Origin of the sequence: Caballeronia grimmiae, assembly GCF_022879615.1 — a bacterium.
GTDB classification, from domain to species: Bacteria; Pseudomonadota; Gammaproteobacteria; order Burkholderiales; family Burkholderiaceae; genus Caballeronia; species Caballeronia grimmiae.
Genome location: NZ_CP084271.1, coordinates 1,587,773 through 2,035,625, shown reverse-complemented (window position 1 = coordinate 2,035,625; position 447,853 = coordinate 1,587,773). Strand labels below are relative to the sequence as shown.

General features: G+C 63.8%; 438 protein-coding genes, 6 tRNA genes, 1 pseudogene and 1 riboswitch (2 of these 446 cut by a window edge). Of the genes and pseudogenes, 265 read left to right on the top strand and 180 right to left on the bottom strand.

What is annotated here, in order from left to right; all coding sequences use genetic code 11:
• The 3 genes from otsA to LDZ21_RS09775 all read left to right on the top strand — a co-directional run.
• On the top strand, positions 1–833 hold the 3' portion of the coding sequence (gene otsA / locus LDZ21_RS09785) for an alpha,alpha-trehalose-phosphate synthase (UDP-forming) (RefSeq protein WP_035960714.1). The gene continues 616 nt to the left of window position 1, outside the view; only the last 833 of its 1,449 coding nucleotides appear in the window; its start codon lies off the left edge, out of view; it ends in the stop codon at positions 831–833.
• A 162-nt stretch (positions 834–995) separates the two neighbouring features.
• Entirely contained in the window at positions 996–1,352 is a 357-nt protein-coding gene (locus LDZ21_RS09780; RefSeq protein WP_404980561.1) for a chemotaxis protein, read from the top strand.
• A gap of 117 nt (positions 1,353–1,469) precedes the next feature.
• A complete protein-coding gene (locus tag LDZ21_RS09775) occupies positions 1,470–2,378 on the top strand; it encodes a YihY/virulence factor BrkB family protein (RefSeq protein ID WP_035960716.1) in 909 nt (302 codons plus the stop codon).
• 135 nt (positions 2,379–2,513) lie between these two features.
• Here the strand turns inward: LDZ21_RS09775 and LDZ21_RS09770 are convergent, their stop codons facing one another.
• Positions 2,514–4,001 (bottom strand): RNA polymerase factor sigma-54, encoded by a 1,488-nt coding sequence (locus LDZ21_RS09770; RefSeq protein ID WP_244793088.1) that lies wholly within the window; start codon positions 3,999–4,001, stop codon positions 2,514–2,516.
• Positions 4,002–4,515: 514 nt separating this feature from the next.
• Here LDZ21_RS09770 and LDZ21_RS09765 point away from each other — a divergent pair.
• Together LDZ21_RS09765 and LDZ21_RS09760 are read left to right on the top strand one after the other, a co-directional pair.
• Entirely contained in the window at positions 4,516–4,860 is a 345-nt protein-coding gene (locus tag LDZ21_RS09765) for a BON domain-containing protein (RefSeq protein WP_035960719.1), read from the top strand.
• A gap of 307 nt (positions 4,861–5,167) precedes the next feature.
• Positions 5,168–5,401: a hypothetical protein gene (locus LDZ21_RS09760; protein WP_035960720.1), complete on the top strand. Its 234-nt coding sequence runs from the start codon at positions 5,168–5,170 to the stop codon at positions 5,399–5,401.
• A gap of 168 nt (positions 5,402–5,569) precedes the next feature.
• On the opposite strand, the gene LDZ21_RS09755 is transcribed toward LDZ21_RS09760, so the two are convergent.
• The gene (locus LDZ21_RS09755) at positions 5,570–6,022 is read right to left on the bottom strand and encodes a PA2169 family four-helix-bundle protein (RefSeq protein ID WP_244793086.1); all 453 of its coding nucleotides are present in this window, start codon (positions 6,020–6,022) and stop codon (positions 5,570–5,572) included.
• A gap of 187 nt (positions 6,023–6,209) precedes the next feature.
• Here LDZ21_RS09755 and LDZ21_RS09750 point away from each other — a divergent pair, with 187 nt between their 5' ends.
• Entirely contained in the window at positions 6,210–6,449 is a 240-nt protein-coding gene (locus tag LDZ21_RS09750; protein ID WP_244793084.1) for a hypothetical protein, read from the top strand.
• Positions 6,450–6,509: 60 nt separating this feature from the next.
• Here LDZ21_RS09750 and LDZ21_RS09745 read toward each other — a convergent pair whose 3' ends face one another.
• The 7 genes from LDZ21_RS09745 to LDZ21_RS09715 form a co-directional block, all read right to left on the bottom strand.
• Entirely contained in the window at positions 6,510–7,085 is a 576-nt protein-coding gene (locus LDZ21_RS09745) for a membrane protein (protein ID WP_035960724.1), read from the bottom strand.
• A gap of 91 nt (positions 7,086–7,176) precedes the next feature.
• Positions 7,177–7,551, bottom strand: coding sequence for a DUF1488 family protein (locus LDZ21_RS09740; protein WP_309773525.1), 375 nt, complete (start codon positions 7,549–7,551; stop codon positions 7,177–7,179).
• The gene (locus LDZ21_RS09735) at positions 7,548–8,102 is read right to left on the bottom strand and encodes a DUF4142 domain-containing protein (protein WP_244793082.1); all 555 of its coding nucleotides are present in this window, start codon (positions 8,100–8,102) and stop codon (positions 7,548–7,550) included. The genes LDZ21_RS09740 and LDZ21_RS09735 overlap by 4 nt, the downstream gene beginning before the upstream one ends.
• A gap of 40 nt (positions 8,103–8,142) precedes the next feature.
• Positions 8,143–8,694: a type 1 glutamine amidotransferase domain-containing protein gene (locus LDZ21_RS09730; protein WP_244793080.1), complete on the bottom strand. Its 552-nt coding sequence runs from the start codon at positions 8,692–8,694 to the stop codon at positions 8,143–8,145.
• A 132-nt stretch (positions 8,695–8,826) separates the two neighbouring features.
• Positions 8,827–10,194: an MFS transporter gene (locus LDZ21_RS09725; protein ID WP_244793078.1), complete on the bottom strand. Its 1,368-nt coding sequence runs from the start codon at positions 10,192–10,194 to the stop codon at positions 8,827–8,829.
• 106 nt (positions 10,195–10,300) lie between these two features.
• Entirely contained in the window at positions 10,301–10,804 is a 504-nt protein-coding gene (locus LDZ21_RS09720) for a YbhB/YbcL family Raf kinase inhibitor-like protein (RefSeq protein WP_035960728.1), read from the bottom strand.
• Positions 10,805–10,962: 158 nt separating this feature from the next.
• Entirely contained in the window at positions 10,963–11,361 is a 399-nt protein-coding gene (locus LDZ21_RS09715) for a hypothetical protein (protein WP_229753817.1), read from the bottom strand.
• 130 nt (positions 11,362–11,491) lie between these two features.
• Here LDZ21_RS09715 and LDZ21_RS09710 point away from each other — a divergent pair, with 130 nt between their 5' ends.
• Positions 11,492–12,181 (top strand): TetR/AcrR family transcriptional regulator, encoded by a 690-nt coding sequence (locus LDZ21_RS09710; protein WP_244793076.1) that lies wholly within the window; start codon positions 11,492–11,494, stop codon positions 12,179–12,181.
• 61 nt (positions 12,182–12,242) lie between these two features.
• On the opposite strand, the gene LDZ21_RS09705 is transcribed toward LDZ21_RS09710, so the two are convergent.
• Complete coding sequence (locus LDZ21_RS09705; RefSeq protein ID WP_035960731.1) at positions 12,243–13,100, bottom strand: shikimate dehydrogenase; 858 nt, start codon at positions 13,098–13,100, stop codon at positions 12,243–12,245.
• 267 nt (positions 13,101–13,367) lie between these two features.
• Between LDZ21_RS09705 and LDZ21_RS09700 the strand changes: the two genes are divergently transcribed.
• Both LDZ21_RS09700 and LDZ21_RS09695 read left to right on the top strand, forming a co-directional pair.
• Entirely contained in the window at positions 13,368–15,266 is a 1,899-nt protein-coding gene (locus tag LDZ21_RS09700; protein WP_244794808.1) for a bifunctional sugar phosphate isomerase/epimerase/4-hydroxyphenylpyruvate dioxygenase family protein, read from the top strand.
• Between the two features lie 72 nt (positions 15,267–15,338).
• Entirely contained in the window at positions 15,339–15,503 is a 165-nt protein-coding gene (locus tag LDZ21_RS09695) for a hypothetical protein (RefSeq protein WP_160174708.1), read from the top strand.
• On the opposite strand, the gene LDZ21_RS09690 is transcribed toward LDZ21_RS09695, so the two are convergent.
• Complete coding sequence (locus LDZ21_RS09690; protein ID WP_244793074.1) at positions 15,487–15,792, bottom strand: hypothetical protein; 306 nt, start codon at positions 15,790–15,792, stop codon at positions 15,487–15,489. The two genes, LDZ21_RS09695 and LDZ21_RS09690, sit on opposite strands and share 17 nt — an antisense overlap.
• A gap of 135 nt (positions 15,793–15,927) precedes the next feature.
• Here LDZ21_RS09690 and LDZ21_RS09685 point away from each other — a divergent pair.
• Positions 15,928–16,002 (top strand) — tRNA-Arg (locus LDZ21_RS09685).
• A gap of 197 nt (positions 16,003–16,199) precedes the next feature.
• On the opposite strand, the gene LDZ21_RS09680 is transcribed toward LDZ21_RS09685, so the two are convergent.
• Entirely contained in the window at positions 16,200–17,168 is a 969-nt protein-coding gene (locus tag LDZ21_RS09680) for a restriction endonuclease (protein WP_244793072.1), read from the bottom strand.
• A 494-nt stretch (positions 17,169–17,662) separates the two neighbouring features.
• On the opposite strand from LDZ21_RS09680, the gene LDZ21_RS09675 reads away from it, so the two are divergent.
• Together LDZ21_RS09675 and LDZ21_RS09670 are read left to right on the top strand one after the other, a co-directional pair.
• Positions 17,663–18,466, top strand: a complete 804-nt coding sequence (locus LDZ21_RS09675) for a bestrophin-like domain (protein WP_244793070.1) — start codon at positions 17,663–17,665, stop codon at positions 18,464–18,466.
• A complete protein-coding gene (locus LDZ21_RS09670) occupies positions 18,463–19,209 on the top strand; it encodes a class I SAM-dependent methyltransferase (RefSeq protein ID WP_244793068.1) in 747 nt (248 codons plus the stop codon). The genes LDZ21_RS09675 and LDZ21_RS09670 overlap by 4 nt, the downstream gene beginning before the upstream one ends.
• Positions 19,210–19,242: 33 nt before the next feature.
• Here the strand turns inward: LDZ21_RS09670 and LDZ21_RS09665 are convergent, their stop codons facing one another.
• Positions 19,243–19,425, bottom strand: a complete 183-nt coding sequence (locus LDZ21_RS09665; protein WP_035961154.1) for a rubredoxin — start codon at positions 19,423–19,425, stop codon at positions 19,243–19,245.
• A gap of 169 nt (positions 19,426–19,594) precedes the next feature.
• On the opposite strand from LDZ21_RS09665, the gene LDZ21_RS09660 reads away from it, so the two are divergent.
• The 5 genes from LDZ21_RS09660 to LDZ21_RS09640 all read left to right on the top strand — a co-directional run bounded on the left by LDZ21_RS09660 (position 19,595) and on the right by LDZ21_RS09640 (position 27,626).
• Positions 19,595–20,005, top strand: coding sequence for a DUF4399 domain-containing protein (locus LDZ21_RS09660; protein WP_244793066.1), 411 nt, complete (start codon positions 19,595–19,597; stop codon positions 20,003–20,005).
• Between the two features lie 132 nt (positions 20,006–20,137).
• On the top strand, positions 20,138–22,072 hold the full coding sequence (locus tag LDZ21_RS09655) for an ATP-binding cassette domain-containing protein (RefSeq protein ID WP_244793064.1): 1,935 nt from the start codon (positions 20,138–20,140) through the stop codon (positions 22,070–22,072).
• A gap of 268 nt (positions 22,073–22,340) precedes the next feature.
• Positions 22,341–24,320: a DNA topoisomerase IV subunit B gene (locus LDZ21_RS09650; RefSeq protein ID WP_244793062.1), complete on the top strand. Its 1,980-nt coding sequence runs from the start codon at positions 22,341–22,343 to the stop codon at positions 24,318–24,320.
• Between the two features lie 37 nt (positions 24,321–24,357).
• Complete coding sequence (gene parC / locus LDZ21_RS09645) at positions 24,358–26,676, top strand: DNA topoisomerase IV subunit A (protein ID WP_035960738.1); 2,319 nt, start codon at positions 24,358–24,360, stop codon at positions 26,674–26,676.
• A gap of 491 nt (positions 26,677–27,167) precedes the next feature.
• On the top strand, positions 27,168–27,626 hold the full coding sequence (locus LDZ21_RS09640) for a CopD family protein (protein ID WP_035960739.1): 459 nt from the start codon (positions 27,168–27,170) through the stop codon (positions 27,624–27,626).
• Between the two features lie 22 nt (positions 27,627–27,648).
• On the opposite strand, the gene LDZ21_RS09635 is transcribed toward LDZ21_RS09640, so the two are convergent.
• The 6 genes from LDZ21_RS09635 to LDZ21_RS09610 all read right to left on the bottom strand — a co-directional run bounded on the left by LDZ21_RS09635 (position 27,649) and on the right by LDZ21_RS09610 (position 34,953).
• Positions 27,649–30,057 (bottom strand): putative bifunctional diguanylate cyclase/phosphodiesterase, encoded by a 2,409-nt coding sequence (locus LDZ21_RS09635; protein WP_244793060.1) that lies wholly within the window; start codon positions 30,055–30,057, stop codon positions 27,649–27,651.
• A 346-nt stretch (positions 30,058–30,403) separates the two neighbouring features.
• Positions 30,404–31,300 (bottom strand): PhzF family protein, encoded by an 897-nt coding sequence (locus tag LDZ21_RS09630; RefSeq protein ID WP_244793058.1) that lies wholly within the window; start codon positions 31,298–31,300, stop codon positions 30,404–30,406.
• Positions 31,301–31,376: 76 nt separating this feature from the next.
• Complete coding sequence (locus LDZ21_RS09625) at positions 31,377–31,838, bottom strand: RidA family protein (protein WP_035960744.1); 462 nt, start codon at positions 31,836–31,838, stop codon at positions 31,377–31,379.
• Positions 31,839–31,866: 28 nt separating this feature from the next.
• A complete protein-coding gene (locus LDZ21_RS09620; RefSeq protein WP_244793056.1) occupies positions 31,867–33,063 on the bottom strand; it encodes an aminotransferase-like domain-containing protein in 1,197 nt (398 codons plus the stop codon).
• Positions 33,064–33,153: 90 nt separating this feature from the next.
• On the bottom strand, positions 33,154–34,098 hold the full coding sequence (locus tag LDZ21_RS09615) for a DMT family transporter (protein ID WP_244793054.1): 945 nt from the start codon (positions 34,096–34,098) through the stop codon (positions 33,154–33,156).
• Between the two features lie 39 nt (positions 34,099–34,137).
• Positions 34,138–34,953, bottom strand: coding sequence for a VOC family protein (locus LDZ21_RS09610; protein ID WP_244793052.1), 816 nt, complete (start codon positions 34,951–34,953; stop codon positions 34,138–34,140).
• Positions 34,954–35,154: 201 nt separating this feature from the next.
• Between LDZ21_RS09610 and LDZ21_RS09605 the strand changes: the two genes are divergently transcribed.
• Entirely contained in the window at positions 35,155–36,636 is a 1,482-nt protein-coding gene (locus LDZ21_RS09605; RefSeq protein ID WP_244793050.1) for an aminotransferase-like domain-containing protein, read from the top strand.
• Here LDZ21_RS09605 and LDZ21_RS09600 read toward each other — a convergent pair.
• The gene (locus tag LDZ21_RS09600; protein ID WP_244793048.1) at positions 36,560–37,141 is read right to left on the bottom strand and encodes a Rhs element Vgr protein; all 582 of its coding nucleotides are present in this window, start codon (positions 37,139–37,141) and stop codon (positions 36,560–36,562) included. The genes LDZ21_RS09605 and LDZ21_RS09600 overlap by 77 nt on opposite strands.
• Positions 37,142–37,305: 164 nt before the next feature.
• On the opposite strand from LDZ21_RS09600, the gene htpG reads away from it, so the two are divergent.
• Positions 37,306–39,210 (top strand): molecular chaperone HtpG, encoded by a 1,905-nt coding sequence (gene htpG / locus LDZ21_RS09595; protein WP_244793046.1) that lies wholly within the window; start codon positions 37,306–37,308, stop codon positions 39,208–39,210.
• A 57-nt stretch (positions 39,211–39,267) separates the two neighbouring features.
• Here htpG and LDZ21_RS09590 read toward each other — a convergent pair whose 3' ends face one another.
• Positions 39,268–39,525, bottom strand: a complete 258-nt coding sequence (locus LDZ21_RS09590) for a hypothetical protein (protein WP_035960751.1) — start codon at positions 39,523–39,525, stop codon at positions 39,268–39,270.
• A gap of 128 nt (positions 39,526–39,653) precedes the next feature.
• Here LDZ21_RS09590 and LDZ21_RS09585 point away from each other — a divergent pair, with 128 nt between their 5' ends.
• The 6 genes from LDZ21_RS09585 to LDZ21_RS09560 all read left to right on the top strand — a co-directional run bounded on the left by LDZ21_RS09585 (position 39,654) and on the right by LDZ21_RS09560 (position 44,960).
• The gene (locus LDZ21_RS09585; RefSeq protein WP_244793044.1) at positions 39,654–40,295 is read left to right on the top strand and encodes a chorismate--pyruvate lyase family protein; all 642 of its coding nucleotides are present in this window, start codon (positions 39,654–39,656) and stop codon (positions 40,293–40,295) included.
• Positions 40,292–40,798 (top strand): DNA-deoxyinosine glycosylase, encoded by a 507-nt coding sequence (locus tag LDZ21_RS09580; protein ID WP_244793042.1) that lies wholly within the window; start codon positions 40,292–40,294, stop codon positions 40,796–40,798. Before LDZ21_RS09585 ends, LDZ21_RS09580 begins: the two co-directional genes overlap by 4 nt.
• Positions 40,767–41,666 carry a class I SAM-dependent methyltransferase gene (locus LDZ21_RS09575; RefSeq protein ID WP_244793040.1) on the top strand — a complete coding sequence of 300 codons (900 nt, stop codon included), beginning with the start codon at positions 40,767–40,769 and terminating at the stop codon, positions 41,664–41,666. The genes LDZ21_RS09580 and LDZ21_RS09575 overlap by 32 nt, the downstream gene beginning before the upstream one ends.
• Positions 41,667–41,942: 276 nt before the next feature.
• Positions 41,943–42,191, top strand: a complete 249-nt coding sequence (locus tag LDZ21_RS09570) for a DUF3311 domain-containing protein (protein ID WP_035960754.1) — start codon at positions 41,943–41,945, stop codon at positions 42,189–42,191.
• Complete coding sequence (mctP, locus tag LDZ21_RS09565; protein ID WP_244794807.1) at positions 42,191–43,741, top strand: monocarboxylate uptake permease MctP; 1,551 nt, start codon at positions 42,191–42,193, stop codon at positions 43,739–43,741. Before LDZ21_RS09570 ends, mctP begins: the two co-directional genes overlap by 1 nt.
• A 124-nt stretch (positions 43,742–43,865) precedes the next feature.
• Complete coding sequence (locus tag LDZ21_RS09560) at positions 43,866–44,960, top strand: FUSC family protein (protein WP_244793038.1); 1,095 nt, start codon at positions 43,866–43,868, stop codon at positions 44,958–44,960.
• A gap of 24 nt (positions 44,961–44,984) precedes the next feature.
• Here LDZ21_RS09560 and LDZ21_RS09555 read toward each other — a convergent pair whose 3' ends face one another.
• From LDZ21_RS09555 to LDZ21_RS09520, 8 genes are all read right to left on the bottom strand, one after another.
• Positions 44,985–45,446 (bottom strand): VOC family protein, encoded by a 462-nt coding sequence (locus LDZ21_RS09555; protein WP_244793036.1) that lies wholly within the window; start codon positions 45,444–45,446, stop codon positions 44,985–44,987.
• Positions 45,447–45,611: 165 nt separating this feature from the next.
• Positions 45,612–46,565, bottom strand: a complete 954-nt coding sequence (gene tal, locus LDZ21_RS09550; RefSeq protein WP_035960759.1) for a transaldolase — start codon at positions 46,563–46,565, stop codon at positions 45,612–45,614.
• Between the two features lie 214 nt (positions 46,566–46,779).
• On the bottom strand, positions 46,780–47,025 hold the full coding sequence (locus LDZ21_RS09545; RefSeq protein WP_244793034.1) for an energy transducer TonB: 246 nt from the start codon (positions 47,023–47,025) through the stop codon (positions 46,780–46,782).
• A gap of 72 nt (positions 47,026–47,097) precedes the next feature.
• A complete protein-coding gene (locus LDZ21_RS09540) occupies positions 47,098–48,306 on the bottom strand; it encodes a benzoate/H(+) symporter BenE family transporter (protein ID WP_244793032.1) in 1,209 nt (402 codons plus the stop codon).
• Positions 48,307–48,325: 19 nt separating this feature from the next.
• The gene (locus tag LDZ21_RS09535; protein ID WP_244793030.1) at positions 48,326–49,501 is read right to left on the bottom strand and encodes a vWA domain-containing protein; all 1,176 of its coding nucleotides are present in this window, start codon (positions 49,499–49,501) and stop codon (positions 48,326–48,328) included.
• Positions 49,502–49,526: 25 nt separating this feature from the next.
• The gene (locus LDZ21_RS09530; protein ID WP_244793028.1) at positions 49,527–50,117 is read right to left on the bottom strand and encodes a GNAT family N-acetyltransferase; all 591 of its coding nucleotides are present in this window, start codon (positions 50,115–50,117) and stop codon (positions 49,527–49,529) included.
• Positions 50,118–50,150: 33 nt separating this feature from the next.
• On the bottom strand, positions 50,151–50,993 hold the full coding sequence (locus LDZ21_RS09525) for an AAA family ATPase (protein WP_035960764.1): 843 nt from the start codon (positions 50,991–50,993) through the stop codon (positions 50,151–50,153).
• A gap of 37 nt (positions 50,994–51,030) precedes the next feature.
• Positions 51,031–51,297 carry a hypothetical protein gene (locus LDZ21_RS09520; protein ID WP_244793026.1) on the bottom strand — a complete coding sequence of 89 codons (267 nt, stop codon included), beginning with the start codon at positions 51,295–51,297 and terminating at the stop codon, positions 51,031–51,033.
• Between the two features lie 117 nt (positions 51,298–51,414).
• Here LDZ21_RS09520 and LDZ21_RS09515 point away from each other — a divergent pair, with 117 nt between their 5' ends.
• Together LDZ21_RS09515 and LDZ21_RS09510 are read left to right on the top strand one after the other, a co-directional pair.
• Positions 51,415–51,780, top strand: a complete 366-nt coding sequence (locus LDZ21_RS09515) for a c-type cytochrome (RefSeq protein WP_035960766.1) — start codon at positions 51,415–51,417, stop codon at positions 51,778–51,780.
• Positions 51,781–51,892: 112 nt separating this feature from the next.
• Complete coding sequence (locus LDZ21_RS09510) at positions 51,893–52,273, top strand: c-type cytochrome (RefSeq protein WP_035960768.1); 381 nt, start codon at positions 51,893–51,895, stop codon at positions 52,271–52,273.
• A gap of 69 nt (positions 52,274–52,342) precedes the next feature.
• On the opposite strand, the gene LDZ21_RS09505 is transcribed toward LDZ21_RS09510, so the two are convergent.
• The 3 genes from LDZ21_RS09505 to rsxB are packed head-to-tail and all read right to left on the bottom strand — an operon-like array spanning position 52,343 to position 54,298.
• Positions 52,343–52,774: a DUF1841 family protein gene (locus tag LDZ21_RS09505; RefSeq protein ID WP_035960771.1), complete on the bottom strand. Its 432-nt coding sequence runs from the start codon at positions 52,772–52,774 to the stop codon at positions 52,343–52,345.
• A gap of 52 nt (positions 52,775–52,826) precedes the next feature.
• Positions 52,827–53,471 carry an endonuclease III gene (gene nth / locus LDZ21_RS09500; RefSeq protein WP_244793024.1) on the bottom strand — a complete coding sequence of 215 codons (645 nt, stop codon included), beginning with the start codon at positions 53,469–53,471 and terminating at the stop codon, positions 52,827–52,829.
• Positions 53,468–54,298, bottom strand: a complete 831-nt coding sequence (rsxB, locus tag LDZ21_RS09495) for an electron transport complex subunit RsxB (RefSeq protein WP_244793022.1) — start codon at positions 54,296–54,298, stop codon at positions 53,468–53,470. Before rsxB ends, nth begins: the two co-directional genes overlap by 4 nt.
• A gap of 328 nt (positions 54,299–54,626) precedes the next feature.
• Here rsxB and LDZ21_RS09490 point away from each other — a divergent pair, with 328 nt between their 5' ends.
• On the top strand, positions 54,627–55,259 hold the full coding sequence (locus LDZ21_RS09490; protein ID WP_035960777.1) for a TetR/AcrR family transcriptional regulator: 633 nt from the start codon (positions 54,627–54,629) through the stop codon (positions 55,257–55,259).
• A gap of 93 nt (positions 55,260–55,352) precedes the next feature.
• On the opposite strand, the gene LDZ21_RS09485 is transcribed toward LDZ21_RS09490, so the two are convergent.
• Together LDZ21_RS09485 and LDZ21_RS09480 are read right to left on the bottom strand one after the other, a co-directional pair.
• Entirely contained in the window at positions 55,353–56,624 is a 1,272-nt protein-coding gene (locus tag LDZ21_RS09485) for a polyhydroxyalkanoate depolymerase (RefSeq protein WP_035960778.1), read from the bottom strand.
• Positions 56,625–56,930: 306 nt separating this feature from the next.
• Entirely contained in the window at positions 56,931–58,796 is a 1,866-nt protein-coding gene (locus tag LDZ21_RS09480) for a glycoside hydrolase family 15 protein (RefSeq protein ID WP_244793020.1), read from the bottom strand.
• Positions 58,797–59,130: 334 nt separating this feature from the next.
• Between LDZ21_RS09480 and LDZ21_RS09475 the strand changes: the two genes are divergently transcribed.
• Positions 59,131–59,379, top strand: a complete 249-nt coding sequence (locus tag LDZ21_RS09475) for a hypothetical protein (RefSeq protein WP_035960782.1) — start codon at positions 59,131–59,133, stop codon at positions 59,377–59,379.
• A 176-nt stretch (positions 59,380–59,555) separates the two neighbouring features.
• On the opposite strand, the gene LDZ21_RS09470 is transcribed toward LDZ21_RS09475, so the two are convergent.
• Entirely contained in the window at positions 59,556–59,708 is a 153-nt protein-coding gene (locus tag LDZ21_RS09470) for a DUF3096 domain-containing protein (protein ID WP_075583087.1), read from the bottom strand.
• 156 nt (positions 59,709–59,864) lie between these two features.
• On the opposite strand from LDZ21_RS09470, the gene LDZ21_RS09465 reads away from it, so the two are divergent.
• From LDZ21_RS09465 to LDZ21_RS09455, 3 genes are all read left to right on the top strand, one after another.
• Positions 59,865–61,160 carry a lactonase family protein gene (locus LDZ21_RS09465; protein WP_244793018.1) on the top strand — a complete coding sequence of 432 codons (1,296 nt, stop codon included), beginning with the start codon at positions 59,865–59,867 and terminating at the stop codon, positions 61,158–61,160.
• Positions 61,161–61,200: 40 nt separating this feature from the next.
• Positions 61,201–61,764 carry an antimicrobial peptide resistance and lipid A acylation PagP gene (locus tag LDZ21_RS09460; RefSeq protein ID WP_244793016.1) on the top strand — a complete coding sequence of 188 codons (564 nt, stop codon included), beginning with the start codon at positions 61,201–61,203 and terminating at the stop codon, positions 61,762–61,764.
• Positions 61,765–61,831: 67 nt separating this feature from the next.
• Entirely contained in the window at positions 61,832–62,893 is a 1,062-nt protein-coding gene (locus LDZ21_RS09455) for a transporter (protein ID WP_244793014.1), read from the top strand.
• 16 nt (positions 62,894–62,909) lie between these two features.
• On the opposite strand, the gene LDZ21_RS09450 is transcribed toward LDZ21_RS09455, so the two are convergent.
• The gene (locus tag LDZ21_RS09450; RefSeq protein WP_244793012.1) at positions 62,910–67,070 is read right to left on the bottom strand and encodes a DNA translocase FtsK; all 4,161 of its coding nucleotides are present in this window, start codon (positions 67,068–67,070) and stop codon (positions 62,910–62,912) included.
• Positions 67,071–67,239: 169 nt separating this feature from the next.
• A complete protein-coding gene (locus LDZ21_RS09445) occupies positions 67,240–67,800 on the bottom strand; it encodes an META domain-containing protein (protein ID WP_244793010.1) in 561 nt (186 codons plus the stop codon).
• 284 nt (positions 67,801–68,084) lie between these two features.
• Here LDZ21_RS09445 and purT point away from each other — a divergent pair, with 284 nt between their 5' ends.
• The 4 genes from purT to LDZ21_RS09425 all read left to right on the top strand — a co-directional run bounded on the left by purT (position 68,085) and on the right by LDZ21_RS09425 (position 71,813).
• Positions 68,085–69,332, top strand: coding sequence for a formate-dependent phosphoribosylglycinamide formyltransferase (purT, locus tag LDZ21_RS09440; protein ID WP_244793008.1), 1,248 nt, complete (start codon positions 68,085–68,087; stop codon positions 69,330–69,332).
• A 35-nt stretch (positions 69,333–69,367) separates the two neighbouring features.
• Positions 69,368–69,538 carry a DUF6726 family protein gene (locus tag LDZ21_RS09435; RefSeq protein ID WP_174447188.1) on the top strand — a complete coding sequence of 57 codons (171 nt, stop codon included), beginning with the start codon at positions 69,368–69,370 and terminating at the stop codon, positions 69,536–69,538.
• Positions 69,535–69,900, top strand: coding sequence for an MliC family protein (locus tag LDZ21_RS09430; RefSeq protein WP_244793006.1), 366 nt, complete (start codon positions 69,535–69,537; stop codon positions 69,898–69,900). Before LDZ21_RS09435 ends, LDZ21_RS09430 begins: the two co-directional genes overlap by 4 nt.
• A gap of 422 nt (positions 69,901–70,322) precedes the next feature.
• Positions 70,323–71,813 carry a DEAD/DEAH box helicase gene (locus LDZ21_RS09425; RefSeq protein WP_244793004.1) on the top strand — a complete coding sequence of 497 codons (1,491 nt, stop codon included), beginning with the start codon at positions 70,323–70,325 and terminating at the stop codon, positions 71,811–71,813.
• Between the two features lie 43 nt (positions 71,814–71,856).
• On the opposite strand, the gene gluQRS is transcribed toward LDZ21_RS09425, so the two are convergent.
• Entirely contained in the window at positions 71,857–72,729 is an 873-nt protein-coding gene (gene gluQRS, locus LDZ21_RS09420; RefSeq protein ID WP_244793002.1) for a tRNA glutamyl-Q(34) synthetase GluQRS, read from the bottom strand.
• A 10-nt stretch (positions 72,730–72,739) separates the two neighbouring features.
• Positions 72,740–73,594, bottom strand: a complete 855-nt coding sequence (locus LDZ21_RS09415; protein WP_244793000.1) for a sulfurtransferase — start codon at positions 73,592–73,594, stop codon at positions 72,740–72,742.
• A gap of 216 nt (positions 73,595–73,810) precedes the next feature.
• Here LDZ21_RS09415 and dnaE point away from each other — a divergent pair, with 216 nt between their 5' ends.
• Positions 73,811–77,338 (top strand): DNA polymerase III subunit alpha, encoded by a 3,528-nt coding sequence (dnaE, locus tag LDZ21_RS09410; RefSeq protein WP_244792998.1) that lies wholly within the window; start codon positions 73,811–73,813, stop codon positions 77,336–77,338.
• On the opposite strand, the gene LDZ21_RS09405 is transcribed toward dnaE, so the two are convergent.
• Entirely contained in the window at positions 77,332–78,099 is a 768-nt protein-coding gene (locus LDZ21_RS09405; protein ID WP_244792996.1) for a glycosyltransferase family 2 protein, read from the bottom strand. The genes dnaE and LDZ21_RS09405 overlap by 7 nt on opposite strands.
• Positions 78,100–78,358: 259 nt before the next feature.
• On the opposite strand from LDZ21_RS09405, the gene msbA reads away from it, so the two are divergent.
• The 5 genes from msbA to LDZ21_RS09380 all read left to right on the top strand — a co-directional run bounded on the left by msbA (position 78,359) and on the right by LDZ21_RS09380 (position 84,638).
• Entirely contained in the window at positions 78,359–80,077 is a 1,719-nt protein-coding gene (msbA, locus tag LDZ21_RS09400) for a lipid A export permease/ATP-binding protein MsbA (RefSeq protein WP_404980562.1), read from the top strand.
• 75 nt (positions 80,078–80,152) lie between these two features.
• Positions 80,153–81,121, top strand: a complete 969-nt coding sequence (gene waaC / locus LDZ21_RS09395; protein ID WP_244792992.1) for a lipopolysaccharide heptosyltransferase I — start codon at positions 80,153–80,155, stop codon at positions 81,119–81,121.
• On the top strand, positions 81,118–82,317 hold the full coding sequence (locus tag LDZ21_RS09390) for a glycosyltransferase family 4 protein (RefSeq protein ID WP_244792990.1): 1,200 nt from the start codon (positions 81,118–81,120) through the stop codon (positions 82,315–82,317). Before waaC ends, LDZ21_RS09390 begins: the two co-directional genes overlap by 4 nt.
• Before the next feature lie 40 nt (positions 82,318–82,357).
• Positions 82,358–83,323 carry a glycosyltransferase family 4 protein gene (locus tag LDZ21_RS09385; RefSeq protein ID WP_244792988.1) on the top strand — a complete coding sequence of 322 codons (966 nt, stop codon included), beginning with the start codon at positions 82,358–82,360 and terminating at the stop codon, positions 83,321–83,323.
• 25 nt (positions 83,324–83,348) lie between these two features.
• Positions 83,349–84,638 carry an O-antigen ligase family protein gene (locus LDZ21_RS09380; RefSeq protein WP_244792986.1) on the top strand — a complete coding sequence of 430 codons (1,290 nt, stop codon included), beginning with the start codon at positions 83,349–83,351 and terminating at the stop codon, positions 84,636–84,638.
• A 21-nt stretch (positions 84,639–84,659) separates the two neighbouring features.
• Here LDZ21_RS09380 and rng read toward each other — a convergent pair whose 3' ends face one another.
• The 9 genes from rng to upp all read right to left on the bottom strand — a co-directional run bounded on the left by rng (position 84,660) and on the right by upp (position 92,740).
• Positions 84,660–86,129 (bottom strand): ribonuclease G, encoded by a 1,470-nt coding sequence (gene rng / locus LDZ21_RS09375; RefSeq protein ID WP_035960843.1) that lies wholly within the window; start codon positions 86,127–86,129, stop codon positions 84,660–84,662.
• A 7-nt stretch (positions 86,130–86,136) separates the two neighbouring features.
• Positions 86,137–86,763, bottom strand: coding sequence for a Maf family protein (locus LDZ21_RS09370; RefSeq protein WP_244792984.1), 627 nt, complete (start codon positions 86,761–86,763; stop codon positions 86,137–86,139).
• 55 nt (positions 86,764–86,818) lie between these two features.
• Entirely contained in the window at positions 86,819–87,289 is a 471-nt protein-coding gene (gene rlmH, locus LDZ21_RS09365) for a 23S rRNA (pseudouridine(1915)-N(3))-methyltransferase RlmH (protein ID WP_035960846.1), read from the bottom strand.
• Positions 87,290–87,300: 11 nt separating this feature from the next.
• Complete coding sequence (rsfS, locus tag LDZ21_RS09360) at positions 87,301–87,765, bottom strand: ribosome silencing factor (protein WP_244792982.1); 465 nt, start codon at positions 87,763–87,765, stop codon at positions 87,301–87,303.
• Positions 87,766–87,767: 2 nt separating this feature from the next.
• Entirely contained in the window at positions 87,768–88,478 is a 711-nt protein-coding gene (locus tag LDZ21_RS09355; protein ID WP_244792980.1) for a nicotinate-nucleotide adenylyltransferase, read from the bottom strand.
• Positions 88,469–89,428, bottom strand: a complete 960-nt coding sequence (hemF, locus tag LDZ21_RS09350; RefSeq protein WP_244792978.1) for an oxygen-dependent coproporphyrinogen oxidase — start codon at positions 89,426–89,428, stop codon at positions 88,469–88,471. Before hemF ends, LDZ21_RS09355 begins: the two co-directional genes overlap by 10 nt.
• Before the next feature lie 110 nt (positions 89,429–89,538).
• Positions 89,539–90,828 carry a phosphoribosylamine--glycine ligase gene (purD, locus tag LDZ21_RS09345; RefSeq protein ID WP_035960855.1) on the bottom strand — a complete coding sequence of 430 codons (1,290 nt, stop codon included), beginning with the start codon at positions 90,826–90,828 and terminating at the stop codon, positions 89,539–89,541.
• 200 nt (positions 90,829–91,028) lie between these two features.
• Positions 91,029–91,757, bottom strand: coding sequence for a YebC/PmpR family DNA-binding transcriptional regulator (locus LDZ21_RS09340; protein ID WP_035960859.1), 729 nt, complete (start codon positions 91,755–91,757; stop codon positions 91,029–91,031).
• A 329-nt stretch (positions 91,758–92,086) separates the two neighbouring features.
• A complete protein-coding gene (upp, locus tag LDZ21_RS09335) occupies positions 92,087–92,740 on the bottom strand; it encodes a uracil phosphoribosyltransferase (protein ID WP_035960862.1) in 654 nt (217 codons plus the stop codon).
• A 309-nt stretch (positions 92,741–93,049) separates the two neighbouring features.
• Here upp and LDZ21_RS09330 point away from each other — a divergent pair, with 309 nt between their 5' ends.
• Genes LDZ21_RS09330 through LDZ21_RS09320 form a run of 3 tightly spaced genes read left to right on the top strand, consistent with a single transcriptional unit; the run spans position 93,050 to position 95,228 of the window.
• Positions 93,050–93,829, top strand: a complete 780-nt coding sequence (locus LDZ21_RS09330) for an SDR family oxidoreductase (RefSeq protein WP_035960864.1) — start codon at positions 93,050–93,052, stop codon at positions 93,827–93,829.
• Between the two features lie 2 nt (positions 93,830–93,831).
• The gene (locus tag LDZ21_RS09325; protein ID WP_035960866.1) at positions 93,832–94,221 is read left to right on the top strand and encodes a methylglyoxal synthase; all 390 of its coding nucleotides are present in this window, start codon (positions 93,832–93,834) and stop codon (positions 94,219–94,221) included.
• A gap of 32 nt (positions 94,222–94,253) precedes the next feature.
• On the top strand, positions 94,254–95,228 hold the full coding sequence (locus LDZ21_RS09320; protein WP_244792976.1) for a quinone oxidoreductase family protein: 975 nt from the start codon (positions 94,254–94,256) through the stop codon (positions 95,226–95,228).
• 18 nt (positions 95,229–95,246) lie between these two features.
• Here LDZ21_RS09320 and LDZ21_RS09315 read toward each other — a convergent pair whose 3' ends face one another.
• The 6 genes from LDZ21_RS09315 to LDZ21_RS09290 all read right to left on the bottom strand — a co-directional run bounded on the left by LDZ21_RS09315 (position 95,247) and on the right by LDZ21_RS09290 (position 105,857).
• A complete protein-coding gene (locus LDZ21_RS09315) occupies positions 95,247–95,942 on the bottom strand; it encodes an NAD(P)H-binding protein (RefSeq protein ID WP_244792974.1) in 696 nt (231 codons plus the stop codon).
• 88 nt (positions 95,943–96,030) lie between these two features.
• Complete coding sequence (locus LDZ21_RS09310; RefSeq protein WP_244792972.1) at positions 96,031–99,366, bottom strand: efflux RND transporter permease subunit; 3,336 nt, start codon at positions 99,364–99,366, stop codon at positions 96,031–96,033.
• A gap of 3 nt (positions 99,367–99,369) precedes the next feature.
• A complete protein-coding gene (locus LDZ21_RS09305) occupies positions 99,370–102,492 on the bottom strand; it encodes an MdtB/MuxB family multidrug efflux RND transporter permease subunit (RefSeq protein WP_244792970.1) in 3,123 nt (1,040 codons plus the stop codon).
• 15 nt (positions 102,493–102,507) lie between these two features.
• On the bottom strand, positions 102,508–103,872 hold the full coding sequence (locus tag LDZ21_RS09300) for an MdtA/MuxA family multidrug efflux RND transporter periplasmic adaptor subunit (protein WP_244792968.1): 1,365 nt from the start codon (positions 103,870–103,872) through the stop codon (positions 102,508–102,510).
• A 328-nt stretch (positions 103,873–104,200) separates the two neighbouring features.
• Positions 104,201–105,049, bottom strand: a complete 849-nt coding sequence (locus LDZ21_RS09295; RefSeq protein ID WP_244792966.1) for an IclR family transcriptional regulator — start codon at positions 105,047–105,049, stop codon at positions 104,201–104,203.
• Between the two features lie 508 nt (positions 105,050–105,557).
• Positions 105,558–105,857: a hypothetical protein gene (locus LDZ21_RS09290; protein WP_152562527.1), complete on the bottom strand. Its 300-nt coding sequence runs from the start codon at positions 105,855–105,857 to the stop codon at positions 105,558–105,560.
• 227 nt (positions 105,858–106,084) lie between these two features.
• On the opposite strand from LDZ21_RS09290, the gene LDZ21_RS09285 reads away from it, so the two are divergent.
• Together LDZ21_RS09285 and LDZ21_RS09280 are read left to right on the top strand one after the other, a co-directional pair.
• Positions 106,085–106,531, top strand: coding sequence for a BCAL1086 family glycoprotein (locus tag LDZ21_RS09285; RefSeq protein WP_244792964.1), 447 nt, complete (start codon positions 106,085–106,087; stop codon positions 106,529–106,531).
• A gap of 90 nt (positions 106,532–106,621) precedes the next feature.
• Complete coding sequence (locus LDZ21_RS09280) at positions 106,622–109,198, top strand: mechanosensitive ion channel family protein (RefSeq protein WP_244792962.1); 2,577 nt, start codon at positions 106,622–106,624, stop codon at positions 109,196–109,198.
• Between the two features lie 8 nt (positions 109,199–109,206).
• On the opposite strand, the gene LDZ21_RS09275 is transcribed toward LDZ21_RS09280, so the two are convergent.
• A complete protein-coding gene (locus tag LDZ21_RS09275; protein WP_244794806.1) occupies positions 109,207–109,767 on the bottom strand; it encodes a cysteine dioxygenase family protein in 561 nt (186 codons plus the stop codon).
• Between the two features lie 145 nt (positions 109,768–109,912).
• Here LDZ21_RS09275 and LDZ21_RS09270 point away from each other — a divergent pair, with 145 nt between their 5' ends.
• Both LDZ21_RS09270 and LDZ21_RS09265 read left to right on the top strand, forming a co-directional pair.
• Positions 109,913–110,386, top strand: coding sequence for an Lrp/AsnC family transcriptional regulator (locus tag LDZ21_RS09270; protein ID WP_075583089.1), 474 nt, complete (start codon positions 109,913–109,915; stop codon positions 110,384–110,386).
• A 268-nt stretch (positions 110,387–110,654) separates the two neighbouring features.
• A complete protein-coding gene (locus LDZ21_RS09265) occupies positions 110,655–110,876 on the top strand; it encodes a hypothetical protein (RefSeq protein ID WP_244792960.1) in 222 nt (73 codons plus the stop codon).
• Positions 110,877–110,884: 8 nt separating this feature from the next.
• On the opposite strand, the gene LDZ21_RS09260 is transcribed toward LDZ21_RS09265, so the two are convergent.
• Positions 110,885–113,350 (bottom strand): FUSC family membrane protein, encoded by a 2,466-nt coding sequence (locus LDZ21_RS09260; protein ID WP_244792958.1) that lies wholly within the window; start codon positions 113,348–113,350, stop codon positions 110,885–110,887.
• Between the two features lie 194 nt (positions 113,351–113,544).
• Between LDZ21_RS09260 and recC the strand changes: the two genes are divergently transcribed.
• The 4 genes from recC to arfB are packed head-to-tail and all read left to right on the top strand — an operon-like array spanning position 113,545 to position 123,345.
• Positions 113,545–116,940, top strand: a complete 3,396-nt coding sequence (recC, locus tag LDZ21_RS09255; protein ID WP_244792956.1) for an exodeoxyribonuclease V subunit gamma — start codon at positions 113,545–113,547, stop codon at positions 116,938–116,940.
• Positions 116,940–120,659 (top strand): exodeoxyribonuclease V subunit beta, encoded by a 3,720-nt coding sequence (gene recB / locus LDZ21_RS09250; RefSeq protein WP_244794805.1) that lies wholly within the window; start codon positions 116,940–116,942, stop codon positions 120,657–120,659. The genes recC and recB overlap by 1 nt, the downstream gene beginning before the upstream one ends.
• On the top strand, positions 120,656–122,920 hold the full coding sequence (locus tag LDZ21_RS09245; RefSeq protein WP_244792954.1) for an AAA family ATPase: 2,265 nt from the start codon (positions 120,656–120,658) through the stop codon (positions 122,918–122,920). The genes recB and LDZ21_RS09245 overlap by 4 nt, the downstream gene beginning before the upstream one ends.
• A 17-nt stretch (positions 122,921–122,937) precedes the next feature.
• Positions 122,938–123,345: an alternative ribosome rescue aminoacyl-tRNA hydrolase ArfB gene (gene arfB / locus LDZ21_RS09240; RefSeq protein ID WP_244792952.1), complete on the top strand. Its 408-nt coding sequence runs from the start codon at positions 122,938–122,940 to the stop codon at positions 123,343–123,345.
• Between the two features lie 72 nt (positions 123,346–123,417).
• On the opposite strand, the gene LDZ21_RS09235 is transcribed toward arfB, so the two are convergent.
• From LDZ21_RS09235 to thiC, 6 genes are all read right to left on the bottom strand, one after another.
• Positions 123,418–124,347 (bottom strand): DMT family transporter, encoded by a 930-nt coding sequence (locus LDZ21_RS09235; protein ID WP_244792950.1) that lies wholly within the window; start codon positions 124,345–124,347, stop codon positions 123,418–123,420.
• A gap of 100 nt (positions 124,348–124,447) precedes the next feature.
• A complete protein-coding gene (locus LDZ21_RS09230; protein ID WP_244792948.1) occupies positions 124,448–126,049 on the bottom strand; it encodes an L-lactate permease in 1,602 nt (533 codons plus the stop codon).
• 243 nt (positions 126,050–126,292) lie between these two features.
• Positions 126,293–126,421: a hypothetical protein gene (locus LDZ21_RS31155; RefSeq protein WP_268237931.1), complete on the bottom strand. Its 129-nt coding sequence runs from the start codon at positions 126,419–126,421 to the stop codon at positions 126,293–126,295.
• A 258-nt stretch (positions 126,422–126,679) separates the two neighbouring features.
• Entirely contained in the window at positions 126,680–127,171 is a 492-nt protein-coding gene (locus LDZ21_RS09225; protein ID WP_244792946.1) for a hypothetical protein, read from the bottom strand.
• Positions 127,172–127,359: 188 nt separating this feature from the next.
• Positions 127,360–127,572: a YMGG-like glycine zipper-containing protein gene (locus tag LDZ21_RS09220; RefSeq protein WP_035960926.1), complete on the bottom strand. Its 213-nt coding sequence runs from the start codon at positions 127,570–127,572 to the stop codon at positions 127,360–127,362.
• 181 nt (positions 127,573–127,753) lie between these two features.
• On the bottom strand, positions 127,754–129,685 hold the full coding sequence (gene thiC / locus LDZ21_RS09215) for a phosphomethylpyrimidine synthase ThiC (RefSeq protein WP_244792944.1): 1,932 nt from the start codon (positions 129,683–129,685) through the stop codon (positions 127,754–127,756).
• 131 nt (positions 129,686–129,816) lie between these two features.
• Positions 129,817–129,958: riboswitch (TPP riboswitch) on the bottom strand.
• A 282-nt stretch (positions 129,959–130,240) separates the two neighbouring features.
• Between thiC and LDZ21_RS09210 the strand changes: the two genes are divergently transcribed.
• Together LDZ21_RS09210 and LDZ21_RS09205 are read left to right on the top strand one after the other, a co-directional pair.
• On the top strand, positions 130,241–131,179 hold the full coding sequence (locus LDZ21_RS09210; protein ID WP_244792942.1) for an EamA family transporter: 939 nt from the start codon (positions 130,241–130,243) through the stop codon (positions 131,177–131,179).
• 1,359 nt (positions 131,180–132,538) lie between these two features.
• Complete coding sequence (locus tag LDZ21_RS09205; protein ID WP_244792940.1) at positions 132,539–134,278, top strand: YadA family autotransporter adhesin; 1,740 nt, start codon at positions 132,539–132,541, stop codon at positions 134,276–134,278.
• Positions 134,279–134,530: 252 nt separating this feature from the next.
• Here LDZ21_RS09205 and LDZ21_RS09200 read toward each other — a convergent pair whose 3' ends face one another.
• Both LDZ21_RS09200 and LDZ21_RS09195 read right to left on the bottom strand, forming a co-directional pair.
• Positions 134,531–134,665: an entericidin A/B family lipoprotein gene (locus LDZ21_RS09200; RefSeq protein ID WP_244792938.1), complete on the bottom strand. Its 135-nt coding sequence runs from the start codon at positions 134,663–134,665 to the stop codon at positions 134,531–134,533.
• 158 nt (positions 134,666–134,823) lie between these two features.
• Complete coding sequence (locus LDZ21_RS09195) at positions 134,824–136,275, bottom strand: sensor histidine kinase (protein ID WP_244792936.1); 1,452 nt, start codon at positions 136,273–136,275, stop codon at positions 134,824–134,826.
• Positions 136,276–136,438: 163 nt separating this feature from the next.
• Between LDZ21_RS09195 and LDZ21_RS09190 the strand changes: the two genes are divergently transcribed.
• The 5 genes from LDZ21_RS09190 to LDZ21_RS09170 all read left to right on the top strand — a co-directional run bounded on the left by LDZ21_RS09190 (position 136,439) and on the right by LDZ21_RS09170 (position 138,835).
• Complete coding sequence (locus LDZ21_RS09190; RefSeq protein ID WP_035960959.1) at positions 136,439–136,615, top strand: DUF1328 domain-containing protein; 177 nt, start codon at positions 136,439–136,441, stop codon at positions 136,613–136,615.
• A gap of 89 nt (positions 136,616–136,704) precedes the next feature.
• Positions 136,705–136,866 (top strand): DUF1328 domain-containing protein, encoded by a 162-nt coding sequence (locus tag LDZ21_RS09185; RefSeq protein WP_035960964.1) that lies wholly within the window; start codon positions 136,705–136,707, stop codon positions 136,864–136,866.
• A 157-nt stretch (positions 136,867–137,023) separates the two neighbouring features.
• A complete protein-coding gene (locus LDZ21_RS09180; protein WP_035960969.1) occupies positions 137,024–137,599 on the top strand; it encodes a ferritin-like domain-containing protein in 576 nt (191 codons plus the stop codon).
• A gap of 111 nt (positions 137,600–137,710) precedes the next feature.
• Entirely contained in the window at positions 137,711–138,343 is a 633-nt protein-coding gene (locus LDZ21_RS09175) for a response regulator (RefSeq protein WP_035960975.1), read from the top strand.
• A gap of 51 nt (positions 138,344–138,394) precedes the next feature.
• Positions 138,395–138,835 (top strand): response regulator, encoded by a 441-nt coding sequence (locus LDZ21_RS09170; RefSeq protein WP_244792934.1) that lies wholly within the window; start codon positions 138,395–138,397, stop codon positions 138,833–138,835.
• Positions 138,836–138,981: 146 nt separating this feature from the next.
• On the opposite strand, the gene LDZ21_RS09165 is transcribed toward LDZ21_RS09170, so the two are convergent.
• The gene (locus LDZ21_RS09165; protein WP_244792932.1) at positions 138,982–140,220 is read right to left on the bottom strand and encodes an MFS transporter; all 1,239 of its coding nucleotides are present in this window, start codon (positions 140,218–140,220) and stop codon (positions 138,982–138,984) included.
• Between the two features lie 90 nt (positions 140,221–140,310).
• Positions 140,311–140,658 carry a hypothetical protein gene (locus LDZ21_RS09160; RefSeq protein WP_244792931.1) on the bottom strand — a complete coding sequence of 116 codons (348 nt, stop codon included), beginning with the start codon at positions 140,656–140,658 and terminating at the stop codon, positions 140,311–140,313.
• Between the two features lie 151 nt (positions 140,659–140,809).
• On the opposite strand from LDZ21_RS09160, the gene LDZ21_RS09155 reads away from it, so the two are divergent.
• Entirely contained in the window at positions 140,810–141,091 is a 282-nt protein-coding gene (locus tag LDZ21_RS09155; protein ID WP_244792929.1) for a hypothetical protein, read from the top strand.
• Between the two features lie 40 nt (positions 141,092–141,131).
• Here LDZ21_RS09155 and LDZ21_RS09150 read toward each other — a convergent pair whose 3' ends face one another.
• From LDZ21_RS09150 to LDZ21_RS09140, 3 genes are all read right to left on the bottom strand, one after another.
• The gene (locus tag LDZ21_RS09150; protein WP_244792927.1) at positions 141,132–141,572 is read right to left on the bottom strand and encodes a DUF4279 domain-containing protein; all 441 of its coding nucleotides are present in this window, start codon (positions 141,570–141,572) and stop codon (positions 141,132–141,134) included.
• Positions 141,562–142,320: a hypothetical protein gene (locus tag LDZ21_RS09145; RefSeq protein ID WP_244792925.1), complete on the bottom strand. Its 759-nt coding sequence runs from the start codon at positions 142,318–142,320 to the stop codon at positions 141,562–141,564. Before LDZ21_RS09145 ends, LDZ21_RS09150 begins: the two co-directional genes overlap by 11 nt.
• Before the next feature lie 293 nt (positions 142,321–142,613).
• Positions 142,614–142,698 (bottom strand) — tRNA-Leu (locus LDZ21_RS09140).
• A gap of 169 nt (positions 142,699–142,867) precedes the next feature.
• Between LDZ21_RS09140 and LDZ21_RS09135 the strand changes: the two genes are divergently transcribed.
• Positions 142,868–143,452 (top strand): TMEM175 family protein, encoded by a 585-nt coding sequence (locus tag LDZ21_RS09135; RefSeq protein ID WP_035960993.1) that lies wholly within the window; start codon positions 142,868–142,870, stop codon positions 143,450–143,452.
• Between the two features lie 9 nt (positions 143,453–143,461).
• A complete protein-coding gene (locus LDZ21_RS09130; protein WP_244792923.1) occupies positions 143,462–143,920 on the top strand; it encodes a metallophosphoesterase family protein in 459 nt (152 codons plus the stop codon).
• A gap of 60 nt (positions 143,921–143,980) precedes the next feature.
• Here LDZ21_RS09130 and proP read toward each other — a convergent pair whose 3' ends face one another.
• From proP to argA, 3 genes are all read right to left on the bottom strand, one after another.
• The gene (gene proP, locus LDZ21_RS09125) at positions 143,981–145,474 is read right to left on the bottom strand and encodes a glycine betaine/L-proline transporter ProP (protein WP_244792921.1); all 1,494 of its coding nucleotides are present in this window, start codon (positions 145,472–145,474) and stop codon (positions 143,981–143,983) included.
• A 683-nt stretch (positions 145,475–146,157) separates the two neighbouring features.
• Positions 146,158–146,430 (bottom strand): oxidative damage protection protein, encoded by a 273-nt coding sequence (locus LDZ21_RS09120; protein ID WP_035960998.1) that lies wholly within the window; start codon positions 146,428–146,430, stop codon positions 146,158–146,160.
• Positions 146,431–146,492: 62 nt separating this feature from the next.
• The gene (argA, locus tag LDZ21_RS09115) at positions 146,493–147,863 is read right to left on the bottom strand and encodes an amino-acid N-acetyltransferase (RefSeq protein ID WP_244792919.1); all 1,371 of its coding nucleotides are present in this window, start codon (positions 147,861–147,863) and stop codon (positions 146,493–146,495) included.
• A gap of 22 nt (positions 147,864–147,885) precedes the next feature.
• On the opposite strand from argA, the gene hrpA reads away from it, so the two are divergent.
• From hrpA to LDZ21_RS09085, 6 genes are all read left to right on the top strand, one after another.
• The gene (gene hrpA, locus LDZ21_RS09110) at positions 147,886–152,607 is read left to right on the top strand and encodes an ATP-dependent RNA helicase HrpA (protein WP_244792917.1); all 4,722 of its coding nucleotides are present in this window, start codon (positions 147,886–147,888) and stop codon (positions 152,605–152,607) included.
• Between the two features lie 146 nt (positions 152,608–152,753).
• The gene (locus LDZ21_RS09105; protein WP_244792915.1) at positions 152,754–153,776 is read left to right on the top strand and encodes a YVTN family beta-propeller repeat protein; all 1,023 of its coding nucleotides are present in this window, start codon (positions 152,754–152,756) and stop codon (positions 153,774–153,776) included.
• Between the two features lie 107 nt (positions 153,777–153,883).
• Entirely contained in the window at positions 153,884–154,900 is a 1,017-nt protein-coding gene (locus LDZ21_RS09100; RefSeq protein WP_244792913.1) for a sterol desaturase family protein, read from the top strand.
• A 90-nt stretch (positions 154,901–154,990) separates the two neighbouring features.
• A complete protein-coding gene (locus LDZ21_RS09095) occupies positions 154,991–155,851 on the top strand; it encodes an EI24 domain-containing protein (RefSeq protein ID WP_244792912.1) in 861 nt (286 codons plus the stop codon).
• Between the two features lie 21 nt (positions 155,852–155,872).
• A complete protein-coding gene (locus tag LDZ21_RS09090; protein WP_244792910.1) occupies positions 155,873–156,691 on the top strand; it encodes a competence/damage-inducible protein A in 819 nt (272 codons plus the stop codon).
• Positions 156,688–157,386, top strand: a complete 699-nt coding sequence (locus tag LDZ21_RS09085) for a copper homeostasis protein CutC (protein WP_244792908.1) — start codon at positions 156,688–156,690, stop codon at positions 157,384–157,386. The genes LDZ21_RS09090 and LDZ21_RS09085 overlap by 4 nt, the downstream gene beginning before the upstream one ends.
• 9 nt (positions 157,387–157,395) lie before the next feature.
• On the opposite strand, the gene LDZ21_RS09080 is transcribed toward LDZ21_RS09085, so the two are convergent.
• Positions 157,396–157,860 (bottom strand): rhodanese-like domain-containing protein, encoded by a 465-nt coding sequence (locus LDZ21_RS09080; RefSeq protein WP_244792906.1) that lies wholly within the window; start codon positions 157,858–157,860, stop codon positions 157,396–157,398.
• Positions 157,861–158,206: 346 nt separating this feature from the next.
• Between LDZ21_RS09080 and glnA the strand changes: the two genes are divergently transcribed.
• The 3 genes from glnA (at position 158,207) to ntrC (ending at position 162,521) form a co-directional block, all read left to right on the top strand.
• Positions 158,207–159,622: a type I glutamate--ammonia ligase gene (glnA, locus tag LDZ21_RS09075; protein WP_035961014.1), complete on the top strand. Its 1,416-nt coding sequence runs from the start codon at positions 158,207–158,209 to the stop codon at positions 159,620–159,622.
• A gap of 148 nt (positions 159,623–159,770) precedes the next feature.
• Positions 159,771–160,913, top strand: coding sequence for a nitrogen regulation protein NR(II) (glnL, locus tag LDZ21_RS09070; protein WP_244792904.1), 1,143 nt, complete (start codon positions 159,771–159,773; stop codon positions 160,911–160,913).
• Positions 160,914–161,027: 114 nt separating this feature from the next.
• Complete coding sequence (ntrC, locus tag LDZ21_RS09065) at positions 161,028–162,521, top strand: nitrogen regulation protein NR(I) (RefSeq protein ID WP_244792902.1); 1,494 nt, start codon at positions 161,028–161,030, stop codon at positions 162,519–162,521.
• Positions 162,522–162,533: 12 nt separating this feature from the next.
• Here ntrC and xth read toward each other — a convergent pair whose 3' ends face one another.
• Positions 162,534–163,313 (bottom strand): exodeoxyribonuclease III, encoded by a 780-nt coding sequence (xth, locus tag LDZ21_RS09060; RefSeq protein ID WP_244792900.1) that lies wholly within the window; start codon positions 163,311–163,313, stop codon positions 162,534–162,536.
• Positions 163,314–163,561: 248 nt separating this feature from the next.
• Between xth and LDZ21_RS09055 the strand changes: the two genes are divergently transcribed.
• Positions 163,562–164,836: an amidohydrolase family protein gene (locus LDZ21_RS09055; protein WP_244792898.1), complete on the top strand. Its 1,275-nt coding sequence runs from the start codon at positions 163,562–163,564 to the stop codon at positions 164,834–164,836.
• A gap of 46 nt (positions 164,837–164,882) precedes the next feature.
• On the opposite strand, the gene LDZ21_RS09050 is transcribed toward LDZ21_RS09055, so the two are convergent.
• The 6 genes from LDZ21_RS09050 to fixL all read right to left on the bottom strand — a co-directional run bounded on the left by LDZ21_RS09050 (position 164,883) and on the right by fixL (position 173,997).
• Entirely contained in the window at positions 164,883–167,000 is a 2,118-nt protein-coding gene (locus tag LDZ21_RS09050) for a M3 family metallopeptidase (protein ID WP_244792896.1), read from the bottom strand.
• 156 nt (positions 167,001–167,156) lie between these two features.
• The gene (gene folD / locus LDZ21_RS09045) at positions 167,157–168,011 is read right to left on the bottom strand and encodes a bifunctional methylenetetrahydrofolate dehydrogenase/methenyltetrahydrofolate cyclohydrolase FolD (protein WP_035961035.1); all 855 of its coding nucleotides are present in this window, start codon (positions 168,009–168,011) and stop codon (positions 167,157–167,159) included.
• 198 nt (positions 168,012–168,209) lie between these two features.
• A complete protein-coding gene (locus LDZ21_RS09040; protein ID WP_244792894.1) occupies positions 168,210–169,124 on the bottom strand; it encodes a DUF2950 domain-containing protein in 915 nt (304 codons plus the stop codon).
• 53 nt (positions 169,125–169,177) lie between these two features.
• Positions 169,178–170,479 (bottom strand): DUF3300 domain-containing protein, encoded by a 1,302-nt coding sequence (locus LDZ21_RS09035; protein WP_404980508.1) that lies wholly within the window; start codon positions 170,477–170,479, stop codon positions 169,178–169,180.
• A gap of 339 nt (positions 170,480–170,818) precedes the next feature.
• A complete protein-coding gene (fixJ, locus tag LDZ21_RS09030) occupies positions 170,819–171,457 on the bottom strand; it encodes an oxygen response regulator transcription factor FixJ (protein WP_035961041.1) in 639 nt (212 codons plus the stop codon).
• Positions 171,454–173,997, bottom strand: coding sequence for an oxygen sensor histidine kinase FixL (fixL, locus tag LDZ21_RS09025; RefSeq protein ID WP_035961043.1), 2,544 nt, complete (start codon positions 173,995–173,997; stop codon positions 171,454–171,456). Before fixL ends, fixJ begins: the two co-directional genes overlap by 4 nt.
• A gap of 288 nt (positions 173,998–174,285) precedes the next feature.
• Between fixL and aceE the strand changes: the two genes are divergently transcribed.
• The 3 genes from aceE (at position 174,286) to lpdA (ending at position 180,881) form a co-directional block, all read left to right on the top strand.
• Entirely contained in the window at positions 174,286–176,979 is a 2,694-nt protein-coding gene (gene aceE / locus LDZ21_RS09020) for a pyruvate dehydrogenase (acetyl-transferring), homodimeric type (RefSeq protein WP_244792892.1), read from the top strand.
• Positions 176,980–177,058: 79 nt separating this feature from the next.
• Complete coding sequence (gene aceF, locus LDZ21_RS09015) at positions 177,059–178,726, top strand: dihydrolipoyllysine-residue acetyltransferase (RefSeq protein ID WP_244792890.1); 1,668 nt, start codon at positions 177,059–177,061, stop codon at positions 178,724–178,726.
• Between the two features lie 73 nt (positions 178,727–178,799).
• Positions 178,800–180,881: a dihydrolipoyl dehydrogenase gene (gene lpdA / locus LDZ21_RS09010; RefSeq protein WP_244792888.1), complete on the top strand. Its 2,082-nt coding sequence runs from the start codon at positions 178,800–178,802 to the stop codon at positions 180,879–180,881.
• 147 nt (positions 180,882–181,028) lie between these two features.
• Here lpdA and LDZ21_RS09005 read toward each other — a convergent pair whose 3' ends face one another.
• On the bottom strand, positions 181,029–181,616 hold the full coding sequence (locus LDZ21_RS09005; RefSeq protein ID WP_035970856.1) for a phasin family protein: 588 nt from the start codon (positions 181,614–181,616) through the stop codon (positions 181,029–181,031).
• 711 nt (positions 181,617–182,327) lie between these two features.
• Here LDZ21_RS09005 and pbpG point away from each other — a divergent pair.
• Positions 182,328–183,515 (top strand): D-alanyl-D-alanine endopeptidase, encoded by a 1,188-nt coding sequence (pbpG, locus tag LDZ21_RS09000; RefSeq protein ID WP_244792886.1) that lies wholly within the window; start codon positions 182,328–182,330, stop codon positions 183,513–183,515.
• 85 nt (positions 183,516–183,600) lie between these two features.
• Here pbpG and LDZ21_RS08995 read toward each other — a convergent pair whose 3' ends face one another.
• Positions 183,601–184,407 carry an IclR family transcriptional regulator gene (locus LDZ21_RS08995; RefSeq protein ID WP_035970853.1) on the bottom strand — a complete coding sequence of 269 codons (807 nt, stop codon included), beginning with the start codon at positions 184,405–184,407 and terminating at the stop codon, positions 183,601–183,603.
• Between the two features lie 146 nt (positions 184,408–184,553).
• Here LDZ21_RS08995 and LDZ21_RS08990 point away from each other — a divergent pair, with 146 nt between their 5' ends.
• The gene (locus tag LDZ21_RS08990) at positions 184,554–185,288 is read left to right on the top strand and encodes a (Fe-S)-binding protein (RefSeq protein WP_244792884.1); all 735 of its coding nucleotides are present in this window, start codon (positions 184,554–184,556) and stop codon (positions 185,286–185,288) included.
• Positions 185,289–185,322: 34 nt separating this feature from the next.
• Positions 185,323–186,735 carry a lactate utilization protein B gene (locus LDZ21_RS08985; RefSeq protein ID WP_244792882.1) on the top strand — a complete coding sequence of 471 codons (1,413 nt, stop codon included), beginning with the start codon at positions 185,323–185,325 and terminating at the stop codon, positions 186,733–186,735.
• 81 nt (positions 186,736–186,816) lie between these two features.
• Here the strand turns inward: LDZ21_RS08985 and LDZ21_RS08980 are convergent, their stop codons facing one another.
• On the bottom strand, positions 186,817–187,350 hold the full coding sequence (locus LDZ21_RS08980; protein ID WP_244792881.1) for a hypothetical protein: 534 nt from the start codon (positions 187,348–187,350) through the stop codon (positions 186,817–186,819).
• Positions 187,351–187,613: 263 nt separating this feature from the next.
• On the opposite strand from LDZ21_RS08980, the gene LDZ21_RS08975 reads away from it, so the two are divergent.
• Positions 187,614–187,835, top strand: coding sequence for a hypothetical protein (locus LDZ21_RS08975; RefSeq protein WP_244792879.1), 222 nt, complete (start codon positions 187,614–187,616; stop codon positions 187,833–187,835).
• A gap of 73 nt (positions 187,836–187,908) precedes the next feature.
• On the opposite strand, the gene LDZ21_RS08970 is transcribed toward LDZ21_RS08975, so the two are convergent.
• The gene (locus tag LDZ21_RS08970; protein WP_188885315.1) at positions 187,909–189,108 is read right to left on the bottom strand and encodes an amino acid aminotransferase; all 1,200 of its coding nucleotides are present in this window, start codon (positions 189,106–189,108) and stop codon (positions 187,909–187,911) included.
• Positions 189,109–189,528: 420 nt separating this feature from the next.
• On the opposite strand from LDZ21_RS08970, the gene uvrB reads away from it, so the two are divergent.
• From uvrB to LDZ21_RS08940, 6 genes are all read left to right on the top strand, one after another.
• The gene (gene uvrB, locus LDZ21_RS08965; RefSeq protein ID WP_035970082.1) at positions 189,529–191,625 is read left to right on the top strand and encodes an excinuclease ABC subunit UvrB; all 2,097 of its coding nucleotides are present in this window, start codon (positions 189,529–189,531) and stop codon (positions 191,623–191,625) included.
• A gap of 279 nt (positions 191,626–191,904) precedes the next feature.
• A complete protein-coding gene (locus tag LDZ21_RS08960; RefSeq protein WP_404980509.1) occupies positions 191,905–192,450 on the top strand; it encodes an iron transporter in 546 nt (181 codons plus the stop codon).
• Between the two features lie 77 nt (positions 192,451–192,527).
• Complete coding sequence (locus LDZ21_RS08955; protein ID WP_244792877.1) at positions 192,528–192,869, top strand: cupredoxin domain-containing protein; 342 nt, start codon at positions 192,528–192,530, stop codon at positions 192,867–192,869.
• A gap of 63 nt (positions 192,870–192,932) precedes the next feature.
• Positions 192,933–193,784, top strand: coding sequence for an FTR1 family iron permease (locus LDZ21_RS08950; protein ID WP_244792875.1), 852 nt, complete (start codon positions 192,933–192,935; stop codon positions 193,782–193,784).
• A gap of 8 nt (positions 193,785–193,792) precedes the next feature.
• Positions 193,793–195,196 carry a 4Fe-4S binding protein gene (locus LDZ21_RS08945; protein ID WP_404980510.1) on the top strand — a complete coding sequence of 468 codons (1,404 nt, stop codon included), beginning with the start codon at positions 193,793–193,795 and terminating at the stop codon, positions 195,194–195,196.
• A gap of 19 nt (positions 195,197–195,215) precedes the next feature.
• On the top strand, positions 195,216–195,629 hold the full coding sequence (locus tag LDZ21_RS08940; protein WP_244792871.1) for a GlcG/HbpS family heme-binding protein: 414 nt from the start codon (positions 195,216–195,218) through the stop codon (positions 195,627–195,629).
• A 248-nt stretch (positions 195,630–195,877) separates the two neighbouring features.
• On the opposite strand, the gene hemP is transcribed toward LDZ21_RS08940, so the two are convergent.
• The 4 genes from hemP to LDZ21_RS08920 form a co-directional block, all read right to left on the bottom strand.
• Positions 195,878–196,108, bottom strand: a complete 231-nt coding sequence (gene hemP, locus LDZ21_RS08935) for a hemin uptake protein HemP (protein ID WP_244792869.1) — start codon at positions 196,106–196,108, stop codon at positions 195,878–195,880.
• 116 nt (positions 196,109–196,224) lie between these two features.
• Positions 196,225–196,713, bottom strand: coding sequence for an SRPBCC family protein (locus LDZ21_RS08930; protein WP_244792867.1), 489 nt, complete (start codon positions 196,711–196,713; stop codon positions 196,225–196,227).
• 42 nt (positions 196,714–196,755) lie between these two features.
• Positions 196,756–197,154 carry an OsmC family protein gene (locus tag LDZ21_RS08925; RefSeq protein WP_244792865.1) on the bottom strand — a complete coding sequence of 133 codons (399 nt, stop codon included), beginning with the start codon at positions 197,152–197,154 and terminating at the stop codon, positions 196,756–196,758.
• Positions 197,155–197,267: 113 nt separating this feature from the next.
• Positions 197,268–198,134: a pirin family protein gene (locus tag LDZ21_RS08920; RefSeq protein ID WP_244792863.1), complete on the bottom strand. Its 867-nt coding sequence runs from the start codon at positions 198,132–198,134 to the stop codon at positions 197,268–197,270.
• Positions 198,135–198,296: 162 nt separating this feature from the next.
• Between LDZ21_RS08920 and LDZ21_RS08915 the strand changes: the two genes are divergently transcribed.
• Entirely contained in the window at positions 198,297–199,259 is a 963-nt protein-coding gene (locus tag LDZ21_RS08915) for a LysR family transcriptional regulator (RefSeq protein ID WP_244792861.1), read from the top strand.
• Positions 199,260–199,595: 336 nt separating this feature from the next.
• Here LDZ21_RS08915 and LDZ21_RS08910 read toward each other — a convergent pair whose 3' ends face one another.
• The 9 genes from LDZ21_RS08910 to LDZ21_RS08870 all read right to left on the bottom strand — a co-directional run bounded on the left by LDZ21_RS08910 (position 199,596) and on the right by LDZ21_RS08870 (position 207,086).
• Complete coding sequence (locus LDZ21_RS08910) at positions 199,596–200,018, bottom strand: ExbD/TolR family protein (protein ID WP_244792859.1); 423 nt, start codon at positions 200,016–200,018, stop codon at positions 199,596–199,598.
• A 12-nt stretch (positions 200,019–200,030) separates the two neighbouring features.
• Positions 200,031–200,777 carry a MotA/TolQ/ExbB proton channel family protein gene (locus LDZ21_RS08905; protein WP_035970071.1) on the bottom strand — a complete coding sequence of 249 codons (747 nt, stop codon included), beginning with the start codon at positions 200,775–200,777 and terminating at the stop codon, positions 200,031–200,033.
• A 26-nt stretch (positions 200,778–200,803) separates the two neighbouring features.
• On the bottom strand, positions 200,804–201,535 hold the full coding sequence (locus tag LDZ21_RS08900) for an energy transducer TonB (RefSeq protein ID WP_244792857.1): 732 nt from the start codon (positions 201,533–201,535) through the stop codon (positions 200,804–200,806).
• Between the two features lie 285 nt (positions 201,536–201,820).
• Complete coding sequence (locus LDZ21_RS08895) at positions 201,821–202,063, bottom strand: (2Fe-2S)-binding protein (RefSeq protein WP_035970069.1); 243 nt, start codon at positions 202,061–202,063, stop codon at positions 201,821–201,823.
• Positions 202,064–202,237: 174 nt separating this feature from the next.
• Entirely contained in the window at positions 202,238–203,128 is an 891-nt protein-coding gene (murI, locus tag LDZ21_RS08890) for a glutamate racemase (RefSeq protein WP_244792855.1), read from the bottom strand.
• A gap of 12 nt (positions 203,129–203,140) precedes the next feature.
• Positions 203,141–203,617, bottom strand: coding sequence for a bacterioferritin (gene bfr / locus LDZ21_RS08885; protein ID WP_035970068.1), 477 nt, complete (start codon positions 203,615–203,617; stop codon positions 203,141–203,143).
• Between the two features lie 193 nt (positions 203,618–203,810).
• Positions 203,811–205,334 carry a fumarate hydratase gene (locus tag LDZ21_RS08880; protein ID WP_244792853.1) on the bottom strand — a complete coding sequence of 508 codons (1,524 nt, stop codon included), beginning with the start codon at positions 205,332–205,334 and terminating at the stop codon, positions 203,811–203,813.
• A 54-nt stretch (positions 205,335–205,388) separates the two neighbouring features.
• Entirely contained in the window at positions 205,389–205,973 is a 585-nt protein-coding gene (locus LDZ21_RS08875) for a TIGR00645 family protein (protein ID WP_404980511.1), read from the bottom strand.
• A gap of 183 nt (positions 205,974–206,156) precedes the next feature.
• Complete coding sequence (locus LDZ21_RS08870; RefSeq protein WP_244792850.1) at positions 206,157–207,086, bottom strand: DMT family transporter; 930 nt, start codon at positions 207,084–207,086, stop codon at positions 206,157–206,159.
• A gap of 329 nt (positions 207,087–207,415) precedes the next feature.
• Between LDZ21_RS08870 and acs the strand changes: the two genes are divergently transcribed.
• From acs to LDZ21_RS08830, 8 genes are all read left to right on the top strand, one after another.
• Positions 207,416–209,398, top strand: a complete 1,983-nt coding sequence (gene acs, locus LDZ21_RS08865; RefSeq protein WP_244792848.1) for an acetate--CoA ligase — start codon at positions 207,416–207,418, stop codon at positions 209,396–209,398.
• Positions 209,399–209,478: 80 nt separating this feature from the next.
• On the top strand, positions 209,479–209,868 hold the full coding sequence (locus LDZ21_RS08860) for a DUF4212 domain-containing protein (RefSeq protein ID WP_244792847.1): 390 nt from the start codon (positions 209,479–209,481) through the stop codon (positions 209,866–209,868).
• Positions 209,865–211,889 (top strand): VC_2705 family sodium/solute symporter, encoded by a 2,025-nt coding sequence (locus tag LDZ21_RS08855; RefSeq protein WP_244792845.1) that lies wholly within the window; start codon positions 209,865–209,867, stop codon positions 211,887–211,889. The genes LDZ21_RS08860 and LDZ21_RS08855 overlap by 4 nt, the downstream gene beginning before the upstream one ends.
• A gap of 43 nt (positions 211,890–211,932) precedes the next feature.
• Positions 211,933–212,022 (top strand) — tRNA-Ser (locus LDZ21_RS08850).
• Between the two features lie 587 nt (positions 212,023–212,609).
• The gene (locus LDZ21_RS08845; protein WP_244792843.1) at positions 212,610–213,806 is read left to right on the top strand and encodes an IS256 family transposase; all 1,197 of its coding nucleotides are present in this window, start codon (positions 212,610–212,612) and stop codon (positions 213,804–213,806) included.
• A 158-nt stretch (positions 213,807–213,964) separates the two neighbouring features.
• Positions 213,965–214,915 carry a hypothetical protein gene (locus LDZ21_RS08840; RefSeq protein WP_244792841.1) on the top strand — a complete coding sequence of 317 codons (951 nt, stop codon included), beginning with the start codon at positions 213,965–213,967 and terminating at the stop codon, positions 214,913–214,915.
• 15 nt (positions 214,916–214,930) lie between these two features.
• Entirely contained in the window at positions 214,931–215,347 is a 417-nt protein-coding gene (locus LDZ21_RS08835; RefSeq protein WP_244792839.1) for a DUF4279 domain-containing protein, read from the top strand.
• A gap of 903 nt (positions 215,348–216,250) precedes the next feature.
• Complete coding sequence (locus LDZ21_RS08830; protein ID WP_244792837.1) at positions 216,251–216,487, top strand: hypothetical protein; 237 nt, start codon at positions 216,251–216,253, stop codon at positions 216,485–216,487.
• 184 nt (positions 216,488–216,671) lie between these two features.
• Here LDZ21_RS08830 and LDZ21_RS08825 read toward each other — a convergent pair whose 3' ends face one another.
• Together LDZ21_RS08825 and LDZ21_RS08820 are read right to left on the bottom strand one after the other, a co-directional pair.
• Positions 216,672–217,139 carry an immunity 50 family protein gene (locus LDZ21_RS08825; RefSeq protein ID WP_244792835.1) on the bottom strand — a complete coding sequence of 156 codons (468 nt, stop codon included), beginning with the start codon at positions 217,137–217,139 and terminating at the stop codon, positions 216,672–216,674.
• Between the two features lie 24 nt (positions 217,140–217,163).
• Positions 217,164–218,153 (bottom strand): hypothetical protein, encoded by a 990-nt coding sequence (locus LDZ21_RS08820; protein WP_244792833.1) that lies wholly within the window; start codon positions 218,151–218,153, stop codon positions 217,164–217,166.
• A 518-nt stretch (positions 218,154–218,671) separates the two neighbouring features.
• On the opposite strand from LDZ21_RS08820, the gene LDZ21_RS08815 reads away from it, so the two are divergent.
• The 3 genes from LDZ21_RS08815 (at position 218,672) to LDZ21_RS08805 (ending at position 220,696) form a co-directional block, all read left to right on the top strand.
• Positions 218,672–218,935, top strand: coding sequence for a hypothetical protein (locus tag LDZ21_RS08815; protein ID WP_244792831.1), 264 nt, complete (start codon positions 218,672–218,674; stop codon positions 218,933–218,935).
• A gap of 569 nt (positions 218,936–219,504) precedes the next feature.
• On the top strand, positions 219,505–219,894 hold the full coding sequence (locus LDZ21_RS08810) for a DUF3597 domain-containing protein (RefSeq protein ID WP_244792829.1): 390 nt from the start codon (positions 219,505–219,507) through the stop codon (positions 219,892–219,894).
• Between the two features lie 253 nt (positions 219,895–220,147).
• Positions 220,148–220,696 carry a hypothetical protein gene (locus LDZ21_RS08805; protein ID WP_244792827.1) on the top strand — a complete coding sequence of 183 codons (549 nt, stop codon included), beginning with the start codon at positions 220,148–220,150 and terminating at the stop codon, positions 220,694–220,696.
• 153 nt (positions 220,697–220,849) lie between these two features.
• On the opposite strand, the gene LDZ21_RS08800 is transcribed toward LDZ21_RS08805, so the two are convergent.
• Entirely contained in the window at positions 220,850–221,134 is a 285-nt protein-coding gene (locus LDZ21_RS08800; protein WP_244792825.1) for a hypothetical protein, read from the bottom strand.
• A gap of 111 nt (positions 221,135–221,245) precedes the next feature.
• Between LDZ21_RS08800 and LDZ21_RS08795 the strand changes: the two genes are divergently transcribed.
• Both LDZ21_RS08795 and LDZ21_RS08790 read left to right on the top strand, forming a co-directional pair.
• Entirely contained in the window at positions 221,246–221,914 is a 669-nt protein-coding gene (locus LDZ21_RS08795) for a hypothetical protein (protein WP_244792823.1), read from the top strand.
• A 275-nt stretch (positions 221,915–222,189) separates the two neighbouring features.
• Positions 222,190–222,933, top strand: coding sequence for a DUF2968 domain-containing protein (locus LDZ21_RS08790; RefSeq protein ID WP_244792821.1), 744 nt, complete (start codon positions 222,190–222,192; stop codon positions 222,931–222,933).
• A gap of 30 nt (positions 222,934–222,963) precedes the next feature.
• On the opposite strand, the gene LDZ21_RS08785 is transcribed toward LDZ21_RS08790, so the two are convergent.
• Positions 222,964–223,191, bottom strand: a complete 228-nt coding sequence (locus tag LDZ21_RS08785) for a hypothetical protein (RefSeq protein WP_035970054.1) — start codon at positions 223,189–223,191, stop codon at positions 222,964–222,966.
• Between the two features lie 136 nt (positions 223,192–223,327).
• On the opposite strand from LDZ21_RS08785, the gene LDZ21_RS08780 reads away from it, so the two are divergent.
• Positions 223,328–223,573 carry a hypothetical protein gene (locus LDZ21_RS08780; RefSeq protein ID WP_035970053.1) on the top strand — a complete coding sequence of 82 codons (246 nt, stop codon included), beginning with the start codon at positions 223,328–223,330 and terminating at the stop codon, positions 223,571–223,573.
• A gap of 43 nt (positions 223,574–223,616) precedes the next feature.
• On the opposite strand, the gene LDZ21_RS08775 is transcribed toward LDZ21_RS08780, so the two are convergent.
• Positions 223,617–224,126 carry a PRC-barrel domain-containing protein gene (locus LDZ21_RS08775; protein ID WP_035970052.1) on the bottom strand — a complete coding sequence of 170 codons (510 nt, stop codon included), beginning with the start codon at positions 224,124–224,126 and terminating at the stop codon, positions 223,617–223,619.
• Between the two features lie 193 nt (positions 224,127–224,319).
• On the opposite strand from LDZ21_RS08775, the gene LDZ21_RS08770 reads away from it, so the two are divergent.
• The gene (locus tag LDZ21_RS08770) at positions 224,320–225,000 is read left to right on the top strand and encodes a reverse transcriptase-like protein (protein ID WP_244792819.1); all 681 of its coding nucleotides are present in this window, start codon (positions 224,320–224,322) and stop codon (positions 224,998–225,000) included.
• 3 nt (positions 225,001–225,003) lie between these two features.
• Here the strand turns inward: LDZ21_RS08770 and LDZ21_RS08765 are convergent, their stop codons facing one another.
• Entirely contained in the window at positions 225,004–225,747 is a 744-nt protein-coding gene (locus LDZ21_RS08765) for an SDR family oxidoreductase (RefSeq protein ID WP_244792817.1), read from the bottom strand.
• A gap of 220 nt (positions 225,748–225,967) precedes the next feature.
• On the opposite strand from LDZ21_RS08765, the gene LDZ21_RS08760 reads away from it, so the two are divergent.
• From LDZ21_RS08760 to LDZ21_RS08745, 4 genes are all read left to right on the top strand, one after another.
• Positions 225,968–227,125 (top strand): porin, encoded by a 1,158-nt coding sequence (locus LDZ21_RS08760; protein ID WP_483305139.1) that lies wholly within the window; start codon positions 225,968–225,970, stop codon positions 227,123–227,125.
• Between the two features lie 17 nt (positions 227,126–227,142).
• Positions 227,143–227,769: a LysE family translocator gene (locus LDZ21_RS08755; protein ID WP_244792815.1), complete on the top strand. Its 627-nt coding sequence runs from the start codon at positions 227,143–227,145 to the stop codon at positions 227,767–227,769.
• A gap of 197 nt (positions 227,770–227,966) precedes the next feature.
• Positions 227,967–229,493: a peptide MFS transporter gene (locus tag LDZ21_RS08750; protein WP_244792813.1), complete on the top strand. Its 1,527-nt coding sequence runs from the start codon at positions 227,967–227,969 to the stop codon at positions 229,491–229,493.
• A 55-nt stretch (positions 229,494–229,548) separates the two neighbouring features.
• Positions 229,549–229,625, top strand: a tRNA-Met gene (locus tag LDZ21_RS08745).
• Between the two features lie 327 nt (positions 229,626–229,952).
• On the opposite strand, the gene rpsU is transcribed toward LDZ21_RS08745, so the two are convergent.
• The 4 genes from rpsU to LDZ21_RS08725 form a co-directional block, all read right to left on the bottom strand.
• Positions 229,953–230,165 (bottom strand): 30S ribosomal protein S21, encoded by a 213-nt coding sequence (gene rpsU, locus LDZ21_RS08740; protein WP_006999077.1) that lies wholly within the window; start codon positions 230,163–230,165, stop codon positions 229,953–229,955.
• Between the two features lie 166 nt (positions 230,166–230,331).
• Positions 230,332–230,664: a 2Fe-2S iron-sulfur cluster-binding protein gene (locus LDZ21_RS08735; RefSeq protein ID WP_404980512.1), complete on the bottom strand. Its 333-nt coding sequence runs from the start codon at positions 230,662–230,664 to the stop codon at positions 230,332–230,334.
• Positions 230,661–231,254 carry a YigZ family protein gene (locus LDZ21_RS08730; protein WP_244792811.1) on the bottom strand — a complete coding sequence of 198 codons (594 nt, stop codon included), beginning with the start codon at positions 231,252–231,254 and terminating at the stop codon, positions 230,661–230,663. Before LDZ21_RS08730 ends, LDZ21_RS08735 begins: the two co-directional genes overlap by 4 nt.
• Positions 231,255–231,281: 27 nt before the next feature.
• Positions 231,282–231,812, bottom strand: a complete 531-nt coding sequence (locus LDZ21_RS08725) for a GNAT family N-acetyltransferase (RefSeq protein ID WP_244792809.1) — start codon at positions 231,810–231,812, stop codon at positions 231,282–231,284.
• Positions 231,813–232,132: 320 nt separating this feature from the next.
• Between LDZ21_RS08725 and LDZ21_RS08720 the strand changes: the two genes are divergently transcribed.
• The 13 genes from LDZ21_RS08720 to LDZ21_RS08660 all read left to right on the top strand — a co-directional run bounded on the left by LDZ21_RS08720 (position 232,133) and on the right by LDZ21_RS08660 (position 246,063).
• Positions 232,133–233,719: an EAL domain-containing protein gene (locus tag LDZ21_RS08720; protein ID WP_244792807.1), complete on the top strand. Its 1,587-nt coding sequence runs from the start codon at positions 232,133–232,135 to the stop codon at positions 233,717–233,719.
• A 19-nt stretch (positions 233,720–233,738) separates the two neighbouring features.
• Positions 233,739–234,137 (top strand): hypothetical protein, encoded by a 399-nt coding sequence (locus tag LDZ21_RS08715; protein WP_035967058.1) that lies wholly within the window; start codon positions 233,739–233,741, stop codon positions 234,135–234,137.
• A 235-nt stretch (positions 234,138–234,372) separates the two neighbouring features.
• Complete coding sequence (locus LDZ21_RS08710; RefSeq protein ID WP_244792805.1) at positions 234,373–235,062, top strand: ABC transporter permease; 690 nt, start codon at positions 234,373–234,375, stop codon at positions 235,060–235,062.
• Positions 235,063–235,075: 13 nt separating this feature from the next.
• Entirely contained in the window at positions 235,076–235,789 is a 714-nt protein-coding gene (locus LDZ21_RS08705; RefSeq protein ID WP_244792803.1) for an ABC transporter permease, read from the top strand.
• A 54-nt stretch (positions 235,790–235,843) separates the two neighbouring features.
• Positions 235,844–236,635 carry an ABC transporter ATP-binding protein gene (locus LDZ21_RS08700; protein WP_244792801.1) on the top strand — a complete coding sequence of 264 codons (792 nt, stop codon included), beginning with the start codon at positions 235,844–235,846 and terminating at the stop codon, positions 236,633–236,635.
• 70 nt (positions 236,636–236,705) lie between these two features.
• Entirely contained in the window at positions 236,706–237,677 is a 972-nt protein-coding gene (locus LDZ21_RS08695) for a GlxA family transcriptional regulator (RefSeq protein ID WP_244794800.1), read from the top strand.
• A 138-nt stretch (positions 237,678–237,815) separates the two neighbouring features.
• On the top strand, positions 237,816–239,045 hold the full coding sequence (locus LDZ21_RS08690; RefSeq protein ID WP_244792799.1) for an aspartate aminotransferase family protein: 1,230 nt from the start codon (positions 237,816–237,818) through the stop codon (positions 239,043–239,045).
• 24 nt (positions 239,046–239,069) lie between these two features.
• The gene (gene aruF, locus LDZ21_RS08685) at positions 239,070–240,116 is read left to right on the top strand and encodes an arginine/ornithine succinyltransferase subunit alpha (protein ID WP_244792797.1); all 1,047 of its coding nucleotides are present in this window, start codon (positions 239,070–239,072) and stop codon (positions 240,114–240,116) included.
• Positions 240,113–241,138: an arginine N-succinyltransferase gene (gene astA, locus LDZ21_RS08680; RefSeq protein WP_244792795.1), complete on the top strand. Its 1,026-nt coding sequence runs from the start codon at positions 240,113–240,115 to the stop codon at positions 241,136–241,138. The genes aruF and astA overlap by 4 nt, the downstream gene beginning before the upstream one ends.
• Positions 241,139–241,158: 20 nt before the next feature.
• Positions 241,159–242,631, top strand: a complete 1,473-nt coding sequence (gene astD / locus LDZ21_RS08675; protein WP_244792793.1) for a succinylglutamate-semialdehyde dehydrogenase — start codon at positions 241,159–241,161, stop codon at positions 242,629–242,631.
• Between the two features lie 15 nt (positions 242,632–242,646).
• Positions 242,647–243,987, top strand: a complete 1,341-nt coding sequence (gene astB / locus LDZ21_RS08670) for an N-succinylarginine dihydrolase (RefSeq protein WP_244792791.1) — start codon at positions 242,647–242,649, stop codon at positions 243,985–243,987.
• Positions 243,971–244,993 (top strand): succinylglutamate desuccinylase, encoded by a 1,023-nt coding sequence (gene astE, locus LDZ21_RS08665; protein WP_244792788.1) that lies wholly within the window; start codon positions 243,971–243,973, stop codon positions 244,991–244,993. The genes astB and astE overlap by 17 nt, the downstream gene beginning before the upstream one ends.
• A 269-nt stretch (positions 244,994–245,262) precedes the next feature.
• Positions 245,263–246,063 (top strand): ABC transporter substrate-binding protein, encoded by an 801-nt coding sequence (locus LDZ21_RS08660; RefSeq protein WP_244792786.1) that lies wholly within the window; start codon positions 245,263–245,265, stop codon positions 246,061–246,063.
• A 39-nt stretch (positions 246,064–246,102) separates the two neighbouring features.
• Here LDZ21_RS08660 and LDZ21_RS08655 read toward each other — a convergent pair whose 3' ends face one another.
• The 4 genes from LDZ21_RS08655 to LDZ21_RS08640 are packed head-to-tail and all read right to left on the bottom strand — an operon-like array spanning position 246,103 to position 250,907.
• Complete coding sequence (locus tag LDZ21_RS08655; protein ID WP_035967043.1) at positions 246,103–246,966, bottom strand: efflux RND transporter periplasmic adaptor subunit; 864 nt, start codon at positions 246,964–246,966, stop codon at positions 246,103–246,105.
• 38 nt (positions 246,967–247,004) lie between these two features.
• A complete protein-coding gene (locus LDZ21_RS08650; protein ID WP_035967042.1) occupies positions 247,005–247,205 on the bottom strand; it encodes a DUF1656 domain-containing protein in 201 nt (66 codons plus the stop codon).
• A complete protein-coding gene (locus LDZ21_RS08645; protein ID WP_244792784.1) occupies positions 247,195–249,393 on the bottom strand; it encodes an FUSC family protein in 2,199 nt (732 codons plus the stop codon). Before LDZ21_RS08645 ends, LDZ21_RS08650 begins: the two co-directional genes overlap by 11 nt.
• On the bottom strand, positions 249,390–250,907 hold the full coding sequence (locus LDZ21_RS08640; protein ID WP_244792782.1) for an efflux transporter outer membrane subunit: 1,518 nt from the start codon (positions 250,905–250,907) through the stop codon (positions 249,390–249,392). Before LDZ21_RS08640 ends, LDZ21_RS08645 begins: the two co-directional genes overlap by 4 nt.
• A gap of 165 nt (positions 250,908–251,072) precedes the next feature.
• On the opposite strand from LDZ21_RS08640, the gene LDZ21_RS08635 reads away from it, so the two are divergent.
• A complete protein-coding gene (locus LDZ21_RS08635; RefSeq protein WP_244792780.1) occupies positions 251,073–252,011 on the top strand; it encodes a LysR family transcriptional regulator in 939 nt (312 codons plus the stop codon).
• 123 nt (positions 252,012–252,134) lie between these two features.
• Positions 252,135–252,302 carry a hypothetical protein gene (locus LDZ21_RS08630; protein ID WP_244792778.1) on the top strand — a complete coding sequence of 56 codons (168 nt, stop codon included), beginning with the start codon at positions 252,135–252,137 and terminating at the stop codon, positions 252,300–252,302.
• Between the two features lie 6 nt (positions 252,303–252,308).
• Here the strand turns inward: LDZ21_RS08630 and LDZ21_RS08625 are convergent, their stop codons facing one another.
• The 5 genes from LDZ21_RS08625 to wrbA all read right to left on the bottom strand — a co-directional run bounded on the left by LDZ21_RS08625 (position 252,309) and on the right by wrbA (position 256,452).
• Positions 252,309–253,013 (bottom strand): SOS response-associated peptidase, encoded by a 705-nt coding sequence (locus LDZ21_RS08625; protein WP_244792776.1) that lies wholly within the window; start codon positions 253,011–253,013, stop codon positions 252,309–252,311.
• A 21-nt stretch (positions 253,014–253,034) separates the two neighbouring features.
• Positions 253,035–253,838, bottom strand: coding sequence for a metallophosphoesterase (locus LDZ21_RS08620; protein ID WP_244792774.1), 804 nt, complete (start codon positions 253,836–253,838; stop codon positions 253,035–253,037).
• Positions 253,835–255,292 (bottom strand): FAD-binding oxidoreductase, encoded by a 1,458-nt coding sequence (locus LDZ21_RS08615; protein ID WP_244792772.1) that lies wholly within the window; start codon positions 255,290–255,292, stop codon positions 253,835–253,837. Before LDZ21_RS08615 ends, LDZ21_RS08620 begins: the two co-directional genes overlap by 4 nt.
• 129 nt (positions 255,293–255,421) lie before the next feature.
• Entirely contained in the window at positions 255,422–255,829 is a 408-nt protein-coding gene (locus LDZ21_RS08610) for a DUF2069 domain-containing protein (protein ID WP_244792770.1), read from the bottom strand.
• A gap of 5 nt (positions 255,830–255,834) precedes the next feature.
• Complete coding sequence (gene wrbA, locus LDZ21_RS08605; protein ID WP_244792768.1) at positions 255,835–256,452, bottom strand: NAD(P)H:quinone oxidoreductase; 618 nt, start codon at positions 256,450–256,452, stop codon at positions 255,835–255,837.
• Positions 256,453–256,926: 474 nt separating this feature from the next.
• On the opposite strand from wrbA, the gene LDZ21_RS08600 reads away from it, so the two are divergent.
• Positions 256,927–258,234 carry a YihY family inner membrane protein gene (locus LDZ21_RS08600; protein ID WP_244792766.1) on the top strand — a complete coding sequence of 436 codons (1,308 nt, stop codon included), beginning with the start codon at positions 256,927–256,929 and terminating at the stop codon, positions 258,232–258,234.
• Positions 258,235–258,252: 18 nt separating this feature from the next.
• On the opposite strand, the gene LDZ21_RS08595 is transcribed toward LDZ21_RS08600, so the two are convergent.
• The 3 genes from LDZ21_RS08595 to LDZ21_RS08585 form a co-directional block, all read right to left on the bottom strand.
• The gene (locus LDZ21_RS08595) at positions 258,253–258,573 is read right to left on the bottom strand and encodes an Mpo1-like protein (protein ID WP_244792764.1); all 321 of its coding nucleotides are present in this window, start codon (positions 258,571–258,573) and stop codon (positions 258,253–258,255) included.
• A 94-nt stretch (positions 258,574–258,667) separates the two neighbouring features.
• Positions 258,668–259,498 (bottom strand): alpha/beta fold hydrolase, encoded by an 831-nt coding sequence (locus tag LDZ21_RS08590; RefSeq protein ID WP_244792762.1) that lies wholly within the window; start codon positions 259,496–259,498, stop codon positions 258,668–258,670.
• Positions 259,495–260,826 carry an O-acetylhomoserine aminocarboxypropyltransferase gene (locus tag LDZ21_RS08585; RefSeq protein WP_244792760.1) on the bottom strand — a complete coding sequence of 444 codons (1,332 nt, stop codon included), beginning with the start codon at positions 260,824–260,826 and terminating at the stop codon, positions 259,495–259,497. Before LDZ21_RS08585 ends, LDZ21_RS08590 begins: the two co-directional genes overlap by 4 nt.
• A gap of 229 nt (positions 260,827–261,055) precedes the next feature.
• Here LDZ21_RS08585 and LDZ21_RS08580 point away from each other — a divergent pair, with 229 nt between their 5' ends.
• From LDZ21_RS08580 to aroC, 3 genes are all read left to right on the top strand, one after another.
• On the top strand, positions 261,056–261,508 hold the full coding sequence (locus LDZ21_RS08580) for a CBS domain-containing protein (RefSeq protein ID WP_035967026.1): 453 nt from the start codon (positions 261,056–261,058) through the stop codon (positions 261,506–261,508).
• A 199-nt stretch (positions 261,509–261,707) separates the two neighbouring features.
• Positions 261,708–263,660, top strand: a complete 1,953-nt coding sequence (locus LDZ21_RS08575) for an MFS transporter (protein ID WP_244792758.1) — start codon at positions 261,708–261,710, stop codon at positions 263,658–263,660.
• A 57-nt stretch (positions 263,661–263,717) separates the two neighbouring features.
• On the top strand, positions 263,718–264,824 hold the full coding sequence (gene aroC / locus LDZ21_RS08570) for a chorismate synthase (RefSeq protein WP_035967023.1): 1,107 nt from the start codon (positions 263,718–263,720) through the stop codon (positions 264,822–264,824).
• Between the two features lie 52 nt (positions 264,825–264,876).
• On the opposite strand, the gene LDZ21_RS08565 is transcribed toward aroC, so the two are convergent.
• Positions 264,877–266,550 carry an electron transfer flavoprotein-ubiquinone oxidoreductase gene (locus tag LDZ21_RS08565; protein WP_244792757.1) on the bottom strand — a complete coding sequence of 558 codons (1,674 nt, stop codon included), beginning with the start codon at positions 266,548–266,550 and terminating at the stop codon, positions 264,877–264,879.
• Positions 266,551–266,763: 213 nt separating this feature from the next.
• Between LDZ21_RS08565 and LDZ21_RS08560 the strand changes: the two genes are divergently transcribed.
• The gene (locus tag LDZ21_RS08560; RefSeq protein WP_035967020.1) at positions 266,764–267,537 is read left to right on the top strand and encodes an SDR family oxidoreductase; all 774 of its coding nucleotides are present in this window, start codon (positions 266,764–266,766) and stop codon (positions 267,535–267,537) included.
• 73 nt (positions 267,538–267,610) lie between these two features.
• On the top strand, positions 267,611–268,057 hold the full coding sequence (locus tag LDZ21_RS08555; RefSeq protein ID WP_244792755.1) for an acyl-CoA thioesterase: 447 nt from the start codon (positions 267,611–267,613) through the stop codon (positions 268,055–268,057).
• A 21-nt stretch (positions 268,058–268,078) separates the two neighbouring features.
• On the opposite strand, the gene LDZ21_RS08550 is transcribed toward LDZ21_RS08555, so the two are convergent.
• Complete coding sequence (locus tag LDZ21_RS08550; RefSeq protein ID WP_244792753.1) at positions 268,079–268,624, bottom strand: LuxR C-terminal-related transcriptional regulator; 546 nt, start codon at positions 268,622–268,624, stop codon at positions 268,079–268,081.
• Between the two features lie 186 nt (positions 268,625–268,810).
• On the opposite strand from LDZ21_RS08550, the gene LDZ21_RS08545 reads away from it, so the two are divergent.
• The 14 genes from LDZ21_RS08545 (at position 268,811) to LDZ21_RS08480 (ending at position 282,355) form a co-directional block, all read left to right on the top strand.
• Positions 268,811–269,515 (top strand): CoA transferase subunit A, encoded by a 705-nt coding sequence (locus LDZ21_RS08545; protein ID WP_035967015.1) that lies wholly within the window; start codon positions 268,811–268,813, stop codon positions 269,513–269,515.
• A gap of 2 nt (positions 269,516–269,517) precedes the next feature.
• The gene (locus LDZ21_RS08540; RefSeq protein ID WP_244792751.1) at positions 269,518–270,159 is read left to right on the top strand and encodes a CoA transferase subunit B; all 642 of its coding nucleotides are present in this window, start codon (positions 269,518–269,520) and stop codon (positions 270,157–270,159) included.
• 166 nt (positions 270,160–270,325) lie between these two features.
• Positions 270,326–271,246, top strand: coding sequence for an alpha/beta fold hydrolase (locus LDZ21_RS08535; RefSeq protein WP_244792749.1), 921 nt, complete (start codon positions 270,326–270,328; stop codon positions 271,244–271,246).
• A gap of 64 nt (positions 271,247–271,310) precedes the next feature.
• Positions 271,311–271,664 (top strand): RidA family protein, encoded by a 354-nt coding sequence (locus tag LDZ21_RS08530; RefSeq protein ID WP_035967012.1) that lies wholly within the window; start codon positions 271,311–271,313, stop codon positions 271,662–271,664.
• A 35-nt stretch (positions 271,665–271,699) separates the two neighbouring features.
• Positions 271,700–273,922 carry a RelA/SpoT family protein gene (locus tag LDZ21_RS08525; protein ID WP_244792747.1) on the top strand — a complete coding sequence of 741 codons (2,223 nt, stop codon included), beginning with the start codon at positions 271,700–271,702 and terminating at the stop codon, positions 273,920–273,922.
• 103 nt (positions 273,923–274,025) lie between these two features.
• A tRNA-Val gene (locus LDZ21_RS08520) sits at positions 274,026–274,102 on the top strand.
• Positions 274,103–274,401: 299 nt separating this feature from the next.
• Complete coding sequence (thrS, locus tag LDZ21_RS08515; protein ID WP_244792745.1) at positions 274,402–276,309, top strand: threonine--tRNA ligase; 1,908 nt, start codon at positions 274,402–274,404, stop codon at positions 276,307–276,309.
• Positions 276,310–276,356: 47 nt separating this feature from the next.
• Entirely contained in the window at positions 276,357–276,887 is a 531-nt protein-coding gene (gene infC, locus LDZ21_RS08510; RefSeq protein ID WP_075583167.1) for a translation initiation factor IF-3, read from the top strand.
• 231 nt (positions 276,888–277,118) lie between these two features.
• Positions 277,119–277,316 carry a 50S ribosomal protein L35 gene (gene rpmI / locus LDZ21_RS08505; protein WP_006052501.1) on the top strand — a complete coding sequence of 66 codons (198 nt, stop codon included), beginning with the start codon at positions 277,119–277,121 and terminating at the stop codon, positions 277,314–277,316.
• Positions 277,317–277,344: 28 nt separating this feature from the next.
• Positions 277,345–277,704 (top strand): 50S ribosomal protein L20, encoded by a 360-nt coding sequence (rplT, locus tag LDZ21_RS08500; RefSeq protein WP_008350196.1) that lies wholly within the window; start codon positions 277,345–277,347, stop codon positions 277,702–277,704.
• Between the two features lie 191 nt (positions 277,705–277,895).
• Positions 277,896–278,909 (top strand): phenylalanine--tRNA ligase subunit alpha, encoded by a 1,014-nt coding sequence (pheS, locus tag LDZ21_RS08495; protein WP_035967007.1) that lies wholly within the window; start codon positions 277,896–277,898, stop codon positions 278,907–278,909.
• Positions 278,910–278,993: 84 nt separating this feature from the next.
• Positions 278,994–281,426 (top strand): phenylalanine--tRNA ligase subunit beta, encoded by a 2,433-nt coding sequence (gene pheT / locus LDZ21_RS08490; protein ID WP_244792743.1) that lies wholly within the window; start codon positions 278,994–278,996, stop codon positions 281,424–281,426.
• A gap of 61 nt (positions 281,427–281,487) precedes the next feature.
• The gene (locus LDZ21_RS08485) at positions 281,488–281,895 is read left to right on the top strand and encodes an integration host factor subunit alpha (protein WP_035967004.1); all 408 of its coding nucleotides are present in this window, start codon (positions 281,488–281,490) and stop codon (positions 281,893–281,895) included.
• An 82-nt stretch (positions 281,896–281,977) separates the two neighbouring features.
• Entirely contained in the window at positions 281,978–282,355 is a 378-nt protein-coding gene (locus tag LDZ21_RS08480) for a MerR family transcriptional regulator (RefSeq protein WP_035967003.1), read from the top strand.
• Positions 282,356–283,045: 690 nt separating this feature from the next.
• On the opposite strand, the gene LDZ21_RS08475 is transcribed toward LDZ21_RS08480, so the two are convergent.
• Both LDZ21_RS08475 and LDZ21_RS08470 read right to left on the bottom strand, forming a co-directional pair.
• The gene (locus tag LDZ21_RS08475) at positions 283,046–284,167 is read right to left on the bottom strand and encodes a tyrosine-type recombinase/integrase (protein WP_244792741.1); all 1,122 of its coding nucleotides are present in this window, start codon (positions 284,165–284,167) and stop codon (positions 283,046–283,048) included.
• Entirely contained in the window at positions 284,164–284,382 is a 219-nt protein-coding gene (locus LDZ21_RS08470) for a DUF4224 domain-containing protein (protein ID WP_244792739.1), read from the bottom strand. The genes LDZ21_RS08475 and LDZ21_RS08470 overlap by 4 nt, the downstream gene beginning before the upstream one ends.
• Positions 284,383–284,483: 101 nt before the next feature.
• Between LDZ21_RS08470 and LDZ21_RS08465 the strand changes: the two genes are divergently transcribed.
• The gene (locus LDZ21_RS08465) at positions 284,484–284,681 is read left to right on the top strand and encodes a hypothetical protein (RefSeq protein WP_244792737.1); all 198 of its coding nucleotides are present in this window, start codon (positions 284,484–284,486) and stop codon (positions 284,679–284,681) included.
• 21 nt (positions 284,682–284,702) lie between these two features.
• Here the strand turns inward: LDZ21_RS08465 and LDZ21_RS08460 are convergent, their stop codons facing one another.
• The 3 genes from LDZ21_RS08460 to LDZ21_RS08450 are packed head-to-tail and all read right to left on the bottom strand — an operon-like array spanning position 284,703 to position 285,642.
• On the bottom strand, positions 284,703–285,017 hold the full coding sequence (locus LDZ21_RS08460) for a hypothetical protein (RefSeq protein ID WP_244792735.1): 315 nt from the start codon (positions 285,015–285,017) through the stop codon (positions 284,703–284,705).
• Positions 285,014–285,313 (bottom strand): hypothetical protein, encoded by a 300-nt coding sequence (locus LDZ21_RS08455; protein ID WP_244792733.1) that lies wholly within the window; start codon positions 285,311–285,313, stop codon positions 285,014–285,016. Before LDZ21_RS08455 ends, LDZ21_RS08460 begins: the two co-directional genes overlap by 4 nt.
• Positions 285,295–285,642: a hypothetical protein gene (locus LDZ21_RS08450; RefSeq protein ID WP_244792732.1), complete on the bottom strand. Its 348-nt coding sequence runs from the start codon at positions 285,640–285,642 to the stop codon at positions 285,295–285,297. Before LDZ21_RS08450 ends, LDZ21_RS08455 begins: the two co-directional genes overlap by 19 nt.
• Before the next feature lie 211 nt (positions 285,643–285,853).
• On the opposite strand from LDZ21_RS08450, the gene LDZ21_RS08445 reads away from it, so the two are divergent.
• A complete protein-coding gene (locus LDZ21_RS08445) occupies positions 285,854–286,126 on the top strand; it encodes a hypothetical protein (protein ID WP_244792730.1) in 273 nt (90 codons plus the stop codon).
• Positions 286,127–286,374: 248 nt separating this feature from the next.
• On the opposite strand, the gene LDZ21_RS08440 is transcribed toward LDZ21_RS08445, so the two are convergent.
• Positions 286,375–286,734: a hypothetical protein gene (locus tag LDZ21_RS08440; RefSeq protein WP_244792728.1), complete on the bottom strand. Its 360-nt coding sequence runs from the start codon at positions 286,732–286,734 to the stop codon at positions 286,375–286,377.
• Positions 286,735–286,843: 109 nt separating this feature from the next.
• On the opposite strand from LDZ21_RS08440, the gene LDZ21_RS08435 reads away from it, so the two are divergent.
• Positions 286,844–287,443 carry a hypothetical protein gene (locus LDZ21_RS08435; RefSeq protein WP_244792726.1) on the top strand — a complete coding sequence of 200 codons (600 nt, stop codon included), beginning with the start codon at positions 286,844–286,846 and terminating at the stop codon, positions 287,441–287,443.
• A 131-nt stretch (positions 287,444–287,574) separates the two neighbouring features.
• Here LDZ21_RS08435 and LDZ21_RS08430 read toward each other — a convergent pair whose 3' ends face one another.
• The 7 genes from LDZ21_RS08430 to LDZ21_RS08400 form a co-directional block, all read right to left on the bottom strand.
• Positions 287,575–287,712 carry a hypothetical protein gene (locus LDZ21_RS08430; protein WP_244792724.1) on the bottom strand — a complete coding sequence of 46 codons (138 nt, stop codon included), beginning with the start codon at positions 287,710–287,712 and terminating at the stop codon, positions 287,575–287,577.
• Positions 287,713–287,844: 132 nt separating this feature from the next.
• On the bottom strand, positions 287,845–288,018 hold the full coding sequence (locus LDZ21_RS08425) for a hypothetical protein (protein WP_244792722.1): 174 nt from the start codon (positions 288,016–288,018) through the stop codon (positions 287,845–287,847).
• Between the two features lie 210 nt (positions 288,019–288,228).
• Positions 288,229–289,011 carry a hypothetical protein gene (locus tag LDZ21_RS08420; protein ID WP_244792720.1) on the bottom strand — a complete coding sequence of 261 codons (783 nt, stop codon included), beginning with the start codon at positions 289,009–289,011 and terminating at the stop codon, positions 288,229–288,231.
• A 171-nt stretch (positions 289,012–289,182) separates the two neighbouring features.
• Positions 289,183–290,181 carry a P63C domain-containing protein gene (locus LDZ21_RS08415; RefSeq protein WP_244792718.1) on the bottom strand — a complete coding sequence of 333 codons (999 nt, stop codon included), beginning with the start codon at positions 290,179–290,181 and terminating at the stop codon, positions 289,183–289,185.
• Between the two features lie 152 nt (positions 290,182–290,333).
• The gene (locus tag LDZ21_RS08410) at positions 290,334–290,576 is read right to left on the bottom strand and encodes a hypothetical protein (protein ID WP_244792716.1); all 243 of its coding nucleotides are present in this window, start codon (positions 290,574–290,576) and stop codon (positions 290,334–290,336) included.
• Between the two features lie 137 nt (positions 290,577–290,713).
• On the bottom strand, positions 290,714–291,115 hold the full coding sequence (locus LDZ21_RS08405) for a hypothetical protein (protein ID WP_244792714.1): 402 nt from the start codon (positions 291,113–291,115) through the stop codon (positions 290,714–290,716).
• 28 nt (positions 291,116–291,143) lie between these two features.
• Positions 291,144–292,043, bottom strand: coding sequence for a type II toxin-antitoxin system RelB family anti-toxin (locus LDZ21_RS08400; RefSeq protein WP_244792713.1), 900 nt, complete (start codon positions 292,041–292,043; stop codon positions 291,144–291,146).
• A 98-nt stretch (positions 292,044–292,141) separates the two neighbouring features.
• Here LDZ21_RS08400 and LDZ21_RS08395 point away from each other — a divergent pair, with 98 nt between their 5' ends.
• From LDZ21_RS08395 to LDZ21_RS08160, 48 genes are all read left to right on the top strand, one after another.
• The gene (locus LDZ21_RS08395; protein WP_244792711.1) at positions 292,142–292,342 is read left to right on the top strand and encodes a helix-turn-helix domain-containing protein; all 201 of its coding nucleotides are present in this window, start codon (positions 292,142–292,144) and stop codon (positions 292,340–292,342) included.
• The gene (locus LDZ21_RS08390; RefSeq protein WP_244792709.1) at positions 292,339–292,512 is read left to right on the top strand and encodes a hypothetical protein; all 174 of its coding nucleotides are present in this window, start codon (positions 292,339–292,341) and stop codon (positions 292,510–292,512) included. The genes LDZ21_RS08395 and LDZ21_RS08390 overlap by 4 nt, the downstream gene beginning before the upstream one ends.
• 195 nt (positions 292,513–292,707) lie before the next feature.
• Complete coding sequence (locus LDZ21_RS08385; protein WP_244792707.1) at positions 292,708–293,148, top strand: phage regulatory CII family protein; 441 nt, start codon at positions 292,708–292,710, stop codon at positions 293,146–293,148.
• Positions 293,145–293,492 carry a hypothetical protein gene (locus LDZ21_RS08380; protein ID WP_244792705.1) on the top strand — a complete coding sequence of 116 codons (348 nt, stop codon included), beginning with the start codon at positions 293,145–293,147 and terminating at the stop codon, positions 293,490–293,492. Before LDZ21_RS08385 ends, LDZ21_RS08380 begins: the two co-directional genes overlap by 4 nt.
• Before the next feature lies 1 nt (position 293,493).
• Positions 293,494–293,679, top strand: a complete 186-nt coding sequence (locus LDZ21_RS08375; protein ID WP_244792703.1) for a hypothetical protein — start codon at positions 293,494–293,496, stop codon at positions 293,677–293,679.
• Positions 293,676–294,482, top strand: coding sequence for a hypothetical protein (locus LDZ21_RS08370; RefSeq protein WP_244792701.1), 807 nt, complete (start codon positions 293,676–293,678; stop codon positions 294,480–294,482). The genes LDZ21_RS08375 and LDZ21_RS08370 overlap by 4 nt, the downstream gene beginning before the upstream one ends.
• Positions 294,479–295,849 carry a replicative DNA helicase gene (dnaB, locus tag LDZ21_RS08365; RefSeq protein WP_244792699.1) on the top strand — a complete coding sequence of 457 codons (1,371 nt, stop codon included), beginning with the start codon at positions 294,479–294,481 and terminating at the stop codon, positions 295,847–295,849. Before LDZ21_RS08370 ends, dnaB begins: the two co-directional genes overlap by 4 nt.
• Positions 295,846–296,007 (top strand): hypothetical protein, encoded by a 162-nt coding sequence (locus LDZ21_RS08360; protein ID WP_244792697.1) that lies wholly within the window; start codon positions 295,846–295,848, stop codon positions 296,005–296,007. Before dnaB ends, LDZ21_RS08360 begins: the two co-directional genes overlap by 4 nt.
• Positions 296,004–296,540, top strand: coding sequence for a DUF1064 domain-containing protein (locus tag LDZ21_RS08355; protein ID WP_244792695.1), 537 nt, complete (start codon positions 296,004–296,006; stop codon positions 296,538–296,540). Before LDZ21_RS08360 ends, LDZ21_RS08355 begins: the two co-directional genes overlap by 4 nt.
• On the top strand, positions 296,537–297,007 hold the full coding sequence (locus LDZ21_RS08350; RefSeq protein WP_244792693.1) for a hypothetical protein: 471 nt from the start codon (positions 296,537–296,539) through the stop codon (positions 297,005–297,007). The genes LDZ21_RS08355 and LDZ21_RS08350 overlap by 4 nt, the downstream gene beginning before the upstream one ends.
• 17 nt (positions 297,008–297,024) lie before the next feature.
• Positions 297,025–297,435 (top strand): hypothetical protein, encoded by a 411-nt coding sequence (locus tag LDZ21_RS08345; protein ID WP_244792691.1) that lies wholly within the window; start codon positions 297,025–297,027, stop codon positions 297,433–297,435.
• Positions 297,432–297,800 carry a DUF4406 domain-containing protein gene (locus tag LDZ21_RS08340; RefSeq protein WP_244792689.1) on the top strand — a complete coding sequence of 123 codons (369 nt, stop codon included), beginning with the start codon at positions 297,432–297,434 and terminating at the stop codon, positions 297,798–297,800. Before LDZ21_RS08345 ends, LDZ21_RS08340 begins: the two co-directional genes overlap by 4 nt.
• A complete protein-coding gene (locus tag LDZ21_RS08335; RefSeq protein WP_244792687.1) occupies positions 297,797–298,228 on the top strand; it encodes a nuclease domain-containing protein in 432 nt (143 codons plus the stop codon). Before LDZ21_RS08340 ends, LDZ21_RS08335 begins: the two co-directional genes overlap by 4 nt.
• Positions 298,216–298,557 (top strand): hypothetical protein, encoded by a 342-nt coding sequence (locus LDZ21_RS08330; protein WP_244792685.1) that lies wholly within the window; start codon positions 298,216–298,218, stop codon positions 298,555–298,557. Before LDZ21_RS08335 ends, LDZ21_RS08330 begins: the two co-directional genes overlap by 13 nt.
• 52 nt (positions 298,558–298,609) lie before the next feature.
• A complete protein-coding gene (locus tag LDZ21_RS08325) occupies positions 298,610–298,867 on the top strand; it encodes a hypothetical protein (RefSeq protein WP_244792683.1) in 258 nt (85 codons plus the stop codon).
• Positions 298,867–299,454 (top strand): hypothetical protein, encoded by a 588-nt coding sequence (locus LDZ21_RS08320; protein ID WP_244792681.1) that lies wholly within the window; start codon positions 298,867–298,869, stop codon positions 299,452–299,454. The genes LDZ21_RS08325 and LDZ21_RS08320 overlap by 1 nt, the downstream gene beginning before the upstream one ends.
• 13 nt (positions 299,455–299,467) lie before the next feature.
• Entirely contained in the window at positions 299,468–299,962 is a 495-nt protein-coding gene (locus LDZ21_RS08315) for a hypothetical protein (RefSeq protein WP_244792680.1), read from the top strand.
• A 139-nt stretch (positions 299,963–300,101) separates the two neighbouring features.
• Complete coding sequence (locus LDZ21_RS08310; protein WP_244792678.1) at positions 300,102–300,566, top strand: hypothetical protein; 465 nt, start codon at positions 300,102–300,104, stop codon at positions 300,564–300,566.
• Positions 300,566–300,919, top strand: coding sequence for an HNH endonuclease (locus LDZ21_RS08305; protein WP_244792676.1), 354 nt, complete (start codon positions 300,566–300,568; stop codon positions 300,917–300,919). The genes LDZ21_RS08310 and LDZ21_RS08305 overlap by 1 nt, the downstream gene beginning before the upstream one ends.
• A 169-nt stretch (positions 300,920–301,088) precedes the next feature.
• On the top strand, positions 301,089–301,568 hold the full coding sequence (locus tag LDZ21_RS08300) for a phage terminase small subunit P27 family (RefSeq protein ID WP_244792674.1): 480 nt from the start codon (positions 301,089–301,091) through the stop codon (positions 301,566–301,568).
• 6 nt (positions 301,569–301,574) lie between these two features.
• Complete coding sequence (locus LDZ21_RS08295; RefSeq protein WP_244792672.1) at positions 301,575–303,290, top strand: terminase large subunit; 1,716 nt, start codon at positions 301,575–301,577, stop codon at positions 303,288–303,290.
• On the top strand, positions 303,287–304,579 hold the full coding sequence (locus tag LDZ21_RS08290) for a phage portal protein (protein ID WP_244792670.1): 1,293 nt from the start codon (positions 303,287–303,289) through the stop codon (positions 304,577–304,579). The genes LDZ21_RS08295 and LDZ21_RS08290 overlap by 4 nt, the downstream gene beginning before the upstream one ends.
• Positions 304,576–305,274: an HK97 family phage prohead protease gene (locus tag LDZ21_RS08285; RefSeq protein WP_244792668.1), complete on the top strand. Its 699-nt coding sequence runs from the start codon at positions 304,576–304,578 to the stop codon at positions 305,272–305,274. Before LDZ21_RS08290 ends, LDZ21_RS08285 begins: the two co-directional genes overlap by 4 nt.
• A gap of 8 nt (positions 305,275–305,282) precedes the next feature.
• On the top strand, positions 305,283–306,518 hold the full coding sequence (locus LDZ21_RS08280) for a phage major capsid protein (RefSeq protein ID WP_244792666.1): 1,236 nt from the start codon (positions 305,283–305,285) through the stop codon (positions 306,516–306,518).
• Between the two features lie 56 nt (positions 306,519–306,574).
• On the top strand, positions 306,575–306,772 hold the full coding sequence (locus LDZ21_RS08275) for a hypothetical protein (protein ID WP_244792664.1): 198 nt from the start codon (positions 306,575–306,577) through the stop codon (positions 306,770–306,772).
• Positions 306,773–307,129, top strand: a complete 357-nt coding sequence (locus LDZ21_RS08270; RefSeq protein WP_244792662.1) for a head-tail connector protein — start codon at positions 306,773–306,775, stop codon at positions 307,127–307,129.
• Positions 307,126–307,458 (top strand): phage head closure protein, encoded by a 333-nt coding sequence (locus tag LDZ21_RS08265; RefSeq protein WP_244792660.1) that lies wholly within the window; start codon positions 307,126–307,128, stop codon positions 307,456–307,458. Before LDZ21_RS08270 ends, LDZ21_RS08265 begins: the two co-directional genes overlap by 4 nt.
• The gene (locus LDZ21_RS08260) at positions 307,451–307,804 is read left to right on the top strand and encodes a DUF3168 domain-containing protein (RefSeq protein WP_244792658.1); all 354 of its coding nucleotides are present in this window, start codon (positions 307,451–307,453) and stop codon (positions 307,802–307,804) included. Before LDZ21_RS08265 ends, LDZ21_RS08260 begins: the two co-directional genes overlap by 8 nt.
• A gap of 4 nt (positions 307,805–307,808) precedes the next feature.
• On the top strand, positions 307,809–308,237 hold the full coding sequence (locus tag LDZ21_RS08255) for a phage tail tube protein (protein WP_035964401.1): 429 nt from the start codon (positions 307,809–307,811) through the stop codon (positions 308,235–308,237).
• 13 nt (positions 308,238–308,250) lie between these two features.
• Complete coding sequence (locus LDZ21_RS08250) at positions 308,251–308,622, top strand: hypothetical protein (RefSeq protein WP_244792656.1); 372 nt, start codon at positions 308,251–308,253, stop codon at positions 308,620–308,622.
• A gap of 14 nt (positions 308,623–308,636) precedes the next feature.
• Positions 308,637–308,963, top strand: coding sequence for a phage tail assembly protein T (locus LDZ21_RS08245; protein WP_081850903.1), 327 nt, complete (start codon positions 308,637–308,639; stop codon positions 308,961–308,963).
• A complete protein-coding gene (locus LDZ21_RS08240; RefSeq protein WP_244792654.1) occupies positions 308,956–309,390 on the top strand; it encodes an HK97-gp10 family putative phage morphogenesis protein in 435 nt (144 codons plus the stop codon). The genes LDZ21_RS08245 and LDZ21_RS08240 overlap by 8 nt, the downstream gene beginning before the upstream one ends.
• Complete coding sequence (locus tag LDZ21_RS08235; RefSeq protein WP_244792652.1) at positions 309,380–312,073, top strand: phage tail tape measure protein; 2,694 nt, start codon at positions 309,380–309,382, stop codon at positions 312,071–312,073. Before LDZ21_RS08240 ends, LDZ21_RS08235 begins: the two co-directional genes overlap by 11 nt.
• On the top strand, positions 312,073–312,414 hold the full coding sequence (locus LDZ21_RS08230) for a phage tail protein (RefSeq protein ID WP_244792650.1): 342 nt from the start codon (positions 312,073–312,075) through the stop codon (positions 312,412–312,414). Before LDZ21_RS08235 ends, LDZ21_RS08230 begins: the two co-directional genes overlap by 1 nt.
• Positions 312,415–312,420: 6 nt before the next feature.
• Complete coding sequence (locus tag LDZ21_RS08225) at positions 312,421–313,701, top strand: tail fiber domain-containing protein (protein ID WP_244792648.1); 1,281 nt, start codon at positions 312,421–312,423, stop codon at positions 313,699–313,701.
• A complete protein-coding gene (locus LDZ21_RS08220; protein WP_244792646.1) occupies positions 313,698–314,375 on the top strand; it encodes a phage minor tail protein L in 678 nt (225 codons plus the stop codon). The genes LDZ21_RS08225 and LDZ21_RS08220 overlap by 4 nt, the downstream gene beginning before the upstream one ends.
• Entirely contained in the window at positions 314,375–315,121 is a 747-nt protein-coding gene (locus LDZ21_RS08215; RefSeq protein WP_244792644.1) for a C40 family peptidase, read from the top strand. Before LDZ21_RS08220 ends, LDZ21_RS08215 begins: the two co-directional genes overlap by 1 nt.
• Entirely contained in the window at positions 315,118–315,702 is a 585-nt protein-coding gene (locus tag LDZ21_RS08210) for a tail assembly protein (RefSeq protein WP_244792642.1), read from the top strand. The genes LDZ21_RS08215 and LDZ21_RS08210 overlap by 4 nt, the downstream gene beginning before the upstream one ends.
• 1 nt (position 315,703) lies before the next feature.
• The gene (locus tag LDZ21_RS08205) at positions 315,704–319,120 is read left to right on the top strand and encodes a TipJ family phage tail tip protein (RefSeq protein ID WP_244792640.1); all 3,417 of its coding nucleotides are present in this window, start codon (positions 315,704–315,706) and stop codon (positions 319,118–319,120) included.
• A 169-nt stretch (positions 319,121–319,289) separates the two neighbouring features.
• Positions 319,290–320,192, top strand: coding sequence for a hypothetical protein (locus tag LDZ21_RS08200; protein ID WP_244792638.1), 903 nt, complete (start codon positions 319,290–319,292; stop codon positions 320,190–320,192).
• 6 nt (positions 320,193–320,198) lie between these two features.
• Positions 320,199–320,513, top strand: coding sequence for a hypothetical protein (locus LDZ21_RS08195; RefSeq protein ID WP_244792636.1), 315 nt, complete (start codon positions 320,199–320,201; stop codon positions 320,511–320,513).
• A gap of 81 nt (positions 320,514–320,594) precedes the next feature.
• A complete protein-coding gene (locus tag LDZ21_RS08190; protein WP_035964368.1) occupies positions 320,595–320,813 on the top strand; it encodes a hypothetical protein in 219 nt (72 codons plus the stop codon).
• Positions 320,810–321,265, top strand: coding sequence for a hypothetical protein (locus LDZ21_RS08185; protein ID WP_244792634.1), 456 nt, complete (start codon positions 320,810–320,812; stop codon positions 321,263–321,265). The genes LDZ21_RS08190 and LDZ21_RS08185 overlap by 4 nt, the downstream gene beginning before the upstream one ends.
• Positions 321,262–321,837 (top strand): hypothetical protein, encoded by a 576-nt coding sequence (locus LDZ21_RS08180; RefSeq protein ID WP_244792632.1) that lies wholly within the window; start codon positions 321,262–321,264, stop codon positions 321,835–321,837. The genes LDZ21_RS08185 and LDZ21_RS08180 overlap by 4 nt, the downstream gene beginning before the upstream one ends.
• A gap of 64 nt (positions 321,838–321,901) precedes the next feature.
• Complete coding sequence (locus LDZ21_RS08175) at positions 321,902–322,183, top strand: DUF7940 domain-containing protein (protein ID WP_244792630.1); 282 nt, start codon at positions 321,902–321,904, stop codon at positions 322,181–322,183.
• Positions 322,170–322,658: a glycoside hydrolase family 24 protein gene (locus tag LDZ21_RS08170; RefSeq protein ID WP_244794799.1), complete on the top strand. Its 489-nt coding sequence runs from the start codon at positions 322,170–322,172 to the stop codon at positions 322,656–322,658. Before LDZ21_RS08175 ends, LDZ21_RS08170 begins: the two co-directional genes overlap by 14 nt.
• An 11-nt stretch (positions 322,659–322,669) precedes the next feature.
• Positions 322,670–322,972, top strand: a complete 303-nt coding sequence (locus LDZ21_RS08165) for a hypothetical protein (protein WP_244792628.1) — start codon at positions 322,670–322,672, stop codon at positions 322,970–322,972.
• A 307-nt stretch (positions 322,973–323,279) separates the two neighbouring features.
• Entirely contained in the window at positions 323,280–324,239 is a 960-nt protein-coding gene (locus tag LDZ21_RS08160; RefSeq protein ID WP_244792627.1) for a hypothetical protein, read from the top strand.
• Positions 324,240–324,293: 54 nt separating this feature from the next.
• On the opposite strand, the gene LDZ21_RS08155 is transcribed toward LDZ21_RS08160, so the two are convergent.
• The 7 genes from LDZ21_RS08155 to LDZ21_RS08125 form a co-directional block, all read right to left on the bottom strand.
• Positions 324,294–324,578, bottom strand: a complete 285-nt coding sequence (locus LDZ21_RS08155; protein WP_244792625.1) for a hypothetical protein — start codon at positions 324,576–324,578, stop codon at positions 324,294–324,296.
• A gap of 247 nt (positions 324,579–324,825) precedes the next feature.
• Positions 324,826–325,536, bottom strand: coding sequence for a DUF4145 domain-containing protein (locus LDZ21_RS08150; protein WP_244792623.1), 711 nt, complete (start codon positions 325,534–325,536; stop codon positions 324,826–324,828).
• Between the two features lie 103 nt (positions 325,537–325,639).
• Positions 325,640–325,716 (bottom strand) — tRNA-Pro (locus tag LDZ21_RS08145).
• 108 nt (positions 325,717–325,824) lie between these two features.
• Positions 325,825–326,220 (bottom strand): hypothetical protein, encoded by a 396-nt coding sequence (locus LDZ21_RS08140; protein ID WP_244792621.1) that lies wholly within the window; start codon positions 326,218–326,220, stop codon positions 325,825–325,827.
• Positions 326,221–326,320: 100 nt separating this feature from the next.
• Positions 326,321–327,214 (bottom strand): LysR family transcriptional regulator, encoded by an 894-nt coding sequence (locus LDZ21_RS08135; RefSeq protein ID WP_244792619.1) that lies wholly within the window; start codon positions 327,212–327,214, stop codon positions 326,321–326,323.
• Positions 327,215–327,272: 58 nt separating this feature from the next.
• Positions 327,273–328,196 (bottom strand): LysR family transcriptional regulator, encoded by a 924-nt coding sequence (locus LDZ21_RS08130; protein WP_244792616.1) that lies wholly within the window; start codon positions 328,194–328,196, stop codon positions 327,273–327,275.
• A 7-nt stretch (positions 328,197–328,203) separates the two neighbouring features.
• Positions 328,204–329,007 (bottom strand): IclR family transcriptional regulator, encoded by an 804-nt coding sequence (locus LDZ21_RS08125; RefSeq protein WP_244792614.1) that lies wholly within the window; start codon positions 329,005–329,007, stop codon positions 328,204–328,206.
• A gap of 243 nt (positions 329,008–329,250) precedes the next feature.
• Between LDZ21_RS08125 and LDZ21_RS08120 the strand changes: the two genes are divergently transcribed.
• From LDZ21_RS08120 to pcaC, 6 genes are read left to right on the top strand one after another with little or no spacing between them, the layout of a single operon-like run.
• Positions 329,251–329,943 carry a 3-oxoacid CoA-transferase subunit A gene (locus tag LDZ21_RS08120; RefSeq protein ID WP_244792612.1) on the top strand — a complete coding sequence of 231 codons (693 nt, stop codon included), beginning with the start codon at positions 329,251–329,253 and terminating at the stop codon, positions 329,941–329,943.
• Between the two features lie 14 nt (positions 329,944–329,957).
• Complete coding sequence (locus LDZ21_RS08115; protein ID WP_035966997.1) at positions 329,958–330,614, top strand: 3-oxoacid CoA-transferase subunit B; 657 nt, start codon at positions 329,958–329,960, stop codon at positions 330,612–330,614.
• Between the two features lie 28 nt (positions 330,615–330,642).
• Entirely contained in the window at positions 330,643–331,845 is a 1,203-nt protein-coding gene (gene pcaF / locus LDZ21_RS08110; protein ID WP_244792610.1) for a 3-oxoadipyl-CoA thiolase, read from the top strand.
• A 4-nt stretch (positions 331,846–331,849) separates the two neighbouring features.
• Positions 331,850–333,208 (top strand): 3-carboxy-cis,cis-muconate cycloisomerase, encoded by a 1,359-nt coding sequence (locus LDZ21_RS08105; protein ID WP_244792608.1) that lies wholly within the window; start codon positions 331,850–331,852, stop codon positions 333,206–333,208.
• 39 nt (positions 333,209–333,247) lie between these two features.
• On the top strand, positions 333,248–334,042 hold the full coding sequence (gene pcaD / locus LDZ21_RS08100; RefSeq protein WP_244792606.1) for a 3-oxoadipate enol-lactonase: 795 nt from the start codon (positions 333,248–333,250) through the stop codon (positions 334,040–334,042).
• On the top strand, positions 334,039–334,431 hold the full coding sequence (pcaC, locus tag LDZ21_RS08095) for a 4-carboxymuconolactone decarboxylase (protein ID WP_035966990.1): 393 nt from the start codon (positions 334,039–334,041) through the stop codon (positions 334,429–334,431). The genes pcaD and pcaC overlap by 4 nt, the downstream gene beginning before the upstream one ends.
• A gap of 70 nt (positions 334,432–334,501) precedes the next feature.
• Here pcaC and LDZ21_RS08090 read toward each other — a convergent pair whose 3' ends face one another.
• From LDZ21_RS08090 to LDZ21_RS08080, 3 genes are all read right to left on the bottom strand, one after another.
• Positions 334,502–335,809 carry a DUF3443 domain-containing protein gene (locus tag LDZ21_RS08090; RefSeq protein ID WP_244792604.1) on the bottom strand — a complete coding sequence of 436 codons (1,308 nt, stop codon included), beginning with the start codon at positions 335,807–335,809 and terminating at the stop codon, positions 334,502–334,504.
• A 17-nt stretch (positions 335,810–335,826) separates the two neighbouring features.
• A complete protein-coding gene (locus tag LDZ21_RS08085) occupies positions 335,827–336,159 on the bottom strand; it encodes a DUF2844 domain-containing protein (protein WP_244792602.1) in 333 nt (110 codons plus the stop codon).
• 182 nt (positions 336,160–336,341) lie between these two features.
• A complete protein-coding gene (locus LDZ21_RS08080; RefSeq protein ID WP_244792600.1) occupies positions 336,342–336,641 on the bottom strand; it encodes a hypothetical protein in 300 nt (99 codons plus the stop codon).
• Between the two features lie 96 nt (positions 336,642–336,737).
• Here LDZ21_RS08080 and bamC point away from each other — a divergent pair, with 96 nt between their 5' ends.
• A complete protein-coding gene (bamC, locus tag LDZ21_RS08075; RefSeq protein WP_244792598.1) occupies positions 336,738–337,943 on the top strand; it encodes an NlpB/DapX family lipoprotein in 1,206 nt (401 codons plus the stop codon).
• Positions 337,944–338,415: 472 nt separating this feature from the next.
• Positions 338,416–338,706, top strand: coding sequence for a putative quinol monooxygenase (locus LDZ21_RS08070; RefSeq protein ID WP_244792596.1), 291 nt, complete (start codon positions 338,416–338,418; stop codon positions 338,704–338,706).
• Positions 338,707–338,729: 23 nt separating this feature from the next.
• Here the strand turns inward: LDZ21_RS08070 and LDZ21_RS08065 are convergent, their stop codons facing one another.
• From LDZ21_RS08065 to LDZ21_RS08055, 3 genes are all read right to left on the bottom strand, one after another.
• A complete protein-coding gene (locus tag LDZ21_RS08065) occupies positions 338,730–338,990 on the bottom strand; it encodes a hypothetical protein (protein WP_035967067.1) in 261 nt (86 codons plus the stop codon).
• Between the two features lie 145 nt (positions 338,991–339,135).
• Positions 339,136–340,746, bottom strand: coding sequence for a malate synthase A (aceB, locus tag LDZ21_RS08060; RefSeq protein ID WP_244792594.1), 1,611 nt, complete (start codon positions 340,744–340,746; stop codon positions 339,136–339,138).
• Positions 340,747–340,811: 65 nt separating this feature from the next.
• The gene (locus LDZ21_RS08055; protein ID WP_244792592.1) at positions 340,812–341,558 is read right to left on the bottom strand and encodes a haloacid dehalogenase type II; all 747 of its coding nucleotides are present in this window, start codon (positions 341,556–341,558) and stop codon (positions 340,812–340,814) included.
• 139 nt (positions 341,559–341,697) lie between these two features.
• On the opposite strand from LDZ21_RS08055, the gene LDZ21_RS08050 reads away from it, so the two are divergent.
• From LDZ21_RS08050 to LDZ21_RS08040, 3 genes are all read left to right on the top strand, one after another.
• A complete protein-coding gene (locus LDZ21_RS08050; RefSeq protein ID WP_244792590.1) occupies positions 341,698–342,603 on the top strand; it encodes a LysR family transcriptional regulator in 906 nt (301 codons plus the stop codon).
• Between the two features lie 245 nt (positions 342,604–342,848).
• Complete coding sequence (locus LDZ21_RS08045; RefSeq protein ID WP_244792588.1) at positions 342,849–343,121, top strand: hypothetical protein; 273 nt, start codon at positions 342,849–342,851, stop codon at positions 343,119–343,121.
• A 180-nt stretch (positions 343,122–343,301) separates the two neighbouring features.
• On the top strand, positions 343,302–343,736 hold the full coding sequence (locus LDZ21_RS08040) for a universal stress protein (protein ID WP_035966981.1): 435 nt from the start codon (positions 343,302–343,304) through the stop codon (positions 343,734–343,736).
• A gap of 93 nt (positions 343,737–343,829) precedes the next feature.
• On the opposite strand, the gene aceA is transcribed toward LDZ21_RS08040, so the two are convergent.
• From aceA to LDZ21_RS08025, 3 genes are all read right to left on the bottom strand, one after another.
• Positions 343,830–345,137 carry an isocitrate lyase gene (gene aceA / locus LDZ21_RS08035; RefSeq protein WP_035966980.1) on the bottom strand — a complete coding sequence of 436 codons (1,308 nt, stop codon included), beginning with the start codon at positions 345,135–345,137 and terminating at the stop codon, positions 343,830–343,832.
• A gap of 402 nt (positions 345,138–345,539) precedes the next feature.
• Positions 345,540–347,159, bottom strand: coding sequence for a DEAD/DEAH box helicase (locus LDZ21_RS08030; protein WP_244792586.1), 1,620 nt, complete (start codon positions 347,157–347,159; stop codon positions 345,540–345,542).
• A 436-nt stretch (positions 347,160–347,595) separates the two neighbouring features.
• Positions 347,596–347,865 (bottom strand): acyl-CoA-binding protein, encoded by a 270-nt coding sequence (locus LDZ21_RS08025; protein ID WP_244792584.1) that lies wholly within the window; start codon positions 347,863–347,865, stop codon positions 347,596–347,598.
• Between the two features lie 144 nt (positions 347,866–348,009).
• On the opposite strand from LDZ21_RS08025, the gene tsaB reads away from it, so the two are divergent.
• The 4 genes from tsaB to LDZ21_RS08005 are packed head-to-tail and all read left to right on the top strand — an operon-like array spanning position 348,010 to position 351,359.
• Positions 348,010–348,822 carry a tRNA (adenosine(37)-N6)-threonylcarbamoyltransferase complex dimerization subunit type 1 TsaB gene (gene tsaB / locus LDZ21_RS08020; protein WP_244792582.1) on the top strand — a complete coding sequence of 271 codons (813 nt, stop codon included), beginning with the start codon at positions 348,010–348,012 and terminating at the stop codon, positions 348,820–348,822.
• Positions 348,819–349,310, top strand: a complete 492-nt coding sequence (gene rimI, locus LDZ21_RS08015; RefSeq protein ID WP_035966969.1) for a ribosomal protein S18-alanine N-acetyltransferase — start codon at positions 348,819–348,821, stop codon at positions 349,308–349,310. Before tsaB ends, rimI begins: the two co-directional genes overlap by 4 nt.
• Entirely contained in the window at positions 349,297–350,406 is a 1,110-nt protein-coding gene (locus tag LDZ21_RS08010; protein WP_244792580.1) for a uracil-DNA glycosylase, read from the top strand. Before rimI ends, LDZ21_RS08010 begins: the two co-directional genes overlap by 14 nt.
• On the top strand, positions 350,403–351,359 hold the full coding sequence (locus LDZ21_RS08005) for a DUF1853 family protein (protein WP_244792578.1): 957 nt from the start codon (positions 350,403–350,405) through the stop codon (positions 351,357–351,359). Before LDZ21_RS08010 ends, LDZ21_RS08005 begins: the two co-directional genes overlap by 4 nt.
• 18 nt (positions 351,360–351,377) lie before the next feature.
• Here LDZ21_RS08005 and thiD read toward each other — a convergent pair whose 3' ends face one another.
• Genes thiD through lplT form a run of 4 tightly spaced genes read right to left on the bottom strand, consistent with a single transcriptional unit; the run spans position 351,378 to position 355,006 of the window.
• Positions 351,378–352,190 carry a bifunctional hydroxymethylpyrimidine kinase/phosphomethylpyrimidine kinase gene (gene thiD / locus LDZ21_RS08000; RefSeq protein ID WP_244792577.1) on the bottom strand — a complete coding sequence of 271 codons (813 nt, stop codon included), beginning with the start codon at positions 352,188–352,190 and terminating at the stop codon, positions 351,378–351,380.
• 8 nt (positions 352,191–352,198) lie between these two features.
• Positions 352,199–352,846, bottom strand: a complete 648-nt coding sequence (gene thiE / locus LDZ21_RS07995; RefSeq protein WP_244792574.1) for a thiamine phosphate synthase — start codon at positions 352,844–352,846, stop codon at positions 352,199–352,201.
• Between the two features lies 1 nt (position 352,847).
• Entirely contained in the window at positions 352,848–353,663 is an 816-nt protein-coding gene (gene thiM / locus LDZ21_RS07990; RefSeq protein WP_244792572.1) for a hydroxyethylthiazole kinase, read from the bottom strand.
• A gap of 35 nt (positions 353,664–353,698) precedes the next feature.
• Positions 353,699–355,006: a lysophospholipid transporter LplT gene (gene lplT, locus LDZ21_RS07985; RefSeq protein ID WP_244792571.1), complete on the bottom strand. Its 1,308-nt coding sequence runs from the start codon at positions 355,004–355,006 to the stop codon at positions 353,699–353,701.
• Positions 355,007–355,311: 305 nt separating this feature from the next.
• On the opposite strand from lplT, the gene alr reads away from it, so the two are divergent.
• From alr to LDZ21_RS07970, 3 genes are all read left to right on the top strand, one after another.
• Positions 355,312–356,382 carry an alanine racemase gene (gene alr / locus LDZ21_RS07980; protein ID WP_244792569.1) on the top strand — a complete coding sequence of 357 codons (1,071 nt, stop codon included), beginning with the start codon at positions 355,312–355,314 and terminating at the stop codon, positions 356,380–356,382.
• Positions 356,383–356,436: 54 nt separating this feature from the next.
• Complete coding sequence (gene radA, locus LDZ21_RS07975) at positions 356,437–357,825, top strand: DNA repair protein RadA (RefSeq protein WP_035966950.1); 1,389 nt, start codon at positions 356,437–356,439, stop codon at positions 357,823–357,825.
• Between the two features lie 167 nt (positions 357,826–357,992).
• Entirely contained in the window at positions 357,993–358,238 is a 246-nt protein-coding gene (locus LDZ21_RS07970; protein ID WP_174447233.1) for a DUF2866 domain-containing protein, read from the top strand.
• Between the two features lie 6 nt (positions 358,239–358,244).
• Here the strand turns inward: LDZ21_RS07970 and LDZ21_RS07965 are convergent.
• Positions 358,245–359,267: pseudogene (locus LDZ21_RS07965) on the bottom strand (CaiB/BaiF CoA transferase family protein).
• Positions 359,264–361,210, bottom strand: a complete 1,947-nt coding sequence (locus LDZ21_RS07960) for an ATP-binding cassette domain-containing protein (RefSeq protein ID WP_244792567.1) — start codon at positions 361,208–361,210, stop codon at positions 359,264–359,266. The pseudogene LDZ21_RS07965 and the gene LDZ21_RS07960 overlap by 4 nt, the downstream one beginning before the upstream one ends.
• Before the next feature lie 150 nt (positions 361,211–361,360).
• Here LDZ21_RS07960 and LDZ21_RS07955 point away from each other — a divergent pair, with 150 nt between their 5' ends.
• Positions 361,361–361,852 carry a glutathione peroxidase gene (locus LDZ21_RS07955; RefSeq protein ID WP_244792565.1) on the top strand — a complete coding sequence of 164 codons (492 nt, stop codon included), beginning with the start codon at positions 361,361–361,363 and terminating at the stop codon, positions 361,850–361,852.
• A gap of 4 nt (positions 361,853–361,856) precedes the next feature.
• Here the strand turns inward: LDZ21_RS07955 and cls are convergent, their stop codons facing one another.
• From cls to dapC, 6 genes are all read right to left on the bottom strand, one after another.
• On the bottom strand, positions 361,857–363,350 hold the full coding sequence (cls, locus tag LDZ21_RS07950; protein ID WP_244792563.1) for a cardiolipin synthase: 1,494 nt from the start codon (positions 363,348–363,350) through the stop codon (positions 361,857–361,859).
• 121 nt (positions 363,351–363,471) lie between these two features.
• The gene (gene prmB / locus LDZ21_RS07945) at positions 363,472–364,362 is read right to left on the bottom strand and encodes a 50S ribosomal protein L3 N(5)-glutamine methyltransferase (protein ID WP_244792561.1); all 891 of its coding nucleotides are present in this window, start codon (positions 364,360–364,362) and stop codon (positions 363,472–363,474) included.
• 30 nt (positions 364,363–364,392) lie between these two features.
• Positions 364,393–365,532, bottom strand: coding sequence for a succinyl-diaminopimelate desuccinylase (gene dapE, locus LDZ21_RS07940; protein WP_244792559.1), 1,140 nt, complete (start codon positions 365,530–365,532; stop codon positions 364,393–364,395).
• Positions 365,533–365,637: 105 nt separating this feature from the next.
• The gene (locus LDZ21_RS07935; RefSeq protein WP_244792557.1) at positions 365,638–365,997 is read right to left on the bottom strand and encodes an ArsC family reductase; all 360 of its coding nucleotides are present in this window, start codon (positions 365,995–365,997) and stop codon (positions 365,638–365,640) included.
• Between the two features lies 1 nt (position 365,998).
• On the bottom strand, positions 365,999–366,826 hold the full coding sequence (gene dapD / locus LDZ21_RS07930; protein ID WP_244792555.1) for a 2,3,4,5-tetrahydropyridine-2,6-dicarboxylate N-succinyltransferase: 828 nt from the start codon (positions 366,824–366,826) through the stop codon (positions 365,999–366,001).
• Between the two features lie 39 nt (positions 366,827–366,865).
• Positions 366,866–368,092, bottom strand: a complete 1,227-nt coding sequence (dapC, locus tag LDZ21_RS07925) for a succinyldiaminopimelate transaminase (protein ID WP_244792553.1) — start codon at positions 368,090–368,092, stop codon at positions 366,866–366,868.
• Between the two features lie 239 nt (positions 368,093–368,331).
• Here dapC and LDZ21_RS07920 point away from each other — a divergent pair, with 239 nt between their 5' ends.
• From LDZ21_RS07920 to def, 5 genes are all read left to right on the top strand, one after another.
• Entirely contained in the window at positions 368,332–369,297 is a 966-nt protein-coding gene (locus LDZ21_RS07920) for a DMT family transporter (protein ID WP_244792551.1), read from the top strand.
• A gap of 123 nt (positions 369,298–369,420) precedes the next feature.
• Positions 369,421–372,936 (top strand): chromosome segregation protein SMC, encoded by a 3,516-nt coding sequence (gene smc, locus LDZ21_RS07915; RefSeq protein WP_244792549.1) that lies wholly within the window; start codon positions 369,421–369,423, stop codon positions 372,934–372,936.
• Between the two features lie 173 nt (positions 372,937–373,109).
• Positions 373,110–374,378: a cell division protein ZipA C-terminal FtsZ-binding domain-containing protein gene (locus LDZ21_RS07910; protein WP_244792547.1), complete on the top strand. Its 1,269-nt coding sequence runs from the start codon at positions 373,110–373,112 to the stop codon at positions 374,376–374,378.
• Positions 374,379–374,577: 199 nt separating this feature from the next.
• Positions 374,578–376,656: an NAD-dependent DNA ligase LigA gene (gene ligA / locus LDZ21_RS07905; RefSeq protein WP_244792545.1), complete on the top strand. Its 2,079-nt coding sequence runs from the start codon at positions 374,578–374,580 to the stop codon at positions 376,654–376,656.
• Positions 376,653–377,186 carry a peptide deformylase gene (def, locus tag LDZ21_RS07900; RefSeq protein ID WP_035966927.1) on the top strand — a complete coding sequence of 178 codons (534 nt, stop codon included), beginning with the start codon at positions 376,653–376,655 and terminating at the stop codon, positions 377,184–377,186. The genes ligA and def overlap by 4 nt, the downstream gene beginning before the upstream one ends.
• A gap of 75 nt (positions 377,187–377,261) precedes the next feature.
• Here def and LDZ21_RS07895 read toward each other — a convergent pair whose 3' ends face one another.
• The 4 genes from LDZ21_RS07895 to map all read right to left on the bottom strand — a co-directional run bounded on the left by LDZ21_RS07895 (position 377,262) and on the right by map (position 383,287).
• Complete coding sequence (locus tag LDZ21_RS07895) at positions 377,262–377,498, bottom strand: hypothetical protein (protein WP_244792543.1); 237 nt, start codon at positions 377,496–377,498, stop codon at positions 377,262–377,264.
• A 245-nt stretch (positions 377,499–377,743) separates the two neighbouring features.
• On the bottom strand, positions 377,744–379,834 hold the full coding sequence (locus LDZ21_RS31385; protein WP_244792541.1) for a pseudouridine synthase: 2,091 nt from the start codon (positions 379,832–379,834) through the stop codon (positions 377,744–377,746).
• Positions 379,835–379,840: 6 nt separating this feature from the next.
• Complete coding sequence (locus tag LDZ21_RS07885; RefSeq protein ID WP_244792539.1) at positions 379,841–382,426, bottom strand: [protein-PII] uridylyltransferase; 2,586 nt, start codon at positions 382,424–382,426, stop codon at positions 379,841–379,843.
• A 51-nt stretch (positions 382,427–382,477) separates the two neighbouring features.
• The gene (map, locus tag LDZ21_RS07880; RefSeq protein WP_035969511.1) at positions 382,478–383,287 is read right to left on the bottom strand and encodes a type I methionyl aminopeptidase; all 810 of its coding nucleotides are present in this window, start codon (positions 383,285–383,287) and stop codon (positions 382,478–382,480) included.
• A 400-nt stretch (positions 383,288–383,687) separates the two neighbouring features.
• Between map and rpsB the strand changes: the two genes are divergently transcribed.
• The 16 genes from rpsB to LDZ21_RS07800 all read left to right on the top strand — a co-directional run bounded on the left by rpsB (position 383,688) and on the right by LDZ21_RS07800 (position 399,631).
• A complete protein-coding gene (gene rpsB / locus LDZ21_RS07875) occupies positions 383,688–384,440 on the top strand; it encodes a 30S ribosomal protein S2 (protein ID WP_035969508.1) in 753 nt (250 codons plus the stop codon).
• Positions 384,441–384,574: 134 nt separating this feature from the next.
• Positions 384,575–385,456: a translation elongation factor Ts gene (gene tsf / locus LDZ21_RS07870; RefSeq protein ID WP_035969527.1), complete on the top strand. Its 882-nt coding sequence runs from the start codon at positions 384,575–384,577 to the stop codon at positions 385,454–385,456.
• Between the two features lie 244 nt (positions 385,457–385,700).
• On the top strand, positions 385,701–386,414 hold the full coding sequence (pyrH, locus tag LDZ21_RS07865) for a UMP kinase (RefSeq protein ID WP_035969505.1): 714 nt from the start codon (positions 385,701–385,703) through the stop codon (positions 386,412–386,414).
• A gap of 99 nt (positions 386,415–386,513) precedes the next feature.
• Entirely contained in the window at positions 386,514–387,074 is a 561-nt protein-coding gene (gene frr, locus LDZ21_RS07860) for a ribosome recycling factor (RefSeq protein ID WP_035969503.1), read from the top strand.
• Positions 387,075–387,156: 82 nt separating this feature from the next.
• Entirely contained in the window at positions 387,157–387,939 is a 783-nt protein-coding gene (gene uppS / locus LDZ21_RS07855; protein ID WP_244792537.1) for a polyprenyl diphosphate synthase, read from the top strand.
• A complete protein-coding gene (locus LDZ21_RS07850; protein WP_244792535.1) occupies positions 387,933–388,742 on the top strand; it encodes a phosphatidate cytidylyltransferase in 810 nt (269 codons plus the stop codon). Before uppS ends, LDZ21_RS07850 begins: the two co-directional genes overlap by 7 nt.
• Positions 388,743–388,760: 18 nt before the next feature.
• Complete coding sequence (locus LDZ21_RS07845) at positions 388,761–389,978, top strand: 1-deoxy-D-xylulose-5-phosphate reductoisomerase (protein ID WP_244792533.1); 1,218 nt, start codon at positions 388,761–388,763, stop codon at positions 389,976–389,978.
• 7 nt (positions 389,979–389,985) lie between these two features.
• The gene (gene rseP / locus LDZ21_RS07840) at positions 389,986–391,368 is read left to right on the top strand and encodes an RIP metalloprotease RseP (protein ID WP_244792531.1); all 1,383 of its coding nucleotides are present in this window, start codon (positions 389,986–389,988) and stop codon (positions 391,366–391,368) included.
• 77 nt (positions 391,369–391,445) lie between these two features.
• Positions 391,446–393,758 (top strand): outer membrane protein assembly factor BamA, encoded by a 2,313-nt coding sequence (gene bamA, locus LDZ21_RS07835; RefSeq protein ID WP_244792529.1) that lies wholly within the window; start codon positions 391,446–391,448, stop codon positions 393,756–393,758.
• Positions 393,759–393,845: 87 nt separating this feature from the next.
• The gene (locus LDZ21_RS07830) at positions 393,846–394,370 is read left to right on the top strand and encodes an OmpH/Skp family outer membrane protein (protein WP_244792527.1); all 525 of its coding nucleotides are present in this window, start codon (positions 393,846–393,848) and stop codon (positions 394,368–394,370) included.
• 30 nt (positions 394,371–394,400) lie between these two features.
• A complete protein-coding gene (lpxD, locus tag LDZ21_RS07825) occupies positions 394,401–395,480 on the top strand; it encodes a UDP-3-O-(3-hydroxymyristoyl)glucosamine N-acyltransferase (RefSeq protein ID WP_244794798.1) in 1,080 nt (359 codons plus the stop codon).
• 129 nt (positions 395,481–395,609) lie between these two features.
• The gene (gene fabZ, locus LDZ21_RS07820; RefSeq protein WP_244792525.1) at positions 395,610–396,074 is read left to right on the top strand and encodes a 3-hydroxyacyl-ACP dehydratase FabZ; all 465 of its coding nucleotides are present in this window, start codon (positions 395,610–395,612) and stop codon (positions 396,072–396,074) included.
• Between the two features lie 73 nt (positions 396,075–396,147).
• A complete protein-coding gene (lpxA, locus tag LDZ21_RS07815; protein ID WP_244792523.1) occupies positions 396,148–396,936 on the top strand; it encodes an acyl-ACP--UDP-N-acetylglucosamine O-acyltransferase in 789 nt (262 codons plus the stop codon).
• A 12-nt stretch (positions 396,937–396,948) separates the two neighbouring features.
• Complete coding sequence (gene lpxB, locus LDZ21_RS07810) at positions 396,949–398,115, top strand: lipid-A-disaccharide synthase (protein ID WP_035969488.1); 1,167 nt, start codon at positions 396,949–396,951, stop codon at positions 398,113–398,115.
• On the top strand, positions 398,115–398,828 hold the full coding sequence (gene rnhB / locus LDZ21_RS07805; protein WP_244792521.1) for a ribonuclease HII: 714 nt from the start codon (positions 398,115–398,117) through the stop codon (positions 398,826–398,828). The genes lpxB and rnhB overlap by 1 nt, the downstream gene beginning before the upstream one ends.
• A 23-nt stretch (positions 398,829–398,851) precedes the next feature.
• Positions 398,852–399,631 carry a TrmH family RNA methyltransferase gene (locus LDZ21_RS07800; protein ID WP_244792519.1) on the top strand — a complete coding sequence of 260 codons (780 nt, stop codon included), beginning with the start codon at positions 398,852–398,854 and terminating at the stop codon, positions 399,629–399,631.
• Between the two features lie 8 nt (positions 399,632–399,639).
• On the opposite strand, the gene ppsR is transcribed toward LDZ21_RS07800, so the two are convergent.
• Positions 399,640–400,458 (bottom strand): posphoenolpyruvate synthetase regulatory kinase/phosphorylase PpsR, encoded by an 819-nt coding sequence (gene ppsR / locus LDZ21_RS07795; protein WP_035969481.1) that lies wholly within the window; start codon positions 400,456–400,458, stop codon positions 399,640–399,642.
• A gap of 473 nt (positions 400,459–400,931) precedes the next feature.
• Between ppsR and ppsA the strand changes: the two genes are divergently transcribed.
• The 3 genes from ppsA to LDZ21_RS07780 all read left to right on the top strand — a co-directional run bounded on the left by ppsA (position 400,932) and on the right by LDZ21_RS07780 (position 404,842).
• Complete coding sequence (gene ppsA / locus LDZ21_RS07790; protein WP_244792517.1) at positions 400,932–403,349, top strand: phosphoenolpyruvate synthase; 2,418 nt, start codon at positions 400,932–400,934, stop codon at positions 403,347–403,349.
• A 100-nt stretch (positions 403,350–403,449) separates the two neighbouring features.
• Positions 403,450–403,878, top strand: coding sequence for an NfeD family protein (locus tag LDZ21_RS07785; protein ID WP_244792515.1), 429 nt, complete (start codon positions 403,450–403,452; stop codon positions 403,876–403,878).
• 37 nt (positions 403,879–403,915) lie between these two features.
• A complete protein-coding gene (locus tag LDZ21_RS07780) occupies positions 403,916–404,842 on the top strand; it encodes an SPFH domain-containing protein (protein WP_244792513.1) in 927 nt (308 codons plus the stop codon).
• A gap of 46 nt (positions 404,843–404,888) precedes the next feature.
• Here the strand turns inward: LDZ21_RS07780 and smpB are convergent, their stop codons facing one another.
• The gene (smpB, locus tag LDZ21_RS07775; protein WP_035969475.1) at positions 404,889–405,338 is read right to left on the bottom strand and encodes an SsrA-binding protein SmpB; all 450 of its coding nucleotides are present in this window, start codon (positions 405,336–405,338) and stop codon (positions 404,889–404,891) included.
• Between the two features lie 119 nt (positions 405,339–405,457).
• Between smpB and LDZ21_RS07770 the strand changes: the two genes are divergently transcribed.
• The gene (locus LDZ21_RS07770) at positions 405,458–405,895 is read left to right on the top strand and encodes a type II toxin-antitoxin system RatA family toxin (RefSeq protein WP_035969473.1); all 438 of its coding nucleotides are present in this window, start codon (positions 405,458–405,460) and stop codon (positions 405,893–405,895) included.
• Complete coding sequence (locus tag LDZ21_RS07765) at positions 405,892–406,221, top strand: RnfH family protein (RefSeq protein ID WP_244792511.1); 330 nt, start codon at positions 405,892–405,894, stop codon at positions 406,219–406,221. The genes LDZ21_RS07770 and LDZ21_RS07765 overlap by 4 nt, the downstream gene beginning before the upstream one ends.
• A 12-nt stretch (positions 406,222–406,233) precedes the next feature.
• Here LDZ21_RS07765 and LDZ21_RS07760 read toward each other — a convergent pair whose 3' ends face one another.
• Positions 406,234–407,208, bottom strand: a complete 975-nt coding sequence (locus LDZ21_RS07760) for a DMT family transporter (protein ID WP_244792509.1) — start codon at positions 407,206–407,208, stop codon at positions 406,234–406,236.
• A 198-nt stretch (positions 407,209–407,406) separates the two neighbouring features.
• On the opposite strand from LDZ21_RS07760, the gene guaB reads away from it, so the two are divergent.
• The 21 genes from guaB (at position 407,407) to ltaE (ending at position 428,020) form a co-directional block, all read left to right on the top strand.
• The gene (gene guaB, locus LDZ21_RS07755; protein WP_035969465.1) at positions 407,407–408,867 is read left to right on the top strand and encodes an IMP dehydrogenase; all 1,461 of its coding nucleotides are present in this window, start codon (positions 407,407–407,409) and stop codon (positions 408,865–408,867) included.
• A 51-nt stretch (positions 408,868–408,918) separates the two neighbouring features.
• On the top strand, positions 408,919–409,749 hold the full coding sequence (locus LDZ21_RS07750) for a hypothetical protein (protein WP_244792507.1): 831 nt from the start codon (positions 408,919–408,921) through the stop codon (positions 409,747–409,749).
• 179 nt (positions 409,750–409,928) lie between these two features.
• The gene (gene guaA / locus LDZ21_RS07745; protein WP_244792505.1) at positions 409,929–411,512 is read left to right on the top strand and encodes a glutamine-hydrolyzing GMP synthase; all 1,584 of its coding nucleotides are present in this window, start codon (positions 409,929–409,931) and stop codon (positions 411,510–411,512) included.
• 34 nt (positions 411,513–411,546) lie between these two features.
• Positions 411,547–412,098 carry an RNA 2',3'-cyclic phosphodiesterase gene (gene thpR, locus LDZ21_RS07740; protein ID WP_244792503.1) on the top strand — a complete coding sequence of 184 codons (552 nt, stop codon included), beginning with the start codon at positions 411,547–411,549 and terminating at the stop codon, positions 412,096–412,098.
• 118 nt (positions 412,099–412,216) lie between these two features.
• Positions 412,217–412,780 carry a D-alanyl-D-alanine dipeptidase gene (gene ddpX, locus LDZ21_RS07735; protein WP_244792501.1) on the top strand — a complete coding sequence of 188 codons (564 nt, stop codon included), beginning with the start codon at positions 412,217–412,219 and terminating at the stop codon, positions 412,778–412,780.
• A gap of 47 nt (positions 412,781–412,827) precedes the next feature.
• Positions 412,828–414,399 carry an ABC transporter substrate-binding protein gene (locus tag LDZ21_RS07730; protein WP_244794797.1) on the top strand — a complete coding sequence of 524 codons (1,572 nt, stop codon included), beginning with the start codon at positions 412,828–412,830 and terminating at the stop codon, positions 414,397–414,399.
• Positions 414,396–415,472, top strand: a complete 1,077-nt coding sequence (locus LDZ21_RS07725; protein ID WP_244792499.1) for an ABC transporter permease — start codon at positions 414,396–414,398, stop codon at positions 415,470–415,472. The genes LDZ21_RS07730 and LDZ21_RS07725 overlap by 4 nt, the downstream gene beginning before the upstream one ends.
• 18 nt (positions 415,473–415,490) lie before the next feature.
• Complete coding sequence (nikC, locus tag LDZ21_RS07720) at positions 415,491–416,429, top strand: nickel transporter permease (RefSeq protein WP_244792497.1); 939 nt, start codon at positions 415,491–415,493, stop codon at positions 416,427–416,429.
• Position 416,430: 1 nt separating this feature from the next.
• On the top strand, positions 416,431–417,288 hold the full coding sequence (locus LDZ21_RS07715) for an ABC transporter ATP-binding protein (RefSeq protein WP_404980518.1): 858 nt from the start codon (positions 416,431–416,433) through the stop codon (positions 417,286–417,288).
• On the top strand, positions 417,285–418,022 hold the full coding sequence (locus LDZ21_RS07710; RefSeq protein WP_244792493.1) for an ABC transporter ATP-binding protein: 738 nt from the start codon (positions 417,285–417,287) through the stop codon (positions 418,020–418,022). Before LDZ21_RS07715 ends, LDZ21_RS07710 begins: the two co-directional genes overlap by 4 nt.
• 221 nt (positions 418,023–418,243) lie before the next feature.
• Positions 418,244–418,642 (top strand): DnaJ family domain-containing protein, encoded by a 399-nt coding sequence (locus tag LDZ21_RS07705; protein WP_244792491.1) that lies wholly within the window; start codon positions 418,244–418,246, stop codon positions 418,640–418,642.
• Positions 418,639–419,217 carry a tRNA adenosine(34) deaminase TadA gene (gene tadA, locus LDZ21_RS07700; protein WP_404980519.1) on the top strand — a complete coding sequence of 193 codons (579 nt, stop codon included), beginning with the start codon at positions 418,639–418,641 and terminating at the stop codon, positions 419,215–419,217. The genes LDZ21_RS07705 and tadA overlap by 4 nt, the downstream gene beginning before the upstream one ends.
• A gap of 5 nt (positions 419,218–419,222) precedes the next feature.
• A complete protein-coding gene (gene ldcA / locus LDZ21_RS07695) occupies positions 419,223–420,143 on the top strand; it encodes a muramoyltetrapeptide carboxypeptidase (RefSeq protein ID WP_244792489.1) in 921 nt (306 codons plus the stop codon).
• A 296-nt stretch (positions 420,144–420,439) separates the two neighbouring features.
• Positions 420,440–421,174: a GntR family transcriptional regulator gene (locus tag LDZ21_RS07690; protein WP_244792487.1), complete on the top strand. Its 735-nt coding sequence runs from the start codon at positions 420,440–420,442 to the stop codon at positions 421,172–421,174.
• 317 nt (positions 421,175–421,491) lie between these two features.
• Positions 421,492–423,000, top strand: a complete 1,509-nt coding sequence (locus LDZ21_RS07685; RefSeq protein WP_035969440.1) for an NCS1 family nucleobase:cation symporter-1 — start codon at positions 421,492–421,494, stop codon at positions 422,998–423,000.
• A gap of 24 nt (positions 423,001–423,024) precedes the next feature.
• Complete coding sequence (locus LDZ21_RS07680; RefSeq protein WP_244792485.1) at positions 423,025–423,759, top strand: aspartate/glutamate racemase family protein; 735 nt, start codon at positions 423,025–423,027, stop codon at positions 423,757–423,759.
• A gap of 99 nt (positions 423,760–423,858) precedes the next feature.
• Positions 423,859–424,818: an allantoinase PuuE gene (gene puuE, locus LDZ21_RS07675; RefSeq protein ID WP_244792483.1), complete on the top strand. Its 960-nt coding sequence runs from the start codon at positions 423,859–423,861 to the stop codon at positions 424,816–424,818.
• On the top strand, positions 424,815–425,336 hold the full coding sequence (gene uraD, locus LDZ21_RS07670) for a 2-oxo-4-hydroxy-4-carboxy-5-ureidoimidazoline decarboxylase (RefSeq protein ID WP_244792481.1): 522 nt from the start codon (positions 424,815–424,817) through the stop codon (positions 425,334–425,336). Before puuE ends, uraD begins: the two co-directional genes overlap by 4 nt.
• 33 nt (positions 425,337–425,369) lie before the next feature.
• Positions 425,370–426,380, top strand: a complete 1,011-nt coding sequence (alc, locus tag LDZ21_RS07665) for an allantoicase (protein WP_244792479.1) — start codon at positions 425,370–425,372, stop codon at positions 426,378–426,380.
• Positions 426,377–426,877 carry an ureidoglycolate lyase gene (locus LDZ21_RS07660; RefSeq protein WP_244792477.1) on the top strand — a complete coding sequence of 167 codons (501 nt, stop codon included), beginning with the start codon at positions 426,377–426,379 and terminating at the stop codon, positions 426,875–426,877. Before alc ends, LDZ21_RS07660 begins: the two co-directional genes overlap by 4 nt.
• A 135-nt stretch (positions 426,878–427,012) precedes the next feature.
• Positions 427,013–428,020: a low-specificity L-threonine aldolase gene (gene ltaE, locus LDZ21_RS07655; RefSeq protein ID WP_244794795.1), complete on the top strand. Its 1,008-nt coding sequence runs from the start codon at positions 427,013–427,015 to the stop codon at positions 428,018–428,020.
• Between the two features lie 45 nt (positions 428,021–428,065).
• Here ltaE and LDZ21_RS07650 read toward each other — a convergent pair whose 3' ends face one another.
• Together LDZ21_RS07650 and uraH are read right to left on the bottom strand one after the other, a co-directional pair.
• Positions 428,066–429,259, bottom strand: a complete 1,194-nt coding sequence (locus tag LDZ21_RS07650; RefSeq protein WP_244792475.1) for a urate hydroxylase PuuD — start codon at positions 429,257–429,259, stop codon at positions 428,066–428,068.
• A 66-nt stretch (positions 429,260–429,325) separates the two neighbouring features.
• A complete protein-coding gene (gene uraH, locus LDZ21_RS07645) occupies positions 429,326–429,679 on the bottom strand; it encodes a hydroxyisourate hydrolase (protein ID WP_244792472.1) in 354 nt (117 codons plus the stop codon).
• 448 nt (positions 429,680–430,127) lie between these two features.
• On the opposite strand from uraH, the gene LDZ21_RS07640 reads away from it, so the two are divergent.
• The gene (locus tag LDZ21_RS07640; protein WP_244792470.1) at positions 430,128–431,486 is read left to right on the top strand and encodes an 8-oxoguanine deaminase; all 1,359 of its coding nucleotides are present in this window, start codon (positions 430,128–430,130) and stop codon (positions 431,484–431,486) included.
• A gap of 12 nt (positions 431,487–431,498) precedes the next feature.
• Here the strand turns inward: LDZ21_RS07640 and LDZ21_RS07635 are convergent, their stop codons facing one another.
• On the bottom strand, positions 431,499–432,431 hold the full coding sequence (locus LDZ21_RS07635; RefSeq protein ID WP_035969423.1) for a LysR substrate-binding domain-containing protein: 933 nt from the start codon (positions 432,429–432,431) through the stop codon (positions 431,499–431,501).
• A 268-nt stretch (positions 432,432–432,699) separates the two neighbouring features.
• Here LDZ21_RS07635 and LDZ21_RS07630 point away from each other — a divergent pair, with 268 nt between their 5' ends.
• The 4 genes from LDZ21_RS07630 to LDZ21_RS07615 all read left to right on the top strand — a co-directional run bounded on the left by LDZ21_RS07630 (position 432,700) and on the right by LDZ21_RS07615 (position 437,609).
• Complete coding sequence (locus LDZ21_RS07630; RefSeq protein WP_244792468.1) at positions 432,700–434,277, top strand: ABC transporter ATP-binding protein; 1,578 nt, start codon at positions 432,700–432,702, stop codon at positions 434,275–434,277.
• Positions 434,274–435,380: an ABC transporter permease gene (locus LDZ21_RS07625; protein WP_244792466.1), complete on the top strand. Its 1,107-nt coding sequence runs from the start codon at positions 434,274–434,276 to the stop codon at positions 435,378–435,380. The genes LDZ21_RS07630 and LDZ21_RS07625 overlap by 4 nt, the downstream gene beginning before the upstream one ends.
• Before the next feature lie 11 nt (positions 435,381–435,391).
• Positions 435,392–436,321, top strand: a complete 930-nt coding sequence (locus tag LDZ21_RS07620; RefSeq protein WP_035970622.1) for an ABC transporter permease — start codon at positions 435,392–435,394, stop codon at positions 436,319–436,321.
• Positions 436,322–436,523: 202 nt separating this feature from the next.
• Complete coding sequence (locus LDZ21_RS07615; protein ID WP_244792464.1) at positions 436,524–437,609, top strand: BMP family ABC transporter substrate-binding protein; 1,086 nt, start codon at positions 436,524–436,526, stop codon at positions 437,607–437,609.
• Between the two features lie 84 nt (positions 437,610–437,693).
• Here the strand turns inward: LDZ21_RS07615 and LDZ21_RS07610 are convergent, their stop codons facing one another.
• The 4 genes from LDZ21_RS07610 to LDZ21_RS07595 all read right to left on the bottom strand — a co-directional run bounded on the left by LDZ21_RS07610 (position 437,694) and on the right by LDZ21_RS07595 (position 440,875).
• Positions 437,694–437,903, bottom strand: a complete 210-nt coding sequence (locus tag LDZ21_RS07610; protein WP_035970618.1) for a dodecin — start codon at positions 437,901–437,903, stop codon at positions 437,694–437,696.
• A 148-nt stretch (positions 437,904–438,051) separates the two neighbouring features.
• Entirely contained in the window at positions 438,052–438,543 is a 492-nt protein-coding gene (locus tag LDZ21_RS07605; protein WP_035970630.1) for a hypothetical protein, read from the bottom strand.
• Positions 438,544–438,894: 351 nt separating this feature from the next.
• On the bottom strand, positions 438,895–439,335 hold the full coding sequence (gene mscL, locus LDZ21_RS07600; RefSeq protein WP_244792462.1) for a large conductance mechanosensitive channel protein MscL: 441 nt from the start codon (positions 439,333–439,335) through the stop codon (positions 438,895–438,897).
• A gap of 157 nt (positions 439,336–439,492) precedes the next feature.
• Positions 439,493–440,875 carry a DUF2252 domain-containing protein gene (locus tag LDZ21_RS07595; protein ID WP_244792460.1) on the bottom strand — a complete coding sequence of 461 codons (1,383 nt, stop codon included), beginning with the start codon at positions 440,873–440,875 and terminating at the stop codon, positions 439,493–439,495.
• A 192-nt stretch (positions 440,876–441,067) separates the two neighbouring features.
• Here LDZ21_RS07595 and glgX point away from each other — a divergent pair, with 192 nt between their 5' ends.
• Entirely contained in the window at positions 441,068–443,278 is a 2,211-nt protein-coding gene (gene glgX / locus LDZ21_RS07590) for a glycogen debranching protein GlgX (protein ID WP_244792458.1), read from the top strand.
• Between the two features lie 294 nt (positions 443,279–443,572).
• On the opposite strand, the gene LDZ21_RS07585 is transcribed toward glgX, so the two are convergent.
• From LDZ21_RS07585 to LDZ21_RS07575, 3 genes are all read right to left on the bottom strand, one after another.
• Complete coding sequence (locus LDZ21_RS07585) at positions 443,573–444,808, bottom strand: tetratricopeptide repeat protein (RefSeq protein ID WP_244792456.1); 1,236 nt, start codon at positions 444,806–444,808, stop codon at positions 443,573–443,575.
• Between the two features lie 160 nt (positions 444,809–444,968).
• A complete protein-coding gene (locus LDZ21_RS07580) occupies positions 444,969–445,649 on the bottom strand; it encodes a PspA/IM30 family protein (RefSeq protein ID WP_035970610.1) in 681 nt (226 codons plus the stop codon).
• Positions 445,650–445,895: 246 nt separating this feature from the next.
• Positions 445,896–446,291 (bottom strand): plasmid mobilization protein, encoded by a 396-nt coding sequence (locus LDZ21_RS07575; RefSeq protein ID WP_244792454.1) that lies wholly within the window; start codon positions 446,289–446,291, stop codon positions 445,896–445,898.
• 523 nt (positions 446,292–446,814) lie between these two features.
• On the opposite strand from LDZ21_RS07575, the gene LDZ21_RS07570 reads away from it, so the two are divergent.
• Positions 446,815–447,853 carry the 5' portion of a penicillin-binding protein 1A gene (locus LDZ21_RS07570; protein ID WP_244792452.1) on the top strand. 1,511 nt of this gene lie beyond the right edge of the window, so 1,039 of the gene's 2,550 nt are visible here — the first part of the coding sequence; it begins with the start codon at positions 446,815–446,817; the stop codon falls past the right edge of the window.

Below are 447,853 nucleotides of genomic sequence, written 5' to 3'. Positions count from 1 at the left end.
CGAGCGAAGACGGCATGCTGCAGGCGTTCGGCCGCATGCTGAAAGTCGGCGCGTACCCGATCGGCATCTATCCCGACGCGATCGCGAAGGCCGCCGAGCAGTTCTCCGGCCGCAAGCAGGTCAAGAGCCTGCGCGACAGCATGCGAGGCCGCAAGCTCATCATGAGCGTGGACCGCCTCGATTATTCGAAGGGCCTCGTCGAGCGGTTTCAGGCGTTCGAGCGCCTGCTGCTGACCGCGCCGGGCTGGCATGGGCGCGTGTCGCTCGTGCAGATCGCGCCGCCGACGCGCTCCGACGTGCAGACCTATCAGCGCATCCGCCAGAATCTGGAAGGCGAGGCGGGCCGCATCAACGGACGCTTCGCGCAGCTGGACTGGACGCCGATTCAGTACCTGAATCGCAAGTACGAGCGCAACCTTTTGATGGCGTTGTTCCGTCTTTCGCAGGTCGGCTATGTAACGCCGTTGCGCGACGGCATGAATCTGGTCGCGAAGGAGTACGTCGCATCGCAGGACCCGGCCGATCCGGGCGCGCTGGTGCTGTCGCAATTCGCGGGCGCGGCGGATCAACTGCCGGGGGCGCTCGTCGTCAATCCGTTCGATTTATCGCAGATGTCCGAGGCGCTGGAGCGCGCATTGTCGATGCCGCTCGCCGAACGTCAGGCGCGCCACGCCGACATGATGGCGCCGCTGCGCGAGAACAATCTCTCCGTATGGCGCGACTCGTTCCTGTCCGATTTGCGCAGTGTCGCCACGGCAAGCTCCGTCACGGCGAAGACCGTGAAGACGGTGAAGCAGGGCGCCGCGACGGCGAAGCGCGCCGCCCGCGCATAAGCGGATAGCGCGCCGCCCGCGCATAAGCACAAAGCGAGCCGCCCGCGCGCGCGCGCATGGTTCGATGAAGCCCCGCGGCTCGACAGAGCGCGGGGCTTTTCTTTGGCGCACGAACGCGGAACGGGACTTGCGGTCTCGTTATCGACACAATCGAAGGAGGTCATCATGACGGGAAGCACACTGAATCCGCCGGATGAGGGCGGCGTGGAATGGGGCAAGGGGCACGGCACGGGCGCGCTCGGACCGAGCGATTCATCCGATAGCGGTTCGGACGTGCAGGGCGAAATGCGCCATCCGGGCGATATCGAAGACGAGCTGGACGCCCACGCGCTCGGCCTGTCCGATGCGCAGCTCAACAGCGACACCGATCGCGCCGGCACCGGCGAAGACGCATCCGCCGATGGCGACAACAACCTCGAAGTCGACGGCGACATCCTGCCGAACCAGGTCGAGGATGAGGACGTCGAATCCCTGGCCGATGACGGCGCGGACCCGGCCGCCGACGACGAACCCATCTGAAGCCACTGGCTAAAAGCGAGGCGCGAGCGGACGATTCCGCCCGCGCCTTTTTTACACGCATCGCATGCGGGGACGCTAACATCGGCGGTTGACGCATCACACGCCGCCTCCTTGCCGATGACTCGCGAAGTCCCCAATCCGTCCGCTCCGCTCGCCGAAGGCCGCACGTCGCGGCTCGGCTGGCTCTCGTGGATCGCCGATCCCGTCGCGCAGTGGCTTCAGGACCACTGCCTGATGTTCTCGGCGGCGATCTCTTTCTTCGCCGCGTTCTCACTCGCACCGACGCTCGTCATCGTGATCTCGGTTGCGAGCGTTTTCTTCGGCGCCGATGCCGTGCAGGGCCGCCTGTTCGACGAAATCAGCGGCGTCGTCGGTGCGGATGCCGCTCACGCGCTCGAAGCGATCGTCGCTAACGCATGGCAGGCCGACATGGCGCGGCGCACGGCGGTGCTGTCGATCGCCGGCGTGCTGATCGGCGCATCGGCGACGTTTTCATCGCTGCATAGCGCGCTGAACGTGATCTGGCCGACGCCGGCCGTCAGCACGCGCGACAGCCTCTTCGCGCTGCTGCGCGTGCGGCTCATGTCGTTCGGGCTGGTCGTCGGTGCGGGGCTGCTAGTGGTCGTGTTGCTGGTGCTCGATGCGCTCGTCGAAGTGCTCGGCCATTGGGCGTTCGGCGACGGCAATCCGTTCGTCGTCCTGTCGACGCTGACGCGCCGCGCGATATCGCTCGCGATGCTGATGCTCGCGTTCTCCGTCCTGCTCAAGTTCCTGCCGACGACCCGCATGCGCTGGCGCGATGCCGCGCTCGGAGCCGCAGCCGCCGCGCTGCTGTTCGAGGGCGGCAAGCGCCTGTTCGCGTTTTATCTGCAGCACGCGGGGACGGCGAACATGTTCGGCGCGGCGGGATCGCTCGCGATCATTCTCATGTGGCTCTATTACTCGGCAGCGGTGTTCCTGCTCGGCGCGGAGCTGTCCGCGACGGCGGCGCGCAAGCGCACGCACCGGGAATCGGGCTGGCGCTAGCGGGCAAGACCCGGACGAAAAAAAGGCCGCCTGTTGAAAGGCGGCCCGACAGCTACGCTCCGTTACTCTCGCTCATGCGACTCGCTTGACCGGGTCCTCGCTGAACGCTGGAGCGTGAAACTTCCTAGCGGTGCTTCATGCCTGTCTGCGCAGTTCCGCCGGCGGCACCTTCATCAGATGCCGATACTTCGCCACCGTGCGGCGCGCGACGATCACGCCCTGATCGGCGAGCATCTTTGCAAGACTCACGTCCGACAGCGGATCACGTGAGTTTTCCTTCGAAATCATTTCCTTGAGCAGGGCGCGCACGGCTGCGGCCGAGCACGTGCCGCCGCTCTCCGTCGACAGCTCGCGCGGGAAGAAGTGCTTGAACTCGAAGATGCCGCGCGGCGTCGACATGTACTTGTTGCCCGTGGCGCGCGAGATCGTCGATTCGTGCAGGCCCAGTTCGTCCGCGACATCGCGCAGAACGAGCGGCTTCAGCGCGATTTCGCCGTAGTCGAAGAACGCCTTCTGATGCGAGACGATGCACTCGGCCACGCGCTGGATCGTCGTGAACCGCTGCTGCGCGTTGCGGATCAGCCAGCGCGCTTCCTGCAACTGCTGCGCGAGCGGCGAGCGGCTCGCGCCTGCCGATTGCGCAAACAGCTCGGCGTACATGCGATGGATGCGCGCACGGGGCAGCACCGCCGGATTGATCGTCACGACCCATTGCTTCTTGACCTGACGCACGATGACGTCCGGCACCACGTAGTTGTCCTCGCTTTGACCGTAGTTCTCGCCCGGCTTCGGGTCGAGACGGCGCACCAGCGCGCAGGCGATGCGGAGTTCCTCCGCGCTGCAGCCGATCTTCTTCTGCAATTCGGCTTGCTCGCGGCGCGCGAGACGTTCGAGATGATGTCCGACGATTTCGCGCGCCACGTCGCGGCCCGGCGTGTCCGGCGGCATCGCGTCGAGCTGGAGCGTCAGGCATTCGGAGAGATTGCGCGCGCCGACGCCCGGCTTGTCGAGCGATTGCACGAGCTTCAGCGCGATGGTGAGTTCGTCTTCGCTGATGGCGGGTTCGATATCGACGACGTCCGCCAGTTCGCTCAACTCCTGACGCAGATAGCCGTCGTCGTCGAGCGCTTCGATGATCAGTTGCGCGACCGCGCGATCGCGGGTGTTGAGCTGGTACATGCGCAGCGAATCGTGCAGCGTTTCGTGCAGCGACGGTTCGATGCGAACCCAGTCGGCGGGATCGGAGCCTTCGCCGTCGCCGTTGTTGCGTGAGCCGCTGCGTCCGAACGGGTCGGACGAGTAATCGCTCATGGAATCGTCGCGCGAGCCGGAGTCTGAATTGGCATCGCCGTCCATGTTCGATTCGGCGGCGAGAGGTGCTTCGGTTGCGGTGTCGGTGGAAGTCGAGGACGAGTTGTCGCTCATCGAGTTGCCGTTATCGGCGCCGAGGGCGTTGTCTTCGGTTTGCGATTCGTCGTATTCGAGGAAAGGATTCGTGTCGAGGGCGTTCCGCAGTTCCTGCTGAAACTCCAGCGAGCTGAGTTGCAGAAGGCGGACGGATTGCTGCAGCCGTGGCGTCAGGGCCAGACTTTGCTTGGTGCGGAGTTCGAGTGAAGGCGGCATTGCTTGCTAATCCTCGAAGGTTTTTACGTGATCAATGTGTTCGCGAGCACACTCAGAGCAACGTCCGTGCCAACGATGGCTAAGGCCATGCTTCGTTTACGTTTTTGCATGGACACAAGTTCGCCCCGAAGGCGCAGGCACCCACTTTCACCGACTTTTTTACACGGCCTCAGACAAAAGGAACGCGGGTTGCGGGGGTCGCGCGACGTGCTTTCCCGTGGCTCAGCGCAGCGCGTCCAGCGTTTGTTGCTGTCCCCGTTAAAGCCCGTGTCGCAAGGGCGGCGGGCCACGGAATCGCCCGCGAAGAGGTCTTAAGAAAGCGACCCGGCACGCAAGTTGCATCAGTGCTCATGCGCTCGTGCGGCAACGTGCGAGCGCGCCGAGGCAACAACGATCATCACGAACAAGCGGGGCGCCTCGTGCGCGTGTTGGGCGTATCGGATACGCAAACACGCGGAACAAGTCAGCGTGACAGGGGCGCGCAACACTAAAACTGAAAAGAAGGAGCATTGCCATGAAGACGACTCAATTCCTCAAAGCAGCCGGCGGTATCGCATGTGTGGTGTTCGCGCTGAACGCAGGCGCGCAGACCAACTCGGCGGCGTCCTCGTCGGGCGCAACGGACACGTCCGTCGGCCAGAAGGTCGATGACAGCGCGGTAACGGCAAAGGTCAAGGCCGAACTGCTGAGCGCCAAGAACGTCAAGTCGACGCACATCCACGTGAAGACGCGCGGCGGCGTCGTCTCGCTGACCGGCACCGTGCCGTCGGCCGAAGACAAGACCGCTGCGGCTGAAGTCGCGAAGGAAGTGTCAGGTGTTGCATCCGTGAAGAACCATCTCAAAATCTCTGCCAAGTAACGCGGAAGTGATGGCATAGTTCGTATGCCCGGCTCGCTGAAGGCGGGTCGCGCTCGAAATAGCAGCACCGGAACCCGCGCGGGGTTCGATGATTCGTCGTCGCGGCGAGCCATCGGGCCTTTAGCGCGGGTTCATCGCATCGTGCGTCGGTTTCTTGTCGCCTTTGCTCGCTTCACCTGGCACGTGCATCACCTCGCAGCATGTTGGAAACCCTAAAAACGAAGGACGGCCTCAGGTCGTTACTCACAGGCGGCTCACGACGCGTCGTTCATACGGCGCTCGAAGGCCCCGGCAAAAGGAGCTCTTCATGAAGACGAAAAAGATGGCATTGATTGGCGCGCTGGCTCTTGCATTCTCGACGACCGCGTTTGCACAAGCGGCATCGGATGCGGCGGGCACGGCAGCTCCGGCTTCCGGCGCTCACGCGAAGTCCAAGGGCACGACGCTGCATCAGCAGAACAAGGCGCACAAGCTGAAGGGCGCATCGGCGGCTGCGGCTGCTTCCTCGCTCGGCACCAACGACAAGGGACAGCCGCAGTAATAGCGGTTGCAGCAGCCTGTCGAACGGCCACGCAAGTGGCCGTTTTTATTTGCTCCCGGCGTCGCGCGGGTTCGTGCGGATCGGCCATGAAAAACGCCGCCCGAAGGCGGCGAGGTCATGCTTGTTACGCGATGCGCCGGCCCGAGGCCGGCACGCTACGTCAGCGCATTAGGACTTTGCTGCTGCGTACTGATCGCGCAGATCGCGAATGCGATCGTGGTTCTCGAGGACGCCCTGATACTGGCGTTCGACGATGGCGCGCACATCGGCCGGCAGATCCTTCTCCAGCGCCTGGCGATAGTTCTTCTTCGCCGCATCTTCACCGCGCTCGCATTCGGCGAGCACCGCATGGTCGCTATGGCCGCTGACTGCGGACTTCACATCGACCCAGCCGCGATGCAGCGCGCCGGTAACCGAGCCGCCGGTTTCAGGCTTGCCGCCCAGGCGCTGCACGACACCCTGCAACTCGATCGCGCCTTGCGCGCAGGCTTCCGCGCGGTTCTGAAACAAGAGCTTGAGACTCGGATCGCGCGTATCTTCCGCGGCCTTGAGGAAGCCCTTCTCTCCGTCCTTCGAGGTTTCGATGAGATCATTGAGTACCGATACGACGTTTGTGCTCATAGGGATACCTCCTTTTGTTGACGAATTGGTTTGAGCGCTGCGTCCCTTCAGGGATGCGCCTGCTTTTCCTGTCGCACGTCGCGTGCCCGAATGCCGTCGCTCGTCGGCACGTCGCTTGCTCTTTTTGACGCACCAGACGCTCGTCCCACGCAGGTCGGCGCAACGACAAGGCAACAGGGAGAACCGAATGAAGAGATTGAACGCGCTCGCGAACCGCGAGTTTCTAGTGCTCGTGGCGATTGCTGCATCGGCGATCACGCTGCATGTGCGCGAGCGGGTCATCGACGAACCCGCTACGTCGCATGCGAACTACACGCTCATGTGCGAGCCTTCCGCAGCGCCATCGAAGAAGGCGAAACTTCAATCCGCCGAATGCGCAGTACCCACCGGTGCGCATCCGGAGCCGGTCGCGCGCCCGTGGGTGTGACGACGCCCCGACCGCGAACGGTTCGGGGCGTCTTCTTTCGACTAGAGGGAAGGGCTCGCCTCACGCACGCGGCTGGGCGAATTCCTTGACGGGCTGGGGCGGCTTGAGCGGATCGAAGTCGCTCCAGCGGCCTTGCTTCCAGCGGCCGGACGCGCGTTCGATATCCAGCCCGCCCGACTCACGCAATATCGACGCCGCGCGATCGTGCGTCTCCGGCGATACATGCACGGCGACCAGCACGCCCGACGTGCGCGTCGGTTCCTCGGCCTGCGCCGCGGTATTCGGCTTCTGCTTCGTATGCGACATCGCGCCGGCCAGCGAGCCGATATACGCGCCGACGCCCGCCGCCACCACCGACACGAACAGCGGCGCCTTGAAGACGGCGAAGATCGCCGCGCCGATGATCGCGCCGATGACGGCACCGATCGTCACGCCCTTGCCGGCGCCCTTCGGTGCGGCGCCCGCGCCTTTATCGGTATGGACGTCGCCGCCGATGGGAAACCGCGCGTGCTGTCCGCTCGGGTTGACGAAGAAGAGCGTCACGTCTTCTTCCACGAATCCGTTGGCGAAGAGCCGTTGAGCGGCCGTTTCCGCGGCGGGAAAGGTCTCGAATCGGCCGGCAATGATCAGGGACATGTTCCCTCCTGTAGAAATGTAGTTGGCGTGGAATCGGCCACGGCGCGGACCGTCGCGCGGGCGCTTCGGTGATCGAACGGGGCGGACGGCATCATTCCGGTTCCAGTCCCGCGACGCGGAACAGTCCGCTGCGCAGCACCACAGGCTGGCCGCCGTTGTCGTCGAGCGCTTCGGCGCAGACCGCACGGATGCGCGCCGAGCCGCTCTCGAACGCGGGCATCAAATCTTCTTCGCGTGCCGATGCCGCGCCGAAGTGATCCTCGAGCGCCTCGGCGCTGATCGAACAGACGACTGCTTCACCGTCGACGAGCGCGGTGAAATGAATCGCGAGGTCGTCGCCGTCGAACACGGGGCGTTCTTCCGAAAACGTGATGTGCATGGTCGAGTCCTCATAAGCCGGTCGTGGACCGGCGGGCGCGCGAACGGGCAGGCCGTCCGCGCGATCGGTGTTGAGCCGGGCGGTCATGGCGCGGACTTGGCTTTCGCGAGTTGCTGCGCCATCGCGTAGTGATGGCGGATGATCGGCAGCGCCTTCGCGGCGGCGGCCTTCAGCGCGGCATCGTTGCCGTTTTCGCTCTCCTTCGTGAACAGCTCGACAGCCTTCTGATGCCCGGCCAGCGCGACCTTTTCAATATAGGCCTTGTCGAAGTCGGCACCCTCGAGATTTTGCAGGCTGCCGACGACCGACGAATCGGATGCCGGCGGCGTCGTGATGCCGTGGCGTTTCGCGATCACGTCGAGATTGCGCGCGAGCTTCGTATGATCCGCGATCATTCGCTGTGCGAAGTCCTTGACCTGCTTGTCGCCCGAACGCGTGAGCGCGAGCTTGCTGGCGGCGATTTCGGTCGCGCTCGCGGCGCCGGCGTCCTGCATGAACTGCTGGTCGACGGTCGAGAGTTTCTGCGTCTGCATCTTGCCCGCGCTCGCGCCGTCCTGCGTCTGCGCAGGCGCAACCGCGGGAAGCGTGGCAAACGCTGCAAGTGCGAGGGCGATGAAGCACGATGAAACGCGTGGCATCGGCGGGGCTCCGGTGGTCGTGTTTATCCGCTCGGCGCGATCAGGCGGCGCGCGTCTTGCCGAGCGCCTCGATCAGCGCGTTGTTGAACGCGGGCAGATCGTCGGGCTTGCGGCTCGTGATGAGATTGCCGTCGATCTGCACTTCCTGATCGACCCATGTGCCGCCCGCGTTGCGCACGTCGTCTTGCAGGCTCGGCCAGCTCGTGATGGTGCGGCCCGCGATGATGCCCGCCGAGATCGGCAGCCAGCCGCCATGGCAGATCACCGCGATGGGCTTCTTCGCCTGATCGGCTTCCTTCACGAAGGCTTGCGCTTTTGCGTCGAGGCGAATCGCATCGCCATTGACGACGCCGCCCGGCAGCACGACCGCATCGTATTCGGCGGCGGTGGCTTCGTCGAAAGTACGATCGACGGCGACGGTATCGCCTTTATCGACATGCTTGAAGCCCTGAATCTGGCCGGGCTTCTGCGAAATCACGTCGACTTGCGCGCCGGCTTCCTTCAGCGCACGCTGCGGCTCGACGAGTTCCGCCTGCTCGAATCCGTCGACGGCGAGCATTGCGACCTTGCGGCCGTTGAGGGAAATTGCCATGAACACACCTCCATTTCATTGCTTGTTCGGACCTCCGCGCGGCGAGAAGATCGCCTGCGGATCAATGTTCGAACGGCAGCAAGGTGTGTGCCCAATGGCGGAAAGCGTCTAGCCGTAACGCGTGCATACGGATCAGGCCGTCTCCACGCGCCGCTTGCCCGCGAGTCTCAACATGCTGACGACGGCTGCCGCCGCCGCGAACACGGCCGCTAGAGACAGCGCGATGACGGCCCCGCGCTGCGGCTCCACGCCGAAGATCAGCGCGACAAAGGCCGCGCCCAGCGTCTGCCCGGTGAGGCGCGCGGTGCCCAGCATTCCGCTCGCGCCGCCGCTGCGATGACGCGGTGCCGACGACAGCATCTGCCGGTTGTTCGGCGACTGGAACAGCCCGAAGCCGAGTCCGCATACCGCCATGCGCCAGCCCACGTCGAGCGGCGTCGGATGTGCGCCCACGGTTGCGAGCAGAACGAGGCCGACAGTCAGGATCGCGAGCCCGATGCCGCCGAGCAAGCCTGCGGAATAGCGGTCCGCGAGCATCCCCGCGACCGGCGCGACGAAGACGATCACGAGCGGCCACGGCGTCATCAGAAATCCGGTCTCGACCTGACTCATGCCGAAGCCGTTCTGCAGCAGAAAGGGCAGCGAAACGAACGCCAGCATCTGTGCACAAAACGAACAGACCGATGTGCCGACCGACAGCGCGAACACCGGAATGCGCAGCAGATCGACCGGCAGCAGCGGGGCGCTTTGGGTGAGTTGCCGCCGCACGAAAAAGTAGCCGAGGATCGCCGTCGCGACGAATTCAGCGATCACATACGGGCGATGCTCGCCGTGCCCGAGGCCGTCGATGGCCACGATCGCGATGCCGAAGAACAGCGCGTTCATCACCGCGCTCACGAAGTCGTAAGGCTGCCGATGCCCCTCGATGCGCGGCAGCGCCTTTGCGCCGATGATCAGCGCGGCAATACCGATCGGCACGTTGATCGCGAAGAGCCACGGCCACGGCGCGATGGCCAGCACGCCCGAGGCGACCGTCGGTCCGATCACCGACGAGATCGCGACCACCGACGCGTTGATGCTTACCCCGCGTCCGAGCAGCTTCTGCGGATAGATGATGCGGACGATCGCCGTGTTCACGCTCATGATGCCCGCCGCGCCGAAGCCCTGAACCACGCGCGCGACCGTCAGCGCGACGAGCGACCCCGACAGCGCGCACGCCAGCGACGACACCGTGAACAGCGCGAGCCCCGCCATGTACACGCGGCTATATCCGATGCGATCGCCGAGCGAGGCGAGCGGCAGCAGCGAGATGGTGATCGCGAGCTGGTATGCGTTGACGACCCAGATGGAGTCGGCGGGGGAGGCCGACAGATTGCGCGCGATGGTCGGCAGCGCGACGTTGGCGATGGCGCCGTCGAGCACGGCGAGGGTGATGCCGAGCGCGACGACGGCAATCGCCCAATAACGTTGGGGGACGGGAAGGCCTTGATCGGAGTCCATCGGAGGGCGGTGAGTGGCGGGCGGCGCATTGTATGTCGCGCCGTTTTCAAATCGCTTGTGGCTGCGATCGACGTGGCCACGGAGGTCACCGTGGCCACGCCTTGCTTCACTTCAGTTCGTAAAGACCGGTGTAGGTCGCCGAATCGATCTCGTTGAGATGCGTCATGAAGCGCGCTACGGCGTTGGTCGTGCTCGGATCGAGCGGAAGGTTCTCCGCTTCGAGCGCGTGAATGCGGAAGATGTAGCGATGCGGCTTGTCGCCGCGCGGAGGCGCCGCGCCGCCGAAGCCGACCGTGCCGTAGTCGTTGCGCAGCTGGAGCGCGCCGGCCGGCAGCAGGCTGCCGTCGGCTTTGCCCGCGTTGCGCGGCAGCGAGCGGATATCGGCAGGAATGTTCACGACGATCCAGTGCCAGAAGCCGCTGCCGGTGGGCGCGTCGGGATCGTAGACGGTGAGCGCGAAGCTCTTCGTTTCGGCGGGCGGATCGGCCCACTGCAACGCCGGCGAAATGTTTTCGCCCGACGCGCCGAAGGCTTGCTGATCGAATTCCTGCGCGCGGGTCAAAAAGCCGTTCGCTGGAAATTCATCGGACCAGATGCGGAAATCAGCCATGAGAGTCATGCCTCCTTGTGAGCCTTACGAGCAATGAGGACGCGATCCGATGCCGTGCAGCGAACGTGCCCGACGGTTCGTGCGCAAGGGACCGCGATAGTCAATCGAGTGTAGCATCCGCCCCTCAATTCGAGCACGCACGCGCGGCGCGCTGCTGGTCAGCGCGTCACTTCGTCGATGCCGCGATCGAGCGCGGGACACGCCTCGTCGATTTCCTTTTTGTACTCGGCCGGATTGCTCGTCTTCAGCTTGTCGAAGCGATCGACCGTCGCCTGCGCTTGCCGGTATCCGAGCGCCCACTCGGCGTCGAAGTCGGGCGCATCGCGGAAATTGGCGCGCGCGGCGTCCTTGAAGTGCGCGATTTTCGCTGCATCGATATGACAGACATCGGCCGCGCCTCGCGCGATGTTCGCGCTCGTCATCACGCCTTCGGCGGCGAGCAGTTGCGGCGACGATGGATGGCCGGGCGGCAATTGCGTCTGAGCGGCGGCAGGCAGCGCGGAGGCGGCGAGCGCCGACAGAACGAACGACAGGGCGACGACTTTCAAGTGCGGCATGCGATGACCGGGGACGTTGGATGATCGAAAAAGTATAGTTGAAGCCCCTGAAAACCCTTGTCCCCATTGGCTCGGAAGCTCAAGACCCCCATGCTAGAATCCTTCCCCACCGCCGTTCTCAGACACCACAATGAAAAAAGGAAGCAAGGCCGCGACGCCCGTCAGTGCTGCGCCCTCGCCCACCGGGTCGGAAGGGCGGCGCAAGTACGATCCTGAGGAAACCAAACGCAATATCCTCGACATCGCCACGCAGGAATTCTCGGCGATGGGCCTGACGGGCGCGCGCGTCGATGCCATCGCGGAGCGCACGAACACGACCAAGCGCATGCTGTACTACTACTTCGGCAGCAAGGAAGGGCTGTACGAAGCGGTGCTCGAGCAGGTCTACGGCGACATCCGCGCGCTCGAACAGGAGCTTCATCTCGCGGAGATGGACCCCGAGGAAGCGTTGCGTGAATTCGTCGGCTTCACGTTCGATTATCACGACAAGCATCGCGACTTCGTGCGTCTCGTGACGATCGAGAACGTGCATTCAGCGAAGTACATCGAGCAGTCGAAGACCTTCAAGACGCGCAATTCGACGGTGGTCAAGACCATCGAGGATCTGATCGCGCGGGGCGTCGAAGCGGGGCGCTTTCGCAATGACGTCGACCCCATCGATCTGCATCTGATGATCAGCTCGTTCTGCTTTCATCGCGTGGCCAATCGCCATACGTGGAGCGCGGCGTTCGGGCGCGATCCGTCCGGTCCGCGATCGCGGGCGCGGCATCGCGAGATGATCATCGACGCCGTGCTGTGCTTCATGCGGCGCGACGGCTAAAAGAAAACGGCGGCTCTCTTGCGAGGCCGCCGTTTTTCATAGCGTCGATGGCCGAAGCGAATCAGGCTTCCAGGAGGCGCTGAAAATGCTTGAACATGCGCTCCGCATCCGGTTCGCGGCCCGTGAAGATGCGCAGCGCATCGACGGCCTGACACACGGCCATGCCGCCGCCGCTGACCGTTTTGCAGCCGAGCGCCTTGGCCGCTTTCAGCAGTTCCGTTTCCAGCGGGAAATAGACAATCTCTGCGACCCACAAATCCTTGTGCAGATACTCGGCCGGCAACGGCAGGCCGGGCAGCTTCGCCATGCCGGTGGGCGTCGCGTGGATGAGGCCGTTCGCCGCGCGCAGCGTCTCGCGCAGATCGCCGCCGCTCGTCACTTCGCGATCCGGAAAGCGCGCCGCAAGCTCTTGCGCGAGCGACGATGCACGCGCCTCGTCGGAGTCGAACAGCGTGAGCGCGCGCGCGCCCATCGTCAGCGCGGCATGCGCGACCGCCGCGCCCGCGCCGCCCGCGCCGAGCTGCACGACGCGATCGAGCGGCGCATCCGGCAGACCGCGTTGAAACGCGCGCGCAAAGCCCGACCAGTCCGTGTTGTAGCCGATGCGCTTGCCGTCCTTCAGCACGACCGTGTTGACCGCGCCGAGCGCACGCGCGTCGGGGTCGAGATCGTCGAGCAACGGGATCACACTTTGCTTGCACGGATACGTGATGTTGAGGCCGTCGTAACCCATGCGTTCGGCCGCCGCCAGCAGATCGGGCAGCGCCGAAGGCTCGAGGTTCAGCGCCTGAAGATCGATGCGCCGGTACACGTAGTTCAGCCCGAGGACGCGGCCTTCCTCTTCGTGCATGGCGGGCGTGAGCGAGCCGCCGATGCCCGAGCCGATCAGTCCGATGAGGTATGAAGTTTTGCTGGTCATGCGAGCTGCTCCCGCGAAAGAAGCCAGGCGACAGAGCCTAGCGTACAGCAGAAAATGAGAACGCGATGTTGCATCGCGACAGAGTCGAAGACCGCAGTTTGACCGCGCGAGCGCGCGCTGTCCGTCCGTACTTACACGTATTTTGTACGGTCTAGTTAGTTTGTTATGCTGGCGCACAATGACGTGGAATGCGTGCGCAGCGCCTACACTGAATCGAATCATCCCGCATCACACCGAATGCAACGAGGAGGCAGCATGCTGCGTTCAATTCCCACATCCATCGCGACCGTGTCGATCAGCGGGACGCTCGTCGAAAAGCTGAAGGCAATCCGCGCGGCGGGCTTCGACGGCGTCGAGATCTTCGAGAACGATCTTCTCTACTTCGACGGTACACCCGCCGATGTCCGGCGCATCTGCGAGGATCTCGGCCTCGGCATCTACCTGTTTCAGCCGTTCCGCGACTTCGAGGGTGTGAACCCCGACCGGTTCACGAAGAACATCGAGCGCGTGAAGCGCAAGTTCGACCTGATGCACGAGCTGGGCGCGGACCGCATGCTCGCGTGCAGCAACGTGTCGCCGGAGACGATCGGCGACGATGCGCTGATCGTCGATCAGCTCGGCACGCTCGCGCGGCTCGCGCAAGAAGCGGGCGTCGTCGTGGGCTACGAGGCGCTCGCGTGGGGCCGGCACGTCAACTCGTACAAGCATGCATGGCGTCTCGTCGATGCCGTGAATCACCCGAGCCTGGGTCTCGTGCTCGACAGCTTCCATACGCTTTCCATCCGCGATTCCGTCGATGAGATCGCCGCGATTCCGGGCGATCGCATTGCGTTCGTGCAGATCGCCGATGCGCCCGTCCTCGCGATGGACGTGCTCGAATGGAGCCGCCACTATCGCTGCTTCCCGGGGCAGGGTGCGTTCGATGTCGCGGGCTTCACGGCGCGCGTGCTCGAAGCGGGCTACACCGGGCCGCTGTCGCTCGAAATTTTCAACGACGGCTTTCGCGCCGCGCCGACCGCGATCACCGCGGCGGACGGGCATCGCTCGTTGCGGTTCCTCGAAGAACAGACGCGCGCCATCATGGGCGACAAAGCGCCCGCCGCGCTCTTCGATCCGCCCGCGCCGCCCGAGCATATCGGCTTCCAGTTCCTCGAATTCGCGGTCGACGATACGACGCGCGAGCACGTCGCCGGCTGGCTCGGCAAGCTCGGCTTCCGGCTCGCGGGCCGGCATCGCTCGAAGGACGTGACGCTGTATCGGCACGGCGCGGGGTCGATCGTGCTCAACGCGGAAGCCGATTCCTTCGCGAGCGCGTTCTATCAGCAGCATGGCTTGTCGCTCTGCGCGTCGGCGTTTCATGTCGATGACGCGAAGCTCGCATTCGAGCGCGCCGCAGCCTACGGATCGAAGCCGTTCTCGGGGCAGGTCGGGCCGAACGAGCGCGTCGTGCCGGGCGTGCAGTCGCCGGACGGCAGCCTCGATTACTTCGTCGATGAAGCGCCCGGCGCGCCGACGCTGTGGGAGTCCGATTTCGTCCTGACCGATATCGACGGCCCTTATGAAGTGGGTCCGCTTTCGCGCATCGATCATGTGTGTCTGTCGCTGCCCGCCGAAGCGCTCGATACGTGGGTGCTGTTTTTCCGCAGCGCGTTCGGCTTCGAAACGGAACCGGGCGTGCTCGTGCCGGATCCGTATGGCCTCGTGCGCAGCCGTGCGGTGCGCAGCCGCGACGGCTCGGTGCGGATTGCGCTGAATGCGTCGGTCGACCGGTACACGGCGGTGGGCGAGTCGCTGTCGATGTATCGCGGTTCGGGGCTGAATCACGTTGCGTTCAGCACGCCTGACATCTTCGATGCGATCCCGCGCCTCGTCGCCGATGGCGTCGCCTTCCTGCGCATTCCGCGCAACTACTACGACGATCTCGCGGCGCGCTACGGTCTGCCCGACGAGCAGATCGACGCGATGCGCGAGCACAACATCCTGTATGACCGCGACGAGCGCGGCGGCGAGTTCTTTCATGCGTACACCGAGCAGCTCGATCAGCGTTTCTTTCTCGAAGTGATCGAGCGGCGCGGCGGCTATGACGGCTACGGCGCGGCGAACGCGGCGGTGCGTCTTGCGGCGCATGCGCAGCAGCAACGCGCGCGGCAGGCGGCGGCCGTCTGAGGGATTACGGACGGTCGTGCGCGGCGCGCGTGACTATCATTGAATCATGGCAATCGATAGCGGGAGAGCGCCATGACGGACTTGACCAGCGTTCTGATCGGCGTTGCGGGACTGGCTGCGCTCGGCATCGTGCTGTTTGCGCAGGACTGGCGGATCGACGCTCGTCCACGCGAACCGATGCACGCGCGCGAGCGGCGTCATCCGCTGCGCGACTGGTGGCTCAGGCATCGGCATTGACTCGTGCGGCTGAGATCGTGACGGGCTCGTCGGCGGATGCCGAAGACTGGGCTTCGTAGGCGTCGATGTACAGATAGAGCCGATGCACGGTCTGAATCTGCGTGGGCGAGAGATGTGCCTGCCGCGTGATGGCGGCGAGCCGCTCGCGCCAGTACAAGAGCGGCAGCAACGGGCCGCCGAGATCGCACGACAACGAACGGCGCATTACCCTTTGCAGGTGCGCGAGGTCCTGATCGGCCAGCAATGCGGAGAATGCGCCGTGCGGCTTATTGTGGGGAATGATGTCCATTATTCCGATGGCGGCATCGCACGGCGAAACTTGATAGGCACAAACCCTTAATCCGACCGCGCAGGCCGATCCGGATTCAGAGGAGCATTTTGCTATACTCTGCGCTCTCGCCACCCAGGCGAGTCGCACGGTCCGCTCCCCGTAGTTCAATGGATAGAACGAGTGCCTCCTAAGCGCTAGATGCAGGTTCGATTCCTGCCGGGGGGACCATCACGATGCCGCTCAAAGCCTAGTCAGGCTTATGTGACGGAACCTTAAAGCGGTGCATGGATCGTGCACTCGCTACCACAAGCAGTACTCCAAGGTACTCCGGCACCATTCTTCAATCGTAGCTGTGGCGCTGAAACACATGTGCCACAAGTCGAAGACGTCGCTCCTGTTCTGATCTGGGCATTGGCTCGGAGCCACTACGTGACGTCTCCTTCAAAGTAGTCGGAGTCGACCTTTTTCAGTTCGTAGCTACTCACGGGCGAGACCCCGACATTGTGATCGACCATCAGGCTCGCCAACTGCCCGCCACTCACAAGAATGATCTTTGACGAGATTATGCTTGCATACTCTTGAGCTTCTTTTGAGAAATCCGAGGTCGTTATGAACACGCCTTTGTTTGCTCGCTGCCCTTGCAGGGCACCTGCGAACTTTTGAATCTCAGGCCGTCCGACCGTTCCTTCCCAGCGCTTGGCTTGAACGAAGATCAAGTCTAAGCCCAGCTTGTCTTCTTTGATAATGCCGTCGATTCCGCCATCTCCAGATCGCCCTATTGCACGACCGGCATCTTGACGCGACCCTCCATACCCCATTGCCACGAGCAGATCGATCACTAGGCGTTCGAAGAACCCCGGCGTCGACAACTTAACTTGATCAAGCAGTTCTTTTTCAAGATTGTTCCTCAGCCGCTGGTATGCCTGGGCCAGCAGTTCTTCAGGCGTTGAGTCGCTCGAATCGGCTTCCACGGACGATTGAATCGGCGGAGCGGATGCCGAGCTCGTCGTATCAGTTTGTGCCTGATCGGTTTTCCGGAGCATGAAAGCCACGAACTCAGGATATTGTTTTAGCGTGGCATTGTTAATTTTCGTAGGTTTCTGGGCCAGCAGCTTTTTCCCGCGTTCCGTGATCCTGACGTATCCTCGCTTCGGAGATTCAATGACGCCAGCCTGCTTCAGGTAGGTCCGAGCCCAACCGACCCGATTATCGAAGAGAGGCGCGGTACCGCTGGGGAGCAAGACATTACGCTCCTCGTCCGCAAGCTGGAATTCTGTTGCAAGTTCTTCTACGAGGTCGCGGAAGCGATGATCCTGTCCGTCTGCAGCAATGCGTAGTACCGGAAGCATCAGGGTTTGATAGTCGGGAATTGGCACGATAACGACTTCTAGCATTTGACCAGGCTCGCATCGTACCCGAAGGATCGAGCGACAGGTTTCAGACAGGGCATTGAGGACCCGGGGCTATTTCGGCGCATGCAACAGGGAGTTGGCTCTCGCAGAGTGGGTCTAGTGCGGAGACAGCCCCCATCCCCGTACTAAAAGCACATCATCAGAGTACTACGGCCTCGGGGGCTGCAGTGCGCTTGCTGTATTTGGCAGTCGTCGGCGAGTTCTGCCACGAATAGTTCTCGGCCTCGTGCGCCGTTGGAGCCACCGTTAGAACTTTGATATTCGATTCCTGCCGGGGGGACCATCACGATGCTTCATCGCTTGCGTCCACGAAGCACAGCAGCAACTCCCACACCTTCACGCTTCTTCTTGCGCCCGCTTCGCGCGCCGCGCCATCGCACGCCCCGACGCGCCGAAGCCCCGGCGACACGAAACGCGCCCGCCGAATTCCCTCATAATGCGTCGACTCCTCATCGCGCCTCGCGGCTCATGCCTGCATGACCGAAATTCAATCCGCCGTGCTCGTCTTCGTGCTGCTGCTCGCCACTACCGGCGTCGGCGTGGTCGTGCGGCCGCTCTTGCCCGAGGAGCACAAGGCGCAGGAGACCGTGCAACTGGTGCAACTGGTCGTCGGCATGCTGGTGACGTTCGCGGCGCTCGTGCTCGGCCTTCTGACGGCATCGGCGAAAACGGTTTTCGATACCACCGATAACGACGTGCGCAGCTACGCCGCCGCGATCATCGAACTCGATCACACGATGCGCGACTACGGCGCGGACCTCGACGCCACCCGTGCGCTGCTGCGCGCCTACACCGCGGCGGCCGTCGCGAGCACCTGGCCCGCCGAAGCCCCGCCGCCCGGCGACTACTATCCGAAAGTCGAAGCGTCGCCGCATGCAAGCGGCAAGCTCGCGAGCCGCGCGCTCGGCGAGATGCTCGAACGCGCTCAACGTCAGGTGCGGCTTTTGGAACCCGCCGACGCCTATCGCCACAAGCTCGCCGACGACGCCGCCACGCGCTTCGAGCAACTCATCGCGCTGCGCTGGAAGCTGATCGAGGAAGCGCACGGCTCCATTTCCTATCCGTTCGACCGGATTCTCGTCGGCTGGCTGCTGATCATCTTTCTGTGCTTCGGGCTGATCGCGCCGCGCAACGCGCTGTCCCTCGTGACGATCACGCTCGGCGCGCTGTCGATTGCGTCAGCCGTGCTCGTCATCCTCGATCTCGATACGCCATTTTCCGGACCGATCATGATCCACAGCCAGCCAATGCGCGAAGCGCTCGTCTATCAAAGCCGATGACGTCTTCCACGCTTTATTCCGACCCGCGCATCGTCGCGCTTTGCGACGCGCTCAATCCCGCCGGTCCCGATACGGCGTTCTACGCGACGCTCGCCGAATCGGCGGCGCATGTCGTCGATCTGGGCTGCGGCACGGGACTGCTTGCATGCGAACTGGCGGAGCGCGGGTATCGCGTGACCGGCATCGACCCGTCGCGCGAAATGCTGCGCATCGCGCGGGGCAGGCCGCACGGCGACCGCGTGACGTGGATCGAAGGCGATGCCGCGGCGTTGCCGTTCGTCGGCGCGGCGGACCTGCTCGTGATGACGGGCCACGTCGCGCAGATCTTCCTCGACGATGCCGCGCTGCTCGCGACGCTCATCGCCGCGCGGCGCGCACTGCGGCCCGGCGGGCGGATCGCGTTCGACAGCCGCAACCCGGCCGCGCGGGCGTGGGAGGACTGGACGCCGGCGCGTTCGTTGCGACGCGTTCGCGCCGCCGATGGACGCATCGTCGAGGTATGGCAGGAGCGGCATGCAGCGCCCGACCCGGACGCGACGAGCCGCGTCGCGTTCACGACGCACTATCGCTTTAGCGAGAGTGACGAGACATCGAGCGCGCAAAGCGAACTGCGTTTTCGCAGCCGCGACGACCTCGCGGAACTGCTCACGCAGGCCGGATTTGCGCACATCGACTGGTACGGGGACTGGAATCGCGCGCCGGTAGATGCAACGAGCCGCGAGCTGATCGCGGTGGCGCGCTAGGAAAGGCGTCGCGTTTGCAGCGACGCCATGACATCAGAACTCGACGACGACGAAATCTTCCTTGCCGACGTCGCATTCCGGGCAGCGCCAGTCGGCGGGGATATCGGCGAAACGCGTGCCCGGCGCGATGCCTTCGTTCGGCAGGCCGTCTTGCTCGTTATAGACCCAGCCGCAAATCAGGCACACCCAGCTTTTGTATTCGATGACTTCGCTCACGACAAACTCTTGATCTGAAATGGAAACAGGCCGCCCGCGCCGCGCATGGCGCGCGGCATCCGGCGAGCCGGCATCTTACCCGAATCGGCGGGCGCGTTCCCGATCCGCGACGCGCGGAGCGGTGTATGCTTGGTCGCGGTTTGTGCCTGCCATCGACCAGGAGAATACGATGCTCAAGAACATGTTTTCCGCCGCCGCGCTGTCGGGCGCGCTCGCGTTCACCGCTTTCCCGGGCGCGGCTCACGCGCAATCGCACGTCAGTTTCGTCGAGCCAAAGGACGGCGCGACCGTCACCAGTCCGGTTCACGTCAAGTTCGCCGTCGAAGGCATGAAGATCGCGCCGGCCGGCACGATGACCGAAGGCACGGGCCATCATCATCTGCTGATCGACAGCGGCCCGCTGCCCAAGGGCACCGTGATTCCAGCCAGCGATACGTCGCTTCACTACGGCAAAGGCCAGACCGAGGCCGACGTGAAGCTGCCGCCCGGCGATCACACGCTGACGATGCAGTTCGGCGACGGCGCGCATCGCTCGTATGGGCCGGAGATGGCGCAGACGATCAAGGTTCACGTGAAGTAGCCGCGAGGCATCGGCCATTCGGCCGATGCGCAGAGAAGCGGCCGAACGCGCCGGTCAACATCGGTACAATGGCCGCTTCCACGGTATCGCCATGACTGGCGTATCGTTCACCGTTCGTTCGCATTCATCCCCATGTCGCTTTATTCCATTTCGGACGCACAGCTTGCGTTCGGTCACGTCGCATTGCTGGATCACGCGGATTTCTCGCTCGAAGCGGGCGAGCGCGTGGGACTGATCGGCCGTAACGGCGCGGGCAAGTCGTCGCTGTTGAAGATCGTCGCGGGGCTCGCCGCGCCCGACGATGGTCTCGTCACGCGCCAGAACGAGCTGTCGACCGTCTACGTGCCCCAGGAACCCGAGTTCGATCTCGACGCCTCCGTGTTCGATGTCGTCGCCTCCGGTCTCACCGATGCGCGCTCGCTGCTCGACGAATACGACAGCGTCGCGCATCGCCTCGCGGACACGCCCGAAGGCGCGGAGCACGACGCGCTGCTCGCCCGCATGAATGCGCTGCAGTCCGCACTCGACACCCGTGACGCGTGGAACTGGCGCACGCGGGTGGCGACGACGCTCGCGCAGATCGGCCTCGATGGCGACGCGCGCGCAGGCTCGCTCTCCGGCGGCATGAGAAAGCGCGTCGCGCTGGCGCGGGCGCTCGTCGTGCAGCCGGACGTGCTGTTGCTCGACGAGCCGACCAACCATCTCGACTTCGAAGGCATCCGCTGGCTGGAGGATTTGCTCGTCACCTTGCGCACGGGCTTGCTCTTCATCACGCACGATCGCGCGTTCCTCGATCGCGTGGCGACGCGCATCGTCGAACTGGATCGCGGACGGCTCCTGTCGTATCCCGGCAATTTCAGCGCGTATCAGATCCGAAAGGCGCAGCAGCTCGAAGTCGAGCAGGTGGAACAGGCCAAGTTCGACAAGCTGCTCGCGCAGGAAGAAGTGTGGATTCGCAAGGGCGTGGAGGCGCGGCGCACGCGCAGCGTCGGACGCATCGCGCGGCTCGTCGAAATGCGCAACGAACGCGCCGAACGCCGCAACGTGCAGGGCAACGTACGGCTCGATGTCGGGCAGGGCGAGAAGTCCGGCAAGATCGTCGCGGAACTGACCGATGTGACGAAGCGCTATGGCGAGCGCACCGTCGTGGACAGCTTCACGGCCACCGTGATGCGCGGCGACAAGGTCGGTCTGGTCGGGCCGAACGGCGCGGGCAAGACCACGCTGCTCAAGCTGATTCTCGGCGAACTTCAGCCCGACGAAGGCAGCGTTCGCACTGGCACGAACATCCAGACCGCGTATTTCGATCAGATGCGCGCGCAACTCGATCTCGACAAGTCGCTTGCGGACACCATCAGTCCCGGCAGCGAATGGGTCGAAGTGAACGGCGTGAAGAAGCACGTGATGAGCTATCTCGGCGACTTCCTGTTCGCGCCCGAACGCGCGCGTTCGCCGGTGCGGTCGCTGTCGGGCGGCGAGCGCAATCGCCTGCTGCTGGCGCGGCTCTTCGCGCGTCCGGCGAACGTGCTTGTGCTCGACGAGCCGACCAACGACCTCGACATTCCCACGCTCGAACTGCTCGAAGAACTGCTCGCGGACTACGACGGCACCGTGCTGCTCGTGAGCCACGACCGCGCGTTTCTCGATAACGTCGTCACTTCGGTGTTCGCGGCGGAAGGCGGCGGCAAGTGGCGCGAGTATGTCGGCGGCTTCTCGGACTGGCAGGTTCAGCGCGAACGTTCGGATCGCATCGCCGAGGAGGCGGCGCGGCAAACCGCCCGCGAAGCGCCGAAGGAAGACGCGCCGAAAGACAGTGCAGCCGGCCGCAACGCGCAACGCACGGTGAAGCTGTCGTTCAAGGAACAGCGCGAACTCGAAGCGCTGCCGCGGCGTATCGCGGAACTGGAGGAGGAGCAGAAGCGCATCGGTGCGCAGCTCGAAGATGGCTCGATCTTCGCCACGGACGCGAAGGAAGGCGCGCGGCTGTCCGAGCGTCACGCGGCGATCGAAGAGGAACTGCTCGTCGCGCTGGAACGATGGGAAGAGCTGGAAGCAAAGCGCAAGTAAGCCGGGCTTGCACGGCTTCGGGGCCGCCGTCAAGATGGGCGCGGCCCGCGAAAACCGCTATTCTCCTAGCGCGGCGCGGCCCGTGCATGCGACCCAGTCCGTTCACGCCGGCTTCGTCAGGCAATCATCGAGCATTCGATCAAGCATTTCCCGGCATCCGGGCAGACGCACAGTGACCTTTCCCGCGCGTTCATCGATGCCGGACCAACGTTCAGCTATGTCCACGAAAAAATCCAGTGCGGCCGAAGCAGTCCCCGTGAAGCGCACCATGAGCGCCAAGGCGGCCGGTTACAGCGAAGCATCGATCAAGGTGCTCAAAGGGCTCGAGCCGGTCAAGCAGCGGCCCGGCATGTACACGCGCACCGAGAATCCGCTGCACATCATTCAGGAAGTGATCGACAACGCGTCCGACGAAGCGCTCGGCGGCTTCGCCAAGCAGATCATGGTCACGCTGCATACGGACAACTCCGTGTCGGTGGAAGACGACGGCCGCGGCATTCCGTTCGGCCTGCATCCCGAGGAAGGCGTGCCGGTCGTCGAGATCGTGTACACGCGCCTGCACGCGGGCGGCAAGTTCGACAAGGCCGCTGGCGGCGCGTATACCTTCTCGGGCGGCCTGCATGGCGTCGGCGTATCGGTGACGAACGCGCTCGCCACACGGCTCGAAGTCACGGTCTGGCGCGACAACAAGGTCGCGCAACTCGCGTTCGCCAACGGCGATGTCATCGAGCAACTCACCGTGCGCTCTGCCGATCGCGGCGAGAAGAAAACCGGTACGCGCGTGCGCGCCTGGCCGAACCCGAAATATTTCGATTCCCCCAATCTGCCGCTCAGCGAACTGCAGCGGCTTCTGCGCTCGAAGGCGGTGCTGCTGCCGGGCGTCGAAGTCACGCTCGTCATCGAGAAGAGCGGCGAGCGTCAGACGTGGAAGTACGAAGACGGCTTGCGCGGCTATCTGCTGGAAGGCATGGGCGGCGGCGAACTGCTGATTCCGCTCTTCGAAGGCGAACGCTACGCCGAAAGCTCGAAGAACACCGAAGAGACCTTTGCCGAAGGCGAGGGCGCGTCGTGGGTCGTCGCGTGGAGCGAGGAAGGGCCGCTCATGCGTGAATCGTATGTGAACTTGATTCCGACGCCCGCGGGCGGCACTCATGAATCCGGCTTGCGCGACGGCCTCTTTCAGGCGGTCAAGAACTTCGTCGAAATTCACAACCTCCAGCCGAAGGGCGTGAAGCTGCTTGCGGAAGACGTGTTCGCACGCGTGTCGTTCGTGTTGTCGGCGAAGGTGCTCGATCCGCAGTTCCAGGGGCAGATCAAGGAACGTCTCAATAGCCGCGATGCCGTGAAGCTCGTGTCCTCGTTCTCGCGGCCGGCGCTGGAGTTGTGGCTCAATCAGCACGTCGAATACGGCAAGAAGCTCGCGGAACTCGTGATCCGCCAGGCGCAGGCACGGACGCGCGCGGGCCAGAAGGTCGAAAAGCGCAAGAGCTCGGGCGTGGCCGTGCTGCCGGGCAAGCTGACCGATTGCGAATCGACGGATATTGCGCGCAACGAACTCTTCCTCGTCGAGGGCGATTCGGCGGGCGGGTCCGCGAAGATGGGCCGCGACAAGGAATTTCAGGCGATCCTCCCGCTGCGCGGCAAGGTGCTGAACACGTGGGAAACCGAGCGCGACCGGCTCTTCGCGAATAACGAAGTGCATGACATCGCGGTGGCGATCGGCGTCGATCCGCATGGCCCGGACGATCAGATCGACCTGTCGAATCTGCGTTACGGCAAGATCTGCATCCTGTCGGACGCGGACGTCGACGGCGCGCACATTCAGGTGCTGCTGCTCACGCTCTTCTTCAAGCACTTCCCGCAACTGATCGAACGCGGCCATGTGTGCGTCGCGCGTCCGCCGCTCTTCCGCGTCGATGCTCCCGCACGCGGCAAGAAGCCCGCGCAGAAGCTCTATGCGCTCGACGAGGGCGAGCTCGAAGCCATCCTCGACAAGCTGCGCAAGGACGGCGTGCGCGAGACGCAATGGAGCATCAGCCGCTTCAAGGGTCTCGGCGAAATGAGCGCGGAACAGCTATGGGACACGACGATGAACCCGGACACGCGCCGTCTGATGCCGGTCGGTCTGGGCGATCTCGGCTTCGATCTCACGGTGTCGCGCATGACGATGCTGATGGGCAAGGGCGAAGCGGCATCGCGCCGAAGCTGGCTCGAAGAGAAGGGCAACGAAGTCGAAGCGGACATCTGACGCTTAACCGACGCAACGCTTCAAGAACGGAAATTCGATGGGAATCACAGACGATCTCTTCGCCGCGCAGACCGCACCGGACGGCGACCAACTGACGCTCGGCGATTACGCCGAACGCGCGTACCTCGACTATGCGGTGAGCGTGGTCAAGGGCCGCGCGCTGCCGGATGTATCGGACGGGCAAAAGCCCGTGCAGCGCCGCATTCTCTACGCGATGAGCGAGATGGGCCTCGCGAGCACCGCGAAGCCGGTGAAGTCGGCGCGCGTGGTCGGCGACGTGCTCGGCAAGTATCACCCGCACGGCGATCAGTCGGCGTACGACGCGCTCGTGCGTCTCGCGCAGGACTTCTCGATGCGCTATCCGCTCATCGACGGGCAAGGCAATTTCGGCTCGCGCGACGGCGACGGCGCCGCCGCCATGCGATACACCGAAGCGCGCCTCACGCCGATCGCGCGCCTGTTGCTTGATGAAATCGATCAGGGCACGGTCGATTTCATGCCGAATTACGACGGCTCGTTCGAAGAGCCGAAGCTCTTGCCCGCGCGTTTGCCGTTCCTGCTGCTGAACGGGGCATCGGGGATCGCTGTCGGCCTCGCGACGGAGATTCCGTCGCACAACCTGCGCGAAGTGGCGACGGCCGCCGTCGCAATGATTCGCGATCCGAAGCTCGGCCATGCGAGCGTGATGGAAAAGCTCAACGGTCCGGACTTTCCGGGCGGCGGGCAGATCATCTCGTCGCAGGCGGAGATTTCCGCTGCATATGAAAGCGGGCGCGGCAGCCTGAAAGTGCGGGCGCGCTGGAAGATCGAAGACCTCGCGCGCGGCCAGTGGCAACTCGTCATCACCGAACTGCCGCCGAATACGTCGGGTCAGAAGGTGCTCGAAGAAATCGAGGAACTGACGAATCCGAAGATCAAGCTCGGCAAGAAGACGCTCACACCCGACCAGTTGCAGACCAAGCAGACGCTGCTGGGTCTGCTCGACACCGTGCGCGACGAATCCGGCAAGGATGCGCCGGTGCGCCTCGTGTTCGAGCCGAAGTCGAGCCGTATCGATCAGACGGAGTTCGTCAATTCGCTGCTCGCGCATACGAGCCTCGAATCGAATGCGGCGATCAACCTGGTGATGATCGGCGCGGATGGCCGGCCACGGCAAAAGGGCATCGTCGAGATCCTGCACGAGTGGGTCGGCTTCCGCTTCGTGACGGTGACGCGCCGCACGCAGCATCGCTTGAACAAGGTGAACGACCGCATCCATATTCTCGAAGGGCGAATGATCGTCTTCCTGAATATCGATGAAGTCATTCGCATCATCCGCGAAGCCGAGGAGCCGAAGCAGGCGCTGATTGCGCGCTTCAAACTGTCGGACCGGCAGGCCGAGGACATCCTCGAAATTCGTTTGCGCCAGTTGGCGCGGCTCGAAGCGATCAAGATCGAGCAGGAGCTGTCCGAGTTGCGCGACGAGAAGACGAAACTCGAAGAGTTGCTCAACAGCGACGCGGCGATGAAGCGGCTGCTCATCAAGGAGATCGAAGCCGATGCGAAGCAGTACGGCGATAACCGGCGCACGCTGATTCAGCAGGCGACGCGCGCGACGTTCGAAGCGCGTGTCGTCGATGAGCCGGTGACGGTGGTCGTATCGCAACGGGGCTGGGTGCGCGCGCTGAAGGGACACGGGCTCGATCCCGCGGGCTTCACGTTCAAGGCCGGCGACAGCCTCTACGCGGCATTTCAGGCGCGCACGCCGGATACGCTCGTCGCGTGGGGCAGCAATGGGCGCGTGTACTCGGTGCCGGTTGCGGCGCTGCCGGGCGGGCGTGGCGATGGCGTGCCGGTGACGTCGCTGATCGAGCTGGGATCGGGCACGCATCTGCTGCATTACTTCGCGGCATCGGCGGATCAGCCGTTGTTGCTGGCATCGAGCAATGGCTTTGGCTTCATCGCGAAGATCGGCGACATGGTGAGCCGCGTGAAGGCGGGCAAGGCCTTCATGACGATCGACGAGGGCGCGACGCCGCTCGCGCCGATGCCGGTCGTGCCGGGCGCGACTCATGTCGCGTGTCTGTCGAGCATGGGCCGCTTGCTGGTGTTCGGCATGGACGAAATGAAGACGCTGTCGGGCGGCGGACGCGGCGTCACGCTGATGGCGCTCGATCCGAAGGAAACGCTGCGTCAGGCGCTGGCGATCGACTCGCGCGGCGTCGTGCTGACGGGTACGGGACGCGGGGGCAAGGTGAGAGACGAGAAGCTCGCGGGGGCGCAGTTGCAATTGCATATTGGCAAGCGGGCAAGGAAGGGACGCGTGCCGGATACGACGTTGAAGGTCAGTGAGATGCGGCCGGTATTTGAGGGGTAGGGGTTGCGGTTGAAAGGCGCCTCGCAGCGGGAGTTGCGAGGCGTTTTTAGTTTCGGGGATTGTTGCGGCGGTTGCTTGCTGGCGCGAGTCGGGGATACGGCGGTTCAGTCGCGGGATAGGGACGTGCCGTAGTAATCGTCAGCAAGAAGCGCAGCGCGCGGAAATACGTTGCGCCCGGTCACGTCTCTTATCCTTTGGTTTCCTTATCGATTACTGGATGGATTTGACCTGCGATTGGACAGTACCCGCTTTGCTCCCCGCCATCGTAAAAAAACGCAGAGCGCGCGATAGCCTGCCCGACACGGTCGCAGGTGCAGCGCATAACGCGGGTTTCTTATCGGTAGCCTCCATTTCCCCGGAGGTCCAAAGAGCCGCGCCCCGCCGACCCAACGCCTGCTTCACAGCCGCAATCACATTCCCCAGGAACTGACGGCCCGCACCCTAGTCGAACGCCCAACCTTCATCCGTCACATCGATTCCCCGGAACCCCCATGACCAAAGCCATCGAAGCCGCGCTTTTCCTTCACCTGCTCGGCGTGGCCGTGTGGATAGGCGGCATGGTCTTCGCGCATTTCTGCCTGCGTCCCGCGCTCGGCGATCTCGCGCCGCAGTTGCGCCTGCCGCTTTGGGAAGCCGTGTTCGCGCGCTTCTTCAACTGGGTCGCGGGCGCGGTCATCGTCATCCTCCTCACCGGCGGCTTCCTGCTCGCGCAATTCGGCGGCGGTCACGCGGCCTGGCCGCTTCACGCGATGGCCGGCCTCGGCATCGTGATGATGCTGATCTTCGGGCACATCCGCTTCGGGGTGTTTCCGCGCATCCGCCGCGCAGTGCAGGCGCAGAACTGGCCCGATGGCGCACGAGCCGTCGGCACCGTCCGGCGGCTGGTGGTCGTGAATCTCGTGCTGGGGATCGTCACGATCGGAACCGCGGTCCTGTCGCGCGGCTTCTGAGCGCAGCCGCGACAGACGCCGATCAGCCGCCGCGCTCGTCGCTGAGCGCGGGATGTTTGCGCCCGAGCGCCGTCCGTCCGACCGGCCAGCCGCAGACGCCGAAACGGTCGAGCAGGGCCTGCACGCCATCGGCGGGAACCGGGCGGGAGAACAGGAAGCCTTGCGCTTCCACCGGCCCGAGCGCCGCCAGCCACGCGATCTGCTCTTCGCGCTCCGTGCCCTCGACGACGACAGTCAGCCCGAGCGAGCGCGCGAGATTCACGATCGCCGATACCATCACGCAGACGCTGCGGTCTTCGGGAATCGCCTGGATGAACGAGCGGTCGACCTTCAGCGTATCTACTGAAAAGCGGTTCAGATACGACAGCGACGAATATCCGGTGCCGAAGTCGTCGAGCGCGATGCGCACGCCCAGCCGCTTCAGCGCAACGATCTTCTCCTCCACCAGCTCCGGATATTCGACCATCACGGTCTCGGTGATCTCGAGTTCGAGCTTGTCGGGCGGAATGCCGCTCGACGAGATCGCGCGCGCGACCGTCTCTAGCAGATCGCCGCGCCAGAACTGCACCGCCGATATGTTCACCGCGAGCGACAGCCCCGAATAACCCTCGCGCTGCCATTGGGCGAGTTGCGCGCACGCGGTATGAATCACGAAATCGCCGACCGCGACGATCAGCCCCGTCGATTCCGCCACCGGAATGAACTCGATGGCCGGTATCAGTCCGTGCTGCGGATGGTTCCAGCGCACGAGCGCCTCGAATCCCGTGATGCAGCGGCGCGCCAGATCGATCTTCGGCTGATACACGAGGAACAGCTGCTCCTCCGTCAGCGCGACCCGCAGCTGCTGCTCCCACTTCATCAGGTGATCCGCGCGATGCGACAACTGCGGCGAATAGAACTGATAGCAGTTCTTGCCCGCGTCCTTCGCGCTGTACATCGCGAGGTCCGCTTTCTTCAGCAGGTCGATTTCACTTTCGTTCGACACGGAAAACAGCGCAATGCCGATGCTCGCATGCAGCACGAACGCGCTGCCGCGCACGTCGAAGGGCGTCGCGAACATCGTTGCAATGTCGTTGGCGAGGGTGACGGCGCGCTGCTCGACATCGTCGCCCTTCACGACGACCACGAACTCGTCACCGCCGATCCGCGACAAGGTCCCGCTGTTGCCCACGGTCTCCGCGAGCCGCGAGGCGGTCATCTGCAGCACGATGTCGCCGGCGTTGTGGCCGAGCGTGTCGTTGACGGTCTTGAAGTTGTCGAGGTCGATGAACAGTAGCGCGAGTCGCCCGATGTTCTCGGTCTGCGCCACGTCCTGCCGCAACGCGCGCAGCGTCGAATAGCGGTTGCGCAGACCGGTGAGCAAGTCGTATTCGACGAGATGCGTCATCTCGCGTTCGCGGCCGAGCAGCTTGCCGATCAGGCCCGTCGCGACCGCGAAGAAGCCGAGCATCGCGAGCGAAATGAAGCTCGCCATCAGCAGATAGACGTTGCGCGTGTGGTGATAGTCGGCGAACTCCTCGCGCTCCGACAAACCGACGAGCACGCCGAGCGGATAGCCGTCGATATGCCGGTACGACACGATGCGCTTCACGTGGTCGATCGGATCGACGTAAATGCCCGACGCGTGGCCCGAAGTGGGGTAGACGCCGCTCGCGCTGAATTCCGCCTGAGCGGGCGCCGCGTCACTACTCGCGCTCCCCTTCGTGACGGCGCCGGGCGACGGGCGTTCGGTCAGCGTGCCGCCCGCGCTACGGGCGAGCACCGCGCCGTTGTCCGACACGACGGCGATCACGCCTTCGCGCCCGATCGACGCGACGTTGTAGAAGTCGTTGGTGAAGTAAGTCGGATCTTCGGAGACCACTACGACGCCCGCGAACGAGCCGTCCGGATGATTGAGCCGCCGCGTGATTTGCAGCGTCCACTTGCCGGAGAGGCGTCCGTGCACCGGGCGGCTGATGTAGAGCAGGTCGTCGTTGGAATGCACGTGCACCCTGAAGTGCTCGCGATCCGACAGGTCGATCGGCTTCGGCCGCCGGTCCGACGTATTCGCGACGAGCTTGCCGTCCGCGCCGATCAGCGAGACCTGCACGAGCGTATCGCTTTGCACGACGCCTTTGTCGACGGTTGCGGCGAGATCGAAGTCGCCCGGCGACTTCTCGTATTCGTACTTGACGAACCGCGTGATCTGATCGACCTGATGGATCGCCTTGATGGTGTGCTGTTCGAGCGCCGAAGAAAGAATGGCGGCGGAGGCCGTCGACTCATGCGTGGTCGCGTCGCGCTCGACCGACAGCCGCGCGAAGATCACCGCCCACAGCAAGCCGAGCACGAGCGTGCCGAGCACCGGAATCGCGAGCAGCGCGCGGCGCCGCCGGATGGCCGGGGCGCTCGCGCGGGAATCGGTTGCTGCGTGGGAGCGCGCACGCTTCATAAAGCGCCTGAAGTAAAAACGCCGCACGGCGCCCGCCGTGCCGGCGACCGCGCGAAATGTAAAGGGTGATGCATGTGCTGAGGCGTTCCCCGAAACGGATCAATCGAGCGTAGTCTGCGCGCCTTGGGACCGGGAAACCTGATGCCGCGCTCATCCGGCTGGCGCGCTCGCGGGATTGCGTTCGGGTGATGACGCCTTGATTGTGCCGGTGGCGATTCATACCGATCGCCGCCCGCCGCGCTTGTCATCCGGTCCCCAATGTTCGGATAGTACTGAAGGCGCACGAATTAAGGAAGGGCAACGGCGCGGCGTCGGGGTTTACGCCCTGCGCACGCAGGTCATTGTTTCAGAAGCGGAAAGTACCGTCGACGACCGTCACGGAATCGCCGCCGATCCATACCGGAGCGCCGTTCGCGCGATCGTCGTAGGCGATGCTGACGCGACCATCGCGACCGAGCGCCGTGCCCTGACGCACCGTATAGGCATCGCCAGGGCGCTTGCCTTGCGCCGTCAGGAGCACGGCCAGCGCCGCATTCGCGCTGCCGGTCACCGGGTCCTCGATGTTCTCCGCGCCGAGCAGCAACGTGCGCAGTTCGAACGTCGCGGGCGCGCCGCCGTCGTGCGGACCGTAGACGACGATCCCATGCGTGCCCACTTCCGCGACGAGCGCGGTGAGCGCCTCCCGCGCGGCGGGCGACAGCGTCATCGCAAGGCATTGCGCCGCGTCCCGCAAGCGGATGAGGAGCCACGGCACGCCATTGTCGACCGCGCAAGGCGGCGCGCTGAAGTCGATGGCGACGGGCGCGAGCGCATCGGCGAGACGCTTTTGCTGATCGTCGTCGAGCGGCGCGATGCGCGCTGGCGGCGCGGCGAACGCCCATTGCGCGTCGGCACGCTTCGCGAGCGTCACCAGCCCGACGCCGCACTCCTGCACGAGCGTGCCCGGCGTCTTCGGCGCATAACCGCTTTCGAGCAACGCGTGCGCCGTGCCGAGCGTCGGATGCCCGGCGAACGGAAGCTCCGTCGCCGTCGTGAAGATGCGCACGCGATAGTCGGCGCGCGGATCGGTCGGGCGCAGGATGAAGGTGGTCTCCGACAGATTCGTCCAGCGCGCGATGGCCTGCATGCGCTCGGTCGTGAGATCGTCGGCGTCGAAGATCACGGCGAGCGGGTTGCCTCTGAACGGAACGGACGTGAAGACATCGACCTGTTTGAAGCGGACGGTGCGAGTGGATAAGGTCATGCGCGAGAAAGGAAGGGGTCAAAAAAAACCCGACGCGCGGACACGTCGGGTTTCGCTGGAATCGATGCAGCCGCGCTCAGCCCACTTCGGCGATCAGCTCGATTTCGACGCACGCGCCGAGCGGAATCTGCGCGACGCCGAATGCGGAGCGCGCGTGCTTGCCGGCATCGCCGAAGACTTCCGCGATCAGTTCCGATGCGCCATTCGTCACGATGTGCTGCTCGGTGAAATCGGGCGTCGAGTTCACGAGGCTCATCACTTTCACGACGCGCTTCACGCGGTTCAGGTCGCCCGTGTGTGCATGCAGTGTCGCGATCAGGTCGATGGCCACGCTGCGCGCGGCGGCCTTGCCTTCTTCGGTCGCGATGTCCGCGCCGAGCTTGCCCGCGTGCACCTTGCCGTCCTTCTTCGCGATATGCCCCGACAGATACACGGTGTTGCCGCTTTGCGCGCTCATCACGTAGGCGGCGGCCGGCGCGCCCGCGACGGGCAATTCGATGCCGAGTTCCTTCAGCTTGTCATACACGTTCGATGCCATCGTGGCTCCTTGATTGCGTTGCAGAGATTCAGAGGCTCGCGCGAATCAGCGCGCCGAGCTTCGCGACGCCTTCGTCGATCGTCGCGGGCGGCACCGTGACGAAGGAAAGGCGCATCGTGTTGTGTTCGGCCTGATTCGCGAAGAAAGGGCCGCCCGGCACGAAGGCCACGTTCTGCGCGATGGATTGCTCGAGCAGCTTCATCGAATCGATCTGCTGCGGCAGCTTGACCCATACGAACATGCCGCCTTCCGGCCGGTTCCATTCGACGCCCGCCGGCATGTGACGTTCCAGCGCCGCGAGCATCGCCGCGCATTGATCGCGATACAGCGCGCGGATGGTCGGCACGTGCTCGTCGAGAAAGCCGTCCTTCACGACTTCATGCACGATGCGCTGCGTGATGCTCGGCGTGTGCAGGTCGGTGGCCTGCTTCGCCTGCACGAGCTTGAAGTGCAATTCCTCGGGCGCGATGATGTAGCCCACGCGCAAGCCCGGCGCGAGCACCTTCGAGAACGAGCCGAGATGCACGATGTGATCGGGCGCCATCGAGAGCAGCGTCGGAAGCGGGGCGCCGGCGTAGTCGAGCGCGCCGTAGGGATCGTCTTCGATGACGGGGAACGCGGCTTCGTTTGCGAACGCGGCGAGTGCGCGGCGGCGTTCGAGCGGCAGGCGTCGGCCCGTCGGATTCTGAAAATTCGGCTGCGCGTACAGCAGGCGCGCGTTCGCGACGAGCGCGGCATCGAGCCGCTCGGGAATCAGGCCGGATTCGTCCGTCGGCACCTGCACGTAGGTCGGCTCGAACATCGAGAACGATTGCAGCGCGCCGAGATAGGTCGGCGTTTCGACGAGAACACGGCTGCCCGGATCGACGAGCACCTTGCCGAGCAGATCGAGCGCCTGCTGCGAGCCGGTCGTGATGAGCACTTGCGTCGGGCGGATCGTCGCGCCGTTCACCGAATAGCGCGCGGCCACCCATTCGCGCAGCGGCATGAAGCCTTCGGTCGCGCTGTACTGGAGCGCCGCTGCCGGTTGATCGCGGAGGATGCGCTCGGACGCGTGGCGCATCTGCTCGACGGGAAACGTCGCCGGCGAAGGCAGCCCGCCCGCGAAAGAAATGACTTCGGGCCGTTCCGTGACCTTGAGGATTTCACGAATCGCCGAACTGGTGAGCTTGCGGGCGCGTTCGGAAAGTTGCCACGGCGTGGCGCGGAGATCGGCTTGATTCATGAAGTGCCTCGGTTGTCTCTGGGTTTGGTTCTGGGTATCGCGTGACGAGGGACGCGCAAACAGCGATTATCGCCCGGGCGCGTCACTGCGTCACTTGGCGTGGCGGGCAGCCGTCACCGGATGCGCTGCCGGCGTCGCGACCACCGCCGGCGCGGCGCGCACCGCCGTCTTGCGGCCGAGCACGACGGTCACGATGACGGCCGCCGCATACAGCCACGTCGACGCGCTCACGTGCTCGCCGAAGAAGAGCGCGGAGAGCGCCATTGTGAAGAAGATCTGCAGCAGTTGCACCTGGCCGACGCGGGCGATGCCGCCCATCGCGAGGCCCGCATACCACGCGAAGAAACCGATGAACTGCGAGAAGAGCGTCACGTAGCCGAACGCGAGCCAGGTGCGCAGCGCGAGCGGCTCGGGATGCGCCGCATGATGCGCCCACGCGAGCCAGCCGACCGGCAGCAGCAGAAACGGCGCGGACAGCACGAGCGCCCAGCAGATGACCTGCCAGCCGCCCATCTGACGCGCGAGCCGCGCGCCTTCCGCATAACCGAGCGCGCCGATGCCGACCGCGACGAGCATCAGCAGGTCGCCCGCCTGAAGACCGCCGCCGCCCGCCTGCAACGCGAACGCGACGACGATCGCGCTGCCCGCCACCGCGCTCGCCCAGAAGGCTTTCGACGGCCGTTCGTGCGAAAGCCACGCGGCATAGATCGCGACGCACAGCGGCTGCAGGCCGTTGACGACCGCGCCGTGCGAGGCGGGGACGGTTTTCATCGCCCAGGCGGAAAACACCGGGAACGCGATGATCACGCCCAGCGCGACGACGCCGAGGCTCTTGACTTGCGGCCACGTCGGCAGCTTTTCGCGACGCCACGCGAGCAGCAGCGCGGCCGGAATCGCCGCGACGAGCGCACGCCCTAGGCCGTTCAAAAGCGGATGCACTTCCTGCACGACGATGCGCGTCATCGGCAGCGTCAGGCTGAAAATGACGACGCCGATCAGGCCAAGCAGCATGCCTTCGGTTTCGCGGGTCTTCATGATGCGGCGTCTCCTTTTTTTTTGCAGCGCGCCGGGCGCTCAGTCGGGTGTGTCGTGTGAAAGCGGCAGTTCGGGTTCCGCCTGCGCATCCTCGATTTTCTTGCTCTTGACGCGGCGGCGCTTGGCGACGTCCTGCTGCGCGCGCTGCGCGGCTTCGGCGGCTTCCGCCGCTTCGCCGAGCGTCAGCGTCGAGCCGTCCGGCAGTTCGAATTCCGCGACGAGCACCGGCGCGCCGGCCGTCGATTCGACGCGCACCAGATGCGACGCCCCGAGCCACGCAAGCTGCTCCGCGATGACATCCGCGTTCGGATGGAAGCCCGTCAGTGCGCGCAGCGCGATGCCCGTTGCGGGAAGCGCATCGCCCGGATGGCGCGGCGTGTCCCACTGAATCAGCGACGGCAGCACGCCATCGCCGGCGGCCTGCCATGCGGGGAACGCGCCGTCGTCGGGAACGGTGAGGTTCCAGGTATTGCCGCCGCGCGACATCGCCACAACCGGCGCGATGCGCTCCGGATACTGCTCGCGCCAGCGCGTGAGCGACTTCGGCCGGTCCACGCGCGCGACCCAGTGCACGAGTTGCGGGCCGCTCGCGAGGCGTTCCTGCATCGCGGGATCGTCGAGCGCGAAGAGGCGAGGACGAGGCGCTTCGCGCGGCGCGGCGGCCGGATCGGCGGCGATCACTTCGACGTATGCGCCGCCCCACAGGCCAAGCAGCCGATTGTGCGTGCCCATCAGCGGATGCGCGCCGCCGGGCTCGGACTCGACGCCGAACTTCGCGGCGACGAACTGCGCGCCTTCGTTCAGCGTGCGCGCGGCGATCACGAGATGGTCGAGTGTCAAAGGATGAGCGGTCATGGTCAACGGATGGAGCGAAGTCGGGGCGTTAGCATAACCGTTCGCCAACCGGGGCGAGAAGCGTTGCCGTCCGGTCGCCGGAACAGAAAATGTAACGGTAATGACCAGAACAGTAACGGTACAATCGGCCAGATTGGATTCGGTACAGTTCGTCAGCCGACGACGTCTGCACCGCTCATCAGGAACCCGCGAGGAACCGCCATGTCTGTGCCGCTCGATCTGATTCCCGCCCCGCACGACGCCACGCAACTCACGCTCGTCGATCAACTGGTTCAATGGGGCCGGCGGCGTATCGACGAACGCGTGTTTCGCCCCGGCATGCGCATGCCTTCGATTCGCAAGCTCGCCGTCGACAAGGGCGTGTCGCGCTTCACCGTCGTCGAGGCTTATGAACGGCTCGTCGCGCACGGCTATCTCGACTCGCGGCGCGGCTCGGGCTTTTACGTGCGCGACCGTATCGTGTCGGCGTCGCCAGCGGCGGGCGTGGCGGCGCAGAGCGAGCCGGTGCAGAGCGCCATCGACGTCGTCTGGCTGCTGCGCAACATGCTGCATACGGCGAGTCCGGAAAAGGGACCGGGCCTCGGCTATCTGCCGGGCCGCTGGCTGGACGGCGAACTCATCACGAATGCGCTGCGCTCGATGAGCCGGCTTTCCGGCGCGCAAATGCTCGGCTTGGGCACGCCGCAAGGGTTCCTGCCGCTGCGCCAGCAATTGCAGACGCGGCTCGCGGAACTGGAGATCGGCGCGTCGGAGCAGCAGCTCGTGCTCGTGTCGGGCATCACGCAGGCCATCGACCTGATTGCGCGGCTTTACGTGAAGCCGGGCGACGCGGTGATCGTCGGCGATCCGGCGTGGTTTCAGATGTTCGGGCGCTTCGCGTCGCAGGGCGCGCGGCTCGTCGGCATGCCGTACACGCCCGATGGTCCCGATCTCGACGCGCTCGAAACGCTCGTCGCGACGTGGCGGCCGAAGATGCTCATCATCAATTCGGTGCTGCACAATCCGACCGGCACGTCGCTGACGGCCGCGCAGGCGTTCCGCATCCTGCAGCTCGCGCAGCAATACGATTTCATCGTCGTGGAAGACGATGTCTACGGCGATCTTTGCCCGACGGGTTATCCCGCGACGCGCCTGGCATCGCTCGATCAACTGAAGCGCGTGATCTTTCTCGGCAGTTTCTCGAAGACGCTGGCGGCGAATCTCCGCGTGGGCTATATCGCGGCATCGGCGGACGTGGCGAAGGCGCTCGCCGACCAGAAGATGCTCGTCGGCATGACGAGTCCGGAGCTGAACGAGCGCGTCGTCTACAAGGTGCTGACCGAGGGACATTACCGGCGGCACGTCGAGCGCTTGCGCGTGCGGCTCGACGGCGTGCGCGACAAGACCGCGCGCATGCTGGAAAAGACCGGCCTCAGGCTGTTCACGACGCCCGACGCGGGCATGTTCTTATGGGCCGATGCCGGCGTCGATTCCGAAGGCCTCGCGGCGGCGGGTCACGAAGCCGGCTTTCTGCTGACGCCCGGCAGCCTGTTTTCACCGCAGCAGTCGCCGACGACGTGGATGCGCTTCAATATCGCCAATTGCGGCGATCCAGCGCTGCCCGCGCTCATCGCGAGCCATCTGGAGAAAGTCGCGCGGCGCGGCGTTTCGGCAGATGACGGCGATCGGACGGCGCGTCGATGAAATCCCCGAGCACGGTTTCATAGAGCGCGAGCGCGTCGGGCGTGTGGCGGTAACGCTGTTCGTACAGCCGGCTCTGGGCGTCGCAGAAACGCAGCGCGAAGTAATCCGCGAGCAGGTTGCCTTGCGCTTCCATGTTGTAGTCGGACAGGCGCTTGCCTGCGCCGAGCGTGTAGCCGTAATTCAGCCCGATGCGGATCGCCCCGCGGGTGCGCACCCAATAGCCAAGCTGAAACTGCCAGACGTGCGTCATCTCGTGGATGAACCACATCTGATCGGAGATGCCGCAGGCGGCGAAATCATCCTGATGGCAGGCCGGCGGGAAATAGAGGCTGCCGTTCGGCGCCATCGCGGTGTGCGCGGGCTGCAGCCCGAACGGCAGATACGGCCGCGCGTGGACGCGGACCGTCGAATAGTCGATCGCATCGCGGAAGACGAGACGAGCGATCGCGATTTCGTTCGGCGTCAGCGGACGGGCGCGTCGATCGGGCGGGTGCGGCGCAAGCATGTCGGTCGTCTCGATGATTCGGGATGCGCATCTTAGCGAAGCGCATCGGCATCGGCTCTTGAAAAGGTTTGGCCCGCCCTCATATCGGACAAATTCGCCGGGCAGCGCCACGCGAGCCCGGCGGCGTGACAGCATTGACGACACCCAACTTAGAGGACCCGACCATGGCGCAAGAAACCATGAGCTTTCAGGCGGAAGTGAAGCAGCTTCTGCACCTGATGATTCATTCGCTGTACAGCAACAAGGAAATTTTCCTGCGCGAGCTGATTTCGAACGCGTCCGACGCCGCCGACAAGCTGCGCTTCGAGGCCATCGAGAACAGCGCGCTGTACGAGAACGATCCCGAGCTGCGGATCCGCATTTCGTTCGACAAGGCCGCGCGCACCGTCACCATCGACGACAACGGCATCGGCATGAGCCGCGACGAGGCCATTTCGCATCTCGGCACCATCGCGCGTTCGGGCACGAAGGAATTCTTCTCGAAGCTCTCGGGCGACCAGCAGAAAGATGCTGCGCTGATCGGCCAGTTCGGCGTGGGCTTCTACTCGGGCTTCATCGTCGCGGACAAGATCACGGTCGAGACGCGCCGTGCCGGTCTGCCGGCGAGCCAGGGCGTGCGCTGGACGAGCGCGGGCGAGGGCGACTTCGAGATCGAGGACATCGAGCGCGCGCAACGCGGCACGACCATCACGCTGCATCTGCGCGCGGACGAGGACGAACTGCTGTCGTCGTATCGCCTCAAGTCGATCATCCAGAAGTATTCGGACCACGTCGCGCTGCCCATCCTGATGAAGAAGGAAGAATGGGACGCCGAGAAGAGCGAGATGGTCGAGAAGCACGAGGACGAGACCGTCAATCAGGCGAGCGCGCTGTGGACGCGCCCGAAGAACGACATCACGGACGAACAGTACAAGCAGTTCTATCAGCACATCTCGCACGATCACGACGAACCGCTCGCGTGGACGCATAACCGCGTCGAAGGCCGCAGCGAGTACACGCAACTGCTGTATGTGCCGAAGCATGCGCCGTTCGATCTGTGGAACCGCGAGCATCGCGGCGGCCTCAAGCTGTACGTGAAGCGCGTCTTCATCATGGACGATGCTGAGCAGTTGCTGCCGGCGTATCTGCGTTTCGTGAAGGGCGTGGTCGATTCCGCCGATCTGCCGCTCAACGTCTCGCGCGAAATCCTGCAAGAAAGCCGCGACGTAAAGGCGATTCGCGAAGGCGTGACCAAGCGCGTGCTGTCGATGCTGGAAGAAATCGCGACTTCGTCCGCCGAAGCGACGGAAGACGCGGACAAGCAGAAGTATCAGACTTTCTGGAACGAGTTCGGACAGGTGCTGAAGGAAGGCATCGGCGAGGACTTCAGCAATCGCGAACGCATCGCGAAGCTGGTGCGCTTTGCATCGACGCACAACGACAGCGACGCGCAGAACGTATCGCTCGCCGAATACGTCTCGCGCATGAAGCCCGAGCAGACGAAGATCTACTACGTCACCGCCGACAACTGGCAGGCCGCGAAGAACAGTCCGCATCTGGAAGTGTTCCGCAAGAAGGGCGTCGAAGTGCTGCTGATGACGGATCGCGTCGACGAGTGGATGCTGTCGTTCCTGAACGAGTTCGACGGCAAGCCGCTGGCGAGCGTCGCACGCGGCGATCTCGACCTCGGCGCGCTCAACGACGAAGAGAAGCAGCAGCAGGAAAAGATCGGCGAGGACATGAAGCCGCTCGTCGAGAAGATGAAGGAAGCGCTCGAAGGCAAGGCGAAGGACGTGCGGCTTACGTTCCGCCTGACGGATTCGCCGAGTTGCCTGGTCGCCGACGAGGGCGACATGAGCGGTTACTTGCAGCGCATGTTGAAGGCGGCCGGGCAGAAGGCGCCGCAGGCGGAGCCGATTCTGGAGGTGAACCCGGATCATCCGCTGGTGAAGGCGCTCAAGGCCGACGACGCGAATTTCAGCGACTGGTGCCATCTGCTATTCGATCAGGCGATGCTGGCGGAGGGCGGAGTGCTCGAAGATCCGGCTAGCTTCGTGAAGCGGACGAACGCGTTGTTGCTGGCGCGTTGAGCCGCTAGCGGGTGAGTTCGTTAAGGAACGCGCCGCCGGGAGACCGGCGGCGCGTTTTTATTTGCTCGTGCGGTCCTTGTTGGACTGAGCGAGCACCGATGCGGCGAGTGTCTTCGTCTCTTGCGAGTATTTATTGCTATGAAGCACTTCGCTTGCCTTATGCTCCATGTTGCCGCTGGTCTGCTTGGCCGAATGTGATTGGGCAAGTGCCGACGCGGCAAGGCTTTTCGCGGTCGCGGAAGCCTTCGGATCATGCAGCGTTTTGCTGGCAAGGTGAGCGACTTTCTTCGATGTCTGCTTCGTGTTGTTCGTCATTGACGTTCCTCGTTGTGTCTCTTGGATAGCCGGCGTCAAACACTGCGCGGCTTCCACAGTCTCGTGCGCGAAGTCTCCAATCACCATACGATTTTTCCGAATCGCAACCCGGTCCTATAATGGCGGCCATGTCGATCCCCAACGATCCCGTCGACCACCACTGGCGAGCCACACCGCTCCCGTCCTTCAGCGCCCATCAGAAGGACTGGCTAACGCGCACCGGCTCTCTCACCGCCCACTTGCACGCGCTCGGCGCGGTCACCGTCGACGTCAAGCGCGAAGCCGTCGATACACCCGGGCAGGACGAATGGCGCGCACTCGGCGTCACGCCTCGCACGCCGGTCTGGACACGCGAAGTGGTGCTAAAAGTCGATGACGTCCCGTTCGTCGTCGCGCATAGCATCGTCGCGCTGTCGGACAGCCACGGCGTGTGGCAGTCGATACGCCGTCTTCGCACACGACCGCTCGCTGAATTGCTCTATAGCGACAGCAGCGTGTCACGCTCGATCCTCGTGAGCCGCGTGCTGACCGCCCGGCATCCGCTCCACCGGCTGGCGATCGGCCAAGCTGATGCGAGCCACGCACTCGCCGCGCGCCGATCCATTTTCGTGCGTCACGGCACCCCGCTGATGGTCACCGAATGCATGCTCGATGCGCTCTGGCGCAAGCTCGCCGCATCGCATGGCGAGCGGCATCATCGCGAACATGCGCGTGCTTTGGAACATCTCGCGTCGCATGCAAAGCGCGCCGTGCGTGAGGAAGCAAAATGAAGCTCACGGGCTTTCCGCCGATCGGCGGCCACGCGACGCATACGCTCATCCTCGGCAGTTTCCCCGGCGTCGCATCGCTCGCGGCGACGCAGTATTACGCGCATCCGCGCAATCAGTTCTGGCGGCTCGTCGGCGCGGCCATCGACGAACCGCTGCACGAACTCGCCTATGAAGATCGGCTCGCGCGCCTGACCGGACACGGCATCGGCCTGTGGGACGTGCTCGCCGCGTGCGATCGCGAAGGCAGTCTCGACAGCGCCATCCGCAATGCATCCCCGAACGACTTTGCCGCGTTCCACGAGCGCTTCCCGATGCTGCGCAAGGTGTGCTTCAACGGCAAGACATCGGGCAAGTTCGCGCCCGTGATTGCCGCGGCGGGCTACGCGACGCTCGTGTTGCCGTCGTCGAGTCCGGCCAATGCTATCCTCTCGTTCGACCAAAAATTGCGCATCTGGCGCGACATCCTCACCCATGACGAATCTGATCAAGCGCGCGTCGGCTGAAGCCCGCGCGTTCGGCCGCAAGAAAGAAAGCGGCAAGCAAGCCCGCCGTAACAAGCAAGACGACGATGACCTCGCCAACGCACCGCGCATCGACGCGCCGCGCAAGCCGCGCTTTGCGCCGGTCACGTTCTCGGAAGAGGGCGGCGTGCGCTTCCTGCACTTCGGCACCGAATGGGTTCAGGGCGCCATGCGTCTGAGAAAGCCCGATCACATCGAACTCGAATACGCCCAGCAGATGATGGCGTGGCTGCTGTTCATCGAAACGCCCGAACGCATCGTGCAACTGGGTCTCGGCGCGGCGGCGCTCACGAAGTTCTGTTATCGCTTTTTGAAACGCGCGAAGGTAGAAGCGGTCGAATTGAATCCGGCCGTCGTCATCGCGGCGCGCGCGATGTTCGAACTGCCGTACGACGACGCGCGCCTCACCGTCACCGAGCGCGATGCGTGGGAGTTCGTCAACGACCGCGCGAATCACGGCACGATCGGCGCCTTGCAGATCGACATCTACGACGCCACCGCACGCGGTCCCGTGCTCGACAGCGTGTCGTTCTATCGCGCGTGCAAGGCTTGTCTCACGCCTGAAGCGGGCGTCGTGACCATCAACCTGTTCGGCGATCATCCGAGCTTCGTGCGCAACATGCGTCACCTGAACGAGGCGTTCGATCGTCGCGTGATCGCGTTGCCCGAAGTGCACGACGGCAATCGTGTCGCGCTCGCGTTCGCCGGCCCCGCGCTCGACGTGCCGTTCTCCGCATTGCAGGAACGCGCGAAGCTGCTGGAAGCGCAACTCGGCCTGCCCGCGCGCAAGTGGGTGAAGGGCCTCATCGAAAGCGCCGGCGTCCCGGCGAAGGGTTCGTTCACCATCTGAGCGCGTCGGCGAACACGCACACGAGCAGGGCGCGAATCCCGTTACAAAGGCCTTTCACATAAGGAGAATGGTCGGGATTCCCCCTGCTTGACCGTGTTTTGGCGGTCCCTATACTCCTCCTGTTATTTCCGAGCGCTTTCAGCGGCGTGTCTGCCCGCCCGCCGCCGGCCTTGTCGGCCACGGCTTCAGAAGCGCATGCTCAGAACGAATCAAACAACTTGCATGGGACCGGAGTAACGGGGCACGCCCGCTCTGGCCCGCCAGGGGAGAACGGTCATGGCTGCCGATCCAAGCCGCACAGGACAACCGCGCAACAAACATTGGCTCTGGCTTCTGATCCTTCCGTGGATCGGCGTCGTATGGGTGCCGTTCTACAACAAGGTCGAGCCGGTGCTCTGGGGCTTTCCGTTCTTCTACTGGTATCAGCTCCTGTGGGTGCTGATTAGCGCAGTCATCACGGCTGTCGTCTATAAGAAGACCAAGGCGCTGCCTTCGGGCCGTGCGCCCCAGGGAGGTGCGCGATGATGAACGCCACCGCAACCTTCGTCTTCGTCCTGTTTTTCGTCGGCGTGACGATACTCGGCTTCATCGCCGCCCACTGGCGCAAAGGCGACCTTGCCCAACTCGATGAATGGGGCCTCGGCGGCCGGCGCTTCGGTACCATCGTCACGTGGTTCCTGCTCGGCGGCGATCTCTACACCGCCTATACGTTCGTCGCGGTGCCGGCGCTCGTGTTCGGCGCGGGCGCGACGGGCTTCTTCGCGCTGCCGTACACCATCCTGATCTATCCGTTCGCGTTCGTCGTGTTTCCGAAGCTGTGGAGCATCGCGAAGCGTCACGGCTATGTGACCGCCGCCGACTTCGTCCACGCTCGATACAACAGCCGCATGCTCGCGCTGGCGATCGCGGTGACCGGCATCGTCGCGACGATGCCTTACATCGCGCTGCAGCTCGTCGGCATCGAAGTGGTCATCGGGGCGCTCGGCTTCAGCACGCAGGGCTTCGTTGGCGATCTGCCGCTGATCATCGCGTTTGCGATTCTCGCCGCGTACACGTACACGTCTGGGCTGCGCGCGCCCGCGATGATCGCGGTCGTCAAGGACGTGCTGATCTATATCACCATCATCGCCGCGATGATCGTGATCCCGGCGCAACTCGGCGGCTTCGGACACATCTTCGGTTCGGTGCCGCCCGCGAAGCTGCTCCTCAAGGCGCCGGACGCGGCGAGCCTCAACGGCTACAGCGCGTACGCGACGCTCGCGGTCGGTTCGGCGCTCGCGCTCTTCCTGTATCCGCATTCGGTGACGGCGATTCTCTCGTCGAATTCGGGCAATACGATCCGCCGCAACATGTCGCTGTTGCCCGCGTACTCGCTGGTGCTCGGCCTGCTCGCGCTGCTCGGCTACATGGCGCTGGCCTCGGGCGTGAAGGACATGCCGCAGTACGCCTCGTACTTCAAGGCGTACGGTGCGAACTTCGCGGTGCCGGCGCTGTTCCTGCACTACTTTCCGTCATGGTTCGTGGGCGTGGCGTTCGCGGCCATCGGCATCGGCGCGCTGGTTCCGGCGGCGATCATGTCGATCGCGGCGGCGAATCTCTACACGCGCAACGTGCATCGCGAGTTCGTCAATCGCTCGATGACGCCCGAGCAGGAAACCAACGTCGCCAAGCTGGTATCGCTGATCGTGAAGGTCGGCGCGGTCGTGTTCATTCTCGCGCTGCCGCTCACCTACGCGATCCAGCTGCAACTGCTCGGCGGCATCTGGATCATTCAGACGCTGCCCGCACTCGTGCTCGGCCTCTATACGCGCGTGCTGGATCATCGCGGACTGCTGATCGGCTGGGCGGTGGGCATCGCCTCGGGCACGTGGATGGCGGTATCGCTGCAACTAAAGGGCTCGATCTTCACCGTGCACCTCTTCGGCTATGCGGTGCCGGGTTATGCGGCCGTGTGGGCGCTGATCATCAACCTGATCGTGTCGATCGCGATCAGCGTGCTCGTGCGGGTGCTCGGCCTCAAGCGCTCGGACGACCGCACGCGGCCCGAAGATTATCTGGACGTCGTGGAAAACTGATCGCGCGCTCGGCGTGACGCGGCACCGCGTCTGCTACGCTAACGCCCGTAATGGCCATCGGCCGTTGCGGGCGTTTTGCCTTCAGGCAATCGTTCGGACACGCACTCATCGACGCGAGCGAATCATGGCTTCATCGACATCGGCGTCATTGCGCAAAGGGCGCGCGAAGCGGCTGTGGCACGTGCTCATGTCGCCATTCTTCCGTTACCGGCACGCGAAGCTGATTCACGCGGTGCGCGTCGCGCTCGGGATGGCGACGTCGTTTCTCGTCACCACGGGCATCGACGTGCCGCATGGCGTGTGGGCGTCCGTGTCGCTGATCGTCGTGATCGGCGGATTGCAGCACTACGGCAACATCCGCAAGAAGGCGGCGGAGCGGGCGATCGGCACGGCGCTCGGCGCCGCGATCGGCCTCGCGCTGATCCTCGTGCATATGCTGTTCGGCTCGCTCATGCTGTTCTTCCTGCTGATGTCGGCGATTGCCGGCGCATGCGCTTATTACGCCATCGGCAAGGCGGGCTACGTGGCGCTGCTGACGGCGATCACGATGGTCATCGTCGCCGGCCACGGCGATTCCCCGTTCGATGTCGGCCTGTGGCGCACGGCGAACGTGCTGATCGGCATTGCGATCGCGCTGGCGTTTTCCTTCGTGCTGCCGCAATACGCGACGTATTCATGGCGCTATCGCCTCGCCGACAATCTGCGCGAATGCGCACGTCTGTATGGCGCGCTGCTGGACGGCAAGCCTCTGATCGCCGAAGAAACCACGCGCCGCTTTCTCGTGATGAGCCAGCGGCTCGTGCAGTCACGCGCGCTGATGGATTCGGTCGCGAAGGAAACGGGCGTGCCGCTCGCACGGCTCGAGGAAATACAGCGGCTGCATCGCTCGATACTCGCGGCGCTCGAGATGCTCGTCACGTCGTTGCCGGAGGCGTCGCGCGATAGGAACGGCTTCGCGCTCGATTGCACGCCACGGGAACTGGAAGCGCGGCACACGCTCTTGCAGATGGCGCGGGCGCTACGCTTCGGGCGCGTCGGCCTGCTTTACGCGGGCGTGGATGCGATGGCGAAACGAGAAGGCGGGGAAGGGGAATCGACGCAGCAGGGCATGCATTGGCTCGCGATGCGTTTCGACGAGCAGGTCGATCGCTTGCGGCTGCGTCTGAGTGAAATTGAACGGCAGTGGAACATCGAAGGCGCGCGGCCGTTCAACGGCTGACGCGCCTCGCAAATTGTGCGGCGCTTACGGCTGCGCGGGTGCGGCCGGCGCTTGTTTGGCGTCTTCGGCAACCTCGACCGCGTTGACCACGTTGATGAGCCAGGGCACGCCGAAACGGTCCTTGAGCATGCCGAAGCCCGCCGTGAAGAACGTGGATTGCCACGGCGTAATGACCGTGCCGCCCTCGCTCAGGATGTTGAACGTGCGCTCGCCGGATTCGGCGTCGTCAGCGGCGATGGAAAAGGTGAAGCCGTGATATTCCTTCGGCGGTTGCCCGAACTGGCCGTCCGAGACCATGACCTCGCTGGAACCGAGGCTGAACATGGCGTGCATGACCTTGTCGTGCCATTCGGCCGGCACGTTGGCGGCGTCGGGCGTGTCCCGGAAACGGATCAGCGTATCGATCTGAGCGCCGAACGCGGCTTGATAGAGCGCGAGCGCCTCAGCGCAATTTCCGTTGAAGAAAACGTAGGTATCCAGCTGCATGACTGACTTCTCCGAGCTTGGCGGAGTCCCGCCAAAGCATCAAAGTCTATTGCAACCGGATGCGCTGCCAGCGCTGAAACAGTCAATTTATGTCGCGCGCCACTGAAAGACACAGTTTCCGTGGTTGTACGCGAAGGGCGGGCGCATGGCGCGCCCGCCGGGCCATTACTGCAGCGCGGTAATCAGCTTTTCCAGCTTGATCGCATCGGCGGCGAATGCGCGGATGCCTTCAGCGAGCTTCTCCGTCGCCATCGCGTCTTCGTTCAGGAGGAAGCGGAAGGTCGGCTCGTCGACGCCAATCTTCTCGATATTCTCGTTCGCCACCGCTTCCGGCGAGAGCTTGCGCTCCACCTTCTCGTCGCTGTCGGCGAGTTTCTTCAGCAGATCGGGGCTGATCGTCAGCAGGTCGCAGCCGGCCAGTTCGATAATCTGGCTGACGGTGCGGAAGCTCGCGCCCATCACCTCGGTCTTGTAGCCGAACTTCTTGTAGTACGCGTAGATGCGTCGCACCGACTGCACGCCCGGATCGTTCGCACCGCCGTTCTTCACTTCGTCCCATTCCGCGCCAGCGGACTTCTTGTACCAGTCGTAAATTCGGCCGACGAACGGCGAAATGAGCTGCGCGCCCGCATCCGCACAGGCAGCGGCCTGCGCGAGCGAGAAGAGCAGCGTCATGTTGCAGCGGATGCCTTCCTTTTGCAGCACTTCAGCCGCGCGGATGCCTTCCCACGTCGACGCCAGCTTGATCAGCACGCGCTCGCGCTTGATCCCGGCGTTCTCGTACAGCTTGATGATCTCGCGGCCCTTGTCGATCGAAGCCTTGGTATCGAACGAGAGGCGTGCGTCGACTTCGGTCGAGACGCGCCCCGGCACGATCTTCAGAATCTCGGTGCCGAACGCGACGAGCAGGTGATCGATGATCTGGCCCATCGGCTTGCCCGCGTGCTCCTTCACGGTCTTCTCGAGCAGCGGCTTGTAGTCGTCCTTCTGAACGGCCTTCAGGATCAGCGACGGATTGGTCGTCGCGTCCTGCGGCTTGAACTGGATGAATTGCTGGAAGTCGCCCGTATCGGCGACGACCGTGGTGTATTGCTTGAGCTGGTCGAGAGCGGATGTCATGTCGATTCGTCGGCGCCGTGCGCCTTGTCAGAGTGCGGTAGCCCGCGGGTTGTCCTCGATCGCGATGCCGCGCAGCGTGCTGCCACGCGCGGTTCGCCCTTGAAGCGATTCCATTATTCTAGTCCCGGGCAGGCAAACTGCGCTGGGTGCGGCTGATTCGACCGGGCGCGCGGCGTCGCGTTCCCCGTGCGCGGCGCGCCGGTCAGCCGCCAAGTCAGTCGACGGCGTACGCCAGCTCGTGCCAGCGGCGAACCGTGCCCGAGCCCAACTGCCCGCGCGCGAAGCGCATCTTGCGGACTTCTTCGAGCGCGTGGGCGTCCTTCGCGGCATCGCCGCAACTCATTTTCAGGACGACGTCCTGAACGTGCCCGGCGTCGTCGAGCAGGACGCGGACGATCGTTTTACGTTTTTGCGTGCCGGACGGCGCGGTGCGCGCCAGCAGTTTGTCGATCAAAGCCATGATGAAATGCCAAAAGCAGTTGCGTGAGCGCGGCCGAAGCAAGCCCGGCCGGCTTCCGCATTGTAGGCCGCGTCAGCGTCGCCAGGCGTTCAGCACGACATGCGTGACGACGCCCGCGACCAGGCCCCAGAACGCCGAACCGATCGACAGCAGCGTGAGTCCCGAGGCCGTCACCATGAACGTGACGAGCGCCGGTTCGCGCTGGCGGGCGTCGTGCATCGCGTTGGCGAGGCCGCTCATGATCGACCCGAACAGCGCGAGCGCCGCGACCGAGACGACGAGCGCCTTCGGAAACGCCGCGAAGAGCGCGGCGATCGTCGCGCCGAAGGTGCCCGCGAGCAGATAGAAGATGCCGCACCAGACCGCGGCCGTATAGCGCTTGTCGCGGTCGTCGTGTGCTTCGCGGCCCGTGCAGATGGCCGCCGTGATCGCCGCGAGATTCACGCCATGCGAGCCGAACGGCGCAAGCACGAGCGACGCGATGCCGGTCGTCGAAATGAGCGGCGCGGAAGGCGTCGTGTACCCGTCGGCGCGCAGCACGGCGATGCCCGGCACGTTCTGCGAGGCCATCGCGACGACGAAAAGCGGCACGCCGATGCTGATGGTCGCCGCGAGCGAGAACGCGGGCATCGTGAAAACGGGATGCGCAAGCGCGACATGAAAGTGCGAAAAGTCGAGCAAGCCGAGCGCACCCGCGACCGCCACGCCCGCGAGCAGCGTCGCCGGAATCGCGTAGCGCGGGGCGGCGCGTTTGCCGGCGAGATACGTGAAGAACATCGTCAGCACCAGCGCAGTCTGATGCTCGGCCGCGCGGAAAATCTCGATGCCGATCTCGAACAGGATGCCCGCCAGCAACGCCGCCGCGATGCCCCCCGGAATGCGCTTCATCAGCGTGTCGAACCAGCCGGTGAGGCCGACCGCCGTCAGCAGCGCCGCGCAGACGATGAACGCTCCGATCGCCTCCGCATACGGCACGTTCGGCAGCGACGACACGAGGAGCGCCGCGCCGGGCGTCGACCACGCGACGACGATCGGCGCGCGATACCGCAGCGACAGTCCGATCGTGCAGAGCGCCATGCCCATCGACAGCGCCCAGATCCACGAAGAGATCTGCGCGCCGGTCAGATGCGCGGCCTCGCCTGCCTGGAACATCAGCACGAGCGAACTGGTGTAGCCGGTCATCATCGCGACGAAGCCGGCGACGATGGCGGACACGGATGTATCGGAGAAAGGGCGAAGCGGGGCGCGCACGGCGTGCGCGCCGGAAGGCATGGCTTTCATGCGGACTCGTGGTGGTGGATTACTTGGACAGCGCGCGCATCGCGCTTTCGAGGCCGGCCATCGTGAGGGCGTACATGCGGTTGCCGAGCACGTGACGGATCGCCGATATGGACTGACGATATTCCCACAGACGCTCCGGCTCGGGATTGAGCCACGCGTGATGCGGGAACTGATCCGCAAACCGGCGCAGCCACACGGCGCCCGCTTCGGCGTTGTTGTATTCGACGGAGCCGCCCGGCTGCAGGACTTCGTAGGGGCTCATGGTCGCATCGCCGACGAAGATCAGTTTGTAGTCCGGCGTGAACTTGTGCAGCACGTCGAACGTCGGCGTGCGCTCGGTGTGGCGGCGGCGGTTGTTCTTCCACAGATAGTCGTAGACGCAGTTGTGGAAGTAATAGAGCTCGAGGTGCTTGAATTCGGCTTTCGCGGCGGAGAACAGCTCTTCGACGCGCTTGATGTGGTCGTCCATCGAGCCGCCGACGTCCAGCAGCATCAGCACTTTCACGTTGTTGTGACGCTCGGGCACCATCTTGAGATCGAGCCAGCCGGCGTTTGCGGCCGTGCTACGGATGGTGTCGGGCAGGTCCAGTTCTTCGGCCGCGCCTTCGCGCGCAAAGCGGCGCAAGCGGCGCAGCGCGACCTTGATATTGCGTGTGCCGATTTCGACCTGATCGTCATAATCGCGATACGCCCGCTCGTCCCACACTTTCACGGCCGTGCGATTCCCCGCCGATTCCCCGCCGATGCGGATGCCTTCCGGGTTGTAGCCGCCATGCCCGAACGGCGACGTGCCGCCGGTGCCGATCCACTTGTTGCCGCCTTCGTGACGCTCTTTCTGCTCGTCCATCAGTTCCTTGAGGCGCTCCATCAGCTTGTCGATACCGCCGAGCGCCTCGATGCGCTTCTTTTCTTCCGCCGTGAATTCGCGCTCGAGCCGCTTCTTCAGCCAGTCGAGCGGAATGTCGAAGGCTTCGTCGGGCAACTGCGTCACGCCATGAAAGTACGCGCCGAACGCGCGATCGAACTTGTCGAAGTACTTCTCGTCCTTCACGAGCGTCATGCGCGCGAGGAAGTAGAACTCGTCGAGCGAAGGGGAGATGACATGCGCTTTCAACGCTTCGAGCAGCGTCAGGTATTCCTTCACCGACACCGGCAGCTTCGCGTCGCGCAGCGAGTAGAAGAAGTCGATCAGCATGGCGCGCTCCCCTTGGTGACGTGAATCAGCGGTCCAGCCGATGCTTCAGATGCGCGCGCACCGCCGGCCATTCCGATTCGATGATCGAGAACACGACCGTATCGCGATACGCGCCGTCCTTGCCGATCTGGTGATTGCGCAGAATGCCGTCCTGTTTCGCGCCGAGCCGCGCGATAGCCGCGCGCGACTGGTGGTTCATGAAATGCGTGCGCAACTCGACGGCGATCGCCTTCAGTCGCTCGAACGCATGGCCGAGCAGCAGCAGTTTCGCTTCGGTGTTGAGCGCGGTGCGCTGCACGCGCTTCGCGTACCACGTATGCCCGATTTCCAGCCGCCGATGCGCCGCTTCGACATTGAAGTACCGCGTCGAGCCGACGACGTCGCCGCTCTTCGGATCGATGACCGCGAACGGATGCGCGCCGAGCCGCTCGCGCATGTCGATGGCCGCGTCGATGTAGGCGCGCGCCGTATCGGGCGAGGGCACGCTCGTGTACCAGAGCTTCCACAATTCGCCATCGGCGGCTGCGCTTGCCAGCGCCGCTTCGTGCTCGGCGGTCAGCGGCACCAGCTTGACGTGCTCGCCTTCGAGCGTGACGGGTTCGATCCAGCGGCTCATGCTTCGCGGTTCCTTTTGGTGGTCGATGAACGATCAGCGGTTATTGCGGTTCATGAAGAGCAGGCGTTCGAACAGCGCGACGTCCTGCTCGTTCTTCAGCAGTGCGCCGTGCAGCGGCGGGACGATCTGCTTCTCGTCAGGGGAGCGCAGCGCTTCGGGCGGAATGTCTTCGGCGAGCAGCAGCTTGAGCCAGTCGAGCAACTCGGACGTCGACGGCTTCTTCTTCAGGCCCGACACGTTGCGCAGTTCGAAGAAACTCTGCATCGCGGCGGCCAGCAGGTCCTGCTTGATGCCGGGGAAGTGCACGTCGACGATGGTCTTCATCGTCGCGGCGTCGGGGAACTTGATGTAGTGGAAGAAGCAGCGGCGCAGGAACGCGTCGGGCAGCTCCTTCTCGTTGTTCGACGTGATGATGACGAGCGGCCGATGCTTCGCCTTGACGAGCTCGCGCGTCTCGTAGACGTAGAACTCCATGCGGTCGAGCTCGCGCAGCAGATCGTTCGGGAATTCGATATCAGCCTTGTCGATTTCATCGATCAGCAGGACCGACTGCTCCTCCGACTCGAACGCCTGCCACAGCACACCCTTGACGATGTAATTGCGGATGTCTTTCACGCGCTCGTCGCCGAGTTGCGAATCGCGCAGGCGGGAGACGGCGTCGTATTCGTACAGGCCCTGCTGCGCCTTGGTCGTCGATTTGATGTGCCACTGCAGAAGCGGCATGCCGAGCGCGCCGGCCACTTCCTCCGCGAGCATGGTCTTGCCGGTGCCGGGTTCGCCCTTGATGAGCAGGGGCCGCTGAAGCGTCATCGCGGCGTTCACCGCGAGCTTGAGGTCGTCGGTTGCGACGTACTGCGATGAGCCTTCGAAGCGCATGACGAAGATCCGGTGAGGAAAAAAATCCCAGTATAAGTCAGAAGCCCTTTTCCGATGGACGGCTCACGGCTATCGTTGCAGCCTCGTTCGGAACGATGCACACGGCTTGCTGGCGCTTGGTCAGGTAGGCGAAGAACAGATCGGGAAGAGGCGAATTGTCGCAGGCGCGGCGTTGGTCTTTCAGCCGTTTCCCATTGCCATCGCGGCTTTGAGGCTGTCTCCGATAATGGACGGTGCCGAGGTCGCGCGGTACAATTAGCCCGATTTTTTTGGCCTGCGCGGCCAGCCCGCGGCCATCGGACACGGTCGGACCTCGTCGGACACACGATCGGCCGCTCAAGAAACAGCGTGGAAGGCAGTGCGCTCGGCGCGGGCCGCGCCTTCGGAGCGCCGGATTTCCCCTCATGCTAGGTTAGAAGCTATGAACAATTTCGTCGGCAAATGTGCCGTGATTGCAGCGCTGTCGGGTCTTGCCGGCTTCGCGACCCAGGCGTCGGCGGACGTCGTGGGCAACGCAAAGGCCGCGCAGGGCAAGGTGGCGATGTGCATCGGCTGCCACGGCATTCCCGGCTATCGCACGGCATACCCCGAGACCTACGAAGTGCCGATGCTCGGCGGCCAGAACGCGCAGTACATCGCCAACGCGCTGCACGCGTACAAAAAGGGCGATCGCCATTTCGACACGATGCGCGCCATCGCGGTGACGCTGTCGGATCAGGATATCGCCGATATCGCCGCGTACTACGCCGCGCAAACGCCCGAATCGAAAAACAATCCCGACAAGTGATCCTCGTTACACGGATACGCGGCTCGAAGCGCATCCGGCAACGCGGGGCAGCGACTACATTGCATCGGGCAGGGTCATGCGTTCAAGCGGAACCCGGCCGACAGGAGAATTCATGAAGCCCTCTCAGGCACTTCAATCCAGCTTCAAGGCAGCATGCGCGGCGGCGGCGTTCATCGGCATGGCGGCGCTGAACACGGCGCATGCAGCCGACGCCGGCAACGGCAAGGCGCTCTCCGACAGCCACAACTGCGCGGCCTGTCACGGCCCGAATCTGAACAAGCCGGTGAGCGGCGAGTATCCGAAGCTCGCGGGTCAGCACGCGAGCTACATCTACTGGGCGCTGCGCCAGTATCAGATGGGCAACGGCAACCCGAACTTCGGCCGCAACAACGCGATCATGTCGGCGCAGGTGCAAAACCTGTCGCAGAGCGATCTGAAAGACCTCGCGGCTTATATCGAATCGCTCGATGGCAGCCTCGTGCTGAAGAAGTAAGCACGGTCCGGTTGCACGCAGAGACGAAACACCCCGCATCGAGCGGGGTGTTTTCATTTGGAACGATGCTTAGTCTTTCGAAGCACGGCGCTCGATGAGCGCGAGATACGCGTCGGTATCCGGCGGCGTGTTGCTGCGTTGCGCTTCCCAGATCACTTGTCCGAGACATTCCATGATCGCGTGCTGGGCATCGTGCGCCGAGCCGAGGCGCGCGGCCAGCCTGTCGTGCGCGCGGCGGATGCCGGGCGGCTGATCGATCGACAACTGCTCGCTGATGGCGAGATGCATCGACAGATGCAGGAAGGGATTCGTGCGGCCGGCGTCGGGTGAGTAGTCGGCCTGGCGGGCGTCGGGATCGGCGAGTTCGGTCTGATATTCGGGGTGCTCGCGAATCCAGTCGGCGGCCATGCTTTCGAGCGGCGTCAGAATCTCGCCGGCGCGCTCCTTACGCCACGTTTCGGTGAAGAACTGGCGGACTTCGTCGCGGCTAGGGTTGAACATAAGCGATTGATTCCATTGCGGCATTCAAGCCGGTATTGTAGCGGGCCGCCGCTTATTCGACCGGCGCGGGCGTCTTCGGACGATACTCGCAAAGCGGCTCGATCGCGCAATGCCAGCACTCGGGCACGCGTGCCTTGCAGATGTATCTGCCATGCAGGATCAGCCAGTGGTGTGCGTCCTGGAGGAACTCCGCCGGCACGTTCTTTTCGAGCGCCGTTTCAACTGCGCGCACGTCCTTGCCGGGCGCGAGCCCCGTGCGATTCGCGACGCGGAAGATATGCGTATCGACGGCGATGGTCGGTTGACCGAACGCAACGTTCAGCACGACATTTGCCGTCTTTCTTCCGACGCCGGGCAGCGCTTCGAGCGCCTCGCGATTGTCGGGCACTTCGCCGCCGTACTGGTCGACGAGCATGCGGCACGCGGCGATCACGTTCTTCGCCTTCGTGCGATAGAGCCCGATCGTGCGGATATATTCCGTTACGCCGGCTTCGCCGAGCGCGAGGATGGCTTCGGGCGTGTTCGCGACCGGGAACATCTTGCGCATCGCCTTGTTGACGGAGACATCGGTGGCTTGCGCCGACAGCATCACGGCGATCAGCAGTTCGAACGGAGTCGTGTATTCCAACTCGGTCTTCGGATGCGGATCGAGGCTTTGCAGCGTTTCGAAGATGGCGCGTCGCTTCTTGGCGTTCATCGGGGTTTGTTCGTGTCGCTCGATGCGTTGCCGGGGTCGCTCACGCCCAGGCGGCGACGGCGTTCTTCCGCTGCGTCGATCTGCGCCTGCACGGCCGCGCTCACGTGCTCGGTGTTCTTCGGGCCGGCGCCGAGCTTCGCCAATTCTTCTTTCTTCTTGCGGGCGCGCTCCATCGCGGCCTGGATGATCGCGCGTTTTTTGGCTTCGGCGTCGTCGTTCGATGCAGCGGCTTCCGTGGCTTGCGTGGCCTCAGGCGCCGTTTGCGCCGAGCGCGATGCCTGCCGCGCCGACGCCCGCGCTTCCGCTTCCACGCGTTCACGTTCGATGCGCGCGATGCGCCGGTCGTGCCGTGTGCGGGCCGCATCGGCCTGTTCCTGAGTCCACGCGTCCCAGCCGGTGGCGTCGCCGGTGACGGGAATCATCGCAATGCAATCGACCGGGCAGGGCGGCACGCACAGATCGCAACCCGTGCACAGTTCCGCGATGACCGTATGCATCTGCTTGGCCGCGCCCGCGATGGCATCGACGGGACACGCCTGCATGCACAGCGTGCAGCCGATGCAGATGTTCTCGTCAATGACGGCGAGCGGCCTCGGGCGCTCCACGCCATGCGTGGTGTCGAGCGGAATCACCGGCTTGCCGAGCAGCGCGGCAAGGCGTGCGACGCCTTCTTCACCGCCCGGCGGGCACTGGTTATAGCTCGCCTCGCCGGCGGCGATGGCATCGGCGTAAGGCCGGCAGGCCGGATAGCCGCACTTGGTGCATTGCGTCTGCGGCAGCAGGTCTTCGATGCGCTCTGCGAGCGTCTTGGAATGGATGGCGGTCACGTGGGGTTGCGCGATGGCGAATTAAGCAGAGGACTCGAGGCAAAAACACATGCGAGCGACGGCGCCTGTTTGGGAAGCATTTCCGGCGGCATCGGCGCGCAGGGTTTAATGCTTCAGACGTCATTATCGCCGAAGTCCGCAACCGTCTGCGCAGGTGGCCCTTCATCCCAATTGCCAATGCCGTTGTGATGTGCGCATAATCGAACCGCTTTATCGTTTGACCGCAGGACGGTGTTCCCCAATAACTTGGCGCGCCCGTTCACGTCATGTACCCAATGCGGGCCGCGTGACGCATATCCGGACAACGCGGCTCCCGACTCATGCCACCATGAATCAGCCGAAAATCAAAAGAGATCCTGAAGGAACCCGCCGCCGTATCCTGCTTGCCGCTGCGGAGGAGTTTGCAGCGGGCGGCCTGTTTGGCGCGCGTGTGGATCAAATCGCCCGGCGGGCGGAGACCAATGAGCGCATGCTGTATTACTACTTCGGTAGCAAGGAGCAGCTATTCACAGCCGTGCTGGAGCATGCGTTCAGCGCGCTGGTCGAGGCGGAGCGATCGCTCGATCTCGAAGGCGTCGCGCCCATCGAGGCAATGACGCGGCTCGCGCATTTTGTTTGGGATTACTATCGCGATCACCCCGAACTGCTGCGTCTGGTCAACAATGAAAACCTGCACGAAGCGAGATATATCAAGGCATCGAATCGGACGCGCGAGCTGATTTCGCCGGTCGTCGAAACGCTCACGAACATTCTCGAACGCGGGCAAAAAGCCGGACTGTTTCGCACCGATGTGGATCCACTCAAGTTCTATATCACGCTGTCGGGGCTCGGGTATTACATCGTGTCGAATCGTTTCACCCTGGAAGCAACCTTCGGCCTGGATTTCAGCGAGGCCACGCAGCGCGAACAGATGGTGAAAATGAATACGGAATTGCTGCTTGCCTATTTGACGCGTCGCTGAAACGCTGCGCCGGAGGGCAGAAAAAAAACGTCGCGCCTTACAAAAGGCGCGACGTTTTCATTTGAAAAAATGGAATCGGTACCTAAACCGAAATCACGCAGGAACCGCTTCGGTCTTCGGCGATTTGTCGTGTTCGAGAATGAACTCGCGCAATTGCGGATACACCATCGTGCGCCAGCGCCGGCCCGAGAAAATGCCGTAGTGGCCGGCCTTTTCCGCCGTGAAATGACGCTGATTCTTTTGCGGAATGCCCGTGCACAGGTCGTGCGCGGCGCGCGTCTGGCCGCTGCCGGAGATGTCGTCGAGTTCGCCTTCGATCGTGAAAAGCGCCGTGTTCGTGATGTCCTGCGGGCGCACCGGCTCGCCGTTGACTTCCCACGTGCCTTCGGCCAGACGGAATTCCTGGAACACGACGCGAATCGTCTCCAGGTAATACTCGGCGGCCATGTCGAGCACTGCGTTGTATTCGTCGTAGAACTGGCGATGCTGTTCGGCGTCGTCATCGTCGCCGCGCAGCAGGTTTTGATAGAAGTCCCAATGCGCGGTCAGATGGCGCTCGGGGTTCATCGCGACGAAGCCCGCATGCTGCAGGAAGCCGGGATACACCTTGCGCCCCACGCCCGGATAGTTTGCCGGCACCGTGTAGATGACGTTGTTCTCAAACCATTCGTAGGAGTGCTCGCTCGCGAGCGAGTTGACCGATGTCGGGCTGCGGCGCGCGTCGATCGGGCCGCCCATCATGGTCATCGTGCGGGGCGTGGCTTCACCGCGGCTCGCCATCAGCGAGATGGCGGCGAGCACCGGCACGGTCGGCTGACACACGGAAATGACGTGCAGGTCCTTCGCGCCGATGTGGCGGATGAACTCCTGAATATATTCGACGTAATCGTCCAGATGGAACCCGCCGTTCTCGATCGGCACCATGCGCGCGTCGAGCCAGTCGGTGATGTACACCTTGTGGTCCTGCAACAGCGTGCGCACGGTATCGCGCAGCAGCGTCGAGTGATGGCCGGACAGCGGCGCGCACACCAGCACGATCGGCTCGTCCTTCAGCTTGGTGACAGTGGCGCTGTCGTCGGCGAAGCGCTTGAAGCGCAACAGCCGGCAGAACGGCTTCTCGACGACCGTCTGCTCGACGATCGGAATGTTATGACCGTCCTTGACGATCTGATGGATGCCGAATTCGGGTTTCTCGTAGTCCTTGCCGAGCCGGTAGAGCAGTTCATAGCCGGCGGCGAAGCGCGTGGAGCCGGGAACGTAGGCGAGGGGGCTGGCCGGATTCACGAACGACTTCGACGCGGCCTGGGCCCATGCGGTGAGGGGAGACAGCATGGCCCGCTGAAATTCGTGGATTTGGTAAAGCATTTTCGCCCCAATGACTTCGGTACGTACCGGTCTGCCCGCCGAACCCGCTTGCTGCTTTCGGAATCGACGGCGATCAAAAAATCCTCGCGGCGCGGCGGCTTTCCCGCGCTGCCAGGTGCAAAGGTGCTGCCGCCATACGGCTAGACTGGCGGAAAAATCAACGAAAGCAAGATTTTCCGCCCATTAACCTGTCAGTACAACCATTCGGTAGAAACTACCAGCTTTCTCGCAACACGTTGTTGCATTGCATCAATTTTAACGGCGGTATGGCCTTCCGCCAATGAAAACAATCGCTTGCATCGATTCTTAGTCTTTTGCGGCGGCGGCATCGACGACGACGTCCGCTTCCGCATCCTCCGATGTCGACGGCCGGCCGGTGGCCTTCGCCATGCCTTCCTCGTGACGCATCAGGTTCATCCCGGTGTGCACCAGCGCAACATGCGTGAACGCCTGCGGAAAATTGCCGACCATGCGTTTCGCCACCGTGTCGTACTCCTCCGAGAGCAGGCCGACATCGTTGGCCAGGCCGACGAGGCGCTCGAACATCGCGTACGCTTCCTCGAGCCTTCCTTGCAGCGCCAGATTGTCGACAAGCCAGAAGCTACAAGCCAGAAACGTGCCTTCTCCAGGCGGAAGACCGTCCGCCACCTCGGTGGTGTGGTAGCGCTTGACGAGTCCATCGTGCGTCAGATCGGTCTCGATCGCATGTACGGTGCCGGTCACCCGCGGATCATCGGGCGGCAAAAAGCCCAGAAGAGGGATGAGCAGCAGGCTGGCGTCGAGCGCATCGCCGTGATAGGTCTGCACGAACGAGTTCATCTGCGCATTCCAGCTTTTCTCGCAGACGTCCGCGTGAATCCGGTCGCGCATTTCGCGCCAGTGGTCGATGGGCCCGTGCAGGTTGAACTTCTCCGCCGAGCGGATCGTGCGGTCGTAGGCGACCCACGCCATCACTTTCGAGAACGTGAAGTGCTGGCGCCCGCCGCGCACTTCCCAGATGCCTTCGTCGGGTTCCTGCCAGACGGTGTCGAGATGCCGAAGCAGCGCGCACTGGATGGACCACGCGGTATCGTCGCTTTGCAGGCCGCCGACGCGCGCAAGATGCAGCGCATTCATCACTTCGCCATAGACGTCGAGCTGCAGTTGCTCGACCGCGCCGTTGCCGATACGAACCGGCTGCGCGCCTTCGTAGCCCGGCAGCCACGGAACCTCCCATTCGGCCAGCCGACGCTCCCCCGCGATGCCATACATGATCTGCACCTGCGACGGCGAGCCGGCCATCGCGCGCCCGAGCCATGCGCGCCAGGCGCGGGCTTCGTCGTAATAGCCGCCGCGCATCAGCGCGAGCAGGGTGATGGTGGCGTCGCGCAGCCAGCAATAGCGATAGTCCCAGTTGCGCGTGCCGCCGAGTTGCTCCGGCAGCGATGTCGTCGGCGCGGCGACGATGCCGCCCGTCGGCTCATAGGCAAGCGCCTTCAGCGTGATGAGCGAGCGGCGGATCGCGCCGGCCCAGCGGCCCTTCACTTCGCCTTGCGCGGCCCATTCGCGCCAGTGGTTTTCAGTGCGCGCGAGTTGCGTGTGCGGATCGTGCGCGGGCGGCAGACGCAAATGCGACTGCGAATAGCACAGCGAGAACGGCACGCGCTCGCCGGCGCTGACATCGAAGCAGGCAGTCGTGCGCATGTTTTCGCCGACGAGTTCGACGGGCGTGCGCAGCACCGCGAGGTCCGGGCCGGCGATCGCGCGGATGCCGCTGTCGTTCGACAGCCGGCACACCCACGGCACAACCGATCCATAGTCGAAGCGCAGAACCAGTTCCATCTTCATTTGTACGGTGCCGCGCTTGCCGACGACAATCCGCACCAGTTCCGAATGACCGTTGCGCGCCGGCATGAAATCGACGACCGTGACGGCGCCCTGCGGCGTTTCAAAGTCCGTTTCGAGGATGAGCGTGTCGTCACGATAGCGCCGGCGCGTAACGGGAGATTCTCCATCGGGCATCGATGGCGCGAGCAGCCATCGACCGTGCTCGGGCGTGCCGAGCAGAGCGGCGAAGCATGCGCCGGAGTCGAAGCGCGGCCAGCAGAGCCAGTCGACCGAGCCGTCGCGGGCGATGAGAGCAGCGGTGTGGCCGTCGCCGACCATGGCGTAGTCTTCGATTAGTGCGGGCATAAGCTGACGTCTTCTGGCGTGCGGCGCGCGATGCGCCGGATGGACGGGAACGCCGCGCGATTTCACTGGCGTGGCGAGAAGCGCGTGTGCATGTGCATGTGGCCGCATTCTGCCGCAATCGTTCGTGGCGAGCAGAAAACGTGACGTTCGCGCGCTGTGCGGCCCGACGCGACACCAAGTGCGACGCCGTGCCGCGTCTCGTTGGCGGATAAAGACTAGGCATGCGCCGATGCCGCGGTTGATAAAAATATTGCCTGATGTTTGAATGAAAGCTCGTGTAAGGCGAGCGTGCCTTCTCTCTCATCGTTGCACGCGTTTCGAGGAATAGATCTCCATGCTCAATCCGTCGAAAGCTGACTGCATCGCCATTCTTTCCGCCGCAAGCGGTGTGCGCGATAGCGACGCCTTGCTTGCGCTCGATCACAAACGGCTCGGCCTTTCCCGCAACGCGATGGACACCACCGCGATCTTTCTCACCGAGCGCGGATGTTTCCACCGCTACAGCTTCGGCGCGAGCGGCGTGTCGGTCGGGGCGTTGTCGCTGCAAGGCCGCTTGCGGCTGGATCAACTCGCGAACGGTTGAACCACGTCGCTGCCGCTCGTAAAAGACAGGCGGCGTATCGCTGACTTTCATTGCAAACGCACGCGTGCGGATTCATCGCTCGCGTGCGTTTTTGCTTTCAGTCTGAAGGCAAGACGCGTGCGCGGAACCGTCAGCGCAAATCGGCGTCACAGGGCAACGTGTGCTGTCAACGTGTGCTATAGATGGGCCGCACCCGAACCGAACAAACCGATCAGCCCGATGACGATCAGATAGATCGCCACGATGAAGTTGAGCAGCCGCGGCATCACGAGGATGAGAATGCCCGCGATCAGCGATACGACCGGTCCGAGGCTCAGGTGAATGTTCATCGCGTCAGTTCCTTTTGTTCGTTCGACTTATGCGGTCTGTCTGTCGCGTCCCGCTTGCGATTCGCGCGGTCCGCAACTTGCTGTCGCACACCGCCGATCTTGCCGGCCGACACCCGCCCTTGATAACAAGCAGCAAATAGACGACGTGGAGGTTTCATGCAACCGATCCATTCCTGCGCCGCGACGAATGCGCCATTGCAAACCGCGCGCCAGCCCGTGCGGACAGTGCGCTGGGCCAAGGGCGTCGCGTTGATGCTCTCGCTCGCCGCCGCCCACGCCTTCGCGCAGACGCCGGGCGCAGCCGCGCCGTGGTCCGCTGCGAGCGGCGTCACGAACGCCGCCGGTGCGAGCGACGTCTATGACCTGCTCATCGGCACTTACACGGGCGGCGGCAAGAGCGAAGGCATCTATGTCTATCGCTTCGATGCGGGCAACGGCGAACTGACGCGCATCGCGTCGGCGCAGACGGTGAACCCTTCGTATCTCGTCGTCAGCCGCGACAACAACTATGTGTACGCGGTCAACGAGCTTCCGGGCGACAACGGCCCCGCGTCGCAACGCGGCGGCGTCAGCGCGTTCCGCTTCGATCGCGCGAGCGGGCAACTCAGCTTTCTCAATCGCGTGTCGGCAGAGGGCAACGATCCCTGCTATCTCGCGATCTCGCCCGACGGCAAGTATCTGCTCACCGCCAACTATTCGGTCGCGGCCAATCCGGGCGGCAGCTTCGCCGTCTTTCCGCTCGCTGCGGACGGGCATGTCGGCGCATCCGTGCTGACGGTGCATCACGAAGGCAGCGGGCCGGTGAAGGGCCGGCAGGACAACTCGCACGTCCATTCGACGGTCTTCTCGCCCGACGGCAAATATCTCTTCGCGCAGGATCTGGGCGTCGACAAGGTCTTCGGTTATCGCTACACGCCCGATGGCAGCCGCGGCCTCTTTGGTCCGACCGATTCGCGCTACACGCCGGTCAAGGCCGGCTCCGGCCCGCGCCATTTGATCTTCGACGCGAGCGGCAAGCACGCCTATCTGACGACCGAGATGAACGCGTCGGTGCTTGTCTTCGATTACGCCAATGGCAAGCTCACGGAAACGCAATCGCTGCCGATGACCGCGCCCGGTTTCAAGGGCAAGGTGGGCGGCGGCGCGCTGCATCTGTCGCCGGACGGGCGCTTTCTCTACGCGACGAACCGTGGCGACGCAAACGAACTCGTCGCGTTCGCGGTCAATCCGGCGAACGGCCGCCTGAAGCTGCTGAAGCGTTATCCGACGCTCGGCAAGACGCCGCGCGAATTCGCGATCGAGCCGGGTGGGCGCTGGCTCGTCATCGGCAATCAGGAGAGCGACAGCGCGTTCTTCTTCCGGCGCGATCCCGCGACGGGCGAACTCGCCTCGGACCCAAAACGGCTGTCGATCGGATCACCCGTGGATTTTAAGTTCGTCTCTCCGTCGTGACGCATTGCGCCGTACCCGTTAGCCACGCAGCCCAGTAACGATGACAAAAATAGCGGTCAAGGCGGTCACGGTTTCCTTGCTCAGTCTGTCGTTCGCGGCGCATGCCGGCGAAGCGCAGTGCGACTACAAGCACGACTGGTTGTCGTCGGCGTGCGAACGCGTGATGCGCGTCGCGCACGACGGCACCTGGGACTTATACGTAACCGGCTATGGCTGGCACATCGACGGCTACGCGAATCGCAGTGAATTGAATCCGTGGTCATGGGGCGGCGGCGCGGGCAAGCACTGGGTCGACGCGAACGGCAACGAAGACCTGCTCTTCGCGATGGCCTTTTCGGACTCGCATCACAACTTCGAGCCGATCGTCGGCTATGCGCGCCAGTGGTACACGAACCCGGTGATCGGCGGATTGCAGGTCGGCGGCGGCTTCTTCGCGGGCTTCACCGCGCGCAGCGATGTCGCGCATTATCTGCCGCTGCCGCTCGCGTTTCCGGTTGCATCGGTGCGCTACCGGCGGACGTCGTTCCTGGGAACGTTCATCCCGCGCATTCCCGGTCTCAACGATGGCGATGTCGCATTCTTCTTCGGCCGCTACGAGTTTTAGTACGATGCCGCAGCGGCGCGCGATTCGAAGCCGCCATCGTCAATAGCATTGAAAGGCACAAGCAAGATTGGACACCATCCGCAACTCCGACGCGACGGCACGCACCAGCACCGGCACCAGCCGCAGCGATCCGGCGCCGCCCGGCTTCATCAGCGCCTTCGACTTCGCCGGCGGCGATGCAATCCGCCTTTCGTGGGATGAAGCGCGCAGGGCCATCGCCGGCGACGGTATCACCTGGCTGCATCTCTCCGCGAACGACGATACCGTCGAAAGCTGGCTTGAAGGCGTCACCTCGATGCCCGACGTCGCACGCGAATTCCTCAACGGCGAGGACAAGCGGCCGCGCGTGCACATGGGCGCGAACTTCATCTACGGCGTGGTCGCGGATCTCGAACTGGTCGCCGCCGCGCAGCAAGCCGCGTCGCCCGGAGCGCGCGAGGCCAATCGCGCGACCGGCGCGCTGCGCTTCTACGTCGACCGGCATCGCATGATCACCGTGCGCGCTCGTCCTTTGCAATCGACCGACCGGCTGCGTCACGCGGTCCTCGAAGGCGCGACGTTCCGCGATACCGTCGATCTCTTCGCGGGCCTGATTCGCGCGCTGAACGAGACCTTCGTGGACCGCATCGATGAAATCGGCGATCGCCTCGATGATGTCGAAGAAGGCGTGCTCGAAAACAGCCACGCGAACTGGCGCACGCAGCTGGGCGACGTGCGGCGGCGTCTGGTGGAGGTAAAGCGCTTCATCGACCCGGAGCGCAATGCGTTGACGCAACTCGTCACGCGCCGGCTCGAATGGGCCGAACCGCGCTCGATGGAAGCGCTGGTGCAGGCCATTCAGGTGCTCAACGGGCTGGGCGGCGGGCTGGAAGGACTCTATGAACGCGCGAAGCTGCTGCAGGACGAAATCGCGGCTCAGTTGTCGGAAGACATCAACCGCAAGCTGCTGTGGCTCGCGATCATGTCGGCGTTGCTGCTGCCCGCCACGCTCGTGACGGGCATCTTCGGCATGAACGTGGCCGGCTTGCCCGGCACGCACGATCCGCATTCGTTCTGGATCGTCATCGGCGTGATGGCGGGGTGCGCCGCCATCACGATCCTGCTGTTGCGCAAGCTGCGTTTATGGTGACGGCGGCCTGACGCGCTCACTCGCCGGGGCCGGGCGGCGCGAGCACTTCGCGATTGCCGTTGCTGCCCATCGGCGAGACGAGTCCAGCGGCTTCCATCTGTTCGACGAGCCGCGCGGCGCGGTTATAGCCGATGCGCAACTGCCGCTGCACCGACGATATCGACGCGCGCCGCGTCCGCACGACGAACGCGACCGCTTCGTCGTAGAGCGGATCGGCTTCCGCATCGGGCGTTTCACCGAACAGGTCCTGCGAACCGCCTTCGGCCGTCGGGCCAGAGAGAATGCCTTCCTCGTACTCCGGCTCGCCGAACTGCTTCAGATATTCGACCACGCGATGCACTTCGTCGTCCGCGACGAACGCGCCGTGCACGCGCTGCGGATAACCGGTTCCGGGCGGCAGGAACAGCATGTCGCCCGCGCCGAGCAGCGATTCCGCGCCCATCTGGTCGAGAATCGTGCGCGAATCGATCTTCGACGACACCTGGAACGCCACGCGCGTCGGAATGTTCGCCTTGATGAGGCCGGTGATGACATCGACCGAAGGACGCTGCGTCGCGAGAATCAGGTGGATGCCGGCCGCGCGCGCCTTCTGCGCGAGCCGCGCGATCAACTGTTCGATCTGCTTGCCGGCGACCATCATCAGATCGGCGAGCTCGTCGATGACGACGACGATCAACGGCAGCGTCGACAGCGGCTCGGGCGCGTCGGGCGTCAGCGAGAACGGGTTCGACAGCTTCTTGCCCGCCGCTTCCGTGTTGCGCACCTTCTGATTGAAGCCTTGCAGATTGCGCACGCCGACCGCCGACATCAGCCGATACCGCTTCTCCATTTCGCCGACGCACCAGTTCAGCGCGTTGGAGGCGAGCTTCATGTCGGTGACGACGGGCGCAAGCAGATGCGGGATGCCCTCGTAGACCGAGAGTTCCAGCATCTTGGGATCGATCATGATGAGGCGCACGTCCTCGGGCTTCGCCTTGTAGAGCAGCGAGAGGATCATCGCGTTGATCGCGACCGACTTGCCCGAACCGGTCGTGCCCGCGACGAGCATGTGCGGCGCTTTGGCGAGATCGGTCACGACCGGATTGCCGACGATGTCCTTGCCCATCGCGATCGTCAGGTTCGACTTCGACGAGCGATACACGTCCTGCTCCAGAATTTCGGACAGGCGGATCATCTGGCGCTTCGCGTTCGGCAGTTCGAGGCCCATGCAGGTCTTGCCGGGGATCGTCTCGACGACGCGGATCGACGTGAGGCCGAGCCCGCGCGACAGGTCTTTCATCAGGCCGACGATCTGGCTGCCGCGCACGCCGAGCGCCGGCTCGACTTCGAAGCGCGTGATGACCGGCCCCGCCGACGCGCCGACCACCGTCACCGGCACCTTGAATTCCTGCAGACGCTGTTCGATCAACTGGCCGGTATCGGCGAGGCGCTCTTCTGACACGGGCTCGACTTCATCGGAAGCGGGTTCGAGCAGGTCGAGCGTCGGCAACTCAACCGCCGATGCTTGCGGCGCGTGGAACTCGAACGCCGCGCCGGCGAAACCGCGCACGGGCTGGCGCGGTTCGGGCGCGGGTGCGGGCATGGGCAGCTCGACGGTGGCGGGCGGCGTTTCGCGGCTTGCCTGCTGCTGTGGCTGTAGCTGTGGCTGTGGCTCCGGCCGCGTCTCGGCGGGTGAGGCAAATGCCGGAGGCGCTGGCGGGATGGACGCGGTGTCGTCGAACCAGGGCGGCGTCTCGCTCTGCTCCAGCAGCGCGTCGGGGAACGGGGGCGGGAGGATCGGCGCGGCGTCGAAGGCATAGCTCGCGGGTTCGAATGCAGGCATTGCCGGCGGCAGCGGCTGCATCGCGGGCGCGGGAGGCCATGCGGGTTCTCGCGGATCATCGTTCGCCGATACCGCTGCGTCCGCACGCGTCGATCGCCCGGCTGGCGGAGGCGGCGGGGCCGAGACCGGTGGCGCGCCGAGCGCGGTCAGTGCGATGGCGCTGGTCACGGCGGGAGGCGCTTGGGCGTGCGTTGGCTCGTCGAGTGCGGGCGCGTCGAGTTCACTCGGGCGCTCGGCGGCGCTCATCGGCGATTCGAGCCAGGACGGTTGGTCGGGCAGTTCGACGCCCGCAGTTGTGACGTCTTCAGTGGGCGCATTGCGCTCAGGTTCGGGCGGATCGACCGGCAGCGATGCTGCGTTCTCGTCCGTACGCTCTGTGGACGACACACGCGAAGGCGCAAACGCGGCGGCATCGAAAGGCCACTGCGGTTCGGAACTGCGTGGAGCCTCGGTCGCAACGGTTTCGGGCGCAATTGCTGGCGTTGCCTCGGCGTCACTAAGTGCTGCATCGCTTGGCGATTGCATTGCATCACTGACCCGCGCTTGACTGACTGCCGCCGCTGCTTCGATGCGCGTATCGATCGGCCTTTGTTCCGCGCTTGCAGCAGGTTCGAGCGGCGGCGTATCGCCAAAGCTTTCCGGCGCGGTCGCAGCAGGAGCGGTGAAGATGGAAACGTCAGCCTCCACCGATCGCGACGAGGGCTGCGGGCCTTTCACTGAAGATGCGTCGGCATCGGCGGGCTTGTCTGTCGGATGCACGCCAGTGTCATGCGTCGCGACATCATGGCTTTCGAAAGCGGAGCCAACGAGCGCCTGTACGCGCGGTTGGGGCCACCCGTCATTGGTTGGCGCGTGAGCCGTTTCCGCTGCGAAAGGCGCGATTCCCTCAGCATCCTGACGCGACTCGTGTTTAGGCATAGCCGCCGAAGCATCTTTCGTCACGCCGTCTCCCCGCAGCGAAGAGAGCAGGGCGGACTGACCTAAGGCACCCGAGCCGCCAGGACGCGACGTTACATTCGCTCCAGAGCCCGCTGCATTCTCCGGCAGCGCCTGAGCTTCATGATCGCGAGCGAGGCTCGCCCCGGCAAGCGAAGTCCAGAGCGCCGCGTTTTCTTCGATCGAGCGCAGAGTCGCCTGAATTGCTTCGGGCGGTGGCGGCGGCTTCGACGGCGCGGGGGCGCGGGAGAAGGCCGGCGCGGCGAAAGGCTGGGGCCGCGGATCGCGCGCAACGGTATTTCTCGTCACGTCGCCTGACGAAGCCCGTTTCGCGATGCCGCGCGACATCGGAGACGGCGACGGCGCGGTCGGAGAGCGGGGTGGCGCCATCGCGCTCGTGCTTGTCGAAAGTGGCGCCTTGGAAGGCAGCGGCGCGCGTGCAGGCGTTACCGGTGATCGATTGACCGCAGCAGCCGACGCAGCCGAAGCAGTCGCAGCAGCCGAAGCCGTCACTGTCGATAGCGAAGGCGCCCGGACCACGGGGACGTCACTCGCGCCGCCCCCCGTTGCCTTGCCACCGGACTTCGACGCTCCAAGCGCAGCCGCCGACGTCGACAGCGAATTGAGCCAGCCGTCCGGCGCGACGGGTTCAACGAACGCCGCCGGCACTGCCGCCCCCGCACGTTCGAAGGCGGGGCGCTTCGAGTACGCTTCCGCCGTCGCCGCAATGTTCGCGGCAGCGGCTTCCGCGCGCCGCGTCGTAGGCTTGCCGGTCGCAGGCGGACGCCACACGGTCGGCCGCTGATAACGCCCGCTTCGATTGCCCGGCGACATGCCGAGCGTCGACTCGTCGTGCGACGCGCGCAGGCTCATGGCGTCGAAATGTTCCCCGCCGATGCCGCGCACCGCCGATGCTCCACCCGCCGGCTCGCGCGTGCGGCGCTCCCGCCAGCGCATCTTGCCGGACTTCGATTTCGCGCCTGCCTGGTCGCGCGCACGCGGCTCGCGCTCGGACTCCTCGGGCGGCGTGGTCCAGCTTTGCGGCAGGCCGAAGCCGAACGCTTCCTCGACCCAGCGAAGCACCGAACGCCAACTGAAGCCGACGAGCCAGGGAAGACTGATCCCAAGCACGAGCGCCGCGAGCGCGACGGCCCCCGCCGGCTGCGCGATGCCAGCCAGCCCGCTTGCAAGCGCGCGCCCGCCGCGATTGACGTTCTCCTGCGCTTCGATCGCGCCGGCGAGCGCGCCTTCGAGCGCGGCGCTCGACAGCAGCACGCAGAAGAAACCCAGCCACAGCCGGATCGTGCCGGGGCCGCGCAGCCCCGCACCGCCCGGCAGCACCGATTTGACGACGCGCCAGAAAAGCGCAAGGAACCAGACGACTGATGCACCGAACCAGCCAAGAACTACCGTGTGCATGCTAAGGATTGAACCAGGTTTGGGTGAAACGGATGGAACTGCTGCCCGGCCGCCCGCATCATGCGAGCGGGCCGGGCATATCGATCGAGCAGTTTAACGGGTCGCGACTAAACCGACGCGCGATGGCGTTAGCGCGCAACAGCTTTGCGGCGGGTCGCGACGCCCGCGGTCATTTGGCGCGTGCTGCGAAGGTGAGCACCTGGCCGTCTTCGAGCGTCAACTGGAGCGATTGCGGCGGGTTCATCTGGACGCCGCTCTTCGCCACGTGCGCAAGGCCGTTGAGATACGGCTGCTCGAGCGCGCCGCTCGACTGCGACGGACACGCCATGCGCGTGCCGGCAAGCGGCCCGAAGCTGAGCTTGCCGTCTTTAAGATCGTACGCGCCGGTGTAGCGATTGCATCCGGAAAAGCCGCTGGCGCGCCGGCGACCGCTTTCCGTCGAAAAGTCCAGCGTGATCGGATGCCCGCCCTCTGCGACGGCTGGAATTGCGCGGGGCTGTCCGCTCGCCTCGGTCCACGCGGTGAGTTCCCATTGCGTGTCGTCGAGTAATTGCGTCGCGGCGGGGTTGTACGGATCCGTGGGCGGCGCGCTCGCGTCGGGATGATGCGGCATGGCGCATCCGCTCAGAAGGCTCGCCACGACGAGCGCCGCGCCGGTGCAGCGCGACAGCAGTTTCGTCGACGGCCATGAGGAGAGCGGAAGCGATGCGCGGGGGAAATGCGGGGACATCGATGATCCTGAAGCTGGCGAAAGCGTAAGCGTACCGCACGCGTCCTACGCTGTGTCCAGCGTCGAGATGCAACAAAATGATCGGCGGCCATATTCCCGATGACGCTTCCCGATGACGCAGCCGGGAATTCGGGCAGCAAGCGCGAGTCAATACTGCTTGTCAATATGCCGAATGGCAGAGCGGAAGCGGCGAGCGGTGCGTGTTAACATCGCCGCCAATCGCTACTCGAAGGGCTTGCGTACGCCTTCGAAGCGGACGCACAACCGTTTTCATTGGAGCACGCATGCAGACCGATCACGCCGGAAACAACGCAGCAAGAGAACTCGCTTCGTCGATCGGCACGCCGCTTTCTTCCCACGCCACGCGCGTCATGTTGCTGGGCGCGGGCGAACTGGGCAAGGAAGTGATCATCGCGTTGCAGCGGCTGGGCGTCGAAGTCATCGCGGTCGATCGATACGCGAATGCGCCGGGGCATCAGGTCGCGCATCGCGCGCATGTCATCGACATGACCGATCCCGCCGCCTTGCGCGCGCTCGTCGAAAAGGAGCGGCCGCATCTGATCGTGCCGGAGATCGAGGCCATCGCAACGGACGCGCTCGCTGAAATCGAAGCGGCGGGCACGGCGACCGTCATTCCGACGGCGCGCGCCACGCAACTCACGATGAACCGCGAAGGCATCCGCCGCCTTGCCGCAGAAACGCTCGGCCTGCCGACATCGCCGTATGCGTTCGCGCAATCGCTCGACGAGATGAAGGCCGCGATCGCGACTATCGGCTTTCCGTGCGTCGTGAAGCCGGTGATGTCGTCGTCGGGCAAGGGCCAGTCCGTGCTGCGGAGCGAGGCGGATATCGAGCCGGCCTGGAATCACGCGATGGCGGGCGGGCGTGTGAACCACGGGCGGGTGATCGTCGAGGGTTTCATCAACTTCGAATACGAAATCACGCAACTGACCGTGCGCGCCGCCGATCCCGTGAGCGGAGAGACGCAAACCTACTTCTGCGAGCCGATCGGGCACGTGCAGGTGGCGGGCGATTACGTCGAATCGTGGCAGCCTCAGGCAATGGCTCCTGCCGCACTGGAGAAAGCGCGCGACGTCGCGGCGAAAGTCACGACGGCGCTCGGCGGGCGCGGACTCTTCGGCGTCGAGCTTTTTGTTCGCGGCGACGACGTCTGGTTCTCCGAAGTCAGCCCGCGCCCGCACGATACCGGCCTCGTCACGCTGGCGACGCAGCGCTTCTCCGAGTTCGAACTGCATGCGCGAGCGATTCTCGGTTTGCCCGTCGATACCTCGCTGAGCGCGCCGGGCGCGTCGGCGGTCATTTATGGCGGCATCGACGAAGCGGGCATCGCGTTCGAAGGCGTGCGCGAGGCGCTGGCGGTGCCGGGCGCGGACTTGCGGCTCTTCGGCAAGCCGGAGAGCTTCGTGAAGCGCCGCATGGGCGTCGCTGTCGCGACGGGCGCCGACACCGGTCAAGCGCGCGAGCGGGCCAAGCTGGCGGCATCGAAGGTGCGGCCGGTTTCGACGAAGTGACGGCATCGTCCATCGTCCATCGACGGGAGAAGAGGGTGAAACGCTTGGGGCTGGCCGCGCTCGTCGCGGCATGTGTTGGACTTTCGGGCTGCGGACTGGCAGCCGCGCCGTGCCGGATCGTATCGGCGGGGCTGAAAATCGTGCCGGTGGTCGGCCATGTCGCGGCTGCGCCGACCGACGCTTGCGCGGAAGTCATCGATCCATGATTCACATGAAGCGCTTTCTCACATTCACTATCGCCGGCATGGCCGCACAAACCGCGCTCGCCATGCCGCTCACGGTTCCGCAGATTCAGGCCGAATCGACGCAAACCACGCGCTATGACTGCAAGGACGGCAAGACCGTGTCGGTGCAGTACACGAACACCCGCAATCGGCAGAGCTTCGCCGCACTGACCGTCGACGGGCGCAAGCTGCTGTTCGTCAGCGTGATGGCGGGTTCGGGCGCGAGGTACGTTGCCGATCGCTTCGTCTGGTGGACCAAGGGTCCGCAGGCGAATCTGTACGACGATACCGCGCCGAAAGATTCGCCGCCGCTGCTTGCGGACTGCCAGGCCCGGGCGAAATGACACGGACGCGCCGCGCGGAAGGGCCGGAGCGCTTCCCGGGCCGGTGCTACAATGCACGGTTTCCCGGCAATGACCTGGCGCCTGCGATGGCGAGTCGATCGCGTGCAGCGCCCGGCGGGCAAGCAGCGGCAGAACGCCGTTTCGCCTGGCGCGCGGCAACGCGCGTCCGGTGTCGCGAGAGCGTCATCGAAGCGGTGTTCCATCGAAGGCGTTCGTCGTGCCGCAGCGAAGCGCAAGCTGCGACGCACCGGCCGGCCTGCGAATTGCAACGCGCACACACCGGGCGCTGAACCTCTTGCACATTACGTCGCGGACCTTTTCGCGTCATCGAAACATTCACGCGTGACCGACCGGACCATCCCAACCGTCCGTTACGCGCGCCGCATCGAGCGGACCCTTTAGCGAAAGCCAATAAAGTCACCATGTCTGATTCCGTCGCCACGACCACGCCCACCGAACAAGCCAAGGCCGCGCTCACGTTCGACCAGTTCGGCCTGTCCGCCGACATCCTCCGGGCGGTGAGCGAATCCGGCTACACCACGCCCACACCGATCCAGGCCGAAGCCATCCCCGTCGTCCTGGCGGGCCGCGACGTAATGGGCGCGGCTCAGACCGGCACCGGCAAGACCGCGAGCTTCTCGCTGCCGATCATCCAGCGCCTTTTGCCGATGGCGAACACGAGCGCATCGCCGGCGCGCCATCCGGTCCGCGCGCTGATGCTGACGCCGACTCGCGAACTCGCCGATCAGGTCGCCGCCAACGTGCAGACGTACTCGAAGCACACGCCGCTGCGCAGCACGGTCGTGTTCGGCGGCGTCGACATGAATCCGCAATCGGAGGCGTTGCGCCGGGGCGTCGAAATTCTGATCGCGACGCCGGGCCGCCTGCTCGATCACGTCCAGCAGAAGACGCTCAACCTCGGCCAGGTGCAGATGCTCGTGCTCGACGAGGCCGACCGCATGCTCGACATGGGCTTTCTGCCGGACTTGCAGCGCATCCTGAATCTGCTGCCGAAGGAACGTCAGACGCTGCTCTTTTCGGCGACGTTCTCGCCCGAAATCAAGAAACTCGCTGCGACGTATCTGCGCAACCCGCAGACGATCGAGGTCGCGCGCAGCAACTCGACGAACGCGAACGTACGCCAGATCGTCTACGAGGTGCACGAGAGCGATAAATCCGGCGCGGTGGCGCAGATCATCCGCGAGCGCGAGCTGAAGCAGGTGATCGTGTTCTGCAACAGCAAGATCGGCGCGAGCCGACTTGCGCGTGTGCTGGAGCGCGACGGCATCGTGGCGACCGCCATTCACGGCGACCGCACGCAGGGTGAACGCATGCAGGCGCTCGATGCCTTCAAGCGCGGCGAAATCGAGGCGCTCGTCGCCACCGATGTCGCGGCGCGCGGTCTCGACATCGCCGAACTGCCGGCGGTGATCAACTTCGATCTGCCGTTCAACGCCGAGGATTATGTGCACCGCATCGGCCGCACGGGCCGCGCGGGCGCATCGGGCGATGCGCTGTCGCTCTGCAGCGCCAACGAACGCAAGCAGCTTGCCGACATCGAGAAGCTCATCAAGCGTCCGCTCGAAGTGCAGACGCTTCATGTGACGGCGCCCGCTCGTCGCGACGGCGCACGGCGCGACGAGCGTCCGGCGCGCGGCGAGCGCACGGAGCATCGTCATGGCGCGCGGGAAGACGCGGGATCGCGCCGGCGCACTTCGCCGGGCTCAGGTTCGTACGACCGGCCGCGCGGGCGTCAGCAACCCATCGACGAATTTTTCCTGAAGCCGTATGAGCCGTCGCCGTCGGCGATGAAGCGGCAGGAAGAGACGCCTGAACCGGAGCGCAAGAGCACGTCCAAGCAGCCGCTCGCGGCGTTGCTGGGCGGGCTTGGCATGCCGCGAAAGACGTCGTGATCCAAGAAAAACGGCAGCTTCTTACAGCTGCCGTTTTTTTTGCCTACCGCGCGAAGCGCCGCGCCCAATCGTCCGTCGCGGCGGCGTAGAAGCCATCGAGCGAGCGGGCCGACGATGCATCGATGCCGAGATGCCGCGCCGCCTGCACGAGCGCGTCGAGCGGAGCGTTGCGGCTCAGCGGCGCCGCGCCGGTCTGCTTGCTGAGCTTTTCGCCAGCCTCGTTGGTGAGCACCGGCACATGCAGATACGACGGCGTCGGCACGCCGAGGCATCGCTGTAAATAGATCTGACGCGCGGTCGAATCCAGCAGGTCCGCGCCGCGCACGATGTGCGTGATGCCCGCGTCGGCGTCATCGACAACGACAGCCAGTTGATACGCCCACAAGCCATCTGCGCGTTTCAGTGCGAAATCGCCGACTTCGGTCGCCAGATTCTGCGACTGCGGCCCCTGCCAGCGATCCACGAACGCGATGCACGCCGCATCGCCGTCCGGCACGCGCAAACGCCACGCGCGGGCGGGGCGGCCATTCAGGCCCGTACGGCAGGTTCCCGGATACGCCAGCGTCGCGTGACGCGCGTGGGCTTGCACGAGCGAATCCGCGATCTCGCGGCGCGTGCAGCCGCACGGATAGATCAGGTGTTGCGCCTGCAACGCTTCGAACGCCTTGGCGTAGGCGGCATTGCGCCGGCTTTGCCAGACGGGCGGCTCGTCGGAATGCATGCCGAAAGCGCCGAGCGTCGCGAGGATATCCTCGGCGGCGCCGGGCACGGTGCGGGGCGCATCGACATCTTCGATTCGCACGATCCAGCTTCCGCCGTGCGCGCGTGCATCGAGATAACTCGCGAGCGCGCTCACGAGCGATCCCGCATGCAGCGGGCCGGTCGGCGAGGGCGCGAAGCGGCCGCGATAGGTCATGTACAGGCGGTTATGCCGCCTTCGCTTCGGGGTGGCAGGCCGGGCAAGCCTCGCCCGCCTTGTAATAGGGCGACTGCTGGTCCTCGACGCTCACCACCGCGCGGCACGCGAAACATTGCGCCGTCTCGGTCGGCTCGAGGCTCGGGTTCAGCGCCGTGCGGTAATCGAACACGAAGCAGTCGCCGTTGTAATGTGCGCCGCCCACTTCCTCGAAGTACTTCAGGATGCCGCCTTCGAGCTGATAGACATGCTCGATACCCACTTCCTTCATGTGAATCGCAGCCTTTTCGCAGCGAATGCCGCCGGTGCAGAACGAGACCACTGTCTTGCCTTCCAGATCGGCGCGGTTCTGCTCGATCACTTCCGGAAACTCGCTGAACTTCGCGATGCGATAGTCGAGCGCGTTGTCGAACGTGCCGACATCGACTTCGAACGCATTGCGCGTGTCGAGCATCACGACCGGGCGGCCCGCGTCGTCGTGGCCGCGGTCGAGCCAGGCCTTGAGCGTCGGGGCATCCACAGAAGGCGCGCGGCCGAGTTCGGGCCTGATCGCGGGCTTCTTCATCGTGATGATTTCGCGCTTGAGCCTGACCAGCATGCGGCGGAACGGCTGCGTGTCCGACAGGCTCTCCTTGAACTGCAAATCGGCGAAACGGCCGCCGAAGAGCGCGTCGGTCCGGATGTAGTCGATGAACTCGCGCACCTGCGCGACCGGCCCCGAAATGAACAGGTTGATGCCCTCCGGCGCCAGCAGGATCGTGCCCTTCAGCCCGAGCGCGTTGCAGCGTTCGGTGACGAGCGGCCGCCAGGCGGCGCCGTCCTCGATGGTGACGAATTTATAGGCGGAGAGATTCAGAATGTTCATGGTGAAAGACGGCGAAACGCGTAGAAACGAGACAGACGCGGCAGCGGCCAGCCGCGCGAAACCTCTATTATCCCGCAAACGGCGCGGTCGATTCGAGCGAGGCGTGCGCCGCCTGGCGCAAAGCCTTGCGCGTGCGCAAATTCGACCGCGCCGAGCCCCTCGTCCGTTCGGCTAACGCGGCCTGGCCGAGGGTTTTTGCAATGACCCGGATGTACAATGTCGGCCATGTCAGATCCCCGCTTCGTTCATCTCCGCGTCCACTCCGAATTCTCGATTGCCGACGGCATCGTGCGGCTGGACGACGTCGTCAAGGCCGCGTCGAAGGACGGTCAGGGCGCGCTTGCGCTCACCGATCTCGCCAACGCCTTCGGTCTCGTGCGCTTCTACAAGGAAGCGCGCGGCAAGGGCATCAAGCCGATCGCCGGCTGCGATGTCTGGATCACGAATCCCGACGATCGTGACAAGCCTTCGCGCCTGCTTTTGCTCGTGCGCGACAAGACCGGCTATCTGAATCTGTGCGAACTGCTGAGCCGCGCGTGGCTCATGAATCAGTATCGCGGCCGCGCGGAAGTGATGGTCGAATGGCTCGAAGAAGGGCTGGCCGAGGGACTGCTCGCGCTGTCGGGTGCGCAGGGCGGCGACATCGGTCTCGCGCTCGCGGCGGGCAACGAAGCGAGCGCCGAGCGCCACGCCGGGCGATGGGCGAAACTCTTTCCGAACGCGTTCTATATCGAACTGCAGCGCGCCGGCCAGCCGGGCGAACAGGCGTATATCCAGGAAGCCGTCGCGCTCGCGGCGAAGCTCGGCTTACCCGTGGTAGCAACGCATCCTCTGCAGTTCATGACCCCCGACGACTACACCGCGCACGAAGCGCGGGTCTGTATTTCGGAAGGCGACATTCTCGCGAATCCGCGCCGTCAGAAACGCTTCACGACGGACCAGTACTTCCGCACGCAGGACGAGATGTGCGCGCTGTTCGCGGATATCCCGTCGGCGCTCGCGAACACCGTCGAAATTGCGAAGCGCTGCAATCTCACGCTCGAACTCGGCAAGCCGAAGCTGCCGCTTTTCCCGACGCCCGATGGCATGTCGCTTGACGACTACCTCGTGCAGTTGTCGAAGGAAGGGCTGGAAGTGCGGCTCGCACAGCTTTATCCCGACGAAGGCGAGCGCGAAGCGCAGCGTGAGACGTATTACAAGCGCCTCGACTTCGAGTGCGGCACGATCATCAAGATGGGCTTCCCGGGCTACTTCCTGATCGTGGCCGACTTCATCATGTGGGCGAAGAACAACGGCGTGCCCGTGGGGCCCGGCCGCGGCTCGGGCGCGGGTTCGCTCGTCGCGTATGCGCTCGGCATTACGGACCTCGACCCGCTGCGCTACAACCTCCTGTTCGAGCGGTTCCTGAACCCTGAACGCGTGTCGATGCCCGACTTCGACATCGACTTCTGTCAGGAAGGGCGCGACCGCGTCATTCAATACGTGAAAGGCAAGTACGGCGCGGACGCCGTCTCGCAGATCGCGACCTTCGGCACGATGGCCGCGAAGGCGGCAGTGCGCGACATCGGCCGCGTGCTCGATCTCGGCTACATGTTCACGGACGGCATCGCCAAGCTGATTCCGTTCAAGCCGGGCAAGCACGTGACCATCGCGGATGCGATGAAGGAAGAGCCGACGCTGCAGGAGCGCTTCGATTCCGAAGACGAGGTGCATCAGCTGCTCGAACTCGCGCAGCGCGTGGAAGGGCTGACGCGCAACGTCGGCATGCACGCGGGCGGCGTGCTGATCGCGCCCGGCAAGCTCACGGATTTCTGCCCGCTCTATACGCAGGGCGAGGACGGCGGCGTCGTCAGCCAGTACGACAAGGACGACGTGGAAGCCGTCGGCCTCGTCAAGTTCGACTTTCTGGGCCTGACCACCCTCACGATTCTGGACTGGGCTGAACGTTACATTCGCCGGCTCGATCCGTCGAAGAAGGACTGGAGCCTCGCGCAGGTGCCGCTGGACGATCCCGCTTCGTTCACGATCCTCAAGAAGGCGAACACCGTCGCCGTGTTCCAGCTGGAAAGCCGCGGCATGCAGGGCATGCTGAAGGACGCGCAGCCGGACCGCTTCGAGGACATCATCGCGCTGGTGGCGCTGTATCGTCCGGGGCCGATGGACCTGATACCGAGCTTCTGCGCGCGCAAGCACGGGCGCGAGATCGTCGAGTATCCGGACCCGCGCGTCGAACCTGTTCTGCAAGAGACCTACGGCATCATGGTCTATCAGGAGCAGGTGATGCAGATGGCGCAGATCATCGGCGGATACTCGCTCGGCGGCGCGGACTTGCTGCGTCGCGCGATGGGCAAGAAGAAGCCCGAGGAGATGGCACAGCATCGCGAACTGTTCGCCGAGGGCGCGGCGAAGAACGGTCTGTCGCGCGCGAAGTCCGACGAAATCTTCGATTTGATGGAGAAGTTCGCGGGCTACGGCTTCAACAAGTCGCACGCGGCGGCGTATGCGCTGCTCGCGTACTACACGGCGTGGCTGAAGGCGCATCATCCGGCGGAATTCATGGCGGCCAACATGTCGCTTGCCATGGACGACACGGACAAGGTGAAGATCCTCTTCGAGGATTGCATCGGCAACGGCATGGCCGTGCTGCCGCCGGACATCAACCGTTCGGCGTATCGCTTCGAGCCGGTCGCCGAAGCCGACGGCAAGCGTTCGAGGACCATCCGCTACGGTCTCGGCGCGGTGAAGGGCAGCGGCCAGAACGCCATCGAAGAAATTCTGCGCGCACGCGAAGACGGTCCGTTCGTCGATCTCTTCGATTTCTGCGAGCGCATCGACCGCCGCGTCGTGAATCGCCGGACGGTGGAGGCGCTGATTCGCGCCGGCGCGTTCGACACCGTCCACGCGAATCGCGCGCAATTGCTCGCGTCCGTGCCGATGGCGATGGAAGCCGCCGATCAGGCCGCCGCCAACGCGATGCAGGCCGGCCTGTTCGACATGGGCGACGCGCCGCTTGCGAAGCACGAATACGTCGATGAACCCGCGTGGTCGGACAAGAAGCGTCTGCAGGAAGAGAAGACGGCGCTCGGTTTCTACCTTTCGGGCCATCTTTTCGATGCGTACAAAGGCGAAGTGCGGCGCTTCGTGCGTCAGAAGATCGGCGAACTGAAGGAAGGGCGCGACAAGCTGGTGGCGGGCGTGATTTCTTCATTGCGCACCCAGATGACCCAGCGCGGCAAGATGCTGATCGTCAATCTCGACGATGGCACCGGCCAGTGCGAAGTGACCGTGTTCAACGAGCAGTTCGAAGCGAACAAGGCGCTGTTCAAGGAAGACGAACTGCTCGTCGTGCAAGGCCAGGCGCGCAACGATGCGTTCACGGGCGGCATTCGCTTTACCGTCGATACCGCGATGGACCTCGAACGCGCCCGCAGCCGCTATGCGCAGTCGGTGAAGGTCGAGATGAACGGCAACGCCGATGCGCTGCGTCTCAAGCGCGTGCTGGAAGCGCATACGGCGGGGGCGGAGGCGCCTGCGGCTCCGGTCGCGGCGCCGTCGCGCGAAAACGGGCGCTCGCGTCAACAGGCGCCGATTCCGAACGGGCTGAACGTGAGCATCGTGTATCGCAGCGAGCACGCCGAAGGCGAAGTGCGGCTCGGCGATGCCTGGCGCGTGAAACCGACCGACGAACTCATCACCGCGTTGCGCGGGGAGTTCGCGGGGAGCGAGATCGAGATCGTTTATTGATTGGCCGCTTCGTTCAGGCGCGCGAGCTTGACGAAGCGGTAATACACGGTCTGCGCGTTGAAGACGGCGATCATGAAGCCCGCTCGACCGTCGAGGAAACCGCGCCGCAGCACGTAAGTCCTGACGAACGCCCAGAATCCGCGCGTGATCGCAATGCCGAGACTTCCCCGCTTGCCCGCGGCATGGCGCTGCAATGCGCCGGCCGTCGAGTACGCGTCGAGCTTGCGCAGCACCGTTTCGAAGTCTTCGTAAGAGTAGTGCAACAGTTTGCCTTCGAGCCGCGCGACGGGCGTCCCGCTCTGCACGACGAGGCGCTCATGCACGAGATCATCCGAGAAGCGCGCGCAGCCGCGTTTGAAGAGGCGCGGAATCCAGTCGGGATACCAGCCGCTGTGCCTGATCCACTGGCCGCAGAAACTTGATAACCGGTCCACTGCATACACATCGGCGCGCGGATTGTCCATCGCAGCCCGGATGGACGCGGCCAGTTCCGGCGTCACGACTTCGTCGGCGTCGATAGACAGCACCCAGTCCGTCGACAGCGCATCGAGCGCGCGATTCTTCTGCGGCCCGAAGCCCGGCCACTCGCGCCGGATCAGCACCCGCGCGCCGTGCGCCTTGGCGATATCCACGGTCGCATCGGTGCTGCTGCCGTCGATCACGACGATATCGTCGGCGAAGGAAACGGAGTCGAGGCATTGCGCGAGCCGTGCAGCCGCGTTGTGCGTGATGATGGCGATGCCGAGGCTGGCGTGCGTCATGAATTGAAGCCGAGTGGACCGTGGCGCGTATTTTAAGACCATCGGTCGAGATTTACGTTTGCGCCGGGATGAGTCGCGGGTAGCCAACGGTTTACAATGGCGGATTGTTGTGGCGCGGGGCCATGCCGCCCGGCGCGGTTCTTCGCCCGGCTGGCGGCGCGCGCGCCGGGACAACGCAACGGCAGAGGATCATTTGAGCGAGAAGCAGACATTAAGAAAGACCATCGGCGAGGGCGAGAACTCATCGTCCACTGCCGTCATGCGGCGGCTCTGGCCGTATCTGCGGCCGCTCATGGGCTTCGTGCTCCTCGGTCTCCTCGCGATGGGCTTCGTCGCCGCGAGCGAAGCCGGCATCCCGATGCTGCTCAAGCCGCTGCTCGATCATGGTTTCGGCACGAAGAGCAGCGACAAGGCGAGGTGGATCGTGCCCGTCGCGGTGATCGGCCTCGCGCTGGTGCGCGGCACCGCGCAGTATGCTGCCGGCTACTTTCTTTCGTATGTATCGAACAAGATCCTGCTGCAGTTGCGCCTGCAGATGTTCGACCGCATGATCCACACGAGCGCCGGCTTTTTCCAGCGTGAAACGGCGAGCACGGTCATCAACGCGATCGTCTTCGAGGTCAATCAGATCCTGCAGGTGTTGTCCGGCGTCGTCGTGACGCTGGTGCGCGATTCGCTGACCGTCGTGTTCCTGCTCGGCTACCTGTTCATTCTCAACTGGCGTCTCACGCTGATCGTCGCGGTCATTTTGCCGGCCATCGGCTGGCTCGTTTCAAAGATCAACCGGCGCTTGCGGCGGCTGAACCGCGAGCATCAGATGTTGACCAACGATCTGTCGTATATCGTCGAAGAGACGGTCGGCGGCTACAAGGTCGTGAAGGTGCACAACGGCGAGCCGTACGAGATGGGGCGCTTCGCCGAGATGAGCGGCCGCTTGCGCGGCTACGCGATGCGCATGCAGGTGTCCGGCGGCCTCGCGCAGCCGCTGACGCAGTTTCTTGCTTCGATCGCGCTCGCCGTCGTCATCACGATTGCGGTGCTGCAATCCGCGAGCGACCAGACGACGGTCGGCGGCTTCGTCGCATTCGTCACGTCGATGCTGCTCGTCATTTCGCCGCTCAAACATCTGATCGACGTGAACCAGCCGCTGCAGCGCGGCGTGACGGCCGCCGAACTGATCTTCGGTCTTATCGATGAACCGCCGGAGCCGGCCGGAGGCGGGCGCCCGCTTCCACGCGCGGAAGGCCGCATCGAGTTCCGGAACGTGTCGTTCAATTACGGCACGCAGGAACGCGCCACGCTCGACGACGTCTCGTTCAAGGTCGCGCCGGGCGAAATGGTGGCGCTCGCGGGGCCGTCCGGAAGCGGCAAGACCACGCTCGTCAACCTGCTGCCGCGCTTCTTCGATCCGGCCGGCGGCCAGGTGCTCGTCGACGGCGCCCCGATTACCGAATACGCGCTGCATGATCTGCGCGCACAGATCGCGATGGTCAGCCAGGACGTCGTGCTCTTCAACGATACGATCGCTGCCAACGTTGCTTACGGCACCGTTCCGGACCGCGATCGCGTGCTGGCGGCGCTGGCCGCAGCCAACCTCTCCGATGTTATTGGCTCGCTGCCGGATGGCATAGATACCTTGATCGGCGGCAACGGTATGCGCTTGTCGGGCGGCCAGCGTCAACGGCTCGCCATCGCGCGCGCCATCTATAAGGACGCCCCGATCCTGATCCTCGACGAAGCGACGTCGGCGCTCGACTCCGAGTCCGAGCGGCACGTGCAGTCCGCGCTCGAAACGCTGATGAAGGGCCGCACGACGCTCGTCATCGCGCACCGGCTGTCGACGATCGAGCGCGCTGACCGCATCCTCGTACTGGAAGCGGGCAAGATCGCGGAGCAGGGCAGTCATGCCGAACTGCTGCGGCTCGGCGGCCTGTATGCGCATCTGCATCGCATCCAGTATCAGCAACAGGCGGCGTAACGCCGTTCTGCTGCGTTCCATTCCACAACTCGCCTTTGTCGAACGAGCAGTTTCCAACATGCAAGCGATCGCAGAATGAAGCGAGTTTTGATAGTCAAGGTCAGTTCGTTGGGCGATGTGATCCAGGCACAGGCGGTCGTCGGTGATCTGCATCGCGCGTTTCCGGGGCTGAAGGTCGACTGGGCGACCGACGAGAACTTCGCCGACATACCGCGCTGGAATGCGGGCGTCGCGCGGGTGCTGTGTGCGCCGCTGCGGCGCTTCAAGAAGGCGCGCAACCTCGGGGATCTGAAGGCGATCTGGGCGTCGATTGCCGATTTGCGGCGCGAACGCTACGACGCCGTCTTCGACCTGCACGGCGTCTACAAGAGCGCGATCATCTCGTTTCTCGCCCGTTCGAAGCGCCGCTTCGGCTACGCGAACGTCAATCTGGGCGAGCGCGGCGCTGCTTTTGCCTATACGCATCGGTTCGCGCCTCGTCATGATGCGAACGCGTGGCGCGGCATGCGCCAGACGCTGGCTGACACGCTCGGCTATGCGATCGACGCCGCTCCGCCCAGCGTCTTTGCCATTCCGAAACCCCTCACGCCGCTACCCGTGACGAAAGACGTGCCGTTCGCCTTGCTCTTTCACGCGACGTCCAAGGCGGAAAAGAAGTGGCCGATCGACAAGTGGATTGCGGTCGCGCAGTCGCTCGTCGCGCGGGGCATAACGCCGCTTTTGCCGTGGGGCTCCGATGCCGAGCGGCGCGACGCCGAAGCGATTGCGCAAGACGTCGCCGGCGCGCGGGTGCTGCCGAAACTGAGCATCGAGGAGATGGCGCAGCACATCGCGCTGGCCGCGCTGGTTGTCGGAACGGATACGGGCCTCGTGCATCTGGCGAGCGAACTGCGCCGACCGACGGTGATGATTTTTAGCGCGACCTCGCGGCCGCATTTTGGTGTAGATGTCCCCGGCTTATGTGTCTCGATCGGCGATGAAGGCGCTCCGCCGTCCGTTGAACAGACGCTTGCGGCCATTGATTCTGTAGTTGAGCGTTCTTGAAGATACTTCTTACTAATTTTCACGATGGCCGCGGTGGCGGCCACGACACATATATCGTCGCGATTGCACGGGCTCTGTCCGTGAGGCATCAGGTGTTTATCGCAGCACCCGGCTCGAGCCGGCTGTTCGACCATGCCCGCGCGCTGCCGGGCGTGACCGCCGTGCCGATGAGTTTTCCCGCCAAGATCAAGGACTTCCCGCGAATGCGCGCCGCCTGGCGCACGTTGCGCACGTTGATCGAATGCGAGCGCTTCGACGTCATCCATGCGAACGGCTCGCCGGATCACCGTTTGTTGCTGCTCGTCATGTTGTGGTGGAAGAAACCCCGGCCGGGGATCGTTTTTACGAAGCACAACTCAATTGCCATCAAGCGCGACTTCCTGACCCGGCTCCGGGCGACGCTCGCTACCGACGAAGTCATCGCGGTGGCCGATTCGACTGCGGAACTCGTGCGCGGGTCGGTTTATGGACACTGTCCGCTCACGGTAGTGAAGAACGGCGTTGACCTTGTCAAATTCGCGCCGCGCGATACAGCCGTTGCCGCCGTGAAGCGCGAGAGGATGCTGGGAAAGGAGTGCGCCAAACGTCTGGTTATCGGCACCATTAGCGGGTTCGATTCGTATAAAGGGACCATGGACATGATCGCGGCGGTGGCCGCGCTTCCCGCGGATTTGCGCGCGCAGGTTATGGTGGTCGTGGTGGGCACCGAGCCGAACGACGAGCAGGAGCAAATCATCGATTCGCTCCGCATGCAGGATCATGTACATGTTGCCGGATTCGTGGAGAATGTGGCGGACTACATCGCCACGTTCGACGTGGGCTTCGTGCTGTCGTTCGCAGTGGAAACGGTGTCCTTCGCGTGCCGCGAGATGATGGCGATGGCCAAGCCCGTCATCGTGACTTCCTACGCCGGGCTGCCCGAAAACGTCGATGACGGCGAGAACGGCTGGATCGTCGAGCCGCGCGACGTCGAGGCCCTGAGCGCGACACTGCGATCGATCATCGCGGCTCGCAGCCAGTTGCCGGCGATTGGCGCGCGCGCGTACGTCAAGGCAATAAGCGAGTTCTCGGACGAGCGCTTCATCCATGCGACCGAGGCGGTTTATCGGCGTGTCGCGCCTGCCTTTACCGCGCCCGCACCGTTCATCGTGAATTCGATCGTCACGCGTTTATCAACTTCCAGCTGGGATGCCTAACGCAGTGCCTAAGCCGACCATCCACCTCATCAACGGATTCATGAATGAGAACGGCGGCAGCGAGCAGGAAGCCCTGCATCTCGCCCGCCTGTTGCGCGATCGCAGCGATCTCACGTTGTGGTCGCCGTCGGCACGGTGTTCGCCGGAGCTTGCGCGCGGCCATGGCATTCGGCGAATCGGGCTCGGCGCGGGGCATCGTCCGAATGGCGGGACGTTCGTATTCGTCGGCTCGCACTGGCGCAACAAGCTGTGGCCGTATCTCACCCGCGCGCCACAGCGCCTGATCTACGTGTTCAACACGTTCCATCCGAAGATCCTCTCGCTGACCGCGGCACATCCGTCGATGCTGCGCTGGCCGCGCACGGAATACGTGTTCATCTCCGAGTTCCAGAGAAAGCTGCTGGGCGTCGACGGCGAAGTGCAGCCGTCGCCCATCGACATCGTGCAGTTCTCACCCGCCCCGCAACAGCGTCCAACTGATGGGCGTCCGGTCGTCGGGCGCCTGAGCCGCGACACGCTCGACAAGCACGATCTCGACGACATCGCGCTTTACCGGGCCTGGGCCGGCGAGGGCGCCGAGATACGACTGCAGGGCGCGACCGCTCTGCGCGCGGCAACCGGCGAAACGCTGGCGAATGCTCCGGCTATTCATATCCTGCCCGAAGGCGCGTTGCCCGCAGTGAGCTTCCTGCATAGCCTCGATGTCTTTTATTATCGGACCGGCGCGCATGTCGAGACGTTCGGGCGGGTCGTGCTCGAAGCGATGGCGTGCGCACTGCCCGTCGTATGTCACCGGCGCGGAGGCTATGCCGAATGGATTCGCCATGGCGAGAACGGCTTTCTGTTCGATACCACCGACGAAGCGCGCGGTCTCGTCAGCACGCTGCTGAACGATCGCGCGTTGCGTGAAGCGGTCGGAAAGCAAGCTCGACGCACGGTGGAAGCCATCTATTCGGACGAGGCACTGCGAAGCAGGGCTGATTTCTATCTGCGTGGCGCGAGATGAAGGTTCGGGGTTCCGGAAACAAATAATGCAAGTCACATATAACTCGAAACTGGGCCGCTCGGGTAGCGAGTCTTACCAGCTGGTCGCGGCGAAATGGTTCGCCATCCTGACGCTTTGCCTCGTGCCCATCTCGACGGCAGGCGTGAACGTCGGCTCCGCGCTATTCGCCGTGCTGGCTCTGCTATCGCCTGAAGTATGGCGGCGTGCGCGTACTTTGCGCGCCCGGTCGCCCGCGGGATTGGCTGCGCTCGTGCTGTTCATCGCGCTCGCATTGAGCCTCGCGTACACGTCGCCGGGCATGAACGAGGCGGTCGACTTCCTGATGAAGTACAGGAAGCTGCTGTTCATCCCGCTGCTTTATCTCGTCTTTGCCGACGATAAGTCCACGGCATGGGCCAGCGTCGCCGTGTGGGGCCTTTTCGCGTCGCTCGTGCTGACGATGATCCTGACCTACACGAACTACCTGGGCTGGACGGCGGTCGGGCCGGTGCACGGCACGGACGCGATGACGCGGCCGTGGGTCTTCAAGGACCATATCTCCGGCGGCCTGATGATGGCGTTTCTGGTTTGCCTCGCGGCATCGCTGGCGAAGTCGGCGAAGCACGCGGTCGCGAGCAAGGCGCTGTATCTCGTTGCCGTGCTGGCGATGATCAACGTCCTGTTCGTGCTTCAAGGGCGCACGGGGCAAGTGGTGGCGATCGCGTACATCGCCATCTATCTCGTGATGCACGCAGCGCAGTTCCGCCGATACGACAAGCGCACGCGCTGGATTGCGGGCGTTGGTGCGATCATCGTCTGCCTGTGCGTCGGAGCCTTCGTGATGTACGGCAAGGATTCGCGCCTCGCCGACACGGCTCAGGAAATCACCCAGTTCGAAACGCAGAACAAGAATACGTCGATGGGCGTGCGTATCGAGTTTTACCGCCGCAGCCTCGCGCTGATCGCGGAGCGTCCCATAGCTGGCTTCGGCGTGGGCAGCGTGCGCACGCAGTTCGAGCGGCTTGCGAGCATGCAGACGGGCGGACGCGCGGCCATGGCCGGCAATCCGCACAACGAGTTCTTCCTGATGGGCGTACAGCTCGGGCTGATCGGCGTCGCGCTCTTCGTATGGTTTCTGGTCGCGGTGGCGCGAGCGAGTCAACGCCTCGTGGAGCCTGCGCGGAGCATCGCGCAGGGTTATCTCTTTGCGTTCGTGCTCGGTTGTCTCGCGAACTCGTTGCTGCTGAACTTCACCGAGGGCAACTTGTTCGTGTTTCTTATCGGGATATTGATCAGCGCCGCGCCGAAGGAGGGCGGGGAGACGCGGGCAGTTTAGACGGATGAAACGGGGCAGTCGTCACATCAACACGATGTCATACTGCTCCTGGCTCAGATTCGACTCCACCTGCAGCGAAACCGGCTTCCCGATGAAGTCCATCAGCATCGCCAGATGCTGGGACTCTTCTTCCAGAAACAGATCGATGACCTGCTGCGACGCCACCACCCGAAACTCGCGCGGATTGAATTGCCGCGATTCGCGCATGATTTCGCGCAGCACGTCATAACACACGGTCCGGGGCGTTTTCACCTGCCCCTTGCCCTCACACGTCGGGCACGGCTCGCACAGCACATGCGCCAGCGACTCCCGGGTGCGCTTGCGCGTCATCTCAACCAGCCCGAGCTGCGAGAAACCGTTGACGGTCACGCGCGTCCGGTCCCGCGACAACGCCTTCTTCAACTCGCCCAGGACCTGATCGCGATGCTCGACATTCTCCATGTCGATGAAATCGATGATGATGATCCCGCCGAGATTGCGCAACCGCAGTTGCCGGGCGATCGTATGCGCCGCTTCGAGGTTGGTCTTGAAGATCGTGTCATCGAAGTTGCGCGCGCCGACATAGCCGCCCGTATTCACGTCGATGGTCGTCATCGCCTCGGTCTGATCGATCATCAGATAGCCGCCCGACTTCAGATCGACGCGCCGCGACAGCGCCCGCAAAATCTCCGCCTCGATGTTGTACAGATCGAAGAGCGGCCGCTCGCCCGTGTAGTGATGCAGCCGCGACGCCACCGCCGGTGTGAACTCCGCCGCAAAATCCGCGAGCATCTGATAGGTCTCGCGTGAATCCACCTGAATGCGCGTCGTCTCGTCGTTGACGAAATCACGCAGAACGCGTTGCGCGAGATTCAGATCCTGATAGAGCAGCGTCGTCGCCGGCACGCGCTGAGCCTGCGTGACGATGGTCGCCCAGGTCTTGCGCAGGTAGGCGACATCGGCGGCCAGCTCTTCGCTCGACGCGTCCTCGGCGATCGTGCGCACGATATAGCCGCCTTTCTCGTCGGCGGGCAGCACGGCGGTCAGGCGCGCGCGCACGGCCTCGCGATCCGCCTCGCTTTCGATCTTCTGCGAGATGCCGATATGCGGCTCCTGCGGCAGATACACGAGCGTGCGTCCGGCAATGCTCACCTGCGTCGACAGCCGCGCGCCCTTCGTGCCGATCGGGTCCTTCACGACCTGCACCATGAGCGCCTGTCCTTCGAACACGATCTTTTCGATCGGCACGTGCGTACCCGATCCATGCGGCTCGCCCGCGATGCGCGGATGCCAGATATCGGCGACATGAAGAAACGCCGCGCGCTCGAGACCGATATCGATGAACGCCGATTGCATGCCCGGCAACACACGCACGACCTTGCCGAGATACACATTGCCGACGCGCCCGCGAGACAGCGTGCGCTCCACGTGAAGTTCCTGAACGGCGCCTTGCTGAACCAGTGCGACGCGGGTTTCTTGCGGTGTGACGTTGATCAGGATTTCTTCGTTCATGGCCTGTTTAGAATTCGACGCGCGCCACGCGCAAGAGTGCTGCGGTTTCGAAAAGGGGCAAACCCATGATACCTGAATAGGACCCGTCGATTCGCTCGATGAACTCCGCCGCTCGGCCCTGTACGCCATACGCGCCGGCCTTGCCGAGCGGCTCGCCAGTGGCGGCATACCGTTGCAGCGCAGCACGTTCGACAGGCGCGAAGCGCACCGTCGAACGCGACAAGACCGGCTCGAGCAACGCGCCTTGCGCATCGACGACGGCGATCGCGGTCAGCACTTCATGCTCGCGTCCGGCGAGGCGCTCGAGCATCGCGACGGCATCGTCTTCATGCAAGGGCTTGCCGAGTATGTGGCCGTCGATGGTCACGGTCGTATCGGCGACGAGAATCGGTGCGGGTGCATCCTTGCCTGCAAGCAGGCGATCACGCGCAGCATGTGCCTTGAGCGCACAGACGCGCACGACGTACGCATCGGCGGATTCACCATGCAGTTCGGCTTCGAGCGCTTCGGCGTCTTCATCGGGGCGCGGCAGCAGCAGTTCATAACGAACGCCGAGTTGCTTCAGCAACTCTTGTCGACGCGGGCTTTGCGAGGCGAGATAGACGTAGGGATAGACGTTGGATTGAGCGGACATCGGATAGTTGGAAGTTCGAAGCGCGCGGCCTTCGGCGTCCAACTAATGGGAAGGCTCACGCGCGGTGATAAGGATGATTCTGCGTGATGCTCCACGCCCGGTAAAGCTGTTCGGCGAGCAGCACGCGCACCATGCCGTGCGGCAGCGTCAGACTCGACACGCGCAGCATGATTTCCGCGCGAGCCTTCACTTCGGGCGCAAGCCCATCCGCGCCGCCGATCACGAAGGCGACATCGCGCCCGTCCTGCTGCCAGCCGGGCAGGGCGTTGGCGAGTTGCATCGTGGTCCAGTCGCGGCCGCGTTCGTCGAGGGCGACGACGCGCGCGTTCTTCGGCAAGGCGGCTTCGATACGCTGCTTCTCCGCAGCCATCACGCTCTCTGCGTTGCGTCCCGACGATCGCTGCTCGGGCTTGATCTCCTTCAGCTCGATGCGCAACTCGGGCGGCATGCGCTTCGCGTATTCGTCGAAGCCATTCGTGATCCAGTCGGGCATCTTGTGTCCGACGGCAAGGATGACCAGCTTCATGAAGACGCTTTTTATGCCTGCTTGCGCGTGGTCTTGCGAGCGGGGCGTTTGACTGCCGGTGCGTCGTCCTGATCTTCGTCCTCGTCTTCGTCCGCATCGGCGGTGACGCGTGCGCCGCCGAACATGCTCGGCTCTTGCAGCTTCACGCGCACGGGCTTGTCGCCCCAGACTTCCTCGAGGTTGTAGTACTGGCGCAGCGCCGGCTGGAGGATGTGCACGACCGCGTCGCCGCAATCGACCAGCACCCATTCGCCGATGTCTTCGCCTTCCGTGCTGATGATGTCGCCACCCGCTTCCTTGACCTTTTCGCGCACGCTGTTGGCGAGCGCCTTGGTCTGCCGGTTCGACGTCCCGCTCGCCACGACCACGCGGTCGAACAGCGACGTCAGGTGGGTCGTGTTGAACACCTTGATGTCTTGCGCCTTGACGTCTTCGAGACCGTCGATGATCGCGCGTTGAAGCTTTTGAAGTTCCATAATTACCGTTGGTACAGGTGATGTTGAACAATATAGTCCCATACGGCGGATGGGACCTGGGCGCGCGCGTCACTGACGCTTGCGCCCGCCGTTGTGTTTGCCGCTTGACGAATCGCCGTCGCGGATACGTCGATCATGAGCGTCTCGTCGATCAGCACGTGCCCATGCGCGCAGTTGCGCAAGACTTCGGGCGACGCCCGCCGCGCGGTCACCTCGGCGGCGACTTCGGCGGGCAACGTGCCGATATCGAAGCCCGGCCGCGTTTCGACGCACACGTGCGCGAGATCGAAGAGCCGCTTCCAGTCGTGCCACGAATCCAGCTTGACGAGCTGGTCGGCGCCGATCAGCAGCGCCAGCGAAGCCTTCGCGCCTTCGCGCTCGCGCCAGTGAGCGAGCGTATCGACCGTATAAGTGGCGCCTTCGCGCTCGATTTCCTCGGTCGCGACGGTGACTGTTACGCCGCCCATATCGAGCGATGCCGCCGCCGCACGCGTCATCGCCAGCCGATGATGCGGCGCCGACACCCCTGCCTTCTGCCACGGCTGCCCCGCCGGCAGGAGCACCAACTCGGTCAGTTGCAGCAAGTCCGTGAAGCGCCTCGCGAGTGCGAGATGACCGGTGTGGATCGGATCGAACGTCCCGCCCAGCAAGCCGATGCGCTTCGCGCACCGAGCGTTCGCGCCGTCGTGATTCGAAGCCCCGGTCACAGCCATTCCCTGCGCACCAGAAAATCGCGGTAAAGCCGCGCTTCCGGCGTGCCGGGTTCCGGTTGCCAGTCATAGCGCCAGTTCGCGACGGGCGGCATCGACATGAGAATGGACTCGGTGCGTCCGCCGCTTTGCAGCCCGAAATGCGTGCCGCGGTCGAAAACGAGATTGAACTCGACATAGCGGCCGCGCCGGTACGCCTGGAACTCGCGCTCGCGCTCGGTCCAGGGCGTGTCGCGGCGGCGCTCGATGATCGGCAGATACGCTTTCAGGAACGCATCGCCGACGCTTCGCATCATCGCGAACGAGCGCTCGAAGCCGGGTTCCGAGAAGTCATCGAAAAAGATTCCGCCGATGCCGCGCGCTTCGTTTCGGTGCTTCAAATAAAAATACTCGTCGCACCACGTCTTGAAACGGGGATACAGATCCGCGCCGAACGGTTGCAGCGCATCCCGGCATACGCGATGAAAATGCACCGCGTCGTCTTCGTACCCGTAGATCGGCGTGAGATCCATGCCGCCGCCGAACCAGAAAACCGGCGTTTCGCCGTCCTTCAGCGCGGTCAGCATGCGCACGTTCATGTGCACGGTCGGGCAGTGCGGATTGCGCGGATGCAGCACGAGCGACACGCCCATCGCCTCGAAGCCGCGCCCCGCGAGTTGCGGACGCGCCGCACTCGCCGACGGCGGCAGCGCGTCGCCCTGCACATCCGAAAAACCGATGCCGCCGCGCTCGAAAAACCCGCCGCCCTCGAGAATGCGCGTCACGCCGCCGCCGCGCAGATGCGCGCCAGGCTCGCGGGACCAGGCGTCGGTGGCGAACGGCGTGCCGTCGAACGCGCCGAGCGCATCGGCGATGGAAGCCTGAAGGCCCGTCAGATACTCACGCACAGCCGTAATGTCGGGCGATGCGTCCTGTCGTGCCTGGTTGTCCGCGCTGCGGTTCGGTTCACTCATCGATCGATGCACTGCGCCAGCCGGCTGGCGCGTAGGTAAGAGATGCGCTTAAAAACACTGCCGGACACGAGGTCCGGCAGCACGGTGTCGCGTTGAGTTGCGAACGCCTGTCAGCCGTGGCGGTCGGCCTGCTTGCGATTGAGCGCGCGATAGCCGATGTCGCGGCGGTACTGCATGCCATCGAACGAGATCTGGTTGACTGTATCGTAGACCACGGATTGCGCGCCGCGCACGGAATCCGCCAGGCCCACGACGCACAGCACCCGGCCGCCGGACGTCGTCAACTTGCCGTCAGCGAGCGTCGTGCCCGCGTGGAACGTCACGGCATTGTCCGTTTCGGCCGGAATGCCGTTGATGCGGTCGCCGTTGCGCGGCGTGTCCGGATAGTTGTACGCGGCCAGCACGACGCCCAGCGCGGTGCGGCGGTCCCAGTCGAGTTCCGCGCCGTCGAGCTTGCCGTCGATGGCCATTTCCACGACCTTCGAGAAATCGCCCTTCAGGCGCGCCATGATCGGCTGCGTTTCCGGGTCGCCCATTCGGCAGTTGAATTCGAGCGTTTTCGGATTGCCGTTCGCGTCGATCATCAGGCCGGCGTACAGGAAACCGGTATAGCGGATGCCTTCGTTTTCCATGCCGCGCACCGTCGGCAGGATGATTTCGCGCATCACGCGGGCGTGCAGCTGCGGCGTGACGATCGGCGCGGGCGAATACGCGCCCATGCCGCCCGTGTTCGGGCCCTTGTCGCCGTCGAGCAGGCGCTTGTGGTCCTGGCTGGAGGCGAGCGCCAGCACGTGCTTGCCGTCCACCATCACGATGAAGCTCGCTTCCTCGCCGGTCAGAAATTCCTCGATCACGACGCGCGCGCCCGCATCGCCGAACTGGTTGTCGGCGAGCATCGAATCGACGGCGGCATGTGCTTCTTCCGCGTTCATCGCGACGACCACGCCCTTGCCGGCAGCGAGACCGTCCGCCTTCACGACGATCGGCGCGCCTTTTGCGTCGATGTAGGCGTGCGCGGCGGCGGCGTCGGTGAAGGTTTCGTATTCGGCGGTCGGGATGTTGTGGCGTTTCATGAACGCCTTCGCGAAGTCTTTGGAGCTTTCGAGCTGCGCGGCTTCCTTCGTCGGGCCGAAGATCTTGAGCCCGCGCGAGCGGAACAGATTGACGATGCCCGCCGCGAGCGGCGCTTCCGGACCGACGACCGTCAGCGAGATGTGCTCTTTCTCGGCGAAATCGGCGAGCGCCGCCGGGTCGGTGATGTCGAGGTTGCGCAGGCGCTCGTCCTGCGCGGTGCCGCCGTTGCCGGGCGCCACATAGACCATCTGCACGCGCGGCGACTGTGCGAGCTTCCATGCCAGCGCATGTTCGCGACCGCCGGAACCGACGACGAGTAACTTCATTTGAATCCCCGAAAAACTGGTGTTAAAGCAGTGGCGGCGCACCGGACGGCGCGCAAGGCGCGCGGGCGCGGACAAGACACGGCAAAACGAAGGCGGCTCGCGCGGACATCGGCTGCGTCACGCGCCTTCCCAAGCGTCGAGTCAAGCGAAAGGCGTTCCCAATATGCCTGCCATCGCGGGCAGGCGGCCGCGGCGCGCGATCACGCGTCGTTGATCGCGGCGTTTGTATAGACTTCCTGCACGTCGTCGAGATTTTCGAGCGCGTCGAGCAGTTTTTGCATCTTCACCGCGTCGTCGCCGCTGAATTCGACTTCGGTCTGCGGTTTCATCGTCACTTCGGCGAGTTCGGCCTTGAAGCCCGCGGCTTCCAGCGCGTCTTTCACCTTCTGGAAATCGTTCGCCGGGCAGATCACTTCGATGCTGCCGTCTTCGTTCGTCACGACGTCGTCGGCTCCGGCTTCGAGCGCCGCGTCCATCAGCGTGTCCTCGGACGTGCCCGGCGCGAACAGGAACTGGCCGACGTGATCGAACATGAACGACACCGAGCCGTCCGTGCCCATGTTGCCGCCGAACTTCGAGAACGCATGGCGCACTTCCGCGACGGTGCGGGTGCGGTTGTCCGTCATGGTGTCGACGATGATCGCCGCGCCGCCGATGCCATAGCCTTCGTAGCGGATCTCTTCGTAGTTCGCGCCATCGACGCCGCCGACGCCGCGCTGGATCGCGCGGTTGATGTTGTCCTTCGGCATGTTGGCGTCGTAGGCCTTGTCGACGGCGAGCCGCAGGCGCGGGTTCGAGTCGATGTCGCCGCCGCCCATGCGCGCCGCGACCTGGATTTCCTTGATGAGGCGCGTCCAGACCTTGCCTTTCTTGGCGTCGGCCGCGGCCTTCTTATGCTTGATGTTGGCCCATTTCGAATGACCCGCCATTACCTTTCTCCGTCGCGCGCGGCAAGAAACCGAGCGCCAAATGTGCTGTGCGTGCTGAATGTGTCCGCGCCGCCTGGTTTCGCGCGGGGTTGCGCGGCCGGGCGGCAAGCTGGCTTCCGACGGTAACGCGCGCTTCGCTTGGGGCGTCTCTTGAACGCGCCGCCGGGCGCTCGGGCGCCCGATTTACCGATTAGGAACAGACCGAAATTTTATCATGGCCCCAAGCGGCGGCAGCCTCCGCCTGGCCGAATGGACGATGAAAACGACACCGCCGCACGGGCGTGCGGCGGCGCGGGCAGGGCGACGAGGCGCGAAAGGGCGAAAGCGCGTCAGTTGCGCGTGCCGAACAGGCGGTCGCCGGCATCGCCGAGGCCGGGGACGATATACGCATGCTCGTTCAGATGCGAATCCAGCGACGCCACGTAAAGCTTCACGTCCGGATGCGCGTCCTGGAACACCTTCACGCCCTCCGGCGCGGCGACGAGCGCGACGAAGATGATGTTCTCGTCCAGCACGTTGCGGCGCTTCATCACGTCGACGGCGTGAACGGCCGAATAACCGGTCGCGACCATCGGATCGCACAGGATGAACACGCGCTCTTCGAGATCGGGCGGGAGGCGCACGAGATACTCGACCGGACGATGATCGTCCGCGCGATACACGCCGATATGCCCGACGCGCGCCGACGGAACCAGGTCCAGCAAGCCGTCCGACATCCCGATGCCCGCGCGCAGCACCGGCACGATCGCGAGCTTCTTGCCGGCGATCACCGGCGCATCGATTTCGACGAGCGGCGTGGCGACGCGCTTCGTCGTCAATTGCAGGTTGCGCGTGATTTCATAGCCCATCAGCAGCGTGATCTCCCGCAGCAGCTCGCGGAACGTGCGCGTCGACGTGTCCTTGTCCCGCATGTGCGTGAGCTTGTGCTGGATCAGCGGGTGATTGAGGATGAAGAGATTCGGGAAGCGGCTGTCTTGTTTCATGGGTCTCGCGCGATGCGCGTCCTGCTCGGGTGATGGTCCTGCCTGGGCGATGAGCGCGGCGCGCATGCGAAAGCGCCGGATGAGGCAGTGGCGACAGTTTACCGAAAAGGCCGGCGTCGTTTAGGAATAATCGTTCGCTGTTTGGCTGTGGCGGCGCGCTTCGCCGGCCGCCGACGTTGCAGCCCCGATTCTTCTAGAATGCGCGAGAGGCGTTTCGAAGCGCGCAACGCATTGCCTTTATGCAGAACATCGGGCATCGCGCTTCGGGCCAACAATTCGAACACTCAACGAAGACATGGAGGATGGACGATGGATCTGGGAATTGCAGGGCGCACCGCGCTCGTGTGCGCAGCAAGCAAAGGACTCGGGCGCGGCTGTGCGGAAGCGCTCGCCGCCGAGGGCGTCAATCTAGTGATCACGGCGCGAACGGCCGAGACGCTCGAAGCGACCGCCGAGAGCATCCGCTCGAAATATGGCGTCGACGTGCAGGCCGTCGCCTGCGACATCACCACGCCCGCCGGCCACGCCGCCGCGCTCGCCGCGTGCCCGCAGCCGGACATTCTGGTGAACAACGCGGGCGGGCCGCCGCCGGGCGACTTCCGCAACTTCACGCATGACATGTGGATCAAGGCGCTCGAAGCGAACATGCTGACGCCGATCGAACTGATCAAGCGCACCATCGACGGCATGATCGACCGCGGTTTCGGCCGCATCGTCAATATCACGAGTTCATCGGTGAAAGCGCCCATCGACGTGCTCGGCCTCTCCAACGGCGCGCGCTCGGGGCTGACCGGCTTCGTCGCGGGCGTGGCGCGCAAAGTCGCGTCGACGGGCGTCACCATCAACAACCTGCTGCCGGGCACGTTCGACACCGACCGCGTCGCCGTCACGTTCGAGGCGCAGGCGAAGGCGCAGAACATTACGATCGAAGAAGCGCGTGCGCAGCGGGCGCAGGCGCTGCCGGCGGGCCGCTTCGGCCATGCCGACGAGTTCGGCAGAACGTGCGCGTTTCTCTGCAGCGTGCATGCGGGTTACATCATCGGCCAGAACATTCTGATCGATGGCGGCGCTTACCCGGGGACGTACTGAGCATGAGCACACGCGTCGCGCTCATCGCGCACGACATGAAAAAGGACGACATCGTCGCGCTCGCGGGCGAGTACGTCGACACGCTCGCGCAATGCCAGCTCGTGGCGACCGGCACGACCGGCGCGCGTATCGCGGCCGCGCACGGTCTCGACGTCGAACGCAAGCTGTCCGGCCCGCACGGCGGCGACTTGCAGATCGGCGGGGAACTGGCGGAAGGGCGCGTCGACGTGGTCATCTTCCTGCGCGACCCGATGACGCCGCAGCCGCACGAGCCGGACATCAACGCGCTCGTGCGCGCCTGCGACGTGCACAACGTGCCGTGCGCCACCAACGTGGCGACGGCGCGGATGATTCTCGACGAACTGCGCGCACGCCTTCCGCACGCGCGCTGAACTAATTACGAGACCAAGGAGACGATCGAGCGATGACCAAGGCAATCCGATTCGACAAGACAGGCGGCCCGGAAGTAATGAAATGGGTCGATGTGGACGTGGGCGAGCCGGGCAAGGGCGAGATCCGCGTGAAGCATCATGCGGTGGGGCTGAATTTCATCGACGTGTATTTCCGCACCGGGCTTTATCCGATGCCGCTGCCCGGCGGCCTCGGCATGGAAGGCGCGGGCGAAGTGACGGCGGTGGGCGAGGGCGTCACGCAATTCAAGCCGGGTGATCGCGTGGCGTATGCGTCGCGTCCGCCGGGCGCGTACGCCGAGGAGCGCGTGATGGCCGCCGATTACGTCGTCAAGCTGCCGGATGGCATCGGCTACGAAGATGCCGCATCCATCATGCTGCAAGGTCTGACCGCGCAGTATCTGCTGCGACGCACGTATCGGGTCAAGGCGGGCGATACCGTGCTGATTCACGCGGCGGCGGGCGGCGTCGGCATGCTCGCGTGCCAGTGGGCGAAGGCGCTCGGCGCGACGGTGATCGGCACGGTCGGCTCGGATGAGAAGGCCGAGATCGCGAAGGCGCATGGCTGCGATCATCCGATCGTCTATACGCGCGAGAATTTCACGCAGCGCGTGCGTGAGATCACGAACGGCGCGGGCGTGCCCGTCGTCTACGATTCGATCGGCAAAGATACCTACATTGCGTCGCTCGACTGTCTCGCGCCGCTCGGCTTGTTCGTGAGCTTCGGCAATTCGTCGGGACCGCTGCCGCCGATCGATTCCTCCGAACTCGCGGGACGCGGCTCCTTGTACTTCACGCGCCCGACGCTCTTCAGCTATATCGCGAAGCGCAGCGATCTCGATGCAATGGCCGCCGAATTGTTCGATGTCGTCGCGTCGGGGAAGGTCAAGACGAATGTGCGGCAGCGGTATCCGATCGCGGAAGCGGCGCGCGCGCACGAAGACCTGGAAGCGCGCAGAACCACGGGATCGACCGTTCTGCTGCCTTGAGCGTGTCCGTCGCGTGAACTAGATGCGCTGGCTCTGACGCGCGAGCATCGGAGCCAGCGCGTCTCCCGCAATCAGCGCATCGAGCGCGTCGTCGATCGGCTCGTTTCCACCGACGAAGCCGATCGTCTGATTCTTCACGCCACGCAACACGCATCGCACGGCCAGTGCGGCGACGTCTTCGCGCGATGCCGCCGGCATGCTCTGCGTCCGCTCACCGGCCAGGGCGATCGCGCCGCGCGCCGGCGCATCCGAAAGCGGGCCGGGCCGCAAGATGACATAAGGCACGCCGCGATGCGCGACGTAATCGTCGGATTCGCGTTTCATGCGGGAATAGTGGCGCAGCGCGAGCGGATTGCTGTCGAGATGCAGCGCCGACAAGGCGCTCACCACGACGAGTTGCCGCACGCGGCGGCGCCTCGCGTAATCGGCGGTGCGCATGACGGCGTCGCGATCGATCGCGCGTTCCTCATGCACGCCTTCCGTCTCCGCCGATCCGGCTGCGTAGATCACATGCGTGATGTCGTCGAACGCGTGCGAGAAGTCGTTGGTCAGATCGCCCAGCACGATTTCCGCGCCGAGCGCCGCGAACTCGCTCCTCTGCGCCGACTTGCGCAGCAGCGCACGAAAGGCGATGCCTTCGTCATGCAGCCGCCGCGCGATCAGGCGCCCCGTGCGGCCGTGCGCGCCGATCAGCAGAACTTTCATCGCTTTCATTCGAGGTCGCTCCGTTCCGGTTGCCGGTCCTGAACACCGTAGGCGATTTTCGCGGCACGCGCCACGTCGATTTGCGGCGGCGCGTTCCTTACTCGACCGCCCCCGCCGCGCGTGGCCCGCCGTTGCGCCGCGCACGCCGCGCTTCCGAGCGCAGACGGATGCGGTCCATGTAGAGATAGACCACTGGCGTCGTATAGAGCGTCAGCATCTGACTGACGATCAGCCCGCCGACGATCGCGATGCCGAGCGGCGCGCGCATCTCCGAACCTTCGCCCGTGCCGAACGCGAGCGGCAGTGCGCCGAGCAGCGCGGCGGCGGTCGTCATCATGATCGGGCGAAAGCGCAAGAGGCACGCTTCCTCGATTGCATCGCGCGATGTCTTCGCGCCGTTGCGCGTCGCTTCGATCGCGAAGTCCACCATCATGATCGCGTTTTTCTTGACGATGCCGATCAGCAGAATGACCGCGATCAGCGCGATGATGCTGAACTCCGTCTTGAACAGCAGCAGCGCGAGCAGTGCGCCGACGCCCGCGGACGGCAGCGTCGAGAGAATGGTGATCGGATGGATATAGCTCTCGTAGAGGATGCCGAGCACGATATAAACCGCCGCGAGCGCCGCCAGAATGAGCAAGGGCTGGTCGTTCATCGACTGCTGGAACGCCTGCGCCGTGCCCTGGAAGCTGCCGTGGATGGTCTGCGGCACGCCGATCTGCGCCATCGTCTCGTAGATCGCGGCGGTCGCTTCCGAAAGCGACTTGCCCGGCGGCAGGTTGAACGAAATGGTCGACGCGACGAACTGGCTCTGGTGGTTCACGGACAGCGGTGTGTTCCCCGGCCCGAACTTCGCGATGGCCGATAGCGGGACCATCGTTTCCTTCGACGTCGATACCGCCGCCCCCGACGACGATCCCGACTTGCCGCTCGCCGCAATCGCGTTGGTGGCCGAATTGCGCACCGATTCGAGCGCGAGCGCGGCGGTCGTGTCCGATGTGCTCGTCGACGATCCGCCCGCGCCGGTCGAACCGGTCGCCGATGTGGACGCCGTGCTCGTCGTGCTGGACGTAGTCGTCGAATTGGTCGATGCCGCGCCGCTCGCCGTGCCGCCCGACGTGCTGATGTAGATCTGCTTCAGCATCTCCGGGTCTTGCCAGTACTTCGGCGCGACTTCCATCACCACGTGGTACTGCGAGAGCGCGTTATAGATGGTGGAAACCTGCCGCTGGCCGAACGCGTCGTAGAGCGTGTTGTCAATTTGCGCGGGCTTGATGTTGAGGCGCGCGGCGGTCGCGCGGTCGAACGTGACCATCGCTTCGAGGCCGCCTTGCTGCTGGTCCGAGTTGACGTCGGTGAGTTCGGGGCGATGCTGCAGCGCCTCGGTCAGCTTCGGTCCCCACGTGTACAGATCCGACGTGGTGTCGGACAGCAACGTGAACTGGTACTGCGCATTCGACTGCCGGCCGCCCACGCGGATGTCCTGCACCGCCTGAAGGAAGGTGCGCGCGCCGGCGACATCGGCGAGCGGCTTGCGCAGGCGAGCGATCACCTGGTCTGCCGACACCTTGCGCTCGTCCTTGGGCTTTAGCGAAATGAACATGAAGCCCGAGTTGGTCGAGCGCCCGCCCGTGAAGCCCGCGACGCTATCGACGGCCGGGTCCGCTTCGACGATGCGCATCATCTGCGAAAACTTGGTCTTCATCGCCTGGAACGAGGTGCTCTGATCCGCCTGAATGCCGCCGACGATGCGCCCCGTGTCCTGCTGCGGGAAAAAGCCCTTCGGCACGATCACGTACAGGTAGACGTTCAGCGCGATGGTCAGGAGCAGCACGACCAGAATGAGCAGCGGATGCCCGAGCGCCCAGCCGAGCGTGCGCGCATAGCCGCGCTGAAGGCGGTCGAACTGCCGTTCGAGCCAGCGCGCGAGCCGTCCTTCCTCGCGCTTTTCGTGTCCTTCCTGCAAGAGGCGCGAGCACATCATCGGCGTGACGGTGAGCGACACGACGAGCGACACGGCAATCGCCAGCGACAGCGTCAGCGCGAACTCGCGGAACAGCCGGCCGACGATGCCGCCCATCAGCAGGATCGGCAGGAACACCGCGACGAGCGACACGCTGATCGACAGCACCGTGAATCCGACTTCGCGCGCGCCGATGATCGCGGCCTGCCTGCGCGGCACGCCGTTTTCCACATGGCGCGAGATATTTTCGAGCACGACGATGGCGTCGTCGACGACGAAGCCCGTCGCGATAGTCAGCGCCATCAGCGAGAGGTTGTCGAGCGAGAAGCCGAGCAGATACATCGCCGCGAACGTGCCGATGATCGATATCGGCACCGCGACGCTCGGTATCAGCGTCGCGCGCCAGTTGCGCAGGAAGAGGAACACGACCATCACGACGAGCGCCACTGCGATCACGAGCGTCAGCTCGGTGTCGTGCAGGGAAGAGCGAATGGTGGTGGAACGGTCGGCCGTCGGCGTGATCTGGACGTCGGCGGGAAGGGCGGCCTGCAATTGCGGCAGCATGGACTTCACGCGATCGATCGTCTCGATGATGTTCGCGCCCGGCTGGCGATACAGAATGACGAGCACCGCGCGCTTGTTGTTGATGAGGCCGAGGTTGCGCAGGTCTTCGACGGAGTCGACCACTTCGCCGACGTCCGACAGCCTGACCGCCGACCCGTTGCGATAAGCGACGACGAGGTCCTTGTACTGCGATGCCTTGCTCGCCTGATCGTTGGTGTAGAGCTGAACGCGCGTGCCCTTGAACTCGATCGCGCCTTTCGGGCTGTTCGCGTTCGCCGACGCAAGCGCCGCGCGCACGTCTTCGAGGCCGATGCCGTAGTGAAAGAGCGCGCCCGGCTCCAGTTCGACGCGCACCGCCGGATTGGCCGATCCGCTCACGTCCACTTCGCCGACGCCCGGCACCGTCGAGAGCGTCTGCTGCAGCACGGTCGCGGCGGAATCGTAGAGCGAGCCGGCCGTGCGCGTGGGCGATGAAAGCGCGAGCACGAGGATCGGCGCGTCGGCGGGATTGACCTTGTGATAGGTCGGATTGCTGCGCAGCGAAGCAGGCAGATCGGCGCGCGCTGCATTGATCGCGGCCTGCACGTCGCGCGCCGCGCCGTCGATGTCGCGGTTGAGGCCGAATTGCAGCGTGATGCGGGTGCTGCCGACCGAGCTCATCGACGTCATCTCGCTCACATCGGCGATGCTGCCGAGATGCCGCTCGAGCGGGCTCGCGACGCTCGTCGCCACCGTCTCCGGGCTCGCGCCCGGCAGCGACGCCTGCACGGAAATGGTCGGGAAGTCCACTTGCGGCAACGGCGCGACCGGCAGCCTCACGAACGCGAACATGCCGGCGAGCGCGATGCCGATGGCGAGCAGCGTCGTCGCCACGGGCCGGTCGATGAAGAATCGCGACAGGTTCATGGCTTACTCCACGTCGCTCGCGGGCCGCGGGCCGGGCAGGCCGCGTCCGAAGCGCGCGCGCAGGCGCTGGCCGAGCGAATCGAACGCGAGGTAAATCACCGGCGTCGTGAACAGCGTCAGCAATTGCGACACGATCAGCCCGCCGACGATCGCGATCCCCAGCGGATGCCGCAGCTCCGAACCCGCGCCCCAGCCGAGCATCAGCGGCAGTGCGCCGAGCAGCGCGGCCATCGTCGTCATCAGAATGGGGCGGAAGCGCAACAGGCACGCCTGGAAGATCGCCTCGCGCGGCGACTTGCCTTCGTCGCGCTCCGCTTCGAGCGCAAAGTCGATCATCATGATCGCGTTCTTCTTCACGATGCCGATCAGAAGCACGATGCCGATGATCCCGATGATGTCCAGGTCGTGTCCGGTGAGCATCAGCGAGAGCAGCGCGCCGACGCCCGCCGACGGCAGCGTCGAGAGAATGGTGATCGGGTGGATGAAGCTCTCGTACAGGATGCCGAGCACGATGTACATCGTCACGACGGCCGCGAGAATCAGGAACAGTTCGTTCGACAGCGACGCCTGAAACGCGAGCGCCGCGCCCTGATAGCGAATCTGGAACGAAGCGGGCAAACCGATCTCGTTCTTCGCCTGTTCGATCGCCTTCACCGCCGCGCCGAGCGATGCGCCCTTTGCCAGATTGAACGATACGGTCGTCGCCGGGAACTGCCCGAGATGCGTGACGAGCAGGGGCGCTGCGCGCTCGTGGAACGTCGCGATGCTCGAGAGCGGCACCTGTCCGTTCGTCGCGGTGGAAGAGGGCAGATAGATGCCGTTGAGCGTTTCGCTGTAGTGCGCGTCGCTCGGTTCGGCTTCGAGAATCACGCGGTACTGGTTCGATTGCGTGAAGATCGTCGAGATGATGCGCTGGCCGAAGGCGTCGTAGAGCGCATTGTCGACGGTCGCCGGCGTGATGCCGAAGCGCGCGGCCGTCGCCCGGTCGATTTCCACGTACACGGACTGGCCGTTCTGCTGCAGGTCGGTGGCGACATCCGTCAGGATCGACGTATGTTGCAGCTTCTCGACGAGCTTCGGCACCCATTCCGCGAATTCCGTCGCGTTCGGGTCCGTCAGCATGAACTGGTACTGCGTCGGGCTGACGGTGGAGTCGATCGTCAAATCCTGAACCGGCTGCATGTACAGCTTGATGCCGGGGATATCCGCGACTTCGCTCTGAATGGTGCGGATGACATCGCTCGACGTATCGCTGCGGTCGTCGCGGGGCTTCAGGTTGATGAGCATGCGCCCGCTGTTGAGCGTGATGTTCGTGCCATCGACGCCGATGAACGACGTGAGACTCTCGACATCCGGGTTCTGCAAAATCTTCCTCGCGAGCGCCTGCTGCTGTTCGGCCACCGCCTGATACGACGCGGCCTGCGGCGCTTGGGTGATCGCCTGAATGACGCCCGTGTCCTGTGTCGGGAAGAAGCCTTTAGGGATGAACACGTAGAGCACGGCGGTGAGCACCAGCGTGAGCACGGCGACGACGAGCGTTGCGCGCTGCCGCTCCAGCACCCATTCGAGCGCGACCGCGTACCGGCCGATCACGTAGTCGATGAACCGGTGCGCGCGCGCCTCGAAGCGCTTGCTGTCGCGCGGCGGCGTGTGACGCAGCAGCTTCGCGCACATCATCGGGACGAGCGTGAGCGACACGATCGCCGAAATGACGATGGTCACCGCCAGCGTGATCGCGAATTCATGGAACAGCCGGCCGACGACATCGCCCATGAAGAGCAGCGGGATCAGCACGGCGATCAGCGAGACCGTCAGCGAGATGATCGTGAAGCCGATCTGCCGGCTGCCCTTCAGCGCGGCTTCGAGCGGCGATTCGCCTTCTTCGACGTAGCGCGCGATGTTTTCGATCATCACGATGGCGTCGTCGACGACGAAGCCCGTCGCGATGGTCAGCGCCATCAGCGAGAGATTGTCGAGCGAAAAGCCGCACAGATACATGACCGCGAGCGTGCCGACGAGCGACAGCGGCACCGAAAGGCTCGGAATGATCGTCGCGTAGACGTTGGCGAGGAAGAGATAGATCACCATCACGACCAGCACGACCGACAGCGCGAGTTCGAACTGCACGTCGCGCACGGACGCGCGAATGGTGGTAGTGCGGTCGGTGACGACGCGCACGTCGAGCGCGGCCGGCAGCGATTGCTGCAGATTCGGCAGCAGCTTCTTGATGCCGTCCACCACCTGAATGACGTTGGCGCCGGGCTGGCGCTGCACGTTGAGAATGATCGCGGGCGTCGAATCGACCCACGCGCCGAGCTTCGTGTTCTCCGGGCCCTCCACGATGGTCGCGACATCGGTCAGCATCACCGGCCGCCCGCTGCGATACGCGACGACCGCGCTCTTGTACGCGTTCGCATCGGTGAGCTGATCGTTCGCGTTGATCGTGTAGGCGCGCGTCGGGCCGTCGAAGTTGCCCTTCGGCGTGTTGACGTTCAGGTTGGAGATGGTCGTGCGCAGGTCGTCGATATTGAGCCCGTACGACGCGAGCGCGCGCGTGTTCGCCTGAATGCGAACCGCTGGGCGATTGCCGCCGCTGATCGACACGAGACCGACGCCCGCCACCTGCGAAATTTTCTGCGCGAGGCGCGTGTCGGCGAGATCCTGCACTTGCGTGAGCGGCAGGGTCTTCGAGCTGATCGCGAGCGTCATGATCGGCGCGTCGGCGGGATTCACCTTCGCGTAGATCGGCGGGGCGGGCAGGTCTGACGGCAGCAAGTTGCCCGCCGCGTTGATCGCGGCCTGCACTTCCTGCTCGGCGATATCGAGCGGCAAGTCGAGGCTGAATTGCAGCGTGATGACCGACGCCCCCGCCGAACTCTGCGACGACATCTGATTGAGGCTGGCCATCTGCCCGAACTGCTTTTCGAGCGGTGCGGTGACGCTGGACGTCATTACGTCGGGCGACGCGCCGGGATAGAAGGTCTGGACCTGGATGGTCGGATAATCGACGGCGGGCAGCGCGGAAAGCGGCAGAAAACGCAGCGCGACAAGACCGACCAGCATGATCGCCGCCATCAGGAGCGCCGTGCCGACCGGACGCAGAATAAAAATGCGGGAGGGATTCATGCGTTCGCCTGACCGTTACTGCGACTGCTGCTGACGCCGATGCCCGCCGTGCCGCGCGCCCGACGCGCCTGAAACCGGCGCCGCCGCCGATGCACCCGATGCCGCCGATGCACCGGAGGCTCCCGCCGCGCGGTCCGCCGGAATCGTGATTTTCGCGCCTTCCTTGAGGCGGTCCGAGCCGTCGGTGACAACCCGCTCGCCCACTTGCAGGCCGGACTTGATGCTGGTGCGCTCGCCGTCGACCGGGCCGATCTTCACGTTGCGCACGGTCACGGTGTTATCCGGCTTCACGACATACACGAACGCGCCCGACGAACCGTTGAGCACCGCCGATGTCGGCACGATGGTCGCATTCCTGATGACGTCGACGAGCAGCTTCGTGTTGACGAACTGGTTGGGAAACAGCATGCCTTCCTTGTTCTGGAAGGTGGCGCGCAGCTTGACGGTGCCGGTCGTGGTGTCGATCTGATTGTCGACGGTTTCCAGATAGCCGGCTTCGAGCGCGGTCGTGTTCGCGCGGTCATAAGCAGTCACGGACATCTTCGTGCCCGCATGCAGCGGCTTGAGGATGGCGGCGAGGTTGTCTTCGGAGGTCGTGAAGATCACGCTGATCGGCTGCAACTGCGTGATGACGACGACGCCGTTCGTATCGCCCGTGGTCACGTAGTTGCCCGGATCGACCTGCCGCAGGCCCACGCGGCCCGACACCGGCGCGGTGATGCGCGCATACGTGAGGTCGAGCTTGTAGGTATCGACGTTCGCCTGATCGGACTTCACCGCGCCTTCGTACTGCTTGACGAGCGATGCCTGCGTGTCGACCTGTTGCTTCGCAATGGAGTCCTGCGAAAGCAGCGTCTGATAGCGCTGCAAGTCGAGACGCGCCGTTTGCAGCAGCGCCTGATCGCGGGCGAGCGTGCCTTCGGCGTTGCGCAGCGAAATTTCGTAAGGACGCGGATCGATTTGCGCGAGCAGATCGCCCTTCTTGACCATCTGGCCTTCGGTGAACGCGACGTTCATCAGCGTGCCGTTCAGCTGCGTCTTGACCGTGACATTGGCGAGCGGCGTGACGGTGCCCAGCGAGTTGATGACCACCGGCATCTCGCCTTGCGCGACGGTGGCGACGTGCACCGGCTGCGGCTGGTTCATCGGGTTCGCGCCGCGCCGTCCGCCCTGACGGGCCTCCTGCGGCTGGCCGGACGTGCCGCCGCGATTCCACGGATGCCACCACGCCACCGCTCCCGCGACGATCAGCACGGCGACGATGAGCGGCACGAGCCGGCGACGGCGCGGCGGCGTGTCGGCGGTAACGGGCGGAGCGGGATCAGCGGGGCGCGTGGGCTTCTGGCGTGACTGCGCGGGAGAGGTTTTCTGGTCGTCCATCTTCGGTGGCTGGGTCTTTCCAAGTCTGTCGTACGGGGCGCGGATGGGCGGCATCTCGCGATGCAGGTCGGGGCGGGGTCCGGGAAGACCGGCGGCGGGCCGAGCAGCCCGTCAGTTCAAAACAGCCGATGTTGGGGCAGGGCTTAGGCCATGCGTCCCGGCGCGGCCCCGGTGCGCGCGAAGCATGATGCTACGTCTCGCACCGATGCCCGTCCACCGGGCATTCTTTCTGTTGATTACGGCTGTAACAGCGGGCCGTCGATTGCCCGATGCGCGGCCGTCGGACGCCGTGCGACAGCCGCGCGTCATCGCAATTGCGCGCGTAAGTTTACTTCGTCTCGCGGGTAGACGCCCTGGCGCCGGGCGTGCCGCCGATCTCACGCACAATGTATTCGATGCATTCGAGCAGCGCGGGCGCGACGGTCGCGACGAGCGTTTCATGCGGACATTGATGCGCCGCCCCGCCGCAGTTGACCGAATACCGCTCTTCCGACGGACCGACGAAACCCGCGGCCACCGCGTTGAGGCCGTGATGCCATTCGCCGAGCGATATCGCGAAGCCGTGACGGCGCGCATCGTCGAGACCGCGCTGCAAGCCGCCGGCGATGGCCGGCCAGTCATCGCCCGACGCGGTTTGCAGGCTGCCGATCAGCGCCTGCCGGTCGTCTTCGTCGAGCACGGACAGATACGCGCGCCCGATCGCGGTGCGGCTCAGGTCCATCTTGCCGCCGACATCGAGCCGCGAAACCAGCACGGCGGAACGCGGCCGGATCGCGTCGATGACGACCATGTCCAGCCGGTCGCGCACGGCTAGATGCACGCTCAGGCCGGTGCGCTCCGCGAGCGCAATCAGAAACGGTCGCGCGCGGGCGCGAATATCGAAGTTGCGCAGAAAGCCGTTGCTCAGTTCGAGCACCGAAGCCGTCAGCACGAAGCGCTCGCTGTCGGGCAGGCGAAGCAGCAAGCCGGCGCCGACGAGGGTCGCGGTGATGCGCGACACCGTCGGCTTCGGGATGCCGGTCCAGTCGGCCAGTTCACGATTGCTGACGGGCGCATCGGCGGCGGCGATCCGGCGCAGCACGTCCAGGCCACGGGCGAGCGCGGTGACTTCATCGCCATCTTTGTCTTTTGTCTTTTTCCGGCTCGTCGACCGGCTGCTCATCGTGTCAATTTGCATAATGAAACGTCGTTTCGAATGCGAGGTTGTACGTGAGGTTGACGTGGCACGGCGTCAAACTTGCAAGCCATGCAAGCCCCGATGATAAGTGGTATCAGATACGTAACTTTTTAATGATACGTCCCCGCAACGCCGCTTTCGGGCAGATGCCCGGACACAGAAATTTTGCTTGACTTGAGCAATGATCCCGGAAAAAATGGAATCCGATTTCGAAACGGCTGGCGACGTGCGCAAGGCTTACCGCCCCGTGTTTGGAATACAGGCTCTCAGGTTCTAGCACGGCCCTCGGAATGGCTAGAACTTTTAAGGCGCTACGGCAACGTGGCGCCTTTTTTTTGCCTGTACGTTTCGGATAACGGCCGTGACTTGGCCCTGAATATACGCCCAAAGGGCGCGCGGCGCTGCAGGAAGCGCCAGAGGAAAGCGGAAGGGGATGAGGCTGCGGCCAGCGCCAAGGAGACGTGGCCGTGAGCCGAACGCGACGACGATCGCGCCCGGCGAATCTGGGTCAATGCAGCTGATTGAACACGCGACGCTGCCGCAGCAGCAACTTGCCACGGACGAGCCAGTAGACGCTCGCGACGAGCAGCAACACCCCTACGCCGAGCGGAACCAACGGATGAATGCGTTCCGGCGAGGGCTGGCTGGTTGCGACGAGCAGGGCGGCGAAGAACGCGGCGCCCGCCTGATAGTAAGAACGCTTGGCGAGCACCCGGCGCATGCGGTGGGTGGTGAAGCGGGAGATGGGTGCGCGGGTGAACGGTTCGAATAGCATCAGCCCGGCGACGAGGGCGATAGCGAGATTCATGTAAAGCATGGTTGATACGGGCGGAGGCGTGGACTGCGCGCACTATAAGCGGATGCGTGATCGCCCAGAAGCAGACGTCTCCTAAAAGTAGAGGAAACGTTCTACTGCACGTCTGGTCGGATCGGCCAGATGTTGAAACGCGAGTTCTCCCGTCATGCAAGCTTCGCGATCTGCGCCGGTTCGGACAGCGTATGATGAGCGCGCGTTTTTCACGTAGGAGCAAGACCATGCAAATGACTCCCTTCACCCGCATTGCGATGGCGCTGGCGGCGCTCGGCGCGCTTGCCGCATGCGAGAAGCACGACGCCACCGCGGGCCAGGCCGCCAGTGCGCTCAATAACCTCGCGAGCCAGACCAACCAGAAGTTCGATCAGGCGGCGAGCTACGTCGGCCAAAAGATGGATGCCGCCAAGCAGTCGGCGCAGCAGGGGTTCGACAAGGCCGGCTCGATGCCGGACATGTCGGCGAGCGGCGTTGCGGCCTCGGCGCGGGCGAACCTCAATAGTGCGGCGGGCGCGACGAACGCCGCCATCGCGGATGCCGCGAGCGCGACCGGCGCGGGGCTGCAATCGGCGGGGCGCAAGCTGCAGGAGTGGTCCGCGAAGGATGGCGGCGCGTCGGCCACGAGTCCCGCCGCCGAGTCGTCCGGGACGCGCACGGACATGGACAAGTAAGCCGCCCGCTTAACATTCGGTTACGTCCGCGATGCGTGGCGCGTCGGGGTCAGCCGGTAAACTGGCGAGCTTTCGGAAATCGAGACCGTTATGAAGTCACGCAAGCTCGCGCATGGCGGCGCGCTGGCGTTCGTCGCGAGATCCCGGACGACGGTTTGCGCCGTCGCGCGCGCGCTGTCGTCGCTCTTGCTGGCCGCGCTGGTCCTGCTGACGATGACCCCCGCCGAAGCCGCCCCCACGCTCGAACTGCCCACGTTCCAGGAACTCATCGCGCCACCCGCGCCGGCATCGTCGGCGGAGGCGGCTGTCGGTGCATCGGCGCCGGCCGTGTCGGATGCCGACATGCTGCACTCGCTCGACACCGTCATTGCGACGCTCGACAACGACCGCCAGCGCGCGGCGCTCGTCGCGCAACTCAAGCGTCTGCGCGACGCTAAGCATGCCGCCGCGTCCGCTGCGCCCGCCACGCCCGCATCGTCTGCCGATACCGCCCCGACCGCCGCCGGTGCCGCTGCAAGCGCCCCGGCGAGCGCGCCGGCGCCCTCGGTGGTGGCGAGCATCGCGCAGAACGCAGGCTTGCTGGGCGCGATCGCGTCGGCGGTCACGAGCATCGAAGCCGACGTGAAGCGCGGCAAGACGCCGCTCGCCTACTGGAGCGGGCGCTTCAACGCGGCGGGCAACGAGCTGTTCACCATCGTCACGAGCCAGAGCCGCGAGCCGTTCGGCCGCACGCTATTCAACTTCGTTGCGACGCTCGCGGGCTGGGGCGCGTGCGCCTTCGTGCTCGTGTATGCGCAGCGGCGCGTATCGAGCCGGTATGGCGTGGAAGTGTCGCTGCATTCGAATCCGACGACGCGCGAACTGCTGCTCTTCGCGCTGCGCCGCGTCGCGCCGTATCTGATCGCGTTTCTGGCGGCGCTGACGTTCGCGCATCTGATGCCGCAATCGCTCGGCCGCACGCTCGCGATGGTCACCGCGTACGCGATGGTCGCGGGCGCGGTGTTCTCGGCCATCTGCCTCATCATGTTCTCGCTGTTCGGCTCGGCGCACCGGCGCGTCGCGGTGAACGTGCTGATTATTCATGCGCGGCGGCTGCTGTTTCTGATCGGCACGCTCGGCGCGCTCGGCGATGCCGCTGCCAACTACGACGTCGCGCAACAACTCGGCACCAATCTGTCCGCGCTGATCTCGACCTTCGCGAACATGGCGGCCGCCGCGCTCACCGCGTATTTCGCGCTCGCGTTCCAGCGGCCGGTCGCGCATCTGATCCGCAGCCGCACCTACGAGCAGCGCCACACGCGCAAGGCCGCGACCGAAACGTTCGATGTCGTCGCGTCGCTATGGCAATTGCCGTTGCTCCTGCTCGCGTCGGCGTCGGTGGTGGCGACGCTCGCGGGCATCGGCACGTCCGAAAACGTGCTGCAGATGGCGATCGCGACCGCTGGCCTGCTGGTCGTCGCGTTCTTCCTGTCGGCGATCGTGATCCGCATCACGCGGCCGAAGTCGCGCCGTCCGCGCCGCCAGTCGGCTTATGTGCGGCGGCTCGTTAAATTCGTCGGCACGCTGATCGTGGTCGGCGTGTGGCTCGCGTTCCTCGAAGTGTCGTCGCGCTTCTGGGGCTTCTCGCTCGCGGACATGGCCGAGCGCAGCGTCGCGGCGCGCGGCATCACGCACGCCTTCGGCATGATCGTGCTGACGTTCTTCGTCGTGTGGCTCGTGTGGATTCTGATCGATACCGGCATTCAGGAAACGCTCAAGCCCGATTCCGCGCGGCGTGGCGGACGCGGCCCGAGCATGCGCGCTCGCACGATGCTGCCGCTCTTGCGCAACGTCGTATTCGTCGTGCTGTTGACGATCGCCGCGATCGTCACGGCGGCGAACCTCGGCCTCAACGTGACGCCGCTGCTCGCGGGCGCAGGCGTGATCGGTCTTGCGGTCGGTTTTGGCGCGCAATCGCTCGTTGCGGACCTGATCACCGGGCTTTTCATCATCATCGAGGACACGATTTCGGTCGGCGATTCGATCGAGGTGGAAGGCGGGCACGCGGGCATCGTCGAGAGCCTGACGATCCGGACCGTGCGCCTGCGCGACGGTCAGGGCGCGATTCACGCGATCCCGTTCTCGCAGATCAAGACGGTGAAGAACCTTTCGCGCGATTTCGCTTATGCCGTGTTCGAAGTGCGCTTGCCGTTTTCCGCCGATGTCGACGCCGTCACCGACATGATCCGCGAGGTCGGCGCGGAACTGATGGACGATCTGCGCTACCGGCGCGAGATGCTGGGACCGGTCGAAGTGTGGGGACTGGACCGCTTCGATCCGAACTGGATGGTCGTGAAAGGACAGATCAAGACGCGGCCGCTTCAGCAATGGAGCGTCGCGCGGGCGTTCAATCTGCGCATCAAGCGCAAGATGGACGAAGCCGGCATGCCGATTCCGGTGCCGCAAATGCAGGTGCAGATGTCGCGCGACGCCAGCGATTCCAGGGAAGCCGACGCGAAGTCCAAGCGCATCTGGATCGACGAAGAAGAAGCCGCCGACGCCGCCGATGCACCGCGTGCCGTGGCGCTCGATGTATCGCACGAGCCCCGGCCCGCGCCGCCCGCCACCGATCATTCGGTGCAGATCCCGCCGCAGATTCCCACGGCGCCGGAGCCGGGCAAGGGCTGATCAAAGCGTCAGGCGGCGAGCAGATCGTTGACGTGCGTGGCGATATGTTCGCCCGCGACGCCATAGACGTGAATCGATACGGCGCGCGTGGCCGCATCGGCGGGATTGCCGAGTTGATGAATCGCGCCGCGTCCCGCATCGACGAACGATACCGCGCCCGCCGCACGCGGATGGCGGCGCGTTTCCACCGCGCAGTGCGTATCGGCATCCCAGCGATAGAGCGTTTCGGCGAGCGTGCCGTCGATGACCGCGTAGCCGCACCACGTCCGATGGCCATGCACCGGACTCGCTTGCCCCGGCTCCCACACGAGCGCGGCGATCGCGTACCGGTTGAGCGGATCGGCGGCAAGCAGATGGCGGCGGTATCGGCGCGCGTCGCCGATGCGCTGGTGCGCGTGCAGCAGCGAGGGATCGGCGATCGCCCGCGTCAGCGCCGCACGCACTTGCGCCCCGAACGATGCGTCGCCGGCTTCGAGCGCGGCATCGATGTCATGGCAAAGGCGCCGCAAGGCCGGGTTGTCGTTGGTCAGCGCGTGCAGCGCGGCGCGGGTGCCGGCGTTTTGCCGCATCGGGCGATTAAAACTTTGCAGCTTCATGATGAATGTGGGATCGGGAATCGAGCCTCCATTTATATCGGCTTGCATCTGGAATTTGTTTTCATATAATTCCGCCAACGCTTCGAAAAATAGAAAATTAATCTACGGGGGATGCAGTATGGGAATGGACGTCATTGACCGTAAGCTGCTCGAACTGCTGCAGGGCGACGTGACGATGCCCGTCGCGGAACTGGCTCAGCGCGTCAATCTTTCGCAGACGCCGTGCTGGAAGCGCGTGCAGCGGCTCAAGGAGACCGGCGTGATCCGCGCGCAAGTCGCGTTGTGCGATCCGAAGAAGCTCGGCGTCGGCACGACGGTGTTCGTCGCGGTGCGCACGAATCAGCACACGCAAAGCTGGGCGGACGAGTTCACGCGCGCCGTGCGCGACATGCCGGAAGTGGTCGAGGTGTACCGGATGAGCGGCGAGACGGACTATCTGCTGCGCGTGGTGGTAGCCGACATCGACGATTACGACCGCGTCTACAAGCAACTCATTCGCGCGGTGCCGATCTACGACGTCAGTTCCAGTTTCGCGATGGAGCAGATCAAATATTCGACGGCGTTGCCGGTGCGGCCCGCATCCGACGCCTGAGCGCGGCAAAAGAAAGCCGCCCGGGGAGGGCGGCCGAACACGTCCGGTCACGAGGTATCACGGCGAGCCCTGGCGCTCGCGTGATCAGACGCGCATGGAATCCGGTTGAGTATGGTCAACGAGGCGGGCTTCGTTCAAGCCGGACGGTGCAGCACAGAATTTCGGGGGTGTCGTTCGCGGACTGAAACACCGCGCGCAATCCAACTGAAAACGAAGCCGGGTACGATGTCGGTTCTATCTCAAAACTTTGAACGAGCCGCCGCGCCCCATGACCGACGACCCACGCAACAAGCGCCCGAACGCCCCGCAGAAAAAGAAGAATCCGACCTTGGGCATCAGCGTGTTCATTGTCGCGGTGTTGCTGCTGGTGATCTTCACGCTGCTCTTCAACGCGATTCGCGAGAAGCGCGAGTTCGACGAACAGACCGCGCCGCCCGCTACGGCAAGCGGTGCGCGGCCCGCGCTCCCGGCGATCGGCGCATCGCAATAACGCTGCGCTCACGACGGCAGATGAATCTGCGTCGCGTCCTTGCGGATCAGCGTTGACGCCGTGAGCATCTGCTTGCACTGATGCGCGAGCAGTTTCAGATCCTGAATCGCATCGGCGGGAAGCGTCTGCGCGCGTTCGGCGGCGGCGACCATCGTGTCGAGATCGCGGCGCAAATCCTTGATTGCGTCGGAGGGCGGGGCGCCGTCGTCATCCGATATCGCGGCCTGCGCGTCCGACAGATTGTCCCGCACGATGCCGAATGCCCGCTGCACCGGCTCGAACGGCTTCGGATCGGCGTCATTGATCGCTTGCAATAGCGGCGCGGCCGCTGTGATCTGCGACGCGAGCACGTGGCACTGCACGAGGAGATCGTTCAGTTCGGCGACGTATTTCTGCTGCGGCTTCGGCTCCAGCATCATGCGCTGAAACGCCTGCGCGAGATTGGCGAACGCGACGTGCACGTTCTTGCGCGCGAGCCGGTAGCGGAAGTCTCGATCGAGGGCGGTCGCCGCGACGGTCGCGGCGGCAGACCCGCCCTTGCTCGCGGTGGCCGCGGTGCTCTCGCCGATGTTCACCGACGACAGCCGCTCCGCCGTCGCGCTCGCGGCCTTGAGGGCGGGCTCGTCGCTGGCGGCGCTGGTTTTGATTTCCGGCGCAGGCACGGGCTCAGGCGCGGTTGCGAGCGCCGCGCTCGCGTTGCCATCGGCGAAAGCGGCGCTCGGCACGGACGACGGCGCGCGGGACGTAGCGCCCCCCGTTTGCGTTTTCCAGGACCAGCTTGCTTCCAGATAATTGCGCGTCGCGCCGAGCAGATCCTTCACGAGCTTGCCCATCAGCCGATACTCCCAGTACGGGAACAGGTGACTCGCCGCAATGGCGATGGCGGACCCGACGACCGTATCGATGGCCCGCTCGCCGATCAGCCGCAAGCTGCCCGGCGCGAGCAGATGGAACATCAGCAGCACATACGACGACGTGAACACCACGCTGCCCGCGTAGTTGAAGAGCAGCAGGCTGTAGCTCATGACCATCGACGCGAACATCGCGACCAGCAGCACATGCGGGTCCTTGACAACGAGGATCAGCGCGATCGTCACCGCGCAGCCGATCGTCGTGCCGATGATCCGCTGCGTATTGCGCTGCTTGGTCAGCGAATAGCCCGGCTTCAGGATGATGACCGTGGTCATCACGATCCAGTACGCGTTCGTGAGCGGCAGGAGCCGCCCGAGCCAGAAGCCGACGCCCACCGCGATCGTCACGCGCAGCGCGTGGCGGAAGCTCGGCGATGACATCGTCAGATTCGAGAAAATCTGCCTGAACGGCACGCGCCGGCTGGAGATGAACCGCGAGAGCGCGTGATCGATCTGCACCTCGGTTCCGCTGAGACTCGCGTCGTCGTGCGTGCGGCGGCGCATCTTGTCGATCAGGCGCGTGGCGCTCCACAGACGCCGGAACACGGCCGCCGCCGCCGCATACGCTTCGGGATTCTTCTCGGGCAGCGCGTGCTTGCGCATCAACTCGAGTTCGTATTCGATCGCGCGCAACTCGGCCTTCATGCTGACGTGCTTCGACGCCGGCCGGTTTTGCAGCACCGCGAGGCCGATTTCCTCCAGGTCCTCGCTGGCCTTGCGCATCAGATCGCGATAGAACACGAGCACGTCCGAGCCGGCGAAGGTCTTGCGCACGAGCGGATAATCCGTGTGCGCGCCGACGAAGAACTCGTGCAGGTCCACGATGTTGATAAAGAGATTGAAGAGCCGCGCGCGCCGCGCATCGAGCTTGCCGGTCTTCACCTTCGGCAGATTGCGCAACACGATCTCGCGTGCGCCTTCCTGCTGTTCGACGGCCGCGATCTGCTTTTCAATGAGCTTTCGATAACACTCGTCAAGGTCGGCGTCGACGTCATAGAACTCGGCGCGCGCCTGCAGATACTCCGCGCAACTGAAGATGCTCTGCGCGAGCGCCTGCCGCTCGATGCGATACACGAGCAGATGCGAGACGAGCGTCGCCCAGTACGTGTACCAGAGGCCGCCGAGCAGAATCCACGACGCGTTGATGAGCGCCTGCATCGGCGTGAAATGCTCTTCGAGCGTCACGATCATCATGAAGAGCGTCGCGAAGCTGATCTGCGGCCAGCGGTTGCCGTAGACGACGATCAGCGACAGCACGAAGGTGAGCGGCACGACGGTCAGCCAGAGCGTCACCGGATGGGCCGTCGCAATGCCGGTCGCGAGCGCCGAAAAAAAGCCGATGAACGTGCACGCGAGCATCTCGTTGTGCTTGTGCTTGAGCGGCCCCGGCATGTCGACGACGCACGCGCCCAGCGCACCTGTCGCGATCGTGAAGCCGAGCTCGCGGTTGTGAAACACCGTGAGCATCAGCACGGCCGGGAGCGAGATGCCAAGCGCGCTGCGCAAGCCGCCGAAAAAGTACTGGCTATAGATGAACTTTTTTATTTCGAACGAGTAACGCATCGACTTCCTGTATGGACGCGCAAGGGGCGGGCAAGGGCGACGTCGAGTCTAACGCAACTCAACGAGCGTTCGGACCTCGGCCGAACGGCCAGGTTCTCGGCGCGAAGTCGCTTTGTTATGCTGACGCTTGATTTGACAAAGCTTTGCGTTTTGCGCGCTGCTTCTTCGCTTGCCAGCATCCAATCCCGCCCTTCATGCTCGAACTCTTCTATTCGAACCGTCACGAAACGCTTGCCGCCGCGCTTTTCGAGGACCTCGACACATTCGCGATGCGCGAGGGCAATCCTTTCGCGCGCGAGTCGGTCATCGTGCCCAGCGCGGCCGTGCGACGGCGGCTCGAACTGGATATGGCCGAGCGTTTCGGCATCTGCGCGAATGTCGACTTCTGCTATCTCGCGCAATGGCTATGGGCGCAGATCGGGCGCGTGCTGCCGGTGCCCCAGCGTTCGCCGTTCGCGCCGGACCGGCTCGCGTGGCGCTGCTATCGCCTGTTCGACGAGCCGCCGTTCAGACAAGCGCCGCGCCTGTCGACCTATCTCGACGCCGCCGACGATTCCATGCGCTACGAACTTGCGCGCCGCATCGCGACGGTGTTCGACCACTATCTGACCTATCGCCCGGACTGGCTCACGCACTGGCAGTCGGGCGGCTCGATTCTCGCGGGCGGCGGTGCTGAGACGGATGCGCGCGGTCCGCGTCTCGCGGGCGCGAGCGAGATCCAGCGCCAGGACGAACACTGGCAGGCCGCGCTCTGGCGCGCGCTGCTCGACGACCTGACGACGCCCGGCTCCGGGCAAGATCCGACGCCGCCCGCGTATCGCTTTCTGGCCGACGCGCCGCGCTTCGATCTGGATACCGCGATGCGCGCCGAATGGCCGAGCCGCATCAGCGTGTTTGCGCTGCCGACGATGCCGCCGCTGCATATCGCGTTGCTGCGCGAGCTGTCGCGCTGGATCGACGTGCGCATCTACGCGCTCAACCCGTGCCGCGAATTCTGGTTCGATATCGTGAGCCAGGCGCGCGTCGAGCAGCTCGAACTGAAGGGCGAGGCGGATTTTCAGGAAGTCGGGCATCCGCTGCTCGCGGAGTGGGGCCGTCAGACGCAGGCGCAGCTTCACATGCTGCACGAACTGACCGAAAGCGCGGCATCGAGCGAGCGCGAGTTATACGAAGAGAGCACCGCGCCGACATGGCTCGCGCGCGTGCAGAACGGCATTCTGACGCTCGACGAAGAGAACGCCGGGCCGCAGCCGGAAGACATCGTCGAGACGGGCGTGGAAGTGCATGTCTGCCATAGCCTCTCGCGTCAGCTCGAAGTGCTGCACGACCGCCTGCTCGACTGGTTCGACGAGCTAGAAGGACTCGAGCCGTCCGATGTGCTCGTCGCGTTTCCCGATCTGGCGGTGGCCGGCCCGCTCATCGACGGCGTGTTCGGCACCGCGCCCGCCGGCGCGAGCAACGAGCGCAGGCGCATTCCCTATCGCATCACCGGCTTGCCGCCTTCGCAGGCCAACCCGGTCGCGCGCGCGATGCTCGACTGGCTCGCGCTCGCGGAACGCGGCGTCGGCGCGCCGGAGCTGATCGAATGGCTGCGCGTCGATGCAATCGCGACACGCTACGGCATCGACGCGCCATCGCTCGAAACGGCGCAGGAGTGGCTCGCGGCGGCGGGCGCGCGCCGGGGCTTGCGTCCGGCGGAAGCCGCCGGCGAGCACGTGCCCGCCGCGCGTCACACCTTCGCCGATGCGCTCACGCGTCTCTATCTCGGCTACGCGCTGCCGGGCGGCGGCGCGCCGGTCGCGGAATGGCTGCCCGTCGAGGGCGCGCAGGGGTCGGAGGCGGAGTTGCTCGGACGCCTCACACGCTTCATCGACGATATCGACGCCTTCGCCGCGCAGATCGAGACGCCCCGCACCGCACGCGCGTGGGGCGACTTGCTGCTCGATGCGCTCGCGCGTTTCTTCGATGCCGGCGTCGCGTTCAACGACACCATCGGCGACGTGCGACATGCGATCGATGCGCTGATCGTCGCAATGGAAGAAGGCGCGCGCGACACGGAAGTATCGGCTGCGGTGATCCGCACCGCGCTCACCGATACGCTCGACGATCCCGCGCGCGGCGGCGTGCCGTGGGGCGGCGTCACGTTCTCGTCGCTGACGAGCCTGCGCGGGCTGCCGTATCGCGTGGTCTGTCTGCTCGGCATGGACGACGGCATGCTGCCGAGCCTCACGCGCGCCGACGAATTCGACCTGATGGCGAGCTTCGGCAAGCTGGGCGACCGCCAGCGCCGCGACGACGAACGCAACCTCTTTCTCGACCTGATGCTCGCGGCGCGCGACCGGCTGCTGATCGCCTACACCGGGCGCAGCATCCGCGACAACGCCGTGCTGCCGCCCGCCGCGCTCATCGACGAATTGCTCGACCATCTCGCCGAAGCCGTCGCGGGCAAGCATGCCGCGCCGGACGAACTGGCAAAGGCGCGGGCGTCGTTCGTGCGCGAGCATCCGCTGCAGCCGTTCGCACCCGAGTATTTCGAGCCGGCGGGCCGTCTCTTCACCTATGAGCCGGAGCGCGCGGAACTGGCGCGGGTGCTGGCGGCGGGGCGCGTGCACGGCAGCGCGCCGTTCTTCGCATCGCCGCTGCCGCCTGAAAACGACGAAGCGGAGACCGTCGCCTTCGACGATTTCGTGCGCTTCTGGCGGCATCCTGCGCGCGCGCTGCTGCGGGATCGGCTGGGCATTGCGCTCGTCGATGCCGAGGCCGAACTGGATATCACCGAGCCGTTCGAACTCGGCTTCGCAGGCCGCGATGCGCTCGCCGGGCGCGTGCTGCCGTCGCTGCTCGAAGCGGAAGACCACGTTGTGCACCACGCCCGCGAGCGCGCGCGTCACGTTGCGCGCACGAGCCCCGAAATGCCCGGTGGCGCGACGGGCGCCGTCTGGCAGACGCGCGAGATGCACGCGCTCGCGCATCTTGCGGACCGCATCCGCACGTCGGTGGCGGAGGGCGCGACGCGCTTGCCGTTCTCGCTCGACGTCGCGCCGCGCTGGCCCGATACGGGCGGCGTCGCGCTCTTCGGCCCGCACGACGACGCGCTCATCGACGAGCGGCCGCTCACGCTGTCCGGTACGCTCAATCGCCTGACGCCACAAGGCCAGGTGATCTACCGTTACGACCAGCCGCGCGCCCGCGATTACCTGTCCGCGTGGCTCGCGCATCTGGCCTATTGCTCGGCGCTGCCGGACGGCCCGCGCCGCACGATCTGGCACGGACGCGGCGCGCAGTCGTCGGATTTCGAACTGACGCCTGTCGCCGACCCGCTCGCGCATCTCGCCGCGCTCGCAGCGCTGTATCGCGCAGGCCGGCGCATGCCGCTGCGTTTCTTCCCGAAGAGCGCGTGGCTCAAGATGACCGAAGGCGATGCAAAGGCGCACGGCGCGTGGGAATCCGACCGCGTGCGCGCGGAATCGGACGATCCGGTTTATCGCATCGCGTTTCGCGGCGAATCGCTTGGGCTCGACGACCGCTTCGCCGCGCTCGCGCGCATCGTTTTCGAGCCGCTTCGGCAACACCTGCAACGCGACGCATGATGACGACAGCAATCCAGTCCGTGAACACCGAAGCCGTCCAGGAACTCGACGTCTTCTCCTGTCCGCTCGACGGCGTCAACCAGATCGAAGCATCCGCCGGCACCGGCAAGACGTGGAACATCTGCGCGCTCTACGTGCGCCTTCTGCTCGAGAAGCAGTTGAGCGTCGAGCGCATTCTCGTCGTCACCTTCACGAAGGCCGCGACCGCCGAACTGCACGAGCGCATCCGCACGCGGCTCGCGGGCGTCGCGCATGCAATCGAAAACGGCGATGCAGCCGGCGATCCGTTCATCGAGCGGCTTTTCGAAACCACGCTCGCCGACATCGATCCGAACGAGGCGCTGCAGCGCATTCGCATCGCGCTCCACACCTTCGATCAGGCCGCGATCCACACGATCCACGCGTTCTGCCAGCGCGCGCTGCAGGAAGCGCCGTTCGCCGCCGCGATGCCGTTCGCGTTCGACATGGAAGCCGACGACAGCGCGCTGCGCTTCGAGCTTGCCGCCGATTTCTGGCGCGAGCGCGTCGAGCCGGCAGCCGCGCGCACGCCGTCGTTCGCGTCGTGGCTCGTCGCGAAGGGTGCGGGACCGGCATCGCTCGATGCGCAACTGGCGCGGCGTCTCAAGAAGCCGCTCGCGACGCTGCGCTGGGGCAAGAGCGAGGCCGAACTTGCAGCGGAAGCCGTCGATGCGAAAGCGCTTTTCGACGAAGCGTGCGCGGTGTGGAACGCCGAGCGCGGCGCGATCGCCAAGCTGCTCTTCGACGCCGAGGCGATGCTCAAGCAGACCTCGCACAAGCGCTCGATGATCGAAGCCGCCCTCGACGCATGGGCCGAATATTTCGCCGATGCCGACTGTCACGCGGAGCCGCCGAAGGAGGCGCTGAAGATCACCGCATCGGCGCTCGCGAAGGGCACCAAGGTCAAGCACACGCCGCCCGCGCATCCGTTCTTCGAGCATGCCGAAACGCTCGCCGCGTCGGCTGCCGCAGCCGAAGCCGCGCAGCGTGCGATGTGGCTCGACATCGTGCGCGAATGGCTCGACTACGCGCCGGCCGAACTGTCGGCGAGAAAGCGGGCGCGGCGCGTGGTGTCCTTCGACGATCTGTTGTCGAACCTGCATCACGCGCTCGTCCGGCACGCGTGGCTCGCGCAGGCATTGCGCGAGCGGTATCCGGCGGCGCTCATCGACGAATTCCAGGACACCGATCCGCTGCAATACGCAATCTTCAACCGCGTGTTCGCGCCGCATGGACCGCTCTTTCTGGTCGGCGATCCGAAGCAGGCCATCTACAGCTTCCGCGCCGCCGACCTGCACACGTATCTCGCCGCGCGCGACGGCGCGAGCGCGCGTTACACGCTCGCGGTGAACCAGCGTTCGACGGCGCGCATCATCGAGGCGTGCAATCGCGTGTTCGGCGCGAATCCGTCTGCGTTCATTCTCGAAGGCCTCGACTATCAGCCGGTGCGCGCGGGCACGCGTTCACGCGGACCGTTCGTCGATGCGACGCCCGCCGCCGCTTACTCCGATATCGCGGATTTCTGCGTGTGGATGCTGCCGCACGGCGATGCGGCGCTGTCGAAGGCCAACGCGCAGCGCGAAGCGGCCGAGGCGTGCGCCGCCGAAATCGCGCGGCTGCTGAAAGGGGCGGCGCGCGGTGAAGTGCGCATCGGCGACGACGCGCTCAGTGCGGGCGATATCGCCGTGCTCGTGCAGACGCATCGGCAAGGCAGTCTGGTCAAGCGCGTGCTGGCGGCGTGGGGTATCGGCAGCGTGGAACTGGCGCAGGCGTCCGTGTTCGGCTCGCTCGACGCCGAGCAGATCGAGCGCGTGCTCGCCGCCATCGACACGCCTGGCGACTTGCGCCGCTTGCGCGCCGCGCTCGCGACCGACTGGTTCGGGCTGGACGCCGCCGCGCTGTGGCGTCTGGAGCACGCGGCATCGACGGATGAAAGCGGCTCCAGCGATTCGACGAGCTGGGTCGAGAGATTCTCGCGCTATCGGACGATCTGGCACGAGCGCGGCTTCGCGGTGATGTGGCGCACGCTCGCGCGAGAACTGTCGATCGCGGCGCGGCTCGTCGCGCGCGCGGACGGCGAGCGCAGGCTCACGAACGTGAACCATCTCGCGGAACTGCTGCAGGCTCGCTCGGCGCAACAGCCGGGCATCGCGCCGACGTTGCGCTGGCTGGCCGCGCAGCGCGCGCAGCAGGGCGGCGGAGAAGACGCGCAATTGCGCCTCGAATCCGACCGCAATCTCGTGCAGATCGTGACGATCCACAAGTCGAAGGGCCTCGAATACGCGGTCGTGTTCTGTCCGTTCCTGAACGACGGCACGGCGCGCGACGCCTCGAAATCCGGCTTGCCCGACGCCCGCGAGTATCACGACGACGCGGGCGAAGCAGTACTGCACTATGGAATCGACGACGACGAAGCGAAGGAAATCGGCGCCGCTATCGCACGCGAGCAGGCTGCCGAGCGGGCGCGGCTCGTCTATGTGGCGCTGACGCGGGCGGTGTATCGCTGCTACGTGGTCGCGGGCGTTTATATCTCGAACATGTCGAACAAGTCGACGAAGGAATCGCGCAGAAGCGTGCTCAACTGGCTCGCCGCGGGCGCGGGTCAGGACTTCGATGCGTTCTGCGACGAACCGCCAGACGAAGCGGGCATCGTCGCGGCGTGGCGCGCGCTGGAAAGTCAGGCCGAAGGCGCGATCGGCGTGACGCCGCTGCCGGTCATCGACCGGCGCGAGCCGCTTGCCGCCGTCGACCGCGGCACGCACGAGATCGCCGCGCGCACCAACCGCCGCCTGTTGCGCGATCGCTGGCGCATGGCGAGTTTCAGCTCACTGGTGGCGGCGGGCGCGCGCGAAGAGGCGAATCAGTCGCAGCCCGCCGAGGCGCGCCCCGATCACGACGAACTCGCCGAAGCCGCCCCAGCGCTCGTGCAAGCGCCGCCTTCCCGCGACGAATCCGCGCTCGCCGACGACGACATCCTCGCGTTTCCGCGCGGCGCGGCGGCGGGCGAATGTCTGCATCGCATGTACGAGCTTGCGGATTTCACGCAGCCGTCGACGTGGCCCAAGGCGGTCGAGGACGCGCTGCGCGAGTATCCGGTTCCCGCGCCCGCGCCGCTCGCCCAGCGTCTCCGGCCGATGATGCTGCGCCTGCTCGCCGACACGCTCGAAAGCGAGATTGCGCCGGGCATGCGCCTGTCGGGCATCGCCAACGGGCGGCGCATGAACGAGCTGGAGTTTCTGTTCCCGGCGCCGTCGCTGGATTTTCCGGCGCTGCGCCGGCTGCTGTCCGCGCACGGCTATCCCGATGTCGCGCTCGAAACGGGCGCGCTGCGGGGCTTCATCAAGGGATTCATCGACATGATCGTGCTGCACGGCGGGCGTTACTGGATCATCGACTGGAAGTCGAATCATCTGGGCGATGCCGCCGAAAACTACGGCGCCGCGCCGCTTGCCGAGGCGATGGCGCATCACGCGTATCACCTGCAGGCGCTCGTTTATGTCGTCGCGCTGCATCGTTACCTGCGTGCGCGGCTCGCTGATTACGACTACGAGACGCATGTCGGCGGTTACCTGTATCTGTTCGTGCGCGGCGTGCGTCCCGACTGGCGCGACGGCGACGCGGCGAGCGGCGTGCATCGCGGGCGGCCGCCGCTGGCACTGGTCGAGGCGCTCGACCGGGTGATGTCGGGAGGCGCGGCATGAGCACGATCGAAGCCGTGAACGCCGGGGAGTCGGCTGCGTCGGCCTTTGCCGACGAAAGCGCCGTGCTTGCCGAAGGTTTCGCGCGGCGCATCGGCGAACTGTCGCGATGGTCGGGTGCGGACGCGCGGGCGATCGCGTGGGCCGAACGCGCGGCGCTTGCCATCAGCCGGGCGACGGCGCTCGGACACGTCTGCATGCCGCTTGCCGCGCTCGCGCGGCGTCACGGAGAGAATGTGCGCGAAGCTCGCGATGCGCTGCTCGCAAGCGGCGTCGCGACGTTTGCACGCACCGAGGCGCGCTTCGATGCGGCGAGTCTGCGGCCGCTCGTCATCGACGAGGACGGGCGGCTCTATCTCGCGCGCTATTTCGATTACGAGCGGCGGCTCGCGGTGGCGCTGGTCGAACGGGCACGCGGCGCGCGGATCGACGTATCGCAGCGGGAGCTTGCGCAGCAGGCGGAGCGGATCGCGCGCTACTTCGGGGAAGGCACGGCCAACGACGACATCGACTGGCAGCGCGTCGCCGCGCTCGTCGCGCTCGCGGGCAGGCTGACGATCGTGAGCGGCGGGCCGGGCACGGGCAAGACGACGACCGTGGTCGGCGTGCTCGCGTGTCTGCTCGACGCCGATCCGGGCTTGCGCATCGCGCTTGCCGCACCGACGGGCAAGGCCGCGCAGCGCATGCAGGAAGCGTTGATCGAGCGGGCGGACAAGCTGCCGCCCGAGCTGGCCGCGCGGCTGCCGCGCACATCGTTCACGTTGCAGCGCTTGCTCGGCGTGCTGCCGGACGGCGGCTTCCGGCATCATCGCGACAATCCGTTGCCCTATGACGTGATCGTGGTCGACGAGGCGTCGATGATCGATGTCGCGCTCGCGGCCCATCTGCTGGAAGCGGTCGCGCCGTCGAGCCGGCTCGTGATGCTCGGCGATAAGGATCAGCTCTCGGCGGTCGAAGCGGGCGCGGTGTTCGCGGAACTGAGCGCGCAGCCATCGTTCAGCGAGGCGGGCGCGGGGCGGATCGCGGGCGCGCTGGGCGTGGAACTGGCACGGTTTCGGGCGGCCTTGCCTGACGGCGTCAAGTCTGCCGGCGGCGACGGGCGCGGGAACGCAGCGGCCCACGCGCGGACGAGCGATGCGTCGCTCGCGCAATCCGATGCGCATGACGAGGACTACGGCGACTTCTTTCCGGGCAACGAAGAGGGCGATGCATCCGGCGCACAAGGCGAGAATCAGGGCGATTTGTTCTCGAACACCGACGCCCGCGCGAGCGAATCGCCTTTCGCGGCTTCGTCCGATGCGTGGGGCGCTCACGGCGATCTCGACGATGCACCGCATGCCGACGAAGGCTACGCCGACCTATTCGCCACGCTCGATACCGGCTCCCACGATGCGCCCGACGCCCGCGACGACGCCCCGCTCACCGACAGCGTCGTCTGGCTTGCGCGCAACTACCGCTTCGGGCTGGATTCGGCGATCGGCCGCCTGTCGATCGCGATTCGCAACGGCGATGCGCAAAGCGCGCTCCTCGCGCTCGACGCAAAGCAACCGGCCGCACCGGAAGCGCCAGCCGCGGTGCTGCTGGACGACGGCCACGCCACGCTATCGGACCCCACGCTCGCTCATCTGGCGAAGGGCTTCGCGCCCTACGCCGATGCGCTTGCGTCGATGCTGCAAGCGGAGCACGCGCCATCCGATGAAGCCCGGCTGTTCGACGCGCTCAATCGTTTCCGCGTGCTGTGCGCCACTCGCAAGGGGCCGCGCGGCGTCGACGAAGTGAATGCGCGTATCGCGTCGAAGGTGCGCGAGCAAGCGGGCATTGCGCTTGCAATCGGAGCACAGTGGTTCGCTGGACGGCCGGTGATCGTCACGCGCAACGACTATGCACTAGGGCTCTTCAACGGCGATATCGGCATTGCGCTGCCGGGGCCGAACGGCGCGCTGCGCGTGGCGTTCCGCATGGCGGATGGCTCGCTGCGTCATGTATCGCCGGCTGCGCTGCCGCCGCACGACACGGCGTTCGCGCTGACCGTGCACAAATCGCAAGGCTCGGAGTTCGAGCACGCGGCGCTCGTGCTGCCCGGCAGCTTCGTGCGCGTGCTGTCGCGCGAGCTGGTCTATACGGCGATCACGCGGGCGAAGCGCCGCATCGAAGTCATCGGCTCGGCGGCGATTTTCGCGCAGGCCGTCGATGCGCCGACGCGTCGCGATTCCGGTCTCGCCGCGAGAATGGCGCGGCTGATGCGCCTGCACCATCGATCCTGAACGAAGGAGTGTCATCCATGAGCGATAGCCTCGTGGTGCCGCCAAACGAAATCGAGCTGACCGCCGTGCGTGCGCAAGGCGCGGGCGGGCAGAACGTCAACAAGGTGTCGAGCGCGATTCATTTGCGCTTCGACATCCGCGCGTCGTCGCTCCCGGAGCACATCAAGGCGAGACTGCTCGCGCTGTCCGACAGCCGCGTCACGCGCGAAGGCGTGATCGTCATCAAGGCGCAGGAGCATCGCACGCAGGACATGAATCGCGCGGCGGCGCTCGCGCGTCTCGACGAGATGATTCGCAGCGTCAGCGTCACCCGGCGCAAGCGCATCGCAACGAAGCCGACGCGGGCGTCGCAGGTGCGCCGGGTCGAGGGGAAGGTCAGGCGGGGAGCGGTGAAGGCAGGACGGGGCGCGGTGCGAGGCGAATAGGGCGGCAAGCGCCTCGCCGTCCATCATCGCGCGATGCCGCGCCATGCGCACCGCGCGATGCTCAGCGATCCGTCACCGCGCGATGCTCCGCCGCGTGAGAAACGGAACCTGCTTCACGATTCCCGTCGCGAGCGCCGTGCCCACCAGCACGACAGCGCATCCTTCGAGCATCACGAGCGATACGTGCTCGCTCAGGAACAGCGCGCCCCAGAGAATGCCGAAGAGCGGAATGACGAAGGTCACCGTCATCGCGCGTGCAGGGCCCGCCGCAGCCACGAGCCGGAAGTACAGAAAATAGGCGATGCCCGTGCAGCAGACACCGAGCGCGATGACCGCCGACCACGCATGCGCGGAGATCGGCGTCGCGGGCCACGTCAGCAGGGCGATCGGCGCGAGCATGATGGTTGCGCCGATCATGCTGCCGGCGGCGTTCGCGGTCGCATCGACATCCATCAGGTACTTCTTCGCAAAGTTGCCCGCCACGCCGTACAGCGCGGATGCCCCGAGCGCGGCCGCCGCCGCCAGCATGCCCTGAACGGGCAGCCCGGACGATGCCGCGCCGTCCGTCGCGATCTGGTTCCACACGAGCAGCAGCACGCCCGCGAAGCCGATGGCCATGCCGATGCTGCGCATCGTCGTCAGCCGGTCCTTCAGCCACACGTAGGCGACGAGCGCGCCAAAGAGCGGCGTCGTCGCATTGATGACGGACGTCGCGCCCGCCGACAGCGTCAGCTCCGCGAATGCGAACAGGCAAAACGGCGCGGCCGAATTGAGGATGCCGACCACGAAAAGCGGCAGCGCGCGCCGGCGCATCGTGCCGACGGTGGCGGCGACGTTGCGGCGTGCAAGCAGCATCACGATCAGAAACAGCGCGCCGATGCCGACGCGCACGGCCATGAGCGGCGCGACGCCGAACTCGGCGACTCCCACGCGAATGAACAGGAAGGATGCGCCCCACAATGCGGCGAGCACGATCAATTGCAACAAATTGGCGATGGACATGACGATGGCGGACTTCGAGATGCTAATTAAAAGTCCGCGCATGTTAGCACTGCGCGCGGCGCCGAAGAACGCGCCGCGAATGACACCGCAAGAAGCGGGATCAGTGCGGCGGGATCATCCACGTCAGCACGTTCTGCTGCAGCCAGACGAGCACGCCCAGAATCACCGTCAGCAGAATCGAATGCTTGAAGGTGCGCGCGAAGACGAGCCCTTCCTTGCCCTTGAGCTCGGTCGTCGCGACGCCCGTCGAGATGTTCTGCGGCGAGATCATCTTGCCCATCACGCCGCCGGACGAGTTGGTCGCCGCCATCAGCACGGGATTCAGGTTGAGCTGATGCGCCGCCACCACTTGCAGGTTGCCAAAGAGCGCGTTGCCCGACGTATCGCTGCCGGAGAGGAAGACCGCGACCCACCCGAGGAACGCGGACACGAGCGGAAAGAACGGTCCGACCGACGCGACGCCGAGACCCAGCGTGTAGTTCATGCCCGAGTAGTTCATCAGATAGGCGAGGCCGACGATCGTCGCCACCGTGAAAATGGCGATGCGCGTCTGCACCCACGTATCGACGATCGCCGCGCCGTACTCGCGCACCGGCAGCCGCACGAGCGCCGCCGTGATGATCGATGCGACCAGAATCGCCGTGCCCGTCGCGAGCGGCTGAAAGTCCCAGATTGCGCCGTACGGCTGGTTGTACAGCGTGATGTAGACAGCCTTGTCGAGTCCCGGCCAGGAAACCTTCACATCGCCGATCAGGAAGATTTTCGCGACCGTCCACACGATCACCACCAGCGACACCACGATCCACGGCAGCCAGCCTTGTCCGCCCGAAATAGCCGCGCGTGTCTGGCCGAGTCGGTCGACGTTGACGGCGAAGCGCTCATCCGCGGCGGGCTTCCAGACGCGCAGGAACGCGATCGTCAGAATCAGCGAGACAAGCGAGGAGAGCACGTCGGTCAGCGCATAGCTGATGTAGTTCGACGTCACGTACTGCGTGAGCGCGAAGCTCGCGCCCGAGACGAGCAGCACGGGCCACACGCGCATCATGTTGCGAAAGCCCGCGTAAATGCCGATCACGTAGAACGGCAGGAAGAAGGCGAAGAACGGCAACTGGCGGCCGACCATCTTGGCGAGCGCATCGGTGGGAAGGTGCGTGACCGCGCCGAGCACGGTAATTGGCACGCCGAGCGCGCCGAAAGCCACCGGCGCGGTGTTGAAGATCAGCGTGAAGGTGAGCGCTTCGAGCGTGGGGAAGCCGAGCAGGATGAGGAGCGAACTGGTGATGGCGATCGGCGTGCCGAAGCCCGAGATGCCTTCCAGCAGCGCGCCGAACGAAAAGCCGATGACGACCAGCACGATACGCCTGTCGTTCGGCAGGTTTTCGACCATCCAGAGGCGGAACGCCTCGAAGCGTCCGGAGCGTTGCGCGACGTTGTAGAGCAGGATCGCGGCGAACACGATCCACATCACCGGCCATAGCGCGAACACGGCGCCCGCGGCGATCGAGTTGAGCGCGAGCTTGAGCGGGAAGTGCCAGGCCGCCACCGCGATGACGAGCGCGACTACCAGCCCCGCGAGCGACGCCTGCCACGCGGGCCGGCGCGCCCAGCCGAGCAGCACGAGCACGACGGCGATCGGCAGCGCCGCCACGATGAACGACAGCGCGAGCGAATTGGCGACGGGGGTGAGCAACTGATGGAACATCGACGTCTCCTGTCGACCGCAGTCGGCGAACCGTGTTGCGCGTTCTTGTCGGCACGCGGCGGCGAGCCGCGAGGCGCGTGGGGACTTCGATGCTTCATCGGCCTTAAGCAGTCGCGTAACGCGCAGCCTAAGAATAGGTGACCGATGGCCTCCGTCAAGCGGGAAATGTTCTTATCGGCTGCGACGCACGAACGCGCGCCGCGACGCGCGTGGTATCGCCTGACGAGGAGGCTTGCCGTGCCTTCAGCCTTCGACGGCTGCGGCGGGCGGTGTATCGTCGCGGCCCGGCAGAGGCGTTTGACGGAAGACCCAGACGGTCAGCAGGGCAAGAGAAGCAAGCATCCACAGCACGAAAAACACAAAGGCCATCATGTCCACTCCCCGAGAGCGATGGTTTCGCGACGGCGGTGTACCGTCGCGTTGCGCAAATGAGGAAGCTTGATAGCCAGAACCGTGCCAATCGTCTGGCGAATCGAGCCAGAGGCTTGTCGGAAAAGGAAGGGGCGCTTAGCGCTCGAACCAGCGCGGCGCGTGCGGGAGCGACTTGTGTCGGAAAATGTTGCAGGTCTGTTACGTCGAAAGACGCAACAGACGATGAAGCTGCATTTTTCGTAACGCCGGCGAAACAACTCAGTGGCGGCCGCCGCCATGACCGCCGCCGTAGCCGCCACCTCCGCCATGCCAACCGCCACCGCCGCCATGCCAGCCGCTGCCGTGCCAGCCGCCGCCATGCCAGCCGTGTCCGCCTCCCCAGCAGCATCCGCCGCCCCAGTATCCGAAGCCGATGGATATCGCCGGATAACCGTAATAAGCGGGGTAGGCCGGATAAGCAGGATACGGCGCGTAATACGGATACGACGGATAGGCGGGCACCGCGTAGTACTCCGTCATCGGCACTTGCGCGGTCGCGTAGGTTGCGCCCGGTGCGGGAACTGCGGGCGCGCCCGACGCGCCCTGTGCCGGGACCGCGAATTCGCGTTGCGCGTACGCCGTGGGTACGGTGGAGTAATAAGCGCCGGGGTAATCCGGATAGGGAGGGTAATAGCATCCGCTGACGAGCACGCCCGCCGCGATCGCGGTGACGGCTGCTTTGGATGGGATGATGAAGCGGGCGGGAATCATGGTGCTGCTCCTTGCGTGCGCCTTGCCGGACTCTTGACTCAAGCGGGTCCGTTCAGAGGAGCTTACTCGATCGTTTTGCGACACGTGCCTGAACTCGTGTGACAAAGGATCGCAAGGAGCCGCGTCTTGTAACAGGTCTGAAACAGCGGCGCGGTCAGGACCGGTCGCGCCGCGCGTGTGAGGTCCGATTATTTGCCAACCTGATTGCCGATGACCCCGCCGACCGCCGCGCCGCCCAGCGTCGAAAGCGCGCTGCCGCCGATCACCGCCCCGCCCGCTGCGCCGACGCCCGCGCCGATCGCGGTATCGCGTTGACGAGTGGTCATGCTGTCGCAGCCGGTCAGGCCGGCCATGAGTGCTACGACCATTGCAGCGGCGCCGATTTGTTTGATGTTTTTCATGTCGACTCTCCAATACGATGATGAAGTGAAACGGCTGCGGCTCGCATGGACAGCACCGCATAGGCTGCCGGTTCATGTAGTAAGGAGCAGGAAAGATGCCTGCATGCCTTTGCCGCGTCGACGAAAAAAGCCTGCCGCACGTCAGGCGCGACAGGCTTTTCCTGGTCAGGCAGCAGCAATATCAGGTCGGCTGGTAAATCTCCGCTCCCTTCTTCACGAACTCGATCGCCTTCGTCTGCATGCCGTGCGTGAGCGCATCGGTTTCGCTGACGCCTTGCTTGGCCGCGAAGTCCCGCACGTCCTGCGTGATCTTCATCGAGCAGAAATGCGGGCCGCACATCGAGCAGAAATGCGCGACCTTGGCCGAATCCTTCGGCAGCGTTTCATCGTGGAATTCGCGCGCCTTATCGGGATCGAGGCCCAGATTGAACTGGTCTTCCCAGCGGAACTCGAAGCGCGCCTTCGACAGCGCGTTGTCCCGCACCTGCGCGCCCGGATGACCCTTCGCCAGATCGGCCGCGTGCGCCGCGAGCTTGTACGTGATGATGCCTTCCTTCACGTCGTCCTTGTTCGGCAAGCCGAGATGCTCCTTCGGCGTGACATAGCAGAGCATGGCGGTGCCGAACCAGCCGATCATCGCCGCGCCGATGCCCGACGTGATGTGATCGTAGCCCGGTGCGATATCCGTGGTCAGCGGCCCGAGCGTGTAGAAGGGCGCCTCGTCGCACCATTGCAGCTGCAGGTCCATGTTCTCCTTGATGAGCTGCATCGGCACGTGGCCCGGACCTTCGATCATTACCTGCACGTCATGCTTCCACGCAACTTGCGTCAGCTCGCCGAGCGTCTTCAGTTCGCCGAGCTGGGCTTCGTCGTTGGCGTCGTAGATGGAACCGGGGCGCAGGCCGTCGCCGAGCGAGAACGAGACATCGTATTGCTTCATGATTTCGCAGATGTCCTCGAAGTGCTCGTAGAGGAAGCTCTCCTTGTGATGCGCGAGGCACCACTTCGCCATGATCGATCCGCCGCGCGACACGATGCCCGTCATGCGGTTCGCCGTCAGCGGCACGTATTGCAGGCGCACGCCGGCGTGGATCGTGAAGTAATCGACGCCTTGCTCGGCCTGCTCGATCAGCGTGTCGCGGAAGATTTCCCACGTCAGGTCTTCGGCCTTGCCGTTGACCTTCTCGAGCGCCTGATAGATCGGCACCGTGCCGATCGGCACCGGCGAATTGCGAATGATCCACTCGCGCGTCTCGTGAATGTGCTTGCCGGTCGACAGGTCCATCACCGTGTCGCCGCCCCAGCGGATCGCCCACGTCATCTTGTCGACTTCTTCGCCGATCGACGAGCTCACCGCCGAATTGCCGATGTTCGCGTTGATCTTCACGAGGAAATTGCGGCCGATGATCATCGGCTCGCTCTCCGGGTGATTGATGTTCGCGGGGATGATCGCGCGGCCGCGCGCCACTTCCTCGCGCACGAACTCGGGCGTGATCGCCTTCAGCGCGTCCTTGCCGAACGCTGCCGCGCCGAACGCCTGGCCGGGATGCTGGCGGCCCATCATCTGCGCGAGCTTTTCGCCGTTCGGACCGCTCGCCTTCAGGCTTTCCAGATACTCGGCGCGCCGCTGGTTTTCGCGGATGGCGATGTATTCCATCTCGGGCGTGACGATGCCCGCCCGTGCGTAGTGCATCTGCGTGACGTTCTTGCCCGCGACGGCGCGGCGCGGCTTGCGATGCAGGCCGGGGAAACGCAGTTCGGCGGTCTTCGGATCGGCGGCGCGCTCGCGGCCGAATTCGCTCGACAGGCCCGCGAGTTCTTCGGTGTCGCCGCGCTTCTCGATCCAGCCGGCGCGCAGTGCGGCCAGGCCGGAGCGGATGTCGATGCTCGCGTCGGGATCGGTGTACGGACCCGATGTGTCGTACACGTACACCGGCGGATTCTTCTCGCCGCCGAAGCCGTCGGGCGTGTCGGATTGCGTGATTTCGCGCATCGGCACGCGGATGTCCGGCGTCGATCCGCTTACGTAGACCTTGCGCGAGTTAGGCAGCGGCGCGATGGCGGCGGCATCGACGACAGCGTTTTCAGACAGAAACTTCGGATTGGCATTCATGCTGTATGTCTCCTGCAGGGACGAAAATTCCAGCGCGAGCTTGGACAAGCTCGGCTGACTCAGGAGCTAAACAGGGAGGAACGAGATGGAAAGGTCGGGCGCTGAAGATGCGGCGGTAGGTCATTCGAAAGCCGCAGTGCCCGAACGCTTCCCTGCGCTGGCATTATCCAGATCAGGTTCAAAGGGTATTTCTCACCCACGTGGCACGGGCGATTCGACCGGTGGTGCCGGTTCGAAATCGCGATGTGCAGCGCAGGACCCCCGCGTTAGCAGCCGCCACGATACACCGCACCGTGGTGCGTTGACAACCATCCCGAAAACGGCCGCATCGCGTCGCGCCGTTCCTGCATAATGGCGAGCGCCGCGTTTTAGGTGATTACCCGAAGCGCGGTTTCGCGACCGCCGCCGCTCTTCGTTCGCCTCTCGACCGCCCTTCCTTCGCATCATCATGCCGTTGTGTTTTCATCGTCCTGCACCGTCGTGCGGGCGTCGTGCTGTGAGTATTTCGGTTGTTTCCGCATGCGCCATGCGCCACGCGGTTTTCGCGGAGTAAGCATGTCCACTCCGATGCCGCGTCTGCCGTTCTCTTTTCCCGATCGCTTTCCGTTTCGCGCGCCTCGTTCTTTCCGGGGACAAGTCGTGCTCGCGCTCGCCGTCGTTTATCTCGTCTGGGGATCGACCTATCTCGGCATCCATCTGGCGCTCGAATCGTTTCCGCCGCTGATGCTCGGCGGCCTGCGCAATCTTTGCGCGGGCATCGGGCTATTTGCGATCGGCTTGCATCGCAAGGCGGTGCTGCCGAGTGCGCACGAAGTTCGCAATGCGGCGATCGTCGGAACCTTGCTCGAAGGTCTCTCGAGCGGAATGATGGCCTACGGCATGCGCACTGTCGGCACCGGCACGGCGGCGGTCATGGTCGCGACCGTGCCGCTCTTCGCGACCATCTTCACCGCGCTCGCCGGCCGCGCCGTGGCGAAGGGGGAGTGGTTCGCGGTGGCGCTCGGGCTTGTGGGCATCGTGGTGTTGAATCATGGCGATCCTTCGCCCGGTTCGACGCACGGCACGCTCGCGATTCTCTGCGCTGCGGTCTTCTGGGCGGGCGGCGCGCATCTCGCGGGGCGGCTTAGGCAGCCGTCCGATCTTCTGATGTCGACGGCGCTGCAGATCGGGTTAGGCGGGCTGATCGCGACGGGCATCGCGCTCATGGCGGGCGAGCGTCTGACGCATGTCGGCTTCGGCGCGGGCGTGTCGTTTCTGTATCTGATGCTGATCGGGTCGATGGCCGCTTACGTTGCGTATAACTTTCTGATCCGCCATACGAGCACGATTGTCGCGACGAGCTGCCTGTACGTGAATCCGATCGTCGCGGTGCTCTTGGGGGCGGTGCTCCTCGGCGAAGCTATTACGCAGTGGACGGTGGTTGCTACCGTCGTCATTCTGATTAGCGTGGGGTTGTCGTTCTGGTTTGATCGCCGGCGGCGGGGCGTGGCTTAAAGAGCGACTCTTTGAGTCGAGACCGGCGCAGTGCCGACGCAATACCGCCGCTGGGACTGGGTCGTCGCACTAGACGCACCGGGTGACTCTGCTTACGTCATGGCGTAGATTCAACTCTGGCGCAATACTGGGGCCGCGCAAGCGCGCGAAACTGCTCTGCGATGGTCCGAGCCTCGGTCGCCCGCCCGTCAGCGAATCCGATCTGCTGCGCCTTTTGAAGCCCGAACCGTTCAACGCAGGATACGGTGGATTACTCGCCGTTGCGCCTGCGGGATTCCATGCATCGCTTTCGTGGCTCTAATGCCCGATTCTTGCGCTTTCGCTCGTCGACCTACCCGAGGCGCCGAGGAACTATCCCGTCTTTACGAAACTGCGCGACCTGCTCGCAGAGCACATTAACGACTGTCAGGCGAAGAGCCTGCCGTATGGCGACCAAGACGTCTTCATCAATGTGATGCAGCGCCATGGATGACCGCGGAAGACAAGTTACTTGACTGCACGACGCTCAATACGACATACCAGTGTTAAACGCCCACGAAATTCATGGTGCATTAAATGGGTACGTTGCCTCAGCTTCGCGCACTAGTCATGCATCACGGCGATGAGATAAGTCGGGCGCTGGATACGACGCGCCTTTTAAACCTGCGGCCGAATAGGCGTTTCCGCGCGTCTTCGGCCGTCTGACAGCTGATGCACGAATAAACGCTGGCTGACCGCAATAATCGCGCACTGCTGCCACGTTGAAAGGTTGACTATTACCAAAACAGCGAATTCGCCTTTGAACTGGCAGGCGGGCCACTGCTTATGCTCTATGTTATTTGCTCGCGCGTTTGGGCAAGCGTCTCCAGTCTTCAAGATCGACTTAGCCTTTAAAACAGGCAGATTTATAATAATTCGATAAACAGAAAGCTGGCTTTCGTTTGTCTATATATGATGCTGTCTATTCCGGGCCGTCAATAGGTTCGTTATCCGAAGGAATAGATGACAATTGATTGATTGTCATCTCCGCATGTCATGTTCAGGATTCCTATAAGAAACGCTAGAAGTGAGAATTCGCATAACGTCGTTTGCTTGCTTCCAGTGTCATATCACAAGCCGGTTTCCTTCATGGAGTTGTGCGAACCGAGCGGTTTGTCACGGCAGCCCTTCTCGGTCAATAGGTTCAGGTGCAGAGCTATCGATAAAGGCAATGCAGGCGTTGTGCCGCCACATTGCTGAGCTAAAGCGTTCTTAACAGCTTCTCAAACACCAAGGCGTCGGAGGGCTTTTCGCGTAAGCGTAGAAAACGCTGCGTCGGGCAGACATAGCGAGTCCAAACGCAGCCAAAACACACCAAACTTTTTTTAAAAGGGGCTAGATATGAAAGCTCGTTCTTTTCGATTCAAGCCGGTGATGCTGGCGATTCTCGGTGGCATTACAGTACTAGCGGTGGCGAATGCTTCAGCAGGAACTATGACCGGCTTCAATAATCGCGTCGGTTCGTGGGTCACACGCGATGGTGTGAACGTCTTCGGCGATAATAATCACGTATTTGCGAGCGGAGTGATGGTTGGCGATGGGCAGACCAACGGCTTGAATGATAGTGTTGTGATCGGGAATTACGCTAGTTCGGACTACGGATCCTCCGGGGGGGACGAGATAGCGCCAGACAACCCGAACGCGGGTCCGGCCACTGCCATTGGAAGTTTCGCTTTCTCCGCCGCGAACGGCCTTGCTGCTGGTTCGCATGCGTCAGCCCAACTAACGGGTGTTGCTGTCGGAGCGTCTACGAAGGCCGAGGAGTCAGCAGTTGCAGTGGGTTTTCAAAGCAATGCAGGCTTTAACAGTGTGACGATCGGGGCGAATTCTCGTACGTTCTACAACTCCGTCGCGATAGGATCTAACGCGTCAGCAGAGTACGGGATGGCAATCGGAACGGATGCTAGCAGCGGCGGAAACGGCATTGCGATCGGCGCTGATTCTCTGGCGGGGGGAGACAGTACTGCGTTCGGCGTGGGCGCGCGAGCAGACTACTGGGGAACAGCAGTGGGTGAGGGTGCGACAGCAGTCAATATCGGCTCGGCAGCTTTCGGCAACAACTCGTTAGCGGTAGGTTCGGCTACCGCCATTGGTTCGAACGCGCATGCGGAAGGGGCGTACAGCACCGCGATTGGCGTAGGCACCAGTACGCCAGGCACTGGCTCAATCGCTATCGGAACGTACAGTGCTGCAGAGGGCGACTACAGCACCGCAGTCGGCGCAAACGCCAAGACTTGGGGCCGTGACTCGGTCGCCCTCGGGGACTTTAGTGATGACGGTGGTCAGAAAAAAGTGGTCAGCGTAGGTAGTTGGGCGATTCAACGTCGCATTATCAACGTGGCAGACGGCATCGACGGTAACGATGCAGTAAACGTAAACCAACTCAACGCCGTCAGCCAACTCGTGTCGCAAAACACGGCCAACATCCTGGCTCTCCAGAACAGCGGCACCCCGCTTCAATCAACCCTGCGCGCTGCCGCTCCGGTCGTCGGGGTCACGGCATCGGGCGCATCCGGTTCGCTCTTCGCAGCGAGCGGCAACGCCGGTGAAACCGCTGTAGCCACGGGCGCTCGCGCCACCGCGATGGGCGCAAACGCGCAAGCCGTCGCCGGCAATTCCGTCGCGCTGGGCGCCGATTCCGTCGCGGATCGCACGAACACCGTCTCGGTCGGCTCCTCGGGTAACGAACGTCAGATCACCAACGTTGCAGCCGGCACGCAAGGCACGGACGCAGTGAACGTCGATCAGCTGAACGACAAGGTCGCGCAGTCGAACGCCTATACAGACCAGGCGGTCGCGGGCGCCAACGCCCATACGGATCAGGCGATCGCGAGCGCAAAGCGTGACCTCGAGCACTACTCGGATCGCGCAACGGCATCGGTTCTGGCGATCCCGAGCATCCCTGTGCTGAATGCGGGTGAGAAGTGGGTCGGCACGGCTGTCGGTAACTACGGCAGCGCAACCGCAGTCGGCTTCGCAGCGGCCTATCAGGTGACGTCGAATCTGAACTTCGGCGTCGGCGTGTCGACGGCCAACAGCGGCCCGACGGCCGTGAAGGCGCAGGCCGGCTACCGCTGGTAATCACAGTTCGGCTGGGCGGCAATCACGCCTGTCCGGGTGACGATATCCATCACGGATGCGCATGCAGGAGCATTGCTCAACGCGCGATAACCTGATGCACATCTGAAACAAACCCGCCCGAGCAAGCGGGCGGGTTTGCTGCCGTTTGGAACGCCCGAAAACGCACGAAGCAAGCGCGCAAAAAAATCCCGCCGCGCAAGGCGGCGGGAAGTCAGCGAATACGCTTTTATCGAGCCGTAGCCCGCACCCGGCTTACTTATGCTCTTCGGCCGAATTGTGGATAGCCTGGCCGCCCTTCGAAATATCCTGGCCCGCGCCCGAGATGGTGTTGCAGCCCGCGAGCGCAGCCGTGCCGGCGATCAGCAGCAGAGCGATGATTCGAGTCATGTTCATTCCCCTTGAAGTGAAATGGCGTGGTTAATCGTGTCTAGGTTGGCCTGGGCCTCACCGGTGCTAACAATCATAAAAAACGCGGGCGGGGCTCGGCTGTAGGCACGCATGTGTTTTTCTCGTCAGCGCAATCCGTACTTCTCGTCGGCATCGTCCTACGCGGCGGAACGCGCCGGTGTCGCAACGGCATCGCCATGAACGCGCTCGCGCGGCATCGATACGTGGATGCTCGTGCCGTGCGGCTTCACTCGCTCGATCTCGAAGCGCCCGCCACGCGCCGACACGCGCTGCCGCATGCCGACGAGCCCATGCGTCTGCGTACGCTTCAAATCCTGCGGCCGGATGCCGATGCCGTCGTCGGCGATGTGCAGCGACACGCTCGCCTGATCCATCGTCAGCGCGACGCGGATGTTGCTCGCGCGCGCATACTTCGCCGCGTTCGTCAGCGTTTCCTGCGCGACCCGGAAGAGCGCGATCTCGATCGCTTCGCCGAGCTTCGGGTCGTCGTCGGGCAAGTCGAACGACACCGCCCAGTTGTTGCGCTGCGCGGCTTCATCGACGAGCCCGCGCAGCGCCGTCACGAGCCCGAAATTCGCTAGCACGGTAGGCCGCATGTCCTCGATGATGCGGCGCTTCAGCGCAATGCCCTGATCCAGATTGCCGATGGCGCGCGTGAGTTTCTCCGCCATCGCCGGTTCCGTTTCGCGCAGCTTGCCGCGCACCCACGCCACATCCATCTTGCTCGCCGTGAGGATGGAACCCAACTCGTCGTGCAGTTCGCGGGCGAGTTCTGTTTTCTCGTTTTCGCTCACCGACTGCAGATGCCACGCAAGCGCTTCGAGTTGCCGGGTGCGCTCGAAGACGAGTTGGTCCAGCTCTTCCTGCTGCGTGATGAGTTCCCGCTGCACGCGATCCTGCTTGTCGAGCTGAATGCCGAGGTTGCGGAAAAGCAGCACGAACAGCACGATGTTCAGCGCACACAATGCGCCGACACACAGCGTCGAAATGCGCTGATCGGCGCGGCTCGCATCGAGTGCGTGCTGCGCGCGCTGCTCTTCGTTCAGGCGTAACAGCGAGAGGGCGGCGTCGAGCGTGGCGTCGTCGGAGGCGGGCCGCGCTTCGGGTTGCGAAGGCGTGGCGAGCCGCGCGGCGCCTCGCTCGATTTCCTCGTTCGCCGCAGCGCTGATCTGCGCGAAGCTGGCAAGCGCCGTGTCGTCGCCGATGCGGCGGTAATAGGCATCGAGCGTCGCGAGGGCGCGGCGCACGTGCGCCGTCGTTTGCTCGAATTGCGCCTTGTAGGCGGGCTCCGGTTTCAGTGCGAACGCGCGTCCCTGGGCGGAGAGCGTCGTGATGTCGGCGGCGAGCGCGGACAGGTCGGCGGTGGCGCTTTTGGCATCGAGCGCGGTCTCGTATTCGGCCGCGATGCGCATGCGCCCCGACTCCAGAATCACGAGGCCGCCCACCGTGATGACGATCGCGACGGTCATTGCCACCAGCCAGCTATAGCGGCGCATCCATTCGTTGATGCGGGCAAGGCCGGCGTGGGCCCGGGTCGGCGCTTCGTCGTGCGCGGTGCGCGGCGGCACGGCGCGGGGTGCGTGGCTCATAGAGTGGGTCTGGCGTCGCCCGGGCGTCGGATGGTTCTCCCGCGCGAGTCGATTGAAAGCTAATGTCGGTGGATTCTCACAGCAAAAAAGGAGCCAGCCCGAATGCGCGCGACGCGCCGCATCGCTAGGATGGGTTCACCATCCATTCCTACGGGGAAAGATCATGCTGAAGTGGGCACTGTTCTTTGCGATCGTCGCGGTCATCGCCGGTCTTCTGGGCTTCACCGGCGTCGCGGCCGGCGCGGCGACCATCGCAAAATTCCTGTTTGTCCTTTTCCTGATTCTGTGCGTCGTGTTTCTGGTGCTCGGGTTCGTCATCACCAAGAAAGCGATCGATTAGCGGGCCTGCTTCGATGATCGGCGGCGCGTGGCGCAAGGCCATCGCGCGGCCCTCGACGCAATGACAGGCACGATCAACGAGGAGGTTTCATGCTGCGCTACGCCGCCGTTTTTTTCGTGATCGCGATTATTGCCGCGGTGTTCGGCTTCACGGGCATCGCGGCGGGCGCGGCGGAAATCGCGAAGATCCTGTTCTATATTTTCCTGGTCGTATTCGTCGTTACCCTGTTGCTCGGTGTGTTCAAGACATGACGGCCCCGCCGCTTCGACGGCGGCTTCATCTTGACGATTTCGCGAGCGGGCACGGCGCGTGCATCGGAGTTCTTCATCGGATAGCGGCGCGCTATGGGGCGCACGGGCGAACCGCGCCACCGCTACCGTCCATCACCATTCCACAGGAGCCAATCAAATGTCCAATTCGTCTGCTGTAACCGCCGCGCCGGGCCAATCCTCGGACGCCTTTGTCCTCGACGTCGAGAAGATCCGGAACGACGCGCGCCAGCACATGGACGAGGGCCCCGTCACGGCGACCTATAGCGCGGATCGCGAGACCGTGCTCAAGCTGCTCAACGACGCGCTCGCGACCGAGTGGGTCTGCGTGCTGCGCTATAAGCGCCACTATTTCATGGCGAAGGGCATCCACTCGGAAGCCGTCGCGCAGGAGTTCGCCGAGCACGCGACCGAAGAGCAGGAACACGCCGACATGCTCGCGGAACGCATCGTCCAGCTGGGCGGCGAGCCGAACTTCGCGCCGGACAGCCTGAAGTCGCGCGCCCATTCCGAGTACAAGGAAGGCGCCGACCTCATCGACATGATTCGCGAGAACCTGATCGCTGAACGGATTGCGATCGATACCTATCGCGAGATCATCCGTTATCTCGGCGACAAGGACGTCACGACGCGCCGCCTCTTCGAAGAGATTCTGGCGGTCGAAGAGGAGCACGCCGACGACATGGCCGATTTGCTCGAAGGCCGCAACGGCTAAGTTGAACGAACCGAAGCGGGCGATGCGCGGGCGAGTGGAACCGCGCATCGCGCGTCGGGCAAGCATGCGTAAAATGACCGTTCACTCATTACAGCAGCGCGGACGGCGCGAATGATTCGAGTCTTGATAGCCGACGATCATGCGATCGTGCGCAGCGGGTTCAGGCAATTCGTCGCCGATGAACCCGACATGGAAGTGGCGGCAGAAGCATCGACCGGCGACGAAACGATCGCGCTCGTGCGCGAGCAGGCGTTCGACGTGGTGTTGCTCGACATCGCGATGCCCGACAAGAACGGCGTCGACACCTTGCGCGTCATCAAGCAGATTCGGCCGCAGCAGGGCGTGCTGATGCTGTCGGGCTTTCCCGAGAGCCAGTACGCGATCAACCTGCTGAAGGCGGGCGCGAACGGCTATCTGAACAAGGACGCCGCGCCCGATGAGATCGTGCGGGCGATACGCACGGTGGCGCGCGGGCATCGCTATCTGTCGGAGTTTATCGCCGATGCGCTCGCCGACAAGCTCGACAAGCCGGCGGCGGAAAGGCCGCACGAGACGCTGTCGGAGCGCGAGTTTCAGATTTTTTGCAAGCTTGCGGGCGGCCGGATTCCGACGGAGATCGCGCAGGAGTTGCATCTGTCGGTGAAGACGGTGAGTACGTACCGGGCACGCGTGCTGGAGAAGATGCGGCTGTCGAACAACGCCGATCTCACGTATTACGCGATCAAGAACGGGTTGATCGAATAGCGCAGCGTTTCCATGTGCGACGAGGAAGCAGTAAAGCGGAGGATGCCCGCCGTGGGCCACATCATCATCGACGATTCGGCACAGCAGAAGACACCGCGCGGCGGGCCGCTCGCGGTGCTGCTGATCGAGGATTCGCCGCTGATCCGCGGCAGTCTCACTGAAGCCATCGAGGCGCTCGGACCGTGGCGCGTGACCGCTTTCGCCGATGCCCCGCAAGAGGCCATCGCGTTGCTGTCGTCACAGCCGTTCGATGCGGTGATCGTCGATCTGCAGTTGAAACGCGGATCGGGAATCGACGTGCTCGCGTGGCTCAAGGAGTCGGGCGAGTCGCGTCTGGCGGACGATGCGTTCATCGTCGTACTGACGAATCATGCGCTACCGGCTTATCGCGAACGGTGCCTGCAGTATGGCGTGCGCCATTTCTTCGATAAGTCGCTCGAGTTCGATCGCGTGCTCGATGCGCTGGAGGAATATGCGCGGGAGAGGGTGTGAGCTTACTCGCGTTGGGGCGCGGGTCGTTGCGCTTCGCGCTTGGCGTGTTGGATAGCCGAGTGCATGGTTTCTCGCGGGCCTTACGCATTTTTGCGGGCGTAAAGGGCCGCTGAGCATCCGCCACAGCAGTATTCTTCCCTAACCCGTCACGCTCCGCTTCGCGCGTCCAAACGGCCCTCGCGTCCGCGCCAGTGGCTAAACCCGGCCAGCGCCGTCGCGGCCAGTCCGACGATGCACACGCCCATCCATCCCATTGCGTGCCAGGCGAGCGATGCCAGCGCCGATCCCACCGCGCCGCCGATGAAGTACGCCACCATATACACCGTGTTGACGCGGCTGCGTGCCTCGGGCTTCAGCGCGTAGATGCGCGACTGGTTGGAAATCTGCGCGGCCTGCACGCCGACATCGAGCACGATCACGCCGATGACGAGTCCCGCGATGCTCCTCGACGACAGCGCGAACACGACGAACGACACCGCCACGAGCACGATAGACAGCGTGATGACCGCCCGCGGCCCGCGCTTGTCCGCCGACTTGCCCGCAAGCGGCGCGGCCAGCGCGCCCGCTGCCCCGACGATGCCGAACAGTCCCGCCGCCTGCGGACCCATATGAAACGGCTCGCCGGCGAGCAACAACGTGAGCAGCGACCAGAACGCGCTGAAGCCAGCGAAAAGCGCGCCGCCCGTCAGCGCGGCTTCGCGCAGCGCGGCGCTCTCGGCGGTCAGATGCCACATCGACGCAAGCAGCTTGCCGTAGGAGAGCGTCGATGTCGGACGGCTTTTCGGCAGCCGCATCATCACGACGACCGCGAGCGCGATCGTCGCCACCACGGACGCCGCGAACACGGCGCGCCATCCGAAGTACTGCGCGACGAAGCCCGAGACCGTGCGGGCGAGCAGAATGCCGAGAAGCAGCCCGCTCATGACGGTGCCGACCGCATGGCCGCGCTCGGCGGGGGGCGCGAGTTCCGCGGCGAAGGGCACGGCCTGCTGCGCAATCGTCGATACGACGCCTATCGCGAGACTGGCCGCGATGAGCACCGCGAGCGTCGGCGCGGCGCTCGCCACGATCAGCGCGACGCCCAGCGCCGCGAGCTGCATGAGGATCAGCGTGCGCCGGTCGAAGCGATCGCCGAGCGGCGCGAGCATCAGCATGCCGAACGCATAGCCGAGTTGCGTCGCGGCGGGCACGGCGCCGATCAGATAGGCGCTTTGAGGAAACGACGCCCGGAAATCCCCGAGCAGCGGCTGATTGAAGTAGATGTTCGCGACCGACACGCCGGCAATCGTCGCGAGCAGCCAGAGCGTCGCGCGAGAGTAGTGGGGATGGTGCTCGGGCGTGTGGTCGTGAGAGGACTGCGGCGACTGATGCGATGACGCGGACATGGTTCCTTCCGTCGGACGGGCGAGGGCGGCTTGCGGCAAGCCGCCGATCATACTGGAGACGGAAGCGCTTTGCCGAACGCGCGGCGGTGCTTACTCGTCGTCGGCGGCGGGCGGTTTGGGCACGAGCTTCGCCGGCGCGAGCCACTGGAACGTCGTCAGCGTGTCGTCGCTGAAGGTGCATTCGGCGGCGGCGGGGGTGTCGGCGGCTTTCGTAGCGGGCGGCTTCGGCGGCGTTTCGATCGTGCCATGCACGACGACGCGCGAGCCATGCATCGCCGCGCTGGAGCCGGTGAGCTTGAGCGGCGCGCTCGCGGCGTCCGGATAATCGGCGCGCATGCGGTCCTTGCAAGCATCGATGTTGCGGTAATAGGACGTGCAGCCGGCCAAAAGCGCGAGTGGAATCGAGAGAAGCAGGAGCAGGCGGGAGCGAGTGTTCATCGATGGAACCGGTCGATGCCCGATGCGGCGCGGGCATCGGAGCGAAATGAGGATGGGCGGCGAGCTTTATAACACGCGCAAAGCACTTGTTCGAGGTTCGGGCGCGGTAGCACAATCGGCGGGAGCAATTCTCGGCGATGCAGAGGCGGCCATGCAAAAGGACATCGAAGTGGGCGATTACATGCTCGCCATGAGCGCCGTCCCGAAGCCGCGTCCGGGCGATGACGAAACCGACGCGTGGATCGAAGGCTACGCTGTCCGCGTGCGGGTGACGCGCGTCGACGGGCAGCCGGTACACGGCTCGACGCTCGCGGACGATTCAGGCGAGATGACGGGTGATCGCGGGCCTTTTGAAACCGTCGCGCAGGCGATGGCGCACGGGGAGGCGTGGGGCCGGCACTATGTGGCGCGGGTGCTGGGGCATGGGGTGTGACGGGGAATTCGACGTTGCCCGAAGGAATTCCCCACACGGTTCATTCGTACTCGTCTATCTCGATGGTCCCGCCCATCTCGTCCATCATCGCGCGAATGTCGGCGGGCACGTCCGGGACGCGGTCGCCAGATGCGTTGTCCCAATAGCACCAGAGGGCCAGATTTGCGCCTTGCGCCTCCATCAACGCACGCACTTGGGTGCGCGGGAGTCCGAGATAACTTTTGATGTAGCGCAAGTGCGGCGAGAGGGCGTCGCTTTCCACGGCTGGCCTGCTTTCGACCGCCCATAACCCGAGCTTGCCCGGGCGCGGGCTCATTCGTCCGGACGGCAGCTTGTAGGGTTTGCCCTTCGTGATCGTCCTGCTCGGCTGAATGCCGAAGAACGAGGTCCAGAACTCTGGCTCGACTGACTCCCCCGAGATGATCAGCGTCGCGTGCGCGAGCGCGTGCGGCTTGGTCGCGTGCGTGTCGTTAGGGCGCATAGTTGTGAATATTGTCGTCGAGAATTTGCTTTCCGAACTCAACGCTTCCATCGTCATGAAAGACGACGTTGTCGGACGGTCTCAGGCCGTTGGCAGGTTTGAACACGTGGAGCATCTCGCTGAACGTGTTCTCGTCATAGCCAAGCATCTTGGCCGCGAAGCGGGGGTTGTTCGTGCTTGCCGCGAGGTCGAGCATGTCATCGCTCGGCACATCGGGCATGTACTCGAACGGTTGCGCGTTGTTGAGTGCAGTGGCGATCGTTCCATCAGGGAGTATGTCGCCCGGATTCGCGGCCATGATTGCTGCGAAATCATTGGCCGGCAATCGCGGCAGTGTCGGAGGCGCGAACGAGCGGACAGCCGCCACGACACCCGCTGCACGCCCAAAAGCCTGCGATGGGGTAAGCGCAAAGCCGCGTGCGTGCGGTCTGGCTGCCTCGCCTGCACCGCTGCCGCTTGTATGAACAGACATGGCAACTGGCGGCGCGTCCGGGACCGTAACGAGTTCGCCTGAATCGATCGCGCGTTCTATCTTCCATCGAAGGTTGTCCCGATCCGTCTCGTCTAACCTCAATAGATGGCTGAGCTTCGCGATGAATTCTGCATCATGTAACCACGTGAATTTATCGGCCAGAAAACTGCGCGCCGCGTGCGCAGCCCGTTGCTTCTCGATTGCGTTGCTGAAACGAACGTCGCGCCGATGAACGATCGTGAGCGAGCCATTTTGCGCCCTGATGCCGTTTCGCAATGTCCCTCCCTCTGCATGTAAGGCTGCCGATGACAGCACGGAAAGAAGGGCGCGCCTTCACCCGCCGGGGCGACTTAACGATGTCGGCCGCTTCCCTTGAACATTAGCTAGCTTATGCAATGTCGGCAGTCCGTTTGTTGAGCTTTGTTAAGGGCGGAATACGGTTCTGTCCCGGCTCTGTCCAGTGGAATCACTTGCGCCCGGCCTTGATTCCGTCCAGGCAAACAAAAAACCCCGAGAGCCTTATGCTGTCGGGGTTCCTGGTACTACCATGCCATCGCTTGCCAACTTCTTGGTGCCGGGGACCGGACTCGAACCGGCAAGCCGTTAGGCGGCGGATTTTAAGTCCGCTATGTTTACCAATTTCATCACCCCGGCAGGGCGGACGCGATTCTACCATCGCACCGGCCGCGCCAAAACCGCCAAAACGCCTGCCGTATCGCTCGGACGCGCATATTGAAAGCCATTCGACAACCCCACGCGCCTCCCGCATAATCGCCGACTGATCCGCCTTCGCTCGATCGAAGCCAACACGAAAGGACACTCAATGGGCAAGACCCGGCTCGAAGCGTTCAGCGATGGCGTCATCGCCATCATCATCACGATCATGGTGCTGGAACTCAAAGTCCCGCACGGCGACGACTTCAGCGCGCTCGCGCCGCTCGTTCCCGTGCTCGCCGCCTACGTGCTCAGTTTCATCTACGTCGGCATCTACTGGAGCAATCACCACCACCTGCTGCACGCAATCAAACGCGTCAACGGCTCGGTCCTGTGGGCGAACCTGCATCTGCTCTTCTGGCTGTCCCTCTTTCCGTTCACGACGAACTGGATGGGCGAGAATCATCTCACCGCCGTTCCGACCGCCTGCTATGGCTTCGTGCTGTTCATGACGGCCGTCGCGTACTACATCCTCACGCGCGCTCTCATTTCGATGCACGGAGAAAACTCCGCGCTCGAACGGGCGCTCGGCGCCGATCGCAAGGGCAAGATTTCCGTGTTGCTCTATCTCGTGGCGATCGCCGTGTCGTTCTGGCAGCCGTGGCTCGCCGCCGCCATCTATGCGCTCGTCGCGGCCGGCTGGCTCGTGCCGGATCGACGCATCGAACGCATGCTGCTCACCGAAGAACAATAAGCTCGCGCCATGCGCATCGGCCTCATCTCCGACACGCACAACCTCGTGCGCCCCGAAGCGCTCGACGCACTGCGCGATTGCGAGCACATCATCCACGCGGGCGATATCTGCAAGCGCGAAGTTCTCGACGCGCTCGCGGCCCTCGCGCCGCTCACCGTCGTGCGCGGCAATAACGACATCGGCGAAAGCGTTGCGTCGTTACCCGAACATGCGCGCATCGAACTGGGCGGCGCGACGATCCACATCGTCCACGATATCGCCGACGCGCCCGCCCAGCTCGACGGCGTCGATGTCGTCGTGACCGGGCATTCGCACAAGCCGGTCGTCGCGCGGCGCGACGGCGTGGTGTTCGTCAATCCGGGCAGCGCGGGGCCGCGACGCTTCAGGTTGCCCGTGACCGTCGGACTGCTCGATATCGACATCGATACGAAAGCCATCGACGCGCGCATCGTCACGCTCATCGCGTAGATGCAAAAAGGGCCGGCGCATTACACGCCGGCCCTTCGTCATTCGGATGAACGCAATCGCTTACGCGCGAGCGGCGTTATCGAACAGCGAATCGTCCATCTCGGCGGCCTCGCGATGACCACGCAGGATCGCATGCGCTTCCGAATGCGACCCCACCGCGGGCGGCGAGCCCTTCAGCGGCTTCTTCGCCGTCTCGTGCAGCGCCAGCACCGACACGATGCCGATCACCGATGCGCCCATCAGATAGTACGCGGGCATCATCAGCATGCCGGTCTTGTCGACGAGCCATGCCGTCACGAGCGGCGTCGTGCCGCCGAACAGCGACACCGACACGTTGAAGCCGATCGCCAGCGCGCCGTAGCGGATCTTCGTCGGGAACAGCGCCGGCAGCGACGACGGCATCACGCCGGTGAACGTCGACAGCAGCGCGCCCAGAATCATCATGCCCGCGAACACCGACGGCACCGTGCCGACGCGGATCAGCGAGAGAGCCGGAATCGACAGCAGCAGCAAGCCCACGCAGCCCGCGAGCATGACCGGCTTGCGGCCGATCGCATCCGAGAGACGTCCGGCGAGCAGCGTGAGCGGAACCATCAGCACCATCACGACCAGCACTATGAAGAGGCCGTGCGTTTCGTTGAACTTGAGCGTCGCCGACAGATAGCTCGGCAGATACGACAGCGCCATGTAGTCCGTCACGTTGAAGATCAGCACGAGGCCGACGCATTGCAAAAGCGGCTTCCATTGCTGCATGAGCGTTTCGCGGAACTGCGTCTTCGTCGTCTGGTGCGCGGAGGCCTCCATCTTGTCGGCTTCGCGCTGGAACGCGGGCGTCTCTTCGAGCTTGATGCGGATATAGAGACCGATCAGCCCGAGCGGACCTGCGACCAGGAACGGAATGCGCCAGCCCCAGCCGAGCAGCGCGTCGTGCGACAGCACGGCGGTCAGCACCGCCACCACGCCCGCGCCGAGCACATAGCCGACGAGCGTGCCGCATTCCAGAAAGCTCGACATGAAGCCGCGCTTCTTGTCCGGCGAGAATTCGGCGATGAACGTCGCCGCGCCGCCGTACTCGCCGCCGGTCGAGAAGCCTTGCACCAGGCGCGCGACCAGCAGCAGCACGGGCGCCATCACGCCGATGGTGTCGTAGCTCGGAATCAGGCCGATGCAGAACGTGCCGATGGCCATCATGATCATCGTCATCGCGAGCACGCGCTTGCGGCCGATGCGGTCGCCGAGCGGGCCGAACACCATGCCGCCGAGCGGACGCACGAGGAACGCGGCCGCGAAGGTGCCGAAGGTCGCGAGCAACTGTGCGGTCGGATTGCTCGACGGAAAGAACACCTTGCCGAGCGTCACGGCAATGTAGCTATACACGCCGAAGTCGAACCATTCCATCGCATTGCCGATGGCCATGGCGCCGACAGCGCGCTTCAGGAGAGATTGATCGACGATGGTGATGTCGTCGAGCGTAAGGCCGTTCGATGCATTCGCCGCATTCGCTGCGTCGGATGTCTTGTGTGTGCGCCAAAGGCCGTCGTGTAGGGCGGTCATACGTTGAAAAGCTCCGTGTTCAAGTGCCCGTTGCCCGCGCGAAAACGGCTCGCGAAAGCGTCGGGCGCGCCGGGAAGCAGCGCGTATTGCCGGATAGTGCAGTTTCGTGACGGCGCCGCAGCGCATTCGCATCGTCGGAACGAAAGCCAAAGGCTTCCCGCAGCGCCGGACGAATGGACCGGAGCCGAGGCTCGAATGGATGACACGGTGCCGGTGCCTCGCGGCGAAAGTCGCGAAATTGCACTCGGGATGAAACAAACGAATTTGACGTGCGGACGGCGAACTCGGGAAGCTGCCGCGGGTGGAACCGCTACGTCGGCGAATTACAAGGCTTGGAACGAAAAAGGCCGGCGTGCGCGCGACGCGCTAAAACCGACAAGCCTCTTTGTATAAAAACTGTCACTACCACGCATTGGCCGATTCCTGCCGCATCATGCGATCAAGCTGGCTGCCGCGCGTGAATGATGGTGAATTGCTGTTGATAACGAGCGAGATGATAACACGATGACAGATGATGTGCAAACCGGCCCGTCCGCCGGGGTCCGCAAGGATCGCTCAATCCCTTACGTGGCTTAGGATTCCGCTGAGCATGTCTTATGTTTTGCGCGCCTAAATCAGAGGCGGGAGGCAACAAAAAACCGACCACGACGGGTCGGTTTTTTTCGGTCGAGCAGGGTGCCGGATCAGCTTTGCGGCGGGACGTAGCCGGACGCGGTATCCGCGCCTTCACCGAAGAAGTATTTCTCGGTCTGCTTGAGCAGATACTGGCGCGCGCGCGGATCGGCCATGTTCAGGCGATTCTCGTTGATGAGCATCGTCTGCTGCTTGAGCCAGCCCTGCCATGCTTCCTTTGAGATCGATTCGTAGATGCGCTTGCCGAGCTCGCCCGGCAGCGGTGGAAAATCCAGTCCCTCGGCTTCCTTGCCGAGCTTCGCGCATTGAACCATTCGGGCCATCGTGTGTTTCTCCTGTATCGGGGTGCGGGACGCGCTTTGCAGCTGCGTGTCCGTTATCGTGTTCAAAGCTGTTTCATCAGCACGAGCGACTTGCGCTGCCAGTTGTACAGACGCCGGCGGTCTTCGGGCAGATCGTCCACCGTGACCTTCACGAAGCCGCGCTTGAGGAACCAGTGCTCGGTGCGCGTCGTGAGCACGAAGATGCGCGTGAGGCCGCGCGCACGGGCGCGCTGCTCGATGCGCTTCAACAGGCGCTCGCCGTCGCCCGAACCTTGCGCTTCCGGCGCGACGGTCAGGCACGCCATCTCGCCGATGCGCTCCTGCGTGTACGGATAGAGCGCCGCGCAGCCGAAGAGCACGCCATCGTGCTCGATGACCGAAAAATGGTCGATGTCCCGCTCGATCTGGTGACGGCCGCGGCGCACGAGCGTGCCATCGGCTTCGAGCGGCTCGATCAGCGTGAGAATGCCGCCGACGTCATCGGGCGTGGCCTCGCGCAGGCTCTCGAGGTTCTCGTAGGAGATCATCGTGCCGACGCCGTCGTGCAGAAAGAGTTCGAGCAGCACGCTGCCATCGAGCGCATATGGAATGATGTGCGCCCGCGCCACGCCGCCACGGCAGGCGCGGATTGCGTGCTTCAGATAGAACGCGGTGTCGCCCTGCAACTCGCCCGACTCATGCAGGCGATAGGCGTCGTCGAGCGACATTTCGCGCACGAGCTCGTCTTGCTGGTCGGCGAGGCCGGGAATTTCGGTGACGAAGATGATCTTGTCGGCGCGCAACGCGATGGCGGCAGCGGACGCGACGTCTTCCATCGACAGATTGAACGCCTCGCCCGTCGGCGAAAAACCGAGCGACGACAACAGCACGATCTTGCTGCTCGCGAGCGACTGACGGATCGATTCGCCGTCGATCTTGCGCACGACGCCGGTGTGCTGGAAATCGACGCCATCCAGAATGCCGACCGGCCGCGCTGTCACGAAGTTGCCCGACACGACGCTGATGTGCGCGTGCGCCATCGGCGTATTCGGCAAGCCCTGGCTGATCGCGGCTTCGATATCGAGGCGCACTTCGCCGGCGGCTTCCTTCGCGGATTCGAGCGCGCGGGCATCCGTTATGCGCAGTCCATGCGAGAACGACGATTCGACCCCGTGCAGGCTCAATTGCTCGTCGAGCTGCGGACGCGAGCCGTGCACGAGCACGACATGGATACCCATTGCATGCAGCAGACCGACGTCCTGCACCAGCGCGTTGAGCCGCCCTTCCTGCACCAGTTCTCCGCCGAACGCGACGACGAACGTCTTGTTGCGAAAAGCGTGAATATAGGGGGCGACGGAGCGCATCCAGTCGACGAACTGGGCGAGCGGATTGGGCGCGTCGGCTTCAGTTGCGGCCGGCTGCGACGCGAGGGTGAGGTCGGTTTGGGAATTCATGCCGGGATTATAATGCGACGCTATGCCGAATGTTTTCAAACGCCCCGCGCAGCCGGGCAAGCCGCAATCCGCCGATAAAGCCCTCGATACCCACGAGCGGTTGAAAAAGCTGCGCGAGAATCTCCTGCACGAGGCGAAGTCGGGTGCGGACGAGGAAGGTCTCAGCAAGAAGGAACTGGCGGCGCGGCGGTTTGCCGGGTCCGATGACGGGCAAAAGGTTGCCGCTGCCAAGCCGCCGAGCGCGGGTTTGCCGAAGCCGAAGCCGAAGCCCGAGCCGAAGCCGCCTGCATCCGCCGATACGCGTCGCGCTGAAGGCCCGCGTGAGCGTGATGCAAAACCGGGCGTGACGCCTGTCAAGCGCGGAGACGAGAGCGCTTCAGCCAGGCACTCGCGTTCTAGCGAACCGGCTCAACGGATTGCGAAGCGCGAGACGCCGCCGCAACGCGACGCGGGCAATACAAAAGCTGATACGTCCGGAACGCGTGCGAGCGTAGAACGCGGTCAACGCGCGACGCCGAGCGCGAAGAGCATCGAGCGCGAGGAAGCCACGCCGCCGCGCGTGCCCGAGTCCGCGAAACAAAGCGACGGCGCAGCGAATCGCGAGTCGCGCAGTGCGCAGACGCAATCCGCCGAAGTCCGCCGCAACGATGAACGCAAGCCCACGCGAAAGGCCGACGCTGCGCAACGCAACGCGCGCGACGAAGCACAGACGCCGCGCCCTGCGGATCGCGGCGATCAGCGTCAGCGAAACGCGCGTGGCGACGAAAAGCAGCCGCTCGAAGCACGCGCAGATCGCGACGATCACAAGGCCACGCAACGCAAACCCGACGCGTCGAATCGAGACGCTGGTCCGTCCCACGCCCCGGCGGCTCGCCGTCCGCGCGAACCGCGCATCGTCACGCCGAACCCGATCCCGCCGATCACCTTCCCCGAGGCGCTGCCCGTCTCGGGCCGGCGCGAGGAAATCGCGCGCGCGATCGAAGCGAATCAGGTCGTGATCGTCAGCGGCGAAACCGGCTCGGGCAAGACGACGCAATTGCCGAAAATCTGCCTGTCGCTCGGGCGCGGCCTCGGCGCGGGCGGCAGCGGTCTCATCGGCCATACGCAGCCGCGCCGCATCGCGGCTTCGGCGACGGGCCGACGCATTGCGGAGGAACTGGGCACGCCGTTCGGCGAAGTCGTCGGCTACAAGGTGCGTTTCACCGACAATCTCGCGCCGGGCGCATCGGTCAAGCTGATGACGGACGGCATCCTGCTCGCGGAAACGCAGACCGATCCGCTGCTGAAGGCGTACGACACGATCATCATCGACGAGGCGCACGAACGCAGCCTCAACATCGACTTTTTGCTCGGCTATCTGAAAGAGATTCTGCCGAAACGCCCCGATCTGAAGCTGATCGTCACCTCCGCGACCATCGACGCCCAACGCTTCGCGCGCCATTTCGGCAGCGATGAAAAGCCCGCGCCGGTGATCGAAGTGAGCGGGCGGCTGTATCCGGTGGAAGTGCGCTACCGGCCGATTCAGGAAGAAAGCGAGGCGATCAGGAACGCGCAAGGCAACGCGCCGAAACGCAACGACCGCAAGACGGATCGCGATCTGATGGAAGGCATCGTCGACGCCGTCGATGAACTGTGCCGCGCCGGCCCCGGCGACGTCCTCGTGTTCCTGCCCGGCGAGCGCGAGATTCGCGACGCCGCCGAGGCGCTGCGCAAGCACCATCCGCCGCACACGGAAATCTTGCCGCTCTTTGCGCGTCTTTCGGCGCAGGAGCAGGAGCGCGTGTTCAGGCCGTCGAATGCGCGGCGCATCGTGCTCGCGACCAACGTTGCGGAGACGTCGCTGACGGTGCCGGGCATCCGCTATGTCGTCGATACCGGCATGGCGCGCGTGAAGCGTTATTCGTATCGCAACAAGGTCGAGCAGTTGCAGATCGAGCCGGTGTCGCAAGCGGCGGCAAACCAGCGCGCGGGGCGTTGCGGGCGCGTCGCGGACGGCGTGTGCATTCGTCTCTACGACGAAGCGGATTTCCAGGCGCGGCCCCGCTTCACCGACCCCGAGATTTTGCGCTCGTCGCTCGCCGCGGTGATTTTGCGCATGAAGTCGCTGCATCTGACGGCGATCGAAACTTTCCCGTTCATCGAGCCGCCGCCGGGGCGCGCGATCGCGGACGGCTATCAGTTGCTCAACGAACTCGGCGCCGTCGATGACGACAACGCGCTGGCGAGTCTCGGCCGCGAGCTTGCGCGCCTGCCGCTCGATCCGCGCGTCGGCCGCATGATCCTCGCCGCACGCGATCATCACGCGCTGAGCGAGATGCTCGTGATTGCATCGGCGCTGTCCGTGCAGGACCCGCGCGACCGGCCGATCGAGGCGCAGGAGCAGGCGGATCAGGCGCATCGCCAGTTCGTCGACGAGCGCTCCGAATTTCTGCAATGGACGCGCATCTGGAAGTGGTTCGAGGAAGCCGTCGCGCACAAGAAGTCGAACAAGCAGCTCGCGGATGCGTGCCGCGCGAACTTCCTTTCGCACCTGCGGCTGCGCGAGTGGCGCGACGTGCATTCGCAACTGCTGACGGTCGTGCGCGAGCAGGGCTGGCGTCTGAACGAATCGGATGCCACCTTCGAGCAGATTCACCTGTCGCTGCTGACGGGCCTGCTTGGCAACATCGGCATGAAGGCCGACGACGAGCCGCATTACCTCGGCGCACGCGGCATCAAGTTTCATCTGTGGCCCGGCTCGGCGCTCCTGAAGAAAGCGGGGCGCTGGGTGATGGCGGGCGAACTCATCGAGACGAGCCGCCTTTATGCGCGGACCATTGCGAAGATCCAGCCGGAGTGGATCGAAAGCGTCGGCGCGCATTTGCTGCGCAAGTCGCTGTCGGATGCGCACTGGGAAAAGAAGGCGGCGCAGGTCGTCGCGTTCGAGCGCGCGACGCTTTACGGGCTGACCATCTACGCGCGGCGGCGCGTGAGCTTCGGCCAGCAGGACCCGAAATACGCGCGGGAGCTCTTCATTCGCGGCGCGCTCGTCGAAGGCGAATTCGACACGCGTCTGCCGTTCTTCGCGCATAACCGCAAGCTGGTCGCGGATATCGAGCAACTCGAACACAAGTCGCGCCGTCAGGACGTGCTCGTCGACGACGAACTCATCTACGGTTTCTACGATTCGCTGATTCCCGAAGGCATCTGGACCGGCGCGGCGTTCGAGCGCTGGTATCGCGACGCGCAGAAGAAGGAGGGCGGCCAGCAACTGCTTTTCCTGTCGCGCGACGACCTGATGCGCCACGAAGCCGCCGGCGTCACGACGGATCTGTTTCCGAAGCGCATGACGATGTCCGGCATTGAAATGACGCTCTCGTATCACTTCGAGCCGGGCGCGCCGCGCGATGGCGTGACGCTGACGGTGCCGCTGTACGGGCTGAATCAGATCGACGCGCGCCGCGTCGAATGGCTCGTGCCGGGCATGATCAAGGAGAAGACGCAACTGCTGCTGAAGTCGCTGCCGCAGAAGCTGCGCCGCCATGTGGTGCCGTTGCCGGACTACGCGGCGTCGTTCGCGGAGCGCCACGCCGGGCCGAAGTTCGGCGCGGGCGGTCTGATCGACGCGATCATCGCCGATATTCGGGAGCAAACGCAGGTTACCGTGAAAAGCGCGGATTTCCGGCTCGAAACGCTGCCCGCGCACCTCTTCATGAACTTCAAGGTGATCGACGAGCACGGCCGCCAGCTCGCGATGGGCCGCAATCTCGCGCAGTTGCGCGTGGAACTCGGCGGCCAGGCGCAGCAGCAGTTCCAGAAGCTGACGGCGACGGCCGCTTTCGATGCGCTCTCCGGCGAAACGAACGCGCCGCCGCCGCAGTCGCAAGCGCCGCAGACCGGCGAGAGCACCGCGCTTTACGAAAACCTGACGACCTGGAACTTCGGCAAGCTGCCGGAGTTGCTCGAAATCCGCCGGCGCGGGCAGACGCTGTACGGCTATCCGGCGCTCGTGGATCGCGTCACGCATTGCGACGTCGAAGTGTTCGATTCGCCCGACGAAGCCGCGAGAATTCATCGCGCGGGCTTGCGGCGGCTGTTTGCGCTGCAACTGCGCGAGCCGATTCGCTATCTGGAGCGCAACCTGCCGGGCCTGCGCGAGATGTCGATGCAATACATGGCGCTCGGCACCGCCGACGAATTGCGCGATCAGATCGTCGACACGGCGCTGGATCGCGCGTGCCTGCAAGACCCGCTGCCCGACGACGACGCGAGCTTCCACGCCCGTCGCGACGCCGCGAAGGGCCGCCTCACGCTGCTCGCGCAGGAGATCGCGCGGCTCGTGGGGACGGTTCTCGCGGAGTACGCAACGCTCTCGAAGAAGCTCTTGCAGGCGAAGCCGTTCCCCGCCGCTTACGCCGACATGCAGTCGCAACTGAACGCGCTCATCGGCAAGCGGTTCGTAATCGATACGCCGTATGCGCAACTCGCGCATTTTCCGCGCTATCTGAAGGGCATCGCACTGCGCATCGACAAGCTGAAGGCCGACCCCGCTCGCGACGCGCGGCTTTCAGCCGACTTTCAGCCGCTCTTGCAGAGCTATCAGCGAGCGGTGTCGCAGCGCGGCGGCGTCGCGGATGCGCGGCTCGCGGAATATCGATGGCTGCTCGAGGAGTTGCGCGTGTCGCTGTTCGCGCAGGAATTGCGCACACCGATGCCCGTATCGCTGAAGCGGCTTCACAAGGTCTGGGAATCGATGCAGCGATAAGGCCGCCAGTCTGCGGCGCTATGACGCCGTAAGAAGCGGCATTTCTTGCGCCGGCGCACCCTATTGCGCAAAAAGACGTTCGCCGTCAACGTGTTGCAGCAAGCAAACGTTCTACAATGACGCCTGCTTTCCGACGTGAAAAATTCATGCGCTCCAAATTCTTCTCCGGCCGCCTGCGCGCGGCCGCCGCACGTGCCGCACGTATCGTGGTCCCGGCCACCGCGGCGCTCGCCGCCACCGCGGCATTCGCCAATAACATCATCGTGCTCAACTCGGCGGAAGCCACGCTGAGCCTCATCGACGAGAACACGCGCCAGGTGACTGGCACCGTGCCGACGGGCAAGGAACCGCACCATCTGATGCCGACGCCCGACAACGCGTCGCTGATCGTCGCGAATTCGGTATCCAATAATCTGATGTTCGTCGATCCGAAAACGGGCACGGTGCAGCGCTGGGTGCAGGACATCGAAGATCCGTATCAGATCGGCTTCTCGCCCGACCGCAAGTGGTTCGTCTCGACGGGCCTGCGGCTCGATCGTCTGGACATCTACCATTTCGACGGCAAGAACCTGACGATCGGGAAGCGCATGCCGCTCCCGACGATGCCGAGCCACATCGCGTTCACCAACGACAGCAAGACGGCGTTCATTTCGCTGCAGGTGTCCGGCGAAATCGCGGCGATCGACCTCGCGACGCAGACGGTCAAATGGAAGATGAAGGTCGGCCCGGTGCCGGCCGGCGTCTGGCTCACGCCGGGCGACAAGTACCTGCTCGTCGGCATGACGGGCGCGGACTACGTGGCCGTGGTCGACCTCGCCACGCAGAAGGTCGTCAAAACCATCCCGACCGGCAAGGGCGCGCATAACTTCCGTTCGCTCGTCGACGGCAAGCACGTGCTGGTCTCGAACCGCGTGGCGAACACCATCAGCATCATCGATGAGGACTCGCTCACGAACGTCGGCGACATCACCGGTCTGCTGCCGGGACCGGACGACATGGAACTTTCCGCCGACAAGAAGTATCTCTGGGTGACGTTCCGCTTCGCGAAGCATGTCGGCGTGATCGACCTTGCAAGCCGCAAGCTGATCCAGACCATCAAGGTCGGACGCTCGCCGCACGGCATCTACTTCTACAACCGGGCGCCGGTGACCGCGCCGAACGGCGCCTGAAGCGTCGAGGAAGAGGGCGCTCGCGGGCGTCCTGTACTACGATTGAGTCATGGGCCGCGTGATCGAACGTTTCACCCGGCCCGAAAAATCGAGTTCCACGGAGCACCATGTTTCACTACATTCTCTCGTCTCTCGACACCTTCGTCTCCGCACTGCAAACCACGCTGTACGTGGATGCGGTGCAGCCGCTGTTGTTCAAGCTCGGCATGATGGACTACGACGAGGACACCTACGACGCGCTTTACTGGGTGATCGTCGGCGTCCTGGAAGTGATCGCGATGTACGCCATCCTGCGCCCGCTCGAAGCCTTGCGGCCCGCCGAAACGTGGAAGGATCGCAAGGGCGTGCGCGTGGACGTGCTTTACACGTGGATCGTGAAACTCGGCATCCTCAATCTCTTTTTCTTTTTCACGTTCCAGCCGCTCTTCGATTCGCTGCAAAGCTGGCTGCGGCTTCATAACGTGCCGACGCTCGAAATCGACAATCTCTGGCCCGGCGTGACGACGCAGCCGCTCGTGACGTTCGTCATCTACCTCGTCGTGCTCGATCTGGCGGGGTACTGGTATCACCGGCTCGAGCATCGCTTCGGCATCTGGTGGGAACTGCACGCGGTGCACCACAGCCAGCAGAAGATGTCGCTTTGGTCGGATGACCGCAATCATCTGCTCGACGACATTATGCAAGCGGGTTTCTTCGCGACGGTCGCGCTCGTGATCGGCGTGGAGCCGTCGCAGTTCGTCGTGCTCGTGGCCATCACCAACCTGATGCAGAGCGTGCAGCATGCGAACATTCGCGTGCATTTCGGATGGCTCGGCGACCGGCTCATCGTGAGTCCGGCGTTTCATCGCCGGCATCACGCGATCGGCTACGGTCACGAAGGCACGTCCTATGGCTGCAACTTCGGCGTGCTGTTCTCGTTCTGGGACATCCTGTTCCGCTCCGCATCGTTCGACCGCACGGTGGAGCCGACCGGCATCCGCGACCAGCTCGGCGCACCGGGCGTCGCGCCGGTTCGCTACGGCGACGGTTTCATCGAGCAGCACTGGCTCGCGTTCAAGCGCATCGGCGCACGTCTTGCCGCGCGCCGGGCCGCCGCGTCGGGCAAGCGTTCAGCCGCGCTCTGACGGCCCGCTTTCCGCACCTTCCGCATCCGCCAGCGCGCATCCCGCGCGCTGGTTTATCCTGTCGTTTCCTCTTTCTTCGACGAATCACGCATGAATGATTTGCTGCGTTCGTTCGTGCGCGCGCTTGCGAACGTGTTTCATCCGCGCATGCTGTGGCTCACGCTGATGCCGTTCGGCGTCGCCACTGTCGTGTGGGGCGCGCTGCTCTGGTATTTCTGGCAAACGCTCACGGGCACGGCCAGCGGCTGGCTCGACGGCTGGGCGCTCACGTCCGCGATGTACCGCCTGTTCGACGCCGTCGGTTTTTCATCGCTGCACGCGGTCATCGCGCCGTTTCTGGTCGTCATCATGACGATCCCGCTGATCGTCCTGACCGTGCTGCTACTGATCGCGACGCTCTCGATGCCCGGCGTCATCAAGCTCCTGACGCGCCGCCCGAAAGGCCACTACGCGATGCTCGAAGAGCGGCGGGGCGGCTCGTGGTACGGCAGCCTCGGCCATTCCGTGCTGACGACGATCGTGTGTCTCGTCGCGCTCGTCGTGACCTTGCCCTTGTGGCTCATCCCGCCGTTTTTCGCGCTGATTCCGCCGCTGCTGTGGGGCTGGCTCACGTATCGCGTGATGACGTACGACGCGCTCGCCGTTCACGCGAGCGCCGAAGAGCGGCGCCTCATCGTCCGCAATTCGCGGTGGCCGCTGCTTGGCATCGGTATCGTGAGCGGCTTGCTCAGCTCCGTCCCGACGATGCTCTGGGCGTGGTCGGTGTGGCTGCTGCCGCTTTTCCCGGTCGTCGCCGCCGTGACGATCTGGGCGTATGCGTTCATTCTCGTGTTTTCCGCGCTGTGGTTCGCGCATTACTGTCTGCACGCGCTCGAGCGCCTGCGCGCGAACGAGCCGCACTATCCGGCGATCAGCGCGCAGCCCGAGACCGTCAGCCGAATCACCGAATAATCGCTCACCAAAGAGGCACACATGGGTATCGGCGTCATCATCATCGGCGATGAGATTTTGTCCGGGCGGCGCACGGACAAGCATTTGCCGAAAGTCATCGAATTGCTGAGTGCGCGCGGTTTGTCGCTCGACTGGGCGGAATACGTCGGCGACGACCCCGCGCGCATCACCGCGACGCTCGCGCGCACGTTCGCATCGGGCGATATCGTGTTCTCGACGGGCGGCATCGGCGCCACGCCCGACGATCACACGCGCCAATGCGCGGCGAACGCGCTCGGCGTGCCGCTGGAGTTGCATCCCGAGGCGGCGGAGCTGATTCGCGCCCGTATCCGCGATACCGCCGCCCAGGCCGGCAAGCCCGCGGACCTCGATTCGCCCGAGAACCTGCATCGGCTGAACATGGGCGTGTTTCCGCAGGGCGCCGAGATCATTCCGAATAGCTACAACAAGATTCCGGGCTTTTCCGTCGGCGATCATCACTTCGTGCCCGGCTTCCCGGTGATGGCCTGGCCGATGATCGAATGGGTGCTCGACACGAAGTACGCGCACCTGCATCACGCGACGCCTTACGTCGAACGTTCGCTGCTGGTGTTCGGCCTGCCGGAATCGCGGATTACGCCGCTGATGGTCACGATCGAGCGCGATTTCGACGGCGTGCGCGCGTTCAGCCTGCCGAGCGTCGGCGATGCGGCGCGCGGTGCGCTTTACGCGCGGCCCCACATTGATCTGGGTGTGAAAGGCGATCCCGAGCGCGCGAACGCGGCGTTCGAGGTTTTGCGCGACGGCGTGATTGCGCTGGGCGGCGAAGTCGTCGAAGTCGCGCCCGAGGATGCGCAGTGATCCTGCTCGAAGTCATCGCGACGACGGTCGCGGATGCGCGCGCCGCCGAGCGCGCCGGGGCGAACCGCATCGAACTCGTGACGGCGATGGGCGAGGGCGGGCTGACGCCGAGCATCGGGCTGATCGAGGCGGTCGTCGATGCGGTGCGGATTCCGGTGAACGTGATCCTGCGGCCGCATAGCCGTTCCTTCGTCTACGATGCCGACGACTACGCGGTCATGCTGCGCGATGCGCGCGCGATCGTGAAGGCGCGCGCGAACGCGATCGTCGTGGGCATGCTGACGCCGGACGGCGATGTCGATATCGACGGCCTTTCGCGCATCATCGACGCAGCCGGTGGCCTGCCAGTCACGTTTCATCGCGCCTTCGACGAGGCGCGCGATCTTCACGCCGCATTCGACGCGCTGTCGAGGTTCGAATCGGTGACGAACGTCCTGACGTCGGGCGGCAAGCCATCGGTGCTGGACGCGCGAGACGTGATCGCGAAACTCGTCGCCCAATCCAGCGGCACGCGCTGCACCGTGCTTGCGGGCGCGGGCCTCACCGTCGACGCGGTCGCGCCGTTCGTTGCATCGACGCGCGTGAGCGCGGTGCACTTCGGCTCGGGCGTGCGCATCGGAGGAAAGGCGCTCGCGCCCGTCGATGCGTCCGCCGTCGCGCGGGTGCGGGCGTTGCTCGATGCGGTCAACGCCTGATCGGACGCATTACGCGCCCATCCACGGCAGCCCGCGAAAGCACCATCCCGACACGGTCTTTCTGTGCCCCTGCGCGTCCTTGTCGCCTTCGAAGCCTTCGAGCAGATCGAACGCTTGCTTGAACCCTGCCTTCTGCGCCGCGACCGCCGCGAGCTTCGAACGCGCGGCGCTGCGGCACAGGAAGAGAATCGGCGTATCCGGGGTGGCGACTTGTCGCAATTGTTCGATAAACTCGTCATTCGGCACGGAGCCCGGGTAGCGGATCCATTCGATATGCGCGTATTGCTCGCTGTTGATGGCCGGCCGTCCGACCCAGTCCAGTTCGGCGCGCGTACGGACATCGACGAGGCGAGCGTTCGGTTCCAGTTGCAGCAGTTCGAAGGCTTCGGCAGGCAGGATGGCGCCGGCGTAGGAAAGGTTGTTTTCGGCCGCCCGGCGCGTGGCCGTGTCGTACAGTTGTTCGCGCGTGGTCATTTTCGTGTCTCCGCAAGCAAGGATGATTCAATTTTAGCTTGGCGACGGCGTCGGAACGGTAGGCATCGAATTGGTGCAGATTCTTTCGAATGCACTTCGGTGGTGCCGTCAAAACGTGACCAGCGGCACTCGGCACACAAATGGTGCATGTGAGACGAGCGTTCGTAAGCCGGTCGCGCAAGCGACGCAATACTGCGTGAAATTTCGCCAGTTTTATCAAGCGCTTGGCGCAAGAATGATGCGCCTGGCACGGAAGCTGCTTTTTCATCCTCGATTGAGACGGAACTGCAGGATTGGTCGAGGCGGCGGAGTGATCTGCCGACTTTTGTTAATCAGGAGATAGGTAATGAGTAAATCCGTGGCCGACGTCATGCAACTCGTCAAGGACGAGGACGTCAAGTTTGTCGATTTCCGCTTCACCGACACGCGCGGCAAAGAACAACACGTTTCGGTGCCGGTATCGGCATTCGACGATGACAAGTTTGAAAGCGGCCACGCTTTCGACGGTTCGTCCATCGCCGGCTGGAAAGGCATCGAAGCGTCGGACATGCTGCTCGTCCCGGATGCGGACACCGCCTTCATCGACCCGTTCTACGAAGAATCGACGCTGGTTCTGACCTGCGACGTCGTCGAGCCCGCTGACGGCAAGGGTTACGAGCGCGACCCGCGTTCGCTCGCGAAGCGCGCAGAGGCCTATCTCAAGAGCTCGGGCCTGGGCGACACCGCCTTCTTCGGTCCGGAGCCGGAATTCTTCATTTTCGACTCGGTGCAGTGGAACACGGATCAGTCGGGCACGTTCGTGAAGATCGGCTCGGAAGAAGCGCCGTGGTCGTCGGCGAAGGAATTCGAAGGCGGCAACACGGGCCATCGTCCGGGCACGAAGGGCGGCTATTTTCCGGTCGCGCCGGTCGACACGTTCCAGGACATCCGCTCGGAAATGTGCTTGCTGCTCGAGCAGATCGGCATTCCGGTCGAAGTGCACCACCACGAAGTGGCGGGCCAGGGCCAGAACGAAATCGGCACCAAGTTCTCGACGCTCGTTCAGCGCGCGGACTGGCTGCAGCAGATGAAGTACATCATCCACAACGTCGCGCATACGTACGGCAAGACGGCGACGTTCATGCCGAAGCCGATCGTCGGCGATAACGGCTCGGGCATGCACGTTCACCAGTCGATCTGGAAGGACGGTCAGAACCTGTTCGCGGGCAACGGCTACGCCGGTCTGTCGGAATTCGCGCTGTTCTACATCGGCGGGATCATCAAGCATGCTCGCGCGCTGAACGCGATCACGAACCCGGGTACGAACTCGTACAAGCGTCTCGTGCCGCACTTCGAAGCGCCGGTGAAGCTGGCTTACTCGGCTCGCAACCGTTCGGCATCGATCCGTATTCCGCACGTGAGCAATCCGAAGGGCCGCCGTATCGAAACGCGCTTCCCGGATCCGCTCGCAAATCCGTACCTGTGCTTCTCCGCGCTGATGATGGCGGGTCTCGACGGCGTGCAGAACAAGATCCATCCGGGCGAAGCAGCGGACAAGAACCTGTACGACCTGCCGCCGGAAGAGGACAAGAAGATCCCGACCGTGTGCGCCGGCCTCGACCAGGCGCTCGACGCACTCGACGCGGATCGCGAGTTCCTGACGCGCGGCGGCGTGTTCACGGATTCGATGCTCGACGCGTACATCGAACTGAAGACGAACGAGCTGCAACGTTATCGTCAGGCGGTGCATCCGATCGAGTTCGAAATGTACTACTCGCTGTAAGGCATGACCGCGGCGCTTCATTCATGGTTGTTCGATGAAGCGCGCCACGCGACGTGATGCGACAACAAAAAGGGACGGCGCGCCGTCCCTTTTTTAATCGCCGTCGCGTCGAAGAAGCGACCTTGCTGGCCCACATCTTTCCTGTTCGATGGTGCTAAAGAACCTCATCAAGGCCCGCAAGGGTCACGCCGATGCGCTCTCCGACGATGCCCAGCTCGCCGCGACCGGCCTGTTGCCCGGCCTCGAAGCGCTGCCCACCGTCGTGCTCGTGCTCGACAAGCGCGCGAGCAGGATCGCGTATGCGAACCCGTCGGCGGAATCGATGCTGGAGATGTCGCGCAAGCAGCTGACGCAGACGCACTGGCCCGATCTTTTCGCCAACGCCGATGAACTCGCGACGACCATCGCGTCGATTGCGGAGAACCGCTTCAACGCGACGCGGCTCGACGCCGTGCTCGAGCGCGCCGGACGCGAATCGGTGCATGTGCACGCGATCGTCGCCTATCTCGAAGCCGCGACCGATTACGTGCTGCTCGAACTTTTCGAGAACGAGCGCCATCTGCGGACCGATCGCGAAGAGCGCATTCACGACCTCACGGCGGTCAACAAACAGCTCATCCGCAATCTCGCTCACGAGATCAAGAATCCGCTCGGCGGCATACGCGGCGCGGCGCAGTTGCTTGAATTCGAACTGGGCGCGCTGCGACGCGACGAGCTGCGCGAATACACGCAAGTCATCATCAAGGAATCCGACAGATTGCAGACGCTCGTCGACAGACTGCTGGAGCCGCATCGGCATCCGCATATCGTCGGCGATGTGAACATCCACGAAGTGTGCGAGCGCGTGCGCGCCGTGATTCTCGCGGAGTTCCCGCGCGGCCTGACGATCGAGCGCGACTACGACGTGAGCGTGCCCGACCTGCGCGGCGACAAGGAGCAACTGATTCAGGCCGTGCTCAACATCGTGCGCAACGCGGCCGAGGCGCTCAGGGAGCGCATTTCGCAAGGCGACGCGAAGATCGAACTGCGCACGCGCATCGCGCGCAAGGTCACGATCGGCAAACGCCTGCACAAACTGGCACTGGACTTGCATATCACTGACAACGGTCCTGGCATTCCCGGCGAGATTCGCGATCGCATCTTTTTTCCGCTCGTGTCGGGCCGGGAAGACGGCAGCGGTCTGGGTCTCACGCTCGCGCAATCGTTCGTGCAGCAGCACGACGGGCTGATCGAAGTGGAAAGCAAACCGGGCTGTACCGAGTTCACCATTCTGTTGCCGTTCGGAAACTGAGGGCATCGACCGGCAAGGACAACCAACTATCAAACAGGCGCCGCTGCTTGACCTGAAGCCTGACCGTTTCGACGGGCATACACCGAACCACACGAAGACTTCTCGCCGAACGATATGAAGCCGATCTGGATAGTAGACGACGACCAATCCATCCGCTGGGTGCTGGAAAAAGCCCTCGCACGAGAGAACTTCACGACGCGCAGCTTCTCTGGCGTGCGCGATGCGCTCGCCGCGCTCGAAACCGACAGCCCGCAGGTGCTGGTTTCGGATATCCGCATGCCCGGCGGCTCGGGGCTCGAACTGCTGCAAACCGTGCGTGACCGGCTGCCGGGGCTGCCGGTGATCATCATGACGGCGTTCTCCGATCTCGATAGCGCTGTCGCGGCTTTCCAGGGCGGCGCGTTCGAATACCTCGCCAAGCCGTTCGATATCGACAAGGCGGTCGAGCTGATCCGCCGCGCCGTCGACGAAAGCATGCGCGGCGATGCGGCCTACGACGAGCGGGTGACGGAAACGCCCGAGATGCTCGGTCAGGCGCCCGCGATGCAGGACATGTTCCGTGCGATCGGCCGCCTGTCGCATTCGGCGGCGACCGTCCTCATCACGGGCGAATCAGGCACCGGAAAGGAGCTTGTTGCGCGCGCGTTGCACCGACATAGCCCGCGCGCGAACGGTCCGTTCATCGCGCTGAACACGGCGGCGATTCCGAAGGATCTGCTGGAATCCGAACTATTCGGCCACGAGCGCGGCGCGTTCACCGGCGCGCAGGCGATGCGTCAGGGCCGCTTCGAGCAGGCGGAGAACGGCACGCTGTTTCTCGATGAGATCGGCGACATGCCGTTCGATCTGCAAACGCGGCTGTTGCGCGTGCTGTCCGACGGGCAGTTTTATCGCGTGGGCGGGCACAATCCGCTGCGCGCGAATGTGCGCGTGATCGCGGCGACGCATCAGAATCTGGAGTCGCGCGTGAGACAGGGCTTGTTTCGCGAGGACTTGTATCACCGTCTGAACGTGATCCGCTTGCGTCTGCCTGCGCTGCGCGAACGCAGCGAAGACATTCCGCTGCTCGCGCGCCATTTCCTGCAGAAAAGCGCGCGCGATCTGGGCGTCGAGCCGAAGCGCGTCTCGGATGATGCGCTCGCGTATCTCGCGTCGCTGCCGTTTCCGGGCAACGTGCGGCAACTCGAGAATCTGTGCAACTGGCTCACGGTGATGGCACCCGCACAGGTGATCGAGCAGAAGGATCTGCCGCCCGATCTCACGGCGCGTCAGGAGACATCGGCGGAGGTGATCGCGGTATCGCCCGATGGCGCGGCCGCGCTAAACGGTGCAGTGGCGGGCGTTGCGGCGGCATCCGGTTCGGCGACCGCGGCCCCGGCGGGCGTGCCGGTGAGCGTGTGGGAAAGCGGCTTGCGCACGGAAGTCGCGCGCCTGTTGCGTGAGAACTCCGCCGATGTGATGGATGAACTCGCGCGCCGCTTCGAAGCCGCCGTGATTCGCGAGGCGCTCGACTTCACGCGCGGGCGCAAGGTCGAGGCGGCGGAGCGGCTGGGTATCGGCCGCAATACGATCACGCGCAAGATTCAGGAATTGCATCTCGACGCGTGAACCCGCGTGGGATCAGCAGCCGATGTTCGCGATCACCGGCGCGTGATCGGACGGCTGATCCCACTTGCGCGGCGCCTTATCGACTTCGCACGACGAACACAGTTCCGCGAGATCGGCCGACAGCAGAATATGGTCGATGCGCAGCCCCGCGTTGCGCCGGAACGCCATCATTCGATAATCCCACCACGTGTAGAGCTTCTCGGGCTGCTCGAACTTGCGGAAGGCATCGGTCAGGCCGAGTCCGACGAGTTGCAGGAAATGCGCGCGCTCTTCGGGCGACACGAGATTTTGTCCTTCCCACGCTTTCGGATCGTGCACGTCGCGGTCATCGGGCGCGATGTTGTAGTCGCCGAGCAGCGCGAGCTTCGGGAACTGCGTCATCTCTTCTCGCAGCCACTCGCGCAACGCATCGAGCCAGCGCATCTTGTAGGCGAACTTGTCGCTGCCGGGCGCTTGCCCGTTCGGGAAATACGCGGAGACGATGCGCATATCGTTGACGGTCGCCGCGATCACGCGCTGCTGCAGATCTTCGAAGCCGGGAATGTTGCGCACGACGGTGGCATCGTGAACGTCGATACCGTCGCGCACCAGAATGCCCACGCCGTTATAGGTCTTTTGTCCCGCGAACCAGCTTTTGTAGCCGGCCGCTTCGAGTTCGGCGCGCGGGAATTTCTCGTCGGGCAGCTTGAGCTCCTGAAGGCACAGGACATCGACTTGCGAGACTTGCAGCCAGTCGATGACGTGCTGCAGGCGGACCTTGAGAGAGTTGACGTTCCAGGTGGCGATTTTCATTGACGGCGGGGGCGGTGAGTGCGTGACTTGTCGATCGAAGGACGAATGATAACGCCATGGGGCGTTGCGGCTGATGGGTTGGCGATTGACCTCTGCGTATAACGTCGCGGTCATTGCGCCACCAACACAACCATCCTTGCGCTTCGTGTCAATGCTCGCGACAGAGAACGTCGCCGACACAGCACTTTCAACCACGCGTTAATGTCTCGCTACAATCGATCAAACAGCCACCGACGGAGAGTTCGCAGATGGACATCATCATTCGCCGCGCATCGCTCGTTCGTTCGACCGGCCTCGTCGATATCGGCATGGAAGCGGGGCGCATCGCCGCGATCGAGCCGCATCTGAACGCGACCGCACGCGACGAAATCGATGCAAACGGCTCGCTCGTCACCGCGCCTTTCGTCGATGCCCACTTCCACATGGACGCAACGCTCTCCTACGGCTTGCCGCGCGTGAACGCATCGGGGACGCTGCTGGAAGGCATCGCGTTATGGGGTGAGCTGAAGCCCGAACTGACGCAGGAAGCGATCGTCGAGCGCGCGCTGCAATACTGCGACTGGGCCGTCGCGCGCGGTCTGCTTGCAATCCGCTCACACGTCGATGTGTGCGATCCGCGTCTGCTCGCGGTCGAAGCGCTCGTCGAAGTGAAGCGGCGCGTGAAGCCGTATCTCGATCTGCAACTCGTCGCGTTTCCGCAGGACGGCGTGCTGCGCAGCGCAGGCGCGTTCGAGAATCTAAAGCGCGCGATCGAGCTGGGCGTCGATGTCGTCGGCGGCATTCCGCACTTCGAGCGCACGATGGCCGACGGCGCCGCATCGATCAAGCTGCTGTGCGAGTTCGCGGCGGAGCGCGGCCTGCGCGTCGACATGCATTGCGACGAATCCGACGATCCGATGTCCCGCCATATCGAAACGCTCGCGGCGGAAACGCATCGGCTCGGGCTGCATGGACGCGTGACCGGCTCGCATCTCACGTCGATGCACTCGATGGACAATTACTACGTCAGCAAGCTGATTCCGCTGATGCGCGAGTCCGGCGTGGCGGCCATCGCGAATCCGCTCATCAACATCACGCTGCAAGCGCGCTCGGACACTTACCCCAAGCGGCGCGGCATGACGCGTGTGCCGGAACTGATGGCGGCGGGCATCGACGTGGCGTTCGGCCACGACTGCGTGATGGACCCGTGGTACAGCCTCGGCTCGGGCGACATGCTGGAGGTTGCGCACATGGGCGTGCACGTCGCGCAGATGACGGGCGTCGATGCAATGCGCGCCTGCTTCGACGCCGTCACGACGACGCCCGCGCGCATTCTCGGGCTCGAAGGCTATGGCATCGAAGTGGGATGTCAGGCGGATTGCGTCGTGCTCGATGCCCGCGATCCGATCGAAGCGATACGCCTGCGCGCGGCGCGCACGGCGGTCATCAGAAGAGGGAAGGTGGTGAGCCGCAGCCCGGCCATGCGCGCGACGCTCGCGCTCGAAGGCCGGCCCGCGGAAGTGGACTTCAGGATCAGGCGCTAGAAGCAAAAACCCCGGCGAGTTCGCCGGGGTCGATTGAAGCCGAAGCTCAGTGAAGCGTCTGCCCGGCCATGCCGTTATGACGCAACAACGCGTCGATGTTCGGCTCGCGTCCGCGGAACGCCTTGAACGATTCCATCGCGGGACGGCTTCCGCCGACTTCGAGAATCTCCCGGCGATAGCGCGTGCCGGTCTCCGCATTCAGCACCGAACCGCTGGCGGCCTTCGCGGCTTCCTCGAATGCGGCGTACGCATCGGCGGACAACACTTCGGCCCACTTGTAGCTGTAGTAGCCCGCCGCATAACCGCCCGCGAAGATATGGCTGAACGTGTTCGGCCAGCGCGAGAACGCCGTTTGCGGAATCACGTGGAATTTCTCGTTGATCTCGCGGGCGAGGTCGTTGACGTTCTGCGTCGCGTTCGCCGGATCGTACGACGTGTGCAGCACCATGTCGAACATCGAGAAGACGATCTGGCGCAGCGTGCCGAGTCCGCTCTGGAAGTTCTTCGCGGCGAGCATCTTGTCGAAGAGTTCGCGCGGCAGCGTCGCGCCGGTATCGACGTGGGCGGACATATCCGTCAGCACGTCCCACTCCCAGCAGAAGTTCTCCATGAACTGCGACGGCAGTTCGACCGCATCCCATTCCACGCCGTTGATGCCGGACACGCCCAGTTCATCGACGCGCGTCAGCATGTGATGCAGTCCGTGCCCGAACTCGTGGAACAGCGTGATGACTTCATCGTGCGTGAAGCACGCGGGCTTGCCGCTGACCGGCGCGGAGAAGTTGCACGTGAGATACGCGACCGGCGTCTGCACGCCGCCTTCGCTGCGCTTGTGACGCGCGCGGGCGTCGTCCATCCATGCGCCGCCGCGCTTGCCTTCGCGAGCGTACAAGTCCAGATAGAACTGCGCGACCAGCGAGCCGTCCTTGTTTTCGACGCGGAAGAAGCGCACATCCGGATTCCACACGGCGGCTTCATCGCGACGAATCGATACGTTGAAAAGCGTCTCGGTGACCTTGAACAGGCCCTTCAGCACCGCTTCCTGCGGAAAGTACTGCTTCACTTCATTCTCGGAGAACGAATAGCGTTTCTGACGCAGACGTTCCGCCGCGAACGCGATGTCCCACGGCTGAAGCTCGGGCATGCCGAGTTCCGTCGCAGCGAAGGCGCGCAGTTCCATCCAGTCGTTTTCGGCGTAGGGACGCGCGCGCACGGCGAGATCTTCCAGAAACGCGATGACCTGCGCGGGCGATTCCGCCATCTTCGGTGCAAGCGATACTTCCGCGAAGTTCTGATAGCCGAGCGTGCGCGCCTCTTCGAGACGCAGCTTCAAATGCTCGACGATATTCTGCGTGTTGTCCCACTCGGCCTTGCCGTGACCGTAGGTTTCGCCGAGTTCGGACGCACGCGTGACATACGCGCGATACATCGCCTCACGCGACGGACGATGCTCTGCATATTGCAGCACCGGGAAATACGACGGGAAGTGCAGCGTGAACTTCCAGCCGTCCTTGCCTTCCTTCTGCGCGGCTTCGCGAGCCGCTTCGATGACGTCGCCGGGCAGGCCTGCGAGGTCGCTCTGCTGCGTGACGATGTACGCGTAGGCGTTCGTCGAGTCGAGCACGTGATCCGAGAATGCTTTCGACAACGCCGCCTGCTCTTCCTGCAACTGCGCGAAACGCGGCTTGCGGTCTTCGGGCAACTCCGCGCCCGACAGACGGAAGTCGCGCAGCGAGTTTTCGAGGATCTTCTTGCGTTCCGGCGACAGTCCGGCGAATGCATTGCTCGCGGCGATCGCCTTGTACTTCTCGTACAGCGCGAGATTCTGGCCGACGCTCGCGGAAAATTCGGTGACGCGCGGCAGGTTTTCGGCATGCGCGGCGCGCAGTTCGGGCGTATCGGCGACGGCATTCAGATGCCCGACGATGCCCCACGCGCGCGAGAGCTTTTCCGATTCGCGTTCGACAGCCTCGACGACGTCCGTCCACGTGGCGGGCGTTTCCGGGGCGCTCGCGCGATCGACGGCGTCTTTGGCCGTGGCGAGCAGCACGTCGAGCGCCGGCGTGACATGCTCGGGCCGGATGTCGCCGAAACGCGGCAAGTCGGAGAAATCGAGCAGCGGATTGGCCGCTGCGGTCGGCGTGACGGCGGTGATATCGCTCATGGCTCTCCCAGTTTCGTGTTCAGTGAAGCGCGGGACGGGCCAGCAATGCCGAGGCCCGTCCCGCTCTAATGAAATGCCTGTCCGGACATTATTGGGGCGGCAGGGCCAAAATCCAATTGATTGTTTCCAAAGAGACGATTGGCGGTCTCCCTGAACTCACGCGGCTGCGGCGCGCTCCGCGGCTTCGATCGTATTGACGAGCAGCATCGTGATGGTCATCGGTCCGACGCCGCCCGGCACCGGCGTGATATGACCGGCCACTTCGCGCACGCCCGCGAAATCGACGTCCCCGCACAGCTTGCCGGCGTCGTCCCGGTTCATGCCGACGTCGATGACCGTCGCGCCGGGCTTCACCATGTCGGCGGTCAGAATATTGCGGCGGCCGACCGCGGCGACGACGACATCGGCTTCGCGCGTGTGCTTCGCGAGATCGCGCGTCTTGCTGTGGCAGATCGTGACCGTCGCGCCGGCTTCGAGCAGCAGAAGCGCCATCGGCTTGCCGACGATGTTCGAGCGGCCGATGACCACCGCGTTCGCGCCCTGCAGATCGATGCCGTGCGCCTCGAACATCTTCATCACGCCATAGGGCGTGCAGGGGCGAAAGAGCGGCTTGCCGGTCATCAGCGCGCCAGCGTTGGCGACGTGAAAACCGTCGACGTCCTTCTCGGGCGCGATCGCTTCGATGACCTTGTGGCTGTCGATATGCGCCGGCAGCGGCAGTTGCACGAGGATGCCGTGAATCGACGGATCGGCGTTGAGCTTGTCGATGTGCGCCAGCAGTTCGCGCTCCGAAAGCGTCGCGGGGAAGCGGTCCATCACCGAATGCAGGCCGTTGTCCTGGCACGCCTTGACCTTGTTGCGCACATAGACTTCGCTCGCGGGGTTGTCGCCGACGAGCACGACGGCGAGGCCCGGCTTGTGTCCGCGAGCGGTGAGGGCGGCGGCGCGCACGGCGACATCGGCGCGGAGAGTCTTGGAAAGGGCGTTGCCGTCGATGAGTTGGGCAGTCATGGCGAATCAGTGAGGATGAGCCGTATGGCATGAATGGCGAGCCGCGTGCGCAGGGCGGGCTGCGGCGGGCTTCGCGGGCGCGTTGTCTTGCGCCCTTGGGGAAGGGCGAGATTATACCGCCGGGCGCTTTAGAGCGTCCGGCGGTGAGGGGCGGGGCGGCGGCGGGGTGTGGGCGTGGCGCTGGCGCGGCGTCGGCAGTCAGGGAGAAACGGGCTGCCAGGACGAATCCGGGTCGAAGGTCTTGATCGATGGCGCGGCGCGCGCCGTCGCGGGCCCCAGGTTCTTCTCGAAGACTTGCCCGTCCTGATTGACGATGAAGGTCATCACGCCGGTTTCGCCGTACTTTGCCGGCCACGCGATCATGCCGAAGCCCTGCGCAAGCGCGCCGCCCTGCATGTAATTCTTCGCGCCATCTTTTGCGTGCGGGCCTTGCCCGGTCAGGATGCGGTAGTGGTAGCCGTAGTACGCGTCGCCCGGATGCGTCTTGTTCGGCATCGTCGCGGCGAGCGGCCCGAGCGGGCTCTCCGGCTCGCCGGGCGATGTCTTCCAGTACAGGCCGTCGTGCTTCCCGGACGTGCTCACGAAGCGGTCGGCGTAGCGATTCATCAGCTTGCGATAGTCGTTCTGGGCATCGACGTAGGCGAGGGCGACGTGCATCACCGATCGCTCGTTGCGGCCGATGCGCCGCGTCAGCAGCTCGTCGCGCGCGGCGGGCATGTCGAAGCGCCAGCCCTTGCCGGTATCGACGAGCGGTATCGGCAGCGTCCAGCCGCTGTCGCCCGTTTCGATATGCACGGTCTTGCGGCCGTTGAGCGGCTCCTTATCCTCGACGATGCGATGCCCCTTCGACCACGATGCGACGTACTCATAGATATCGTCCTGGCCGACGCTGCCCGCCGGCACGTAGCGCGCGTGGTCCTTGCCGAGCACTTTCTGGAGCGCGGTTTCGTCGTTGGATGCGATGGCATCGGTGAAGGCTTGCGCGGCGGCGTCGGGCGTGGGGTAGAGCGCCTGCGCATGGACGATGGATGCCGCGATCGTCAGGGACGCGGCGGCGAACGTCGCGCGCAGCAGCGTTTTCTTCGATGAGGCGAGCGTTGTGGTTTGAGTCATCTGAAGCTCCTGGGTCGGACTTGCATGAGGGCGTGTCTGGACACGTTGGTTCATCACCGGCGAAAGCCTCCGCCGCCTCCGTGAAACCCTCCGCCCCCGCCGCCGTGGAAGCCGCCGCCGCCGCCGCCCTGAAAGCCTCCGCCACCGCGTTGCATTCCGCCGCCCGCATCCGGACGCGCGCTCGCGAGCGATTGCCGGCTGGCTTGTCCGCGCTGCATGTCCTGCCGCGCGACGTTGCCGTCGCCCGCTCCGCGCAGCGCGTTGTCGCGATTGACGTTCTGCGCCCGCTGATGCATATCGCTATTGCCCGCGCCGCCCTGGCGCATGTTCTGCACGCGCTGGTTCGCCGGCTGATTCATGTTCTGCCCCGTGCGCTGCTGTAACGTTTGCGCCGCTTGCGCGCGCTCCTGATCACGGCCACGGAACTGGTCGCGATTCACCGACCCAAGGTTCTGGTTGTTCACGCGGTTCTGCCGGTTCACGTTGGTGTTCCGGTTGAACTGCGGATCGTTGCGATTCCAGCGCACGTTATTGCTGTTCGCATTGATGCGGTTGTTCACGTTGATGTTGTTGTAGCGATTCACGTTGACGTTGACGTTCCCGCGATTCCAATCGCAATTGCCCCACAGCGAGTTGGCGACCGCGATGCCCGCGCCAAACGCAAGCCCGGTGGCGAAACCGGTCGCGATTGCATAGCCGGGCGGCGGCGGGACATAGACAGGCGGATACGCCGGATACGGCCACGCGCCATAGACGACCGTCGGGTTATACGTGGGTACGTAGACGACCTGGGGATTCGCCGGGACGATCTGAATCGTGCTCTGCTCGACCACCACTTGCTGTTGCTCGGTCGTCTTGAGATTGCCGGCGGTCTGGGCGGCGCGGCGCAGGCGCTGCACCGAATCCATCACGTCGCTCGGCTGCGCGACGAACGCGTTGCCGAGCTGCGTGACCCAGTCGATCTTGGACGCCATCGTCGCAAGCGCCTGCGGGAAAGCGACCAGAGATTGCACGCTCGGGTCCCACGGCTCCGACTGCACGGCCTTCACGGCGTCGTCGCCCTTGATGTTCGAATTGGCCTTCGACCACTGCGCCGCTGCTTCGATATCCTGCGGATACGTCGACGCCATCAGCACCTGTGCGAGCAGGGCGTCCGGATAAAGCGCGACGGGCGCGACCAGTGCATCGAGCTGCTGGTTGGTGAGCTTCTGCGCCGGCGCGTTGCCTTGCGCCTGAGCGTAGACAGGCGGCGCGTGGAGCACGGCAAACGGCGCTGCGGCAAGCGTCGCCGCGAGCGCCAGCACGCGCCCCGCACAGAGGCGGCTCACGAGCAATCTGGTTGATTTCTTGTTCACGGCGATGTCCTCCTGAGCGCGTGGCGGGTGATGGCTGCCGAATCATCATATCGAAGTCGTAAGCCAAAGAATACTTGCGGACTGCCAACCAAATGCGATGCGCGCCTGCGTGAAGGACGGGGGGATGATGGCTGAAGAAGCGTGTGGGCAGCGAGCGCATTGCCGTGCATGAACCGGTTCTCTTTAAGAACGCTCGATCAAATTACGGGGCTGCGTCGTCAGGTGTCAACGCGAATCGCGAAACGTCGCGTTTCAGACTCGCATGATGCGCGGGAGCACTGCAAAGGACAAGCGTGGCCGGCATGCATGGCCGGCCACGAGAGGAGAAAGCGTGAAGCGTTACTGCTGCGGCTTGTTCGACAGCGCGAGACGCAAGAGATCGGCCACGGTGTTCACCGACAGCTTTTCCATGATGTTCGCGCGATGCGCTTCGACCGTCTTGATGCTGATGCCGAGGTCATCGGCGATTTGCTTGTTCAGGCGCCCCGCGATAATGCGCTCCAGCACCTGATGCTCGCGCGCCGTCAGCTTGCCGAGCCGCTCGGCGGCTGCGCGTTGCTGCTGCACGCTGGTGCTTTCGCTGCGCGCCTTCTCCAGCATGCGCTCGACGAGCTTGCGCAGTTCGGCTTCGTCGAACGGTTTCTCGATGAAGTCCATCGCGCCTTTCTTCATCGTGGAGACGGCCATCGGGACATCGCCGTGGCCGGTGACGAAGATGATCGGCAGCAGTGAATTCTCGGCGATGAGCTTCTCCTGCAGTTCGAGGCCGGTCATGCCGGCCATGCGCACGTCGAGGATCAGACAGGCGATAGCGCCCGAATGAGCGATCGGCAGGTAGACATCGAGGAACGACTCCGCGCTCGAGAAGCACTGCACGCGATAGCCGTTCGCCTCGAGCAGCCAGCGCAAAGAATCACGCACGGCCTCGTCATCGTCGACGACAAAGACGGTTTCCTGAGTGGTGACTGGACTGCTCATAGTTCTCCCGTAACTGTTTGTTGTCTCGTATTCGTGTATTCGTCGTGCTCATCGCCGCCCGATCCCGATCCGTGCGAGCCGTCCACCTCGCCGATCGGCAGGCTGCAATGGAAGGTCGCGCCGGTGACGTGGCCGTCCGGATCGACATTGTTGACCACCCAGAGGCGGCCGCGATGCGATTCGATGATCGAGCGGCAGATGTTCAGACCCATGCCCATGCCGTCCGACTTGGTGCTGTAGAACGGCTCGAACAGGCGCTCGGCGGTGGCTTCGTCCACGCCCGGCCCCTGATCGACGACGCTGATGCAAACGGAGCCGCCGTCCGTGCGAAGCACGACGACGCGGATCACCGGATCGACGGCGTTCGGTTTCGCATCATGCATTGCTTCGGCTGCGTTTTTCAACAGGTTGACCAACACTTGTTCGATCAAAACCGGATCGACGTAGATCACGGGCATGCGCGAGCGAATCTCGGTGACGATGCGGATCTTCCGCTTGCGCGCTTCGATTTCGGCGAGGCCGACCGCGTCCGCGACGATATCGGCGACGCGCGTGGCCTGACGCTTCGGCTCCGAGCGCTTCACGAACTCGCGGATGCGCTTGATGATCATCCCCGCGCGCACGGCCTGCTGCGCGGTCTTCTCGAGCACCGGCAAGAGCGTTTCCTGCGTCATGCGGCCCGACTTCACCAGCGCGACGCAGCCGGAGCAGTAGTTGTTGATCGCGGCGAGCGGCTGATTCAGTTCGTGCGCGAGCGACGACGCCATCTCGCCCATCGTCATCAGGCGGCTCGTGAACTGGAGCTTCTCTTCCTGCTGATGCGCGAGTTCCTGCGCCTGCTTGCGCTGCGTGATGTCGGTCGCGATCTGCATCTGCGCGAGATGGCCGTCCACCCACTGAATGTACTGGCGGCGCACTTCGAACCATTTCTGGATGCCTTCGACATAGACCTCCTGCGCATCCGCCGAGCTTTCGGTCAGCGCGGCGGTGGGCAGGCCCGCGTAGGTGTCGATCATGTCGATGGTGTCGGACGAACTGTGACCGCTGCCGTCGAACGCCGCGCCCGCCAGTTGCAGATGCCCGTCCGGACGGATGCCGAACAGATGCCGGTAATAGCGGTTGGCGAAGAGCAGTTCGGCTTCGTCGGCGGCGAGCACGGACACGGCCGCGTCGAGGCTTTCGAGCACGGTGGTAAAGCGTTCGTGCGCGGCGGCCAGTTCCTCGCGGGCGCGCTTCGGCTCGGTGATGTCCGTCATCGACGACATCCAGCCGGTCTGACGCCCTGAACTGTCGATCAGCGGCGAGACATACAGCCGCGCGTGGAAGAACGAACCGTCCTTGCGCCGCACGCGTAATTCGAACCCGGAAGAGGGCGCTTTGCCGCGCAGTGTCATGTCGAGCTGGCGCTGCATCTCGGGATACGCATCGCGCGGCCAGTACGGGAACGGCGCGTTCTTGCCGACGAGATCGCTCTCGTCCCAGCCGGTCATGCGGCAGAACGCCGGATTCACGTGCGTGATGCGGCCGTGCATGTCGAGCACCCGCATGCCGATCAGCACGGAATTTTCCATCGCGCGGCGGAAGAACGCTTCGGCATAGAGCGCCTGCTGCGCTTCGAAGCGCTGGCGCGTATGTTTCCAGAGGCTCCACAAGCTCCACAGCACGAAGCACGACAATCCGGCCACCAGCCACACGAGCGTGTTATTGGTGAAGTTCGTGAGCTGCGGATACGAATACACGCGCACCGACAGCCCTTGCCCCGGCGGATCGAGCGGCAGATCGTAGAACATGTCGCGCGGCAGGCGCGGCCGGCTGGACGTGGTGGCGAGCTCGCGATTGTTCAGATCGGTGATGGAAATCTTGTACTTCGCCGACAGTTCGCCTGGAATGTCATGTTTGAGGATGCCTTCGATCGAGAAGACGGCGGCGATCGATCCGAGGAATTCGCGGTCGCGGAAAACCGGCGTCTGCAACGTGATGTAGCCGTTGCCGAGGTCGTCGTAAAGAAGCGGCGAGTAGACCTGGCGGCGCGTGGTGCGCGCTTCGTCGAATGCGGCCTGGACGGCTTCGTCCAGTTGCGTGTCGTTCGGCTTGGCGAGGCGCGAGCCCAGCACCGGCAACGGCGAATTGGGCCAGCGCGGCTTGTGCTCGCTCGTGTACCAGTTCATGTAGAGGATCTCGGGATGCCCCTGCATGATGTCGGTAGATGCGTTCTGGAAGTTCTGCGGGTCGCCGTGGCCGCCCGTGATGTCGCGCGCGAGGGCCTGGATTTGTTCTTGCGCAGCGGTCATCGAAAGACGAATCTGCTGCTGCGCCCACGCGACGTTGCGATACAGCGTGTCCTCTTGCTGCTGCTGCTCGCGCCGGTTCAGGCTCCAAAGGATCAGACTCATCACGACCAGAAAAACGAGGATCGAAATGAGCGGCGTGAGTAAATAGGAGTTCGACCACCACGGTCCGTGGTGCCAGCGGGAGGGCGACGAGTCGGCAGGGTTCTTTGCGACGCGCGCCGAGCGTTTGATCAGCCGGTCAGTCAACATGGGAGCGATTGTAACGCAGCACCCGATTGTTAATTAGCGTAAAAAGGCGCTAAGAATGAGGCATTTGCAAGAAAAGGAGACGACCCATCTGAGTTGAAAAGCCATATCGGACGGTGCATTGCAGCAATTTTCCGCATTATGAGATAGCCTCTCATGATTCGAAAAATTCCTTGCTTCAAGCTCTGGACCCTCTTTAGAATTGCCGGCACGCGGCCAGTGCCCGCTTTTGTGCTTTCGCGCGGGCGTGTGTTGGCGGTTTACGAGCGTTCCTCACATCAGGAGACGAGCATGTCCGCTGTACCCGACGAAGTTCTCAAATATGTCGCCAACGCAAAAGACGACGATCCGCAGGAAACCGCCGAATGGCTCGAAGCGCTCGATGGCGTGATTTCGGCGGTCGGCCCTGACCGCGCGCACTACCTGATCGAGAAACAAATCGAATTCGCTCGCGTACATGGCGAGCATCTGCCGTTCTCGGCGAACACGCCGTACATCAACACGATCCCCGTAACGGCGCAGGCGAAGATTCCGGGCGATCAGGACATCGAACACCGCATCCGCTCGTACACGCGCTGGAACGCCATCGCGATGGTGCTGCGCGCGGGCAAGGACACCAACGTCGGCGGGCATATCGCTTCGTTCGCATCGGCGGCGACGTTGTATGACGTCGGCTTCAATCACTTCTGGCATGCGCCCTCGAAAGAGCACGGCGGCGATCTCGTCTTCGTGCAGGGCCACTCGTCGCCGGGTGTGTACTCGCGCGCGTTCCTGCTCGGCCGTCTCACCGAGAAGCAACTGAACAACTTCCGTCAGGAAGTGGGCGGCGAGGGCATCTCGTCGTATCCGCATCCGTGGCTGATGCCGGATTTCTGGCAGTTCCCGACCGTGTCGATGGGCCTCGGCCCGATCATGGCCATCTATCAGGCGCGTTTCATGAAGTACATGCAAGCGCGCGGCATCGCCAAGACCGACGGCCGCAAGGTTTGGGCGTTCCTCGGCGACGGCGAAACGGACGAGCCGGAATCGCTCGGCGCGATCGGCATGGCCGGGCGCGAGCGTCTGGACAACCTCGTGTTCGTCATCAACTGCAACTTGCAGCGTCTGGACGGCCCGGTGCGCGGCAACGGCAAGATCATCCAGGAACTGGAAAGCGAATTCCGCGGCGCGGGCTGGAACGTCATCAAGGTCATCTGGGGCAGCCGCTGGGACGCGCTCTTCGCACGCGACAAGACCGGCGCGCTGATGCGCCGCATGATGGAAGTCGTCGACGGCGAGTATCAGACGTACAAGTCGGAGTCGGGCGCGTTCGTGCGCGAGCACTTCTTCAACACGCCGGAACTGAAGGCGCTCGTCGCCGACTGGTCCGATGACGACATCTGGAATCTGAACCGCGGCGGCCACGATCCGCACAAGATCTACGCCGCGTTCGACGCCGCGACCAAGACTAAGGGCGCGCCGACCGTCATCCTCGCCAAGACCATCAAGGGTTATGGCATGGGCGAGCACGGTCAGGCGATGAACATCACGCACCAGCAGAAGAAGCTGCCGATCGAGACGCTGAAGAAATTCCGCGACCAGTTCCGCCTGCCGATCAGCGACGAGCAGATCGTCGACGTGCCGTATCTCACGTTCGAAGAAGGGTCGAAGGAACTCGAATACATGCGCCAGAAGCGCATGGACCTCGGCGGTTATCTGCCGGCGCGCCGCGAGAAGGCGGAATCGCTGCCGGTGCCGGCGCTGTCCGCATTCGAGCCGCTTCTGAAGGGCACGGGCGAAGGCCGCGAAATCTCCACGACGATGGCGTTCGTGCGGATTCTCAACATCCTGCTGAAGGACAAGGCGCTCGGCAAGCGCGTCGTGCCGATCGTCCCGGACGAATCGCGCACGTTCGGCATGGAAGGTCTGTTCCGCCAGATCGGCATCTGGAATCAGGACGGCCAGAAGTACATTCCGGAAGACTCCGACCAGCTGATGTTCTACAAGGAATCGGAGACCGGCCAGATTCTGCAGGAAGGCATCAACGAAGCCGGTGGCATTTGTGACTGGATCGCGGCCGCGACGTCGTATTCGACGCACGGCGAGATCATGATCCCGTTCTACATCTTCTATTCGATGTTCGGGTTTCAGCGCATCGGTGATCTGGCGTGGGCGGCGGGCGACATGCGCTCGCGCGGCTTCCTTCTGGGCGGCACCGCGGGCCGCACGACGCTGAACGGCGAAGGCCTGCAGCACGAAGACGGCCACTCGCTCCTGTGGGCCGCATCGGTTCCGAACTGCGTGAGCTACGACCCGACGTTCGGCTACGAACTCGCGGTGATCATGCAGGACGGCCTGCGTCGCATGGTGCAGGACCAGGAGGACGTGTACTACTACATCACCGTGATGAACGAGAACTACGAGCATCCGGCGATCCCGCAAGGTGAGTCGGTTGCCGCCGACATCATCAAGGGCATGTACGCGTTCAGGAAGGCGGACGCGCCGGCCAAGGCGCATGTTCAGCTGATGGGCGCGGGCACGATCTTCAACGAAGTCATCGCCGCCGCCGACCTGCTGAAGAACGACTGGGGCGTTTCGGCCGACCTCTGGAGCGTTCCGAGCTTCACCGAGCTGGCGCGCGAAGGCCAGGATTGCGAGCGTTTCAACCTGCTGCATCCGACCGAAGAGAAGCGCGTGCCGCACGTGACGAAGCTGCTCCAGGGCGCACAAGGCCCGGTGATCGCGTCGACGGACTACATCCGCGCGCTCGTCGATCAGATCCGCGGCTACGTCCCGAACAAGTTCGTGGTGCTCGGCACCGACGGCTACGGCCGCTCGGACACGCGCGAGGCGCTGCGTCACTTCTTCGAAGTCGACCGCTACTGGGTCACGCTGGCGGCGCTCAACGCGCTTGCCGACGAAGGCAAGATCGAGCGCAAGGTCGTCGCCGAGGCGATCAAGAAGTACAACCTCGACCCGGCCAAACCCAACCCGATGACCGTCTAAAGGCATCGCCCCCGAGCGTTGTGATGCGGCCTCTCTCCGAAGCGGAGGGAGGCCGTGTGCAACCCAGGAGACACTAATAATGAGTCAAGCGATCGAAGTCAAAGTGCCGGACATCGGCGATTTCAAGGACATCCCGGTGATCGAAGTTCTGGTCAAGCCGGGCGATGTCGTTGAACAGGAACAATCCCTCGTTACGCTGGAATCCGACAAGGCCACGATGGACGTGCCCAGTTCAGCAGCCGGCACCGTGAAGGAAGTGAAAGTGAAAGTAGGCGACAACGTGTCGGAAGGCACGCTGATCGTCGTGCTCGAAGCGGGCGGCGCGAACGCGGCGGCATCGTCCGCTGCGCCCGCGAAGCAGGAAGCGCCCGCGCAGACCCAGACGCAATCGCAGCCGGCGCAGGCCGCACCGGCATCCGGCGGCGGCGGATTGGTCGAAGTGAAGGTGCCGGATATCGGCGACTTCACGGACATTCCGATCATCGAGATCGGCGTCAAGGTCGGCGACAAGGTCGAGAAGGAGCAGTCGCTCGTCACGCTCGAATCCGACAAGGCGACGATGGACGTGCCGAGCCCCGCATCGGGCACGGTCAAGGAACTGAAGGTCAAGGTCGGCGATACGGTCTCCGAAGGAACGCTGATCCTCTTGCTCGAAGGCGGCGACGGCGCGAGCGCCGCGGCCCCGGCTCCGAAGCAGGAAGCCGCGAAGGCCGCCGAGCCGCCCGACGCGCCCGCGAAGCCCGCGCCGGCGGCAGCCGCGAAGGAAGCGCCGTCCGCGCTTGCGCAAGCGCCCGTGATACCCGCCGGCGATGGCGCGCGCACGTCGAGCCACGCGTCGCCGTCGGTGCGCAAATTCGCCCGCGACCTGGGCGTCGATGTCACGCGTGTGAAGGGCACCGGTCCGAAGGGCCGCATCACGCAGCAGGACATCACGGCGTTCGTAAAGGGCGTGATGAGCGGCCAGGGCGCGGCGCCTGCCGCCGCGGCTGCACCGGCTGGCGGTGGCGGCGGCGAGCTCGGCTTGCTGCCGTGGCCGAAGATCGACTTCACGAAGTTCGGCCCCGTCGATCCGAAGCCGCTCTCGCGCATCAAGAAGATTTCGGGCGCGAACCTGCATCGCAACTGGGTGATGATCCCGCACGTCACGAACAACGACGAAGCGGACATCACCGAACTGGAAGAGCTGCGCGTCAAGCTCAACAAGGAGCACGAGAAGGCAGGCGTCAAGTTCACGATGCTCGCGTTCGTCATCAAGGCGGTCGTGTCGGCGCTGAAGAAGTTCCCGACCTTCAACGCGAGCCTGGACGGCGACAACCTCGTCTTCAAGCAGTACTACCACGTCGGTTTCGCGGCCGATACGCCGAACGGCCTCGTCGTTCCGGTGATCCGCGACGCGGACAAGAAGGGCTTGGTCGATATCGCGAAGGAGATGGCGGAGCTGTCGAAGCTCGCACGCGACGGCAAGCTGAAGCCGGACCAGATGCAGGGCGGCTGCTTCTCGATTTCGTCGCTGGGCGGCATCGGCGGGACGAATTTCACGCCGATCATCAACGCGCCGGAAGTGGCCATTCTCGGCCTGTCGCGCGGCCAGATGAAGCCCGTGTGGGACGGCAAGCAGTTCGTGCCGCGCCTCACGCTGCCGCTGTCGCTGTCGTACGACCATCGCGTCATCGACGGCGCCGAGGCCGCGCGCTTCAATGCGTATCTGTCGGCGATTCTGGCGGACTTCCGTCGCGTGATTCTTTGATCTTCTGATCCGGCCGACGGCGGAGCCTCGGGCATGTCCCGAGGCTCCATCCGCACATCTCTTAGGGGACAACATGAGTCTCGTCGAACTAAAAGTACCCGATATCGGCGACTTCTCCGATGTCGATGTCATCGAAGTCAATATCAAGCCCGGCGACGTCATCGAAAAGGAACAGGGCGTCATCACGCTCGAAACCGACAAGGCGACGATGGAAGTGCCCGCCGATGCCGCGGGCACCATCAAGGAAGTGAAGGTCAAACAGGGCGACAAGGTGAGCCAGGGCTCGGTCATCGCGATGATCGAAACCGCAGGCGCGGGCGCGTCGCAGGGCGAGGCGCCGAAAGAGACGCCGAAAGAGGCGTCGGCCGCGAAGCCGGCTGCTCCGGCCGCATCGAGCGGCGCGGCGCAGGACGTGAAGGTGCCGGACATCGGCGACTTCAAGGACATTCCGGTCATCGAAGTTCACGTGAAGCCGGGCGATACGGTCGAGAAGGAGCAATCGCTCGTCACGCTCGAATCGGACAAGGCGACGATGGACGTGCCATCGCCCGCAGCGGGCACGGTGCGGGAGCTGAAAATCAAGGTCGGCGACAACGTGTCGGAAGGCACGCTGATCCTGACGCTCGACGCGCAGGGCGGCGGCACGACCAATGTGCCGACCGCGCCCGCCGCCGCTCAGCCGCAACCCGCCGAAAAGGCGAGCGCCGCGCCTGCGCCGCAAGCCGGCAGCTATTCCGGTTCGGCCGATGTTGAATGCGACATGCTCGTGCTCGGCGCGGGTCCCGGCGGGTATTCTGCAGCGTTCCGCTCCGCCGATCTCGGCATGAACACCGTGCTCGTCGAGCGTTACTCCACGCTCGGCGGCGTATGCCTGAACGTCGGCTGCATTCCGTCGAAGGCGCTGCTGCACACGGCGCTCGTCATCGACGAAGCGGCCGAGCTTGCGGCGCACGGCATCAGCTTCGGCGAGCCGAAGATCGATCTCGACAAGCTGCGCGGCTTCAAGGAAGGCGTCGTCAAGAAGCTGACCGGCGGTCTCGCGGGCATGGCGAAGGCGCGCAAGGTGCAGGTGGTGACGGGCGTCGGCACGTTCGTCGATCCGCATCACATGGAAGTGCAGGGCGAGGGCGGCAAGAAGGTCGTGCGCTTCAAGAAGGCGATCATCGCGGCGGGCTCGCAGTCGGTGAAGCTGCCGTTCTTCCCGGATGATCCGCGCGTCGTCGATTCCACCGGCGCGCTCGAACTGCGTCAGTTGCCCGAGCGCATGCTGGTGGTGGGCGGCGGCATCATCGGGCTGGAAATGGCGACGGTCTATTCGACGCTCGGCGCGCAGATCGACGTGGTCGAAATGCTCGACGGCCTGATGGTCGGCGCGGACCGCGATCTCGTGAAGGTGTGGGAGAAGTTCAACGCCAAGCGCTTCGCCAACGTGATGCTGAAGACGAAGACGACCAAGGCGGAAGCGAAGGACGACGGCATCTACGTGACCTTCGAGGGCGAGAAGGCGCCGGCTGAACCTCAGCGTTACGACCTCGTGCTGCTGGCCGTCGGCCGCAGCCCGAACGGCGGCAAGATCGGCGCGGACAAGGCGGGCGTCGCGGTGACGGATCGCGGCTTCATCAACGTCGACAAGCAGATGCGCACGAACGTCGAGCACATCTTCGCGATCGGCGATCTCGTCGGCCAGCCGATGCTCGCCCACAAGGCGGTGCACGAAGGCCACGTCGCGGCGGAAGCGGCGCACGGCGAGAAGGCTTACTTCGACGCGCTGCAGATTCCGTCGGTCGCGTACACCGATCCGGAAGTGGCATGGGCCGGCAAGACCGAGGAGCAGTGCAAGGCCGAAGGCGTCAAGTACGGCAAGGCAGTGTTCCCGTGGGCGGCGTCCGGCCGTGCGATTGCGAATGGCCGCGACGAGGGCTTCACGAAGCTGATCTTCGACGAAGAGACGCATCGCGTGATCGGCGGCGGGATCGTCGGTCTGAATGCGGGCGATCTGATCAGCGAAGTGTGTCTCGCGATCGAGATGGGCGCGGACGCAACGGACATCGGGAAGACGATTCACCCGCACCCGACGCTCGGCGAATCGGTCGGCATGGCGGCGGAGTTGTACGAAGGCGTCTGTACCGATCTGCCGCCGCAGCGGAAGAAGTAACCTCGCGGTTCCAGGAAGGACGAAGGCGCGTTCCTGCAAGGGAACGCGCCTTTTTCATGGCGCCCCGGCGCGGACAACAAAAAACCCGGCCGAAGCCGGGTTCCTTGTTTCAACCTTCGCATGCAGACAGCATGCGTGGCCGATGTCTTACGCGACGGTGCGCTTTGCCGAAACCGCAGCGGTGCGAGCAGCTTGCTCGGTCGCTTGCGTGGCAGCCTTCGTCGCAGCCGTGGCGGCGGCGTTGAAGTTGCTTTCCGCGATTTCGACAGCTTGCTTCGTTGCCTTGTGAACGGTTTCGTACGTCGTGTTCGCGGCGGTGATGGCCGACTTCATCACGGCGACAGCCGTTTCCGAACCAGCAGGCGCGTTCTTGGCGACGTTGTCGACGAGCGTCTGCACCTTGCGGTTCTGCTCTTCGTACTGCGCTTCCGCGACGCGGGCAAATTCAGCTTGCGTAGCCGATGCGATTTCATACAGGTGACGGCCGTACGACAGCACCTTTTCCGCGACCGGCTGGGTCAGGCTGGCTTGCAGCGCGAGCAGTTCCTGCGCGTCCTTCACGGACAGCGCGCGTTGCGCGTTTTCCTGGCTCTCGGCGAGCGTGGACTTCACGACTTGGAGATTCAGTTCGACGAGCTTCTCAACGCCCTCGAACGCCTTGTTCGTCAGACCGAACAGCGTGTCGAAGTTGGCTTTCTGTGCAGCGGCGATTTGCTCGGGGGTCAATAGCGTCATCTCAGGCTCCTTATGCCGACCCATCATCGCGGGTCGTAGTTTGGTAGATGCAGCAACTTGCTGCCAGATGGTGCAGCTCCGGATTGGTGCGTTGCAACATGAAGCCCATTTTAGAGATATTCCGATCGATGTCAAGCGTTTTTTGTGCAATGCACAAATAGGGGAAACCCTTGTTAAACAAGAGTTTAAGTACGGCATTCGATCGGGAAGGGCGAGAACTGGACGGTGCATGCACCGACGTGGACTAGCGAAAAGCGGCGAGGCCCATGCTGCGCGCGGCTGCGTCGGCGCATCTTAAGACTAAGAAAAATCTCGGATGTTCTTGTTTTTAAGACGTTGCCGTACACCAAATTGTTGAAGAACCGTTAACATTTCGACTGACGATGCAGTGCACACAGGATTGCGAGGGCACAAGCCGCGGCGTCGATTGCCGCGCGCCGTAAGCCCGCCAGCCCCGTTCTTAAAGTCAAGCCTCAAGTTTCAGAAAGAATTGCCGACAGAGCGTAAGCAGCGTGGTCGAAAGCGCGGTTTTCGCAGTGCCGGATGCTTGGCGCACGATCGTTTTTTCCGATCGAGGCGCGCAAAGTTTCAACAATCAGCAATCGTCGCTTACAAAACGGATTAACGTGCGCCGATAAGTGCTTAATATTGCTTAAATTTCGCAGCTTCACTACACTTGGCGGTACTCTCCAGCCGCCCAACAGAACACTAATGAAAACCGAAATGTTTTCGTCGCTCAAGGTGGTGCACGGCGTGGCATTGCGCTCCGCATTGTCTCTCGCCGTATCGCTCGCCGTCGCGACATCTTTCGCAGCGGCTCCGGCTGAAGCCCTCGCCAAGACTACGACTCATAGCAAGACCGTCAAGCAATCCGCCAAACCCGCCGCCGAAGGCAAGTCCGCGAAACCGGCTCGCGTCGCGAAAGCCGGCAAGGGCGTGCGCACGGCCAAGGCCGCCGCAGCCGATGACGATGAGGACGCGCCCAAAGCATCGCGCAAGCGTCGCGTGAACTACCGGATGGACCCGCATGCGCGCCGTGCCGCCGTGCATTCGGTGGCGTATCAGCCGCGCGCGACGTCGGTCGGCCAGGCGTTCGGCCTGCACGACACGCCGGATAGCCTCGCGCTGCGCTCGAGCGTCGCGTATGTCGTCGACCAGGACACGTCCGAGACGCTCTTCGACAAGAACTCTCGCGCCGTCGTGCCGATCGCCTCCATCACGAAGCTGATGACGGCGATGGTCGCGCTCGATTCGCACATGCCGCTCACCGAAGAAATGACGGTGACCGACGAAGACCGCGACTACGAGAAGTACACGGGCTCGCGGCTGGCGGTCGGATCGGTGCTGAACCGCGAAGACATGCTGCACATCGCGCTGATGGCATCGGAAAACCGCGCGGCGGCTGCATTGTCGCGTTATTACCCGGGCGGGCGTCCCGCCTTCATCGCCGCGATGAACGCCAAAGCGAAGGCGCTCGGCATGACCGATACGCACTTCGAGAATTCCACGGGGCTCACGAGCCAGAACGTGTCGAGCGCGCGGGATCTCGTGAAGATGGTGAACGCGGCGTATCAATATCCGCTGATCCGCAAATTCTCGACGGACCGCAGCTACGAAGTCTTCACCGGGAAGCGCACGCTCGCGTACAACAGCACGAATGCGCTGGTGCGCAATGCGTCGTGGGACATCGGCTTGCAGAAGACCGGCTTCATCAACGAGGCGGGTGAATGTCTCGTGATGCAGGCGACCGTGCATGGCCGCCAGGTCATCATGGTGCTGCTGGATTCGTACGGCAAGTACTCGCGTTTCGCCGATGCAGGCCGCCTGCGTTCGTATCTCGATACACTCGGCGAGCCGCGCATCATGAGCGCGGACATGGGCAGCGGCGCGAATCCCTGAGCGCGTCTTCGGGCGTGGGCCGTGAGGCCGCAAAAAAGCCGGAATCGTCGAGAGACGAATCCGGCTTTTTCTTTGGTGACGGCGATCAGCGATGCGCTTCGCGTTGTCCTTCTGCCGACAGTTCAGGGTGATAGCCGAGCGATCGCGAAATTTCCAGCGCGGTATGGCTCAGTTGCTTGAGCCACGCGTCCTGCAGACGATCGGCCGGCGCCGAAAGCGACAGCCCCGCGACGAGCCGGCCCGTGTCGTCGTAGATGCCTGCCGCGATGCAGCGAACGCCCAGTTCCAGTTCCTCGTTGTCTCGCGCGCACGATTGCTGCCGCACGAACGACAACTCGCGTTCGAGCTTGGCCAGATCCGTGATGCTGTTCTGCGTGTGACCCGAGAGTCCGGTGCGCATCGCGTAGGCGCGCACGCGGGCGGCTTCGTCGGCGGCGAGGAAAAGCTTGCCGACCGACGTGAGATGCAGCGGCGCGCGCCCGCCGATGGCCCGCACGACCTGCATGCCGGAGCGCTCCGAATACGCACGCTCGATATACACGATCTCGTCGCCCTGACGCACCGATAGATTCACTGTCTGGCCCGTCTGCCGATGCAGTTCGCGCATCGGCGGCATCGCGGCCTCGCGCACCGAGAGACGCGCCTTCACGAGATTGCCGAGTTCGAGCAGCCGCATGCCGAGCCGGTACGTGCCGGGATCGGACCGGTCGACCAGCCGGCACAGCACCATGTCGTTCAGAATGCGGTGCGCGGTCGACGGATGCAGGCCAGTGCTGTGCGACAGTTCCTTCAGGCTGACCGGATCGGTGTGACCGGCGAGTGCGTCGAGCAGACGCATCATGCGTTCGATCACCTGAATGGATGTCTTGGAGTCCGGGTTCGTATCGCTCATCGTGAAAAATCGGTTGATGCGTCAAACAGCGGAAATCGCATTGTATCTCATAATGTGAAAAGACATGATTCGCCGGCGGTCGGATGCGCCGCGCTTTTCGCGGATAATCGACCTGCTTTGCTTATTCGAATCAAAAGGAAATCCTCATGCGAGTCGGTTTATTCGTCACCTGTCTGATCGACATGATGCGCCCGGAAATCGGCTTCTCGGTCATCAAGCTGATCGAACGCGCCGGCTTCGAGGTCACTGTTCCTCCGGCGCAAACGTGCTGCGGTCAGCCGGCGTACAACTCCGGCGACCGCCGGCTGGCGCGCGATCTCGCCGAGAAGACGCTGCGCGAATTCGAGCAGTTCGATTACGTGGTGGTCCCGTCCGGCTCCTGCGGCGGAATGATCCGCGCGCATTACGGCGATCTCTTTCGTGACGATCCCGAGTTGATGAACCGCTATGCACGGCTGCAGCCGCGCGTCTTCGAACTGACGGATTTTCTCGTCACGGTGGCGAAAGCCCGCATGGAGCCCGGCGTTTTCGACGGCATGGTCACGTATCACGATTCCTGTTCGGGCCTGCGCGAACTCGGCGTGAAAACACAGCCGCGCGAACTGCTCGCGCAAGCCGGCGTGCCTGTGACCGAGATGGCCGGCTGCGAGCACTGCTGCGGTTTCGGCGGCACGTTCGCGGTCAAGTACGGCGATATTTCGACGGCGATCGTCGACGAGAAATGCGCGAACATCAAGGCGAGCGGGGCGCATGCCGTGGTGCTCGGCGACCTCGGCTGCATGCTGAACATCGAAGGCCGCCTGCGCCGGACGGGCGATACCGCGACGCGCGTGCTGCATATCGCCCAGGTCCTCGCGGGCGATGCCCAGCATCGCGCCTGACCGCCCGAAACATCGACTATCGACGAGTCCATCCATGCAAGTCCAGACGATGCACTTCAAGGCGCGAGCCGGCAGCAAGCTCGCCGACCAACGTCTCCAGCAGAATCTCACCAAACTCTCGACGAAGTTCGTCAGCGCGCGGGCGGCGGCGGTGCGCGATATCGACTTCGAAGCGACGCGCGCCGCGCTCAAGGAGCGCCGCAATCGCGCGCTCGAGAATCTCGACGTGTGGCTCGAAATGTTCGAGCGTGAGGCGACGCGGCGGGGCGCGACGGTGCTCTACGCGGAATCGACGCAGGACGCGGCGCGCCTCGTCGCGGACATTGCGCGCGAGCACGGCGTGAAGAAGGTCATCAAGACGAAGTCGATGGTGTCCGAGGAGATGCAACTCAACCGCGTGCTCGGCGAGATGGGCGTGCAGTCCATCGAGACGGACCTCGGCGAATACATTCTCCAGATCAACGACAACGAACCGCCGAGCCACATCATCGCGCCCGTGGTTCACAAGGACAAGGAACAGATCGCGGATCTGTTCGCGAAGACGCATGGCAAGCCGCGGCTCACCGACATCCCCGCGATGACACGCGAGGCGCGCGAAGTGTTGCGCCCGCATTTCATGTCGGCGGACATGGGCGTGACCGGTGGCAACTTTCTGATCGCGGAGACGGGTTCGGTCGCCGTCGTGACGAACGAGGGCAACGAAGGCATGTGTACGGTGATGCCGCGCGTGCATGTCGCGGTGACGGGCATCGAGAAGGTGCTGCCAACGCTCGAAGATCTGGCCACCGCGATGCGCCTGCTGCCGCGCTCCGCCACCGGACAGACCACGTCCAACTACTTCTCGCTGCTCACTGGTCCGCGTGCGTCGAACGAAAAGGACGGCCCGGAGCACATGTATTTCGTGCTGGTCGACGGAGGGCGTACGGGACTCCTCGGCGGAGAGTTTCAGGACATGCTGCGCTGCATCCGCTGTGGGGCGTGCATGAATCATTGCCCGGTGTATCAGAAGATCGGCGGACATGCGTACGGCTGGGTCTATCCGGGTCCGATGGGCTCGGTGCTCACGCCGGCTTACGTCGGCATCGACAAGACGCTGGACCTGCCGCAAGCCGCGACGCTCTGCGGCGAGTGCAATAGCGTGTGTCCGGTCGGTATTCCGATCTCGGATCTGCTGCGCAAGCTGCGCGAGAAGCAGATGGAGCGGCGGCTGCGCCCGTGGAGCGAGCGGGCGGCGCTCGCAGCGTGGGGCTTTCTCGCGATGCGTCCGGCCGCCTATGCGCTCGTCACCAAGCTGGCAGTGCGCGTGCTGGAGCGCATCGGCGGGCGGGAGAAGAAGCTAACGCGCATTCCGTTCGGCGCCGGATGGACAGACACGCGCGACATGCCCGCGCCCGTCGGCCGCACGTTCCGCGAGCTGTATAAAGCGCAGCAGTCGCATATCGGCTGATTGGGCGTCGTGCAAAAGGAAAGGCCGCGCCGGATCACGTGATCCGGCGCGGCCTTCCCTTTTTCACTATCGCGCGGACGATCAGCCGCCAGTGCGCCCGAGAAAGCCGCGGTCGTTCCCGCCGTGGTTGCCACCACCGCCACCGCTGCCGCGCGACGGAGCCTGCTGCGGTTGTTGTTGCGGCTGCTGCGGCTGCGGCGGATGCGGCCTCACGCCGCCCACTGCCTGCGGCATCGGCGCTGCGTTCGCCTGTGGCGGAGGACCGCCGCCGCCGCGTTGCGGCTGGCCGCCGTCCTGACCGTCGTGGCGGCCGCGACCGCCCTGACCGGAATACCCGTCGCCGTGCGGCCGGTTATTCCAGCCGCCAGGCGGGGGACGGCGATAACCGGGGCTGTCGTCCCAGTAGCGTCGGGGCCCCGAATAGTAACCGCCGCCAACGACGACGCCCGGCTGCACGACCGGCCCGCCGTAATAAGCGGGATAGGCTGGATACGCCGCGTATCCGGGATCGTCGTACACGGGATAACCGCCGCCGTACATCGGACCTTCGGGGTAAGCCGCGCATCCGCCCAACAGCAGCGCAGAGGAGAAGACTACTAAGCCAGCGACTTTCATGACCGTTGAAATATTGGTTGCACGTATAAGCATTAAGACACCGCTCGCTGCCCGATGTCCCCGACAACTTTGTAAGGCTTTATGACGGCCTGGCCGGGCCTGTTACAACACTCAGCGAAACTGGCCGATAACTTGCTTGTTGCCAGAGACGCAACGAACCTTCTCTGTTCGATGGCTTTTTCAGCAACGGTCGATTGCGTAACATCCAAAACGTCGACAAATGGGTAAATCGCCCGCAGCGACATCGAACCGAAGACAGTCTCATGAGAAAGACAATATCGACTTACTGGCCTCTCGCCATCCTGCTCATCGCCGCATTGACCTTCTGCATGCATGCCGAGGAGCGTGAATCGGCGGCTGCACGCCGTCAGCAAGTGGACGTCGGAAGCGTGAGCGCGGAACTGGCTCGCGCGATTTCGTACGGTCTCGTCGAAGCCGACGACGCCGTGACGCCCGCTCCGCACGCCGCTCCGCATACGCTTTAACGAGCCGGCATCGCCCACAAAAAATGGCGTCCTCCAACCGAAGGACGCCATTTTTATTTGCAGCAGACGGCGCTTACTTGATGACGCTCGCGACCGCGTTCGCGACGACATCCAGATTGCGCGTGTTCAGCGCGGCGACGCAGATGCGGCCGGTGCTCACGGCGTAGATGCCGAACTCTTCACGCAGACGGTCCACTTGCGCAGCGGTCAGTCCGGAGTAGGAGAACATGCCGCGCTGGGCATCGACGAACGAAAAATCGCGATCGACGCCCGCCGCCTTCAGGCGCTCGACGAGACCGTTGCGCATCGCGCGGATGCGGTCGCGCATTTCGCCCAGTTCCTGTTCCCACGTCGCGCGCAGTTCGGGCGATGCCAGCACCGCCGCGACGACCGATCCGCCGTGCGTCGGCGGGTTCGAGTAGTTCGTGCGGATCACGCGCTTCAATTGCGACAGCACGCGCGCCGATTCTTCCTTGGACGTCGTGATGATCGACAGCGCGCCGACGCGCTCGCCGTACAGCGAAAACGACTTCGAGAACGACGACGACACGAACACGTTCAGTTCAGCCGCGGCGAACAGACGCACGGCGGCGGCGTCCGCCTCGATGCTCTCGCCGAAACCCTGATACGCGATATCGAGGAACGGCACGAGGTTGCGCGCCTTCACGACTTCGACCACTTGCGCCCACTGCGCGGCGGTCAGATCGACGCCCGTCGGGTTGTGACAGCACGCGTGGAGCACGACGATCGTGCCAGGCGCATACCCATTCAGCGCGGCGAGCATGCCCTCGAAGTTCACGCCGTGCGTGGCGGCGTCGTAGTACGGATAGTTGACGACTTCGAAGCCCGCGCCTTCGAACAGTGCGCGATGGTTTTCCCAGCTCGGATCGCTGATGGCGACAGTCGCGTTCGGGTTCACGCGCTTCAAAAAATCCGCGCCGATCTTGAGCGCGCCCGTGCCGCCCAGCGCCTGCGCCGTGACGACGCGGCCTGCGGCGATCAGCGGCGAGTCCTTGCCGAGCAGCAGCGTCTGCACGGCGGAGTCGTAAGCGGCGATGCCGTCGATCGGCAGATAACCGCGCGGCAGCGCGGCGTCGACGCGGGCTTTCTCGGCTTCGCGCACGGCGCGCAGGAGCGGAATCTTGCCCTCTTCGTTGGTGTAGACGCCGACGCCCAGATTGACCTTGGTCGGGCGCGGATCGGCGTTGAAGGCTTCGTTGAGGCCCAGAATCGGGTCGCGGGGGGCGAGTTCGACGGCAGAGAAAAGAGACATGATCTATCGGCAGTGAGGAAAGGACGTGCGGCAGGGAGTGCGGACGGCGAAGTTTCTCGACCGCGTCGCGCCTCGATGGCCGGAAAGCTGGCTCGGCGCGCGGGCGTCGGCGGCGGCGAAAGCGTATGGGACGTCATTTCGCGCCGGCGAGCCCAGTCGCACATTGTAGCGAATCCCGCTCCGGTTTCGTCGGCGTGCGGTGCGATTGCGTGCTTTTTACCGGTCGAATCGCCGGAAATGGCCGCGAACCGCCGGGCGGCGCTTGAGATCACGCGGGCCAGCCCAATGTGCTTGAAACGACGCGCGGACAGGCCGCACAGCACGGATGCCGCGCCCGATTTCGCCCACCGCCCGGGCGCTGCGCCAGTTTTGCGGCAGCCGCTAGAATAAGTGTTTGCCCCGGCGAAGACTCTGGTACCCATGTCCGATACCCTCATCGAAGCGCCCGACGCGCTGGACGAGTCGAAGTTCATCACCTTCGACGGCTCGCCGTTTCAGCTCTATCAGCCTTACCCGCCCGCCGGCGATCAGCCCGCCGCGATCTCCACGCTCGTCGAAGGCGTCGAGGACGGCCTGTCGTTCCAGACGCTTCTGGGTGTCACCGGCTCGGGCAAGACCTTCACGATGGCGAACGTCATCGCGCGGCTTGGCCGGCCGGCCATCGTGTTTGCGCCGAACAAGACGCTCGCAGCGCAGCTTTACGCCGAATTCCGCGAGTTCTTTCCGCGGAATGCGGTCGAGTACTTCGTCTCGTACTACGACTACTACCAGCCGGAAGCGTACGTGCCGCAGCGCGATCTCTTCATCGAGAAGGATTCGTCGATCAACGAGCACATCGAGCAGATGCGGCTCTCGGCCACCAAGAGCCTGATGGAACGGCGCGACGTGGTGATCGTCGCGACCGTCTCGGCGATCTACGGTATCGGCAATCCGTCCGAGTATCACAAGATGATCCTCACGCTGCGCACCGGCGACAAGTTCGGGCAGCGCGACATCATCACGCGCCTGATTGCGATGCAGTACACGCGCAATGAAGCCGACTTCCAGCGCGGCACGTTCCGCGTGCGCGGGGACACCATCGACATCTTCCCGGCGGAGCACGCGGAAATGGCCGTGCGCGTCGAACTGTTCGACGACGAAATCGAGTCGATGCAGCTGTTCGATCCGCTTACTGGCCGCGTGCGCAACAAGATTCCGCGCTTCACGGTGTATCCGTCGTCGCATTACGTGACGCCGCGCGACACCGTCATGCGCGCGATCGAGACGATCAAGGAGGAACTGCGCGACCGGCTCGAGTTTTTCTATAGCGAGGGCAAGCTCGTCGAAGCGCAGCGGCTGGAGCAGCGCACCCGCTTCGATCTGGAAATGCTGCAGGAGCTTGGCTTCTGCAAGGGCATCGAGAACTACTCGCGGCATTTCTCCGGCTCCGCGCCCGGCGAGCCGCCGCCGACGCTCGTCGACTATCTGCCGCCCGATGCGCTGATGCTGCTGGACGAATCGCACGTGCTGATCGGCCAGTTGAACGGCATGTATAACGGCGACCGCGCGCGCAAGGAAAACCTCGTCGATTACGGTTTTCGCATGCCGTCCGCGCTCGACAACCGGCCGCTCAAGTTCAACGAGTTCGAACGCAAGATGCGCCAGGCCATCTTCGTTTCGGCGACGCCTGCCGATTACGAGAAAGCCAAAGCGGGGCAGGTGGCCGAGCAACTCGTGCGTCCGACCGGCCTCGTCGATCCGGAGATCGAAGTGCGGCCCGCGCGCTCGCAGGTCGACGACGTGCTCTCCGAAATCAATGTGCGCGTCGCGGCGCAGGAACGCGTGCTCGTCACCGTGCTCACCAAGCGCATGGCCGAGCAGTTGACCGAATTCCTCGCGGATCACGGCGTGAAGGTACGTTATCTGCACAGCGATATCGATACCGTCGAGCGCGTCGAAATCATCCGCGACTTGCGGCTCGGCACCTTCGATGTGCTCGTCGGCATCAACTTGCTGCGGGAAGGGCTGGATATTCCCGAGGTGTCGCTCGTCGCGATCCTCGACGCCGACAAGGAAGGCTTCCTGCGCGCCGAGCGTTCGCTGATCCAGACCATCGGCCGGGCGGCGCGCAACGTGAACGGCAAAGCCATTCTCTATGCCGACAACATGACCGACTCGATGCGGCGCGCGATCGGCGAAACCGAGCGTCGGCGCGCAAAGCAGATCGCTCACAATCAGGCGATGGGTATCACGCCGCGCGGGGTTCAGAAGCGCATCAAGGACATCATCGATGGCGTCTACAGCGCCGACGACGCGCGCGCCGAACTGAAGGAAGCGCAGGCGCGCGCGAAGTTCGAGGACATGACCGAGAAGCAGATCGCGAAGGAAATCAAGCGGCTCGAAAAGCAGATGATGGATCACGCAAAGAATCTCGAATTCGAAAAAGCGGCGCAGACCCGCGACCAATTGGCGCTGCTGCGGCAGCGTGTCTTCGGCGCGAACGTGGGCGACCACGTGAGCGGCGCTGGCGGAAAGTGACGCCAGACAAGGCCCGAAGCGAAACCGGGCGGCGGACTTAAGGTCCGCCGCTTTTTTTTGCGCCTTTTCCGTCCATGACTGGGGCGCCCGAAAAGCCTTACTGCGACTGGGTGTGTAAGCCGCTTCAAATTGTTGCGTCCATCGAACGATGCTAAACTGACAAACATTGAGAATGGTTCGTATTACCGTTCATGGTGGCGGGGTGATCGGCCGTTTTGTAGCGTGGCCGCGCGGCAGTAATTGACGCGTGAGCCGATCCATAAAAAGAAGGAGTACCTGATGGGTTCTACGTTGATGCGCGGCCTTGTCGCCGCTGCTGGTCTCACGGCGATGATGGCGGCCTCCGCTGCCGAATATCCGATCGGAAAGCAGCACATCGAAGGCGGCATGGAAGTCGGCGCCGTCTATCTTCAGCCGATCACGATGTCGCCGGAAGGCATGATGCGCAAGGCGTCGGATTCGGACATCCACCTCGAAGCCGATATCCACGCGGTCAAGAACAATCCGACCGGGTTCGCGGAAGGCGACTGGATGCCGTACCTGAACATCACGTACGAACTCTCGAAGGTCGGCACGACGCAGACGATCAAGGGCGACCTGATGGCGATGGTCGCTAGCGACGGCCCGCACTATGGCGACAACGTCAAGCTCTTCGGGCCGGGCAAGTATCACCTGAAGCTGCACATCTCCCCGCCGGCCGAGACCGGCCATATGGCTTTCGGCCGCCACACGGACAAGGAAACGGGCGTCGGCCCGTGGTTCAAGCCTTACACGATCGAGTACGACTTCCCGTTCGCGGGAATCGGCAAGAAGGGCGGGTATTGAGCATCGCGCGACCGCGCGCTTGATTCACGCGCCCGGCTGTCTTCAAAGGCCGGGCGCGTTCATCTCAGGAAGTACGCATGAAACTTAGAAGCCAGGTGGTTGCGATCGCGTTGTCCGCCGTGTTCGGGGCGGGCGTTGGTATCGCGCAGGCCGCCGATCTGCCGACGTTCAAGCTGGAAATGAACGACGGCAAGCTGAACCCGGTGCGCATCGAAGTGCCGGCGGGGCAGCGCATCAAGATCGAAGTGCATAACGTCGGCAAGGGCGCCGCCGAATTCGAAAGCGTGCAGCTGCGCAAGGAAAAAGTGCTCGCGCCGGGCGCCGATTCGTTCGTCGTGATCGCCCCGCTCGATCCAGGCGAATACAAGTTCTTCGACGATTTCCACCAGACAGCGCAAGGCGTCATCGTCGCGAAGTGATGTTCCTGCCGCGCGATTTTTTCGCGCGGCGGTAGTGAAGCAGAACTGCAGGAGGTTTGCGTTATGGGGCAGGTCCTTTTCATCGTTTGGCGGGAGAGTGTCGAGGCGTTGCTGGTCGTCGGCATCCTGCATGCGTGGCTGAAAAACGGCGACCAACAGGCGCGCCGCGGCCTGCCTTATCTGTGGTTCGGCGTCGCGGCCGGGCTGCTTGCGGCTATCGCGCTCGGAGCGGCGCTCATCGGTTTCACCGAAGTGCTGTCCGGCAATGCGCAGGATTACTTCCAGACCGGCATGGTGCTGATCGCCTGCGTGCTGATCGTGCAGATGGTGCTGTGGATGAAGCGTCACGGCCGCACGCTCAAGCGCGACATGGAAACGTCGCTGAAAAAGAGCACGCAGGACGGGCACTGGTGGGGCATCGCGCTGCTGGTCGCGCTCGCGATCGCGCGTGAAGGCAGCGAAACGGCCGTATTTCTCTACGGCGTCGGTTTCGGGCAGTCCGGTCACGTGCCGGCGTCGCAGTACGTGGCGATCATCATTGGCTTCGCGCTCGCGCTGCTCACGTTCTATGTGCTGCAGCTCGGCGGCAAGATCTTCTCGTGGCGCTCGTTCTTCCGCGTCACCGAAATCATGCTGCTGTTCCTTGCTGCCGGCCTTTTCGAAACGGGCGTCGACAAGCTGATCGACATGGAAGTGCTGCCGGTCATCGTCAATCAGGTCTGGAACACGTCCGCGCTGCTCGACGATTCCACCACCTTCGGCTCGCTCGTCGCGACGCTCACCGGCTATCGCGCGCATCCCGCCGGCATGAATCTCGTCGCTTACGCGCTGTACTGGATCGTCATCTATCTCCTGATGCGCCGTTCGAACAACCAGATGGCGCAAAAACAAAAGGCGGCTGGCCGCCCAGCATGAGCTCCGAGATGCAACAAGGTGTGCGAGTCCCGAGCCGGCTGCAGCAAGCCGGCCAATGGATGCAACAACACGGCAGCACGATCCGCGGAATCCAGTGGGTCGTGGTGGCCGTGTACGCTTTTCTGATCCTGGTTCCTGCAGTGATGCCGCTGCCCGACGGCTCCGCGCATCTCTGGAACAATCTGACGCTCGCGGCGCAGTTCGTGTTCTGGGGCATCTGGTGGCCGTTCGTGCTGCTGTCGATGGTGATGCTCGGCCGCGTCTGGTGCGGCGTGCTGTGTCCCGAAGGCGCGTTGACCGAGTTCGCGAGCCGCTTCGGCCGGGGCCGCGCCATTCCGCACTGGATGCGCTGGGGCGGCTGGCCGTTCGTCGCGTTCGGCCTGACGACGATCTATGGCCAGATGGTCAGCGTCTATCAGTATCCGAAGGCCGTGCTGCTCGTGCTCGGCGGATCGACCGTCGCAGCGATGATCATCGGCGCGTTGTACGGCCGTGAAAAGCGGGTGTGGTGCAAGTATCTGTGCCCGGTGAACGGCGTATTCTCGCTGCTCGCGCGCCTCGCGCCGTTCCATTACAAGGTCAACGAAGACGCCTGGCGGCGTTCGTACACCAAGGGCGAGCACGGGCATCGCGTGATCCCGATCAACTGCGCGCCGCTCGTGCCGCTGCGCAACATGAAGGGCGCCGCCGACTGCCACATGTGCGGACGATGCAGCGGTCACCGCGACGCCATCGCGCTGTCGTGGCGCTCGCCCGCCGACGAAGTCGTGAATCAGGGCGACAAGGCAGCGAATCCGTGGGACACCGCGCTCATTCTCTATGGCCTGCTCGGCATCGCGATCGGCGCGTTCCACTGGACCGTGAGCACGTGGTTCGTCGATCTCAAGCAGTTCTTCGCAGGCTGGCTGATCGACCACGATATTCTCTGGCCGCTCGAAGCCAACGCGCCGTGGTTTCTGTTCACGCATTATCCGGAGCAGAACGATGTCTTCTCGTGGCTCGACGGCTCGCTGGTCGTCGGTTATATCGTCGCGACGGGTCTCGTCTATGGCACGGCGCTGCTCGCGCTCCTCGCCGGGGGCGGGCGTATGCTCGGCACGGGCAGCGCCAAACGGCTGCATCATCTGGCGCTCGCGCTGATTCCGATTGCAGGCGTCGGCGTGTTTCTCGGCCTTTCCGCAACGACGGTCTCGCTGCTGCGCGCCGAACATGTGCCGCTGTGGTGGGTTACGGGCCTGCGCCTTGGGCTGCTCGGCGTCGCCAATGTATGGAGCGCGTGGCTCGCGTGGCGCGTGACCGGCCGCTACGCGACGACGCTTGTTCCTCGTTTCGCGGCGATGTTATGGTTCGTGGCAGCGCTGGCCGTTGCGGACAGCGCGTGGTATCTGATGTTCTGGGGCTTTTCACGCTAACCGGACCGCGAGCGAGCCAATGAGAACGAAACCCGTACTGACCGACGATGACGTGACAGCCATGGCCGCCGCCGCCGAGGCTTTCGCGAAGCAGCATCAATGGAACGTGACGATCGCCATCGTCGATGAAGGCGGGCATCTGCTGCATCTGCATCGGCTGGATGGGGCGGGCGCGAGCACGGTCGAAATGGCGACGGGTAAGGCGCGCACCGCCGTGCTCGGCCGCCGCGAAACGAAAGCCTACGAGGACACCATCAAGCAGGGACGCACCGCGTTCCTGTCCGCACCGATGACCGCGATGCTCGAAGGCGGCGTGCCGATTTTCGTCGGCGTGGATATCGTCGGGGCGGTGGGGGTGTCGGGCGTGAAATCGGATCAGGATGCGCAGATTGCCCGCGCGGGCATCGGGGCGCTGGGTATCGAGAACGTCTGAGGCGTTCGCCGCCAAAAACAAACGGCACGCTTTCGTCAGGAAAGCGTGCCGTTTCGTCTTTTACGTTCGCCATGCAGGCGCAATCGGCAGGAACCAAAAAAAGCGGCTTCGCTTGCTACCGACGACTGGCTGGTGTTTGCACGAAGGGGTCTAAATTCTCGCGTGCAAGTCGTCCTTGCTGGCTAAGGCCAAACACCTCCTGGCGAGGTGGTCCCCACAATACACGGTACGTACTGCTGTTCTTTCCGCTACTTCGTCAGGATCAGCTTACCCAGACGCGTAGCGCGCAACTGATAGGTCTCCCCGTTATGCACGATCGCGATGTGACTGCGGCCCTGCAGCAGCGTATCGCTGCGCAGCGAGCGCTCGGCGTTGGCATCGGCGGCCGGGGCGGGCGTCGCCTTGGGGCGGGTGATAGCCGCGTCGCGAACAGCCGGACGGCGCAGCCTGAGCGTGGAGGATCGCAGCGTGTCGGTCATGTCGGTCGGAAGGTGAGTTCGTTGATTCGATGGACCTATAGTAAATGATAACCATTCCTATTTGCAAGCAGACTTTCCGATCAAAGCGCGGCTTTCGATAGCCGCGCTCCATCTGCTCAGTGCAGCGGGCTTTCGCCTGTGCGTCCGTGCGCGTACTGGCGAATGAGCCGCACCGTATCGATGTCCGACTCGCGATACGCCGATTTCACGATTTCCTGCGTCTGCCGCTCGTCCGGCGTCGGATGATCGTTCTCCGGCAGCGTCGTGCTGTAGGTGAAGCGCAGGAAGAGCTGAAGCGCATCCGGCTGCTCGATCGCCATCGTCAGCGAACCGCCGACGTGTTCGGCGGTTGGCAGGATGTCGTAGCGCACGCTGTCGTTCGGATACAGCGTGACGCGATCGCGCACGACGGCCTGGCCGTAATGCAGCTCGCGCTCCATGATGTCGCCGTCGCGGGACAGGATCGCGCAACTATCGAGTCCGAGCACGAACAATTGCGGCTGCTCGGCCCGCAGGACGAGGCCTTCCCACAACTGCTCGCGCGTCAGCGATGCGACGAGCGGGTTGTGCGGATCGTTGATCTGGATCAGGTGTTCAAAATTCAAAACGACGTTTCCTTGGACGTTCGTGATGCCGCTGCGAGGCCGTCAGGCTTCGGCGAGTCCGGAATCGATGCGGATCGCGCCGGACAGGACCTTGTGCATCGGGCACGCGTTGGCAATTTGCAAGAGCCGTTCCCGCTGTTCGGTGTCGAGTGCGCCTGTCACGCTGATGCGACGGTCGATGACCGTGCCGCCGTCCGCGCTTTTCATCGACAACTCGACGCTCACCGATTCGAGCGCCCAGCCTTTGCGCTTCGCATACATCTTTAGCGTGATCGACGTGCACGCGCCCAGGCTCGACAGCAGCAGGGCGGCCGGTTGCGGGCCGGAATCCGCGCCGCCGAGGCTGACGGGTTCATCGGCGAACCAGGTGTGCGTGCCGTCGTCGAGGCGCGTTCGAAATTCAGCCTCGCCGATGCTGGCGGTCACGACAGGAGCGGACATGCGCTTTTCCTCGAGTAGGGAACGGACGCGCCGGACAAATTGATACGGCGCGGGACGAACGGCCATTGTGACGCAATGTGCTCGTTCGTGCCGCGCCGTTTTGCGCTTTTGAATTAGTGCGTGATCGCGCCCATGCGGCCTGACTGATAGTCGATCACCGCCTGACGAATCTCGTCTTCCGTGTTCATCACGAACGGACCGTAGCGCACGACCGGCTCCTTGAGCGGCACGCCGCCCAGCAGCAGCAGCTCGACGGGCTCATCGCCGGCGGCGAGGGTGATCGTGTCGGCGTCGTCGCGGAAGATGACCATCTGTTGCGCGCGCACTGGCTGGGCTTGCGGACCATACAGCGCCGTGCCGGACAGCGCATACGCGAACACGCGGAAATCGCGCGGCACGCGATGCTCGACCTTCGCTCCCGGCTGCAGCGAGAAGTGCTGATACAGAATGGGCGTGCGCGTTTCGATCGCGGCCTTCACGCCGAGCGCCTCACCGGCAATGACCTTCACGCGCACCTTGCCGTCTTCGCTGGTCGCGACCGGAATGTTCGCCGACGGAATTTCCTGATAGTGCGGCGCGATCATCTTGTCGCGTTGGGGCAGGTTGACCCACAGTTGCAGGCCGTGAACGCGCCCGCCGCGCTGCGTGAACGCCTCGCCCGGCATTTCGCTGTGCACGACGCCCGCGCCGGCCGTCATCCATTGCACGTCGCCCGCGCGCAGCGTGCCGGAGTGGCCGGCTGAATCCTTGTGGCCAAATTCGCCTTCCAGCATGTAGGTGACGGTTTCGAAGCCGCGATGTGGATGATCGGGCGCGCCCTTCGCCTCGCCGGGCGCGTAGTCGACCGGACCCATTTCGTCGAGCAGCAGGAATGGGTCGAAGTCCATCAGAAGGCGCGTCGGAAACGGACGATACACGACGAAGCCGCCGCCTTCGACGGTGCGGGTCGCGGGAATGATGCTCGAAATGGTGCGGCTCATGGTGTCCTTGCCTCGCGTCGCCAATAGGGGAATGGCGCTAAATTTGGAACGATGGAGCTATTATATGGCCCGTATTTGGCGGTAAAAGACGCCGCGGCGCAAAGCATTGTCCTGCTGCGATAAACAACGGCCCGGGCCGACGACACCAAGCGACTACCGAAAATGAAAGCCGATTCGCACGACCTCAACGACCTGATGTACTTCTCGCACGTGGTCGAGCACGGCGGATTCTCCGCAGCCGAACGCGTGCTGGGCATTTCGAAGTCGCGGTTGTCGCGGCGCGTGTCGGAACTGGAGGCCTCGCTCGGGGTGCGGCTGTTGCAGCGCTCTACGCGCAAGCTCGCGCTCACCGAGGCGGGTCAGCTTTTCTATCAGCACTGTCAGGCGATGCTCGCCGAGGCGCAGGCGGCCGTGAACGTCGTGCAAAGCCTGCGCGATTCGCCGCGCGGCACGGTGCGCGTGAGCGTCCCGGTGACGATCGCGCAGACGTTTCTGGCCTCCGTGATGCCCGACTTCATGCATCGCTATCCAGAAGTGCGCGTGGTGCTGCGCGTGACCAACCGCGTCGTCGATCTGTTCGAGGACGCGATCGATGTCGCGTTGCGCGTGCGCTCGGAAGCGCCTGCGAGCTCGAACGTCGTCGCGCGGCCGCTATGGCGCACGCAGCAGATGCTGGTCGCCGCGCCGTCGCTTCTGAAGCCGAACGCGCCGCCGATGACCGTCGCGGACCTTGCGCAATACGACACGCTCGACATGCCGTCGTCGGATGGCCGGCACGTCTATCGCCTGATCGCGCCTGATGGGACGCGCCACGAGTACGAGCACGAGCCGCGTCTTGTCACGGCGGACCTGTCGATGATTCGCGAAGCCGTCATGCGCGGCGTCGGCATCGCGGCCTTGCCGGAGATGATGTACGGCGCGCCGTTACGCAGCGGCCAGTTGTCGCCGGTGATGCCGGGCTGGACGTTTCCGTCGCCGCAACTCTATGCGGTTTTTCTGTCGCGGCAGGGCATGGTGCCGGCGATCCGCGCGTTCGTCGATTTTCTCGTCGAGTCGATCGATGACGGCAGACGCTTTCCCGGAGAATGTCCTGTCATCGAGCGGCCCGAACAGGAAACGGTTTGATCGCCCCGGCGCGCTGCATCGTCTGAGACATTGAAGCGCGCGCTTGCGATGGTCAGATTCAATCGGACAAGATCTTGTCCCGCGAAAATGACGGCGTTATATTGGGATGCCTTTCGCTAAGGAGCTTCTTATGCGAAAACTGACGGCTACTCTGATAGTTAGCCTGATAGGGCTGATCGCGCTGTCCGTGTCGAACACGGCTGCCGCATGCGGTGATTCAGCGGGTTCAGGTTATTCGAGCCCCAAGTAATCGCCTCGCCCGAATGCGCCGAGCGCGCAATAAAAAAGGCCTTCGTCTGACGATGAAGGCCTTTTACTTTCTGCTCGCGGTGCAGCTTATTTCCCGCCTTTCGGCTCCGTGACGAAACCAATCTTCGTCAGGCCGCCCGCCTGCGCCGCCGACATCAGATCAGCAACACGTTCGTACGCCACCTTGCGGTCCGCGCGCAGGTGGATTTCCGGCTGCGGCGTCTGCTGCGCCGCCTGCGCGATACGCGCGTTCAGCGTCGCGTCGTCGATTTTCTGATCGTCCCAGAGAATCGTGCCGTCCGCCTGGATCGCGACGTTCACGTGCGAAGGCTTCTCGCCCTGCGGCTGGCTGCTCGCGTGCGGCAGATCGATCTTGACCGCGTGATGCATCGCGGGAATCGTCACCAGAAAGATGATCAGCAGCACCAGCATGACGTCGACGAGCGGCGTCATGTTGATTTCGCTCATCATGCCGTCGTCTTCTTCGCTGGCGAATGGGCTCATGGCCATGAGAACCTCCGCTTAGCTGGCGCGCGTCGCGAGACGCAGGCTATCGGCCTGACCGTTCGCGGCGGGCTTTCGCGACGAGAGCTTCGCCCCCGTGACGAAGAATGCATGCAGGCCGTGCGCGAAGCGGTTGAGCTTGGTCACGATGCCCTTGTTGGCACGCGTCAGCGCGTTGTAGCCGAGCACGGCAGGAATCGCGACGAACAGGCCGAACGCGGTCATGATGAGCGATTCGCCGACCGGCCCCGCGACCTGATCGATCGAGGTCTGGCCCGTCGCGCCGATGGTCAGCAGCGCGTGATAAATCCCCCACACGGTGCCGAACAGGCCGACGAACGGCGACGTGCTGCCGATGGACGCCAGAATGGCCAGGCCCGACTGCATGCGGCCGACGCCTTCGTCCATCACGTCCTTGAGGCAGCGCGTGATCCAGTCCGACACGTCCATGCGGTCGTGCAGATGCGGCTGCGTCTGATGGTGATGCTCGGCCGCTTCCTGGCCGGCGAGCGCGAGCGCAAGGAACGGGTTGTCGGCCGGGCTCGACGACTGGCTGCCGAGCTTCTTGATGCCGTCGTTGAAATCGTCGGAGTGCCAGAACGCCTGTTCAGCGTTCTTCGTCAGACGCTTCAGGCGCACGACGTTCCACGCCTTAACGACGATCACCGTCCACGAAAGCACCGACATGATGACGAGCGCGAGCGCAATGCCGCGCGTCACGAAATCGCCTTGCGCCCATACGTGCGCAATTCCGTAGTTTTGCATTTCTGTTTCCTGTATCTAAAAAACGTTCAGTCGTTCAAGCTGAAAACGAAGGGCACCGTCGCCGTCGCGCGGATCGCCTCGCCGTTTTCCTTATAGGGCGTGCAGGCGCTCGAGCGGACGGCGTCGAGCGCGGCGTCGTCCAGGCGCGAAGAGCCGCTGCTCTTCTGCAGTTTCACGTCTTCGATCTTGCCGGAAAGCCCGACCGTCAGCTTGACCATTGCCGTGCCTGTTTCGCCGCGACGGCGCGACATCGCCGGATAGTCGGGCTGCGCGATGTTGCACGACAGATGCGCGACGTTCTTCGGCGCGGCGAGATCCATCGTCGGCTTGCCGATGGCGGGCGCCGCCGGCGGAGGCGGCGCGGGCTGCGGCGGAGCGGGCGGCGTGGGATCGGGCGCGGGCGCGGCGACCTGCGACGGCGCTTCCGTTACCGGCATCGGCGTGGGCTTCGGCTCGACCTTGGGCTTGACCTTCGGTTTGGGTTGCGGCTTCGGAACCGGCTTCGGCGGCTGCGGCGTCGGCGGCGACTCGACCGCGACGGGCTGCGGCGCGGGCTTGGGCGTCTCGCTGATCAACTGCGCGATGATCGCCTTCGCTTCAACAGGGCGAGGCGGCGGCTCGTGACGCATCGTGAGCGCGACGCCCAGCAGGGCGGCATGGATCGCCAGCACGGCCGCGCACGCCGCCAGCACGCGCGGATTGACGTTCGAAGCAGGCGGCCGCTGGAAAGCGGCAGGAGAAATGGTCGGGGACTGCATTGTTATGTGCTGCTGGCCTGACTGCGGATTTCGCTGCCATCCAGAAAGGATACGGCGCGGGACGCGCGAAGAGAGCCGAACGACATCATGTGCGAAAAATAACCAGGGATATGAACAACGTGGCCACGAAACCAATCAGCAATTCCATCTTTCCCTCCTCGGGCAAGCATTGCATGGCTGGCTGACGACCCGTGGAATGAACCAAGGTACCTGGCTTGCAGGAAAACGATCATGCGACGGAACGGCGCGGTCGGCCTTCCGTCGCCCGGCAGTACAGCAGAATTATCAGGCGGCCTTGCGTTCGTAGAACGTCAACGGCACGGCCTGCGGACGCTCTCGTTCGATGACACCGCAGTGCGACGCACATGCGCCGCTTTGCGCCATCACATCGCGAACGCTTTCCTCGCATTTGCCGCAACACATCGCGACGCCCAGCTCGAACTGAAGTTCGTCGAAGGAGTCGATTCCTTCGGCGATGGCGGCGCGGATCTTCCGGTCAGACACTGATTTGCAGACACACACGATCATGATCGTTCACGATAGCTTTCGTTAATGCGAATTATTATCATTCAGTACGCGAAGCTTTGCAAGCGAGGGTCGGCGTTTTTTGTAACACGTCGCAGAAGAGCGGGGATGTTGCTGCGGGGTATCGTCAAGCGGGGAAAAGCGGCTCACGAACATGCGTGAGCCGCAAGGAACTGCTCAAACGGCTTGCGCCGTGCGGGAAGGAATGTCCACGTGCTCGACGCTGGCATTGAGTTGCAGGAGCGATGCGGCGAGTTGCCGCTGGGATTCGCCGTCCGCCGTGGAGCAGAAGCGCGGCAGGCGTTCGAGCGATGCGTCGGTGTTTTTGAGCGCGTTCGCGTCCAGCAAACGGTCGAGCTGGCGCGCGACAGCCACGCTCGTATCGACGATTTGCAGCCGCTCGCCCGCGATTTCGCGAATGGCGCGGTCGAGAAACGGGTAGTGCGTGCAGCCGAGCACGAGCGTATCGGCGCCGGCGTCGAGCATCGGCTCGAGATAGCTTTCGAGCAGCGCCATGAGTTCCGGCGACGAGGTATCGCAGCGTTCCACCGCCTGCACGAGCCCGTGTCCCGGCTGGCAGATAAAGCGGCAATCGCCGGCATAGCGGTCGAGGAGCGACTGGAAGCGCGTGCTTTTCAGCGTCACCTGCGTCGCCAGCACCCCGACGACGCGCGACTTCGACGCCGCCGCCGCGGGCTTCACGCCCGGTTCCACGCCGACGAGCGGAATCGCGAGCCGCTCCCGCACGAAGGCGATGGACTGCGCCGTCGCCGTGTTGCAGGCAACGACGAGCGCCTTGGCCCCGTGCGCGACGAGCCATTCGCCGATGGCCATCGTGCGCGCGGTGATGAACGCGTCGTCGCGCTCGCCGTAGGGCGCGTGCAGCGAATCGGCGACGTAAATCAGCCGCTCGTGTGGCAACAGGGCACGCACGGCGCGCAGGACGGAAAGCCCGCCCAGGCCGGAATCGAAAATGCCGACCGGCGCGCTCGTGTCAGGCACGGCGCGCGCGTTCGGTGTATCGGCGGACAGGGCGGATACAGCAGATGGCACAGCGACAACGGACATTGCGATTGCGGATTACTCGTGGTCGCCCATCATGGTCTGCTGGTAATTCTGGATGCCGACCTTGTCGATCAGATCCAGTTGCGTCTCCAGCCAGTCGATGTGCTCTTCTGTGTCGTTCAGGATTTTGTCGAAGATATCGCGCGAAACGAAATCGCGGACGGACTCGCAGTAAGCCATGGCTTCCTTGCAGGTCGACTGCGAAATCTGCTCGAGCTTCAGGTCGCATTCGAGGATTTCCTTCGTTTCCTCGCCGATCAGCAGCTTGTGCAGGTCTTGCAGATTCGGCAGGCCGTCGAGCATGAAGACGCGCTGAATCAGCCAGTCGGCGTGCTTCATCTCGCCGATGGACTCGTCGTACTCGTGCTTGTTCAGCTTCTCCAGGCCCCAATGCTTATACATCCGCGCGTGCAGGAAGTATTGATTGATCGCGGTCAGCTCGTTCTTGAGTTGCGCGTTCAGGTATTCGATGACTTTTGCGTCGCCTTGCATGATTGTTCCTTGTCTGGAGCGCGGGGCATTGAAGAAAGATAATCCTTGAGCGTGCTTCTGCCAAGGTAGGGAGATATTTTTTCTTTCAGATGAAACTGAGAATGAATCTCTTTAGCGACGGCGACGGAGCTCAAAGAAAAAAGCCGGGCGCCATGCCCGGCTGTTGGAACCACGCGCCGTCTGCGACGCGCGCTCAGACCGTCGCGACCGGAATCTTGCCGATCTTTGCCTGCCATTCCGCAGGGCCGGTCTTGTGAACGGACGTGCCGTTCGAATCGACGGCCACCGTGACCGGCATGTCCTTCACGTCGAACTCATAGATGGCTTCCATGCCGAGGTCTTCAAAGGCGAGCACCTTTGCTTCGCGGATCGCCTTCGACACGAGATACGCCGCGCCGCCGACCGCCATCAGATACGCCGCCTTGTGCTTCTTGATCGCCTCGATCGCGACCGGACCGCGCTCGGCCTTGCCGATCATCGAGATGAGGCCGGTCTGCGCGAGCATCGTCTCGGTGAACTTGTCCATGCGCGTGGCCGTGGTCGGGCCAGCCGGTCCGACGGCTTCGTCGCGCACCGGATCGACCGGGCCGACGTAGTAGATCACGCGGTTCGTGAAATCGACCGGCAGCTTTTCGCCCTTCGCCAGCATGTCCGCGATGCGCTTGTGCGCGGCGTCGCGGCCCGTCAGCATCTTGCCCGAGAGCAGCAGCGTCTGGCCCGGCTTCCACGCTGTCACTTGTTCCGGCGTCAGCGTGTTCAGATCGACGCGCTGGCTCGTCTCCGTATTCGGCGCCCACGTGACGTTCGGCCAGGCGTCGAGCGGCGGCGCTTCGAGTTTCGCGGCGCCGGAGCCGTCGAGCGTGAAGTGCGCGTGGCGCGTCGCGGCGCAGTTCGGGATGATCGCGATGGGCTTGCTCGCCGCATGCGTCGGCGCGGCCATGATCTTGACGTCGAGCACCGTCGACAGACCGCCGAGGCCTTGCGCGCCGATGCCGAGCGCGTTCACTTTCTCGTGCAGCTCCACGCGCAGTTCCTCGATCCAGTCCTGCGGACCGCGGGCGATGATGTCCTGAATGTCGATCGGGTCCATCAGCGATTCCTTCGCCATGACCATCGCCTTCTCGGCGGTGCCGCCGATGCCGATGCCGAGCATCCCCGGCGGGCACCAGCCCGCGCCCATCGTCGGGACGGTCTTGAGCACCCAGTCGACGATCGAATCGGACGGGTTCAGCATCGCGAACTTCGACTTGTTTTCGGAGCCGCCACCCTTGGCCGCGACCTGCACGTCGACCTTGTCGCCCGGCACGATCTCGTAGTGGATGACAGCCGGCGTGTTGTCCTTCGTGTTCTTGCGCGCGCCTTCGGGCGGGCTCACGATCGATGCGCGGAGCACGTTGTCCGGGTTCATGTAACCACGGCGCACGCCTTCGTTGATCATGTCGGTGACGGACATCGTCGCGCCGTCCCATCGCACGTCCATGCCGACCTTCACGAACACCGTCACGATGCCGGTGTCCTGGCAGATCGGCCGCTTGCCTTCGGCGCACATGCGGCTGTTGGTCAGGATCTGCGCGATGGCGTCCTTTGCAGCGGCGCTTTCCTCGAGTTCATAGGCACGGCCGAGCGCCTGGATGTAGTCGAGCGGATGGTAATAGCTGATGTACTGCAGAGAATCGGCGATGCTCTGGATCAGGTCTTCTTGCTTGATGACGGTCATGGCTTGTGCTCTGGGGACGTGGATCTTGCTGCGAGCGTTCGGATGACGCTCTGGTCAATCCAGCGCACCGCGCGCGGCGGTTTCGCTGTGGAAATGCTTCGGATGCGTGTGCGTGGTCAGCCGGTCGACATACGCCATGATCAGCGCGGACACGAGGAAGGCGACGTGGATCACCACTTGCCACATCACCGTGTGGTAGCTGTGCTGATCGGGGTTGATGAACGATTTCAGCAGATGGATCGACGAGATGCTGATGAGCGCCATCGACAGCTTCACCTTCAGCACGCCCGCGTTGACGTGATCGAGCCATTCGGGCTCGTCCGGATGCCCTTCGACGCCGAGCCGCGACACGAAGGTTTCGTATCCGCCGACGATCACCATGATCAGCAGGTTCGAGATCATCACCACGTCGATGAGGCCGAGCACGACGAGCATGATGTTGGTTTCATCGAGCGTCATCGCGTGCGTGACGAGGTGCCAGACTTCCTTCAGGAACAGCACGACATAGACGGCTTGCGCGACGATCAGCCCGAGATACAGGGGCACCTGAAGCCAGCGGCTCATGAAGATGATTCTCGGCAACGCCTTCATCGTGCCGGGTCGGACGGGCGAATCTGGAATGTGCTTGGGAGCGGACATGGGCGGCTCGTCGGGGTAGGGCGGTCGGCTAAGAGGGATGACGGGAAAGCGATTGAAACGATGAACGCGAAACCGGAACGCGCGCCGCTTATGCAAGGGCTGCGCGAAAGTCGCGTGATAAAGCCCGACATTGTAGCGCGTCGGCGCGCGATGCCGCCGTGATGCCCATTGCGGTGGGCCGGTTCAGACGCCGGATTCGCTGCTTTCCTGCGCTCTGCGCGGCGGGCGGCGAAGACTCGCCAGCAGGATGCCCGCCATCACGCAGGCGAGCGCCGCGCCGTGCGCGAGCGTCGGCCGTTCGCCGAGAAACACGATGCCATAGAGCGCCGCCGCCACGGGCAGCACGGCGGAGAACACGCCCGCGAGACTGCCGGGCACATGGCGGATGCCCTTCATCCAGAGCCAGAAGGAGAAGACGCTCGCCGAAAGCCCGTACCAGCCGACGAGCGCCCACGTGATCCAGTCGACGCCGCTCCAGTCGAACGCGAGTGCGGACGGCAGGCCGAGCGGGAGCATCAGCAGGAGGCCGAAGCCGTGCGTGTATGCGCAGATGTCGATGGCCGGCAGCGTCTGCGTGAGCCGCCGCGAGAGGATCACGTAAAGCGATTCGCAGCACACCGCGCCCACGATCATCAGATTGCCCGCGAGCGAACCGGCGCCGCCCGCGTCTACATCGACGGCTGCGTGCGCGCCGCCGCTCTGCGCCACGTTGACGATGACCACGCCGACGACGCCTAACGCGATGGAAACGAACGCGCGTCCGCCCGGGCGCTCCTTGAGAATGAGCCACGCGAACAGGGCGACGACGGCAGGCAACGTGCTCGTGATGACGCCCGCCGCGACCGCGCTCGTGCGCGCGACGCCGTTGAGCATCAGCAGCGTGAAGCCGAACGTGCCGAACAGGGCTTGCAGGAAGAGGTTGATCCACTCGTCGCGGCGCACGCGTTTCATCTTGGATAGACGAAAGAGCGGCCATAGCACTGAGAGCGCGATCACGAAGCGCAGCAGCGCGAAGAGCGGCGCCGGCACGCTTGCGACGATCGACTTGCCGATGCCGACGTTGCTCCCGACGAGCAGCATCGACGCGATGAGACAGAGGGCGTAGCGATTCACGCGATGAATTTCCGCGCCGCGTGCACGACAAGCGCGCGACGAGTTCAGTTACGATTGTGGGGACGCATTGTAGAAGCCGCGCCGACTCCGTGTATACCCCGTGCTAGCAAGGGCGCTCGCGTAAGAAGCGGGTAAGTTGGGCGGCATATCTTCGAACCAGTGCTGGAAGATGGCCGAGCGCAAAGCTCCGCAGCTTTGCATGGAAGGGAGACAGGGTCTGGCAGGAAACGCGCACGGGCGTCCCGCTTTCGAACCTCATAACATGCGGCGCGATCGCTTTACACGAGGCGCGCCGGCGGTTCTTGGAATCATCATCAGAGGGGTTGTCGATGTCTGCGATCGAATCGGTTCTTCAGGAAAAACGCGTGTTTCCGCCGTCAGCCAAGGCATCGTCGGGAGCGGCGATATCGGGCATGGACGCCTACAAGGCGCTCGCCGCCGAAGCCGAACGCGATTACGAAGGCTTCTGGGCGCGGCTCGCGCGCGAAACGCTCTCGTGGCACAAGCCCTTCACGAACGTGCTCGACGAATCCAACGCGCCGTTCTACACGTGGTTCGCCGACGGTGAGCTGAACGCGTCGTACAACTGCCTCGACCGTCACGTCGAAGCGGGCCGCGGCAACGAGACCGCGATCATCTTCGAAGCCGACGACGGCGCCGTCACCAACGTCACCTATCAGGACCTGCTCGAACGCGTGTCCCGCCTCGCCAACGCGCTCAAGAAGCGCGGTGTGAAGAAGGGCGACCGCGTCGTCATCTATCTGCCGATGTCGGTGGAAGGCGTCGTCGCGATGCAGGCGTGCGTGCGCATCGGCGCCACGCATTCGGTCGTGTTCGGCGGCTTCTCGTCGAAGTCGCTCAACGAGCGTCTCGTCGATGTCGGTGCAGTCGCGCTCATCACCGCTGACGAACAGATGCGCGGCGGCAAGGCGCTGCCGTTGAAGAGCATCGCCGACGAAGCGCTCGCCGCCGGCGGCTGCGAGGCCGTGAAGGATGTCATCGTGTATCGGCGCACGGGCGGCAATGTCGCGTGGACCGAAGGCCGCGACGTGTGGCTGCACGAGATCGTCGAGAACGAAGCGCCGCAGTGCGAGCCCGAGTGGGTCGGCGCGGAGCATCCGCTTTTCATCCTGTACACGTCGGGTTCGACGGGCAAGCCGAAGGGCGTGCAGCACAGCACGGCTGGCATCCTGCTGTGGGCCGCGCAGACGATGAAGTGGACCTTCGACATGAAGCCGGGCGACGTCTTCTGGTGTACGGCGGATATCGGCTGGATCACGGGGCATAGCTATATCGCGTACGGGCCGCTCGCAATCGGCGCAACGCAGGTCATGTTCGAAGGCGTGCCGACGTATCCGAACGCGGGCCGCTTCTGGGAGATGATCCAGCGTCACAAGGTCACCGTCTTCTATACGGCGCCCACCGCGATCCGCTCGCTCATCAAGGTGTCGGAGGCCGACGCGAAGGTGCATCCGAAGAGCTACGACCTGTCGACGCTGCGCATTCTCGGCACGGTCGGCGAGCCGATCAATCCGGAAGCGTGGATGTGGTATCACGAGAACGTGGGCGGCGGACAATGCCCGATCGTCGATACATGGTGGCAAACCGAAACCGGCGGCCACATGATCACGCCGCTGCCGGGCGCGACGCCGCTCGTGCCGGGCTCGTGCACGCTGCCGCTGCCGGGCATCATGGCCGCGATCGTCGATGAAACCGGCCAGGACGTGCCGAACGGGCAGGGCGGCATTCTCGTCGTGAAGCGTCCGTGGCCGTCGATGCTGCGCAATGTCTGGGGCGACCCGAAGCGTTATCAGACGAGCTACTTCCCCGAAGAACTCGGCGGCAAGCTGTATCTCGCCGGCGACGGCGCGGTGCGCGACAAGGAAACCGGCTACTTCACCATCATGGGCCGCATCGACGACGTGCTGAACGTCTCGGGTCACCGGCTCGGCACGATGGAGATCGAGTCGGCGCTCGTCGCGAATCCGATCGTGGCGGAAGCGGCGGTCGTCGGCCGTCCGGACGATACGACGGGCGAAGCGGTCGTCGCGTTCGTCGTGCTCAAGCGCACGCGTCCCGAGGGCGATGAAGCGAAGCAGATCGCCACCGAACTGCGCAACTGGGTCGGCAAGGAGATCGGGCCGATTGCGAAGCCGAAGGACATCCGCTTCGGCGAGAACCTGCCGAAGACGCGCTCGGGCAAGATCATGCGGCGTCTGTTGCGCTCGCTCGCGAAGGGCGAGGAAATCACGCAGGACGTGTCCACGCTCGAGAACCCCGCGATTCTCGATCAACTGGGCGAGGCGCGCTAAACCGCCTCATGCGGCCGCCGCTTTGAATAGCGGCGGTCGATCCCGATTGCCGGCGTGACGCGGTTTTGGTAAATAACCGCATGGCCACGCCGCACGCCGATACCCTCAATTCCACGCTCGCTCCGCCGCCGCCCGTGCCGGCGGCGATGGCGCGCGCCCATCGCGCTTACTGGCGCTTCAATGTCGCGCTGATCGCGGTGCTGATGACCGTCGGCTTCGTCGTCTCGTTCGGCGTGCCGCTTTTCGCGCAACGCCTTCAGCACGTTCGCATCGCGGGCTTTCCGCTGCCGTTCTATTTCGGCGCGCAAGGCGCGATCCTCGTCTACGTGACGCTGATCGTGATCTATATCGTGCTGATGCAGATCGCCGATGCGCGTCTTGCGCGCGCCGTTGCGATAGCGGGCGGCGATGTGTCCGCGAACTTTACCGCGAACGTCGCCGAGTCCCCGCCGGACGATCCGGTGCGATGAAGCTCACGAATCGCCTCATCCTCACCTACGCGCTGTATACGCTCGGCTTCCTGCTGTTCATCTTCGTGATGGAGCGCATCGAGCGCGTGGCGGGCGCGGGCATGTGGGTCGGCTATGTGTTTCTGTTCGTGCCGATCGCCGTGTATGCCGTGATCGGCCTTCTGTCGCGCACGTCCGATCTCGTCGAATACTACGTGGCCGGACGGCGCGTGCCGTCGGCGTTCAATGGCATGGCGACCGCGGCTGACTGGCTGTCGGCGGCGTCGTTCATCGGGCTGGCCGGATCGATTTACGCGAGCGGCTACGACGGCCTCGCCTACGTGATGGGCTGGACCGGCGGCTATTGCCTAGTCGCGTTCCTTCTCGCGCCTTATGTGCGCAAGCTCGCGCGTTACACGATTCCTGACTTCCTCGGCACGCGCTTCTCGAGCAACCTCGTGCGCGGACTCGCGGCCGTTGCGGCGATTCTCTGCTCGTTCGTTTATCTGGTCGCGCAGATTCAGGGCATCGGGCTGATCGCGTCGCGCTTCATCGGCATCGAGTTTTCCATAGGCATCTTCTGCGGGCTGGCGGGCATCCTCGTGTGTTCGTTTCTCGGCGGCATGCGCGCGGTCACATGGACGCAGGTGGCGCAATACATCATCCTGATCAGCGCGATTCTGATTCCCGTCTCGATGATCGGCCATCGCGACGGGCTCGGCTGGTTCCCGCAACTGAGCTATGGCCGTGTGATGGAGCGTGTCGAAGCGCTCGAGCGCCAGCTGGCGGCGTCGCCGGACGAAGCCCGCGTGCGTGACGAGTATGGGCGGCAGGCGGCGCGCATGCAGCAGCGCATCGATGCGCTGCCGCGTTCTTACTTCGACGAGCACGCGCGCCTCGTCGATGAGATCGCGGAACTGCGCCGACGCAACGGCCCGCTGCGCGAGATCAACGAGCGCGAGCGCGAACTGGCGTCGTTTCCGCGCGATCCCGCCGACGCGCAAGCCCGATGGTCCCGCGAACGCGATGCGCTGACCGGGCGCGTCGCCGCCCCGGTGCCGATGACCGATGCGTTCGCGCGCACGTCGACCGACGATGAAAGCCCGCGTACGCATCAACTGAACTTTCTCGCGCTGATCCTGTGTCTGTCGATCGGCACGGCGAGCCTGCCGCACATTCTCACGCGCTACAACACGACGACGTCGGTTGCGTCGGCGCGGCGTTCGGTCGGCTGGACGCTGTTCTTCGTGGCGTTGTTCTATCTGACGGTGCCGGTGCTCGCGGTGCTCATCAAGCATGAGATTCTGACGGGCCTCGTCGGGCATCGGTTCGCGGATTTGCCGCAATGGGTGACGCAGTGGCGGCGTATCGAACCGTATCTGATTCGCGTGAGCGACGTGAACGGCGACGGCATCGTGCGATGGGCCGGCATTCAGATGCAGCCGGACATGGTGGTGCTCGCGGCGCCGGAAATCGCGGGACTGCCTTATGTAATTTCGGGATTGATTGCGGCGGGCGCGCTGGCGGCTGCGCTTTCGACGGCCGATGGCTTGCTGCTCACGATTGCCAACGCGCTCTCGCACGACGTCTATTACTGCATGGTCGATCGTCGCGCCACGAGCCAGCGGCGCGTGACGATTTCGAAGATTCTGTTGCTCGGCGTGGCGCTGCTGGCGTCGTACGTGGCGTCGCTGAATGCGGGCAACATCTTGTTCCTCGTGGGCGCGGCGTTTTCGCTGGCGGCATCGGGACTGTTTCCGGCGCTGGTGCTCGGCGTGTTCTGGAAGCGGACGACGCAGCGGGGCGTCGTCGCGGGGATGATCGCGGGACTCGTCGTGTGCGTGTACTACATCGTGTCGACGTATCCATTCTTTACACATCTGACCGGCTTCGACGGGCCGCGCTGGCTGGGCATCGAGCCGATCGGATCGGGCGTGTTCGGCGTGCCGGCGGGCTTTGCGGTGGCGATCGTGGTGAGTTTGATCGACCGCAAGCCCGATGAATACACGCGCGCACTGGTCGATTACATTCGTCACCCATAGGGGCTAGGCGGGCGGCGCGAAGTTGGTATAATTGCCGTCTTCCGGAGAGATGGATGAGCGGTTTAAGTCGCACGCCTGGAAAGCGTGTATAGGGTAAAACCTATCGGGGGTTCGAATCCCCCTCTCTCCGCCAGAGATTATGAAATCCCGCACAGTCATTGACTTGCGGGATTTTTGTTTTGGCCACCCACGAAATGACCCACGTCCGTTGAGACGCGCTCGATGTGTCGTTGCCCCTGATTCGAAGCGTTGCCGTTCGAATTGATATATGCCGTTGCGACGACCCACGGATCCCGCAGCAGCTTCCGCGATTGAGGCCAGCGAGAACGGTTACGCCCGCGACCTTGCGTAGCGAGCGCTCGCGCATACTGTGGCGAACAAGTTCGAGGCGGCATATCACCGAACAACTTGCTCGAACAGCGCCGCCCGTTGATGGAAGTCATGGGCGGCGCACGTCCTCGGTACATGAATCCACATTCGCCACTTGTCACAAAGTGACACGCATCAACGTAGGTCTATTCACCTCCCGCTAGGATTAGCAATCCTTTCTAATATTGGAGGTGACATGTCGTTTCCGGATTGGGGAACTTCGTACAACGCGGTAGTGTGCTGAAGGATGTGCAGAAACGCTGAGGCGGCAGGAGCGCAGAGGCAGGGGTGGCCGTGGTGTAAGTTGATGAATGTCCAGTTCGTCAACCTGCCCTCGGGAGGGCTTACGCCATGGCCACGACCAAGCGTAGTACGAACCGGCCGCCAGCGGAAGCGCTGGTTGCCGGCGACCGGGATCTGATGAAGGCGCTCATGAAGGATGCGCTGCAGGAAGTGCTTGAAGCCGAAATGACAGAGCTACTGGGCGCGGCGCCCAATGAGCGCAGCGAGACGCGAAGCGGCTATCGTGCGGGCTACTACGGCCGCGCTCTGGTGACGCGCATCGGCAAACTGGAGTTGCGCGTGCCACGTGATCGGCATGGCGAATTCTCAACGGCGCTGTTCGAGCGCTATGCGCGCAGCGAGAAGGCATTGGTGGCGGCGTTGGCCGAGATGTACGTGCAGGGTGTGTCGACGCGCAAGGTCAAGGCGATTACCGAAGAGCTGTGCGGTCACAGTTTTTCGGCCTCGGCGATTTCGGCGATCAACAAGGGGCTGGATGCGACGCTGGCAAAGTTTGCACACCGGCCGCTGGAAGAAGCGTATCCGTATTTGATCGTCGACGCGCGCTATGAGAAGGTGCGTGAGTCGGGCGTGATCCGTTCGCAGGCGGTGCTGATCGCCATCGGCATCAACTGGGAAGGCCACCGGCAGGTGCTGGCTGTGGAGTTGGCCAACCGCGAAAGCCATTCGAGCTGGAAAGAATTCCTTCTGGCGCTGAAAAAGCGCGGCCTGTCAGGCGTCGAGTTCGTCGCCTCGGACGACCACGCGGGGCTAAAGAAGGCGATCGGTGAGGTGCTGCCGGAAGCCGCCTGGCAGCGCTGCTACGTCCACTTCCTGCGCAACGCACTGGACTATCTGCCGCGCAAGGCCGATGACGACTGCCTTCAGGAGTTGCGCTGGATGTACGACCGTCGCGACCTGCAGGAAGCGCAACGGGATCTGGCTGCGTGGATCAGCAAGTGGCAAAGCAAATATCCGAAGCTGGTGGACTGGGTCGAAGGCAACATCGCTGAGACGTTGACGTTTTACCGGTTGCCGCGCGCGCATCACAAGCACCTGAAGTCCACCAACATGCTGGAGCGGCTGAATGAGGAAATCCGGCGGCGCACGCGTATCGTGCGCATCTTCCCAAACGATGCGTCGTGCCTTCGGCTGATCAGGGCCCTGTGTAGCGAAACGCATGAAACGTGGCTCGAAGACAGCCGTTATCTGAACATGGCCTTGCTGGCCGAGCAGAAAAAGGAGTTCTTACGCGCTGCTGCATAGCGGGCGTGCGGCGTTCGGCGCCGCGGGAAGCCACGCGCGCCGAACGCCGCACAGAAGGATCAACTGAAACCACCGGTATCCGGTTTCTGCACAACTTGACGCACATAACTTACAACGCGCTTTACGTCCCGTTGTCAGGTGGCTGGCGATGCACGCTGATGACCAAGCGGGAATTTGAGCAGAACGACTGGTATCGACGGTCCAGCCGTTTTGGAGGTCTGTCCTATGCAGAGCGCGAAAAAAAAGAGAGCGCCGAAAACCGGCAGAGGGAAGAGGATCGGCGTGATTTCGATGTATTGTTCAGAGCGCGCATTGATGCAAGCTCGGCGCATTTGTCGTCCGACTTTCGCGCATACATCGAGTTCATTCGACACGAGTTGCGGGCGTCGAGTTGGGACGTGCCTGTCGATGGCGATGGCGTCACGCGCATACTGCGTCACGCCGTGCGCGATGGCCGTATCGTTGCATCGGTCAATCGCAATGCTTGGTTTGCTGGCACACAACGGGTGTTCAAGTGGTACGCGCCGCAGAATTGGCCAAAGGCAAGCGGCGGCGCGAGCTTCAAGGCGGAAAAGGATGAAGTCATCGGCTGGCGAGAGTTTGCCGCGCTCAAGCGTGCCAACGGCGAATCGGGCTTCGACTCTGGAATTGACGCGTCTAGCCTGAGTGCGGTGAGCAAGTTTGCGTCCGGTGCGGGCGGCGTCGTGTCTGGCAGCGGAGCAAGCGCCAGCGGCGGCGGGTTCGATTGGCTCGGCGCTGTCGAAGCGGTTGCGGGGACGGTGTTCGGCGGTGCAACGTCTGGTAGCGATGGCGGCGGCAATCCCATGCTCGAGAGTTTCGGAGGTGACGATAGTCTACTCGGCGACGCACAACCGTTTGATTATGTGCCTGACGATCTAGGCGATGAAATCGAACAACTTGCAGCAAGCACAAACAATCCGAACTATGCCGCAAAGATGCTCGGATATGAACGGAAAATTTTCGGAAAGATGGTTCACACAATGAAAGACGGTTTGGACCTTGGTGGAGCCGATAACGTTCTTTGGCACGATAACGGCGATATCGAATTTAAAGGCGACATCATCGGAAACATGCACGACTACAACTAAAGACACGTGGACCATATGAACGATTTTCAGTCTGCAAACGCATCATTCTCGATAGCTGGGGATTTGGTAAGGCCCGAAACATGGAGCGCCTATTTCAATGTGAAACCCGATGCTTTTGTTTTAAAAGGGGAGCACTTTACCACTCCGTCCGGCAAGACCAGCAGCGCACCCGGCCGCACCAATGTGTGGAGTGTGAATAGCAAACTCGCTGTTCAGAGCGACAGACTTGAGCCGCACTTGCGATATCTGATTGAGCTTCTTGCTCTGCCTCGAAGCGATTTCCGTGATTTGCTCAATAAGCAACAGGCTCGTGTGCGCTTCTTCTGTTATTGGGACAATGCGAGCGGAGATCGCGTCCCAGACGTTCCGGACGATATCCGCTCGATGATGGCGGAGATGGGCGGGACGATTGAGATTGACGAGTATCGATAACAGAGACTCGCGATTAAGGTCCGTCAATCGTCACGAGTTTTGACATCATCGTAGAATTCGAAGTGCAGACGTGTGCCGTATTCTGTGAAGTCCGGCGCGTGGTGCGCTGGAAACAGGCTTGGCGGCCTCTCGAACATTTAACCCGTGACGCCCGCGCAATGCGGGCGAAGCGTTCAACCCCGCGCGCCGACTTTGACCACTGGCGCATGGTGCATTGTCACGCCTATGGGCGGGACGTGGCAGGGAACCCGCAAGGGTTGCCGGTTATGGTTATGTTCCCGGTCCGCCAACCTTGTCACCGTACCCGCCCGCCCCTTTCTTGGGGCGGCTCCGGGCTTCACACAGGAGCGGCAATGCAACAAAACGACCCACAAAATGATAGCGGATTCGAGCGGAATGATGTGGAATAAATAGGTATCGGGATGGAGCTAAATTATTGTCTAGGAAAGGAAATTTGGATCGATGCGGAATTCGATGGAATGCAAACGGGCGGACCCTCTCTCGCCAAGCAGGACATGTAAGCCCCGTCAAATCAGTTATTTGCGGGGCTTTTCGTTTTTCTGGCCCATCGAATAGCCCATCAACGGGCGCAGGCTATCGTTCCGTTGCGTTCGTCCCGCCTATCAATATGTGTTGGAACGACGCTACAGCGAAGCGTTCAGGCTGAGTGCCGCCGTTTAGGATCGCCTCGCCTTTTTACAGCCTTCATAAGACATTTACCTTGTCGCAACGCAGACTGCAAACACGTTTCGCTCTCTGAGCAACAACCCGCGAATCTCTTGCGCGCGTTCCACGCCGCCGAACAAATGCGCAAAAAGAGCGTGCCGGATTCGCCTGAGCACGTCGAAGCAAAGGCGCGTCTCACCATTCTGCAATGGTGAACTCAAGAGGGTCCGAGACCAGATGCGCGGCGCGATAGAGTATCGCAGACTCGATCGTTTACTCATTGCAACTATCCGCGAGCGGTTAGACCAAGCCGGATGGGCGCTGCTCGTTCAAGAAGCGCGCGAAAGGCGCGCTGTTTTTGAAGTCCTGAAGATGACCGGCGAACAACTGGCCGTCGCTGGCGTTGACGGACCGATAGCGGTTCACCGCCGCCAGCGACCTGAATATCGCAAGCTTTACAACTGCGAGCCGTAGCTCCTCAAACTAAGGCCGGATGCGGCCTTAGTTTTCGTTACAGCTGGCGAGAACGGCAACCTCGAGGAACGCCCCCTTACGTTATGGTGGTGACGGCCTGCACGGGTCCTTCCTGACCCTAAGCGCCGTGCGGGCGCGGAGACGTGCGAATGGCCGTAGCCAAGGGTCCGCAATTCCACCACTTCTACGAAATATCACGCTTGTACGGGCGCATATCGACTACCACGACCTCCTTGCACGTCAGCCGAATATCGAGGCCGATATTTGGCGTAAGGTCCAGTTGAATCAGTTCACCGGGCATTCCGGAAAGTGTCATTTCCATGATCGTCGCCTCTTCAATCATGCCATTAACGTCAATATCCGATGTTCGAATGTCCAGAAAATCAAGCACGACGATGTAATCGGGGCGATCCGAAACGGGCGGCGCACCATAACGGTTGTGAAGCACTTCCAGCCGAAGGTCGAGCAATTCGCGCACGCGGTTCCCCGTTAAGAGGATTCCATTGACATCTTCGTGCGTTTGTCGAATTCTCCGCAGACAGAATGAACGTACAGCGGAGTCGTGAAAAGACGAATACCCGCCTAGAACGGCTTTAAGCCATTCGGCGCTTTTTGCATGATGCCAACCCCATGTTTTGTTTGCGTTGCTCATGACAGCCCCCTATTTGGCGCGAATCTAATTGAAACTGATCGGTGACATTGGAAGATGCGTGTTGTCCCGCACGCCACCAGAAAAATTATGTCCGTGCGGATCACCGTGGCTTCCATGATATTGAGCCGAGAGATTGCCGGTTGAATCGAAGTAATCCACATCTTGGCCATTCGGGTTAATGGCAAAACCTCCGGGTTCGTTCCCTGTCATACGAACGCCCCGCGCCGCTAGTTCCGTTACATCATCGCTCAATGCGTCCGGCACATACTCGAACGGCTGCGCGTCACTGAGCAACGAACGGCCTTCGCCATCGTCAGTATCTCCGAAGCTCTTGAGCATCGAATCGCCGTCGCTCGAACTCGCCCCGCCAAGCACCGCCCCGGCGACCGATTCGGCCGCGCCGAGCCAGTCAAAACCGCTGCCACCAGAACCACCAGACGAGCCCGCAGAGGCGGCAGCATTGGCCGCAACTCGCGCGCAAACGTATGGCGTGTCAACGTTAAAGCGCCCACTCGCGTCAAGCGGTACAAGCTGCCCGTCACGGAAGGAGTAGATGGTAGGTTTAGCATCTGGCGTTCGCTTCGGCCAGCTTTGCGGTGCGTACTGTCGGACGACCCGCCGACTACCGCACCAAGCGCGGCTAATGGCAGGAACGAGTTGACCATCGCGTACCGCATCACTGAGGATGCGCGTTACGCCGTCCCCATCGACCGGCGCGGACAATCCTGAAATACGAAGGTGTTCGCTAATGAATGCCGCATATGCGCGGAACTCGGTACAGGAGCGCGCCGCGCGGCGGTCGATGGACACCCGAAATAGCCGGTCGAAGTCTTGCCGGTCTTGCTCGATTTGTTCGTCGCGCTCTTTGCGTGCTTTCTGCCGCTCATCATTTGAGAGCTTCCAGCCGCGATCAACGTCCGGCAGGCCGCGGATCGGTATGAGCGAACATTGCCAGTCGCTGGTTAGCGGTACAGAAAGCGCGTTATACGAACGCTCCCATTCTGGAAACGACATGTCACCTCCATCTTTGACAGGAGTGCAAATTGTAACGAGTATGAACGCGTGCTTTGACGCTGAATTTCAATAAATAGAAAGGTGGCAGGGTTATAAGCCGTCGAACCTGTGTGATTCAGTCACCGTCTAGGTTGAAATCGATCAATTGCAGCCTGAGGTCATCGAACTCAGCTTTTCCATGCTATTCGGCAGTCGTCCTGAAGAATGACATAAGCCGGCGCTTCAATTGCGCTATGGCGAATCGCTGAAGCATCAAGAAAGCAGCCGAACCGATACCACATCCCACTCATCTCCCTTTTTAGGTCTGCTCCGATGGCGAGAGGCGGAGCAGGTGCGCTTCAATTTCCCACATACGCTCATCCACAAATCAATAAGGAAAACAAAGTATGAAGGGTCCAGCTCTGAGAGGATTAGCGTCCGCGCGGGCGATGAAAACGACTATCGCTGTCCAATGAATCGGGTGGCTGTCGCAAGCACGCACAACGCGCTTGATGAACGCATGAAATGCAATCGACCTTATGCCGTCATTGCCGATCGGCACGTGGAAACATCGTCGGATAAAACGTGCGGCGATCAACGATGGGACAGTACACATGTTTAGTCCGCTGATTGAACGCATCGACACTGAAGGTTCGGTGCGCGATGAGTGCATGGCTAATTGGGATGCGCCGGTTCAGGCATTAGTGGAATCGATGAACATCAGCAACTCCCAGCTAATGCCGACGAGTCTAGCGTTCCGATTCGACGTGGTATGCAAACACATCAGCGGCGTCAAACGCTGACCTATAACGGACAATTTCCTATGCGAGTCATACCCCCCATCCCGATTACGACGAAAACTCAGCGGCGCGCGGTCGCCAGACGGCTGTTACGCGGAGAGATCACGATGCAGGACGCGGCGCTGGAGCGCGGCGTGAGCCCTGTGCAGGTGCGTGATTGGCTCAAGGAGTTGGGCTATTGGGAACAGTACGATGCTCTGCGCAAAGCGCTCAGTGACCTGCGACGAAAGCGGACCCGCCAAGCCAGAAGAGCGATGCGGCAGATGCCTTAGTAGGGCGGCAGAAAAGTTTCTGTGGCGTCGAAGATTCGCGGACTCTCGCTGCCCGCGTCACGGGCGCATGGTCCCTCGGATTCGTTCCGAGAATCTGCCAGCCGATACGCAAACGGGAAGCGCCGCCGGATCGAAGCGTACTACCAACCGTCCCGCTGCAATATTTCGTCTTGATTCCGCTCGAATTGTCCACGAAGGTCAACTGAGCCGCGATGCCCGCGTTAAGGCGCGGCAGGCTCGCTGCGGTCAAAGCGTCAGCCCTGCGTTCCGCCGTATTTCAATTCGAACAAGGACACAGACATGAGTATCTTCGGTGACATCGTGGGCAAGATCTTCCACAGAGCCAAGCCGGAGCAGCCGGCGCCGGTCGTCGAGCCGGACCCGGCGCCCGCGCCCGCCGTCGAGGGCGGCGCTCCCTCTCAGGCCTTGACGGATATCGACGTCGCAGCCGTCATGGATCAACTCGCGAGCGAGAGCAGCCAAACGCTGAACTGGCGTGTGTCGATCGTCGATTTGATGAAGCTGCTGCAAGTCGACAGCAGTCTCGAACATCGCAAGCAACTTGCAACTGAACTGCATTACGGCGGAGACATGAACGATTCCGCGTCGATGAATATCTGGTTGCACAAGCAGTTGATGCAGGCGCTTGCAGCGAACGGCGGGAAGCTGCCGGCCGATCTGATCGGCTAAGCACACGATAGTCGAACGAAAGCCCGCGACCGTCAGGCGACAATCGCGGGCTTCTGTCATTCTGCTTAGCGAGGGAAGTCCGCGGCTTGCGGCCTCGGGCGGATCAGCGCGCCGTCTACTTGCTTCGCGACCGCGCGAACGCTGCGATGGGGTCGTCCGCGAAAGCTGCAATCGGATCGGATGCGAACGGTGAGCCGGACACCTTCGGCTTGGCGTGAGGCTGTAGGGCATCGCTCGCGTGAGACGGGGCCGCATGTACGTTGACGTGAGTCGTGGCGTGCGCCTCAGCGTCGTCTTTGCCGCCCACCCACTCTTCGCTGTACTTGGCGAAAGCCGGCGCGGTCATGATCATCGCAAGGGGAATCAGGACGAGTCGAAAGGCGTTACGTACTGGCATGAAGTCTTTCTTATTGTTTATCGAAATGCAAAGGCCGAGGAGCGAGCATCGGCGAATGAGAGCGGACGAGCACAGCCCATGCAGGACCCGTCAGCGACGCCCGTGACCTGCTTTTGTGTGTGGGGAACAGCCCTCAATCGCGCGAAGCTTGAATGCCCAAGTCGCGGACCAGCGCGCTATGCGCTCGTCGAGCGGCATCTGCTCATTGGCGGGGAAACGCCGTGGATTCGCGAAGCCGCCCAATGGTGCGCACGCGAGTTCCTGGCAACGAAAGCACGTTTGTGCGCGTGGTGCCGCGCATGGAATGCGGCAGCGTTACGTCGCGATGTGCGTCGACGGAAATGCGCGAGTTGTTCATTGCAGATTGCCTCGTCCGAGCCAAGGAAGGCGCATTTGAACCGTTAGCCTCGCGAAATACAGCCGGATTTTTCCTAATTACGCCAAGCGCAACGATCTTTTACGAACCACGTCGTCTAAAGACAAACAGATAAGGCATGGTGTCGCACTTCGCTCGTGACGATGCCTGCGCACACCGACGCAGGCATCGTCTCTAGCGGCTTACTGCTTCATCGTGCCGGTCGCCTTCCCGCCACCGGACGGCGCTGCCGATGCGTCCGGAGACATGCCTTGCTCGCGCTGCTGCATCAGCGTGCCGCTGCCGGACGTCCCGGCCGGTGCGCCGCCTTGCGATGCATCATTGGAGCCCGGCATCGGCGATGCGCTCGGCTGTCCCTGCATCTGTTTCGGTCGTTGATTCATCTGATCGCGCGACATGTCTTGCGCGAAAGTGGCTGTGCTGGCAAGCGCGAGGAGTGCGCCTGCGATTGCTGCGGTCGCTTTCATGACTGTCTCCTGGTATTGGGCGCAAGACGCGCCGCTGCACTCGTTCAGCATCGACCGTGCCGCGGCTCGTCAAAGCGACTACGATAAAGCGTCGGCTGAAAGCGATGGCAATTGACTGCCGATTCACTACAATTCGCGATCCAAACGAATTTAGCGACCCAAAAACCAATTTATTGGGTTATTGCGACGGAGTGTTTCATGTCGACCACACTTAACGATTTTTTGGCATGGAGCGAACGCTTGCCGGATCAGGCTACCGAAGAAGCGAAATTGCTGCATGCCTTGATAGAGCGGCGCGAAGCGGAATTAAGGACGGGCATCGCCGATTTGATTGCCGCAGTAAGCCAGCGCGAGAACTGGAAATTGCAACGATGTGCGGCCACCGCCCGGCGCGTCGAACAAACGTCTAAGGTGCATCTGGAAGCGGTCTATGAGTATTTCCGCGACCGCAGCGAAGGGCGCCTGCATTACGAGCCGCCGGAGGTTCTTGCGGACTCGCTCGGCGGCCAGTCCGCGGGCCCGGACCGCCTGTGCGAGCCGGTGCTCGCGCACGCCAGCGCGTCAGCTACAAACGCTGAAGGTTCGGTAGCCACGCCGGTCATCGAACTGTATGGGCGATTGCAGTCGCTCGAAGCGCTCGTGGCTCAAACACCGGGTATCGGCTGCGGCGTTCAAGGTGTCAGGATCATGCGCATGGTGGCGCTGATGTCGAAAGCGCGCTCGGCGCAACTGGCGAATCTGCGACTCAGCGGAACGCAGGCTGTCTATCGCCATTCGTGATTATCTGTATTTTTAGCTTGCCGCGCGAAACACGATTTCGCACGAATTATGACGCTTTGTCTGTGTATTAAAACATTGGCGAGGCTTGGTGAAGCCGTAATTGCATCCGTTTATGACTCGCCTATACTTGGATTTCATCAGCCGATAGCGAACGGGCGACGTCATTTGCAATCCAGATGAGTTCCATGCAACGTTATCGGCAGCCGATCGCGCATGACTTCGATTCGTGAACGCTCGATGTCGAGCATCGTCGGCAAGCCAACCCTGGAGTCATTGTGAAAAGCCTGCTAAGCAGACGAGGCACCCTTCTCGAAAGCGCACCTTCCTTCCTGGTGCGGCAAAAAACGAATGCGCCGGTCCGTTTTGCCGCGCCGCTCAAATCCGATGACGATACCTCGTCCGACGACCTCCCCGCGAAGGCGCTGCCCGCCGCGGCTACCCCGCGCGTGACGCCGCTGCGGGCGGTCGGCGCAATGGCGCAACCAGGACCGCACGCGCTGCAGGCCGCGCAGATTGCCGAAGTCGAATGGCTAGTGCAGCAGGGAGTGCTCGCAACGTTTCGCACGTTTCAGAGCTTCGCTTATTCGGTGAGCCTGTTTTTCCATCCGCGCGACCTGACCTACTATGCCGTGCTTCATCACGAAGACGCCGTCTGGCGCGTGCTGAAAGCCGGCGATATCAGCGCCGCCGAGCCGGCATTCCGCCATTTTGCGGAGCAGGCAATGCGCCTCGCTGACGCCGACATGCGGCGTATCCATCTCCAGGCGCAAAACGACCAGTTTGCGAGGCTCATCGCGGATTCTGAAGCGCAGGTGGAGCGCGTGCGGGTCGACCTTCAGCGAGGCAGCACGCAGGACCAGGAAGTCGCGCTCAGGCAGCAGGAGACTCGCAAGGAACTCGCGCAACTGGAGGCGCGTCGCGTCGCCGCGCAGGCGCAGTTGAACAAGCTGCAAAGACAAATGCATCAGTTGACGGCGACCAGCAACGAGAACGTTCCCTTCCTGCCGTCCGGGCGCTGAAGGCGGAATGACGCAACGGGCGCGCTGCGCTCAGTGATCGCTTTTGGCGGCGTAGGGCGGGCGTTCCTGCGAGATGTAGCTGCTGAGTCCGCGTCCGGCGCGGGCGTGGCGCTTCATCTGCTCGACATGCGCCCGGCCCGGCGTGCCATAGTCGTACAAATAAGTGACGCCGTTGGCGAAGCGGACCTCGATGCTATCGTCCCGAATCTCGAATGCGGATACACCGGAGTTACCGGCCAGATTCCGATAGGGCGTCATCAGCTTCCTTTCGTCATTCGTTCGCGTTGACGCAGCGTGCCGTCCGCGAACGACAGATTCGAAAAGCCGGGCTAAAGAACAAGCAATCCCGGCCGATATCGTTGTCATGTGTCAGCGACGGGGGCCTCAGGCAGTCATGGAAAAAGACCAATTGCCGTTTCTCGATTCGGACGATCCGCATTTTCAGCATGCACGCGCGCTGAGTCTGTCCGTTGGCGCGATTCGTCGCGCGCAAGGTAAAAGTAATCCGAACGACTTTCCGGTCGGTTCGCTCGAATGGCACTTCGCCGTCGAGGATTTCGCGAGCGATGTGCTCCGCGCGCTGATGGGCGACGGTTCCGAAACCGTCGACATCCCGCTCGGCGAACGTCCGCTCGACTAGCGAGACCGGCGCGCCGGGGCGATGCCGTCCCGGCGCGTTACGATCAGAGCTTGACGCCGCCCGCTTCGGGCGCGTCCACGCCTCCGGGCGGGATCGCGCCGGTGGCGGCGACGTCGCTCGACCGCGTGTCGTTCGACCAGTACGGCTCGCGGCCGTAGTGCGTGTGAACGCTGCTCGCCCAGACGCGGTCGGCCATCGACGGCCACGCGTCCTTGTCGAAGCCCGGCGCGTTGCGCACCTGATCGGCGGTAGCGGCGATGCGGAAGCATCGATTATCGGTGTCGAGCGTCAGCGCGCTCCATGGCACTGCGAGCAGTTTGTCGCCGATGCCGAGAAAGCCGCCGCTCGACAACACCGCATACGCGATGCGGCCGCTCCGTACGTCCAGCATGATTTCCTTCACCGAGCCAACGTCGTGTCCGTCGCTGCTGAGCACCGGATTGTCATCCAGCGTGCTGGCAGCCATGACGTCGGGGCCGGGACCGGCAGCCGTCGACGCGCCTTTCCCTACGATCGTCGCGCCGCCGGAAGACTGCTCCATCGATTGATTCATGATCTGCTCCTTGCAGGTTCCAGGCCAATGCCTGGCGGGTTGTCAGATCAACGCGGTTTCGCCAGCCGTGCGTGTCCGGTTATCTTCTTCCGCAAGCAAGGAACATGCCGTCTGTGGGGCATCCGCCAATGCCGACGGGTGGCGCGCGCAGGCGTCTGCTAAGCTGCCCGCTCCTCAATCCCACTTGCCGCCCATGGTCGAATTGCACGAACTGCTTGCCGTCGCCTACAAGAAAGAACGCTTGCGAAGCCGCAGGCTTGTCAGGCACGCGGGATTGTCGGAGCACGCGGCACTCGTGCGAACGCTAGAGGAAGCGGCGGCGGAGCAGTCTTTGCGCGATCTGGTCGACGCACGCCGCGCCGCGCAAGCCAAAGCCGCCGATGCATTGCGACTCCGCCAGCTCGAACGTGCGACGCGCGCGAAACGACGCACGGCGTTCGACGATTCATCGGCGGGTGAGAGCGACGCCTGGATCGGCTGGTTCGATGGTTCCGCGCTGCCGAATCCGGGGCGCATCGGCATCGGCGGGGTGTTGAAGGCGCCGCACGGCGAGCGCATCGAAATCAGCGCGACGGCGGGTATCGGCGATAGCAGCTTAGCCGAGTATCTGGCGCTGCTCGCGCTACTCGAGGCAGCGGTGCAGAACGGGGCGACGCGGCTCGTGATCTACGGCGACAGCCGCGTCGTCATCGACGACGTCGCCGCACCCGCAAGCGGCGGTATACGCCGGCTCGCGGATCACGCCGAGCGGGTGCGCACGCTCATCGCGCGGATCGGCGATGTGCGCCTGCAATGGATTCCGCGCGCCCGCAACGCCGACGCAGACCGCCTCTCGCGGCAGGCGCTCGGACTGCCCGCGCTGCGCGCCGCCTGAGAGTCAGGCGAGTTCGCGGATGTCGGCGGTCGGCGCGCTGCCGAACGCATCGCTCAACAAGTAATCGACGAGCTTGCGCGCCGACTCTTCGGGCGTCGCGAGTTGGCCCTCGCGCTTGAGCGCATCGAAGCGCTCGCGCAGCGGGAAGCGGTCTAGCCCGGCGCCGCGAATCTCCGCCTGCATGTCCGTATCGACGACGCCCGGCGCGACGCTGCAAATCCTCAGCGACGGGTTGTCATCGAGCGCGACGGCGCGGGCGTGGTGATCGAGCGCGGCTTTCGTCGCGCAGTAGATGCTCCAGCCGGGATAGGCATTGCGCCCGGCGCCGCTCGAGATATGAGCGACGCGCCGATCCGCCACATGCGCACTCTGCGCGGCGAACGCCGCGGCGATCATCAGCGGCGCGGCGACATTCACGCTGACGGCGCGTGCGATCGCCGCCGCGTCCTGACTCGCGAGCGGCCCGACCGGGGCGAGCAGTCCCGCATTGTTCACCAGCACCACGCGATTCGCGCCCGCCACGAACCGCCCGAGCGCGCCGTCCGCGAGCCAGGCGGTGAGGGCGGCGAGATCGGCGAGATCGAGTTCGACTTCCTGCAGCCGGCCGGGATAGCGTGCGGCCAGCGCGGCGTTCCGATGGCGCGAGAGCGCCAGAATGTCGGCGTCGAGCGACAGCAGCGTGTCGGCCAGCGCCGCGCCGAGGCCGCGCGTGTGGCCAGTGACGATTGCGAGAGTTTTGTTGGGCATCGAATGGTCCGGTTGCATGAGGGAAGCGTCGCGTCGATTCTAGCGACAGGCCGCGGCGAGCGCCGCGACGCTAATAGCGTCGAATCGGCAGAAAGGAAAGGGGCAGACGGTCGTTCGTTGGTTAGAGGTCACAGCGCGCCACTACGCGGGTTTTTTACCTGACAAGATCGAGCGAGGAATCGACAATCTCGTCAGTCAAAAAACGCATCCGGAGCATCTTATGCCGATCAGTCCCGCAGACTGCCTTTCCGCCGAACGTCCCGCCCGCACTCGCTATCGAGCGGAATCCAGGGCCGTGATGGCCGCGTGTATCGCGTTCGTCGGTATTCCGGCCTGTGCGTGGGCGCAAAGCTCCCTGCAGCTTTATGGCGAACTCGACACCGGCGTCGCGTATGTGAACAACGTCGGCGGACATGCGCAATATCGGCTGACCACCGGGACCATCGACGGCAGCTACTGGGGCCTGCAAGGATCGGAGGATCTCGGCGGCGGCGCGCGGGCGATCTTCCGGCTGGAGCGCGGGTTTGCCGTATCGACGGGCGAGGGCATCAACGATCATCCGATGTATGTCGGACTCGGCACCGATGATCTCGGCACGCTGACCTTCGGCCGCCAATACGACTCGCTGCACGACTATTTCGCGCCGTTCACGCTGACGGGCGGCGCGGGCGGGACCGCGTTCGCCCACTTGCTCGACAACGACAACGCCAACAATTCGTTCCTCGCGGCCAATTCGGTGAAGTACACGAGCGCGACATACGGGGGCTTCAGCTTCGGCGGCCTCTACGCATTCTCCAACCAGGCGGGACAGTTCGCGAACAATCGCGCGTACAGCATCGGCGCGAATTATTCGGCGGGTTCCTTCAGCGCGGGCGCGGCTTATCTGCACAACAACGGGCGCGGCAACACGGCCAATGGCGCTTACGACACGCTCGCGTTGCCTGGCGCCGCGCCCGGCGCGGTAGTCAACGCGACCGTTCAGCGCCAGAACACGTTCGGCGTAGGGATGAGTTACGGCATCGGCGATTTCCAACTGGCGGGCACGTTCTCGCGCTCGATCAACACCGGTCCCGTCGATGCCGACACCGGCGACGCGCTCGCCTCGCTCGCGCTCAACAACTACGAGGTCAACGGCATCTACAAGCTGACGCCGGCCATCCTGCTCGCGGGCATGTATGTGTACACGAACGGCGGCGGGGCGCACTGGCACGAAGGCGCGTTGCAAGTCGACTATCTGTTGGGCAAGCGCACCGATGTCTATGTCGAGACGATCTATCAGCGCGCGTCGTCGCAAGCGCCGGCGATCATCAACAGCAACGACCCGGCAAGCGGCCGTAATCAGCTCATGTTCACGACGGGCATCCGTCACCGCTTCTGACTCCCGGCAGGTGCATAGTGTCGCTCGAGACTTTCTGGTTGTTCGTTCCGGCGTGCTTCGCCATCAACATGGCCTTCGGGCCGAACAACATGCTCTCGCTGTCGAACGGCGCGCGCGAAGGCGTGCGCGCTTCCGTGCTGGCGTCGTTCGGGCGGCTGGCGGCGTTCGCGATCATGATCGTCATCGCGGGACTCGGGCTCGGCGCTTTGTTGCTCGCGTCCGAAGCGCTATTCACGGCGGTGAAGCTCGCGGGCGCGGCGTATCTCGTGTGGATCGGCGTGAAGCTGATTCGCTCGGGGCCGTCGCTCGTCTCGAACGCCGACGCAGGCGGCCCGGCGGGCGTCGCGCGGCTGATGCGCCAGGAGTTTCTCGTCGCGGCGGGTAATCCGAAGGCGATTCTCGTCTTTACCGCGTTCTTTCCGCAGTTCGTCGATCGCACGGCCTATGCGACGAGTTTCGCCATCCTCGGCGCGATCTTTTTGCTGCTCGAACTCGTGGCGATCGTCGTCTATGCCGCGCTCGGTGCGCGTCTGACTTCCTTCTCGCGCGGCGCACGCAAGCTGAAATGGTTCAATCGCACGAGCGGGGCGCTCATGATCGGTTTTGGCCTCGTGCTGGCGTTCGCGCGCCGGCCGGCCGCGTGAGTGCCTGAGTCCATCGCTCTGCTGTTTCTGATTCGCGCAAGCGCATTTCAAGATACGCGCTCGCCGCGAAATCCTGATCGGCGATAATTGCCTGTTTCTGGCAGCCATCGTCCATTACGCGGCGATGTTCGTTCTCACTTCTGAACGCGTTACTCGAAAGCGCGACGCACTGCTTATCGCCGTTGAAGGATTTCCCAATGAAGAATCAAACGCCCGCGGTATCGCGGACGCGCTCGTTCACGACCGTCTTCCTGATCGAAATGTGGGAGCGTTTTGGCTATTACGGCATGGCGGCGCTGCTCGTGCTGTTCATGATCGACAAAATCGGTTTCGCCGATGAATACGCGAACCTGACCTGGGGCGCATTCACCGCGCTGGTTTTCGCGGCGCCGTCGGTTGGCGGCTGGATCGGCGACAAGGTGCTCGGCACCCGACGCACGATGACGATTGGCGCGGTCGTCCTCGCCGCTGGTTATCTAATGCTCGCGCTGCCTTTCGATGCGCTGGGCTTCCTGTATGCGTCGCTGGGCGTGGTGGTCGTCGGTAACGGATTGTTCAAATCGAATGCGGCTAATCTCGTGCGCCGCATCTATGAAGGCGATGACGCGCAAATCGACAGCGCCTTCACGATTTACTACATGGCGGTGAACATCGGCTCGACTGCGTCGATGCTGGCGACGCCGTGGATCAAGGACCATTGGGGCTGGCATGCCGCGTTCGCCGTCTGCTGCAGCGGCATGCTGCTCGGCCTCGCCAACTTTGCGCTGATGCGCCGCACGCTTGCGCATATCGGCTCCGCACCGGACGATCAGCCGATCCGCTGGAATCACTTCGCTGCGGTCGTAGCGGGCGGCGTGGCGCTCGCAGCGGCGACGGTCTTTATCCTCCAGCATCAGACGGTGGCGCGCGTGTGCGTGTGGGTGGCCGGGCTCGGCATTCTGGCGATCTTCGGCTACATGCTCACGCGATGCGATCGCAGCGAAAGGGCGGGCCTCGTCGCCGCGCTGATCCTGACGTTGCAGGTGATCCTTTTCTTCGTGTTCTATCAGCAGATGTCGACGTCGCTGACGCTCTTCGCGCTGCGCAATGTGGACCCGGCGTTTTCGATCGGCGGCGTTCATCTCTTCACCTGGAGCGCGGCGCAGTTTCAGGCGCTCAATCCGATCTGGATCATGTTCCTGAGTCCTGTCCTCGCCGTGCTTTATGCGCGGCGCGCGCGGCGCGGGCGCGATATCCCGGTCGCGGGCAAGTATGCGCTGGGCTTCGTGGTTGTCGCGATCGGCTTTTTCGTGTTCGGCCTGAGCGGACGATACGCCGTGGAAGGACGCGTGTCGTCGTGGTTCATGGTGGCCGGCTACGGACTGTATTCGCTCGGTGAATTGCTGGTGTCCGGGCTCGGCCTCGCGATGATCGCGCGTTACGTGCCGGCTCGCATGGGCGGCTTCATGATGGGCGCTTATTTCGTGGCGACGGGTGTATCGCAGTACTTGGGAAGCCTCGTCGCGAATATGGCGCGCATGCCTTCCGGCGATCTCGATCCGCTGCGCTCGCTGCCGCTCTATACGCACTTGTTCGTGTGGCTCGGCTGGCTCGCGACGGGCGGAGCAGTGGTCGCGATTCTGCTGCTGCCGCTCTTGGGCAAGCTCTCGCGAGCACACCACAATGCGGTGCTCGCCTCGAACGATGGTAGAGGCGCGCAATTGGGCACGGCGTCGGCGTCGTGATGAAAAGACTGTTTGACTTCTTAGGCGCGTCCGGTCTATAATCTTTTTCTTCAGACGCGGGGTGGAGCAGTCTGGCAGCTCGTCGGGCTCATAACCCGAAGGTCGTAGGTTCAAATCCTACCCCCGCAACCAAGATGTCAAGCAAAGAGCCCGGTCCAGCCGGGCTCTTTGCTTTTGTGCACCCAATCGATGCAAGTCACCGCAACCAAGTGACGGCAACGTTCCGTCCGCTCGGCGCTATAGACCTTCCCAAACACAAAAAGCCTGCATGAGCATCGACTCATGCAGGCTTTTTGCTATTCCGACAACCGGTTCCGACGGGCGCACGCGGCAGGCGTGCTACTCGCGAGCTTTCGCCCGTGGCTGAACGCCACGGCATTGGCGAAACCGCGACCCGCCGATTTCCGGCGTACTGACCGAAACTGAAAGGGCGAGGGCGATGCCCGCGCCATCAGTCGATCAATAGAATTTTTTCGGCAGTTGCGCGCGACGGATCTGCTTGCGCAGGCGAGCGACAGCAGCAGCTTTCTTGCGCTTGCGCTCGGTGGTCGGCTTCTCGTACGCCATACGCGACTTGAGTTCTTGAATCAGGCCCGTGCGTTCGACGGTACGGCGAAAACGACGCATGGCGACGTCGAAAGGCTCGTTCTCTTTCAACAGTACTTTAGTCATTGAAATCTCGGTTGATCTGGCCCTGCCAGAAATTGGGCAAAGCGCAATTGTACACTTTTTGAGAGCCGCTCCGCATCCCCTTTGAGCGACGATGTGCTTGCAGAGGTTCCGGACTCACATCGTAGGTCGTTGAATCGTGACGACAATCCCGAAATACCCGCGTGCGTCAGAAGCCGCGCGAGCGAACCGCACGCGGCGCGGCGGCGGCAAGTTTCGTGTCCGGCTGGTCGATCGTCACGTCCGATCGAGCAAGCGCGACGCACGGAAGAATCCAGCCATCGGCTTTCTCTTCGGCGGTCAAACCCGGCCAGTCGATGCGATAGCCGATCTCGCCCGCGATCAGCCGGCACATGCACGCGCGGCATGTGCCGTTGCGGCACGAACTCGGCAGCGACACGCCGCCGCGCAACGCCGCCTCTAGCAACGAAACGCCGCCCTCCGCTTCGACGACCTGCCCGCCCGGCGCGATCGTCAGCTTGAAAACGCGCGCCTCGTTCACGCGTGGACCTCGATGATCGCCCGGCCGTTCGTCAGATCGCGCAACTCCGCGGCGGCCGATTCGCGCTCGGCGGCGGGCATGCGCACGACGAGCCGTACGGTCATCGCGTAGGCGCTGTTGACGAGTTCGGCGTCGTGCTGCTCGATCCATCGGCGCACGCGGGCTTCATCGGCATAGTCGATGTCGACGTTCATCAGCCCGCGCTCGATGCGCTCTACGCGCTCGGCCGACTGCATCGCGGTGGCGATCGCATCGGTGTAGGCGCGCACGAGCCCGCCCGCGCCCAGCTTGATGCCGCCGTAGTAGCGCACCACAGCCGCGAGCACGCCATCGACCTCATGGTGCCGCAGCACTTCGAGGATAGGCCGGCCCGCGGTGCCGGACGGCTCGCCGTCGTCGGACATGCCCGACTGCCCGCCGGCGAGCAGCGCCCAGCAAACGTGCGTCGCGCCCGGATGCTCGGCGCGCAGCCGGTCAAGCTCGCGCATCGCGGCATCGCGATCAGTCACCGGAATGGCCAGCGCGATGAAGCGACTCTTGCGTATGTCGATTTCGGCGCTGACGGGAGAGGCGAGGGTGTAGGTCGGCAAGGCGGGTGACTTCGCGAATCGGAAAAATCAGGAAACCGTCATGCCGAGCGGGCGCTGCATCAGCACGCTATCGACCCAGCCGCCGAGCTTGAAGCCGACATTGCGCAGCACGCCGACGTGCTCGAATCCGAGCCGCGCATGCAGTGCGATCGATCCCGTGTTGCCGCTGCTGCCGATGACCGCGACCATCTGCCGCCACGGCCCTTGCTCGCAACGCGCGATCAGCGCCGACAGAAGCGCGAGCCCGATGCCGCGCCCGCCGAAGCCATCGGCGACATAGACCGAGTCTTCGATCGTATGCCGGTACGCCGAGCGCGCCCGATACGCCGATGCATACGCGTATCCCGTGATCTCGCCGTCGAGTTCCGCGACGAGGTAAGGCAGGCCGGCGGCGACGATCGCCGCATGGCGCGCACGCATCTCATCGGCGGAAGGCGGGGCTTCTTCGAACGTGGCGAGCGCGTGGAGCACGTAATGCGAATAGATGCGCGCGATGGCGTCGAAGTCGCCGGGTGTGGCGTCGCGAATCACGGGCGGGCGGGCGCTGGATAAAGTCATGGCGGTTTCGAATCGAGCAACGGATTTGCACGGCGCGACCAGGCCGCAAAAGGACCGCACGCGCGTGCTTGCAAGCCGGAATTCTCTCACGCCGCGCCGGGGCAAATAAATGTGCGGCGGGCCGTGCGCCAGACCACGAAAACCGCGACTTATTGCCGAATTAAAACGTTGAAGCGCGCGACGGCCCGACCCTACACTTACTCGCTTGTGTAGCGATTCGCATTCGCGGCCTTCGCTCGCGCCGGCACAACGGAAATTTCTCCGGCAACGCGCGCCACAGCGTGAGAGCCGCTCGCTTCGCGGCGCGACCATGACACGCAATGAACAACTTTCAACGTGGGGCGCTTGCGGCGCTTCTGATCGTCATCGTGGGGACTGCGGCGCTCGCACCCGCGGGGATCGGCTTGGTCGTCGCGGCGCGCAGCGAGCGGCAGCAGCGCGTCGAACGCCTGAGCATCCTCGCCGATGCCGCGCTCTATCGCGCCGAGGACATCACGCGCCGTCTGTCGGGCGCGCTCGGCGAAATCGGCAAGGTGAACGAAACGCCGTGCTCGACGCCGTATCTCCACGCGCTTCGCCAGATCACGCTCACGCACGACCAGGTCCGCGACGCCGGCGCGTACGATCGCGACGGCCGCTGGCAATGCTCATCGCTCCTAGGCGCGGTATCGGCGGGTACGTTCGATGGCCTCACGTTGCCGCCGCCGGACTGGCGCTCGTCCGACGGACTCAGCGCGTGGTACGGCCTCGCGCGCCTGCCGGGCGGCAAGGAATCGCTCGTGCTGGGCCGCGACGGCTTCTATATCACCGCCGACCCGTCGCTTTACGTCGATGGCATCGATGCCAATTTCACGCACGAGGGCCGCGTCGCCGTGATCAACACCGAAGCGCGGCGGGTGATCGCCGGCACGCCTTCGACGGATGCCTCCGCCGTCCTCGCCGTCTATAGCCAGCACAAGCCGCCGCCGGATTGCTCGGCCGTCGCGGTGCGCCAGTCGGCGTCGATGCCGCTCGCGGTCATCGTCAGCGTGCCGCGCGAAACATGGCGGCAACGCGTGCGCTCGCTGCCGTGGGGGTGGCTCTTCGGCGGCGTCGCGGTCGGTCTTGCCTGTGCGTGCTGGGCCGCGTATTTCGTCGTGCGCAGGATTTCGCCGCGCGGACAGTTGAGCGACGCCGTGCGGCGGCATCAGTTCATCGTCGCGTATCAGCCGATCGTCGATCTCGCCACGCGCCGATGCGTCGGCGCCGAAGCGCTCGTACGCTGGAAGCATCACGACCGCATCGTGCGGCCGGATCATTTCATTCCGCTCGCGGAACATGGCGGGCTGATCCAGGCGATCACCGATCAGGTGCTCGACACCGTCCTGCTCGAACTCGGCGAGTTTCTCCGGCACTACGACGATTACTACATTTCCGTGAACCTCTCGGCTTCCGACCTGACGACGCATCGTTTTCTCGACGTGCTAGGCCCGGCCATCGAACAGCAGGGCGTGCGGCCGCAGCAGATTCGCATCGAGGCGACCGAGCGCGCGTTCCTCGACGCCGACGCCGCGAAGGACGTCATCAGCGCGTTCCGCCGCGCGGGCCACGCGGTCTATCTCGACGATTTCGGCACGGGCTATTCGAGCCTGTCGCACTTGCAGTCGTTCAGCGTCGACGGGCTGAAGATCGACAAGTCGTTTGTCGATACCGTCGGACAGGACGCCGCGTCGAGCAGCGTGGCGTCGCATATCATCGAGATGGCGGCGACCCTCGACGTGCAGGTGATCGCCGAGGGCATCGAGCGCGAGGAGCAGGCCGCGTATCTGCGCGCACGCGGCGCGCAGTTCGGGCAGGGCTGGCTATTCTCGCCGCCGCTTTCCGCCGCCGACTTCGTCCGCTACGCGGGCGAGACGCGCATCAGCTAAATCCAACAAGGCAAAGTTCATGGACGATCACACCGCAGTATCCTTCCTTCGCGACGTGCGGCATCCGCTGCTCGGACTGCATCGCGCCGTGCTGGCGCACTTGCGCGCGCGGCACGAGGCCGAGTTCGGGCCGGTGTCGCCGGGCGAGTTTCTGCAAATCGTCATCAACGGCAGCGCGTATCGCTGGCTTGCTCCGTTGTCGACGCTGATTGCGGCCATCGACGACGTTCTCGACGACAGCGAAGCCACGCCCGATGCGCGCATCGCCCATGCGAAGGCGGTCGCCGCGATGTTCCGGGCCGAAACCCGCGACGCAGCCTTTGCGGAGCGCTTTCTGCCGCTGCTGCAGGAAAGTCCGGAAATCGCCGTGGCGAACGGGCACGTGGTGCAGGTCGTGCGGGGCAGCGCGCGCGACTAGCCGGCGCATCTTCTATCGAAAAAGCGACGCAAAAGCACAGATTCCGCCCGCCGCGAGGATTGACGTTTCCACGGCCATGACGCGGCGGCGGCGCGCGTGCAGTGGGCCGGGCGCCCCGCGCGGTCACGAATGGCCGTTTGCTGCATCGCAATAAACCAGCGCCGGTCCGTTTGAGCGTTTATTTCGGCTTGCGACGATCGCCTCCCATCGAACGACGGAAACGAAGGAGGCGCTCGTGACGCTGTACGGCTACGGCCCGCTGCTTTGGGCGGGCGCAAAAGAGACGCTCGCGCTCGCGATGCTTTCTCTCGCGGTATCGGTGCTGCTGGGGCTCGCCGGCGCGTCGGCGAAACTGTCGCGGCACGGCTTGCTGCGCGGCATCGCGACTGCCTATACGACGCTCATTCGCTCGGTGCCCGATCTCGTGCTGATGCTGCTGCTTTTCTACAGCATCCAGATCGCGATCAATCACGTCACCGACGCCTTCGCCTGGGAACAGTTCGACATGGACCCGTTCACGGCCGGCGTGCTTACGCTCGGCTTCATCTACGGCGCGTATTTCACGGAGACGTTCCGCGGCGCATTCCTCGCGGTGCCGCGCGGCCAGCTCGAAGCGGGCACCGCGTACGGCATGAGCGGCATGCGGGTGTTCGGCCGCATTCTGTTTCCGCAGATGATGCGCTTCGCGCTGCCGGGCATCGGCAACAACTGGCAGGTGCTGGTGAAGGCGACGGCGCTCGTGTCGATCATCGGCCTCGCCGATGTCGTCAAGGCGGCGCAGGACGCCGGCAAGAGCACCTTCAACATGTTCTTCTTCGTGCTCGTGGCCGCGCTCATCTATCTGGCGATCACGACCGCATCCAACCTCGTGCTGATGACGCTCGAGCGCCGCTACTCGACGGGCGTGCGTCACGCCGACCTCTGACCACGGAGCCGCCATGATCCCGATCCTCGCCGAATACTGGCGTCCGTTCCTGTACTCCGATGGCATGCACGCCTCGGGTCTCGTCGTCACGTTGTGGCTGCTGGCGGTGTCGATCGCAATCGGCTTCTGCGCGTCGGTGCCGCTCGCCTGCGCGCGCGTGTCGAAACGCCGCTGGCTCTCGACGCCCGTGCGCCTCTATACCTACGTGTTTCGCGGCACGCCGCTCTACGTGCAATTGCTGCTGCTGTACACGGGCATGTATAGCCTCGAATTCATCCGCAGCCAGTCGCTGCTCGAAGCGTTCTTCCGGAGCGGCTTCAACTGCGCGGTGCTCGCGTTCGCCCTGAACACGTGCGCCTATACCACGGAAATCTTCGCCGGCGCGATCCGCGCGATTCCGCACGGCGAGGTGGAAGCGGCACGCGCGTACGGCATGGGCACGTTCACGATGTACCGGCGCATCGTCCTGCCGTCCGCGCTGCGCCGCGCCTTGCCTTTGTACAGCAACGAAGTGATCCTGATGCTGCACGCGACGACGGTCGCCTTCACGGCCACCGTGCCGGATATTCTGAAGGTGGCGCGCGATGTGAATTCGGCAACCTATGAATCGTTCGGCTCGTTCGGCGTCGCGGCGCTGCTGTATCTCGCCGTTTCATTCGCGCTCGTCGCGGCGTTCAGGCGGGCCGAGCGCCGCTGGCTTGCTTATTTGCGGCCGGCCGCGCATTGACGGGCGTTAGAATCCGCAATCGTGGCGTACCCATCATCACCCGAGGAGAATGCGTTGGAGCCCAAGCCCACAGACGTCGCGACGAAACTCGCCGCACAGGACATTCACAAGCGCTACGGCGATAACGAAGTGCTCAAGGGCGTGTCGCTGTCGGCGCGTGCGGGCGATGTCATCAGCATCATCGGCGCGAGCGGATCGGGCAAAAGCACGTTCCTGCGCTGCATCAATTTTCTGGAAAAGCCGAACGCGGGGCAGATCGTCGTCGATGGCGAAGCCGTCCGCACGAAGACCGATCGCCACGGCAATCTCGATGTCGCCGATCACAAGCAGCTTCAGCGCGTGCGCACGAAGCTCGCGATGGTCTTTCAGCACTTCAACCTGTGGTCGCACATGACGGCCATCGAGAACGTGATGGAAGCGCCGATTCACGTGCTCGGCATCCCGAAGAAGGAAGCCGAGGAACGCGCCCGCGAGTATCTGGAGAAGGTCGGCCTGCCGCCGCGCGTCGAGAAGCAGTATCCGTCGCATCTGTCGGGCGGACAACAGCAGCGCGTGGCGATTGCACGCGCGCTCGCGATGCACCCCGACGTCATGCTCTTCGACGAACCGACGTCCGCGCTCGATCCTGAACTCGTCGGCGAAGTGCTGAAGGTCATGCAGAAGCTCGCGGAAGAGGGCCGCACGATGATCGTCGTCACGCACGAGATGGGCTTCGCGCGCAACGTGTCCAATCACGTGATGTTCCTGCATCAGGGGCGCACGGAAGAGGAGGGCGTGCCGTCCGAGGTGCTCACGCAGCCGAAGAGCGAGCGTCTGCGGCAGTTCCTGTCGGGCAGCCTCAAGTAACGTGGCAAGTCCATCGGGCCCGGTGCGCGGGCCGCTGCAAGTGGCGATCGTCGCTCTTCCGCCGGTCTCGATGAGCGGCATCGGGCCGGTCATCGACAGTCTCGCGCTCGCCAACGAAATCGACGGTCATCGTCTCTACGAGTGGCGCGTGTGTTCGTGGGACGGGCGCGCCGTGCCGCTTTCCGGCGGCGCGCAACTGCCCGCCGATTGCGCATTCAACGACGCGCTGCAATGCGACTGGCTCATCGTCGTTTCCGAACGCTATCAGCAGTTCGCGGACTACCGGCTCTTTCTCGCGAGCCTCGCGCGTGTCGCGCCGCGCACGCCGCTCGTCTCCGGCATTCATCATGGCGTCTGGTGGCTCGCGATGGCCGGGCAGCTTGCGCAATATCGCGTCGCGGTGAACTGGGAGACGTATCAGCAGTTCACGGAGCAGTTCGAGCGCACCATCGTCACGCAGCAGATCTTCGAAATCGACCGCGATCGCGCGACCTGCGCGGGCGGTCAGGCGAGCATCGACTTCATGCTCGCGATGATCGCACGCGACCACGGCCAGGATCTCGCCGAGCGCATCGCGGATTCGCTGGGCATCGGCGTGCTGCGCGCGGGCACCGAGCGTCAGCGCATTCCGTTCGTGACCGCGCCCGGCGAGCGGCATCCGCGACTGAACGATGCGTTGCAACTGATGGAAGCGAACATCGAAGACCCGCTCGCCACCGATGAAATCGCGACGCTCGTCGGCATTTCGCGCCGGCAACTGGAGCGGCTCTTCCGGCAATATCTCGGCGCGATGCCGTCGAAGTACTACCTCAATCTGCGCCTCACCAAAGCGCGCACGCAACTGCAGCGCACGAGCAAGTCCGTCGTGCAGATCAGCCTCGCGTGCGGGTTTTCATCGGCGGCGCATTTTTCCAATGCGTACCGCGACCGCTTCGGCGTGACGCCGCGCGAGGAACGCCGCAACTGGATCGAAAAGCAGCGCGGCGGCGCAGTGGACGAGCCGCGCGGCGGCGCGCTGATCGAGCGCCCCGGCACGCGCTGAAGGCGCGTCGAAGGCCATCGAAGCATGTCGCGAACGCGCAAGACGGAACGCGTGCGATTGCTTAATATCGGAAGCATTGCAGTGCGCGATCAGCACGGCGCACGACCCGTGCAGCACGAACCAGAAAAGGAGTGGCTCATGACCGACATCAATGTGAATCGCGGTACGTTCGACGAAGTAATGGTTCCGGTATTCGCGCCGGCCAGTTTCGTGCCCGACCGGGGCCGCGGCTCGCGCGTCTGGGACACCGAAGGACGCGATTACGTCGATTTCGCCGGCGGCATCGCCGTAACGGCGCTCGGGCATGGGCATCCGGAATTGCTGAAGGTGCTGCACGAACAGGGCGACAAGCTCTGGCACATCGGCAACGGCTATACCAACGAGCCGGTGTTGCGTCTCGCGAAACGCCTGACCGATCTTACCTTCGCGGATCGCGCGTTCTTTGCGAACTCGGGCGCGGAAGCGAACGAAGCGGCGCTGAAGCTCGCGCGCCGGTACGCCATCGACAAGTTCGGGCCGGAGAAAGTCGAGATCATCTCGTTCACGCAGTCGTTTCACGGGCGCACGTTCTTCACCGTGAGCGTCGGCGGCCAGCCGAAGTATGCGGAAGGCTTCGGCCCGCAGCCGCAAGGCATCCGTCATCTGCCGTACAACGATCTGGCGCAGGCGCTCGATGCGATCAGCGACAAGACCTGCGCGGTGATCGTCGAGCCGGTGCAGGGCGAAGGCGGCGTGCTGCCCGCGGATCCCGCGTTCCTGAAGGGCTTGCGCGAAGCGTGCGACAAGCACGGCGCACTGCTGATTTTCGACGAAGTGCAAACGGGCGTCGGCCGCACGGGCACCTTGTACGCGTACATGCAATACGGCGTGACGCCCGACATCCTCACCACCGCGAAGGCGCTCGGCAACGGCTTCCCGATCGGCGCGATGCTCACCACCGACGCCATCGCGCAGCATTTCAAGGTCGGCGTGCACGGCACGACATACGGCGGCAATCCGCTCGGCGCTTCGATTGCGGAGAAGGTCGTCGAATTGATCAGCGATCCGAAGCTTCTCGAGGGCGTTAGCGTGCGCGGCGCGGCCATCCGGGCGCATCTCGAACGCATCAACGAGCGCTTCGGCATGTTCAGGGAGGTTCGCGGTCGCGGCCTTCTGATCGGCGCGGAACTGGCCGATGCCTACAAGGACCGCGCCAAGGACGTGCTCAACGCGGCGGCGGCGAACGGCGTCATCATGCTGATCGCCGGGCCGAACGTGATCCGCTTCGCGCCCTCGCTCATCATGCCGATGGCCGATCTCGACGAAGGCTTCGCGCGCATCGAGAAGGCGATCGAGCAGGTCGCGGGCGCGGCGGCCGTCGCGCGCTGATTCATCGCTAAACAGGAAACGACGATGCTATTCGTTCGTCCCGCAAGACTCTCCGATCTCGACGAACTCGAACGGATGGCGCGCACCGCCCAGCCCGTGCTGCACTCGCTGCCGCGCGACCGCGAACAGCTCGCGAGGCGCGTCGCGCTCTCCGAGGATTCGTTCCGCGCCGAGGTCGACTTCCCCGGCGAGGAGTTCTATCTCTTCGTGCTCGACGACACGGACATGGGCCGGCTGCTCGGCACGTCGAGCATCGTCGCGTCGGCGGGCTATTCCGAGCCGTTCTACACGTTTCGCAACGACGCGCTCATTCACGCATCGCGCGAGCTGAAGGTGAACCGCAAGATTCACGCGCTCACGATGTCGCACGAGCTGACGGGCAAGAGCCGCCTGACGGGCTTCTATATCGATCCGTCCTTGCGCACGCCCGAAGGCGAAGCGGCGGCGCATCTGCTGTCGCGCGCGCGGATGATGTACGTCGTCGCGAACCGCAAGCGCTTTTCGGGCGAAGTCTTCTCGCTGATGCTCGGCGTCACCGACGATGCCGGCTCGTCGCCCTTCTGGGAGGCAGTGGGCCGCAAGTTCTTCGGGCGCGACTTCGAGCAGGTCGAGCTCGAATCCGGCGGGCGCAGCCGAACTTTCATCGCCGAAGTCATGCCGACGTACCCCATCTACGTGCCGCTTCTGCCGGGCGAAGCGCAGCGCGTGCTGGGCGAGCCGAACGACAGCACGCTGCTCGCGTATGACATTCACCTGGAAGAAGGCTTCGAGCCGGACCGTTTCGTCGATATCTTCGATGCCGGCCCGGTGCTGACGCTGGCCGTCGACAAGAGCGCATCGGCGGGTTCGGGCGAATTGCGCCCGGTGCGCGATGGCGTCGTCGCGGGCGGCGCGCCGTATCTGATCGCGGCGGGCGGCGCGCATGGCTTCCGCTGCATCCTCGCCGATCTGAACGGCACACGCGCCGATGGCGCCGCATTGACCGCCGCCGCACGCGACGCCCTCGGCGTGCATGAGAAGGACACGGTGCGTTGCGTGCCGCTGCATCAAGCCTCGGGAGAAATGCAATGATCGTCGTGCGCTGCGTGCAGCCGGGAGATGTCGACGCGCTCGTCGCGCTGGCAAAGGAAACGGGCCCGGGGCTCACCACGTTCAAGCCGGATAGGGAGGCGCTGGCGGCGCGCATCGAGCGCGCACGCCGCACGCTCGCCGACGATGCCGCGCCCTACGAAGCCGGTTACTTCTTCGTGATGGAAGACACCGCGACCGGCGATGTCGCCGGCGTGTGCGGCATCGAAACGGAAGTCGGGCTGGAGCAGCCGTTCTATAACTATCGCGTCGCGACCGTCGTGCATGCGAGCAAGGATCTCGGCGTGTGGACGCGCATGTCCCTGCTCAACATCTCGCACGATCTCACGGGTTACGCCGAAGTCTGCTCGCTGTTCCTGAGCCCGCGTTATCGCACGGCGGGTGTGGGCGGGCTGCTGTCGCGCTCGCGCTTCATGTTCATCGCGCAATTCAAGCAGCGTTTTCCGCAGCGGCTCTGCGCGGAGTTGCGCGGCCATTTCGACGAGAACGGCGAATCGCCGTTCTGGAACGCGGTCGGCTCGCATTTCTACCAGATCGATTTCAACGAAGCCGACTATCTCAGTTCGCACGGCAAGAAGTCGTTCCTCGCGGAACTGATGCCGCGCTATCCGGTGTACCTCGATCTGCTGCCCGAGGACGCGCAACGGACGGTCGGCGTCACGCATCGCGATACCGCGCCCGCGCGCAAGATGCTCGAAGCGGAAGGGCTGCGTTACGAGAATCACGTCGATATCTTCGATGCCGGCCCCGTGCTCGAATGCCACACCTCCGATTTACGCACGGTGCGCGAGAGCGTGCTGGCGACGGTGCGGATCGGCGAGCGGGTTGCGAAAGAGGGCGAGGCGAAGAGTCTCGTATCGAATACGTCGCTCGAAGATTTCCGCTGCGGCGCGACGACAGGCGCGGTCGAAGACGGCGCGTTCCTCCTCACCGCCGACGAAGCCGCCGCCTTGCGCGTGAAGGCGGGCGACACGGTGCGCGTGCTGACATCGCAGCCGCGCTAAAAATCAAGTTGAGACAAGTCATGGATATCCGGAACGAGCTGTACATCGGCGGGGAATGGCAGGACGGCAACGGCGCGGCGTTCGCTTCGCGCAATCCCGCGAGCGATGAGATCGTGTGGCAGGGCAAGAGCGCATCCGCCGATGACGTCGATCGCGCGGTGTCGTCGGCGCGGCGCGCGTTTGCGTCGTGGTCCGCGATCACGTTCGACGAGCGCGTGGCGATCGCCAAGCGCTTTGCCGCGCTGCTCAACGAGAACAAGGAAGCGCTGGCGCACGCAATCGGCCGCGAAACCGGCAAGCCGTTGTGGGAAGCGCGCACCGAAGTGGCGTCGATGGCCGCGAAGGTGGATATCTCCGTGCAGGCTTATCACGAGCGCACCGGCGAGAAGCGTGCGCCGATGGCCGATGGCGTCGCGGTGCTGCGGCACCGGCCGCATGGCGTCGTCGCCGTGTTCGGGCCGTACAACTTTCCGGGGCATCTGCCGAACGGGCATATCGTGCCGGCGCTGATCGCGGGCAACGCGGTGGTGTTCAAGCCATCGGAACTCGCGCCGGGCGTCGCGGCGGCGACCGTCGCGCTGTGGACCGAAGCGGGGCTGCCTGCCGGCGTGCTCAATCTCGTGCAGGGCGAGAAGGACACGGGCGTCGCGCTGGCGAATCATCGGCAGATCGACGGGCTGTTCTTCACCGGCAGTTCGGATACCGGCACGCTGCTGCATCGCCAGTTCGGCGGACGGCCGGAAATCATCCTCGCGCTGGAGATGGGCGGCAACAATCCGCTCGTCGTGGCGCAGGTGGACGACATCGACGCCGCCGTGCATCACACCATTCAGTCCGCGTTTCTCTCGGCGGGCCAGCGCTGCACGTGCGCGCGGCGTCTTCTCGTTCCCGACGATGCCTTCGGCGAGCGCTTCATGCAGCGGTTCGCGGAAGTCAGCGCGAACATCCGCGTCGGCGCTTATGACGAAGACCCGCAGCCGTTCATGGGCGCGGTCATTTCGGCGCGTGCGGCGGCACGGCTCGTGCTGGCCCAGACGCAGTTGATCGATGCGGGGGCGAAGCCGGTGCTGGAGATGAAGCAGCGCGCGGCGAACCTCGGTTTCGTCACGCCCGCGATCCTCGACGTGACGGACGCGCGCGACGTTCCCGACGAAGAGCATTTCGGCCCGATGGTGCAGGTCACGCGCTACACGACGTTCGATGAAGCGATCGCGCGCGCCAACGACACCGCCTACGGCCTGTCCGCTGGCCTGCTCGCCGACGACGAAGCCGCGTGGACGCACTTCCAGCGCACGATCCGCGCGGGCATCGTCAACTGGAACCGGCCGACCAACGGCGCATCGTCGGCGGCGCCGTTCGGCGGTATCGGGCGCTCGGGCAATCACCGGCCGAGCGCGTACTACGCGGCGGATTACTGCTCGTATCCGATGGCGTCGGTGGAAAGCGCGCAATTGCAGATGCCGGCGAGCGTATCGCCGGGGCTCACGTTCTAAGCATCGGGACTCGACATGCAGGCATACGAAGCGAACTTCGACGGGCTGGTCGGCCCGACGCACAACTACGCGGGCTTGTCGTTCGGCAACGTCGCGTCGCGCAGCAACGAAAAGTCTGTCGCGAATCCGAAGGCCGCCGCGAAGCAGGGCTTGCGCAAGATGAAGCGGCTCGCGGACCTCGGCTTTCATCAGGGCGTGTTGCCGCCGCTCGAACGGCCGTCGGTGAAGCTGTTGCGCAGCGTCGGCTTTACGGGCGATGACGCCGCCGTGATCCAGCGCGCCGCCCTCGATGCGCCCGAACTGCTCGCCGCCGCCAGTTCCGCTTCGGCGATGTGGACCGCCAACGCCGCGACGGTCAGCCCGTCCGCCGACACCGCCGATGGCCGCGTCCATTTCACGCCCGCGAATCTCGCGGCGAAGCTGCATCGCGCAATCGAACATGGGGAAACGCGCCGCTCGCTCGCCGCGATTTTCGCCGATGAATCGCGCTTTCGGATTCATCACGCGCTGCCCGGCACGCCCGCGCTCGGCGACGAAGGCGCGGCCAATCACACGCGCTTTGCACGCGAGTACGGCGACAAGGGCGTCGAATTCTTCGTGTATGGACGCAGCGAATACGGGCAAGGTCCGCAGCCGCAACGCTTTCCGGCGCGGCAAACGCTCGAGGCGAGCCGCGCGGTGGCGCGCCTGCACGGCCTCGATGAAGCGGCGACCGTGTTCGCGCAGCAATCGCCCGATGTCATCGATGCCGGCGTGTTCCATAACGATGTGATCGCGGTCGGCAATCGCACGACGCTGTTCTGTCACGAGCGCGCGTTCGTCGATCAGGCCAGGGTCTACGACGCCCTGAGCGCGAAGCTGCACGCTCAGGGCGCATCGTTCACGGCGCTCGAAGTACCGGACAACGAGGTGAGCGTCGCGGATGCGGTGTCGTCGTATCTGTTCAACAGCCAGTTGTTGTCGCGTGCGGACGGCACGCAAGTCCTCGTCGTGCCGCAGGAATGCCGCGAGAACGCCCGCGTCGCGGCGTATCTCGATACGCTCGCCACGCGCACGACGCCGATCGACGAAGTCCTCGTCTTCGACCTGCGCGAAAGCATGAAGAACGGCGGCGGCCCCGCGTGCCTGCGTCTGCGCGTCGTGCTGAACGACGCCGAGCGCGCAGCCGTCAACCCCAACGTGTGGATGAACGACGCGCTCTTCGCCCGCCTCGATGCGTGGATCGACGCGCACTACCGCGAGTCGCTCGCGCCCGGCGATCTCGCCGATCCGCGGCTGCTGACGGAATCGCGTGCCGCGCTCGACGAACTGACGACCATTCTGGGACTAGGCGCCGTCTATGACTTCCAGCGCTGATGCATCGCTTCTGAGCGATTTCCTCGCGTTCACGCTCGCGGGCGCACGGCCATCGGCGACCTCCGGCGCGGCGGCTTCCGGCGTGCGATGGACGTGGCAAGGCGAGGGCGTGCTGCTGCTCGAACCTCCGGCGGCGCAGGCGCCGGCGCATAGCGTGCTCGCGTCAGCCGGCATCCATGGCGATGAGACCGCGCCGATCGAAATGCTGTCGCGGCTGATCGCGGATATCGCCAGTGGCGACGCGCGGCTCGCGTCGCGGATGCTCGTCGTTTTGGGCAACGCCGGCGCGATGCGTGCGGGCGTGCGCTATATCGACGATGACCTCAATCGTCTGTTCAGCGGCCGTCATGCGAGCTTGCCGCAGAGCGTCGAAGCCCCGCGCGCCGCCGAACTGGAACGCGCGGCGGCGGCGTTCTTCGAGAATGTGACGCATCCGAAGTGGCATATCGACATGCACACGGCCATTCGCGCGTCGGTGTTCGAGCGGTTCGCGCTGTTGCCGCACACCGGCGCGCCGCTCGCTCGCGCAATGTTCGACTGGCTGCGCGATGCGCGTCTCGAAGCGGTGCTGCTGCATCGTGAAAAAGGCATGACGTTCACGCACTACACCGCCGCGCAGTGCGGCGCGCTCGCCTGCACGCTCGAACTCGGCAAGGTGCGGCCGTTCGGCGAGAACGACCTCGCGCGCTTCGCGGCATCGGATGCGGCGTTGCGCAGGCTGATCGCGGGCGAGGCGGCGAGCCACCAGACGCCGCTGCGCGTATTCACGGTCGTCGCGCAGATCGACAAGCAGAGCGAACAGTTCGTCCTCAACGTCGCGAGCGATGTGCCCAATTTCACGCCGTTTCCCGCCGGTGCCGAACTCGCGCGCGATGGCGATTACATTTATCGCGTGACGCACGAAGAAGAACGCATCGTGTTTCCGAATCCGAAGGTGAAACCGGGCCTGCGCGCCGGCCTGATGGTCGTCGACACGACCGACGCCACGCTCGCATCGCTCGAGTGATTCGCGCCCGGGCTTGCACGGGCGCGACATCCGTTTGCCAATTTCCTTTTTCGTTCGATACGCCGCCCAGGCCCGCGGCGCCTGTCCGCGCCCGGACGGGCGCGTGAACGCGCGCGCTACAATCCCGGCGCTGCGTCTGATGCACCGCACCAAAACCGCTCGCGCTGTTTGAGCGTTTTTTTTGACGCCGCGATGCTTGATTCGCCGGCTACTGGCCGCATCGGACACAGATCACGAAACACGAACGCAATGCAAGGAGATGGCAGTAGATGAAATCACAATGGATCATTCGCAAGCTCGCCGCCGTCGCGGTGCTCGGAACGCTGGCTGCATCGATGGGCGCTCACGCCGCCGATGACACCAAGACGCTGCGCTTCGGCGTGGAGGCATCGTATGCGCCGTTCGAGTCGAAGACCGCGAGCGGGGAACTGACGGGCTTCGATATCGACATCGGCAACGCGGTCTGCGCGAAGCTGAAGATGAAGTGCGTGTGGGTCGAGAATTCGTTCGACGGCCTGATTCCCGCGTTGCAGGCGCGCAAGTTCGACGGCATCAACTCGGACATGACGATCACCGACAAGCGCAAGCTCGCGATCGACTTCACCGATCCCATCTACTCGATCCCGAACCAGCTCATCGCGAAGAAGGGCAGCGGCGTGCTGCCGACCGTCGACGGTCTGAAGGGCAAGCGCGTGGGCGTGCTGCAAGGCTCGATCCAGGAAACGTACGCGAAGGCGAAGTGGGCGCCGGCGGGCATCGACGTGGAGTCGTATCAGGCGCAGGACCAGATTTATGCGGACCTGGCGTCTGGCCGTCTCGATGCGGCGTTCCAGGATGCCGAAGCGGCGTCGAAGGGCTTTCTGAAGCAGCCGCAGGGCGCGGGTTACGCGTTCGCGGGCCCGGCGGTCGCCGATGACAAGCTGCTCGGCTCGGGCGTGGGCTTCGGCGTGCGCAAGAGCGACAAGGCGCTCAAGGAATCGATGAACCGCGCGTTGAAGGAACTTAAGGACGACGGCTCGATCGACCGTCTGGCCGCAAAGTACTTCGACGTGAAGGTCGTATTGAAGTAAAGGCCTGGCCCGTCCCGGCGATGGCCGGGGCGGGCGAACTCACATCGACGGCGTGATTACCACGGTGCACGTCGTGCCCGCCGCCAGCAGCATCCCGTTCGGCACCTCATCGATCTTCAACCGCACCGGCACGCGCTGCGCAAGACGCACCCAGTTGAACGTCGGGTTCACATCGGCGAGCAATTCGCGGCTTTGCGGATTGTCGCGATCGTAGATGCCGCGAGATATGCTCTCGACGTGCCCCTTCAGTTCTCCGCCGCTCATCAGCCGAATCTGCGCCCGGTCGCCCACGCGCACGCGCGGCAGCTTCGTCTCCTCGAAATAGCCATAGACCCAGAACGAATGGCTATCGACGATCGCGAGTTTCGCCGCGCCCACCGTCGCATAATCGCCGCGAAACACGCTGAGATTCGTGACGTAGCCGTCGACGGGCGAATACACCTTGGTGCGCGCCAGATTCAGCTTCGCCGCATCCAGCGCGGCCTGCGCCTGCTGCAATTGCGCCGCCGCCGTCGATGCCGTCTGCGACGCATTCTCGCGCGCCTCGCGCGACACCACGAGACTATCCATATCCGCACGCCGCGCAGCGTCCGCGCGCCGCATCCGCAATTCGGCGGCACGCGCGGCGACATTCGCCTCGGCCTGCTCGACGGCAATCTGATAGTGCGACGGATCGATCTCCATCAGCAGGTCGCCTTTCTTCACGTACTGGTTATCGCGAACAGGCAGCTGCACGACCGCGCCCGACACGTCCGGCGCAATGTTGACGACCTCCGCGCGCACACGGCCGTCGCGGGTCCATGGCTCGTCCATGTAATGCACCCACAACACGCGGCCGATCAGCAGGGCGGCTGCAAAAATGGCGATCGTCATGACGAAGCCGATGATTTTTCTAAGAACCATGATGAGTCTTCTGAACCTGTAAGAACGAGTGCCTGCTATCAGCGATACACCGCGAGCCCGAGCGCGCCACAAATACAAACAAGCAGGCTCGCGCGAAAGAGCGCCGGATGCCAGACCACGCGATAAAGGCCGGTCATCGCGAGCGCGCGGTCGATCACCCACGTGATCAGCGCGCCGGCAACGAACAGCACGAGCAGCGTCGGAACATAGGCTTCGAGGATCGCGGTATCACGCGGCATGCAGCGCTCCTTTGACTGAAGGCGAATCTGACTGAGCGAACTGCGCGAGCGGCGAGGCCGGATCGAGCAGCGCCGTGCGGATGAAATGCAGATGGCTGATGATCCGCTGCAACCGGTGCCGCTCCTCGCGCGATGGATTCACCGCCGCCAGCATCGCCTGCGCATCCGCGATCGCGCGTGACGTGCTGTCCAGCGCGGTCTCGAAACGCGGCGCGCCGGGCCCGTCGAAGAGACGCGCGACGGCATCGAGCGTCGCTTTCAACGTACGTCGCCACGGCGTCGATGCGGCGTAATGCGGGGCATCCGGCAAAGCGGCGATTTCACGCCGCAGATCGATCACCGCGCGACCGGTCTCCAGCACCGCGAAGAGCCACTGCAGCGCCTCGCGTTGCACGTCCGGCTTGCCGGCGGCGAGCGCGTTGATCTGCGACAGCAGATCGCGCGTGCGGCTTTCGAAGTGCGTCGCCACCCGCGCGAGGCGTTCGCGCCGCGCAAGCACGACTTCGCGGCGCAGGTCCGCGAGCAACAGGCGGCGCAGCCACGGCGCGTCGGTCGGCAGGATGACGGCGAACGCGATCGCGGAGACGATCATCGACAGCATGAGCGCGAGCGCGTCGTTCATGAAACTGGCCGGATCGTAGTGAACGAGATTGTCCGGCCCCGCGAGAAAGCAGAAGAAGATGCAATAGCCGATACCCACGCCCGTCACCGCGCGCCGCGTGCTGATGAACGCGCCGAGCAGCAGCGCCGGCACGAGCGCGACGCCCATCAGCACGAAGCCGTCCATATGCGGATACGCGCCGAACACGACGATCATCCCGACGACGCTCGCGAGCGCGGTGCCGATCGCCATCTGCATCGACATCAGCGTCGGGCGCGGCGACGACGACGCGAGCGCGCACACGGCGGCCGCGGTGAGGACCATCGTGCCGCCGCTCGGCCACGCGCTCAGCATCCAGAACGCGCTCAGCGCGAACATCACCATCGCGCCGCGCAAGCCCGAGATCGCGGCGGCGAGCATGTTGGTCTTCGGCACATAGCGCGCGACCCAGCGTTCGCGTTCATGCGACGGCGCGCCGAGCGACGCGTAGGTCTCGGCATAGGCGAGCATGTCGTCGACGAAGCGGTAGAGCAGTTCGGTCGCGGTATCGAATTCGAGCGAAGAGAAAGCCGGCTCGGCTTCGATGCCGGCCCGCGCGACCCGCACGCGCTTCGGCAGCGCGGCCTTGTAATCGCGCAGTTGCGCGGCGGCATGCGCGGCGTCGGCGGCGTTGCGCACGGGCTCGCCCGCTCGCAACAGCAGCGGCGGCACTTCGTGGATGAACGGCGTGAGCGCCGCGATCGTCATCGCAGATGCGCTTTCGCGCAGACGGTTCATTAACTGATGCAGCGCGTGAAAGCGCGTCGACGCGCTCATGAATTCGCTGTTGAGCCGCGCGAGCCGTCCGCTGCGCCGCCGCGACTCGGGATGCTCGAACACGGCGACACTGCGCGCCGCCTCGAAACCGACGACATCCGCGACGAAACCAAGATTCGCCCGCTCGATCTGCGCCCGGTCCATCGTGCCGGACATCGCGCGGCAGACGTAATCGACGAACTGCGTGAAGCGCCGCCGCACCGTGGTGCGAATCTGCTCGCCTGCGTGCTGCGGAAAGACGAGCGCGCTCACCGCACCCGCGCAGACGATGCCGAGCGTGACTTCACCGACCCGCGTGAGCGCCGACAGAAACGCGCCATCCGGATGCTGCGCCGCCGGAATGCCGATCAGCGCCGCCGTGTAGCCCGCCAGCACGAAGCCGTAAGAGCGGAAGTTGCGATTGCGCGCCGCGCCCGCCGTGCAGATGCCGACCCACAGCGCGGTCGCGGAGAGAAACAGCACCGGCTGCTGGGCGAACAGGCCGATGAGCGCGAGCATTACGACAAGACCGATCATCGTGCCGCAGAAACGATAGAAGCTCTTCGCGAGCACCATGCCGCTCTGCGGCTGCATCACGACGAACACGGTGGTCATCGCGGTGCGCGGCTGCTGCATGTCGAAGCGCATCGCGATCCAGAGCGCGAGCAGGGCGGCCAGCACCGCCTTGAAGATGTAGACCCACGCGAGGCCATCGGTGCGCGCCCAGTCGATGATCGACGCGCGCAGCGAATCGCCCGATGCCGAGGGGGAAGCAGACAAGGCCGGCCTCATTTTGCTTCGGCCGCGCGGCTGAACGGCCCGATGTGCTGCGCGGGCGCGAGCTTCGCGTCCTTCGGCCCGTTCGCGGGATCGTCGATACCGCCGCCGAGCGCCGCCGTGAGCGTCGCATAAGCGCCGAGCCGCTGCGCCCGCACGCGCGCCTGTGCGTCCTGTGCACGCAGCAGTTGCGATTGCGCGAGCAGCACGTTGACGTAATCGGTGAGACCGCGCCGGTATCCTTCGTTCGCGAGATCGTAGTTCTTGCGCGCGGCGGCGACCGAGCGCGCGGACGCGTCCATCTGGGTGTCGAGCGACTTCACCCGCACCACCTGATCGGCGATGTCCTTCAGCGCGCCCACGAGCGTCGCGTTGTAGTGATCGACGGCCTGATCGTATTGCGCCGATGCCGCGCCGAGTTGCGAACGGAGCCGTCCGCCTTCGAAAATCGGCAACGTGATCGCCGGGCCGAACGAATAGCCGGTCGCCTTGCTCGTCAGAAAACTCAGCAGCGCGCCGCCCGCAAACGCCTGCGTGAGCGACGCCGCCAGATTGATGTTCGGATAGAACTCCGCCTTGGCCACGTCGATGCCGCGCGCCTGCGCCGCGACCATCCACCGCGCCGCGACGATATCCGGCCGATGCCCGACCAGTTCAGCCGGCAAGGACGACGGCAACGGCAGCGGCGTCGCCAGCGACAGTTGCGGCCGCGCAAGCGCTTCGCCCGCGCCGGGGCCTTCGCCTGCCAGCGCGGCAAGCTGATGGCGCGCAAGCTCGATCTCTTCCTGGAAAACGTCGGCCTGGCGTTCGTACTCGGGCAGCGGCGCTTCGGCCTGGCTCACTTCGAGCTGCGTGCCGAGGCCGCCCTTCAGGCGCCGGCGGGCCAGTTCAGCGAGCCGTTCCTGCTGTTCGAGCGTTTCCCGAGCGATGTCGAGTTGCGCGAACGCCTGGGACAAGCCGATATACGCCCGCACGATGTTCGCTTCGAGTTCGAGCTGAGCGGCGCGGGCATCGGCGGCGCGCACGTGGGCGACGTCGAGCGCGCGTTCGGCGGCGTTGTCGTCGCGGCCCCAGAGGTCGAGGTTATAGGAGAGGGAGAGGCCGGCAGTGTTGTCCCAGGTCGTCGTATCGGCGAACGGGCCGGGGCCGTAGAACGCGTTGTTCGGCCAGTTCTTGCGCTGCACGCCCATGCTGCCGTCCACGTGCGGCAAGAGCGCCGAGCGCGCGACACCCGCCTGCTCCTGCGCTTCGCGCACGCGTGCGGCGGCCATGGCGAGCGTCGGGCTGCCGGCCGTCGCGCGCTCGATCCAGCCGTCGAGCTGCGGGTCGCGGTAGGCGCGCCACCATTGCGCATCGGGCCAGGCGGCATCCGCGTTGGCGGCCCTGATCGCGCTGCCGACATCGAGCGTGGCGGCATCCGTCCGGGAGTCTTTCGGCGCGATGTTGCCGGTGCTCGCGCAGCCGGCGATGATTAATATTGCTGTAAGAACCGCAGCGCAAGCAGCGTATCTGGACCCCCGGCCTTGCACGTCACTGCTCCAATATAAGACGATCAAGCGCCGATTATATTTTTGCAACGATTCGCGAATAACCGGTCGTCCGGCAAAGCATTCTTACGCAGGGCGTGATAATCGACCTTGCAGGCCGTGCAACAATGCCTTCGGAATCAAGACGAGAGCGAGTCGAAAGACGCTATGGATACGCTTCAAAACATGCGCGTCTTTGTACGCGTAGTCGAAGCCGGCAGTTTCACCGGCGCGGCTCAACATCTGAACACGACGACGGCGTACGCTTCGCGGGCCGTGTCGGATCTCGAAGCGCATCTGCGCACGCGCCTGCTCAACCGCACGACGCGCCGCATCGCGCTGACGGAAGCGGGCGAGCGTTATCTGCAACGCTGCGAGCAGATACTGGCCTATGTCGATCAGGCCGAAGCCGAAGCCAGCGACGCGCACGCGCGGCCCGCCGGCAAGCTCAAGGTGCATTCGATGACGAGCTTCGGCCAGCATTACATCGTGCCGATGATCTGCCGTTATCAGCAGCGGCATCCCTCGGTGCAGGTCGATCTGACGCTTGCGCAGCGTGTGCCCGATCTGCTGGACGAGGGCTATGACGTGTCGCTCGTGCTGGCGTCCGATCTGCCCGATTCGGGCCTCGTGTCGGCGCGGCTCGGGACGGTGTTCAGCATCGCGTGCGCTTCGCCGGCGTACATCGAGAACCATGGCGCGCCGCAAGTGCTGTCGGATCTCGCGCGTCATACGTGCCTGCATCTGATGACGCCGGTGTTTCCGCCTGGCCACTGGGTCTTCGATGGCCCGAACGGTCAGGAAACGGTGACGCTCGGCCCGGCGAACTTCACCGTGAACGTGGCCGAAGCGATGGCCGTCGCGGTTCGCGAGGGCATGGGTATCGGCGTGCTGCCGACATCTTCGGCGCTGCCGGGGCTGCGCGCGGGCACGCTGGTACGCGTGCTGCCGCAATACACGATGCAGGAGCTGAATGTCTACGCGCTGTATCCGTCGCGCCAGTATCTCGACGCGAAAATCCGGACGTGGGTGGAATTCCTGCGCGAGGCGTTGCCGGCGACGCTCGACGCCGACGCGGAATCACTCAAGGAGTTCGTTGCGGCCTGATTTGGCAGCCGCGCAGCTTCGGTTACGAAATTTCGTGCGGCGCAACACTTGCTTACTCCCGTTTCGGCCGCAGCTTTGATACCGTTTGCACTCGTCCTCACCGCTTCTTCGGGAAAACGTCACATGAGCACGCCTCTTCTCTTCGCCCTTGCCACGCTTCTCGTCCTGATCGCCATCCCCGCTTCGCGCGATCTCTTCAACGCCATGCGCGCCCAGTCCGAGCGCCAGGCGAAGCAGCGGCTCGTACCGGTGCGCATCGACGACGGCCGGCGCGACCGTCACCCGCGCTGATTCCATTCACGTTTCCAGCGGCTCGATGAGGCGCGGTTCGTCGTTGACGGTGCGATTGACGTCGCTCGTCACGCGATGCCAGACGAAATGCGACGCCGGCACGCCGTCGGTTCTCACGAGCGAGTGAAGATCGTCGGACGACGCGCCTGCGTCGAGCCATCGGCGTGCAGCCGCCGGTGAGAAGACGAGCGGGCGGCGATCGTGCACATCGACGAGACCTTCGTCCGCCTTCGACGTCACGATGACGAAGCCCGCGCCCGGCGCCGCCGCGTCCTGCTCGCGCACGACGCTCGTGAGCGCGGCGAGGAACATCGGCTCGCCGTCGGCGCGCTGGATGAAGTAGGGCTGCTTGAACGGCTTGCCGGCCGCATCGCCCGGCACAGGCTCGATGCGCCATTCGAACCAGCCATCGGCGGGGACGAGAATGCGCGCCTTCTTCCACAAGTCCTTGAAATACGCACTGGTCGACGCTGTTTCGACGCGCGCGTTGATCGTCTGCGGCAGTTTCTTGCGCACCGCCCACGGCGGGCAGTATCCCCAATGCACGGCGCGGATGGTCTCGTCCGGAAAAATCGCGAGCGGATGCGTGCCGGGCGACAGGTTATAGCCGGGGCGACGGTCGGCGGCATCGACGAGCACGAATGGATCTTTCAGATGCAGGCGCTGCGCGTAATGCGCCGGCAGTCGGTACTGGCTGATTCGGCCGCACATGAATATCCTCGCTTCGAAGCGTCAGATTTCGACGACTTTATCCCATGCGAACTGCGGATTCTCCAGCCGCCCGGTGCGCCTGTCGATATAGCCGCGCGGATTGCACACGACGCGCGTGCCGTTCACCGTGTAATCGAACGCGGTGTGCGTGTGGCCGTGAATCCAGAGCGCGACGGGCGAACGCGCGAGCGTCGGCAGGTGATTGATGAAGCCCGCCGACACGATGTCTTCCGCATAGCGCGGCGCGAGGCTCTCGCGCATCGGCGCGTGATGCGTGACCACGATGGTCTGCCCCGCGAACGGTTTCGCCAGCTCGCTTTCGAGCCACGCGCGTGACTGGATATGCAGCGCGAGCGAGTCGTCGGGCGTGAACGAGCGTGGCTCGCCTTCGGGTTCGGGCCATGCAAGCTGGATCAGACCGCGATAGTCGAGCATGACTTTCGTGCACGCTTCCTGCGCTTTCGCGATTTGCGCCTCGCTCGATCCGAACAGCGCGAAGTCCGTCCACAGCGTCGTGCCGAGCACGCGCCACGCACCTCGGCGGTCGACGAGCGACGCGTTATTCAGAAAGTGCACGTTGTCGACGCTGCGCGCGGCGTCGTGCATCGCGGCTTCCATCGCGCCGAACTCGCCGTCGTAATACTCGTGATTGCCGGGGACATAGACGACGGGCACGCCGTTATCGAAGTTCTCCGCGGCCCAGCGAAGCCCTTCGGCGTGGTTGTGGATATCGCCCGCGAGCACGACGAGATCGGCGTCGGCATAGGGAATGGCGAGCGGCTCGTCGCATTCCAGATGCAGGTCGGACAGCACTCGGATTTTCATGCGGTGTTCTCCTTGCCGGCGTGCGCGTTCCATCGCACGACCTTGCCCGGATTCATCAGGTTGTCGGGATCGAGCGCGGCCTTGATCGTCTGCATGAGGCGCACTTCGACCGGCGACTTGAAGTGCATCGCTTCGTCCACTTTCAATTGCCCGAGGCCGTGCTCCGCGCTGATGCTGCCGCGATGCCTGTGCACCTGCTCGTAGACGAGCGCGTTGATCGGCGTCTGGAACTCCGACAGAAACGCCTTCTGATCCACGCCTTCGGGCGCCTGCACGTTGTAGTGCAGATTGCCGTCGCCCAGGTGGCCGAACGTGACCATGCGCGCGCCGGGCACGGCTTGCGCGATGATCGCATCGGTCTCGTCGATGAAGCGGCCGATGCTCGAAATCGGCACGGCGATGTCATGCTTGATGTTGAGCCCTTCCTGCGCCTGCGCGATCGGAATGTGCTCGCGCAGATTCCAGAACGCCTGCGATTGCGCGAGATTCTCCGCGACCACCGCATCCTCGACCATGCCTTCCGCCAGCGCTTCTTCCATCATGCGTTCGAAAAGGGCGCGGGCGTGGTCGTCGCTTTCGCTGTCGGACAATTCGAGCAGCACCGTCTGCGCGTGCGGCTCGCCGAACGGATAGCGCAATTGCGGAAAATGCCGGCCGACGAGGCGCATCGAGAAATCGGACATCAGTTCGAAGCCGGTCAGAAGCGGACCGGCGTGACGCTGGGCCATCGACAGGAAGTCCAGCGCGGCGTGCGGCGACGCGAGTCCCGCTAGTGCGGTCACCTTCGCGACCGGCGCGGGATGCAGCTTCATCACCGCAGCCGTAATGATGCCGAGCGTGCCTTCCGCGCCGATGAACAGATCGCGCAGGTCGTAGCCGGTGTTGTCCTTGCGCAGTCCGCGCAGGCCGTCCCAGATTTCGCCTTGCGGCGTCACGACTTCGAGGCCGAGGCAGAGTTCGCGCGTGTTGCCATAGCGCAGCACGCCGGTGCCGCCTGCGTTCGTCGACAGGTTGCCGCCGATCGTGCAACTGCCTTCGGCCGCGAGACTCAACGGGAAGAGGCGCTGTGCGCCTTTCGCGCGGGCCTGGACTTCCGCGAGCACGACGCCCGCTTCGACGGTGATGGTGTTGTTGTGCGGATCGATGTCGCGCACGCGGTTCAGCCGCTTCAGGCTCACGACCGCCTGCGCGGCGGTGGAATCGGGTGTCGCGCCGCCGGCGAGGCCGGTGTTGCCGCCTTGCGGGACGATCGCGATGCGATGTTCGCGTGCGAGCCGCACGACGGCGGCCACTTCGCGCACGTCGGCGGGCAGCAGCACGGCGCAGGCATCGCCGCGATAACGCTTGCGCCAGTCGACGACGTAAGGCTCGGTGTCGCGAGGGTCGGTCAGAACGTGGGACGGGCCAAGAAGGCGGATGCAGGCGTCGACGAAAGAGGCGGCAGGAGCGGTCATGGGCGAGAAAAAAAGTGCGTTGGGGCGTAGACGACAGTATCGCGCAGCACGGCGTCGCGCGAGCCTCTGCCGAATGGCATAGGCGTGAGCGATGCGCGGCTCACTTCGGCCGATTCGTGCTACAAAGCATCACGTTCGCTGCCCGTTCTGCGCTCGACCGCGCAGTTTGGCGGCGCGCTTGAACGGCGCGACGTAAGCGATCGCGCAGACGAAGAAGGTCAGCGAAAGCAGCGTTTCGAGCCAGGCGAGCCGTGCGGAGAGGCCCGTATCCGTCATGCCGCGCACGATGCCTTCGGCGAAGTAGAGCAGCACGAGCATGGACGCCCATTGCAGCGTATAGACGTTGCGCCTGACGACGCCCGGCAGCGCGCAGGCAAGCGGCGGCGCCTTCAGCGCCAGCGCCCACGCACCGGGACGCAACGGCGCGAGCCACAATTCCCAGGCGAGCGACAGCGCGATGAGCGCGCCGAGGCTCGCAATCGCACCGATGGCGCATGCGCCGCGTGCAGGAGTGTCGACGGCTGGGCGGGCGTTCATCGCGGTCAGCCGGCCTGCGCACCGCGCACGAGATCGCGCGCCGTGCGGGCAAGGCGCGCGCCGAGCGCGATGGCGAGCGCTTTCTCGTCCGCGGTGATGCCCTGGCGGGACGCGTCGTCGCCGGTGCGCGCATGGTGGGATGCGCCGTAGGGCGTGCCGCCGCTTTGCGTCGTCGTGAGGCGCGATTCGGTGTACGGAATGCCGAGGATCATCATGCCGTGATGCAGGAGCGGGAGCATCATCGAGAGCAGGGTGGTTTCCTGGCCGCCGTGCAGGCTGCCCGTCGACGTGAAGACGCTCGCGGGCTTGCCGGCGAGCGCGCCTGACAGCCATTGCGGCGTGGTGCCGTCGAGAAAGTATTTGAGCGATGCCGCCATGTTGCCGAAGCGGGTGGGCGAGCCGAGCGCGAGGCCCGCGCATTCTTCGAGATCGCGCAGTTCGGCGTACGGCGGGCCGTCGGCGGGAATGTCGGGCTGCGTCGCTTCGCAGACGGTCGAGACGGGCGGCACGGTGCGCACGCGCGCCTGCATGCCGGGCACGCTGTCGACGCCCTGGGCGATAGCGAGCGCCAGTTCGCGCGTCGCGCCGTGGCGGCTGTAATAAAGCACGAGGATGTCGTTCATAAAGCCTTTTTAGTGAACGGCTATTATAGGTATTGGGGTGGATTTGGTGGCGGGACGGCGTAGCCGGGACGGCAGCGAATTTGCCTGGACGCAGGGCGATGGCTACAAGGGCGGTTTTGTATGGGATCCGAGGGCGCGGTGAAGCGCTTATCCCGGTCGACAGCTTTGCATGGGACCAGAGTAAGGCGTTAAAGCGCCAACTCTGGCCGACCGCGTTGCATGGGGCCGGAGTAAGGCGCTAAAGCGCCAATTGTGGTCGACCGCGTTGCATGGGACCAGAGTAAGGCGCTGAAGCGCCAACTCCGGCCGACAGCTTTGCATGGGGCCGGAGTAAGGCGCTAAAGCGCCAACTGTGGCCGACAGCTTTGCATGGGACCACAGTAAGGCGCTAAAGCGCCAACTGTGGTCGACAGCTTTGCATGGGACCACAGTAAGGCGCTAAAGCGCCAACTGTGGTCGACAGGAGATTACGTTTTGCAGCACCTATCAATCGATCTCGCAGCAATCAAGCGCCTCGCCGGTTTCGTCGCGCGGCGCATCGGCGAAGATCGCGTCGCGCAAGTGGCCGGCAGCCTCACGTTCACGAGCGTGCTGTCGCTCGTGCCACTCGCTACCGTCGCCTTCGCGCTGTTCACCGCGTTCCCCATCTTCGCCTCGTTCCAGGCGTCGCTGCAGGACTTCCTCGCGGACCATCTGATGCCCGCGACCATCAACAGCCAGATCTTCAAGTACCTCAACGAATTCGCATCGAAAGCAAAAGGACTCACGACCGTCGGCATGATCATCCTGCTCGTGACCTCCGTCATGACGATGATGACCGTCGAGTCCGCGTTCAACGTCATCTGGCGCGTCAAGAAGGCCCGACCGTTCGCGCAGCGCGTGCTCGTTTACTGGTCGATCATCACGCTCGGGCCGATTCTCTTCGGCTGCAGCCTGTCGATCTCGTCGTACGTCTTCGCGCATTCCGTCGCGTTCGCGGGCTCGCACAACCTGATGCCGCCCGTCGTCGAATGGCTGCTGACCGGCGTTTCGCTGCCGCTCACGGTATTCGGCTTCACGATCATGTATGTCTACATGCCGAACTGCAAGGTGGAGTGGCGCGATGCCGTCGTCGGCGGGCTGATCGCGGCCGTCGCCTTCGAAATCAGCAAGCGCGGTTTCGGCTTCTACGTGCGCAGCATTCCGACCTATACCGCCGTCTACGGCGCGTTCGCGTCGCTGCCGGTCTTCCTGCTGTGGGTCTATCTGTGCTGGATGATCGCCCTCGTCGGCGCGATGGTGACATCCGCGCTGCCCGCCATCCGCGTCGGGCAATATCATCGGCGCGAGTTTCCCGGCAGCGATCTGCTCGATGCCCTCGAAATCCTCGCGCGTCTCGTCGAAGCGCGCGACGAAGGCAAGCCCGGTTACACCGCGCTGCAATTGTCGAAGATGGTCCGATGCGAGGTCGATACTTCAACCCGCCTGATCGCGCGCCTCGATTCGCTCGGCTGGATCGGACGGCTCGAGGACGCGCACATGCCGCGTTACGTGCTGATCGCCAATCCGAGCCAGATCACGCTGACGATGCTGTTCCAGGAATTCGTCATCGATCGCGAGGAACTCGACTATCAGTTGTGCCTCGACGCCACCCAGATCGACCGCGACGCGCTGATGAACGCGCTCGAAAACGAAAAGCTCGGCATCTCGCTCAGCACGCTGATCGCCGCGCGCACGCAGGCGCAAGCCAATGCGCGACTGCGCGAAGCGCCGTCTTCGTCAATGCCGCAGCAGCCGGCTTAACGCGTGAACCTCCGCGACTCACAGCGAGATCTTTCCTACGCAGATGTCCTTGAACATCACCCAGTCGCCCATCAGGCTATAGAGCGGATGGCGAAACGTCGCGGGACGATTCTTCTCGAAGAAGAAATGGCCGATCCACGCAAAGCCGTATCCGCAGACGACGGCGGCCGGCAGCCACAGCCAGTCGCCGGTCGCGAGCGCCATCGCGAGGCAGCCGATTACCCCGAGCGAGCCGATGAAATGCAGCCTGCGCGAGACCAGGTTGCGATGCTCGTCGAGATAGTACGGGTAGAACTCGGCGAAGCTGGCGAAATGCTCGCCGTGTGCGGTGTGCGCCATGATGACGGCCTCCCGTGCGACATGTTCTGCATGACGCGATAACGTCAGCAAGAACCATTCTGCGGCGGCGCGCACACGCGTGCAAGCGGCGCGCTCAGGCCGGCTTTGCGCAGGCGAGGGCGAATGAAAACAGCGCGTCGAGGACTGCATCCGGCTCCTCCGACATCAGCGCGTGGCCGCCTTCCAGTTCTATCGTCCGCACCGATGCGCCGGCCTTGCGCAACGCATCGACGAGCGGGCGCGCGGCGCGCGGCGGCGTCATCACATCGCGCCTGCCGCTCAGCACGCACACCGGGCAGCGCACGGAAGCCGCCCGCTCGAGCGAATCGGTGTAGGCGTTGCACGCACTGAAGTCGGCGTGAAAGAGCTGCGCTTCGCCCAATGCGCCGATGCGCTCCATCAACCGCTGGTTCATCCCTTGCAGCCAGAAGCCGGGCGCGGGGCTCGAAGGTTTCGCGGCGATCGTCGAATGCGACCACTGGTTGACCATGCCGATCGCTTGCGGCTCGCGCTCGCGGGCGGCATCGAGGAGCGCATCGGAGACGGTCATCGGCGCGGCGGTGGCGACGAGCGCGAGGCCCGCGGCCCGTTCGGGATAACGCGCGGCGGCATCCAGCGCGACGAGCGAGCCCATGCTGTGGCCGGCGAAAATCGCGCGGGGCGCGCCGGCCGCGTCGAGCACGTCGATCAGCCAGTCCGCGAGCGCGCCGATGTCGCGCCGCGCAGGGCCGTCGCTGCGGCCGTGGCCCGGCAGGTCGACCGCAAGCACGCCGAAGCCGTGATGCGCGAAGTAACGCGTCTGCAACGCCCACACACTGTGGTCGTGCTGCGCGCCGTGAATGAAGACGATCGCGGGACGCGCCGGATCGAAGGGCTTGCCGCCTGTGTAGACATAGGCGCGATGGCCGCCGACATCGAGAATCATGCGCGGCTCCCGAGCGGTGCGGCATTCGTATCGCCGCTTTCGATGACTTTCTGGGCGGCTTTCAGCCCGCGTTTCAGATCGTCGATGAGATCGTCCGGGTCTTCCAGTCCGATCGACAGCCGAATCCGTCCCGGCCCGATGCCCGCGGCGAGCAGCGCGGCGGCGTCCATGCGAAAGTGCGTCGTCGAGGCGGGATGGATCACGAGCGAGCGCGCATCGCCCACGTTCGCCAGATGCGAGAACAGCGTCAGCGATTCGATGAACCTTCGCGCGGCCGGCACGCCGCCGCGCAGGTCGAAGCTGAACACCGCGCCAGCGCCGCGCGGCAAGAGACGCTGGGCGAGCGCGTGGTCGCGATGCGTCGGCAGTTCGGGATAAGCCACGCCCTCGACCGCCGGCGAGCCGAGCAGAAAGTCGATCACCTTGCGCGTATTCGCGACATGCCGATCCATGCGCAACGGCAAGGTTTCGATGCCCTGAAGCAGTTGCCACGCCGCCTGGGGATGCAGGCACGCCCCGAAGTCGCGCAGTCCTTCGCGGCGGGCGCGCAGCAGGAACGGCGCGACCGTGCTTTCCTCGGCGAACACCATGCCGTGGAAGCCGTCGTAGGGCTCGGTGAATTCGGGAAAGCGGCCGCTCGCCGCGAAATCGAACGTCCCGCCATCCACGAGCACGCCGCCGATGGTCGTGCCGTGACCGCCGAGAAACTTCGTCGCCGAGTGATAGACGAGGTCCGCGCCATGCTCGAACGGGCGCAGCAGGTAAGGCGTCGTGAAGGTCGAATCGACGAGCAGGGGCGCGGCGTGCGCATGCGCGATTTCGGCGACGCCCGCGATATCCAGCACGTCGAGGCCCGGATTGCCGAGCGTCTCGCCGAAAAAGAGCCGCGTGTTGGGCCGCGCCGCCGCGCGCCAGGCGTCGAGGTCGTGCGGCGGCACGAAGGTCGTTTCGATGCCGAAGCGCCGCAGCGTGTAATGCAGCAGATTGTGCGAGCCGCCATACAGCGCGCTCGACGCGACGACATGCGAGCCCGCGCCCATCAGCGTCGCGATCGCCAGATGCAGCGCCGCCTGACCGCTCGCCGTGCCGATCGCGCCGGCGCCGCCTTCGAGCGCCGCGACGCGTTCCTCGAACACCGCCACCGTCGGGTTCGAAATGCGCGAATAGACGTGTCCCGATCGCTCCATATTGAAGAGCGCGGCGGCGTGATCGGTGTCGCGAAAGGTGAACGAGGTGGTCTGATAGATCGGCGTGGCCCGCGCGCCGGTGGCGGGATCGGGTGCGGCGCCCGCATGCAGCGCGAGCGTATCGAAACGGTTGGCTGGCATCGTCGTCGGCCGGGGCGCCTGGGCCTCCGGCGGAATAGGGGTCGGTCATCCTAGCATCGGGCTTGGGGCGCGCGAACTAGGGTGAACGCGTGCGCCCGGCCGCAAAGCCTTGTCCGAAAGGCTAACGCGGGCTTGCCTCGCTTTCCTTTTGCGGGCCTTTCCGATAGCATCGACCCATGGTTTCACAAACGCTTTGACATCTGGACAGGCATTTCGCAAGGAGAAAGTGATGCGAGTCAGCGACATTCTGAAGGTGAAAGGCAACGCGCTATTCACCGTTACGCCCGATACGCCGCTCTCCGACGCGATCAACGTCATGGCCGCGCACGACATCGGCTCCCTCGTCGTCATGGAATATGGCGATCTCGTCGGCATGCTGACATTCCGCGAGATCATCCTGACGCTGCGCGATAACGGCGGCGGCGTCGGCGCGACGACCATCCGCAAGGTCATGGACGATCACCCGCTTACCTGCACGCCGGAAACGGACGTGAACGAAGTACGCCGCATGATGCTCGAGCACCATGTCCGCTATTTGCCGGTCATGGAAAATCGCGCGCTGATGGGCGTGATCTCGTTCTATGACGTGGCGCGCGCGGTCGTGGAAGAGCAGGGATTCGAGAATCGCATGCTGAAGGCCTATATTCGCGACTGGCCGGAAGAGCAGCAGGACGCTCGCTGACACTCGGGGCGTCGCCCAGGCGATGCCCGAGCCGGCGATGCGCAGCGCGCCCGAGCGGCGCGCTTTTTTTTTTTTCGCCTGGAGCCATCGCACGTAAAGACACATTTCGCGGCGCGGGCTCTTCTCCGCCATCTCGTTTCGTTACCATCCGGATTCGATCGCAATGGCGATCAACACCGGATCAACTACATCGATAGTCATGAGTGACAATCCGCTGGACGCCCCGCAAGACAAAGCGGCGCGCCATTCCCGCCGGCCGCACGAAGACGGAGAAGGTCAGTTCGGCCTCCTGCGCGAGCGCCGTTTTGCGCCGTTCTTCTGGACGCAGTTCCTCGGCGCCATGAACGACAACGTCTTCAAGGTCGGCTTCACGTCGCTCGTGACGTTTCAGGCCGCGCGCTTCTCGGGTGTCGATCCGAAGACCGCCGCGTTTCTTATTTCCGCGATCTTCATCGTGCCGTTCGTGCTGTTTTCGGCGACGTCCGGCCAGATCGCCGACAAGTACGACAAAGCCGTGCTCGCGCGCCTCGTGAAGAGCTTCGAGATCGTCGTGATGCTGATCGGCGGCGCGGGTTTTCTGCTCCATAGCGCGCCGCTGCTGTATCTCTGCACGTTCCTGATGGGCGTGCATTCGACCGTGTTCGGCCCGGTCAAGTATGCGTATCTGCCGCAGCATCTGCGTGCGTCCGAACTCGTCGGCGGGAACGGACTCGTCGAGATGGGCACCTTCGTCGCGATTCTTATTGGCACGATCGTCGGCGGGGCGGCGGCGGGCGCGTCCGAACATGGTGCGCTGCTGCTCGCGATCGTGTGTGTGGCGCTCGCGGTCGTCGGGCGCGTGGCGTCGGCGTTCGTGCCGAAGTCGGCGGCGTCGCAGCCGGACTTGCGCATCAACTGGAATCCGGTTTCCGAGACCTGGCGCAATCTCAGGCTCGCGAAGTCCGACCGCACCGTCTTTCTGAGCCTGCTCGGGATTTCCTGGCTGTGGTTCGTCGGCGCAACCTTCCTTACCTCGTTCTTCAACTTCGCGAAAGACGTGCTGTCCGCGAATCCCGATGTCGTGACCGTCCTGCTCGCGACGTTCTCGCTCGGCATCGGCACCGGCTCGCTGCTGTGCGAACGGCTGTCCAAGCGACGCGTCGAGATCGGGCTGGTGCCGCTGGGGTCGATCGGCATCAGCGTGTTCGCCATCGACTTGTTCTTCGCGAGTCATCGCATTGCGCCTGCGTCGCATCTGCTTGGCGTCAGTGAATTTTTGCTCGCGATGCCGCACTGGCGCATCCTCGCGGATCTGTTCCTGCTCGCGATGTTCGGCGGCTTCTACAGCGTCCCGCTCTACGCGCTGATTCAGGCGCGCAGTCAGCCGACGCACCGGGCGCGCATCATCGCGGCGAACAACATCCTCAATTCGGCCTTCATGATCGCCTCGGCGCTGCTGGCGCTCGCGCTCACGTCGATGGGCGTCGGCATTCCCGGCCTGTTTCTCGTCACGGCGCTGCTCAACGTGGTGGTCGCCGTGTATATCTATTCGCTCGTGCCGGAATTCCTGCTGCGGTTCATCGCGTGGATTCTCGTGCATACGTTCTATCGGATCCGGCTCGTCGACGCGGCCCGCATCCCGTCGGAGGGCGCGGCGGTGCTGGTGTGCAACCACGTGAGTTTCGTCGATGCCGTCGTCATCATGGCCGAAAGCCCGCGCCCGATCCGCTTCGTGATGGACCATCGGATTTTTCGCACGCCGTTCATCGGCTGGCTGTTCCGTCACGTGAAGGCCATCCCGATTGCCCCCGCGCACGAGGACGCCGACATGCTCGAACGCGCGTATCAGGCGTGTCAGCGCGCGCTGGACGAAGGCGAACTGGTTTGTATCTTTCCGGAAGGCAAGCTCACGCGTACTGGCGAAATCAACCCCTTCCGGCATGGCGTTGCGGAGATTCTGCGGCGCCATTCCGCCCCCGTCGTGCCGATGGCGCTGCGCGGACTGTGGGGCAGCGTGTTCTCGCGCCACGAGGACGCCCGATGGCCGCGCCCGATCAAGCGCGGCGTGATGACCCGGCTCACGCTCGCGGTCGGCGAGCCGATTGCGCCCGCCGATGCAACGCCACAGCACCTGCACGAACTCGTCTCCGCGCTGCGCGGGGCAAGGCGATAAACCCGGCGCCGCTGGCATAATGGCGGTCTCCCCGACACTCTTTTCAGGTCGACGCTCATGTCCGGCAACACCCTTGGCACGCTCTTCACCGTCACGAACTTCGGAGAATCGCACGGTCCGGCGATCGGCTGTGTGATCGACGGCTGCCCGCCGGGCATGGCGCTCACGGAGGCCGACATTCAGCTCGAACTGGATCGCCGCCGTCCGGGCACGTCGCGGCACGTCACGCAGCGGCAGGAACCGGATCAGGTCGAGATTCTGTCGGGCGTGTTCGAAGGCGTGACGACCGGCACGCCCATCGCGCTGCTCATCCGCAATACGGATCAGCGCAGCAAGGACTACGGCAATATCGTCGAGACCTTTCGCCCCGGCCACGCGGACTACACCTACTGGCAGAAGTACGGTGTGCGCGATCATCGCGGCGGCGGCCGGTCATCGGCGCGGCTGACTGCGCCGACGGTCGCGGCGGGTGCCGTCGCGAAGAAGTGGCTGCGGGAGAAGTTCGGCATCGAGACGCGCGGCTATATGGGCGCGCTCGGCGAGATCCCGATTCCGTTCGTCGACTGGAGCCACGTGCCGGAGAATCCTTTCTTCGCGCCGAACGCCGATGTCGTGCCCGAACTGGAAGCGTACATGGACAGCCTTCGCCGCGATGGCGATTCGGTCGGTGCGCGCATCGAAGTCGTGGCGAGCGGCGTGCCCGTGGGACTGGGCGAGCCACTTTACGATCGACTGGACGCCGACATCGCCCACGCGATGATGGGCATCAACGCGGTGAAGGGCGTCGAGATCGGCGCAGGCTTCGCGAGCGTCGCCCAACGCGGCTCGCAGCACGGCGACGAGATGACGCCGGAAGGCTTCGCGACCAATAACGCCGGCGGCATTCTGGGCGGCATTTCGAGCGGGCAGGACATCACGGTGTCGCTTGCGATCAAGCCGACGTCGAGCATCCGCACGCCGCGCCACTCCATCGACAAGGCGGGCGCGAGCGCAACCGTCGAGACCTTCGGTCGACACGATCCGTGCGTCGGCATTCGCGCGACGCCCATCGCCGAGGCGCTGCTTGCGCTGGTGCTGATGGATCACGCGCTGCGGCATCGCGCGCAATGCGGCGATGTCGTCGTCGGCACGCCGAAAATCGCGGCGCACGCGCCGGGCAAGTAATTGACAGGAAAGAGAAAGGGCGCCGGTTTCATCAACCGGCGCCCTTTGTCGTTTACATGTTCGGATAGTTCGGCCCGCCGCCGCCTTCAGGCGTCACCCAGACGATGTTCTGAGTCGGGTCCTTGATATCGCAGGTCTTGCAGTGCACGCAGTTCTGCGCGTTGATCTGCAGGCGCTCGCCGCCGTCCTCCGCTTTCACGAATTCGTAGACCGCAGCCGGGCAATAGCGGGCTTCGGGACCGGCATACGTGCGCAGATTGACGTTGACGGGCACGCTCGGATCTTTCAGCGTCAGATGCGGCGGCTGATTTTCCTCGTGATTCGTATTCGAAATGAACACGGACGAGAGACGATCGAACGTGAGCTTGCCGTCCGGCTTCGGATAGACGATCGGCTTGCATTGCGACGCGGGCCTCAGCATCTCGTGATCGCGATGCTGGTGATGCAGCGTCCACGGCACGTTGCCGCCCATCACTTTCTGCTCCAGCCCGACCATGAAGGTGCCGAGATACAGGCCCTTGCTCATCCACTGCTTGAAGTTGCGCGCGCGGTAAAGCTCGGTCTTGAGCCACGAATTGTCGAAGGCTTCGCCATACGCGGCGAGTTCGTCGCCCTGACGGCCAGCCTGAACGGCTTCGAACGCGGCTTCGGCCGCCATCTTGCCCGACTTGATCGCGCCATGGCTGCCCTTGATGCGTGATGCATTCAGGAAGCCGGCGTCATCGCCCGCAAGCGCGCCGCCCGGAAACACGAGCTTCGGCAGCGACATCAGCCCGCCCGCGGTAATTGCCCGCGCGCCATAGGAGATGCGCTTGCCGCCTTCGAGGAACGCGCGGATCGACGGATGCGTCTTGTATCGCTGGAATTCTTCGAACGGCGAAAGATACGGATTCGAATAGCCCAGTCCCACGACGAAGCCCACGACCACCTGGTTGTTGTCCATGTGATAGAGGAACGAGCCGCCGTACGTGTCGGGATCGAGCGGCCAGCCGGCCGTATGAATGACGAGCCCCGGCTTGTGCTTGACCGGATCGATCTCCCACAGCTCCTTGATGCCGATGCCGTACACCTGCGGATCGGCGTTCTGGTTCAGCTTGAACTTCTCCATCAGCTGACGGCCGAGATGCCCGCGCGCGCCTTCGCAGAAGATCGTGTACTTCCCGTGCAGTTCCATGCCGAGCTGGAAGTTCTCGGTCGGCTCGCCGTCCTTGCCGATGCCCATGTTGCCGGTGATCACGCCTTTGACCGCGCCGTCGTCGCCGTAGAGCACTTCGGCTGCCGGGAAGCCGGGGAAAATTTCGACGCCGAGCGCTTCGGCCTGTTGTCCCAGCCAGCGCGTGACGTTGCCGAGACTGATGACGTAGTTGCCGTGGTTCTTGAAGTTGTCGGGAAGCAGCCAGTTGGGCACCTGCTTGGCGCCGGTCGGCGACAGGAACAGGAAGCGATCCTCCGTCACTTCGACGTCGAGCGGAGCGCCTTTTTCCTTCCAGTCGGGGATCAGCTCGGACAGGCCGCGCGGGTCCATGACCGCGCCGGACAGAATGTGCGCGCCGATCTCCGAGCCTTTTTCCAGCACGCAGACGCCGATTTCGACGCCGCGTTCCTCGGCCAGTTGCTTCAGGCGAATGGCAGCCGACAAACCGGCTGGCCCGCCGCCGACGATCACGACGTCGTATTCCATCGATTCGCGGGGACCGTACTGCTCGATAAGGCTCGCCGGGGTCATCAATGCTCCTCTCTACCGTTAGAATGGCCTTTCAAGATCGCGTATTGTCAGCGAACGTCAGGCGGGCTGCAACCGAAGGTCACTCATTTGGCACGATCGTACTATTTCGCGTGATGCCGTGGTATGGGTATCTTCGCCGAGTGCCGCGGCGGCGTGCATCGCGCTGACGGGGCATCCGCCGAGGCTGAATCAACCGTACAACAAGGAAGCACAATGGGCCGTTCGATCAACCTGGAAGGCAAGGTCGCGCTGATCACCGGCGCGTCCAGTGGACTCGGAAAGCGTTTCGCGCAGGTGTTGTCGCAGGCGGGAGCGAAAGTCGTGCTCGCCAGCCGCCGCACCGAGCGCCTGAAGGAACTGCGCGCGGAAATCGAGGCGTCGGGCGGCGCGGCGCATGTCGTCGCGCTCGACGTGACCGACTATCAGAGCGTCAAGTCGGCGGTTGCACACGCCGAGACGGAAGCCGGTACCATCGACATTCTCGTCAATAACTCGGGCGTCTCGACCACGCAAAAGCTGACGGACGCCACGCCCGCCGACTTCGAATTCGTCTTCGGCACCAACGTGCGCGGCGCGTTCTTCGTCGCGCAGGAAGTGGCCAAGCGCATGATCATGCGCGGCAACGGCGCGGCCAAGCCGGCTTACCGCATCATCAACGTGGCGTCGGTGGCGGGTCTGCGGGCCTTTCCGCAGATCGGTCTTTATTCGATGAGCAAGGCCGCCGTCGTGCAGATGACCAAGGCCATGGCGCTCGAATGGGGCCGCCACGGCATCAACGTCAACGCGATCTGCCCGGGTTATATCGATACCGAGATCAACCATCATCACTGGAAGACCGAACAGGGCCAGCGGCTCGTTTCGATGCTGCCGCGCCGCCGCGTGGGCTCCCCGGAGGACCTCGACGGCCTGCTGCTGCTGCTCGCGGCGGACGAATCGCAGTTCATGAACGGCTCGGTGATATCGGCGGACGACGGTTTCTCGCTCTGACGCGCCGGGCGCACGGGTTGCTTTTTCCAGTGCCGCGGCGCGACGCCATTTTCGACACTGGAACCATCACCCGATGAGCAACACAAGCAACGACAGCGACTTTTACACCGTTTTCGAGATGTCCATGCCGATCCGCTGGGGCGACATGGACGCTTTCGGCCACGTCAACAACACCGTCTATTTCCGCTACATGGAGCAGGCGCGGATTTCGTGGTTCGAGGAAATCGGCATCGCGGGTGGCAACGGCGAAGGGCAGGGGCCGGTGATCGTCAATGCATCGATGGAGTTCCTGAAGCAACTGCATTATCCCGGCGACGTGGTGGCGCGGATGTCGGCCGGCAAGCCCGGCCGCAGCAGCTTCGATACGCGCTTCGAGCTGTATCGCGCGGACGCGCCCGGCGTGCTCTACGCGAGGGGCGCGGCGAAGGTCGTGTGGATCGACTATGCGGCGGAGAAGTCGGTGCCGATTCCGGATCTGTTGCGGCAGATCATCGAGACCGGCGCGCCCGTCGCGCAGTAACCGGGCACGGCAGCGGCCCGTTCAGTTGCCGAGCAGCCGCTGCAGCAGTTCCGTCGCGTTGCCCGTGTCGTATTTACGCATGAGGCGCGCGCGGTAGATATCGACCGTGCGCGGGCTGATGTCGAGCACGCGGCCAATCTGCTTGCTGGTCTTGCCCGTCACGAGCTGCGCGGCGATTTCGCGTTCCCGTGGCGTCAGTTCGATCGCGACGCGCCGTGTCGCGCTCAAATCCTCGAACGTCCACACGCCGGCCGCATGGGGCGCGGCGCGATCCAGCGCGCGGCCGGTGACGTGGCACCAGAACAGTTCGCCGTTCGAGCGCTTCATGATGCGATCGTCGCCATACGTGCCGCGATCCACGATGTGCGCGGCGATGCGCTCGCCGATGCGCGCGAATTCGTCCGGCGTCGGATAAAGCACCTCGAACGATTGGCCGATCAGCGCCTCGCGCTCGAAACCGAAGATCGCGCAGACCTGCTCGTTGCAATCCTCGATGATCCGCTCCCGCGAGAGCACGAGGCCGACGGGCGCGAGGTGAAACGCGGTTTGATAATCCAGTGCACGCATGTGGAATCGGGCGCCCGGCCGCTTGAGGAACCAACGCGCGCGGGCAATGACTTATGTATTTTTGCGTATTGTGCCGGATGGACTGCGCAGCGTACTCTTTTCGCCAATCAAAACGCCGCCGGATCGATTTGGACGGCGGAAAAAAAACGGTTTTCAGTCGGGTTCACACATGGAAGGGACGAACAGATGAACAAGGTCTATCCCAGCGCGAAAGAAGCGCTCGATGGCATCGTCAAGGACGGGCAGACGTTCGCCGTCGGCGGATTCGGGTTGTGCGGCATCCCTGAAGCGCTCATCGCGGCGCTGCGCGACTCGGGCGTGAAGGACATCACCTGCATCAGCAACAACGCGGGCGTCGATGGCTTCGGGCTTGGCCTGCTGCTCGAAACGCGCCAGATCAAGAAGATGATTTCGTCGTACGTGGGCGAGAACAAGGAGTTCGAGCGGCAATATCTCGCCGGCGAACTCGAACTCGAATTCACGCCGCAAGGCACGCTCGCGGAGAAGCTGCGCGCGGGCGGCGCGGGCATCCCGGCGTTCTTCACCAACACCGGCTACGGCACGGTGATCGCGGACGGCAAGGAAACGCGTCAGTTCGGCGAGAACCACTACGTGCTCGAACATTCGCTGACGGCGGACGTCGGTCTCGTCAAGGCATGGAAGGCCGACAAGTCGGGCAATCTGATCTATCGCCGCACGGCGCGCAACTTCAATCCGATGTGCGCGATGGCCGGCAAGATCACCGTCGCGGAAGTCGAGGAAATCGTCGAAGTGGGCGAGCTCGATCCCGACGCGATCCACACGCCGGGCATCTTCGTGCAACGGCTCGTCCTGAACGCGCATCCGGAAAAGCGCATTGAACAACGCATCGTCCGCGCGAAAGGAGAATGACCATGGCTTGGACTCGTGACCAGATGGCCGCGCGCGCGGCGAAGGAATTGCAGGACGGCTTCTACGTGAATCTGGGCATCGGCTTGCCGACGCTCGTTGCCAATCACGTGCCGCAAGGCGTCGAAGTGTGGCTGCAGTCGGAGAACGGACTGCTCGGCATCGGCCCGTCGCCGTATGAAGAAGAAGTCGACGCCGATCTCATCAATGCCGGCAAGCAGACAGTGACGACGCTGCCGGGCTCGTCGATCTTTTCGTCGGCGGATTCGTTCGCGATGATTCGCGGCGGCCACATCAACCTGGCGATCCTCGGCGCGATGCAGATCAGCAAGACCGGCGATCTCGCCAACTGGATGATCCCCGGCAAGATGATCAAGGGCATGGGCGGCGCGATGGACCTCGTCGCGGGCGTGAAGCGCGTCGTCGTGCTGATGGAGCATGTCGCGAAGGGCGATCAGCACAAGATCCTCGAAGCGTGCACGCTGCCGCTGACGGGCGTGGGTGTGGTCGATCGCATCATCACGGATCTCGGCGTCATCGACGTGACCGAGAAAGGCCTCAAGCTCGTCGAGCTGGCCGACGGCGTCACCGTCGACGAAATCCAGCGCAAGACGGGCGCGCCGCTCGATGTCAGCAGCGTGAGCTGACGAGGCGATATAGCGTCGTAAGAAGCGGGCGGGGCTGCAAGGCTTCGCCCGTTTTGCTTTTTGCGAGCCTGCGCGAAGCGCCGGGCATCGGCCGTTCGGCTAACGCACGTTCGGCGGCGAGCCGGGCGCTTTACAATCGTTCCGACACCTTCCACGAGGAAATCCCATGAGCGCATCCATCGTTGCCGAAGCATCGCATTACACGCTCGACCAGCCGCGTCAGCGATTCGTGCAGTGCGCGAGTCCGGCGGGACTGCATCGCGTCGCGTACACGGAATGGGGCGATCCGGCGAACCCGCGCGTGCTGTTGTGCGTGCACGGCCTTACGCGCTCGGGCCGCGACTTCGACCGGCTCGCCAAGGCGTTTTCGGGCGAGTATCGCGTGGTGTGTCCGGATGTCGTCGGGCGCGGGCTGTCGGACTGGCTCGCGGACTCGCGCTACTACGGCGTCGCGCAATATGTCGCGGACATGGTGACGCTGATCGCGCGGCTCAACGTCGAAACGGTCGACTGGTTCGGCACGTCGATGGGCGGGCTCATCGGCATGGCGCTCGGCGGGCTGCCCGGCACGCCGATCCGCAAGATGCTGCTCAACGATGTCGGGCCGCATATCGAACCGGTTGCGCTCGAGCGCATTCGCGAATACCTCGGCAAGCCGGCGCGGTTCGCATCGCTCGATGAAGGCGTGCGGCATGCGGCGAAGCTCGCGGCATCGTTCGGCCCGCTGACCGGCGACGAATGGACGAGCATCAACACCCCGCTGCTGCACGAGCGCGATGGCGCGTGGACCTTCCGCTACGACCCCGGCATCGCCGCGCCGTTCTCCGCGACCACGGCGGAACAGAACGCGGCCGGCGAGGCGTTCATGTGGCGCTCGCTCGCGGCAATCGCGACGCCGGTGCTGGTCGTGCGCGGCGAAAGCTCCGATCTGCTCTCGCGCGAGACGGTGCGAAAGATGGAGGAGACGGGGCAGGCGGTGTCGAGCGTGGAAGTGCCCGATACAGGCCACGCGCCCGCCTTTCTCGCGGACGACCAGATCGCGACCGCCCGGGCGTTCTTTCTCGAAAACAATGCCAGCGGGGCATAATATCGGGCTGAGCGCCTCACGCTCGGTCTTGTTTCTTGAACCATTTCAAAGGATCGACATACACATGGCAGTCACTCGTCACCACGTCGGCGCACGGCTTTCCGAGATCGCGATTCACAACGGCACCGTCTATCTCGCCGGGCAGATCGCCGAGGACACGAACCAGGACATCACCGGCCAGACGCGCGAAGTGCTGGGTCACATCGACCGCCTGCTGGAAGAGGCGAACAGCGACAAGTCGCATCTGCTGTCCGTGCAAATCTACGTCTCGGACATGGTGCATTTCGCCGGCATGAACGCGGTGTGGGACGCATGGGTCGCGCCGGGCAACACGCCGCCGCGCGCCACCGTCGAGGCGAAGCTGGCCAACCCCGATTGCCTCGTCGAAGTCGTGGTGGTGGCGGCTCAACGCAGCTAAGCCGTCAATGAACCGATAGCAGTCGCTTTATCCGTATGACCGAAACCCCCGTCCTCGCCGACACGCTGCCGGAGCCGTCCATCGACGACGCGCTCGCGTTCGTGCGCGAGCACGCGAAGGACGCGCGGGTCTCGACCGGCGAGCTGCTGGTGGATCACGCTGCCGGCACCGCGCGCATCATGCAGACGCTCAACGTCGATCCGTACGCGATCGCCGCGGCCGCGCTGTTTGCGCTCGCGCCTCATCTCGACGATCCGGAGAAGGTCATCGCGGAGCGCTTCGGGCCGGAAGTGCAGCGGCTCGTCGGCGATGTGCGCAAGCTCCTGCGTCTCGGCTCCGTCAGCTCGCGCGCGACGCTCGCCGCGGTGTCCGACAACACCCGCGATGCGCAGGCGGCGCGGCGCGCGCAGGTCGAATCGCTGCGCAAGATGCTGCTCGCGTTCGCGCAGGACATTCGCGTGGTGCTGATCCGGCTCGCGTCCAGGCTGCAGACGCTGCGCTACTACGCTGCGCATAAGATGGAGCCATCGCCCGACGTGCCGCGCGAAACGCTCGAAATCTACGCGCCGCTCGCGAATCGTCTCGGCATCTGGCAACTGAAGTGGGAACTGGAGGACCTGTCGTTCCGCTTCGAAGACGCCGCCACCTACAAGCGGATCGCGAAGCTGCTCGACGAAAAGCGCGTCGAGCGCGAGTCGTATGTGACCGGGGCCATCGCGCGGCTGCAGAAGGAACTGGACACCGCGCACATCAAGGCCGAAGTGAGCGGCCGGCCGAAGCACATCTACAGCATCTGGAAGAAGATGCGCGGCAAGCAACTCGACTTCGCCGAGCTGAACGACGTGCGCGCGTTTCGCGTGATCGTCGGGGACATCAAGGATTGCTACACGGTGCTCGGCATCGTGCATAACCTGTGGCAGCCGGTGCCGCGCGAATTCGACGACTATATTTCGCGGCCCAAGCCCAACGGCTACAAGTCGCTGCATACGGTCGTCGTCGGCGACGATGGCCGCGCCTTCGAAGTGCAGATTCGCACGCACGAAATGCATCAGTTCGCGGAGTATGGCGTGGCCGCGCACTGGCGTTACAAGGAGGCGGGCGCGCGCGGCTACGCGGGCCAGGTGACGGCAAGCGAGAAATACGACGAGAAGATCGCGTGGCTGCGTCAGCTTCTCGCCTGGAAGGACGACGTCGAAGGCGAGCATCCGGGCTGGCAGCATCTGCGCGACGCCACGCTCGACGACGACCATATCTACGTGCTGACGCCGCAGGCTCGCGTGGTGGCGTTGCCGCACGGCGCGACGGCGGTCGATTTCGCGTATCACCTGCATAGCGAGCTGGGGCATCGCTGCCGGGGCGCGCGTGTCGATGGCGCGATGGTGCCGCTCAACACGCCGCTGCAGAACGGGCAGACGGTCGAGATCATCGCGGTGAAGGAAGGCGGACCCTCGCGCGACTGGCTCAATCCGCAGCTTGGCTACATGCACAGCCCGCGCGCGCGGCAGAAGGTGCGCGCGTGGTTCAACACGGTCGACGCGGCCGAGAACGTGGCGCAGGGCCGGGCCATCGTCGAAAAGACGCTGCAGCGCGAAGGCAAGACGTCGGTCAATCTGGATCAGCTCGCGGCCAAGCTCGGCTTCAAGGCGCCGGAAGATCTCTACGCGGTCGTCGCGAAGGACGAGTTCAGCGTGCGCAATATCGAGCACGCGTTGTCCGATGCGCCGCCGCCCGAGCCCGAGCCGGAAGCGCCCGCGCAATTCGAAAAGCGCAGCAGCGGGCAGAGCGTGGCGCAGGGGGCATCGACGGGCGTGCTGGTCGTCGGCGTGGATGCCTTGCTCACGCAACTCGCCCGCTGCTGCCGTCCCGCGCCGCCCGATCCGATCGCGGGCTTCGTGACGCGCGGCAAAGGCATGTCGATTCATCGCGCGGACTGCACGACGTTCCAGCGCATGGCGCAGCGTTCGCCCGAACGCGTGCTGCATACGACATGGTCCGCCGAGGTGATGAACGGGCGCGGATCGTCGGTATATCCGGTCGATCTGTCGGTGGAGTCGGCGGATCGGCAAGGGCTCCTGCGCGATATCTCCGAAGTGTTCGCGCGTGAGAAGATCAACGTGATCGGCGTGAAGAGCCAGAGCCGCCGGAATATCGCGTATATGCAATTCACGGTGGAAGTGTCGAATTCGGCGCAGATTCAGCGCGCGTGCACGCTGCTCGGTGAAGTGCAGGGCGTGATTCGCGCATCGCGGCGCGCGTGATCGATATTGCGCGTTGAAGTGAACGATCGACGAATCTTTTTCATTTCATTGCGCAGAAACACTTGCCAAGATTCGAAACGCTCCATATAATCTCACTTCTTTCAGGCTCGTAGCTCAGCTGGTTAGAGCACCACCTTGACATGGTGGGGGTCGTTGGTTCGAGTCCAATCGAGCCTACCAACGAAAACGAAACTTCGGGAATCCCGGTTCACGAAGTTTCACTCCGCAAAAGCGCTTCGGCGCAAAAGGCGAACAGCGAAATGGCACTTCGAACGTTGACCGAAACAAATTCGGAGCGACGCTAGTCGAGGACCTCTTTCGCCTTCTGCCCTTTTCTATTTTGCGGTATGTGTGAAAAGTGAATGCGGCCCCTCGATAGCGGGGCCGCATTTTTTTTGTCCCTCGGTTTCTGATATCGATATCGCGGGGCAGTGCTTAGTCGAACTCGCCAGGCCACGGCCGGCGTCTTGGAGAACGAAATGGTTTCGGTACGATTGCCTGATGGGTCGGTCCGCCAATACGACCACCCGGTGACCGTCGCGGAAGTCGCGGCATCGATCGGGGCGGGCTTGGCCAAGGCGGCGCTCGCCGGCAAGCTGAATGGCGAACTCGTCGATACCTCCTACGTCATCGACCAGGATTCGTCGCTTGCCATCGTCACGGACAAGGACCCTGAAGGCGTCGATGTCGTTCGTCATTCCGCCGCGCACTTGCTGGCGTACGCGGTCAAGGATCTGTTCCCCGAGGCGCAGGTGACCATCGGGCCGGTCATCGACAACGGCTTCTATTACGACTTCGCGTACAACCGTCCTTTCACGCCCGACGATCTCGAGAAGATCGAGAAGCGCATGCAGGAGCTCGCGCAGAAGAACGAGCCGGTGTCGCGCCGTGTCGTGTCGCGCGATGAAGCGGTCGAGTACTTCAAGAGCATCGGCGAGGCGTACAAGGCCGAAATCATCCAGTCGATTCCGGAAAGCGACGAGATTCGCCTGTACTCGCACGGCAACTTCATCGATCTGTGCCGCGGCCCGCACGTGCCGTCCACCGGCAAGCTGAAAGTCTTCAAGCTGATGAAGGTCGCGGGCGCGTACTGGCGCGGCGACTCGAAGAACGAGCAGTTGCAGCGCATTTACGGCACCGCCTGGACCAGAAAGGAAGACCAGGATCAGTACCTGCACATGCTCGAGGAAGCGGAAAAGCGCGATCACCGCAAGCTCGGCAAGCAACTCGACCTGTTTCACCTGCAGGACGAAGCGCCGGGCATGGTGTTCTGGCATCCGAAGGGCTGGTCGCTGTGGCAGCAGGTCGAGCAGTACATGCGCCGTCGCGTGAACGAGGCCGGCTATCTGGAGATCAAGACTCCGATGGTCATGGACCGTTCGCTGTGGGAAGCATCGGGTCACTGGCAGAACTATCGTGAAAACATGTTCACGACCGAATCGGAAAAGCGCGACTACGCCATCAAGCCGATGAACTGCCCCGGTCACGTGCAGGTGTTCAATCACGGCCTGCGCTCGTATCGCGACTTGCCGCTGCGTTACGCGGAGTTCGGTTCGTGCCATCGGAACGAGCCGTCGGGCGCGTTGCACGGCCTCATGCGCGTGCGCGGCTTCGTCCAGGACGACGCACACATTTTCTGTACCGAAGATCAGTTCATCGCGGAGTCGATTGCGTTCAATACGCTCGCGATGAGCGTGTACAAGGACTTCGGCTTCGATCACATCGACATCAAACTGTCGCTGCGTCCCGAGCAGCGCGCGGGCACCGATGAAATCTGGGATCGCGCCGAACAGGGTCTGCGGGAAGCGCTGACCGCTTGCGGCCTGCAGTGGGAAGAGCTCGCGGGCGAGGGCGCGTTCTACGGTCCGAAGATCGAGTACCACATCAAGGACGCGCTCGGCCGCTCGTGGCAGTGCGGCACGCTGCAGCTCGACATGGTGCTGCCGGAGCGCCTCGGCGCGGAGTACGTGTCGGAGGACAACAGCCGTCGCCGTCCGGTCATGCTTCACCGCGCGATCGTCGGCTCGATGGAGCGTTTCCTCGGCATTCTGATCGAGCATCACGCCGGCGCAATGCCGCCGTGGCTGTCGCCGGTGCAGGCCGTCGTGCTCAATATTGCCGAAAGTCAGTCCGAATATGCGGCATCTTTGGCCCAATCGTTGCAAAAACAAGGGCTTAGAGTAGAGAGCGATTTGCGCAACGAGAAAATTAGCTATAAAATACGCGAGCACACGCTGCAAAAGGTCCCGTATTTGCTGGTTGTCGGGGACAAGGAGCGTGAGGCGCAAACCGTAGCCGTGCGTGCTCGTGGCGGTGTCGATCTGGGCGTGATGCCGGTCGACGCATTCCTCGAACGTCTGCAGCAGGAAGTGCGGGCGTTCAAGTAAGTCACTCGCAGCGCGGCTTGTTTTTTCATTTTTAGAGGAAACGTAACATCGCTACTGATAAGTCGTCACATCGCATCAACGGTGAAATTACTGCACCGGAAGTGCGCTTGGTCGGAGTGGACAACGAGCCGCTCGGAATCGTGAAACTGGCCGATGCGTTCCGTCAATCGGAACAGCTCGACGTGGATCTCGTCGAAATTGCGCCGCAGGCTTCGCCGCCTGTCTGCCGTTTGATGGATTACGGCAAGTTCAAGTATTCGGAAGCGAAGAAGCAGCACGAGGCGAAACTCAAGCAGAAGATCGTGCAGGTGAAGGAAGTCAAATTCCGCCCCGGCACGGATGACGGTGACTACAACGTCAAGCTGCGCAACCTCACGCGCTTTCTCGAAGACGGCGACAAGACGAAAATCACATTGCGTTTCCGCGGTCGCGAAATGGCGCACCAGGAAATCGGCATGCGCATGCTCGAACGTCTGAAGACGGATCTCGACGAAGTCGGTCAGGTCGAGCAGATGCCGAAGATGGAAGGCCGCCAGATGATCATGGTGCTGGCGCCCAAGAAGAAGGCGGCCAAGTAAGCACGAGCAGCAAGACGATGGATCGCGCGCCGTCGCAAAAGGCGGCAGCGCGGCATCGCCGGAAGGTTCAGAGAGGCGTCGTATCAACGGCGCCGCTCATGAAAAGCGGCAGCCTGAAAAGGTTGTCTGCACATAAGTGGAGCGTGGGTTTCGAAGGGCGGAAAGCGGTTCTGGCCAGTACGGAGGGATCAGCCGCACACCCATGACCATCTAATAAACTGGAGTAGTTTCATGCCGAAGATGAAGACCAAGAAGAGTGCTGCAAAGCGCTTCGTGGTGCGTCCGGGCGGTACCGTCAAGCGCGGTCAGGCCTTCAAGCGCCACATTCTTACCAAGAAAACCACCAAGAACAAACGCCATCTGCGTGGCTCCACGGCTGTTCATGATTCCGATCTGAACTCCGTCCGCGCAATGCTGCCGTTCGCCTAACCTCAACTAACACTCCAAGGAGCGCAACATGCCTCGAGTAAAACGTGGGGTTACCGCACGGGCCCGTCACAAGAAGATCATTCGTCTGGCCAAGGGTTACCGCGGCCGTCGCAATAACGTCTATCGCATCGCCAAGCAGGCGGTCATGCGCGCAGGCCAGTACGCCTATCGCGATCGCCGCAACAAGAAGCGTGTGTTCCGCGCATTGTGGATCACGCGTATCAACGCGGCGGTGCGTCAGCACGACATGACGTACAGCGTGTTCATCAATGGCCTGAAGAAGGCTTCGATCGAACTCGACCGCAAGGTGCTGGCTGACATGGCTGTGTTCGACAAGGCTGCTTTTGCTGCGATCGTCAAGCAGGTGAAAGCCGCCGTTGCAGCCTAATTGCGAAATTAGTACTGCGTGGTTTGCCTGAACGCTGCCGTGACAACGGCGGCGCTCAAGCAGAAAACGGGGCTCTCACCGAGCCCCGTTTTCGTTGGACGGACGGTTTTGCGCATGACTTGAGCACACGCGGCAGGGCACGCGCAAAACCGTAATTCAGTTAGAACTTCGACGTTGAAAAGATGGGATCAATGGATCTGGACCAGATTGTCTCCGACGCGAAAAGCGCCTTTGAAAACGCCAGCGATGCCGCCACGCTCGAAAACGAGAAAGCGCGCTTCCTGGGCAAGTCCGGCGCGCTCACCGAGCTGCTGAAGGGCCTCGGCAAGCTCGATCCCGACGCGAAGAAAACCGAAGGCGCGCGCATCAACGTCGCGAAGCAACAGGTCGAGGCGGCGCTCAATGCGCGTCGGCAGGCGCTGGCAGATGCACTGCTGAACCAGCGGCTTGCCGCGGAAGCCATCGACGTGACGCTGCCCGGGCGCGGTGCGGGCGTCGGCACGCTTCATCCGGTAATGCGCACGTGGGAACGCGTCGAGCAGATTTTCGGCAGCATCGGCTTCGACGTCGCCGACGGCCCCGAGATCGAAACCGACTGGTACAACTTCACGGCGCTGAACAGCCCGGAGAATCATCCGGCGCGCTCGATGCAGGACACGTTCTACGTCGACGGCAAGGACGCCGAAGGCCGTCCGCTGCTGCTTCGCACGCATACGAGCCCGATGCAGGTGCGCTACGCGCGCATGAACAAGCCGCCGATCAAGGTGATCGTGCCGGGCCGCACGTATCGCGTGGACAGCGACGCCACGCACTCGCCGATGTTCAACCAGGTCGAAGGCCTGTGGATTGAAGAGAACATCAGCTTCGCGGATCTGAAGGGCGTCTACACCGACTTCCTCAAGAAATTCTTCGAGCGCGACGACATTCTCGTGCGCTTCCGTCCTTCGTATTTCCCGTTCACGGAGCCGTCCGCCGAAATCGACATGATGTTCGAGCACGGCAAGAACGCGGGCAAGTGGCTGGAGATTTCGGGCTCGGGCCAGGTGCATCCGACCGTCATCCGCAACATGGGCCTCGATCCTGAGCGCTACATTGGCTTTGCGTTCGGCAGCGGCCTCGAGCGTCTCACGATGCTGCGTTACGGCGTGCAGGACCTGCGCCTGTTCTTCGAAAACGATCTGCGTTTCCTGCGCCAGTTCGCTTAAAGACGCACGTCCCGCGGCGTTCGGCTGCGAAAGAAGCGAAGGCGGCCGAACAAGAGACTCCAAACATTTCGAACGTAGACACACATGCAATTCCCCGAATCCTGGCTCCGTAGCTTCGTCGATCCCAAGCTCTCCACCGGCGAACTCGCGCACGCGCTCACGATGGCCGGTCTCGAGGTCGAAGACCTGCGCCCGGTGGCGCCGCCGACCACGAAAATCGTCGTCGGGCAAGTGCTGGAAGTGGCGAAGCATCCGAACGCCGACAAGCTCAACGTCTGTCAGGTCGATGCCGGCACGGGCGAGCAATTGAACATCGTGTGCGGCGCGCCCAATGTGTCGCCGGGCATCAAGGTGCCGGTCGCGCTGATCGGCGCGGTGCTGCCGCCGGCCGAAGCGGGCGGCGAGCCGTTCGCGATCAAGCCGACGAAACTGCGCGGCGTCGACAGCCAGGGCATGTTGTGCTCGGCGCGCGAACTAAAGCTGTCGGAAGATCACAGCGGTCTGTTGATCCTTCCCGCCGATGCGAAGGTCGGCCAGGACATCCGCGAGGCGCTCAATCTCGACGACACCGTCTTCGAGATCAAGCTTACGCCGAACAAGGCGGACTGCCTCTCGGTGTTCGGCGTCGCGCGTGAGACGGCCGCCATCACCGGCGCGCCGCTGAAGGCGCTAGACATGCCCCCAGTCAAGGTCACGCTCGACGAGAAACTGCCGGTCAAGGTGCTCGCGCCGGATCTGTGCGGACGGTTCTCGGGCCGCGTGATTCGCGGCGTGAACGCACGCGCGAAGACGCCGCAATGGATGGTCGAGCGCCTCGAACGTTCGGGCCAGCGCAGCATCTCGGCACTCGTCGATATTTCGAACTACGTGATGCTCGAACTCGGCCGTCCGTCGCACGTGTTCGATCTCGACAAGATTCACGGTGGAATCGAAGTGCGTTGGGGCAGAAAGGGCGAGTCCCTCAAGCTGCTGAACGGCAACACCGTCGAACTCGATGAAACCGTCGGCGTCATCGCGGATGACTCTCACGTCGAAAGCCTCGCGGGCATCATGGGCGGCGACAGCACGGCCGTCTCGCTCGACACCACGAACATCTATCTCGAAGCCGCGTTCTGGTGGCCGGACGCGATCCGCGGCCGTGCGCGCAAGTACAACTTCTCGACGGATGCCGCGCATCGCTTTGAACGCGGCGTCGATTATTCGACGACCGTCGAGCATATCGAGCGCATCTCGCAACTGATTCTTGACATCTGCGGCGGCGAAGCCGGTCCCGTCGACGATCAGATCCTGAACGTGCCCGAGCGCCGTCCGGTGTCGATGCGCGTTGCGCGGGCACATCGCATCATCGGCGTGGAGATCGGGGCGGAAGAGATCGCGCAGATTTTCACGCGATTGAACCTTGCGTTCGAGCGCGATGGCGATACGTTCCATGTCACCCCGCCGCCGTATCGCTTCGACATCGAGATCGAGGAAGACCTGATCGAGGAAGTCGCGCGCATTTACGGCTTCGAGAAGATTCCGGCGCGCCCGCCGGTGGCGGCGAGCGAAATGCGCCCCACGAACGAGACCAAGCGCTCGATTCATGTGCTGCGTCATGCCGTGGCCGCGCGCGACTATGCGGAAACGGTCAACTTTAGCTTCGTCGATGCCGAATGGGAGAAGGACTTCGCTGGCAACGACAACCCGGTGAAGCTGATCAACCCGATCGCGAGCCAGCTCTCGGTCATGCGCACGACGATGTTCGGCAGCCTGATCGACGTGTTGCGCTACAACCTGAATCGCCGCGCCGACCGCATCCGCGTGTTCGAAGCAGGGCGCGTCTTCCTGCGCGATCCATCGGTGAAGGCGGGTGAACTGACGGTCGAAGGCTTCGCACAGCCGAAGATGATCGGCGGTCTCGCGTATGGTCCGGCGATCGAAGAGCAGTGGGGCGCGGCATCGCGCAATGTCGACTTCTTCGACGTGAAGGGCGATGTCGAAGCGCTCTTCGCGCCGGTCGTTGCGCGCTTCGTGAAGGCCGAGCATCCGGCGCTGCATCCGGGGCGCAGCGCGCGCATCGAAGTGGCGGGGCGCGCGGTCGGCTGGATCGGAGAATTGCATCCGCGCTGGCTGCAAAAATATGACCTTCCGCAGGCGCCGATCCTCTTCGAAATCGAGGCAGACGCGCTGATGGAACGCCCGCTGCCGGTGCCGTCGGAGGTATCGAAATTCCCGCCGGTGCGGCGCGATATCGCGATCGTCGTGGACCAGTCGGTACCGGTACAAGCACTGCTCGACGAGCTCGAAAACGCCCGTTCCGAGCCTGCTTGCAAGCACGTTACCCGGGTTGCGCTTTTCGATGAATTCCGTCCAAAATCAAACACTTCCGGTGGGTTGGGGGAGCATGAGAAAAGTCTTGCCTTCCGTGTAACGTTGCAAGATACTGGCGGCACGCTTCAGGACGAAACAGTCGACACGGCGATCAGAACGCTGGTGGATCGCCTGGCTCGAGTACACGGCGCGCGGTTGCGCGGATAGCCCAGTTGGCCCGTCCGCAGGGATCGCCAAGTCAAATCATGTTTCGCGCCGTTTTACCGATATGAACCAAATGAACTCGAGTGATTTCGAAGCCCTTCTTTCGGCGCAGCGCAGCGCCATGACCCGAGACAGCACCGCTTCGGGCGCGATGCCGAACGATACGCCGACGCTCACCAAGGCCGAACTGGCGGAAATGCTGTTCGACCACGTCGGCCTCAACAAGCGCGAAGCGAAGGACATGGTCGAAGCCTTCTTCGAGGTGATCCGCGACGCGCTCGAAAGCGGCGACAGCGTCAAGCTGTCCGGTTTCGGCAACTTCCAGCTGCGCGACAAACCTCAGCGCCCTGGACGCAATCCGAAGACCGGCGAAGCCATTCCGATCGCGGCGCGGCGGGTCGTCACTTTTCATGCAAGCCAGAAACTGAAGGCGTTGGTCGAAACAGGCGCGGAGACGAGCCTCACTCGTTGACGCGTTCCATGCGCCGATGGGCGCTCCTGCAGTTCGGCCGCCGCGCTTCAATCGACATCACTCAAACGATGGTTGATCGACGATGGAAAAAGTCGTCTTGCCTCCGATCCCCGCCAAGCGTTATTTCACGATTGGCGAAGTCAGCGAGCTGTGCGGTGTCAAGCCGCACGTGCTGCGCTATTGGGAGCAGGAGTTCACGCAACTCAGGCCGGTCAAGCGGCGGGGTAATCGTCGGTATTATCAGCACCACGAAGTCTTGCTGATCCGGCGCATTCGCGAGTTGCTGTACGAGCAGGGCTTCACGATAAATGGCGCGCGCAACCGGCTAGATTCTCAAGGGCGCCCCATCGATGACGAAGCCACCGACGCGCAAGCCGCAGCGGACGCGCAGCAACCGGCGGTCGACGTCGAGCAGTTGCGTAAAGAGTTATCGCAAGTCATCGACTTGCTCGGCGGGTGACACCAAAAGCCGCGATCATGTATCGCGGCTTTTTTTCGTCTTGACGGGAAGCGTTAGCCTGGCGCGACGCGTGCGCTTTGCGCAGGCCCGGCATCCGACGACCAATAGACGATGCTCGGCCCGACGCCAGAGGGCGGATAGGTGCGCCAATCGTCGACGCCATGATGGAAGAAATAGAGCGCGAAGAACCCGCCACGACCGTCATTGCGTGCGCTGACGCAGATGTAACGACTGCCGCCGGGGTAAATGCGGCCGAAACGCGTGACGCGCGCAGCACTTGCCGCGCTGAACCATCTTGCGATGTCTGCGCGTAGCGAGGATGAGGGACGATCAGGCTGGACTCGGCGTCGCGATATCGGGCCGCGAGCTGACGAAGGCATTGCTGTGCCGCTCCTTAAGTGTCACGCGAAGAATAGAACTTAAGTTGCTGGCAGGCAAGCAAAAACCGTTGTTTTGGCGTCTCGGGAAAGATGCCTGGCGGTTTGAAGCAGCGGGTGAAAAGCAAAAAGCCCACGCGAGTCGAAACACGCGTGGGCTTTCAAATTTGGTCGGGGCGAGAGGATTTGAACCTCCGACCACCTGCACCCCATGCGGGGATTCACTCGCCGCAACCGCACGTCAGTCAAAGCACTGGCGTTGGCCCGCCTAACAAATGCTCAATAAATAATCGGGCTGTAACCCTTATCCAGCCTAGTTCCCTGTTTCAGTATTAGGCGGATTCCAGGGCAGGGCAACGTCCATTTCGGACCGCTCGGCGATCACTTCCTTGATGTAGATTTCGCTCGTGCGGCCGCTCGTGTGCGCCAGCCGCGTCTGAATCTGCTTCTTGTCTTTGCCCTGCCGCGCGGCGTCCGTCGCGCCGAGCGCGCGGAGATCCTTGAACACGACGTCCTCCGTCACCTTGGCGCGTGCCTTCGCCCGTCTCCACATCGAATGCAGCCCCGACTTCGTGTAGGGCGTGCCTTTCGTCGACGGGAACAGGTACGGGCTGATGATCTGGTATTTCCGCTTGATTCCCTCCGCGCGCTCGATCACCGCGTCAATCGACGGCGTGATTGCGATGTCGACCATCTTGCCGCTCGACTTCGCTGTCTTTGTTGGCTTGAAGCGGATCGCTCCACCTTCGATCTGCGCGTCGCGCAGCATGCGTACGTCGATCGCGCGCTGCCAGCAGAGATAGGCCATGTCCACGATGCACTGAAACATGGGTCCGGACTCGGTCGGCAGACCGTCGTCACCGATGAGCGCGGCCGCGCGGATCTTGGCGATGATTTCGTGCGACGGCAGAACGTCACGACGCTTCGTCTCATAGTCGGACAGGTCGAGCTGGTCGCAAGGGTTGTCATCGCGCAGCCCCATCTCGCTGATCGCCATCTTGAACATCTTCCGGAGCACGGCCACGTACTTCTGCGCGGTGTTGTGCTTCTCGGCGAAGTACTTCCGAAGGAAGATCGTGATCGTGCGAGCCTTCACATCCGCAACCGTGAATTCCTCGAGCTTTTCGCCGATGAAGTCGGCCATGCGCTCGTATTCCTTGCGCACGGCCGGCGTGTAGCGCGCCAGCTTGCGCTGCTTCCATTCCTCGCAGAGATTAGGCATCGTGCCGCTCGTGAGCTTCTTCTCGCGCATCAGGAAGCCGAGCCGCTCGTACATCACGGCCTCGCCTTCCTCGAAGGAGCAGAGCCGAATCCAGCGTTGCTCCTTCTGCGTCCAAGGGTTGCGCATCGGCTCCGGCGCGAAGAAGTAATAGGCGCCGTGATTGACGATGACGCGGCGCGGAAGGCCGCGATTGTGTTTGCGTCTACGGTTCATTTGACGCGTGGCTCACGCTTTATCGTTGTTGTCGGAAGCTGCGCCGGCGCGATGCAGTGCATGCGCATGACGAGCAGGGAATTGTCCGGACGGCGTCGCGCGGGAATGCCGAGCGACTTCAGCATCTCCATCTGTTTCGATGGCCGCTTATAGCCGGTAATGCGCTCGAGCTCGTCTTCGGTCAGTTCAAGCGGCGTTTCGAGCACTGCTGCCATTCTTGTTCTCCAGATACGCGCGCGACACGCGCATGAATTCTTCGATCTGATGCTGCACTTCAATTCCTAAAGTTCTTCTGGCTTGGGCCGATAACGCTGGCATGAACAAGATCAAAGCCCAAACCCTTCTCAACTCCGCCGACGCTCTTGCGGTTGCGGACGTTGTCATTCAATACGGCCACTACGATGCGGACAGCAAAGCGCACGGCGAGGTGTACTGGCGTACCTTCATTCACAAGGTTGCTCAAGAGGCGCCGAATTGGAAGCTGCCGGATCTGATGGCGCTCGCGCATTCCTGAGTCAGCGCTCGGCATCTGCGGCTAGCGCGTCGGCCCGTCTTTGCTCGCCACGCTCGACGCCTCTGTGTATCGGCCAGGGCAGCCGCCGCCGTTGTAATCGAAGCCTGTGCAACCGTTCTCGGCGTGCTGACATGGGTTGCCGCACGCTGCCGAAAACGGGATGACGCTCCGGCCCTTGGCTTTCTCAAGCGCCAGATATGTTCGAGCCTCTGCTGGCCCCATGGCCCGGCCATCGCCGTGCTGGAACACGCCGCGATAGTCGTGCGGGTAGCGGTTGTTCCGGATGAAGCCGTCGATGTTCATGCTCATGCTGAATTTGCGCATGCGCGTGGTCATCCCTGCTTCTCCTTGGCGATAGCGGCGTCGATGGCGGCATCGGCGTCTTTCTCAGTCAGTACGATTTGATCGTCTTCACCGATTCCAGTTAGCTGGACGACAATAAGAGAGCCGCCATTGCAATCGCGCAGATGTCGATACCGCTCCGCATCAATCCTGTCTTGCTCTGCGGACTTGTCGTCACGCAGGATCGACCCGGCAAGCCCTTTGCGCACCAAGTAGTCCAGTGCCTTAGCGCCTAGATCGTTGTCCGGTGAGGCTTTGTTGAGCGCGCGGACTAGTCGCTGAACAAGCATCCGCAAGTCGTCCACTCGCTCGGATTGGCGAGATGCGCCTTCCCCGACCCTCCGCACGCGTGACAGGCCTGGCCGGGATATTCGCCGCTTACGTCGCCCGTGCCGCCACAGACGGCGCAATCGATCGCCACCGGTTCAACGCTCGGATTGGGCGCGTCCGGAAACACAGATGCAGCGAGAAGCGTGTTCACGAGGTTCCACGCAAAATCGCCAGCCAGCTCGTTCTTGATGTAGCTGTCGAAGTCGTTTCCTCCGATCGCCTTTCGAAGCATCTCCGCAAGGTAGCGTCGGGCGGTGTCTGTGCCTTTTGCATTCGCTGTCAGTTTCACTTTTTCTCTCTCGCAATAGGTGTTTCGCCAATCCAGAAGACGCAGCGCTGCCCCGTCATTTCCGCGACCATCGCCACAAACGCAGCGCATGCTCGACGAAGCAGGGCGGTCGTCGGTTCCTTCGCGCGGCCGAGCGGTTTACCGGGTGTGCCGCTCATATAGCGCGTATAGTAGGTTCACATGCCGCTCCAGGTGTGTAGGAGGAACGAGCATGGAAAACGAATCCTGTGTGCCGTATCGCGGGTACACCATCGACGTGCGCGTCGTTTCGAGACATGCGCCGTCGATTAACGGCCAACAACTCCGGTACGCCGTCTCTTGGTCGATTCTTTCCTGCGACGCAGACGCTGCGCGCGTTGTAAGCCTGCCCGAGCAACTCAATTTCCTTACGCCCGACGCTGGATTTAGATATGCCGAACGGCAAGCGAAAAGGTTCATCGACGGCTGCGTCAACGATGGCAGTGCTGACGCAGCTCCAGCTTGAATAACCTTTACGGAGCTCGCCATGTCTCGCCTGCTTAAAATCGGATCGCTTGAGTTGCATGTATTTGTTGAACCGCTGGTGGGCGGCGGATTCACATACGTGTGCGTTGAAATCGATCGAGGGGGGCCGCAAATTGATCGGACTCGTTTCGAAAGCTCCGTTCAATACGAAAGCGAACGGGCTGCATACGCTGGCGGCTTGGCTTATGCTCGGAAGCAAGGACGAGGACTGCCGCATTAGAAGGCAGCTCATGCTTTCTCTCCGGTTGCCTTGCCAGTGCCGTTGCAGTGCGGACAGGGCTTGAACGTCGTGCCTTCCTGATAGTGCCAACTGGCGAACACCTTTCCCTCGCCGCCGCATTCAGCGCAGTTTCCGGTTTCGGCGGTGAAGCGTGCTTTCTCTGCCACGATCTCGTCCTTTGTGACGACGACCATCGTTCCTTTCCCTTCCCACTTCTTTCCGCCTTTGCGCGGGCCGCGTGTGATGATTCGCGGAACACCACCGGTGACGAGGAATGCGTCGGGCTCGACCACCTGATACTTGTACGGCTCCCAGCCTTCCGACGCGGCTTTGCGAATCGCAATCGTGTCGAGATGATTGATGCTCATGCTTCCCTCGTTATTCGTTATCCGGCGCCACGGAGCGCCGGGTGTGTTCTTGCGAGCATCTGCCAGTGCACGTACCATCGCGCCGGAAAATACGGTTCGGAGATCTCGCATGTTTTCGTTTCGCAAACTGGGCCTTGTTGCCGGGGGCTTCTTCGCTGGCATGTTGGCGACAGCGTTCGTTCGCTTTCTGCCTTCACAAAGTTCTGACTGGGCATCGTGGGCGCAGGCCATCGGCGCAGTTGCAGCGATCATCGGATCGTTTGTGATAGCGCGTCGGCAGAGCGAATTCGATCGAAGCCAAGCTTTCGAGGCCGAGCGTCGGCAGCGGCTTCGCGAGGTCGAAGCTTTCACTGCCGTTGCAGAGCACGGGGTCGCGCAGGGCACTGCACTAGCCGACGCCTTCCGGAACATGCCTGCATTTGCGCTCGCGCAGGCGCTGTCGTTGAATCTCTTCAACATTGATGAGGCTTCTACCGCACTCTTCAACGTTCCACTCCACCAGGTGGGCTCTCGCGATGCAGTCATTCAGTTTTCGGGAATCCAATCGACTATCAAGGAGATGAGTAAGAAGCTTGAGTCTTATCGCCGGCTCGACGATCAAGCTGCGCAGCTTCACCAACTTATCTTCGCTGCCGAACTTGATTCGGCTCGCCAGCGCGCCGAGTTCCATCTCAGCCAATTCAAGTTGCATGCATCGTCCTTGGCTTAAAGGCGCTCGCCCGGTGAATGCCATGCTGTCCTCTTTCTTGATCTAATCTCAGTTGTTGGCGCTACACGTGGCGCAACGCCAACAACTGAGAGTCCCGGATACAGCGCCGGGCCGCTTCCTCCGGTTGAAAATCAGTTTGCTGCCGGCCAATGGATTTGTTTCTTGCGCTGCTCGATTTCTTCAATGCGGTCGTCGCCGACGCGCACGATCCGATAGGCGATGAAGCTAATAAGTAGTACTGAGCTGGTGACGGTGGTAATGGTGAGCATTTTCGGGATCGTCCTATGCGCAACGAACGACTGCGCAACGTTCAACACGGGCTGCGCGGGCATCGAGATCAGCGCAGATGGCGAGATAGGCGGCGGCAACGACGAGCGTGAGCGCCCAGATCTTCCAGAGGCTCATGCGATCACCCCGGCGCGCAGCGCGACGAGCAGATACCAGAAGCAGCCGATGCCACCGCCAGTCAGGAAGGCAATGAGACCCAACTTCAGAATGCCGCTGTAGAGTTGATCGACACGCTCAAGCCGCGCAATGTGCAGCAAGGCGTTGTGGTTGAATGCGCGTTCCATCATCCACCTCTCGTTTCGGCTCACCGGCGCGGTGAGTGCATGAGATGAATAATACAAAGGTATTTGGCAAAAGTAAATACAAACGTATTTGATTTTTACCGTGGCACCTTTGGCCGTGTGGTTGTTCGTGGCGCGGCTGCGACGTTGTGGCGGATCGGGCGGCTTGCAGGCAACAAAAAACCCGCCGAAGCGGGTCGTTAGCAGAGGGGAAGGCTATTTGCTGAGCCCATCCTTGAGGACGGGAGCCATTCGCTCGGCCATGTTCTGATTGGACATGTTGATCAGGTACGCGTCGGGTGTCCGGCAATCAGCGCCCATATGGCCGGCGGTTACCGTGTCTGTAAAGACGCCGCTCGCATCCGACACCGCGTTGTAGGGCACGCCGCCGACTGCATAGCCGGAGGAAAGGGACGTGGCAGTGGTGGCCGCCTGGATGACACCGTCTGCAGCGCTCTTTCCGAAAGGCTGGGCGCAAGTGCGGATCGGCAGGATGACAAAGGTCAGCTTGCCGGCGACGTGCGCACGCTGGATGAACGTGTACAGGTCGTGTTGGAACTGCGCGAGCGCGGCCACCTGCGCCGGGTCGTCGTTGCGCGTGACCATATCGTCCAGTTCGAAGTTCGCGACGATGAAGCCACTCGGGTCGGTCTTGAACTGGTCCTGCGTAGGCGGGAGGCCGTTGTTCTCGCCCATGATGAGCGCGTGGAGCGTCGTTCCGTTCATGACCTGGGGCGTCACATCTGCCGTCACGCCTTGTGCGGCGAGCGCCTCGGTAAGCGTCTGCACGGTCTGCGCGGCGGCATCGGATGCCGTGAAGTCGGAGGCAGCGTGCGCAACGGCGGCGACCTTGACCGTGGCCGAAGTCGTGGCTGCCTGCGGCAACGGATTGCCATAGTAGGAGATCTTGGCCGTCGACGACGGCGTGCCGTCTCCGCCACCGCCGCAAGCAGCGAGGACAGCCGCGCAGGCGAGCGCGACGGCGATTGTCTTCTTCATGTCATACCTCGGATGCTCGGCTTCTGACGGGGCGAGCTTTCCCTTTCCTTTCCGGAAGGAAAGATAGCATTGTTCAGAGCAATCGCAACCGTTTGCGACGTGCGTCTCAGCACTGGTGGCGAGCAGGCAACAAAAAACCCGCCGGAGCGGGTTTCGAGTGTCGGACAGGCATCACCCTCGGTCGGCCTCGTCGAGGTCCAATGGTACGGTTTCGCCGTACCTGGGATGAACCCTGTTGAGCTTTGCGATGAATTCAGGGTATGTGTCGGAAAGCTTCATCGCCGTCGTCACAGACGCCAGGTGCTCTCGCAACTTGGGATGCCCGATGTCTTGGGTCAAGCGCCGGTGCAGGTGTGCCTTCCTTTCATCTTTTTTAGCGAGCGCCTTGAGCTCACCAAGCAGACCGGGCGCTAGTCTTCCGTAAACAATGTCATTTGTCAGAAGCCCGAAGTACTGCGGTCTAAACTGGGGGTTCTTGGGCGGGTAGGTAAGGCCTCTGAGGCGGAAAAGCTCTTCGTAGTAATCGGGCGGGAAAGCTCGTACATAGGGCTGCAACTCCTTGGCGACAAATTTCTCAAGAATTTGGGCAAGCGCATCGCGCTCGCGGTCTTTCTGATACCCCGTCGCTTCGTCAACCAAAGCAATGATGCCGACCGTCGCGAATCCATGCTGAAGGATTGCGGCGCGCTCCGCCAGATGTTCGCTGCGCTTGTCGAGATACCCAAGCCGACCTGCGTTGATCAGTGCCGCGCAAATGTCCGGCAGGATGCTTGCCTCGTACCCCTCGGCCGGATTACCCCCGTGCGGCGGAACGAAGGTGATCGGCGAGTCTGCGCACGCGATCAACTCGTTGATATTTAGCCCTTTTTCCCCAACGCGAGACAGCAAGTTAGTGATTTTGCGCACGCCACCCTGGCCGCCGCCTTTCGAGATCCCGATTGCCGAGTACAGGCCGCTCAGAGACAGAACTCGCGTGCCATTGTCAAGCACATAACACGGTATCTCCAGTTCACCGATCTTTAACGGATGATCCGCCGATCCATGCGTTGCCTTCGGCAGGGCTTTCTTCGCTTCCCTTGCAGCGACCGCCTTTTTCGCTCGATCGCTTCGTTGTTTGTCCGTGAGCTTTGCGGCCGCCGCCTTTCCGCCCTTTGCTTTACCCGTAGCCATGCCACCTCCTTTGTTATGAAGGTTGGACTTTATCTTGCCTTGACGCACATTGCAAGATGCATCTTGCATATCGGCACGAAGCTAGATAACCGGCACGACGTTCGCTGCGCCAATCGCTTGATCCAGCGCATCTACTATCCGCGCCTCACCGATTAAGGGCGATCGCGATCGCCATCGCCGGTGCCAAGCGCTTCCTTCACCCCTCGATTGGCTGTATCCAGCGCGTCAAGCACCTCACTGACGAACCGCAGTGTGACGTCGTCCAGACTGGAGTCCTTGGCGACCTGCGCCATCGTTGCCGCCCGAATACTCAGGTCGACGAAGGCCCGCTGGTAGACGTCTAGGGCCATGAGTAATTGCTCGGTCCGAAAAGGGCTGTAGTCGTCGGTCATCATTTCCTCCACAACAGCACAGGCACGGCCTCCACACCTTTATTATCCGCCGCATCAGCACATCTTCAGCCGCTGGTTACCCGCGATACACGATTGCGGTGTTCAGGGCATCAACGATCCGCCGAACTAGCGCGTCGTCGTCAGCGGAAGAGCGACCAAATAGCGGCCCAGATGGATGCGCGGACGGCGGTCTTCACGGCCATATCGCCCATCCCTTGACGATTGGATGGTCGAGCGGTGCCGTGCGCGCGGGACTCGACCACGCCTAGTCGTCGCTTCAGCCCTTCGGGATCGGCGGAGTATTCATCGAAAATCTTGTCGCGCTCTTCCTCGACCTGTGCAAGGAATCGCTTGCCGTCCGACGGCGACATAGCTGCGGCGCGTTTAGCGTTCTTCTGCTCGAACCGCTTGATCACTTCCGCGCCCATTTCTTTCGATCCGCTCGCTGCGAAAGAGAGAAACTGGCGCCAGTTCTCTTCGACCATCTGGCGGATCTCGCTGTTTGTTTCGACCGCAGTATTATTGTTGTCTATCGTTTGCATCTCTGGCCCCGCTCCTCGCAGTTACGTATCAATCCGGCCTCCATGCCGATGGCTTAGCGATCCATCCGACGTAGTGCATCTTCTCAATCTCATCATCAGCAAATGCGATGGTTCCGTGAGTCTCGTTGACCGACATGAGGTGGACGCGTCCGGACCGGCGGTACATGAACTCTTTCACCATCACGCGACCATCTCTGGATTTAACCAGCACCTCATCGCCTGGTTCAATCTCGCGGTTTGGCTCCACGACGACGAACTCACCATCCTTAATGCGCGGGCGCATTGAGTCACCTTTGCAGCGCAGCGCGTATGCGTCCTTGTCCTTGCTGGGGACATCAACGAAGCCGTCGCCGTGACCGACGGGATACTCCACGTCGGCCCAAAATCCGTTATCTCCGAGCTGGGCCATTCCTACTACCGGTACGCCCCGCCAGCCAGTGACAGGGATGGGTTCATATGCGTCGTTGTATCGAACTGCGGTCGTGCGCGACCCCTTGCCCAGCATGAGCCACACGGAGTTAATGCCGAATGCCTCTTGAAGGGCGACGGCTTGATCAACGCCGATTTGCTGAGTCTTTCCCGACAACCACGCGGCGACCTCCTCGTCGGTCGTTCCGGCAGCCGCCGAAACCTTGGAGATGTTTCCTCCCGCTTCGTCGATGATGGACTTGATCCTATCAGCCAGCCCGGACGCGCCCATTGCCGGAATAGAAGGGTTTTTCCCTGCTTTATCGCCGGTTGACGCGAGCCATTCGACGGTCACGCCGAGGGCCGCCGCGATTCTCGGCAATGCGGTAGAGCTCTTGTTTCGCCCGCTTTCAAGGTGGCCGATCGTGCCTTGGCTGACGCCTGCCTTAGCCGCAAGATCTTGCTGCGACCAGTTGAGCTTCGTCCGTGCCTCGATTAGGCGTTTTCCAATATTACTCATGTATTGGATTGTGCCCGATGAGTCAACTACGTTGGTATTGACATACAAATACATATGTATTAATCTGTCGTTGTTATCACACGAATTGGGGCAAGCAAATGGACGCGCGACAGCTCGTCGTTTCGATCAGAAAGCGAGGGCTTTCCCAAGAGGAAATCGCTGACCGCTGCGGTTTGTCGCAAGGCGCGATCAGCCACATCGAAACAGGCCGCCGCAAAGACGTTCGGGCCACCACCAAGGACAGCCTCGTGAAGTTGCATGCCGAGTTGGCAGAAGCTGAGACGGGGGTGTCGGCATGACGGAAACCCCGATCAGCGCGGCAGAGCAGAAAGAAGTGCGCGCGATGCTGTTGGAACTCATCGCAAAAGGTTTTCCGGATGTTGCGCTCGACGAGGCGCGAAAGAAAGCGGTCCTGCAGTTCCGCCGACTGAAAGCGGATTCAGCAGGACCAGCCAAAGCAACGAGGTAAGCGGCGCGCGTCCTTCTTCTGCTGTTTTGAGCGTGGGGCTCACACAGTCTGATTGAGGACTACTAATCGCGCCGAGGTCTCTCAGGCACTTGCCGTTTGTCATTTTTGTATTACCCCGTTTTCTGTGTCGTTTTTGCTTGTGATGCCACTTTAACCGGGTCTACCCCTAGTAAAAACGTCTGTCTGGAGCAGCAATTGAACATCTCTGATGCCGCATACGCAGTTGCACACGACTACCCCGGTGGTTGCGAATCGCTCGCACCGCGTGTCGGCATGTCGGCGAACATCCTGCGCAACAAGGTCAACCCGAACAACACCACGCATCACCTGACGCTTGCTGAAGCGGTGCGCATGTCCCAGATCACCGGTGATGCACGTATCGCAGAAGCAATCGCGAACGAGCTCGGCTTCTCGCTCGTTGCGACGCCCCGTGTCGAGGACTGCAACGACGCTGCGATCGTCGAGTTGATGGGTGAGGCCTGGAGCACGCACGGCGACGTCGGCAAAGAGATCTGCAAGACGCTCCAAGACGGCCGCGTCGAGGCGAAGGAAGTCGATCGCGTCGAGCAGCGCATCTACAAGCACGCTCAGGTGCTCTTCAACATCTCCGCGCGTCTGCGCGGTATGGCGGAGTGATCGACATGTCCGCACCCATTCCTTTCTCTGTTGCCGCGTTCGATCTCCTCGACGCCAAGACTCCCATGAAAGCATCCCAGACCCAGATCGACGCCTATCACAACATGTCGTCGAAGCAGATCAGCGCCAAGCAGCAGATGGTTCTCGATGTGTTCGACGGAGACAAGAGCGTGACGCTGACCCGCGAGGAAATTTCGTCCCGCACGAACCTGAAGTTGTCGAGCGTATGCGGCCGCGTTCACGAGCTTGTGCAGGCTGGCAACCTCGCGGTGCGCGGCTCGGTGAAGTGCGTTGCTACTGGCAACCGTCAGCAACTGATCGGTCTTCCGATCGTGGGGAACTGAGATGGCAGCCCAAGATACCGCGCGGCTCGCTCGCATCAACGAACTCTGCCACCGGATGACGATGTCCGACGCCCGCGACGTCCGTGTTTGGCTGTGTGCCGAACTGAAGCGCGAGATCGGGTCGTTGCTGCCGGTCGCGTGCCTCGAAGTTCAAGGCGAGCGCGTCAGTGTCGGGGGTGTCGCGTGAGCCAGAAGAACATGCCTTGGTTTCGTATGTACACCGACTTCCTGAACGATCCGAAGATGATCTCGCTGGCGTTCGAGGATCAGCGCCACTTCATCGGCGTGCTTGCTTTGAAAGGTGAAGGCACGCTCGACAACGACTGCACGCCAGAACTCCTGACCCGCATCGTCGCTCAGCGCCTATGGATCGACCACGCAGTCATCGGCGAGGTAAAGCGGCGCCTGGTGGCTGCCGGTTTGATCGATGAGAACTGGCAGCCGCTGGCGTGGGAAAAGCGCCAAATGCGCTCCGATTCGAGCACCGAACGCGTACGCGCACACCGGGAAAAGGCGAAACGAACCGGTAACGGTGCTGAAACGTTGCAGGAACGTTCCAGTAACGCCCTAGAGGAGAGGAGAGGAGAAGAGATAAGAGGAGAAGAGATGGATACCAACACTGACGTGTTGGTTGTCGCCAGCGATGCTGACGACCAGTCCGAGCAGCGCTCGAAGACTGCCAAGCCTGCATGCCCGCATCAGGAAATCATCGCCCTGTATCACGAGGTTTTGCCCGCCAGCCCGATGATCCGCGATTGGACTGCTGCGCGAGCTGAGCACCTCCGCTGCCGTTGGAACGAAGACCAGAAGCGCCAGAGCCTCGAGTGGTGGAAGCGCTTCTTCACCTACATCGCGAAATCGGAGTTCCTGACGGGCCGCGCGACGTCCGGTGGCCGCAAGCCCTTCACGCCGGGCCTGGACTGGATTTGCAAGGCAGAGAACTTCGCGAAGATCCGCGAAGGCCGTTTCCATGACGCGGAGGCCGCATGAGCGCCAACGACATTCAACGGGCCATCCCGCACAGCATCGAGCACGAGCAGAGCGTCATCGGCGCGCTGCTGATCGACAACGACGCAATCGATCGCATGGGCGATCTGCGCGCCGAGCACTTCTACCGCGGCGACCACCGAGCCATCTTCGTGCAGATCGTGAAGATGATCGAGTCGGGCATCGGCGCCGACGTGATCACGGTCTACGAGCGGCTGAACGCCGAAGGGCGTGCGGCAGACGTCGGCGGCCTGACGTACCTGAACGACTTGGCTCAGTCGACGCCGAGCTCGGCGAACATCGCGCGCTATGCCGAGATCGTCCGTGACCGCGCTCAGAAGCGCGGTCTGCTGTCGGTTGCTGCCGAGATTCAAAATTCCGTCGGCGCGACGCCTGACAGCGCTGGTGTGCTGATTGACCGTGCGTCGACGAAGCTCGAGGCGCTCGGCGAGGCGACGATCAAGCGCGAGCCGAAGTTGGCCGCTCAGGGGCTGATGGATCACATCAGCGCACTGGAACGCCGCTCCACCGGCTCGGACCGCGTCATCTCGACGGGTCTGGCCGACATAGACCGTCAGCTGAACGGCGGATTGCGGCCGGGCTGGCTGGTCATCCTTGCCGCTCGGCCGGGCATGGGTAAGACGGCACTGGCGCTGAACATCGCTACGCACGTCGCCGCGGAGCACAGCGCGCTGTTTCTGTCGATGGAAATGCCCGAGTCTGAGATCCATGACCGCAACATCGCGTCGCTCGGCCGCGTGTCGCTCGACACGGTGATGCGGGCACCGGAAGACGACAACGAGTTCTGGAACCGTGTCACAGCCGCGACGATGAAGATCAAAGATCTGAATCTCTACATCGACGACCAGGCGGCGCTGCGCATGCTGGACGTGCGCTCGAAGGCGCGGCTCGTGAAGCGCAAGGCCGGGCTGGACGTGATCGTCGTCGACTATCTGCAGCTGATGACCGGCGACGGTGCGAATCGCAACGCGGAAATCGAAGGTATCTCTCGCGGCCTGAAGGCGCTCGCGAAGGAACTGAATGTCGCGATCATCGCGCTCGCGCAGCTCAACCGTAAGGTCGAGGAGCGCAGCAACCGCCAGCCGATGCTCTCGGATCTGCGCGACTCCGGATCGATCGAGCAGGACGCCGACGCGGTGTTGTTCATCCACCGCGAGGAGATCTCGAATCCGGACTGCGAGGAGCAATGGCGCGGCTTTGCGCAACTGCGCGTCGCTAAGTTCCGGCACGGCCGCACTGGTGATGTCGCGCTGACGTATCGCGGCGAGTACATGACGTTCGAGAACCACGCCGGCGCATGGCCGACGGCATCGATCAGCAAGCCGTCGCGCAGCAGGGGGTTCGAATGAACTCCTGCCGCACCTGTAAGCACGCAAACGAGAAGCCGGGCCACGAGCGCATGCATCGCCTCGGCTTCCGCAACTGCAAGCACCTGCACGAGAGCCATTACGTGTCGAGCGCGGCGACGTGCCGCTTCTCGCCGGTTCGATGGAGCGCCAAAGCATGACGAAGCGCTCCGCCCCTTGGCCGCTGTACGTCCCGGAAGGCACGAAGAACGTCGGCACCGCGCGCGTGCGCGAGGGCGGCGTCCCGGCGATGACGACCGCGCAGCGGCGCATCTACGAAAAGACTGGCGTCCCGCCCCAGACCGCCGCGCTCGACGATCCGCTCGATCCGTTCGCTGGGCCGGCGGTCATCACTGGCAAAGCGAAGAAGCCCACGAAGTACCGCAACACGAAGTGCGAGGCCGACGGAATCAAGTTCGACAGCCTGCGCGAGCGCGCACGGTGGTTCGAGCTGATCCAGCAGCAGGCGCGCGGCGAGATCGCGAAGTTGGAATTGCAGGTGCCGTTCGTCCTAGCTGAGCCCGTCGTGATCGGCGGCCGGAAGCGTCCGGCGCTGCGCTACGTCGCTGACTTCGTCTATGAGCGCGCCGGCGAACGAGTCATCGAGGACGTGAAGGGCCGAATCACAGAGGGATACCGCATCAAGCGCCATCTGATGGCCGCGCGGGGACTGACGATTGTGGAGATCAAATGAGCAAGAACAAAAAGCCGCGCAAGGCATACCGGCCGCGCGCTATCAACCCGACCATCGGCATTGACGTGCTCGAGCGTCGCACCCCTATGGACATCACCCAGACGACGGATCTCGGCATCGCCTATCACGTCGCACTAGACGAAATGCTGAAAGGGCGCGGCACCGAGGAGCACTGGTCGACGGTGACGTGCGCGCTGAACATCACGCTAGTGCTCACCGAGCGGGGCTTCGGCGCGGGTCTGATGGACGTCGTCAAGAGCGCGTTGCAGGGTGCGGTGCGCGCCCGCGACCGCGCGCGCACCTTCGGCAAGTGGGGCTTCGACGGCGACGCGATGAACTACATCCGGATGTCGTTGGAACTGCATGACGAACAGATGCGCGTGGTGACGAAGCGCGTCGTGCTTGATGCGCTCGCCGAAGTCCATCGCCGAATCGATGCAGGCACGTGCTTTAAGGAGGCCGCGTAAGCGGCGGGAGATCGACTATGCGATGCATTGAAAACTACGCCCGCCAAGACCTGACCAAGCGGGCAAGGCCGAAGCGGACCCACAAGATCATGCCGCTGAGCCAGCGGCTAGTGCTGGAGTCCCTGCGCCGGCGCCGAGAAGCATCTGTCGCTGCGGTCGCCGATGAACTCGAGAAGTCGCGTGACGTCACGAAACACGTTTTCACGACGCTCATCAATCAAGGCTACGTCGTGCAGACGCGCCAGATGGTCATAACGGCGGGCCATGGGCGCGAACCGGCTATGTACAAGTGGACTGGCAAAGCGTTTCCGCCTTCAGCCGAAATCGCGCCCCGCGCAGCCGCCGACGAGTGCGTGTTGGCCCCTCATATCGCCGCGCTCGTCGCTGGCATCAACGCCATGTGCTTAGTTGGGAGGGCTGCAGCATGAAACTGTATATCGCAGGTCCGATGTCGGGCTATGCCGAACTGAACTTCCCGGCCTTCCATGCCGAAGCGGCGCGTCTGCGCGCACTCGGTTACGAGATCGTGAACCCGGCAGAAATAGATGTTGGCCCGAATCCAGACTGGTTGACGTGCATGCGCGCAGACATCCGCGAACTCGTGACGTGCGACGGCATTGCACTGCTGCCTGGCTGGGATCAGTCGCGCGGCGCGACCGTCGAGCACGCGCTCGCGCGAGGACTCGGCCTGCGCGTGTACCAGGCGCGCCACATCGTTGGCCTCGCCGGCGACATGCCGGTCATCTCGCAAGACGCCGTCGTCGAGCTGCTCGACCAAGCGGAGGCCGCGTGAAGCGATCGGCACCGCTCGCACGCAAGACGCCGATGAAGCGGTCAGCTTGGCCGCTGGCCGATCGCGCGACGACGCTGCGTCGAACGACGATGAAGCGTCGCGTGAAGAAGCCGACCGTCGCCGAAGGGTCGAAGTACTTGGACGCGTGCCGCGGCGAGCAGTGCTTTCTGCGCGTGCCGGGCGTCTGTGTCGGCGCGGAGACGGTCGTGCCGGCGCACAGCAATCAAGCACGCCACGGAAAGGGCGCAGGCCTCAAAGCGAAACACGAGTTCACGGTGCCGGGCTGCATGGCGTGCCACTCGTGGATCGATCAAGGAAAGGCTCCGCGTGCGGAGAAATTCGAAACGTGGGATCGCGCGTATGAGGCGTGGCAGCCCGTGCGCGCCGCAAAGATGGGTTTGAAAGAGGAAGACGAATGCGATGCCTGATCTACATTCCCAGCACCACTCACTGGCGCACGCCGCGCTCTCGCAGCGGCCGTCGCTATGCGCCCGAGAGAGTGACGTCGGACTTCCTGATCGAAACGACCGTGTACCGAGTTGCACTGCCGAAGATTCAAAACCGGCTCCTGCCGTATGTCTTGGTCGATGCATGGATCCCGGAAGACAACCGCAAGGGGATACCGATTCTGGATCCCGCCTGGATCGAGCCGGGCATTTACCGCACGCGCGCTCTGATCAAACACAACGCAAAGACATTGGCGCCGTTCCTCGCGAGCGGCTTGGAAGAAATGGACGTGAGCAAGGAGGCCGCATGATTCCCGACAACTTCGACGCGATGTATTACGCGCTCGGCATCAAGCGCCGCGATTGGACGAAGCCTTCGGAGCAGAAGTGAGCGCATACGCCTACATCGAGACAACCGACGTCCCGCGACCGCTGATAGATAACGCAGCGCGGCGCGTTGAAGAGGGCGGCAAGCTGATCGCATTCATCGGCTGCCCGCTGACCGGCATTGAGCAGGACGACGGCGAGATCCGGTTTCCGTTCCCGCGCGCGCCGGAGATCCGCGACCAACTCATCAGTTGGCTTTGCCACTGGAGTCTTTCCTTTCGGGTGGAGATGTGATGGCGCGCCCGCTCGGCGCTTATCGCGATCCGCTGGAGGCGGCGATCGCAAAGCAGAGTCGGTCGTGTCACGCATGCCGCCATGAAGAGCAGATTTCAATTGCAGGAACGACGCGCATGGCCTGCGCGCTCGACAAGAAACACGGAAAGCGCTGCGGCGCGTACTCGGAGAAAAAGCCCATGACGCTCGACGAAAGCAACCAGATCGAAGAACTGCTCACCGGTTGGTATGCGTGGCAGGCCAGCTACATGCCCAACCTCGGCGCTGGCCGCGTTGACCCGTCGTGCCGCGGCTTTGCAGAAAACGATCGTTACCTGGACATCGACGAGCGCACCGAAGCAGCCGAACGCCGCGCGCGCGCCAAGCAGGCAGAGCAGATCGACCTGTGCGTCGACACTCTCACGTGGCAGCAGCGTGCATCAATCCAGTGTCACATGCGGAACAAGGTTGCTGGCGTCAAAGTGTGGCGCAACGCCCGCCTAGATGTTGAGCAGATGCACGTGCTGTATCAGGAGGCGAAATTCGCGTTACTTCCGTTGCTGAGGCGGCGGGGTATGATCAAGGTTCCTGACAATGCGCTAGCGTGACGAGATAACTTAGATGCCTCAACAACCAGAAAATCAAAAAAGGCCGGGGTACTTCGAGGCTTTGCCTGATGAACCCAGGCAGTGGCTGCAGGCTATGCTGAGCGACACGCTCATCGCCATGTTGGAGGGCTCGTTGAACATGGGCCTCGAGCTTCTTCGTCATCTTGCAATCGTCAACGGCGCTGGTTTGGCTGGAGTGACTGCGCTCTTCGGTTCACTTGATACAGCCCTACGTCCGGCGGCTATTTCTGCTGCTGCGTGGTTCATGATCGGATTGACGCTCGCGCTCTTTACGATGCTGTTCGCATATATTTCAAGCACGTTGGCAGTCGGAAAGATGTCCCGCACAATAGGCTTCTGGGTGTCCAACGCTCAACCATTTGACAAAAAACAACTCGGGTTCGCAAAATGGCTGGCGATACCGAATTGGGTCACCGGGGCCATCTCCATAGGCTGCTTCGTCGTAGGCGCGCTACGGCTTGCATCTGCCGTGAAATTTCTCTTGTAAACCAATCTGCGATTTGCTATCTTGACTAGGTCGGGCCCAAGTGGCCTGCAGAAAGCCTGCTAGGTGAAAGCCTCGCAGGCTTTTTGTTTTCGAGCACGACTTGACCTAGACTCTTGTCTTTTTCGACGAGAGGCGAAGAATGGTCACTGAAGCAATCCAAGCACGTCGGCAACTTCGCAACGCGCAACAGATAAACGATTGGATGCAGAACCTCGTTGATCTGCTGAAGAGCGATGCGGCCGACCAACAGTTCCACGCTTACGGCCTCACTCGGAAGTCAGCGCCGGGAGGGCATGCCTCAGAGCTATGTATTGAGGCTCACCTTAGACCATTAGTAACCGTACGCGATCATGTGTTCCATCCGGGAACCGCAGCTCGGACGCTATATGGCAGAGTGCGACTGTTTGACGTGGTAGACGGCAAGCCGACCGGTGAATGCTATCTGTCTATCATCGTCCGACACGACGGCTTCATCTCATTTGATGGGACAACAGACGTGCAAACGCCTCTCGACCCAGTGCATGGTTTCAAAGAGGACATTATCACTGGCTTTGCTAGCGCAGCGCTTATCGCTGTCCAAGGCAGGCTCGCCGAGATTCATTGATGCCCGTCCGACCAATGCGCCCCTGCAAGCATCGGGCGTGCGGCGCTCTCGTGCCTGGTGGAAAGTCGTATTGCGAGCAGCATGCAGGCGAGGATGTGAAGTGGAAGCCTGATGCGGTGCGCGGTAATCGCCACGCGCGCGGATACGGCAATGCATGGGTCAAGCGTCGCGAGCGGATCCTGTTGCGCGATTGCGGCCTGTGTCAGGTCTGTCGTCGAGCAGGCCGCGTCACGGTCGCGACAGAGGTCGATCACATCGTGCCCAAGGCCCAAGGCGGCACCGATGACGACGACAACCTGCAGTCGATCTGTAAGCCGTGCCACGCCACGAAGACGGGCAGCGAGCGGCGATGACGACGGTAGGGGTGTAGGAAAAGTCCAGCCGGAACCGGCTTGGGACCGACCGTTCCGTCGAATTATCACGACCGCGAAATATGAAAATCGATTTTCCGCCCGCGTCGCGTGACCGCGCGTAGAAATTACAACGGCGAACCGCCGAAAATGGTTGCAAACGGAGAGGAAAATGGCCGGAGTTAAAGGCCGCTCCGGGCGCCGCGCCAAGCCCACGGCCAAAAAGGAACTGGCCGGCAATCCGGGCAAGCGGGCGTTAAATAAAGACGAGCCGGATTATGGGCAAGTCACGAATATCGAGTGCCCTGCGTGGATCGCCGGGTACGCCGCAGAGATGTGGGAGCGCGTCGCGCCTTCGCTCTGTAAGCACAAGATCGTGCAGGTCACGGATCTGCACAACCTCGAACTCTTCTGTGAAGCGTACGGGCGACACCGGCTCGCGAGCGAGGATCTTCGCAATAACGGCCTTGTCGTGTTGAGCGCGCAGGGCGCGCCGATGAAAAACCCGGCCGCGACGATCCAAAACGAGGCTGCGCGGCAGATGGCGACGTTCGGCGCGCTGCTCGGCCTGGACCCGTCGAGCCGTCAGAACATGGTGGGCGGCGGCAACAAGAAGCCCGACAACCCATTCGGCGCGCTGCTCGGCAGCTAAATCACGATGGCAACAACGTATCCGCGCGTGGAGCAAGGGCTCCAGTTCGCGCGCGACGTCGTGCGCGGCAAGCGCCCGGCGGGTCGCCTCGTCGTGCTCGCATGTCAGCGGCATCTCGACGACCTCGCGGCGAGCAGGAAGAAGGATTTCAAGTGGAAGTTCGACGCTGCGACGGCTGAGAAGAAGCTAGCGCTAATCGAGCTGATGCCGCACACGAAGGGCGAATGGGCGTTCAAACGCCAGCTCGTCACGCTTGAGCCATGGCAGAAATTCGGCCTGATGTGCACGTTCGGCTGGCTGAACAAGCGCACCGGGAAGCGGCGATTCCGCGAAAGCTACTGGGAAGTGCCGCGGAAGAACGGCAAATCAGTCATCGCGGCCGGAGTCGGCATCGGCATGTTCGTGCTCGACGACGAGTTCGGCGCCGAAGTTTATGCGGGCGCGACGACGGAAAAGCAGGCGTGGGAAGTTTTTAGGCCCGCGCGGCTGATGGTGAAGCGCTCGCCGTTGCTCATCGAGGCCGCGGGCATCGAGGTGAACGCCTCGAACATGAACAAGCCGGAGGACGGCAGCCGCTTCGAGCCGTTGATCGGCAACCCCGGTGACGGTGCGTCGCCATCCTGCGCGATCGTCGACGAGTATCACGAGCACGACAGCTCGGCGCTTTACGAAACGATGCTGACCGGCATGGGCGCGCGGCGGCAACCGCTGATGTTCATCATCACGACGGCCGGCGCGAATATCGAAGGGCCGTGCTACGACAAGCGGCGCCAGACGATCGAAATGCTCGAGGGCACGGTGCCCGATGACGAGCTTTTCGGCTGGATCTGGACGATCGACGATGGCGACGACTGGACAGACCCGCGCGTGCTGGCGAAAGCCAACCCGAATATCGGCATTTCGGTCTATCAGGACTATCTGGAAAGCCAACAGCAGCGCGCGATCAAGTCCGCGCGCTTCACGAACACGTTCAAAACGAAGCATCTGAACGTGTGGACGTCGGCGAAAGCTGGCTATTTCAACCTCGAAGACTGGAAGAACTGCGAGGACGCGACGCTCACGCTCGAGCGCTTCGAGGGGCAGGACTGCATCCTGTCGCTCGACTTGGCGCGGAAGCTCGACTTAAACAGCATGGCGCGGCTCTTCTGGCGCGACATCGACGGCCGGCGGCACTACTACAGCGTCGCGCCGCGCTTCTGGGTGCCGGAAGAGACGGTTAAGAACACCGAGAACCGCCGCATGGCCGAGCGGTATCAGAAGTGGGTGAACACGGGCCATCTGTTCGAGACGGCGGGTGCGGAAATCGACTATCGCGACATCCAGCACGAAGCGGTTTTGTCGAATCACATTTGTCCCGTGCAGTGCGTGCCAATGGACCCGCACGGCGCGACGAATCTCGCGCACCAGCTCGAAGACGAAGGCCTGACGCCGGTAACCATCATCCAGAACTACACGAACATGTCCGATCCGATGAAGGAACTGGAGGCCGCTATCACGTCGGGCCGGTTCCATCACGACGGCAATCCGATCATGACCTGGTGCGTGAGCAACGTGGTCGGAAAGAACCTGCCGGGCAACGACGACGTCGTGCGCCCGATCAAGCAGGGCAACGACAACAAGATTGACGGCGCAGTGGCGCTAATTATGGCTATAGGCCGCGCCATGCTTGAAGGTCAGGAAGGTTCAATTAGCGATTTTCTATCGAGTCCGATCATCGTATGAAAGAGAGCAAGCAAAAGTCGCCGGGGCGCATCAAGGCGAGCGTCCTGAAGTGGCTTGGCGTGCCCATTTCACTGACCGATGGGAGCTTCTGGGCAGCCTTCAGCGGTGCGCAGTCATCTAGCGGCGAAGCCGTGACGGTCGATTCTGCCCTGCAACTGTCGGCGGCATGGGCATGTGTTCGCCTGATCGCCGAGACGATCGCGACATTGCCGTTGAACCTGTACGCGAAAGCAACCGATGGCACTCGCACAGTCGCGACGAATCATCCGCTATACGGACTTCTGCACAACCAGCCGAACGCCGATAACACCGCTGTGGAGTTTTGGGAGGTGATTGTCGCGTCGATGCTGCTAAGAGGTAACGGGTACGCGCGGAAGATGCGAGCAGGCGGTCGGATCATCGGTCTTGATCTGATGCTTCCGAGCCGCACGGACGTTAAGCGACTCAGCACCGGCCAGCTGCAATACACGTACTCGGAAGTTGACGGGACCAGCACCGTTCTGACCGAGGACGACGTGCTTCACTTTCGGGGATTCAGCCTCAATGGATGGATGGGCTTGTCGGTGATCGCGTACGCGGCTGAGATCTTCGGTAACGCGACTGCGGCCAATAAGACGAGCAGCAGCGTGTTTCGAAATGGCCTGCGGCCGTCCGGCGTGCTTTCGACTGAGCAGATTCTGCCTAAAGACAAGCGCACTGAGATTCGCACGGACCTTACCGAGCAGTTCGGCGGGGCGATGCAGGCCGGAAAGACGATGGTGCTCGAGGCAGGAATGAAGTACCAGGCGATCACGATGAACCCAGGCGACGTTCAGTTGCTTGAGACGAAGGCCTTCAACGTCGAAGAGATCTGCCGGTGGTTCCGAGTGCCTCCCTTTATGGTCGGGCACAGCGAGAAATCGACTAGCTGGGGAACCGGAATTGAGCAGCAAATGATCGGGTTCCTTACCTTTTCGCTGCGTCCGTGGCTGACCCGCATCGAACAAACCATCAAGAAGGGCTGTTTAAGCCCTGCCGAGCGGCTGACGTACTACGCAGAGTTCGCCGTCGAAGGGCTTCTGCGTGCTGACAGCGCGGGGCGCGCGGCCTTCTATTCGCAAATGGTCAACAACGGCATCTACACGCGCGATGAGTGCCGCGTGATGGAAAACAAGGCGAAGAAAGGCGGAAACGCAGACGTTCTGACTGTCCAGTCGGCGCTTCTGCCGATCGATAAGCTCGGCGAGCAGTCGGACGCCGCGACCGCGCAAGACGCACTCAAGAATTGGCTCAGCCAGGAGCAGAAATGAATCGCAAGAGCGGAAAGGGCGGCTATAAGGTCCGCGCATTCGATCTCAACGTCAAATCGGTCGACGACTCGGGCCACTTCTCCGGTTACGGCTCGGTTTTCGGCAACGTCGACAGCTACGGCGAGATCGTCGCGCCCGGCGCGTTCGAAAAGAGCCTCGCACAACTGAAGGCGAGCGGCCGCGCGCTCCCGATTCTCTGGCAGCACAACACGAATACGCCGATCGGTTCCTGGTCGGGCCTGAAAGAGGACGATTACGGCCTCTTCGGCGACGGTGAGCTGTGGCTCGACGATGCCCCGAACGCGAAGATCGCGTACCGCGGTATGAAGGCGAAGGCTATCACCGGCCTGTCGATCGGCTACTACGTCATCAACTCTAGCTACAACGAGAAAACCGGTGAGCGCACGCTCAACGAACTCGACCTTGTCGAAATCAGCATCGTCACGAATCCGGCGAACCCCGAAGCGCGCATCGAGGCCGTCAAATCGGTCATCGCGCACGGCGGTATCCCGTCCCTTTCCGAGTTCGAGCGGTTCCTGCGCGAGGCAGGCTTCTCGAAATCGCAGGCAGCGGTCATCGCTAACCGCGGCTTGAAGCACCTGCTCCGGAGTGAGTCCGGGGACGACAGCGAAACCCCGGCCTTGTCGAGTCTCCTCGACGCATACAAGGCACCTCAACTCCCGTCCTTTAAGTAAGGAAAATCATGCAAAAAATCGAATATCCGCGCGATTTCGCACGTAAGAACGCCGGCGGCGCCGACGACAAGCTCGAAATCAAGGGTCTGGTCGACTCCCTGAAGGAGCGCGACTCGGAAATCAAGTCGTGGTGCGAGAAAGCCGCGAACGAGATTAAGGAGACCGGCAAGGTCGCGGGCGAAACGAAATCCGCGCTCGAGAAGTTGTCGGAAGAAGGCATTAAGGCGAATGCGCGCATCCTCGAGCTGGAGCAAAAGCTCGCGCGTCGCGGCGGCGGCGAAGACAACGTCGTCAAGTCGATCGGCGAGATGATGACCGAGTCGGACGACTTCAAGGCATTCGCGCAAAAGGGTCGCGGCACTGCCCGTCTGAATATCAAGGCCGTTTCGAACATCACGAGCGCGACCAGCGGTCAAGGCGGCGTCGGTGTCGCGATCGCTCCGGATCGTCTCGCGGGCGTGCAGGGACCGGCGCTTCGTCAGTTCGTCGTGCGTGACCTCATCATGCCGGGCCGCACCGGTTCGAACGCGATCGAGTACGTGCAAGAGAGCGGCTTCACGAACTCTGCGGCACCGGTTGCAGAAGGTACGCAGAAGCCGCAATCCGACCTGTCGTTCGAGCTCAAGACGACGACCGTCAAGACGCTCGCTCACTGGTTCCGTGCATCGAAGCAGGTCCTCGCCGACGTGCCGCTGCTTCAGAGCTACATCAACGGTCGCGCGATCTACGGCCTGAAGTACGTCGAAGAGGCGCAGCTCCTGTCGGGCGATGGCACCGGTCAGAACATCCTCGGCTTGATCCCGCAAGCCACCGCGTTCAACGACGCGCGTCGCAAGACCGGCGACACGCCGATCGACACGCTGCGCCACGCAATCCTTCAGGTTCGCCTCGCCGAATATCGCGCGACGGGCATCGTGCTCAACCCTGTCGACTGGGAAGCTATGGAGCTTCAGAAGGACACGACCGGCCAGTACATCTGGGTGAACGTCCAGGACGGGGGCCAGCAACGCATGTGGCGTCTGCCGGTGGTCGACTCGACCGCGATCGCCGAGGGCGAGTTCCTCGTCGGTGCGTTCGACATGGCGGCGCAGGTCTTCGACCGTGAAGACGCCGCCGTCGAAGTGTCGACAGAAGACGCTGACAACTTCACCAAGAACATGGTGACGATCCGCGCCGAGGAGCGTCTGGCGATGGCTGTCTATCGTCCCGAATCGTTCGTGCACGGCACCTTCGCCGCGGCGTAATCGGAGTTGCGCGGGGCGCGCGCGGCGCGCTCCGCCCTCAATCTCGGGAGGCTGACATGAAAGTGAAGGCAGAGAAGGCGTTCGAAGGCCAAGAAGGCTACGTAAAACGCGGCGATGTCATCGAGGTGTCGGAGATGCGCGCGCGGGAACTCAAGCGCGTGGGGCTGGTTTCCGAAGTCAGTGAGAAGGCAGCCGCCGCGCCGAGCAATAAAAAGGCGCCGGAAGCCGAGAACAAGGCAAAGGCAGCGAAGTAAATGGCCGATCAGACGCCCATCATCGCTACCGCGCAAGCGCTCGCGCATCTGCGCGTGGACGCGGGCGTTGAGGACGACATCATTGCGCTCTATATCAGCGCGGCGATCCAGTCCGCATCCGACTATCTCGACCGCAAGATCTACGCAACACCCGATGACATGGCAGCCGCAGTTCTCGACGGCACCGCTGGCGACGATCCGATCGTCATCAATGACGCGGTGCGCGCAGCAATCTTGCTCATTCTCGGTCGGTTGTACGCGAACCGAGAGGACACGGTTGTCGGCGCGTCGGTTGCGGAGTTGCCCGCTGGCTCGAAGCAGTTGCTGTTTCCGTACCGCGCTGGGCTCGGCGTATGACACTGCGCGCGGGCGACCTCAACCGGCGCGTGCGTATCGAGCGCAACGGCGGCGGCATCGACGATCTCGGGCAGCAGGTCGACGGCTGGACAGAGGTCGCTACCGTCTGGGGCAACGTGCGCATGCTCAGCGGCAAGGAAACCGTCCAGGCGAACGCCGACGTCGGCAGTGCGACGGCGAGCATCCGCATTCGGTATCGCACGGACATCACGAACGGCATGCGCGCGATCGTCGATGGCGTGATTTTCAACATCCTGCAGCCGCTTCCGAACGTCGCCGCTCGCGACTACACGGACCTGGCATGCAGCACCGGCTCGAACAATGGCTAGCGCGGAATCGATTACATACGGCGCGCTGAAGACGCTCGCCGGTGGCCGCGTTTATCCGGACGTCGCGCCTGCGAGCCCGGTTAAGCCATACATCGTCTATCAGAGCGTCGGCGGGACGGACGAAACGACGTTCGACGGCGCCGACACGCTGCAAAACAGCCGCATGCAGGTTTCGGTCTGGTCCAACAGTCGGAGCGAAGCGGCAAGCATCATCAAACAGGTTCGTGCTGCGCTGACTGCCGAACCTGTGCAAGGCGTGCCGATTGGCGCGCCGGTGAGCGTCTACGAAGACGACACGAAGCTTTACGGCAGTCAGCAGGATTTCTCAATCTGGTATCAGGAGTGAACCCATGACCAGCACCGCAATTTCGTCGCAAGGCACGAAGATCTCGAAGAACACCGGCACGACGCAGACGCCGGTGTGGACCGCAGTCAAGAACGTTTCCAATCTCAACGGTTTCTCGGGCTCCGCGAGCGACATCGACGTCACCGACTTCGACAGCACCGCGAAGGAGTACCGCCAAGGGCTGCAGGACTGGGACACGGTGTCGTTCGACATCAACGTCAACATGAAGGAAGCCAGTCACGCGGCTCTGCTCGCTGACAAGCGTTCCGGCGTGGTATCGCAGTACCAGGTGCTCTTGAGCGATGGCACGACCATCGAATTCGAAGGCTACGTGAAGTCGTTCCCGATCACCGCTGGCGTCGATGCTGTCGTGAAGGGCACCGTTGCGATCAAGATCTCCGGCGACATCGATGTCACGCCGGCGGCGGCTTAAGGAGCGTCCGTCCATGCTGACGAAAGAGCAACTCCTCGCTCTGGCACAACCGCCAATCGAGACCGTCAACGTCGAAGGCCTCGGCGAAATCCGCGTCAAAGTAATGGACGGCTTCGCGCGCGACGCGCTGCAGAAGACGCTGCAGGAGCAGGGCACCAGCGACAGCGTCTATTTCTCTGCTGTGATCGTCGCCACGGTCGTTGACGACAAGGGCGAGCCGATGTTCACGACCGCCGATCTCGACACTCTGCGCGGCATGAGCGCCGAAACCGTTCGTCGGATCGGCCTTGCGTGCACGAAGGTCAACGCACTTGGCGCGACGCAAACGCAGGAAGCTGAAAAAAACTCCGACGCCATCCGGAACGGATCTTCTGGCACCGCCTAGCGCTCGCGCTCGGAATGTCAGTCGCGCGAGCTCAACGCGAGATAACCAGCGTTGAGTTCGCTGACTGGATGGCCTTCTACAACATCGAGCCGTTCGGCGATCGCATAGCGGACATCCGCATGGGGATGCTGGCGGCGACCACCGCGAACATCCACCGCGACCCGAAGACCAAGGCGTTCGAGCCGGCGGACTTCATGCCGTGGGTGAAGCAGCCGAAGAAGGAAGTTTTGTTCGACGATCCCAAGGATCAGGCGCGCTTCGTCGCTCTCGCGATGTTCGGAATCGACCTTTCGCAAGCGAAGGGCAAGAAGTTCAAGGTCAAGCGGAACCGGAATGACTAAAAAGATCGAGGTCGTCAACCCGACGGCGCTTACCGACTATCTCGATCGGCTCGGCACCATCGCCAGCGAGGAAGTCCTTCGGCAGGCGGCCGTCGCCGGCGCGCGCCTGATCCATGCAGAAGTGCGGATGCGCGCGCCGATTGGCACCGCATACGAGCGCAAGGGAACGCAGCATGTGCCCGGCACGCTGAAGCGGTCGATTTTGATTGCGTATGACAAAGAAGAATCAATCGAAGGCCACCTCGCCATCTACCTGGTGACGTGGTCGAAGGACGCCTTCTATGGCCGGTTCGTCGAGTTCGGAACGTCGCACGCCGCGGCGAAGCCGTTCCTGCGGCCGGCATTCGAAGCGAAGAAGCGGGCGGCGGCAGACGCCGTCATCGAAGTGATCCAGAAGAAGGCTAAGGAGGCCGGGCGTGGCGAATGAAACCGTCGTTAAGGTAGGAGCCGATGCATCCGGCTATACCGCCGAGCTTGAGAAGGCGCGCAAGTCGGCCAACGCGTTCATCAACACCCAGGCCGACATGGCCAAGCGCACGGCGCTCGCGCAGGATGCGATCGCCGAGGCAGCCGCGAGCGGCTCGGACGCGAGCGCGCGTGCAGTCAAGTCATTCACCGACGCGTTGCTGAAGAATGCGTCGACGGCGGGGAAGTCTCGCGCCGAGATTCTGGCCATGCGCGCCGCGAATCTCGGCCTGTCGGATTCGGTGAAGCCATACATCGACCAGATCGCCAAGGCGTCGGAGCATACGCATAGCTTCAGCCTTGAGTCTTCGGCGGCGAAGCGCGAGCTGCTGGTGCTCGGACACGAGCTGTCGCAGGGCAACTACAAGCAGTTCGCCGGCTCGCTGCTCGTGATGGCGGAGGCGACCGGGGCGTTCAACATGCTGCTGAATCCGGTCGTGCTCGGCGTCGGGGCATTCGTCGGCGTGCTCGCGATTGCGGCTCACTCGACGTTCGCCGCGCGGGAAGAACTCGCCACCTACGGTGAAACGGTCGAGAAGATTTCGAAGCAGACGGGGCTTTCGACCGACGATGTGCAGAAATTCGGCTTCGCGGCTAAGACTGTTGGTGTCGAGACGAAAGATGCAGCCGACGCGCTTGCTGACCTGACCAAAGCGCAGAACGAGGCGCAGCACGGAAACAAGGATGCGGCCGCCGCATTTTCGGCGGTCGGCATCAGCCTGAAGACGCTCAAAACTGCTTCACCCGAAGACCTGCTCGCGCGGGTCGCCGACGCGTTCGCGAAGAGCGCAGACGGCGCGGGTAAAGCCGCGGTGGCGAACGAGCTGTTCGGAACGTCGGGCAAGAACCTTATTCCGCTGCTCGACCAGGGTTCGGCGCGGCTCGCGCAACTCGGCGTGACCGCGACGGAAGTCGGTGCGGTGCTTTCCAGCAAGACGATCGCGCAGCTGTCCGCGCTGCAAGAGCAGCTAGAGCTGTCTCACGCCAAGATGGAGGCGCTCACGCTTTCGGCGAAGACCGCGCTGCTGCCGACGATCATTAACTTGACCGACGCGCTTGCCGACAACGTTGCGCTGAAGCCGCTGCTGAACGACTTCTATTCGGGCGTCGCCTTGATCATGAAGAGCGCGGCAACTGCCGTCGCGACGCTCGTGATCGGCTTCGAACAGACTGCCGAAGTCGTGGCAACGCTTGCAACGGTCGTCGGGTACGGCCTGACGGGACAGTTCAAGCTGGCATCGGCGGCGGCCCAGGTCGGCTTCGACAACTTGAAGAAGCAGGGGCAGGGCTACGCCGACTTCATGTCGCGGCTGTGGGGCAATACGGTGCCAGGTGGCGAAAGCCATGGCGCGACGCCGACGGGGCAGATCAATTTCTCCAAAGGCGACAACGCGCCGAAGGTCTATCAGGAAAGTCACGCTGACTCGCTGATGGACCAGGCCAAGGCGGCGCAGGCGTCGCTCGAAGCTTCCCTCAGCGGGCAGGAGAAGCTGACCGGATGGGCGGCGAAGGAAGTAGAACTTCGGGCTGAAATCGACGGCTACGCTGGCAAGACGTTGACGAAGGCGCAGCAAAGTGTGCTCGCGCACCAGAACGAACTGCTGGCGCAATACAGTCTTAACGCGTCGCTGGAAAAGCAACTCGACCTGCGCACTCGTGAGTCGAAGCTGAATCAGGAAGCGTACGAGACAAACCTAAAGATTGCCGACCAGAACGAAGCGATCGCCGCGCAGCACAAGATCCAGCTCGACACGATGAGCCTCGGAACGAAAGAGCGGCAACGTCAAGTCGAGTTGCTGAACATCGAGACCGAGCGGCAGAAGGAACTGGCCGAGTGGCAGAAAAAGGCGGTCGATGCGCGGCTCGACGGAACTGCGCAAGACACCGAGGAGCGCGGATCGATCAATAAGCGCTACGACGCGCGCCGCGACGAGACGACGAACTTCTTCGCGCAGACCGACGTGGCGAACAAAGATTGGGTGGCTGGCGCGAAGGGCGGCTTGCAGGACATCATCGACAAGACGAACGACCTTGCCTCCACGGCCAACAATACGGCGCAAAACGCCATCGCCAACTTGGGCGACGCTATCACCAACTTCGTCGTCGACGGGAAGCTGTCATTCGGCGATTTTGTGAAGAGCATCGTTTCCGGCTTCGTAAAGATCGAGGCGGAATCGCTGATCGCCAAGGCGGCGCTCAGCGCCTTCAACTTCTTCGGCGGTGGCGATGCGGCGGTGGGCGTTGCGAAGGCAGCGGGCGGCCTCATCACAGGGCCGGGCACGGGCACCAGCGACAGCATTCCGGCGAGACTGAGCAATGGCGAGTTCGTGTTGACCGCCGATGCAGTCCAGCGGATCGGCGTCTCGAACCTGTACGCGATGAACAACGGCGCGGCGGTGCATAACGTCGCGCGGTTCGCATCGGGCGGCTACGTCGGTGCCGCGTCGTCGGTCGCGCCGGCCGGCACCGGCGGCGACATCAACGTCTCAGCGCCGGTGACGGTGCAGGGCGGCAGCGACGCTGGCTCGAATGCGTCGGGCGCGGCAGAAATGCAGAAGAAGATCACGGCAGCAATCAAGGCGGTGATCAATAACGAGCGACGTCAGGGCGGAGCGCTCTGGAAGATGCAGAACGGGGTGGCGTAATGGCAGACACGTTCACCTGGGCCCCTACGGTCTCTAACTCGTCGGGCAGCACGACGCTGAAGGTCCGCAAGGCGCAGTTCGGCGATGGCTATGCGCAGCGCGTGGCCGATGGCTTGAACAGCGCGGCGTCTACCTTCAGCCTGCAGTTCGTCGGCGACGCCACGAAGATCAGCGCGATCCTCGCGTTCCTTCGCGCGCACGCCGGCGCAGCCGCTTTCTATTGGACGCCGCTGCTCTGGGCCGCGCCCGCGCTCTTCACCTGCGAATCATTCTCCGAGCCGACGCGTGACGGCGACGTCTACACGATCACGGCAACGTTCGATCAAACTTTCGCACCATAAAACTCGATGGCTACTCTTCAGAAAGTCAACCTCGGCACTCCGCCGACGGCGGTTGACGGCGACACCGTGCGCGTCGCAAACACGAAGGTGAATGCGAACGTCGATGTCCTCAACACGCAGATCGCTCTCGCCAGCGCTGCCGCGACGATCACCAGCGCACAGGCGTTGACGAATGCGCATGTAGGCAAGCGGGTGAACATTAACCTCGCGAGCGCGGGCACGATCAATGTCCCAGCAGCGTCGACGTGCGCGGCGGACCAGGTGATCCACTTGCGGAACGTCGGCACCACGGTTGTTACGCTTGCTATAACGGCTGGCTCTGGAGACTCGGTCGCGGTGTCCCGACTGAACCCAGGGGAATCCGTCTTGATGGATACGGACGGCGTGCATTATTGGGGCGCTCTGATGCGGGGGCGGTCAAACTCGGATAACGAGGTTGTAAACGGGACGCTGTCAGTAACCGGCGCGATTACGGCTACGGGCGGATTCTCAACGCGGCCAAAGTTCGCGGGCGCAACTCCCTGGGATAGCGCGAACCTTGTACAGCCGGTAAAAAGCTCCAACAACGCGGTTACGGTGCAGTGGACGGCGCAAGGGCTGTTCTACGCGATCGATGCCACCGGTATCGGCTATTTCGTGGACAACGCCACCGCAATGTCTATCGGCGGCCAAAAGACCTTCACGGCTACGCCGATATGCTCTGTTGCGGCCTCAGGGACCTACACAGGTGCGAACTTGTGGCTGCAGGGCTTGGGGGCGGGTTACGCGCATCTCGGATTCAGCGGCAACGGAAACTCGGCTGCGGCGCAACTTCGCTCAAATTCTGCGGGCGGATTGGACGCAGTAAACTGGAACGCATCCTCCTATACCTCTTTTACAGCGTCTTCCTTCCCGGTAGGTTCTGACGCGGCCCTTAAGCGGGACGTGGTTTCGCTAACCGGCGTAATGCCCAGGCTTCGGACAAAACGCGGAGCGAGATACCTTCTCAAGTCAGATAACAGCCCCCAAATCGGCGTTATCGCACAGGAGTGGGTAGACGATTTTCCCGAGCTTGTAGAAACAAACGGTCCCGAAATTGACGAGGACGGCGATTTCATCGCGCACCAGTACGACGATGACGGCAACGAGATCTATGGGCCAAATGGTAAGCCCGCATCCCGCCCCGCCCTTACATTCAAGTACGACAACCTCGCGGCGGTACTTCTGCAAGGTCTGTTAGAAACGGACGCGGCCCTGCAATCCGCCCTCGCCCGTATCTCCGCCCTGGAAGCTAAGGCCCCAGCATGATTACGGCCGACATTCAGCAGCTAGAGCCGGGTCGGCTGATCGAGTTGTTTGAGGTCGACTGCACCGCGATCGGTGGCGACTTGCTTCGCTTCCAAGGGCACCTGCAAGCCGCATCGATCTTCTGGCAGGGCAACGAATACAAGCCGTGGCCTATTCAAGCGACCGGCTTCGAGCACACATCCGACGCGCAGCAACCAGAGCCGAAGCTAACGGTCGCGAACGTCGACGGCACGATTTCGGCGCTGTGCGTCTATCTCGCGGACATGGTCGGGGCGAAGGTTCGCCGGCGGCGCACGCTGAGCAAGTATCTCGACGCGGTCAACTTTCCGGGCGGCAATCCGACGGCGGACCCGACCCAAGAGATGGCGACCGAGCTCTGGTACATCGAGCAGAAAAGCAGCGAGACGAACGCGCAGGTGGAGTTCACGCTGTCAAGCGCGCTCGACTTCGGCGGCCAGCAGCTGCCGGCGCGCCAGATCGTGACGATCTGCCAGTGGCAATACCGCGACGCGAATTGCGGCTACACGGGCACCGCTTATTTCGATGCGAACGACCAACCGGTGAGCGATCCCGCGCTCGACCGGTGCAGCAAACGAATCAGCGGCTGCGAATGCCGCTTCGGCGTCAACGAGCCGCTCAGCTTCGGCGGCTTTCTCAGCGACACCCTTTCCTGATGAACGAAGAGACGAAGAAAGCGATCGCGGATCACGCGCTCGCGGCGTACCCGCGCGAGTGCTGCGGGCTGGTCGTCTTGCACGACGGTGCCGAGCGCTATGTGCCGTGCCGCAATGTTGCGGGCGCGCCGGAAGAGCATTTCGTGATGTCGGCGGAGGACTATTCGCTCGCGGAAGACACGGGGCCGATCGTCGCCGTCGTTCACTCGCATCCGGGCGCTCCGGCGCGGCCAAGCATGGCGGACAAGGCGATGGCCGAAAAGAGCGGTGTGGACAAGTGGGTGATCATCTCCCTCGGTATTCAGGGCGATGGCGCCGTCGCTGCCGAAGACTGGTGCGAGTTTGGTCCCAGCGGCTACGTCGCGCCGCTCGTCGGCCGAGAGTGGGCGCACGGCACGCTCGACTGCTACGGCATCGTTCGCGACTGGTATCGCCTCGAGCGCGGCATCGAATTGCCGGATTTCGAGCGCGCTGAGAAGTGGTGGGAAGACGGCCAGTCGAACCTCTACATGGACAACTTCGCCGCGGCCGGCTTCGTCGACGTCGGCCAAGACGCAGAGTTGCAGCCGGGCGACGTGCTGCTAATGCAGATCCGCAGCAAGGTGCCGAATCACGCAGGCATCTATCTGGGTGACAACATCATGCTGCATCACATGTACGGACGCCTGTCGGGTCGGACAGTCTGGGGCGGCATGTGGGCGCACTCGCTGCGCACGGTGCTTCGATACAAGGGGAATGCAGCGTGAGCGACAAGCTTCGAACCATCCGGTTGTATGGGGTGCTCGGCGCACGCTTCGGGCGAGTGCATCGGCTCGCGGTCGTTTCGACGTCGGAGGCGGTGCACGCTCTCGGCGTCCTGCTGCCTGGCTTCCGCAGTTTCATGCTCACCGCGAAGGATAACGGGCTCACGTTCGCGGTGTTCAACGGCCGCCGCAACCTCGCGGAAGACGAACTGCCGCATCCGGTCGGCGATGAAGAGGTCCGCATCGCACCCATTCTCATTGGCAGCAAGAGCGGCGGCCTCTTCCAGACGATCCTCGGCGCCGCCATGGTCGTCGTCGGCGCGGTTGCGAGCGCATACGGTCAGCCGTGGGGCGCTCAACTGATCGGGCTTGGCGCGTCGATGGCGCTGGGCGGCGTCATTCAGATGCTGAGCCCGCAGACGACCGGCCTCGCGAGCACGAGCGGTGACAACGGCACGTCCTATTACTTCAATGGCCCGGTCAACAGCGCCGCACAAGGCGACTGCGTGCCGATCGTCTACGGCCGCATGCGCGTCGGCTCGAAGGTGATCAGCGCGGGCATCTACGCGGAAGATCAGGCCTGATATGCGCATTCATGGAGCGAAGGGCGGCGCAACGGCGAGCACGCCGACGGAGTCGCCGGATAGTCTGCATTCGATCGCCTATGCAAAGGTGCTGGACCTCGTTTCGGAAGGTCCGATCGTCGGTCTGGTGAACGGCCTGCAGTCGGTCTATCTCGACGACACGCCGATCCAGAACAGCGACGGCTCGACGAACTTCTCGAATTACTCAGTCGACACGCGCGTCGGCACGCAGGATCAGACGTATATGTCCGGGTTCCCGGCCGTCGAAAACGAAACAGCGGTGAGCGTGCCGCTGACGTCAGACACGCCGTGGGTGCATCACCTACAAGACACGCAGCTCACTGCGGCGCGCATCCGCTTCGGGCTGCCCGCGTTCCAGCAGTCGAATCAATCGACCGGCGATGTCACGGGTTACCGGGTCGAATATGCGATTGACCTCGCCGTCGATGGCGGCGCATACGCGCAGGTTCTGACCGGCGCATTTGACGGCAAGACTACCTCGCTCTATGAGCGCAGCGTGCGTATCGAGTTGCCGACGGCGACGACCGGATGGCTCGTGCGCGTGCGCCGCCTTACCGCGAATGCGCACAGCTCGCTGATCGCGGACACGGTCAACATTGAGGCGATCACTGAGATCATCGACCGCAAGCTGCGCTATCCGATGAGCGCGCTTGTTGGCCTGTCGTTCGACGCCCGCTCGTTCAGCTCAGTGCCGACTCGGTCTTACGACATCAAAGGCGTGATCATCCGCGTTCCGTCCAACTATGATCCGGATACGCGCAATTATTCGGGCACGTGGGACGGCACGTTCAAGACGGCGTGGACCGACAACCCTGCGTGGATCTTCTACGACATCGTCCTTAACGAGCGATATGGCTTAGGCAAGCTTGTCGACGCGTCGATGATCGACAAGTGGAATCTGTATCAGATCGGCCAGTATTGCGACGTCATGGTGTCTGACGGCAAGGGCGGGCAGGAACCGCGCTTCACCTGCAATGCCGTCATCCAGTCGCGCGCTGACGCATACAAGGTGCTGCAGGATCTCGCGACCGTCTTCCGTGGCATCGCTTACTGGGGGCCGGGGCAGGTCGTCGCCAACGCAGACATGCCGCAAGACCCGGAATACGTCTACACGGCTGCCAACGTCGTCGGCGGCTCCTTCGAGTATGTCGGCTCGTCGCGCAAGACGCGCTACACGACTGCACTCATCAGCTGGAACGACCCGGCCAGCAGCTATCAGCAGGCCGTCGAGTACGTGCCGGATGAAGACGGCATGGCGCGCTACGGCGTGATGAAGGCGGAGATCACCGCGTTCGGCACGACGTCGCAAGGGCAGGCGCATCGGCTAGGGCTGTGGACGCTGCTCACATCTCGCTACGAGACGAACACCGTCTCGTTTAGCGTCGGGCTCGACGGCACGCTTTGCCCGCCGGGGACGATCATCGCCGTGGCAGACCCGGCGAAGGGCGGGCGGCGCATCGGTGGCCGCATTCGCGCGGCGAGCGGGCGCGTCGTGACGCTAGACAAGGCGCCGACGGTTTCAGTCGGCGACACGCTGACGATCGTGCTTCCGTCCGGCTTGGCGCAGAAGCGCACGGTGCAGAGCGTCGCCGGCGACAGCATCACGGTCACCGACGCGTTCGCCACGCAGCCGGCGGCCGGCGCGATCTGGATGCTCGAAAGCGCCGACCTCGCCGCGCAGCTCTTCCGCGTCGTGAGCGTGCAAGAGTCGGACGACGACGGGCAGATCACCTACACGATCAACGCCACGCAGTACGAGCCGGGCAAATATGCGGCCATCGACAGCGGCGCGGCCATTCAGGTGCGCCCGGTCACAGTCATTCCTCCGTCTGTACAGCCGCCGCCGGCGAACGTCCGCGTGTCGACGTATTCGACGATCGATCAGGGCATCGCGAAGACGACCATGGTCATCGCGTGGGACGCCGCGGATAAGGCGGTGTCATATCTGCCGGAATGGCGTAAAGACAATGGCGAGTGGGTGACGGTCAACCCGACCGGCGGCCTGCAGGCGGAAGTCGCCGGCATCTATCAGGGCACGTATCTGGCGCGGGTGCGCGCGCAGAACGCCATGGGCGTCACGTCGGTTCCGGCGTACAGCACGGACACGACGCTCACGGGTAAGACCAGCCCGCCACCGTCCGTGGCGTCGCTGACGACCGAATCGAAGGTGTTCGGAATCGATGTGACTTGGACGTTCCCTGCCGATGGATCGGCCGGCGACACCCAGCGCACCGAACTCTGGTATAGCCGCACGCCGGCGCGCGCCGATGCGGTGAAGCAGGCTGATTACGCTTATCCCCAGTCGACCGCAAACCTGATGGGATTCGCTGCGGGGCAGGCGTTCTACTTTTGGGCGCGCCTAGTCGACACGTCCGGCAACATCGGGCCGTGGTTCCCGGCCGGCGATCCGGGCGTTCACGGCATCACTAGCACGGACGCCGCCGAATACAACGCCTACTTTGCTGGTCTGATCACGAAGACGGCGCTCGGGGAAGATCTGCTGTCAGAGATCGATGCGATCCCTGATCTGCAGCAAACCGTCACGGAAACCGCGGCGGCCATCACGCAGGAGCAGCAGTCTCGCATCTCCGGCGACAGCGCGCTGTCGCAACGACTCGATGTCGTCAGCGCCCAGGTCGTCGTCCCGCCGCTTGCCGGAAGCACCGGCGATTACGCCGGTTCGACGCAGGTATATGCCGGCGTGTGGTCGGAACAGAGCGCGCGCGCCGAGGCAGATCTCGCTATTGCTCGAAACGTCGAGACCGTGACGGCGCAGATCACAACCGCGTCGACGGGCTTGACCGCCGCAATTCAAAATGAGACGCAGGCTCGCGTCACTGCGGACAGTGCTCAAGCGCAGCAAATTACGAACGTGCAGGCCAGCGTGACAGACCTGCAGACAGGGTTGTCGAACACAAATGCCGCTGTTCAGACAAACGCCAACGCCTATGCAGACCTCAGCGGAAAAGTTGCGGCGAGCTACACGATCAAGACGCAGATTACCGCGAATGGTCGAACGTACATTTCGGGTATCGGCGTCGGCACCGACAATAGCAGCGGAGTGATCGAATCACAGGTGCTGCTTTCCGCGAGTCGCGTTGCCATCATTGACCCGAACGGAAGCGCGGTTACAGCTCCGTTTGTCGTGCAGGGCGGACAGGTGTTCATGAGCCAGGCGCTGATTGGCGTCGGCTGGATTCAGAACGCGAACATCGGCGACATCATTCAGTCGACGGCAGTCGGCGCAAACGGTCAGCCGCGGTGGATCTTGAACAAGAACGGCTCCTTGATCATGAACGGCGCGAACGCTGGTTCTGGCTGGCTGACTATCAACGATTCGACGCTGCTCGTGTACGACGGTAACGGCACGCTGCGTGTACGCCTGGGGCTCTGGTAATGCCGGCAGGACTACAAATATGGGATGCGTCGGGCCGTCTGGTCGTCGACTTCACGACGCGGCTAGCGCGAATCGTCGGGTCGGCCGCTATCGACGGCAAGCCTAACCAAGTGTCCAGCCCGTTCTTAGCGCAGGGCGACATCTTCGTTGCATTTCAGCCGACGGCATTGTGGAACTTCATCGACATGGACGTGAGCCGGCCGATATTTACCATTCCGGCCCGAGGCGGAACGACCATCAGCTGGACCTATTCACCTGGCTTTGGATCTCACAACATGCCCATCGTCGGTACCATGTTTTACGGGGTGAAGTGATGCCCGCCGGATTCCAATGTTTTTCGGCAGACGGCACGAACACCATCCAGATCGATAGCGATAGTGGGCTGCCGAACTATCAACTGCGCCAGAAGATTACTCAGACGATGGCCGTTGGTGCTATCCCGGTGTACACGGTGGCGAGCGGTCAACGGTATCAGTCCAGCGGACCAACGACGACGTTCTCGTTCTACGCGATCAGCCCGCTCGTCGTCTTCGAATGCAGCGGCGCTCACCTCTGTCCACATGCGTGGACGCAGTCGGGCAATAACTTCTCGGTGACAGTGGTTGGCGACGCATCTGTTCCGGTCACGATCTACGTCTTCGACAAGAACGATTTCAGTGTGACAGCCAACCGCTTCGGGCTTCAGGTGTTTAACGCTGCTGGCGTACTCGTTGCCGACGCGGCGGCTGCATTCGCGAAGCCCGTAGGGTTTGCGCAAGGCAATCCGAAATATGCGTACGGATCTACCGGCTATACGACGGACAGCGGCACATGGGCGTCGGACCAAGGCACAAATTCATATTCGGTGGTCGAGCGCGTTGGCGTGGCGTGCATTCAGCCGGCTTGGGCCATTGGCGGTGGGTCCGGTGGCGCCACGAACGCCGGCATCTACCTGTCGACGTTTCGGACATCAGGGAATGCAATCAACACGAACATGACGAGTTTCGGCGATAACCGAAACGTCAACAATTACACCGGCTTCCGCGAAGCTCTTTCGTGGAGCTACATGGCTGTCGACATCTCTTATCTGTGAGGCACTATGCCAATCGCATCGAACTACACGACGCCGAGTACGTGGGCGGTCGCAAGCTATCACGTCGTTCAGCAACTGACGCTCGACTATGTGTCGGGGCAATGCACGGCGACGGTTGCATCGTTTCTGTCGAAGGAGGCGAAGGACGCAGGCAAGTCTCCGATCTACTCGCAACAGATCGTGCTCGAAGGCATGCCCGAGAGCAACGCTGATCCAAAGGGATACGCAGAAGCGCTGCTGATCGAGCCGCAGCCGGCCGACGTGAACACGCCACCATACGCAAACAGATACGCCTTCGCTGGCGGCACGATCGTCGAATAAACAGCGGAGCAACGGACGCAGCCGCCCTCGGCCAAGGGCGGTTTTTTTATGCCCGGATGACCGGCGCACGAGGGGTGCTGAATGCCTGCTGATGAAATTTCGGGCTTGCGGGACAAAGTTGCTGAGCACGGCGAGGAACTTGCTGCTCTGCGGGAATGGAAAACGGGTGTCTCCATCCGAATCGATACGTTCGTCACGAAGACGGAATTTACCGTTGTGAAGATCCTCGTCTATTCGCTTGCGGGCACGACCTTGACCTCTGTTCTCGCCGCGCTGTTGGCAAAGGTGATCGTTAAATGAAGCCCGAAGATCGGAAGCAGATTGCCATTGGAGGAATGTACGCCGTGACGCTCATCGCCAGCGCCGCCGCGCTGATGTATATCGCGCTCGTGGGCGGCAACCCATATCACGCCGGACCGGCTGCTGCCTTCGATAAAGACGGTGTACGGAGATCGAACTTTCACCGGGGCGAGTGGATGTATGTGCGCCGCAATGTCTGCCTCGACCGCGACATCTATGCGGAGCAGTCTCCCTCGCTCTACGACCTGGATCGCAAGGCATACGTGGCGCTACGCGGCACCGCCACCTTGGCGAAGTCCGGATGCGCCCTGCGCAGCTCCGCGTTCGAGATCCCGCCGACGCTTCCCCCGGGCGACTACGAGTACCGAAATGTCTCTCGCTTCCAGAACAACCTGGTCGGACGCGACGAGAGCAACGTCTATCCGCCGATCCGAATAACGGTGACCGAATGACTGATCTGACAGAGCCGGTTAAGGCGCGCGATGGTGTGCACGTCGAGCAAGCGTACTTCCTACGCGCGAAGCATCTGCCGTGGGTCTGCGCGATTCTGCTGTTCGGTGCTCTGTGCACGGGCGTCGCGGGTGTGTACGCCGGAAGCACCATGCAGGCGAGCAAAAGCCAACAGGACATCGTCGAGCTGAAGGAACAACTCGCGCAGCAGAAGCTCGAGTACGAACAGCGGCTTGGCAGGCAGTCGGCGCAATACGCCATCGATGTGAACAACTTCGGTGACGCGATCGCGAAGTTCGGCCAGGCGCTCGCGTTGATGGACGCGAAGAATGATCGGCGTGCAGCTGAGCGCGAGCGCGCGCAGGCGGCTGCGATCGTCGCAGCGCAGAAGGCTGCGGCAGCGGCGGCCGTCGCCGCGCAGAAGACCGATCAGATCCTCGTCAAGACAGACGTCGCGCAACAGCAGGCGACCGAGGCCGCGTCCGCCGCAAAGGCGACCGAGAAGAAACTCGACACCGCTACGCATGGCACCGCCGCCGTGCCACCGACACCATGGGCTGGCAATCGCCGCTGACCCGTAACTGTTTCCCACCACCTGAACCCGGCCCCGAGCCGGTTTTTTTATTTCTGGAGGGCATATGCCTCTGATCCCGTTCACCCGGTTGCGGCTGACGCTCGCCGACGGGTGGCAGAAGCTACATAAGCGCGGCACCGTCATCGCCGGCGCAGCATTCACCGCGCTGGCCGCCGCTGGCCCGCTCATCGCCCAGGCATGGGAAGGCATGCCGCGCGAGCTGCGCGATGTCATCCCGCAAAACGTCCAGCAGTGGATCGCGTACACGCTCTTCGGTCTGAGCTTCATCGCGATCCGATACACGTCCGTGCGCCGCTGGAAGGAGGGCGATGATGGCGCGAATTGACGCTGCAGTAGCTGGCGGCAAGAACCGCGTCGCCTTCCTCGACATGATTGCGGCGAGCGAGATCGGCGCTGTGTTGATGGCGAAGACGGACGACGGTTACAACGTGCTAGTCGGCGCGACGCCGGCGCGGCCGCTGACGTTCAGGAGCTACGTCGACCATCCGAACATCTATAACCCGACGCACAACTCGACCGCTGCGGGCCGCTACCAGATTCTCATCAAGTGGTGGCGCATATATAAGCAGCAGATGAAGCTGCCTGACTTCTCTCCACTGTCGCAGGACAAGTACGCGCTCCAGCAACTGCGTGAGCACGGCGCGTTGCCGTTCATCGATGCTGGGCGGTTTCCGGAGGCGGTGGCGAAGGTCGCCAACGTGTGGGCCAGCTTGCCCGGCGCTGGGTATGGCCAACACGAAAACCAGATCGCGCATTTGCTGGCGGCATATAAGGCCGCCGGCGGAGGAGTCGCAGCATGATCGAACTATTGTTGAAGATCGGTCCGTGGATCATTGGGGGGCTTGGTCTGGCGGGGGGGATTCTGTTCGGCTCCTTTCGCCATCAGCAAGCTAAGTCGGCGACCGCCGACGCCGCAGCAGCGAAAGCGGACGCGGCGCGCGCCGTCGCCCAGAAGCAAAGCGAAGTCGATCAGGCGAATGCTGCTGCGTCTGCGGCCGGCGAGCAGGCCGTCGTCAATCGCACGGCGGCTGATCAAACGGCTGCGTCTACGGCGCGAGAAGACCTCGACGCCGAACTCGCCCAGCTCGGTGCACTTCGAAAGGACCAGCAATGAACATGCGGGCCATGATTATCTGCTGCGCACTGGCAACCAGTGGGTGTGCGACGACAGACCCAACGCCCCAGCCGCCTCAGACAGTGACCGTTACGAAGGTCGTTGATACAGCGTGCAACTGGGTCAAGCCGATTTCGGCGAGCAAGGCGGACACGGAGGACACGAAGCGCCAGATCCTCGCGCATGATCTGGCGGTTGCGAAGAATTGCCCGGCGATGTAGCCGGGTAAGCGCTACGTGAATGGTGATGCTGGCATGATCGCATTACCGTGGTGGTAGAGTGCTGCTCTCAACGCATAGGGGGCAGCATGGTTGTAGAAATCAGAACAAAAAAGGACGCGGTTGACTTCATCTCAGCTAATTTAGCCCGGGAGGAAGACGATGTTCCGGCCGTAATTGTCGGAGGCGAATTAGCACAAATTTCGATCCATATCGAGGGGGAAAACTACCATGGTAGCTTTCCCGGTGAATTCGCACGCGGCCTCTGGGAGTTTCAGGAAGCAATATACAATGCTGTTGCCTTCAGTCTGTACGGAGTGGAGGACATTCGTCGCCTCACTGCCGAGCAGAAAGACGACTACAAGATAGTCTTCGATTTGGAGAAGGGTTCCCTCGACATCGGCGCGATGCTCGAGACGTTCCTTGAAAAGTTCGCCGAAGGCATCACAAAAATGGATAGCAAGCACAAGGCAATCTCGGTCGTCGCCGTCGCGCTCATCCTGGCAACAGGCTTCGGTGCCGTGCATCTCATCGACGCAAATGCTGAAGTTCAGAAAGCGCAAATCGAAGCGCACGCCAAATCCGACGAAGAGCAACAGCGGACGGAACAATTCAAGGTCATCGCTGATGCAGTGAAGGGCAATCCTATCGCTACGCAGTTCGCTAAGGCGTCAGAGGAAGGGGCTCGAGCGATTGTGAAGCGAGCTCAAGGCGCGACGGAAGTTCGCGTCGGTTCTGTGACGTTCGACAAAGACGCGATCGATGAGATCAATCAACGAGCGGCAAAAGAAAAGCCTGCGGCGGTTATCGTGACTGCGGATTTCGTCGTTGTCCGAGTCGAGACGCGGGACAGCAGCATGACCAAGCTCATCTTGGCAAGTGAGAAAACTGGTGAGTTCTCTGCGATCATGCAGGACGACGACTTCGACGCAGATCAAATCAACAAGCTCTGGCTCGCCATCCGCGGTCGCCAGAAAGTTGCGCTGGAAGTGAATGCGACCTACGTTCGCAACGCGGTTAAGTCCGCGCAGATCATCCGAGTGCTTTGACGCAGGCTTAGGAAACGCGGACCATCATCCGCCGAGCGGCCCCTACTAGTGCGCTCAGGAATCGCCGCTGGTGGACGGGGATTCTTCCTCGTCGTCAGACATGATCTGCGGAAGCTTGGGGAAATTCACGTCGCACCGCTCGTGATGAGCGGCGGCGCTCCGCCGCGGGCAATCCGCCAGCTCGGCGCCGAGGTCCGTCATCGGGAAGTCGTCGCCGAGCCGCGCGACCAATTTGGCAACTCGGTACCGGCCTTTGCGATCGCATCGGGAGCACTCGATGTCAATATGGCTCGCGCGCGCCGCGAGTTCGCCAAGAAGAACGCTTCCGTTCTTACCCATCGCACTCAGGCTGCTCGTACTCGTCGTCATATTCGTTGACGACGCAATCGCAATCCCCGCACATCCACCGACCCGGCATGTCGCCGACCGCCGGTTGAAACTCTTCGCGCGCCAGCCGCCGCGCGCAGACAGGGCACCACATCGCCGCCATTTCTAGTCCTTTCTGCCTATCGCGAATACTGTATAAACGTACAGTATATTCCAAGGCGTGGCGCAGCCCGATCCGCACGCTGCCCAGCGCCCTGGATCACTGTGGTGCAGGAAGGATCTTGGCCTTCGCTGCTGTCGCGATGGCCGCCATTCTTTGACGCCGAGTTTCCCGTGCCACATACCATTCGTCGAACAGTGTTTCGGTCAGGCCGATTAGCAACCTCGCTTCTTCCGGATCTACTTCCACGATCACGTTTATGTCCGCCTGCATATGAGCGCCGATGTTGCCTAAATCTTTGACGGCCTTGATTGCCTGCCATGTGTCAGCATCAACCTTATCCTCAATTGCCTTGATCTCAGCCCAAAGGGTTGGCCTGTCGATTCTGACGTTCCAGAAGTCTCTGATCATGCCCTGCAACACTCGACGGGAAAGCGTCGCAGAAGCCTTCGGGCTCAGGTCTGCAATCAAGCATGCTTCGCGATAGTCGTCGCGCAATACAGCCGGCACGCATTCAGGGAACGAACGCGCTCCGCCACGCGGCTCGAATCGAAGGTATTCGATCGTTTCGTGAATCAGCTCCTCTCCAGTGCCAGCGTTGTAATAAGTGGAGGCCAACCTGAGGTCAAGCGTGTATTTCTCACACTCCTCATTCGGGCATACGATGAATGAAGAGAGCAGTGTCCGGCGGCCGACGCTGTTGTCGATTTTCAGCGTGTGCAATGCGTTTGAACGTCTTGCTGGGGAGATAGTCACATGACGCTCACAGTGCGGGCATAACCAGTTGAAGTTAGTAGCCATATGGTCCATGTATTAGGCGCGCCTAACACGGCGCCAAACAAGCACTGTGTTTTTATACAGTCACTTGACGAGAAAAAACCCGCGCCAGCCAATGCTGACGCGGGTTCTAATCTGGTCGGGGCGAGAGGATTTGAACCTCCGACCACCTGCACCCCATGCAGGTACGCTACCAGGCTGCGCTACGCCCCGAAAGAGCGAAAGTATATCAGAGCGAATCGAATAGTAGAACTGCTGCGGCGATTTTTGATGCAAACGTTGCCAAATCCACTTTCGACCCGCCAAGGTCGACGAAGCACATCACGACGCCACAGCCGCCGATGCCTCGCCAGGCGCGACCGATTTCGCCGTGTCGACAATCGCCCGCGCAGGCGATGCCGCCGACTGCTGACGCTTGCGGAACAGAAGCCCCATCACGAGCGACACCGCGCACGGAGCGAGATAGCCGAAGAAACGCCCGGCCCACGCCATGCGCGACGCGACGGTTTCATACTGCGTATGGTCATGGAAGCTCGCGGGCGCGAAGACCATCGTCAGCGTGAAATCCAGAACCATCGCCAGAAAGCAGAAGACGAAGTAAATCAGCGCGCCGTTCCACAGCAATTTGCCGTGGCTTGCATTGATCGTGCGGCAAACAAATAACACGATGCCCAGCAGCAAGAAGTTGAAAAACAACGGAATCCAGGGGAAGTCCATATTGCGTGATGCCTCGTGCAAAGAAGAATGAGCCGGTCCGGGCAAGCGGACGCCGGCGCGATCTTCACATGAGGTACAGGACGCTTGAATAGGAGTAATCCTAACAATTTGGCCGATCGCCCAGCGATTCGGAGAGAAAGTCGATGAACGTGCGGACCTTCGTCGTCATGTATTTGCGGCTCGTGTAGACGGCGTACACCGATGGCGCGAACGCCGTGTATTGCGGCAACACATGCACGAGCCCACCCGACGCCAGTTCCTGATCGATCATCCACTGCGGAACGTACGCGAGTCCCATGCCGGCGTGGACGAGTTGCAACAGCATCGAACTGTCGTTGGTTTTCAGCACCGCGTGATTTTTTACGACGACTTCGCCATCCGGGCCCGTCAGCGTGACCGACTCGATGTTCGTATAAGTCGGCAGGATGAGGCGATGGCGCGCGATGTCGTTCGGATGGCGCGGCTCGCCATGTCGGTCCAGATACGCACGCGACGCCACCAGCACGAACGGCATCTTGCACAGCGGCCGCACGATCAGCGAAGGCGACGGCTCCCACGTCGCACGCAGCGCCATGTCGTAGCCTTCTTCGACGAGATCGACGAAGCGGTTCTCCAGCCGCAGATCGACGAGCACGCCCGGATAGCGCGCCTGATACGCAAGGAGCAAGTCCGCGAACCGCCGATTCGCGAACCAGCCGGGCGCCGTCACCTTGAGCACGCCCTGCGGCTGCGCGGTCTGCACACCGACCGCCGCCTCGGCCGCCTTCAGAATGTCCAGCGCTTCGCTGCACTGCTCGTAATAGACGCTGCCCGCTTCGGTCAGGCTCAGATGGCGCGTCGTGCGGTGAAGCAGACGCACGCCGAGTTGCCGTTCCAGATTGGCGACATGCTTGCTCGTCATCGCGGTCGAAATGTCGAGGCGCTCGGCGGCCTTCACGAAGCTGCCCGCGTCGACGACTTCGCGGAACACGCGCAAACTGGTCAGCGCATCCATCGGTCACTTTCCGGCAGGAAGAAAACGGCGATGTTAGCGCCAATCCATCGATGAACGCTCACTTCGGCCATTCGTCGAGCGCGTCGTTGAAGAGCGACGCGACCACGCCGCGCAGCCAGGTCGTGCGCGGATCGTTATGGAACTTGCGATGCCAGTGCTGGCGAAGATCGAAGCGCGGCAGCGGTAGCGGCGGCTCGGCCAGTGTGATCGACGCGTGTTCCGCGACATACGCGAAGCCGATCGCATGCGGCACCGTCGCGATCAGATCGGTGCGCGAGAGAATGAACGGCAGGCTCATGAAGTGCGGCGTTTCGAGCACCGCGCGCCGCCGGACACGTTCCTTGTCGAGATAGTTTTCGAGCACTTCCTGGCTTCGTCCTTCGGCGCGCACGACCGCATGTCCGCATTCGACGAAGCGCTCGAGCGTGAGCGGCTCGTTCGCGTACGGATGATCGCGCCGCATCAGACAGATGAAGCGATGCGAGAAGAGTCGCTGCTGAAAAAAGTTGTTGCCGCGCAGGTCCGGAAAATAGCCGACCGCAAGATCGATTTCGCCTGCTTCCAGTCCGCGCTCCACATCTCCATGCGATACGGACACCGAGCGCAGATTCGCGCCGGGCGCATCTTTCGCGAACGCCTGCAAGAGTCGCGGCAGGAAGACGATTTCGCCGACATCGGATAGCGCGATCGAGAACGTATCGGTGCTCGAGGAGGGATCGAAGTGCTGGGTGTCGAGCAGGCCGCGCTCGATGCACCCGAGCGCGTCGCGGGCGGCGGGCACGAGGGCGAGTGCGCGCGGCGTCGGTTCCATGCCACGCGAGGTCCGCACGAATAACGGATCGTTGAAGTATTCGCGCAGCCGCCCGAGCGCCGTCGATACACGCGGCTGACTCACACCGAGCCGCTCGGCGGCGCGGCTCACGTTGCGCGTTTCCGCGATCGCGACGAGGAACGGGATCAGGTTCAGATCGAGTTCGTCCATGTTGCGATCAGCCGCGTCGCGCGACCATCTCGGACACGCGCTGCGCTGCGTCCTGCAAAGGCTCCAGAAACGCCTTCACCATCTGCTTCGCGCTCTTGCGCTGCGCGTTGCCGCTGATGTTCAGCGCGGCGATGATGCGCCCCTGCCGGTCGCGGATCGGCGCGGACATCGAAATCAGGCCTTCCTCCAGTTCCTGGTCGACGATCGCCCAGCCCTGGCGGCGCACCGCCGCAATCGCTTCCTTCAGCGCGCCGCGATCGACGATCGTATGCGGCGTGCGCGCGACGATATCGCTGGCATCGAGCAACGCGTCGAGACGACCGTCGTCGAGCGCGGACAGCAGGACGCGGCCCATCGACGTGCAGAACGCGGGCAGTCGGCTGCCGATCGACAGATTCTGCGTGATGATCTTGTGCGTCGGCACGCGCAGCACATACACGATCTCCGCGCCATTCAGCACGGCCGCCGAACAGCTTTCGTGCACCTGCTCGACGAGGTCTTCCATCACCGGTTCGGCGAGATTCCAGAACGGCATCGACGTGAGATAGGCGAAGCCGAGATCCAGGATCTTCGGCGTGAGCTGGAACAGCCGCCCGTCGGCCTCGACGTAGCCGAGCGTCTGAAGCGTGAGCAGGATGCGCCGTGCGCCGGCGCGCGTGAGGCCCGCGGCGGCCGCGACTTCGGTCAGCGTCTGCGCGGGGCGGTTCGCATCGAACGAGCGGATGACCGAAAGTCCGCGCGCGAACGATTGCACATAGGCATCGCCGGGACGGGAAGGGGCGTCTTGCGCATCCGAAGGAAAAGTGTCCATGAATTCAGGTGAGGAGACTCGGTACAAACCCGCGAAACGCGCGGGCTTCGTTGACACCGCAACGAACGCGGGACTAACATGCCGATGTTCGCTAAACGAATCCATGTTCGCATGACGAACATTTCGATGCAAGAGGGCACAGCAGCGGGTATACCCCGGCTTAGAGCGCCAAATGCGCGCTGACGGCTTCACAAGGCGATGACCACGGCGACGAGCCGGTTCTCGTCACAGGAGAACAACGCAATGATCAACAAGACTTTCGATTCGCTCGCGTCGGCGGTGGCCGACGTCCACGATGGCGCGACCATCATGATCGGCGGTTTCGGCACGGCGGGCATGCCGTCCGAGCTGATCGACGCGCTCATCGAGCAGGGCGCGCGTGAACTGACCATCGTCAACAATAATGCAGGCAACGGCGATACGGGCCTCGCCGCGCTGCTCAACGCGAAGCGCGTGCGCAAGATCATCTGCTCGTTCCCGCGCCAGACCGATTCGCACGTGTTCGACGCGCTGTATCGCGCCGGCGAAATCGAGCTTGAACTCGTGCCGCAGGGCAATCTCGCCGAGCGCATCCGCGCGGCGGGCGCGGGCATCGGCGGTTTCTTCACGCCGACCGGTTACGGCACCAAGCTCGCGGAAGGCAAGGAGACGCGCGAAATCGACGGCAAGCATTACGTGCTCGAATCGCCGCTCCATGCCGACTTCGCGCTCGTGAAGGCATATAAGGGCGACCGCTGGGGCAATCTGGTCTATCGTAAAACGGCGCGCAACTTCGGGCCGATCATGGCGAGCGCCGCGAAGACGGCCATCGTCCAGGTGTCGAAAGTCGTGCCGCTCGGCGAGCTGGACCCTGAAAACATCGTGACGCCGGGCATTTTCGTCCAGCGCGTCGTGGAAGTGCCGCAAGCGGTGCATCAAGCTGAACTCGCTGCCTGAAAGGACGAAAAGCCATGAAGAAACTGACTCGTGACGAAATGGCCAAGCGCGTGGCCGCGGACATTCCGGAAGGCGCGTACGTGAACCTCGGCATCGGCGTGCCGACGCTCGTCGCCAATCATCTCGCGGCGGATCGCGAGATCTTTCTGCACAGCGAAAACGGCCTGCTCGGCATGGGCCCCGCGCCCGCGAAAGGCGAGGAAGACGACGAACTGATCAATGCCGGCAAGCAGCATGTGACGCTGCTGACGGGCGGCGCGTTCTTCCATCACGCGGATTCCTTCGCGATGATGCGCGGCGGCCACCTCGATTTTTGCGTGCTCGGCGCGTTTCAGGTGTCGGCCCAGGGCGACCTCGCGAACTGGCACACCGGCGCGCCCGACGCGATTCCGGCTGTCGGCGGCGCGATGGATCTCGCCATCGGCGCAAAGCAGGTCTACGTGATGATGGAACTGCTCACCAAGCAAGGCGAAAGCAAGCTCGTGGCCGAGTGTTCCTATCCGGTGACGGGCGTGCAGTGCGTGGACCGCGTCTATACCGACCTCGCCGTGTTCGACGTGACGCCGGAAGGCTTCGTCGTGCGCGAGATCGTCGACGGTCTGTCGTTCGATGAATTGCAGAAGCTCGCCAAGGTCCCGCTGCAGTACGCGCCGATTTCCGAAGCAGCCTGAGAGACACTACACAGAACTGGAGCAACCGATGAAAGAAGCATTCGTATGTGATGCGATCCGCACGCCGATCGGCCGTTATGCGGGCGCGCTGTCGTCCGTGCGTGCCGACGATCTCGGCGCGGTGCCGCTGCGCGCGCTCGTCGAGCGCAACAAGGAAGTGGACTGGGAAGCGGTCGAGGAAGTGATCTACGGCTGCGCGAATCAGGCGGGCGAGGACAATCGCAACGTCGCGCGCATGTCGGCGCTGCTCGCCGGGCTGCCGGTCGGCACGCCGGGATCGACGGTCAACCGCCTGTGCGGCTCGGGCATGGATGCAATCGGCATCGCGGCGCGTGCGGTCAAGTCGGGTGAAGCGGGATTGCTGATCGCGGGCGGCGTCGAAAGCATGAGCCGCGCGCCCTTCGTGATGGGCAAGGCCGCGACCGCGTTCTCGCGTCAGGCCGAGATTTTCGATACGACCATCGGCTGGCGCTTCGTCAATCCGCTGATGAAGAAGCAATACGGCGTCGATTCGATGCCCGAAACCGCCGAGAACGTCGCCGACGATTACAAGGTGAGCCGCGCCGATCAGGACGCGTTCGCGCTGCGCTCGCAGCAGAAGGCATCGCGTGCACAGAAGGACGGCACGCTCGCGCAGGAAATCACGCCGGTCACGATCCCGCAGAAAAAGGGCGATGCGATCGTCGTCACGCAGGACGAGCATCCGCGCGAAACGACGCTCGAAGCGCTCGCGAAGCTGAAGGGCGTCGTGCGTCCGGACGGCTCGGTGACCGCGGGCAACGCGTCGGGCGTCAACGACGGCGCCGTCGCGATGTTGATCGCCGATGAGGAAAGCGCGAAGCGTCACGGCCTCACGCCGCGCGCGCGCATTCTCGGCATGGCGACGGCCGGCGTGCCGCCGCGCGTGATGGGTATCGGCCCGGCGCCGGCGTCGCAAAAGCTGCTCGCGCGCCTGGGAATGACCATCGACCAGATGGATGTGATCGAACTGAACGAAGCGTTCGCGTCGCAAGGGCTCGCGGTGCTGCGCATGCTCGGCGTCGCGGACGACGATGCCCGCGTCAATCCGAACGGCGGCGCAATCGCGCTCGGTCATCCGCTGGGCGCGTCGGGCGCGCGGCTCGTGACGGCGGCGACGTACCAGCTGCATCGCACCGGCGGCCGCTACGCGCTTTGCACGATGTGCATCGGCGTGGGGCAAGGCATTGCGATGATCATCGAGCGGGTCTGATCGCATGTTCTCATCGACCGGCCGGCTCACCGATCTGATCTGCGGCAACGCCGAAGCCAACGCGGTCTGGTCGCCGCGCGCGACCGTCCAGGCGATGCTCGACGTCGAAGCGGCGCTGGCGCGGGCATCGGCGAAAGCGGGCGTGATTCCGGCGAACGCCGTCGATGCGATCGTCGCCGCGTGCAACGCCGACCACATCGACGCCGCCGCGCTGATGACCGGCGCGGCCGCTGGCGGCAATCTCGCGATTCCGCTCGTCAAGCAACTGACGGCCGTCGTGAAGGCACGCGACGAACAAGCCGCGAAGTACGTGCACTGGGGCGCGACGAGCCAGGACATCATCGATACGGGCGTCGTGCTGCAGCTTCGCGCCGCGCTCTATCTGATCGATGCCGATTTGCGCGAGCTGGCCGCGTCGCTTGCCACGCAGGCGCAGACGCATCGCGCCACGCCGATGATCGGCCGCACCTGGCTGCAGCAGGCGCTGCCGATCACGCTCGGCCTGAAGTTCGCGCAATGGCTCGATGCAATCACGCGACATCGCGCGCGACTCGCCGAGTTGCGTAGCCGCGCGCTGGTGCTGCAATTCGGCGGCGCGGCGGGCACGCTGGCGAGCCTGCGCGACAAGGCGCTGCCGACCGCGCAGGCGCTTGCCGATGACCTTGGCCTGCCACTGCCCGCGCTGCCGTGGCATACGCAGCGCGATCGCATCGCTGAGGCCGCATCGTTTCTCGGCATGCTGACGGGCACGCTCGGCAAGATCGCCCGCGACATCTCGCTGATGATGCAGACGGAACTCGGCGAAGTGGCCGAACCGGCGGCGGCAGGCAAGGGCGGTTCGTCGACGATGCCGCACAAGCGCAACCCCGTGGGCTGCGCGGCGGTGCTGACGGCCGCGACGCGCGCGCCGAACCTCGTCGCGACGGTCTTCGCCGGCATGGTGCAGGAGCACGAACGCGCGCTCGGCGGCTGGCAGGCCGAATGGGACGCGCTGCCCGATCTGGCGCGGCTGACCGCCGGGGCGCTCGCGAACGTGAAGGGTATCGTGCCGGGGCTGGAAGTGAACGCCGATCGCCTTGCGGCGAATCTGAACGCGACGAACGGACTCGTGCTTGGCGAAGCGGTGATGCTCGCGCTCGGCGACGCCATCGGCCGGCTGGACGCGCACAAGCTGGTCGAGGGCGCGTCGAAGGCAGCGGTGGCGAACGGCCAGCCGCTGTACGACGTCCTCGCCGCCGATGAAACCGTCGCCCGCCATCTGTCGCCCGAGCAATTGAAGCCCTTGCTCGATCCGGCCAATTACGTCGGTCAGGCGCAAGCCTTCGTCGATGCGGCGCTCGACCAGTATCGCGCGAGCGCCTGACGACGCCTGCGCCATTCAACAAGAAGGAGCACCATCAACATGCCACTCGCCGCTGTCAACGGAACCCGCATTCACTATCGCATCGATTCGACCGCCGGCGACGATGCGCCGTGGCTCGTCCTGTCGAACTCGCTCGGCGCGGACGTATCGATGTGGACGCCGCAGATCGAAGCGTTCGCGAAGCAGTATCGCGTCGTGCGCTACGACACGCGCGGCCACGGTCATTCCGACGCGCCGCAAGGCCCGTACACCATCGACCAGCTGATCGGCGATGTCATCGGCCTGATGGATCATCTCGGCATCGAGCGCGCGCATTACTGCGGCTTGTCGATGGGCGGGCTGACCGGCATCGGCCTCGCCGCGCGCCATCCGCAGCGGCTCTCGCGCGTCGTGCTATCGAACACGGCGGCGCTGATCGGATCGGACGCCGTGTGGACGCCGCGCGCCGCGAAAGCACGCGAAGCAGGTGGCATGGCCGCGCTCACCGACGCCGTCATCGCGCGCTGGTTCACCGCGCCGTTCATGGAGCGCGAGCAGCTTGCGCTCGCCAACATTCGCGACGTCTTCCGCCACACGTCGGGCGGCGGCTACGCGTCGAACTGCGAAGCCATCCGCGACGCCGACCTGCGCGACGAAGCGAAGACCATCGCGCTGCCCGTTCTCGTGATCGCGGGCACGCACGACCTCTCGACGACTGCCGAGCAGGGCCGCGAACTGGCGGCGTATATCAATGGCTCGCGCTACGTCGAACTGGACGCGGCGCATCTGTCGAACATCGAGAAGCGCGATGCGTACACGCGCGCCGTGCTCGACTTCCTCGGAGAAGCACAATGACTGACGACGAACGTTACGAAGCGGGCATGAACGTGCGCCGCGCGGTGCTGTCGGACGCGCACGTGGACCGCTCGCTTGCGAATCGCACGGAACTGACGACTGAGTTTCAGAACTTCATCACGCGCTATGCATGGGGCGAAATCTGGACGCGCGATGGTTTGCCGCGCCATACGCGCAGCCTCATCACCATTGCGATGATGGTCGCGCTCAACCGCAGCGAAGAACTCGCGCTGCACCTGCGCGCCGCGAAGAACAACGGCGTGACGCAGGACGAGATCAAGGAAGTGCTGTTGCAAACGGCGGTGTATTGCGGCGTGCCGGCGGCGAACTCGGCGTTCCATCTTGCGCAGAAGATTTTCGACGAGGAAAGCAAGGCGGGCGGGCAGTAAAGGTCGGGCGGATCGTCAGGTTTGCCGGGAAAGCCGTCTTTCGAGGGATCGAAAGACGGCTTTTGCACGTCTAGAACGCGTAATACGGCCCGGTTCCCGCTGGCGTCGGACGCCCTTCGAGCGCGGTGAACACGCGCCTGCCGTAGAAGAACGGCAGTCCCCAATCGAAGAAGCCGTTCGCGGGTCCGGCCAGATTGTTGAAAGCGTAATTGCTGGTGGCAAAGAGCGTGGTCGACTTCGCGACACTGAAGGACACGCCGGCGGTGACGCCCGTCGTTGAAATGAGCGTTGCGCTCAGCCCCTGCGGCGTCGCCGGGCAGAACCACGCGCCGCAGGTCGCGAGCGTCGCGGAGGGAAAGAACAGGCCGTTCGAGCCGCTATCGATGAAGCTCGAACCGTACTGGCTGCCGCTGAAGCTCGTCGCCACATAGCCCGTGATCGAGTTGGACTTCAGCACCGTCGCGGCGCCGAGCAGGTTGTTCGCCTGCGATCCGATGCCGAAGGTCATCGTCCCCGCCACCGACGATGCGCCCTCCGGCGGCACCGCCGGCAACTCGATGAGCACGCCGTTGTTGTCGGCGGCGAAGCGCGCGATCGGATTCGTCACTTGCTGCGCGGTCGCGAGCGTGCTCGCCGTGCATCCGGCTGAGGTGCAGCTGTAGTACCAGCGCGGCATCGCGGAATTCGCGCAGCCGCCGCCGCAATCGGCGGTGAACGGGCCGACGCCGAGAATGCCGTTGCCACGGAGCTTCGATGCATCGAGCATCGGCAGACCCGACTGGCTGCAATCGGTCGCCGCGCCGGGCACGGCAGTATCGGCGATCAACTGGACCGAGGTCGAACTCGCGAGTTGGCCGGCGAGGCGGATGTCGGCCTGCCGCACCGCGCCCCACGTATAGCCGGAGCCGAACACGGAGCACTCCGCCATTACCGTGCTCGCCGCGTTGCCCGCGACGAGCGGCAGTGCGATCGACGGATCGAGCGCCGATGCAAGAACTCGAAGTCCCTGCGAGCCGGTATCGACCTGAATGTTGTCGATGGTCTGGCATTTATCGGTGCCGGGCGCGCACAGCGTCACGCTCGTCTGCAGCATGTTGCGTGTGCTGGTGCCGGTGGCGGTCGCGGCCACGCGGATTGGTTGCACGTTCGGCGTCGTCGACTGCACGACGACGTCGCTGGCCGGGGCGGGGGCGCTTGCTGTCACGGGCGCGCTCGCCGGAACCGGCGTGCTGGCGGTGGCCGGTGCGCTGGCAGGCGTGCTGGCAGGCGCTGCCGTGCTGGCGCCGGAACTGCTGCTGCCGCCGCCGCCGCCGCCGCATCCATGGAGCAGGATGCACAGCGCAAGGGCGGCAGCGGAAGAGAGCTTGCGGATGGTCATGTCTGGTCTCCCCGCGCTCATTCGATATCCGTCGCCGACACCCCTGACGGCAACGCGCTCGCGAGCCACGCGCGGCCGCTGAACTCGCGCAGCCGCGTGTGGTTTTCGACGACGAGGTCGCCGTCCGCGACGCGCGCCGTGTGCAGGCCGGCATCGCCCGCGGACGCGCTCGCGCCGTCCCTGAAGCGCTGGAAATACGCGCCAAGGAGCGTCTGCACGTCGGGCATCGCCGGCCCGCGCCAGGACACCGCGTACACCGCGCCCGTGGCATCGACGTACTGACGCACGACGATTCCGTGCGCGTCGGTCGTCTCGCGATACGTCACGAGCCCGCTTTCGGAACGATGCATGACGGTTCCATCGGATGCATCCACGGCGCTCCTCGTCGCGCCGAGCTGTGCATGGGAAAGCGAGCTTGCGCTCAACAGGATGGTCATCGCGATGGCGGCCCCGGCCATCTGATGAGGATGTCTTATTTTTTGCACTCTCTTCTCCGATTTCTTGGGATTATTCCTATTTTTGAGATTGGATTCTAAGAGGATTTTGTCGCCCAACGATACGGGCGGGCCGCGTCGCCCGTTCGACTGAAAATGATCGCGGCCGGGAAAGAAGCGCCTGAAAACAAGGCTTTGCACGAGTCCGGCAGAGCGGCGCGACGATTGTCTCGAATGTCATAAATTGTCAAAATGAAGCGGCGTGCATGATTCATCAAACCGTGCAGTGAATCACGAACTTGAACAGTGACTTCAGACGTTGCCGACGGCCAATCGCTTGTATTCGGCAGTTGACGAAGCTCAGTGTCCGGCGAGACGAACGCGCCACGCGCGGGCATTCGACGCCTCTTTTTGCACGGCGGTCCGCCGGACCGGTAAAATGCTGGGTTGATCCACGGACAAACCCCGTGGCGTAGCGGAAGGACTTTCCAGACATGACAGATTTTCGTGTGACCAAGCGGATGGCTGCGCTTCTTACGGTGGCCGGGATCGTGGCGGGCTGCGGCACTTCCTCGCCCACCGCGATCAACTACAAGAGCGATCAGCGCTCGAAGCAGTCGTCGCTCGCCATTCCGCCGAACCTTCTCGACGAAGCGGGCGATCAGCGTTCGCTGCCGCCGCAAAGCGGGCAGGCATCGCTTTCCGACCTCCAGCAGGTTCAGAAAGTCGCGCCCAATGCGCCCACTGTGGTGCCGCCCGTATCGGGCATGCGCATTCAGCGCGACGGCGCGGAACGCTGGCTCGTGGTCGACGGCCGTACGCCGGACCAGGTCTGGCCGCAAATTCGCCGCTTCTGGCAAGAGCAGGGATTCCTGCTGGTCGTCGATTCGCGCGACAAGGGCGTGATGGAAACCGACTGGAACGAAACGCATCCGCAGATCTCGGACGGGCTGATCCGCGACACGCTCGCGAAGGCCACCGGCAACTCGTATGTCACCGCCGAGCGCAACAAGTACCGCACGCGTCTCGAAGCTGCGCCGAGCGGCGGCACGTACGTGTTCATCAGCCAGAAGGGCATGCGCGAGGCGCTCACGGGCGTCAACAACGATTCGAGCCAGTGGCAGGCGCGGCCCAACGATCCCGCGCTGGAAAACGAATATCTGAAGCGGCTGATGTCGTCACTGGCGTTGGCGGATTCGCGGACGGCATCGGGCGCCGCGGACACGGGCGCGCAATCGGCTAACGCAGCCAACGCACAGCCCGCCAAGGGCGGCGATTCGAAGGCCGCCGCGGTGGCTGCGCAGAACGCCGCCAACGCGGGCAATAGCGCCATCCGCAACGAAGCCGTGCCGGAAGCGGCATCGTCGCAACTGACGCTGCCCGAAGCCTATGACCGCGCGTGGTTGCGCGTAGGCATCGCGCTCGATCGCGCGAGCTTCACGGTCGACGATCGCGACCGCGCACGTGGCGTCTATTACGTGCGCTACGTTGATCCGAACGACAAGTCCGCCCGCGAGCAAGGCTTCTGGAGCCAGGTTTTCCACGGCCGCAAGGAAATCGTCGCGAAGCAGTATCAGGTCAACGTGCGGGCGATCACCGAAGGGCAGACGCGGGTCGCCATCGTCGATGACAAGGGCGAGGTGGATGCTTCGCCGCAAGCGCGTCAGATCATGGCGCTTCTCGCCGGTCAGATCAGCTAAACCGCTGGCGTCGATACCCAACGTTGTGTCGCATGCAAACCGCCTCTCCATGAGGCGGTTTTTTTTCGCGTTGTATTCACCGCGCGCGAACTCGCGAATTGCAGTTGCGCTACGAAGCCAGGCGCGCCTGATATAAACCGCACACATATATTGCGCTGACGATTGTTTCTATCGTCGAATGTGCGCAATAGCTTATAAAAATTGGCGCGCGACCATTACATTGCGTGCATGGCGAGACGACTGCGCCGCGCGGCCCTGCAAGGCCGTGATCGAAACAACTATCCCGAACAATGGCTCGTTACGCGAGCCCCGATGGCCCCGTCGCCTATCCTCGTAGGGCGACGGCTTTCGCCCGCGCTTCTAAAAAAGCGCGGGCTTTTTCTTGTCATCACGATATGCGCTTCAGGCAGTTTTTCTGGCGCGCGTTTATGCTTCGGTTTTAACGTATTACTGAAAACAAGGAGAATCGCTCGTGCAAGAAGTCGCCGTCGTCGCTATTTTCGTCGCCAAGCCGGGTAAGGAAGAAGAACTCAGACAGTTGGCCGAAGCCAACATCGAGCCGACGCGCCAGGAGGCCGGCGCGCTGCAATACGACCTGCATCGGGATATCAAGGAGCCGCGCCGCTTTATTTTCGTCGAACGCTGGGCAAGCGAAGCCGCGCTCGAAGAGCACGGCAAGACGGCGCATATCCAGGCGTTTCGCGCAAAGGCGCCCGAATTCGTCGAGCACGGCGAAGTGCATGTCGCAAGCAAACTGCTATGACGACGCAGCGCTAAGACTCAGGCTTAATGTGTGGCCTGCGGGACGTCGAGAATGAGGATGATGGTCCAGTCCGCTTCGCCGTCATGGTGATACTGACGTTCCGCCACGATGAACGGCTGCTGCTTCCCGTCCGGCCCAAGGAAAAGCACGTCGCCTTCCATTGGCAGGCATTCGATCGGCGGCAGCGCCAGAAATGCGTCCTTATCGGCGTTGCGGGGCATCAGTTTTTCGATCTTGCGCGATGCCGCGTCGGTCCATTCGATATCGAGCTGGATATTGCTCATGCTGTCGTTCGCACGGTGAGTGCGCTCCACGGTTGAATCGTTGAAAAAGACGATGCGCAATGTAGCACACGCCGTGCGCTTCCCGTGACGCGGCTCGCATGGACGAACGGCCCGCGGGCCGTTCGTGTGCGCAGCAACCCCGCGATCAGATTTCCTCGTAAAGCGGCAGCGTCAGAAACTCGGTGAATTGCTCCGACGTCGACATGGTCTCGAAAATCTTCGCGGCGCGCTCATACGGCTTCGTGTCGCTTCCCGAGCCGCCGACGCTCAGCTTCACCTTCTCCAGTTCGTCGATGACGATCTCGCGCACCATCGCCGCCGTGACTTTGCGGCCGTCGTCCAGCTTGCCCTTCGGCGAGCGAATCCACTGCCACACCTGCGAGCGCGAGATTTCGGCGGTCGCGGCGTCTTCCATCAGGTTGTGAATCGGCACGCAGCCATTGCCAGCAAGCCACGATCCGAGATAGTGGATGCCGACGTTCACGTTGTTGCGCAGGCCCGTTTCGGTGATCGGCGCTTCGGGGCGGAAATCGAGGAGATCGTGCGCCGTCACCTGCACGTCGTCGCGCTGTTTGCCGATCTGGTTGGGCTTGTCGCCGAGCACCTTGACGAACTCTTCCATCGCGATCGGAACGAGCCCCGGATGCGCGACCCAGCCGCCATCGTAGCCGTCGGTGGCGTCGCGGGCCTTGTCGGCGCGGACGCCGCCCATCGCCTTGTCGTTCGCGGCGGGATCGTTCTTGATCGGAATCAGCGCAGCCATGCCGCCGATGGCCGGCGCGTTGCGCCTGTGGCACGTCCTGAGCAATTGCAGCGCGTAGGCGCGCATGAACGGCACCGTCATCGTGATCTGCGAGCGGTCCGCGAGGCAGAAGTCCGGATCGTTCTTGAACTTCTTGATCGCCGAGAAGATGTAATCCCAGCGGCCTGCGTTCAGCCCGGAGCTATGTTCGCGCAACTCGTACAGGATTTCGTCCATCTCGAAAGCGGCGAGGATGGTTTCGACGAGCACGGTCGCGCGAATCGTGCCCCGCGCGATGCCGATGCCTTCCTGCGCCGCGACGAAAATGTCGTTCCACAGGCGCGCCTCGAGATGGCTTTCCATCTTCGGCAGATAGAAGTAAGGGCCGCTGCCGCGTGCGATCAGTTCCTTCGCGTTGTGGAACAGGAAGAGGGCGAAGTCGAAGATGCCGCCGGAGACGCGCTGACCGTCGACGGTCACGTGCTTTTCATCGAGATGCCAGCCACGCGGGCGCACGATCAGCGTCGCGACCTTGTCGTTCAGCTTGTACGACTTGCCGTTCTGTTCCAGCGAGATCGTGCGGCGCACGGCTTCCTTCAGATTGATCTGACCGGCAATCTGGTTCTCCCAGACGGGCGCGTTCGAATCCTCGAAGTCGGTCATGTACGAATCGGCGCCGGAGTTGAGCGCGTTGATGATCATCTTGCGTTCGACCGGCCCCGTGATTTCCACGCGGCGGCACTGCAGATCCTGCGGCAGCGGCGCGACAGTCCAGTCGCCTTCGCGGATGGCCTTCGTTTCTTCGAGGAAGCCGGGACGCTCGCCCGCATCGAGCCGCTTCGTCCGTTCGATGCGCGCGGCAAGCAGTTCCTGACGGCGCGGCTCGAAACGGCGATGGAGCATCGCGACGAAGGCGAGCGCCTCCGGCGTGAGAATCGTTTCGAAGCCGGGCTGGATATCGGCTGAGATTGCCATGCCTTCGGGCAGCGAGAGCGGATTCGACGTTTGCGTCATGTGTTTTCTCCTTGGTCGGTCAGACGGTCTTGCGTGGTGGTATTACTTTCAATGCGATGCGGCGCTCACGGCCTTTCGATGAACGCGACGAGTTCGCTCATGTCGCGTCCTTCCCGATCCGGCACGACGCCGAGGTTCTCGACTGGCAGTGCGGCACGGTTGAGCCAGAACGTCGTGTAGCCGAACCACGCCGCGCCGGCGACGTCCCATCCGTTCGACGACACGAACACGATCTCGCGCGCCGCCGCTCGGGCGATGCCGAAGGCGTGCGTGCCGAGGTCATAGGCGCGGGCATCGGGTTTGTAGGCGCGGACGGCATCGACGGAGAGCACGTGATCGAACAGGCCCGTCATGCCGGCGCTTTTCACGGCGATGTCGAGCATCGGCGGATTGCCGTTGGACAGGATCGCGAGCGGAAGGCCGAAGCGCTCGCGCAGTGCGTCGAGTGCGGGCAGCGCGTCGGGGAACGCGGACAGGCACGCGTATTCGTCCATCAGACGCTTTTCGGCGGCGCTCGTCAGCGCATGCATTAAGCCGAGGCGCGCGGCGGCATGGCGCAGCGCGTCGATCGTGATGTTCCAGAACGGGACGTAGCGACCGCCGGACGGATCGGCGAGCGTGCGAAGTTGCGTGTATTCGATCTGCTTCTGTCGCCAGAGCTGCGAAAGCGCGCTGCCATTGCCGGGGAACAGCTGCTCGGCGGCCGCGATGACGGAATGCACGTCGAAAAGCGTGCCGTAGGCGTCGAAAATTACGGCTCGGGGAAGTCCGGACGAACCGGATGACGATGCGTGTGTCGTTGTGGCCGACATAGCCTTGCGCTCCTGAAAGAGGTCGGGACGAATTCTATTGGTGATCGAACTGATGGAAAAAGCATCGCCGGATCACTTGATCTTTTACTTTTAGACACCTAATCTGTGCCCGGACATCGGGTATCGAAGAAGAAAACGCATGGATCGGTTCAAGCAGATTGAGACATTCGCGGCCGTCGCCGCGAAGGGCAGTCTTTCGGCTGCGGCGCAGGCGGAAGGCATCGCGCCTGCTGTCATCGGCCGGCGAATCGATGCACTGGAGGAACGCCTCGGCGTGAAGCTGCTCGTCCGCACGACGCGCAAGATCACGCTGACGTTCGAAGGGTCGGCGTTTCTCGAAGACTGTCAGCGCATCATCAACGACATGCAGAACGCGGAAGCGAGCGTGTCGGCGGGCGGCGTCAAGGCGAGCGGGCATTTGCGCGTGTCCGCGCCGGCCGGCTTCGGCCGGCGTCATGTCGCGCCGCTCGTGCCGAAGTTCACGACGCTGCATCCGGATGTGTCCGTCAGTCTCGATCTGACCGACCGCATGGCCGACCTCGTCAACGAGGGCTTCGATTGCGCGGTGCGGCTCGGGGAACTGCCGGATTCGTCGCTCGTGTCGCTCAAGCTCGGCGAGAACCGGCGCGTGTGCGTCGCGTCGCCGGACTATCTGGCGAAACGCGGCAAGCCGACGAATCTGGCTGCGCTCGCGCATCACAATTGCCTTGCGCTGGGGGCGTCGGCGAACCAGCAGCGCGGCTGGATGTTTCAGCAGGACGGCAAAGTCGTGACGATCAAGGTATCCGGCACGATGGAATGCTCGGACGGCGCGGTGCTTCACGAATGGTGCCTGGAAGGTCGCGGGCTCGCGTGGCGATCGTGGTGGGAAGTGGGCGAGGATATCCGGTCTGGACGGCTCGTGAGCGTGCTCGATGCGTTCGCCGCACCGCCTATCGGCATCCATGCGGTGTTTCCTCAGCGCCGGCATTTGCCGTTGCGTGTACGGCTGTTTCTCGATTTGCTCAAGCATACGTACCACGCTTCTGGGTATTGGGGGGAGTAGGGTGGCCGGGTGAGGAGGGTGTGTCTGGCTTCTCGGTCAGCGTGATTGCTATGTAATCCTATCGATAGGCTGCGGTTTGACGAATCAGGGCTCGGTTTGCTGATTGCGTGCTTGCTGGCGTCTGCTATTTCGAACGGCAAAAGCTCGATGCAATCGTGGCGCCCTTGGAACTGGTCCTGCTTGGCTTGCCGATCCGCTCAGGCCGCGATGGTAGAAAGCGTTTCGCGCTTCACGCGCGTTTGCAAGTGACTGAAGGCGCGCCCAACGACTGCATCGCGGCGCACGTCGGACGTTCGGCGCGCGTTCTAGATGTGCACGAGGCCGTCGAACAGATCGTGAATCGCTTCGACCTGTTCGTGCTGCGTCGTTGTCGAATACTCGGCGACGCGCAGTGTCGATCGATTTCGTTCGACAAGTCCCCGGCCAAGCGGCGCGCGCAGAGGCTGGCGCGCGTCCAACGTACGGCAGGCGCCGATTTCTCGCGATCGATGCCTGCTCTCCGCGATGGATTCAGCTAGCCGATCTCTTCCCATTCGCGCTTGTCCATGTCCACAAACACCGGTTCCAAAGCAAAGGCGTCTCAAGCACAGCCCCCACCCGTTTCCCCAAGTCGCACCGGCCAACGCATATGAACCTGTCGCGCGGTCCCCTGCCTGACTACAATTGAACCGTGCCCCGACGTTCCGAAGGAGGACGCCATGTTCAAGCACATCCTCGTACCGACCGACGGCTCCGAGCTGTCGCAGAAAGCCATCGACGGCGCCATCGATCTCGCGCAATCCGTCGGCGCGCGCATCACCGCGTACGCGTGCCTGCCGCAGTATCCCTACTCCCCGTTCGCCGATGTCGCCGTCGAGCCGCCCGACGACTTCCACGCCCGCGCCGATCGCGAAGCGCGCGAACACCTGCGCGCCGTCGAACGCGCGGCTGAAAGCGCCGGCGTTCCCTGCGCGAGCGTGACGAGCATCGAAGCCGCGCCGTACATCGGCATCATCGACGCGGCGGAGCAAAACGGCTGCGATGTCATTCTGATGGCCTCGCACGGCCGTCGCGGGCTCGGAAGTCTGCTGATCGGCAGCGAAACCCAGCGCGTGCTCACGCATACCAAGATTCCGGTCATCGTGTACCGATGATGTCGTCGAGCGGCGGCCGCGACGCGCTTTCAACTACGCGCCGCAACCGCCGCTGCTTTCACCGCTCTCCCTGATTCAACCTGCCATCCGCTATTACGCGACCTTCTTGTCGAAGAACTGCTCGTCTTCCGTCGATCCGTGCAGCGCCGTCGTCGATGCGTCGCGCTCGACCGTCTGCGTGACCGCGTCGAAGTAGCCCGTGCCGACTTCGCGCTGATGCTTGACCGCCGTGAAGCCCTTGTCGGCGGCGGCGAACTCGGCCTGTTGCAACTCGACGAACGCGCTCATCTGCGTGCGCGCATAGCCGTGCGCAAGGTTGAACATCGAGTAGTTGAGCGCATGGAAGCCCGCGAGCGTGATGAACTGGAACTTGTAGCCCATCGCGCCGAGTTCGCGCTGGAACTTGGCGATGGTTGCGTCGTCCAGATTCTTCTTCCAGTTGAACGACGGCGAGCAGTTGTACGACAGCAGCTTGCCCGGGAACTCCTTGTGAATCGCTTCGGCGAACTGCTTCGCGTATTCGAGGTCCGGCTTGCCCGTTTCGCACCACACGAGATCGGCGTACGGCGCGTAGGCGAGACCGCGTGAAATTGCCTGGCCGATACCCGGCCGCGTCCGGTAGAAGCCCTCCACCGTGCGTTCGCCGGTGAGGAAGGGCTTGTCGTTGTCGTCGACGTCGGACGTCACGAGATCGGCGGCTTCCGCATCGGTCCGCGCGACCAGCAGCGTCGGCGTGCCGCACACGTCCGCGGCGAGACGCGCGGCGACCAGCTTCGCGACGTTCTCGCGCGTCGGCACGAGCACCTTGCCGCCCATGTGACCGCACTTTTTGACCGATGCCAGTTGATCCTCGAAGTGCACGCCCGCTGCGCCGGCTTCGATCATCGCCTTCATCAGTTCGAAGGCGTTGAGCACGCCGCCGAAACCCGCTTCCGCATCGGCGACGATCGGCGCGAAATAGTCGATATAGCCTTCATCGCCCGGATTCTTGCCTTCCGACCATTGAATCTGGTCGGCGCGCGTGAACGTATTGTTGATGCGCTTCACGACGAGCGGCACCGAGTTCGCCGGATACAGCGACTGGTCCGGATACATTTCGCCCGCGATGTTCGCGTCGCCGGCCACTTGCCAGCCGGAAAGATAGATGGCCTTGAGGCCGGCCTTGACCTGCTGCATCGCCTGATTGCCCGTCAGTGCGCCAAGCGCGTTGACGAACGGCTCGTCGTGAATCAGCGACCAGAGCTTTTCCGCGCCGCGCCGCGCGAGCGTGTGCTCGACCGGCACCGAGCCGCGCAGACGCACGACGTCCTCCGCCGAGTAACCGCGCTTGATGCCTTTCCAGCGCGGATCCGTTTCCCATTGCTGATGCAGTTGCTGAGCTTGTTGTTGACGGGAGGTCATGGCGTTTCTCCTTGAGATTGGCTGTACGACGAACTGGTATCGATGCTTCTCGCGAACTGAGCAGTGAGGCGCCGGGCTTGGCGGTCTGCGTTTGCTCAACTCTTATATAAGAGTCTAAGCGAGTGCAACGATAGGAGACAGGGTTCTCGGGTGAAATCGGGCAGGAAAGTTTCGCTGAATAAACAATGAGTTACGACGCGCATTTTGCATGGAGAAACGCCTTTTCCCATGCTGCAAGTTCTACGGTTGTGCCGCGCAGCAAAACTTTTGCGAAACAAAAAGCCGTTGCGCATCGTGAAATGTGACGACGGACGAAAAAAAACCGATGCGCGAGGCATCGGTTTTCTTGTCTTGCAGCGCGAGGCGGCGTCTTACGCCACCTCGGCTTTACGTCGTCAACGATCAGTTGCCGCGACGCGGTGCGCGCGGGCCGTCGTTGCGGCGTGCGCTGTAGCCGTCACGCTGGCCGAAACCACCGTCACGGTTGCCACCGCGATAGCCGCCTTCGGCGTCGCCGCCGGTGCTCGCGCCGCGATAGCCGCCGCCGTCGCGCGAACCCGTGTTCGACTTGTTGCCGTAGCCGCTGGCGTTGCTCGCACCATAGCCGCGGCCACCGCCGTTGCTGCTGCCGCTGCCGAAGCGGCGTCCGCTGTTACCGCCGGCCGGACGTCCACGGCCGCCGAAACCGCCCTTCGGCGCCGACTTGCGCGGCTCGAAACCGACCACGACGTTCACCGGCAGCGGTGCACGCACGAAGCGCTCGATGCGCTTGAGCGCACCGGTTTCCGCGTGGTGCACGAGGCTCACGGCCGTGCCGCTGCGTCCCGCGCGGCCCGTACGGCCGATGCGGTGCACGTAGTCTTCCGCGAACTTCGGCAGGTCGTAGTTGAAGACGTGCGTGATGCCGGGGATGTCGATACCGCGCGCGGCGACGTCCGTCGCCACCAGCACGCGCACGCGACGCTCGCGCAGTGCGCGAATCGTGCGGTTACGCGCGCCTTGCGGCAGATCGCCGTGCAGCGCAGCCGATTCGAAACCGGCGCCGGCGAGACGATTGGCGATGAGGTCGGCGTCGCTCTTGGTCGCGGTGAAGACGATGGCCTGATCAAGCTCCGAATCGCGCAAGAGGTGGTCGAGCAGGCGATCCTTGTGATCGCGGTCATCGACGTAATGCACGGTCTGCGCGATGTTGTTGCGCGCTTCGAGCTTCTGCACGATCTCGATACGTTCCGGGTCCTTCAGCAGACGGCCCGTCAGCGACGAAATCTTGCCGTCGATGGTCGCGGAGAAGAGCAGCGTCTGACGCGTGGCCGGCGTAGCGGCGACGATCGTCTCGATGTCTTCGATGAAGCCCATGTCGAGCATGCGGTCGGCTTCGTCGAGCACGAGCATGTTGAGGTTCGACAGGTCGATGCGGCCGCGTTCCAGATGGTCGATGAGACGGCCCGGCGTCGCCACGAGAATTTCGGGGTTCTTCGCGAGCAGCATCAATTGCTGGCCATACGCGACGCCGCCCAGAATGCTCACCGTGCGCAGACGGCGCAGGTGACGGCCATACGTGGTCGCGGCAGCGGAAACTTGCATTGCGAGTTCGCGCGTCGGCGTGAGCACGAGCAGTTGCGGACGTGCGACCGGCTGCGGACGGCGGCCCGGACGCGCGTTCGGATCGCGCGGCTGACGCGGTTCTTGCGCCTGGAGCTTTTCGAGTTGCGAAAATTTTTCGATGGCCGGCAGCATGAACGCCGCGGTCTTGCCGGAGCCCGTCGGGCTCGAGACGAGCAGGTCGCGGCCGGCGAGCGCGGCGGGGATCGCGCGCTGCTGCACGGGCGTCGGCGACTGATAGCCAGCGGCGGTCAACGCGGTGATGATGTCGGCGGAAAGGCCGAGCGATTCGAAAGTCGGGCCGGCGGGCGCTTCGACGGCCGGGGCTGCGACTGCTGCGGCTGCGTCCACGATAGGGGCGGTGCCGAGCGTCTGTGCTGCGATGTTGTCCAACGGGCTAGGGGTAATACTCGAAGTCATGTCGATCCTTGAAACGGAAGATAAGGCGTCGGCGCCAATCGGCATACCCAAGTCGTTGGATTCAGCGAGCGAAGAAACAGCGAGCAAATCGAAAAACGGGGGCAACTCGCGCAAACAGAAGGCGAGTAATGTTGTTAGAAGCTGTATCGGATACGGCAGGCTCGAGGAGCACTGACGTCAGCCTGATGCATGACGGGCCGCGGAACAAACAGCGCGCAAATTGCGCTGCGGCCTAGCAGGGAAGGGACAGTTTCTAAACTGGATTGGAGCAAAACGCTACGAAGCAGCATTCATGAGCGCCGCATGCTTTATACATGCAAACGACAGTCACGCTGCTGAAACGCTAGTATAACGGAATTTGCTGCACCGCGCCACATATTGACGCATTCCCGCGCCATCGAAGGGCATCGACGGCGGGGACGCCAGCGCGCCTGCGTTAGCTTGCTTCGCCGCGCCTGAGCGACTCGACGAGCTCGACGTAGTGCTGCTTGGCCGTATCGGCGGGCGTGCCTTTCAGCGCCGACCACGCTTCGTATTTGTATTTCCCGGCGATGTCGGCGAAACCGGGTTTCTCGCCTTGCACGTCGCCGATGCTCGCCTGCTTGAAGAGCGCATAGAGCCGCAGGAGCGTCAGATTGCCGGGGCGCTCGGGGAGTTCTTTCACGTCGATTTGAGCCTGGGCGAATTGCTGGTCGATGTCGGTCATGCGTCGTGTCCTGTGCATCGTAATGGGCCGACGATCTTAGCAAGCGATACGCGCTTCGCCTGTCGAGGCTTTCCTCGAATCGGGGAGGGTTCGACCGCAAGCATCGTGCGAAAGCATGGCCCGTCCCGCATTACAATACCGGCCATGACCCGCACCATCCTGCTCGCTCTCGATACGTCGACGGAATTTTGCTCCGTCGCGCTGCTGCTCGACGATCCCGCCGCGCAGCATCCCGCCCGATCCGCGCCTCACTACGAAAGCGGCGATACGCGCGTCTGGTTTCGCCATGAAGCCACCGGCGCGGTATCCAGCACGCGCCTTTTGCCGGCCGTGCGAGAGTTGCTCGATGAAGCCGACCTCGCTCTGGCCGATTGCGGCGCGATCGCGTTCGGCGCCGGGCCGGGCTCCTTTACCGGCCTTCGCACCGCGACGGGCGTAGCGCAAGGGCTGGCGTTCGGGCTGAACGTGCCGGTGGTGCCGGTCAGCACGCTGCTCGCGTGCGCGGAAGCCGCGCGCCTCGCCGATCCGTCGCTGCCGCCGCGCGTGCTCGCGGCCCTCGACGCGCGGATGGACGAGGTGTACTGGGCCGACTACGCATTCGACGCCGATACCGCCGACTGGTGCATCGTGCATCCGGCATCGCTCGATGCTCCCGCCGCGCTGCCGGTTCCCGACGCGCCGTTCGCGCTCGCGGGCAACGCAGCCGCGGCTTTCGGCGACCGTCTGCCGGCGCTCGCCGCCGCCGCGCATGTCGACCGGAACGCGCTGCCTCACGCATTGCCGGTCGCGCTATTGGGCTTGCGCGCGTTGCGCGCCGGACGTGCGGTCGCGCCGGAACTGGCCGCGCCCGACTATGTGCGCAACAAGGTCGCGCAGACGACGGCCGAGCGGACGGAAGCGCGCGCCGCCGCAGGCAAGCGCGACGCCGACGCCGCCCGCGAGGAGGCGCTCCGGTGAGCGGCGTGCTGCTCGCGGATCGGTATCTGACGCCGATGACCGAAGCCGATCTCGACGAAGTCGCCGCCGTCGAGCGACTCGCCTACGAGTTTCCCTGGAGTCGCGGCAATTTTCAGGATTCCTTGCGCAACGGTTATTACGGCGTATGCCTTCGCCATGTAACGGGAACGCTCGTCGGCTATTGCGTGCTGATGCCGGTCGTCGATGAAATGCACTTGCTCAATCTGTGCGTCGCGCCGGCGGCCCAGGGTGCGGGCGCGGGATTGACGCTGCTGCGCGAGGCGGTGCGCATCGCGCACGCCGAGAAGCTGGACGGCATGCTGCTCGAAGTGCGGCCGTCGAATCCGCGGGCGATTCAGCTTTACGAACGCTTCGGCTTCACGGCCATCGGGCGTCGCAAGAATTACTATCCCGCGCGGCATCGGTCGCGCGAGGACGCAATCGTCATGCGTCTTTCGTTCAAGGAGAGTGCGCATGGCGCTGGATGAATTGCTGATCGAGGAGCTGGGATTCGGGCCGGTCTGGGTGCGGCGGCGGTCAGGCGAGAGTCCGGCCCGCGCTGACACGGCGCAGACGACGGCTTCGGTGTTGGGCGAGACGTCGGCGGATGCGCAAGCTGCGGTTGCCGCGCACGACCAGGCGGCGCGGAACGAATTGGCCGATGCGACCGGCCCCGATCAGTCGCGCGCCACGGTCGGCCGTGTCTCGGCGCAAACGACCGGACAGGCATCAGCCGCGCCGTTGCCGGACGCACGCGACGTCGAATCGCCGTTGACGCCGCAACACAAATCGACAACGAACGAACCGCGCACACTCGAAGCCGCGCCGCCAGCGCCGCAATCGTCCGTCCCGCCACGCTTCGATGCCACGCCGCAAGACTTCGACGCGCCGCCCTTCGAAGCCTACGACGATCTCCCCTGGACTGACGACGCGCCCTCTATCGAGCCGCCCGTCGCGCCCGACGCCGCCGCCGACATCCATACGCTCGACTGGGACACGCTCGCGGAGCGCGTCTCGAACTGCGAACGATGCCGCCTCTGCGAGCGCCGCACGAACGCGGTCTTCGGCGTCGGCGACCGCGAGGCGGACTGGATGCTGATTGGCGAAGCGCCCGGCGAGAACGAGGACAAGCAGGGTGAGCCGTTCGTCGGGCAGGCGGGCAAGCTGCTCGACAACATGTTGCGTTCGCTCGCGCTGTCGCGTGAATCGAATGTGTACATCGCCAACGTGATCAAGTGCCGGCCGCCCGGCAACCGCAATCCCGAACCGGACGAAGTCGCGCGCTGCGAGCCGTATCTTCAGCGTCAGGTCGAACTCGTGAAGCCGAAAGTGATCGTCGCGCTCGGGCGTTTCGCCGCGCAGAGCCTGTTGAAGAGCGACGGCAGCATCGCGTCGCTGCGCGGGCGCGTTCACGAATATCGCGGGGTGCCGGTCGTCGTCACGTATCACCCGGCGTATTTGCTGCGCAGCCTGCCCGACAAGGCGAAGGCCTGGGCCGATCTGTGCCTTGCGCGCAAAACCCATCAGGAAGCGCTCGCCGCACTCGGCGTGGAAGCGGGAGCAGAGAAGGGCGCGCGGGGATGAGCGATCTGTCGCGTCTCGTCGATCGATTCGAGGACGCGACCGTGCGTGATCTGGCGTGGCTGCTGTTCGCGCCCGATTTGCTGCGCGCCGACGACGCCGGCGCGAAACTCGCTCAGCCGTTTGCATCGTCCGCGGAGCGCGAGGCCACGCTCGCCTGGCTGCACACGCTCGACGCCGCCCCCGATCCGTTGCATGTCCGCTCACGCAATCCCAGGTCCACGCGCCTCGGCATCTATGCAGAGAGCCTGCTCGAATTCTTCCTGGCGCACGGCCCCGCCGCGCGTCTCGTCGCGGCGAACGTCCCGCTCAGGCAGCAGCGGCGCACCATCGGCGAATGCGATTTTCTTCTCGAAACGGCCGACGGCGCGCGCGTGCATTGGGAGCTCGCCGTGAAGTTTTACCTGCATATCGGCGATGGCGCGTCTGCGACGGCGCGCCTGTCCGATTACGTCGGGCCGAATCTGCAGGACCGCTTCGATTTGAAATATGGGCGGCTGCTCACGCATCAGCTCGCGCTGACCACGCGTGCGGAATTCGCGGCGCTTAAGCTCGATGGTCCGTGGGACGCGCAGTTATTCATCAAGGGCCGGCTGTTCTATCACGACGATGCCGTGATGCCCGCACCCGAAACCGGCGAGCGGCATGTGCGCGGCTGGTGGCTCACGGCGTCGGAGTGGCGAGCGGGGCACGAAGCAATCGACGACGCCCGCGCGTGGGTCGTGCAACCGCGCCTCGCGTGGCTCGCATCGCGCCGCCTGCAAGCCGGCGATGCCGAATCGCTGATGGCCGAAGCCGCCGCGATTCACGCGTCCTTGCAGGCCGCCGTGGCGCCGACGATGGTGGCGTCCTACGTCCGCGACGGCGCGGGCGGATGGACGGAGGAATCGCGCGGGTTCATCGTGCCGGACGACTGGCCGGAGCGGGCGCGGGCGTTCGCGGCGTCGGCGCTGTAATCGGCGCGGCCTCCGCGCTTACCACCAGCGGTAAAAATGATGCACCGGGCCGACCCCACCGCCCACATCGAGCCGCGCGCTCGCCTCGATCGCGCCGGTGAGATAACGCTTCGCTTCGGCGGTCGCGGTCGCCAGATCGTCGGTTTGCGGGATCAGCGCCGCGATCGCCGACGACAGCGTGCAGCCCGTCCCGTGCGTGTTTTTCAGCGCGACGCGCACGCCGGAAAGCCGCAACGCGCCCGAAGCCTCGATCAGCCAGTCGGGGCTTTCTGAAGAGGTGAGATGCCCGCCCTTCATCAGCACCGCACGCGCGCCCGCGGCGAGCAACGCTTCGCCCTGGCGCACCATCGTATCTTCATCGCTTGCAGCTTCGACGCCGAGCAAGGCCGCCGCTTCGGGCAGATTCGGCGTGACGAGCGTTGCGAGCGGCAGCAGTTCGTCGCGCAGCGCGGCGACGGCTTCCGGCGCGAGCAGCGCATGATTGCTCTTCGAGATCATCACGGTGTCGAGCACGACATGCACCGGACGATGCCGCCGCAGCGCATCCGCCACCGCGCGGACGATGCCCGCGTTCGCCAGCATGCCGATCTTCACCGCATCGACGCGAATGTCGTCGAACACCGCGTCGAGCTGGGCGGTGATGAAGCCGGGATCGGGCGCATGAACCGCCGTCACGCCGCGCGTGTTCTGCGCGGTGAGCGCGGTGATCACGCTCGCGCCGTATGCGCCGAGCGCCGAAAACGCCTTGAGGTCGGCCTGAATGCCCGCGCCGCCGCCCGAGTCGGAACCGGCGATGGTGAGCGCGTTGGGAATGCGTTTGGTCGAAGTCATCGGAAGGATCAAGTTCTTGCGCGGTCGATCGTCGCGCGCAGTGCCGCCGCGGCTTCGCGCGGATTCGTCGCCTTGCAGATCGCGGATACGACCGCGAGGCCCGCTGGATTCGCGCGCATCACGTCGGCGGCGTTGTGCGCCTGAATGCCGCCGATGGCGACCGTCGGAAAACGCGCTTCAGCGCACATTGCAGCGAGGCCGTCGATGCCGCAGGGCGCGGAGGCGTCGGTTTTCGTGGGCGTCGCGTAGACCGGCCCCGCGCCGAGATAGTCGACGACGCCCTGCATCGCGTTCGCCTGCGCGGCTTCCCCGGGATTCGACACGGACAGGCCAATCAGCGCGTCCGGTCCCATCAGCCGCCGCGCGACGTCCGCCGGCAGATCGCGCTGGCCGACGTGCACGCCATCCGCGCCGGCGGCGAGCGCAATGTCGACGTGATCGTCGATGATGAGCGGCACGCCGCGGGCGCGCGTCAGCGGCAAGAGGTCGAGCGCCAGCGCCAGCCACGCGCGCTTGTGCCACTCCGGCGCGCGCAGTTGCACGATCGTCGCGCCGCCGTCCAGCGCCGCACGCGCCACGTCGAGCGCGGCGTCGTGACCGCCGCACTGCACGGGATCGAGCACGAGGTAAAGCGAGAGGTCGAAGGAAGAGCGCATGTCAGGAAAGCGCGACGTCGCGCTGCACGAGCGTCGCGTCGAACGCGTGCCCGTCCAGAGAGGCAAGCCGGTCCAGATAAGCGACCGCGAAGCTGCCGGGCAAGGCCGCGTCGCGTGCGGCGAGTTCGCCGGCCACGGTCGAATAGGCGATGGCGGCGACCGTCGCCATGAAGCGCTCGTCGAGCGATGCTGCAACGCCTGCGAATGCCGCGACCGTCGCGGACAACGCGCAGCCGACGCCCGTCACGCGCGTCATCAGCGGCGAGCCGTTCGACAGCGCGATCACGCGGCGGCCGTCGGTAATGTAGTCGGTTTCACCCGTCACCGCGACGACGGCCTGCGTATTCAGCGCGAGCACTTGCGCGGCGTCGAGGGCGGCGTCGGTGGCGGCGGTGCTGTCCACGCCGCGTCCGCTCGCCGTGCCGCCCGACAGGCTGATGATCTCCGACGCGTTGCCGCGAATCACCGCCGGCTTGGCATCGAGCAATTCGAGCGCGAACTGCGTGCGAAAGGCGAGCGGGCCGACGGCCACGGGATCGAGCACCCACGGCTTGCCCGCGCCATTGGCGGCGTCGACGGCGGCGCGGATCGCCCGCGATTGCGGCAAATCGAGCGTACCGAGATTCACCGACAGCGCATGGGCAAGCGGCGCGAATTCGGCGACTTCCTCGCGCGCGACGACCATCGCCGGCGCGGCGCCGACAGCCAGCAGCACGTTCGCGGTGAAATTCGTGACGACGAGGTTCGTCAGGCAATGCACGAGCGGCGCTTGATCGCGCACGCGCGTGACGAAGGAGAAGAGATCGGCTGATTGCATGATGAGTGAAGACTACCCGGCGTCACGCGATACCGTCAGTGCCGCGCCTCGCCGATCAGCGCGACGGAATCGAACGCGCGCTGATTCGCCTGATGCCGGCGCATGACGAAGTACATCATCAGACACACGAACGAGCCGAACAGCACGATGACGAACTGGATCGGCACGTCGAGCCACACGAGGACCGCGTACAGGCACAGCATCACGAGCACCGACAGGTTCTCGTTGAAGTTCTGCACGGCGATCGAATGCCCGGCCGACAGCAGCACGTGTCCGCGATGCTGCAAGAGCGCGTTCATCGGCACGACGAAGAAGCCGGACAGGCCGCCGACGATCATCAGGAAGAGATACGCGACCAGCAGATAGCCGGGAAAATGCATCTTGCCGAAGTAGATGCCCCAGTGCGCGGGAAAGAGATGCCGCGTGTAGAACGCCATGAGCATGACGGCGATGCCCATCATGATGCCGACCGGCAGCACCGACAGCGAGCGCTTGAGCGGCACGCGCGCCGCCGCGAGCACCGCGCCCACCGCGACGCCGACCGCGATCACCGCCTGCAGGATGGCCGCTTGCGAAAGGGTCATGCCGAGCGACACTTCCGCCCATTTGAGCACGATGAACTGCAGCGTCGCGCCCGCGCCCCAGAAGAGCGTCGTGACGGCGAGCGAGATCTGGCCGAGCTTGTCGCGCCAGAGTGTCAGAAAGCAGTCGGCGAAATCGGTGATGAGCTTGATCGGCCGCGTTTCCTGTTTCGGATAGCGTGCGCCGGTATCGGGAATGCGCAGGTTGAAGATCGCGGCGATGACGTACATCAGCATGATGACGAGCATCGCGGCCTCGGCCGGCGTGGTGATGCGCGGGATATTCAGGCTCAGCAAATGACCCGCGATATGCGGGCTGATTAGCGCGCCGCCCATCACGGTGCCCAGAATGATCGAGCCGACCGTGGTGCCTTCGATCCATCCGTTCGCCGCCACGAGCCGGTCGGGCGGCAGAAGTTCGGTGAGAATGCCGTATTTCGCGGGCGAATATGCCGCCGCGCCGAAGCCGACGATGCCGTAAGCCAGCAGCGGATGCGCGCCGAACAGCATCGTGATGCAACCCAGCACCTTGATGGAATTGGTCACGAACATCACATGGCCCTTCGGCCGCGAGTCCGCGAAAGCGCCGACGAATGCTGCGAGGATCACGTAGGACAGCACGAAGAAGAGCTTCAGCAGCGGCGTCATCCAGTTCGGCGCGTGAAGGTCTTTCAGCAGTGCGATGGCAGCGATCAGTAGTGCGTTATCGGCCAGCGATGAGAAAAACTGCGCGGCCATGATGGTGTAAAAACCTTTTTTCATCTGATCCGAAGCTTTCCTCACTGCGGGTGATCCGCCCCGGACGCTGGTCATGCCTGCTGTCATGCGTTCGGGCTTATGCCGTTCGAAATGGGTTGTGCGCAGGGCTTTATAACACGAAAATAGGCGCATTCTGACTAGCAGTAATCTCGATCGCGCGTGACACCGTTGATCCGTAAAGGCCTCCGCGCGCGGGATTCCTCATAAGGTCCTGATTCACAAGGCGTCTTGATCGACGAAGCGGCCGCTCGCTGCGCTGGCGTATGCTTGCGTCTTTCCGCCCGAACAGTGATTCCACCCAAACGCTCATGCCGCGCCCCCTTTCAGCAACCATTCATACGCCCGCACTCGCCAACAACCTCGCCATCGCGCGCAAATACGCGCCGAAATCCAAGATCTGGGCTGTCGTCAAGGCCAATGCATATGGCCACGGACTGGCGCGAGCGTTCCCCGGACTTCGCGCAACGGACGGCTTTGGCCTTCTGGACCTCGAAGAGGCCGCAAAGTTGCGCGAACTGGGCTGGGCCGGGCCGATTCTTCTGCTGGAAGGCTTTTTTCGGCCGACGGATATCGACGTCATCGACCGCTACAGTCTGACCACGGCCGTGCACTGCGACGAGCAGTTGCGGATGCTGGAGATGGCGCGCCTGTCGAAGCCGGTGAATATTCAGTTGAAAATGAATAGCGGCATGAACCGCCTCGGCTACACGCCCGAGCGCTTTCGCGCCGCGTGGGAGCGGGCGCGCGCCTGTCAGGGAATCGGCCAGATCACGCTGATGACTCATTTTTCCGATGCCGACAGCGAGCGCGGCATCGCGCATCAACTGGAGGCGTTCGAGCGCGGCGCGGAGGGCATCGCGGGGGCGCGCAGCCTGTCCAATTCGGCGGCGGTGATGTGGCATCCGTCCGCCCATTTCGACTGGGTGCGGCCCGGCATCATGCTGTACGGCGCGTCGCCATCGGGCGTGACGGCCGATATCGCCAGTACCGGCCTCAAGCCCGCGATGACGCTCTCCTCGGAACTGATTGCGGTGCAGACGGTGCAGCCGGGACAGAGCATCGGTTATGGCTCGACGTATCGCGCGGGACAAGCCATGCGGATCGGCGTGGTGGCGTGCGGCTATGCGGACGGCTATCCCCGCGTCGCGCCGGAAGGCACGCCGGTGATCGTCGACGGCGTGATGACGAAGCTCGTCGGCCGCGTGTCGATGGACATGCTCACCGTCGATCTGACGCCGTGCCAGAACGCGGGCATCGGCTCGCGCGTCGAGTTGTGGGGCACGAACCTGCCGATCGACGACGTCGCGCGCTCGTGCGGCACCATCGGCTACGAGCTGATGTGCGCGATCGCGCAACGCGTGCCGGTGCGGGCGGAGTGACGCCGGGTCGTCGGCGCGAAAACGAATCGAATCGAATTTCTGACAAGGCAATACGTGGCAAAAGCAGCAAAGGCGAAGACGCTCTATATCTGTAGCGAATGCGGCGGGCAGTCGCCGAAGTGGACGGGGCAGTGCGCGGCGTGCGGGGCGTGGAACACGCTGGTGGAGTCGGCGGAGCAGGCGCCGTCGGCGCATCGCTTTCAGGCGCTCGCCAAAAGTTCGACGGTGCAGCGTCTCGCGGACATCGAAGCGTCGGACGTGCCGCGCTTCACGACCGGCGTCGGCGAGTTCGATCGCGTGCTGGGCGGCGGGCTCGTGCCGGGCGGCGTGGTGCTGATCGGCGGCGATCCGGGCATCGGCAAATCGACGCTGCTGCTGCAATCGCTTGCCGAGATTGCACGCGAGCGTCCGGCGCTGTATGTGAGCGGCGAGGAATCCGGTGCGCAGATTGCGTTGCGCGCGCAGCGGCTGGGTTTGATCGGCGCGAACGAAAGCGCCGCCGCCGATCTCAGCCTGCTCGCCGAAATCCAGCTCGAAAAGATTCAGGCGACCATCGACGAACAGCGTCCCGAAGTCGCCGTCATCGACTCCATCCAGACGATCTACTCCGAAGCGCTGACCTCCGCGCCCGGTTCCGTCGCGCAGGTGCGCGAATGCGCGGCGCAACTCACGCGCATCGCGAAGCAGACCGGCACGGCGATCATCATGGTCGGCCACGTGACGAAAGAGGGCAGTCTCGCGGGGCCGCGCGTGCTGGAGCATATCGTCGACACGGTGCTGTATTTCGAGGGCGATACGCACTCGTCCTTCCGGCTCGTTCGCGCGTTCAAGAACCGCTTCGGCGCGGTCAACGAACTCGGCGTGTTCGCGATGACGGAGAAGGGCTTGCGCGGCGTCGCGAATCCGTCGGCGCTCTTTCTGTCCCAGCACGAGCAAAGCGTCGCGGGTTCGTGTGTGCTCGTCACGCAGGAAGGTTCGCGGCCGCTGCTCGTCGAAGTGCAGGCGCTCGTCGATACCGCGCATGTGCCGAATCCGCGGCGGCTCGCGGTCGGGCTCGAACAGAACCGGCTTGCATTGCTGCTGGCGGTGCTGCATCGGCATGCGGGCATCGCGTGTTTCGATCAGGACGTTTTCCTCAATGCGGTGGGCGGCGTGAAGATCACGGAACCCGCCGCCGATCTCGCCGTGCTGCTCGCGATTCATTCGTCCATGCGCAACAAGCCGCTGCCGAAGGGGCTCATCACGTTCGGCGAAGTGGGGCTTGCCGGTGAGATTCGCCCATCGCCGCGCGGACAGGATCGCCTGAAGGAGGCCGCCAAGCTCGGCTTCTCCGTCGCGCTGATTCCGAAGGCGAATGCGCCGAAGCAGGCGATCGACGGGCTGAAGGTCATCGCCGTGGACCGCATCGAGGAAGCGATCGACCGCGTGCGCGACCTGGAATGACGTGGGTGACGGATCGGACCCCGCGTAACGGGCCGTAAAAAACCCCTTATCGCGTGTAACCCAACGCGCGCGTGCTTTGCCTATCCTCCTAAAGCTACGGATCCGGCTGCTTCGTTGCGACGCGCCGGAAGCATCGAGAGGACCACGCTTTGAAGCACGCCAAAACAATGCGAGCCAAGCCCGCGTTTCATCTGCGCGGATGTCGCGTGTCGCCGCCCTTGCAGCAGCCGTGGGGCAGCGGGTGCCGGATCATCGAATGGATCGACGGCGAGGGGCAGATTTCGCGTCGCGTCGTGGCCGCGGATGTCACCGAGGACGAAGTCGTCGCCGTCATTCGCCGTCATGTGACCGGGCGCAAGCATGTGCTCGTCGACGACGAGCGTCAGCCGCGTCAGACCTTGCCGCGCCGTTAGGCCGATCTAGCCGCGAAAGAGCGGATGCGCCGCCGCTTCGGCCGGCGTCAGCACGGGCGCCACACAGCAATCGAGCGATTCCAGGCGCGCGATCCATTCGTCGCGCGTGCGCTCGCGAAAGCATGCGGCCAGTTGCGCCGACAATTCCGCTGCATCCGCGCCACCGATAGCCTGCCCGAGACTCCAGTGCCGCGTGGCCCATTCCGGGCGGCCAAGCGCGTGACACAGCGTCTGCCAGAACTTCAGTTCCAGTGCGCCGACCGCGATGAACCGGTCATCGCGCGTTCGATACACGCCGTAGCAGGGCACGCCGCCGTTGAGCAAGCCGGCGCCCGCGCGCGTGCCCGCCTCATCGCCACGCGCGAACGCGACGTGCGCCATTACGTTGAGCGCGTGAACCGAGTGCGTCATGGAGACATCGATTCGACGCCCTTCGCCGCCTCGCGCGACCTGCCAAAGCGCAGCCAGCATCTCGGTCACGGCGCAAAGTGCGCCGCCCAGCAAGTCCGCCAGCTGAAAGTTCGGCGCGACGGGCGTGCCATCGGGCGCGGCGAGCTGGTCGAGCACGCCTGCATAAGCGATGTAATTGATATCGTGGCCCGCCTTGTCCGCGAACGGGCCTGTGCTTCCGAAACCCGTGATCGCGCAATAGACGAGCTTCGGGTTGATCTGACGCAACACGTCGTAGCCGACGCCCAGCCGCGCCATCACCGATGGCCGGAAGCTCTCAACGAGCACATCGGCGTCACGCGCCAGGTCGATCAGTTCGGCGCGGCCCGCTTCGGTCTTGAGATCGAGCGTCATCGTCCGCTTGCCGCGATTCACGATGCGTTAGAACGCGCTCGGCGTCCCGCTCAGGCGCTCCGCTTGGGTTTGCAGCATGGTGCGCGCGTAGTCGCCTTCGCCCGGCGGCTCGATCTTCAGCACGTCCGCGCCCAGTTCCGCGAGCCGCAAGGTCGCGACCGGACCGGGCAGCAGCCGCGTCAGATCGAGCACGCGGAGGCCGGCGAGGGCAGGAGAAGGCGTCATGAACCGATCTGTTCGAGTTCCTCGTGCGCTTCGAGCCACTCCATCTCCAGCGTTTCGAGCCGCGCGTTCACTTCGCCCTGACGACGAATCGTCTCGGTGAGCTTCGCCTTCAGCGCGGCGTCGTAGCTGGCGGGATCGGCGACGAACGCATCGAGCGTCGACTTTTCCGCGTTCAGCGTGTCCATTTCCTTCTCGATCTTCGCGATGCGCGACTGCAACGGCCTTTTCAAGTGCGACAGCTTCTGCCGTTCCTGCGCTTCCTGCTTGCGCTGCTCCTTGCGGTTGAGCGCGCTGTCCTGCGGATCGCCCGCTGACGACGACGCACCGCTCGCTTCCTTCGCCGCCGCCCGCGTTTCGGCGGCGTGCTGCAACAGCCAGTCGCGATAGTCGTCGAGGTCGCCATCGAACGGATGCAGCCGATGCTTCGCGACCAGCATGAACGTGTCGGTCGTCGCGCGCAGCAGATGCCGGTCGTGCGACACGAGGATCAGCGTGCCTTCGAACTGCGCGAGCGCCATCGTCAGCGCGTGACGCGTTTCGAGATCAAGGTGATTGGTCGGTTCGTCGAGCAGCAGCAAGTTCGGCTTCTGCCAGATGATGAGCGCCAGCGCGAGCCGCGCCTTCTCGCCGCCGGAGAACGGCGCGATCTTCGCGGTCGCCATGTCGCCGGAGAAGTTGAAGCTGCCGAGGAAATCGCGCAATTCCTGCTCACGCGTGTCGGGCGCGAGGCGCGCCAGATGCTGAAGCGCGGAATCGTCGGGGCGCAGCGTTTCGAGCTGATGCTGCGCGAAGTAGCCGATCTGCAGCCCCTTGCCTTGGCGCACGTGACCGGATAGCGGTTCGAGCGTGTCGGCGAGCGTCTTGATGAGCGTCGACTTGCCCTGACCGTTCGCGCCCAGCAAGCCAATGCGCTGACCGCTTTGAATCGACAGCGTGACGCCTTCGACGATCGGAATCTCCGCGCCGTCATCGCCGTGATAACCGCAGCGCACGCCTTCCATCACCATCATCGGATTGGGCGCGGCATCGGGCGTGCGGAATTCGAACGTGAACGGCGAACTCGCGTGCGCCGGCGCGATCAGTTCCATTTTTTCGAGCGCCTTCACGCGGCTTTGCGCCTGCTTTGCCTTGGTCGCCTTTGCCTTGAAGCGGTCGATGAAGCTCTGCAAATGCTGCACGGTCTTCTGCTGCTTCTCGAATGCGCTCTGCTGCAGCGCGAGTTGCTGCGCGCGCAGGATTTCGAACTGGCTGTAGTTGCCGCCGTAGCGCTTCACCTGCCGGTTCTCGAGATGCAGCGTGACGTTGCAGACGGAATCGAGAAATTCGCGATCGTGCGATATCACGACGAGCGTGCCCGGATAACGCGCGAGCCAGTCTTCGAGCCATACGATCGCGTCGAGGTCGAGGTGGTTGGTCGGCTCGTCGAGCAAGAGCAGGTCGGACGGGCACATCAGCGCCTGCGCGAGGTTCAGGCGCATGCGCCATCCGCCGGAGAAGCTCGACACCGGCTCGCGCGTCTGGGCAAGCGTGAAGCCGAGACCCAGCAGAAGCGTTTCGGCGCGGGCGGGCGCGGTGTAGCCGTCGGCATCGGCGAAAGCGGCGTGCGCTTCGGCTTCGGCTGCGCCGTCGTGCGCGGCAGAGGCGGCGGCGATGCGGGCTTCGATCGCCCGCAAGTGGGTGTCGCCGTCGAGCGTGTAGTCGAGCGCGGTGCGATCGACCGCCGGCGTCTCCTGCGCGACGTGCGCGATGCGCCATGACGGCGGCATCGAAAAGTCGCCGCCGTCCGCGTGCAATTCGCCGCGCAGCACGGCAAAGAGCGTGGACTTGCCTGCGCCGTTCGCGCCGACGAGACCGGCTTTCTCGCCCGGGTTGAGCGTGAAGCTCGTCTCTTCGAAAAGCGGCTTGGTGCCGCGGGACAGGCTGAACTGGTTGAAGCGGATCACGTCGGGATGGCGGCGAAGGGCGCGGGCTTGAGGAAAGCGCTATTTTAGACCGGCTGCGCCTCTGCACAGGGATCGTCCGTTCGGCCAATGGCGGGCAATCGCAGGCGGTAGTAGCATCGCCTGAATTCAACTTCCAGCGGGGAACATGCCATGAGTTCAACTACCGGCGGTATTTACGGCTTCACGGCCGAGACACTCGACGGCGCGACCGTCAGCCTCGACCAGTACCGCGACAAGGTGCTGCTGATCGTCAATACGGCGAGCGAATGCGGTTTCACGCCGCAATACAAGGGACTCCAGGAGTTGTACACGCGGCTGGCGGGGCGCGGCTTCGAGGTGCTCGGCTTCCCGTGCAACCAGTTCGGCAAGCAGGAGCCGGGCGATGCCGCGCAGATCGGCGACTTCTGCGAGAAGAACTACGGCGTCACTTTCCCGATGTTCGCGAAGATCGACGTCAACGGCGCGAACGCGCATCCGCTCTTCAAGTACCTGACCGAGAAGGAGCCGGGCGTGCTAGGGCTGGAGGCGATCAAGTGGAACTTCACGAAGTTTCTCGTGGATCGCGACGGGAATATCGTCAAGCGCTATGCGCCGATCACGAAGCCGGACGCCATCGCCGGCGATATTGAAAAGCTGCTGTAGCCGGTCAGAGAATCGGCGAAAACAGCCGCGCGACGTGCATCGCCATCCGATGCCAGAACGCGAAGGCGAGATAGTCGTTTTCGTCGATCTCATACGCGTGCGCAAAGTCGATGAGCAGCATGCTCTCGACCTGCCGCGCGAAGGCGTGATCGACGGTCAACACGGTGATCTCGAAGTTGAGCCTGAAAGAACGGTTGTCGAGATTCGCGCTGCCGACCGACGCGGCGATGTCGTCCACGAGCACGACCTTCTGATGCAGGAAGCCCGGCTTGTAGCGGAAGATGCGCACGCCGGCCTGCACGAGATCGTACGCGTAGAGCCGCGAGGCCGCGAACACCACGCGATGATCGCGCCGGCTCGGAATCAGGATGCGCACGTCCACGCCGCGCATCACGGCGAGCCGTAGCGCCGAGAACACGGCTTCGTCGGGAATAAGATAAGGCGACGTGATCCAGATGCGCTCGCGCGCCGCGTTGATCGCCTCGACGAAAAACAGCGAGCAGGTCTCCTGCTTGTCGGCGGGGCCGCTCGACAGCACCATGCAGTGCATGTCCTCGTCGGCATGCGGCGCGGGGCCGAGTTCGGGAAGACGCTGCGTCGCCCAGTACCAGTCTTCGGTGAAGACGAACTGGATGCTCGCGATCGCCGGGCCGCGCACTTCGACATGCGTATCGCGCCACGGCGAAAGGCGCGGATTGCCGCCGAGATACTCGACGCCCACGTTGTGGCCGCCGACGAACGCGCGCTTGCCGTCGACCACGACGATCTTCCGATGATTGCGGAAGTTGATCTGAAAGCGGTGCACGAACTTGCGCTTGGTCGCGAACGGATGCGCCTCCACGCCGCCCGCGCGCAGCGCGTGCACGTAGCGATGCGGCAAGTCGAAGCTGCCGATGCTGTCGTAAAGGAAATAGACGCGCACGCCCGCCCGGGCCTTGGCGATGAGCGCATCGCGCAGCATGTCGCCGAGCGCATCCGCGCGCACGATGAAAAACTGCACGACGATATAGCGCTCGGCGGCTTCGATCGCTTCGAGAATCGCGGAGAACGTGGCGTCGCCGTTGACGAGCACGCGCACTGAATTGCCGCGCAAAAACGGCATGCCGGATAGCCGCTGAAGCGTGCGGATCGTCGGATTGCCGAGATGGTCGGCGGGCCCCGGCAAAAGTTCGCCGCGCGCGCCGGGCGAATCGAGCGGCACGATGCCGGTTTCGGACGCGTCGCTGCGCTCCTGCGAGTCCCACTCGGCGGGCTTCGTGCGGTTGCGCAGGATTTCGTATTCGAGCCGCCGCTCGTCGATGTAGTCGGCAAACTTGCTGCGGCCGAGAAACAGGTAGGGGATGAGCGTGAGATACGGCATCGCGACGAGCGACACCGCCCACGCGACCGCGCCTTGCGACGTGCGCGTGTGGATGACCGCGTGCACGGCGGCGATGACGCCGAGCACATGCGCGGCCATCACGAGCGTGCCGACGTGGAGCCAGTCTGCTGCTTGCATAGGGGTGCGCAAGGTTCGATACGTCCCGCGCCCGGGCGCGCGGATGGGGATGATGCATCGCCGCGTCGGCGGCGATGCGACATCTTACCGAACCTTGCTGGTCCGAAACGCGCCTTGCGCGTCAGACTTGCGCGGGCAGATCGGCCGCCTGGATGAGGAACACCTTGTCGTCGCCGGCGCTGGTCGAGAGCCAGACGAGATCGAGGCCGCCGAACGCCGCCTCGACGTTCGCACGCTCGTTGCCGATTTCCACGACGAGCACGCCGTCTTCGGTCAGCCACTTGCCCGCGTCGCGCACGATGCGCCGCACGATGTCCATGCCGTCGTCGCCGCCCGCGAGCGCGAGTTCCGGCTCGTGGCGGTATTCGGCGGGCAGGGATTGCATCGCGGTCGCGTTCACATACGGCGGATTCGTGATGATGACCTCGTAGCGCGCTTCGGGCAGCGGCGCGTACAGATCGCCTTCGTACAGCGTCACGCGGTCTTGCAGGCCGTAGTCGTCGACGTTGCGGCGCGCGACGGCGAGTGCATCGGCGGAGATGTCGACGGCATCGACATCGGCGTTTTCGAATGCTTGCGCGGCGAGAATCGCGAGGCAACCGGAGCCCGTGCACAGTTCGAGCACGCGCGTCACGTGGTCCGGATCGGCCACGTAGGGCTGCAAGCCGTCCTGCAGCAATTCGCCGATGAACGAGCGCGGCACGATCACGCGCTCATCGACATAAAAACGCTGGCCGTGCATCCATGCTTCGTGCGTGATGTATGCCGCCGGCACGCGCTCTTTCGCACGGCGTTCGATCACCTGCATCACGGCGTCGATCTCGCTTTCGAGCAGGCGCGCGTCGAGGAACGGGTCGAGCGTGTCGAGCGGCAGATGCAGCGTATGCAGAATCAGATACGCGGCTTCGTCATAGGCGTTGGTCGAGCCGTGGCCGAACGAGAGTCCCGCTTCGGTGAAGCGCGAGACGCCGAAACGCAGCAGGTCGCGCACGGTGAGAAAGGGTAGCGCCATCGAAGGCTCCTTGTTGTTGTACGAATGAATTCAGGCGATCAGTTCTTCGAGCACGCGGCGATACACGTTCTTCAGCGGCTCGATGAATCGCACTTCGACATGTTCGTCGATCTTGTGGATGCTGCCGTTCGGCGGGCCGAATTCCACCACTTGCTCGCAGATGCGCGCGATGAAGCGGCCATCGGACGTGCCGCCCGTGGTCGACAGTTCCGGCTGCACGCCGGTTTCCGCGCGGATCGCCTTGTCGAGCGCGTCGGACAGCGCGCCGCGCGGCGTCAGAAAGGGCAGGCCGCTGACGGTCCACGTCAGATCGTAGTCGAGCGCGTGCTTGTCGAGGATCGCATGGACACGGCTTTGCAGGCCCTCGACCGTGCTGGCCGTCGAAAAGCGGAAGTTGAAAATCAGCTCGGCCTGGCCGGGAATGACGTTGGTCGCTCCCGTGCCCGAGTGCAGGTTCGAGACCTGCCAGGTGGTCGGCGGAAAGTATTCGTTGCCTTCGTCCCAGCGGACGGCGACGAGTTCGGCGAGCGCGGGCGCGAGCAGATGAATCGGATTCTTCGCGAGATGCGGATACGCGATGTGCCCCTGCACGCCCTTCACGACGAGCTTGCCCGTCATCGAGCCGCGCCGCCCGTTCTTGACCGTGTCGCCGAGCGCTTCGTTCGAAGTCGGCTCGCCGACGATGCAGTAATCGAGCCGCTCGCCGCGCGCCTTCAACGCTTCGACGACCTTCACGGTGCCGTCGGTTGCGGGGCCTTCTTCATCGCTCGTGATGAGCAGCGCGATCGAACCGCGATGCTCCGGATGCTTCGCGACGAACTCCTCGCTCGACACGACGAACGCCGCCAGCGACGCCTTCATGTCGGCGGCGCCGCGCCCGTAGAGCTTGCCGTCGCGATGCGTCGGCGTGAAGGGCGGGGAAGTCCATTGCTCGACGGGGCCGGTCGGCACGACGTCGGTGTGTCCGGCGAACGCGAGCAGTTTGGCCGCTGCCCCATCCGTGCCGCGCTTCACGGCCCACAGGTTCGTGACGCCGCCCGACGCGATGGTTTCGCATACGAAGCCGGCAGCGGACAGGCGTTCGATCATCAGCGACTGGCAATCGCGATCGTCGGGCGTGACGGACGCACGCGCGATCAGGGCTTCGGTAAGGGAGAGAGTGCCGGACATGGTTGGGCCTGCTTCTGGACAGCGATAAAAAATGCCGGCGCGGCGGCCGGCAAGCGGTTCTACGTCGAGGCGAGCGATGGCGTCCGTGAGAGCCATCGCCACGCATCACGCGAAGAGCGTCTCGTACTGCTCGGCCGAGAAGCCGAGCGTCTTCACGCGGCCGTTCACGACGATGACCGGCCGCTTGATGATCGACGGCTTGTGGATCATCAACGCGATCGCGCCGGCAGTCGTGTCGGCTTCGGCCTTGTGGACATCCGACAGCCCGCGCCAGGTGGTGCCGCGCTTGTTGATGAGCTGATCGACCGGCACGTCCTTCAGCCAGTCCTGAACCAGCTTCTCGTTCACGCCGGCTTTCTTGAAGTCGTGAAATTCGAACGGCACGCCGCGCTCTTCGAGCCACACCCGCGCCTTTTTCACCGAGTCGCAGTTCGGAATGCCGTACACGACAGTCGTCTTGGCCAAATCAGTCGCCTCGCAGCAGTTCGTTCAGGCCGACCTTGGCGCGCGTCTTGGCGTCGACCTTCTTCACGATGACCGCGCAGTACAGGCTATGCGAGCTGTCCTTCGACGGCAGATTGCCCGCGACCACCACCGAGCCCGCCGGAATGCGGCCATACGTGACTTCGCCCGTTTCGCGGTCGTAGATCTTGGTCGACTGGCCGAGATACACGCCCATCGAAATGACGGAGTTTTCTTCGACGATCACGCCTTCCACCACTTCCGAGCGCGCGCCGATGAAGCAGTTGTCCTCGATGATGACGGGGTTCGCCTGCAGCGGCTCCAGCACGCCGCCGATGCCCACGCCGCCCGACAGGTGCACGTTCTTGCCGATCTGCGCGCACGAGCCGACGGTGGCCCAGGTGTCGACCATCGTGCCTTCATCGACGTAAGCGCCGATATTGGTGTACGACGGCATCAGCACGACGTTCTTCGCGATGAACGAGCCGCGGCGCGCGATGGCCGGCGGCACCACGCGAAAGCCGCCCGCCGCGAAATCTTCGGCGGTGTAGTTCGCGAACTTCGAGGGCACCTTGTCGTAGAACTGCGAGTATCCGCCGGCGGCCATCGGCGCGTTGTCTTCCAGGCGGAACGACAGCAGCACGGCCTTCTTCAGCCATTGATTGACGACCCAGTCGCCGTCGCGCTTCTCGGCCACGCGCAATGCGCCCTTGTCGAGCTGTTCGATGGCGTGCGCGACCGCGTCGCGGACTTCGGCGGGCGCGGCTTTCGGCGAAAGCTCGGCGCGGTTTTCCCAGGCGTTGTCGATGATGCTCTGAAGTTGTTGCGACATAGTGATATCAAGGATGGAGTGATGGACCGGCAGCGCCCGTCAGGACTTGAGCGTGCGGCAGAATTCGACGATGCGGCGGGCACCCTCGACACATTCCTCGACGCCCGCGACGAGCGCGATGCGGACGAACCCTTCGCCGGGATTCGTGCCATGCGCGGGACGAGCGAGATAGGAGCCCGGCAGAACCGTCACATTATAGTCGGCGTAGAGACGCGCCGCGAACTGGGTATCGGTGAGTCCGGTGCGCGAAACGTTCGCCCAGAGATAGAACGCGGCGTCGGGAAGACGGACGTCCAGCACCTCGGCGAGCATCGGCGTCACCGTATTGAATTTGCTCACATACTTCGCGCGGTTGTCGCGCACGTGCGTTTCATCCCGCCACGCGGCGATGCTCGCGCGCTGAAACACGGTGGACAGCGCCGCGCCGTGATACGTGCGATACAGCAGGAATTGCTTGAGGATGGCCGCGTCGCCCGCGACGAAGCCGGAACGCATGCCCGGCACGTTCGATCGTTTCGACAGGCTCGACAGCATCACGAGGCGCTCGAAGCCGCGACCGAGCAGGCGCGCCGCTTCGAGGCCGCCGAGCGGCGGATGCGCTTCGTCGAAGTAGATCTCCGAATAGCATTCGTCGGACGCGATCACGAAGCCATGCTCGTCCGACAGCGCGAACAGTTCGCGCCAGTTGTCGAGCGTCAGCACGGCGCCCGTCGGGTTGCCGGGCGAGCAGACATAGAGCAGTTGCGTGCGCGCCCAGATGTCGTCGGGCACGGCCGAGTAATCGCACGCGAAGTTGCGCGCCGGATCGCTGTTCACGAAGTACGGCTGCGCGCCGGCGAGCAGCGCCGCGCCTTCGTAGATTTGATAGAACGGGTTGGGACAGAGTACGATCGGCGGTTCGGCTTCGCGCAGTTCAGGCGTGCTGCGGCTGTCGATGACCGTCTGCGCGAGCGCAAACAGCGCCTCGCGCGAGCCTGACACGGGCAGCACTTCGGTGGCCGCATCGAGCGATTCGAGACCGTAGCGCGCGCGAGCCCACGCGGCGATGGCTTCGCGCAGCGGTTCGCTTCCGAGCGTCGGCGGATAGGCCGCGAGGCCATCGAGCGAATTGACGACGGCATCGCGGATCAATTCGGGCGTCGGATGCTTCGGCTCGCCGATGCCGAAGCTGATCGGCGTGAACCCGGCGCGCGGCTCGATGCCTTTAAAGAGCGCGCGGAGCTTTTCGAACGGATACGGCTGAAGTGTCTGAAGAAGTGGATTCACGGCGTGACCGGTAAGCGATGAACGACGAGTGAACGGAAAACGGGCGATCGGGGCGGCGGCGAAGCGCCATGCATGCCGGCGTGACGAGGCCATTGGAAGACCCGCTGCGGCGGCACGATAAAGACACTGACGAAGCGCACGATTATACCCCGCGCCTTTGCAGCAAAGGGCCGCGAGGCAACGAACGACAAGATGACGACTCATCACCGATACGAACGAGCGGGCGCAGGAGCCCGGCCATGACCCGCCGTTTCCACGACGCGCTGCCGACGCTCGCGATCATGCTCGGCGCATCGGTATGGGGCGTCGTCTGGTATCCGATGCGCATGCTCGCGTCGATGGGACTCACCGGCACCGTCGCCAGCGCGGCGACGAGCGGCGCGGCGTGCCTGTGCGTCCTGTTGCTGAGACGCCGCGCGATCAGCACGATTTCATGGCACTGGCTGCTCGTCGCGCTGGGACTGGCGGCGGGCATGACGAGCGTCGGTTTCGTGTGGGGCGCGATTCACGGGCAGGTGATGCGCGTGCTGCTGCTCTTCTACTTGACGCCTGCTTGGACGGCGGTGTTCGCGCATTTCATCCTGAAGGATCGCCTCACGCGCGCCGACGCCGCACTGTCGATGCTGTCGCTCGCCGGCGCACTGACCATGCTCTGGTCGCCCTCTCTCGGCATGCCGCTGCCCGCGAATCTCGCGGAGTGGGCGGGCCTGATGGGCGGCATGGGCTTCGCGATGAGCAACGTGCTCGTCGTCAGGATCACGCGAACGATGCCCCGCATGAAGCCCGAGATGCGCACGGCGGTGATCTTCGGCGGCGCGGCGGTCGTCGCCACGCTCGTGAGCTTTTTCGAGCCGATGCCGGCGCCGCCCGCCGCATCGCAGATGGGCACGGTGGCGTTCATCGTGATCGGGCTGGGCGTCGTGCTGGCAGTGAACAACGTCATCGTGCAGATCGGGCTGGCGCGTGTGCCGGCCAATCGGGCGTCGATCATCATGCTCTTCGAACTGGTCGTGACGGCGCTGTCGTCGTGGCTCTTCGCGGGCGAAGTGCCCGGGCCGCGCGAGTGGGCGGGCGGCGCGTGCATCGTGGCGGCGTGCGTGCTGTCGGCGTGGGTGCATCGGCAGACGCGGGAGGCCGTCGAAGCATCGCCCGCGCCGTCGCCCGAGGCTGCGAGCGAGAAGAAACCGACACGCGCGATGGTATGATGGTGTCCGCTCGCGACCGGGCGGAAAGGCTCTCGCGGGCATGAGACGAACACACGCGATGGGCCGCGCCGCCGCCCGTCTGCAACTCACCCTCCGTCCTTCACTTCAAACAGCGATATCGCCGTGCGTCTGACTTCGATCAAACTCGCTGGTTTCAAGTCCTTCGTCGATCCCACGCATTTCCAGGTTCCCGGCCAGCTCGTCGGCGTCGTTGGGCCGAATGGCTGCGGCAAGTCCAATATCATCGACGCCGTGCGCTGGGTGCTCGGCGAGTCGCGCGCATCCGAATTGCGCGGCGAGTCGATGCAGGACGTCATCTTCAACGGATCGACCGCGCGCAAGCCGGGCAGCCGCGCCAGCGTCGAACTCATCTTCGACAACGCCGATGGCCGCGCCGCCGGACAGTGGAGCGCCTACGGCGAGATCGCCGTGAAACGCGTGCTCACACGAGACGGCACGTCCAGCTACTACATCAACAACCTGCCCGCGCGACGCCGCGACATTCAGGACATCTTCCTCGGCACGGGTCTCGGTCCGCGCGCCTACGCGATCATCGGGCAGGGCATGATCGCGCGCATCATCGAAGCGAAGCCGGAAGAGCTGCGCGTGTTCCTCGAAGAAGCCGCCGGGGTGTCGAAGTACAAGGAACGCCGCCGCGAGACCGAGAACCGTCTGCACGATACGCGCGAAAATTTGACGCGCGTGGAGGACATCGTCCGCGAACTGACGACGAATCTGGAGAAGCTCGAAGGGCAGGCGATCGTCGCGACCAAATACAAGCAACTGCAGGCCGAAGGCGAAGAGAAGCAGCGCCTCTTGTGGCTCTTGCGCAAGAACGAAGCCGGCAACGAGGCCGAACGGCAGCAGCGCGCTATCCGCGAGGCGCAGGTCGAACTCGAAGCGCAGACGGCGCGTCTGCGGGAAGTGGAAGCGCAACTGGAAACGCTCCGTGTCGCGCACTACAGCGCGAGCGACGCGATGCAGGGCGCGCAAGGCGCGCTCTACGAAGCCAACGCCGAAGTGAGCCGGCTGGAAGCGGAGATCAAGTTCATCGTCGAGTCGCGCAATCGCGTGCAGGCGCAGATCGCCGCGCTCAGTGCGCAGCGCGAGCAATGGCAGATGCAGGCGCGAAAGGCGCGCGACGAGATCGAGACCGCATCCGAAGCGCTGGCCGAAGGCGAAGAGAAGGCCGCCATCGCGCAGGAAAACGCCGCCGCGAAGCACGACGCATTGCCCGCACTCGAAGCCCGCTGGCGCGATGCACAGGCGCAACTGAACGAGGAACGCGCGGGCATCGCGCGGGCGGAACAGGCGCTCAAGCTCGAAGCGGCACATCAGCGCAACGCGGATCAGCAGCTTCAGCAATTGCAGCAGCGCCAGGAGCGTCTGAAGAACGAAGCGAGCGGCCTCGACGCGCCCGACGAAGCGCAACTCGAAGAACTGCGGATGCAGCTTGCCGAGAACGAAGAGGTGCTCGCCGAAGCTCAGGCGCGCCTCGCCGATGCGCAGGAAACCGTGCCGCGCCTCGACGCGGAACGCCGCGCGGCACAAGAGCGCGTGCAGGTGGAAAGCGCGCAGATTCACCAGCTGGAAGCGCGCCTTGCGGCGCTGAAGCAGCTCCAGGAAAGCGTCCAGACCGAAGGCAAGATTCAGCCGTGGCTCGACAAGCACGAACTCGGCGCGCTGCCGCGTCTGTGGAAGAAGCTGCATGTCGAAGCCGGTTGGGAAGCGGCGCTCGAAGCGGTGCTGCGCGAGCGGCTCGCGGCGCTCGAAGTATCGAATCTGGACTGGGTGAAGGCGTTTGCCACCGACGCGCCGCCCGCCAAGCTCGCGTTCTATTCGCCGCCCGTCGCGGGCAAGCCGCTCGACGCGCCGCAGGGCTTGCGGCCGTTGCTGTCGCTCGTGCGTATCGACGATCCGGGCTTGCGCGCGGTGCTGAACGAATGGCTCGGCGCGACTTTCATCGCGGACGACATCGCGCAGGCGCTCGCCATGCGCATGCAGTTGCCGGAAGGCGGCGCGTTCGTCGTGAAGGCGGGGCATACGGTGACGCGGGTCGGCGTCCAGCTCTATGCCGCCGATTCCGAGCAGTCCGGCATGCTGGCCCGCGCGCAGGAAATCGAAAATCTCACGCGGCAGGTGCGCGCGCAGGCGCTGCTCGCCGATGAAGCGAAATCCAACGCGGTGCGCGCCGATGCCGCGCACACTCAGGCATCGCAAGCACTCGCCGATGCCCGCGCCGCCGCCGAGCGCGCGACGCAGCGCGTGCATGCGCTGCAACTGGACGTGCTGAAGCTCGCGCAGGCGCACGAGCGCTACACGCAGCGCAGCACGCAGATTGGCGAGGAACTGGAAGAAATCGTCGCGCAGATCGAAGAGCAGCGCGCGCTGCGGGCAGAGTCCGAAGCGGCGTTCGAACAGCACGACGCGGAAATCGCGCAGTTGCAGGCGCGCTTCGAGGACAACCAGCTCGCGTTCGAATCGCTCGACGAAGCGCTCACGAGCGCGCGCCACGAGTTGCGCGAACTGGAGCGCGCCGCAAGCGACGCAAGCTTCGCCGTGCGCGGTCTCGCCGCGAAGATCGCGGAGTACGAGCGCAACATCGAGACGGCGCAGGATCAGAGCGAACGCGTGGCGGGCGCGCTGGAAGATGCGCGCGCGGAACTCGAAACCATCAACGAGCAGACGGCGCAAACCGGCTTGCAGGACGCGCTCGAAGTGCGCGCGGCGCGCGAGGAATCGCTGCATGCGGCGCGCATCGAACTGGACGATCTCACCGCGCGGCTGCGCCAGTCCGACGAACAGCGTCTTTTCGCCGAGCGCTCGCTGCAGCCGCTGCGCGACAGGATCAACGAATTGCAGTTGAAGGAGCAGGCGGCGCGCATCAGCGGCGAGCAGTTCGTCGAGCAACTGCAGGCCGCGGGCGTCGACGAAACCGAACTGCAGGCGAAGCTCACGCCGGACATGAAGCCGTCGTATCTGCAGGGCGAAGTCACGCGCCTGAACAACGCGATCGTCGCGCTCGGCCCGGTCAACATGGCCGCGCTCGAAGAACTCGCGTCGGCGACCGAGCGCAAGCACTTCCTCGACGCGCAGTCGGCCGATCTGAACAATGCCATCGGCACGCTCGAAGACGCGATTCAGAAGATCGACCAGGAAACGCGTTCGTTGCTGCAAGGCACGTTCGACGAGGTGAACCGTCACTTCGGCGATCTGTTCCCGCGTCTTTTCGGCGGCGGTCAGGCGAAGCTCATCATGACCGGCGACGAAATCCTCGATGCCGGCGTGCAGGTGATGGCGCAGCCGCCCGGCAAGAAGAACTCGACGATTCACCTGCTTTCGGGCGGCGAAAAGGCGCTCACCGCGACGGCGCTCGTCTTCGCGATGTTCCAGTTGAATCCCGCGCCGTTCTGTCTGCTCGACGAAGTGGACGCGCCGCTCGACGACGCCAATACCGAACGCTTCGCGAATCTCGTGCGGGCGATGTCGGTCAAGACGCAATTCCTGTTCATCTCGCACAACAAGATCGCGATGGAGATGGCGCAGCAATTGATCGGCGTGACGATGCAGGAGCAGGGCGTATCGCGCATCGTGGCGGTGGACATGGAGGCCGCTGCGGGCTTTGCGCAGAATGGCTGACGCCTTAGCGTCATGCGAATTTGAATGATTGAACGACGGCCGGGCGATGTCCCGGCCAGGCGCGCAGGCGCGGAGTGGCGCGCATCGGGCAGGCGGCGGCGAAAGCCGGAACGCGGCAGATGCGTGCGACAGATCGCGCGGCGCTTCCTAACTCAAAAGAATGTGGAGCGTGCATGGACGAGTTGACACTCGGTTTGATCGGAGCAGGAGCCGTGGTAGTGGGCGGTGTGGTGGTGTACAACGCGTGGCAGAGTGCGAAGGTGCGGCGCAAGATGCCGCGTCCGATGCCTGACGAAGCCGCCGATGCGCTCGCCCGCCAGGAAACCGACGACGAGCATCCGTTCATCGAGCCGGTGCGCCCGGCGCGCCGTAAGCCGGTCGCGGGCGATGCGGCCGACGAAGCGCCGCGCGATGTGCGTGTCGAACCGAGTTTCGGCGGCGTGGCGGCATCCGAAGAAACACACGCTGCCGTGACGCCGCCCGTCGCTCCGGCGGATACGCCCGTCGACCTGCAGGCCGAGGCTACGTCCGCGAACGGTGTCGCCGACGAATCCGCGATCATCGACGAAGACGAGCGCAACGAACCCGTGATGCCCGCCGCAACGACCATTTCGTCGACGCCACCGGCGGTGGTCGATCGGCGCATCGACTGCGTGGTGCCGGTGCGGCTCGCCGCGCCCATCGCGGGCGATCGCGTCACTCCGCTCGCGCAGCGGCTGCGTCGCGCGGGGACCAAGCCGGTGACGATCGAGGGCAAGCCGGAAGGCGAAAGCACGTGGGAACTGTTGCGCCACGGCGTGCGCTACGACGAACTGCGCGCGGCGGCGCAGCTCGCGAATCGCAGCGGCCCGCTCAATGAACTGGAATTCTCGGAGTTCGTGACCGGCGTGCAGCGTCTCGCCGACGCCGTCGATGGCGCGCCCGAATTCCCCGACATGATGGAAACCGTCGGCATGGCGCGCGAACTCGATGCCTTCGCCGCCCAGTGCGACGCGCAGTTGTCCATCAACATTCTCTCCGACGGCGCGCCGTGGTCGGCCAACTACGTGCAGGCGGTCGCGTCGCAGGACGGCTTACTGCTGTCGCGCGACGGCACGCGCTTCGTCAAGCTCGACGCGAAGCAGAACCCGGTGTTCATGCTTCAATTCGGCGATACCAATTTCCTGCGCGACGACCTCACGTACAAGGGCGGCCAGATGATCACGCTGGTACTCGACGTGCCGGTCGCGGACGAGGACATCCTGCCGTTCCGCCTGATGTGCGACTACGCAAAGTCGCTGTCGGAGCGCATCGGGGCGCGCGTCGTCGACGATCAGCGCCGGCCGTTGCCGGAATCGGCGCTGCTCGCCATCGAAAAGCAGTTGATGACGCTCTACGCGAAGCTCGAGCAGGCAGGCATTCCGGCAGGCTCGGCCGCGACGCGCAGGCTCTTCAGCCAGTAACCGTCCTTGTCCTCGACGCGCTGCATCGGCGGCGCGCGTGTTCGCTTCGACTGCGCCCCTTCCGTGGGGCGCTTTCCGTTGGTGCGCGCGACCGCACGTCCAATCGGCCTATGCCGTCCGGCCGATGCCACGATTTTCCGATCTTCTGAGACAATCGACCGGTCGATTGACTGATTTACCTTTCTCTACAAGAAGCCGCATGTCCGCCAAGACCAAAGCCGAATCCGCCGCCACCGCGAAGTCCCAGGCCGCCGTGCCCAGCGCCGACCGGCCGGAAGAGCGCGCCGCGTGGCTGCGCACGGAACTGGAACGCGCGAACTACGCGTACTACGTGCTGGACCAGCCGGAACTGCCGGACGCCGAATACGACACGCTGTTCAAGGAACTGCAGGGCATCGAGGCGGAACATCCGGCGCTCGTTACGCCGGATTCGCCGACGCAGCGCGTGGGCGGGCAGGCCGCCGAGGGTTTCACGCCGGTCGTCCATGACGTGCCGATGCTGTCGCTCAACAACGGCTTCGCGGACGACGACATCGCCGCATTCGACAAGCGCGTCTCGGACGCATTGGGCGGGGCGCCGGTGCAGTACGCGTGCGAACTCAAGTTCGACGGTCTCGCCATCTCCCTGCGTTACGACGAAGGCCGCTTCGTGCAGGCCTCCACGCGCGGCGACGGTGCGACCGGCGAGGACGTCACGGCGAACGTGCGCACCATCCGCTCGATTCCCCTGACGCTCAAGGGCAAGAACGTGCCGAAGCGGCTCGACGTGCGCGGCGAAGCGCTGATGTTCAAGCGCGATTTCGACCGCCTGAACGCACGCCAGCGCGACGCCGGCCAGCGCGAGTTCGCCAATCCGCGCAATGCGGCGGCGGGCAGCTTGCGTCAGCTCGACCCGAAGATGACCGCGCAACGGCCGCTGTCGTTTTTCGCGTACGGCATCGGCGTGCTCGAAGGCGCGGAGATGCCGGACACGCACGCCGCGCTGCTCGACTGGTACAAGGAAATGGGGCTGCCGGTGAATGCGGAACGCGCGGTCGTCGAGGGCGCGGAAGGCTTGCTCGGCTTCTTCCGCCAGACGGGCGAGAAGCGCGACAAGCTGCCGTATGACATCGACGGCGTCGTCTACAAGGTCAATCGTCGCGACGAACAGGACAAGCTCGGCTTCGTGTCGCGCGCACCGCGCTTTGCGCTCGCGCACAAGTTTCCCGCGCAGGAAGCGCTGACGCAATTGCTCGCGATCGACGTGCAGGTCGGCCGTACGGGCGCGATCACGCCGGTCGCGCGTCTCGCGCCTGTTTTCGTCGGCGGCGCGACGGTCACGAATGCCACGCTGCACAACGAGGACGAAGTGCGCCGCAAGGACATCCGTATCGGCGATACGGTCATCGTGCGGCGCGCGGGCGACGTGATCCCCGAAGTGGTCGGCGCGATTCTCGACCGGCGTCCGGACGATGCCCGCGAGTTCGTCATGCCGACCGAGTGCCCGGTATGCGGCTCGAAGATCGAACGGCTGCCGGACGAAGCCATCGCGCGCTGCACGGGCGGACTGTTCTGCCCGGCGCAGCGCAAGCAGGCGCTGTGGCACTTCGCGCAGCGCCGCGCGCTCGACATCGACGGCCTCGGCGAAAAGATCATCGACCAGCTAGTCGAACAGAATCTGGTTCGCACGCCGGCCGATCTCTTCAATCTCGGCTTTTCGACGCTCGCGGCGCTCGACCGCTTCGCCGACAAATCCGCGCAAAACCTGCTCGATTCGCTCGAAAAGGCGCGGCACACGACGCTCGCGCGCTTCATCTACGCGCTAGGCATCCGGCATGTGGGAGAGTCGACGGCCAAGGATCTCGCGAAGCATTTTGGATCGCTGGACCCGATCATCGCGGCGTCCGTCGAGCAATTGCTGGAAGTCAACGATGTCGGCCCGGTGGTTGCCGAGGCCATTCACAATTTCTTCAGCGAGGCGCATAACCAGCACGTGATCGAGCAGTTGCGCGCGAAGGTGTCGTGGCCGGAAGGGCCGCCCGCGCCGCGTGCGCCGCAGGGCGCGCTGGCGGGCAAGACGGTCGTGCTCACGGGCACGCTGCCGACGCTCTCGCGCGAGGAAGCGAAGGAAATGCTCGAAGCGGCCGGCGCGAAGGTGGCCGGCTCCGTATCGAAAAAGACCGACTACGTCGTGGCGGGCGCGGACGCGGGCAGCAAGCTCGCGAAGGCGGAGGAACTCGGGGTTCCCGTTGTCGACGAAGACGGCATGAAGAAGCTATTGGAAGGAGTCACTCCATGATCCGAGAAATCCTGAAGATGGGCGATCCGCGGCTTTTGCGCATCGCTCAGCCTGTCGAACATTTCGACACGCCGGAACTGCACACGCTCGTGCAGGACATGTTCGACACGATGCGCGACGCCAACGGCGCGGGCCTTGCCGCGCCGCAGATCGGCGTCGACCTGCAGGTGGTCATCTTCGGCTTCGGGCATAACGAACGTTATCCCGACGCGCCGCCCGTGCCGGAGACGGTGCTCATCAATCCGATCATCACGCCGAACGGGCACGACATGGAGGAGGGCTGGGAAGGATGCCTGTCCGTGCCGGGGCTGCGCGGCGCGGTCCAGCGCTATTCGATGATCCGCTATCAGGGCTTCGACCAGTACGGCCAGGCGATCGAACGGCTCGCCGACGGATTCCACGCGCGCGTCGTGCAGCACGAGTGCGATCATCTGATCGGCAAGCTCTATCCGATGCGCATCACCGACTTCTCGAAGTTCGGCTACACGGACGTGCTGTTTCCGGGACTCGATCCAGCGCGCGACGACTGAACGCCGAAGCCGCGCCAGCATCGTCGCATGGCCGGTTGAAGCGCCGAAACCCGCTCGTTGCGAGCGGGTTTTTTATCACGCGAACGTTTTCGGATTGCCGCTCGTGTCGTGCCGCCGGAACAATGCGACGTGCTCCGGCTTGGCGGACCCTTGCAGGCGGCCATCGGGCAAGCGGGCGATCACCATTTCGCCGATGCCGGGACTCGTCACGACCACTTCATCCTGCAGGGCGAGCAGCGCGTGGAGCCGTCGGCGGCCGCTGACAATTTCCAGTCCGGTTTTCGTCTCACGAACGATGATCTCTACTGCCATGACGATGTCCTCCTTGCCGTTCAATGCCGAATGCTTTTGCTCGAGCGAGAGCGATCCATCGCCCGCTGAAACTCCGCGCGTCCGCCGGAAACTGCGTCCTCGCGCATATCCTGCCTAACGGATCGACAAGCCATTTTCTTTAGCCAAAAAGCGAACAAAAAATAACGGCGCGACGGATGACCGATCGCGCCGTTTTTATCGTCGAGTGTCGCGATTTTGCGACGCTGCGAGCACGGACCAGCGGGTTAGAAGCCCTCGTTCGCCGCGAGATAGCGCCACTGCCCCGGCGGCAGCGCGCCGAGCATCACGCGTCCCATGCGGATGCGCTTTAGCCCGATCACCTCCAGGCCGACCAGCTCGCACATGCGGCGAATCTGCCGCTTCTTGCCTTCGCGCAGCACGAAGCGAAGCTGCTCGCCGTTCTGCCAGCTGACTTGCGCGGTTTTGAGCGGGACGCCATCGAGTTCGAGGCCGTGTCGCAGCAAGGCGAGTTTTTCCTCGGGGAACTGACGGTCGATGTCGGTGGCGTGCTCGCCGAATCGCACGCGCACGAGGTACTCCTTGTCGACTTCGGAATGTCCGCCGATCAGTTGCTTCGCGATGCGGCCGTCCTGCGTGAGCACGAGCAGCCCGGTCGAGTCGATGTCGAGACGTCCGGCCGGTGCGAGCGTGCGCAGATGGCCTGGCGTGAAGCGGATGCCGGAGCGGTCTTCGTCCCAGTGATTCGACGGATTGACGAGCGTGACCGCCGGCTCGTAGCCGTCCTCGGCTTGCCCCGACACGTAGCCGACCGGCTTGTGCAGCAGGATCGTGACGAGTTGCGACTGCGCCGAATGCGCGGCTGGCAGGACTTCGATGTTCTGACCGGGGCGGATGCGCGTGCCGAGCGTGTCCATCACTTCGCCATCGACCAGCACCCAGCCTTTCTCGATCCATTCGTCGGCTTCGCGGCGCGAGCATAGGCCGAGTTCCGACATGACCTTCGACAGGCGGACAAGGCCGTCCTGGTGAGGGCGAGGGGCGTGGTCGGCTTGCGGTGCTTGCGCATCGGGGTTGCGCGTGGTGCGGGTGTCGTCGCCGCGTGGTTTGGGCGGGCGACGATCGTCGTTGCGGGGGGCGCGATCGCCGAAGCTCGGGCGGGAGTCGTCGCCGCGTGGTTTGGGCGGGCGACGATCGTCGCTGCGAGGGCCGCGATCGCTGAAGCTCGGGCGCGAATCATCGCCGCGCGGCTTCGACGGGCGGCGTTCTTCGCCACGCGGACCGCGGTCGCCGAAGCTCGGGCGGGAGTCGTCGCCGCGTGGTTTGGACGGGCGACGATCGTCGCTGCGAGGGCCGCGATCGCCGAAGCTCGGGCGCGAATCATCGCCGCGCGGTTTGGGCGGGCGACGATCGTCGCTGCGAGGGCCGCGATCGCTAATGCTTGCGCGCGTATCATCGCCGCGCGGTTTGAACGGGCGTCGTTCTTCACCACGCGGACTACGATCGCCGAAGCTCGGACGCGAATCCTCGCCGCGCGATTTGAACGGGCGACGTTCTTCGCCGCGCGGACCGCGATCGCCGAAGCTCGGGCGCGAATCATCGCCGCGCGGTTTGAACGGACGGCGCTCATCAGCACGCGGACCGCGATCACCAAAACTCGGGCGCGAATCATCACCACGCGGACCGCGATCGCCGAAACTCGGACGCGAATCGTCACCGCGCGGCTTGAACGGACGTCGCTCATCACCACGCGGACCGCGATCACCAAAGCTCGGGCGGGAATCGTCACCGCGCGGCTTGAACGGGCGCCGCTCATCACCACGCGGACCGCGATCGCCGAAACTCGGACGCGAATCGTCACCGCGCGGCTTGAACGGACGTCGCTCATCGCCACGCGGACCGCGATCACCAAAGCTCGGGCGCGAATCGTCACCGCGCGGCTTGAACGGACGTCGCTCGTCACCACGCGGACCGCGATCGCCGAAGCTGGGACGCGAATCGTCACCGCGCGGCTTGAACGGACGTCGCTCATCACCACGCGGACCGCGATCACCAAAACTCGGACGCGAATCGTCACCGCGCGGCTTGAACGGACGTCGCTCGTCACCACGCGAGCCACGATCGCCAAAGCCCGAACGCGATTGCTCACCGCGCGGCTTGAACGAACCGCGCTCTCCCGACGCATCGCCACGTTTTGCCGATGTCGCCCGCGCCTCCGCAGGCTTTCCGCGCTTGACCAGCGCCTGCTCCGGCGCAGTCTCGCGCACGGTCTTGCGTCCGGTGGAACTGCCGGAACGGACCGGCGATCGCGTCGTCGATGTCGGACGCGGATGTTTGGCTGTCAGTTTGACGCGCATAAAGTCTCAGGCTGCGATCGCGCGCAGCAGTTCGGTTTCGACCTGGATCTGGGTACGGTTGGACGACAGGCTTTTACCGTCGAGCAAGAACACGTCTTCGACACGTTCGCCGAGCGTGTTGATGCGCGCCGCCTGCACGCCGATCCGGTGTTGCGCCAGAACGCGCGCGATCGAATAAAGAAGGCCCTGCCGGTCGTTCGCCGACACGGACAGGATGTAGTACTGGCCACGCTCGTCGGGACGCAAGTCCACGCGCGGCGTGATCGGAAAAGTGCGGACGAGCCGCGATACGCGGCCCTTCGACGGCTCCGGCAAGATGCTTTTGTCCGTCAGCCGTCCGCTCAATTGTTGTTCGACGAGATTGGCGATATCGCGATAACTCCCATCATGGTCCGGATGCGCCACGAGAAAGTTGTCGAGCGCGTAGCCGTGACGCGTCGTGGTAATGCGCGCATCGAGCACGGACAGGCCGTTCTTGTCGAAATAAGCGCAGATGCCCGCAAACAAATCGGGCCGGTCCTTCACGTACACGAGCACTTGCAGCGCCGCGCCGATCGGCGAGGGCCGCGCACGCACGATCGGCTGTTCGCTCTCGACATGCCGATACAACACGCGCGTTTGCCACGCGATATCGGCGGGATCGTGCCGCAGGAAATAGCCGACGTCGAGTTGCTCCCACAGCCGGCGCTGCGCGCCTTCCGGCACCGTTTCCAGTCGCAGGAGCGCAAGCGCCGATTCCTGTCGCGATTTCAGTTCCGAATGCGCGTCCGGCTGCGCGCCGCCGAGCACCGCGAGCGTCGCGCGGAACAGGTCCTCGAGCAGCTTGCCTTTCCAGTTGTTCCAAACCTTCGGGCTCGTGCCGCGAATGTCGGCAACGGTCAACAGATACAGCGCGGTCAGCCGCCGCTCGGTCCCGACGATCGACGCGAACTGCTTGATGACCTCGGGATCGCTCGTGTCCTGCTTCTGCGCGACGTGACTCATCGTCAGATGCTGCTGCACGAGCCACACGACCAGTTCCGTGTCTTCGCTGCCGATGTCGTGCTCGCGGCAGAAGCGGCGGGCGTCGACCATGCCGAGCGTCGAATGATCGCCGCCGCGGCCCTTCGCGATATCGTGAAACAGCGCGGCGACGTAGAGAACCCACGGGCGCTCGAAGTTGCCCATCAACTGGCTGCAGAACGGATATTCGTGCGCGTGTTCGGCGATCGCAAACCGGCGCAGATTGCGCAGCACCATCAGGATGTGCTGATCGACCGTGTAGACGTGATACAGGTCATGCTGCATCTGGCCGACGATGCGCCGGAAGTTGATCAGATAGCGCCCGAGCACGCTCGTCTGGTTCATGAGCCGCAGCGCATGCGTGATGCCTTCGGGCTGCTTCAGGATCTCCATGAAGAGCCGCCGGTTCTCGGGATCGCGCCGCCAGTTGCGGTTCATCAGCTCGCGCGCGTTGTAGATCGCGCGCAGCGTCCGCGCCGACAGGCCCTTCACGCCGCGCGTCTGTTCGTACAACAAGAAGGCTTCGAGAATGGCGTGCGGCTCACGCTCGAAGACATCGTCGTCGGCGATTTCGAGCATGCCCTGCTTCTCGACGAAACGGTCGGAGAGCACGCGCGTGATGCCCGATGTCGATGGGAAAAGCTGCGCCTCGACGTTCTGAATGAGAATGGTCGCAAGCTGGGTGACCGCCTTGGCCGCCCAGTAGTAGCGGCGCATCATTTGCTCGCTGGCGCGCTTGGCGGCCGTCGCCTTGAAGCCGAAGCTCTCGGCAAGCGGCGTCTGCAGATCGAAAACGAGGATGTCCTGCCGGCGTTTCGCGACCACGTGCAGGCGCGCGCGCAAGGTCTTGAGGAACGCTTCGTTGCGGCGCAATTCGCGCGCTTCGCGTTCGGTGATGAGCCCGCGGGCGTCCAGTTCGCGCCAGCTCGAGCCGAAGCCCGCCGCCCGCGTGATCCAGAGAATCAGTTGCAGGTCGCGCAGCCCGCCCGGGCTTTCCTTGATGTTCGGCTCGAGGCTGTACGGCGTGTCCTGAAACTTGGCGTGGCGCTGCCGCATCTCCAGCACCTTCGCCTGGAAGAATGCGCGCGGATCGAGCGTCTGCCGGTATTTGTCCGAGAAGCGCTGGAAGAGCCGCGTGTCGCCGCAGATGCGCCGCGCTTCGAGCAGGGACGTGAGCACCGTGACATCGTTGCCCGCCTCGGCGATGCATTGCCCCACCGACCGCACGCTGCTGCCGATATCCAGCCCCAAATCCCACGCCATGCCGATGAACCGCTCGACGCGTGCGTTCAGCGCGGCGTCGTCGGTGTGCGCGGGGGCATCGGGCAGCAGTACGAGGATATCGACGTCGGAATAGGGCGCCAGCTCCCCGCGCCCATAGCCGCCGACCGCAACGAGCGCGGCGTCCGCCGGCATCTCGCAAGCCGACCAGGCGCCTTTGAGGGCGTCGTCGGTGATGCGGGCCAGCGCGTGCATCAGCGGTTCGACGGTCGTGGCAATTTTGAAGCGTTCGATGAGCGCGGCCTTCGCCGTCTTATAGGCGGTGCGCAGCGTTTCGCAGGGCGTGGCGGCGGCGACGGGAACGCTCATGAGTCGATTTGATCGGCGTGAAGGGGAGGCGATTGCGAGGAACAGCGGGAATCAGGCCGTGGCCGCGATGAGTTGCGACGGCGCCTGCGTCCCCGCCGATACCGTCAGCACTTCGTAACCCGTCGGCGTGACGAGCACCGTGTGCTCCCATTGCGCCGACAGGCTGCGATCGCGTGTCTTGACGGTCCACTGGTCGGGCATCGTGCGGATGTCGCGGCGGCCGGCATTGATCATCGGCTCGACGGTGAAGATCATGCCCGCCTGCAACTCGATGCCCGTGCCCGGACGCCCATAGTGCAGCACTTGCGGCTCTTCGTGAAACACCTGGCCGATGCCGTGGCCGCAATATTCGCGCACGACGCTGTAGCCTTGCGCTTCCGCGTGCTTCTGGATGGCGTGCCCGATGTCGCCGAGATGCGCGCCCGGCCGCACCTGGTCGATGCCGAGCCACATGCAGTCGAACGTCGTCTGCACGAGGCGTTTCGCGAGAATCGACCCTTCACCGACGATGAACATGCGGCTCGTATCGCCGAAATAGCCGTTCTTGATGACGGTGATGTCGATATTGAGCGCATCGCCGTTCTTGAGCACCTTCTCGCTCGGGATACCGTGGCAGATCACGTCGTTGACCGAAATGCAGGTGGCCTTCGGATACGGCGGATAACCCGGCGGCTGATAATTGAGCGGGGCCGGAACCGTGCCTTGTTCGTTCACCATGAAGTCATGGCACAGGCGGTCGAGTTCCTCGGTGGTCACGCCCGGAACGATATGCGGCGTGATGAAATCGAGCACTTCGCTGGCGAGCCGGCAGGCGACGCGCATTTGCGCGATATCGTGATCGTTTTTCAGCGTAATGGACATGGGTTGGCTCGTGATGCGCGGATTGCGTGAAGGGCGTGCGGAAGCCGCCAAACCGGCATTATCGCACCTTTGAGATAAGGACCGCAGGGCCATCGGGCAGGGCGCGGGCTGCCCGCCGGGGCGGTGACGAGGCGCGAGCAGGGCTTCGCGCGGCTTGAGCCCCGTAATCGTCACATGCTATACTTACGGGCTAAGTCTCGGTGTGTGTCATTGCTGCTTGTCAGCAGGCGATTGACCCGAACCGAAGGCTTGGAAGCGTCGGTCATGGCCGGTACACGGTCATGCACAAACCGCCGACGTTTTTTGAAACTCAAGCCGGCGCACCCAGGGTGTCTCGCGCGTCCAGAGAGGCGCGGGATGCGGCAGCCGGCTTAAGACCCAACCCTCGCGGAGAATTTTCATGGCAGTCACGATGCGTCAAATGCTGGAAGCCGGTGTCCACTTCGGTCACCAAACGCGCTTCTGGAACCCGAAGATGGCCCCTTATATCTTCGGTCATCGCAACAAGATTCACATCATCAACCTCGAAAAGACCCTGCCGCTCTACAACGACGCGCTGAAGTACGTGCGCCAGTTGGCAGCGAACCGCGGCACGATTCTTTTCGTCGGCACGAAGCGCCAGTCGCGCGACACCATCGCGCAAGAAGCAGCGCGCGCTGGCATGCCTTTCGTCAACGCCCGCTGGCTCGGCGGCATGCTGACCAACTTCAAGACGCTGAAAGTTTCGATCAAGCGCCTGAAGGACATGGAAGCGGCCGTGGAGTCGGGTGAAACCGAGCGCATGAGCAAGAAGGAAGCGCTTCTGTTCGAACGCGAAATCGCCAAGCTGCAAAAGTCGATCGGCGGCGTGAAGGACATGGGCGGCATTCCTGACGCAATCTTCGTCATCGACGTCGGCTACCACAAGATTGCCGTGACGGAAGCGAAGAAGCTCGGCATCCCGGTCATCGCCGTGGTCGACACGAACCACTCGCCGGAAGGCATCGACTACGTCATCCCGGGTAACGACGACGCGTCGAAGGCTGTTGCGCTGTACGCGGAAGGCGTGGCCGACGCAATCCTCGAAGGCCGTGCAAACGCGGTGAACGACGTCGTTCAGGCCGTGCGCAGCGGCGAAGGCGACGAGTTCGTCGAGGTCAACGCAGAGGCGTAATCGAGCCCTGTGGCCGGTACAAAAGGGGGCTTTGCGAAAGGCCCCTTTTTTTTAAGCCGGCGCGATCATGAAACACCTCAGCCGTGGGCGCTTTCTGCCGGCGGCACGTATCAAACAGACTCAAGGAGCGAATGATGGCGGCAATTACCGCAAGCATGGTGGCAGAACTGCGCGCGAAGACCGATGCGCCGATGATGGAATGCAAGAAGGCGCTGACGGAAGCCGACGGCGACATGGCGCGCGCCGAAGAGCTGCTGCGCGTGAAGCTCGGCAACAAGGCGAGCAAGGCAGCATCGCGCGTGACGGCCGAAGGCATCGTCGTCGCGCACGTCGAGGGCGGCGTGGGCGCGCTCGTCGAACTGAACTGCGAAACCGACTTCGTCGCGAAGAACGACGATTTCATGGCGTTCGCCAAGGGCATCGCGGCACTGGTCGCGAAGAGCAACCCGGCTGACGTGGCCGCGCTGTCGGCGCTGCCGCTGGAAAGCACCACGGTCGACGCAGTGCGTCTCGCGCTGGTCGGCAAGATCGGTGAAAACCTGTCGATCCGCCGCTTCGTGCGCTTCGAGACCGCGAACAAGCTGGCCGCGTACCTGCACGGCACGCGCATCGGCGTGCTGGTCGAATTCACCGGCGCCGACGAGCAAGTCGGCAAGGACGTCGCCATGCACGTCGCCGCAATGAAGCCGGTCTCGCTGTCGTCGGACGAAGTGCCGGCCGATCTGATCGCGAAGGAACGCAGCATCGCCGAGCAGAAGGCAGCCGAATCGGGCAAGCCGGCTGAAATCGTCGCGAAGATGGTCGACGGTTCGATCCAGAAGTACCTGAAGGAGGTGTCGCTGCTGAACCAGCCGTTCGTGAAGAACGACAAGCAGACGATCGAACAGATGCTGAAGGCAGCCAACGCGTCGGTGCAGAAGTTTGCGCTGTTCGTGGTGGGCGAGGGCATCGAGAAGCGTCAGGACGACTTCGCGGCTGAAGTGGCTGCGCAAGTCGCGGCGGCCAAGCAGGGCTAATAACTGGCCCGTGGCGCGCGTCGTCGAACGGCGATGCGCGCCGTGCATCACCCGTTGTACCGGCGGCGACTTGTCGCCGCATCGAAATTTTGCGATCCGTTCGCAGCGAGGCGGGCGCGGCAAGTTCGGGTTTTCCCGTATGCGCCGCGCCCGTCGACGCGATGCGGGCCGCTTGCGGTAAGTAATGTTTCACCCCTACAGTTCTACGTTGTTGCAACCCTCCTCGGCGCGATCGGAACCTCATATGCCCACAGCCTACAAACGCGTACTCCTCAAACTCTCCGGCGAAGCCCTCATGGGCGACGATGCCTTCGGCATCAATCGCGCAACGATCGAAAGGATGGTGGCGGACGTCGCTGAAGTGGTGCGGTTGGGAACACAACTGGCCGTCGTGATCGGCGGCGGCAACATTTTCCGCGGCGTCGCCGGCGGTGCAGCCGGCATGGACCGTGCGACGGCCGATTACATGGGCATGCTCGCCACGATGATGAACGCGCTCGCGCTGCAGGACGCCATGCGCCACGCGGGTATCGAGGCGCGCGTGCAATCGGCGCTGCGCATGGATCAGGTGGTCGAGCCGTACATCCGGCCGCGTGCGATTCGCCAGCTGGAAGAGGGCAAGGTCGTGATCTTCGCGGCCGGTACGGGCAACCCGTTCTTCACGACGGATACCGCCGCCGCGCTGCGCGGCTCGGAAATCGGCGCCGAAGTGGTGTTGAAGGCGACGAAGGTCGATGGCGTATACTCCGCCGACCCGAAGAAAGATCCGAGCGCCACGCGCTACAGCACGATCAGCTTCGACGAGGCGATCGGCCGCAATCTGCAGGTCATGGACGCCACCGCATTCGCGCTGTGCCGCGACCAGAAGCTGCCGATCCGCGTGTTCTCGATCACGAAGCCGGGCGCGCTGAAGCGCATCGTGCAAGGCGACGACGAAGGTACGCTCGTCCACGTGTAAACTCTTGCGTAACCGGGCGCCGCCCGCACCCGGCGTGAATCGCGCCGGAAGATCGCGAAGGCGCCTGCATTACCAGTAAACCAAGGTTTGGAGGTTCAAATGAGTGTGGCTGACATTAAAAAGGGCGTCGACCAGAAGATGCAGCGGTCGATCGAAGCATTCAAGGCCGATCTCGCCAAGATTCGAACGGGCCGCGCGCACACCGGCCTGCTCGACCACATCCAGGTCGACTACTACGGCTCGAACGTGCCCATCTCGCAAGTCGCGAACATGACACTCGTCGATGCCCGCACGATCGGCGTGCAGCCGTGGGAAAAGAAGATGGTGCCGGTCGTCGAGAAGGCGATCCGCGAATCGGATCTGGGCCTGAATCCGGCGACGCAGGGCGACCTGATCCGCGTGCCGATGCCCGCGCTGACCGAAGAGCGCCGTCGCGAACTGACGAAAGTCGTCAAGAGCGAAGGCGAGTCCGCGAAGATCGCCGTGCGCAATCTGCGCCGCGACGCGAACGAGCAACTCAAGAAGCTCGTGAAGGACAAGGAAATCTCGGAAGACGACGAGCGCCGCGCAAGCGATGACGTCCAAAAGTTCACCGACAAGTTCGTCGCCGAAATCGACAAGCTCGTTCAGACGAAAGAAGCCGAAATCATGACGGTGTGAGGCCGTAGCCGGTCCTGCCAGCTCGTGTCCTCATGACTCAGGGCTGGCGTTTCACCCCCGTCGATAACAAGATTCAGCGGCCATGACCTATACCAGCTCTACCGTTCGCGTGCCCGATGTCGCGGCTGTCCCGCGCCACGTCGCGATCATCATGGACGGCAATGGCCGTTGGGCGACCGAACGGCGTCTGCCGCGCGTCGCCGGTCACACGCGCGGCGTCGATGCGGTGCGCGCCACCGTCGAAAGCTGCGCGCGGCGCGGCGTCGAATTCGTCACGCTGTTCGCATTCAGTTCGGAAAACTGGCGCCGTCCCACCGACGAAGTCTCTTTCCTGATGCGCCTGTTCGTCACCGCGCTCGAGCGCGAGATCGGCAAGCTGCACGCGAACGGCATTCGTCTGCGCGTGGTCGGCGACGTCTCCATGTTCGACGACCGCATCCGCGCGCTCATTCAGCGCGCCGAGACCAAGACCGCACGCAATACGCGCCTCACGCTGACCATCGCTGCGAATTACGGCGGACGGTGGGACATCATGGAAGCGACGAAGAAGCTCATCGCGCAGTCGCTCGCACAAGGCGCTCCGGCGCGCGTCGACGACGAATCGTTCGCCGAGCATCTCGCGATGGCCTATGCGCCGGAACCGGATCTCTTTATCCGCACGGGCGGCGAGCAGCGCATCAGCAACTTCCTGCTGTGGCAACTCGCGTACACCGAGTTCTATTTCACCGATATTTACTGGCCCGACTTCGACGCCGCCGCGCTAGACCGCGCGATTGCATCGTATGGCGGCCGTGAGCGCCGCTTCGGACGTACGAGCGCGCAACTCGCTTCCCAATCGCAGAAGGCCGACACCCTTTCATGCTAAAGACCCGTGTCATCACGGCAATCGTCCTGCTTGCGGTCCTCGTGCCGGTCACGTTCTTCGCGCCCATCGGGGCGTTTGCGGTGCTCATCGGCTTCGTCGTCGTGTTTGCGGCGTGGGAGTGGGGCCGGCTCTTGAAGCTCAACGGCGCCGGTCCGGTCGCGTATGCGCTGGTCGCGGGACTCGCGCTGATTTTCAGCGCCTATGTCGTCGTTCCGAAACCGCTCTTTCAGATGGCGGCGATCTTCTGGGTGCTGGCGGGGCCGTATGCGCTGATCCGCAAGCCGGTCCTGGCGGCCGGCGCGTGGCGCGGATTCCTGCTGTTCGCGGGAATCGTCGTGTTCGTCGCCTGCTGGCATGCGGTCGTTCAGGCGCGCATGCAGGGCGTGGCGTTCGTGCTATCGCTTCTCCTAGTCGTCTGGCTGGCCGACATAGGCGCATACTTCGCCGGAAAAGCACTGGGCAGTCATAAACTCGCACCGTCGATCAGCCCCGGCAAAACCTGGGAAGGCGCACTCGGCGGCTGGGTCGCCGTGATGGCGATCGGCTCCATCGCCGCCGCGACCGGCGTCTACGCACCGACGCTGTTCACGGCTTTCGTCGCACATCTCGGCTGGGTCCGCGCGCTCGCCGCGCTGACCGTGCTCGTCGCGTTCAGCGTCGTCGGCGATCTGTTCGAATCGCTGCTGAAGCGTCAGGCGGGCGTCAAGGATTCGAGCGGGCTGCTGCCGGGTCACGGCGGCGTTCTCGATCGTATCGACGCACTGTTGCCTGTATTGCCGATTGCCTTGCTCATGCTGGGCTGATTGGCCAGAGAAGATTCCATGCAAAAACGTCTTACATTGCTCGGCTCCACGGGCTCGATCGGCGACAGCACGCTCGACGTCGTCGCGCGGCATCCGGACCGGTTCTCGGTCTATGCGCTCACCGCTCACCGCAACGGCGACAAACTCGTCGCCCAATGTCTGCGCTTTCAGCCGGAAGTTGCCGTCGTCGGCGATGCAGACACCGCTTCGCGCGTCGCTGCCGCGTTGCGCGCGGCGGGCAGCAAAACCGAGGTGACGCACGGCCCCGACGCGCTGGTGGACGTCGCGCGCGCCGCGCAATGCGATACGGTCGTCGCGGCGATCGTCGGTGCGGCGGGCCTTGCGCCCACGCTGGCCGCAGCGCGCGCCGGCAAGCGCATCCTGCTCGCGAACAAGGAAGCGCTCGTCATGTCCGGCCAGATTTTCATGGACGCGGTGCGCGACAACGGCGCAATCCTGCTGCCGGTCGACAGCGAGCACAACGCCGTGTTCCAGTGCCTGCCCGTTTGCACGGACAGCGAGGCGCAACTGCACGGCGGGGTGTCGAAGATCATTCTGACCGCGTCGGGCGGGCCGTTCCGCACCCGCGAACCCGCGACGCTCGTCGATGTCACGCCCGACGAAGCCTGCAAGCATCCGAACTGGGCGATGGGCCGCAAGATCTCCGTCGATTCCGCGACGATGATGAACAAGGGCCTCGAAGTGATCGAGGCGCACTGGCTGTTCAATCTGCCGGGCTCGCGTATCGAAGTGCTGATTCATCCGCAAAGCGTGATCCATTCGATGGTCTCCTACGCGGACGGCTCGGTGCTCGCCCAACTTGGCAATCCCGACATGCGTACGCCGATCGCTCATGCGCTCGCGTATCCGGAGCGCGTCGATTCCGGCGTCGCGCCGCTCGACCTGGCGCAGATCGCATCGCTCACGTTCGAAAAGCCCGACTTCGCGCGCTTCCCGTGCCTCGCGCTCGCCATCGATGCGCTAGAGGCGGGCGGTATCGCCAGCGCGGCGTTGAACGCGGCGAACGAAATCGCCGTGGAAGCGTTCCTCGCGCGCCGTATCGGCTTCATGGCGATCGGCGGCGTGGTCGAGCGGGTGCTGAACGCGCTGCCGAACGCCAGCGCCGCGTCGCTCGACGACGTGCTCGCCGCCGATGCGGACGCGCGCCGTCTCGCGTCGGGCTTCGTCGAAGCGCTCACCGCGCGCGCTCCGGGCGCCGAACCCATCGCCCATTGAGGCCGTCATGAACTTCCTGACCGAAATCGTCGCCTTCGTCGTCGCGATTGGCGTGCTCGTCGTCGTCCACGAATTCGGTCACTACAGCGTCGCGCGAATGTGCGGCGTCAAGGTGCTGCGTTTCTCGGTCGGCTTCGGCAAGCCGCTCGTGCGCTGGGTCAGCAAGAAGACCGGCGTCGAATGGACCATTTCCGCGCTGCCGCTCGGCGGCTACGTGAAGATGCTGGACGAGCGGGAAACCGAAGGCAGCATTCCGTCGGAAGACCTGCCGCGCGCGTTTAACCGTCAGCCCGTGCTGAAGCGCATCGCGATCGTCGCGGCGGGCCCGATCGCGAACTTCCTGCTGGCCATCGCGTTGTTTGCGGCTGTGTTCGCGGGCGGCGTCACCGAGCCGCAGGCCATCGTCGCCACGCCGGCATCCGGTACGGCGGCCGCCCGCGCCGGCTTCGAGGGCGGCGAGCAGATCCTCTCGATGCGCAATTCGCAGGGCGGCGACACGCAGGCGATTCGTTCGTGGTCCGATCTGCGCTGGAAAGTGCTCGACGCGTCGTTCGATCATCGGCGGATCGTGCTGACGGCAAAGACCCACGAAGGCACCTTCGATTTCCCGCTGACCGTCACAGGCATCACGGAAGCCGACGCCGAGCAGGACTTCATGGACAAGCTCGGCTTCACGCCGGGCGGCGGCACGCTGACGGTGGCGGGCGTGGAGGCGGGCAGCGCGGCGCAGAAAAGCGGGCTGGTCGCCGGCGACAAACTGCGCGCCATCGACGGCCGCCCGGTCGACAATGCGACGCGCTTCATCGACTACGTGAAGGCGCATGGCGGCAAGCCTGTCGCGCTCGTCATCGAGCGCGGCGAAGGCAGCCAGATCAAGCGCGATACGGTGCAGATCGTGCCGGACGTCAAGCGCGATGCATCGACGGGGCGGGACATCGGCCGCATCGGCGCTGCGCTCGCCAATCAGTTGCCGACCGTCGACGTGCGCTATGGTCCGGTCGAAAGCCTGCGTCTCGGCGTGAACCGCACGTGGGACATCAGTGTCTATTCGCTGCGCATGTTCGGGCGGATGATCGTCGGCGAAGCGTCGCTCAAGAACCTGTCGGGGCCGGTGACCATTGCGGACTACGCCGGCAAGAGCGCGCGTCTCGGCGCGACGGCATTTATTTCTTTCCTTGCCCTCGTCAGCATCAGCCTCGGTGTGTTGAACTTGTTACCGATTCCCGTTTTGGACGGTGGGCATCTGTTATATTATTTGGTTGAAGCCGTTACCGGCAAGGCGGTGTCCGATCGCTGGCAGCTGGTTCTGCAACGGGCGGGCCTCGTCTGCATCGTCGCTCTATCGATGATCGCGCTGTTCAACGACCTGACTCGCCTCATCCGTTTTTGATCCACTTTGATAATCTCTGGCGTCGCGACACGAGCGACCGCCGGAACGAATGCAGCTTTAAATACTGGGGAAGCACGTTGTTCAAACCTCATCGCTTTGTTCCTAAGTCGGCTGTGGCCGCGGCGCTCGCCGCAACGGGCATGGCGGCACACGCCACCACGCCGTTCGTCGTCCAGGATATCCGTATCGAAGGTCTCCAACGGATCGAGCCGGGCTCCGTATTTGCCTATTTGCCGATCAAGCAAGGCGACACGTTCTCTGACGACAAGGCCTCCGAAGCGATTCGCGCGCTGTACGCAACGGGCTTCTTCAACGACGTGCAGATCGCCACTGAGGGCAACGTGGTGGTCGTGCAGGTGCAGGAACGTCCGGCCATCTCGAACATCGAGTTCTCCGGTCTGCATGAGTTCGACAAGGACACCATCACCAAGGCGCTGCGCTCGGTCGGTTTGTCGCAGGGCCGCTCGTACGACAAGTCGCTGCTCGACAAGGCCGAGCAGGAACTGAAGCGCCAATATCTGACGCGCGGCTATTACGCGGCGGAAGTCACGACGACGGTCACGCCGGTCGACCGCAATCGCGTGTCGATTCTCTTCTCGGTCGCCGAAGGCCCGAGCGCGAAGATTCGCCAGATCAACTTCGTCGGCAACAAGGCGGTCAGTTCGGGCACGCTGCTCGGCGAAATGCAGCTGTCCACGCCGAACTGGTTCTCGTGGTACACGAAGAGCGACCTCTACGCGAAAGAAAAGCTGACCGGCGACCTCGAGAACGTCCGCTCTTACTATCTGAATCACGGTTACCTCGAGTTCAGCATCGATTCCACGCAGGTGTCGATCTCGCCGGACAAGAAGGACATGTACCTGACGGTCGCGGTGCACGAAGGCGAGCCGTACAAGGTCAGCAGCGTGAAGCTGTCGGGCAATCTGCTCGACCGCGAAGCGGAACTGAACAAGCTGATCACGGTGAAGCCGGGGCAGCTATTCTCGGCAGAAAAGCTTCAGGCGACCACGAAGGCGATCGTCGACAAGCTCGGCGAATATGGTTACGCGTTCGCGCAGGTCAACGCGCAGCCGGAAATCGACCAGGCGCATCACACCGTTGCGCTGACGCTGAACGTCGAGCCGAGCCGCCGCGTGTACGTGCGGCGTGTGAATATCGTCGGCAATACGCGCACTCGCGACGAAGTGGTGCGCCGCGAAATGCGCCAGCTCGAAAGCTCGTGGTTCGACTCGAGCCGCCTCGCGTTGTCGAAGGACCGCGTCAATCGTCTTGGCTACTTCACGGACGTGGACGTCACCACGACGCCGGTCGAAGGCACGAACGACCAGGTCGATGTCGACGTCAAGGTGGCCGAAAAGCCGACCGGCGCAATCACGCTGGGCGCGGGCTTCTCGTCGACGGACAAGGTCGTGCTCTCAGCGGGCGTCTCGCAGGACAACGTGTTCGGCTCGGGCACCAGCCTCGCGGTCAACGTGAACACCGCGAAGACCTACCGCACGCTGACGGTCACGCAGGTCGATCCGTACTTTACGATCGACGGCATCAAGCGCATTACCGACGCGTACTACCGCACGTATCAGCCGCTTTACTACTCGACGGATTCGAGCTTCAAGATCGTGACGATGGGCGCGGACACGAAGTTCGGCATCCCGTTCTCCGAGCAGGACACGGTGTTCTTCGGCGTCGGCGCTGAACAGAATACGATGGACGTCGATTCGTCCACGCCGCAGTCGTACATCAACTACGTGAAGGAATTCGGCCGGGTAGTGAACAACTATCCGCTGACGATCGGCTGGTCGCGCGACAATCGCGACAGCGCGCTCGTGCCTAGCCGCGGCTACTATTTGCAGTCCAATGCGGAATACGGCACGCCGCTCGGCAACACGACGTACGCGAAGTTCGACGCGCAGTTCCAGTATTACTACTCGTTCGCACGCGGCTTCGTGCTCGGCTTCAACTTGCAGGGCGGCTACGGCAAGGGCCTGCAAGGGCAGACGTACCCGATCTTCAAGAACTACTATGCGGGTGGTATCGGCTCGGTGCGCGGCTACTCGCCTAGCTCGCTGGGCCCGCGCGACACCAAGACGAACGACCCGATCGGCGGGTCGCGCATGGCGGTCGGCAATATCGAGTTGACGTTCCCGCTGCCGGGCACGGGCTATGACCGCACGCTGCGCGTCTTCACCTTCCTCGACGCCGGTAACGTCTGGGGCGATCCGAACCAGGGTGGCACGAGCGGCGGCGCGAACGGTCTGCGCTACGGTTACGGTGTGGGTCTTGCATGGATTTCGCCGATCGGCCCGCTCAAGCTGAGCCTCGGCTTCCCGCTGCAGAAACACGATGGCGACCAGTATCAGAAGTTCCAGTTCCAGATCGGTACGGCCTTCTAAGCGCCTGCACCAGGCTGCGAACGCGGACTTCATTCATTTCGACGTAACGTGAGGAACACTTTGCGAACCGGTAAGCTCTCGAAACATATGGCGCTGGCGCTTGCGTTGTCGATGTTTCTCGGCCTCGGTGCGGTCGCGAAAGCGGACGCGCAGGAAGCGCGCATCGCTGCGGTCAACTCCGACCGCATCCTGCGCGAGTCGTCGGCGGCGAAGGCGGCCCAGTCCAAGCTGGAGCAGGAATTCTCCAAGCGCGACAAGGCTTTGCAGGACATGGCGCAGCGGCTCAAGTCGATGTCGGACAACATCGACAAGAACGGCCCGTCCATGGCCCCGACCGACCGCGCAGCGCGTCAGCGCGATCTCGCACAGCTCGACGCGGACTTCCAGCGCAGACAGCGCGAATTCCGCGAAGACCTGAACCAGCGCCGCAACGAGGAACTCGCGGCGGTGCTGGATCGCGCGAACAAGGTCATCAAGCAGATTGCGGAACAACAGCACTACGATCTGATCGTGCAGGAAGCGGTGTACGTGAGTCCGCGTATCGACATCACGGATCAGGTGCTGAAGGCGCTCGCGGCGGCGAGCCAGAGCGGCGGCACGAGCTCGAACTGACGAGGAGTCTTCACACGCATGGCATCAGGCATGGCGATCACGCTCGACGAACTGGTCAGGCGCTTTGGCGGCGAGGTGGTGGGTGAAGGCGCGTATCGCGTCGAAGGCCTCGCACCGCTCGACAAGGCAGGCCCGGCGCAACTCGCGTTTCTAGCGAATCAGAAATACCTGCCGCAGGTCGAGTCGACCCGCGCGGGCGCGGTCCTCATTTCGCGGGCGGATCTGGACAAACTCACGGCGCCGCGTGAAGGCAGCAATTTCATCGTGACGCCGAATCCTTACGCGTACTTTGCGCGCGTGGCGCAGGCGTTTATCGAACTGTCGGCGCCGAAGGTCAAGCCGGGCGTGCATCCGAGCGCGTACGTCGATCCGGCCGCCAAGGTCGCGGCAAGCGCGGTGATTGGGCCGCACGCGACGGTAGAAGCGGGCGCGGTCGTCGGCGAACGCGTCAGGCTGGATGCTGGCGTGTCCATCGGCGCGGGCGTTACGCTCGGCGACGACGTCCATCTGTATCCGAACGTCACGGTCTATCATGGTTGCAGGCTCGGCGCGCGCGTGATCGTGCATGCCGGCGCGGTGATCGGCGCGGATGGTTTCGGTTTTGCGCCCGATTTCGTCGGCGAGGGCGATGCGCGCACCGGAAGCTGGGTGAAGATCCCGCAAGTCGGCGCGGTGCAAATCGGCGACGACGTGGAAATCGGCGCGAACACGACGATCGATCGCGGCGCAATGGCCGATACCGTCATCGAAGAATGCGTGAAGATCGACAACCTCGTGCAGATCGGCCATAACTGCCGCATCGGCGCTTACACGGTCATCGCGGGTTGCGCGGGCATCGCGGGCAGCACGAACATCGGCAAGCATTGCATGATCGGCGGGGCGGTGGGCATCGCGGGTCACGTGACGCTGGCGGATTACGTGATCGTCACGGCGCAATCGGGTGTATCGAAGTCTCTGACGAAGCCCGGTATGTACACAAGCGCGTTTCCGGCCGTCAGCCACGCGGACTGGAACAAGAGCGCCGCGCTGGTACGCAATCTGGACAAGCTGCGCGACCGGATCAAGGCACTGGAAACGGCGCTGGCCGACAAGAAAAGCGGCGAGGCCTGAACGCCCGGCAGCATCGAGTTGCAACCGAATGGCTGTTCGAACCGAACGGCCCTGGAAGCACGAATTCAAAGCGGGCGTCTGACGCCCGCAGTCACTACCGCGCGGGACACGCGCGCGAGCAGAACGACCATGAGCACAGAAAAAATCAACCTCGACATCCACAAGATCCTCACGCTGCTGCCGCATCGGTATCCGATCCTGCTCGTGGATCGCGTGCTCGAACTCGAGCCGCACAAGAGCATCAAAGCGTTGAAGAACGTGACGATCAACGAGCCGTTTTTTCAGGGGCATTTCCCGACGCGGCCCGTGATGCCCGGCGTGCTGATTCTCGAAGCACTCGCGCAAACCGCTGCGCTGCTGACGTTCGCCGAAGAGCCGCACGACCCGTCGACGACGCTGTACTACTTCGTCGGCATCGACGGCGCGCGCTTCAAGCGTGTGGTGGAGCCGGGCGATCAACTGATTCTGAACGTCAACTTCGAGCGGTACATGCGAGGCATCTGGAAGTTCAAGGCGCGCGCCGAAGTGGATGGCGCGACCGCCGCCGAAGCCGAGCTCATGTGTACCGTGAAGAACACGGACGCCAGCGCATAAGCGGCGCAGGCGTAGGAAACGCAGCACGTTCGCAACACGGCGTGGCGACACACAGCATTCAGAGGCGAGGCGCATGACCACCATTCACCCCACCGCGATCATCGAGCCGGGCGCTCAAATCGACGATTCCGTCGAGATCGGGCCGTACGCGATCGTCGGCGCGCACGTCGTCATCGGCGCGGGCACGACCGTCGGTTCGCACAGCGTGATCGAGGGCCACACGACGATCGGGCGCGACAACCGCATCGGCCATTACGCGTCGATCGGCGGGCGGCCGCAGGACATGAAGTACAGGGACGAGCCGACTCGTCTCGAGATCGGCGACCGCAACACCATCCGCGAATTTACGACGCTGCATACGGGCACGGTGCAGGACCAGGGCCTGACGTCCATCGGCGACGATTGCTGGATCATGGCTTACGTTCACGTCGGCCACGACTGCCGGCTGGGCAACAGCGTCATCATGTCGAGCAACGCGCAACTGGCGGGGCACGTGACGGTCGGCGATCACGCGATCGTCGGCGGCATGTCGGGCGTGCATCAGTTCGTGCGCATTGGCGCGCATTCGATGCTGGGCGGCGCTTCTGCCCTCGTGCAGGACGTGCCGCCGTTCGTGATCGCCGCCGGCAACAAGGCGGAGCCGCACGGCATCAACGTCGAAGGCCTGCGCCGGCGCGGTTTCACGCCCGAGGCGATTTCCGCGCTGCGCACCGCGTACCGGATCGTGTACAAGAGCGGCCTGTCGCTCGAAGACGCGAAGGCGCAGCTTCGCGACCTGAGCGTGGCGGGCGGCGAGGGCGATGCGCCCGTGAAGGCTTTCACCGACTTCATCGCGGCGTCGCAGCGCGGCATCATCCGCTGAACGCGCATTTCGATGACGTTGATCACCACTGCCCCGCGCATCGCGATGGTCGCGGGCGAACCCTCCGGCGATCTGCTCGCGGCATCGCTGCTGAAGGGTCTGCAAGCCCGCCTGCCCGCTGACACGCGCTATAGCGGCATCGGCGGGCCGCGCATGACATCGGCGGGCTTCGAGGCGCACTGGCCGATGGACAAGCTGACGGTGCGCGGCTACGTCGAAGCGCTGCGGCACATCCCCGAGATTCTCGGCATTCGCAACGAACTGAAGCGCCAGTTGCTGGCGGAGCCGCCGTCGATGTTCATCGGCGTCGACGCGCCCGACTTCAACTTCGGCCTCGAACAGCCGCTGCGCGAGGCGGGCATTCCGACCGTGCACTTCGTGTGTCCGTCCATCTGGGCGTGGCGCGGCGGGCGCATCAAGAAGATCGTGAAGGCCGTCGATCACATGCTGTGCGTGTTTCCGTTCGAGACCGCGTTGCTGCAAAAAGCGGGCGTCGCATCGACTTACGTCGGCCATCCGCTTGCCGATGACATCCCGCTCGAACCGGATGTCGCGGGCGCGCGGCGCGAACTGGGTATCGCGGAAGGCGGTCCGGTGATCGCCGTATTGCCCGGCAGCCGGCGCTCGGAAATCGCGCTGATCGGGCCGACGTTTTTCGATGCCATGGAGCTGATGCAGCTTCGCGAGCCGGGCGTGCGCTTCCTGATGCCCGCGGCGAACCCGGCGCTGCGTGAATTGCTGCAGCCGCTCGTGGACGCGCATCCGCATCTGTCGCTCACCATCACCGATGGCCGCGCGCAAACCGCGATGACCGCCGCCGACGCCATCCTCGTCAAAAGCGGGACCGTGACGCTGGAAGCGGCGCTGCTCAAGAAGCCGATGGTCATCTCGTACAAGGTGCCCTGGCTCACGGGCCAGATCATGAAGCGGCAGGGCTATCTCCCGTATGTCGGCTTGCCGAACATTCTGGCGGGGCGCTTCGTCGTGCCGGAAATTCTGCAGCATTTCGCGACGCCCGAAGCGCTCGCCGAGGCGACGTTGAAACAGTTGAACGACGACGCGAACCGCCGTACCCTGACCGAAATCTTCACCGACATGCACATCGCGCTGCGCCAGAATACGTCGCAGCGAGCGGCCGAAGCGGTCGCGCGGGTGCTGGAAACACGAGGGGCGCGGTAATGGCGCGTCAGGCCAGTCAACAGAAGGTGCAAAACGGGCTCGATTTCAGCTCGCCACTGGACATCATCTGCGGCGTCGATGAAGCCGGGCGCGGTCCGCTGGCGGGGCCGGTGGTGGCGGCGGCGGTGATCTTCGATCCTGCAAGGCCGCGCATTAACGGTCTCGACGATTCCAAGGCGCTGAGCGCGAAGAAGCGCGAAGAGCTGTACGAGAAGATCGTCGATCGCGCGCTGGCTTACTGCATCGCGTCGGCGAGTGTCGAAGAGATCGACACCATCAACATCCTGCACGCGACCATGCTCGCGATGAAGCGCGCCGTCGAAGGGCTAGCCGTCGCGCCGACGCTCGTGAAGATCGACGGCAACCGCTGCCCGTCGCTGTCGATCCGCAGTGAGGCGGTAATCGGCGGCGACGCGCTCATCAAGCAAATCTCGGCCGCGTCGATTCTCGCGAAAGTCACGCGTGACCGCATGCTGGTCGAACTGCACGAGACGTATCCCGTGTACGGTTTCGCCACGCATTCGGGCTACGGCACGCCACAGCATTTAAAGGCGCTGCGCGAGCATGGGCCGTGCCAGCATCATCGCCGGTCGTTTGCGCCGGTGCGTGAAGCGCACACCTTGTTCTTCGGCTCCGTGCTGCCGGACATCGCGCCCGAGGTGCTGCACGCCGCCGAGACGCTCGGCGACGACTCGGACGCGCTCGCGTTCTGACCGTCGACCGCGAACGAATCAACGTGAAATCCATCACTTCGCGGGACAACCCGCTCTACAAGCGCCTGAAGGCGCTCGCCGGCTCCACCGCGCAGCAGCGGCGAAGCGGCCACGCACTGCTCGAAGGGCTGCATCTCGCAGCCGCTTATCTGGATACCGCCGGCCAGCCGGAAACCTGCGTCGTCACGGAAGGCGCGCTGACGCATGCCGAAGCGCGCGAGATCGTCGCGCGCATCGAGGAAAGGCGTGTGGTCGTGTTGCCCGATGCGCTCTTCGGCCAGCTATCGAGCGTCGTACACGGCGTCGGCATGCTGCTGCTGGTGGAGAAGATCGGCGCGGCGCTGCCCGAACGCGTGAGCGAAACGTGCGTGGTTCTCGACGGCGTTCAGGACGCGGGCAACGTCGGCTCCATTCTGCGTAGCGCGGCGGCGGCAGGCGTCACGCGCGTGTTCTGCGCACCGGGGACGGCGTATGCGTGGTCGTCGAAGGTGCTGCGCTCGGGGATGGGCGCGCACTTTCTGCTCGATATCTTCGAGGACGTCGAACCGTCCGATCTCATCGCGCGCCTGAACGTGCCGGTGACCATCACCGATTCGCACGGCGCCGTCGCCATCTACGATTGCGATCTCTCGTCGCCGCTTGCGTGGGTCTTCGGAAACGAAGGCGCGGGCGTGTCGCAGGTCTGGCGCGATGCCGTGACGCATCGCGTGACCATCCCGCAACCGGGAGGCATGGAATCGCTCAACGTGGCGGCTGCGGCGGCCATCTGTCTGTTCGAGCAGTGCCGCCAGCAGCGAGTCTGATCGCCTGATCAGTAGTAGGAAGGCCGCTCCGGCTTGATTTCCTGCAGGATCGTCGTGGCGATTTCCTCGATGGACTTGTGCGTCGACGAAAGCCACTTGACGCCCTCACGCTTCATCATGCTTTCCGCTTCGTTGATTTCGTAGCGGCAATTCTCCAGGGCGGCGTACTTGCTGCCCGGCCGCCGTTCGTTGCGGATTTCGGCCAGGCGCTGCGGGTCGATGGACAGCCCGAACATCTTCTCCCGATGATCCAGCAGCGGCGTCGGCAGCTTGCCCCGCTCGAAGTCTTCCGGGATCAGCGGATAGTTCGCCGCCTTCACGCCGTATTGCATGGCCAGATAGAGGCTCGTCGGCGTTTTGCCGCTGCGCGATACGCCGACCAGAATCACATCGGCTTCGGTGAGATTGCGGTTCGACTGCCCGTCGTCGTGCGCGAGCGAGAAGTTGATCGCCTCGATCCGATTCTTGTATTCCTCGGTATCGGCGTTCTGGTGGACGCGGCCCATCGCGTGCGTCGACTTGATCTCCAGCTCGTGCTCGAGCGGCTCGATAAAGGTCTGGAACATGTCCAGCACGAGCGCATTGCAGCGCTTGACGATCTCATTGGACGCGCTGTCGACGAGCGTCGTGAAGACGATCGGCCGGCGGCCGTCGAGCGATACGGCCTCGTTGATCTTCTCGACGGTCGCATGCGCCTTGTCGATGGAATCGACGAACGGCACGCGCACGAGCCGGAATTTTTGGTCGAACTGGGCGAGGATCGAATGCGCGAAGGTTTCGGCAGTGATCCCGGTACCGTCGGAAACGATGAATACGGAGGGCGGCATCGGCGGGTGATCAGAAGGGAACGTGTTGCATTGAACGTGCTCAAACGGTAACGCCGGCGACGCGGCGCGGGTGCAAGCCGCTGTGTTACATTGAGCGGCCCGTGCATGTGCGCAGGCGAACCAAGAGGCGTGAAACACCTCGATTTTGCCGTGGAATTACTGTCCCTGCTAAGACAAATTCGATAATCGACACGGTAGAATAGCGGCAACCTGTTCGATAAGCAATTGCGGACAATTTGAGTCGGATTTTGGTCGAATCGCGGTCATTTCGTGGAATTTGCGGCAGAAAACCACGTTTTAGAGCACATTCGGACGGCCGCTTCTCTTTGCCCCGTGCGTGGTCCGCACGAGCGCATGTCTTTCGCGAAGGCTTATCAAACAGGTTGTACGAGATGCGGCGGTGCTTCCAATGAGCGCCGCCGCATGTGAGCCCACTCGTGCGATCGTGAATTCCATCCACCTTAGGGGCTTGTATGACTAACGCAGTCAATGTTGCGAACGATGTCGCAAAGGATCAGGCGTATGTAGTTCCATTCGAGCAGTTGCGAATGACCGACGTGGAAATCGTCGGTGGCAAGAATGCGTCGCTCGGCGAAATGATCAGCCAGCTTTCCGAAGCCGGCGTCAGCGTGCCGACGGGCTTTGCCACGACCGCGCTCGCATTCCGCGACTTCCTCCAGCACAACGACCTGACCGATCGCATCGCCAGACGTCTCGAGACGTTCGACGTCGACGACGTGAAGGCGCTTGCCGAAGCGGGCAAGGAAATCCGCCAGTGGATCGTCGACGCGCCGATGCAGCCGCGTCTCGAAGACGAAATCCGCCGTCAATTCGAAGTCCTGCAAAAGGGCTCGCCCGAAGAGCTTTCGTTCGCCGTGCGTTCGTCCGCGACCGCCGAGGACTTGCCCGACGCATCGTTCGCGGGCCAGCAGGAAAGCTATCTGAACGTGGTCGGCATCGAAGACGTGCTCGATCGCATGAAGCACGTTTTCGCGTCGCTCTATAACGACCGCGCCATCTCTTATCGCGTCCACAAGGGCTTCACTCACGCCGAAGTCGCGCTGTCGGCGGGCGTGCAGCGCATGGTCCGCTCGGACGTCGGCGCGGCTGGCGTCATGTTCACCATCGACACCGAGTCGGGCTTCAAGGACACCGTCTTCATCACGTCGAGCTACGGCCTGGGCGAGACCGTCGTGCAGGGCGCGGTGAATCCGGACGAATTCCACGTCTTCAAGACCACGCTCGCGCAGGGCAAATATCCGATCATCCGCCGCTCCATCGGCTCGAAGCTCGTCAAGATGGAATTCACGCAGCCGGGCGAGCCGGGCCGCGTGAAGACCGTCGACGTGGCGCACGAGCAGCGCAACCGCTTCTCCATTTCGGACGAAGACGTGATCGAGCTCGCGAAGTATGCGGTGATCATCGAGAAGCACTACCAGCGTCCGATGGACATCGAGTGGGGCAAGGACGGCCGCGACGGCAAGCTGTTCATTCTGCAGGCGCGCCCGGAAACGGTGAAGAGCCAGGCTGCGGGCAAGGCCGAGATGCGCTTCAAGCTGAAGGGCCAGTCGAACGTCATCGCCACGGGCCGCGCAATCGGCCAGAAGATCGGCGCGGGCCCCGTGCGCGTGATCCACGATCCGTCGGAGATGGAACGCGTGCAGCCGGGCGACGTGCTCGTCGCGGACATGACCGACCCGAACTGGGAACCGGTGATGAAGCGCGCAGCGGCCATCGTCACGAATCGCGGCGGCCGCACGTGTCACGCGGCGATCATCGCGCGTGAGCTGGGCGTGCCGGCGGTGGTTGGCTGCGGCGACGCCACCGACCTCCTGAAGGACGGCGCGCTCGTCACGGTGTCGTGCGCGGAAGGCGACGAAGGCAAGATCTACGACGGCCTGCTCGAAACCGAAGTGACCGAAGTCCAGCGCGGCGAACTGCCGAAGATTCCGGTCAAGATCATGATGAACGTCGGCAATCCGCAACTCGCGTTCGACTTCGCGCAGTTGCCGAATGCGGGCGTCGGCCTCGCGCGGCTCGAGTTCATCATCAACAACAACATCGGCGTACACCCGAAGGCGATTCTGGAGTACCCGAATATCGACGCGGACCTGAAGAAGGCGGTCGAAAGCGTGGCGCGCGGTCATGCGTCGCCGCGTGCGTTCTACGTCGACAAGCTGACGGAAGGCATCGCGACGATCGCGGCGGCGTTCTATCCGAAGCCCGTCATCGTGCGTCTGTCGGACTTCAAGTCGAACGAGTACAAGAAGCTGATCGGCGGTTCGCGCTACGAGCCGGACGAAGAGAATCCGATGCTCGGTTTCCGTGGCGCGTCGCGCTATATCGCGGAAGACTTCGCCGAGGCGTTCCATATGGAATGCATCGCGCTTAAGAAGGTCCGCGAAGAGATGGGCCTCGACAACGTCCAGATCATGGTGCCGTTCGTGCGGACGCTGAAGCAGGCGGATCGCGTGGTCGAACTGCTGAAGAAGTTCGGTCTGGAGCGCGGCGTCAACGACCTCAAACTCGTGATGATGTGCGAAGTGCCGTCCAACGCAATTCTCGCTGAAGAGTTCCTGCAACGCTTCGACGGCTTCTCGATCGGCTCGAACGATCTGACGCAGCTAACGCTGGGACTCGACCGCGACTCCGGCATGGAACTGCTGGCCGCCGACTTCGACGAGCGCGACCCGGCGGTGCAGTTCATGCTGAAGCGCGCCATCGAGACGTGTCTCCGGCTGAACAAGTACGTCGGCATCTGCGGTCAGGGTCCGTCGGATCATCCGGATCTCGCCGAGTGGCTGGCGAAGCAGGGCATCGAATCGATGTCGCTGAACCCGGACACGATCATCGACACATGGCAGCAGTTGGCGAAGACCTTGTCAAAATGAGTCGTAACCGCGCCTTTCCGCTTGCTTACGGATAAGTGCGGCATGCTATAAAAAACACCCCGGACCTTTTCGTCCGGGGTGTTTTCGTTTGGAGACTGGCATGGCGTTGAATGGACTGATCTGGTGGATCGCGGCGGGCGTGCTGATCGTCACGGAGTTGTTCACCGGCACGTTCTATCTGCTGATGATCGCGCTGGGGCTGCTGGCGGGCGGCATCGCGTTCGCCGTGGGGCTTGCGTTGCACGTGCAGCTGGGCGTCGCGGCGCTCGTGGCGCTGGTGGCGGTCGTCCTGCTGCGGCGTTCGCGCTTCGGAAGCTGGAAGCGGCGCGACGCTTCACGCGATACAGCCGTCAACCTCGACATCGGCGCGACAGTGGAAGTCGCGCAATGGCATGACCGCCGCGCCCGGGCGATGTATCGCGGGGCGGAGTGGGACGTCGAACTGGCGCCGGGCGAGTCTGAAGGCGCTCGCTTGTACTGCATCACGGCGCTGGAGGGCAGCCGGCTCGTCGTCGCGGCCAAGCGATGAACACCGTTTTATCGACAAGAATTGAAGGAGCCACACCATGATTTTAGCTGCCATCCTGCTGGTGATCGCCATCGTGATCATTGTAAACACGGTCAAGATCGTTCCACAGCAGCACGCCTGGGTGCTCGAGCGGCTGGGCCGCTATCACGCGACGCTCACGCCGGGTCTCAATATCGTGCTGCCGTTCGTCGATCGCATCGCGTACAAGCACATTCTCAAGGAGATTCCGCTCGACGTGCCGAGTCAGGTCTGCATCACGCGCGACAACACGCAGCTTCAGGTGGATGGCGTGCTGTACTTTCAGGTCACCGATCCGATGAAGGCGTCGTATGGATCGTCCAACTTCGTGATCGCCATTACGCAGCTTTCGCAAACGACGCTGCGCTCGGTCATCGGCAAGCTCGAACTGGACAAGACCTTCGAGGAACGCGAGTACATCAATCACAGCATCGTGAATGCGCTCGATGAAGCCGCGTCGAACTGGGGCGTGAAGGTGCTGCGCTACGAGATCAAGGACCTGACGCCGCCGAAGGAGATTCTCCACGCGATGCAGGCGCAGATTACCGCCGAGCGCGAGAAGCGCGCGCTGATAGCGGCATCGGAAGGGCGCAAGCAGGAGCAGATCAATCTGGCGTCGGGTGCGCGCGAAGCCGCGATCCAGAAGTCCGAGGGCGAGCGTCAGGCGGCGATCAATCAGGCGCAGGGCGAAGCGTCGGCCATTCTTGCGGTCGCCGAAGCGAACGCGCAGGCCATCGAGAAGATCGGCGCGGCGATTCAGACGGCGGGCGGCATGGAGGCTGTGAATCTCAAGGTGGCGGAGCAGTATGTCGGGGCTTTCGCGAACATCGCGAAGACGGGCAACACGTTGATCGTGCCCGGCAACATGTCGGACATGAGTTCGATGATCGCGTCGGCGCTGGCGATCGTGAAGGGCGAGGGCGGCAGCGTTATTCGAAAGAGCTGAAGGAGCCTAAAAGCAATCGGGGCGCTCGACAGCGCCCCGACTTGTATTACCGCGCTGCCGTCCGCATCAGACGGGCGCGTTCGCGTTCCCAGTCGCGTTTCTTTTCGGTTTCCCGCTTGTCGTGCAGCTTCTTGCCCTTGGCCAGACCGATCTCGCATTTCACGCGGCCTTCCTTGTAATGGAAGTTGAGCGGCACGAGCGTGTGACCGCGCTGCTCGACCTTGCCGATGAGCTTGTCGATCTGCTCTCGATGCAGCAGCAGCTTGCGGGTGCGCACCGGATCGAGATTCGCAAACTTCGAAGCTTCGGGCAGCGGGCTGATGTGCGTGCCGATCAGGAACAGTTCGCCGTTCTTGATGACGACATAGCCTTCCTTGATCTGCCCGCGGCCCGCGCGCAGCGCCTTGACTTCCCAGCCTTCGAGCACGAGACCGGCCTCGTAGCGTTCTTCGATGAAGTAATCGAAGAACGCTTTTCTGTTGTCAATGATGCTCATGAATGGAAAGTGCCCAACTCGTTTAAAATCACGATTTTAGCAGCGCGCCGCCTGACAGACGAAGCCGTCTTCGCGGGCCGCATTCGCCGCCACCCCAACAAGCCACCCGCTGCGCCCTTATGGCCGACGTCCAGAAAACCGTGTTGATCCGTCATTCGGCGGAAGAAATGTTCGACCTCGTCACCGATGTCGCCGACTATCCGAACTTCCTGCCGTGGTGCGGCGGCGTCGAGATCGGACGCCAGGACGAGAACGGCATGGAGGCAAAGATCGACATCAGCTTCAAGGGCATCAAGCAGCACTTCGCAACGCGCAATGTGCAGAAACGCCCGACGCACATTGATATGGAGTTCCTTAGCGGCCCTTTCAAGAAGTTCACGGGCTACTGGCGCTTCACGCCGTTGCGCGCGGACGCATGCAAGATCGAATTCGCGCTGCACTACGAGTTCTCGAACCTGATTCTCGAGAAGCTCATCGGGCCGGTGTTCAGTCATATCGCGAACACCTTCGTGGACTCCTTCGTCAAGCGCGCGGACCAGCGCTACGGCAAGAAATGAACCTGCGTATCGATGTTTGCTACGGCTTGCCCGGTGGCGACAGCTTCTACGCGCACGTCGATATCGGCGACGGCGCGACGCTGCGCGAGGCGATCGAGGCGAGCGGCGTGCTGAAGCAACACCCGGAGATCGATCTGGCGACGCAGAAGGTCGGCGTGTTCGGCAAGCTCAAGCCGCTGGACGCCACGCTCGCGGATCTGGATCGCGTGGAGATTTATCGGCCGCTCAAGGTCGATCCGAAAACCGCGCGCCAGCGCCGCGTCGACAAGGCGCGCAAGTCGGGATCGATCGAAGGCCGGAAGTGGCAGTCGAAGGATTCGCGCTGATCGACCGCCGCTTCAATGCGCCGGCGCTTCCTTCGGCGCGGCAGCCGGCTCGACGCTATGCTGCCGAACCGACCAGCTCACGCCCGCGACCAGCAGCACGATAGCCAGCAACTCCGGCACACGCGGCCACCGGCCGTCGTAGATAAAAGCGTAGAGCAGCGCGAACAGCGTTTCGAACACGATCATCTGGCCGGACAGCGTCAGCGGCAGGCGTTTCGCTGCCGCGTTCCACAGCATGTTGCCGAGCCACGAACCCCCCGTCGCGAGCGCGAAGCATACGATCCAGAACACATGCCAGCGCGCATCCGGCACGCTCGCCTGAACCGTGCCCGCGGGCAGCATCCACATGACCGCGCCGAGCATCGCCCCGAGCAGGCCCGTCACGATGCCCCACAGCACGGACCATTCGTTGCCGTCGAAGTGATAATTTGCCTGCAGATAGCGCGCGTTGACGACCGCGTACCACGTCCACGACGCCAGCGCGCCGACCGCGCACGCGAGCCCGGCGATGCGCGTCAGCACGCTCGTGGCGGGCGCGTCGGTGTGATGGAGAATCACGTCGCTGAAGACGTCGAGGTTGATGCACGCGATGCCCGTAACCACCAGCGCAAGCGGTGCGACGAGGCGCTTCAGTTCGATCGCGCCGTGGTCGCGCCGTCCGGCGAGCGTAACCGTCACCGGCAAAATCCCGACGATCAGCGACGACGGCGCCACGCCCACGAGTTGCACCGCGCTCGCGAGCAGCATGTAGTAGAGCAGGTTGCCGACGAGCGCGAGCTTGACGAGCGCGATGAGATCGGCCCGCGTTAGCTTGGCGAGCAGCCGCCGCGCGAACGGCAGCGCAACGGCGAGCGACACCGCGCCGTACATCAGGTAGCGCCCGACGCTCAGCGTCAGCGGTGAAAAGTCCGGCAACAGGCGCGGCGCGAGAAAAATGAAACCCCAGATGGCCCCTGCCAGCATTCCGTACATCACACCGCGCTGCATTACCCGACTCCCTGCCTTGATCCAATCGACGGCGCAGGTTAGCACGCACCCCCGGCGCGGCGTCTTGTCGAAAGCTGCACCGCGGCGCCGCCGCATCGAGGCCCGATCTTTGCAGGGGAATCACGTAAGCTGCTGTCCAGACAGTGAAAACCCGGGGAACTATCGGTATAATCTGCTTTTGCGCCCATAGGATTTGCCATGCGTCTGATCCAGAAAGCACTCACGTTCGATGACGTGCTCCTCGTGCCCGCGTTCTCCAGCGTTCTCCCGCGCGACACCAGCCTGAAATCCCAGCTGACTCGCAACATTTCCCTGAATATGCCCCTCGTGTCCGCAGCCATGGACACGGTCACCGAAGGCCGGCTCGCCATCGCAATGGCGCAGATGGGCGGCATTGGCATCGTCCACAAGAATCTCACAGCGAAAGAACAGGCGCGCGAAGTCGCGAAGGTCAAGCGTTTCGAATCCGGCGTCGTCCGCGATCCGATCACCGTGCCGCCGCAAATGCGCGTGCGCGACGTGATCGCGCTGACGCAGCAGCATGGCATCTCCGGCTTCCCAGTGGTGGAGGGCGCGCAACTCATCGGCATCGTCACGAACCGCGACCTGCGTTTCGAAGAGCGGCTGGACGAGCCGGTGCGCAACATCATGACGCCGCGCGAGCGTCTCGTGACGGTCAAGGAAGGCACGTCGCTCGCCGAAGCCAAGGCGCTGATGCATAGCCATCGCCTCGAGCGCGTGCTCGTGGTCAACGACGCATTCGAGCTGCGCGGCCTGATGACGGTGAAGGACATCACCAAGCAGACCGAAAACCCGGACGCGTGCAAGGACGAAGACGGCAAGCTGCGTGTCGGCGCGGCCGTGGGCGTGGGTCCGGACAACGAAGAGCGCGTCGATCTGCTCGCGCAGGCGGGCGTCGATGTCATCGTGGTTGATACCGCGCACGGTCACAGCCAGGGCGTGCTCGAGCGCGTGCGCTGGGTGAAGCAGAACTATCCGCGCGTGCAGGTCATCGGCGGCAACATCGCGACGGCGGCGGCAGCCAAGGCCCTCGTCGAATACGGCGCGGATGCGGTGAAGGTCGGCATTGGGCCGGGCTCCATCTGCACGACCCGAATCGTCGCGGGCGTGGGCGTGCCGCAAATCACGGCCATCGCGAACGTGTCGGAAGCCCTGCGCGGCAGCGGCGTGCCGGTCATCGCGGATGGCGGCGTGCGCTTCTCGGGCGACGTCTCGAAGGCGCTCGCGGCAGGCGCGAACGTCGTGATGATGGGCAGCATGCTCGCAGGCACCGAAGAATCGCCGGGCGACGTGTTCCTGTTCCAGGGCCGCCAGTACAAGGCGTATCGCGGCATGGGCTCGGTCGGCGCGATGAAGGACGGCGCGGCGGACCGCTACTTCCAGGACAACTCGGCGAACATCGACAAGCTCGTGCCGGAAGGCATCGAAGGCCGCGTGGCCTACAAGGGCTCGGTGAACGCCATCCTGTTCCAGGTCGTCGGCGGCGTGCGCGCGAGCATGGGTTATTGCGGCTGCCGCACCATCGCGGAATTGCACGAGAAGGCGGAGTTCGTGCAGATCACGGCGGCTGGCATGCGTGAATCGCACGTGCATGACGTGCAGATCACGAAGGAAGCGCCGAATTATCACGTCGATTAATGCGCAGTCTCATTCGTCGGTGAGTGCGTCGATAACCCTGGTGGACCCATCATGAAACCGTTGCTGCGCGCCGTGCTGGTCGTCAATGCCCTGATTTTCGTGGTATTCGGCGTGCTGTTCCTGCTGACGCCCTGGGCCGGTCTTTTCGATGCGCTGCAACTCGGCGCGATGCGCGTCGAACCCGCGTTCGCCGGGCAGTTGCTGGGCGTCGCGCTGATCGGGTTCGCGTGGCTGTCGCTGCACGCGGCGATCGACGGCGCGTTGACCGCGGCGGCCGCGAAGGCGTCGGGCCATGTGGAGTGGCTCTCGGGCGTCATCGCGCTGGTCTGGCTGCTCGGACTGCGTACGCCCCAGGTCGACGGGTTCGGCCAGGTGAGCGCGGCGCTCATCGGTATCGTGCTCGTCGTGTTGGGGCTCGGCAGTGTGCGGCTGGCGTCGGCGGTGCGGCGGCGCGAACGTGCGGCGGCGGTCGGCGCGGCATCGGCGGAACGCGCGGAGAAGAAGGCCGCGCAAACGCGCGATGCAACGCGCCCACCTGTCGTCAGCGTCCCGACGCCGCCGGATACCGCGGCTCGTCCGATGGCGCGGGCTCCCGACGTCACCGCAATCGATCCGATCACCGGCCGCACGGTCGATCCGGCGGGCCGTCCTGTGGATGCCGCCGCGCCAGCTTCGGCCACGCGCATGCGAACCGAAGCCGGCATGGTCGATCCGGTGACGGGCCGCACGCTCGATCCGCAGACGGGCCGCGAAATCGATCCGGTCACGGGAAAGCGCATCGATCCGGTCATCAGCGGGGAAATCGATCCGGCCACGGGCCGGCGCGTAGATCCGCTGACGGGGCGCGTGGTTCCCGATCCGGCGAGCGGAGCACCGCACTGAACGCGCGCACGCACAGACTCGCGGCGCGGACGGCCAGGCCGTCGAATCGACGCGCGCAAGCAGGAAACACAAGTACGGTCGGCCTTCGCGCCGGCCGTCGATTTATTGGCGACGAGCCGCGCGAACGCACGGCTCGTCGGCACACACCTCATTCGTTCACTTAGCCTTTGCCCGCAGCCATGCACGACAAAATCCTGATTCTCGATTTCGGCTCTCAAGTCACCCAGCTGATCGCCCGGCGCATCCGCGAGTCGCATGTCTACTCGGAGATTCATCCGTACGACGTCGACGAAACCTTCATCCGCGAGTTCGCGCCGAAGGGCATCATCCTGTCGGGCGGGCCGAACTCGGTCACCGAGGCGAAGTCGCCGCGTGCGCCGCAGATCGTCTTCGACCTCGGCGTGCCGGTGCTCGGCATCTGCTACGGCATGCAGACGATGGCCGACCAGCTCGGCGGCAAGGTCGAACTCGGCAAGGTGCGCGAATTCGGCTATGCGGAAGTGCAGGCGCTGAACCACACGGGCTTTCTGGAAGGCATCGAAGACTTCAAGAGCGCCGAAGGCGAGGCGATGCTCAAGGTCTGGATGAGCCACGGCGATAAGGTCGCGGACCTGCCAGCCGGGTTCAAGCTGATGGCGTCGACGCCCGCATGCCCGATTGCCGCGATGGCCGACGACGATCGCCGCTTCTACGGCGTGCAATGGCATCCGGAAGTCACGCATACCGTGCAGGGCCGCGCGATGCTCGACCGCTTCGTGCTCGAACTGTGCGGTGCGCGGGCCGACTGGGAGATGGGCCATTACATCGATGAAGCGGTAGAGAAGATTCGCGCGCAAGTCGGCAATGAGCACGTGATTCTCGGTTTGTCGGGCGGCGTGGATTCGTCGGTGGCGGCGGCGCTGCTGCATCGCGCGATCGGGGATCAACTGACGTGCGTGTTCGTGGATCACGGCCTGTTGCGCCAGAACGAAGCCGAACAGGTGATGTCGACGTTTGCGGATCACCTGGGCGTGAAGGTCATTCACGTCGATGCCAGCGAAGCGTTCCTGCACAAGCTCGCCGGCGTCACCGATCCGGAAGCGAAGCGCAAGATCATCGGCGCGGAGTTCGTCGAAGTGTTCCATGCGGAGTCCGAGAAGCTGACCGATGCGAAGTGGCTCGCGCAGGGCACGATCTATCCGGACGTGATCGAATCGGCGGGCAAGGGCAAGAAGGGCGCGCATACGATCAAGAGTCATCACAACGTCGGTGGCTTGCCCGAGACGCTCAATCTGAAGCTGCTCGAACCGCTGCGTGAGCTTTTCAAGGACGAAGTGCGCGAACTGGGCGTGAAGCTCGGACTGCCGCCGGCGATGGTGTATCGCCATCCGTTCCCCGGCCCGGGTCTCGGCGTGCGCATTCTCGGCGAAGTGAAGCGCGAGTTCGCGGACCTGCTCCGTCGTGCGGATGCGATTTTCATCGAGACGCTGCGCAATACCATCGATCCGGAGACGGGCAAGTCGTGGTACGACCTGACGAGCCAGGCCTTTGCGGTGTTCCTGCCGGTGAAGAGCGTCGGCGTGATGGGCGACGGGCGGACTTATGAGTACGTCGTCGCGCTGCGCGCGGTGCAGACGCTGGACTTCATGACGGCGCATTGGGCGCATCTGCCGCACGAATTGCTCGGGAATGTGAGCAATCGGATCATCAATGAGGTGCGGGGCGTGAATCGCGTCGTTTATGACATTTCGGGGAAGCCGCCGGCGACAATCGAGTGGGAGTGAGGGCGTAGCCCAAAGTTGAACGCGAGTCCGTGACATGAGCCTCTCCCATCTCACCGACTCGCTCTTCCTCGCCATCTACCCCGACGAAGCCGCCGCCTTGCGCATCCGCGACGAGGCGGCGCGCATCCGCGTCGAACACAAGCTGCGGACGCCGCCGATCCCCGCTCATCGCCTGCACATCACGCTGCATTACCTCGGCGCGTTCGCGGGCCTTCCTGCCGACGTCATCGAACAGGCGCGAGTTGCGGCGTCATCCATCGAGACCCCCGCCTTCGACCTCCAGCTCGACCGCATCGAAACCTTCGCTTCCCGCCGCCCGAAACGTCCGCTCGTCATCGCTGGCGACGCGAACGAAGCTTGCTCCGCCTTCGTCGATACGCTCGATAAAGTGCTGCAAACCGCCGGCATCTTCGTCAAATCGCATCCGCAGTTCATCCCGCACGTGACCTTGCTCTACGACGAGCATCGCATCGCGCGGCGAAGCATCGAGCCTATCGAATGGACCGTGCGCGAGTTCGCGCTCGTGCGCAGCCTGCTCGGGCGATCGCAGCACGAAGTCCTCGCGCGCTGGCCGCTCACGTCGTAGCCAACGCGAAACAATCGCCGGAAACTGTTTCGCGGATTTTTCGTCCGGGTTATGGTTAGCGTTGTCCGCATCGATCGCTGCGACAAAGACGTAAGAAAAACGCCAGGATTCCGATTACATGACTCGAGCCCGTCTGCTGCACGTCACCCCGGAAACGCATTACGTTCACATCGATCTTGTCTACGCGACCGATCGCAATTTCACCGGCAAGCCCATCTACAAGGTGCAGCACTGTCTGCTGCTCGAACCCGCCGAAGCCGCGCTGCGCCGCGCCGTCGGCATCGCGCGGAGCTTCGGCATGACGCTGAAAATCTTCGACGCCTACCGCCCGCCGCAAGCGCAAAAAGTGCTGTGGGACTTTCTGCCCGATCCCAACTTCATCGCCGAACTCGGCCGCGGCTCGAACCATAGCCGCGGCACGGCAGTCGATCTGACGCTCGTCGACGAACACGGCAACGATCTCGACATGGGTACCGGCTTCGATGCGATGGTGCCCGAGTCCGGCCACTTCCACGCCGGCTTGCCGATCTACGTGCAACGCAATCGCACGCTGCTGCTCGGCGTGATGCACGGCGCGGGCTTCACGCACATCGCCAGCGAGTGGTGGCACTACGAATTGCCGGGCTCGCGCGAACTTCCGCTCATCGACAACGAAGCAAGCGGCCCCTTGCGGCTGATGTAATCCCGACAGGAGACGAAATGAAAAACGGCGCGCGAAAAATTCTGGCGATGGCTACGCTCGCGGCGGCGCTGACGGCCACGCACGCGCTCCCCACTCAGGCCGCCACGCCGAAAGACATGTTCGTGATGGCGACGCTGCTCGACGAATTCACCACGCTCGATCCCGGCGAAGTCTACGAACTCGTGCCCGAGGAATACGTCGCGAACACGTATGACCGGCTGGTGCGTGTCGATCTGAAGGACCCGTCGAAATTCAACGGCGATGTCGCGCAGTCGTGGACCGTCAGCCCCGATGGCCTCACGTTCACCTTCAAGCTGCGCTCGGGTCTCAAGTTCCACTCGGGCAATGCGCTCACCGCCGACGACGTCGCGTGGTCCGTCCAGCGTACCGCGCTGCTCGACAAGGGCGCGGCGGCGGTGCTCGCGGGCATCGGCATCACGAAGGCCAACGCGCTGCAGAACGTGAAGAAAATCGACGACACGACCGTCTCGATCACCACCGACCAGCGCTACGCCCCGACCTTCGTGCTCAACGTGCTCGGCGCGTGGCCGGCGTCGGTGGTGGATCGCAAGCTGGTGGAGTCGCATCAGAAGGGCAACGACTACGGCAACGAATGGCTCAAGACCAACGAGGCCGGATCGGGCGCGTACAAGCTCGTCAAGTGGACCGCGAACGACAGCATCGTGCTGCAACGCTTCGAGGGTTATCGTCTGCCGCTCGCGATGAAGCGCATCGTGTTGCGCCACGTGACCGAAGCCGCGAGCCAGCGCCTGATGATCCAGAACGGCGATATCGACGTGGCCCGCGACCTCAGCCCCGACGATCTCGACACGCTCTCGAAAAACGGCGTCATCAAGGCGACGGCCGTGCCGCAAGCGACGCTGATGTATCTCGGTCTCAACAACAAGAACCCGAATCTCGCGAAGCCCGAAGTCTGGGAAGCGATGAAGTGGCTCATCGATTATCAGGGCATTCAGAAGAACGTGATCCGCACGACCTACAAGGTCCACGAGACGTTCCTGCCCGAAGGCTTTCTCGGCGCGCTCAACGAAAATCCGTATCACCAGGACGTGGCGAAGGCGAAGGCGCTGCTCGCGAAAGCCGGTCTTGCCGATGGCTTCACCGTGAAGATGGACGTGCGCAACGACTATCCGTATAGCGAAATCGCGCAGGCGGTGCAGGCGAATCTCGCGCTCGGCAACATCAAGGTTCAGCTCGTGCCGAGCGACAACAAGCAGACGCTCGGCCGCTATCGCGCGCGGGCGCACGACATTTACATCGGCGAATGGTCGGCGGATTACATCGATCCGCACAGCAATGCGCAGGGCTTCGCGTGGAATCCGGACAACTCGGATGCGTCGAGCTACAAGATGCTCGCATGGCGAAACGCGTGGAATATTCCCGATCTCACGAAGGAAACCAACGCGGCGCTCGCGGAAAGCTCGACGGCCAAGCGCGCCCAGCTCTATGAAAAGATGCAGCGCGAGATGCTCGCGAAGTCACCGTTCGTCATCATGTTCCAGAAAGTGTCGCAGGTGGCGGCGCGGCCGGGCGTGACCGGGCTCGAGGTCGGCCCGATCAACGATCTCGTGTCGTATCGCAATCTCAAGAAGCAGTGAGCGCGACCGGGTTCGCCGATCGCCTGAGAGCCGCGAGCGCGCAGCGCGGCGGCTTGCGCCTGGCGCTTGTCCTCGCACGCTGGATCGCGATGCTCGCCGTCACGTTCACGGGCTTGCTCGCCATCACGTTCTTTATCGGCCGCAAGATTCCGATCGATCCGGTGCTCGCGATTCTCGGCGATCGCGCGTCCGCGGCGGCGTATGCGGCGGCGCGCGTGCAACTCGGCCTCGACAAGCCGCTCAACGAGCAATTTCTGATCTACGTCCGCGACGTGCTGCATGGCAATCTCGGCGTGTCGCTTCTGACGGCGAATCCCGTCATCGACGATATCCGCCGCGTGTTTCCGGCGACGCTCGAGCTCGCGACGCTGTCGACGTTCATCGGCGTGATGGCCGGCGTGCCGCTCGGCGTGATCGCAGCGGTGCGGCATAACCGCATCGTCGATCACGTGGCGCGGGTGATCGGCCTCGCGGGCAGTTCCGTGCCGGTGTTCTGGCTCGCGCTGATGGGGCTCTTGCTGTTCTACGCGCGGCTGCACTGGGTGTCGGGGCCGGGCCGTATCGATCCGCTCTACGACGGCATGGTCGATACCCACACCGGCAGCCTCCTGATCGATGCGCTGATCGCCCGCGAGTGGGACGTGTTCGCCAACGCGTTCTCGCATATTGCGCTGCCGGCGGGCGTGCTCGCGTTCTATTCGATCGCTTATCTGTCGCGCATGACGCGCTCGTTCATGCTCGAGCAACTGAGCCAGGAATACGTGACGACCGCGCGCGCGAAAGGCCTGCCGGAGCGCCGCGTGATCTGGCGTCATGCGTTCGGCAACATCGCGGTTCCGTTGCTGACCGTGATCGCGCTCGCTTATAGCTATCTGCTGGAGGGATCGGTGCTGACGGAGATCGTGTTCTCGTGGCCGGGCATCGGTTCGTATCTGACGGGCGCGCTGCTCAACGGCGACATGAACGCCGTGCTCGGCAGCACGCTCGTGATCGGCGCGACGTTCATCGCGCTGAACCTTTTGACCGATGCGCTCTACCGCGTATTCGATCCCCGCGATTCCCGCGCCCGCTGACATGGAGGACGTTGTCGCATGCACACGCCAGCCGGCCGCACGCCGATGAAGCCGTCGCCGATGCGATGGCGCGCTTGGCTTCTGACCGATACCCCCGCGTCGCCGCGGCAGGCGGCGCTTGGCCGCGCGTATCGCCGGTGGCGGCGGTTTTCGTCGAATCCGCTGAGTATGCTCGGGCTTCTGATTCTGCTGCTGCTCGTCGCGGCGGCGGCGTTCGGGCCGCTGCTGGTCACGCAAGACCCGTTGCGTCAGGTGCTGGCAGAACGTCTCACGCCGCCGAACGCCGCGCACTGGCTCGGCACGGATCAGCTTGGCCGCGACATCCTGTCGAGGCTCGTGCACGGCGCGCGGCTCACGCTGTGCATCGCGATGCTGGTCGTCGTGCTGGTGGTGCCCGTGGGGCTGTTGATCGGCACGGTCGCGGGCTACTGCGGCGGTTTCGTCGATACCGTGCTCATGCGCCTGACCGATGTCGCGCTCGCGTTCCCGAAGATCGTGCTCGCGCTTGCGTTCGCGGCGGCGCTGGGGCCGGGCGTGCTGAACGCGGTCATCGCGATCTCGATCACCGCGTGGCCGCCTTACGCGCGGCTCGCCCGCGCCGAATCGCTGCGTCTCGCGGGCGCGGACTTCATCCACGCCGCACGGCTCGCGGGTGCATCGCATACACGGATTCTGCTGCGGTATATCGTGCCGCTGTGTTCGTCGTCGGTGATCGTGCGCGCGACGCTCGACATGGCGGGCATCATCCTCGCCGTCGCGGGACTGGGCTTTCTCGGACTGGGCGCGCAGCCGCCGAGCCCCGAGTGGGGTTATATGGTGGCCTCGGGCCGCAACGTGCTGCTCGATGCCTGGTGGGTCGCGACGATCCCCGGTCTCGCGATTCTCGCGGTCAGCCTCGCGTTCAATCTGCTCGGCGACGGTCTGCGCGATGTGTTCGATCCGCGTCATGGAAACTGACATGGACACGCCGCTCGTTGAAATCGACGGACTTGAAGTGGCTTTCGCGGGTCACAACGGCGCGCTCACGCCGGCCGTGCGCGGTGTCTCGCTGACGCTGCGTCGCGGCGAGCGGCTCGGCATCGTCGGGGAATCCGGCTCGGGAAAGTCGCTCACCGGGCGCGCGCTGCTCGGCCTCCTGCCGCCCGAAGCGCGATGGTCCGCGAAGGCGTTGCGCTTCGACGGCCACGATCTCCTCGCGATGACGCCCAGGCAGCGCAGACGCCTGTGCGGCACGCAGATGAGCATGATCCTGCAAGACCCGAAGTACTCGCTCAATCCGGTGATGACCGTCGCGCAGCAGATGCGCGAGACCATCGTGCGGCAGGGCGAGCGGCTCGGCAGGCGGGCGATGCGCGCTCGCATCGTCGACTTGCTTGCGGCCGTGCATATCCGCGACCCGGAGCGCGTGGCCGACGCGTATCCGCACGAACTTTCCGGCGGCATGGGCCAGCGCGTGATGATCGCGATGATGGTCAGCGCCGGCCCGCGCCTCCTGATCGCGGACGAGCCGACGAGCGCACTCGATGTGCTCGTGTCGATGCAAGTGCTCGCCGTGCTCGACGAGATGATCGAGCGCCATCACACAGGGCTCGTGTTCATCAGCCATGATCTGCCGCTCGTGATGTCCTTCTGCGATCGCGTCGCGGTGATGTACGGCGGCCGCGTCGTCGAAACGTGCGCCGCGCGGGATCTCGCGAACGCGCGTCATCCGTACACGCGCGGGCTGCTCGCGGCCAATCCGCCGCTCACGAATCCGCCCGCCGAATTGCCGACCTTGCGGCGTGATCCGGCGTGGCTCACGGACACCACGCGATGATCGACATCGACCGCGCGCATATCCGTTTCAAGACCAAGACTGGTCACGTCGATGCGGTGCGCGACGTATCGCTGCAAGTTCAGGATGGCGAAGTATTCGCGCTTGTCGGTGAATCGGGCAGCGGAAAGTCGACGCTACTGCGCGCGCTCGCCGGTCTCGTACCGCTGGCGGGCGGAGTGATGCGCATCGACGGTGAAGACGCGCGGCGCCGTCCAGTGCGCGACGTGCAGATGGTGTTTCAGGACCCGTATGGTTCGCTGCATCCGCGCTTTACGGTCGACAGGACGCTGCGCGAGCCGCTCGCGATCAACGGCATCGGCGAGCAGGACGCGCGCATCATCGATGCGCTCGCCGAAGTCGGACTGGGGCCGGCCTATCGCTTCCGGTATCCGCATCAACTGTCGGGCGGGCAGCGGCAGCGCGTGTCGATTGCGCGTGCGCTGATCGTCGAGCCGCGCGTCTTGTTGCTCGACGAGCCGACTTCCGCGCTCGATGTGTCCGTGCAGGCTGAAATCCTCAACCTGCTGCGGCGTCTTCGCGACGATCGCAAGCTCACGATGATCGTGGTGAGCCACAACCTCGCGGTCGTCGGTTTTCTATGCCAGCGCGTCGCGGTGATGCGCAACGGGGAGGTCGTCGAGCAGGCCGGCATCGAAGCGGTGAGGGCGCGTGACGTGAAGCGCGAGTACACGCGCCGGCTCCTGCAGGCAACCGAAGGCTATCAGCGCGGCTAGAGCAACTTCCAGCCGCCGGATGGCGCGAAATCCGCGCGCGTCGAACGCCCGTGCGCGACGCCGATGGCAACAGGCGGCCACTGTTAGAATACGAAATGGATTGTCGAGATGTGCCGAACAACGCGCGAGCGCGTCATTCCGGCTGCCGTCCGACTTCAGGCTAACCACGCAAATCGCGACAGACCGCACCCGTATCGGATGAAAGCCGGTCGAAATCCCCGATGAAATTGCTAGATGCTTTAGTCGAACAGCGGATCAACGAAGCTGCGGCTCGCGGCGAGTTTAACGACTTGCCCGGCGCAGGCGTTCCGCAACAGCTCGACGACGATCTCCTCGTGCCCGAGGAAGTACGCGTCGCCAATCGAATTCTCAAGAACGCGGGTTTTGTCCCGCCCGCCGTCGAACAACTCCGCGCGCTGCGCGGTCTCCAGGATGAACTGGACAAGGTGACCGATCCTGCCGCCCGCTGCCGCATTCAGGTGAAGATGCTCGCGCTCGACATGGCGATCGAATCGCTGCGCGGCGGCGGCTGCGTGCCGCATGAATATCGCCGGCGCATCGCCGAGCGGCTTTCCGAGCGCGCCGCGGCGCAGGGCGAGACGGAGTCGAAGGAATCTTGACGGTCATTTCCACGCCCGACACGGCCGATAGGGCCGATGCGGCCGCCGATCCCGCGAGCGAGCGCGATCGCCGGTTCATGGCGCTGGCGCAACGCGCCGCCGACGAAGCGCGCCGCGCGGGCGAAGTGCCGGTCGGCGCGGTCATCGTCCTGGGCGAAGACGTCATTGCGACTGGGTTCAATCATCCGATCGGCGGTCACGATCCCTCCGCGCACGCCGAAATGGCCGCGCTGCGCGAAGCGGCCCGGACGCTCCAGAATTACCGCTTGCCCGGCTGCGAGTTGTACGTGACGCTCGAGCCTTGCCTGATGTGCGCCGGCGCGATCATGCATGCGCGCATCGCGCGGGTGGTGTTCGGCGCGGCGGACCCGAAAACGGGCGCGTGCGGCAGTGTCGTCGACATGTTCGCGAACGAGCAGCTTAATCATCACACGAGCGTGACGGGCGGCGTGCTCGCCGACGAATGCGGTCATGCGCTCAAGAATTTCTTCGCCGAACGACGCCGCCTCGCACGCGCGGAGCGTGCCGCGCGTCAGGCGCGCGAGGCCCAGGCATCACTCACCAACACACCATAAAAACCGTGAAATCACGCACCATCGATCTCGTCGCGCCTTCTGGTTATCCGCAGGATCCGGCAGCCGTGGAGCGGGGCATCGGGCGATTGCGGGCGCAGGGGCATCGCGTGGAGAACGTCGAAGCGACGCGCCGGCGCTTCCAGCGCTTCGGCGGCACCGACAGCGAACGCGCCGCCGATCTGAACCGCCTCGCGGACCCGTCGCGGCGGCTGCCGGATATCGTCCTCGCCGTGCGCGGCGGGTACGGCGCATCGCGCATCCTGCACGGCCTCGATTACGACGGTCTGCGACGGCTCGCCGATCAGCCGGTCGCGCTCGTCGGCCACAGCGATTTCACGGCGATCCAGTGCGCCCTGTACGCTCGGGCCGCCGTGAAAAGCTTTGGCGGCCCGATGTTCGCCGGCGATTTCGGCGCGGAGAACGTCAGCACGTTCACCATGCACAACTTCTGGCACGCGATCTCGCGTCCGAATTTCACCGTGACGAGCCACGCGCCGCAGCGCCAGTCCGTCGACGTGACAGGCATGTTGTGGGGCGGCAATCTCGCGATGCTTGCGGCGCTGGTCGGCACGCCGTACCTGCCGCCTGTCGATGGCGGCATTCTGTTTATTGAGGATGTGAACGAGCATCCGTTTCGCATCGAACGGATGATCTATCAGCTTCATCAGGCGGGCGTGCTCGGACGGCAACAGGCAGTCGTGATGGGGGAATTCTCAGGCGGTCGGCTTTCGGAGTACGACAACGGCTACACGCTTGAGGCGATGATCGAGCAGGTGAGGGCGGTCACCGGCGTGCCGTTCGTGACCGGTTTGCAATTCGGACACGTCGAGAACCTGCTGACGCTGCCCTTCGGTGCGACGGCGCATCTCGTGACGACTGAGCGCGGCTTCAAGCTGACAATGAGCGACTATCCCCACCTGGTTTGACGGTTTGCACGAGGCGCTCTGTGTGAGCGCCTTTCTTTAGATGTCCGTCTGCAACTAACGGTCTTTTTCTCCAATCACCGCGGACTACATTGCCGCGAAGACGGTGAGAATATTGTCGACAAAAAAGTGCCGTCAATGCTGACAAAGGTTTATGGAATCCAGCGAGAAGGCCGTAGCTAAAGGCGTTGAGGTGAGCCCGCGCTGCCCCAAACGACATCCCACACTCAGAAATCAAATTGAATTGTTGACAATCTTTATGTCGATTCTAAGATGCTTAACATGCAAGCGAGCACATCATGTCCGACACTAAACCGAGTGCTGCATCGAGCACTTTAGCCGGTGGCAGTGCCGAGTCGATCGCCGAGAGCATCCGCGCCGCGATCCTCGAGCATCGCCTCGCGCCGGGTGCGAAGCTGACCGAAGCGCAGTTGTGCGAAGTGTTCGATGTGAAGCGTGGTCCGGTCCGTCAGGCGCTTGCCCAACTGGCGAACGAACGGCTCGTCGACCTCGAACCGAATCGAGGGGCGTTCGTCGCAAGTCCGTCTTTGCAGGAAGTGCATGAAGTATTCGAGATGCGCCGCATCATCGAACTGGCGGTCGTCGAGCGGATCGGGAAGGGGCACGGCACGCGCCGGCTCAAGTCGATCAGCGCGACGATCGGGCGCGAACGCCGCGCTTTCGAGAATCACGACTTTTCCGCGTGGATTCGGCTGTCCGGCGACTTCCATACGGAACTCGCGGCGCTCACCGGCAACACGGTGCTGTGCGACTGCCTCGCCGGACTGGTCGCGCGCTCGACGCTGATTTCGGCGCTGTACGAATCGCTCGGCAGGAGTTCGTGTTCCTTTGAGGACCACGAAGCGATTCTCGCCGCACTCGATGCCGGCGACGCCGCCAAAGCGTCCGCATTGATGGCGCAGCATCTGCGCGATGTCGAACTGAAGATGCTCGAGCGGCCCGCGCGCGGCGCCGTCGACCTGAAGGAAGTATTCGCACGTGCCGGCGAACGCGAGAAAGCGTTCGGCGCGTGACGCGTCGTAGCAACACATGACTTACCGGAGACCGCGCTCGCAAGCAGAGCGCGTGGAGAGACGCATGCGCGGCGCACGCAGCATGCGCAGCACTGAACGAAACGCTCGCCTGAGCGTGCAATGAAAACGTCCCTCGGCGGGCGAACGGGCACGAGTCCCGTTCGCTCTTGGCACGACGCCGTGAGACTTGAGCAAATCCGAAGAAAGCCGCGCGTGGCCTGGGCGTTTGCCCGGACCGCCGAAGGTATCCGATAGACGCATGTCGTCCGAGCTTTTGCCGCTTTTCATTCCGCAAGCCGCCCATCCAAGGAGATGTCATGGCTCAGTTCAGTGCAACGCCCGGCAGTTCCGCGCTGCCGCCGTACGAGAACCAGTACGACGGACAATCCCCCGCGCATGAAACCGGCATGCCCGCCGGCTACAGCGATCGCCTCTATAACGAAGACCTCGCGCCCCTGAAGAACCAGACCTGGGGTGCATACAACATCTTCGCGTTCTGGATGTCGGACGTGCACAGCGTCGGCGGCTATGTGTTCGCGGGCAGTCTCTTCGCGCTGGGTCTCACGAGCTGGCAAGTGCTCGTGTCGCTTCTGATCGGCATCGGGCTCGTGAACGTGCTGTGCAATCTCATCGCGAAGCCGAGCCAGGTGGCGGGCGTGCCTTATCCGGTGGCGTGCCGCGCGACCTTCGGCGTGCTTGGCGCCAACATTCCCGCTGTGATTCGCGGGTTGATCGCGGTCGCGTGGTACGGCATTCAGACGTATCTGGCGTCGAGTGCGCTCGTCATCGTCGTGCTGAAGTTCGTGCCTTCGCTCATGCCATATGCCGATGTGCATCGCTTCGGTTTCGTCGGGCTGTCGGCGCTCGGCTGGGCCGGCTTCATGCTGCTGTGGGTACTGCAGGCCGTGGTGTTCTGGCGCGGCATGGAGATGATCAAGAAGTTCATCGACTTCGCCGGTCCCGCCGTCTATGTCGTGATGTTCATTCTTGCTGGCTATATGGTGTGGCGCGCGGGCATCGGCAATATCGGCTTGAATCTCGGCGGCGTGAAGTATCACGGCATGGAAGTCGTGCCGGTGATGATCACCGCCATCTCGCTCGTCGTGTCCTATTTCTCCGGGCCGATGCTGAATTTCGGCGACTTCTCGCGCTATTGCAAGAGCTTTCGCAGCGTGAAGCGGGGCAACTTCTGGGGTCTGCCGGTCAACTTTCTGGCGTTCTCGCTCGTGACCGTCATCACGACCGCTGCAACGTTGCCGGTGTTCGGACAACTGATTACCGATCCGGTCGAAACCGTGGGCCGCATCGATCATCCGACGGCGGTGATTCTCGGCGCGCTGACGTTCACCATCGCGACGATCGGCATCAATATCGTGGCCAACTTCGTGTCGCCGGCTTTCGATTTCTCGAACGTCGCACCGCGTCTCATCAGCTGGCGCATGGGCGGCATGCTGGCCGCGACCGCGTCGATTTTCATCACGCCGTGGAATTTGTTCAACAATCCGGCCGTGATTCACTACACGCTCGACATTCTGGGCAGCTTCATCGGGCCGTTGTACGGCGTGCTGATCGTCGACTTCTATCTGTTCAAGCGCGGCAAGCTGGCGGTGGACGATCTCTACACGACCTCCGAAAGCGGCCGGTATTGGTACACGAAGGGCGTGAATCGCCGCGCGGTGATGGCGCTCCTGCCGGCCGCCGTCATCGCGATTCTTTGCGTGATGCTGCCGTCGCTGGAAGGCGCCGCGAACTTCTCGTGGTTTATCGGCGCGGGTCTAGGTGCGGTGTTTTACTGGGTGCTGGCGGATCGCAAGCGCGCAGCGTAAGACGAAGAGAGCAAGGAGACAGCAATGCGCATCAAACTCATCAACCCGAACACGACGCAGCGCATGACCGATTCGATGGCCCGCTGCGCCCGCGAAGTCGCCGCGCCCGGCACGGAAATCATCGCCGTCAGTCCGACAATGGGCCCGCCGTCCATCGAAGGCTATTACGACGAGGCGCTCGCCTCGCTCGGTCTGCTCGCCGAAGTGGAAGCGGGCGAGCGGCAGGGCGTCGATGCCTACGTGATCGCGTGCTTCGGCGACCCGGCGTTGTATGCGGCGCGCGAGCTGGCGCGCGGGCCGGTGATCGGCATCGCGGAAGCGGCGATGCACGCGGCGAGCGTCATCGCGCCCGGGTTTTCGGTCGTGACGACGCTGCAGCGCACCTGCGGCATGGCGTGGCATCTGGCCGAGCGCTATGGCATGTCGCGCTTCTGCAAGAACGTGCGTGCGACGAACGTCGCCGTGCTGGAGCTCGACGAGCCGGGATCGGCGGCGCGGGCGACCATCATCGACGAATGCCGGCGCGCGCTCGACGAAGACGGCTCGGACGCGATCGTGCTCGGCTGCGCCGGGATGGCCGAGTTCTGCCGCGAAGTCGAGGCTGCGATCGGTGCGCCGGTCGTCGAAGGCGTGACGGCGGCGGTCAAGTGGGCGGAGGCGCTCGCCGCGCTCAAGCTGCATACGGCAAAGCGCGGCGATTACGCCCGGCCGCTCGCAAAACGCTACGACGGCGTGCTCGCCGATTTCAGTCCGCGCTGATTGCCACTATCTGCGCCGCTGTATGGGCGCGTGCGGGCCTTTTCGCTACACTGAATCGTCGACAATCCGTTCTTCAACGCCCAGCTTCCTGACCCAGCCATGTCTCTTGATCCGAACTATCCGCGCGACCTGATCGGCTACGGTCGCCACCCCGTGCAGGCGAACTGGCCGGGACGCGCGCGCGTCGCCGTGCAATTCGTGCTCAATTACGAAGAAGGCGGCGAAAACTGCGTGCTGCACGGCGATCCCGGCTCGGAGCAATTCTTGTCGGAGATCGTCGGCGCCGCGTCGTATCCGTCGCGTCACATGAGCATGGAATCGATCTACGAGTATGGATCGCGCGCCGGCGTCTGGCGCATTCTGCGCGAGTTCGAGAAGCGCGGTTTGCCGCTGACGGTGTTCGGCGTCGGCATGGCGATCGAGCGGCATCCGGAACTGGCGAAGGCGTTCGTCGAACTGGGGCATGAAATCGCGTGTCACGGGTATCGATGGATTCACTATCAGGACATGTCGCCCGAGCGCGAAGCGGAACACATGCGGTTCGGCATGGAAGCGATCGAGCGCGTCACCGGCGTGCGTCCGCTCGGCTGGTACACCGGGCGCGACAGCCCGAACACGCATCGGCTGGTGGCGGAGCATGGCGGCTTTCTATACGACTCCGACTACTACGGCGACGACCTCCCGTTCTGGATGGACGTCGAAGTGACGGGCGGCAAGACCACGCCGCAACTCATCGTTCCGTACACGCTCGATACCAACGACATGCGCTTCGCCACGCCGCAGGGCTTCAACACGGGCGATCACTTCTTCACGTATCTGCGCGATGCCTTCGACGTCCTCTACGAAGAAGGCGAGGACACGCCGAAGATGCTTTCCATCGGCATGCATTGCCGGCTGCTGGGACGTCCGGGGCGCTTCCGCGGACTGCAGAAGTTTCTCGATCACATCGAGCAGCACGATCGCGTGTGGGTGACGCGGCGCGTCGATATCGCGCGGCACTGGCGCGAGCATCATCCGTATCAGGGGAACAGCGACACCAACCACGGGACGGCGGCATGAAAGCGATGCAAACCACACTCGACCAGCTCAACGCCATGCCCGCCGATGCGTTCGTGACCGTGCTCGCGGGCATTTTCGAACACTCGCCGTGGGTCGCTGAAATCGCGGCGCAGCAGCGGCCGTTCGAGAGCATCGACGCGCTGCACGCGGCAATGTCGAAGGCGGTCGAAACGGCCGGCGACGAGAAGCAGCTTGCACTCATCAACGCGCACCCGGAACTCGCGGGCAAGGCGGCGGTGCGCGGCGAACTGACGGCTGAATCGACGCGCGAGCAAAGCGGCGCGGGCCTGAACCTCTGCACGCAGGAAGAGTTCGACAAGCTGCAGTCGCTGAACGCGGCGTATAGGCAGAAGTTCGGCTTCCCGTTCATCCTCGCTGTGCGCGGCTACGACCGTCACGGCATCATCGCGAACTTCGAAGAGCGGGTGAATCACGACCGCGCCGAAGAGCTTCGCACGAGTCTCGATCAGATCTACCGGATCGCCCGCTTCAGGTTGGACGACCTCATCGCGGCCTGATCCATTCACCCGTAAATTCCAAGGACGAAGACAATGGCAATTCCGACACTCGATCCCAACGCGCCCGACTTCACGCGCCGCTATGTGAACCTCGCGGACCCGCGTCTCGGCGCGCAGGCGCTTGAGGCGAGCGACGATTTCTTCGCGCCGAAAGAACGCATGCTGAACCCCGAGCCGGCCGTGTTCATCCCCGGCAAGTACGACGATCACGGCAAGTGGATGGACGGCTGGGAAACGCGCCGCAAGCGCACGACGGGCTATGACTGGTGCATCGTCAAGCTGGCGCGGCCGGGCGTCATTAAGGGCATCGACCTGGATACGAGCCACTTCACCGGCAACTTCCCGCCGGCGGCGTCGATCGAAGGCGCGCATGTCGCCGACGGCGCGCCGAACCAGTCGACGCAATGGAGCGAAGTCGTGCCGTCGACGACGCTGCAAGGCAATAGCCACCACTATCTCGACGTCAGCACCGAGCAGCCGTTCACGCACTTGCGCGTGAATATCTATCCGGATGGCGGCATCGCGCGTCTGCGCGTGTACGGCCAGCCGCAACTCGACTGGCGCAACGCGGATCGCAACGAGCTGTTCGACCTCGCCGCGATGGAAAACGGCGCGTACATGGTCGGCACGAACAACCAGCACTTCGGGCTCGCCTCGACGCTTCTGATGCCGGGCCGCGGCGTCAACATGGGCGATGGCTGGGAGACGCGCCGCCGTCGTGAACCGGGCAACGACTGGTGCATCGTCGCGTTGGCGCAGCCGGGCATCATCAAGAAGGTCGAAGTGGACACGGCGCACTTCAAGGGCAATTTCCCAGACCGGTGTTCGCTGCAGGCCGCGTACGTCACGGGCGGCACGGACAGCTCACTGGTTACACAGGCGATGTTCTGGCCGGTGCTGCTGGGCGAACAGAAATTGCAGATGGACAAGCAGCATTTCTTCGAATCCGAACTCGCCGCGCTCGGCCCGGTGACGCACGTGCGCTTCAACATCTACCCGGACGGCGGCGTGTCGCGGCTGCGTCTTTTCGGAACGCTCGCATGAAAAAGCTGGCCATCGAACCGCTGACGCGCGCTGCGTTCGAGCCTTTCGGCGATGTCATCCAACTGGAAGGCGCGAAGCAGATTCCGATCAACCTCGGCACCACGATTCGCTTTCACGACCTCTGCAACGTCGACGTGACCGACGAGGGCGGCCGCGCAATCGTCAATCTGTTTCGCGGGCAGCCGCGCACCTTGCCGTTCGAAGTGAAGATGCTGGAGCGGCATCCGCTCGGCAGCCAGGCGTTCGTGCCGCTCGACGACCGCCCGTATCTCGTCGTCGTCGCGCCTGCGGGCGATCTCGACGAATCGAAGATTCGCGCCTTCGTCACGCGCGGCTGGCAGGGCGTGAACTACGCGAAGGGCGTCTGGCATCATCCGCTGCTCGCGCTGGACAAGGTCAGCGATTTCATCGTCGTCGATCGCAGCGGGGAAGGGCGCAATCTCAACGAGCAAGACCTGAGCGAATCACTGTGGCTGACGGACGAGGCGCTGCGATAGCGTCATCGGCATCGAAGTTGACCTGAAAGACCGGCGCGCGAAACGCCGGTCTTTTTGTTTGCAATGTCCGAAACGGCTACCATAGACGACTCCTTCCCGAAGAGCGATTCCTACATGCCCACGATGCCCGAACGCATGATCGACCTGCGCAGCGATACCGTCACCCGCCCGAGCCAGGCGATGCTCGCGGCCATGTCCGCCGCCCGGGTCGGCGACGATGTGTGGGGCGACGATCCGACCGTCATCGAGCTTCAGTCGACGCTCGCCGGGCGTACCGGCAAGGAAGCGGGCCTGTTCTTCCCGAGCGGCACGCAAAGCAATCTCGCCGCGCTGATGGCGCATTGCGCGCGCGGCGACGAGTACATCGTCGGCCAGGCGGCGCATACGTACAAGTACGAGGGCGGCGGCGCGGCGGTGCTCGGCAGCATCCAGCCTCAGCCGCTCGAAAACGCGCCCGATGGATCGCTGCCGCTCGAGAAGATCGCGGCGGCGATCAAGCCGATCGACAATCACTTCGCGCGCACGAAGCTGCTCGCGCTGGAGAACACCATCGGTGGAAAGGTGCTGCCGGCTTCGTATGTGGAAGCGGCGGCGAAGCTCGGCCGCGATCGCGGACTGTCGATGCATCTCGATGGCGCTCGCGTGTTCAATGCGGCGGTGGCCTCGGACCGCCCGGTGAGCGAGCTGTGCGCACCGTTCGATACGGTATCCATCTGTTTTTCGAAGGGGCTCGGCGCGCCGGTCGGATCGGTGCTCGTGGGTCCGAAGGCGCTGATCGACGTCGCGTCGCGCTGGCGCAAGGTGCTCGGCGGCGGGATGCGGCAGGCGGGTTTGCTCGCGGCGGCATGTCTTTATGCGCTGGATCATCACGTCGCGGGGCTCGCGCAGGATCACGACAACGCCGCGCGTCTTGCGGCAGGGCTCGCGCAAATCGACGGTATCGTCATTCAGTCGCAGGCGACGAACATGGTGTTCGCGCAGATTCCGCAAGCGCATTGCGAGCGGCTGGAAGCGTGGCTCAAAGAGCGCGGCATTCTCACGCAGATGTTGTATGCGTCGCGGTTCGTCACGCACCGGGATGTGTCGCGCGAGGATATCGATACGGTCATCGACGCGGTGAAGGCTTACTTCGCGGCCCGCTAAAGACAAATGGCCCGAGCGGGCCATTTGTTCTTCTGACGCGACGCCTTACTGCACCGCGCCTCCGTTGAACCACGCGGCGATCTTCTGCCGCTCGGCGTCGGTCATCTGCGTGACGTTGCCAAGCGGCATCGCCTTCAGCGTCACCGCCTGCTGATGCACGCGCTGCGCGTTCTGCCTGATCTCGGCGGGCGTGTCGAGCACGACGCCGGCGGGCGCGCTGCCCATCATCGACGGATGCGCGGAGTGACACGTCGCGCAGCGTTGCTGGATGATCGGCTGAATGTCGGAGACCTTGATCGTCGGGGCGCCAGCGGCTTGCGCGACTGGCACGGTGGGCGCGGGCATCGTCCAGGCAAAGGCGCCGAGCACCAGCACGAGACCCGCGACGGGCATGTACCACAGCACTTGCCCGCGATGCCGCATCACGAAGAACTGACGGATCAGCGCGCCCGCCAGCATGATGAGCACGAGGATCACCCAGTTGTACTTGTGCGTGTAGGTCATCGCGTAGTGGTTCGACAGCATCGCGAAGACGACCGGCAGCGTGAAGTACGTGTTGTGGACCGAGCGCTGCTTGCCGCGCTTGCCGTAGATCGCGTTCGGCGTTTCACCCTTCAGCATCGACGCGACCATCTTGCGCTGCCCCGGAATGATCACGAAGAACACGTTGGCCGACATGATCGTCGCGAGCATTGCGCCCGTGATCAGATACGCCGCACGGCCCGAAAACACGTGACATGCGACGAAAGCCGCGATCAGCACATAGATGCCGACGCAAATGCCCAGCAACTTGTCCTTCGTGCCCAGCAGACGGCACAGCGAGTCATACACGATCCAGCCCGCCAGCAGAAAGCCGATCGCGGACGCCACGGCGACCACCGGTCCCATGTCGAGCACGTTCTTGTCGATGAGATACGTGCTCGGCGACAGCAGATACAGCACGAGGAAGAGACCGAATCCCGACATCCACGTGGTGTATGACGGCCAGAACGACCAGTGCAGGTTTTCGGGCATGTCCTGCGGCGCGACCGAATACTTCTGCATGTGATAGAACCCGCCGCCGTGGACGTGCCAGAAGTCGCCGAACACGCCGCGCCGGCGCGCGTTCGGGTCCTGCGGCGGTTTCAGGCTGTTGTCGAGTGCGACGAAGTAAAACGACTCGCCGATCCACGCGATCGCCACGATCACGTGCAGACAGCGCAAGGCCAGATTGAGCCAGTCGGTGATAAAGCCTTCCATAAACTCCTCCACTACCGATTCGTTATATGCACGCGTGCTGTTCCGTGCCGTGTGTTTCGCCGGTCATCAACTGCCGCGGTAGGTGCTGTACGCCCACGGCGAGACGAGCAGCGGCACGTGGTAATGCGCCGCTGCATCGGCGATACCGAAGCGCAGCACCACGCGATCGACGAAGCGCGGCTCGGGCACTTTGACGCCGTACGCCGCGAAATAATCGCCTGCGTGGAAGACGAGTTCGTATTCGCCCGTTTCGAGTTCCGCGCCTTCGAGCAGCGGGGAATCGCAGCGGCCGTCGTCGTTGGTGAGGGTGGTCTTGATCGCGCGGCGGGTGTCGCCGGTGAGCGCGAACAGCTCGACTTTGATGTTCGCGCCGGGGCGGCCGTGCGCGGTGTCGAGGACGTGGGTGGTGAGCTTGCCCATTCGCATGTTCCTTGTGTTGTGCGATGTCCGGCTCGCGCATCGATCCAGATCCGCACCGGGAAGCGTGCGGCGGCGGCGGATCGAGGCTCCACGTCAGTGGCTACATACCCGTCGGCGTTGTCAGATGCGCGCCGTGTACAGCATTGTAGAAATTTGAGATGCGCCGTGCGCCCGCGATAGGAAAGATAATGCCGGGCGCATGTTTTCGCATGACGGCACACGCGGCGCTCGTCAGGCGATGCTACCTTCGCCAAAAATCGCGCCCATATCGCAGGACTGAAGACGACTATGACGCCTGCCTAATTGCGGCGATGTTTTTGGCTGCGGACAGTGCCAGAGCACGCAGCAATGCGCGTCCCGAAGACGGCGATCGACGCTGGGTAACCGGGATTTTTTGCGGATATCTGGTCCTTTACTCATTGATCGAACCGTCGACGGAGAATCATCGATGCACACACTGCTGGTCAAGAACGCTCACATGCTCGTCACGATGGACGCGGATCGCCGCGAAATCGCCGATGGCGGGCTTTATATCGAAGACAACCGCATCGTCGCCGCCGGACCGACGAGCGAACTGCCTGACACAGCCGACGAGGTGCTCGACATGCGCGGCCATCTCGTCGTGCCGGGCCTCGTCAACACGCATCACCACATGTATCAGAGTCTCACGCGTGCGATTCCCGCCGCGCAAAACGCCGAGCTGTTCGGCTGGCTCACGAATCTCTACAAGGTGTGGGCGCATCTGACGCCCGAGATGATCCACGTATCGACGACGACCGCGATGGCCGAACTGCTGCTCTCGGGCTGCACGACATCCAGCGATCATCTTTACATCTATCCGAACGGCAGCCGGCTCGACGACAGCATCGCGGCCGCGCGCGACATCGGCATGCGCTTTCATGCGGCGCGCGGCAGCATGAGCGTCGGACAGAAGGACGGCGGGTTGCCGCCGGATTCGGTCGTCGAAAAAGAAGACGCGATTCTGAAGGACTCGCAACGCCTGATCGAGACGTATCACGACGAAGGCCGCTACGCGATGCTGCGCGTGGTCGTCGCGCCGTGCTCGCCGTTTTCGGTCAGCCGCGAACTGATGCGCGACAGCGCGACGCTCGCACGTGATTACGGCGTGTCGCTGCACACGCATCTGGCGGAAAACGTAAACGATGTCGCATACAGCCGCGAGAAGTTCGGCATGACGCCCGCCGAATACGCGGAAGACCTCGGCTGGGTCGGTCACGACGTATGGCACGCGCACTGCGTCCAGCTCGACAAGCCGGGCATCGAGCTTTTCGCGCGCACGGGGACGGGCGTCGCGCATTGTCCGTGCTCGAACATGCGGCTTGCGTCCGGCATTGCGCCGATCCGTTCGATGCGCGACGCCGGCGTGCCGGTCGGCCTCGGCGTGGACGGTTCCGCGTCGAACGATGGCGCGCAGATGGTCGGCGAAGTGCGTCAGGCGCTGCTGTTGCAGCGCGTCGGCTTCGGCCCCGGCGCGATGACGGCGCGCGAAGCCCTCGAAATCGCGACGCTGGGCGGCGCTAAAGTGCTCAACCGCGACGACATTGGCGCGCTTGCGCCCGGCATGGCGGCGGACTTCGTATCGTTCGATCTGTCGCAGCCGGCGTTTGCGGGTGCGTTGCACGATCCGGTCGCGGCGCTGGTGTTCTGCGCGCCGTCGCAGGTTGCGACGAGCGTCATCGATGGAAAAGTGGTCGTGAAGGAAGGGCGGCTCGCGACGGTGGACTTGCGCGCGGTCGTCGAGCGGCATAACGCGCTCGCGCGCGATCTCGCGGACCGCGCGCGATAACGCGCTGCACCGTCAGGGCTGATCGATCAGCGACCGCGTGGCTTCCGCGACGAGGCCGCGCAGCCAGCGGACTTCATCCGAATAATGGCAGCGCTCGTGCCACAACTGGTAGTACTGCATCGGAGGAAAGTCGAGCGGCGCGGGCACGACTGCGAGCGGCAGGAACTTCGCGTAGTGATCGGCGAAGAGCCGCGTGGTCGTGAACACGAGGTCCGACTTGATGAGCACGTAAGGCGCGAGATTGAAGTACGGCAGCGTGACGACGACATGGCGCTTGAGCCGCTCGCGCGCCAGATGCACGTCGATTGCTCCGCGTTGTCCGACGGAGTACGGCGTCGGTGCGAGATGCGGCGCGTTGAGGTATTGATCGAGCGTGAGCCCGCCGCGCTTGGCGAACGGATGCGTGTTGCTGACGAGACACACGATCTTGTCGACGAACAGATTCGACAGATGCAGTTGCTCGGGCGGCTCGGGCCAGTTGCCGACGACGATATCGAGCTTGCCGTCTTCCAGCGCGAGTTCGTAGTCGAACGCCGGCCCGAGCGAATGGAACTCCAGCGTCGCGTTCGGCGCGGCCAGGCGGAAGCGTTCGACGACGGTCGGCACGAACAGCACATTCAGATAGTCCGGGCAGCCGATGCGATAGCAGCGCACGGACGTCGACGGATCGAAGTTATGTTGCTGAACCTTGATGCGCTCGATTTCGCGCAAGGCGTTTTGAGTCGGTTCCAGGAGGCGCAGGCCGTATTCGGTGGGCACCATGCCGGACTTGCCGCGCACGAGAAGCGGGTCGCCGGTGATGTCGCGCAGCCGGCGCAGCGCGGCGCTGATGGCGGGTTGTGACTGGTTGAGCTTGACGGCCGCGCGGGTGACGCTGCGCTCCATCAGCAAGGTATGCAAGACGCGCAATAAGTACGTATCGATCGCCTCGCGTTGCTGACTCATGTTATCTCCACTATATGTTCTGGCTGATCGATGCAGGGGTGCACCATATGTTTTTTAATATGACAGAAACATGGCGTCAAGGTGTGACTAACCCGCGATGATGGGCTGGGCGGGGAGCCGCGTGTATTTTGAGTGATCGACTTCGTGTCCCGAATTCTGTAAATTCTGCCCGCGGCATGAAACTGCGCGACGTTCCCAGGGTCGTTCGCTGTCGCGGTAATTTTTCCAGTCCGGCCTGCTCGGTGGCCGGGCGCACTCTCTGAACTCAATGGGCGACGCCATTTCGAAGTCGATGACGCCACCGCGCCTGGCGTTGTCCGGCATCAGCAAGCAGTATCCGTCCGTGCGGGCGAACGACGGCGTGAACCTCGTCGTCATGCCGGGCGAGATTCACGCCGTGCTCGGCGAGAACGGCGCGGGCAAATCCACGCTGATGAAGATCATCTACGGCGCGGTGCGCCCGGATGAAGGCGAGATTCGCTGGCAGGGCGAACCGGTCGAAATCGGCAGTCCGGCGGCGGCGCGCAAGCTCGGCATCGGCATGGTGTTTCAGCACTTTTCGCTGTTCGAGACGCTGACCGTCGCTGAAAACATCGCGCTCGCGCTCGACGACAAGTTCGACATGAAGGCGCTGTCGAAGCGCATCCGTGAGGTATCGGCGGACTATGGGCTCGATGTCGATCCGCAGCGGCACGTTCACAGCCTGACGGTCGGCGAGCGTCAGCGCGTGGAGATCGTGCGCTGCCTGTTGCAGAATCCGCGTCTGCTCATCATGGACGAACCGACGTCCGTGCTCACGCCGCAAGCCGTTCAAAAGCTCTTCACGGTCCTGCGCCGGCTCGCGGCGGAGGGCTGCAGCATCCTCTATATCAGCCACAAGCTCGACGAGATCCAGTCGCTTTGCGAGAACGCCACCGTGATGCGCGGCGGCCGCGTGACCGGCAACGTCGATCCGCGCCAGGAAACGCACGCGTCGCTCGCGCAACTGATGGTCGGCCACAGCCTGCCCGATTACACGCGTCGCGCGCATACGCCGGGCGATGTGCTGCTCGCGGTGAAGAATCTATCCGTGGCGAGCCCCGATCCGTTCGGCACGTCGCTGGAAAACGTGTCGTTCGGGGTGCGGGCGGGCGAGATTTTCGGCATCGCCGGGGTGTCGGGCAACGGCCAGGCGGAGTTGCTCTCGGCGCTGTCGGGGGAAATCCGCGATCGTCGCGCCGCCCCCGATGCCGTCGCCATCTGCGGCACGCCCGCCGCGCGGCTTACCGCGGGCGCGCGCCGGCGGCTCGGCTTTGCGTTCGTGCCCGAAGAACGCCTCGGACGCGGCGCGGTTCCGGCGATGTCGCTTGCCGATAACGGCTTGCTGACCGCGCATCGTCAAAAGCTGGTGCGCGGCGGGTGGATCAAATCGAACGCCGTGAAAGCATTCGCCGACCGCTGCATCGAAGCATTCGACGTGCGTTGCGGCGGCAGCGGTGCGCTCGCTCAAAGTCTTTCGGGCGGCAACTTGCAGAAGTTCATCGTCGGGCGCGAGATATTGCAGGCGCCGAAGGTGCTCGTCGTCGCGCAACCGACGTGGGGCGTCGATGTCGGCGCGGCCGGTTTCATCCGCCAGCAGTTGCTCGATCTCGCGGCGCGGGGCGTCGCCATTCTCGTGATCTCCGAGGAACTCGAAGAACTCTTCGACATCTGCGACCGACTCGCCGTCCTTGCGCGCGGCAAGCTCTCGCCGGTGCGCGCGACGGGCGAGACCAACGCCGAGGAAATCGGCCTCTTCATGGCGGGCCTCTTCGACGGCAAGCGCTCCGCCGCCGCCGAATCCGACTCCTTGAGCCACAAAGCATGATCTTTCCCTATCGACTCGAAGCGCGCCCGACGCCGTCGCGCGTCATGCAACTCGCCGTGCCCGTGATCGCCGCAGTCGCGACGCTCGTCATCGGCTTTCTAATTTTCAGTGTGGTCGGCCAGGACCCGCTGCGTGCGATGCATGCGTTCTTCATCGAACCGCTCTCGAACGTGAACGGCTGGTCGGAGCTGGTGCTGAAGGCGTCGCCGCTGTGTCTGATCGGGCTCGGGCTTGCTGTCGGCTATCGCGCGAACGTGTGGAACATCGGCGCGGAAGGGCAGATGCTGCTTGGCGGGATCGTCGCGGGCGGCATTGCGATTCATGCCGGCGATGCCTCCGGCTGGTGGACGCTGCCGCTGATGATGGCGGGCGGCGTCGCGGGCGGCATGGCCTGGGCCGCGATTCCCGCGCTGCTGAAAAGCCGCTTCAACACCAACGAGATTCTCACCAGCCTGATGCTGACCTATGTCGCGACGCAGTTGCTCATCTATCTGGTGAGCGGTCCGTGGCGCGACCCAGAAGGCATGAATTTTCCGATCTCCGCGATGTTCGTTGACGATGCGCTGTTTCCGCGCCTCTACGGCGACTGGCACTGGATCTGGCTCAAGGGCACGCGCATCAATGCATCGGTGTTTCTCGCGGCGATCGCGGTGCCGCTCGTCTGGCTTTTCATGCGCAAGAGTTTCGCGGGCTTCCGGATGAACGTCGGCGGTCTCGCGCCGCTCGCCGCGCGTTACGCGGGCTTCTCCGACAAGAAGACGATCTGGACGTCGCTCCTCTTGTCGGGCGGCCTTGCGGGGCTTGCCGGCATGGGCGAAGTGGCTGGCCCGATCGGGCAGCTTCAGGCGAGTTGGTCGCCGGGCTATGGCTTCACGGCGATCATCGTCGTGTTTGTCGGACGGCTGCATCCGGTCGGCATCGTGCTCGCCAGTCTCTTGATGGCGCTGCTCTATCTCGGCGGCGAAGCGGTGCAAACGTCGCTGCAGTTGCCGCAGGCGCTGGCAGGCGTGTTCCAGGGCCTGCTGCTGTTCTGCCTGCTCGGCTGCGATCTGTTCGTCAATTACCGCATCCGGCGTCGCACGCCCGCGCATCACGTCGCTTAAGAGAGAAGAAGATGGACATCAACCAAGCCAGCAATCTCGCGTCGAGTGCGGTCGTCGCGGCCATTCCGCTGATGTTCGCGGGCGCGGGCGAGCTCGTCGCGGAGAAATCGGGCGTGCTCAACCTCGGCGTCGAGGGAATGATGTTGATGGGCGCGGTCACCGGTTACGCCGTCACGGCGATCACCGGCAACCCGTGGCTCGGCATCGGCGCATCGGTGTTCGCAGGACTCGCGATGGCGCTGCTCTTCGGCTTTCTCACCATCACGATGCTCGCGAATCAGGTCGCGACGGGCCTGTCGCTCACGATCTTCGGCATCGGCTTCTCCGCGTACGTCGGCAAGCCGTACACGTCGGCGGCGGTGCGCGCCGGTATCGACGTGATGCCGATTCCGGGCCTCTCCAGCATTCCCGTGCTCGGCCCCGCGATCTTCTCGCTGACGCCGCTCGGCTACCTTGCGTTCGCGATGTTCGCGCTGATCGGCTGGTTTCTGTACAAGACGCGTGCGGGGCTCGTGCTGCGCTCGGTCGGCGAATCGCCGGCGGTCGCGCATTCGGTGGGCTTTCCAGTGGTCGGCGTGCGTTACGGCGCGACCCTCTTCGGCGGAGCGATGGCCGGCATCGCGGGCGGCTATTACTCCATCGTCTATCTGCACGTCTGGCAGGAGCAGTTGACGTCGGGACGCGGCTGGATTGCGCTTGCGCTCGTCGTGTTCGCGACATGGCGGCCCGGGCGGCTGCTCATCGGCGCGCTGCTCTTCGGCGCGGTGATGGCGCTCCAGTTCTACGCACAGGCCATCGGCGTGCCGGTGCCGACGCAGTTTCTCGCGATGCTGCCGTATATCGCGACCATCGTCGTGCTCGTGCTGATTTCGCGCAATCCGAACACGATCAAGCTCAACGCGCCGGCATCGCTCGGCAAGCCGTTTTTCGCGGCCAGTTGATGGGCCAGGGTTTTTTGGTTTTCTGCATGCGGTCTTTTGCATGCAACGCGCCGCATGCAAAGAACCATTTCGTGAACTGCGCGCGGTGCCGTTGCGGGCACGCCGCATCGCATGCCGGCGCTATCGCCGCGTTTTTTGACAGAACAAACTTCAAGCGAACCGTTTCTGTGTTGCATACAACATTCACGAGGAGAATCACGCAATGAATAAAGCAGGACTGAAGGCGATCACGGCCACGGTCGCGCTGTCCGCGACTCTCGCGGCGGCGAGCGCGCAGGCCGCGGACGCCCCGGGCGTCGCATTCGTTTATCTCGGCAATCCGGGCGATGCGGGCTGGACGTTCGCGCACGACGCCGGCACGAAGGAAGCCGAAGCGAAGTACGGCAGCAAGATCAAGATCACGCGCGTCGAGAACGTTCCGGAATCGGCGGACTCCGAGCGCGTCTTCCGCGATCTCGCGAACAAGGGCAACAAGGTCATCTTCGCGACCAGCTTCGGCTATCAGGATTTCGCGCTGAAAGTGGCGAAGGACTTCCCGGATACGGTCTTCCTGTCGGCGACCGGCTTCAAGAAAGCGAAGAACTTCGGCACGTACGACGTGCGCATGTATCAGGGCGCATATCTGGCAGGCGTCGCTGCCGGCTACGTGACGAAGACCAACACGCTCGGCTTCGTCGCATCGGTGCCGATTCCCGAAGTCGTCCGCAACATCAACGCATACACGATGGGCGCGCGTTCGGTGAATCCGAAGGTCCACACGAAGGTCATCTGGATCAACAGCTGGTTCGATCCGGGCAAGGAAAAGCAGGCGGCTGAAACGCTGATCGGGCAGGGCGCGGACGTGCTGTTGCAGAACACCGATTCCAACGCCACGCTCAATACCGCGAACGAAAAGCACGTCTACGCGTTCGGCTGGGATTCGAACATGAAGAAGTTCGGCCCGAACGCCCATCTCGGCTCCGTGGTCGCGCACTGGGGCGTGTACTACAGCGACGTGATCCAGAAGGTCCTGGACGGCAAGTGGAAGAACGATCCGGTCTGGCTCGGCATCCCGCAAAAGGCCGTGGACCTGGAAGACCTGAACAGCGGCGCGATTCCGGCGAAGGCGATGCAGGCTGTCGCTGCAAAGCGCGAAGAACTGCACACGGGCAAGTGGGATGTGTTCAGCGGTCCGATCAAGGACCAGTCGGGCGCGGAGAAGGTGCCGGCCGGCAAGACGCTGTCCGATCCGGAATTGCAGCGGATCAACTGGTACGTGGAAGGCGTGGACGGCTCGCTGCCGAAGTAAGCGGCTGTTGTTCTCTCGCCAAACGACAAACCGCGCCCATGGGGCGCGGTTTTTTCTTGATAGCGGTCGAGAAAACGCTCGAGTTCAGTCTTCGATGCGCAGACCGACCTTGATCGTCACCTGCCAGTGCAGTACCTGACCGTTTTCGATGTGTCCGCGTGTTTCCGTCACTTCGAACCAATGCATGTTGCGCAACGTCTTCGATGCCTTCGCCAGCGCGACGCGCACGGCGTCATCGCTCGACTGCGTCGACGAGCCAGTGAGTTCGATCTGCTTATAGACGTGTTCCGTCATGATGTTCTCCTTGTGATGTGTCCGAAGCCGCAACGCAGCAAGACACGCGCCACGCCGAAGAAAACCAGCCGCGCGAACGCGCCGCTGCCGTGCCCCGGTTCACGGGGCACAACGACGACGAACAACGGGGAAATCGGTCCGACAAGCGCTACCGCAGCGGACGCGAAGCCGCGTCGCCGGCGTCCTGACGGCGCGTGCCCCGGCGCGTGCGCGCCGTTGCCGTCGCACCGAACTCGCTCAGAATCTGCGTGCGGGCGCGGCTTGCGAATACAAGGAAACCGAACCCGTTCGCCTCATACCAGTAGCCGCCGTTCTCGAGCCCGTCGAGCGGCTGCTCCAGTGCATTCGTGATGGATTCGACGCAGCGCCTGTGCAGCTCGTCGATGGCCGGATAGGGCGGCTGGGCGCCGCGCACGCTGCACAGCAGGACATCGAGTCCCGGCAGTACGTGTGCATAGAGCACCGGTTCGTCCTGCGCGCGAGCGCGTGCAATCTTGGTATCCAGCTGGCCGAACGGCTTGAAATGCCGCAGCACGGCGAGAAACGATTCATCGCCATCGGCCTTCACGCGTCTACGCTTTTTCGGGAAGGACATAAAAATTCGCCTGAAAAAGAATTGCAGAAAACGCAGCGTCCTCATGCGGCCACTCCCGTCTTGCGTGCCGCACGTCGATCTTTTATAGCGCATCGATGTGATCAGGTCACGGTGAATCGGGCCGTCGAGACATGCGCCCGGCTGGTTGCCGATGCGCACGTGACGCGCACGAATCGTGCCGATGACCTTGGCGGCCCGCTGGTATCCCCTCGGCATTCCCCTATGGGTGTCGATCTGACTTCTGTCTCAATAATAGACCTGCTGCTAGCCGTGCGAATAGCCTTCGCGAAGAAAAAAGCGGCCGTACGAACGAAGCGGCGCGCACCTGAGAGGCACGCGCCGCGAGGGGATCAGCGAGTCAAGGCGCGCGAAGCGCCGTAAGGCGGGAATATCCGGCTAGACGCGCGGCGATTTCTTGAGCTCATCGCGGATTTCGCGCAGCAGCAGCACGTCTTCCGGCGTCGCGGCGGGCGCGGTTTGTTCAGGCTTGCGCAGATTGTTGATGAACCTGACCATCATGAAGATGATGAACGCGAGGATGATGAAGTTGATCAGCACGGTGATGAACGAGCCGTAGCCGAACACCGCGACGCCCGCCGTCTGCAAGTCCTTGTACGAATCGGGGTTGCCTTTGAAAGTCGGGGGGATGTGACCGAGCCGGACGAATAGATTCGAGAAGTCGAGGCCGCCGGTCGCGAGCCCGACGACCGGCATGATCAGATCCTTCACGACGGAGTTCACGATCGTCGAAAACGCACCGCCGATGATCACCCCGACCGCGAGGTCCATCACGTTGCCCTTGAGAGCGAAGTTCTTGAATTCCTGGATCATGCTCATGCGCGGCTTTCTCCTTTTAAAGTCCGAAACGATTGATATGAGCGACACCGCCGGGGCGCGGCCATGCACGTTGCATCGTTGCGTGGCCTCGCCATGATAGTCAATCGAGCCACGAGCCGCCGGTTTCGGGCCGGCGCGTCGGCGAGTCGACCGGTCGTCAGGCCGCTTTGACTCGCCCGACGCTGATTGCCGCGCAAAACGCCGCGTGATCCGCCACGGTCTGCGCGCCATAGCGTTCGGCCCACATCGCGTAGGCGGCGTCGAGCCGGTCGGAGCTGCCGCAATAGCCGGCGATGAGCGCGGCGTCGCCGGTGCGGGCGTGCGCGCGGGCGAGCAGCAGTCCGAGGCACCACGCGTAGAAGTCGAAGGTCGCGCCGTGCAGCCAGTCGACGGGAATGGAGCCGCGAATCTGCTTCATCTGGCGTACGTAGAAATCGCGCCCGGCGATGGTCGTCCAGCCGAGCAGCGGATCGGACGAGCTTTGCAACAGCCGTTGTCCATGCACGACGCGCCTGCCCTGGTGACGATACGGCTCCTCGAGCGGCGGCACGAAGGGCGCGGCGGCCGGCACGATGCCTTCCTTCACCTGAATGAACAGCGGATCGCCGAGCGCGCGGCCGAGCATCAGCACGAGATACGCACGCGTGCCGACACTGCCGACGCCGACCACGCGATGCGCGACATCGACGACGTCGTACCGTTCGAGCATCATGCGCCACTCGCCCGCGATGGTCTGCAGGTAAGCCTTGAGACCGTCGATGACGTGGTTCTTCTCGGCGGCGTCGAGCCTGGTGAGGATCGGCGGATCGACGATGAAGCGCCAGCTTTTGCCGACCGGCTCCGCGACCTTGGCGAGCATCGTCGCGTGCGAGCGTTTCATCGCGCGCTCGACGGTTTTCTGCACGGTGGCCTTTTCGTCGTCGGTGAGCGCGGTCGGTGCATCGATGTGCAGCGCGCTCGCATACGAGCGCATGTTCCAGAGATCGTAAGGACTCACGCGCCAGAGCTTTTCCATCGTGGTTCGATACGCCGCGCACGCCGAGCGCACCGCACGGTCGCGCCCCGGCATATCGACGCCATTTTCCCGGGCCGCGACGTTGATGCTCGCGGTCAGACGCTTGAGGTCCCATTCCCACGGACCGACGAGCGTCTCGTCGAAATCGTTCAGATCGAACACGACGTCCTGACGCGGCGTGCGAAAAAGCCCGAAATTATTAATGTGTGCGTCGCCGTCGATGATGACGTTGTGCCCGATCGACGGCGATCGCGCGAGATCCCACGCCATCACGGTCGCCGAGCCGCGCAGGAACGCGAACGGCGATTCGGCCATGCGCGCCATGCGCAGCGGCAGCAGGCGTTCCTGTCGTCCCGCGTTGCCCGCGAGGACGCGCTCCACGGGATCGGGGCGATCCGGCTCCGGCTGCCAGGCGCCGTGCGCGTCGAACGGAACGGCGTCGCGCAGCGCGCGGCCGGCCGCCCGGCTTTGCTCGGCGGTGCCGGCGGCGGTTGTCGTGGAGATGGAGCTGAGGCGCGTGGACAAGCGTGTTCTCCTGCGGCGAGCGATGAAACGGAAGGCGCAGCATGTATCGCGCCAGTCGCGGTGAAAACGCCGGGTACGGAGCTTGCTCACTGCTGACCCGATCGACAACACACGAAGTAAGCCCATTTCGCCGTGCAATGCGGCTGACTCTTTCCCGACGCCGTGCGCGTCATCTCATCGAACTATCATCTCATGCCGAACGAATATCGCATTGCCGAAGGCTCCCCGTTTCCGCTCGGCGCGACGTGGGACGGAAAGGGCGTGAACTTCGCCCTGTTCTCCGCGAACGCAACCAAGGTCGAACTCTGCCTCTTCGACGAAAAGGGCGAACAGGAAACGCAGCGCATCGAACTGCCCGAGTACACCGACGAAGTGTGGCACGTCTACGTGCAGGGCCTCGCGCCCGGCGCCGTTTATGGCTATCGCGTGCATGGCCCGTACGAGCCGGAAGCCGGCCATCGTTTCAATCCGAACAAGCTGCTGCTCGATCCGTACGCGAAGGCGCATGTCGGCGAGCTGAAGTGGGACCCGGCCGTGTTCGGCTACACGCTCAACGCGGAAGGCGACGATCTCACCTTCGACGAACGCGACAGCGCGCCGTTCATGCAGAAGTGCCAGGTCGTCGATCAGAACTTCACCTGGACGCACGCGACGCGCGCACGCGTGCCGTGGGAACACACGATCTTCTACGAAACCCATGTGCGCGGTTATACGAAGCGGCATCCGGCGGTTCCGGAGCACATGCGCGGCACGTTCGAAGGGCTCGGACAGAAGGAAGTGGTCGACTACATCAAGAGCCTGGGCGTGACGTCGGTCGAACTGCTGCCGATCCACGCGTTCGTGAACGACAGCTATCTGCTCGACAAGGGCCTCACGAACTACTGGGGCTATAACACGATCGGCTTCTTCGCGGCTGATCCGCGCTTCTTTGCGCGCGGCGCGGGCGTCGTCGCCGAATTCAAGGAAATGGTCGACCGGCTGCACGAGGCCGGGCTCGAAGTGATTCTCGACGTGGTCTACAACCACACCGCCGAAGGCAACGAGCGCGGGCCGACGCTGTCGTTCCGGGGTATCGACAACGCGTCATACTACCGGTTGATGCCGGAGCAGTCGCGCTACTACATCAACGATACCGGCACCGGCAACACGCTCAATCTCTCGCATCCGCGCGTGCTGCAGATGGTCACCGACAGCCTGCGCTACTGGGTGACGGAGATGAACGTCGACGGCTTCCGCTTCGATCTCGCGACGATTCTGGGCCGCGAGCCGTACGGTTTCGACGAAGGCGGCGGGTTCCTCGACAGTTGCCGGCAAGACCCGATTCTTTCGAGCGTCAAGCTCATCGCGGAGCCGTGGGATTGCGGTCCCGGCGGCTATCAGGTCGGCGGATTCCCGCCGGGCTGGGCGGAATGGAACGACCGTTATCGCGATACCGTGCGCGGCTTCTGGAAGGGCGACGAGGGCGAAGCAGCGGACCTCGCGAAGCGCATCACCGCGTCCGGCGACAAATTCAACAAGCGCGGGCGTCGTCCGTGGGCGAGCGTGAACTTCATCACCGCACACGACGGCTTCACGCTCAACGACCTCGTCTCCTACAACGAAAAGCATAACGAGGCGAACGGCGAGGACAACAAGGACGGCCATTCGGACAACAAGTCGTGGAACTGCGGCGTCGAAGGCCCGACCGACGACCCGGAAATCCGCACCTTGCGCGAACGCCAGAAGCGCAATCTGCTCGCGACGCTGCTGTTTTCGCAAGGCACGCCGATGGTTCTCGCCGGCGACGAATTCGGCCGCACGCAGCAAGGCAACAACAACGCGTACTGTCAGGACAACGAGATCAGCTGGGTCAACTGGGACATCGACGACGACGGCCGCGCGCTGACCGAGTTCGTCCGCAAGCTGACAACGCTGCGCCACACGCTGCCGGTGCTGCGCCGCCAGCGTTTCCTGACGGGTGCGTATCGCGAGGACATGGATGTCGCCGACGTGAAGTGGCTGAGTCCGAGCGGCGATACGCTCACGCCCGAGCAATGGGACGATCCGGGCATGCGCTGCTTCGGGCTCGTCATCGATGGCCGCGCGCAGGCGACGGGCATCCGCAAGCCGGCATCGGACGCGACGCTGCTGCTGGTGATGAACGCGTATCACGATGTCGTCGACTTCACGTTGCCGGATATCCCCGGGCCGGACCAGTGGAGCTGTCTGATCGATACGAACGCGCCGATCCGCGAGGAACTGCCGACATTCGAAGCCGGCGAGGTGTATCAGGTGACGGGCCGCTCGCTGCTGTTGTTCGCGCTTCAGGCGCGCGGCGCGACGCAGCGGATCATCGAAGGGCTGGAAGAAGCGCTGACGGATGAAGTGCCGCCGGAGCAGGGCGAGGGCAAGTCGGGCGGTTGAGGCGTCCGTCGATTGTTATCATGCGATCTTTGCGATCGCAGCGGGGCGGCGAAAGCCGCCCTTGTTTTTTTCGATGTCTCTTTCAGGCACTGCCGCATGATGCTTCAGACTGTGCTGGGCGTAGCGAACTGGGATCAGCTCGAGCGCATCTGGGAGTTCATCGTCGGCTTCTTCAAATTTCTTTGGGCGCTGCTGCGCTTTCTCGGCGGCGGTTGAACCGCTCGCCGCAAAGTGAAAGGCCCCGTAAAAACGGGGCCTTTGCTCGATGTGACGCGGTTCAGTCGATGGAGACGGTCAGGAGTCGCGCCAGTTGTCGTCGTTGCTGCCGAGGTCGACGCCTCCGCCGCTATTGTCGTTCCAGTCGTTGGAGCCAGTGCCCAAATCGAGGCCGCCTCCGCCTCCGCCGGCGTCACCAAGACCGTTGTTGCCGAAGTCGAAGCCACCGTTGCCGCCATCATTGCGTTGCTCGACCGGAACATCGCGCTCGATCACACGATCACGCCCGTGCGAGAGCGCCTGGCCCAGCAACACACCGGTCAGAAGCCCGCCCATGCCGCCGCCGAAACCGCCGCCGCCTTGCTGGATGATGACGGGCGGCTGCTGTCCCTGCTGCGGATACGGCGCCTGTTGTCCCTGTTGCGGATACGGCTGCTGCTGGTAGCGCCCGAATCGATCGGCTTCCTGGGCGTACGGCGACGGTCCCGCCGAGCCCGGCTGAGCCGCGTTCGGATCGGGCCGGCCTTCCGCGCGCGCCTTGAGACTTTCCACCTGATTGGCGAGATCCTCGATCGCGTACGGCGGCACTGGATTCTTCGAGTTCGACAGCGCTTCGACCATCTCGCGCAACTGCGCCTCCGTGCCTTCGACGTCGCGCAGCAGCGCTTCGTGGCCCGGCGCGGTGGACAGTTTCACGTCGAGCTTCAAAGTGCGCACGTCGTTCAGCAGTTCGGTCGCGCGCTTCATTTGCCCGCGGCGATCGTCGTCGGCGCGGCCATCGTCGCGGGCGCGGGCGCGACGCAGCCCCCAGCGCAACACGAGCGCAATCGCGCCGATGAGAACGGCGAGGCCGATCCACATGCCCATCGACGGTCCATGCGACTGGGGCGCCGCCGCCTGTCCCGGATTGAACGGGTTCTGCGTAGCGGAGCCGTTCGAGCTGCGATTCGTCGTCGTGTTCGTATTGGTGCTGGCGCGGCTGGCGTCGTTGCGGATACGCGCCTCGGTCGACGCGAACCGCGACGGGTCCGTGAACTTGATGGAAGGATCGAGCGATCTCGCCTGTTGCAGGTGCGAGAGCGCATCGCTATAGCGGCCTTCGCGATCGAGCACCTGTGCGTACAGATAATGCGCGTGGGCGTTGTTCGGATGCGCTTCGAGCACTTCGCTCAATTGCGCATCGGCTTGCCGCCAGTTGTTCTGCGTCATCGATTGCTCGACCTGCTGCGCCGTCGGCACCGCAAACGCGAGCGGCGACGCGACGGACAGCGCGATGGACATCGATAAGGCCAGAGCCGTCAGAGTTTTTTTCATGAGCGGGCCGGACGCGATAAACGCCCGTCTCCATTGTCGACCGGAGCATTCCGCTCCGGTCCCATGCGAATTGCCAGATACCAAGCCGACGCAAGGCGGATGCCCGGCTTAAACACCGTGCCTTGCAACGAGCCTTGCCCCGCGCCGGCGATTCGCGTCATTACTGCGCGGGCGTGTTCAACTGCTTCTTGAGCGCTTCGAGACGGTCTTCCACCGACGGCCCGCGATTGAGTTCCGCCAGCTTGTCGTCGAGCGCCTTGCCGGACTTTTGATCGGCGGAATTGAGGCGCGCGTCCGAGCGGGCGTTCGCAAGCTGGACCTTGTCTTCGAGCTTCTGGAAGTCTTCCGACAGATTCTTTCCGCCGATGCCGCCGAGCGCCGTCGCGGCCGTGTCCTTCGCCTGCGCGATCTGCTGCTTCGCCTGAAGGATATTCGAGCGCGCGTTGAGATCGTTACGGCGCTGGCGCATGTCGGCGATCTGCTGCTTGAGGTGATCGACCGAAGGCACGAGCGTCAGCAGTTCGGCTGCGAGCGCATCGCGTTCCGTTTCAGCGTTGGCTTGCGCCGCGAGCGCCTCGCGGGCGAGGGCTTCGTCGCCGCCCTGCAATGCGCGCTTTGCGCCGTCTTCATACTTCTTCGCCTTGTCGGCGGCGGCGTCGCGCTTGCTTTGCTGCGTGGCGACCTGCGCCTCGATTTCGATGAGCGAGTTCTCCGCCTTGCCGATGCTGTCGTCGAGTTCGCGCACGATCTGGCGTGCGTCGCGCGACGGGTCCTGCATGGTGTCGGCGGCATCGTTCAGAAGGCCTTTGACGGTGCGCGAGATGGAATCGAAAAGCGACATGTATTTCTCCTTGATGGAACCGCTGCATGCGTTGCGCGTAGGCGCGCATGGACTTGTGTATGCGCGTCGAATGTGAGGGGCATCGGGCGGTTTGTAAGCCGCGTGCGCGTCACGTTCGTCCCGGGTTTACCCCGTGTATTAGAGCACGCCGCGACTTAATGTGGACTTAAGCAACGTTAAGGAGTGTAACGGCGCGCGGGCGCATGCCGCGGCGAGAACGCGGCACTCGAAAGATGCACGTTGGGCTTAGTGGCCGGCGCGTCCGTCGCCGGTCAGCGACGCGTCCTCGCCTGCAGGTTCGGCATCGGCGGGATGGATGGGTTCCGCTGCCGGCAACCCCGGCGCGATGGGCGTTAGCGCCGCGCGCCTGTTCGCGTTGGCCGCCTCGCGTGCTTCGCGGGCCGCGGCTTTGGCTGCGACGCTGCGCAGCGCGATATCGAGGGGATCGGGCGCTTTCGGCGCACGCAGGCGATCGACGATGCCCGCGGCCTTGATCTGCTCGCTCGTCGCATTGAAGTTGAGCACCGCGCGCCGCATCAGCTCACTCACGCTGACGCCGAGATCGTCCGCAGTCTTGCTGATGGCGAGCTTCTGCGCGGGGGTCACGAATACAACGATGCGTTCGGTTGGCTTGGTCGTCATGAGCGGCTCGCAGACAGTAAGGCGATTGCAAACATAGCAAGCGCAGTCCTGAGAATCGAAACGGCGTCACTTCATTATCGCGATCGTTTTGCCGCCAGGCGGCGGGTAAAACGAGCATCCATCATATCGGTTCGCGGCGCCAGTGTGCGCGCACGCGGCTCCGCAAATCGCCGCCATTTGCGCCTCCGTGGGCAGCGCATGAGCGGGCAGTGAAAACCGCGCCCGATCAATGGCTTGGCTATTTTCTCATAAGGTTGTCCACAAGGCTCTCAACACTTTCTGTGGGTAACCGCGCGTTTTCCCTGAGCGGTGCGCACGAGGGGACCGGCGTCATTTACTTACAAAAAAATGCTGCGGGTTTTGTAGCTGCGTGGCCGAATTCTTTAAAATGCGCAGTTACCTACGGTCGATACCGACCCGCTCATCCGCTCGTCTCTTCTTTGCCAAGTCTGCGTCTTGCATTCGCCGGCGCATCGATCAGCGACGCAGCGCGCGCCTGCACGCGCGCCGAACCATCCCAGTCATGCCTATCATTAAACGTCCCGACTCCTCTAAAACATCGCGATACGATCGCGAGCCTCGCTGGAACGACTCACGCAACGACTCACGTGACGATGCGGGCGGCAACCGCGACGGCGGCGGACGCAATGGCGGCAACGGCGGCAATGGCCGCAACAGCCGTGGCGGACGCGATCGCGGACGCTCGCCCTTCGGCCGCATCGCGATGTGGTTCGCAAGCCTTGCGGCGATCGCCGCCGTGGTCGGCGCGCTGATCGTCGGCTACGCGCTCGTTGTGATGGAGCCCAACCTGCCGTCGCTGAACGCGCTCATCGACTATCGGCCCAAGGTGCCGCTGCGCGTCTACACGTCCGATCACGTGCTGATCGGCGAATTCGGCGAAGAGCGGCGCAGCCTCGTGCGCTTTCAGGACATTCCCGATCAGATGAAGAAGGCGGTGCTCGCGATCGAGGACTATCGCTTCTACGATCACGGCGGCGTCGATTTCCTCGGCATTCTGCGGGCGGGCGTGACGGACCTGATGCACGGCGGCGCATCGCAGGGCGCGAGCACGATCACGATGCAGGTCGCGCGCAACTTCTTCCTGTCGAGCGAAAAAACGTACACGCGCAAGATCTACGAGATGCTGCTCGCGTACAAGATCGAGCGGGCGCTGACCAAGGACCAGATTCTCGAGCTGTACATGAACCAGATCTATCTGGGCGAGCGCGCCTACGGCTTCTCGGCTGCGGCGCGCGTGTACTTCGGCAAGGATCTGAAGGACATCACGCTTGCGGAATCCGCGATGCTCGCGGGGCTGCCCAAAGCGCCGTCCGCGTATAACCCGGTCGTGAATCCGAAGCGCGCGAAGGTGCGGCAACAGTACATCCTGAAGCGCATGCTGGATCTCAACTACATCACGCGCGATCAGTACAATCAGGCCATCGCCGAAGAGCTTCACACGAAGTCGTCCGGGACGGAGTACGGCGTGCATGCCGAATACGTCGCGGAAATGGTGCGGCAGATGATGTACGCGCAGTACAAGGAAGAGACCTACACACGCG

What these genes read in the sequence shown, in the direction of transcription:
- LDZ21_RS09105 (WP_244792915.1), top strand. Translation starts at nt 152,754, where the DNA reads ATGCGCTCCAAATTCTTCTCCGGCCGCCTGCGCGCGGCCGCCGCACGT.
- LDZ21_RS08940 (WP_244792871.1), top strand. Translation starts at nt 195,216, where the DNA reads ATGAGAACGAAACCCGTACTGACCGACGATGACGTGACAGCCATGGCC.
- LDZ21_RS08245 (WP_081850903.1), top strand. Translation starts at nt 308,637, where the DNA reads ATGTCAGTCGCGCGAGCTCAACGCGAGATAACCAGCGTTGAGTTCGCT.
- LDZ21_RS08155 (WP_244792625.1), bottom strand. Translation starts at nt 324,578, where the DNA reads ATGGGTAAGAACGGAAGCGTTCTTCTTGGCGAACTCGCGGCGCGCGCG.
- LDZ21_RS08415 (WP_244792718.1), bottom strand. Translation starts at nt 290,181, where the DNA reads ATGGCTACGGGTAAAGCAAAGGGCGGAAAGGCGGCGGCCGCAAAGCTC.
- LDZ21_RS08650 (WP_035967042.1), bottom strand. Translation starts at nt 247,205, where the DNA reads ATGCCGCGTGATACCGCGATCCTCGAAGCCTATGTTCCGACGCTGCTC.
- LDZ21_RS08280 (WP_244792666.1), top strand. Translation starts at nt 305,283, where the DNA reads ATGCAAAAAATCGAATATCCGCGCGATTTCGCACGTAAGAACGCCGGC.
- puuE (WP_244792483.1), top strand. Translation starts at nt 423,859, where the DNA reads ATGTCTCTTGATCCGAACTATCCGCGCGACCTGATCGGCTACGGTCGC.
- htpG (WP_244793046.1), top strand. Translation starts at nt 37,306, where the DNA reads ATGGCGCAAGAAACCATGAGCTTTCAGGCGGAAGTGAAGCAGCTTCTG.
- upp (WP_035960862.1), bottom strand. Translation starts at nt 92,740, where the DNA reads ATGAAACAAGACAGCCGCTTCCCGAATCTCTTCATCCTCAATCACCCG.
- thiM (WP_244792572.1), bottom strand. Translation starts at nt 353,663, where the DNA reads ATGCAATCAGCCGATCTCTTCTCCTTCGTCACGCGCGTGCGCGATCAA.
- LDZ21_RS08140 (WP_244792621.1), bottom strand. Translation starts at nt 326,220, where the DNA reads ATGGACTTCCCCTGGATTCCGTTGTTTTTCAACTTCTTGCTGCTGGGC.
- LDZ21_RS08835 (WP_244792839.1), top strand. Translation starts at nt 214,931, where the DNA reads ATGAACGATTTTCAGTCTGCAAACGCATCATTCTCGATAGCTGGGGAT.
- rpmI (WP_006052501.1), top strand. Translation starts at nt 277,119, where the DNA reads ATGCCGAAGATGAAGACCAAGAAGAGTGCTGCAAAGCGCTTCGTGGTG.
- LDZ21_RS08320 (WP_244792681.1), top strand. Translation starts at nt 298,867, where the DNA reads ATGGCGCGCCCGCTCGGCGCTTATCGCGATCCGCTGGAGGCGGCGATC.
- frr (WP_035969503.1), top strand. Translation starts at nt 386,514, where the DNA reads ATGAGTGTGGCTGACATTAAAAAGGGCGTCGACCAGAAGATGCAGCGG.
- lpdA (WP_244792888.1), top strand. Translation starts at nt 178,800, where the DNA reads ATGAGTCTCGTCGAACTAAAAGTACCCGATATCGGCGACTTCTCCGAT.
- LDZ21_RS08480 (WP_035967003.1), top strand. Translation starts at nt 281,978, where the DNA reads ATGGAAAAAGTCGTCTTGCCTCCGATCCCCGCCAAGCGTTATTTCACG.
- LDZ21_RS09715 (WP_229753817.1), bottom strand. Translation starts at nt 11,361, where the DNA reads ATGCCGCACTTGAAAGTCGTCGCCCTGTCGTTCGTTCTGTCGGCGCTC.
- LDZ21_RS09005 (WP_035970856.1), bottom strand. Translation starts at nt 181,616, where the DNA reads ATGACGCTATTGACCCCCGAGCAAATCGCCGCTGCACAGAAAGCCAAC.
- lpxD (WP_244794798.1), top strand. Translation starts at nt 394,401, where the DNA reads ATGGCGATCACGCTCGACGAACTGGTCAGGCGCTTTGGCGGCGAGGTG.
- LDZ21_RS09505 (WP_035960771.1), bottom strand. Translation starts at nt 52,774, where the DNA reads ATGTTCAACCCTAGCCGCGACGAAGTCCGCCAGTTCTTCACCGAAACG.
- bamC (WP_244792598.1), top strand. Translation starts at nt 336,738, where the DNA reads ATGACAGATTTTCGTGTGACCAAGCGGATGGCTGCGCTTCTTACGGTG.
- LDZ21_RS08950 (WP_244792875.1), top strand. Translation starts at nt 192,933, where the DNA reads ATGGGGCAGGTCCTTTTCATCGTTTGGCGGGAGAGTGTCGAGGCGTTG.
- LDZ21_RS09200 (WP_244792938.1), bottom strand. Translation starts at nt 134,665, where the DNA reads ATGACTCGAATCATCGCTCTGCTGCTGATCGCCGGCACGGCTGCGCTC.
- LDZ21_RS08800 (WP_244792825.1), bottom strand. Translation starts at nt 221,134, where the DNA reads ATGAAAGCGACCGCAGCAATCGCAGGCGCACTCCTCGCGCTTGCCAGC.
- LDZ21_RS08855 (WP_244792845.1), top strand. Translation starts at nt 209,865, where the DNA reads ATGAAGCTCACGAATCGCCTCATCCTCACCTACGCGCTGTATACGCTC.
- LDZ21_RS08350 (WP_244792693.1), top strand. Translation starts at nt 296,537, where the DNA reads ATGAGCAAGAACAAAAAGCCGCGCAAGGCATACCGGCCGCGCGCTATC.
- LDZ21_RS07650 (WP_244792475.1), bottom strand. Translation starts at nt 429,259, where the DNA reads ATGGAAGGCTTTATCACCGACTGGCTCAATCTGGCCTTGCGCTGTCTG.
- LDZ21_RS09205 (WP_244792940.1), top strand. Translation starts at nt 132,539, where the DNA reads ATGAAAGCTCGTTCTTTTCGATTCAAGCCGGTGATGCTGGCGATTCTC.
- LDZ21_RS09050 (WP_244792896.1), bottom strand. Translation starts at nt 167,000, where the DNA reads ATGAGCGATATCACCGCCGTCACGCCGACCGCAGCGGCCAATCCGCTG.
- LDZ21_RS08530 (WP_035967012.1), top strand. Translation starts at nt 271,311, where the DNA reads ATGGCAGTCACTCGTCACCACGTCGGCGCACGGCTTTCCGAGATCGCG.
- tsf (WP_035969527.1), top strand. Translation starts at nt 384,575, where the DNA reads ATGGCGGCAATTACCGCAAGCATGGTGGCAGAACTGCGCGCGAAGACC.
- LDZ21_RS08825 (WP_244792835.1), bottom strand. Translation starts at nt 217,139, where the DNA reads ATGAGCAACGCAAACAAAACATGGGGTTGGCATCATGCAAAAAGCGCC.
- LDZ21_RS09610 (WP_244793052.1), bottom strand. Translation starts at nt 34,953, where the DNA reads ATGACCGCTCATCCTTTGACACTCGACCATCTCGTGATCGCCGCGCGC.
- LDZ21_RS08690 (WP_244792799.1), top strand. Translation starts at nt 237,816, where the DNA reads ATGACCGACATCAATGTGAATCGCGGTACGTTCGACGAAGTAATGGTT.
- rng (WP_035960843.1), bottom strand. Translation starts at nt 86,129, where the DNA reads ATGAACGAAGAAATCCTGATCAACGTCACACCGCAAGAAACCCGCGTC.
- LDZ21_RS09245 (WP_244792954.1), top strand. Translation starts at nt 120,656, where the DNA reads ATGAGCACGATCGAAGCCGTGAACGCCGGGGAGTCGGCTGCGTCGGCC.
- LDZ21_RS07690 (WP_244792487.1), top strand. Translation starts at nt 420,440, where the DNA reads ATGTCCGACACTAAACCGAGTGCTGCATCGAGCACTTTAGCCGGTGGC.
- LDZ21_RS09620 (WP_244793056.1), bottom strand. Translation starts at nt 33,063, where the DNA reads ATGAATCAAGCCGATCTCCGCGCCACGCCGTGGCAACTTTCCGAACGC.
- dapE (WP_244792559.1), bottom strand. Translation starts at nt 365,532, where the DNA reads ATGTCCGGCACTCTCTCCCTTACCGAAGCCCTGATCGCGCGTGCGTCC.
- LDZ21_RS08375 (WP_244792703.1), top strand. Translation starts at nt 293,494, where the DNA reads ATGGCAGCCCAAGATACCGCGCGGCTCGCTCGCATCAACGAACTCTGC.
- LDZ21_RS08785 (WP_035970054.1), bottom strand. Translation starts at nt 223,191, where the DNA reads ATGACGCCCTATCGGAATCTGGCCGGTAACTCCGGTGTATCCGCATTC.
- rsfS (WP_244792982.1), bottom strand. Translation starts at nt 87,765, where the DNA reads ATGGAACTTCAAAAGCTTCAACGCGCGATCATCGACGGTCTCGAAGAC.
- LDZ21_RS09165 (WP_244792932.1), bottom strand. Translation starts at nt 140,220, where the DNA reads ATGTCCGCGTCATCGCATCAGTCGCCGCAGTCCTCTCACGACCACACG.
- LDZ21_RS08540 (WP_244792751.1), top strand. Translation starts at nt 269,518, where the DNA reads ATGGCTTGGACTCGTGACCAGATGGCCGCGCGCGCGGCGAAGGAATTG.
- LDZ21_RS09315 (WP_244792974.1), bottom strand. Translation starts at nt 95,942, where the DNA reads ATGAAAGCGATGAAAGTTCTGCTGATCGGCGCGCACGGCCGCACGGGG.
- pyrH (WP_035969505.1), top strand. Translation starts at nt 385,701, where the DNA reads ATGCCCACAGCCTACAAACGCGTACTCCTCAAACTCTCCGGCGAAGCC.
- LDZ21_RS09555 (WP_244793036.1), bottom strand. Translation starts at nt 45,446, where the DNA reads ATGCAGCTGGATACCTACGTTTTCTTCAACGGAAATTGCGCTGAGGCG.
- ltaE (WP_244794795.1), top strand. Translation starts at nt 427,013, where the DNA reads ATGATCGACCTGCGCAGCGATACCGTCACCCGCCCGAGCCAGGCGATG.
- LDZ21_RS09460 (WP_244793016.1), top strand. Translation starts at nt 61,201, where the DNA reads ATGACAAAAATAGCGGTCAAGGCGGTCACGGTTTCCTTGCTCAGTCTG.
- recB (WP_244794805.1), top strand. Translation starts at nt 116,940, where the DNA reads ATGACGACAGCAATCCAGTCCGTGAACACCGAAGCCGTCCAGGAACTC.
- LDZ21_RS09530 (WP_244793028.1), bottom strand. Translation starts at nt 50,117, where the DNA reads ATGAGCCGCTGGATCGAACCCGTCACGCTCGAAGGCGAGCACGTCAAG.
- LDZ21_RS08610 (WP_244792770.1), bottom strand. Translation starts at nt 255,829, where the DNA reads ATGAACGCCCGCCCAGCCGTCGACACTCCTGCACGCGGCGCATGCGCC.
- LDZ21_RS08225 (WP_244792648.1), top strand. Translation starts at nt 312,421, where the DNA reads ATGGCTACTCTTCAGAAAGTCAACCTCGGCACTCCGCCGACGGCGGTT.
- LDZ21_RS09765 (WP_035960719.1), top strand. Translation starts at nt 4,516, where the DNA reads ATGAAGACGACTCAATTCCTCAAAGCAGCCGGCGGTATCGCATGTGTG.
- rpsB (WP_035969508.1), top strand. Translation starts at nt 383,688, where the DNA reads ATGGCAGTCACGATGCGTCAAATGCTGGAAGCCGGTGTCCACTTCGGT.
- LDZ21_RS09355 (WP_244792980.1), bottom strand. Translation starts at nt 88,478, where the DNA reads ATGGCTGTGACCGGGGCTTCGAATCACGACGGCGCGAACGCTCGGTGC.
- wrbA (WP_244792768.1), bottom strand. Translation starts at nt 256,452, where the DNA reads ATGAACGACATCCTCGTGCTTTATTACAGCCGCCACGGCGCGACGCGC.
- LDZ21_RS09260 (WP_244792958.1), bottom strand. Translation starts at nt 113,350, where the DNA reads ATGCGTTACTCGTTCGAAATAAAAAAGTTCATCTATAGCCAGTACTTT.
- LDZ21_RS08085 (WP_244792602.1), bottom strand. Translation starts at nt 336,159, where the DNA reads ATGCATCGTTCCGAAAGCGGGCTCGTGACGTATCGCGAGACGACCGAC.
- LDZ21_RS09480 (WP_244793020.1), bottom strand. Translation starts at nt 58,796, where the DNA reads ATGCCCGCACTAATCGAAGACTACGCCATGGTCGGCGACGGCCACACC.
- LDZ21_RS07705 (WP_244792491.1), top strand. Translation starts at nt 418,244, where the DNA reads ATGAAATTGCTAGATGCTTTAGTCGAACAGCGGATCAACGAAGCTGCG.
- LDZ21_RS08275 (WP_244792664.1), top strand. Translation starts at nt 306,575, where the DNA reads ATGAAAGTGAAGGCAGAGAAGGCGTTCGAAGGCCAAGAAGGCTACGTA.
- LDZ21_RS08170 (WP_244794799.1), top strand. Translation starts at nt 322,170, where the DNA reads ATGGCGCGAATTGACGCTGCAGTAGCTGGCGGCAAGAACCGCGTCGCC.
- LDZ21_RS08660 (WP_244792786.1), top strand. Translation starts at nt 245,263, where the DNA reads ATGAAATCACAATGGATCATTCGCAAGCTCGCCGCCGTCGCGGTGCTC.
- LDZ21_RS09310 (WP_244792972.1), bottom strand. Translation starts at nt 99,366, where the DNA reads ATGAACCTGTCGCGATTCTTCATCGACCGGCCCGTGGCGACGACGCTG.
- LDZ21_RS07760 (WP_244792509.1), bottom strand. Translation starts at nt 407,208, where the DNA reads ATGCAGCGCGGTGTGATGTACGGAATGCTGGCAGGGGCCATCTGGGGT.
- LDZ21_RS08090 (WP_244792604.1), bottom strand. Translation starts at nt 335,809, where the DNA reads ATGACCATCCGCAAGCTCTCTTCCGCTGCCGCCCTTGCGCTGTGCATC.
- fixL (WP_035961043.1), bottom strand. Translation starts at nt 173,997, where the DNA reads ATGTTGACTGACCGGCTGATCAAACGCTCGGCGCGCGTCGCAAAGAAC.
- LDZ21_RS07850 (WP_244792535.1), top strand. Translation starts at nt 387,933, where the DNA reads ATGCTAAAGACCCGTGTCATCACGGCAATCGTCCTGCTTGCGGTCCTC.
- LDZ21_RS09525 (WP_035960764.1), bottom strand. Translation starts at nt 50,993, where the DNA reads ATGCGCTTCGAAGGCTCATCGCAGTACGTCGCAACCGACGACCTCAAG.
- LDZ21_RS08400 (WP_244792713.1), bottom strand. Translation starts at nt 292,043, where the DNA reads ATGAGTAATATTGGAAAACGCCTAATCGAGGCACGGACGAAGCTCAAC.
- LDZ21_RS09150 (WP_244792927.1), bottom strand. Translation starts at nt 141,572, where the DNA reads ATGCGCCCTAACGACACGCACGCGACCAAGCCGCACGCGCTCGCGCAC.
- LDZ21_RS07680 (WP_244792485.1), top strand. Translation starts at nt 423,025, where the DNA reads ATGCGCATCAAACTCATCAACCCGAACACGACGCAGCGCATGACCGAT.
- LDZ21_RS08715 (WP_035967058.1), top strand. Translation starts at nt 233,739, where the DNA reads ATGGACGATCACACCGCAGTATCCTTCCTTCGCGACGTGCGGCATCCG.
- LDZ21_RS09510 (WP_035960768.1), top strand. Translation starts at nt 51,893, where the DNA reads ATGAAGCCCTCTCAGGCACTTCAATCCAGCTTCAAGGCAGCATGCGCG.
- LDZ21_RS08895 (WP_035970069.1), bottom strand. Translation starts at nt 202,063, where the DNA reads ATGATCGTGTGTGTCTGCAAATCAGTGTCTGACCGGAAGATCCGCGCC.
- LDZ21_RS09590 (WP_035960751.1), bottom strand. Translation starts at nt 39,525, where the DNA reads ATGACGAACAACACGAAGCAGACATCGAAGAAAGTCGCTCACCTTGCC.
- uvrB (WP_035970082.1), top strand. Translation starts at nt 189,529, where the DNA reads ATGTCCGATACCCTCATCGAAGCGCCCGACGCGCTGGACGAGTCGAAG.
- LDZ21_RS08630 (WP_244792778.1), top strand. Translation starts at nt 252,135, where the DNA reads ATGAGCACGCCTCTTCTCTTCGCCCTTGCCACGCTTCTCGTCCTGATC.
- astE (WP_244792788.1), top strand. Translation starts at nt 243,971, where the DNA reads ATGACTTCCAGCGCTGATGCATCGCTTCTGAGCGATTTCCTCGCGTTC.
- LDZ21_RS07910 (WP_244792547.1), top strand. Translation starts at nt 373,110, where the DNA reads ATGGACGAGTTGACACTCGGTTTGATCGGAGCAGGAGCCGTGGTAGTG.
- rpsU (WP_006999077.1), bottom strand. Translation starts at nt 230,165, where the DNA reads ATGACTAAAGTACTGTTGAAAGAGAACGAGCCTTTCGACGTCGCCATG.
- LDZ21_RS08195 (WP_244792636.1), top strand. Translation starts at nt 320,199, where the DNA reads ATGCCAATCGCATCGAACTACACGACGCCGAGTACGTGGGCGGTCGCA.
- LDZ21_RS09300 (WP_244792968.1), bottom strand. Translation starts at nt 103,872, where the DNA reads ATGGACGACCAGAAAACCTCTCCCGCGCAGTCACGCCAGAAGCCCACG.
- LDZ21_RS09120 (WP_035960998.1), bottom strand. Translation starts at nt 146,430, where the DNA reads ATGGCCCGAATGGTTCAATGCGCGAAGCTCGGCAAGGAAGCCGAGGGA.
- LDZ21_RS08545 (WP_035967015.1), top strand. Translation starts at nt 268,811, where the DNA reads ATGAACAAGGTCTATCCCAGCGCGAAAGAAGCGCTCGATGGCATCGTC.
- LDZ21_RS07605 (WP_035970630.1), bottom strand. Translation starts at nt 438,543, where the DNA reads ATGAGGACGCTGCGTTTTCTGCAATTCTTTTTCAGGCGAATTTTTATG.
- astD (WP_244792793.1), top strand. Translation starts at nt 241,159, where the DNA reads ATGGATATCCGGAACGAGCTGTACATCGGCGGGGAATGGCAGGACGGC.
- LDZ21_RS09710 (WP_244793076.1), top strand. Translation starts at nt 11,492, where the DNA reads ATGAAAAAAGGAAGCAAGGCCGCGACGCCCGTCAGTGCTGCGCCCTCG.
- LDZ21_RS09185 (WP_035960964.1), top strand. Translation starts at nt 136,705, where the DNA reads ATGCTGCGCTACGCCGCCGTTTTTTTCGTGATCGCGATTATTGCCGCG.
- LDZ21_RS08805 (WP_244792827.1), top strand. Translation starts at nt 220,148, where the DNA reads ATGTACGTTGACGTGAGTCGTGGCGTGCGCCTCAGCGTCGTCTTTGCC.
- LDZ21_RS09485 (WP_035960778.1), bottom strand. Translation starts at nt 56,624, where the DNA reads ATGCTTTACCAAATCCACGAATTTCAGCGGGCCATGCTGTCTCCCCTC.
- LDZ21_RS09220 (WP_035960926.1), bottom strand. Translation starts at nt 127,572, where the DNA reads ATGAAAAACATCAAACAAATCGGCGCCGCTGCAATGGTCGTAGCACTC.
- LDZ21_RS08760 (WP_483305139.1), top strand. Translation starts at nt 225,968, where the DNA reads ATGCCGATCAGTCCCGCAGACTGCCTTTCCGCCGAACGTCCCGCCCGC.
- LDZ21_RS08595 (WP_244792764.1), bottom strand. Translation starts at nt 258,573, where the DNA reads ATGGCGCACACCGCACACGGCGAGCATTTCGCCAGCTTCGCCGAGTTC.
- LDZ21_RS08010 (WP_244792580.1), top strand. Translation starts at nt 349,297, where the DNA reads ATGGCGCTGGATGAATTGCTGATCGAGGAGCTGGGATTCGGGCCGGTC.
- LDZ21_RS08915 (WP_244792861.1), top strand. Translation starts at nt 198,297, where the DNA reads ATGAAAGCCGATTCGCACGACCTCAACGACCTGATGTACTTCTCGCAC.
- LDZ21_RS07625 (WP_244792466.1), top strand. Translation starts at nt 434,274, where the DNA reads ATGATCTTTCCCTATCGACTCGAAGCGCGCCCGACGCCGTCGCGCGTC.
- thiC (WP_244792944.1), bottom strand. Translation starts at nt 129,685, where the DNA reads ATGAATGCCAATCCGAAGTTTCTGTCTGAAAACGCTGTCGTCGATGCC.
- LDZ21_RS09640 (WP_035960739.1), top strand. Translation starts at nt 27,168, where the DNA reads ATGACCAAAGCCATCGAAGCCGCGCTTTTCCTTCACCTGCTCGGCGTG.
- waaC (WP_244792992.1), top strand. Translation starts at nt 80,153, where the DNA reads ATGAAGCGAGTTTTGATAGTCAAGGTCAGTTCGTTGGGCGATGTGATC.
- LDZ21_RS08250 (WP_244792656.1), top strand. Translation starts at nt 308,251, where the DNA reads ATGCTGACGAAAGAGCAACTCCTCGCTCTGGCACAACCGCCAATCGAG.
- LDZ21_RS08635 (WP_244792780.1), top strand. Translation starts at nt 251,073, where the DNA reads ATGGATACGCTTCAAAACATGCGCGTCTTTGTACGCGTAGTCGAAGCC.
- LDZ21_RS08330 (WP_244792685.1), top strand. Translation starts at nt 298,216, where the DNA reads ATGCGATGCCTGATCTACATTCCCAGCACCACTCACTGGCGCACGCCG.
- astB (WP_244792791.1), top strand. Translation starts at nt 242,647, where the DNA reads ATGCAGGCATACGAAGCGAACTTCGACGGGCTGGTCGGCCCGACGCAC.
- LDZ21_RS08880 (WP_244792853.1), bottom strand. Translation starts at nt 205,334, where the DNA reads ATGACCGTCATCAAGCAAGAAGACCTGATCCAGAGCATCGCCGATTCT.
- LDZ21_RS08990 (WP_244792884.1), top strand. Translation starts at nt 184,554, where the DNA reads ATGCGAGTCGGTTTATTCGTCACCTGTCTGATCGACATGATGCGCCCG.
- pcaF (WP_244792610.1), top strand. Translation starts at nt 330,643, where the DNA reads ATGAAAGAAGCATTCGTATGTGATGCGATCCGCACGCCGATCGGCCGT.
- LDZ21_RS07635 (WP_035969423.1), bottom strand. Translation starts at nt 432,431, where the DNA reads ATGAGTCAGCAACGCGAGGCGATCGATACGTACTTATTGCGCGTCTTG.
- LDZ21_RS08575 (WP_244792758.1), top strand. Translation starts at nt 261,708, where the DNA reads ATGAGTGACAATCCGCTGGACGCCCCGCAAGACAAAGCGGCGCGCCAT.
- LDZ21_RS08920 (WP_244792863.1), bottom strand. Translation starts at nt 198,134, where the DNA reads ATGAGCCGCACCATTTCGAGCATCATTCCCGCGACCCGCACCGTCGAA.
- LDZ21_RS08985 (WP_244792882.1), top strand. Translation starts at nt 185,323, where the DNA reads ATGCAAGTCCAGACGATGCACTTCAAGGCGCGAGCCGGCAGCAAGCTC.
- mscL (WP_244792462.1), bottom strand. Translation starts at nt 439,335, where the DNA reads ATGAGCATGATCCAGGAATTCAAGAACTTCGCTCTCAAGGGCAACGTG.
- LDZ21_RS08265 (WP_244792660.1), top strand. Translation starts at nt 307,126, where the DNA reads ATGACACTGCGCGCGGGCGACCTCAACCGGCGCGTGCGTATCGAGCGC.
- LDZ21_RS09490 (WP_035960777.1), top strand. Translation starts at nt 54,627, where the DNA reads ATGAATCAGCCGAAAATCAAAAGAGATCCTGAAGGAACCCGCCGCCGT.
- LDZ21_RS08465 (WP_244792737.1), top strand. Translation starts at nt 284,484, where the DNA reads ATGAACAAGATCAAAGCCCAAACCCTTCTCAACTCCGCCGACGCTCTT.
- LDZ21_RS09515 (WP_035960766.1), top strand. Translation starts at nt 51,415, where the DNA reads ATGAACAATTTCGTCGGCAAATGTGCCGTGATTGCAGCGCTGTCGGGT.
- LDZ21_RS08150 (WP_244792623.1), bottom strand. Translation starts at nt 325,536, where the DNA reads ATGGACCATATGGCTACTAACTTCAACTGGTTATGCCCGCACTGTGAG.
- LDZ21_RS09330 (WP_035960864.1), top strand. Translation starts at nt 93,050, where the DNA reads ATGGATCTGGGAATTGCAGGGCGCACCGCGCTCGTGTGCGCAGCAAGC.
- LDZ21_RS08215 (WP_244792644.1), top strand. Translation starts at nt 314,375, where the DNA reads ATGAACGAAGAGACGAAGAAAGCGATCGCGGATCACGCGCTCGCGGCG.
- LDZ21_RS09630 (WP_244793058.1), bottom strand. Translation starts at nt 31,300, where the DNA reads ATGACCTTATCCACTCGCACCGTCCGCTTCAAACAGGTCGATGTCTTC.
- astA (WP_244792795.1), top strand. Translation starts at nt 240,113, where the DNA reads ATGATCGTCGTGCGCTGCGTGCAGCCGGGAGATGTCGACGCGCTCGTC.
- LDZ21_RS09190 (WP_035960959.1), top strand. Translation starts at nt 136,439, where the DNA reads ATGCTGAAGTGGGCACTGTTCTTTGCGATCGTCGCGGTCATCGCCGGT.
- LDZ21_RS07630 (WP_244792468.1), top strand. Translation starts at nt 432,700, where the DNA reads ATGGGCGACGCCATTTCGAAGTCGATGACGCCACCGCGCCTGGCGTTG.
- lpxA (WP_244792523.1), top strand. Translation starts at nt 396,148, where the DNA reads ATGACCACCATTCACCCCACCGCGATCATCGAGCCGGGCGCTCAAATC.
- LDZ21_RS09535 (WP_244793030.1), bottom strand. Translation starts at nt 49,501, where the DNA reads ATGCTGATCGACTTCTTCTACTCGCTGCGCGACGCGAAGCTGCCGGTG.
- LDZ21_RS09465 (WP_244793018.1), top strand. Translation starts at nt 59,865, where the DNA reads ATGCAACCGATCCATTCCTGCGCCGCGACGAATGCGCCATTGCAAACC.
- LDZ21_RS08300 (WP_244792674.1), top strand. Translation starts at nt 301,089, where the DNA reads ATGGCCGGAGTTAAAGGCCGCTCCGGGCGCCGCGCCAAGCCCACGGCC.
- purT (WP_244793008.1), top strand. Translation starts at nt 68,085, where the DNA reads ATGCAGACCGATCACGCCGGAAACAACGCAGCAAGAGAACTCGCTTCG.
- LDZ21_RS08470 (WP_244792739.1), bottom strand. Translation starts at nt 284,382, where the DNA reads ATGGCAGCAGTGCTCGAAACGCCGCTTGAACTGACCGAAGACGAGCTC.
- thrS (WP_244792745.1), top strand. Translation starts at nt 274,402, where the DNA reads ATGGTTTCGGTACGATTGCCTGATGGGTCGGTCCGCCAATACGACCAC.
- LDZ21_RS09625 (WP_035960744.1), bottom strand. Translation starts at nt 31,838, where the DNA reads ATGGCATCGAACGTGTATGACAAGCTGAAGGAACTCGGCATCGAATTG.
- LDZ21_RS09175 (WP_035960975.1), top strand. Translation starts at nt 137,711, where the DNA reads ATGATTCGAGTCTTGATAGCCGACGATCATGCGATCGTGCGCAGCGGG.
- LDZ21_RS08190 (WP_035964368.1), top strand. Translation starts at nt 320,595, where the DNA reads ATGCCTGCTGATGAAATTTCGGGCTTGCGGGACAAAGTTGCTGAGCAC.
- acs (WP_244792848.1), top strand. Translation starts at nt 207,416, where the DNA reads ATGTCTGCGATCGAATCGGTTCTTCAGGAAAAACGCGTGTTTCCGCCG.
- LDZ21_RS08485 (WP_035967004.1), top strand. Translation starts at nt 281,488, where the DNA reads ATGAACCAAATGAACTCGAGTGATTTCGAAGCCCTTCTTTCGGCGCAG.
- LDZ21_RS09775 (WP_035960716.1), top strand. Translation starts at nt 1,470, where the DNA reads ATGACTCGCGAAGTCCCCAATCCGTCCGCTCCGCTCGCCGAAGGCCGC.
- smpB (WP_035969475.1), bottom strand. Translation starts at nt 405,338, where the DNA reads ATGAGCATCATTGACAACAGAAAAGCGTTCTTCGATTACTTCATCGAA.
- LDZ21_RS09650 (WP_244793062.1), top strand. Translation starts at nt 22,341, where the DNA reads ATGAGCGCCAAGGCGGCCGGTTACAGCGAAGCATCGATCAAGGTGCTC.
- arfB (WP_244792952.1), top strand. Translation starts at nt 122,938, where the DNA reads ATGAGCGATAGCCTCGTGGTGCCGCCAAACGAAATCGAGCTGACCGCC.
- LDZ21_RS08580 (WP_035967026.1), top strand. Translation starts at nt 261,056, where the DNA reads ATGCGAGTCAGCGACATTCTGAAGGTGAAAGGCAACGCGCTATTCACC.
- LDZ21_RS08655 (WP_035967043.1), bottom strand. Translation starts at nt 246,966, where the DNA reads ATGGTTCTTAGAAAAATCATCGGCTTCGTCATGACGATCGCCATTTTT.
- LDZ21_RS08620 (WP_244792774.1), bottom strand. Translation starts at nt 253,838, where the DNA reads ATGAAAATCCGAGTGCTGTCCGACCTGCATCTGGAATGCGACGAGCCG.
- pheT (WP_244792743.1), top strand. Translation starts at nt 278,994, where the DNA reads ATGCAATTCCCCGAATCCTGGCTCCGTAGCTTCGTCGATCCCAAGCTC.
- LDZ21_RS09635 (WP_244793060.1), bottom strand. Translation starts at nt 30,057, where the DNA reads ATGAAGCGTGCGCGCTCCCACGCAGCAACCGATTCCCGCGCGAGCGCC.
- LDZ21_RS08945 (WP_404980510.1), top strand. Translation starts at nt 193,793, where the DNA reads ATGCAACAAGGTGTGCGAGTCCCGAGCCGGCTGCAGCAAGCCGGCCAA.
- LDZ21_RS09380 (WP_244792986.1), top strand. Translation starts at nt 83,349, where the DNA reads ATGCAAGTCACATATAACTCGAAACTGGGCCGCTCGGGTAGCGAGTCT.
- LDZ21_RS09725 (WP_244793078.1), bottom strand. Translation starts at nt 10,194, where the DNA reads ATGGACTCCGATCAAGGCCTTCCCGTCCCCCAACGTTATTGGGCGATT.
- argA (WP_244792919.1), bottom strand. Translation starts at nt 147,863, where the DNA reads ATGAATTCCCAAACCGACCTCACCCTCGCGTCGCAGCCGGCCGCAACT.
- rlmH (WP_035960846.1), bottom strand. Translation starts at nt 87,289, where the DNA reads ATGAAGCTGGTCATCCTTGCCGTCGGACACAAGATGCCCGACTGGATC.
- LDZ21_RS07615 (WP_244792464.1), top strand. Translation starts at nt 436,524, where the DNA reads ATGAATAAAGCAGGACTGAAGGCGATCACGGCCACGGTCGCGCTGTCC.
- LDZ21_RS08040 (WP_035966981.1), top strand. Translation starts at nt 343,302, where the DNA reads ATGTTCAAGCACATCCTCGTACCGACCGACGGCTCCGAGCTGTCGCAG.
- LDZ21_RS08115 (WP_035966997.1), top strand. Translation starts at nt 329,958, where the DNA reads ATGAAGAAACTGACTCGTGACGAAATGGCCAAGCGCGTGGCCGCGGAC.
- LDZ21_RS08525 (WP_244792747.1), top strand. Translation starts at nt 271,700, where the DNA reads ATGACCGAAACCCCCGTCCTCGCCGACACGCTGCCGGAGCCGTCCATC.
- LDZ21_RS08255 (WP_035964401.1), top strand. Translation starts at nt 307,809, where the DNA reads ATGACCAGCACCGCAATTTCGTCGCAAGGCACGAAGATCTCGAAGAAC.
- LDZ21_RS07770 (WP_035969473.1), top strand. Translation starts at nt 405,458, where the DNA reads ATGGCCGACGTCCAGAAAACCGTGTTGATCCGTCATTCGGCGGAAGAA.
- LDZ21_RS08205 (WP_244792640.1), top strand. Translation starts at nt 315,704, where the DNA reads ATGCGCATTCATGGAGCGAAGGGCGGCGCAACGGCGAGCACGCCGACG.
- alc (WP_244792479.1), top strand. Translation starts at nt 425,370, where the DNA reads ATGGCAATTCCGACACTCGATCCCAACGCGCCCGACTTCACGCGCCGC.
- LDZ21_RS08230 (WP_244792650.1), top strand. Translation starts at nt 312,073, where the DNA reads ATGGCAGACACGTTCACCTGGGCCCCTACGGTCTCTAACTCGTCGGGC.
- LDZ21_RS09090 (WP_244792910.1), top strand. Translation starts at nt 155,873, where the DNA reads ATGGGTATCGGCGTCATCATCATCGGCGATGAGATTTTGTCCGGGCGG.
- ppsA (WP_244792517.1), top strand. Translation starts at nt 400,932, where the DNA reads ATGACTAACGCAGTCAATGTTGCGAACGATGTCGCAAAGGATCAGGCG.
- LDZ21_RS08405 (WP_244792714.1), bottom strand. Translation starts at nt 291,115, where the DNA reads ATGCAAACGATAGACAACAATAATACTGCGGTCGAAACAAACAGCGAG.
- hemF (WP_244792978.1), bottom strand. Translation starts at nt 89,428, where the DNA reads ATGAGTGAACCGAACCGCAGCGCGGACAACCAGGCACGACAGGACGCA.
- LDZ21_RS08875 (WP_404980511.1), bottom strand. Translation starts at nt 205,973, where the DNA reads ATGTCCGCTCCCAAGCACATTCCAGATTCGCCCGTCCGACCCGGCACG.
- LDZ21_RS09305 (WP_244792970.1), bottom strand. Translation starts at nt 102,492, where the DNA reads ATGAATCCCTCCCGCATTTTTATTCTGCGTCCGGTCGGCACGGCGCTC.
- LDZ21_RS08830 (WP_244792837.1), top strand. Translation starts at nt 216,251, where the DNA reads ATGCGCGGCGCGATAGAGTATCGCAGACTCGATCGTTTACTCATTGCA.
- LDZ21_RS08555 (WP_244792755.1), top strand. Translation starts at nt 267,611, where the DNA reads ATGAGCAACACAAGCAACGACAGCGACTTTTACACCGTTTTCGAGATG.
- LDZ21_RS08615 (WP_244792772.1), bottom strand. Translation starts at nt 255,292, where the DNA reads ATGACCGCTCCTGCCGCCTCTTTCGTCGACGCCTGCATCCGCCTTCTT.
- LDZ21_RS08765 (WP_244792817.1), bottom strand. Translation starts at nt 225,747, where the DNA reads ATGCCCAACAAAACTCTCGCAATCGTCACTGGCCACACGCGCGGCCTC.
- LDZ21_RS07730 (WP_244794797.1), top strand. Translation starts at nt 412,828, where the DNA reads ATGGCTACGCTCGCGGCGGCGCTGACGGCCACGCACGCGCTCCCCACT.
- LDZ21_RS08995 (WP_035970853.1), bottom strand. Translation starts at nt 184,407, where the DNA reads ATGAGCGATACGAACCCGGACTCCAAGACATCCATTCAGGTGATCGAA.
- LDZ21_RS08125 (WP_244792614.1), bottom strand. Translation starts at nt 329,007, where the DNA reads ATGGACACTTTTCCTTCGGATGCGCAAGACGCCCCTTCCCGTCCCGGC.
- LDZ21_RS07660 (WP_244792477.1), top strand. Translation starts at nt 426,377, where the DNA reads ATGAAAAAGCTGGCCATCGAACCGCTGACGCGCGCTGCGTTCGAGCCT.
- LDZ21_RS08270 (WP_244792662.1), top strand. Translation starts at nt 306,773, where the DNA reads ATGGCCGATCAGACGCCCATCATCGCTACCGCGCAAGCGCTCGCGCAT.
- LDZ21_RS08900 (WP_244792857.1), bottom strand. Translation starts at nt 201,535, where the DNA reads ATGCAGTCCCCGACCATTTCTCCTGCCGCTTTCCAGCGGCCGCCTGCT.
- rplT (WP_008350196.1), top strand. Translation starts at nt 277,345, where the DNA reads ATGCCTCGAGTAAAACGTGGGGTTACCGCACGGGCCCGTCACAAGAAG.
- LDZ21_RS08310 (WP_244792678.1), top strand. Translation starts at nt 300,102, where the DNA reads ATGGTCACTGAAGCAATCCAAGCACGTCGGCAACTTCGCAACGCGCAA.
- LDZ21_RS08130 (WP_244792616.1), bottom strand. Translation starts at nt 328,196, where the DNA reads ATGGACGAACTCGATCTGAACCTGATCCCGTTCCTCGTCGCGATCGCG.
- nth (WP_244793024.1), bottom strand. Translation starts at nt 53,471, where the DNA reads ATGAACGCCAAGAAGCGACGCGCCATCTTCGAAACGCTGCAAAGCCTC.
- LDZ21_RS09320 (WP_244792976.1), top strand. Translation starts at nt 94,254, where the DNA reads ATGACCAAGGCAATCCGATTCGACAAGACAGGCGGCCCGGAAGTAATG.
- aceF (WP_244792890.1), top strand. Translation starts at nt 177,059, where the DNA reads ATGAGTCAAGCGATCGAAGTCAAAGTGCCGGACATCGGCGATTTCAAG.
- prmB (WP_244792561.1), bottom strand. Translation starts at nt 364,362, where the DNA reads ATGGCGCTACCCTTTCTCACCGTGCGCGACCTGCTGCGTTTCGGCGTC.
- LDZ21_RS08135 (WP_244792619.1), bottom strand. Translation starts at nt 327,214, where the DNA reads ATGGATGCGCTGACCAGTTTGCGCGTGTTCCGCGAAGTCGTCGACGCG.
- LDZ21_RS09080 (WP_244792906.1), bottom strand. Translation starts at nt 157,860, where the DNA reads ATGACCACGCGCGAACAACTGTACGACACGGCCACGCGCCGGGCGGCC.
- xth (WP_244792900.1), bottom strand. Translation starts at nt 163,313, where the DNA reads ATGAAAATCGCCACCTGGAACGTCAACTCTCTCAAGGTCCGCCTGCAG.
- LDZ21_RS09470 (WP_075583087.1), bottom strand. Translation starts at nt 59,708, where the DNA reads ATGAACATTCACCTGAGCCTCGGACCGGTCGTATCGCTGATCGCGGGC.
- LDZ21_RS09660 (WP_244793066.1), top strand. Translation starts at nt 19,595, where the DNA reads ATGCTCAAGAACATGTTTTCCGCCGCCGCGCTGTCGGGCGCGCTCGCG.
- LDZ21_RS09705 (WP_035960731.1), bottom strand. Translation starts at nt 13,100, where the DNA reads ATGACCAGCAAAACTTCATACCTCATCGGACTGATCGGCTCGGGCATC.
- LDZ21_RS09285 (WP_244792964.1), top strand. Translation starts at nt 106,085, where the DNA reads ATGCAAATGACTCCCTTCACCCGCATTGCGATGGCGCTGGCGGCGCTC.
- LDZ21_RS09340 (WP_035960859.1), bottom strand. Translation starts at nt 91,757, where the DNA reads ATGGCGGGTCATTCGAAATGGGCCAACATCAAGCATAAGAAGGCCGCG.
- uraH (WP_244792472.1), bottom strand. Translation starts at nt 429,679, where the DNA reads ATGGGCAAGCTCACCACCCACGTCCTCGACACCGCGCACGGCCGCCCC.
- LDZ21_RS08910 (WP_244792859.1), bottom strand. Translation starts at nt 200,018, where the DNA reads ATGGCCATGAGCCCATTCGCCAGCGAAGAAGACGACGGCATGATGAGC.
- tal (WP_035960759.1), bottom strand. Translation starts at nt 46,565, where the DNA reads ATGACATCCGCTCTCGACCAGCTCAAGCAATACACCACGGTCGTCGCC.
- LDZ21_RS09540 (WP_244793032.1), bottom strand. Translation starts at nt 48,306, where the DNA reads ATGAAAGCCATGCCTTCCGGCGCGCACGCCGTGCGCGCCCCGCTTCGC.
- LDZ21_RS08860 (WP_244792847.1), top strand. Translation starts at nt 209,479, where the DNA reads ATGGCCACGCCGCACGCCGATACCCTCAATTCCACGCTCGCTCCGCCG.
- LDZ21_RS08775 (WP_035970052.1), bottom strand. Translation starts at nt 224,126, where the DNA reads ATGAATCAATCGATGGAGCAGTCTTCCGGCGGCGCGACGATCGTAGGG.
- thiE (WP_244792574.1), bottom strand. Translation starts at nt 352,846, where the DNA reads ATGCGCTCTTCCTTCGACCTCTCGCTTTACCTCGTGCTCGATCCCGTG.
- LDZ21_RS08455 (WP_244792733.1), bottom strand. Translation starts at nt 285,313, where the DNA reads ATGCTTGTTCAGCGACTAGTCCGCGCGCTCAACAAAGCCTCACCGGAC.
- dnaB (WP_244792699.1), top strand. Translation starts at nt 294,479, where the DNA reads ATGAGCGCCAACGACATTCAACGGGCCATCCCGCACAGCATCGAGCAC.
- LDZ21_RS08105 (WP_244792608.1), top strand. Translation starts at nt 331,850, where the DNA reads ATGTTCTCATCGACCGGCCGGCTCACCGATCTGATCTGCGGCAACGCC.
- LDZ21_RS08050 (WP_244792590.1), top strand. Translation starts at nt 341,698, where the DNA reads ATGGATCGGTTCAAGCAGATTGAGACATTCGCGGCCGTCGCCGCGAAG.
- LDZ21_RS08905 (WP_035970071.1), bottom strand. Translation starts at nt 200,777, where the DNA reads ATGCAAAACTACGGAATTGCGCACGTATGGGCGCAAGGCGATTTCGTG.
- LDZ21_RS08475 (WP_244792741.1), bottom strand. Translation starts at nt 284,167, where the DNA reads ATGAACCGTAGACGCAAACACAATCGCGGCCTTCCGCGCCGCGTCATC.
- LDZ21_RS08260 (WP_244792658.1), top strand. Translation starts at nt 307,451, where the DNA reads ATGGCTAGCGCGGAATCGATTACATACGGCGCGCTGAAGACGCTCGCC.
- LDZ21_RS09615 (WP_244793054.1), bottom strand. Translation starts at nt 34,098, where the DNA reads ATGAAGACCCGCGAAACCGAAGGCATGCTGCTTGGCCTGATCGGCGTC.
- LDZ21_RS08005 (WP_244792578.1), top strand. Translation starts at nt 350,403, where the DNA reads ATGAGCGATCTGTCGCGTCTCGTCGATCGATTCGAGGACGCGACCGTG.
- LDZ21_RS07830 (WP_244792527.1), top strand. Translation starts at nt 393,846, where the DNA reads ATGGCGCTGGCGCTTGCGTTGTCGATGTTTCTCGGCCTCGGTGCGGTC.
- hemP (WP_244792869.1), bottom strand. Translation starts at nt 196,108, where the DNA reads ATGACCGACACGCTGCGATCCTCCACGCTCAGGCTGCGCCGTCCGGCT.
- lplT (WP_244792571.1), bottom strand. Translation starts at nt 355,006, where the DNA reads ATGAAAAAAGGTTTTTACACCATCATGGCCGCGCAGTTTTTCTCATCG.
- LDZ21_RS09755 (WP_244793086.1), bottom strand. Translation starts at nt 6,022, where the DNA reads ATGAGCACAAACGTCGTATCGGTACTCAATGATCTCATCGAAACCTCG.
- LDZ21_RS09295 (WP_244792966.1), bottom strand. Translation starts at nt 105,049, where the DNA reads ATGCAAATTGACACGATGAGCAGCCGGTCGACGAGCCGGAAAAAGACA.
- LDZ21_RS09605 (WP_244793050.1), top strand. Translation starts at nt 35,155, where the DNA reads ATGTCTGTGCCGCTCGATCTGATTCCCGCCCCGCACGACGCCACGCAA.
- LDZ21_RS08770 (WP_244792819.1), top strand. Translation starts at nt 224,320, where the DNA reads ATGGTCGAATTGCACGAACTGCTTGCCGTCGCCTACAAGAAAGAACGC.
- LDZ21_RS31155 (WP_268237931.1), bottom strand. Translation starts at nt 126,421, where the DNA reads ATGATGGCCTTTGTGTTTTTCGTGCTGTGGATGCTTGCTTCTCTTGCC.
- LDZ21_RS09475 (WP_035960782.1), top strand. Translation starts at nt 59,131, where the DNA reads ATGCTCAATCCGTCGAAAGCTGACTGCATCGCCATTCTTTCCGCCGCA.
- LDZ21_RS07580 (WP_035970610.1), bottom strand. Translation starts at nt 445,649, where the DNA reads ATGTCGCTTTTCGATTCCATCTCGCGCACCGTCAAAGGCCTTCTGAAC.
- LDZ21_RS09670 (WP_244793068.1), top strand. Translation starts at nt 18,463, where the DNA reads ATGACGTCTTCCACGCTTTATTCCGACCCGCGCATCGTCGCGCTTTGC.
- LDZ21_RS08560 (WP_035967020.1), top strand. Translation starts at nt 266,764, where the DNA reads ATGGGCCGTTCGATCAACCTGGAAGGCAAGGTCGCGCTGATCACCGGC.
- LDZ21_RS08565 (WP_244792757.1), bottom strand. Translation starts at nt 266,550, where the DNA reads ATGACCCCGGCGAGCCTTATCGAGCAGTACGGTCCCCGCGAATCGATG.
- LDZ21_RS07685 (WP_035969440.1), top strand. Translation starts at nt 421,492, where the DNA reads ATGGCTCAGTTCAGTGCAACGCCCGGCAGTTCCGCGCTGCCGCCGTAC.
- LDZ21_RS09270 (WP_075583089.1), top strand. Translation starts at nt 109,913, where the DNA reads ATGGGAATGGACGTCATTGACCGTAAGCTGCTCGAACTGCTGCAGGGC.
- LDZ21_RS08720 (WP_244792807.1), top strand. Translation starts at nt 232,133, where the DNA reads ATGAACAACTTTCAACGTGGGGCGCTTGCGGCGCTTCTGATCGTCATC.
- aceB (WP_244792594.1), bottom strand. Translation starts at nt 340,746, where the DNA reads ATGACGCAAACGTCGAATCCGCTCTCGCTGCCCGAAGGCATGGCAATC.
- LDZ21_RS09740 (WP_309773525.1), bottom strand. Translation starts at nt 7,551, where the DNA reads ATGACCGCCCGGCTCAACACCGATCGCGCGGACGGCCTGCCCGTTCGC.
- LDZ21_RS09570 (WP_035960754.1), top strand. Translation starts at nt 41,943, where the DNA reads ATGGCTGCCGATCCAAGCCGCACAGGACAACCGCGCAACAAACATTGG.
- purD (WP_035960855.1), bottom strand. Translation starts at nt 90,828, where the DNA reads ATGAAGTTACTCGTCGTCGGTTCCGGCGGTCGCGAACATGCGCTGGCA.
- LDZ21_RS07845 (WP_244792533.1), top strand. Translation starts at nt 388,761, where the DNA reads ATGCAAAAACGTCTTACATTGCTCGGCTCCACGGGCTCGATCGGCGAC.
- uppS (WP_244792537.1), top strand. Translation starts at nt 387,157, where the DNA reads ATGACCTATACCAGCTCTACCGTTCGCGTGCCCGATGTCGCGGCTGTC.
- rseP (WP_244792531.1), top strand. Translation starts at nt 389,986, where the DNA reads ATGAACTTCCTGACCGAAATCGTCGCCTTCGTCGTCGCGATTGGCGTG.
- LDZ21_RS07885 (WP_244792539.1), bottom strand. Translation starts at nt 382,426, where the DNA reads ATGAGCGTTCCCGTCGCCGCCGCCACGCCCTGCGAAACGCTGCGCACC.
- aroC (WP_035967023.1), top strand. Translation starts at nt 263,718, where the DNA reads ATGTCCGGCAACACCCTTGGCACGCTCTTCACCGTCACGAACTTCGGA.
- LDZ21_RS09545 (WP_244793034.1), bottom strand. Translation starts at nt 47,025, where the DNA reads ATGGCTTTGATCGACAAACTGCTGGCGCGCACCGCGCCGTCCGGCACG.
- LDZ21_RS08435 (WP_244792726.1), top strand. Translation starts at nt 286,844, where the DNA reads ATGTTTTCGTTTCGCAAACTGGGCCTTGTTGCCGGGGGCTTCTTCGCT.
- msbA (WP_404980562.1), top strand. Translation starts at nt 78,359, where the DNA reads ATGCGGCGGCTCTGGCCGTATCTGCGGCCGCTCATGGGCTTCGTGCTC.
- LDZ21_RS31385 (WP_244792541.1), bottom strand. Translation starts at nt 379,834, where the DNA reads ATGCGCGTCAAACTGACAGCCAAACATCCGCGTCCGACATCGACGACG.
- LDZ21_RS09730 (WP_244793080.1), bottom strand. Translation starts at nt 8,694, where the DNA reads ATGGCAATTTCCCTCAACGGCCGCAAGGTCGCAATGCTCGCCGTCGAC.
- ddpX (WP_244792501.1), top strand. Translation starts at nt 412,217, where the DNA reads ATGACTCGAGCCCGTCTGCTGCACGTCACCCCGGAAACGCATTACGTT.
- ntrC (WP_244792902.1), top strand. Translation starts at nt 161,028, where the DNA reads ATGAAGCCGATCTGGATAGTAGACGACGACCAATCCATCCGCTGGGTG.
- gluQRS (WP_244793002.1), bottom strand. Translation starts at nt 72,729, where the DNA reads ATGACCTATCGCGGCCGCTTCGCGCCCTCGCCGACCGGCCCGCTGCAT.
- LDZ21_RS07710 (WP_244792493.1), top strand. Translation starts at nt 417,285, where the DNA reads ATGATCGACATCGACCGCGCGCATATCCGTTTCAAGACCAAGACTGGT.
- LDZ21_RS08625 (WP_244792776.1), bottom strand. Translation starts at nt 253,013, where the DNA reads ATGTGCGGCCGAATCAGCCAGTACCGACTGCCGGCGCATTACGCGCAG.
- alr (WP_244792569.1), top strand. Translation starts at nt 355,312, where the DNA reads ATGCCGCGCCCCCTTTCAGCAACCATTCATACGCCCGCACTCGCCAAC.
- LDZ21_RS08460 (WP_244792735.1), bottom strand. Translation starts at nt 285,017, where the DNA reads ATGACCACGCGCATGCGCAAATTCAGCATGAGCATGAACATCGACGGC.
- LDZ21_RS07785 (WP_244792515.1), top strand. Translation starts at nt 403,450, where the DNA reads ATGGCGTTGAATGGACTGATCTGGTGGATCGCGGCGGGCGTGCTGATC.
- LDZ21_RS08290 (WP_244792670.1), top strand. Translation starts at nt 303,287, where the DNA reads ATGAAAGAGAGCAAGCAAAAGTCGCCGGGGCGCATCAAGGCGAGCGTC.
- nikC (WP_244792497.1), top strand. Translation starts at nt 415,491, where the DNA reads ATGCACACGCCAGCCGGCCGCACGCCGATGAAGCCGTCGCCGATGCGA.
- ppsR (WP_035969481.1), bottom strand. Translation starts at nt 400,458, where the DNA reads ATGCCGCCCTCCGTATTCATCGTTTCCGACGGTACCGGGATCACTGCC.
- dapD (WP_244792555.1), bottom strand. Translation starts at nt 366,826, where the DNA reads ATGTCGCAACAACTTCAGAGCATCATCGACAACGCCTGGGAAAACCGC.
- bfr (WP_035970068.1), bottom strand. Translation starts at nt 203,617, where the DNA reads ATGCAAGGCGACGCAAAAGTCATCGAATACCTGAACGCGCAACTCAAG.
- LDZ21_RS09450 (WP_244793012.1), bottom strand. Translation starts at nt 67,070, where the DNA reads ATGCACACGGTAGTTCTTGGCTGGTTCGGTGCATCAGTCGTCTGGTTC.
- LDZ21_RS08065 (WP_035967067.1), bottom strand. Translation starts at nt 338,990, where the DNA reads ATGAGCAATATCCAGCTCGATATCGAATGGACCGACGCGGCATCGCGC.
- LDZ21_RS09055 (WP_244792898.1), top strand. Translation starts at nt 163,562, where the DNA reads ATGGACATCATCATTCGCCGCGCATCGCTCGTTCGTTCGACCGGCCTC.
- LDZ21_RS08285 (WP_244792668.1), top strand. Translation starts at nt 304,576, where the DNA reads ATGAATCGCAAGAGCGGAAAGGGCGGCTATAAGGTCCGCGCATTCGAT.
- LDZ21_RS08820 (WP_244792833.1), bottom strand. Translation starts at nt 218,153, where the DNA reads ATGTCGTTTCCAGAATGGGAGCGTTCGTATAACGCGCTTTCTGTACCG.
- recC (WP_244792956.1), top strand. Translation starts at nt 113,545, where the DNA reads ATGCTCGAACTCTTCTATTCGAACCGTCACGAAACGCTTGCCGCCGCG.
- LDZ21_RS09195 (WP_244792936.1), bottom strand. Translation starts at nt 136,275, where the DNA reads ATGAGCCACGCACCCCGCGCCGTGCCGCCGCGCACCGCGCACGACGAA.
- aceE (WP_244792892.1), top strand. Translation starts at nt 174,286, where the DNA reads ATGTCCGCTGTACCCGACGAAGTTCTCAAATATGTCGCCAACGCAAAA.
- LDZ21_RS08845 (WP_244792843.1), top strand. Translation starts at nt 212,610, where the DNA reads ATGGCCACGACCAAGCGTAGTACGAACCGGCCGCCAGCGGAAGCGCTG.
- LDZ21_RS09445 (WP_244793010.1), bottom strand. Translation starts at nt 67,800, where the DNA reads ATGTCCCCGCATTTCCCCCGCGCATCGCTTCCGCTCTCCTCATGGCCG.
- pcaD (WP_244792606.1), top strand. Translation starts at nt 333,248, where the DNA reads ATGCCACTCGCCGCTGTCAACGGAACCCGCATTCACTATCGCATCGAT.
- hrpA (WP_244792917.1), top strand. Translation starts at nt 147,886, where the DNA reads ATGCCGAATGTTTTCAAACGCCCCGCGCAGCCGGGCAAGCCGCAATCC.
- LDZ21_RS08220 (WP_244792646.1), top strand. Translation starts at nt 313,698, where the DNA reads ATGATTACGGCCGACATTCAGCAGCTAGAGCCGGGTCGGCTGATCGAG.
- LDZ21_RS08360 (WP_244792697.1), top strand. Translation starts at nt 295,846, where the DNA reads ATGAACTCCTGCCGCACCTGTAAGCACGCAAACGAGAAGCCGGGCCAC.
- glnL (WP_244792904.1), top strand. Translation starts at nt 159,771, where the DNA reads ATGGTGCTAAAGAACCTCATCAAGGCCCGCAAGGGTCACGCCGATGCG.
- LDZ21_RS09770 (WP_244793088.1), bottom strand. Translation starts at nt 4,001, where the DNA reads ATGCCGCCTTCACTCGAACTCCGCACCAAGCAAAGTCTGGCCCTGACG.
- LDZ21_RS09575 (WP_244793040.1), top strand. Translation starts at nt 40,767, where the DNA reads ATGACGAATCTGATCAAGCGCGCGTCGGCTGAAGCCCGCGCGTTCGGC.
- LDZ21_RS08395 (WP_244792711.1), top strand. Translation starts at nt 292,142, where the DNA reads ATGGACGCGCGACAGCTCGTCGTTTCGATCAGAAAGCGAGGGCTTTCC.
- mctP (WP_244794807.1), top strand. Translation starts at nt 42,191, where the DNA reads ATGAACGCCACCGCAACCTTCGTCTTCGTCCTGTTTTTCGTCGGCGTG.
- LDZ21_RS09130 (WP_244792923.1), top strand. Translation starts at nt 143,462, where the DNA reads ATGCGCATCGGCCTCATCTCCGACACGCACAACCTCGTGCGCCCCGAA.
- LDZ21_RS09160 (WP_244792931.1), bottom strand. Translation starts at nt 140,658, where the DNA reads ATGAACACTCGCTCCCGCCTGCTCCTGCTTCTCTCGATTCCACTCGCG.
- LDZ21_RS07955 (WP_244792565.1), top strand. Translation starts at nt 361,361, where the DNA reads ATGAGTTCAACTACCGGCGGTATTTACGGCTTCACGGCCGAGACACTC.
- LDZ21_RS08590 (WP_244792762.1), bottom strand. Translation starts at nt 259,498, where the DNA reads ATGATTCTCGATGTCGGCGGCCATCGCGCCTATGTCTACACAGGCGGC.
- cls (WP_244792563.1), bottom strand. Translation starts at nt 363,350, where the DNA reads ATGCAAGCAGCAGACTGGCTCCACGTCGGCACGCTCGTGATGGCCGCG.
- LDZ21_RS08315 (WP_244792680.1), top strand. Translation starts at nt 299,468, where the DNA reads ATGCCTCAACAACCAGAAAATCAAAAAAGGCCGGGGTACTTCGAGGCT.
- LDZ21_RS08550 (WP_244792753.1), bottom strand. Translation starts at nt 268,624, where the DNA reads ATGCGTGCACTGGATTATCAAACCGCGTTTCACCTCGCGCCCGTCGGC.
- LDZ21_RS09230 (WP_244792948.1), bottom strand. Translation starts at nt 126,049, where the DNA reads ATGTTCCATCAGTTGCTCACCCCCGTCGCCAATTCGCTCGCGCTGTCG.
- LDZ21_RS09720 (WP_035960728.1), bottom strand. Translation starts at nt 10,804, where the DNA reads ATGGCTGATTTCCGCATCTGGTCCGATGAATTTCCAGCGAACGGCTTT.
- tsaB (WP_244792582.1), top strand. Translation starts at nt 348,010, where the DNA reads ATGACCCGCACCATCCTGCTCGCTCTCGATACGTCGACGGAATTTTGC.
- LDZ21_RS08960 (WP_404980509.1), top strand. Translation starts at nt 191,905, where the DNA reads ATGGGTTCTACGTTGATGCGCGGCCTTGTCGCCGCTGCTGGTCTCACG.
- LDZ21_RS08030 (WP_244792586.1), bottom strand. Translation starts at nt 347,159, where the DNA reads ATGACTTCGAGTATTACCCCTAGCCCGTTGGACAACATCGCAGCACAG.
- LDZ21_RS08970 (WP_188885315.1), bottom strand. Translation starts at nt 189,108, where the DNA reads ATGTCTCTTTTCTCTGCCGTCGAACTCGCCCCCCGCGACCCGATTCTG.
- folD (WP_035961035.1), bottom strand. Translation starts at nt 168,011, where the DNA reads ATGACTGCCCAACTCATCGACGGCAACGCCCTTTCCAAGACTCTCCGC.
- LDZ21_RS08185 (WP_244792634.1), top strand. Translation starts at nt 320,810, where the DNA reads ATGAAGCCCGAAGATCGGAAGCAGATTGCCATTGGAGGAATGTACGCC.
- LDZ21_RS09095 (WP_244792912.1), top strand. Translation starts at nt 154,991, where the DNA reads ATGAATGATTTGCTGCGTTCGTTCGTGCGCGCGCTTGCGAACGTGTTT.
- LDZ21_RS07585 (WP_244792456.1), bottom strand. Translation starts at nt 444,808, where the DNA reads ATGAAAAAAACTCTGACGGCTCTGGCCTTATCGATGTCCATCGCGCTG.
- LDZ21_RS07920 (WP_244792551.1), top strand. Translation starts at nt 368,332, where the DNA reads ATGACCCGCCGTTTCCACGACGCGCTGCCGACGCTCGCGATCATGCTC.
- LDZ21_RS09560 (WP_244793038.1), top strand. Translation starts at nt 43,866, where the DNA reads ATGGCTTCATCGACATCGGCGTCATTGCGCAAAGGGCGCGCGAAGCGG.
- LDZ21_RS09675 (WP_244793070.1), top strand. Translation starts at nt 17,663, where the DNA reads ATGACCGAAATTCAATCCGCCGTGCTCGTCTTCGTGCTGCTGCTCGCC.
- LDZ21_RS08175 (WP_244792630.1), top strand. Translation starts at nt 321,902, where the DNA reads ATGCCTCTGATCCCGTTCACCCGGTTGCGGCTGACGCTCGCCGACGGG.
- LDZ21_RS09265 (WP_244792960.1), top strand. Translation starts at nt 110,655, where the DNA reads ATGACCGACGACCCACGCAACAAGCGCCCGAACGCCCCGCAGAAAAAG.
- LDZ21_RS09735 (WP_244793082.1), bottom strand. Translation starts at nt 8,102, where the DNA reads ATGCCACGCGTTTCATCGTGCTTCATCGCCCTCGCACTTGCAGCGTTT.
- LDZ21_RS09290 (WP_152562527.1), bottom strand. Translation starts at nt 105,857, where the DNA reads ATGAATCTCGCTATCGCCCTCGTCGCCGGGCTGATGCTATTCGAACCG.
- uraD (WP_244792481.1), top strand. Translation starts at nt 424,815, where the DNA reads ATGAAAGCGATGCAAACCACACTCGACCAGCTCAACGCCATGCCCGCC.
- LDZ21_RS09180 (WP_035960969.1), top strand. Translation starts at nt 137,024, where the DNA reads ATGTCCAATTCGTCTGCTGTAACCGCCGCGCCGGGCCAATCCTCGGAC.
- LDZ21_RS08975 (WP_244792879.1), top strand. Translation starts at nt 187,614, where the DNA reads ATGAGAAAGACAATATCGACTTACTGGCCTCTCGCCATCCTGCTCATC.
- LDZ21_RS09695 (WP_160174708.1), top strand. Translation starts at nt 15,339, where the DNA reads ATGACGGACTTGACCAGCGTTCTGATCGGCGTTGCGGGACTGGCTGCG.
- LDZ21_RS08645 (WP_244792784.1), bottom strand. Translation starts at nt 249,393, where the DNA reads ATGAGGCCGGCCTTGTCTGCTTCCCCCTCGGCATCGGGCGATTCGCTG.
- LDZ21_RS08585 (WP_244792760.1), bottom strand. Translation starts at nt 260,826, where the DNA reads ATGCCAGCCAACCGTTTCGATACGCTCGCGCTGCATGCGGGCGCCGCA.
- LDZ21_RS08305 (WP_244792676.1), top strand. Translation starts at nt 300,566, where the DNA reads ATGCCCGTCCGACCAATGCGCCCCTGCAAGCATCGGGCGTGCGGCGCT.
- LDZ21_RS08295 (WP_244792672.1), top strand. Translation starts at nt 301,575, where the DNA reads ATGGCAACAACGTATCCGCGCGTGGAGCAAGGGCTCCAGTTCGCGCGC.
- glgX (WP_244792458.1), top strand. Translation starts at nt 441,068, where the DNA reads ATGCCGAACGAATATCGCATTGCCGAAGGCTCCCCGTTTCCGCTCGGC.
- LDZ21_RS09585 (WP_244793044.1), top strand. Translation starts at nt 39,654, where the DNA reads ATGTCGATCCCCAACGATCCCGTCGACCACCACTGGCGAGCCACACCG.
- LDZ21_RS08725 (WP_244792809.1), bottom strand. Translation starts at nt 231,812, where the DNA reads ATGACTTTATCCAGCGCCCGCCCGCCCGTGATTCGCGACGCCACACCC.
- thiD (WP_244792577.1), bottom strand. Translation starts at nt 352,190, where the DNA reads ATGACTTCGACCAAACGCATTCCCAACGCGCTCACCATCGCCGGTTCC.
- LDZ21_RS09690 (WP_244793074.1), bottom strand. Translation starts at nt 15,792, where the DNA reads ATGGACATCATTCCCCACAATAAGCCGCACGGCGCATTCTCCGCATTG.
- parC (WP_035960738.1), top strand. Translation starts at nt 24,358, where the DNA reads ATGGGAATCACAGACGATCTCTTCGCCGCGCAGACCGCACCGGACGGC.
- LDZ21_RS09275 (WP_244794806.1), bottom strand. Translation starts at nt 109,767, where the DNA reads ATGCGGCAAAACGCCGGCACCCGCGCCGCGCTGCACGCGCTGACCAAC.
- ligA (WP_244792545.1), top strand. Translation starts at nt 374,578, where the DNA reads ATGTCCGCCAAGACCAAAGCCGAATCCGCCGCCACCGCGAAGTCCCAG.
- LDZ21_RS07640 (WP_244792470.1), top strand. Translation starts at nt 430,128, where the DNA reads ATGCACACACTGCTGGTCAAGAACGCTCACATGCTCGTCACGATGGAC.
- guaA (WP_244792505.1), top strand. Translation starts at nt 409,929, where the DNA reads ATGCACGACAAAATCCTGATTCTCGATTTCGGCTCTCAAGTCACCCAG.
- LDZ21_RS09280 (WP_244792962.1), top strand. Translation starts at nt 106,622, where the DNA reads ATGAAGTCACGCAAGCTCGCGCATGGCGGCGCGCTGGCGTTCGTCGCG.
- LDZ21_RS07895 (WP_244792543.1), bottom strand. Translation starts at nt 377,498, where the DNA reads ATGGCAGTAGAGATCATCGTTCGTGAGACGAAAACCGGACTGGAAATT.
- LDZ21_RS09680 (WP_244793072.1), bottom strand. Translation starts at nt 17,168, where the DNA reads ATGCTAGAAGTCGTTATCGTGCCAATTCCCGACTATCAAACCCTGATG.
- LDZ21_RS09225 (WP_244792946.1), bottom strand. Translation starts at nt 127,171, where the DNA reads ATGATTCCCGCCCGCTTCATCATCCCATCCAAAGCAGCCGTCACCGCG.
- proP (WP_244792921.1), bottom strand. Translation starts at nt 145,474, where the DNA reads ATGACCGCCCTACACGACGGCCTTTGGCGCACACACAAGACATCCGAC.
- LDZ21_RS08355 (WP_244792695.1), top strand. Translation starts at nt 296,004, where the DNA reads ATGACGAAGCGCTCCGCCCCTTGGCCGCTGTACGTCCCGGAAGGCACG.
- LDZ21_RS09155 (WP_244792929.1), top strand. Translation starts at nt 140,810, where the DNA reads ATGCAAAAGGACATCGAAGTGGGCGATTACATGCTCGCCATGAGCGCC.
- LDZ21_RS09040 (WP_244792894.1), bottom strand. Translation starts at nt 169,124, where the DNA reads ATGACTCAAACCACAACGCTCGCCTCATCGAAGAAAACGCTGCTGCGC.
- LDZ21_RS08445 (WP_244792730.1), top strand. Translation starts at nt 285,854, where the DNA reads ATGGAAAACGAATCCTGTGTGCCGTATCGCGGGTACACCATCGACGTG.
- glnA (WP_035961014.1), top strand. Translation starts at nt 158,207, where the DNA reads ATGAGTAAATCCGTGGCCGACGTCATGCAACTCGTCAAGGACGAGGAC.
- murI (WP_244792855.1), bottom strand. Translation starts at nt 203,128, where the DNA reads ATGTCCGTTGTCGCTGTGCCATCTGCTGTATCCGCCCTGTCCGCCGAT.
- map (WP_035969511.1), bottom strand. Translation starts at nt 383,287, where the DNA reads ATGTCCATTACGCTGAAAAACGATCACGATATCGCGCAAATGCGCGTC.
- LDZ21_RS07780 (WP_244792513.1), top strand. Translation starts at nt 403,916, where the DNA reads ATGATTTTAGCTGCCATCCTGCTGGTGATCGCCATCGTGATCATTGTA.
- LDZ21_RS08780 (WP_035970053.1), top strand. Translation starts at nt 223,328, where the DNA reads ATGGAAAAAGACCAATTGCCGTTTCTCGATTCGGACGATCCGCATTTT.
- aceA (WP_035966980.1), bottom strand. Translation starts at nt 345,137, where the DNA reads ATGACCTCCCGTCAACAACAAGCTCAGCAACTGCATCAGCAATGGGAA.
- LDZ21_RS07970 (WP_174447233.1), top strand. Translation starts at nt 357,993, where the DNA reads ATGCGAGCCAAGCCCGCGTTTCATCTGCGCGGATGTCGCGTGTCGCCG.
- LDZ21_RS08980 (WP_244792881.1), bottom strand. Translation starts at nt 187,350, where the DNA reads ATGAAAGTCGCTGGCTTAGTAGTCTTCTCCTCTGCGCTGCTGTTGGGC.
- LDZ21_RS08705 (WP_244792803.1), top strand. Translation starts at nt 235,076, where the DNA reads ATGATCCCGATCCTCGCCGAATACTGGCGTCCGTTCCTGTACTCCGAT.
- LDZ21_RS08810 (WP_244792829.1), top strand. Translation starts at nt 219,505, where the DNA reads ATGAGTATCTTCGGTGACATCGTGGGCAAGATCTTCCACAGAGCCAAG.
- fixJ (WP_035961041.1), bottom strand. Translation starts at nt 171,457, where the DNA reads ATGAGCAGTCCAGTCACCACTCAGGAAACCGTCTTTGTCGTCGACGAT.
- LDZ21_RS08695 (WP_244794800.1), top strand. Translation starts at nt 236,706, where the DNA reads ATGAGCGGCATCGGGCCGGTCATCGACAGTCTCGCGCTCGCCAACGAA.
- aruF (WP_244792797.1), top strand. Translation starts at nt 239,070, where the DNA reads ATGCTATTCGTTCGTCCCGCAAGACTCTCCGATCTCGACGAACTCGAA.
- LDZ21_RS08440 (WP_244792728.1), bottom strand. Translation starts at nt 286,734, where the DNA reads ATGAGCATCAATCATCTCGACACGATTGCGATTCGCAAAGCCGCGTCG.
- LDZ21_RS08180 (WP_244792632.1), top strand. Translation starts at nt 321,262, where the DNA reads ATGACTGATCTGACAGAGCCGGTTAAGGCGCGCGATGGTGTGCACGTC.
- dnaE (WP_244792998.1), top strand. Translation starts at nt 73,811, where the DNA reads ATGTCGGCCATGTCAGATCCCCGCTTCGTTCATCTCCGCGTCCACTCC.
- pbpG (WP_244792886.1), top strand. Translation starts at nt 182,328, where the DNA reads ATGAAAACCGAAATGTTTTCGTCGCTCAAGGTGGTGCACGGCGTGGCA.
- LDZ21_RS08080 (WP_244792600.1), bottom strand. Translation starts at nt 336,641, where the DNA reads ATGCCCGCGCGTGGCGCGTTCGTCTCGCCGGACACTGAGCTTCGTCAA.
- guaB (WP_035969465.1), top strand. Translation starts at nt 407,407, where the DNA reads ATGCGTCTGATCCAGAAAGCACTCACGTTCGATGACGTGCTCCTCGTG.
- LDZ21_RS09430 (WP_244793006.1), top strand. Translation starts at nt 69,535, where the DNA reads ATGATTCACATGAAGCGCTTTCTCACATTCACTATCGCCGGCATGGCC.
- LDZ21_RS08925 (WP_244792865.1), bottom strand. Translation starts at nt 197,154, where the DNA reads ATGTCCGCTCCTGTCGTGACCGCCAGCATCGGCGAGGCTGAATTTCGA.
- LDZ21_RS09580 (WP_244793042.1), top strand. Translation starts at nt 40,292, where the DNA reads ATGAAGCTCACGGGCTTTCCGCCGATCGGCGGCCACGCGACGCATACG.
- LDZ21_RS09655 (WP_244793064.1), top strand. Translation starts at nt 20,138, where the DNA reads ATGTCGCTTTATTCCATTTCGGACGCACAGCTTGCGTTCGGTCACGTC.
- LDZ21_RS08410 (WP_244792716.1), bottom strand. Translation starts at nt 290,576, where the DNA reads ATGATGACCGACGACTACAGCCCTTTTCGGACCGAGCAATTACTCATG.
- lpxB (WP_035969488.1), top strand. Translation starts at nt 396,949, where the DNA reads ATGACGTTGATCACCACTGCCCCGCGCATCGCGATGGTCGCGGGCGAA.
- LDZ21_RS08815 (WP_244792831.1), top strand. Translation starts at nt 218,672, where the DNA reads ATGCCGTCATTGCCGATCGGCACGTGGAAACATCGTCGGATAAAACGT.
- LDZ21_RS09750 (WP_244793084.1), top strand. Translation starts at nt 6,210, where the DNA reads ATGAAGAGATTGAACGCGCTCGCGAACCGCGAGTTTCTAGTGCTCGTG.
- LDZ21_RS08340 (WP_244792689.1), top strand. Translation starts at nt 297,432, where the DNA reads ATGAAACTGTATATCGCAGGTCCGATGTCGGGCTATGCCGAACTGAAC.
- thpR (WP_244792503.1), top strand. Translation starts at nt 411,547, where the DNA reads ATGAGCCTCTCCCATCTCACCGACTCGCTCTTCCTCGCCATCTACCCC.
- LDZ21_RS07750 (WP_244792507.1), top strand. Translation starts at nt 408,919, where the DNA reads ATGAAACCGTTGCTGCGCGCCGTGCTGGTCGTCAATGCCCTGATTTTC.
- LDZ21_RS08420 (WP_244792720.1), bottom strand. Translation starts at nt 289,011, where the DNA reads ATGAAGAAGACAATCGCCGTCGCGCTCGCCTGCGCGGCTGTCCTCGCT.
- LDZ21_RS08750 (WP_244792813.1), top strand. Translation starts at nt 227,967, where the DNA reads ATGAAGAATCAAACGCCCGCGGTATCGCGGACGCGCTCGTTCACGACC.
- LDZ21_RS07715 (WP_404980518.1), top strand. Translation starts at nt 416,431, where the DNA reads ATGGACACGCCGCTCGTTGAAATCGACGGACTTGAAGTGGCTTTCGCG.
- rnhB (WP_244792521.1), top strand. Translation starts at nt 398,115, where the DNA reads ATGGCGCGTCAGGCCAGTCAACAGAAGGTGCAAAACGGGCTCGATTTC.
- LDZ21_RS08840 (WP_244792841.1), top strand. Translation starts at nt 213,965, where the DNA reads ATGACCAAGCGGGAATTTGAGCAGAACGACTGGTATCGACGGTCCAGC.
- LDZ21_RS08345 (WP_244792691.1), top strand. Translation starts at nt 297,025, where the DNA reads ATGCGATGCATTGAAAACTACGCCCGCCAAGACCTGACCAAGCGGGCA.
- pheS (WP_035967007.1), top strand. Translation starts at nt 277,896, where the DNA reads ATGGATCTGGACCAGATTGTCTCCGACGCGAAAAGCGCCTTTGAAAAC.
- LDZ21_RS09370 (WP_244792984.1), bottom strand. Translation starts at nt 86,763, where the DNA reads ATGTCCGCTCAATCCAACGTCTATCCCTACGTCTATCTCGCCTCGCAA.
- LDZ21_RS09325 (WP_035960866.1), top strand. Translation starts at nt 93,832, where the DNA reads ATGAGCACACGCGTCGCGCTCATCGCGCACGACATGAAAAAGGACGAC.
- LDZ21_RS09425 (WP_244793004.1), top strand. Translation starts at nt 70,323, where the DNA reads ATGTCTGATTCCGTCGCCACGACCACGCCCACCGAACAAGCCAAGGCC.
- LDZ21_RS08055 (WP_244792592.1), bottom strand. Translation starts at nt 341,558, where the DNA reads ATGTCGGCCACAACGACACACGCATCGTCATCCGGTTCGTCCGGACTT.
- LDZ21_RS07610 (WP_035970618.1), bottom strand. Translation starts at nt 437,903, where the DNA reads ATGACGGAACACGTCTATAAGCAGATCGAACTCACTGGCTCGTCGACG.
- LDZ21_RS09100 (WP_244792913.1), top strand. Translation starts at nt 153,884, where the DNA reads ATGTTTCACTACATTCTCTCGTCTCTCGACACCTTCGTCTCCGCACTG.
- LDZ21_RS09210 (WP_244792942.1), top strand. Translation starts at nt 130,241, where the DNA reads ATGTCCACTCCGATGCCGCGTCTGCCGTTCTCTTTTCCCGATCGCTTT.
- LDZ21_RS08955 (WP_244792877.1), top strand. Translation starts at nt 192,528, where the DNA reads ATGAAACTTAGAAGCCAGGTGGTTGCGATCGCGTTGTCCGCCGTGTTC.
- LDZ21_RS07620 (WP_035970622.1), top strand. Translation starts at nt 435,392, where the DNA reads ATGGACATCAACCAAGCCAGCAATCTCGCGTCGAGTGCGGTCGTCGCG.
- LDZ21_RS07765 (WP_244792511.1), top strand. Translation starts at nt 405,892, where the DNA reads ATGAACCTGCGTATCGATGTTTGCTACGGCTTGCCCGGTGGCGACAGC.
- LDZ21_RS08430 (WP_244792724.1), bottom strand. Translation starts at nt 287,712, where the DNA reads ATGCTCACCATTACCACCGTCACCAGCTCAGTACTACTTATTAGCTTC.
- fabZ (WP_244792525.1), top strand. Translation starts at nt 395,610, where the DNA reads ATGAGCACAGAAAAAATCAACCTCGACATCCACAAGATCCTCACGCTG.
- LDZ21_RS08160 (WP_244792627.1), top strand. Translation starts at nt 323,280, where the DNA reads ATGGTTGTAGAAATCAGAACAAAAAAGGACGCGGTTGACTTCATCTCA.
- LDZ21_RS09235 (WP_244792950.1), bottom strand. Translation starts at nt 124,347, where the DNA reads ATGTCCATCGCCAATTTGTTGCAATTGATCGTGCTCGCCGCATTGTGG.
- LDZ21_RS09135 (WP_035960993.1), top strand. Translation starts at nt 142,868, where the DNA reads ATGGGCAAGACCCGGCTCGAAGCGTTCAGCGATGGCGTCATCGCCATC.
- LDZ21_RS08120 (WP_244792612.1), top strand. Translation starts at nt 329,251, where the DNA reads ATGATCAACAAGACTTTCGATTCGCTCGCGTCGGCGGTGGCCGACGTC.
- def (WP_035966927.1), top strand. Translation starts at nt 376,653, where the DNA reads ATGATCCGAGAAATCCTGAAGATGGGCGATCCGCGGCTTTTGCGCATC.
- LDZ21_RS08390 (WP_244792709.1), top strand. Translation starts at nt 292,339, where the DNA reads ATGACGGAAACCCCGATCAGCGCGGCAGAGCAGAAAGAAGTGCGCGCG.
- LDZ21_RS08025 (WP_244792584.1), bottom strand. Translation starts at nt 347,865, where the DNA reads ATGACCGACATCGACCAGCAATTCGCCCAGGCTCAAATCGACGTGAAA.
- LDZ21_RS08425 (WP_244792722.1), bottom strand. Translation starts at nt 288,018, where the DNA reads ATGATGGAACGCGCATTCAACCACAACGCCTTGCTGCACATTGCGCGG.
- LDZ21_RS08535 (WP_244792749.1), top strand. Translation starts at nt 270,326, where the DNA reads ATGAGCGCATCCATCGTTGCCGAAGCATCGCATTACACGCTCGACCAG.
- LDZ21_RS09760 (WP_035960720.1), top strand. Translation starts at nt 5,168, where the DNA reads ATGAAGACGAAAAAGATGGCATTGATTGGCGCGCTGGCTCTTGCATTC.
- LDZ21_RS08240 (WP_244792654.1), top strand. Translation starts at nt 308,956, where the DNA reads ATGACTAAAAAGATCGAGGTCGTCAACCCGACGGCGCTTACCGACTAT.
- LDZ21_RS07575 (WP_244792454.1), bottom strand. Translation starts at nt 446,291, where the DNA reads ATGACGACCAAGCCAACCGAACGCATCGTTGTATTCGTGACCCCCGCG.
- LDZ21_RS09405 (WP_244792996.1), bottom strand. Translation starts at nt 78,099, where the DNA reads ATGACGCACGCCAGCCTCGGCATCGCCATCATCACGCACAACGCGGCT.
- LDZ21_RS09600 (WP_244793048.1), bottom strand. Translation starts at nt 37,141, where the DNA reads ATGCTTGCGCCGCACCCGCCCGATCGACGCGCCCGTCCGCTGACGCCG.
- LDZ21_RS09745 (WP_035960724.1), bottom strand. Translation starts at nt 7,085, where the DNA reads ATGTCCCTGATCATTGCCGGCCGATTCGAGACCTTTCCCGCCGCGGAA.
- LDZ21_RS09415 (WP_244793000.1), bottom strand. Translation starts at nt 73,594, where the DNA reads ATGAACATTCTGAATCTCTCCGCCTATAAATTCGTCACCATCGAGGAC.
- pcaC (WP_035966990.1), top strand. Translation starts at nt 334,039, where the DNA reads ATGACTGACGACGAACGTTACGAAGCGGGCATGAACGTGCGCCGCGCG.
- LDZ21_RS09385 (WP_244792988.1), top strand. Translation starts at nt 82,358, where the DNA reads ATGAATGAGAACGGCGGCAGCGAGCAGGAAGCCCTGCATCTCGCCCGC.